This is a genomic window from Micromonospora sp. NPDC049201 (genome assembly GCF_055586805.1).
On record NZ_JBVJHM010000007.1, the window covers coordinates 115344 to 447476 of the forward strand.

A 332133-nucleotide genomic window follows, 5' to 3' on the forward strand; every position below is an offset into this window, starting at 1 on the left:
GTCCATTGTCTGATCCATCCGCGCTGGCCTGGAGTGATCCGGCGGCACGCGGGCCGCGGGCGGGCGACCTACCGTCGGCCCGGCGACGACCCGGGGCGAGCGCCGGTCGTTGAACAGCATGGAGGGTAGCAATCGGCGCGACAGGTCACGGACCGCCGACGGCGGCGGGCGTGGCGGCCGGAACCGTTGTCGTAGACTCGCTCGGGTCCGCGGGCGCGGTGCTGGCGACGACGAAACGGGCAGGGATGGGATCTGACGGCACGACCGCAGCGGCGGGCACCCGGGGACGGGTGGTCATGCTGGTGGACAACGGAGTCATCGGGGACTCCCGGGTGCAGAAGGCGGCGCGGTCCGCCGCCGACGCCGGCTGGGACGTCGTCCTGCTCGGGCGCGCGCCGGTGGGCCAGCCGCAGAGCTGGCGGCTCGGCGCCGCCGAGGTGCGCCTGATCCCCATGGCCGAGCCGCTGTCCCGTCGCCGGCACGAGTTCCGCCGTGCCTGGCTGCGGCATCCGCTGGCGTACCCGCCGAGCGGCCTCGCCGCGCACCGCACCCAGACGGTCCGGGCGTGGCGCGCGGACCTGGCCGTCCGCCGGGCGGCGCTGACCACCGCGGCCCGCGACTCCGGCGCCGGCCGCCCCGGCGGGCTGCCCTGGGCCACGCTGCGCGCCGAGGAGAAGCTGGCCGGCCTGACCCGCCGGTGGGTCGGGTTCCGCAACCGTCAGCTCACCCGCGCCCGCAAGGGCCGCAAGCTGGACGGCCCCTGGGACCGCGCGTACACGGCGTTCTGGCGCAGGCTGCGCGGCGACGGCGCGTGGCGCCGGCTGGAGCCCGGCCTGTGGGACTACGAGCTGGCCTACGGCCCGGTCGTCGACGAGTTGGCACCGGACCTGATCCACGCCAACGACTTCCGGATGCTCGGCGTCGGCGCCCGCGCGAAGATCCGGGCCGCCGCCCGGGGCCGGCGGATCGCGCTGCTGTGGGACGCCCACGAATACCTCCCCGGTGTGCAGCCGTGGCGGGACAACGCCCGCTGGCTGCCCGGCAACGTGGCGCACGAGCGGGAGTACGTGCCGTACGCGGACGCCACCACCACCGTCTCCGGCGGCCTGGCCGACCTGCTGCGCGAGGAGCACCGGCTGGCCGAGCGCCCGGCCGTCGTGCTCAACGCCCCCGCGGTCGACGAGTTGCCGGCCGACCCGACCGGGCCGGTGCCGGACATCCGCGCGCTGTGCGGGCTCGGGCCGGACGCCCCGCTGCTGGTCTACAGCGGGGTGGCCGCCGCCAAGCGCGGGCTGGGCGTGCTGGTCGAGGCGCTGCCCCGACTGCCCGGCGCGCACGTCGCCCTGGTGGTCAACAAACCCACCTCGGCGTACGTCCGGGGTCTGGTCACCCGGGCCGGCGAGCTGGACGTGGCGGACCGGCTGCACGTGCTGCCGTACGTGCCGCACCACCAGGTGGTCCGCTTCCTGGCCGGCGCGCAGGTCGGCGTCATCCCGATCCAGCACTGGCCGAACCACGAGATCGCGCTGATCACCAAGTTCTTCGAGTATTCACACGCCCGCCTGCCGCTCGTCGTCTCCGACGTGCGGACCATGGCCGAGACTGTCCGGGAGACCGGCCAGGGCGAGGTGTTCCGCGCCGAGGACGTGGCTGACTTCGTCCGGGCGGTCACCGCGGTGCTCGCCGATCCGGCGCGGTACCGCGCCGCGTACGACCGGCCGGGCCTGCTGGCCGACTGGACCTGGGAGGCGCAGGCGCGGGTGCTCGACGACGTCTACGCCCGGCTGCTGCCCGACGCCCCGCCCCGCCCGGCCACGTCGGCGTCCGCGCCGGCTCCGGGCGCGGTGCCGGCTTCGGTGGAGGTGGGCGCGTGAGCCAGCCGGACGTGACGGTGGTGGTGGCCGTCTACAACACCATGCCGTACCTCACCGCCTGCCTGGACTCGCTGGTCGGCCAGACCATCGGCCGGGACCGGCTGGAGGTCGTCGCGGTCGACGACGGTTCCACCGACGGCAGCGGCGCGGAGCTGGACCGTTACGCCACCCGCTACCCGGGGACGGTCCGGGTGCTGCACCAGGCCAACTCCGGTGGCCCGGCGGCGCCGAGCAACCTGGCGCTGGACCACGCCCGGGGCCGCTACGTCTTCTTCGTCGGCTCCGACGACCACCTCGGGCCGGAGGCCCTGGAGCGCCTGGTCGCCGCCGCCGACAGGTGGGACTCCGACGTGGTGCTCGGCCGGATGGTCGGCACCAACAAGCGCTACGTGCACCAGGCGGCGTACGCCTGCACCGCGGAGCGGCTCGACCTGTTCGACAGCGCGCTGCCCTGGTCGCTGTCGAACACCAAGCTGTTCCGCCGGGACCTCGTCGAGCAGCACGGGCTGCGGTTCCGCACCGACATGCCGATGGGCAGCGACCAGCCGTTCACGCTGGAGGCGTGCTTCCGGGCGAAGAAGGTCTCGGTCCTCGGCGACTACGACTACTACTTCGCCGTCAAGCGGGACAACGCCCAGAACATCACCTACGCCAGCCGCTTCGAGGAGCGGTTGCGCTGCGCCGAGGAGCTGGTCGCGTTCGTGGCCGGCCTGATCGGGCCCGGCCCGAAGCGGGACGCGGTGCTGGTGCGCCACTTCAGCTGGGAGGTGGCGAAGCTGCTCCGCGAGGAGTTCCTCAGCCTCTCCCCGGACGTGCAGCAGCACGTTCACGACCGGGTCCGGAAGCTGGCCGGGGCGTACCTCACCGAGGGCGTGCTCGCCCGGATGGAGCCGGCCCTGCGGGTGCGGCTGGCGGTGGCGCGCGACGGCGGGCTCGACGCGCTGCGCGAGCTGATCGGGCAGCAGGCCGACAAGACGCTGCCCGAGGTCACCGTCGACGACGGTCGCTGGTACGCCCACCACGTCGGGTTCCGCGACCCCGCGTTCGGCTACCCGGACGACTGGTACGACGTCACCGACCGGGCCGCCGCGCAGCTCGCGAAGCTGACCGCGACCGAGCTGGCCTGGGGGCGGGACGCGGCCGGCGGGCGGGCCCTGGTGGTCACCGCCCGGAGCCGGTGGGCGGAGCTGGCCGAGCTGAGCGCCGAGGCGCTGAAGGTCAGCGTGGGCGATCTCACGGGTGCCACGTCGGTGACGCCGGACGGGCCCGGTACCGTCGTACGGACCGACTTCGCGGTGGACCGGCTGTTGGCGGTCGTCGCGCCGAACGGGGAACGGCGGACGGTACGCGCCGAGGTGTCCGCGCTGGACGGGGCCGGCTCGGCGCCGATGCGCACCGACCGACCCGTCGCCGCGCCCAAGCTGCTGGCCCGCCACGGCGCCCGGTTGCACCTCGTCACACCCACCACGAACCACAAGGGCCACGTGATCGTCGCGATCACGCCGGTGACCCCCGGTCGGTTCCTTGCCCGCCTGCGCCGCATCTGGCCCTCTGGAGGAAAGTAGTTCATGAACATCTGCGTCGTCGCGCTCGGAAAGATCGGCCTGCCGCTCGCCGTGCAGTTCGCCTCGAAGGGGCACCGGGTCATCGGTGCCGACGTCTCCGAGCGGGTCGTCCAGCTGGTCAACGACGGTGCCGTGCCCTTCCCGGGTGAGGCCGACCTGGACGTCAAGCTGAAGGAGGCGGTCGCCGCCGGGCTGCTGTCGGCCACCACCGACACCGCCGCCGCGGTCGCCGAGTCGGAGGCGGTCGTCGTGGTCGTGCCGCTGTTCGTGGACGCCGAGGGCGTACCGGACTTCGGCTGGATGGACGACGCCACCCGGGCCATCGCCCGTGGCCTCAAGCCGGGCACGCTGGTCAGCTACGAGACCACGCTGCCGGTCGGCACCACCCGCAGCCGCTGGGCGCCGATGCTCTCCGAGGGCTCCGGCCTCACCGCCGGCACCGACTTCCACCTGGTGTTCAGCCCCGAGCGGGTGCTCACCGGCCGGGTCTTCGCCGACCTGCGCCGCTACCCGAAGCTGGTCGGCGGCATCGACGAGGCGTCCGCCGCGCACGGCGTGCGGTTCTACGAGGCGGTGCTCGACTTCGACGAGCGGGCCGACCTGGACAAGCCCAACGGGGTGTGGGACCTCGGTTCGGCGGAGGCGTCCGAGCTGGCCAAGCTCGCCGAGACGACCTACCGGGACGTGAACATCGGCCTGGCGAACCAGTTCGCCCGCTTCGCGGACACGGTCGGCGTGGACGTCACCAAGGTGATCGAGGCGTGCAACACCCAGCCGTACAGCCACATCCACTCGCCGGGCATCGCGGTCGGCGGCCACTGCATCCCGATCTACCCGCGGATGTACCTGTGGAACGACCCGGCGGCCACCGTGGTCCGCTCGGCGCGCGAGGCCAACGCCGCCATGCCGGACTACGCGGTCGACCTGCTCGCCGCCGCGTACGGCGACCTGACCGGGGTGGGCGTGCTGGTGCTGGGCGCCGCCTACCGGGGCGGCGTGAAGGAGACCGCCTTCTCGGGCGTCTTCCCGACCGTGGAGGCGCTGCGCCGGCGGGGCGCGACGCCCTACGTGTCCGACCCGATGTACTCGAACGAGGAGCTGGCCGCACACGGCCTGCCCGGTTACGACGGTGAGCCGCTCGGCGCGGCGGTGATCCAGGCCGACCACGCGGAGTACCGCAACCTCACCCCGGCCGACCTGCCGGGCGTGACGGTGCTGGTGGACGGCCGTCGGGTCACCGACCCGGCCCGCTGGGCGGGCGTGCGCCGGGTGGTCATCGGCGGTTGATCAGGCTGCGCGGCGGGCCCCGGCCGGGACGGCCGGGGCCCGCTTCGTGCTGTGCCCCCAGCGGGTACCGGGGTGTGAAAGTCGTCGTCCGATGTTCACCTCTCGGACACCCCGGTAATACTTGCGTCACTTGACCCGTTTAGGGTCGCAGCCGTCCGGTATCGGGCCTCGCCGACAGCGGCGGGCAGACAGGGAGCGTGTCGTTGTTCAGCAGAGTACGCAGCCAGCAGGGCCTCGCCGCGGTGGGCGCGACGCTCCTCGGGTACGGCGTGATGATCCTCGCCGGGGCGCTCGGCCTGGTGGTCCCGTACGCGGTGGCCGCGGTGGTCGCCCTCGCCGGTGAACTGGCGCTCGCCACCCGGTACGCCGAAACGGCCGAGCTGCTCGCCAAGGCCGGTGTGGGCACCACGTTCCGGCGGCTGCTGCGGGACCTGTCGGTGGTCCTGCTGGTGCTCGCCGCCGTGCGTCCGGGCGTGGCCGGCACGGTCGCGGTGCTGCTGCTGCCCGCCGCGCTGTGGACCCTCGCCGTGCTCACCACCGCCGTGACGAAGACGATCGACGGGCGGGTCGACCCGCCGGCGTACACCCGCAACATCGACCTCGGCGCGCTGCGCCGCGTCCCGGTGCCGCCGGCCTGGGCGCGCGGGCTGGCCGGGCTGCGGATGCCGCTGCTCAACGTGCTGCTGGTGCCGGCGGCGGTGGTGGCCGCCGCGCTGGACCGGGTCGCCCCCGTGGTGCTCACCGGCCTGGTCACGCTGGTCGCCGGTCTGGTCACCGCCGTGGTGCTGGCGCTGACCGCGCTGCGCGGCCGGGGCGGGACGCCGGGCGTGCTGCCCGCCGTGCACGACTGGCTGGCCCGGGAACAGCCCGAGGTGGCGCTCTACTTCGCCGGCCCGGCCAAGGACGTCTACCAGGCCAACATGTGGCTCGCACCGCTGGAGGCGACCGGCCGCCGCGCGGTGGTGCTGCTACGCGCCGCGGACGCGTTCGGCCAGCTCGCCGACACCCGGCTGCCGGTGGTCTGCGTGCCGGCCGGCGTCGACTTCATGAACCTCGACCTGGGCTCGCTGCGGGTCGCGCTGTACGCGGCGAACGTCGGCGCCAACATCCACCTGCTGCGCGAGCCGGGCGTGAAGCACGTCTTCGTCGGCCACGGCGACAGCGACAAGGCGGCCAGCGTCAACCCGTACAGCAAGGTGTACGACGAGGTGTGGGTGGCCGGTCCCGCCGGCCGGGAGCGGTACGCCCGGGCCGGCGTCGGCGTGCTGGACCGCGACATCGTGGAGGTGGGCCGCCCGCAGCTCGCCGGCGTGCACACGTTCGGCTCCGGCGCCACCGACCACGCGTTCACCGTGCTCTACGCGCCGACCTGGGAGGGCTGGCTGGACGACGACCCCTACCACACCTCGCTGGTGCTGATGGGGGAGCGGATCGTGGCCGGGCTGCTGGCCGCCGGGAACCTGCGGGTGGTCTACAAGCCGCACCCGTTGACCGGCACCCGCTCGCCGAAGGCCAGGGCGGCGCACGAGCGGATCGTGGCCCGGATCCGGGCCGCCGGCGGCGACACCGACCCGACCTCGCTCGACGGTGCCGCGCACCTGGTGGTCACCGGTCGCACGCCGGCGCTGTTCGACTGCTTCAACGTCACTGACCTGCTGGTCAGCGACGTGTCCAGCGTGGTCTCCGACTTCGTGCAGAGCGAGCGCCCGTACGTGGTGGCGAACCCGGCCGGGCTGTCCGAGGACGAGTTCCGTCGGCAGTTCCCCACCGCGCGGGCGGCGTACCTGCTCTCGGCGGACTGCGGCGAGCTGGCCAAGATCCTGGACGTGACCCGGGGCGGCGACGACCCGATGACCGAGGCGCGGCGGGAGCTGAAGGAATACCTGCTCGGCCCGGCCGGGTCCAACCCGATGGACCGCTTCCGGGACGAGATCGGCCGGCTCTGCGGCTGACCGGCGCACCGACGCGCGGGGGTGACGACCGGTCCGGTCGCCGCCCCCGTCGCGCGTTCAGCCCTGCCGCGGCGGGTTGTCGACGTCCCGGGAGACGACCTCGCCCTTGGCGTCGACCCAGCCCTTGGGGCGGGCCGGGTTGCCGGCGACGAGCTGGTAGGGCTGGACGTCCCGGGTGACCACCGAGCCGGCCGCGATCATCGCGTACTCGCCGACCTCGATGCCGCACACCAGCGTCGCGTTGGCGCCGATCGACGCGCCGCGGCGGACCAGCGTCGGGGTGATCGTCCAGTCCGGATTCTGGGCGCGCGGCCGGAAGTCGTTGGTGAACACCGCGCACGGCCCGACGAAGACCTCGTCCTCGATGGTCACGCCCTGGTAGACGGAGACGTTGTTCTGGATCTTCACCCGGTCACCGACCGTGACGCTCGCGTCGACGTACACGTTGCGGCCGATCACGCAGCCGGCACCGACCTGGGCGCTCGACCGGATGTGGGCCAGGTGCCAGACCTTGGTGCCGTCGCCGACCCGGGCGCCGTCCTCGACGTCGGCCGTCGGGTGGACGAAGACGGAGGCGGACCGGTCGTTGCTGTCAGTCATTTCCACTCGCATCGTTGCGGGGCGCGTCGCGCCGTCGGGCGGGGCTCGACGCAGCATAACGAGCGCTTCAGATGATCAGTTCGGCCACCGCGTCGGCGGCCGGCCGGTCCGCCGGCAGCGCGTGCGCGGCGACCACCGCGTCGACCGGCAGCGCGGCGTACAGGTGCGGGAAGAGCGCGCCGTCGCGGGACTCCTCCCACCGCAACGCGTCGCCGAGCCGTGCCTCGTCCACCGCGAGCAGCGTGAGGCCGGTGACGCCGGCGAAGTACCGGCGCGCGGTCTCCACCACCTGCCCGGCGGCGGAGAGGTGGAGGTAGCCGTCCTGCCGGTCCAGGGCGGTGCCGGCGAAGCTCCCGGCCGCCCGCGCCGCCCGCCACTCGTCGTCGGCGAGAATCTTGTAGATCACCACCGCAGCCTAGAACGGCCCTCGCGTCCGGGCGACGCGTCTGCCACCATTCCGGGGGCAACAGGTCGAGCGGACGGAGAGACACGGGTGCGGATCCTCCTGGTCGAGGACGACCGACGGGTCGCCGCGGCGCTGTCGTCCGCGCTGACCCGCCGGGGGTACCAGGTGGAGCACGCCGCCACGGTCGCCGCCGCGCTCTCCGCCGCCCCCTGCGACCTGGTGCTGCTGGACCTGACGCTGCCCGACGGCGACGGCACCGACCTGTGCCGCGAGCTGCGCCGGCGCAGCAGCCAGCTCGGCATCATCGCGGTGACCGCCCGGGGCGAGGAACGCGACCGGGTGCTGGGCCTGCGGCTGGGCGCCGACGACTACGTGGTCAAGCCGTTCTCGATGGTGGAGTTGCAGGCCCGGATCGAGGCGGTGCTGCGCCGGGCCGCGCACACCGTGCCGGAACGCCACCTGATCGAGGCGGGCGAGGTCCGCATCGACGTGGGCGGCCGGACGGTCAGCGTGGCCGGGCGGGCGGTGACGCTGACCCGTAAGGAGTTCGACATCCTGCTCTCGCTGGCCCGCCAGCCCGGGGTCGCGGTGCCCCGGGACCGCATCCTGCTCGACGTGTGGGGCACCACCTGGGCCGACCGGCACACCGTCGAGGTGCACGTCGGTTCGTTGCGCGGCAAACTCGGCGACCCGACGCTGGTGGAGACCGTACGCGGGGTCGGCTACCGGCTCCGCACCACGTGAGGAGGCCGCGGTGCGCCGCCGGTTGGTGATCAGCTACCTGCTGCTGATGGTGCTGGTGCTGCTCGCGCTGGAGACCCCGCTGGCGGTGACGCTGGCGTCCCGGGAGACCGACCGGGTCCGGGCCGACCGGCTCGCCGACGCCACCCGCTTCGCGTCGCTCGCCGGTCCGGCGCTGCGCGGCGGCAGTCCCGGCCCGCTGGATGGGGAACTGGCCGCCTACGACGACCTCTACCGCATCGGCGCGGCGGTGGTGGACCGCGACCGGCGCACCGTGGCCGCGTCGTCCCGGTGGGAGCCGGACGCCGGCACCGGCCCGGCGGTCGACACCGCGCTGTCCGGGCAGCAGTTCAGCGGCCCGGAGTCGGTCTGGCCCTGGGTGGACGGGCCGCTGGTGACGGCCGTCCCGATCAACGACGGCGGCGAGGTGCTCGGCGCGGTGGTCACCACCACCCCGGCCGACGCGGTGCGCCGCACCGTCACGGTGTGGTGGCTGATGCTGGCCGGCATCGGCCTGCTCGCGGTGCTGGCCTGCGTCTCCACCGCGTTCGGGCTGGCCGGCTGGGTGCTGCGCCCGGTCACCGAGCTGGACGCGGCGACCCACGAGATCGCCGAGGGGCGCCGCACCGCCCGGGTCCGGCCCCGCCTCGGCCCGCCGGAGCTGCGCCGGTTGGCGACCAGCTTCAACCACATGGTCGACGCGGTCTCCGACGTGATGGACCGGCAGCGGGCCTTCGTCGCGCACGCCAGCCACCAGCTCCGCAACCCGTTGACCGCGCTGCGGCTGCGGGTGGAGGAGCTGGGCCCCAGCCTCACCGACCCGGACGGCCGGGCCGAGCACCGGCTGGCGCTGGAGGAGACCGACCGGCTGGCCACCGTGCTCGACGCGCTGCTGACGCTGGCCCGGGCCGAGCGGGAGGAGAACCAGCGGGTCACCGTGGACGCGGGCGCGGCAGCCGCGTCCCGGGTGGCGGCCTGGCTGCCGCTGGCCCGGCACCGGGCGGTCACGCTCCGACTCGACCCGGTCGACACGCCGGCGTACGCCCGGACCGTGCCGACCGCGATCGACCAGTCGCTCGACGCGCTGATCGACAACGCGGTCAAGTTCAGCGGCGCCGGGGGAGAGGTGACGGTGACCGTCCGCCCGGCCGACGGCGGGACGGCGCTGACCGTGGCCGACACCGGCCCGGGCATGACGGCCAGCCAGCTCGGCCAGGCCACCGAGCGGTTCTGGCGGGCGCCGGACGCGCAGAACGTGGACGGCGCGGGGCTGGGGCTGACCATCGCCGCGGTGCTCGTCGATGCGTCCGACGGCCGGCTCACCATGCGCCAGGGGGAGCCCCGGGGCCTGGTCGCCGAGCTGTGGTTCCCGGCGCCGCCCGACGACGCCGGCGCCCTCGACCCGGCCGACGGGCCGGCCGTGCCGCAGCGCCACGACGAGCCGGTCGGCGGTTGAGCGACCCGCGTCAGCGGGCAGGAAGGCTCCGGGGTCCGGTCAGGGCTTGGCGTCGCGGTACCACCGGGCCGCGCCCGGGTGCAGCGGCAGCGGGGTGGTCACGATCGCCGACCGTGGGCTCATCCGGCCGGCCGCCGGATGCGCCGCGGCCAGCTCCTCCCGGCGTTCCATCAGCAACCGGGTCACCTCGCGCACCAGGTCGGCGGGGAGGCTGGCGCGGACGATCAGGTAGTTCGGGTTGGCCACCGTGCTGACCGGCTCCGACTGGTAGACCGAGCGGGGAATGTCCCGGGTGACGTAGACCTGCCCGTACGCGCGCCGCAGCGGCTCGGTCCAGTCGCCCAGGTCCACCATCCGCAGTGCGGTGCGTTGGGCCAGCTCGGCGACGCCCCGCACCGGCAGGCCGCCGGAGAAGAAGAACGCGTCGATCCGCCCCTCGCGCAGCGCGGCCACCGAGTCGTCCAGCCCCAGGTGCTCCTGGCGGATCCGGGCACGGCCGAGCTGCGCCACCTCCAGCAGCCGGGTGGCGGTCACCTCGGTGCCGGAGCCGTCGGCGCCCACCGAGACCCGCCGCCCTCGCAGGTCGGCCAGCGTGCGGACCGGGCCGCCGGCGGTGGTCACCAGGTGCAGCAGGTCGTCGTAGACCCGGGCCACGGCGAGCACGGCCGGGTGGGCCGGCTCCCGGGGCGGCAGCACGTCGGCCTGGGTGAAGCCCAGCTCCGCGTCGCCGGCGCCGACCAGCCGGACGTTCTGCGCGGAGGCGGCGGTCACCACCACGTCCGCCCGCACCCCGGGCAGCTCCCGGTTGAGCAGCGCGGCGAGCGACTGGCCGAAGGCATGGTAGACGGCGGTCGGGCTGCCGGTGGCGATCCGGATACGCACCGGCTCGGTGGGCTCGTCCCGGCAACCGGCCACCCCGGCGACGAGCAGCAGCAGCAACGCCAGCGGGGCCGCGGTCCGGCGCCGGCCGCGCGCAGACCAGTGTCGGTTCACGCGCTGCACTCTGCGCCGTGCAACCGCCGCCGCGCAAGCCCGCCCCCGGGACCGGTCAGCCCAGGGCGGCGCTCTCGGTGATCCGGGCCCGGTGCTCGCCGTTGGCGACGCTCACCAGGAAACAGCCCGAACCCGGCCGCAACGCCGCCGGCACCTCCAGCAGCGCCGCGCCGCGCACCAGCACCGCCGCCAGGTCCCGGTCGGTGAGCCGGATGCCGAGGCAGTGCCGGCGTACGTGCCGGCCGCCCGCGAGCAGCGCGGCCCGCCAGACCGCGGTGGCCAGCCGGGGACGCCAGACGCGGCGAGCCGTCGACGCGCCCGGGAACGGCCCGCCGAGCAGCTCGCGACGGCCCTGCCGCCAGCCGGCCGCCAGCAGGTTCGCGTACGTCGACCGGTGCTCCGGGAACACCGACAGCCGGTGCAACTCGTACCGGCGGCGCAGCCCACCGGTGGTCAGCTCGTGCGCGACCGGCACGTCGAGCCGGCGCAGCAGGTACCGCATCCGGTGCGCCGCGTCCTCCCGGTTGAACTCGGCGATCCCGCCCCGGTACGGGTCGACGTCGAGCCGGCGGACGTGCCCGGCCGGCGGCGTCGTGCAGCGCACCAGGCAGGCGAGTTCGAAGGCGTCGGTCAGGGTCGGCCAGTCCAGCGGCGGGGGCGACGACGGGCGCGGCCGGTCGAGCAGCGTGGTGGGCTCGGAGAGCATCGGCACAGCTCCTTGGTCGGCGTCGTGGCCCCTCTACCGTGGCCCGCGCCGCCGGGCCGGGGAACCGCTGCGCCCGAGCCTTGAGCAAAATTTGCGCGAAGCCGCGCTCAGAGTTCGGTGACGACCACGTCGAGCAACCGGGGCCGGCCGGGGGTGCGCGGGCCCTCCTCGACCGTGTGCCCCAGCTCGCGCAACGCCCCCACCAGCGCCGCGGCACTGCGCGGGCGGGCGTCGGCGACGAGCAGGTCCCGGACCAGCCGGCCCTTGGTGGCCTTGTTGAAGTGGCTCACCACCGACCGGGACGGGGTGCCGTCCACCAGCCGTTCGTGCAGCACCCGCACCGTCACCGTCCGGTCGGCGAGCGGGCCCGACGGCGTCCAGGTGGCCGCGTACGCGCCGGAGCGCAGGTCCAGCACCGGGCCGCGACCCGCCGCCGCCGTCACGGCCGGGTCCAGCGCGGCCCGCCAGTACGCCGACAGCGCACCGATCCCCGGCAGCCGCGCCCCGACCGGGCAGCGGTACGGCGGCACCCGGTCGGTGAGCCGCACCGCGCCCCACAGGCCGGAGCTGATCAGCACCGACCGGCGGGCGGCCCGCTGCGCCGCCGGGGGTAGCGTGGCCAGGTCGAGCGCCTCGTAGAGCACCCCGGTGTAGAGCCGCCCGGCCGGCGCGGTCGCCGCCACCCGCAGTCGCGCGTTGCGGCGCAGCTCGCCGCGCTGTCCCTCGCTCAGCCCCAGCGCGTCCCGGGCGGCGGCCTCGTCCGGCCCGGCGCACAGCGCGACGAGCGCGTCCAGCACCGCGTCCCGGGCCGGGTTCAGCTCGGGCAGGGAGAGCCGGGACAGGTCCAGCCGGCGGCCGGTGCCGGCGTCGGCCTTGCCCTCGGACGGGGGCAGCAGGATGAGCATCGGCACAGCGTACGGGCGGGCGTCAGCGTCACGGCCGCACGGCACGCTCCGGGTGGTACACGCGACTGCGCCCCACCTCGGCCACCACCGCCGCGTCGGCCCGCCCGCCCAGCAGCCGCCGCAGGGCGCGTTCGGCCGGCGACCCGACCGCCACCACGTACCCGGGGCGGGCCGCCCGTGCCACCCGCTGCCAGTACGCCGGGTAGCGGTTCTGTCCCGGGGTCAGGTTGCCGTCCAGCACACCGCAGGCCACCGCCTCGCCGGTGTTGAAGATCAGCCGGTTGCAGGTCCAGTAGTCGCCGTACACCTCGTGCAGCCCGGCGCGCCGCACCGCGCCGGCCAGCCGGCGGGCGTCCCGCTCGTCGGCGCGGATCCCGGGCAGGCCGACCAGGAGCGTCGCGGTGCCGGCCAGCGTGGCGGCGGTCAGCCCGGCCAGCACCACGGCGGCCGGCACGCCGCGCAGCCGGTCCGCCCGGCCGGCGGTGGCCCGCAGCGCGGGTACGGCGGCCCGCCAGAGCGGCCAGAGCACCGCCGGCAGCGACACCTGGAGCACCGACAGGTAACGCGCGTCGCCCAACGGGTCGGTGGCGGCGAGCGGGCTGCGCACGTACGCCAGCAGCGTCAACGCGGCGCCGGCGACCAGCGCGAGGATCGCCGTGGCCCGGACCCGCGCGGCCGGGTCCCCGGCCCGGCGGTACGCGACCACGCCGAGCCCGGCGGCGGTCACCAGCAGCACCGGGTAGAGCACGCCGAACCACTGCGCCCAGCGCGCGCAGCCGTCCATCGGGCAGAGCCCGGACGCCAGCGGCACCCCCTCCAGCAGCCCGCCGTGCAGCCGCGCCGCGAGCGACGGGGCGACCCCCTCCTTCGTGCTGATCTCCCGGAACACCGACAGCGAGTCCTGCCCGTCCGGCGCCACCACGTTGTCCTTGATCATCGGCGCGACGCCGGCCAGGAAGCCGACGGCCAGCAGCACGCCCGGCCAGCCGATCAGATCCCGGGGCGCGGCCAGCACCAGCACCACGCCGGCCGCCAGCAGGTAGGGCGTGATCAGCCAGTCCGACCAGAGCGCCAGCCCGGTGAGCAGGCCGAACGCGCCGGTGGCGAGCCAGCGGTGCCGGACCTGCCGCTCGCCGAGCGCGACCGCGAGCAGCAGCAACGCCAGGACCGTCGGTTTGACCTCGGGCCGGCCGCCGACCACGGTGAGCTGGTCCCGGACCACCCGCTCCGAGCCGAGCGCCAGCAGGCCCACCACGGCCACCGCCAGCCAGGGGGAGAAGAGCCGGCGGGTCAACCGGTAGGCCAACCACAGGAAGACCGCGTAGAGCGCGAGCAGTGGCAGCCGCAGCACCGGCCAGCTCGGCCCGGCCCCGCCCACCAGCGGCGCGGCCAGGTACGACTCCAGCATCCCCATGTAACGCTGGCCGTAGAGGAAGACCGGCCGCTCGTGGCCGCCGGCGATGTGCAGCGCGGCCAGGCCGAACGTGGCCTCGTCACTGTTCGAGGCGGGCACCGTGAACAGCGTCAGCACCAGCCGGTAGCCGACCCCGGCCGCGCCCAGCAGCAACGCCACCAGCGCCGGCGCGTCCGGGTTGCGCTTCGCTGTCGACACGACCCAGGCCCCCGTCGTCGCCCTCGACCGCAGTCTGACACGCCGCTCACCCGGTGCCGGGGCGGATCGGCGGAGATCACTCGCGTGGCCGGGCCCGGCCGGTTGTGGCAGGGTTGGCACGTGCCGCCCACACCACCGGACCAGCTCGCCGTGCCCCAACTGCACCGCGCCGCGCGCATCGAGGACGCGCTGCACGGCCTGGTGGAGCGCCGGTTGCGGCGCACCGGGTGGCAGCCCAACATCATCGCGTACGCCGGCTACGGCGCGCCGGGCTGGGCGCGGGTGCTCTGCCGCGTGCTGCTGGGCCGACCGGACACCCGCCGCCGCGGCCGGCTGGACAAGGTGCGCGGCTGGCGCAGCTTCGCCACCCTGCCGGCCAAGCACGCCCGGGTGACCGTCGAGGTCAACGGCGTGCGCCACGAGGTGACCGCGGACCGCAGCGGTTTCGTCGACACCGTCGTCGAGGGTGACTTCACGCCCGGCTGGGGCTGCGTACGGCTGAGCGTGGCGGACGCCGAGCCGGTGGAGGCGCTGGTGCGCGTCCTCGACCCGAACGTCCGGTTCGGCATCCTCTCCGACATCGACGACACGGTCATGGTGACCGCGCTGCCCCGGCCGATGCTCGCCGCGTGGAACACGTTCGTGCTCGACGAGCACGCCCGCAACGCCGTGCCCGGCATGGCGGTGCTCTACGAGCGCCTGGCCACCGCCCACCCCGGCGCGCCGGTCTTCTACCTCTCCACCGGCGCCTGGAACGTCGCGCCGACGCTGACCCGGTTCCTGTCCCGGCACCTCTACCCGGCCGGGCCGCTGCTGCTCACCGACTGGGGGCCGACCGCCGACCGCTGGTTCCGCAGCGGGCGGGAGCACAAGCGGGCCACGCTGGCCCGGCTGTCCCGGGAGTTCCCCGAGGTGCGCTGGCTGCTCATCGGCGACGACGGGCAGCACGACCCGGAGATCTACCGGGAGTTCGCCGCCGCCCACCCGGACAACGTGGCCGGCGTGGCGATCCGGCGGCTGTCGCCGACGCAGTCCGTACTCGCCGGCAGCCTCCCCGCGCCGCAGGGACGGTCCTCCTCCGGCCCGATCGGCCAGAAGTGGCTCAGCGCCCCCGACGGCGCCGGCCTGTGGAAACTCCTCCGCGAAGCCGACCTGGTCTGACCGCGCCGGCTCCGTCGTCAGTTCTGGCGGAGCCAGAGGACGCCCAGCGGGGGGACCTGGAGGGCCGCTGAGGCGGGCAGGCCGTGCCACGGGATGTGCTCCGCGTGCACCTCGCCCAGGTTTCCCACCCCCGACCCGCCGTAGTGGTGGGCGTCGGTGTTCAACGCCTCGGTCCAGGTGCCGCCCGCCGGCAGGCCGATGCGGTAGTCCGCCAGCGGCGTCGCGGAGAAGTTCGCCACGCACACCAGCGTCCCGCCGTCCGGGGCGATCCGGATGAACGAGACCGCGTTGTTGGCGACGTCGTCGCCGGCGATCCAGCGGAACCCGGCCGGGTCGGTGTCCTGCGCCCAGAGCGCCGGGGTGGCCCGGTAGGCGCGGTTCAGGTCGGCGACCAGGCGCTGCACGCCGGCGCGGGCCGGGTCGTGGGTGAGGTACCAGTCGAGGCCGCGCTCCTCGCTCCACTCCCGGTCGTCGGCCAGCTCGCAGCCCATGAAGAGCAACTGCTTGCCCGGGTGCGCCCACATGTACGCCAGCAGCGCCCGCACGTTCGCCAGCCGCTGCCAGGTGTCGCCCGGCATCTTGCCCGCGAGCGAGCCCTTGCCGTGCACCACCTCGTCGTGGCTGATCGGCAGCACGTAGTTCTCGCTCCACGCGTACGCCAGGGAGAACGTGAGCTGGTGGTGGTGGTGCTGGCGGTAGATCGGGTCCTTCGAGGTGTAGAGCAGGGTGTCGTGCATCCAGCCCATGTTCCACTTGAACCCGAAGCCGAGCCCGCCGTCCGAGGTCGGCCGGGTGACGCCCGGCCAGGCGGTGGACTCCTCGGCGACCATCAGCACGCCCGGATGGTTTCGGTAGACGGTGGCGTTGACCTCCTGGAGCAGCGCGATGGCCTCCAGGTTCTCCCGGCCGCCGTGCACGTTCGGGGCCCACTGCCCCTCCGGCCGGGAGTAGTCGAGGTACAGCATCGAGGCGACCGCGTCGACGCGCAGCCCGTCGACGTGGAACTCGTCCAGCCAGTAGAGCGCGTTCGCGACCAGGAAGTTGCGCACCTCGTTGCGTCCGAAGTCGAACACGTATGTGCCCCAGTCGGGCTGCTCGCCGCGGCGCGGGTCGGGGTGCTCGTAGAGCGGGGCGCCGTCGAAGCGCGCGAGGGCCCACTCGTCCGTGGCGAAGTGCCCCGGCACCCAGTCGAGGAGGACCCCGATGCCGGCGGCGTGCAGCCGGTCGACCAGGTGGCGGAAGTCGTCCGGGTCGCCGAAGCGGGCGGTGGGCGCGTAGAAGCCGGTGACCTGGTAACCCCACGAGCCGCCGTACGGATGCTCCATCACCGGCAGCAGCTCCACGTGCGTGAAGCCCATCTCGGTGACGTACGCGGTCAACTGCTCGGCCAGCTCGCGGTAGCCGAGGCCGGGCCGCCAGGAGCCCAGGTGCACCTCGTACACGCTCATCGGCTCCTCGTGCGGTCGCCGCGTCGCCCGGCGCTCCAGCCACTCCGCGTCGCCCCACGCGTACGCCGAATGGTGCACCACCGACGCGGTGGCCGGCGGCACCTCGGTGCGGGTGGCCATCGGGTCGGCCTTGTCCCGCCACCGGCCGTCGGCGCCGAGAATGCGGTACTTGTAGCGGCTGCCGGCCGGCACGCCGGGCAGGAAGACCTCCCACACGCCGCTGGACCCGAGCGAGCGCATCGGCCAGCCGTCGTCCGGCCCCCAGCCGGTGAAGTCGCCGACCACCCGCACGCCGCGGGCGTTGGGCGCCCAGACCGTGAACGCCACGCCCTCGTCGAAGACCCGGGCGCCGAGCGCCGACCAGAGCCGCTCGTGTCGCCCCTCGCCGATCAGGTGCAGGTCCAGGTCGCCGAGCGTGGGCGGGTAACGGTACGGGTCGTCGAGCGTCGCGCCGTCCACCTCGACCCGGTAGTCGAGCACCTCGCCGGGCACCACCGACTCGAAGACGCCGACGTCGTGCACCCGCTTCATCGGGTGCCGTTCCCCGTCGACGAGCAGCGCCACCTCACCCGCGCCCCGGCGCAGCGTGCGGATCGTGGTGCTCCCGTCGGCCGGGTGCGCGCCGAGTACGGCGTGCGGGTCGTGCGCCTCGCCGGCGATCAGCTGGTCCATCGTGCGTCGTCCTTCTCGGCCGGTGCGGTCGGTGCGGTGCCGCCGGAGAGGTCGGCGGGTACGTCTTCGACGGTCAGGTCGGGCGTCGCCGGGTGCGCCGGCTCGGCGTCGGCCGGTGGCGCCGGGCGGCGCACGGTGAGCACGTGCGCCGGTTGCAGGTACGGGTCGAGGCGCACCGCGTTGCGCTGCCCCCAGTCGTACTCCGCGCCGGTCAGCTCGTCGCGCACGGTGAACCGCTCGTGCCAGTCGAACCCGAGCGCCGGCATGTCGAGCGTGGTGTTGCCCCACTGCACGGTGCGGGAGTCGAACGAGCAGACCACGATCACCGTGTTGCCGGTCGCCGGGTCGTGCTTCGACCAGCACAGCAGCGCCGGGTTGTCGATGTCGTGGAAACGCAGGTTGCGGAGCTGGTGCAGGGCCGGGTTGTCGCGCCGGACCCGGTTGAGCGTGGTGATGAACGGCGCCAGCGACCGCCCGCGCGCCAGCGCGCCGGCCCAGTCCCGGGGCCGCAGCTCGTACTTCTCGTTGTCCAGGTACTCCTCGGCGCCCGGACGCGCGACGTGCTCGAACAGCTCGAAGCCGGCGTACATGCCCCAGGAGGGGCTGAGCAGCGCGGCCAGCACCGCCCGGATCTTGAACATCGGCGGCCCGCCGTGCTGCAACGACTCGTGCAGGATGTCGGGCGTGTTGGGCCAGAAGTTCGGCCGCATCCAGTCCGCCGAGGCGACCAGCTCCTCGCAGTACTCCCGCATCTCGGCCGCCGTCGTGCGCCAGGTGAAATAGGTGTACGACTGGGTGAAGCCGACCTTGCCCAGCCCGTGCATGATCGCCGGGCGGGTGAACGCCTCGGCCAGGAACAACACGTCCGGGTCGACGCGCTTCACCTCGGCGATCAGCCAGTGCCAGAAGTCGAACGGCTTGGTGTGCGGGTTGTCGACCCGGAAGATCTTCACGCCCTCGCCGACCCAGTGCCGGACCACCCGCAGCACCTCGGCCCGGATGCCCTCCGGGTCGTTGTCGAAGTTCACCGGGTAGATGTCCTGGTACTTCTTCGGCGGGTTCTCCGCGTACGCGATGCTGCCGTCGGCGCGGGTGGTGAACCACTCCGGGTGCTCGGTGACCCACGGGTGGTCCGGCGCGCACTGCAACGCCAGGTCCATCGCCACCTCCAGGCCCTGCTCGGCGGCGGCGGCGACGAAGTCGCGGAAGTCCTCCGGCGTACCCAGGTCGGGGTGGATGGCGTCGTGGCCGCCCTCGGCCGCGCCGATCGCCCACGGCGAGCCCACGTCGTCCGGCCCGGCGGTGAGCGCGTTGTTGCGGCCCTTGCGGTTGACCCGGCCGATCGGGTGGATCGGCGGCAGGTAGAGCACGTCGAAGCCCATCGCGGCGACGCCGGGCAGCCGGTCGAGCGCGGTGCCGAACGTGCCGGAGCGGGCCGGCGCGTCCACGGTGGCCGGGATCGCGCCCTCGGAACGGGGGAAGAACTCGTACCAGGCGGAGAACAGCGCGCGCGGCCGGTCCACCCACAGCGTCCGCTCGTCGCCGGTGGTGACCAGCTCACGGACCGGGTGCGCCCAGAGCAGCGGCGCGAGGTCCAGCGCCGCGCTCACCCGGTGGGGCAGGCTCTTGGCGTCGTCGCGCAACGCCTTGACGGCTGCCCGCACGCGCTCCTGGTCGGCCTTCGGCACCAGGTCGAGCGCGGCGGTCAGCACTCGCGCGCCCTCGGCCAGGTCGTTGGCCAGCTCGGCCGGCCCCTGCCCGGCGGCCAGCTTCTTGGTCACCGCGTTCTGCCAGGTGAGGTACGGATCTCCGAACGCCTCGACGGTGAACCGCCACTCGCCGACCGCGTCCGGGCAGATGGTGGCGTGCCAGCGGTCCTGCCCCGGCTCGCCGGGACGCATCCGGGTGAACGGGCGGGCCGCGCCGTCCGGGCCGAGCCAGACCACGTTGCAGCCGAGCGCGTCGTGGCCCTCGCGGTAGGCGCGGGCCGACACCGGCACGACCTCGCCGACCACCGCCTTGGCCGGGTAGCGACCGCAGGCGACGACGGGGGAGACGTCTTCGATCGGGAACCGTCCAGTCACCCGCTCAACCTACTGCGCGAGATCGTCTCGCGCTCGGCAGCGCCCCCGATGCCCCCGTCGGTGCCCACCGCCGCGCGGCGGGGTCTCCGGCGTGCGCAGGCACCTACCGCGTGCCGGCCCTACCAACTTGATGGCGTAAACGGTTCGCCTCGTGACTCGTCCAAGGCATCAAGTTCGTAGCGGCGCGAGCGAACCCACCGCCGGCGCGGAGTCCCGCACCCGGCTCAGGCGGGTGGTTTCGGGGCCACGAACGAGCCCTTGCCCTGGTGGGTGATGATCCAGCCCCGCTCGTCCAGGATGCGCAGGGCGTATCGGACCGGCCAGGCACTGGATTGGTACTGCTCACGCAGTTCGGCGATGGACGGCAGCTTGTCGCCGGGATGCAGGGTGCCCGCACGGATCGAGGCCGTGACATCGGCGATGATCTGCTCATACAGCGGTGTCTGCGGCATGGGGGCGCCACCTCTCGTCAGCGATCCGATCTTCGCACTCGGAGTGACGCGCCGTGCATGCTCTGTTGACTGTGCAGGCTATGCCTTCTAAGTTGGAGTGGTCGGGGTGCTCTCGTCAGCAACGGATCCTCCCGATTCTCAGTTCCTGGTCGACCGTTCAGGAGGCGTGGATGCGTGAGCTACCGCATGAGGGGCGGGTGCCGGACGGTGACCGGGTGCCCGGGCCACCCCGAACCGAACGCGCGGCGCTGACCCGACGGCAGTACGCCTACGGCGCGACGGTCGCGTTGCTCGTACTCGCTCTGCTCCTGCTGGGGTTGCTCCGGTGAGCGGGACGGGCCGGCGGTGAACGAGCTGCCGGTGGGCCGCCGCGTCGCCCAGTGGCGGGTGCGGCGCAACCTGACGCAGCAGCAGTTCGCCGACCGCCTCGGCAAGTCGAAGAGCTGGGTGGACAAGGTCGAACGCGGGGTACGCCGGCTGGAACGGGTGTCCAACCTCCGCGAGATCGCCGACGCGCTCCGGATCGACTTGGAGGTCCTGCTCGTCGAGTCGCCGGACCGGTCGCCTGCCCCCGTCGTCGACGTGGAGCGCCTGCGTGCCGCGCTCGCCCGCTACCACCTCCCGACCGCCACTCCACCGCCCGACCCGACGCGGCTGCGTGCCCGGCTGGAACACGCGGAGCAGAGCTACCGGCATGCCCGCTATCCGGCGCTGCTCGCCCTGCTGCCGGACCTGGTGGACGACGCTCGCGCCGTCCCCGCGGGCCCGACGGCCGACGCGCTGCTGGTGCCGGCGTACGGGCTGGTCGCCCTGACACTGGTGAAGCTCGACCGGGCGGAGCTTGCCTGGCTGGCCGCCGACCGGGCGATCGCCGTCGCCCGGTCGGCCACCGACGTGCGACTCACCGCCATTGCGACCGTGCCGCTGGTCCAGGCACTGCGGGCGGTCGGCCGGCGACGGTCCGCGCGGGACGCCGCACTCGTCGCCGCCCGCCGCGCCGACGACCCCGGCCTACGCGGCGCGCTGCTGACGCAGGCCGCGCTCGCCGCCGCCGCCCAGGGGGACGGGCCCGCCGCCCGCGAACTGCTCGACCGCGCGGAGCGGGCCGGCGACAAGGAAAACAGCCGGGCGGCGATCGAGGCCGCGCGGGTGGTCGCCGAGGCGGCGCTCGGCGAGGTCACGGCGGCGACGGTACGCCACGAGCGGCTGACCGCCGGCGACGAGTGGCGGTGGCTGCCGGCCGAGCACCGGGCCGCGTACCTGCTCGACGTGGCGCGGCTGCACGCCTCGGTGGGCGACGGGCTCCGCGCCGGTCGGGCGCTGCTGGAGGCCGAACGCACCGCGCGCGGCGAGGTCCACGACCGGCCGGCCGCGCGGGATCTGATCGCCGTGGTGGCGCGGTCGCCGGCCGCCCCGCCCGGCCTGCCCCGTCTCGCCACCGCCCGGCCCGCCTAGGGTTCCCGCATCCGGGCCCGGAGCACGTCGAACTCGCATCCCGGCGCGTCCGGGTCGAAGCCGTGCTCGATCAGCCAGCGCGACGCCACCAGGCTGCGCAGCGACCACCAGGCGCGGATCGCCTCCCGGTCCGCGCCGGCGCCGTAGCCCGCGAGCAGGTCGTCGAGGCGTTCCTCGTGCCCGAGCGTCAGCGTCGCGAGGTCGGCCATGGCGTCCCCGGGAGCGGCCTCGGACCAGTCGATGACGCCGGTGACCTCGTCGCCGTCGACGAACACGTGGGTGATCTGGAGGTCGCCGTGGACGAACACCGGTTTCCGCGGCCGGAGCGCCGCCCCGGCGATCTCCCGGTTGCGCCGGATCACCTCGGCGGGCAGGACGGCGTTGGCGAGCAGCCACGCGCACTCGCGGTCGAGTTCCGCCGCCACGTCGTCGAGCCGGCGGCCCGGCCACGGCGGCAACGGCGCGTCGTGCAGCCGCCGGACGGCGGCGCCCGTGGCGGCCCACGCCGCCGGCGACGCGGCCGACGGTTCGCCGAGAAGGCCGAGCGCCGTGCCGGGCACGGCGGCGATCGCGAGTACGGGCGGCTCGTGCCAGCGGACCGCCGGGGTCGGTATCGGCGCCAGGGCCATCGCCCGCACCTCGATGTCGGCGTGCGACGGGTCACCGTCGATCTTCAGGAACACGTCGCCGACGCGCAGCGTCACGCGCTGGCGGTGGGCGACGACGACCTCGACGTCCTGCGTGCCGGACGTCCCGGCGGGCTCTGCCATGTCGGCCATCCTGGCGGGGACGGCCGCCGATGTCGCCGGAGTTTGCCGGCCGGGACACCTGTCAACAAGGGGCCCCGCCTCTACCGGAGGCGTTAAGAGGGGGCCCCGCCTTTCACGGAGTGGTAGAGGGCGAGCGTCTGGTCGGCGATGGCGGGCCAGGAGAAGTGCTCCACCGCGCGCCGGCGGCCGGCCGCGCCGAACGCCGCGATCCGCGCCGGGTCGGCCAGCAGCTCGTTCATCCGGGCGGCCAGGTCGGCCACGAAGCGTTCCGGGTCACGTGGCGTGCCGGAGCCGTCGGCGGCCTGCTCGATCGGCACCAGCAACCCGGTCTCGCCGTCGGCGACGACCTCCGGGATGCCGCCGGTGGCGGTGGCCACCACGGCCGTCTCGCAGGCCATCGCCTCCAGGTTGACGATGCCCATCGGCTCGTAGACGGACGGGCAGACGAAGATCGTGGCGTGCGTGAGCACCTGGATCACCTCGTGCTTGGGCAGCATCGCCGCCACCCAGACCACGCCCGAGCGCTTCGCCCGCAGCTCGGCGGCCAGCTCCTCGACCTCGGCGCCGATCTCGGGGGTGTCCGGCGCGCCGGCCAGCAGCACGAGCTGGGTGTCGGCGGGCAGCTCCCGGGCCGCGCGCAGCAGGTACGGCAGGCCCTTCTGCCGGGTGATCCGCCCGACGTAGACCACGCTGGGTCGGGCCGGGTCGATGCCGAGCCGGTCGAGCACGTCGGTGTTCCGGTCCGGGGCGTACTGCGCGGTGTCGATGCCGTTGTAGACCACCCGGACCCGGTCCGGGTCCACCGCCGGGTACGCGGTGAGCACGTCGCGCCGCATGCCCTCGCTCACCGCGATGATCGCGTCGGCGCTCTCGTACGCGGTCCGCTCGCACCAGGAGGAGAGCGCGTACCCGCCGCCGAGCTGTTCGGCCTTCCACGGGCGCAGCGGCTCCAGGCTGTGCGCGCTCACCACGTGCGGCACCCCGTGCAGCAGCTTCGCGGTGTGCCCGGCCAGGTTGGCGTACCAGGTGTGGCTGTGCACCACGTCGGTGCCGGCGGTGCCGGCGGCCATCTCCAGGTCGACGCCCATGACGCGCAGCGCGGCGTTCGCGCCGGCCAGCCCGGCCGGCTCGGGGTACGCGGTGACGCCCGGCTCGTCGCGCGGCGCGCCGAAGCAGTGCACCCGCACGTCGGCGAGGCGGCGCAGCTCGCGGGCCAGGTACTCCACGTGCACCCCGGCCCCGCCGTAGACCTCCGGCGGGTATTCACGGGTGAGCAGGTCGACGCGCATCGGTGCCATGCCCGCACCCTAGTGCAGACCGCCGGATCGCACCCGGTACGCAAGTGTGGCCGTCCGAGTGGTGAAGTCGCGTCCGGGTGGATAGCGTCTGACCATGGCTGCCAAGGTGCTCGCGATCGTCCTGGCCGGCGGGGAGGGCAAGCGCCTGATGCCCCTGACCACCGACCGGGCGAAGCCGGCCGTCCCCTTCGGCGGGATGTACCGCATGGTCGACTTCGTCCTCTCCAACCTGGCGAACGCCGGCTTTCTCAAGATCGTCGTGCTGACCCAGTACAAGTCCCACTCCCTGGACCGTCACATCACCAAGACCTGGCGGATGTCGACGCTCCTCGGCAACTACGTCACGCCGGTGCCGGCGCAGCAGCGCCGCGGCCCGTGGTGGTTCGCCGGCTCGGCCGACGCGATCTACCAGAGCTTCAACCTGATCAACGACGAGCAGCCCGACTACGTGATCGTCTTCGGCGCCGACCACATTTACCGGATGGACCCCCGGCAGATGGTGGAGGACCACATCGCCTCCGGCGCCGGGGTGACGGTGGCCGGCATCCGCCAGCCGCTGAGCATGGCCGACCAGTTCGGCGTGATCGAGGTCGGCGAGGACGGCAAGCGGATCCGGGCGTTCCGGGAGAAGCCCACCGACGCGGTGGGGCTGCCCGACGCGCCCGACCAGATCTACGCCTCGATGGGCAACTACGTGTTCTCCACGGGCGCGCTCTGCGAGGCGGTCGAGCGCGACGCGGAGGACAAGACGAGCAAGCACGACATGGGCGGCAGCATCATCCCGATGCTGGTCGAGCGCGGCGAGGCCAACGTCTACGACTTCAAGGACAACGAGGTGCCGGGCAGCACCGACCGGGACCGCGGCTACTGGCGCGACGTGGGGACGCTCGACTCGTTCTACGACGCGCACATGGATCTGATCAACGTGCACCCGGTGTTCAACCTTTACAACTTCGACTGGCCGATCTACACCGACCAGCCGCCGTACCCGCCGGCCAAGTTCGTCCACCAGTGGGGCGAGCGGGTCGGCCGGGCGGTCGGCTCGATGGTCTCGCCCGGCGCGGTGATCTCCGGCTCGCTGGTGGAGAACTCGGTCGTCTCGCCGAAGGCCAAGGTGCACTCCTGGGCGCACGTCGACGGCGCGGTGCTGATGGAGGGCGTGGAGATCGGCCGGCACGCGGTCGTCCGCCGCGCGATCCTGGACAAGAACGTCTACGTTCCGGAGGGCGCCGAGATCGGCGTCGACCTGGAGAAGGACCGCCAGCGTTACACCGTCTCCGACAACGGCATCGTCGTCATCGGCAAGGGCCAGCGCGTCGAGCCCTGACCGGCCCCATCCAACCCGAGGAGGATCCCGCAGTGGCCCACCCCCGTGCCGGGCAGCCCGCCGAGCCCGCCGACCTGGTCGACGTGCCCCGGCTGGTCACCGCCTACTACGCCGAGCACCCGGACCCGGACGACCCGGCGCAGCAGGTCTCCTTCGGCACCTCCGGGCACCGCGGGTCGAGCCTGCGCAACGCGTTCAACGAGGACCACATCCTCGCCGTGACCCAGGCGCTCTGCGACTACCGGCGGGAGCACGGCGTGGACGGGCCGCTGTTCCTGGCCCGGGACACCCACGCGCTCTCCGCGCCGGCCGAGGCGAACGCGCTGGAGGTGCTGGCCGCGAACGACGTCACCGTGCTGCGCGACAGCCGGGACGGCTACACCCCGACCCCGGCGGCGTCGCACGCCATCCTCACCCACAACCGGGGCCGCGCCGGCGGGCTCGCCGACGGAATCGTGATCACGCCGTCGCACAACCCGCCCTCCGACGGCGGGTTCAAGTACAACCCCACCAACGGCGGGCCGGCCGACACCGACGTCACGACGTGGATCCAGGACCGCGCGAACGCCATCCTCGCCGCCGGGCTCAAGGAGGTGAAGCGCATCCCGTACGCGCGGGCCCGCGCCGCCGACACCACCGGGGAGTACGACTTCCTCGCCCGGTACGTCGACGACCTGCCCGCCGTGCTGGACATCGACGCGATCCGGGACGCCGGGGTGCGCGTCGGGGCCGACCCGATGGGCGGGGCGAGCGTGGCGTACTGGGGGGAGATCGCCGAGCGGCACCGCCTCGACCTCACGGTGATCAACCCGGAGGTGGACCCGACCTGGCGGTTCATGACACTCGACGGCGACGGCAAGATCCGGATGGACTGCTCCTCGCCGAACGCGATGGCCTCGCTGATCGCCGCCCGGGACCGCTTCGCGGTCTCCACCGGCAACGACGCCGACGCCGACCGCCACGGCATCGTCACGCCCGACGGCGGGCTGATGAACCCCAACCACTACCTGGCGGTGGCGATCGGCCACCTGTTCCGTACCCGGGAGCGGTGGAGCCCGGCCGCGGCGGTGGGCAAGACGCTTGTCTCCTCCTCGATGATCGACCGGGTCGCGGCCGACCTGGGCCGGCCGCTGCTGGAGGTGCCGGTCGGCTTCAAGTGGTTCGTGCCCGGCCTGCTCGACGGCACGGTCGGCTTCGGCGGCGAGGAGAGCGCCGGTGCGTCCTTCCTGCGCCGCGACGGCAGCACCTGGACCACCGACAAGGACGGCATCCTGCTCTGCCTGCTGGCCGCCGAGATCATCGCGGTGACCGGGCGCACGCCCAGCGAACACTGGGCCGAGCTGGCCGGGCGGTTCGGCGCGCCCGCCTACGCCCGGATCGACGCCCCGGCCAGCCGGGAACAGAAGGCCGTCCTCGGCAAGCTCTCGCCGGAGCAGGTGACCGCCACCGAACTGGCCGGCGAGCCGATCACCGCCACGCTCACCAGCGCTCCGGGCAACGGCGCGTCGATCGGCGGGCTGAAGGTGACCACCGAGTCGGGCTGGTTCGCGGCCCGGCCGTCGGGCACCGAGGACGTCTACAAGATCTATGCCGAGTCGTTCCAGGGGCCGGAGCACCTGGCCCGCATCCAGGACGAGGCGAAGTCACTCGTCGACGGCGTGCTCGGCACGGCCTGACGGTCAGCGGTCCGGGGGCAGCTCACGGCGGTTGAGCTGCTCCCGCAGCCCGTCCGGCAGCAGCTCGCGGAGCTGGTCGGGCAGCAGCGGCAGGTCCAGCAGGCTCAGCTTGAGCTGGTTGCGTTCCTGGTAGCGGCGCGGGTCGAGGCGGACCACCCGGCCGGCGTCGCGGACGTACCGGACGTGCACCGACCCGCCGGTCGCCGCCTCGCGGATCAGCAGCCCGTCCATCTCCACCGCCACCGGCGCCGAGTCCGGGCGCAGCTCCAGGTGGACGCTCTCGTGCGGGGAGAGCAGCACCGACCGGGAGATCCCGGCCATCGGCGCCGACGGCGTCACCACCAGCGCCTCCGTGGCCGGCGAGACCAGCGGGCCGCCGGCGGCGTAGCTGTACGCGGTCGATCCGGTCGGCGTGCTCACCACGATCGCGTCGCACCGGTAGTAGCCGTACCGCTGACCGTCCACCGCGAGCGTGGCGGTGACGAAGCCGGCCCCCGGCTGCCGGACCAGCGCGATGTCGTTGAACGCCACCACGTCGTCGCCGCACACGTCACAGGCCAGGCAGGCGTGCGACTCGACGGTGAAGTCGTGCGCCACCAGCCGTTCCAGCGCCCGGGGCAGATCGGGCGGCTGCACCTCGACCAGGAAACCGACCCGGCCCAGGTGCACTCCGAGCACCGGCTTCGGGTCCCGCACGGCCAGCCGCAACGCGCCGAGCATGGTGCCGTCCCCGCCGATGCTGATCAGCGCGTCGCTCTGCGCGGGCAGCGCGTGGGCGGGCACCGCCGCCACCGAGGGCGGCACGCGGTGCCGGTCCTCGACACGTACGGCAAGCGTCTTGCCGTGCCGGGTGGCCCAGCCCACGATCATCTCCACCACCTCGGAGACGTCCCGAGTCGGGTGCAGCACCAGCCCGAACACATACCCCGCCACCGATACAGCTCACCACACCGGCGGGCGGCCCGCCGGGTGTACGGCCGCGACCGCGCGGCTCAGTGGGAGGTGACGAAGAGGAGCTGCTCACCGGGCCAGGGCTCGGTGATGCCGTGGCGGTCCAGGAGTGTCATGCCGCGGGCCTCGATCGCCTTCACCAGGTCGTCGGTCTCCTTCCAGGCGGTGGCGGCCCACGCGTCGAAGGCCGCGTCGACGACGCCCTGCTGCGCGTCCACGATCAACCGACCGTCGGGCCGGAGCACCCGCCGGATCTCGTCGACCGTGCGATCCAGGTCGAGCGCGTGGTCGAGGGCGTTGCAATAGACGGCGTCCACGCACCGGTTGGGGAAGACCAGATGGTGGAAGTCGCCGTGCAGCACCCACGGGTTCTCCTCGCCGGGGTTCAGGTCGATGCCGACGGCGAAGGCGCCCACGTCGTGGAACGCCTTGACCTCGGTGCCGAGCCGGGCGGCGAGGCAGAGCACCGATCTGCCCGTCCAGTCCTCCCCGGCCAGCCTCGCGGCCAACGCGGCGCGGAACCTCCGGTCGTACTCCGACAGGTCCAGCAGCGCGAGCTTGCTGCGTTGGTGGGCCACGTACGACTTGTACGAGCGGTAGCGGCGACTGGTCACGAGCTGGTCGGCGTCCGCCGGTTGCCAGGACCGCGCGTCGCGGACGAACCAGGCCAGGCCGGCCCAGGCCCGGCGGTCCAGCAGGACCCGGGTGGTACGCACGGGGCGTCGGACGGCCCTGGTGACGGTCCTGGCGAGGGTGCGCGCGCTCATCGTGCTCCTTCCGGGTGATCGCGATGCGGAGCGTGGATCACCGTCCGACCTGCGGGTGGCGTTCGACCCGCTCCTGTCGTCCTACCAACGGTCGTCGTCCGGTCCGGTGATGGGCGGCTGGATGATTTGTCCCTTTAGCGCGGTTGTGCCGCCTCGGCCGCCCGCGCCGACGGACGTGACCTCCTGCCGCGGTGGTCGTTAGGTGGTGGGTCGGGTGGGAACGGATGAGCGTTCTTGGGGACCAAAACTCCCGCTTTGCCCCACTTGGTGGCGTCCAATCGCACAGAATGTCCACGGTGTGCATCGCAGGAGACGACAAGGAGAGTCCACGTGCCAGGTGACGGTGGGTCGCTGCGGGATCAGCCGCCGACGCGGCCGATGACTGCACACGCTCGCCCCCCGGAGCGGCGGTCCCGCCCGTACGACACGGCCAAGCGGGTGATGGACGTCGCGCTGGCCGTCGTGCTGCTCGTCCTCGCGGCCCCGCTCATGCTTCTGGTGGCGGGCGTGATCCTGACGACGCACGGGCGTCCGGTGCTGTTCCGGCACACCCGGCCGGGCTTGGACGGCGCGTTGTTCGACGTCGTCAAGTTCCGCACCATGCTGCCGTTGGATCCCCGCCGCGGCCTGGTCACCGACGCCGACCGGCTGACCCGGCTCGGGGCCTGGCTCCGCGCCAGCAGCCTGGACGAGCTGCCGGAGCTGTGGAACGTGCTCCGCGGCGAGATGAGCCTGGTGGGCCCCCGCCCGCACCTGGTCAGCTATCTGGAGCGTTACACCCCGGAACAGGCCCGCCGCCACGAGGTCCGCCCCGGTCTGACCGGTCTCGCGCAGGTGCGCGGGCGCAACGCGTTGAGCTGGGAGAAGAAGTTCGAGTACGACCTGGAGTACGTCGACCGGCGGTCCCTCACCCTGGACCTGCGGATCCTCGCCGAGACCGTCAAGGTGGTGCTGCGTCGGGAGGGCATCTCGGCACCCGGCACCGTCACCTGGCACGAGTTCATGGGCACCCCGAGCGAGCGCGACGCCAGTGACCGTCGCTCGTCCCCGGCGGCGACATCGGCACGTTCGTCCGGCTGATCTCGACACGACGGGAGCCCCATGGTCAGGATCCTGCTCTTCGGCGCGTCCGGCTTCATCGGCCGTGCGGTCCGGGTCGTCCTCGCGGAGCACTTCACGGTCGTCGCGCCGAGCCGGCGGGAATGCGACCTCGTCGCACTGGACCGGGCGGACCTGATCGCGTTCCTGCGACGGGTACGACCCGACGCGGTGGTCAACTGCGCCGGGCGGATCGTCGGTACCGCCGCCCAGTTCATCGAGGCGCACACGCTGGTCACCGCCAAGCTGATCGAGGGGGTCGAGGCGGTCTCGCCGCGGACCCGGCTGGTCCGGATCGGCTCGGCGGCCGAGTACGGGATCATCCCGTACGGCGGCGACGCGGCCGAGACGGATCCGGCCCACCCGGTGAGCGAGTACGGGATCAGTCAGCTCGCCGCGACCGACCTGGTGCGGCTGGCCGCCGGTCGTCCCCAGGTCGACGCCGTGGTGCTGCGGGTCTTCAACCCCGTCGGACCGGGTTCGCCCCACGGCACGGTGCTGGGGCGGGCCGCCGACCTGTTGAAAGCCGCGTCGGCCAGCGGAGCCGGACAGATCGAGCTGGGGCTCAGCGACGCACACCGCGATTTCGTCGACGTCCGCGACGTGGCGGGGGCGGTGCTGGCGGCGCTGCGGGCCGATCGTCTGCCGGCACCCGTCTTCAACGTGGGCAGCGGCCGGGCGGTCGCCGTCCGGGAGGCCGTCGAGATGCTCGCCCGCCAGGCCGGGTTCACCGGGCACATCGTCGACGGGCTGCGATCACCGGCCGCCGAGCGGTCCGCGGCGGTGCCCTGGACCCGCGCCGACATCAGCCGGGCCGCCGACGCGCTGGGGTGGTCTCCCCGGCACTCGCTGGCCGACTCCCTGGCCGGGCTGTGGGCCGGCCGGTTGGGCGCCCCGGCCGCGCCGAACGACACTCTCGCGTTCGAGTCGGTCACCTCCTGACACCGACTTCCACCTCGACGAAGGAGGACATTGTTGAGTACGACCCGCGTACTGGTCACCGGCGGTGGCGGCTTCGTCGGAAGCAACCTCGTCCGGGCCGCCCTGGCCCGGGGCGCGTTCGCCGACATCCGGGTGATCGACGACTTCTCCGTCGGCCTGGAGAGCAACCTGGACGGTTGCGACGTGGAGGTGATCCGCGGCTCGATCCTCGACCCGTCGGCGCTCCACCTGGCGATGGCCGGTCGGGACGCCGTCGTGCACCTGGCCGCCCTGCCGAGCGTGCCGCGCTCGCTGCGCGACCCGATGGCCTCGCACGCCGCCAACGCCACCGGCACGCTGGCGGTCCTCGACGCCGCCCGGCACGCCCAGGTGGGCCACGTGATCGTCGCCTCCTCGTCGTCGGTGTACGGCAGCAATCCGGCGCTGCCCAAGAGCGAGACGGACTGGACCCGGCCGCTGAGCCCGTACAGCGCCAGCAAGCTCGCCACCGAGGCGTACGCGTTGGCGTTCCAGTCCAGCTTCGGCCTGCCGGCCCTGGCCTTCCGCTTCTTCAACATCTACGGCCCCGGCCAACGTCACGACCACGCCTACGCCGCGGTGATCCCCCGGTTCGCGTACGCGGCACTCGTCGGTGAGCCGCTCACCGTGCACGGTGACGGCGGCCAGTCCCGGGACTTCACCTACGTGGAGACCGTCTGCCAGGTGCTGATCGACGCGGTGCTCCGTCGGGTCGCGCACCCGCAGCCGGTGAACCTCGCCTTCGGCACCCGCACCGACCTGCGCACCGTGCTGGACGAACTCCGCCTGCTCGTGGACCGGACGCTCACCGTCCGGCACGAGCCGCCCCGGCCCGGGGACGTGCGGCACTCCCAGGCCGACAACCTGCTGCTGCGAGAGCTGTTCCCCGGCATCCGCCCGGCGCCCTTCGCCGACGGCCTGCGCCACACGGTGGACTGGCTGCGGTCCCGGCTCGGCCCGCTCACCGCCCGGGTTCACGGCGAGGTGGCCCCCAGCGGCTCGCTCAGCGCGCGTACCGTGCGGTAGAAGTCGGACCGGCGGGTGTCGAGCACGTCGGCGCGGTAGTCCTGGGCGCGCCGCAGGTTCCGCCGCGACGCCTCGGTCAGTCGCGCCGGATCGGCCACCAGCGCCCGGATGCGCTCCGCCAGCGCCGCCGGGTCGTCCGGCCGGACCAGGACGTCCGCGGCCAGCAGCTCCGGGATGCCCCCGGCGGTCGAGCCGATCGCCGGCAGGCCCCGCGCCATCGCCTCGATCAACGCCCGGGGCAGCCCCTCGGTGCGCGACGGCATCACGAACACGTCCGCCCGGTCCAGGACCTCGCGCAGGGCCGTGGGGGAGGACACCCAACCGGCGAAGGTGACCTGCCCGGCCACTCCTCGTTCGTCGGCGTACCGGCGCAGCCGCTCGGCGAACCGCCCCACGCCGACATGGGTCAGTTCGTGCCGTTCGCCGGTGCGGTTCAGCTCGACGAGCGCGTCGATCAGCGTGTCGACGCCCTTGTACATCTGGTCGAGCGAGCCGACGCAGAGCAGCCGGGCCGCCGGCAGGGCCGCGGTGTGCACCCGCGGTTCGTCGACGTACGCCTCCGCGGGCAGGTCCACCGACGAGATGCTGACCGAGGGCGCGCCGGCGGCGGCCGGATACCGTCGTTGGAGCGTGTGCTCGGTCTCGTAGGAGACGGCGGCGGCGGAGCGGCACTGCTGCTGCATGGTGGTGGTGGCCCAGTAGCGCAGGGCCGGCCGCGCCGGGTGCTGCACCCCGCCGGGGGCGAACAGGTCGTAGGGATCCCCGATGACCTCGACGGCGTAGGGCCGGCCCCGCCGTCGCAACCGACTGCTGGCGACCGCGGCGATCGGTGAGGGCACCCGGAGGATGACCGAGTCGGCGTCCACCACCGCCCGGGCGATCGACTGCCGGATCGCCACGTTGTGCCGGGCGAACTGTGCCGGACCCTCGTAGTACGGAACCGCCCACACCTCGACGCCGGGTCCGTCCACCCGGCCGGCGTCGGGCGGCGCGGCGTCGACATGGCGTACCCGGGACACCAACCGGACCTCGTCGAAGGCGGCCAGATAGCGGGACCAGATCGAATGGTCGGGTCCGGCCTCGACCCAGGTGCGGCCGTCGGGCGTTCGCAGCAGCCGATACTCCGACGTGACGACGACTTTGGACATCAGTTCTCCCGTCGAGAGTCGGACCGGCTTATCGCCGGGCGCCACCAGCGTTCTATCAGAAGAGTCAGGCGGTTGTTGTCGCTTCCTCGAAACAGGACGGACATTCACGCCCCTGGACGATTCCTGCGGTTCTGCCCGTCACTTTCCACCCGGCAAGATCGTTGCACCGGACGGTGCGGCAGGCTGGGCATGGCCGACATTCCATTTCGGGGGTTCAAGGGGGAATTCGGTGTTCTCGTTCGTCGGACTGCCAGGAAGGCCGTGAACCGGGGCTATGTCGGCGCGCACGCCGCCGCCGAGGCGGACACGCCGCGGGACCGCGCCGCTCGGCGGGCCGACGGAGCCCGGATAGCTGACCCGGGCAAGGTGCTCTGGGCCATGCTCGGCCTGGGCGTGGCGTCGGTGGCCCAGTGGGCGGTCATCACGATGCTCGCCCGCTTCGGTACCCCGCACATGGTGGGGCAGTACGCCTTCGGCCTCGCGGTCAGCGCGCCGGTGATGCTGGTGGCCGGCCTCGGCCTGCGTACCGTCCTGGTCACCGAGACGCAGGGGCGCTTCGACTTCGACGACTACCTGCGGCTGGGTGTCGTCGCGGCGCTGGCCGGGCTCGTGCCGCTCACCCTCATCGCCGGTGTGCGAGGATCCGCCGACGGCGTGATCATCATGCTCGTCGGGCTCGCCAAGGCGATCGACGGGATCGGTGAGATCTATTTCGGGTTCTTCCAGCGGCGGCTGCTCATTCGAACGATCAGTGTCGCGATGATGGTCAACAGCTTTCTCACGCTGCTGTTGATGGGATGCCTGCTGCTGCTCACCGGCAATGCGGCGTGGGCGACGCTCGGCTCGGTCATCGGGTCGACCATCGGCTCGATCGCCTACTCCCGCCGGGCGGCCCGTCGACTGACCGGACCCTCGGTGCCGGGCGTCGGCGGAAAGGCGTGGCGGCGCTCTCGGCTGCTGCTGGTGATCGCCTTTCCGGTGGGGCTGTCCGTGGGGCTCAACTCGTTCACCACAAACATTCCTCGATACATTCTGGAGCGGCAGCAGGGTACCGCCGCACTCGGAATCTTCGCCGCGCTCAGCTACGTTGTGCTGGCCGCCAACACGTTCTTCTCGGCGGTCTCGCAGACGGTGTTGCCCCGGATGGCTCAGCTCCACCAGGCCGGTCACCACCGCCGGCTGGCGGCGCTGACCGGGCGGCTGGTTCTCGCCTGCCTGGTTCTCGGCGCCTGCGCCTGTCTCGTCGCCGCGGTGGTCGGTGGGCCGGCGCTGAGGTTGCTGTACGGAGCCGAGTATGCCGACTACACCCGCGTCCTCGTCATCCTCACCGTCGCGGTCGCGTTCAGCGGGACGCTGTTCTTCATCAACACCGCGTTGCTCGCCGCCCGACGATTCGGCACCCAGTTGACGGCGAGTGTCGCGATGCTGGGGCTCAACATGGCCGTCAGCGTCCTGCTGGTTCCGGCGTACGGCCTCGTCGGCGCCGCGTGGACGGTGGTGGTCGCCCTCGTCGTCGAGACCCTGATCAAGGTCGTGATGCTGATCCGGTCGCTCTCGATCCGCCCCGGGTCGAGGGCTCCGGATTCCGGCCGACGGTCAGGTCCGGATCCTGGTGGGACCCGTCACCTCGGCCCGCAGCATCGGCGGGGACGGATCCGCGCCTGAGGACGGCCGGGACATCGCGTCCCTCACCAGCCGGTAGAAGCCGTTGCGTCGAGGCTCCAGGGTCTCCCGGGAGAACTGACGGGCCCGTGCCAGGTTCCGTGCCGAGGCCGCATCCATTCGAGCGGGATCGTCGAGCATCAGGGCAATGGCCGTGGCCAGGGCCGAAGGATCCCCCGGAAGCACCGTGTCAGCCGCGGGCAGCAGTTCGGGGATGCCGCCGACCCGCGTGCCGATGGCCGGCAGAGCGCGTGCCATGGCCTCGATCAGCGCGCGCGGCAACCCTTCCGTCCGCGACGGCATCACGAACAGGTCCGCGCGGTCGAGCTGTTCCCGAAGTGGGGTACCGGGGGCCACCCATCCGGCGAGCGTCACCCGGTCGGCCACGCCGTGCTCGGTGATCAGACGATGCAGCCGGTTCCGGTACTGACCGTCACCGAGGTGCACGAGTCGCACCCGCACCCCCCGGGCGGCGAGCTGCGCCACCGCGAGGACGAGCGTGTCGACCCCCTTGTACATCTGCTCCAGCGTGCCCACCGCGACGATGGTGGGTACGACACCGACCTGCCTGACGAACCGTCGGGGACGAGCCACGAATGCCTCGACCGGCAGATCGATGCTGGACACGGCGACGGTCGGCACGCCCGGCGCCCCGGGATACCGGGCCTGGAGGTGCGACTCCGTCACGTACGACACGGCTGCCGCGGCGCGGCACTCCCGCCGCAGCCGCCCTGTTGCCCGGCGCCGCAACAGCGGGCGGAGGGGATGCCGGATGACGCCCTTGGCGAAGACGTCCCAGGGATCACCCACGACCTCCACGGCGAACGGTAGTCCCTGGCGGACGCGGGCCGCGCACAGCAGCGTTCCGAGGACGGACGGGACCCGGAGGATCACGGCGTCGTCCGCGGTGGCGGCCGCCCCGACGGCGCGGCTCACCAGGCGACGTCGACGGAGATACTGCCAGGGACCGAGGTAGTAGGGCACCGCATGGACCTCGACGCCCTCGCCGTCGACCCGTCGTGGGTCGGCCGGAGGCTCCCGCTGGTCCCGGACCCGGGCCACGACACGGACCCGGTCGAAGGCGCTGAGGTAGCGTCGCCAGAAGCGGTGGTCGGCTGCCGTGGACGTCCACACCCTGCCGTCCGGAGTCCGGATGAGCCTGCTCTCCGTGGTGACCACGACCCTCACTCGGCGGTCTCCAGGGAAGCACGTCGAGTGCCGGCTACCGGGCGTCGCGGGCGGTCGGGCGCATGTCGCTCGACGGCCTCCTCGATGAGGTCGACCATCCGGTGTTCCGCCCGCTGCCTGTCGAAATGCTGCTCGGCGTAGCGGCGGGCATGGTCGCCACGGGCGTCGAGCCGCCCGGCCGTGTACTCGCGGTACGCCACCTCCAGGCCTTCGGCCAGTGCGTCGACGTCGTCTCGTGGCACCACCCAGCCGGACCGCCCGTCCACGGTCTCCGGCAGTCCACCCGCATCGCTGACCACACTCGGCACCGACATGGCGCTGGCCTCCACCGGGGCCCCGTGCCCCTCGGACAGGGACGGGCTGACGCTGAGATTCGCCGCTCGGTAGGCCGGGCGCACATCCTCGACCGAGTTCAGCCACGTCACGCTCGGATCGGCGGTGACGTCGAACCGCCGGATCAGCTCGTCCCGATGCGCCACCCCGATCCGGTTGGTGCCACCGCCGACCAGCAGGAGGTGCGCGTCGGGCCGGCGGGCCCGGAACGACCGCCATGCCTCCAGCAGCACGTCGTGGCCCTTGATGCCCCGCCGACTCGTGCCCACCCACCGTGGTGGATAGACGAAGGCGACCATGATGACCACGAAGCCCGACAGCGGCAGGCCGAGGTCGGCCCGGGCCTTTGCCCGCTCCCGGTCCCGGTGTGACGGGGGCCGGTAGCGGGAGATGTCGACCCCCACCGTCACCGCGGGGCGGCGCTCGCTCGACAGGCCGAGATCTCCGTACAGTCGGGAGGTGTAGGCGGTGCCGCAGATCACGAGATGGTCCAGGCGGCAGAGCACCCGTTCCACCGCGCGGATCACGGGCGACTCGAGGAACAGCGGGCCGACCACCGTGTGCACCCGGCAGAACCCGAGCCCCAGGGAGGCGATCCGGGCGGCGAGGGCGGCGGCGTACAGGTGGTGGTTCACCACGTCGGGCCGCAGCTCACGCAGGAGCCGGCGGAGCTGCCACAGTTGGCGCACCGTGGCGGGGGTCGGACGGAAGCGGAAGCTGAAGGGGGACGGCACGGTCCGTACGCCGATCTCGTGCAGGCGTTCGGTGAGTCGGCCGGGGCCGGCCGGAAGGACGACGATGGGCTCGTGCCCACGGTCGCGCAGGGTCGCTGCCTGCGTGGCGACCCAGGCGCCGCCCACATTGGTCTTGACGATGATGGCGATGCGCAGACCGCTCATGGCGTAGTTCACCCACGCTCCAGGAACCGCTCGATGGTCCGGAAGACGTGTGCCTCCTGTGAGTCGTCCATGGCCGAGCCGCTCGGCAGCGCGAGACCGTGGGCGAAGAGTCGGTCCGACACCCCGTTCAACGCTGCTCGGGCGCCCGCGTAGACCGGCTGGCGGTGCATCGGCTTCCACAGCGGGCGGGTCTCGATGTCGGCGCGGGAGAGTGCCGCCGCGAGGTCGGCGGCGGGCCAACTCGACCGTTCGGGATCGACCACGACGCAGGTCAGCCAACAGTTGCTCTCGACGTCACCTTCGCCGAGCAGTCGCACTCCGGGTATGGCGGCGAAGAACTTGGCGTACCGCTCGCGCAGTTGCCGGCGGCGGGACCTCATCTCGTCGAGCCGGGTCAGTTGGGCCCGGCCGAGAGCGGCCAGCAGGTTGCTCAGCCGGTAGTTGTAGCCGACCTCGTGGTGCTCGTAGTGCACGACCGGCTGCCGGGACTGGGTGGCCAGATGCCGGCACCGCTCCACCAACTCGCCGTCGTCGGAGACCAGCATCCCGCCACCGGAGGTGGTGATTATCTTGTTGCCGTTGAAGGAGAAGACTCCGGCACGTCCGAACGAACCGGCCGGGCGCCCGCCGTGGGCCGCACCCAACGACTCGGCGGCATCCTCCAGCAACGGAACGCCTGCCGCATCGCACACCGGGACCAGGCGGGTGTAGTCGGCGCAGGCGCCGAAGAGGTCGACCGCCATGACCGCCGCGACGCTTCGGCCCTCAGCCCGCAGCGTCTCCAGCAGCGCGGCGAGAAGCGCGGGATCGATGTTGCCGGTGTTGGGCTCACTGTCGACGAAGACGGGCTCGGCACCGGTGTAGACCACCGCGTTCGCGCTGGCCACGAACGTCATGGTGGGTACGACGACGACCTGGCCCGGGCGGACGCCCAGGGCGAGCAGCGCGAGATGCAGCGCCGCGGTGCCCGAGCTGACGGCCACGGCGTGGGCGCACCCGGCTCGCTCCGCGATGTCCCGCTCGAAAGCGGTCACCTCGGGACCTACCGGCGCGATCCAGCCGGACCGCAGGGCGTTGATGAGATAGGACTCCTCGAGCTGCCCCACGTCGGGCGGGGACAGATGGACCCGGCCGCTCATGCAGTCTCCCGTCACGATGGTGGACACTCTCGGGGGTTCATAGCAAGGATGAACAGATCTTATCCGACATATACCTTGAAACCGGTCATAATTCGCCCAATGGGTAACCGAAAGATGATCGGCCCACTTCCGTGGCGGCCCGACACTCGCGACGGCATCAGGCCCTGCGGCTAGACGACCGACGTGACAGGTTCTCGCCGGTGCCGGCCCGCCAGTTCGTCGCGAACGGGCCCCGGTAGAGATGGCGAGACGCGAGCGAGCTCGTGGGGAGTGGTGTGGTGGGTTCGACGGGAGAAGAAGACGACGGTGACCAGCGGCAGCGCGATCTTCACGAGGTACCAGAGCAGATTGTCGAGGTCGCTGCCGAGGGCAAGGATCACGATCACCCCGGCGATGCCACTCATGACCGCCACCCCGGATTCTCTGCTCAACCGGGCGCCGAGGTAACGGCGGCGGGCTGTCCGGACCACGGCGGCCAGCACGGCGAACGACGCTACCGAGCCGGCCGGACCGAAGTTCAGCAGCGCCTCCCCGGCAAGGCCGTAGATGCGGGAGGATCGCCAGCCGGAGTCGAAGGCGCCTGTGCCCATCAGCATGTCGGTCCCGGCCTGCACCTTGTCGCGCATCCACTCCGGACGCGAGGCGTCGGGAATCATGAACGCCGCGGCGCCGACGTAGGTGAGACCGTAGCTCAACGGCGCGTATCCGGCCTGTTCATGGTGAAGAAGTACCGCTTGGATATCGGACCGGCCGAGGTCGCCGAGCAGCATGGTCGGCATGGTCCGCCCCGTCTCGTCGCCGAGTTCGGTGACCGAGGTGGTTCCTCTGGTGGCGAACAGGATCTCGCTACCGGTGCTCTTGTAGACGCCGTAGGCGTACATGAAGACCAGGAACGAGATGCCCATCGCGGCAAGTGCGCGTCGGGTGACCGGCCGCACCGCCAGGTGCACGACGATCAGCCCGATGAGCAGGGGCCAGATCGTGTTACTGCGTGAGCCCCGCAGGCCGCCGACGGCGAACTGCGTGATCGCGAACACCAGGAACAGTGCGGACAAGGCGGCTGGCCGCCCCGTCAGTGCCACCCGGAAGCGCACCACCGCCACGACGAATCCGACAAGTGGGAACGACTCACCGATGAGGAGCAACCACCCGTAGCCGATGAAGGAATCGCGATCGTCGGCTGCTGCCGACACGTAACCGCTCAGGCCGCCGAAATGGACGATGACGGCGATGAACCCGGCCAGGCCGACCGCGAATGCCAGCCACCCGAGCTGGACGAACACCCGATCGTTCAGCTTCCGTGCGACGCGCGGGCTCCGTGTCGACGGCACCCGGAGGTTCAGGACCACGCGGTAGACACACAGGCCCAGCGCGTTCAGCGTCGCCATCGCGCCGAGCCCGGCCTTCCAGTCGGGAAGCGGCTCTATGAACCTGGGCCAATAATCGAGCATGACGTGCAGGATCGGCGCCAGATAGAAGAAGTGAAATCCGAACAGGCCGACCAGCGCCCGAGGGTCGAATGTGTCCAGTCGCCGCGCCGCCCAGTTCACCACGTCCGGCGCGATCAGCATGCCGCAGATGGTGACCGGGATCATGAACCAGTGCAGGAGTCGGGCATCGAATGCCATGAGGACCAGGCTGATCAGAGTGGGCAGGATGACGGCGAAGAGCCACGGGTCACCGACCCTGGTGGTCCCCTTCATGCCGTTGTTGCCGATCATCAGCGCCATCCCCGTATGCGTCCTGCCGCCTTGCCGCACCGACGACCGTGATCGCAGACGCGGCCTGCCGTATGGCTAACGGAACGAGGCGTGGAAAGTTGTGAGGGAATCTGCGACGAACCGAAATCGTGAAAAGGGCCTTGTGCGCGGACCTCTCCCTCTACCCTCCAGCCAGGTTGAGTCGTATGTGACGATCAGCAGGGAGGGCCGAGATGGCCACCGTCATCCCGACCGGGGCCGCGGCGGCGACGCCCCCGACCGCTGGCCGACCCGCCACTCGCACGGTCGTCTTCGTGGCGGGCGTCGGCATGACGCTCACCAACATCGTCGCGCCCGTCGCGCGGTCGCTCGCCGACCGTGGCATCCGGCGGGTGGCGGTGGCCGGGCGTGGTTCCGTCGGCCCCGACCTGCTGGCTTCCTTCGACGACGTCCGCGAGGTGACGCCGTTCCGCCGGGGGCGACCGGCGGAGATCGTACGGGCGGCCGGAGACCTGCGTCGCATCGTCCGCGAGGAACGGGCGGCCCTGCTGCACCTGCACTCGCCGTTCGGCATCGCGGTGGGCCGGCTCGTCGCCCGCAGCAGCCGGACCCGCCATCTGGCGGTGGTGAGCGGTACCCTCTTCGGCGTCCCGGGGTTGTCCGGCCGCGTCTTCACCGTGGCCGAGGCGGCGTCCGCGTGGTGCACGCCCACCTACGTCACGCTGAACCCGGAGGACGAGCGCAGCTACCGTCGTCTCGCGCCCTGGAGCCAGGTCCACCGTGCGCCGTGCGGCGCGGCCGGTGTGGACCCGACGCAACTACGCCTCGATGACGCCGGGGACGCGGCGCCGAGGGACCGGCCACCCCGGGTGCTGGTGCTCGGCCGCCTCACCCCGGACAAGAACCTCGACCTGGCGGTCGCGGCGTGGCGCCGGGCCCGGTCCCACCTGCCCGATCTCGAACTACGCATCGTGGGGTCGTCGCCGCCCGGCGAGAGGGCGTGGACGCCGCCGGCCGAGCCGGGGGTGAGTGTCGGTCCGTGGACCTCCCGGCCGGGTACGGAACTCGCCCGGGCCGACGTGCTGCTCTCCACCAGTGGCCGGGAGGGCCTGCCGATGACCCAGGTGGAGGCGCTCAGCCTCGGCACGCCGGTGGTGGCGGTGCGGAACCGGGGCAGCCGCGCGTTGGCCGACCAGGTGGAGGCGGGGTTCACGTTGGTGCCGGCCCGCGCCGAGGCGGTGGCGGACGCGCTGCTGGACCAGCTGCGGGCCAAACGGGTGGTGGTTCCGGCCCAGGTGCTGCGGAACTGGGAACGGCAGTCCGTGGTCGACTTCCACGTCCGGCTGATCCTGCGGGAACTCGGGGTCGGGTGAGGTCCGGCGGCGCGGTGTAGGGTGCGACGACCTGTGTCCCGACCGGCCGTCCTGGAGTTTGCCCGTGCTGCACCTGAGGGTGATCGCGCCCGGCGACCGGTCGTCGGCCGTCGTCGACCTGCTGGCCGCCGACCCCGGGGTGACACACCTCGTGGTGCTCCCCGGCGCCGCCCGCGAACCGGCCGGCGACTACGTCACCTGCGACGTGGTCCGGGAGAGCGCGGACGGAGTGCTGCACAAGCTGCGGGAACTCGGCGTCGAGGCGCACGGGGCGATCGCCGCCGAGGACGTGGAGCTGACGCTCTCCGCGGCGGCCGACCGGGCCGCCGACGAGGCTCCGGGGCACGGCGAGGACGCGGTGGTCTGGGACGAGATCGCGGCGAAGACCGGTGAGCAGACGGTGCTCACCGGCACCTTCCTCGCCCTGATCACCGTGGCCACCATGATCGCCGGCATCGGCGTGCTGCTCGACCAGCCCATCCTGATCGTCGGCGCGATGGTGGTCGGTCCCGAGTTCGGCCCGCTCGCCGCGCTCTGCGTGGCGCTGCTGCGCCGTCAGCCCGGCGTCGTCGGCCGCTCGGTGCAGGCCCTGACCGTCGGCTTCCTCGTCGCCATGGTGGCCACCATGTTGAGCACCTGGGCGCTCACCGCGGCCGGTCTGGTCAGCCGGGACATGCTGCTCGCCGAGCGCCCGCTCACCGACTTCATCTGGCGCCCGGACGCGCTCTCCTGGGTGGTCGGGCTGCTCGCCGGTGTCGCCGGCATGCTGTCCCTGACCTCGAAGAAGTCCGGCTCACTCGTCGGCGTGCTGATCTCGGTGACCACCGTCCCGGCGGCCGCGAACGTGGCGGTCGCGGCGGGCTACGGGGTGTGGCACGAGGCGGCCGGCTCCGCCCTCCAACTGGTGATCAACCTGGCCGCCATCGTGCTGGCCGGGCTGCTCACGCTGGTCGTGCAGTTGTGCTGGTGGCGGCGGGTGGCGCGGCGGGCCGGGCGGGGGGTGCCGCGGCAGCGGGCCGACCGGCCGACGCCGGTCACCGCCAGTCGTCGCCCGCCTCGAGACGCCGGCTGAGCAGCGTCGCCAGCGGAACGGACTCGCCGTCCCGGCCGCCCCGCCCGATTACCAGCGGGGGCGCGCTCGGCGGCGGCTCGGCCCCGAACAGCCGCGACCCCAGGCTCGGTGGCACGCTGAGCAGGTAGAAACGCCCGTCGGTGTCCACCGCCCGGCTGCGCGCCCGATCCACGTACCAGCCGGTGATCCGGGTGCGGTAGCGACCGCGACCGTCGTGGGCGGTCGCGACCAGCCGGTCGGTCGCCAGGCCGCGCCGCCGCGCCTCGGCGGCGAACGCGGCCACCAGCTTCGCGGCCTCCGCCTGCTCCGCGGCGCGTTCCCGGGCGTCGGCCGCCGCGTGGGCCGCCATCGCCCGGCGCTGCCGCTCCCGCCACTGCGCGTCGTCGTCCACACCCACGACCGCGAGGGTACGCCCGCGCGTCCCACGACCGCCGGGTCGGGCGGTCCCCGCCCGCGTGGACCGCGCCCGCTCGGGTCTGGCGGCGCCACCCGCCTCGCGGCGCTGTCGAGCTGAGTCGTTCGTGACATCACCGCTGAGTCGTTCGTGCTCTCAGCTCGACAGGGCCGCGACCGGCGACCGTCAGGCCAGCCCGGCGCGGCGCAACGCCTCCGCCATGGCGTCGTTGACCGGCGCGGAGGCGCCACCGCCGCGCCCCTGACGCGGCTGTGAACCGCCCCGGTCTCCACGCTGACGGCCGCCGCCTCCGCCTTGCCCGCCGCCCTGCCCACGGTCCTGGCCACCCTGCCCGCCGCGCTGGCCGCCGCCGCCCTGGCCGCCGCCCTGCCCACGGTCCTGCCCGCCGGTCTGTCCGCCCCGCTGGCCGCCGGCCTGCCCGCGGCCCGGACGGCCACCGCCCGCACCGCCTCGGCTGCCGTCCGCACCGCCTCGCCCGTCGCGGTCCCGCCGGCCCTCCCCGCCGGCCGGGCGTCCGCCGCCGGTCGGCGCCTCGTCGTCCAGACGCAGCGTCAACGAGATCCGCTTGCGCGGCACGTCCACGTCGAGCACCCGCACCCGGACCACGTCGCCGGACTTCACCACGTCGCGCGGGTCCTTGACGAACGTGTGCGACATGGCGGAGACGTGCACCAGACCGTCCTGGTGCACGCCCACGTCGACGAACGCGCCGAACGCGGCCACGTTGGTGACGACACCCTCCAGCACCATGCCGGGCGTCAGGTCGCCGATCTTCTCGACGCCCTCGACGAACGTCGCGGTGCGGAACTCCGGCCGCGGGTCGCGACCGGGCTTCTCCAGCTCGGCCAGGATGTCGGTGACGGTGGGCAGGCCGAACGTGTCGTCCACGAAGTCGGTCGCCCGCAGGCCGCGCAGGATCGCGGACCTGCCGATCAGCGCGCGCAGGTCCTGCCCGGTGGAGGCGAGGATGCGGCGCACCACCGGGTACGACTCGGGGTGCACGCTTGACGAGTCGAGCGGGTCGTCGCCGTCCGGGATGCGCAGGAAGCCGGCGCACTGCTCGAACGCCTTGGGGCCGAGCCGGGCCACCTTCTTCAGCGCGGTCCGGGTGCGGAACGGCCCGTTCGCGTCCCGGTGCAGCACGATGTTCTCCGCCAGCCCGGCACCGATCCCGGAGACCCGGGTGAGCAGCGGCGCGGAGGCGGTGTTGACGTCCACACCGACCGCGTTGACGCAGTCCTCGACGACGGCGTCGAGGGAGCGGGACAGTTTCACCTCGGACAGGTCGTGCTGGTACTGCCCGACGCCGATCGAACGCGGGTCGATCTTCACGAGTTCGGCGAGCGGGTCCTGGAGACGCCGGGCGATGGAGACCGCTCCGCGCAGCGACACGTCGAGCCCCGGCAGCTCCTGCGAGGCGTACGCGGAGGCGGAGTAGACCGACGCGCCCGCCTCGGAGACCACCACCTTGGTCAGCGTCAGCTCGGGGTGTTGCTTGATCAGGTCACCGGCCAGCTTGTCGGTCTCCCGGCTGGCGGTGCCGTTGCCGATCGCCACCAGCTCGACGCCGTGCGTCGCGGCCAGCGTGGCGAGCGTGTGCAGCGACGCGTCCCACTGCCGGCGCGGCTCGTGCGGGTAGATCGTGTCGGTGGCGACCACCTTGCCGGTCGCGTCGACCACCGCCACCTTGACGCCGGTGCGCAGGCCCGGGTCGAGACCCATGGTGGGCCGCGCGCCGGCGGGCGCGGCGAGCAGCAGGTCACGCAGGTTGGTGGCGAAGACCCGGACGGCCTCCTCCTCGGCCGCCTGCCAGAGCCGCGTCCGCAGGTCGGCGGCGAGGTGGATGAGGATCCGGGTACGCCAGGCCCAGCGCACCGTGTCGGCCAGCCACCGGTCGGCGGGCCGGCCCCGGTCGCTGACCCCGAACCGGCCGGCCACGGCGGCCTCGTAGCGGCTGGGCCCGGTGACCGTGTCGGCGTCGTCCTCGGCGTCCGGGGCCATGGTCAGCTCCAGCACGCCCTCCTTCTCGCCGCGGAACATGGCGAGGATCCGGTGCGAGGGCAGTTTCGGGTACGGCTCGGCGAAGTCGAAGTAGTCGGCGAACTTGGCGCCGGCGGCCTCCTGGCCCTCGCGTACCCGGGAGACCAGCCGGCCCCGCGACCACATCTGCTCGCGGAGCGTGCCGATCAGGTCGGCGTCCTCGGCGAAGCGCTCGATCAGGATGGCCCGCGCCCCGTCCAGCGCGGCGGCGGCGTCGGCCACGCCCTTCTCCGCGTCGACGAAGCCGGCCGCGGTGGCGCGCGGGTCCTGCGCCGGGTCGGTGAGGAGCGTGTCGGACAAGGGCTCCAGCCCGGCCTCGCGGGCGATCTGCGCGCGGGTCCGCCGCTTCGGCTTGTACGGCAGGTAGATGTCCTCCAGCCGGGACTTCGAGTCCGCCGCCAGGATCTGGGCCTCCAGCGCGTCGTCGAGCTTGCCCTGACCGCGGATCGACTCCAGCACCGCGGCCCGCCGCTCGTCCAGCTCCCGCAGGTAGCGCAGCCGCTCCTCGAGCGTGCGCAGCTGCGCGTCGTCGAGGGTGCCGGTGGCCTCCTTGCGGTAGCGGGCGATGAACGGCACGGTGGCGCCGCCGTCGAGCAGCTCCACGGCCGCCCGCACCTGACGCTCGGCGACGCCGAGTTCCTCGGCGATCCGCTGGTGCACAGACTGAGTCACGATCTTGCTCCGCCTCTTCCCGGTGAGTTCGTCGTGCATTCTGCCCGCCGGTGCCGACAGCCGCGCAGCCGCCCGATGGCAAAGCCGACGAATAACACGAAAGCGCCCCTGGGCTGCCAACCCTGCCTCTAGCCTCCAACCAGGAATTTCTACTCCTGTCTGGAGAACCGGGTGAACACGGAGAAAGTGGTCGTCATCGGTCAGGGCTACGTCGGTCTGCCACTGGCCGTACGCGCCGTCGAGGCCGGCTTCGACGTGGTGGGCCTGGATGTGGACGCCGACCGGGTCAAGCGGCTCGCCTCGGGGGAGTCCTACGTGGAGGACATCCCGGCCGAGCGCCTCGGCCGGGCCCTCGGCAGCGGTCGTTACCGTCCGAGCACCGAGTACGCCGACGCCGAGGGCTTCGACGTCTGCGTGATCACGGTGCCGACCCCGCTCCGGGACGGCACCCCGGACCTGAGCTTCGTCGAACAGGCCGGCCACCACGTCGGCCCGTACGTGCGGCCGGGGGCCACGGTGGTGCTGGAGTCGACGACGTACCCGGGCACCACCGAGGAGCTGCTGCGCCCGCTCCTGGAGACGGCCAGCGGACTGCAGGCGCCCGGGGACTTCCACCTCGGCTACAGCCCGGAACGCATCGACCCGGGCAACCCGACCTGGCGGCTGGAGAACACCCCCAAGGTGGTCTCCGGCGTGGACGCCGCCGCGCTGGAGCGGGTGGACGGCTTCTACCGCCGGATCGTGGCCCGGACGGTGCCGGTGCCGTCCACCCGGGTCGCGGAGCTGACCAAGCTGATCGAGAACACGTTCCGCCAGGTGAACCTCGGGTTGATCAACGAACTCACGGTCCTCTCCCACCACCTCGGCATCGACGTCTGGCAGGCGATCGACGCCGCCGAGACGAAGCCGTTCGGCTTCATGCCGTTCCGGCCCGGGCCCGGCGTCGGCGGCCACTGCCTCCCGATCGACCCCTGCTACCTGTCCTGGCAGGTCAAGCGGCGGCTGGGCCGGCAGTTCCGGTTCATCGAGCTGGCCAACGACGTCAACCACGAGATGCCCGAGCACGTCACCCAGCGGATCATGGCCGGCCTCAACCGGGCCGGCCGGGCGGTCAGCGGCGCCAGGCTGCTGATGCTCGGCCTGGCGTACAAGAAGAACACCGGCGACATGCGTGACTCGCCGGCGGTGGACGTCGCGCGCCGGCTGTGCGACCTCGGCGCGGACGTGCGGGCCGCCGAGCCGTACGCCGAGCCGCACCAGATCCCCGCCGGCGTGCTGGTCGTGCCGCTGACCGAACACGAGGTCGACGCCGCCGACGCGGTGATCGTCGCGACCGACCACGACGTCTTCGACTACGAGATGGTGGCCGGCCGGGCCCGCTACGTCTTCGACGCGCGGAACCGCTGTTCGGGACCGAGCGTGGAGCGGCTCTAGGAGCACCCCGCCCCGACCGTCGACGGCTGCGCTAGCGTGGCGATCATGGAGGCACCTGCGGATCCACGGGCCCGGCGACTCTTCGGGGGCAGCGCCCGGGCGCTCGGCGACCTGGCCGCCGGTCCGTTCCGGGCCGACCGGGACCGGATCGTCGGCTCGCCGTTCTTCGCCCGGCTGAACGGCGTCACCCAGGTGATCAGTCCGGGCGGCTCCGGGCTGCTGGTGCACAACCGGCTCACCCACAGCCTGAAGGTGGCCCAGGTGGCCCGCGCGATCGCCGAGCGGCTGACCGCCGACCCGGCGTACCGGGACCTGCTGGAGATGCTGGGCGGCTGCGACCCGGACGTGGTCGAGGCCGCCGCGCTCGCCCACGACCTCGGACATCCACCGTTCGGGCACCTGGGGGAGCGGGTCCTCGACCGGCTGGCCCGGCAGCGGCTGGGGCTGCCGGACGGCTTCGAGGGCAACGCCCAGTCGTACCGGATCGTCACCAGCACCGAGATCCGCGGCGCGGCGACCACCGGGCTGGACCTGACCGCCGCGGTCCGGGCGGCGATGCTGAAGTATCCGTGGACCCGGCTGGACCACCCCGACCCGCATCCGCGACACCTCGACCCGGCGCCCCGGGGCGCCGCGCCGCCGCCGGACGACCCGGAGAGCGGGTCGCTGAAGTTCGGCGCGTACCGCACCGAGCTGGACGACCTGCGGGCGGCCCGGGAGCCGTTCGCCGGGCGGATCCCGGACTGGCAGCAGACGCCTGAGGCGTCCGTGATGGACACCGCCGACGACATCGCGTACGCCATCCACGACGTGGAGGACTTCTACCGCGTCGGGGTGCTCCAGCAGGGCGCGGTGGCCGCCGAGCTGATGGCCTGGCAACGTGAGTGCGGGCACCTGCGGTCGATCACCGCCTCGGCGCTGGACACCGCGGGCCGGCGACCCGGCGCGGCGATCGAGCGGCTGCGCCGCCAACTGCACCGCAAGGACGGCTGGATCGCCGACGACGAGGCGTTCGCCGCGGCGGTCGAGCACGTCCGCGAGGAGCTGGTGGAAGGGCTGCTGGCGCTGCCGTTCGACGGCTCGATCGAGGCGGAGCAGTACGTCGCCCGCTTCTCCGCCCGCTGGTCCACCCGCTTCGTGGACGCCATCACGGTGACCCCGGAGCCGGACGTCCGCTCCGGGTACGTGCTGCTGGGCAAGGCGCAGTGGCACGAGGTGCAGGTGCTCAAGTTCGTCCACCACCGGTTCGTGCTGGCCCGCCCCGACCTCGCGCTGCACCAGCGCGGCCAGGCGCGACTGCTGGACACGCTGGTCGAGGCGCTCTGGGAGTGGCTGCTGGACCCGGAGGAGGAGTCCCGGCTACCCCGCCGGCTGCACGACCTGGTGGAGCTGGCCGAGGCCGAGCTGCACCCGCGTACCCCGGACCGGATCGGTCGGGCCCGGGGCCGGGCCATCGTCGACTTCGTCGCGCAGCTCACCGACGGTCAGGCGGTGGCGATGCTGGACGCGCTCTCCGGACGTTCCGGCGCGTTGTGGACCGACGCGTTCGTGCTCTGAGGCCCGCTCAGCGGGCCGGTACTCCCTTGACCACGAGGCCCGGCGCCACGTCGCGCACCACGCAGGCGCCGGCGCCGACTGTCGCGCCGGCCCCCACCCGAACGCCCGGCAGCACCACGGCGCCCGCTCCGACCAGCGCTGCGGTGTCGAGGCGGCAGTCGCCCGAGACGGCCGCGAGAGGGTGCAGGGAGACGTAGTCACCGACCACACAGTCGTGGGCGAGGGTGGCGTTCTGGTTGACGTGCAGGTGCCGTCCGACGGCGACTCCGGTGGTGATCCGGCCGCCGGCGAACACCACCAGACCCTCGGCCGACACCAGGTCCGGGCCGACGGTCGCGTCCGGGTGTACGAGACTGGCCGCGGGCAGGCCGAACAGTTCGACCCGCGTGCCGACGACCCGCCGGATCCGTGGGTCGCCGAGGCCGAGGACGACGTGGGTCGCCGGCGACAGGCGCCCGAGCGTGGCCACGGTCCCGAGGTAGGGGACACCTGTCGACTCGACGCGCTTACGGTTCCGCTCCGACGGGTCGTCGTCGACGAAGCCGACCAGCCGCCAGGGCGGCCGGTCCGAGGTGGCGTTGACCGCGGCCACGACCTGCGCGATCTCCCGGCCGTGACCGCCGCATCCGACGATGACGAGGTCGAGACCCACCGCCGCTACCGTCCCGCCGTCGCCGGTTCGGGCTGCTCCGGGGCGGTGCCGCGGAACTCGTGCGCGGTGGCGGTGCCGGGTGCGTTGATTCCCCGCCGGCGGAGCACGGCCACCGCCGTCCGGGCCAGGATGCGGGCATCGAGGCTGAGGCTCCAGTGGTCCACATACCTGAGGTCGTAGGCGAACCGCTTCTCCCAGTCGAGCTCGTTGCGGCCATTGACCTGCGCCAAGCCGGTCAGCCCCGGTCGGACGGCGTGGCGCCGGAACTGCTCCGGTGTGTAGAGATCGCGGTAGCTGGTCGGGAACGGGCGAGGGCCCACGAGGCTCATGTCCCCTCGCAGGATGTTCCAGAGGCTGGGCAGTTCGTCCAGGCTGGTGGACCGCAGCCACTGCCCCAACGGGGTCAGCCGGAGCTGGTCGTCGCCGGGCGAGAAGGCGTGGCCGCCGCCCGCCATGGAACGGAACTTCACGATTGTGAAATCGCGGCCTCGCCAGCCGATCCGCCGTTGCCGGAAGAGCACCGGGCGGCCCAGGCCGAACAGCACCGCGACCGCCACCGCGGCCAGCACCGGGGCCATGACCACCAGGGCGGTCGAGGCGACGACGACGTCGACGGCCCGCTTGACGACCGCGACGCCGCCCCGGGGTGAGGTGGGTGTTGCGGGATCTACCACGCCTGGGGAGAGGCGAACCTGCATGCTGTCCTCCGGCCGCTGACTCGTCAGCGAACAGAGTACGCAAAAATAGGCCGAAGAGTGCCTTGTCTGTCTTTTTCCGCCAAGTCAGGCGATTGCCTGCCACCAGCCGTCCACCGCCGGCGGCTCGTCCACCACGACCCGCTCGCCGGGGCGCGGCACCGCCAGCCGGGCGCCCCGCGCCTTCGCCTCGGCCCAGAGCCGGTCCACCGGCTCCGACCAGTCGTGCAGGGCCAGGTTGAACGTGCCCCAGTGCACCGGCACCAGCAGTTCGCCCCGGACGTCGAGGTGGGCGGCGACCGCCTCCTCCGGGAACATGTGGATGTTCGGCCAGGCCCGGTCGTACGCGCCGATCTGCATGAGCGTGACGTCGAACGGGCCGTGCTCGGCGCCGATCGCGGCGTAGCCGTCGAAGTAGCCGGAGTCGCCGGTGTAGAACACCTTCCGCCGCGCGCCGGCCACCACCCAGGAACTCCAGAGCGTGCCGTCGCGGCGCAGCCCGCGCCCGGAGAAGTGCTGCGCGGCGGTGGCGGTGAGCGTCACGCCGCCGACCCGGTGGTGCTCCGACCAGTCCAGCTCGACGATGCGGTCCGCCGGCACGCCCCAGCGTTCCAGGTGGGCGCCCACGCCGAGCGGCACCAGGAACGGCGCGGTCTGGTGGGTCAGCAGCCCCCGGACCGTCGCCATGTCCAGGTGGTCGTAGTGGTCGTGCGAGATCAGGACGGCGTCGAGCCGGGGCAACTCGTCGAGGCGGACCGGCGGCTCGTGGATGCGTCGCGGGCCGACCAGCGCCGACGGCGAGCACCTGTCGCTCCACACCGGGTCGAGCAGCACCCGGTGGCCCTCGATCTCCACCAGCGTGGAGGCGTGGCCGTACCAGATCACGTTCAGCTCGTCGGCCGGGTCGGTGGGCGCGGCGTCGGTCGGGCGCAGCAGCGGGACGGCGCTGCCCGGCCGCCGCTTCTGCTTGCCGAAGATCAGCTCCCGGACCAGGTTGCGGCCCGGGTCGGCGACCATGGTGGCGTTCGCGCCGGTCGGGTTGTGGAACGTGCCGTCGCGGAACCGCGGTGACCGGGCGGCGCGTTCCGCCCGGGCGCCGGTGAGCCGGCCGCCGAGCTGGGCCGGCACGTCACGCGCCGCCCACGCCAGCCCGGCCACGGCGGCCAGCCCGGCGAGCCGCCACCCCCGCCCGCCGCCTGCCGTGCCCGACTCGCGTTCCGTTGGTGCCCGCATGGTCGTCCCCTCCGCCGTGTCCCGCAGTACACGGTAGCCACCACCGTCCCCGTCCGTGGAACGACGGGCGTGGGGATGCCGACTCAGCTCAACCGCCGCCGTACCGCCGACCCGACCATCGCGGTCGCCCCGCCCACGGTCCGGACCACCCGCGACAGGTCGGGCAGCCAGCCGCCCCGGACCGCCTCGCCGGCCGGGTTGGGCGTGAACACCACGCCCTCGGTCGGCGGCACCGGCCGGCCGGTGAGCCCGCCGAGCCGCATCAGCGGGCCGACCAGCACGTCGTAGACGGCCGGCAGCGCGGTGAAACCGACCCGCATGACCAGGTTGACCCGGCCCACCGAGATCTCCCGGCGGGGCTTGTCGGCGCAGTGCGCGATGGCCCGGGCCACCCGTTCCGGGGTGGTGATCGGCAGCGGTGGCCGCCCGATCCGTCCCACGTAGTTCGCCGCCTGCTGGTAGACCGGGGTGTCCACGCTGCCGGGGGTGACCAGGCAGACGTTGACCCCGGGCAGGTCCCGGGACTCCTGCTGCAACGCCCGGGCCAGCCCGTGCAGTCCCCACTTGCTGGTGACGTACCCGCTCATGTAGGGCGCGGTGATGTGACCGAGCACCGAACCGGTGAGGACCAGCGTGCCCGCACCGGCCTCCTTGAAGTGCCGCAGCGCCACCCGCGCCACCCCGGCGGAGCCCAGCAGGTCGGTGCGGACCACCTGCTCGAAGACCTCCGCCGGGATCTCCTCGAAGCGCCCGTACGCCATCACGGCGGCGGTGTGCACCCAGACGTCGATCCGGCCGAACCCGGCGACCGCGGTCGCCGCCAGCGCGTCGAGCGCGCCCGGTTCGGTGACGTCGGTGGGCACGACGCGCACGTCCGCCGCGCCGGCGTCGACGCACTCCCGGCGTACCTGCTCCAGGGTTTCGGGCGCGCGGGCCGCGAGGACCAACCGGTCCCCGCGGTCCGCGAACTCCCGGGCCGCCGCCCGGCCGATCCCGCTGGTCGCGCCGGTGACGACCACCGTCCGGGTCACGGTGCGAGCACGACCTTGACGCAGCCGTCCTCCTTCTTCTGGAACATCTCGTACGCCTGCGGCGCCTGCGCCAGCGGCAGCCGGTGGGTCCGCAGGTCCTCGACGCCCAGCGGGTCGTCGTCGCCCGCCAGCAGCGGAATGATCTCGTCCACCCAGCGGCGCACGTGGCACTGGCCCATCCGCAACTGGATGCCCCGGTCGAACATCTCCATCAGCGGCATCGGGTCCTGCTCGCCGCCGTACACCCCGGAGATCGAGACGGTGCCGCCGCGCCGGACCGCCTTGAGCGCGGCGTGCAGCACCACCAGCCGGTCCACGCCGGCCGCGTCGATCATCGGCCGGGCCAGCTTGTCCGGGAGCAGCCCGGCGGCGGCCTGCGCGATCTTGCCGACCGGCGCGCCGTGCGCCTCCATGCCCACCGCGTCGATCACCGCGTCCGGGCCACGCCCGTCGACCAGGTCGATGAGCGCGCCCGGCACGTCGTCGAGCTCGCTGACGTCGAGCACCTCGATGCCGTGCCGGCGGGCCATCTCCAGCCGCTCCGGCACCAGGTCCAGGCCGATCACCCGGCCGGCGCCGAGGTGCCGGCCGATCCGGGCGGAGAACTGGCCGACCGGGCCGAGACCGAACACGGCCAGCGTGCCGCCGGGCGGGGTGTCCGCGTACTTCACCGCCTGCCAGGCGGTGGGCAGGATGTCGGACAGGTAGAGCCAACGCTCGTCCGGCCCGGTGTCGGGGATCTTGATCGGGCCGAACTGAGCCTGCGGGACGCGCAGGTACTCGGCCTGGCCGCCCGGGACCGAGCCGTAGAGCGAGGTGTAGCCGAACAGCGACGCGCCCTTGCCCTCGGCCGTCACCTGGGTGGTCTCGCACTGGGCGTAGAGCTGCCGCTCACACATCCAGCAGTGCCCGCAGGAGATGTTGAACGGGACGACCACCCGGTCGCCCTTCTTCAGCCGGGTCACCCCGGAGCCGACCTCCTCGACGATGCCCATCGGCTCGTGGCCGAGGATGTCGCCGGGCTTCAGGTACGGCCCGAGCACCTCGTACAGGTGCAGGTCGGAACCGCAGATGGCGGTCGAGGTGATCCGGACGATCGCGTCGGTCGGCTCCTCGATCCGGGGGTCCGGGACGTCCTCGACCCGGACGTCGCGTTTGCCTTGCCAGGTCAGTGCCTTCATGCCTGAATGTCCCTCCTCGGTGCCGTCCATGGGACTGCTACCCGCGCGAAGGGACTTGAACCGGTTCGGTTCCGCCCGGCGTCGCCGACATCTCTGCGGGCGGACGGCATGGCCGGCGACGCCTTTCGAGCTGATGGCAGAAACGACTCACCGGCCGTGCGTCGGTCCGAGCGATCCGAACCGGTCGCGCGTCCGGCGGGGGATCCGCGCGGAAGCACACCGACCGTCGTGGTCCGGCCGCCGAGCCTACGGCGCGGTGTGCTGCCGCGCGCTCCGGAGGAGGCGACCTCCCGATAGCAGAAACGACTCAGCTCGAAAGGCAGCGGATGGCTCTGATGTTGTCGGCGGGCCAGGCCCGGCCGGACCCGGGCCGGAACGGCGGGCCCACGGCGGTCGGCGCGCGCCGCGTACCCCCGGAGACGGCGACCGCCGCGACCCGGGGATGCGGGGCGCGGCGGTCGTGGTGGGCGGCGGGTCGTCGCCGGGTCAGGAGCCGGGGGTGCCGGCCCGCTTCGTGGTCGCCTTGAGGTAGTCCCGGTTGAGGCGGCCGATGGTGTTCAGCGGGATGCCCTTCGGGCAGGCCGAGGCGCACTCGCCGATGTTGGTGCAGCCGCCGAAGCCGGCCTCGTCGTGCGCGTCCACCATGCCGATCACCCGGGTGTAGCGCTCGGGCTGCCCCTGGGGCAGCAGCGAGAGTTGGGTGACCTTGGCGGCGGTGAACAGCATGCCGGAGCCGTTCGGGCAGGCCGCGACGCAGGCGCCGCAGCCGATGCAGGCGGCCGAGGAGAACGCGGCGTCGGCGTTGTCCTTCGCCACCGGGGTGGAGTGCGCCTCCGGGGCGCTGCCGGTCGGCGCGGTGACGTAGCCACCGGCGGCGATGATCTTGTCGAACGCGTTCCGGTCCACCACCAGGTCCTTGATGACCGGGAAGGCCCGGGCCCGCCAGGGCTCGATGTCGATCGTGTCGCCGTCGGAGAACTGCCGCATGTGCAGCTGGCAGGCGGTGGTGCCGCGCTGGGGGCCGTGCGCCTCACCGTTGATCATGAGGCTGCACATGCCGCAGATGCCCTCACGGCAGTCGTGGTCGAACGCGACCGGCTCCTCGCCGTCGAGGATCAGCCGCTCGTTGAGCACGTCGAGCATCTCCAGGAAGGACATGTCCGGGGACACGTCCGGCACCGGGTAGGTCACCATCCGACCCTTGTCCTCGGGGCCGGTCTGGCGCCAGATGCGCAGGGTCAGGTTCACTTGTAGCTCCGCTGCGAGGGGTGGACGTATTCGAAGGTCAGGTCTTCCTTGTGCAGCACGGGCTCGCCGGTGCCGGTGTACTCCCAGGCGGCCACGTACGCGAACCGGTCGTCGTCACGCTGCGCCTCGCCGTCCGGGGTCTGGTACTCGGCCCGGAAGTGGCCGCCGCAGGACTCCTCGCGGTGCAGGGCGTCGACGCACATCAGCTCGGCCAGCTCGAAGAAGTCGGCCACCCGGCCGGCCTTCTCCAGCGACTGGTTGAGCCCCTCCCCGTCGCCCGGGACGCGGACCCGCTGCCAGAACTGCTCGCGCAGCGCCCGGATCTCGGCGATCGCCTTGCGCAGCCCGGCGTCGGAGCGCTCCATGCCGCAGTGCTCCCACATGATCTGGCCCAGCTCGCGGTGGAACGAGTCCACCGTGCGGTCGCCGTTGACCGCGAGCAGCCGCGTGATCCGGTCCTCGACGTCGGTACGCGCCGCGACCGCCTCCGGGTGGCTGGCGTCGACCTTCTCCATCGGGTTGGCGGCCAGGTAGTTCGCGAGGGTGCTCGGCAGCACGAAGTAGCCGTCGGCCAGGCCCTGCATGAGCGCCGAGGCGCCGAGCCGGTTCGCGCCGTGGTCGGAGAAGTTCGCCTCGCCGATCACGAACAGGCCGGGGATGGTCGACTGGAGGTCGTAGTCGACCCAGAGGCCGCCCATCGTGTAGTGCACGGCGGGGTAGATCCGCATCGGCACCTGGTACGGGTCCTCGCCGGTGATCCGCTCGTACATCTCGAAGAGGTTGCCGTACTTGGCCTCGATGGCCTTGCGGCCGAGCCGGTCGATGGCGTCGGCGAAGTCGAGGTAGACGCCGAGGCCGGTGGGGCCGACGCCGCGCCCCTCGTCGCACACGTTCTTCGCGGCGCGGGAGGCGATGTCGCGGGGGACCAGGTTGCCGAAGGACGGGTAGATCCGCTCCAGGTAGTAGTCCCGCTCGTCCTCGGGGATGTCCCGCGGGCTGCGGTCGTCGCCCTCGGCCTTCGGCACCCACACCCGGCCGTCGTTGCGCAGCGACTCGCTCATCAGGGTCAGCTTCGACTGGTGGTCGCCGGAGACCGGGATGCAGGTCGGGTGGATCTGGGTGTAGCAGGGGTTGGCGAAGTACGCGCCCTTGCGGTGTGCCCGCCAGGAGGCGGTGACGTTGCAGCCCTTGGCGTTGGTGGAGAGGTAGAAGACGTTGCCGTAGCCGCCGGAGGCGAGCACCACCGCGTCCGCCATCTCGGTGCTGATCTCGCCGGTGACCATGTCGCGGACCACGATGCCGCGCGCCCGGCCGTCGACGACCACCAGTTCGAGCATCTCGTGGCGGGCGTTCATCTCCACGGTGCCCAGGCCGATCTGCCGTTCGAGGGCCTGGTACGCGCCGAGCAGGAGCTGCTGGCCGGTCTGGCCCCGGGCGTAGAAGGTGCGCTGCACCTGGGCGCCGCCGAACGAGCGGGTGTCGAGCAGGCCGCCGTACTCGCGGGCGAACGGGACGCCCTGGGCGACGCACTGGTCGATGATGTTGACCGAGACCTCGGCCAGCCGGTGCACGTTCGACTCCCGGGAGCGGAAGTCGCCGCCCTTGACGGTGTCGTAGAAGAGGCGGTGCACCGAGTCGCCGTCGTTGCGGTAGTTCTTGGCGGCGTTGATGCCGCCCTGGGCGGCGATCGAGTGGGCCCGGCGCGGGCTGTCCTGGTAGCAGTAGGACTTCACGTGGTAGCCCTGCTCGGCCAGCGTCGCGGCGGCCGAGCCGCCGGCCAGGCCGGTGCCGACCACGATCACGGTCAGCTTCCGGCGGTTGGCCGGGCTCACCAGCTTCATCTCGAAGCGGTGGCGGTCCCACCGGGTCTCGACCGGGCCGTCCGGGGCCCGGGTGTCGGCGATCGGGTCGCCCTCGGTGTACAGATCCATGTCAGGCCACCAATCCGGTGAGTACGGCGAACGGGACCACCAGGTAGCCGGCGCAGAGCACGACGGCGAAGACGAGCGCGGCGGCGCGGGCCCGGCGCTCGACCCGTGGCGTCTGCTGGCCGAGGCTGCGGAACGCGCTGAACGCGCCGTGCCGCAGGTGGAAGCCGAGGGTCACGATGGCGAGCGTGTAGAAGAGGGTGACGTACCAGCGCTCCGGGGCGAAGTCGGCGACCACGTTGCCGTACGGGTTGGCCGGGTCGCCCTGCGGGTTCAGGTGACCGGTGGTCAGGTCCAGGATGTGGTAGATCACGAAGAGCAGGATGATCACACCACCCCAGCGCATGGTGCGGGCCGCGTAGTTCACGTGGATCTTCCGCCGGTGCGCGTACGCCACCGGGCGGGCGGCCCGGGCGCGCACGGCGAGCACGGTGGCCGCGCCGATGTGGGCCAGCACCGCCACGGTGAGGATCGTGCGCTGGATCCACAGGTACCAGGTGGTGGGCAGCAGCGGCGTACCGAGGTCCCGCAGCCAGTGCGCGTAGTGGTCGAACGACGTCTCGCCCGTGAAGATCTTCAGGTTCCCGAGCATGTGCACGATCAGGAACAGCACCAGGAGGATGCCCGTCACCGCCATGACGGCCTTCAGGCCGACGTTCGAGCGGATGGGCGACCGAGTTTTCGTGATTACCACACGACCGACGCTAGGAGCACTTCGATCAGGCGTCCAATGCATCGAAATCACAGTCTTGATAGCCGTAAGCTATAGAGATGCAGCTCCATCAGCTCCGGTACTTCGTGGCGGTCGCAGAAGTACGACATTTCACCCAGGCGGCCGATGTCGTCGGCATAACGCAGCCCTCGTTGAGTAAGCAAATTCACGCCCTGGAGGCCGACCTCGGGGCGCCGCTCTTCGAGCGGGTAAGGGGCAACATCTCGCTCACCACGGCCGGCGAGGTGCTGCTGCCGCTGGCCAAGCGGATCCTCGCCGACGTGGACACCGCGACCCGCGAGGTGCAGGAGCTGGTCGGGCTGCGCCGGGGGCGGGTCCGGCTCGGGGCCACGCCCAGCCTGGCCACCTCGCTGGCGCCGCCGGTGCTGCGCCGGTTCCGCGACGCCCACCCCACCGTCGACCTGCGCGTGGAGGAGGGCGGCTCGCAGGATCTCGTCCGCGACATGCTCCGCGGCGACCTCGACCTCGCGCTGATCATCATGCCGTCCGGCGGCGCCGATCCGGGGTTGCGCGTCGACCCGATCCTGCGGGAGAGCCTGGTGGTCGCCTCGGTCGACCCGCTGCCGGGCGTCTCGGCCGGCGGCGAGCTGCGCATCACCGACCTGCGGGACCAGCCCCTCGTCATGTTCCGCGAGGGCTATGACCTGCGCGACGCCACGCTCCAGGCGTGCCGGGCGGCCGGCTTCGAACCGGCCCTGTCGGTGGACGGCGGGGAGATGGACGCCGTGCTCAGCTTCGTCGAGGCCGGGCTCGGCGTCGCGCTGGTGCCCGGCATCGTGGTGGCCCGCCGGCCCGGCATCCGGGTCACCCGGCTCGCGCCGCCCGGTGTACGCCGCACCATCGCGGTGGCCCGCCGCCGGGACGTGGTGCCCACCCACGCCGGCCGCGAGCTGCGCCGGATCCTCCTGGAGTACGTGCACGACGCGACCGCCACCGACCGGCTCCCGGCCGGGGTGGAGCCGCTGGCCTAGCTGGCGGCAGCCGTGGGCCAGGTGCGCAGCATGGCGTCGACGGCGTCCAGGACCCGCGCCCAGCTCTCCGGCGGAGCCGGCGGGCTGTGGTCGAAGCCGCCCCCCATCTCCAGCCCGACGAAGCCCTGGAAGACGCTGCCGAGCAGGCGGACGGCGTGCGTCTGGTCCGGCTCGGGCAGGTGGTAGCCGCGCAGGATCGCCCGCATCATCTGGGCGTGCCGGACGCCGGCGCTGCCGGCGGCGGTCGCTGGATCGAGCCGCAACTGGGCCGCCGCCCAGCGGCCCGGGTGCTCGCGGGCGTAGTCGCGGTAGGCGTTCGCGAAGGCGGTCAGCGCCTCCTTGCCGGCCCGCCCGGCGAGCGCGTCGGCGGCCCGGTCGGCGAGTTCGCCCAGCGCCAGCAGCGCGATCCCGGTCCGCAGGTCCTGGGAGTTGCGGACGTGCGAGTAGAGGCTGGCGACCGTGACGCCGAACCGTCTGGCCAGCGCCGACACGGTCACCTGGTCGAAGCCCACCTCGTCGGCCAGCTCCGCCCCGGCCCGGATCAGACGCTCCTGACTGAGTCCCACGCGGCCCATGTGCCTCCCCTCACCACGGCCCATTATGCCTTTGCCTAATACCCTTAGGAAAATTACCCTCGGGTGTATGACCCCGCTGACCGAACCCGAGATCCGGGCCGCGTTCGTGAACTGCACCAAGGGTGAGGCGAAGCGCATGCACGTGCCGCGCGACCTCGACGCCCGCCCCTGGGCCGACCTCGACTACCTCGGCTGGCGCGATCCCCAGGCGCCCGACCGGGCCTACCTGGTCGCCACCGTGGACGGCCGCCCGACCGGCCTCGCGCTGCGCCGCCCCAGCCCCGGCCCTCGCCAGCAGCGCCGCAACATGTGCTCGGTGTGCCTGACCAACCCGGCCGGCGGCGTCAGCCTGATGGTCGCGCGCAAGGCGGGCAAGGCCGGGCAGCAGGGCAACTCGGTGGGCATCTACCTCTGCGACGACCTCGCCTGCTCGCTGTACCTGCGCGGTCGCAAGGACGCCGGCCCCGGCGCCCGCCTGCCCGAGTCGCTGACCCTGGCGGAGAAGATCGACCGCACCGTGTCGCACCTCACCGCCTTCATCACCCGCGTCACCACCTGACCCCAGCCCCTCCCGGACGGGCGGGCGGGCGGGTCAGCGGGCTTCGGCGTCGTCCATGGCGCGGTAGATGCGCTGCTCGGAGACCGGGTACGGGGTGCCGAGCGCCTGGGCGAACACGTTCACCCGCAGCTCCTCGATCATCCAGCGGATCTGGCGGGCCGCCGTCGAGCCGCGCCGGGCCGGCGGCAACGCGGCCAGCATGTCCTGGTACTCCTTCCGCACCACCGCGATGCGGTCCTGCTGCTGCTTGTCGCGCTGCGGGTTGCCGGGCAACCGGTCCAGCCGGCGCTCGATCGCGGTCAGGTAGCGCAGCAGGTCGGGCAGGCGGGCGTAGCCGGCCTCGGTGAGGAAGCCGGCGTGCACCAGGCCGGTGAGCTGGGCGCGGATGTCGGCGAGCGCGGCCACCACGGCCAGGTTGCGGGTGGCGCCGAGCCGCTGCTCCACCGCGTACGAGGCGGCCAGCACCTGCCGGGCCCGGGCCATCACCTCGACCACGGTGTCGACCAGGTCGGCGCGGACCCGCTCACGCAGCGCGGCGAAGCCGGCGGCGTCCCAGGCCGGGCCGCCCGCGTCCGCCATCAGCTTGTCGATGGCGGCGCCGGTGGCGTCCTCGATCAGCGCCGGCACCCCGCCGTGCGGGTTGCGGGACAGCGCCAGCTTCGCCTCGTTGCTCAGCCGACCCTGGAGGAACCGCGCCGGCGACGGCAGCGTCAGCCGCAGCAGTCGACGGGTGCCGGCCCAGTGCGCGGCCTCCTGCTCGCCGGCGGAGTCGAACACCTTCACCCCGACGGTCGTGCCCTCGTCGACGAGCGCCGGGTACGCGGTCACCGCGAAACCGGCGCGCACCTGCTCGATGGAGCGGGGCAGGCTGCCGATCGACCACTCGGCGAGCCCGCTGCGGGCCACGTCCGGCGCGGCGGCGGCGACGACCTGGCGTACCTCCTGGCGGAGCCGGCGTTGCAGCGCCGGCAGGTCCTTGCCCTCGGCGACCGGCTTGTCGTCGTCGCCGAGCACCCGGAACGTGACCCGCAGGTGCGCCGGCAGCTTGCCCACGTCCCACGCGTCCGGCGGCACGGTCACCCCGGTCATCCGGCGCAGTTGCCGGGTCAGCGCGGCGAGCAGCGGCTCCTCGCCGGGCGTGATGGCGGCCAGCGCCGCCCGCGCGTAGTCGGGCACCGGCACGAAGTTGCGCCGGACCGGCTTGGGCAGCGAGCGGATCAACGCGATGACCAGTTCCTCGCGCAGCCCCGGCACCTGCCAGTCGAAGCTCTCCGCCGGCACCTGGTTGAGCAGCGGCAGCGGGATGTCCACGGTGACGCCGTCGGTGGGCGCGGTCGGGTCGAACGTGTACGTCAGCGGCAGCGTGACGCCCTCGGCCCGCCACTCGTCCGGGTAGTCCTCCTCGTCGACGCCGCCGCGACCGGCGTTGACCAGCAGTTCGCGGGTGAACGTGAGCAGGTCCGGCTGCTCCCGGCGGGTCTTCTTCCACCAGGTGTCGAAGTGCCGGCCGGAGACCACGTCGGCGGGGATCCGCTGGTCGTAGAAGGCGAAGATGGTCTCGTCGTCGACCAGGATGTCGCGCCGCCGGGCCCGGTTCTCCAGCTCCTCGACCTCGGTCAGCAGCTTCTGGTTGTCCCGCCAGAACTGGTGGTGGGTCTGCCAGTCGCCCTCCACCAGCGCGTGCCGGATGAACAGCTCCCGGCTCAACGCCGGGTCGATCCGACCGAAGGTCACCTTGCGGGAGGTGACCAGCGGGATGCCGTAGAGCGTGACCTTCTCGTAGGCCATCACCGCGGCCTGCTTCTTCTCCCAGTGCGGCTCGCTGTAGCTGCGCTTGACCAGGTGCTGCGCCAGCGGTTCGACCCACTCCGGCTCGACCCGCCCGGCGACCCGGCCGAACAGCCGGGACGTCTCGACCAGCTCGGCGGCCATCACCCACCGCGGCGGCTTCCGGAACAGCGCCGAGCCGGGGAAGATCACGAACTTCGCGCCGCGCGCGCCGAGGTACTCGTGCTTCTGCGCGTCCTTGAGCCCGAGGTGGGACAGCAGGCCGGGCAGCAGCGACTGGTGCACCTTCGGGGTGTCGATCTCCTCCGGCAGGTCCGCGCCGGCGCCGCGCCGGCCCTCACCCTTCTCCGAGGTACGCAGCACCTGGCGCACCTGGCTGACGATGTCCTGCCACTCGCGCACCCGCAGGTAGTTGAGGTATTCCGCCTTGCACATCCGGCGGAACGCGCTGGAGGACAGCTCCCGCTGCTTCTCCCGCAGGTGCCGCCACAGGTTGAGGTACGCGACGAAGTCCGACTCCTTGTCGGCGAACCGGGCGTGCGCCTGGTCGGCCTGGGCCTGCCTGTCGGCCGGGCGTTCGCGCGGGTCCTGGATGGAGAGCGCGGCGGCGATCACCACCACCTCGGTGGCGCAGCCGTTGCGTTCGCCCTCGATCACCATCCGGGCCAGTCGCGGGTCGACCGGGAGCTGGGCCAGCCGCCGGCCCAGCGCGGTCAGCCGCTTCGCCGGGTCGGCCTCGGTCGGGTCGAGCGCGCCCAGCTCGTGCAGCAGGTTGACGCCGTCGGTCACGTTGCGCCGGTCCGGCGGGTCGATGAACGGGAACGCGGCGACGTCGCCGAGCCCGATCGCGGTCATCTGGAGGATGACCGAGGCGAGGTTGGTGCGCAGGATCTCCGGGTCGGTGAACTCCGGGCGGGAGTCGAAGTCCGCCTCGTCGTAGAGGCGGACGCAGATGCCGTCGGAGGTGCGCCCGCAGCGCCCCTTGCGCTGGTTGGCGCTGGCCTGGGAGACCGGCTCGATCGGCAGCCGCTGCACCTTGAGCCGGCTGGAGTAGCGGGAGATCCGGGCGGTGCCCGGGTCCACCACGTACTTGATGCCGGGGACGGTCAGCGAGGTCTCCGCGACGTTGGTGGCCAGCACCACCCGGCGGTTGCTGTGCGCGGCGAAGACCCGGTGCTGCTCGGCGGTGGAGAGCCGGGCGAACAGCGGCAGGATCTCGGTGCCGAGCAACGAGCGTCTGGACTGCACCAGTTTGCCGAGCGCGTCGGCGGTGTCCCGGATCTCCCGCTCGCCGCTGAGGAAGACCAGGATGTCGCCCGGCCCCTCGGCGGCCAGTTCCTCGACCGCGTCGCCGATGGCCTGGATCTGGTCCCGGACGTTCTCCTCGTCGGCCTCGTCCTCGCCGTCGGCCTCGGTGACCTCGACCAGCGGCCGGTACCGCACCTCCACCGGGTAGGTGCGACCGGAGACCTCCACCACCGGCGCCGGGTTGCCGTCGGCGTCGGCGAAGTGCCTGGCGAACCGGTCGGTCTCGATGGTCGCCGAGGTGATGACCACCTTGAGGTCGGGCCGGCGGGGGAGGAGCTGCCGCAGGTAGCCGAGGATGAAGTCGATGTTGAGGCTGCGTTCGTGCGCCTCGTCGATGATCAACGTGTCGTACTGCCGGAGCATCCGGTCGGTCTGCAACTCGGCCAGCAGGATGCCGTCGGTCATGAGCTTGACCAGGCTGTTCTCGCCCACCTGGTCGGAGAAGCGGACCTTGTAGCCGACCACGCCGCCCAGCTCGGTGCCGAGTTCCTCGGCGATCCGGTCGGCGACCGTCCGGGCGGCCAGCCGCCGCGGCTGGGTGTGCCCGATCAGGCCGGTGACACCGCGCCCCAGCTCCAGACAGATCTTCGGGAGCTGGGTGGTCTTGCCGGACCCGGTCTCGCCGGCCACGATCACCACCTGGTGGTCCCGGATGGCGGCGGCGATGTCGTCCTTGCGCTCGCTGACGGGAAGCTGCGCCGGGTAGGTGACGGTCGGCACCGCGGCCCGCCGGGCCGCCAGGCGCGCCTCGGCGCGGGCCACCTCGGCCCCGATCTCGGCCAGCGCCGCCTCCCGCCGCTGCGGGTCCCGCAGCTTCCGCGCGCCGTCGAGCCGCCGCTGGAGCCGGCGCTGGTCGCGGAACATCAGGGGGCCGAGGCGGCGGTGCAGGTCGCGGGTGGTCTCGGGAGCGGCGGGTACGGCTGGATTCTGCATGTCGTCGCCAAGGATAGGCAGCCGCGCGGCGGACCGCTCCCGGGTTACCCGCGCGTGGGCGTGCCGTCCGGGCGCGACGCCCCGGCCCGGATAGGGTTGCCGCCGACGAGGTCGACGAGGGGCGGGGATGATCATGCGGGACACCGACCGGGCGCTCGTGCAGGCCGCCACCGCCGTCGCGAAGCTCCGTTGCCGCAGCGAGAACCACACCGTCGCGGCGGCCGTGCGCAGCGCCGACGGGCGGGTGTTCAGCGGCGTGAACGTCTACCACTTCACCGGTGGCCCGTGCGCCGAGGTGGTGGCGCTCGGCGCGGCGGCCACCCAGGGGGCCGGCGAACTGGAGACGATCGTCGCGGTGGGGGACCGGGGGCGGGGCGTCATTCCGCCGTGCGGGCGCTGCCGGCAGGTGCTGCTCGACTACTTCCCGTCGATCCGGGTGATCGTCGGGCCGCTGGACGGGCTGCGCGCGGTGCCGGTGGCCGAGCTGCTGCCCGAGACGTACGTCTGGTCGGACCATCAGCTCGACGCGCCGGCCGTGCCGCGTACCGGGGTGTGGCCGCAGCCGGTGGTGCCGGTGAGTCGCCAGTCCGCGGAGGACTGAGTTCCGCGCTTGCGGTCGCTTTCCAACGTTGGAATACTCGGGTCCCGTCCTCAGGAGGCCCGATGACGCCCTGTTCCGCGCCCGACGACGAGACCCCTGTCGAGGCGCTCGGCGACCTGTACCGCGACGGCATCACCGCCTGCCGGGGGGCCTTCGAGGTGGACTGGGTGACGCGGGTCGGCGAGGACGTCGAGGCGGCGTTCGCCGAGGCCCGGTCCCGGCCCGACGGCGCGGTCGGCCGCGGCCCCGAGCGCTGGTACGTCGAGATCCACCCCGAACAGCTACGCGGCTTCGTCGACCTGGTCACCCACCCCTGGGTGGTCTCGGTGTGCCGGGCCGTGCTCGGCCCGGAGTACGAGATCGTCGAGCTGGGCTTCGACATCCCGTTCCCCGGCGCCAAGACGCAGCCCTGGCACCGCGACTTCCCGATGCCCGAGGAGACGCGGCTGCGCCGCCGGCTCACCTCGCTGGCGTTCAACCTCACCACCGTCGACACGGTCGAGGAGATGGGCCCGTTCGAGATCGCCCCGGGCACCCAGTGGGACGACGGCCGCGCGTTCGACCACGAGATGTTCCCGCCGAAGGACCGGTACCCGCGCTACGAGGCCCGCGCGGTGCGCAAGTACCCGAAGCGCGGCGACCTCTCGGCACGCTCCGCGCTCACCGTCCACCGGGGCACGCCGAACGTCAGCGACCGGGCCCGCCCGGTGCTGGTGCTCGGCGTCGACGCCCCGGGCGCGGGCAACGCGGCCCACCACGACCTGGCCGTCACCCGCCCCTATTGGGACGCGCTGCCCGACCTGGTCCGCGACCACCTGCGCTGCCCGGTGGTGGACACGCTCGTCCCGATCCGCCAGAAGCACACCATCGAAGGACTGGTGATGGGCGCGGAGTAGGCCCGCCGGGTCAGCCGTCGCCCGCGCGGGCGCGCAGTGCCCGGATCGTCCAGCCCAGCACCGGCGCCAGGCTCTCGGCCGGTGGCCACCCGTTCACCACCGAGAGCAGGTGCTCGTACCGCTCCCGTCGAGGGTCGCGGGCAGCCTCCAGCCGGTCCAGCAGCCGCTGCCGCAGGCCCGCGTCGTCCGGCCGGCCGCAGAGCCGGGCGTAGCGGGCCGTCGCCCGGTCCAGGGTAGCGTCGGCCCGGGGCGAGGCCGGGTCCACGCCCGCGGCCAGCGCCGGGGCCGCCTCCTCCCGGACCACGGCGACCGCGTCCCGGCGTACGCCATCGATGCCCCCGCGGTCGGCCGCGTGCAACTCGGCCAGCCGGCGCAGGGCGGCCCGGAAGCCCGGGTCCAGCGCCAGCTCGGCCAGCTCCACCCAGGCTTCCAACCGGGCGTCGTCCGCGTCGGCGGGCAGTTCCGGGGTGAGCGAGCGGCGGACACCCACGAAACCGGGATCGGTCAGGCCGGTGAAGGTGGCGTCGAGGAACTCGTCGACGAGCCGCCGGCGCTCCCGCTCGGTCAGCTCGGCCAGCCGGCGCAGCAGGTCGGCCTGGACCGGGGTGGACCCCCGTCGGGCGATCATGGCCAGCACCGCACGACGCGACCGCAGCACGCGGATCTGCGCGGTCAGGGCGTCCGCGTGCGTCGCGGCGGCCTCGGGCAGGGTGACCTCCAGGGCCACCACCCGGCGCACCGTGGCCAGGTCGACGCCCAACTCGCGCAGCGTCCGCACCAGGTCGATCAGGGCCGCCGCCTCGGGACCGTAGCGGCGGTGACCGGTCGGGCCCCGGTCGGTCGCCGGCACGATCCCCCGGTCGGACCAGAACCGGATGGTCTTCACCGGCACGCCTGTCCGCCGGGCCAGGTCGCCGATCGAGTAGCGCTCTCCACCGTCCATGTCGCCCACCCTGCCGCCTCCCCCAGGTGGAGGCGCAAGCCCATCGACAACGTCGAGTTAGCCGTGCCTTACCTGGTCAGTTAAGGTAAGGCGTACCTAATCGGAAGGCGAACACCCCCGTGACCACCGTCGCCGTCCGGCCCGCCCGGGCCGACGCCCCCGCCCGCCCCGGCGCGTCCCGCCGCGTCGCGGTCACGTTCGCGGCGGCGCTCCTGCTCGTCGCCGCGCTGCTGGCCAGCCTGGCGCTCGGCAGCCGCCACCTGCCGGTCGACCAGGTGTGGCACGCGCTGGTGGCGCCGGACGACGGCGACGCCACCACAGTGGTCCGCGAGCTGCGGGTGCCGCGTACCGCCCTCGGGCTGGTCGTCGGGCTCGCGCTCGCGCTGGCCGGGGTGCTGTTCCAGGCCGTCACCCGCAACCCGCTCGCCGAGCCGCGCATCCTCGGCGTCAGCGCCGGCGCGTCCTTCGGCGTGGTGCTGGCCATCGCCGTGTTCGGGGTCGGCACGCTGGCCGGCTACGTCTGGTTCGGTATCGCCGGCGCGCTGCTCGCCGGGCTGCTGGTGTTCGCCATCGCCAACCGCACCCGCGACGGCGCCAGCCCGGTCACGCTCGCGCTGGTCGGCGCCGCGCTCGACGCCGGTCTCGGCGCCATCGTGTACGCGCTGCTCAGCATCGACGCCCGCACGTTCGAGGAGTACCGCTTCTGGGTGGTCGGCGGGCTCACCGGCCGGGACGTGGGTGTCGCCGGGCAGGTGCTCCCGTTCGTGCTGGCCGGTGTGCTGCTGGCCGCGCTGGCCGCCCGGGGCCTGGACGCGCTCGCCCTCGGCGACGACGTCGCCCGTGGGCTGGGGCACCGGGTGGCTCTGGTCCGGCTGGCCGCCGGCGGCGGCGGGGTGCTGCTCACCGGCGCCGCGGTGGCCGCCGCCGGTCCGATCGCGTTCGTCGGGCTGGCCGTGCCGCACCTGGCCCGGGCCCTGGTCGGCGCCGACCACCGCTGGACGCTGCTGGTCGCCGCGCTGCTCGGCCCCGCGCTGGTGCTGGCCGCCGACGTGACCGGCCGGCTGGTCGCCCCACCCGGCGAGATCCCCGCCGGCATCATCACCGCACTCCTAGGCGCCCCCCTGCTAGCCATCCTGGTCCGCCGCGCCAAGGTCGTCACCTCATGACCACCCCCACCCCCACCCCCACCCCCACCCCCACCCCCGCCCCCTCCCTTCCCCCTCCTTCCACTCGCGATCTTGCAGTTGCTGCCCCGGCAAAGCGGACAAGTGCCGCGCCGGGCGGGCCACAACCGCAAGATCGCCGAGGGCGGGGTGGGGCGCTGGCCGGGAAGGCGCTGCTGCGCGTGGGGCCGGTGGCGGTGCCGTTCCGGTGGCGGGCGGTGGTCGTGGCGGGGGTGCTTCTGGTGCTGCTTCTCGGGGCGATGGTGGTCAGCCTCTCGCTCGGGACGCCGTACGTGGCACCCGGTGACGTGCTGCGGTCGCTGTCCGGGGCGGGCACGCCGTACGACCTCGTGGTGCGTGACCTGCGACTGCCCCGCGCGGTGCTCGCGGCGCTGGCCGGGGCGGCCTTCGGGGTGGCCGGCACGCTGATCCAGAGCGTCGCCCGCAACCCCCTGGCCAGCCCCGACGTCATCGGCGTCACGCAGGGCGCCGGGCTGGCCGCGACGGTGGCGCTGACCAGTGGGGCGGCGGCGGTCCTGGTGGCCCCGGCGGCGCTGCTCGGCGGCCTGGCCGCGGCGGTGCTGGTGTTCGCGCTCGGCGCGCGGCACGGCCTGGCCGCCCAGCGGTTCGTGCTGGCCGGCGTGGCGGTGGCGTTCGCGTTCCGGGCGCTCATCGAGGTGGTGATGCTCACCGCCGACCCGATCGACGGCCTGCGCGCCCAGCTCTGGCTGATCGGCACGCTGGCCGGCAAGGGATGGACCGAGGCGGCCTGGATCGCCGGCACGCTCGCCGTGCTGCTGCCGGTGCTGCTCTGGGCCGGCTGGGCGCTGCGCGGCTCCGCCCTGGACGACGACACCGCGCGGGGGATCGGGCTGCGCCCGGTGGCCCGGCGGATCGGCCTGGCCGGCACCGGCGTGCTGGCCGCCGCCGCGGTCACCGCCCAGGTCGGCGCCGTGGACTTCGTGGCGCTCGTCGCGCCGCAGGTGGCTCGCCGGCTGGTCCGCGCGGAACGCCCGCCGATGCTCTGCGCCGCGCTGCTGGGCGCGCTGTTGCTGGTCCTCGCCGACCTGGCCGGCCGGCGCCTGTTCGCGCCCACCCAGTTGCCGGCCGGTGTGCTGACCGCGGCCATCGGCGGCCCGTACCTCATCTTCGTGCTGCTGCGTACCCGAGGGAGGCGGTCGTGACCGCGCTGCTGTCCACCCGCGACCTGGTCGTCGGCTACGAGGGCCGGACCGTGCTGGACGGGCTGGAACTCGACCTGCCGGCCGACGCGTTCACCGTGATCGTCGGCCCGAACGCCTGCGGTAAGTCGACGCTGCTGCGCACCATGGCCCGGCTGCTCACCCCGCGCCGCGGCGCGGTGCTGCTCGACGGTACGCAGATCCGCGACCTGCCCACCCGGGACGTGGCGCGGCGGCTCGGCGTGCTGCCGCAGAGCCCGCTGGTGCCCGAGGGGATCACCGTGGCCGACCTGGTCGGGCGCGGCCGGCAGCCCTACCAGCGTTGGTGGCGGCAGTGGTCGACCGAGGACGGGCGGGCCGTCGACGAGGCGATGCGGCTGGCCGACGTGACCGCGCTCGCCGACCGCCCGGTGGACACGCTCTCCGGCGGGCAGCGCCAACGGGTGTGGATCGCCATGACGCTCGCCCAGGACACCGACGCGCTGCTGCTGGACGAGCCCACCACGTTCCTGGACCTGGCCCACCAGGTGGAGGTGCTGGACCTGCTGCACCGGCTGCGCGCCGAACGGGGCCGGACCGTGGTGGCCGTGCTGCACGACCTCAACCAGGCCGCCCGGTACGCCGATCACCTGGTGGCCATGCGCGACGGCGCGGTGGTCGCGGTCGGCCCGCCGCGCGAGATCCTCACCGCCGACCTGGTCCGCGACGTGTTCGGGCTCGACTGCGTGGTCGTGCCCTGCCCGGTCACCGGCGCGCCGCTTGTGGTGCCCGCCCGCACCCAGACCCAGGCCGCCCGCACCCAGACCCAGGCCGCCCCCACCCGGCCCCTGGCTGCTCCGGCCGGCACGTCGGCCGCCCCCACCCGGACCCCGGCCGTTCCCGCGGCCGGCACCCAGACCTCGGCCGCTCCGGCCGGCACGTCGGCCCCGGCCGGCGCCCCCGTCGGCGACGCCTGAGCGTGCCGACCGCACCCGCACCACGGAAAGGAACCTGATGCGTCGCCTCGCCGCCGTACTCACCACCGCTCTCGCCCTCGGCGTCGGCCTCACCGCCTGCGGGGAGAGCGACCCCGTCGCCGACGCCGGCACCGGGGACACCCGGGAGATCACCCACGCGATGGGCGCCACCAAGGTGCCGGCCGCGCCGAAGCGCGTGGTGGTGCTCGACACCGACAAGATCGACACCGCGCTGTCGCTGGGCGTCACGCCGGTCGGCGCGGCCACCGCCGGCGAGGCGAAGAGCTGGCCCACCTACTTCGGCGAGGAGAAGCTCACCGGCATCACCGAGGTCGGCGTGCTCACCGAGCCGGACCTGGAGGCGATCAACGCGCTCAAGCCGGATCTGATCCTGGGCAGCAAGTTCCGCCAGGAGAAGTTCTACGACGAGCTGTCCGCCATCGCGCCCACCGTGTTCACCGAGAAGGTGGGCGTGACCTGGAAGGAGAACTTCCTCCTCGACGGCCGGGCGCTCGGCAAGGAGCAGGAGGCCAAGGACCTGCTGGCCACGTACGAGAAGCGGGCGAAGGACGTCGGCGCGAAGCTCGGCGACCCGGGCGCGCGGAAGGTCTCCATCGTGCGCTTCATCCCGGGCAACATCCGGGTGTACGGGCCGGACTCGTTCTCCGGCATCGTGGTCGGTGACACCGGCCTGGGCCGCCCCGAGCGGCAGCGCCTGGACGGCAAGGAGGACAAGCGGTTCGACCTGGTCAGCGCCGAGCGGGTGAACGAGGTCGACGGCGACGTGGTGTTCGTGACCGCGTACGGCGAGAAGGCCGCCGCCGAGCAGGCGAAGGTCACCGCCGGGAGCCTCTGGCAGGGCCTGTCCGCGGTCAAGGCGGGTAAGGCGCACGTGGTCTCCGACGAGACGTGGATGACCGGCATCGGCGTCACCGCCGCCAACAAGATCCTCGACGACCTCGAAAAGCACCTCCCCGCCTGACCCCCCACCCTTTCGGGGGCGCTGATTCACGGAAAGAGTGGCTGTTCGACGTCGAACAGCCACTCTTTCCGTGAAAGCGCAGCGGCCGTGCGGTCAACGGGGGCGACGGGTGGCCAGGGCGGTACGGATTTCGGTGAGCACGCCGTCGAAGTCCTCGGCCATGCGTTTCGCGGTGACGTGCAGGACGAGCCAGTCGTCGCCCAGGATCTGATTCAGGCGACGGCGGTCCCGGTGGAACTGTTCGGCGTCGTGGTGCCAGAGCCCGTCGTACTCGACGGCCACCCTGTGGTCGGGCCACGCGAGATCGACCCTCGCCACGAACCGTCCCTGCCGCGAGATGACGTGCTGGGTCACCGGCGGGGGGAGTCCCGCACGGATCAGTCGAACTCGCAGCCGGGACTCGGGTAGCGACTCCGCGCCGCCGTCGACGAGCTGCAACGCCTCGGCGAACCGGCGGGCGCCGCGTTCCCCACCACGTCGTCGCTGGTACGCCGTCAGCTCGGCGTGATCGGTGACGCCCCGACGGAGCACCGCGTCGAGGTGCGCCACCGCCTCCACGGCGTCCAGCCAGCAGGCGAGGTCCCAGCAGGTGCGTACCGGTGTGGTGACCGGCGCCCGGTCGACCCGGAACACCTCACCCTCCCGCCAGTTCGCCACGTGGATGCGCAGGCCGGCCACCGGTCCGAAGCGGGCCGACGGATCCACCAGCACCTCGACGGGTTCGTCGGGACGGGGCTGGGGCCCACCGAGCAGAGCGACCGCCGAACGGCCGGCGATGGCGCAGCCCGGAGGGAACAGCCACGACGCGGCTGCCCGGGCGCGCATGACGTGCGAGATCTCCAGTCGCGCGTCGGCGTAGACGTTGTGGAACAACTGCCGCCAGGCGCTGCTCCGGAGGTCGCTCCTGGTGAGCAGTCCGAGATGAACCGCTTCCCGCGCGAAGAACATCTTGCCGACCAGTTCGGCCGGCCGACGAGGAGGACGAGGCACCCCCCAACCCTCCCGCCTTCCCACCCCTTCCGAAACCCCCTGTGGACAACCCTCCCCGCCGCCTTGCGCTTTCACGGAAAGAGTGGCTATTCGACGTCGAATAGCCACTCTTTCCGTGAATCAGCACGCTGGCGGGGCGGGGGGAGGGGAGGGCGCGGGGGAGGGGGAGGGTTAGGCGGCGGTGGACCAGATGGCGCGGAACGCGGCGGCCTCGCCGGCCAGCCACTGCTCGATCCGTTCGGGCTTGGCGTCGGCCGGCATGCGGTGCGCCTCGCCGCGCCGCACGTCGACCAGCACCGGTTCGGCGTGCGGCAGCACCGCGTCCATGTGCCGGGCCATCAGGTGCAGCGTGGCAAGCATCGCCTCCTCGCTCGGCGGCGCCTCGTCGAAGTGCAGCCGGATCGCCTCGGCCCGGCCGTCGGCGAAACGCACGCCGAACTGCGGGTTGATCTTCACGGGCAGGTCGCCCAGCATCGCCAGCGCATCCCGGGTCTGGGCCAGGTCGACGCCGGTCGGCTCGCCGAGCGAGTGCAGCCAGCGCGTCGCGCCCGGCACGAGCGCCTCGTAGAGCGGGCGCCAGCGTGGCTTGACCACGTCGGCGACCTGAGCCAGGTGGGTGCCGCCGGTGTGGAACGCGACGTCGGCCTTGAGCGCCTTGACGAACTGCCCGTGCGGGTTGAAGCCGTGCCGGCTCGCCCGCTGCCGGCGCAGGCCGCCGACGAACGTCGCCTTGGTGGGGCCGGTCCGGTCGACGTAGCGGGTGAAGCCGAGAAGGGTGGCGTAGGGGGTGAGAGGGGCGGCTGAGGTGGGCGCAGTCACGAGCATCCTCCCAGGTCAAAAGCTCGTTTAGTACATACATTCTAATCGACGGGTGTGACATCGCCCAGGGTTTGACGGCACCCCTGTACGCGGATGGCGCAGAACGCCCGCGGTGGCGGCACGCCCCGTCGCGGCCGGCCTGTCGGCGCGGCAAACCGCCGGCATACCGCGGGCAAACCGGGTTGTCGGTTCGTCCGGTTCGTGACAACATGACGGCGTGATCTACTGACGCGCACCCAGCCCGCCCCCTGTCCTGCGGCCGTTGCGCCCGGGCGGGCAGTCGATCCCCTTCGATTCGACCACTGGTGTTCGCGTGTCCAGGGTGTCTGTGCTTCGCATGCCCGTGCGCGGGCGACGGTGTCGTCGTCGCTCCCGCGACCGGTGGCTGCGCCGACGCCGGAGACGTCCCCGAACCGGCCACTGCTCGACGGGCGCGGATCACCGGGAAGGAGTCCCATGTCCACCCAGCTCGCGCTGCGCGCGGTGAGCAAGGCGTACGCCCACGGCCAGGTGCTGGACGCGGTGTCCGGCACGGTCCGCGACGGCGAACGGGCCGCCGTGGTCGGTGAGAACGGCGCCGGGAAGTCCACCCTCCTGCGGCTGCTGGCCGGGCAGGAGGCACCGGACGAGGGCGAGGTCGTGGTCACCGCCGACGGCGGGATCGGCCATCTCGGCCAGGTCCTCGACCTGCCGGACGCGGCCACGGTCGGGGACGCGGTCGACGCCGCCCTCGCCGACCTGCGCGACCTTCAGCGCCGGATCACCGAGGCGGAGCAGGCCCTGAGCGCCGGCGAGGACGGGCTGCTCACCGCGTACGGGGAACTGTCGACCGCCTTCGAACTGCGCGACGGATACCGGGCCGACGCGCGGGTCCGGGCGGCCATGTCCACCCTCGGGATCGGCGAGCTGGCGCCGGAGCGTGCGCTCGGCACGCTCTCCGGTGGGCAGCGGGCGCGGCTCGCGCTGGCCGGGGTGCTGTCGGCGGAGCCGGAGTTGCTGCTGCTCGACGAGCCCACCAACCACCTCGACGAGGCGTCGCTGGCCTGGCTGGAGGACCGGCTGCGCCGGCATCGGGGCACGCTCGTGGTGGCGACCCACGACCGGCTGCTGCTGCGGCGGGTGGCCACCACCATCCTGGAGGTCGACGGGGACCGGGCCACGGTGGTGCGCCACGGCGACGGGTACGCCGGTTACCTCGCCGAGAAGCGGGCGGCGCGGCAGCGGTGGGAGCAGTCCTACGCGGCGTGGACCGCCGAGATCGCGCACTGGACCGGGTGGGGGGCGACGACGGCGTACCGGGTGGCGCCCGGCCGGGCCATCACGGACCACAACAAGTGCAAGTACAACGGCGACGGCCGCCGGGTCCAGGCGTCGATCTCCACCCGGGTACGCAGCGCGGCCGAACGGCTCGACCGGTTGCGCGCCGAGCCGGTGCCCCGGCCACCGGAGCCGCTGCGCCTGCACGCGCCGCTGGACGCGGCGGTCCGGGAGGGCACCGTGCTCGCGGCGCACCGCGTGCGGGTCGCCGGCCGGCTCCGGGTGCCCGCGCTGACCGTCAGCGCCGGTGGGCGGGTGGTGGTCACCGGGCCGAACGGCGCCGGTAAGTCGACCCTGCTCGACGTGCTGGCCGGTGTGCTGACCCCGGACGAGGGGTCGGTGGCGCGCCGCGGGCGTCTCGGGTACCTGCCGCAGGAGAGCACGTTCAGCGTGCCGTCGTGCGACCTGCTCTCGGCGTTCGCGTCCGGCCGCGCCGGCAGCCGGGAGGAGCAGGCCGAGCGGTTGGCGTCGCTTGGCCTGTTCCGCGTCGCCGACTTCGGCAAGCCGGTCGGCGCGCTGTCCGTCGGGCAGCGCCGCCGCCTGGCGCTGGCCCGCCTGCTGGCCGGCGAGGCCGACGTGCTGCTGCTCGACGAGCCCACCAACCACCTGTCGCCGGCGCTGGTCGAGCAACTGGAGCAGGCGTTGGCCGAGTATCCGGGCGCGGTGGTGGTGGTCTCGCACGACCGGATGTTCCGGAGGCGCTGGACCGGCGTCGAGGTGGCCCTGGCGGCCGGCCGGCTCCGCGCGCCGGTGCGCTGAGCCGGTCGAGGACGAACCCGACGACGCGACCCGACGCCCGCGTTGACCACGCCGACCCGACCCGACGACCGCGTTCTGCGGTGCTGTCGCTCAGGCGACGGCACCGGGCCCGGCACGGGCCTACGCTGAGCGCCGTCACCCCCGGTTGACCTGGTCGGACGACGTCGAGGAGCACCCCATGAAGACTCCGCACCGCAGGTTCCGGGCCCGGTTCTGGGCCGAGGTCGTCTCGGCGTCGCTCTTCGGCGCGCTCTTCCTGCTGACGCTGTTCTGGCGGGACTGGCTGGAGGCGTTCGGCATCGAGCCCGACAACCACGACGGCACCGTCGAGTGGCTGCTGGTCGCCGGCCTGTTCGTACTCTCCGTCGGGTGCGCCGTCTCGGCCCGGCTGGAGTGGCGCCGGACGGCTCCGGCCCGGTGAGGTCGTCATGACCACGATCGACGACGTCAGCCCCACCCGCGCCACCATGCCGCACCGCAAGTCGGGGCAGTTCACCACCGGGCGGATGCTCTCGCTCGACAGCTCCGACGACGGCCGGCTGGTCTTCGCCGGCTCCTTCTCCAGCGGCCTCTGGCGATCCGAGGACGGTGGCGAGTCGTGGGCGCAGATCGCCGGACCGGAGCCGGCCGCCGACCAGTTCGGCGTGCCGGGCGCGATCGGCGGCTACTGCGTCACCTCGATCGCCGTCGCGCCGGACGTGGCGCGCTGGTCGGTGCAGCGCACCCCCCGCCTGCCGGGGGTCATCTCCGCGGCCGCCGGCGCGGGCATCGTCGGCTTCGGCGACACCGGCGTGTGGACGGCGACGAGCGGATCCGACGGCACGTTCGCCGCGCCCCGGCTGTTGTCGGCGGACTTCGGCACGCAGGCCGGGGGCTGGCGGGTGGACCGGCACCCCCGGTTCCTGGCGGACGTGACAGGTGACGGTCGGGCCGACATCGTGGGGTTCGGCGACGACGGCGTGTGGGTGGCGTTGAACCACGGCGACGGCACGTTCGCGCCGCCGCGGTTCGTGCTGGCCGATCTGGGCTACCACTCCGGTTGGCGGGTGGAGAGGCACGTCCGGGTGCTGGCGGACCTGACCGGGGACGGGACGGCCGACATCGTGGCGTTCGGCGACGCCGGGGTGTACGTGGCGCTCAGCCAGGGGGACGGCTCGTTCGCGTTCACGCCGGTGCCGGCGGTGGCGGCCTTCGGGGCGCAGGCCGGTGGTTGGCGCGTCGACCGGCATCCCCGCTTCGCGGTGGACGTGACCGGGGACGGGAAGGCGGACATCGTCGGGTTCGGCGACGACGGCGTGTGGGTGGCGTTGAACCACGGCGACGGCACGTTCGCGCCGCCGCGGTTCGCCCTCGCCGACCTCGGCTATCAGGCCGGCTGGCGGGTGGAGAAGCACCCCCGGTTCCTGGCGGACCTGACCGGTGACGGGCGGGCCGACATCGTCGCCTTCGGCGACGCCGGGGTCTACACCGCCCGCAGCAACGGCGACGGCAGCTTCGCGTTCATCCCCACGCCCACGCTTGCCGACTTCGGCTACGCCGCCGGCGGCTGGCGGGTCGAGCGGCATCCCCGCCTGGTCGCGGACGTGACCAGCGTCGGGCACGCCGACCTGGTCGGCTTCGGCAACGCCGGCGTCCACCTCGCCCGCAACAACGGCGACGGCACGTTCGCGCCACGCCGGCTGGCGGTCGCCGACTTCGGTCACGACCAGGGCTGGCGGGTGGAGAAGCATCCCCGGTTCCTGGTCGACGTGACCGGCGACGGCCGCGCCGACGTGGTCGGGTTCGGCGACGCCGGTGTCTACGTCAGCCTCGCCAACGGGACCGGGTTCGACCCGCCGCGCTTCGTGCTGCCCAACTTCGGCGCCGAGGCGACCGTGCTCGCCCTGACGCAGAGCGACCGGGAGACACAGGACGCCGGCGTCTGGCGGTCCACCGACCGGGGGGCGACCTGGGCCCGCGTGCACACGTTCCCCCGGGCCGCCGGCGAGGCGCGGCTGCCCGGTGCCGGCCAGCTCGTCTGGGCGCCCGGCACCGCCAACCTGGTGTACGCCGCGGGCGGCAGCTCGCTGGCGGTCAGCACCGACGGCGGCGCCACGTTCACCGACGTGCTGCGCCAGCCCGGCGGTCGCCGCCAACCGGTGAACCACGTGGCGGTCGCCGAGACGCCCGTCGGCGGCCTCCAGCCCTCGACGGTGTACGCGCTCGCCAGCGGGCAGGTCTTCGTCTCCGTCGACGCCGGCACGACCTGGGTCCGCGACGCCGGCCCGGTCCCCGCGACCATCGGCGGCGCGACGGGCCTGTGGAACGCCCCCAACGAACGCGTCATGGTGGTGTCCCCGCGCTCACCGCTCGAGGTGTTCGCCACCGGCGACGCCAACCTGGACCCGCCCCAGCTCTGGCGCGGCGACTACGCCCGGTTCGCGCAGACCGGCGCGGCCCAGTGGACACCGTTGCCGCTGCCGACGCTGGGCCAGCAGTACAGCGGCAACGTGTTCGTCGCCGCCACCCGGCCCGGCCACGGCGAGGTGCTGTTCTACGGGCCGCAACGCGCGAAGGTGTTCGCGGCGCCGCTCGACCCGGCCTCCGCCGCCGACTGGCAGGAACTCGACGACGGGCAGCACGCCCACGTCGACCTGCACGGCGTCTTCCTCTCCGGCGACTTCGCGGCCACCTTCTCCGACGGTGCGTACGCGCCGACCGCCGGCACCGTCTGGATGGCGAGTGACGGCGGCATCTTCCGCAGCACCGACGGCGGCCGGCACGTCGACGCCGCCGGCAGCATCAGCACGCTCTCCGTGGTGAACGTCGCCGGCCTGGCGCTGCCCGGCCGGGGCCCGGTCATCTCGCTGAACACCGGTGACAACGACGGCTTCGCGTCCCCCGACGGCGGGCGGACGTGGCGCCCGCAGGACTACGGCGGCGGCGACAACGACTGCTCGTTCGCCGACCCGCTGCGGCCGTCGCAGATGCTGGTCCTCACGCCACGGTGGAACACCGACGGCGGCGTCGCGGTCGGCGGTACGGGGAACACCCTGGCCGTGTACGGGGCTGCCGACGGTGAGCTTCCGGACGTGACCGGCACCGCGCGGCGGCAGATCATCCCGGGCCCGCCGCTGCGCCCGGGTTCGACACTCTGGAACGCGGTCAGCGGGTTCGTCATCCGCGGCTACCGCCCGATCGTGCTCGACCTGCCCGGCGACGCCCCGCAGCCCGACGACCACGTCTTCATCCGCTTCTTCGGCAACTTCTCCTCCCCGGGCCGGCCCAGCCTCCCCAACAACCTGGCCGTGCTGCTGCGCGTCCGGAACCTCCGCGACGTGCGGAAGCGCACGGACTGGGACACGCCCGGCGGCTGGCGGGTGGACCGGCATCCCCGCCTGCTCGCGGACCTGACGGCGGACGGCCACGCCGACATCGTCGGGTTCGGCGACGCGGGCGTGTGGACGGCGTTGAGCACGTCCGGCGGCTCGTTCGCCGACCCCCGGTTCGTGCTGGCCGACCTGGGCTACGACGCCGGGTGGCGGGTGGACCGGCACGTCCGGGTGCTCGCGGATCTGACCGGTGACGGAAGGGCGGACATCGTGGCGTTCGGCGACGCGGGTGTCTACACCGCGCTGAGCAACGGTGACGGCAGCTTCGCGTTCTCCCCGGTGCCGGCGGTGGCGGGGTTCGGGTACGCGGCGGGTGGCTGGCGGGTGGAGCGGCATCCGCGGTTCGCGGTGGACGTGACGGGTGACGGTCGGGCGGACATTGTCGGGTTCGGGGACGACGGGGTGTGGGTGGCGTTGAACCACGGCGACGGCACGTTCGCCGAGCCGCGGTTCGTGCTCGCGGACCTCGGGTTCAACTCCGGGTGGCGGGTGGACCGGCACGTCCGGGTGCTCGCCGATCTGACCGGTGACGGCAGGGCGGACATCGTGGCGTTCGGCGACGCCGGGGTTTACGTGGCGCTCAGTCAGGGCGACGGGTCGTTCGCGTTCAACCCGGTGCCGGCGGTGGCGGGTTTCGGGTACGCGGCGGGTAGCTGGCGGGTGGAGCGGCATCCGCGGTTCGCGGTGGACGTGACGGGTGACGGTCGGGCGGACATTGTCGGGTTCGGCGACGACGGGGTGTGGGTGGCGCTGAACCACGGCGACGGCACGTTCGCCGAGCCGCGGTTCGTGCTGGCCGACCTGGGGTTCAACGCCGGCTGGCGGGTGGACAGGCACATCCGGGTGCTCGCCGATCTCACCGGCGACGGGACGGCCGACATCGTCGGGTTCGGGGACGCCGGCGTGTACGTCGCCCGTAGTCAGGGCGACGGGTCGTTCGCGTTCACGCCCACGCCGGTCCTGGCCGACTTCGGCTACCAGGCCGGCGGTTGGCGGGTCGAACGCCACCCGCGCCTGGTGGCGGACGTGGCCACCACCGGCCACGCCGACCTGGTCGGCTTCGGTGAGGCCGGTGTGCTCGTCGCCGTGAACAAGGGCGACGGCACGTTCGCGCCGCGTCCCCTCTTCGTCATCCCGGGCTTCGGCGCCGGCCCGAGCGGGCCGGTCACCCAGCAGGGGCCGTTCCTGCCGGATCCGAACGTCGGCCTCGTGCAGGCGTCCGGCGGGCACCGCGACACGGTGTTCTACGTCGGTGGGGACTCCGCGCGCCGGCTCTGGAGGTGGACCGAGGGGATGGCCACCTGGCAGCAGCTCGTTCCCGGCGGGGGCGCCGGCGCGGCCCGCCGGTTCTTCGTCGACCCGTACCGGCCCCGCCTGCTGTACCTGCTGGACTCCGACCACGTGCGACGCTCCGACGACGGCGGCGTCACCTGGCAGGTCGACACCGCCCTGGAGCAGATGCTCACCTGCGGCGGCCGGATCGAGGTCGACCGCGACGAGGACGCCGACGGCCAGGGCGACCACTACGGCGGCATCCTCAACGACATGCAGTTCGACCCCACCGATCCGGGGCGGCGCTTCGCGGTCGGCCTGGCCGGCGCGTTCACCACCGCGGACGGGCAGCACTGGACGCGACTGCTCGACACCGGCGCGCTCCGGGGCCGGCCGGCGAACTGCTACTACGATCGGGTCTCGAACCCGGCCGACCCGGCGCTCTACGTGTCCTTCGCCGGGCGCGGCCTCGTGCGGATCAGCGGGTTCGCGGCCACCGCCACCGTCGCGGGCGGCACCACGCCCGCCCGGTTCGACGACGCGCCGCCGGAGCCGCCCCGGCCCCCGGTCCGCACCCGGGACGGGCGGGTCGGCACCGCGCAGGCCCGGCCGGACGGCCGCGCGGCGGTCACCTTCGACGACGGCCGGACCGCCGTCGTCGACGCCGCCGACCTCACCCCGCCCGACGGCGTCGGCTGACCCGTCGGCCCGGCACCGGCTGGCTCAGCCCGGCAGCGGCCGGCTCGGCCAGGAGAAGGCCGGGCCGGCCGGGGCGGGTCAGAGCTGGCCGACGTCGGTGACCCGGACCACCGCCGCGCCCACCTCGTCCGAGGCGGCCAGGTCGACCTCCGCGCTGATGCCCCAGTCGTGGTCGCCGTCGGGGTCGTCCAGGATCTGGCGTACGGACCACCGCTCCCGGCCCTGCTCGATCATCAGCAGCGCCGGCCCGCGCGCGTCCGGCCCCACCCCGATCGAGTCGTACGCCTCGAAGTACGGCTCCAGCGCGTCGGCCCACGCGTCCGCGTGCCAGCCGTCCCCGGCGTCCAGTTCGGCGAGCAGGTCCCAGCGGCGCAACGCGGCCAGCTCGACGCGACGGAACAGCGCGTTGCGCACCAGCACCCGGAACGCCCGCGCGTTACGGGTCACCGCCGGCGGCCGGTCGTCCAGCGAGGCGGCGACCTCGGCCACGTCGGACGGGTTGCGCAGCCGCTCCCACTCGTCGATCAGGCTGGAGTCGACCTGGCGGACCAGCTCGCCCAGCCACTCGATGAGGTCGACCAGTTCCTCGGTCTTGGCGTCCTCCGGCACGGTCTGCCGCAGCGTCTTGTACGCGTCCGCGAGGTAGCGCAGCACCAGCCCCTCGGAGCGGGACAGCCCGTAGAACTGGACGTACTCCGGGAACGTCATGGCCCGCTCGTACATGTCCCGGACCACGGACTTCGGGGCCAGTTCGTGGTCGGCGACCCACGGGTGGCCCTGCCGGTACATCTCGTACGCGCCCGCCAGCAGCTCGGCGAGCGGCTTGGGCCAGGTCACCTCGTCGAGCAGTTCCAGGCGGGCCTCGTACTCGATGCCGTCGGCCTTCATCGCGGCGACCGCCTCGCCGCGGGCCTTGAACTGCTGCGCGGAGAGGATCTGCCGCGGGTTGTCCAGGATCGCCTCGATCACGCTGAGCACGTCCAGCGCGTAGGCCGGGGACTCCCGGTCGAGCAGCTCGATGGTGGCCAGCGCGAGCGGCGACAACGGCTGGTTGAGCGCGAAGTCGAGCTGGAGGTCGACGGTGAGGCGTACCCGGCGACCCGCCTCGTCCGGCTCGGGCAGCTCCTCGACCACGCCGCCGGCGCGCAACGCCCGGTAGATCGCGATGGCCCGGCGGATGTGCCGTCGCTGGGCGGCCGGGTCCTCGTGGTTGTCGGTGAGCAGGTGCCGCATCGAGGCGAACGCGTCGCCGGGGCGGCCGATCACGTTGAGCAGCATCGAGTGGCTGACCTGGAAACTGGAGGTGAGCGGCTCCGGCTCGGCCTCGACCAGGCGCTGGAACGTCGGCTCACCCCAGCCGATCGAGCCCTCCGGGGGCTTCTTCTTCACCACCTTGCGGCGCTTCTTCGGGTCGTCGCCGGCCTTGGCGAGCGCCTTCTCGTTCTCGATCACGTGCTCGGGCGCCTGCACCACGACGCGGCCGATGGTGTCGAAGCCGGCCCGTCCGGCCCGGCCGGCGATCTGGTGGAACTCGCGCGCCTTGAGCAGCCGGGTGCGGATGCCGTCGTACTTGCTCAGGCCGGTGAAGAGCACGGTGCGGATCGGCACGTTGATGCCGACGCCGAGCGTGTCCGTACCGCAGATGACCTTGAGCAGGCCGGCCTGGGCGAGCGTCTCCACCAGGCGGCGGTACTTCGGGAGCAGGCCGGCGTGGTGCACGCCGATGCCGTGCCGGACCAGCCGGGACAGCGTCTTGCCGAAGCCGGAGGTGAACCGGAAGTTGCCGATCGCGGTGGCGATCATGTCCTTCTCGGCGCGGGTGCAGACGTTCACGCTCATCAGCGCCTGGGCGCGTTCCAGCGCGGCGGCCTGGGTGAAGTGCACCACGTACACCGGGGCCTGCTTGGTCTCAAGCAGCTCTTCGAGCGTCTCGTGCAGCGGCGTGGTCGCGTACGAGAAGAGGAGCGGGACCGGCCGCTCGGCCGAGCGGACGACGGCGGTCGGCCGCCCGGTGCGCCGGGTCAGGTCGTCGACGAAGCGGGTGGTGTCGCCGAGCGTGGCCGACATCAGCACGAACTGGGCCTGCGGCAGCTCGATGATCGGCACCTGCCAGGCCCAGCCCCGGTCGGGCTCGGCGTAGAAGTGGAACTCGTCCATGATCACCTGGCCGACGTCGGCGCGGCGGCCCTCCCGCAGCGCCAGGTTGGCCAGGATCTCCGCGGTGCAGCAGATGATCGGCGCGTCCGCGTTGACGCTGGCGTCGCCGGTGAGCATGCCGACGTTCTCCGCGCCGAAGACCTCGCAGAGCGCGAAGAACTTCTCCGACACCAACGCCTTGATCGGCGCGGTGTAGAACGTCGTCCGGTCGCTGGCGAGGGCCGCGAAGTGCGCCGCGATCGCCACCAGGCTCTTGCCCGAGCCGGTCGGCGTATTCATGATCAGGTTCGCGCCGGAGACGATCTCGATGACCGCCTCCTCCTGGTGGGGGTAGAGGTCGAGACCGCGCTCGGACGCCCAGGAGGCGAACGCGTCGTAGAGCGTGTCGGGGTCGGCGGTCTTCGGCAGCGCGGCGGTGAGAGTCATGGCGGCTCCCATCGTGCCTGGGCGGTGCCCTGCCGCGCCAACCGGGTTCAGCGCTGCGGCGTCAGCGCCCCCGGTTCAGCGCCCCGGCTTCAGCGCCGCCGGTGGACCAGGTCGAAGACGTCCCGGCCGGCGGTCAGCGCGCGCCGCTCGAACTTGGTCACCGGCCGGTGCGCCGGGCGGGGAGCGTAGCCACCGTGCACGTCGACCAGCTCCGGGTCGGCGGTCAGCGTCGTCCGCATCGACTCGGCGTACTCGGCCCAGTCGGTGGCGCAGTGCAGCGTGCCGCCGGGCGCCAGCCGGGACCGCAGCAGCGCCACGTGCGCCGGCGCGATGATCCGGCGCTTGTGGTGCCGGGTCTTCGGCCACGGGTCCGGGAAGTAGACGTGCACCGCGTCCAGGCACCCCTCGGGCATGGCCCGGACCAGGTCCAACGCGTCGCCCTCGGCGACCCGTACGTTGTCCAGCCGGTGCCGTTCCACGAGGTCCAGCAGGTTGGCGATTCCCGGCGTGTGCACCTCGACCGCCAGATAGTGTCGGCTCGGGTCGGCCGCCGCCATCGCGGCGGTGGCGTCGCCCATGCCGGAGCCGATCTCCAGCACCAGCGGCGCCCGCCGTCCGAACAGCGCCGCCGGATCGCACGGCCCGTCGAGGGCGGCGATCTCCAGGCCGTACGCGGGCCAGAGCCGGGTCAACGCGTCGCGCTGCCGGTCACTCATCCGGCCGCGACGCGGATGGAAGGTGCGGATGCGGGCGGTGGAGACGTCGGTGGTGGTCACAGCGACCCGAGCCTACGCGACCGACGCGGCCGTTCGGATGTGAGGTGCGGCCGGGGGTGAGAGGATTCATTCCCGTACGCCGGGAGGGGTCATGGGGTCAGTCAGGGGACGCGCGGCGCTGCTTGTCGCGGTCGGCGCGTGCGCCTTCCCGCTGCTCGGCGCCGTGCCCGCCCGGGCCGAACCGGTGCCCGAGCAGCCCGCCGGTGACGTTATCTTCGTGGAGGTCACCCCGGGCACGGTCGAGCCGGGTTTCCTGGTCGGCATCCGGGCCAGTTGCCGGGACAATTCGGTGCCCGCGATCGTGGCCTCCGACGCCTTCGGCAAGATCCAGGTGCAGCCGCAGCGCGGCCTGCTCACCGCCTCGCCGATGGTCAACGAGCGCACCCGACCCGGCAACTACCGGGTCAAACTGGAGTGCCCGAGCGGGGAGACCGCGTCCACCATGCTCCAGGTGGTCAAGCGGGCCCAGCCCACCCGGCCGCCGAGTCACCCGCCCAGCCACTTCCCCAGCCGCGGCCCGGCGACCGGCTTCGGCGGCACCGCCGGCCCCGGCCTCGGCGGCCTGCTGGTGCCGATCGGGTTGGCGCTGACCATGGTCGGCGCCGGTCTCGGTGTGGCCGCCTCCCGTCGGCACGCCGCCGGGCGCTGAGGCAGGCCATGGCCGACCACGCCGCCCCGCCGCCCGCCGGTTCCCGGCGTTCCGGCTGGCCGTTCCTCGCCCTGCCCCCACCCGCCGCCCCGCCGCGATTCGGCGCCGCACCACCGCTATCCGCCCTGCCGCGCTCCGGTGCCGCCCCGCCGCGCTCCGGTGCCGCCCCGCCGCATTCCGGCGCTGCCCCGCCGCACTTCGGCGTTTTCCGCTCTGCCGCGCCGGCCACCGGTTCCCGGTCGGCCCCGGCGCCCTCCGGCGGCTCGGAGCCGTGGAGCCCGCCCCCGGCCGGCCCGCCGTCGGTCGAGGTGCCGCCCGCCGGGTCCCGTCCGGCCACGACGTCGTCGACGGGGTCGCGACCGTGGATGCCGCCGCCCGCCGCCGCCCGGCCGTGGAGCCCGCCCCCGGCCGGGCCGCCTGCCGTGCGCTCCCGGCCCGCCGGTCCGCCCCCCGCCGGTGCGTCGCCGTCCGGTGGGTCGCCGGCCGGTCCGCCGCCCGGCTCTGCGCCGAGGCGGGACCGGGGCCGAAGCCCCTGGTCGAAGCCGCTGGCCGTGGTGCTGGTGCTGGTCGGCGTGTTCGCCGTCGGGGCCGGCCTCGGCCGCACCGCCGGGCCGTTCGACTGGGCCGAGGCGTCGGCCGGGTCGAGCGCGGCGGCACCCGCGCCGGCCACCACACCGGCCCGGAAGCCGGTCGGCCGTCCGGTCCGCCTGGCCGTGCCGGCCATCAAGGTCGACGCACCGGTCACCCCGGTCGGTCAGGCGCGGGACGGGTCGGTGGATGTGCCGCCGCTGACCGAGACCGACCAGACCGGCTGGTACAACCGGGGCGCGGTGCCGGGGGAGCCGGGGCGGGCGATCATCGTCGGTCACGTCGACAGCAAGCGCGGGCCGGCCGTGTTCTACCGGCTCCGTGAGCTGAAGCCCGGCGCGCTGATCCGGGTGACCCGCGCCGACCGCAGCGTGGTGTCGTTCACCGTCGACAGCGTGGAGTACTTCGACAAGGCGAAACTGCCCGCCGCCCGGGTCTACGGCGACTCCGGCCCGGCCGAGCTACGCCTGATCACCTGCGGTGGCACGTGGCTCGGCGGTCGCACCGGCTACGAGGACAACGTGATCGTCTTCGCCACCCGCACCGCCTGAGGCGCTCGCCCCCGAGATCTTGGTACGAAACGGCCCCTCCGGGGGCCCTTTCGTACCAAGATCTCGGGCGATCCTGAGCAGTGGCCGGGATCTTTCGGATGGTGGGAGGAGGCGTACTGGCCGACGACCGAATTGAGCCTTGCCTACTCGTCCTGGGCGACGTAGACACCCTTCCCGGGGTGTCCCACCACAACGCCGCGATCTTTGGGAGGGTGGTTTCGCGATGCCGATGGATGACCCCGACGAAGGCTCGACGTTCCGCAAGCTGTTCGAAGTCAGGCGGACGCTTGACGCCCATTTTCGGGCAGCCAGCATGACGCCGCGACGATCAGGCTGCCTGAGCTGCGTCGACTTCTCCACCTGCGCTCAACTGGACTGGGCGATCATGGAGTTCGTCGGCGTCTTCACGAGAATGGAGTCCAAGCGCTGACACCCGTCGATCACGTTGATCTTTACGCGGAGTGGACCGCGCGGGCAAGGGCGCGATTCGTTGGGTGATCATGAAGTTGGCGGCGACAAAGCGGACGGCGAGTGCCGCCAACTTCATGATCACCGGGGCGGGACAACGGGGTGGGTCAGGGGGTGTGGGGGACCTGGAGGGCCACCTCGAACTCCAGGAGGGTGGCGCCGGTGGCCACCGGCTTGCGCGGTTCGGTGCCCTCGGGGGCGGCGTGCGCGGCCCGGGACGAGCCCTGCGCCCACGCCTGGTACGCCTCCTCCGTCTCCCACCTCGTGTAGACGAAGTAGCGGGTCTCGCCGGCGACCGGGCGGAGCAGCTCGAAGCCGAGGAACCCGGGGGAGTTCTCCACCGCGCCGGCCCGGGCGGCGAACCGCTTCTCCAGTTCCTCGCCGGCACCGGGCGGGACGTCGATCGCGTTGATCTTCACGACTGCCATGCCGTCCAGCCTACGGCGACTCAGAACGCCTCGACGGCGGGCGTCAGGTCGGCGTCGACCACGATCGGGGCGTGGTCGGAGGGGCCCTTGCCCTTGCGGGCCTCCCGGTCGACGTACGCGGAGCGGACCGCGCGGGCGAACGGCGCGGTGGCGTACACCAGGTCGATCCGCATGCCCTTGTTCTGGTGGAACATGCCGGCCCGGTAGTCCCAGTAGGTGTAGGGGTGCGGGCCCTTCATCGGAGTGGGCACCACGTCGCTGAGCCCCAGGTCGCGCAGCGCGGCCAGCGCGGCCCGCTCGGCGGGCGTGACGTGGGTGGAGGTGGCGAACAGCGCCGGGTCCCAGACGTCGGCGTCGGTCGGCGCGACGTTGAAGTCACCGCAGACGGCGAGCGGCCGAGCCGCGGCCACCTCCGCCTCCAGCGCGTCGCGCAGCGCCGCGAACCAGGCCAGTTTGTACGCGTAGTGCGGGTCGTCGGGGGCGCGGCCGTTCGGCACGTACACCGACCAGACCCGCACCCCGTCGCAGGTGGCGGCGATGGCGCGGGCCTCCGGCGCGGGGAACCCGGGCTCGCCGGGGAAGCCGACCGCCACGTCGGCCAGCCCGACCCGGGACAGCACGGCCACGCCGTTCCACCGTCCGTCGCTGTGGCTGGCCACCTCGTAACCCAGCGCGCCCACCTCGGCGACCGGGAACGCCCCGTCCGGGCACTTCGTCTCCTGGAGACAGAGCACGTCGGGCTTCGTGGTGCCCAGCCAGTCGAGCAGCCGGGGCAGGCGGGCCTTCACCGAGTTGACGTTCCAGGTCGCCAGGCGCATGACTCCAGCCTGCCGCATCCCGGCCCGCTCCGCCCGGTCAGCGTTCCGGGGTGTCGCCCGGGCGGGTCTGCTCGGCGAGGAAGCGTTCCAGCTCGGCGCCGAGTTCGTCGGCGCTGGGCAGCGGGCCGGTCTCGGTGGCGAGCAGGCTCTTCTCGCCGCGACCCCGGGCGAACGTGTCGTACTGCTCCTCCAGCGCCTGGACCAGCGTGGCCGCCTCGTCGGTCTGGGCCACCTGGCGGTCGATCTCCACCCGGATCGCCTCGGCCGCGGTGCGCAGGCCGTCGCGCGGCAGCAGCAGGCCGGTGCCCTTGGACACGGCGGCGAGCAGCGCCTCGGCGGCGGCCGGGTACTCGGTCTGGGCGACGTAGTGCGGCACGTGCGCGGCGAAGCCCAGCGCGTCGCGCCCCTGCTCGCCGAGCCGGTACTCCAGCAGGTGCCCGACGCTGGCCGGCACCTGCACCTTCTGGAGCCAGGGCTCGTGCCCGGCGATCAGCTCCGGGCGGGTGGCGTGCGCGGTGACGCCGCTGGGCCGGGTGTGCGGCACCGCCATCGGGATCGAGTTGAGCCCGACGGTGAGCCGGACGTCGAGGCGGGCGGACAGCCCGGCGACGGCGGCCACGAACCGCTCCCACTGGAGGTCCGGCTCGGGGCCGGTGAGCAGGAGGAACGGCGTCTCGTCGTCGTCGTGCAGCAGGTGCAGCTCGACCTCCGGGGCGTCGTAGTCGGCCCAGTGGTCCTCGACGAAGGTCATCACCGGTCGGCGGGACCGGTAGTCGAACATCTGGTCGATGTCGAAGCGGGCGATGGTGCGGGCGTTCAGGGAGGTGAGCAGCTGTTCCCGGGCCAGCCGGGTGGCGCTGCCGGCGTCGACGAAGCCGGTGAGCGCCTGGATCAGCACCGGCTGGCCGAGGTCGTCGGGCAACTCGTCGGTGAGTTCGTAGAGCTCGTGTGGGTCGAGCACCGGTGGGTCCTCCCTGTCGACGCGTACGGGGGGCGTCGCGCGAACGCGTCCCCGATTCGGCAAACGTACCGGGGGGAGTGGTCCATTCCGTTACGGACCCGTCGACCGCCCGGAGCGTGATCACAATTCGGCCACGGCTCGGTCCGGCGGCCCATGGCGGGGTCGCCCGAACGGACGAGTTAGTCGATCATCGGCCGCTCCGCCCCCGGCCGCGTGCTTCCTGCCCCGGCCGACCGGCCGCGTGGCGGACCGGCGGTTGGCCCGTTCCGCGAGGTCGGCACCGTCCTGGGCGGGCCCGCACGCGAATGTCCCGCGGCGTCCCCACGAAGTGTGGCGAGGGCCACCCGTTGAGCCTGGGTGATCCCTATTTGCCCTGTCTAGCCTCGTCGGATGCGTGACAACGGCACCCCCGACGACCCGAACCACCCCGGCCGCCCGACTGACCGTTTGGACGATACCCCCTCAACCGAATGGACAACCACTGCCTCGACGGGTACCCGGCGTACCCGCCTGCGGGCGCTGCTGAACCCCCGTGCCCGGCTGGCGGTCGCCGCCGGCACGGCCTGCTGCCTCGGCCTGGTCGGCGTCAGCCAGCTCGGCCTCGGCGCCCCGGACCGCGCCGCCAAGCCCGCCCCCGCCGTGGAGCTGGCCGAGCGCGCGGCGCTGGACGCGGCCTCCCGCGGCCTGGCCCGTCCGAGCGCCGCCCCGACCACCCCGAGCGCCAGCCCGTCCCTCTCGCTGTCCCCGTCCGCGACGCCGAAGCCGAAGGTCAAGGCCACGCCGAAGGCGAAGCCGAAGCCGAAGCCACGCCGGATCGTCCCGGTCGCCGGCCTGAACCGCACCCAGATGGACAACGCCACGAAGATCGTGCGGGCCGGCCGGGAGATGGGTGTGCCGCGCCGTGGGCTGGTCATCGCGGTGGCCACCGCGATGCAGGAGAGCACGCTGCTCAACTACGCCAGCGGTGTGCTGCCCGAGTCGCAGAGCTACCCGCACCAGGCCGTCGGCTGGGACCACGACTCGGTCGGGCTGTTCCAGCAGCGGCCGAGCAGCGGCTGGGGCACGGTGGCCCAGCTGATGGACCCGGAGTACGCCACCCAGGCGTTCCTGGCCGCGCTGGAGGAGATCCCCGGCTGGCAGGACCTGCCGCTGTCGGTCGCCGCCCAGGCGGTGCAGATCTCGGCGTTCCCCGACGCGTACGCGCAGCACGAGTGGCTGGCCGGCGAGGTGGTGGCGGAAGTCCTCGGCTGACCGAACTGGACGGTTGCCGGGTGGCCGGTCCGGGTACCAGGAGGTTGCCGGTTCCAGGTACACATGAGGGGGACCGCGAACAGGAGGACGTCATGTCGCTGATGCAACGGATCACCACCTTCCTGCGGTCGCCGCGTGGTCAGCAGTTGGTCGACCGGGGCCGGCGCGAGATCGCCAAGCCGGAGAACCAGGCCCGGCTGCGGCAGCTCGCCAACCGGCTGTCGTCGACCCGCCGCCGCTGACCGGCCCACCCCCCGCCGTACGAGCCCCGGAGCGTCCCGTGACCGACCCCGCCCCCGTCGACGGGGAGCCCACCGCCGTCCCCGCCGCCCCGGTCCCGCCGGTGGAGGCGCCCGAAGCGCCGCCGGCCACGCTGTGGGACCGGATGCGGGAGGACCCGCAGTACGCGCCGGAGCACCTGGCGCTGGAGGCGGTGCGCCGGCTCGGCCCCGAGGCCGCGCAGTGGGCCGCCCGGGCGCGGGCGGAGCGGTCGGACGCACCCCCCGAGCAGCTGGCCGACCAGGCGGTCCGCAAGTTCGTCAACCACGCCCGGCTGTCCGGCGCGGTCTCCGGCGCCGCCGGGCTGCCCGGCGCGGTGATCGACGTGGGCGTGCTGGCCTGGACCCAGGCCCGGCTGGTGCTGCACGTCGCCGCCGCCTACGGCGTCGACCCGACACATCCCGACCGGGCCACCGACCTGCTGGTGCTCCAGCGGGTGCACAAGGCCGCCGAGACCGCCCGGCTGGCGCTGGGCGTGGCCGCCGGCCGGGAACGTGCCGGCGCGTTGTTCGGCTCCGCCGGCAATCGGGCGCTGGGCCGGGTGATGCTCCAGCTCGGCGTGCGGCTGGCCCGGATGGCCGGGGTCCGCGCCGCCAAGCGGATGTTCGCCAAGGTCGTCCCCGGCGCCGCGATCATCCTCGGCACCTGGGCCAACTCGTCGGCCACCAAGGAACTCGCCGACCGGGCCCGCGCGCTCTACCGGCTGGCCGGCCCCCGGCAGCTCCCGGGCCCGCGCCAACCCTGACCGGGTCGGTCGGTCTCAGTCGCGGGCCCAGCCGGAGGCGTTCCAGGCCACCTCGGCCAGCCGGCCCTGGCCGGCCGCGTTCGGGTGGAACCAGTCCAGCGCGTTGACCTGGTCCAGGCCGAACCGGTGGCGGTGCACCGCGCCGCCGTCCCAGCGGCAGCGTGAGCCGTACGCGCGACAGGCGGCGCGCAGTTCGTCGTCGTACGCCTCGATCCGGGCCTTGACCGTGGCCCGGCGGGCCGTCGCGGCCGGCGCGGTCGACGTGGCGTCGGCCAGCAGCGCCGGGCAGACGCCGCGCGACCAGGCCCGGACGGCCCGCGACTCGGTGTGCCCGAGCTGCCAGAGGCGGTAGAGGTCGGGGATGCTGACCACCAGCACCCGCGCCTTCGGCCGGCCCTTGCGGACCACGGTCAGCGCCGCGTCGACCTGGTCCCGGAACGTGTCGACCGGGGTCATCGCGTCGACCCCGGCCCGGCACACGTCGTTCGCGCCGATCAGCACGGTGACCAGGTCCGCCTTGTCGCGGACCGCGGACCGGGCCTGGTCGGCGAGCCCGGCCGCGCGGGCGCCGGGCTCGGCCCGGTTGTACGCCCGCAGCGCCGGCGCGTCCGCGCGCAGCCGGCGGTAGACGCTCTCCACCCGCAGGCTGTCCCCGCTCGACCACGAGTTGCGTTCACAACTCACCAGCACCAGGCAGGAGCCGAAGCCGGTGGTGACCGAGTCGCCGAGCGCGGTCAGCACCCGGGGGTCACCGGGCCGGGGCGTGTCGGACGGGCGGGGCGACGCCGAGCCGGAGCCGTCGCAGGCCAGCGCCACCAGCGCCGCGACGCAGGCGAGCGCGGCGATCCAGCGTCGAGGCATGCGGGTTCCCCCGTCCGGTGGCGCGAGGCGGCGCGTCGACCCTATGCGCCTCGGTCGTCCGTACGGAAGGTCTGTCGCCCATCTTTCATTGACACCGGTCGTTCACATTCGCGGGCTCAGCGCCGCCAGGGCGCCGGCTGGCCGTGCAGCCACCAGTGCAGCGCCCGGGTGATCCGCGGCAGCACCAGGTAGGTCATCAGCGGGGTCAGCACGAGCGTCATCAGCAGCGTCCGGCCCGCCAGCGGCACGTCGGCGACGAACCGGGCGGTCAGCAGCGTGGCGGTGAGGCTGAGCGGGAAGAACGCCAGCCAGATGGTGACCGCCTGCTTCCAGCGCGGCGGCGCGGCCGGGGCCGCCGGCTCGGCCGCCCCGACGGTCTCCACCACGTGGTCCACCGGCCGGTCGAACCAGCCCTCGATGCCGGTACGGCGTTCCACCCGGGTGTGCTCGACGATGCCCTGCGCGGAACTGAGCCACCAGTGCCGCTGCGGGGAGTCCTCCCAGCCGCGCAGCGTGTCCGCGTCGGCGAAGCGGTACATCACGTGCCACTCGGCGGAACCCGGGGCGCTGCGGACGAAGCCGGCGCCCAGGAACCCCGGGAAGCTCTCCGCGAGCGCCGTGCCGGCCCGCATCCACGCCACCATCTCCCCGGTACGCGCCGGGTCGGCGCGCCGCGAGACGGCGACGGTCACGGGTACCGCCTGCATCGTGGTCATGCCATCCTCTCCACCGCCGCGGGATCTCCGCCGGAACCGGCAGACCGATCCAACGCGTCCACCCGGCGGTCGCATCCGCCGCGTGCCCGCTCCGTGGCCGGGATCACCGCTCGCGCCGGCCGCACCGGTTAACCCCGGCCGAGCCGGGGTAGCCGGGAGGAATGACCCGATCACAGCCCCGCCGCGCCCGTGGCACGGTCGGACACGCGAACAGCGCGCTGAACCTGCGCCTCGCGCTGGCCCTGTTCGGTGTGGTCGTGATGACCGTCCTCGCGGTGTTCGCGTTCGCCGCCGACCTGGCCTGGCTGGGCGTCGTCTGCGCGATCCTCGCCGTGGTGGCCGTGGTCGATCTGATCGTCATCCAGCGCCGTCGCGCCGCCCGCCGCCGGGAGGAGCCGGGCGTGCGGCACTCGCTGTTCGAGTGACAGGAGTCGCCATGCCCATCGCCACCACCAATCCCGCCACCGGACAGGTGCTCAAGACGTACGACGCGATGTCGGACGAGCAGGTCGACGCCGCGATCGAGCGGGCCGACCTCGCGTACCGGCAGTTGCGGGACACCACGATCGCGCAGCGCGCCCGGTGGCTCACCGCCGCCGCCGACCTGCTCGACGCCGAGCGGGACTCCACCGCCCGGCTGATGACCACCGAGATGGGCAAGACGTACGCCGCCGCCAAGGCGGAGGTCACCAAGTGCGCCACCGCCTGCCGCTTCTACGCGGACAACGCGCCGGCGATGCTCGCCGACGAGCCGGCCGACGCCGCGGCGGTCAAGGCGAAGCGGGCGTACGTCCGCTACCAGCCGATCGGCGCGGTGCTGGCGGTGATGCCGTGGAACTTCCCGCTGTGGCAGGTGATGCGCTTCGCCGCCCCGGCCCTGATGGCCGGCAACACCGGCCTGCTCAAGCACGCCTCGAACGTGCCGCAGACCGCGCTCTACCTGGAGGACCTGTTCCGCCGGGCCGGTTTTCCCGAGGGCGCGTTCACCACGCTGCTGGTCGGCTCCGACGCGGTGGGCCGGATCCTCGGCGACCCCCGGGTCCGCGCCGCCACGCTCACCGGCAGCGAGCCGGCCGGCCGCTCCATCGCGCAGATCGCCGGCCGGGAACTCAAGAAGACCGTGCTGGAACTGGGCGGCAGCGACCCGTTCGTGGTGATGCCCTCGGCCGACCTGGACCAGGCCGCCGAGGTGGCCACCACCGCCCGCTGCCAGAACAACGGCCAGTCCTGCATCGCCGCCAAGCGGTTCATCGTGCACACCGACGTCTTCGACGCGTTCGCCGAGAAGTTCGCCGCCCGGATGGCGGCGCTGCGGGTCGGCGACCCGATGGACGACGGCACCGACGTCGGCCCGCTGGCCAGCGAACGCGGCCGGGACGAGGTGCACGACCAGGTGACCGACGCGGTGCGGCAGGGCGCCACCGTGCTCTGCGGCGGCGAGAAGCCGACCGGGGACGGCTGGTTCTACCCGCCGACTGTGGTCACCGACCTGCGGCCGGAGATGCGGATGTGGGGCGAGGAGGTGTTCGGCCCGGTCGCCGGCCTCTACCGGGTCGGCTCGTACGAGGAGGCGATCGAGGTGGCCAACGGCACCAGCTTCGGCCTCGGCTCGAACGCCTGGACCACCGACCCGGCCGAGCAGGAGCGCTTCGCCACCGACCTGGACGCCGGCAACGTGTTCGTCAACGGCATGACCACGTCCTATCCGGAGCTGCCGTTCGGCGGCGTGAAGAACTCCGGGTACGGCCGCGAGCTGTCCGCGCTGGGCATGCGCGAGTTCTGCAACACCAAGACGGTGTGGATCGGCGAGGGTGAGGCCGGCGCGGGCGCCGGCGCGCACGCCGAGTGAGGTGCGGTTGGCCGGCCGCCGCCATGGGTAGGAGTGCTGCCCATGACGGCGTTCGGCTTCCACGCATCCCATGAGCAGATCCATCCGGCGAAGCTGCTGGAGGCGGTGATCCACGCCGAACGGGCCGGCTTCGACGCGGCCATGTGCTCCGACCACTTCTCCCCGTGGAGCGAGCGGCAGGGCCAGTCCGGGTTCGCCTGGTCCTGGCTCGGCGCCGCGCTCCAGGCCACCAACCTCTCCTTCGGCGTGGTCAACGCGCCCGGCCAGCGCTACCACCCGGCGATCATCGCGCAGGCCATCGGCACGCTCGGCGCCATGTACCCCGGTCGCTTCTGGGCGGCGCTGGGCACCGGCGAGGCCAGCAACGAGCACATCACCGGCGACGTCTGGCCCCGCAAGGAGCTGCGCAACGCCCGGCTGCGCGAGTGCGTCGACGTGATCCGGGCGCTGCTGGCCGGCGAGGAGGTCAGCCACGACGGGCTGGTCACCGTGGACCGGGCCAAGCTGTGGACCCGCCCCGAGGAGCCGCCCGCGCTGGTCGGCGCCGCGGTCAGCGTGGCCACCGCCCGCTGGTGCGCCGAGTGGGCGGACGGGCTGATCACGGTCAACGCGCCTGTCGACCACCTCCGGCAGATGATCGACGCCTACCGGGACGCCGGCGGGCGCGGGCCGCTGCACCTCCAGGTGCACGTGAGCTGGGCGCCCGAGCAGGCCGAGGCCGAGGCGATCGCGTACGAGCAGTGGCGCAGCAACGTGTTCGCGCCGCCGGTCTGCTGGGACCTGGAGACCGCCGAGCACTTCGACGTGGTCAGCGCCGACGTGCCGATGTCGAAGGTCACCGACTCCGTCAACGTCTCCGCCGACCTGGGCCGGCACGTCGGCTGGCTCCAGGAGTACGTCGAGCTGGGCTTCGACCAGATCGCCCTGCACCACGTGGGCCAGGAACAGCGCGCGTTCCTCGACGCGTTCGGCGCCGAGGTGCTGCCGAAGGTACGCCCGACCGCGTGATCACGGGCCGGCCCGGGGACGCCTAGGCTCGTACCCCATGGAAGCTCTGTTCGAGGTCGTGGTGTTCCTGGCGATCGCCACGTTCGGGGCGGCGCTGGCCCGCCGGCTCGGGTTGCTCGCGCCGATCCTGCTGGTGGTGCTCGGCCTCGCGCTGTCCTTCCTGCCGTTCTTCCCGCACGTGCGGCTGGAACCGGACCTGGTCCTCGTCGGCATCCTGCCGCCGCTGCTGTACGTGGCGGCGGTGAACACCTCGGTGCCGGCGTTCCGGCTCAACCTGCGGCCGATCCTGCTGCTCGCGGTCGGGCTGGTGATCTTCACCGCGTTCGTGGTCGGCACCGTGGTGCACCTGTTCCTGCCCGACCTGCCGTACGCGATCTGCGTGGCGCTCGGCGCGGTGGTGGCGCCGCCCGACGCGGTCGCCGCCACCGCGGTGGCCCGGCGGGTCGGCCTGCCCCGGCGGGTCGTCACCATCCTGGAGGGCGAGAGCCTGGTCAACGACGCCACCGCGCTGGTGCTGCTGCGGGTGGCGATCGTCGCGGCCACCGCCACCACCGGCGGCGTCGGCGTCGGCTACGTGGCCCGGGAGGTGCTGATCGCCGCCGGCGGCGGCATCGTGGTCGGGGTGCTGGGCGTGGTGGTCTTCGGCTACCTGCACAAGCGCATCACCGACCCGGTGCTGGACAACGCACTGTCGCTGATCGTGCCGTTCGCGGTGGTGTACGCCGCCGAGGAGATCCATGCGTCCGGCGTGGTCGCGGTGGTGGTGACCGGGCTCGGCATCGGCCACAAGCTGCCGATGCTCATGTCGGCCGGCTCCCGCCTCCAGGTGACCGCGTTCTGGCGACTGATCCAGTTCCTGCTGGAGGGGCTGGTGTTCCTCTTGGTCGGCCTGCAACTGCCCGAGGTGGTGCGCGACCTCGACGAACCGGTCGGCTCGCTGGTCGGGATCACCGCCGCGGTGCTCGCCGCCGTCTTCCTGTCCCGGTTCGTCTGGATGTTCCCGGCCACCTACCTGGCCCGGCTGGTGCCCCGGATCCGGCAGCGCGACCCCGCGCCGCCCGTGCAGTTCCCCATCGTCATCGGCTGGGCCGGCATGCGCGGCGTGGTGACGTTGGCCGCCGCCCTGGGTCTGCCGCTCACGCTCGCCGACGACCGGCCGTACCCGCGTGCGCTGCTGATCTGGCTGGCCTTCGCGGTGATCGTGGCCACCCTGGTCGGGCAGGGCGCCACCCTGCCGTGGCTGGCCCGGCGGCTGCGGCTGCCCCCGGACGACCCGGTGCAGGACGCGCTCTCCGCCGCCGGGGTGCAGCAGCGGGCCAGCCGCGCCGCCCGGGAACGGCTCGACGCGCTGGCCGGCGACGCGCCCGAGGCGGTGGTGGAACGGCTGCGCGGGCTGACCACGTCCCGCGCCAACCTGGCCTGGGAACGGCTCGGCGGCACCGACCGGGAGACCCCCTCCCAGGCGTACGCGCGGCTGCGGCAGGAGATGATCGACGCCGAGCGGGAGGTGTTCCGGGCCGCCCGCGACTCCGGCCAGATCCCGGAGGAGGTGCTCACCCGCGCCTACCGGGATCTGGACCTGGAGGAGTCGCTGCTACAACAGGAGGTTCTCGAATGAGCTGTCCGCACCTGACCGGGGCGGGCGACGCCCAGCCCGCCACCACCACCGAGTGCCCCGACTGCGTGGCGGTCGGCAACCGGGACTGGGTGCACCTGCGCGCCTGCCTGAGCTGCGGGCACGTGGGCTGCTGCGACTCGTCGCCGTACCAGCACGCGAGTAAGCACTTCGGGTCCACCGGGCATCCGGTGATGCGCTCGATCGAGCCGGGGGAGTCGTGGCGCTGGTGTTTCGAGGACGAGGAGATCGGCTGACGTCGGCGGCGCTCAGTCGAGCCGGCGGGCCAGCACCTGCCCCGGCCACGGTGGCCGACCCGGCCGGCTCACCGTGAACGGCTCGGTGGCGGTGAAACCGCAGCCCTCGTAGAAGCGCACCAACGCCCGGTCGGCGCTCCGGAAGCAGTCCACCCGCAGCAGGCCGAGCCCGCGTTCGCGGGCCAGTTCCGCCGCGTGCGCCAGCAGCCGCGCGCCGACCCCCCGGCCCGCGTACGCCCGGTCCGTGACCAGCAGGTTGACGTACAGCTCCGGCTCGGTGGCCGGTGGCACGTACTCCGTCGCCGCGCCGACCACCAGCGCGCCCACCGCGGTGCCGTCGATCTCGGCGAACCACAGGCCGTCACCGCGGGCGTAGCCGTCGGCCTGGGCGATACGGCGTGGGTCGGTCGAGGCCGGGCCGGCGCCCCACTGGTCGGGCCGGCCGCGTTCGGCCAGCCAGGCGATGGCGCTGTCGAACAGCCGCAGCACGGCCGGCGCGTCCGCCGGCCCGCCCGGCCGGATGGTGATGCTCCGCTGGTCGGTCATCCCGCCATGCTGCTACACGAGCCCGCTCGGCGACGATCAGCCCGGCGCCCACCGAGGTGGCGGAGAGGCCGACGTCCCGGGTCAGGTAGAGGGCGCCGCCGGCCAGCCAGAGCCCGGTGCCGACGGTGTTGGCCAGGGTGGCGAGCGCCAGGGTGCGCAGCGGGCCGGGCGGCGGGACAGCCCTCATCGGCGCCCTCCGGCGTCGCGTCCTCTCGGGCGTGTCGCCGACGGCAAAGACAGTGCCGTGGAGAGCGACATGACTCAGAGTCATAATTATGACCGTTAGTCATGACGCTCACGAGTGCAGTATCTCGTGGAGTCGTCATGAAGCGTGTTCGCCCTTCCGGTCGGCCGGCCGCGAACGTCCGGCGCGAACCTCAGAATCTCCGTCCGCAACTCCCGGTTCGCGTGCCCACCCCGGTCGTACTCCCGAGCCAACTACTGCCGGTAGCGCCCTCCGGCACGGTCAGCGGTTGGCCGCGCGCTCCCGGGGGTGCGGCACCCGGACCGACGCCATGCCCGCCGCCGTCGCGGCCGCCACGCCAAGGTCGGTGTCCTCGAACACGAGGCATCCAGCCGGATCGACGCCGAGGCGCCGGGCGGCCAGCAGGTAGCCCTCCGGGTCGGGCTTGGGCCGGGTGCAGTCCTCCGCGCAGACCAGCGTTTCGAAGCGGCCGAGCAGACCCAGCGTGGTGAGCGACGCGGTCACCGACTCACGGGTGCTGCCGGAGACGACCGCGAACGGCACCCGCCCGTGCGCGTCCTCGATGTGGGCCAGCACCTCGGGCACGGCGGTCACCCCGGGGAGCAGCTGCTGGAACAGGTCCTCCCGGCGACGGGTCACCGCCTCGACCGGCATGGTCAGCCCATGCCGCGCGTTGAGGTCGACGACGATGTCGGCGACCGGCCGGCCGCCCCAGGCGTAGAACAGGTCCTCCGGGAACTCGCAGTCCCACTCGGCAAGCGCCGCGCACCACGCCTGGTGGTGCACCGGCATCGAGTCGACGATCGTGCCGTCGCAGTCGAACAGGTACGCGCGGAAGTCACCGGAAGGCAGGGGGAGGACCACCGGTGCAGGGTACGCGGAAAACCGCTCGCCTCGTCCCGCCCGCTCTGCCAGGGTCGGCGCCGTGGAGCGCAGCAGAACCGCCCGAGTCGACGAGCTGACCGAGGTGCAGCGGATCGAGGTCGCCTCCGGCGCCCCGTTCCGGGAGATCGGCATGCACCTGGTGGCCGACATGCCTCCGCTGCCGCTGGAGGCGCTGGCCGCCGGGCAGCGGGCCGGGCGGCTGCGGGTCGCGGTCGACAGGGCCGACCGGCCGATCGCGTTCGCGCTTGTCGACCTCGTCGACGGGGCCGCGCACGTGCAGCAGCTCAGCGTGGACCCGGCGTACGCGCGACGCGGGATCGGGCGGGGACTGCTCGACGAGCTGGCGCGGTGGGCGGCGGCGGAAGGGCTGCCCGCGCTGACGCTGACCACGTTCCGGTCCGTGCCGTGGAACGCGCCCTACTACGCGCGCTGCGGCTTCCGCGAACTGGCCGAACCCGAGCTGACCCCGGGGCTGGCCCGGTTGTTCGCGGCCGAGGCCGCGCTCGGACTCGACCCGACCGACCGGGTGGCGATGCGCCGGCCGGTCGACTGAGCCGCCCGCCGGCGAGGCGGCCGGCCGGAGGGTGTCCCGGTCAGCCGGGCTGCAGCCGTTCGGTGGCGAGGCAGGAGATGAGGCAGCGTTCCTTGGCGTCACCGAGCAGCCGGGCGGTCCAGTCGGTGAAGCCGCCGTCGCCGACCTCGTCCACGCCGTCGGACAGGGTGAGACGCAGCGCGGCCGCCCGGTAGTAGCCGCGCCCGCGTTGCCGGTCCGGCTCGTCACGCAGCGGAACCGGGCCGTGGCCGAGGGCCGGGCGGACCGTGTCGGCGAGCCGTTCGGCGACCACCGGCTCCAGGGCCGTGACGTGCATCCGGGGCGCGGCGGTCGGGGCCAGGTCGGCCAGGACCGTACGCCAGAAGCGGAGATGTCGGGTCAGCAACCGGGCCTCGGTGCGACCCGATCCGGTGTCCCGCGCGGTGGAGACCAGCGCGCAGAGCCGGAAGTGCGCGGGCCGGCCGGGGCCGAAGTCCTGCGCGCGGAGCACCCGGTGCATCGAGGCGAGATGCACCTCGTCGGCGTGCCGACGGCGGTTCGCCGCCTCGACCGCCAGGGCGTTCGTCGGGTCGCTGACCACCTCGGTGCCCCGCATGGTGGAGACGATCCGGTGCTGGCTGACCGGTGCGACGGCGGCGCAGGTGCCGAGCGGCGCAACCGGTGACAGCTCGACACCATGCACGTCGGTGGGCAGCAACGCCCAGATTCGTCCCTCCAGTCGCGACATTGCGCGCGGGTCGGCGGTTGACGGCCGGACGAACCGATCCTCTTGCCAACGCCGCAGCACCTGTGCGGGACGGACGGCCGTGGCGCGGTCACGGGCCACGGCGAGCAGAAGTGTCCGTAGATCCGCCGCGGGGAGACCGGCCAGGGCCGCGCGCGTGCCGGCCGGCATCGCCGACCACACACGGGATTCTGCGTCTGCGGCCACGCGCTCACCCTCGCGTACGCCTCGACGCACGTCCACCGGATTACGGCGCTCTCACGAGGCCACGTTCAGTGGGCGCCGCCCAGGTTGAGCACCACCACGCCAGCGATGACCAGGGCCGCCCCGACCACCTTGGTCACGCTCAGCGGCTCGCCCAGGAACGCCGCGCCGACCGCCATGATGGCGGCGGTGCCGAGCCCGGACCAGATCGCGTACGCCACGCCGACCGGCACGTCCCGCACCACGAGGGCGAGCAGCCCGAACGCGGCCAGGTAGCACGCCACCAGGCCGGCCGTGGGCCAGAGCCGGGTGAAGCCGTCGCTGGCCTTGAGCAGGCTGGTGCCGATCACCTCGGCGGTGATCGCGAGGGCCAGGAGCAGGTACGCCATCGGAGGACCGTACCCGCCGACGTCGCGGACCGTGCGGTGACGACGCCGGACGGGCGCCGCCACCGCACGGTCGCGGGGACGGGAACGTGTCAGGAGATGGTGCAGGCCTTCCCGTTCAGGGTGATCAGGGTGGGATCGGGGTTGGGGGCCCCGGAGCCGGTGCCGTTCAGGCCGAACGTGGTGGACGCGCCCGGTGCCAGCTTGGCGTTCCACGCCAGGTTCTTCGCGGTCACCGTGGCGCCGCTCTGGGCGACCTGCGCCGACCAGGACTGGCTCACCTTCTGGTCGCCGGTGAAGGCCCAGCGCAGGCTCCACCCGTTCACCGCCGACGTGCCGGTGTTGCGCACCGTCACCTGGGTGGTGAAGCCGGACGGCCAGCTCCCGTGGGTGGTGTAGGTGACCGCGCAGGTGGGCGCCGGCACGGCCGCCGCGTCACCCTGGTCGGCCAGGAACGAGGCGAGCCAGGCCAGCGCCGAGTTCCAGTTGATCGCCACCTCGTTCGTCGCGTACGAGTTGATGTCGTCGACGTAGCAGAACATCGGCGCGCAGCCGGCGAGCAGGTTCGCCGCGTACGGGTCCTGGAGCGCGGCGTTCGGGCCGCCGGCGAGCGAGCCGGCCGGCGGGGTCGGCAGGTCCGGGTTGAGCTGGTGGCCGAAGATCCGGCTGTGCTGGTTGTGGGCGTTCTGCTCGCCCCAGCCGGTCACGTAGGACATGTTCAGCGCGTTGCGGCCGAACAGGTAGTCGGCGGCCTGCACCGCGCCGTCCCGGTACTTCGCGTTCCGGCTCAGGTCGAACGCGGTGGCCAGCACGATCGTGTTGTTCACGATGTTGCTGTTGCTGCCCCAGACGTACGCGTCGGCGGTGCCGGGCATCGGCAGCCCGTACGCCTGGTCGGCGATCGTGGCCAGGTAGCGGTCCGCGGCGGCGGTGATCGACGCGCGGATCCGGGTCTTCTCCGCCGCCGGCAGCGTGTTCGGCACGGTGGCCAGGTCGAGCCGGCCCAGCGCGGCCACGCTCTGCCAGCCGAACGCGCCGTTGGGGGTGAACACGTCGGCGGTGTGCAGCGGCGAGCCGGTGACGTCGGCCAGGTACGCCTTGTCGCCGGTGGTCAGCCACAGCTCGACCGCGGCCCAGTAGAACTCGTCGGTGACGTTGTTGTCCTCGTACGCGCCACCGCCGGTGCCGTCGCTGGCCGAGGCGTAGATCGCCGGGTGCGCCTTGGCCGCCGCGTACGCGGTCTTCGCGGCCGTGCCGCAGCGGGTCGCGTACGCGGCGTCGTACGGGGCGAACAGCCGTGCGCACTGGGCGGCGACGGCGGCCAGGTTGAGCGTGGCCGCGGTGGACGGCGGGTGCAGCTCACGCACCTGCGGGTCGTCCTGCGGGGCGAGCGGGAGGCCGGTCCAGTTCTGGTCGTGGATCTTGTGGTGGACCATCCCGGCCAGCGGCTTGCCGGCCGGCACCTGCATGCGCAGCAGGAAGTCCAGCTCCCAGCGGGCCTCGTCGAGCACGTCCGGCACGTCGTTGCCGCGCTCGGGCACCCGCAGCGTGGCGTCGCCGAGCGCCGCGCCGCCGTCGGCGGTCTCCGCGGTCTTGGTGCGCTCGAACGTGTTGAGGAGCTGGTAGGTGGCGATGCCGCCGTTGACCACGTACTTGCCGTGGTCGCCGGCGTCGTACCAGCCGCCGCGCACGTCAAGCTTGTAGTCGCAGACGCCGGGCTGGCAGGGCACGTCCGTGTCGCCCTTGTTGGGGGCGACGTCGAGGTGGCCGGCGGGGCGGGCGTACTCGTCGCCGATCAGGTCGCCGTCGATCGCGATGCCGCTGCGCTGGGCGTAGAAGAACTGGAGCGAGTCCGCGCGCAGCCGGTCGTAGACCGTGCCGGAGATGTCGAACGGGTGGCTGGTCTCCCCGTCGACGGTCAGCGTGTAGCCGGTTCCGGGCGTGCGGTACGCGGAGAAGTCGACGGTCTGCACGTTCTGCGCCGACGCCTCGTCCACGCCGCGCGGCGTGCTCTCGCCGCTGGCCACCACGGCCCCGGCGGCGGACGTGAGCTGCCAGGGCAGCGCCCCGGTGGCCTCGGTGACCACGGTGGCGTGCTTCGGGCCGCCGGGCAGGTAGCCGACCTGGTTGACCCGGACCCGGGGGCCGGTGTCCGGCTCGTACGGCGGGGCGGCCTCGCCGCCGCGCAGCGACACGTTGTCGAGGCAGAACGTCTGCGCCTGCGCGCTGCCGCCGACCTGGAAGATGAGTTGCGCCCCGGCGTTGTCGGCCGGCGCGGTGAACGTGGTGGTGACGTGCTTCGCGGTGCCGGTGGCGGTGGCGTCCACGCTGGCGTACGTGGTGTACGGGGCGCTGCCGAGCTGGAGCACCGCCTTGAGCGCCGCCCCGGGGGTGGCGGAGACGTCGAAGGAGAGTTCGTACTCGGCGCCGGAGATCAGCGGCACCGCGTCCTGGCCGATGCCGGCGTCCCAGGGGTTGGCCGTGCCGGCGGCGACCGTGGTGCAGAGCCGGCCGTCGGTGACCGCCAGCTCGCCGGTGCCGTAGGAGAACCAGGGGGAGACGCCGGCGCTGAAGTCGCCGTTGCGGAGTTGTTCGGGGGCGTCCGGTGGCACCTCGGCGAGGGCCGGGCCGGCGGTGAGGCCGGTGATCGCCAGGGTGGCGGTCGCGGCGAGCGCGACCAGCCGACGACGGGAACGGGTCACGGAGGGTTCCTTCCGTGCTTCGGGAGTGACGGTGGGGGAGTGGCGGGAGCTGGGAGCGCTCCCAATATCAGGCCGATGTTTCCATCGCGTTCCGTCGCTGTCAATCGATCCGGTCCGATGGCGGTAGCGCGCCCACGCGCAGTGAGATTTCACCGCGCCACGTACGATGGTGGTGATCTCCTAGAGACAACCGAGCCCTCAACCTGGCAGGCTGCGTCCCATGACCCTGAAGCTTCGTTCCGTCGGAGCGAGCGACCGTGGGCTGATCCGCAGCGGCAACCAGGACGCCCAGCACGCGGGCCCCTGGCTGGTCGCGGTCGCCGACGGCATGGGCGGCATGGCGGCCGGCGACCTGGCCAGCCGCATCGCGATCGACGCGATCGCCCCGCTGGACGTGGAGACCCCGGAGGACGCGCTGGTCGCCGCGCTCCAGGGCGCCATCGAGCAGGCCACCGCGGGCATCCGCCGGGCGGTCGAGGAGGACCCGGAACGCCAGGGCATGGGCACCACGCTGACCGCGTTGCTGTTCGCCCGCACCGGAAGCTGCCTGGCGCTGGCACACGTCGGCGACTCCCGGGCCTACCTGTTCCGCGACGGCGTGCTCAAGCAGGTCACCCGCGACGACACGTTCGTGCAGATGCTCGTCGACCAGGGCCTGATCACCCCCGACCAGGCGAGCAGCCACCCCCGGCGCGCCGTGGTGACCCAGGCGTTGCAGGGCGACCAGGTCTCCCCGGCGTACGCCACCATGGTGCCCCGGGCCGGTGACCGCTGGCTGCTGTGCAGCGACGGCCTCTCCAACGTGGTCCGCGCCGACACCCTCACCGAGGTGCTCGGCGAGGGCCTGGAGCGGGACGCCTGCGCGGCCCGGCTCATCGACCTCGCGCTGCGCGCCGGCGGGCCGGACAACATCACCGTGGTGATCGCCGACGTCGTCGAGGAGTGAGCCCGGTCAGCGCCGGCGCGGGCTGGCCCGGCGGGTCGGCTCGGCCGTCGTCGGGTCCTCCGGCCACGGGTGCCGCGGGTAGCGCCCGCGCAGCTCCGCCCGCACCTGCGGATAGCCGGTCCGCCAGAACGAGGCCAGGTCCGCGGTGACCGCCACCGGCCGTCCGGCCGGCGAGAGCAGGTGCAGCAGCACCGGCACCCGCCCGTCGGCGATCCGGGGCACGTCCCGCCAACCGAACGCCTCCTGGAGCTTGACCGCGAGCACCGGCGCCGCCGCATCGGCGTAGTCCACCCGGATCCGCGAGCCGCTCGGCACCGGCAGCCGCTCCGGCGCCAGCTCGTCCAGCCGGGCCGCCTGCCGCCAGTCGAGCAGCCGGCGCAGCGCCGTGGCCACGTCGACGCGGGCCAGGTCGGCCCGGCGGCGTGCCCGGCCCAGCTCCGGCCCGAGCCAGGCGGGCGCGGCGGCGAGCAACGCGGCGTCCGACACGTCCGGCCAGTCGTCGCCGAGCGCCTGTCGGCAGAAGGCCAGCCGGTGGCGCAGCGCGGTCGCCTCCGGCGTCCAGCGCAGCAGCCCCGGACCCTCCTGCCGCAGCCCGTCCAGCACCGCCGCCGCGACCAGTTCCGGCTCGGGTGCGGCGAGCGGCCGGTTGACCAGCTCGATCGCGCCGAGACGGACCACCTCCCGGGCCACCACCTCGCCGCCGGACCAGGCGACCTCCCGCCCGTCGCGCAGCAGCACCGCGCCGGCCTCGCGCGCGGTCGCCTCGTCGACCGGCGCGGCCAGCCGGACCCGGGCGGCCGGCGCGCCGGGGGAGCGGTCGGCGACCGCGACGGCCAGCCACGTCGACCCGGCCAGCCCCGACCCCGCCGCCAGCTCCGCGGCGGTGCCACCGGCCATCAGGTACGCGGACCCGCCGGGCCGCCGCACCCGGGCCAACCGTTCCGGGTACGCCAAGCCGGCCAGCAGCCCCGCGGCCAGATCGTCCGGCAGGCGCTCCGGCCGGCCGCCGGCTGTCTGGCCGGGCTGTTCCGGCCGGCCGCCGAGGTCTCCGGCGGGCCGGTGCGGTGGTTGGCCGGTCGGCGCTTCGGTCTCCGGCCGGCTGTCGGCGGTGCGGGTGGGCAGGGCGGCGCGCAGCCGGCGTACCTCGGCGCGCCACCGGGCGGTGGCGGCCGGGTCGGTGCCGGCGCGCAGCCGGCGCCACCGGCCCGGCAGGTCGTCCCCCACGCCGCCCGACGACTCGTCGGCGAGCACCGCCACCACCTCGGCCGCCCGGTCGGCGCCGACCCGCCGCGCGCCGTCGAGCAACGCCCGGGCCAACCGGGGATGGGCGCCGACCGACGCGATCGCCCGCCCCCGGGACGTGATCCGGCCGTCGGCGTCGACCGCGCCGAGCGTGCCCAGGGTCTCCCGGGCCACGGCCAGCGCGGCCGGCGGCGGCGGATCGGGCAGCGCCAGGCCGCTGCCGTCCGACGTGCCCCAGGCGGCCAGCTCCAGCGCGAACCCGGTCAGGTCGGCGGTGGCGATCTCCGGTTCGGGCTGCGGGGCGAGCCGGGCGTGCGTCGCCTCCGACCAGCAGCGGTAGACCGCACCCGGCGCCTCCCGCCCGGCCCGGCCGGCCCGTTGGGTGGCCGCCGCCCGGGACACCGGCACGGTGACCAACGCGCCCAGCCCGCGGGCCAGGTCGGTGCGCGGTACCCGGCTCAGCCCGGCGTCCACCACCACCCGCACCCCCGGCACGGTCAGGCTGCTCTCCGCCACCGCGGTGGCCAGCACGACCCGCCGCCGGACGGTTCCCGGGTGCGCGGTTCCTCGGCCGGACGGTGGGGCCAGCGCGGCGTCCTGGGCGGCGCCGGAGAGCCGGCCGTGCAGCGGCAGCACGGCGACCGTGTCGCGCAGGTCGGCCAGTCGCCCGGCGACGGCCGCGATCTCGCCCGCCCCGGGCAGGAAGACCAGCACGTCGCCGGCCCGCTCGCGCAGCGCCCGGCGCACCGTGGCGGCCACGTGGTCCAGCAGCGCCGGGTCCACCCGGCCCGCGCCGGGTGGGGCGATCGGGCGCGGCGGTGGCGCCCACACCCGGTCCACCGGGTGCAACGCGGCCTCGGCGCGGACGACCGGGGCGGGCACGCCGCCGCCGAGCAGCGCGGCGAACCGGTCGGCCTGCGGGGTCGCCGACATCGCCAGCAGCCAGAGGTCCGGACGCAGGGTGGCCCGGGCCTCCACGCTGAACGCCAACGCCAGGTCGGCGTCGAGTTGCCGCTCGTGACACTCGTCCAGCAGGACCGCGTCCACCCCGGGCAGCTCCGGGTCGTGGTGCAGCCGGCGTACCAGCAGGCCGGTGGTGACCACCTCGACCCGGGTCCGGGGCCCGCTCCGGCGCTCGCCCCGGACCGCGTACCCGATCCGGTCGCCGACCCGCTCGCCGAGCAGGGCGGCCATCCGGTGCGCGGCGGCGCGGGCGGCCACCCGCCGGGGCTGGGCGATCACCACCCGCCCGGTGACCGCGTCGGCGACCGCCAGCGGCGCGGTGGTGGTCTTGCCGGTGCCCGGCGGCGCCACCAGCACCCCGGCACCCGTCGTGCGCAGCGCCTCGACGAGCGCCGGCAGCACCGGCCGGACCGGCAGGTCGAGAGCAACGTCGGCGAGCACGGCCCCACTCTCGCACGGTCGCTGTCGTCCGCGCCGACGACGGGCAGCGCCCACGACGGCAGCGCGGCGCAGCCGGCGCCGCGACCGGTCGCCACCCGGCCCGGCCCGCACCGATCGGGAGAGGGGGCTTCGGTCCCGGCGCTTTCGAGCTGATAGCAGAAACGACTCAGTGGTTGCCGCCGCCGCGCGAGTCAATCGCACCGGTCCGACCCGAGCGGCGTCCATCGACTCGCGCCAGGAGAGGCGAGAGCACCGACGACTCAGCTCGAAAGCGAGGCTGCGGTGACACCGCCGCCGGCCCAGGTCGGAGTCGGGCGGCCGGCACGGCGCTCGAACGGCGGGCCGGAACGTCTAGACCGGGGCGGGCCGGTGGGTAGGGAACGGCCCGGTCGGCGCATCGCCGACCGGGCCGTGGTGGAACGCGCGCCGGGCCCGCCGACCCGGCCGAGAGCCGCTAGTACGTGCCGTGGAGCTGGCCGCGCAGCTTGGTCAGCGCCCGTGCCAGCAGCCGGGACACGTGCATCTGCGAGACGCCGATCTGCTCGGCGATCTGCGACTGGGTCAGGTTGCCGTAGAAGCGCAGTGTGAGGATCCGCTGCTCGCGCTGGTCGAGCGTGGCCAGCGCCGGGCCGAGAGCGACCCGCATCTCGGCCAGCTCGAACTCGCCGTCCTCGCCGCCGAGCAGGTCGCCCAGCTCGGTGGCGCGCTCGCCGTCACCGGTGGGGGTGGACAGCGACACCGCGTTGTAGGCGCGGGCGCCTTCCAGGCCCTCCAGCACCTCTTCCTCGGTGACCTTGAGGTGAGCGGCGATGTCGGCGACCGTCGGCGACCGGCCGAGCGTCTGGAGCAGCGTGCTGTTGGCGTCGGAGATCGCCAGGCGCAGCTCCTGGAGCCGGCGCGGCACCCGGATGTCCCAGGTGCGGTCGCGGAAGTGGCGCTTGAGTTCACCGATGATGGTCGGGATGGCGTAACCGGCGAAGTCGACGCCGCGGGACGGGTCGAACTTGTCGATCGCCTTGATCAGCCCGATCGCGGCGGTCTGTGCCAGGTCGTCGGTGGGCTCGCCCCGGCCGCTGTAACGGTGGGCGAGGTGGTTGGCCAGCGGGAGCCAGGCCTCGATGGCGCGGTCGCGCAGGGCGGCCCGCGAGGGGTGGTTCGGGGGCAGCGCGACCATCGCGTCGAGCAGATTGGCGGCGCTGTCGGTGAGTGAGCGGGGGTCGAGCTTCGCGGGTGCCTTGGTCGTCGGGGCGGTCATGGTGGTCCTCCCTGCACCTCGTCCGCGGAGAAAAAGAAGAGACGCTGTGGTTTAGGTTTAAGTAGTCCGTTCGGGAGCAACACTAGCCTGATCGGCTAACAGAAATCCAGCCGAAAGTACGATGCACTTACGGTGTATCGGGGTAGGAAAGGTTCTTATCGGGCCATAGTCCGCCCGAATCGCCGGGACGGAGTGTCGACTTTCTGTCCTTGTCCCGCCAATGAGACCGCCCGTAGCGTCCGTGGGGACACGTCTACGGAGGCACCGTGCTCGATCCCGCCGCGCCGCAACTCGTCATCAACGCCCGGACGCTGCTGTTCAGCTGGCTCCCGGCGGACCCGGGCGCGGCCGAGGCGCTGGTGCCGACCGGGCTCCGCCCGCATCCGCAGCGGCAGGTCTTCCTCAACCAGTACGTGGTCGACGACGACACGCAGACCTCCGGCTTCGGGGCCTACTCGCTTACCTACCTGGGTGTCTCCCTGGCGGGTATGGAGCCGCCGGACCGGGAGACCCCCGGTGGCTGGTGGACGCACTACCTGGCCTCCAGCGACCGCGTCCGGCAGTACGCCGCCGCGCGCGGCGCCCCGGCCGCCGACGGGACGACCCGGCTCGACCTGCGGGGCGGGTGGCTCACGGCCGAGACCTGGGTGGGCGACCGCCCGCTGATCCGGGTCACCGCCCGCGTCGGGCACACCGGCACCGACGCGTACAGCGGCCACCACCGCTACCTCACCCGCCACCACGGGGAGCTGATCGTCACCGACTACCCGTACGTGGCCGAGCCGGTGTCGCCGTTCGAGGTCGAGTCGGTGGAGTTTCTGGCGCCCGACCACCCGGTCCACGCGTTACGCCCGGCCAACCCGCTGGACGTCTGCTGGGGGTTCTACTCGCCCCGGGTGTCCTTCGCCTACCCGGCCTGGCCGGGTCCGCCGGGCGAGCCGGCCACACGTCACCAGGTGCCGGCGCGTCGGGCCCGCAGCGGTCTGCCGTCCGGGTCGTAGACCAGCCGGTACGCGGGCAGCGCCCAGATCCGCGTACGCCAGGGCAGTCGCTCGGGACGGTGCGGCCGTAACCGGCCGGGCGGGCGGGGACCGACGCGTCCGCCGTCGTGCCAGCGGTCCAACGCGTCCGCCGTCGCGGTGATCGCCGCCACCGCGTCCGCCGGGTCCAGCAGGTCGTCGTCCTGCGTCCCGTCCGGGTCCCGGTCCAGGTGCTCACGCCACAGCCGCAGCCGCAGGTCCCGGGCGAAGGCCCGGGCGCCGTCGCCGAGGCCGGCCGGGTCGACGGGCGCCCGCTCGTCGCGGGTGTCGTCGAGCACCGCGCAGGACAGCTCACTGTCGTGGGTCCAGGAGCGGCGGTTGAAGTTGTCGCTGCCCACGCTGGCCCAGACGTCGTCCACCACGCACACCTTGGCGTGCACGTAGACCGGGCTGCCCTCGTGGTTCTCCACGTCGAAGACGTGCACCCGTTCCGGGGCGGCCCGCTGGCAGAGCGAGAGCGCCTGCTCCCGGCCCACCATGTTCGGCGGCAGCGCCCACTTGCCGTCCACGTCCGGGTGCCGGGGCACCACCGCCACCAGGTGCAGCTCCGGGTGCTCGCGCAACGCCTGGGCGAACAGCTCGGCCACCTCGGTGGACCAGAGGTACTGGTCCTCCAGGTAGATCAGCCGACGGGCCCGGCGGACCGCCTTGGTGTACCCGCGGGCGACGGTGCGCTCGCCGTCCGGGGCGAAGGAGTAGCGCGGGCGGACCGCCGGGTAGGTGCGCAGCACCTGGATGTGGTGCGGACCGCAGGGCGGCGGGTCGGCGGGCTGCTCCGGCAGCGGGTCCGGGGTGAGGTCCGAGCCGCGCAGCCGGTCCCGCAGGTAGGCCAGCGGGTTCTCCGAGTCCAACGGCATCGGGTCGGTCCACCGCTCGCGGAACGTGGTGTCCAACGCGCCGACCACCGGGCCGCGCACCGCGAGCTGCACGTCGTGCCAGGGCGGGGTGGGGCCGTACCGGGGGGACATGCCCACCGGTTGCGGGTCGCCGGCGTGCGTGGCGTCGTCGCGCCGGCTGTGGCACAGGTCGATGCCGCCGGCGAACGCGATGTCACGTTCCGGCTCGTCGGGGTGGCGCAGCACGACCAGTTTCTGGTGGTGCGATCCGCCGCGGCGCACCCGCTGGTCGAGCAGCACCTCGCCGCCAGCGGCGCGGATCGTTTCGCTGAGGTCGCGGTTCTCCGCCTCGCTGTAGGAGAGCCTGTCGAGGTGGGAGCGCCAGAGCAGCCCCTTGACGATCACCCCGCGCTGGGCGGCCCGCGCGAACAGTTGGGCCACGGTCGGCCCGTCGGGGCGCATCCGTTCGTCCGGGTCGCCCCGCCAGTCGGTGAAGAACAGGTGGTCGCCGTCGCCCAGCGCCTCCACCTCGCTGACCAGCCGGTCAAAGTACGCGGATCCGTGAATCAGCGGCTCGGCGAGGTTTCCATCCGTCCAGACGGGTAACTCAGACTTCGGGTTGGCGCGTTCCTGTGCGGTGAGGAACCAGTCCCGCAGGGTCACGTTCCAGCCTCCCGAGTTCGACGACAGTCCTGACACGGTAGGACCCCCGGACGGGCCCCGCACCACGACGCAGCAGGTCGGCGGCGGTACGGGCCTGGGGTACCCCGGACCCCTGGATCGCGAAACCCAAGGAGGCACAGACATGCCCGCCGAGACGACGAACACCGTGACCGACGGCCGCGACCAGGCGGTGGAGGGGGAGCGGGGTGCGCTGGTGGCGGTCCTGTTGATGGTGATCCTCGGGGTGGCCGGGATCTTCGCCGTCTCCTGAGCCGCGCCGGGCGCCCCGGCGAACCGGAGCGCCCGAGCGGGGCCGTGCCGCTGACCGCCCGGTCAGGGGCGGTCGCCCTGACCGTCGCTGTGCGGCAACCGCCCGGTCGGGATCACCCCGAGCCGGCCGGCCTGGAAGTCCTCGACCGCCTGGATCAGCTCGGCCCGGGTGTTCATCACGAACGGACCGTAGTGCGCCACCGGCTCGCGGATCGGCTGGCCGCCCATCAGGTAGAGCTCCAGCGCCGGGGTGTTGCCGTCCTGCGTCCGGTCGGCGGTGATCCGCAGCGCGTCGCCGGGCCCGTGCACGGCGAGCTGACCCAGGTGGATCGGCTGCCGGTCGGTGCCGACCGTGCCCCGGCCGGCCAGCACGTAGACGAGCGCGTTGAAGTCCGGCCGCCAGGGCAGGCTCAGCTCGGCCCCGGGCTGCAACGTCACGTGCGCGATGGTGATCGGCGTGTGGGTCGAGCCCGGCCCCCGGTGCCCGGCGATCTCGCCGGCGATCACCCGGATCAGGCCGCCGCCGTCGGGCGTGGTGAGCAGCGCCGACTCCCGGCCGCGGATGTCCTGGTAGCGCGGCGCGCTCATCTTGGCCACCCGGGGCAGGTTGACCCAGAGCTGGAGACCGTGGAACAGGCCGCCGCTCATCACCAGCTGCTCCGGCGGCGCCTCGATGTGGAGCAGGCCGCTGCCGGCCGTCATCCACTGGGTGTCGCCGTCGGTGATGGTGCCGCCGCCACCCGTCGAGTCCTGGTGGTCCATGATCCCGTCGATCATGTAGGTCACCGTCTCGAAGCCCCGGTGCGGATGCCACGAGGTGCCCTTCGGCTCACCCGGCGCGTAGTCCACCTCGCCCATCTGGTCGAGGTGGATGAACGGGTCGAGATCGGTCATGGAGACCCCGGCGAAGGCGCGGCGGACCGGGAAGCCCTCGCCCTCGTAGCCGCTGGGCGCGGTGGTGACCCGGCGGACCGGGCGGTAGCTGGTGGATTCGTCGAGCTTCGGCAGGCGGGGCAGGACGAGGACGTCGTCGACGGTGATCGCGGGCATCACGGGCTCCTTTACTTGTCGGCCGGGGTGGACGACGCGACGCGGTCGGCGCGCAGGCGCCGGCCGAGCCGCTCGAAGACCCGGGTGAGGCAGGCGACCTCGGCGTCGTCGAGGTCGTCGATCAGGTGGGCGCGCACGGAGCGGAGGTGGTGCGGCGCGGCCTCGCGCAGGGCCAGCAGGCCGGCCGCGGTGAGCACGGCCTCGCTGCCGCGCCGGTCGGCCGGACAGGACTCCTTGGCCACCAGCCCGCGCTTCTGCATCGAGGTGACCTGGTAGGTCAGCCGGCTCGGGGAGAACACCAGCCGGTCGGCCAGCTCACCCATGCGCAGCCGCTGCCCGGGCGCCTCGGAGAGCAGCACCAGCACGTGGTAGTCGGCGAAGCTCAGCTCGCGGGCCGCGCGCAGGTCGTCCTCCAGCTGGGTGAACAGCCGCTGGCTCGACTCGATGTAGGCCCGCCAGCAGGCCATCCGCTCCGCGTCCAGGCTCTCCGTCATGCCGCAAAGGTAGCACTATTTAAAATTTAAACAAGTGCCTTCGACGTGGCCGCCAGCACAGTCCCGTCCGTAGGAAGTCGATCGGTCGAAATTTGAAGCGACCGCCCGGCTAGGGTCGGGGGATGGATGACCTCGACGTGCTCGACTGGCGGGAGCGGGTGGCCGGGCTCTACCTGTCCGACCTCGACCTGGGCGGGTTCCGGGCCGCCCGGGACGAGCTGTTCCGCAGCCATCCGAGCAGCCCGGTGCCACCCGCCGACCGGGCCGGCTTCACCGGACTGCGCTGGTACCCGCCGGACCCGGCCGCCGTGGTGCAGGCGCCGTTGCGACCCGCCACCGGCGCGCTGAGCATCGACACCGGCGGGCCCGACGGGGTGGTCGACTACCGCCGGGTGGCGGTCGCCGAGACACCCTGGGGGCCGCTCACCCTGTGGTGGATCGACGCGTACGGGGGCGGGCTGTTCGTGCCGCTGCGCGACGCGAGCTGCGGCGACGGATCGTACGGCGGCGGGCGGTACCTGACCGACACGGTGAAGGGCACGTTCGGGCGGGGCCTGACCGTGCTGCCCGGCAACCGGGTCCGGCTGGACGCCAACTACCTCTACAACCCGAGTTGCGCCTACGACGACAGGTGGGCCTGCCCGCTCGCCCCGCCGGAGAACCGCCTCGACGTGCCGCTGCGCGCCGGGGAGCGGGCGTACCACGACTGACGCGGCACGGGAGGGCCCCGACCGGGACCCTCCCGCGCCTGGCCGCCGGCCGCCTCAGCGGGCGGTGGCCCCGGTAGGCGTCAGGTGCATCCGGCCGAGCATCTGCCGGGCCTGCTCCGCCAGCTCCGCGTCCACGGTGACCGCGTACTGGCTGGCCCGCAGCGAGCTGGCCGAGGTGAAGTCGCGCTGTCCACCGCTCATGGCGTGCGCGACCGCGCCGAACACGGCGCCCCAGATCGCGCCGATCACCAGCCCGACCAGGATCACCGCCAACCAGTTGCCGGCCGTGAAGATGCCGAAGAGCAACCCGATGAACAGGCCGAACCAGGCGCCGGTGCCGGCGCCCAACAGCGCCGCCCGACCCGTGGTGAGTCGCCCCATCACGGTCTCCACAAGCGTCAGGTTGGTGCCGACGATCGACGTCCGTTCCACCGGGAACCGGTTGTCGGCCAGATAGTCCACCACGCGTTGGGCGGCCGGATAGTCCGGGTACGAGCCGATCGTGACGGTCGGCGGGCCGGCCTGCGGCCCGTGCCCGTCCCCGCTCGGCGGCGTCGGGCGACCGCCCGGGCCGGACGGGAGGTTGTCGCTGCCCGGCATCCCGGGTCGCCAGGCCGCGGTCGGAGTCGAGGGTCTGGTCATGAGCATCCTCCTTCGTCAACCCGCCGCGTTCCCGACACCGGCGAGCGGTAACGCGCCGGCCCGCGCCGATCCGGCGAGGCATGGTGACGGCGAGGCCGGGTAGCCCGTGACGTGCGGACCGGACGGATCAGTGAGCACGGCTTTCTCGCCGACGGGCGCAGCGCCGCCCTGGTGGACACCGCCGGCGCGGTCAACTGGTGGTGTCCGGCCCGGTTCGACGGGCCGTCGGTCTTCGGGCGGCTGCTGGACGACGACGCCGGGCACTGGGCCATCCATCCGGAGGGCGAGTTCACCAGCACCCGGTCCTACCTGGACGACGCGTTGGTGCTGCGTACCGTCTTCACCACGCCGACCGGGACGGTGGCGGTCACCGACGCGTTGGCGCTGGAGCCCGGCGCGCGGGGGCACGACGTCGGGCTGCGGTCGCCGCGGGTGCTCGCGCGGCTGGTCGAGGGGATCGACGGCGAGGTGCCGATGTGGGTGGACTACGCGCCGCGGTTCGAGTACGGCCGGGTCGGCGCCTACCTCACCGAGCGCGACGGGGTGGTGGTGGCCACCGCCGGGGCGTGCCGGCTGGAGCTGCGCGCCGACGTGGACCTGACGTTCGTCGACGGGACCGCCGTCGGGCGGTTCACCGCCCGCGCCGGCAGCGCCCACCACTTCACCCTCGGGTACGCCCCGACGTACGCCGGTGGGACGCCGACGCTGCCCGACGCCGCCGAGGTGGTGGCCGGGACGGTCGCCGGCTGGCGGTCCTGGGCCGAGCTGCACGACTACCGGGGGGAGTACCGCGACCTGGTCCGGCGCAGCGCGCTCGTGGTGCAGGGGATGACCTACGGGCCGAGCGGCGCGGTCGTCGCGGCGGCCACCACCGCGCTGCCGGAACAGCTCGGCGGGGACCGAAACTACGACTACCGTTTCGTCTGGCTCCGCGACTTCAGCCTGACGCTCCAGGCGCTCTGGCGGGCCGCCTGCCCGGACGAGGCGGACCGGCAGTTCACCTGGGTGGCCCGGGCGATGGGCCGGCTCGGCGACGCCCCCGCCCCGATCATGTACGGGGTCGAGGGGGAGCGGGACCTGACCGAGCACGACCTCGACCACCTCGCCGGGTACGCCGGCAGCCGGCCGGTGCTGGTCGGCAACGACGCCTGGCGGCAGCGGCAGAACGACGTGCTGGGCGAGGTGCTCGACGCGGCCTGGCTGATGCGGCACTACCTCGACCCGATGTCACCCGACGTGCGCCACCTGCTCCGCACGCTCGCCGACCAGGCGGTACGCGACTGGCACCGGCCGGACGCCGGGATGTGGGAGGCGCGCGACGCCGAGCGGCACTACGTCTCGTCCAAGGTGCAGTGCTGGACCGCGCTGGACCGGGCGGTCCGGTTCGGGCCGCGGCTCGGCGACCCGGCCGACGTGACCCGCTGGGCGGCGGCCCGGGACGAGGTCCGGGCGGCGGTGCTCACCCGGGGCTGGAACGCGCGGGTCGGCGCGTACACCGGCGCGTTCGACTCCGACGACCTGGACGCCTCGGTGCTGATCATGCCGCTTGTCGGGTTCCTGCCGGCGGACGACCCGCGGATGCGCGCCACGGTGGACGTGATCGAGCGGCGGCTGTCCCACAACGGCCTGCTGCGGCGCTGGGACGGTGACCCGGCCGGCTTCGTGATCTGCTCGTTCTGGCTGGCCGGTTGCCTGGCCGAGGTGGGCGAGCTGGACCGGGCCCGACGGTTGTTCGAGCAGCTCGCCGCGCGCACGAACGACCTCGGCCTGTACGCCGAGCAGATCGACCAGGTCACCGGCGAGCAGCTCGGGAACTTCCCGCAGGCGTTCTCGCACATCGGCCTGATCAACGCCGCCGGCCGGATCACCGAGGCCGCCGCGCGGTTCGCGCACGACCGACCGGCCGTGCCGACCGGCGCGGCCCGCACGGAGGGAGCACGCGGATGACCGGACGGCTGGCGGGCAAGACCGCCCTGATCACCGGCTCGGACTCGGGCATCGGCCAGGCCACCGCCATCGAGTTCGGCCGGGAGGGCGCCGACGTGGTGGTGCACTACCTGCACGACCACGCCGGGGCCAACCACACCCGGGCCGAGATCGAGTCGGCCGGCGGGCGGGCCGTGGTGGTGCAGGGCGACATCAGCGTCGAGCACCAGGTCGACGCGATGTTCGACGAGGCACTGGCCGAGTTCGACAGGCTGGACGTGCTGATGAACGACGCCGGCGTGGACGCCTCCGGCATCCCGGTCGCCGACCTGGACACCGAGACCTGGGACCGGTGCATCCGCACCAACCTCTACGGCATGTTCTTCTGCTGCCGGCGGTTCGTCCGGCACCGCCGGGACGTCGGCGGCGGCGGGAAGATCATCAACATCACCTCGATACACCAGGAGGTGGCCCGGGCCGGCGGCGCGGACTACGACGCCAGCAAGGGCGGCATGCTGGAACTGGCCAAGAGCCTGGCGCTGGAGGTCGCCCCGATGCGCATGAACGTCAACAACATCGGGCCCGGGATGGTGCTCACCCCGTTCAACCAGGAGGCCATCGACGACCCGAATTACCTGCACGAGCAGGTGCAGAGCATCCCGTGGAAGCGGGCCGCCGAGCCGGCCGAGATCGCGAAGCTGGCGGTGTTCCTGGCCAGCGCCGACGCCGACTACGTGACCGGGTCGACGTACTTCATGGACGGCGGCCTGATGCAGAACCAGGGCCAGGGCGCCTGAGCGGCGCCGCCGCGCCGGGTGCGGGAGGATGGCGCGGTGAAGTTGGTCGTCATGGCGGACACGCACGTGCCGAAGCGGGCGCGGGACCTGCCGGAACCGCTCTGGGCGGCGGTGGACGCCGCCGACGTGGTGGTGCACGCGGGGGACTGGGTGGACGAGGCGCTGCTGGACGCGCTCGAGGCCCGGTCGCGCCGGCTGGTCGGCGTGTACGGCAACAACGACGGGCCGGCGTTGCGGGCCCGGCTGCCCGAGGTGGCCCGCGTCGAGCTGGCCGGGCTCAGGGTCGCGGTGGTGCACGAGACCGGGCCGAAGACCCGGCGGGAGGAGCGGTGCGCCGCCGCGTACCGCGACTGTGACCTACTGGTCTTCGGCCACTCGCACATCCCCTGGGACACCGTCGCGCCGGGCGGGTTGCGGCTGCTCAACCCCGGCTCGCCCACCGACCGGCGGGCCCAGCCGTACGCGACCTACCTGACCGCCAGGGTGGCGGCGGGGCGGCTCGACCGCGTCGAGCTGCACCGCCTCCCCCCGCGCTGATCGCCGGACTCAGCGCCCCCGGCCGGTCTCCGCCTGGAGCTCGTCGATCCGTCGGGACGCCTCCGCCTTGGTCAGCCCCTCCGGCACCGGCTCGCCCGCCTCCTGGGCCAGGGTGTGCAGGTAGGACTCCTGGGCCGCGGTGGGCGGCTCGTCGCCGGTCACCCAGTCGTCCGGGTCCTTGACGGCGGCGTCCGGGTTCACGTTCACGGTGGTGCGGTCGTTGGCGCGGTCGGCCATGATGATCACCCTTTCTCGAACGGATGTGCCATTACCCCCGTGCCGGCGGGTTCATGCCGGCCGGCACCTACGATCAACCGATGACAGCGGACCGGGCGGGTGTGGTGGTGGTCGGCGCGGGCATCGCCGGGGTGGCGTGCGCGACCGAGCTGGCTCGGGCCGGCATCCCGGTCGAGGTGCGCGAACGCGCCCGGGTGACCGGTGGGCGAATGGCCAGCAGGCGCTTCGACGGTCGTCCCGCCGACCTGGGCGCCGCCTACTTCACCGTCGACGACCCGGACTTCGCCGCCGTGGTCGCCGGCTGGCAGGCCGCCGGGCTGGTCCGGGAGTGGACCGACACGCTCGTCGCGTACGGGCCGCGCGGCCGGGAGCAGGTGACCGGCCCGATGCGCTGGGCCGCCCCCCGCGGGCTGCGCTCGCTCGTCGAACACCTGGCCGCCGACCTGCCGGTCACGCACGACCGGCTGATCATGATGGTCGAGCCGGGACCCCGGGTGGACGGCCGGGCCGCCGAGGCGGTGGTGCTCGCCATGCCGGGCCCGCAGGCCGCCCTGCTGCTCGACCCGGCGCTGGAGACGGCCACCCGCGCGGTGGCGACCCAACGCTGGTCGTCCACGCTCTCCGCGGTGCTGCACTTCCCGTCCCGCCGCTGGTCCGACTTCCGGGGCGCGTTCGTCAACGACCACCCGGTGCTGAGCCTGGTCTGCGACGACGGCGACCGGCGTGGCGACGGCGCCCCGGTGCTGGTCGCGCACACCACGCCGGCGTTCGCCGCCGGCCACCTGCTGCAACCGACCGCCGCCCGGCCGGAGATCGAACAGGCCGTCCGGGACCTGCTCGGGCTGCCCGAGCCGGCCCTGTCGACCCACGTCCACCGCTGGACGTACGCCCGGCCGGTGGCGACCGGCGCGGACGGCCCGTTCCACCTGGACGACGACGGGATCGGCCTGGCCGGCGACGCGTTCGGCCGGCCACGGGTGCAGAGCGCCTGGCGGTCCGGCCACGATCTCGGTCGGGCGTTGGCCGCCCGGCTGCGCGGGAACTGACCCGCCGGCCGCCGGGAATCGTTCAGCCGGCCGGCACCGGCTCCTTGCCCGCACCGGTCTCGGTGCTGTCCCGGGTGCGGTCGCCCGCCCGGTCCAGTAGCTGCATGACCGGCGTCGCGGCGACCCCGTGGACCACCACCGAGACCACCACCACCAGGCCGACGGTGGCCCAGAGCAACTCCGCCTGCGGGAAGTCCGTCTTGCTGGTGGCGTACGCCAGGTAGTAGAACGAGCCGACGCCGCGGATGCCGAACGCCGAGATCACCCAGTGCTCGGCCGGCCGGCCCGGCGCGCCGCGCAGCGAGAGCCAGCCGACCAGCGGTCGGATCACCAGCACCAGGCCCAGCCCGACCAGCGCCGCCGGCCAGGTGAGCGGCGTCAGCAGCCCACCGATCACCGCGCCCCCGAACAGCAGCAGCAACAGCACGGTGAGCAGCCGTTCCACCTGCTCCGCGAAGTCGTGCAGCACGGAGTGGAACTCGCTGGTGCGCTCGGCGGCCCGGATCGCCCGGGCGGCCACGAAGACCGCCAGGAAGCCGTACCCGCCGATCACCTCGACCAGCCCGTACGCGAGGAACGTGGCGGCCAGCGCGAGGAACCCCTCGGAGTGCTTGGCCAGCCGCAGCGTGCTCGGGGCTCGGAAGAACAGCTTGCCGAGCAGCCAGCCGACCAGCAGGCCCCCGCCCACACCGGCGGCGAGCTTGTAGACCACGTCGACGGCCACCCACTCGGCCAACCAGTCCGACGGGGCGAGGCTGGTGCTGGCGATCGCGATGGCGGCGTAGACGAACGGGAAGGCCAGCCCGTCGTTCAGGCCGGCCTCCGAGGTGAGCGCGAAGCGCACCTCGTCCTCGGAGTCCTCCACGTCGGTCGGCTCACCCACCTGCACGTCGGAGGCGAGCACCGGGTCGGTCGGCGCGAGCGCCGCCCCGAGCAGCAGCGCCGCCGCCGGCACCAGGCCGGCCCACCACCAGCCGAGCAGCGCCACCGCGGCGATGCACAGCGGCATGGCGATGGCCAGCAGCCGCCAGGTCGACGACCAGCGGGCCCAGCTCAGCGGCCGGTCGATCTTCAGACCGGCACCCATCAGGGCGACGATCACCCCCACCTCGGTGAGGTGGGTGGTCAGCTCCGGCGAGCGCAGCGGGTCCGGTGTCGGCAACCCGGTCGGCAGCGCGAAGACCAGCATGCCGAGCCCGAGGAACGCGATCGGCATCGACAGTGGGCGTTTCTCCAGCACCCGGGGCAGGATGCCCGCCAGCAGCGCACCGACGCCCAGCAGAGCGAACGCGACATCGACCGGTTCCACGACCCCACCCTTCGGCCGCCCGGCGGCCGGGCGGAGGTGGTCAGCAGTGCCCCGAACCGGTGCCGGCTAAGCCTTTCGACGCAGTGGTGTTGACCGGTGGCTCAGCCGAGGGAACCGATCGCGCTGTCCGGCAGCTCGTGTAGCAACTCGGCGGGGTCCTCGTACACCGCCACCGCGCCGGCGCCCGCCAGCTCCGCCCGGCCGGTGCCGCCGCAGGTCAGGCCGATGCAGGGGATGTCCAGCTTGCCGGCCGCGGCGACGTCCCAGACCGAGTCGCCGACGAACACCACCCGCTCGGCGGCCAACCCCGACTGTTCCAGCGCGGCGGCCAGGATGTCGGGGGCGGGCTTGCTCTCCTTCGCGTCGGCCGAGGAGGTGACCGTGTCGATCACGTCGTCGGCGTCCAGCGCGGCGCGCAGCACGGCCACCTCGTGCTCGGCCGCCGAGGTGGCGAGCACCACCCGCAGGCCCCGGTCCGCGCAGGCGTGCAACAGCTCCCGGGCCCGGGGCAGCGGCGCGAGCCGCTCCCAGTACTCCGCGTAGAGCGCGTCGTGCGCGTCGCGCAGACGCCCGTCGGCGTCGGTGTCCCGTTCGGCGCCGAGCAGGTGGTCGAGGAGCTTGTCCGAGCCCATGCCGATGGACCGGTGGATCCGCGCCATCGGCACCCGGTGGTCGGCCTGGCGCAGTGCCTCCCACCAGCTCACCGCGTGCAGGTAGGTGGAGTCGATCAGGGTCCCGTCGACGTCGAAGAGGACGCCGTGGCGCGTGTCGTCGGTCATGGCGTGCCTCCTACCCGGGACGGACGCGGGCGACGCGCGGCTCACCCGGCCGGAATGAGGATCTCGAACCAGACCGTCGAGCCGCGTACGGTCGGGTCGGTGCCCCACGCGTCGCTCAGCTCCTCGATCAGGCCGAGCCCGCGGCCACGGCTGCTCAACGTGTCGGTCTGGGCGCGGGTGACCTGCCCCCGGGTGCCCGAGTCGGCGACCGACACCAGCAGCCGCTCGGCGCTCAGGTCGATCTCGACCCGGGCGGCGGTGCCGGCGTGCAGCAGCGCGTTGGTGGTCAGCTCGCTGGTGCAGAGCACCGCCGCGCCGACCACCGCCTCGGGCACCTGCCACTCGGTGAGCTGGGCGGTCAGCCAGTGCCGGACCCGGCTCGGCGCGGTCGGCTCGGCCGGCACCTCCATGCCGGCCGACCGGCTGGGCCGGACCGCGTGCTCCACCGCCAGCACGGCCACGTCGTCCTCGGTGGCGCCCGGCACGGCGGCGGTCGCGACCGCGCACAACGCCCGGGGGTCGCTGCCGCTCGCGGCGCTCACCGCCGCGCCCAGCCCGGCCAGCCCGGAAGCCAGGTCCTGCCAGCGTCGCTCCACCACGCCGTCGCTGTAGAGCAGCAGCGTGTCGCCGGGGCGGAACGGCACGGTGACCGTGCGCGGGACGCCACCGAGGCCCAGCGGTGGGCCGGGCGGCACCTCGACGAACTCCGCGGCCGGGCCGGCGTCCGTCCGGCCGCGCCGGATCAGCGGCGCGGGATGGCCGGCGCTGGCCAGCGTGACAAGCTCCCGGTCGGCGTCGACCACCCCGAACACGACGGTGACGAACAGCTCGTGCGTGCCGCCCTCGACGCCCAGGCTCGCCACCAGCCGGTCCAGACCGCCGAGCACCGCGTCCGGCCGGGGATCGGACAGGGCGAGCGCGCGCAGCGCGGCGCGGACCTGACCCATCCGGGCGGCGGCCTGCACGTCGTGCCCGGCCACGTCGCCCAGCACCACGCCGAGCGCGCCGGTGGGCAGCAGGAACGCGTCGTAGAAGTCGCCGCCGGCGGCGTTGCCGTCGACGCCCGGCTCGTAGCGGGCCGCGATGCGCAACCGGGGCAGGTCGGGCAGTTGCTCCGGCAGCATGCTGCGTTGCAGCAACTGGGCGGTGCCGTGCTGGGTCTCGAAGCGGCGGGCCCGCTCGGCGGCCTGGCCGATCAGCTCCGCGGACGCGGCGAGCAGCGCCCGTTCCGCCGGTGACCAGGGGCGTGGCGCCTGGTAGCCCACGGTGAGCGCGCCCCGGACCACGGTCGAGCGCAGCGGCAGCGCGGCGAGCGCCCGGATCTTCTCGTCGTGCCGGTCCACCGCGACGTCGCGCAACGGCTGCCCGTCGGCGGTGAACGAGGGCACGCCGCTGCGCGCGGTGACCACCGCCGGCATCGCCGCGTCGGCGCTCATCCGCCGCCACAACGGCGGCAGCCGCTCGTCGGCCTCGTCGAGCAGCTCGCCCCGGATACGGCGGACCAGCCGCCAGGTGGCGCCCTCGTCGACCACGAAGGAGACCCGGTCGGCGTCGAACGAGTGCAGGCAGTAGCGCAACGTCACCCGGGCCACGTCGTCCAGGGTGAGCGTGCCGGAGAGCGCCGCGGCGAAGTCGCTGAGGCTCTGCAACTGCCGGGTGAGCTGGGTGGTCTGCGCCGAGACGGTGAGCACGCCGACGATGCGGCCGGTGGAGTCCCGGACCGGGGAGTGACCGCGGGTGAACACCGCCGGCTCGGCCGGGCCGGCGCCCTGCCGGTCGGCCGGCAGCACCGCCTCGCGCTCCAGGAACGGCTCGCCCTGCCGGTAGACGCGCGCCAGCGCCTCGCCGGCGCCGGCCTCCCGCCACACCTCGGCGAACACCTCCGCCGCCGGCCGGCCCAGCGCGTCCGGGTGCCGGTCGCCGATCAACTCGGCGTAGCCGTCGTTGTAGAGCAGGACCAGGTCGTCGCCGAGGAGGAGGGCCATCGGTACCGGGGAGGACAGCACCACGTCCGCCACCGCGCGCACCGCCGGGTCCCAGCGCTCCGGAGCGCCCAACGGCGTACCGGCCCACGGGTGGGCGGCCGCTCCCGGAGTGGGGGCGGACGGCGTGGGAATCCGACCGACGGTGCCTGGCATGACCGCAGCCTAACCGGCGGGTGGCCGACGGGTTCCGATCATGCGGCCACCGTCGCCGCCGGTCACCGTCGGCGCGAACGTTAAGGGCAGGTCAGGGCCGGTTCGGCGGGTCATGTCGGGAAATTGCCCCGGTCCGGCCCGGCGTGCTGCCCAGAGCGACGGGTATGCGGGCGGCGCAGTTCACGCGACAGGAGGGACATCATGCCGAAAACCCTCGCGGTCGGCCAGGTCGACATCAGTGCGGCCTGGACCGACTTCTGGAGGTCGGTGCTGCTCTTCGTACCGAGGGCCATCGCGTTCATCGCGATCCTCGTGGTGGGTTGGCTCATCGCCCGAGCCGTACTCAAAATCGTGGACGCGGCACTGGAACGGGTCGGGTTCGACCGCGCCGTGGAACGCGGCGGGATCAAGCGCGCCCTGGAACGCACCAAGTACGACGCCAGCGACATCCTGGCCAGACTGGCCTACTACGCGGTCCTGTTGTTCACCCTGCAGTTCGCCTTCGGGGTGTGGGGACCCAACGCGATCAGCGACCTGATCCGCGGGGTGGTGTCCTGGCTGCCACGGGCCTTCGTGGCGATCGTCATCGTGGTGATCGCGGCCGCCATCGCCAACGCCGTCCGGCAGCTGGTGTCCGGGGCGCTCGGCGGGCTCTCGTACGGTCGGATCCTGGCCGACGTGGCGGCGTTCTTCATCCTGGCGCTCGGTGTCATCGCGGCGCTGAACCAGGTGGGCATCGCCACCACGGTGACCACGCCGGTGCTCGTCGCGTTCCTCGCCACGGTGGCGGGAATCCTGATCGTCGGTGTCGGCGGTGGTCTGATCAAGCCGATGCAGAACCGCTGGGACGGCTGGCTGGACCGGGTCTCGGAGGAGTCCCGGGCGTTCCAGCAGCAGCGGCAGGGGCAGCAGACCGGCCGCGGCGACTACGAGCGGCGGATGGCCGACCGGGGCGGACAGCCGGCCCCGACCGGACCGCAGTCGTCCATGTCGGGCGCGGGCACGTACCGCTCCGGCGAGCGGGGCGACGAGACGCAGCAGTTCCGTCGGCCGGGCGGCTGACGGCAGCACGGGTGACGGGGTGTCCGCGGGGCGATCGCGGACGCCCCGCGCCGTGTCTCAGGCCAGGTGGCGCGGGTCCAGCGCGCGGGCCAGCAGGCAGACCGCGAGCAGCCGGGTGAGCAGCCAGCCCGGCGCCGACCAGTCGACCGGCCCGACCGGCGGTGTCCAGCCGTGCTCGGACGCCGCCTCCCGCAGCCCTTCGGCGTACCCGGCGAGCGCCGCCACGGTCAGCGGTCGGCGGTCACCGTGCAGGCTGTCGCGTACCCCGGCGGCGTGCTGGTCGACCTCGGCGAGCAGCCCGGGGTTCAGCCGGGCCGCGGCCAGGCCGGCGGTGCCGACGGCGGCGGTGAGCGTGGTGAGGGTCGACCGTGCGGCCACCGCCGCGGACGGGGTCGCGACCCGGTTGTTCGGCACGCGCATGGGGACCGAGGCTAGCCCCGCGCGGACCGGGGCGGCCTCGGCCGACCGGACGATGCCCGGGCTCGTCCGGGCGACCCGACCGCCTCGTCCCCGGGGATTGAGCCGCCCGCGGCGGGGCAGAAGGGAACCACGCAGACGACGCAGCCGAGTCCGCGGAGGCACACGATGGGACAGCAGGTCGACGGACCGGACCGGGCGCACCGCCGGCCGGACGGGGTGAGTGACGCCACGGTCGAGGCGCTGGGCAAGCTCGGTGAGGCGCTGGAGTGCGTCGAGCGGGCCCGCGGCCACCTCTACGAGCTGCACCAGCTCATCGGCCACGCCGATCTGATGCTGGACGAGGCGGTGGAGCGGTTCCGCTCCGCCGGCCACCCGACCATCGCCGAGCGGATCGACCGGGACCTGCTCGGCCGCAACGTGATCGCGGGTCGGTGGACGTTCCAGATCGTCGAGGACTTCGACGACGGCTACCACGCGCTCTTCCGGGAGGTGGACCGGCAGGCCCGGGACGAACTGGTGGGCGGCCGGCGGCACCTCTACGAGGCGGAGATGAAGGAGCGACGCCGCAGCCGGGGGCGGCCGGGGCACGAGGCGCGCCCGGCCGAACGGTGATCAGTCGAAGGAGCGGGCCTGCGCCGGGCGGCGGCGCCGGGCGCCGTCGTCGGCGATGATCACGGTCGCGACCATCAAGGCGACCACCACGCTGAACAGCCAGGAGCTGTCGTCGCTGAACTTCGCCGCCACGGGAGCCTGGACGGCGGCGAGCAGGAAGCCCAGCCAGGCGAGGCGGCGCTGACGATTGGAGAGGAAAGCGGAGCCCTGATCCATTCCGAAATTCTTACGCGCCGGACCCGGAGTGCTGCCAGCCGTTCGGCCGATTCTGGATGCGCTGTCCGTTTTCCCGGCCGTCCGTACGATAATTCTTGTCGCTTCGGTCGATGCGCGTTCCCGGTTCCGGGCACTCGACGGTGCCCGGAACCGGGGTGCTCAGATGCTGTCCGGTCCGGTCCGGCCGGTGGTGGACGGCCGGTACGCCCGATCCGCGTCGGTCATCTCCCGGCGCTCGGCCTCCGCGCCGGCGCCCCGGTCCACCGCCTCCGGACCGTGGCCGAACGCGGCCTCCTCACCGGCGTCGTTCCCGGTGGCGTCGTCGGCCTGGCCGTCCAGCGTCGACCGGGCGATCGCCTGGTCCAGCTCGTGCAGGGGAGTGCGGTCCTCGTCGCGCCACTGGCGGTCGTTGTCGGTCATTCCCCTGCGGTACCCGGGCCGGATGATCGCAAACGGTCCACGGGCACGGCGATGGCCGCCGGCGGAGCCGGCGGCCATCGGGGTTCGTGCGGGGGAGACGCTCAGGGGGTGGGGCGGTCGACCGCGCCGCGCCAGGCGCCGGTCTCCTGACCGCGCCGCTCGATGAACTGCTTGAACCGCGCCAGGTCGCCCTTGGCCCGGCGGTCCACCACGCCCAGCTTGTCGCCGGCCTGCTCGACCACGCCGTGCGGCTCGAACTCCATCTGCAACGTGACCCGGGTGTGCCCCTCGTCGAGGCGGTGGAAGGTCACCACACCGGCCTGCTGGGTGCCGCCGGTGGACCGCCACGCCACCCGCTCGTCCGGGAGCTGCTCGGTGATCTCGGCGTCGAACTCACGCTTCACGCCGGCGATCTCCACGGTCCAGTGCGTCATCGTGTCGGAGAGCTGCCGGACCTCCTGCACGCCCTCCATGAAGTGCGGGAACTCCTCGAACTGGGTCCACTGGTCGTACGCGGTCCGGATCGGGACGTCCACATCCACGTGTTCCATTACGCCGCTCATGTCGGGGTTCCTCCTGTTCCGCCGGTGTGCTGTCGCGAACCGTGGGCCGGTCCGCTCACCAGCGCGTCGTCTCGTTCCTGTGCCCGAGTGCGGCCCACACCTCGGAAACCGTCTGGTAACGCGTGTCGTCCGGCAGGCCCTCCAGGGCGGCGACGATGTCCGCCGGCGCCTCGTTCTCCCGGGCGTTGGCCACCAGCGTGTCGCGGTCGCCGGGCAGCGCCGCCATGCCGATGAACCGACCGAGCCGGCTGCGCGCCTCCACGTCCGTGGAACTCATCCCCTGCGGGGAGCCGGTGCGCAGGTCGCCGGCCGGCGCCGTGGTGGCCTCCGGCTGGTCCTCGCCGGACGGCTCGGCCTGGCGGAACTCGTCGACCCGGGCACCACCCGTGCCCGGACCCTGGACCAGGCCGCTGACCTCGCTGCTCATCTGGTCGTCGACCCTGGGCGAGTGCTTGCTGCTGCCACGTTCCATGCCCTCAGTGATGCCCCGGGGGACCGCCGGTAAACCGGAGCCGGTCCGGCGGGCCGGTCATCCGGCCCGCAACCGGGCGTGCGGTGTCAGGAGTCGGCCGGCGCGCGGGGCGGCAGCACCGGCTCCGTCGGGTCCTCGACGCCGGCCTGTATCGCCCGGCCCCGCTGCAACTCCGCGTTTACCTGCACACCGAGCATCAGCGCGCAGTTCGACAGGTAGAGCCAGACCAGGAACGCGATCACCGCGCCGAGACTGCCGTAGGTGACGTCGTACGAGCCGAAGTTCGCCACGTAGAGGCCGAAACCGAAGGACGCCAGCACCCAGGCCAGCAGCGCCAGCCCGCCGCCCGGGGTGAGCCAGCGGAAGCGCGGCTGCCGCACGTTCGGCGCGATCCAGAACAGCAGCGACAGCAACGTCATCGCGACCAGCGCGAGCAGCGGCCACTTCGTCACCGACCAGGTGGTCCGGGCCAGGCCGCCGGCGTGCAGCCGGTCGCCCACCGCGTCGGTGACCGGGCCGCTGACGATCAGCCCGGTGGCCACCACCGCCAGCAGCAGCATGGTCACCGCCGCCATGCCGATCTGGAGCGGGCGGAGCCGGTAGAACGGCCGGCCCTCCTGGACCCCGTAGATCGCGTTGGAGGCCCGGGTGAACGCGCCGATGAAGCCGGACGCGGACCAGAGCGCGCCGAGCAGACCGAAGCTCAGCAGCGCCTTCGCCGGGCCCTGCTGCTCGACCACGGTGCGCACCACGCCGACGAACGCGTCGTTGCCGACGACCGAGCCGGCACCGATCTCCCGGGCCAGGTCGATCACGGTGTCCACCGTGCGCGGGCCGTCGGAGACCAGCCCGACCAGGGCCACCACCACGATCGTGGACGGAAAGAGCGCCAGCACCCCGTAGTAGGTGAGCGCGGCGGCCCAGTCGGCGCAGTTGTCCTTGACGAAGCCCTGGCCGCTGCGCATCAGCACGCCCCGCCAGGTGCGCCAGTCGAGCTGGCGCATCCGGCGGGGGAAGCGGGCGCGGGCCGCGCCGTCGACAGTGGGTGGTGTCGTCGCCGTCATGACCGCCTCCTCCACGCGCCGGGTGCGCCACCGGGGCGTGGCCGGGCGGTACCCCACGGTGGAAATCGACAAACCGTGCACCGGTTTGTCCCCCGGACCGGAGGGAACGACACCTGACACCCGATCGAGACGGAGGTGGACGAGATGCCCGGGCGCGAGGTGTTGCCCAGCACGTTGAGACGGTCCCCGGCCAAGGCGCAGCGGACCTGGGAGAAGACGCACGACTCGGCGGTCGAGACGTACGGCGAGGGGGAACGCGCGCACCGCGTCGCCTTCGCCGCGGTCAAACACGAGTACGAGAAGGTGGGCGACCACTGGGAGGCCAAGGGCCGCAAGGGGCCGAGCGACAAGCAGGCCGCCGGCGGCGGCCCGGCCCGGCGCGCGCCCACGGCCGGCGGGGTGGACGCCAACGCCACCAAGGACCACCTCATGTCGGTGGCGAAGAAGCTCGACGTGCGGGGCCGCTCCCGGATGACCAAGCCGGAGCTGGTGAAGGCGATCGAGAAGGCGAACAACACCGCCACCCGTAAGGCCCGCGGCGGTCGCTGACCCGCCAGGGGTACGACGAGGGAGCCCGGGACCGCGCGGTCCCGGGCCCGTCGTGCGGGTGCTCACCAGTGGCCGCCGCCCGGCGCCTCCAGGTGGACCACCTTCACGGTGCTGAACTCGTCGAGCAGCTCCGGGCCGTACCCGAAGCCCTGGCCGCTGCCCCGGCGCGGCTGGGCGGCCCCGCCCGGCGCGCCACCGAACACGGCGTTGACCTTGACGGTGCCCACCGGCAGCTCCCGCCAGGCCCGCTGCGCGTGGCTCATCGAGCCGGTCAGCACGGTGGCCGCCAGCCCGTACGGCGAGTCGGCCGCGCACCGCAGTCCCTCGTCGAACGAGTCGACCACCACCACCGGCGCGACCGGGCCGAACGTCTCCTCGCGCACCAGCGCCATCTCGTGCCGGCAGCCGTCCACCACCGTGGCCGGGTAGAACGCGCCCGGCCCGTCCGGCGCCGCGCCCCCGGTGCGGATCCGGGCGCCCTGCGCCACCGCGGCGGTGACCTGCCCGTGTACGTGGTCCCGGTGCCGCCGGTCGACGAGCGGGCCGAGCCGGGTCCCCGGGTCGCGGCCGGGGCCCACGACGAGCGCCTCGGCGCGGGCCACCAACGCGTCGACGAACTCCGCCGCGACGTCGCGGTGCACGTAGACGCGTTCCACCGCGACGCAGATCTGCCCGGCGTTGGCGAAGCAGCCCAGCGCCGCCTGCTCGGCCGCCCAGACCGGGTCGACGTCGGCGTCCACCAGCAGCGGGTCGCTGCCGCCGTTCTCCAGCAGCACCTTGGCGCCGGTCCGCGCGCCCGCGGCGGCGATCGCCCGGCCGGCGGCGGTCGAGCCCACGTGGGCCACCACGTCCAGCTCCTGCCCGGCCAGCGTCGCGCCCACCTCGCCGCCGCCGGTCAGCAACGACAGCACGCCGGCCGGCAACGCCGAGTCCAGCGCCCGGGCCAGCAGCCAGCCGGTGCCCGGGGTGCGTTCGCTCGGCTTGAACACCACCACGTTGCCGGTCACCAGCGCCGCGCCGAGCAGGCCGCAGGAGACCGCCACCGGATCGTTCCACGGCGTGATCGCGGCGACCACGCCGCGCGGTTCCGGGGCCATGAAGTCCACCGCCGCGTGGCCGCCGTGCAGCGTCCGGCCGCCCCGCAGCGGGGCCAGCTCGGCGTACTGCCGGAGCGTGCCGACGCCCGCCGCCACGCCGCCGCGGGCGTCGTCGAGCGGCTTGCCCATCTCCGCAGTGGTCGCCTCGGCCAGCTCGTCGGCCGCCGCCTCGACCGCGTCCGCGGCCCGGTGCAGCGCGGCGGCCCGCTCGGCCGGGGCGGTCGCCGCCCACTCCGCCGCCGCGCCCCGGGCCGCCTCCACCGCCTTGGCCACCTCGTCCACGCCGGCCACCGGCGCCCGGGTCACCGGCGTCCCGTCGGCCGGGTCGTGGACGACCAGCTCGCCGCCCTCGCCCCCGGCGCCCCACACCCCACCTATGAGCTGCGCAACCGTGTACATGCCCGTGGTTGCCCCGGTCCGGGCCGGACAAACGCGTTTTGCCCGGTCACCGGCCGGGTAGGCGGATCGGATGACTTCCACCGCCGACGCCGTCGTCATCGGGGCCGGGCACAACGGGTTGGTGGCGGCCAACCTCCTGGCCGACGCGGGCTGGGACGTGCTGGTCCTGGAGGCCACCGAGGCGCCCGGCGGCGCGGTGCGTTCCGCGCACGTGACCGCCCCGGGCTACCTCAGCGACCTGTACAGCTCCTTCTACCCGCTCGGCTTCGCCTCCCCGGTGCTGCGCGGGCTGGACCTGGACCGCCACGGCCTGTCCTGGACCAACGCGCCCGACGTGCTGGCGCACCTGCTCCCCGACGGGCGGGCCGCGGTGGTCAACCGCGACCTGGACACCACCGCCGCGTCGCTGGAGGCGTTCGCCCCCGGCGACGGGGAGCGCTGGCGGCACGCGTACACCGACTGGCTCCAGGTGGCGGAGCCGATGCTGGACGCCATCACCAGCCCGTTCCCACCGGTCCGCGGCGGGGTGGGCCTGCTGCGCCGGCTGCGGGTCGCCGGGGCGCTGCGGCTGGCCCGCCGGCTCGTGCTGCCGGTGCGCAAGCTCGGCGCGGAACTCTTCCAGGGCGAGGGCGGGCCGGCGCTGCTGGCCGGCTGCGCGCTGCACACCGACCTGTCCCCGGAGGAGGCCGGCTCCGGCGTGTACGGCTGGCTGCTCGCCATGCTCGGCCAGCAGGTCGGCTGGCCGGTGCCGGTGGGCGGCGCGCAGCGGATCACCGACGCGCTGGTGGCCCGGCTGGTGGCGCGCGGCGGCCGGATCGAGTACGACGCCCGGGTCGAGCGGGTGCTCACCGCCCGGGGCCGCGCCATGGGGGCGCGGACCGCGGACGGGGCGGACTGGCGGGCGCGCCGCGCCGTGCTCGCCGACGTCCCCGCCCCGGCGCTCTACCTGGACCTGGTCGGCGCGGCGGCGCTGCCGCCCCGGCTGGTCGAGGACCTGGCGCACTTCAAGTGGGACGGCTCCACGCTCAAGGTCGACTGGGCGCTGTCGGCACCGGTGCCGTGGCGGAACCGGGACGTCGCCGGCGCCGGCACCGTGCACCTCGGCGCGGACCTGGACGGCCTCACCACGTACGCCGCGGCACTGGCCCGGGGCGAGGTCCCGACGGATCCGTTCCTGCTGGTCGGGCAGATGACGGTGGCCGACCCGAGCCACTCGCCGCCGGGCACCGAGTCGCTGTGGTCCTACACCCACCTCCCGTTCCGCCGGAACTGGCGGGCCGAGGAGATCGCCGGGCACGTGGAGCGGATGGAGGAGGTGCTGGAGGCCGCCGCGCCGGGCTTCCGCGCGTCCGTCGTCGGGCGGCACGTGGCCGGTCCGGCCGATCTGGAGGCGGCCGAGCCGAGCCTGGTGGGCGGCGCGTTGGGCGGCGGCACCGCGGCCGCGTACCAGCAGCTCTTCCTGCGACCGATCCCGGGACTCGGCCGGGCGGACACCCCGGTGGACCGGCTCTACCTGGCCAGTGCCTCGGCCCACCCGGGCGGCGGGGTGCACGGTGCGCCGGGCGCGAACGCCGCCCGCGCCGCGCTGGCCCGCGACCGCGCGTTCACCGGCCAGGTGTACGCCCGAACGATCGCCGCCGCCCACCGCACCCTCTACCCCTGACGCCCCGCGCCCCCCACCCCGCCCCTGTAGCGCGCAGATTCACGGAACGAGTGCCCATCGCGGTCCGGATAGGCACTCTTTCCGTGAATCTGCCGGGAGAAGAGGGAGGGGGGAGGGGTCAGGAGCCGATGTCGCGGTGACGGGTGCGCAGCTTGAAGGGCATCAGCGCGCTCTCGATCTTGGTGGCCGTGGTCATCTTCGAGTCGCCCTCGCGACGCTCCTCGAAGCGGATCGGCACCTCCAGGATGGTGTGACCCAGCTTCGTGGCGAGGTAGTGCATCTCCACCTGGAAGCTGTAACCGTTGGACTGCACCCGGTCCAGCCCGATGGCGCGCAACGCGTCGGCCCGCCAGATCTTGAAGCCGGCGGTCAGGTCGCGGATCCGCACCCGCAGCAGCGTGTGCACGTAGAGGTTGGCCCAGCCGCTGAGGGCGCGGCGGTAGAGCGGCCAGTTCTCGTCCAGCTCACCACCGGGCACGTAGCGGGAGCCGATGACCACGGACGCCTGGGTGGAGAGCAGCGCGCCGAGCATGCCGGGCAGCGCCTCCGGCGGGTGCGACATGTCCGCGTCCATCTGGGCGACGTACTCCGCGCCGTCGTCGATCGCGCGGCCGATGCCGTCCACGTACGCCCGGCCGAGGCCCTCCTTGCCGGGGCGGTGCACCACCAGCACCCGGTCCGGGTGCTCGATGGCCAGCTTGTCGGCGACCTCGCCGGTGCCGTCGGGGGAGTTGTCGTCCGCGACGAGCACCTTCAACCCGGGCAGCGGCAGCGCGAGGAGGCGCTCGACCAGCACCGGGAGGTTGCCCGCCTCGTTGTAGGTCGGAACGACGACGGTCAGGCGCGCGTCCGCCCACGGGGAGGGCAAGTGCACGGGTTCGATCATCACGGACTTCCTCGGTCGGCCGACAGGTTCACCTCAGAGGGTAGCCAGTCCGCTTTCCGGCGTCCGCACAGACGCCCCGCGATCGACCGCTCACCGCTCCGACTTCTGCCGCGTCGCGATGTCGGAGAGCCGGGCCAGCGTCTCCCGGTTCCGTAGATGCAGCACAAGGTCGTTCAGCTTGGTCCGGACCCACCGCAGCGGTCCGGCCGCGAAGTCCTCGCCGAGGATGACCCGGGTCCGGCCGTCGTCCAACGGCTCCAGGACGAACGCCACGACCGCCTCGCCGGCCGGCCAGAGCCCGGCGCGCAGCACCAGCCGGTGCGGCGCCTGACACTCCAGCACGGTGGACTTGTCCTGGAGGGAGAACGGCCACGGGCCGGCCCGGTGGTGCAACCGGCTGCCCACCCGGGGCCAGGTGTCGTCCACGTCCCGCACGTGGGCGGTGCCCACCACCCAGTCGCTGTACGTCCAGCCGTCGGCCAGCACCTCGAAGACCCGGTCCGGGGACGCATCGATCACTTTTTCCACAACCGCCACGAGTGTCCGGTACCCCGGGCCGGCCGTCGCTAACGGCAGCCGGGTTAGCTTCTCGGAGGCGGCGGGTAACCGGGGCTGACGTTTACTCCTCGGGGGGTCGGGAACCCGCCGCCCGTGCGACGGGACCACGAGCGGGATCAGTGCAGGTCAGCCCGGGTTTACCCGGGTGCTGACCGGCTCCCGTCCGGCCTGTACGAGGCGGTGCTGCTGGACCGCGACGGCACGCTGGTGGAGGACGTGCCGTACAACGGTGACCCGGAGAAGGTCCGGCCGGTGCCGGGCGCCCGGGAGGCGCTGGACCGGCTGCGCACGGCCGGCCTGCGGCTGGCCGTGGTCACCAACCAGTCCGGCCTGGCCCGGGGCTGTTTCACGGCGCACGACTTGCACCGGGTCAACGCCCGGGTCGAGGAGCTGCTCGGCCCGTTCGACAGCTGGCAGATCTGCCCGCACGCGGAGCCGGACCGGTGCGGCTGCCGCAAGCCGGCGCCGGGGCTGGTGCACGCCGCCGCGCGTGCGCTCGGCACCACGGCGAGCCGGTGCGTGCTGATCGGGGACATCGGCGCCGACATGGCCGCCGCCGCGGCGGCCGGCGCCGCCGGCGTCCTGGTGCCGACGCCCGCCACCCGGGCCGCCGAGGTGGCCGCCGCGCCCACCGTCGCCGCCGACCTGCCGGACGCGGTGGACACCGTGCTGACCCGGATGCGGCTGGTGGCCGCGCCGGCGCCCGAGGTTCGGCGTCGCGCCGGCACCGTGCTGGTGGTCCGCAGCGACGCGGCCGGGGACGTGCTGGTCACCGGTCCCGGCATCCGGGCGGTCGCGGCCGGCGCCCGCCGGGTGGTGCTGCTCTGCGGCCCCCGCGGTCGGGCCGCCGCCGAGCTCCTGCCCGGCGTCGACGAGATCGTCGAATGGCCGTTGCCCTGGATCGACGCCCCCGCCCCACCGGTCGACCCCACCGCCATCCGCGCGCTCACCGACCGGCTCGCCGCCGTGCGCGCCGACGAGGCGGTCGTCTTCACCAGCTTCCACCAGTCCCCGCTGCCCCTGGCCCTGCTGCTGCGCCTGGCCGGCGTGCCCCGGATCAGCGCCGTCAGCGACGACTACCCCGGCGCCCTGCTCGACGTGCGCCACCGCGTCCCGGTCGGCGTGCCCGAACCCGAACGCGCGCTCTCCCTCGCCGCCGCGGCCGGCTACCCGCTGCCCGAGGATGACGAACCCGCGCTGCGCCTGCGCACGGACCGGTTGCCGCCCGTCCCGGCGGCGGCCGGAGCGCCCGGCTACGTGGTGCTGCACCCGGGCTCCTCGGTGGAGACCCGGGCCTGCCCGGTCGAGCTGGCCACCCGGGTGGTCCGGGTGCTCGGCGCCGCCGGCCACCGGGTGGTGGTCACCGGCGGGCCGGACGAGCGGGAGCTGACCGCGCGGGTGGCCGCCGCCGGCGGCGTCGACCTGGGTGGTCGGACCGGGCTGGCCGGGCTGGCCGCCGTGATCGCCCGGGCCGCCGCGCTGGTGGTGGGCAACACCGGTCCGGCGCACCTGGCCGCCGCGCTGGGCGTGCCGGTGGTCAGCCTGTTCGCCCCCACCGTCCCGTTCGGCCAGTGGGGACCGTACCGGGTTCCGACCGTCCGCCTCGGCGACGCGGGCGCGGCCTGCCGGGACACCCGCGCCACCACCTGCCCGGTCCCCGGCCACCCCTGCCTCTCCGCGGTCGAGCCGGGCCGGGTGCTGGAGGCGCTGCGGCTGCTCGGGGTGGCCGGATGAACATCCTGCTGTGGCACGTGCACGGGTCCTGGACCACCTCGTTCGTGCACGGCAAGCACCGCTACCTCATCCCGGTCAACCCGGCACGCGACGCCTACGGACTCGGCCGGGCGCGCACCTACCCCTGGCCCGACAGCGCGGTCGAGGTCACCGCGGAGCAGCTCCGCACCACCGACGTCGACGTGGTCGTCCTGCAACGCCCCGAGGAACTCGACCTGGCCGCCCGGTGGCTCGGCCGCCGGCCCGGCCGCGACCTGCCGGCCGTCTACGTCGAACACAACACCCCCAAGGGGGACGTGCCGAACACCCGCCACCCGATGGCCGACCGCGACGACCTGCTGCTCACCCACGTCACCGGATTCAACGAACTGTTCTGGGACAACGGCGCCACCCGCACCACCGTGGTGGAACACGGCGTCGTCGCACCCGCCGTCGAATGGACCGGCGAACTCGACCGCCTCGCCGTGGTGATCAACGAACCGGTACGCCGCTGGCGGGTCACCGGCACCGACCTGCTCGCCCGGTTCGCCGCGGTCGCCCCGCTGGACGTCTACGGTATGCGGGTGGCCGGGCTCGCCGCCCACCTCGGGCTGCCCGAGGACCGCCTGACCAGCCACGACGACGTGCCGCAGCACGCCATGCACGCCGAGCTGGCCAAGCGTCGCGCCTACCTGCACCTGTGCCGCTGGACCTCGCTCGGCCTCAGCCTGATCGAGGCCATGACCATCGGCATGCCGGTGGTCGCGCTGGCCACCACCGAGGCCGTCGAGGCGGTACCGCCGGACGCCGGAGTGCTCTCCACCCGGGTCGACGTGCTGCTCGACGCCGCCCGGGGCCTGCTGGACGACCCGGCGGCGGCCCGCCGGGCGGGAGCCACGGCCCGGGCCGCCGCCCGCGACCGCTACGGCCTGGAGCGTTTCCTCGCCGACTGGGACCGGCTGCTGGAGGAGGAAGTATGCGCATCGCGATGATCTCCGAACACGCCAGCCCGCTCGCCGTCCTCGGCGGGGAGGACGCCGGCGGCCAGAACACGCACGTCGCCGAACTCTCCGCCGCGCTGGCGGCAGCCGGACACGACGTCCGCGTGCACACCCGCCGCGACGCGGTGGACCTGCCGGTGACCGTGGCCGCCCCGGACGGGTACGAGGTGGTGCACGTGCCCGCCGGCCCGGCCGAGCCGGTGGCCAAGGACGACCTGCTGCCGTACATGCCGGCGTTCTCCGACTGGCTGACGGACCGGTGGCGCACCGAGGACTGGCAGCCCGAGGTGGTGCACGCGCACTTCTGGATGAGCGGGCTGGCCGGGCTCGCGGCGGCCCGGCGCACCGGCGTGCCGATCGTGCAGACGTACCACGCGCTCGGCACCGTCAAACGCCGCCACCAGGGCGCCCAGGACACCAGCCCGCCGGGCCGCGTCGACCACGAACGGGAGTTGGGCCGCGCGGTGGACCGGGTGGTCGCCCAGTGCCAGGACGAGGTCGCCGAACTGGTGCGGCTCGGGGTGCCGCGGTCCCGGATGACCGTCGTCCCGTCGGGGGTGAACCTGTCCACCTTCGACCCGCTGGGCCCGGTCGCCGACGCCGACGGCGGCCGGGCCCGCATCCTCACCGTCGGACGGCTGGTCGAGCGCAAGGGCTTCCAGGACGTCATCCGCGCCACCGCGCTGGTGCCGGACGCCGAGTGCGTGGTGGTCGGCGGGCCGCCCGCCGGGCTGCTGGAGACCGACCCGTACGCGATGCGGTTGCGGGCGCTGGCCCGGTCGCTCGGCATCGCCGACCGGGTACGTCTGGTCGGCGCCGTGCCGCGGGAGGAGATGGGCCGCTGGTACCGGTCCGCCGACGTGCTGGTGGCCGCCCCCTGGTACGAGCCGTTCGGGCTCACCCCGCTGGAGGCGATGGCCTGCGGCGTACCGGTGATCGGCACCGCGGTCGGCGGGCTGATCGACACGGTGGTGCCCGGCCGCACCGGCGACCTGGTGCCGGCCCGCGACCCGGCGGCGCTCGGCGCGGCGATCCGCGGCCTGCTGGGGGACCGGATCCGCCGCTTCGCCTACGCCACGGCGGCGCTGGAACGGGCCCGGACCCGCTACTCGTGGGCCACCGCGGCCGAGCGCCTCGGCGCGCTGTACGGCGAGGTGGCCGGCGTGCGTCGACCCACCCGGGTGGTCGCCTGATGACGGCCGCCCCGACGGCCGGCGCGACGGTGCTGGCGGACCACCTGACCCGGCTGGCCGGCGCGTTGCCGCCGCTGCGCGAGGCGGAACACCTGCTCGCCCGCTGGGGCGGGGAGCTGGCGCACCGCCTCGCCGCGGGCGGCCGGTTGCTGGTGGCCGGCAACGGCGGCAGCGCCGCCGAGGCCCAACACCTCACCGCCGAACTCGTCGGCAAGCTCCGCCACGACCGTCAGCCCCTGTCCGCGATCGCCCTGCACGCCGAGACCAGCGCCCTCACCGCCATCGCCAACGACTACGGCTACGACGAAGCCTTCGCCCGCCAGGTCCGCGCCCACGGCCGACCCGACGACCACCTCCTCCTGCTCTCCACCAGCGGCACCAGCACCAACCTCCTGACCGCCGCCCACGCCGCCCACGACACCGGCCTGCGCTGCTGGGCCTTCACCGGACCCGCCCCCAACCCCCTCGCCGACCTCTGCCACGAGCGGCTGGCGGTCGACTCACCGGACGCCCAGGTGGTGCAGGAACTGCACCTGGTGGCCGTGCACGTGCTCTGCGAGTACGTCGACCGGGCGTTGCCGGCGGCGCTGGCCGCCCGGACCCCGGCCGGTCCGGTGCGCACCGGCGTCGAGGTGGTGCTCGGCGACCCGGCTCCGGAGGTGCAGGCCCGATGAGGAGGTCGAGCATGGCGGGACCCGTGGTGGTGCTCGGTGACACGCTGCTGGACCGGGACGTCGAGGGGGCGGTGAACCGGCTCTGCCCGGACTCCCCGGTGCCGGTGCTCGACGAGACCGCGTCCGTCGACCGCCCCGGCGGGGCCGGCCTGGCCGCCGTGTTCGCGGCCGCGCTGGGCGCCGAGGTCGCGCTGGTCACCGCCGTCGCCGACGACGCCGGCGGGGCCCGGCTGGGCACCCTGCTCGCCGCCGCCGGGGTGCAGCTCTACGCGCTTCCGCTGGCCGGGGCCACGCCGGAGAAGGTCCGGCTGCGGGCGCGCGGGCGGGTGCTGCTGCGCCACGACCGGGGCGGGTCGGCCGGGGTGCCGGGGGAGCCGGGCGAGGCCGTGCGGCGGCTGCTCGCCGGCGCGTCCGCGGTGCTGGTCAGCGACTACGGCCGGGGCGTCGCCGGGCAGCCCGCGTTGCGGGCCGCGCTGGCCGCCACCCGGGCGCCGGTGGTGTGGGACCCGCACCCGCGCGGCCCGGCGGCCGTGCCCGGGGTGCACCTGGCCACCCCGAACGAGCCGGAGGCCCGGGACCTGGCCAAGACGCCGCCGGGCGGGTCACGGCTGGCGAACGCGTCCCGGAGCGCGCAGGCGTTGCGCCGGCGTTGGCAGGCCGGCGCGGTCGCGGTCACGTTGGGCGGGGACGGCGCGTTGCTCTGCCACGCCGGCTCCACCCCGCTGGTGGTTCCGGCGCCGCCCGCCGAGGGGGACACCTGCGGCGCGGGGGACCGGTTCGCCGCCGCGGCCACGCTGGCGCTGGCCCGGGGGGCGCTGGTGTCCGAGGCGGTGCAGGAGGCGGTCGCCGAGGCGTCCGCGTACGTGGCCGGCGGGGGCGTGACCACGGCGTTGCCGGCGCCGGTCCGGGCGGTCGCCCCGACGGCGGTCGCCGCCGGCGGGGACCGGATCGGCGCGGTCGCCGCCGGCGAGGTGCTGGCCCGGGTACGCGCCGCCGGCGGCACCGTGGTGGCCACCGGCGGCTGCTTCGACCTGCTGCACGCCGGGCACGTGGCGACGCTCCAGGCGGCCCGGCAGCTCGGCGACTGCCTGGTGGTCTGCCTCAACTCCGACGCGAGCGTGGCCGGGCTCAAGGGGCCGGAGCGCCCGGTGGTGCCGCAGGGCGACCGCAGCCGGCTGCTCGCGGCGCTCGGCTGCGTCGACGCGGTGCTGGTCTTCGACGAGCCGACCCCGCACGCGGCGCTGTCCTGGGTGCGTCCGGACATCTGGGTCAAGGGCGGTGACTACGCCAGCGGCGGGGGCGCGGAGACGCTGCCGGAGTCGGCGATCCTGGCCCGCTGGGGCGGCCACACGGTGGTGGTGCCGTACCTGGCCGGGCGGTCCACCACCGACATGATCGCCGCGGCCCGCGCCGGCCGCGGCAGCACCGGCTGGCCGGCCGGCCCGGTCGCGGAGACCGGTCCGGAGCCGGTCGTCCGGTCCACGGCGAAGGGAGCACGATGAACGCGCCTCGCAACCGGCCCGGTGCCGGGCCGACCGTGCTGGTCACCGGCGGGTCCAGTGGCCTCGGCGCGGCGGTGGTCGCGGCCGTGGCCGGCGCCGGCGGCCGGCCGCTCGTGCTGGACCGGCAGCGCCCCGCCGACGGGGTGCCGTGGGTCGAGTGCGACCTGGCCGACACCCGGGCCGCCGAGGCCGCCACCCGGGACCTCGCGGAACGCTCCGGCGGCCTGGACGCCGTGGTCACCGCCGCCGGCCTGGACGTGCCCGGGAAGCTGGCCGACGTGCCGGCGGAGACCTGGGAACGGATCGTCACGGTGGATCTGCTCGCCACCGCTGCGGTGATCCGGGCCGCGCTGCCCTTCCTGGAGGAGTCCCGGGGCACCATCGTCACGGTCGCCTCCACGCTCGGCGTCAAGGCGGTCGGCGACGCGACCGCGTACTGCGCGGCGAAGTTCGGGGTGGTCGGGTTCACCCGGGCGCTCGCCGCCGAACTGGCCGGCGCGGTCGGGGTGACGCTGCTGATCCCCGGCGGCATGCGCACCGCGTTCTTCGACGAGCGCGACGAGCAGTACCGGCCCGGGCCGGACGCCGTGCTCAACGAGCCGGCCGACACCGCCGCCGCGGTGCTGTTCGCGCTCTCCCAGCCCGCCGGCTGCGCGGTCCGCGAACTGGTGGTCTGCGCCGAGCGGGAGTCGTCGTACCCGTGATCCTGGTGCTGCGCGCGCTCGGGGTCGGTGACCTGGCCACCGCGGTCCCGGCGCTGCGCGGCCTGCGCGCCGGGCTGCCCGGCCGGGAGGTGGTGCTGGCGGCCCCGGCCTGGTTGGCGCCGCTGGCGGCGCTGACCGGGGCGGTGGACCGGGTGCTGCCCACCACGGGACCGGACCGGATCCGGTGGACCGGGCCGCCGCCCGAGGTGGCGGTGAACCTGCACGGTCGGGGACCGGAGTCGCACCGGGCACTGGCCGCCGTCCGGCCGGGCCGGCTGCTCGCCTTCCGGAACCCGCCGGCCGGCCACCTCGACGGCCCGGCCTGGGACGCCGACGAGCACGAGGTGCGTCGCTGGTGCCGGCTGCTGCACGCGTACGGCCTGCCGGCGGACGCCGGGGACCTGGCGCTGCGGCGGCCGGCCGCGGTCGGCGTACCGGCCGGGGTGACGGTGCTGCACCCGGGCAGCAAGGTCCCGGCGAAGCGCTGGCCGGCGGACCGCTTCGCGGGGCTGGCGCGGGCGCTGACCACGGCCGGCCACCGGGTGGTGCTCACCGGTTCGGCCGACGAGCGGGCGCTGGCCGCCCGGGTGGCCCGTGACGCCGGCCTGCCGCCGACGGCGGTGCTGGCCGGGCGGACCGGCCTGACCGAGCTGGCCGCGCTGGTGGCCGCCGCCCGCGTGGTGGTGAGCGGCGACACCGGCGTGGCGCACCTCGCCACCGGATACCGCACCGCCTCGGTGGTGCTGTTCGGCCCGGTGCCGGCGGCCCGCTGGGGTCCACCGCCGGACCGCCGCCGGCACCTGGTGCTCGGTCGCGTCGAGGCCGCCGGATCCGACCCGGATTCGACCGGTTCCGGCGGGGTAGGAACGCATCCGACATTGGATGCCATCGGGATCGACGAGGTGGTGGCGGCGGTGGCCGAGGTGGAACGGGTCTCCGGTGCGGTTGCGGCGTAGCGACCCGGGCCGGCCGGGGTACGCCCGGCGGCGGCGCGGCAAGGGCTGGCTCTTCCTGGACGTGAAGGGCGAACCGGTGCGCGACGCCGACGTGCTGGCCCGCCTGCGCGAGCTGGTGGTCCCGCCCGCCTGGCGGGACGTGTGGCTCTCGCCGCACCCGAACGGGCACATCCAGGCCACCGGCATCGACGCGGCCGGCCGCAAGCAGTACCTCTACCACCCGCAGTGGCGGCGCAAGCGGGACGAGGCGAAGTTCGACCACGTGCTGGAGGTGGCCCACCGGCTGCCGGCGCTGCGGGACCGGGTCGCGCACGACCTGGCGCTGCGTGGGCTTCGGCGGGAGCGGGTGCTGGCCACCGTGGCCCGGCTGCTCGACATGGGCGCGTTCCGGGTGGGCAGCGACCAGTACGCGACCGGCGACGACCCCACGTTCGGCGTGGCGACGCTGCGACCGGAGCACGCCCGCTCCCGTGGCGGGTGCGTGGTGTTCGAGTTCCCGGCCAAGGGCGGCATCGACCAGGTCCGCCGCGTCGAGGACGCGGAGCTCTGCCAGGTGCTGCTCAACCTGCGCCGGCGGCGTCGCGCCCAGGAGCGGCTGTTCGGCTACTGGGACGGTCGCGCGTGGCGCGATGTGCGCAGCGACGAGGTGAACGACTACCTGCGCGACGCGAGCGGTGGGGAGATGACCGCGAAGGACTTCCGCACCTGGCACGCTACCGTGCTGGCCGCCGCCGAGCTGGCCTCGGTGGGCCCGCAGCGGTCCGTCACCGCGCGCCGCCGGGCGGTGACGGAGGTGATGCGCTCGGTCGCCGAGCTGCTCGGCAACACGCCGACGGTGGCCCGCACGTCGTACGTGGACCCGCGCGTGGTCGACCTGTACCACGACGGGGTGCTGGCGCCGGTACAGCCGGAGATGCCGCGCGAGGCGGTGGAGAAGTCGGTGCTGGCGCTGCTGGAGGAGGAGGCGGCCGACTGATCCCCCGACCGGCCCCGTCGGTCCTGGGGGGAAAACGACGGGGCCGGAACCCGGGTGCCGTCCGATGCGGCGCGAGGGGTCACCGGGCGGCCGCCCGCGGCTGGACTGCCGCGGGCGCCACGCCACGGCCCCCCGTTACCAGCGGGTCGTCACCGTCGCCGGTGCCGGCCCGGGTTCATTGTGTCCGGGTCGAGTTGACTTCGGATGCCGTGCTGTTGACGATCCGTGCCTGTTCGAGGTGACGCGTCCGGAACGCCTGCGGTGTCTCCGCCTGGGTGGCCCGGAAGGCGCGGCTGAAGTGGGCCTTGTCCCGGAACCCCCAGCGGCCGGCGATGACCTGGATCGACCGGTCGGCCAGCGCCGGGTCGGCGAGGTCGCGCCGGCACCGGGCCAGCCGCTCGTCCCGGATGTACGCCGCGACGGTGGTCTCCTCGTCCTCGAAGATCCGGTGCAGGGACCGCACCGACAGGTGGTGGGCGTCGGCGATCGTGCCGGGGCCCAGCGTCACGTCGCCGAGGTGCTGCCGGACGTACGCGTGCACCTGGGCGAGCAGCGCGCGGCGCCGGACCTCGGTCGGCACCGCCTCCTCGGAGACCAGGTGGCGACCGAGCAGCGTGGCGGTCAGGTCGAGCGCGACGCCGCCCAGCCGGTCCGCGTCGACCGCGTGGTACTGGTCCGGATGGCTGGTGATCCGGATGAGGTAGTCGGCCAGCAGGGCGCCGATCCCCTCGGCGCCGGACATCCGGCTGGCGAACAGCGGGGTGAGCCGGCGGTGCGGCAGCGGCAGCGCGTCGTACGGGATGAGCGCCACGATCGACGCGGCGGACCGGTCGTCGGCGCCGTCGACGTGGTGGGTGAGTTCCTGGGGCCGGGCACAGTCGTAGAAGGTGAGGTCGCCGGGCGGACAGATGCCCCGCTGCCCGTCCTGGTCGGCGATGCCGGTGCCGTTGAGCGTCAGCGCCAGCAGGTAGCAGTCGGCGTCGGAGCGGCTGATCAGCTTGCGGGTCCGGATCCCGTGCAGTGGCGGGTAGCGGTGCCGGATGAGCTGGATCGGCCCCAGTTCGAGGAACTCGGCCCGCGCCTCGAAGTTGTCGGCGTGCTCGGTGCGGATCCGCATCAGCGTGGGCGTCCGGGCGAGCATCTCCAACCAGAGCCCGAAACGGTCGGCGGCGGGTATCTGCGCCGTGTCGAAGATCTGCGGTTGCATCGGTGTGTCCATGAACGACCCCCGTGGTCTGTCGACATCCCTCCACAAACACGACGCCCCACGGGGCCGAAATGCGGCACCCGTGGGGCGTGACGTCCGTCATTGACGAACGTGGAAGCCTCTGTTAACTCTACGTTCAGTCGTTGAGCACGTGGGAGAGTCGGTCCCGGAACCGGCGCTCGGAGTCGCTCACCACGTCCCCGCCGATGCCCAGGATGCCGCCGGTGGAGGCGGCGCCCACCACCTGCTCGGCGATCTCCACCAGCCAGTGCCGGTACGCTCCGGCCTGCCCCTCGTCCACCTTGCCGGTGAGCAGGGCGGAGGCCTGGCCGGCCCGGGTGAGCACGTCCTCGATCATCGCGGTCGGGTCGTCCGGCGTGATGACCGGCAGCTCCGCGCCGGTCTCCGGGTCGCCGACCCGGGAGACGATCTCGCCGGCCACGGCGGCCACCAGCGGGCTGGCCGACTCCCGGCCGGCGGCGATGGTCTCCAGCCCGGCGGCGTTCTCGGCCATGGTGCGCCGGGTGCCGTCGGACTCGGCGGCCGCCGCCGCGGTGAGCACCGACTGCGGCAACCCCACCAGCAGCCCCCACTCCTCGTCCGAGACGCCGAACCGGGTGTACGCCGGCTGCTCGATCACGATCAGGTTCCTTTCGCCGCGGTCGTCGTTGTCGACGGGCACCGTCGCGGTGCCCGGATCAGGCTAGTCCAGCTCCAGCAGGCCCTGTTCGGACACCACGCGCACGGACAGCGTCTTGTAGCCCACCTCGTCGAAGAGCACCGTCATCCGGCCCTCCTCGTAGCTGAGCACCAGGCCCGACCCCCACTCGGCGTGGCGGACCTGACTGTGCACCGGGAACGGCCCGACCGCGCCGTCGTTGGCCACGCTGGTGCCGGCGTGGCAGTTGTCGCAGTGGCCGCAGACCTCGCTCATCTGCTCACCGAAGTACGCCAGCAGCGCCTGCCCGCGGCAGCCGGTGGTCTCGGCGAACGCGCGCATCATGTCGGTCCGCGACCGGGTCACGGTCTGCTGCCGTTCGGCCTCGGCGCGCGCGGCCCGGCCGGCCTCGGCGGCGTCCGGCGCGTAGCGGGGCACCCCGACGCGTTGCCGGGCGCGGGGCTCGGCGGCGCCGATCTGCTCCAGCAGGGAGAGGTACTGGCCGAGCTTGCGCGGGCCCAGCCCGGTCAGCTCACGCAGTTCCTTGCGGGTGCGGGCCTTGCTCCGCAGCACCGCGGCCAGGTCGGACAGTTCCTTCTCGTCGGGCAGCCCGCCGCTGAAGTAGCGCTGGAGGCCGACGTCCTCGGAGCGCCACAGCAGCAGCACCCGGGACGGGGAGCCGTCCCGGCCGGCGCGGCCGATCTCCTGGAAGTAGCTGTCCGGCGAGTCGGGCAGCGCCATGTGCACCACCCAGGCGATGTTCGGCTTGTCGATGCCCATGCCGAATGCCGAGGTGGCCACCATGATGGGCACCCGGTCGGCGAGGAACGCCTCGTGCAGCTCGTGCCGCGCCGCGGTGGGCATGCCGCCGTGGTAGAACTCGGACGGGAAGCCCGCCTTGGTCAGTCGCTCGGCCAGTTCCTCGGCCGCGCGCCGGGTCGGCACGTAGATGATGCCGGGCCGCTCGTCGTCGCGCAGCAGCGCGACCAGCCGCCGCCAGCGGTAGTCCTCGGTCGGGCAGTGGGCCACCTCGAGGAACAGGTTCGGCCGGTCCAGCCCGGAGACCACCACCTCGGGCTCGCGCAGCCGCAGCCGGGCGATGATGTCGTCGCGCACCGGGGGCGAGGCGGTGGCGGTCAGCGCCACCACCGGCGGCCGGCCGAGCCCGTCGATCAGGTGGCCGAGCGCGAGGTAGTCCGGCCGGAAGTCGTGGCCCCAGGACGAGATGCAGTGCGCCTCGTCGATCGCCACCAGCGCCGGGGACAGCGAGCGGACCTCGGCCAGCCGGTCCGGGTTGCTCAGCGCCTCGGGCGTGATGAACAGGAACTCGGCCCGGCCGGCCCGGACGTCCTCGATCGCCTCGGCCTGCTGCGCGGCGCTCTCGTCCGAGCTGATCCGGACCGCGCGCAGCTCGGGCCGTTGCCGCTCGTTGAGCGCGGCGATCTGGTCCTGCTGGAGCGCGAGCAGCGGGGAGATGACCACGGTCGGGCCGGGGATCAGGCTGGCCGGGATCTGGTAGATCGCCGACTTGCCGGCGCCGGTGGGGAGCACCACCAGGGCGTCGTGGCGCTGCATGACGGCGCGCATGGCGGCCAGCTGGTTGGGCCGCAACGCGGTCCAGCCGAACAGGTTCTTCGCCGCGCGGCGCAGAGTGGTGGCGTGCCTGGTCAGTTTCATCAAGCGCCTCAGCTACCCCCGGACTCCGACCCCGAAACCGGCTGCCCTGATCACCGCAGTCGGGGCAGCACGTCGCGCTGGTAGAGGTCGAACAGGCCCTGCCAGTGCGGGCCGGTGTTGGCCACGTAGACCTCGTCGAACCCGGCCTTGGCGTACCTGTCGATCATCTCCAGGTGGGCGTCGGCGTCCGCGCCGCAGACGAACGCCTCCCGCACCTGCTCCGGACGGACCAGCTCGGCGGCCTGCTCGAAGTGGCGCGGCGAGGGGAGCACCTGGGACAGCTCGCCGGGCACGCCCGCGTTGGGCCAGCGCTCGTACGCGATCCGGGCGCCCTCGTCGGCGGTGTCGGCGTACGCGGCCTTGAAGCCGCCCTGGCACGGCTTGTCGCCGCCGCCGGCGTCGCGGAACCGGCGCACCATCTCGGCGTCGGGCATCATGCTGACGTACCCGTCGCCGATCCGGGCGGCCAGCTCGATCGCCTTCGGCCCGAAACCGGAGACGTAGATCGACGGCGGCGTCTCCGGGCGGGTGTAGATCCGGGCGTGCTCCACGGTGTAGTGCCTGCCGCGGTGGTTGACGAAGTCGCCGCGCCACAGCTCGCGGATCACCTCGACCGCCTCCGCCAGCATCTCCAGCCGCACGTCGGTCTGCGGCCAGGCGTCGCCGAGGATGTGCTCGTTCAGCGCCTCCCCGGTGCCCACTCCGAGCACGAAGCGCCCCTCGTGCAGCACCGCGCTGGTGGCCGCCGCCTGCGCGACGACCGCCGGGTGGATGCGCACGGTGGGGCAGGTGACGGCGGTGGTCACCGACAGCCGGCAGACCTGGCTGAGCGCGCCGATGGTGGACCAGACGAACGGGCTCTGGCCCTGTGCGTCGACCCACGGATGGTAGTGGTCGGAGATCCACAGTGCCTCGAAGCCGGCCTGCTCGGCGCCGCGCGCCTGGGCCAGCAGCTCGGCCGGGGTGTACTCCTCACTGGACAGGAAGTAACCGATCTTCATGCGCCTCACCCTCCGCCGTGTCGGGACACCGACACCCCTACCCCGGCGGCCCCTGTCGAACCGGGTGTCAGCGGCGGAACATCGCGCGGATCGCGATCAGCAGGAAGATCGCGCCCACCACCAGGCCGAGCAGGCGTACGCCGGGGATGTCGGCGGCGCCGGCGGCGTCCGCGAGCGGCAGGGCGGGCATGGACGAACTCTCCCACGGGGCGGGTCGGGACGCCAACAGCTAACAGTAAGGATTGTTGACTATTTAGCTGCGCGGTGTGACCATGTCAGCACCCGTCGATCCCCGGCGGGTCCGTGGGGATACGGGGGTACGACAGCGTGAGCGCGAGGAGTGAGCCGGGTTTGCGAGCCCCGCAGTCGCGAATGAGGGCGGCCCGATGAGCGAGCGGATCGTCGGTGCGACCGGAGACCTGGCGGCGCTCGCCGCCGCCGTCCTGCAACCCGGGTTCGTCGGCACCACCCCGCCGCCCTGGGTCTGCCGTTGGCTCGGCGAGGGGCTCGGCGGGGTGGTCCTGTTCGCCCGCAACGTCGTCGACCACGAGCAGGTCGCGACGCTGACGGCGAACCTGCGGGCGGAGCGGCCGGACGTGATCGTGGCGATCGACGAGGAGGCCGGCGACGTCACCCGGATCGAGTCGGCCCGGGGCAGCTCGCGGCCCGGCAACTTCGCGCTCGGCGCGGTGGACGACGCGACGCTGACCGAGGACGTCGCCCGCGACCTGGGCGCCGAGTTGGCCGCGGTCGGCATCACGCTCGACTACGCCCCGGACGCCGACGTCAACTCCAACCCGGCCAACCCGGTCATCGGGGTGCGCTCGTTCGGCGCCGACCCCGAGCTGGTCGCCCGGCACACCGCCGCCTGGGTGCGCGGCCTCCAGGCCGGCGGCGTCGCCGCCTGCGCCAAGCACTTCCCCGGGCACGGCGACACCCGGGTCGACTCCCACCTCGACCTGCCCCGCATCGGCGGCGACCGGGCCCGGCTGGACGCGGTCGAGCTGGCCCCGTTCCGCGCCGCGGTGGCGGCCGGGGTCCAGGCGGTGATGACCGGCCACCTGCTGGTGCCGGCGCTCGACGAGGAACTGCCGGCCACGCTCAGCGCGCGCATCCTGGGCGGGCTGCTCCGCGAGGAGTTGGGCTTCAACGGCGTGGTGGTGACCGACGCGGTGGAGATGCGCGCGGTGTCCGACCGGTACGGCTTCGCCGGGGCGGCGGTGCGGGCGCTCGCCGCCGGCGCGGACGCGATCTGCGTGGGCGGGGAACGGGCCACCGAGGCCGACGCCCGTGAGCTGCGCGACGCGATCGTGGCCGCGGTGGTGCGCGGCGAGCTGCCGGAGGAGCGGCTGGCCGAGGCGGCGAAACGGGTCGGTCAGCTCGCCGCGTGGAGCGTCGCCGCCCGCGCCCACCGCAGCGGTGGGCGGCCGGCCGCCGACGGGTCGCCGATCGGGCTGGCCGCCGCCCGCCGGGCCGTCCGGGTCACCGGTGACGCCGGGCTGCTGCCGCTGGCCGGGCCGGCGCACGTGGTGGAGTTCGCGCCACCCCGCAACATCGCCATCGGTGAGGAGACCCCGTGGGGGATCGCCGCGCCGCTGGCCCACCTGACGCCGGGCACCACCACCGCCCGGTACGCCGCCGACGCCGTCCCGGCCGACCCGGCCACCGGCCCGGCCGACCGGCCGCTGGTGCTCGTGGTCCGCGACCTGCACCGGCACGGCTGGATGCGGGACGCGGTGACCCGGGCGCTGGCGTCCCGCCCGGACGCGGTGGTGGTCGAGCTGGGCGTGCCCGAGCTGGCCGCCGGTCGGGTGCACCTGGCCACCCACGGCGCCACCGCGGCGGCGGCCCGGGCCGCCGCCGAACTGCTCGCCGGCGTCCGCTGAACTCCCGGCCCGGCCGGGTGGGGAGGTCCCCCGGTCGGGCCGGGCCTCAGGGCGCGTCGACCACCAGGTCGGCGTAGTCCGGGTGCCGTTCGATGAACGCGGCCATGAACGGGCAGCGGGGCACCACCCGGCCACCGTTGGCGCGCACCTGGTCCAGCGTGCCCCGGATCAGCGCGGCGCCCACGCCCTGCCCCTGGTAGCGGTCCTCGACCTCGGTGTGCGTGAAGACCAGCACCTCACCGCGCGGCAGGTACGCGGTGAAGCCGGCCAGCGCGTCGTCGACCAGGATCTCGAAGCGGTGCTTGGCGGGGTTCTCCTCGACCAGGAAGCTCACCGGACCATTGTCCCCTCGCCGTCGGCCAGCCGGTCGAGTTCGGCCAGCAGCCGGTCCACCTCGTCGACGGTGTTGTAGTGGTAGACGCTGGCCCGCACCGCGCCGCCGCTGTCGCGCAGGCCCATGGCCTGGAAGTACTCGTACGCGTAGTAGTCGCCGGAGGAGAGGCAGAGATCCGCCTCGCCGAGCGCCGCGGCGGTCTCCGCCGGGGTTCGCCCGGCCACCCGGAACGACACCGTGGGGCAGCGCCGGGCGGGCGCGCCGTACACGGTGACGAAGGGTCGGGAGGCCAGCCCGGCGAGCAGCCGGTCGAAGACCGCCTCCTCGTGCGCCTGGGCGGCGGACAGGCCGGCGCGGACCCGCGCCCGGCGGTCGCCGGTCGCGGCCGGGTCGAGCGACGCCAGGTGGTCCACCGCGGCGGTCACGCCGGCCAGCAGCGGGAAGCTGGGCGTGCCGTACTCGAAGCGGTCCGGGACCGTGTCGGCGGAGGGCAGCAGCTTCGCCGGGCGCAGCGCCGCCCACCGCGCCGGGTCGGCGACCATCGCCGCCAGGTGCGGGCCGGACCACTTGTACGCGCTGGTGACCAGCACGTCCGCGCCCAGTGCGGCCAGGTCGGTGGGGCCGTGCGGCACCGAGTGCACCCCGTCCACGCAGACCAGCGCGCCGACCGCGTGCGCGGTCTTGGCGATCGCCGGCACGTCCGGCGCGGTGCCGACCGCGTTGCTGCCGGCGGTCACCGCGACCAGCCGGGTGCGCTCGCCGACCAGGTCGGCGTACTGGCCGGCGGGCAGCTCACCGGTGGCCCGGTCGAACTCGGCCCAGCGCACCGTCGCGCCGGCCGCCTCGGCGGCCTGCACCCAGGGCCGGACGTTGGCGTCGTGGTCCAGCCGGGAGACCACCACCTCGTCGCCCGGTCGCCAGCCGGCGCCCAGCGTCCGGGCCAGCGTGTAGCTCAGCGCGGTGGCGCTGGGCCCGAGCACCACGCCCGACGGGTCCGCGCCGAGCAGGTCGGCGACCGCGGCCCGGGCGTCGGCGACCAGTTCCAGCGCGCGCCGGCCGGGCCGGAAGGCGGTGCTGCGGTTGCCCATGGCGGCGCGCATGGCGTCGGCCACCGCCTCGATCACCCCGGTCGGGGTCTGGGTGCCACCGGCGCCGTCGAAGTGGGCGAAGCCCTCGCCCAGCGCGGGATACGACCCCCGCACCCGGGCAACATCAAAAGCCATCCCCGCACCCTAGCCTGCGGGACCGGGAGCGGTGGTGGCGAGCACGTACCGTTGGGGAGGTGACGAACCGACGCGCCACCTTCCCCCCGACCCCCACCCGTCGTGCCGCCGGGCTGCTCGCCGGTCTCGCCCTCGGCGCCGCGTTGCTCGCCGGCTGCAGCTCCAACGGCGCCGACACCGACTGCGGCCTGGACGCCTGCACCATCACCTTCGACCGTGGCGTGGACGCCAGCGCCACCGTCCTCGGCATCGAGGCCAAGCTCATCGGCGCGCAGGACGACCAGGTCACCGTCGAGGTGGCCGGGGAGCAGCTCTCGCTCACCACCGGCCAGCAGGCCACCGAGGTCGGCGGCTTCCAGGTCAGCCTGGACAGCGTCACCGACCAGAACGTCACGCTGCGGGTGGCCCGCAACCCCAACAACTGATCGGATTCGGCCGGGCGGCGGTCGGCGGCGGCGGGCGGTGACGTTTGGAAAACTGCACGTCGGGAGATTGAGGGCCCATGTCTCTCTCCCGGAACGCCGGAGCCACCGCCGCCCAGGCCAAGAACAGCCGGTGGCTCGAACTGCTGACTCGCGCCGGTTTCATCGGCTACGGAATCGTCCACCTCCTGTTCGCCTGGCTGGCGGTGCAGATCGCCTTCGGGAATTCCGGGGAGGAGGGCAACCAGAACGGCGCGCTGCGCACGCTCGGCGAGCAGCCGCTCGGCAAGTTCGTGCTGGTGGTGATCGCCGTCGGCCTCTTCGCCATGGCCATCTGGCAGGCCTCCGAGGCGCTTGTCGGTCACCAGTCCAGGACCGGCAAGGAGCGCACCTTCGAGCGGATCGCCTCGGTCGTCCGGGTGATCATCTTCGTCTGGCTGGGCTGGACCGCGATCAAGGTCGTCCAGGACGCCAGCTCCAACTCCTCGGACCAGCAGCAGCAGCTCACCGAGAAGCTGATGGCCTCCGACGGCGGCCGGTGGCTGGTCGGCCTCGCCGGTGTGGTGCTCGCCGCGGTCGGTATCGGCATGGTGATCTACGGCCTGAAGAAGAAGTTCGAGCGCAACCTGAAGACCGGTGAGATGAGCCCGAAGACCCGCCAGCTCACCCGCCGCCTCGGCATGGCCGGGTACGCCGCCCGGGGCGCCGTCTTCGCCATCGCCGGCCTGCTGATCGTGGTCGCCGCCGTCAAGTACGACCCGGAGAAGGCGCGCGGCCTGGACGCCGCCCTGCGGACGCTGCGCGACCAGGCGTACGGGCCGTGGTTGCTGGCGCTGATGGCGCTCGGCATCGCCGCGTTCGGTGTCTACTGCTTCTTCCAGTCCCGGTATCGCAAGGTCTGAGCCTGGTCGATATCCGGACCGCGGGGCACCATGGGGCCTTTGTGCCCGAATCCGCGCGGGCCGGAGGGAGAGAATGTCGTGCAGAGCTATCTGGTGACGGTCGCCGCCGCGCTCGCCGCGGCGGCGGTCGCGTTGGTGCTGGTCGAGGTGGTGCACCGGCTCACCCGCCGGCTGGGTCGCCGCTCGCTGCTGATGACCGAGCTGACCGAGCACTCGCACCGCGCGTTCCAGGCCGCCGCCACCGTGGTCGGCGTCCAACTCGCGGTGCGGTTCACCACGCTCTACGCGGTGGGCAGCCCGTGGCGGCAGTTCGTCCTGCACACGCTGGTGCTGGCGATGATCGCCGCGGCGGCCTGGCTGGTGGCCTCGCTGCTGGTGGTGGCGGAGGACACCGCGTTGGCCCGGTTCCGGGTGGACGTGCCGAACAACCGGCACGCCCGCCGGGTACGGACCCAGGTGGTGCTGCTGCGCCGGCTGACCATCGCGGTGATCGTGATCCTCGCCGTCGGCGTGATGCTGATGACGTTCCCGGCCGTACGCGGCGTCGGCGCCGGCGTGCTCACCTCCGCCGGTGTGGTCGGTGTCGTCGCCGCGCTCGCCGCGCAGAGCCTGCTCGGCAACGTCTTCGCCGGCCTCCAGCTCGCCTTCAGCGACGCGGTACGCCTCGACGACGTGGTGGTGGTCGAGGGGGAGTGGGGCCGGATCGAGGAGCTGACGCTCAGCTACGTGGTGGTGCAGATCTGGGACGACCGCCGGTTGATCCTGCCCACCTCGTACTTCACCAGCAAGCCGTTCCAGAACTGGACCCGCACCGAGGCGGCGGTGCTCGGCACCGCCGAGTTCGACCTCGACTGGGCCATCCCCGTGCAGGCCATGCGGGAGGAGCTGCGTCGGCTCTGCGAGGGCACCGAGCTGTGGGACGGCCGGGTCTGCGTGCTCCAGGTGACCGACGCGACCGGTGGGATGGTCAAGGTCCGCGCGCTGGTCAGCGCCGCCGACGCCGGCAGCCTCTGGGACCTGCGCTGTCTGGTCCGCGAGCACCTGGTGACCTGGGTCCGCGACCACCGCCCGACCGCCCTGCCCCGGCTGCGTGCCGAGGTGGGCGACGCGACCGGCCCGCTGCCCTGGCAGGCGGTGCAGCCGCGCCGGGCGGCCCGCCGGCCGGCCGACACCGAGGCGCACGACGACGCGCGGGTCTTCGGCGGCAGCGACGACGGGGACGCCCGCAGCGAGGTGTTCGTGGGCCGCGAGGACCACGCCGAGGCCCGCCGCTGAGCCGTCGTACCCCGATCGGAGCCCTCGGCCGCACGCGTGGCGCCGGGGCTCTCCGTGCGTGCCGAGCCTGGGCCGGGCGTCCGGGGTTCGTAGCGGGCCGGGCCGGACGGGTTTGCCCGGCCGAGTTCCGGGGACCTGCTGCGCACGCCCCGGATTCCGGCTGGTTGACGCCGGGCGCCGGTGGCGCGCGGCCGGGCCGACCGGCCGCCCCGCGCAGGATTGACGGGCGGCGACTCCGGGCATACAGCGCGGTGATGAAGAAAGGAGGACAGCATGGCTGACGTCGCGAGTCACAGTACGTCCCGGACCGGGCACGAGCCGTCCACCGCGGAACTGGTGCAGCGGGCCACCGAACAGGTCACCCGTCTGGTACGGGACGAGTTGACGCTGGCCCGGGCGGAGCTGACCCAGAAGGGCAAGCACGCCGGGATCGGGATCGGTCTGTTCGGCGGCGGCGGGGTGATGGCCCTCTACGGCGCCGGCGCGCTGGTCGCCACCGTGATCCTGCTGCTGGCACTGGTCATGCCGGCGTGGCTGGCCGCCCTGATCGTGGCGGTGGTGCTGTTCCTGCTCGCCGGGATCCTGGCGCTGGTGGGCAAGAAGCAGGTCAGCCGTGCCGTCCCGCCGGTGCCGGAGGCGACGGTCCGCAGTGTCCGGGCGGACGTCGACACGGTCACCGCCGCGGTGAAGGACGGGAGGCGGGCGTGACCGGCAACGGGAACGAGAAAGAGAACGGGAACGGGACCCCGGACGTGGCGGCGCTCCGGGAGGAGATCCGCCGGACCCGGGTGGAACTCGGTGAGACGGTGGAGCTGTTGGCGGCCCGGGCCGACCCGAAGGCGCTGGTGCGGCACTCCGCCGAGCAGGCCAAGGCGAAGGTGCGCCAGGAGGCGTCGCTGACCGTCGCCCGGGTGCGCACGCGGGCCACGGAGCGGGCCCGGCAGGTGCGGGCGCAGGCGTACGAGTCGGGTGAGGCGGTCGGGCGCAACCCGTTGCCGTGGGCGGTCGTCGCGGCCGGCGCGGTGGTGACCGTGGTGGTGCTGTTGGTGGTCCGAGGGAGGCGCAGGTGAGCGGCAGGATCGGCAAGGCGGCCTACAAGCCGGTGGGGGTGCTGCTCGGCCTGGCCGCCGGCACGGTCGCCGGGATGATCTTCCGGCAGGTCTGGAAGCTGACGGCGGGCGACGGCGACGCGCCGAGCGCCACCGACGAGGACCGCGGGTGGGGCGAGGTCCTGGCCGCCGCGGCGCTCCAGGGCGCGATCTTCTCGGCGGTGCGCGCCGCCGTGGACCGGGGCGGCGCGGTCGGCGTACGCCGGCTGACCGGGCACTGGCCGGACTGAACCAGCTCGATCGAAGGCCCCTTTCCCATGGCGTGGGAGAGGGGCCCTTCGCGTTTCCGGACCCCGGCCATCCGTCGATCTCCGGACAACTTTCAGGTCACATGTCGGAGAACTTCGTCCGGTAGGCTGTGCGAAGTTTTTGCGTACGTGGTTTGCTGTCTCACGCTGTTGCGAGACGCGTGGGTTGAGGGACGTTCCCTGCATGGGGCCGCCTCAGGCGCCGCTGCTCGAAAACGGCCAATCGGCCGCACGGCGTGCTCGGCCGCCAGTTTTAGAAGGAGTTGCACATGGCGCAGGGAACCGTGAAGTGGTTCAACGCTGACAAGGGCTTCGGCTTCATCACCGTCGACGGCGGGGGTGCAGACGTGTTCGTCCACTTCTCGGCCATCCAGTCCAGCGGCTACCGCACGCTGGAGGAGAACCAGCGGGTGGAGTTCGAGATCGCCCAGGGTCAGAAGGGTCCGCAGGCCGAGCAGGTCCGCCCCATCTGAGCTGACACCGCGCCGGCCGCGCCGGCCGGTGCACGAAGCCCCGCATCCCGTACGGGAGGCGGGGCTTCTCCGTGTCCCGCCCGGCAGGCGCGCCGGTGCGCCTCAGCGGCGCCGGGCCCGCATGCCGAGCCAGAGCGCCACGAACCCGACCAGGACGACCACCGGGCCGACCAGTGCCCAGATCCGCCGGTCGGTCAGCACGCTGCCCTCGACGTAGCCGAGGCCCAGCACGGTCCAGAGCGCGCCGATCACCACCGCCAGCAGGCCCATGGTGAGCCGGAACCAACCCCTCATCGCGCCCCCTCCGACGACGTCCGCCCCACCCCAGCATGCCCGCCGACGCCGGTCGTGGGCGACGCCGCGCCGACGGGCCGGGCCGGTGCGGTCACCACCGGTCGTGCACCTGCGGCCGGATCAGCTCGTCGTAGGTGGCCCGCACGGAGGCCAGCTCCACCTCGGTCAGCGGCGGCTGGCCGGCCGCCTCGGCGTTGCGCCGGGCCTGCTCGGCGGAGCGGGCGCCGGGGATCACCACGGTCACGCCGGGCTGGTCGAGGATCCAGCGCAGCGCGAACTGCGCCATGGTGCGGTCGTCGCCGACAAGTGGCGCGAGCCGGCGTACCGCGGCCAGGCCGAGGTCGTAGTCGACGCCGGAGAACGTCTCGCCGACGTCGAACGACTCGCCGTGCCGGTTGTAGGTGCGGTGGTCGTCCGCCGGGAACGTGGTGTGCTCGTCGTAGCGGCCGGAGAGCAGGCCACTGGCGAGCGGGACCCGGGCGATGACGCCCACCCCGGCCGCGGCGGCGGCCGGCAGCACCCGCTCCAGCGGCTTGTGCCGGACCGCGTTGAGGATGATCTGCACGCTGGCCACGCCGGGCCGGGCGATGGCGGTGAGTGCCTGGTCGCAGGTCTCCACGCTGACGCCGTACCCGGCGATGCGCTTCTCGGCGACCAGCGTGTCCAGGGCGTCGAAGACGCGGTCGTCGGCGAAGACGGCGGTGGGCGGGCAGTGCAGTTGCACCAGGTCGAGCGTGTCGACGCCGAGGTTGGCCCGGGACCGGTCGGTCCAGGCCCGGAAGTTGTCGAGCGTGTACGCCTCCGGCGTCTGCGGCACCCGCCGGCCCATCTTGGTGGCCACGGTCAGCCCGTGGCCCGGGTGGGCCCGCAGGAACCGCGCGATGAGCTGTTCGCTGCGGCCGTCGCCGTACACGTCGGCGGTGTCCAGGAAGGTGACGCCGGCGTCGACGGCGGCGGCCAGCAGGTCGAGCGCCGTGTCCTCACTGACCTCGCCCCAGTCGGCGCCGAGCTGCCAGGCGCCGAGTCCGATGATGCCCACGTGCCGGCCGAGCCGGTCGAAGTTGCGCTGTTCCATCCGGTCGAGCCTAGTGAGCGGGTTGCCGTGGCGCTCGCCGGGCCGTACGGTCTTTAACAAGACGTACGTACGGTTTGGAGGCTTGTCATGTGGGACCCGAGCACCTACCTGCGCTACTCCGACGAACGCTCCCGGCCCTTCCACGACCTGCTGGCCCGCGTCGGCGCCGAGCGCCCGCGCGCGGTGGTCGACCTCGGCTGCGGGCCCGGCACGCTCACCGCCGGGCTCGCCGAGCGCTGGCCCGGCAGCCGGATCACCGGCCTCGACTCCTCGCCCGAGATGATCACCCGGGCCGCCGCCCTGGCCGCGCCGGTCACGTTCGCCGTCGGCGACGCCCGCGACTGGCGGCCGGCGCCGGACGTCGACGTGCTGGTGGCCAACGCGGTGCTCCAGTGGGTGCCTGGCCACCGCGAGCTGCTCAACCGCTGGGCCGTCGAGCTGCCGCCGGACGCCTGGCTGGCGTTCCAGGTCCCCGGCAACTTCCCGGCGCCGTCGCACCGCGCGCTGCGCGAGGTCGCCGGCCGGGACCGGTGGCGCCAGCCGCTCGCCGGGCTGCTGCGCGAGGCGCCGGTCGGTGAACCCGTCGACTACGCCACGCTGCTGACCGGGGCGGGCTGCGCGGTGGACGCCTGGGAGACTACCTACGTGCACCTGCTCCCGGTCGCCGGCGCGGACCACCCGGTGCTGACCTGGATGGAGGGCACCGCGCTGCGCCCCGTCCGGGCCGTGTTGGACGCCGCCGGCTGGGCCGACTTCCGGGTCGAGCTGGGGGCCCGCCTCGCCGAGGCGTACCCGGTGCGGCAGGGTCAGGTGTGTTTCCCATTCCGCCGGATCTTCGTGGTGGCCCGCACCGGCGCCCGCGCAGAGGAGAACCCGTGACCGATCTGTCCACCTTCATCGCCGGCCTGCCCAAGGTGGAGCTGCACGTGCACCACGTCGGCTCCGCCTCGCCCCGGATCGTCGCCGAACTGGCCGCCCGGCACGAGGGGCGCAGCCCCGTACCGGCCGACCCGGAGGCGCTCGCCGACTACTTCGCGTTCCGCGACTTCGCCCACTTCATCGACATCTACCTGAGCGTGGTGGACCTGATCCGGGACGCCGACGACGTCTGGCTGCTCACCCACGAGGTGGCCCGCGAGCTGGCCCGCCAGCAGGTCCGCTACGCCGAGCTGACCGTCACCCCGTACTCGCACGTGCACCGGGGCATCCCCGCGCCGGCGTTCTGCGAGGCGATCGAGGACGCCCGCAAGCGCGCCGAGGCCGACTTCGGCATCGCGCTGCGCTGGTGCTTCGACATCCCCGGCGAGGCCGGGCTGCCGGCCGCCGAGCAGACGCTGCGCATCGCGCTGGACGAGCGGCCGGACGGGCTGATCAGCTTCGGTCTCGGCGGCCCCGAGATCGGCGTGCCCCGGCCGCAGTTCAAGCCCTGGTTCGACCAGGCCCGCGCGGCCGGGCTCCGGTCGGTGCCGCACGCCGGTGAGACCACCGGGCCGGAGACCATCTGGGACGCGCTACGCGAGCTGGGCGCCGAGCGGATCGGCCACGGCATCTCCGCCGTGCTCGACCCGGCGCTGCTGGCCCACCTGGCAGAGCGCCGGATCCCGCTGGAGGTCTGCCCCACCTCGAACGTCCGCACCCGAGCGGTGGCCAGCCTGGACGAGCACCCGCTGCCGCAGCTCGTCGAGGCCGGCGTGCCGGTCAGCATCAACTCCGACGACCCGCCGATGTTCGGCACCACGCTCGACGAGGAGTACGCGGTCGCCGCCCGGCTGCTGAAACTCGACGCGCACGGGGTGGCCGCGCTGGCCCGCGCCGCGGTGGACGCCGCGTTCCTGGCACCGGCCGAGGCGGCCCGGATCAAGGCCGAGATCGACGCGTACGCGGCGGGCGCGGCGCGCTGACCGACCGGACGGAGAGCGGCGCGCGACGGGAGCGAGGTGTGGGGGGACCGGACTCCCGCCGCGCGCACGGATCCGCCGGCCGGAAGGTGTTACGGGGCGTCCCGGCCGACGGAACTGATGGGTTCTGTCAGAGATCCTGGCATTTCGCGGCGGTGTCGGGGCGGTCGTTAAACCAGTCCTAAGGAGAACTTGCGCCGGCCCACAAGCAGGGGTCAGCGCGGGCGTGGCCAGCGCCGTCCGGCGCGTGGCTCCCGGGCCTCCCGGGTCATCCGACCCACCAGCCCGAACCGGTTGACCTGCCGGGGCGCCGCGTCCGGATCGGCCAGCAACATCACCACGCTGGCCCCGCCGAGCCGGGCCCGGTCGATGCTCACCGAGCCGTTGGCCTGCAACGCGACCCGCTTGGCGATGTCCAGCCCGAGCCCGGTGGAGCCCTTGTCGCTCTCGCCCCGGCGCAGTGCCCGGTCCGGGTTGGCGATGCCCGGCCCGGCGTCGTCGATCCGGATCGCCACCCAGCCGTCCCGGCGGCTCACCGCCACCTCGAACGCGGTGCCCTGCGGCGTGTAGCGGAACACGTTGCCGATCACCGCGTCGAGCGCGGCGGCCAGCTCGGCCCGGGGCACCGGCGCGGGGATGCGCAGTTGCGCCCCGACCACCCGGTGCGGCCGGTTCTGGTCGCCGGCCAGCGCCGACCAGAAGACCATCCGGTCCCGCACCACCTCGCTGACGTCGCAGGACGCCGGGGCGGTCTCCTGGCTGACCGCCTTGCGGGTCGTCTTGATGAGCTGGTCGACCTCGCCCTCCAGCGTGACGATGGCCTGCCGGATGCGCCGGATGCCACGTCGCCGGTCCAGCTCCGCCTCGCTGAACGTGCCGATGCTGGTGTCGTCGGACTCCAGGGCCTCCGCGTCCAGCCGCAGCGCGGTCAGCGGGGTACGCAGCCGGTGCGACAGGTCGGCGACGAGTTCGTGCTCGTCGGCGCGGAGCGCCACCAGCCGTTCCGCCATCCGGTTGAACGCGTGCCCCGCCTCGGCCAGCTCCCGGGGCCCGGCCGGCTCGACCCGTACGCCTAGCTCGCCGTCGCCCACCGCGAGCGCCGCCTTGACCAGGTCGCCGGTGGCGTCCACGGCCCGGGCCGCCACCCGGTCGACCACGATCACCGCGGCGCCGACCAGCGCCAGCGCCACCGCGAGCAGCAGCAGCCACCGCCCACCGCTGCCCGCGTCGAGCACCTCGTCGGGGACGAAGACCTCCACCACGGCCACCCGGTCCCCGAGCACCACCGGGTCCAGCCGCAGCACGCCACCGTCCACCTCGGTCACCACCGAGCGCCGCTGCGCGGCGGCGTCGGCCAGCGCGGCGGAGTCGGCACGGCCGGCGGACTCGTCGGCGCCGACGCCGTGCACGACCGGCCGCAGCGCCGGGTCGTCACCGCTGGCCGCCACCGCCCGCCGGACCACCTCCGGGTCGGTGCTGACCGCCAGCGCGCCGGTGACCAGGGCACCGCGCCGGGCGGCGTCGGCCAGCTTCTCCTCGCGGGACTGGTCCGACAGGGTGATCCCGAGCGGGACGAGGAAGGCGAGCGCGACCAGGCTGCACATGCCGGCGGTGAGCCAGGCCAGCGCCGTCCTCAGTCCGGTGCCACCAGCCGGAAGCCGACCCCCCGCACGGTGCGCAGGTAGCGCGGCTTCGCCGCGGACTCGCCCATTTTGCGGCGGAGCCAGTACAGGTGAACGTCGATGGTCTGGTCCTCGCCGACCGATGGCTGCCGCCATACCTCCTCCAAGAGTTCCCGCCGGGACACTACCCGGCCGGGACGCGCGGCGAGATACGCCAGCAGGTCGAATTCCTTGCGGGTCAGCGCCAGCGCCTCCCCGTCCAGTACCGCGCTGCGCTCGCCCACGTCCACCCGCAGGCCGCCGACCGTGTGCACGGCCGGTTGCACGGTACGGCTGGCCCGACCGGCCCGGCGCAGCACGGTGGTGATCCGGGCGTCCAGGTGCGCGCCGGTGAACGGCTTGACCATGTAGTCGTCCGCGCCGGCCCGCAGCAACCGGACCACCGACTGCTCGTCGTCGCGGGCGGTGGCGATGATGATCGGCACGTCCGTGATGCCGCGCAGCATCCGCAGCGCGTCCGAACCGTCCAGATCCGGCAGGCCCAGGTCGAGCACCACCAGGTCGGGCGTCTCCGCGGCGACCCGGCGCAACGCGTCCAGCGCCGTGCCGACCGCGTGCACCGCGTGGCCCCGGTCGGTCAGCGACCGCAGCATCGCGCCGCGGACGACGTGGTCGTCTTCGACCAGCAGGACGGTTGCCACGTCAGCACCGTACTCGGCGTGGCAAGTCGGTCGCGTTGCGGCAGGCCGGGGAACCGGGCAAGCTGGAACGGCGATGACGTTCACCCTCTTCCCCGACGCCCGCCTCACGCTCGCCCGCGACGCGCTGGCCGGCCTATCGGTGGGCGACGCGCTCGGCTCCCAGTTCTTCGTGCCCGGCCGGCACCCGGCCGACCTCGCCGAGGGCCGGCTCCCCGCCCCGCCGTGGGAGTGGACCGACGACACCGAGATGGCCTGTTCCGTGGTGGCCGAGCTGGCCTCCGCCGGGCGGATCGACCGGGACCGGCTGGCGCTGGCGTTCGCCGAGCGCTGCGAGCCGTACCGGGGTTACGGCCCGGGCGCGGTGACCGTCCTGCGGCTGATCCGCACCGGCACGCCGTGGCCGGTGGCCGCCGCGTCGGCGTTCGACGGGCAGGGTTCCTGCGGCAACGGCGCGGCCATGCGGGTGGCCCCGCTCGGCGCCTGGCACGCCGACTCCACCCGGCGCGCCGCCGACCAGGCCCGGGCCTGCGCCGAGGTGACCCACGCGCACCCGGAGGGGATCGCCGGCGCGGTGGCCGTGGCGGTGGCCGCCTCGTTGGCCGCCCGGGCCCGCCTCGACGGCGACCGGCCCGAACCGGCCCGCCTGCTCAACGCCGTGGCCGGCGCGCTCGACCCGGCCGGGGAGGTGCACCGGGGCGTCCGCCGGGCCGCCGCGCTGCTCGGTCGCCCGGCCGCCGACGTGGTCGACGCGGTGGGCAACGGCTCGCGGGTCACCGCGCAGGACACCGTCCCCTTCACGCTCTGGGTCGCCGCCACGCTGCTGGCCGACTACCCGGCCGCGATCCGCGCCTGTGTGGAGGCGGGTGGCGACGTGGACACCACGGCCGCGATCGTCGGCGGCGTCGTCGCCGCGTACGCCGGGGTCGGCACGCCCGGCGGCGTCCCGGAGGGCTGGCTGACGGCGCGCGAGCCCCTGCCCGGCTGGCTCACCGCCCCGGCCTGACCCCGCCCCGTCGGCGCTCCGGCGGGGCGTGCCCGGCGCCGATCCGCGCCCGTCACGACGTCGTCCCGGCTGGGCCCGGCGGCCGTCGCCGGCGGGCTCCTCGCACCCGCTGTGCCGCCCGTGCCCGTCGCGTCCGCTGTGCCGCCCGCGGGTGGTGCCGCCGGCGGCTGCCGCCAGCCCCACCATCACCGTCAGTGACGTGCCGGAGGGGCGTGGTGCGACGAAGCGATATACCTCAGCGTCATAATTATGACGCTGAGGTATATCGCTTGGCGGACTCACTATCCCCGCGGCGCGACACGCCGACGAAGTGCCGTCCCGACACGCCCGCGCGTTCACGCGGGCGGGCGCGCGCCGCCGACCGGGACGGGCTCGACCATGGTCACGCCGTCGCCGTCGCCGTCGCCGTCGCCGTCGCCGTCGCCGTTGCCCGTCGCGCTCCGGTGCGCGGTGCCGGCCGGGGGTGCCTCGGCGGTGGGGGAGTCGGGTCCGGGCGACAGGGTCATGGTGCCGCTTCGGCGGCGGCTGAGCAGCCAGCCGATCGCCCCGCCGCCGGCCAGGCCGGCGAGCAGGCCACCGCCGAGCAGCAGGTCCGCGCTCGGCCCGTCGTCGGCCGCCGGCGCCGCGGCGGTCACGTCGGCCGGCGCCGGGTCGCCCGGCGTGCCGTGGCCGCCGTGCACGCCACCGACCGCACCGGCGCCACCGACCGCACCGGCGTCGCCGCCGTGCGGGGCGGCCCCTGACAACGGCGGCAGCAACGCGACGGTCGGCGCCGGGTGCGCACCACCGGCCGGGTCCGCCCAGCGGACCACCGTGCCGTCGGCGTACGTCTGCACCACGGTGAAGGTCAGCCGGTCGGTGGCCGGCATCGGGCCCATGCCCAGTGGCAGCCGGACCGCCCCGGTGCCGCCGCCGGGCACCCGCAGCCAGGTCACCGCGTGCGTCACCTGGTTCAGCTCGGCGGCATGGATGCCGGCCACCGGCTGGTCCAGGGTGCGGGTGGTGATGGTCGGCGCCCAGTCCGGCACGGACAGCGGGTAGACCTCGCCGATCGGCGCGTCCGCCGGCATGGTCAGCTCGATCTTGCTGGTCCGGGTGCCGGGGCGGTCGGCGGGCACCACCACCGACAGCTCGATCGCGTCGCCCTGGCGCACCTCGCCGGGAGAGGTCGTGACGGTCACGCCGGCGGCGGCGGCCGGGCCCGGCCAGCTCACCGCGCCGGCCAGCGCGGCGGCCAGCAGCGACGCCGCCCACCGACCCTGACGGGTCATCCTCATGGTCGTCCCCATCCTCGTCGACTGGGGCCGGTTCCGGCTCCGGCCCCACCCGGTAGTTCGGCCGGGAGGACGGAAAGGTTCAACGCGGCGGGGAAGTCGTGACCGGCGGGCCGGCGTCGGCGTCGGCGTGGTCCGGGTGACCGATAGCATCGCAGGGGCCGGTCCCCGGCAGATCCGTACCGTCGACGACAGGAGTCACCGTGTCCGCACCCCGTACCCCCGCCGTGGCCGACCCCGTCGTCGTCGCCGCCGGGACCACGGCGGCCGACGCGGTGGCCGCGGCCGGCCTGCCCACGACCGGGCCCAAGGCCGTCGTGGTGGTCCGCGACCCGCGCGGCCAGCTCCGCGATCTGGACTGGGTGCCGGCCGAGGAGACCACCGTCGAGCCGGTGGCGCTGAACAGCCCGGCCGGCCTGGAGGTGCTGCGGCACTCCACCGCGCACGTGCTCGCGCAGGCCGTGCAGGATGTCTTCCCGGAGGCGAAGCTCGGCATCGGCCCGCCGATCGAGAACGGCTTCTACTACGACTTCGGCGTCGACAAGCCGTTCCAGCCGGACGACCTGGCGAAGCTCGAGAAGCGGATGCAGGAGATCGTCAAGTCCGGCCAGCGGTTCCGCCGGCGGCGCTTCGCCAGCCTCGACGAGGCCCGGGCCGAGCTGGCCGCCGAGCCGTTCAAGCTGGAGCTGATCGAGGTCAAGGGCGAAGGGCTGGACTCCTCCGAGGTGATGGAGGTGGGCGGCGGCGAGCTGACCATCTACGACAACCTCGCCGCGAACGAGGAGAAGGTCTGCTGGTCGGACCTGTGCCGGGGCCCGCACCTGCCGAACACCCGGCTGATCGGCGCGTTCAAGCTGATGCGCTCCGCCGCCGCGTACTGGCGGGGCTCCGAGAAGAACCCGCAGCTCCAGCGCGTCTACGGCACCGCGTGGCCGACCCGGGACGAGCTGAAGGCGTACCTCAAGCTGTTGGAGGAGGCCGCCCGGCGCGACCACCGCAAGCTCGGCGCGGACCTCGACCTGTTCAGCTTCCCCGACGAGATCGGCTCCGGCCTGCCGGTCTTCCACCCCAAGGGTGGCGTGCTCAAGCGGGTGATGGAGGACTACGTCCGCACCCGCCACATCGAGGAGGGCTTCCAGTACGTCGGGACGCCGCACATCTCCAAGGAAGGTCTCTTCCACACCTCGGGACACCTGCCCTACTACAAGGACACGATGTTCCCGCCGATGGAGATGGAGGGCAGCGACTACTACCTCAAGGCGATGAACTGCCCGATGCACAACCTGATCTACCGGTCGCGCGGGCGGTCCTACCGGCAGCTCCCGATCCGGCTGTTCGAGTTCGGGTCGGTCTACCGGTACGAGAAGTCGGGCGTGATCCACGGGCTGACCCGGGTGCGCGGCTTCACCCAGGACGACTCGCACTCCTACTGCACCCGCGAGCAGGCGCCGGCGGAGATCAAGCACCTGCTGGGCTTCGTGCTCAGCCTGCTGCGTGACTTCGGTATCGACGACTTCTACCTGGAGCTGTCCACCCGCGACGACACCCGGCCGGACAAGTTCGTCGGCACCGACTCCGACTGGGCCACCGCCACCGCCGTGCTGGAGGAGTGCGCCCGGGAGACCGGCCTGGACCTGGTGCCCGACCCGGGCGGCGCGGCCTTCTACGGCCCGAAGATCTCCGTGCAGGCCAAGGACGCCATCGGCCGGACCTGGCAGATGTCGACGATCCAGTACGACTTCAACCAGCCGAAGGGCTTCGGGCTGGAGTACCAGGCCGCCGACGGCACCCGGCAGCAGCCGGTGATGATCCACTGCGCGAAGTTCGGCTCGATCGAGCGGTTCATCGGCGTGCTCACCGAGCACTACGCGGGCGCGTTCCCGGCCTGGCTCGCGCCGGTGCAGGTGGTCGGCATCCCGATCCGCGACGACCACGGCGACTACCTGGAGGAGTTCGCGGCGACGCTGCGCCGGCACGGGATCCGGGCCGAGGTCGACCTGGGCGACGACCGGATGCAGAAGAAGATCCGCAACGCGCAGCAGCAGAAGATCCCGTTCATGGTGATCGCCGGCGACGACGACGTGGCCGCCGGCACGGTCTCGTTCCGCTACCGGGACGGCTCGCAACGCAACGGGGTGCCGCTGGCCGAGGCGGTGGCGCACGTCCGCGAGGTGACGGAGTCCCGCACCAACAGCGGCCCCAGCGCCGCCTGAGCGGCGGCGCTGTTCAGCGGCGGTGGGGCGCGGATCGTAGGATCGCCGGTGTGACAGGGGTGGAGCGGCACACGGACAGTGGCCTGGCGGACGGGCTGGACCGGCTCTGGACGCCGCACCGGATGACCTACATCTCCGGCGACGACCGGCCCGAGGGCGGGTACGAGAAGCCGACCGGCTGCCCGTTCTGCCTGGCCCCGGGCCGGCCGCCGGAGGAGAGCCTGGTGGTCGCCCGGGGCGAGCACGTCTTCGCGGTGCTCAACCTCTATCCCTACAACCCGGGCCACCTGCTGATCTGCCCCTACCGGCACGTGGCCGACTACACCGAGCTGGACGCGCCGGAGACGACCGAGCTGGCCGCGTTCACCAAGGACGCCATGCGGGTGGTCCGGCGCACCTCCAGCGCGCACGGGTTCAACCTGGGCATGAACCAGGGTGGCGTGGCCGGTGCGGGCATCGCCGCGCACCTGCACCAGCACGTGGTGCCGCGCTGGGGCGGCGACGCCAACTTCATGCCGGTCATCGGCCGCACCAAGGTGCTGCCGCAATTGCTCGCCGACACCCGCGCCCTGCTCGCCGAGGCGTGGCCCGCCTGACTCGGCGCGGCCGGCCCCGCCCGGCCTGACTCGGCGCGGCCGGCCCCGCACCGGCCCGACTCAGCGCAGTCGGCCCCGCACCCGGGCGAGTCGGCGGCGGGCCCCGGTGGCGGTCCGCTGGGCCGCCGCGGCCCGGTCCGCGGCCAGTTCCGCGCGGACCGCGAGCTGACGCAGCCGACGCTGCACCATCCGGTCGCCGTGCCGCGCGATCCACAGGCAGACCCCGGCCAACGGCAGCTCGACCAGCACCGCCAGCACCACCGACACCACCAGGTCCGGCCCGGGCGGCGTGGTCGTCACGTCGAACCAGGCGTCCACCGCGAGCATGGTCGCGGTGGCGGCGGCCGCGAGCACCACCTGCCGGTTTCCCCGGTACGCGTGCCAGGCGGTCAGCCCGAGCAGCGCCACCAGGCCCAGGTCGAAGCCGACCCAGGCGGCCCGGTAGTGCACCGTGACCTGGTGCCGGGGCAGGGTGAACGCCAGGTAGCCGATCCAGGGCAGGGTGAGCACGGCCAGCGCCACGAACGTGGGCGCCACCCAGCGGGGCGCCGGGCGTACCCGCGCCGCCTCGTCGACCTGATCCACCGACGTCTCCATGCGCGCCTCCCGGCCCCGGTGGTGCCCGCGCCACCGGGCTCGGCAAACCCCGACGGTCACCCCTCGACAGTACGATCTTGCGCATGGCCCTGTTGCACCGCGCGGAACTGCGCCCCTCGAAGTTGGAGCTGCTCGCCGGGTGGCTGCCCGGCCGGCCCTGGTTCTCCGGCGGCGCCGACGGGCCGGTGACCCGGGTGGCGGCCTACCGGTTCGACGACCCGGCCGGCGAGGTCGGCATGGAGACGCTGCTCGTGCGCGCCGGAGACGGGCCGGTGCTCCAGGTGCCGCTGACCTACCGGGGTGCCCCGCTGCCCGGCGCGGAGCGGTTCCTGGTCGGCGTGGTCGAGCACTCGGTGCTCGGCCGCCGCTGGGTGTACGACGCCTGCGGTGACCCGGTCTACCCGCCGGCGTTGGCCGCCGCGGTGCTCGCCGACGCGGGCCAGGCAGAGGAGCACTTCGAGGTCGACGGCGAGCGGGAGGTGCGGGCCCCGAGCATGACCGTGTCGGGCAGCCGCACCGACCGCGCGCTGCCGGCCGGCCCGGCCGACGAGGTGGTGGACGGCGATCCCACGGTGATCCGCGTCGACGGGGTGGAGTTGGCCCTGGTCCGCCGGCCCGCCCCGGCCGACACGCAGGCGGCGGGCCGGCTCACCGGCGCGTGGCCGGGCCGGGACGCGCCGGTGCTGCTGGCCTACGCCCGCTGACTCCCGGCCGTTGCGGGCCCGCGGTTCGCGGCCGGGCGCCGAGTGCCGGCGTTCCGGCCCGCTTCGACGTGCGGTGCTCGACGGGGTGGCGTGCGCGACGGTGTGGCGCGCTCGACGAGCGATTGCTCCGGAGCAATATGACGAGGAGTCATAATTATGACTCTGCGGTATGTCGGTTACTCGGCGACACTTTCCCGCTGGCGTCACGGAGTGTGACGAAATGCCGGCGCACCCGGTGACGAACGGGCCCGCCCGTGCCGGGAAGGTGACAGGATTCGGCGATGGCAGTCAGCACGCGGCCGCTCGGCCGTAGCGGCATCGAGGTGAGCGCGCTCGGCATGGGGTGCTGGGCGATCGGCGGCCCGTGGGCCGAGGGCGCCCGCCCGTTGGGCTGGGGGGCCGTCGACGACGACGAGTCGGTCCGGGCCGTCCGCCGTGCGCTCGACCTCGGGGTGACGCTCTTCGACACCGCCGACACGTACGGGGCCGGGCACGGCGAGCGGGTCCTCGGGCGGGCCCTCGCCGGCCGGCGCGACGAGGCGGTGATCGCCACCAAGTGGGGCTACACGTTCGACGAGCGCACCCGGCAGGCCACCGGCGAGAACGCCTCGCCGCAGTACCTGCGCCGGGCGGTGGTCGACTCGCTGCGCCGGCTGGGCACCGACCGGATCGACCTCTATCAACTCCACCTCGGCGACCTGCCACTGCCCCGCGCCGAGGCGCTGGTCGGCACGCTGGACGAGCTGGTCGCCGCCGGCCTGATCCGGGCGTACGGCTGGAGCACCGACCGGGCCGACCGGGCCGGCGCCTTCGCCCAGGTGGCCCACGGTGCCGCCGCGTTGCAGCACGCGCTGTCGGTGCTGCGGGACGCCCCCGCCATGCTGGCCGCCTGCGACAAGCACGACCTGGCCAGCCTGGCCCGGGGGCCGCTCGGGATGGGGCTGCTCACCGGCAAGTACACGCCGGAGTCCACGCTGCCCCGCGACGACGTGCGCGGCCTCGGGACGACCTGGCTGGAGTGGTTCCGCAGCGGCCGGCCGGCCCCGGAGTGGCTGCGCCGGGTGGCCGCGGTCCGGGACGCGCTCACCGCCGACGGCCGCACCCTGGCCCAGGGCGCGCTCGGCTGGATCTGGGCGCGCAGCGCCCGGGCGGTGCCGATCCCCGGCGCCCGTACGGTCGCCCAGGTGGAGGAGAACGCCGCCGCGCTGGCCCGGGGCCCGCTCGCCCCGGACCAGTTCGCCGAGGTCGAGCGCCGACTCGCGGCGGTCAGAACGGCCGCCCGCCGCGACGCCGACCGCCCGCACTGGCCGATGCCCCCCGTCCCCACCGTCCGCCCCTGACCCATCTCCCCCCGCTGACCCCCGCGCAGATTCACGGAAAGGGGGTGGGGTGGGGGTTAGGGGTGGGGGGTGGACTCCTTGACGGCCTGGTCGGCCAGGTGTGGGGGCATGGGGTCGTGGCGGGCGAACTCGCGGCGGAACGTGCCGGTGCCGGCGGTCATCGCGCGCAGCTCGACCGCGTACCGCAGCAGTTCGGTTGCGGGCACCTCGGCGCGTACCAGCGTGCGGCCCTCGGCGTCCGGGTCGGGCTCGGTGCCCAGCACCCGGCCGCGCCGGCCGGACAGGTCGCCCATGACCGCGCCGACCGAGGAGTCGGGCACCCGGACGACGATCTCGTCGACCGGCTCCAGCAGCGTCGGCCGGCCCTTCTCGGCGGCGTCGCGCAGCGCCAGCGCGCCCGCGGTCTGGAACGCGGCGTCGGACGAGTCGACGCTGTGCGCCTTGCCGTCGACGAGCGTCACCCGCAGGTCCACCACCGGGAAGCCGGCGACCAGACCGCGTTCCATCTGCGCCCGGACGCCCTTCTCCACCGACGGGATGTAGTTGTGCGGGACCGCGCCGCCGACCACCCGGTCGACGAACTCGAACCCGGCGCCCCGGGGCAGCGGCTCCACCTCGAGGTCGCAGACCGCGTACTGGCCGTGGCCGCCGGACTGCTTGACGTGCCGGCCGTGCCCCCGGGAGGCCACGGTGAACGTCTCCCGCAGCGACACCCGGACCGGCTCGGTGTCCAGCTCGACGCCGCCGCCGCGCAGCCGGTCGAGCACCACGTCGGCGTGCGCCTCGCCCATGCACCAGAGCACCAACTGGTGGGTCTCCGGGTTGCGCTCCAGGCGCAGCGTCGGGTCGCCGGCGACCAGCCGGGACAGGTTGCGGGCCAGCGCGTCCTCGTCGGCCCGGCTGCGCGCCACGATCGCCACCGGCAGCAGCGGCTCGGGCATCTCCCAGGGTGCGATCAGCAGCGGATCGTCCTTGGCGGACACGGTGTCGCCGGTCTCCGCGCTGCCCGACTTGGTGATCGCGCAGAGGTCGCCAGCGACGCACACCGGCACCTCGCGCAGCGTCGCGCCGAGCGGGCTGTAGACGTGCCCGACCCGCTCGTCGGCGTCGTGGTCCGGGTGGCCGCGCTCGGCCAGGCCGTGCCCGGACACGTGGACCACCTGGTCGGGGCGGAGCGTGCCGGAGAAGACCCGGACCAGCGAGACGCGCCCGACGTGCCGGTCCACCGTCGTCTTGACCACCTCGGCGACCAGCGGGCCGTCCGGGTCGCAGGTCAGCGGCGGGCGGGGCGAGCCGTCCAGCCCGGTGACCGCCGGCAGGTCGTGCTCCAGCGGCGACGGGAACGCCGAGACCAGGCCGTCGAGCAGCGCGTCCAGGCCGACGCCGGTCTCCGCGCAGACCGGCACCACCGGGTAGAAGTGGCCGCGGGCGACCGCCGTCTCCAGGTCGGCGATGAGCACCTCGGGGTCGATCTGCTCGCCGCCGAGGTAGCGGTCCATCAGGGTCTCGTCCTCGCTCTCCGCGATGATCCCCTCGATCAGCTCGTCGCGGGCCTCCTGGATGGCCGGCAGGTGCTCCGGGTCCGGTTCGCGCACCGCCGGCGGCAGCCCGCCGGAGTAGTCGAACACCCGGCGGGTGATCAGGCCCATCAGCCCGGCCACCGACTCGCCGTCGTCGCCCAGCATCGGCAGGTAGAGCGGGAGCACGTTGTCGCCGAAGACGCGCTGGCAGAGCGCCACCGCCTCGTCGAAGTCGGCACGCGGGTGGTCCAGCCGGGAGACCGCCACCGCGCGCGGCATGTCCACCGCGGCGCACTCCTCCCAGAGCGCGGCGGTGGCGGCGTCCATCCCGTCGACCGCGGAGACCACGAACAGCGCGGCGTCGGCGGCGCGCAGGCCGGCCCGCAGCTCGCCGACGAAGTCGCCGTAGCCGGGCGTGTCCAGCAGGTTGACCTTGACGTCGCGGTGGACCAGCGGGGCGCAGGCCAGGCTCACCGAGCGCTGCTGGCGGACCGCCGCCGGGTCGTGGTCGCAGACCGTGGTGCCCTCGGTGACGGCGCCGGCCCGGCCGATCGTGCCGCTGGCCGCGAGCAGCGCCTCGACCAGCGTGGTCTTGCCCGCGCCGGAGTGCCCGACGAGCACCACGTTGCGAACCCTGCCGGGCTCGGTCACCACCGGCACGCCGCCGGTGACACCCTTCTCGTGACTCTTCTGCGCCATCGCGGCGCACCTCCCTCAACCGGTGGTGGTGGCGACCGCCGCGGGCGACGGGAGCGGACCCCCGGGGTGGGCGCCGCGGCGATATCTTCCGGTGGACTCCTGCGGGACGGGAACGCCGACCGTGATCCGGTGAACTGGCTCACCTCCCACGCTCGATCTCACACCCGCGCCGGTGCCGGCACAAGGTCCGCCGCGCGGGTCGTCCGCCCGGCTGTGTCCCCGGTCCCGGCCGGCCGTTATCGTGGGACCGCCATGGCGAAGATCTTCCAAGTGACGGCCCGAGCGGGGATGACCCGCGTCGTGGAGCCGATCGCGCGCGGACTGCTCCGCGCGGGTGTGTCCCCCAACGCGGTCACCGTGACCGGCACCGTCGGCGTGCTCGTCGGCGCGCTCGGCTTCGGCGCGCGCGGCCAGTTGGTCGCCGGCGCGCTGATCGTCACGGTCTTCGCCCTCACCGACCTGCTCGACGGCACGATGGCGCGGATGAGCGGCGGCTCCACCCGGTTCGGGGCGTTCCTCGACTCGAGCATGGACCGGGTCGCCGACAGCGCGGTGTTCGGCGCGGTCGCCTACTGGCTGGCCACCCAGCAGCAGTATTCCGGCGTGGCCGCCGCGCTGGTCTGCCTGGCCGCCGGCGGCCTGGTCTCCTACGTCAAGGCCCGCGCCGAAGGGCTCGGCATGACCTGCAACGTGGGCATCGCCGAGCGCACCGAGCGGCTGCTCATCGTGGGCGTCGGCGGCGTGCTCACCGGCGTCGGTCTGGACCGGGCCCTGGAGGTCGCCCTCTGGCTGCTCGCCGCCGTCTCGATCTTCACGGTGGGGCAGCGGATGGCGCACGTGTACCGGCAGGCCCAGCGGGTCGGCACGGAGTGAACCTCACCGAGGTGGGCTACGTCGCCGGCTGGCGCCTGGTCCGGGCGCTGCCCCGGCCCGTCGCGGCCGCGGCCTTCCGGGTGGGCGCCGACCGCGCCCACCGCAAGGACGGCGGCGGTACGCGTCGACTGCGCGCCAACCTGCGCCGGGTGGTCGGCCCGGAACTGCCCGAGGCGGAGCTGGACGCGCTGGTCCGCGCCGGCCTGCGCTCGTACGCACGCTACTGGCTGGAGGCGTTCCGGCTGCCCGGCCTGAGCCGGGCGGAGATCCTCGCCGGGTTCCGCCTCGACGGCGCGGAGAAGCTCGCCGCGGACGTGGCGGCCGGGCGGGGCGCGGTGGTGGCGCTGCCGCACGCCGGCAACTGGGACGCGGCCGGCGCCTGGGTGGCGGCCACCGGCTGGCCGATGACCACGGTGATGGAGCGGCTCAAGCCGGAGGGCGTCTACGAGCGGTTCGTCGCGTTCCGGGCGGGGCTGGGGATGGAGATCCTGCCCACCCACGGTGGCCCGCGTCCGCCGTTCGACGTCCTGGCCGACCGGCTGCGGGCCGGCGCGGTGGTGCCGCTGCTGGCCGACCGGGACCTCTCCGCGCGGGGCGTCGAGGTGGACTTCTTCGGCGGCCGGACCCGGATGCCGGCCGGCCCGGCGCTGCTGGCGCTGCGCACCGGCGCGCCGCTCTACGTGGCCTCGATGTGGTACGAGCCGGACGCCGCCTGCGCCTCGATCGAGGGCCCGCTGGCGCTGCCGGAGCCGGACAGCGCGCCGCTGGACGCCCGGGTCAAGCTGGTGACCCAGCGGATAGCCGACGGTCTGGCGGCGGGCATCGCCCGGCATCCGCAAGACTGGCACATGTTGCAGCGGATGTGGCTGGACCAGGGACCGGCCGGGGCACCGACGTCGGCGCAGCCGCCGGCCACCACCGGGACGGTCTAGGGGGACGCCATGCGGATCGGCATCGTCTGCCCGTACTCCTTCGACGTTCCGGGCGGCGTGCAGAACCACGTCATGGACCTGGCCGAGGCGCTGCTCGGGCTGGGCCACGAGGTGAGCGTGCTGGCCCCGGCCGACGAGGACGCGAGGCTGCCGCCGTACGTGGTGTCGGCGGGACGGGCGGTGCCGCTGCCGTACAACGGGTCGGTGGCCCGGATCGCGTTCGGCCCGGTCTCCACCGCCCGGGTGCGCCGCTGGATCAACCGGGGCGACTTCGACGTGCTGCACGTGCACGAGCCGCTCACGCCGAGCCTGTCGATGCTGGCGGTGCTCTGCGCCCGGGGCCCGGTGGTGGCCACGTTCCACACCGCGATGACCCGGTCCCGGGTGCTCTCCGCGGCGCAGGGCGTGCTCCAGATCCTGCTGGAACGGATCACCGCCCGGATCGCGGTCAGCGCGCTCGCCCGCAAGGTGCAGGTCGAGCACATGGACGGTGGCGCGGTGGAGATCCCGAACGGCGTGGCGGTGGCGAAGTTCGCCGGCGTCGAGCCGCTGCCCGGCTGGCCGGGAGAGTGCGCGCCGGGCGCCGGCGGCACGCTCGGCTTCCTGGGCCGGTTCACCGAGCCGCGCAAGGGTTTCCCGATCCTGCGGGACGCGTTCGTGGCGCTCGCCCCGGACCGTCCGGAGCTGCGCCTGCTGGTGGCCGGCCCGGGTGACGCCGACGAGCTGTACGGCCGGTTCCCGGCCGAGCTGCGTGACCGGGTCACGTTCCTCGGTCTGGTCTCCGAGGCGGACAAGGCGCGCATGCTGCGCAGCGTGCACCTCTACGTCGCACCGAACACCGGCGGGGAGTCGTTCGGGATGATCCTCACCGAGGCGCTCGCCGCCGGGACCACGGTGGTCGCCAGCGACCTGGACGCGTTCCGCCGGGTGCTGGACGGCGGGCGGGCCGGGCGACTGTTCCCGACCGGGGACGCGGCCGGCCTACGGGCCGCGCTGACCGAGTTGCTCGACGACGCCGATGGGCGGGCCGCGCTGACCGGCCGGGGCGACCAGGTGGTGGCGAATTTCGACTGGCCCGTGGTTGCCCGCCGCGTTCTGGAGGTATACGCAGCGGCGATCGAGGCCACCGACGGCCGGGTCATGGACCAGGAGTGGGCGGGGCTGGGCTGACCACGGTGGCCGGTGGGGCCGCTGTGACGAGCGCGTCGACCGGTGCCCACGCCGGCCGGCCGGGATGAGGGGCAGCACTACGATGCCGGGCATGTGGTGGGTGGTGGGCACGGCACTGGTGCTCGGGCTGGTCTCGGCGTACCTGATCTGGACCGCCGGCCGGGTGCAGCGGCTCCAGGTCCGCGCGGAGTCGGCGGCCCGCGCGCTGGACGCGCACCTGCTGCGCCGCGCGGCCGCCGCCGCGGTCCTGGCCGAGCAGCGGTACGGCGTGGAGCTGTACGCCGCCGCCCGGATCGCGCTGGACGCGCTCCCGGAGGAGCGTGAGGCCGCCGAGAACGACCTGACCCGGCAGTTGCGCGCGGTGCGGCTGGACCCGGACGACCCGGCCTGCGGCGCGGTGATCGCGGCGAGCCGGCGGCTGGCGCTGGCCCGGCAGGTGCACACCGATCTGGTCCGGGACGCCCGCTCGGCGCGGGGCCGTCCGGTGGTGCGCCTGTTCCGGATGGGGCGTGGGCGCGAGTGGCCCCGCTACTTCGACATCGACGACCCGACGCTGGTCCCGCACGCGGACGTCACCACCGGCTGAGGCGGGCGCCGGGCGGGCCGTGACGGCGGCCACAGGGCAGGCCACCAGGGGTGCGATTGGCTGTCGGAGCGGCGTCGTGGCGGCCGTAGCATTTCCGCGCAGCCACCCCGACCGCCTGCCGAGGAGCGATGACCGTGTCCGAACCCACCGCACCGACCACCGACCCCACCGTCGGCACCGCCCGCGTGAAGCGGGGCATGGCCGAGATGCTCAAGGGCGGCGTGATCATGGACGTGGTCACCCCCGAGCAGGCGAAGATCGCCGAGGACGCCGGCGCGGTGGCCGTGATGGCGCTGGAGCGGGTGCCGGCGGACATCCGCGCCCAGGGCGGCGTGTCCCGGATGAGCGACCCGGACATGATCGACGGCATCATCTCCGCCGTCTCGATCCCGGTGATGGCCAAGGCCCGGATCGGCCACTTCGTCGAGGCGCAGGTCCTCCAGGCGCTCGGCGTGGACTACGTCGACGAGTCCGAGGTGCTGACCCCGGCCGACTACGCCAACCACATCGACAAGTGGGCGTTCACGGTGCCGTTCGTGTGCGGCGCGACCAACCTGGGTGAGGCGCTGCGCCGGATCACCGAGGGCGCCGCCATGATCCGCTCGAAGGGTGAGGCGGGCACCGGGGACGTCTCCAACGCCACCACCCACATGCGGAAGATCCGGCAGGAGATTCGCCGGCTCCAGAACCTGCCGGCCGACGAGCTGTTCGTCGCGGCGAAGGAGCTCCAGGCCCCGTACGAGCTGGTCAAGGAGGTCGCCGAGCGCGGCAAGCTGCCGGTCGTGCTGTTCACCGCCGGCGGCATCGCCACTCCGGCGGACGCGGCCATGATGATGCAGCTCGGCGCCGAGGGCGTCTTCGTCGGCTCGGGCATCTTCAAGTCCGGCAACCCGGCCCAGCGGGCCGCCGCCATCGTCAAGGCGACCACGTTCCACGACGACCCGGACGTGCTGGCGAAGGTGTCCCGGGGCCTGGGCGAGGCGATGGTCGGCATCAACGTCGACGACATCCCCGTCCCGCACCGCCTCGCCGACCGCGGCTGGTGAGCTTGTAAGGAGGGGCCCCTTCTTAACGCATTCTGCATAGGCGGGGCCCCCGCCTAACACCTGTGAGAGGAGCGACCGGGTGCGCGTACCCGTGATCGGGGTGCTGGCCCTCCAGGGCGACGTGCGTGAGCATGTCGCGGCGCTGGCCGGTGCGGGCGCCGAGGCCCGGCCGGTCCGCCGGCCGGGCGAGCTGGACGCGGTCGACGGCCTGGTGGTGCCCGGCGGCGAGTCCACCACGATCAGCAAGCTGGTGGACATCTTCGAGATGCGCGAGCCGATCGACAAGCGGATCGCCGGTGGCATGCCGGTCTACGGCTCCTGCGCCGGCATGATCATGCTGGCCGCCGAGGTGCTGGACGGCCGCCCCGACCAGCGTGGATTCGCCGGTATCGAGATGACCGTGCGGCGCAACGCGTTCGGCCGCCAGGTCGACTCGTTCGAGGCCCCGGTGACGATCACCGGGGTCGACGGCGAGCCGTTCCACGCGGTGTTCATCCGCGCGCCCTGGGTGGAGCGGGTCGGCGCGGGCGTGGAGGTGCTCGGCCGGGTCACCGACGGCCCGGCCGCCGACCGGATCGTCGCGGTCCGGCAGGGAAACCTGCTGGCCACCTCGTTCCATCCCGAGTTGACCGGCGACCTGCGCCTGCACCGCCTCTTCGTGGACCTGGTCCGGGCGGCGTCTTGACGCGTCCACCCGACGTCGGTCAGTGGTGTCGCGGATTGGGTGCGGCCCACTCCCGGAGCACCGGGTCGGTGAGGTGGTTGAAGCGTTGTATCCGGGTCGGCTGCTCGCTCTTGAAGGCGACCACCTGCTCTCCGGGGGACAACTGCAACAGCTCGCCCACGTTGACGCCGAGCCGTCGGGACAGCTCGGCGGCGGCGCCGAAGTTCGCCGGGCTGAACACCTGGAGTACGCCGGAGTTGTTGATCATCGTTTCGCCGACGCCCCGGTAGATGCTGGTGAGCTGCGCCAGGTCCTGCCAGAACGTCCAGGTGCGCAGCCCGTAGCCGCGCAGCAGGGTGATCGCGTCCTGGAGCAGGGAGAACCGGCCCAGTTGCGCCGCCTCGTCGATGAGGAACAGCAGGCGTGACTGGTTGATCGTCCGGCTGTTCATGACGTAGTAGAGCAGGCAGCCGATCCACGCCCGGAGCAGGCGCTGGTGGGTTCGGAGCTTGTGCGGCGGTACGACCACGTAGATCGAGATCCGGCGGTCCGGGTCCACCAGGTGGGTGAGCGGAAAGCTCGTACGGTCGGTGGCCTCCACCGTCCGCCGGGAACTGAACGGCGCGAGCTGCTGGGCCGCGGTGACCACGATGCTGGGGAAGGTCTTCTCCCGGTCGACGCCGAGCAGCATCTGGAACTCCTGCCGGGTGCCGGCCGGCATCCGGCCGTCCCGGTCGTTGTCCAACGCCTGGGCCATATACATCACCAGGTCGCTCTGGAACAGCCGGCTGCGCAGCTTCTGGAGGGTCAGCGAGGAGGCCCCCGTCGGTTCGGCCGTCGCCTCCGCGGTGATCAGGTGGGTGGTCAGGCCCGCGATCAGGAGCTGGGCCATCTCGTCCCAGAACGGCTCGACAGCCGACTTCTCGCCCCCCATCAGCAGGTCGGACAGGAGCCGCCCGAAGTCCTCCGGCTCCTCGGCGTCCTCGTTGTCCCGAACCAGCTCGGCGAACACGTCGAAGGGGTTCAGGGCGCCGCGGTCGGCTCGGGTGCCGTTGCTGGCCCCGAACGGGTCGAGCAGCACGATCTCGTGCCCCAGCGCGTCGCGCCGGTGGGCGTGGGTGACGTCGTAGTTCTCCCCCTTCGGATCGAGCACCACCACCGAGCCCTCGTAGCTGAGCAGGTTCGGGATGATCACGTCGCGGCCCTTGCCGGCGCCGGTGGGCGCGATGGTCATGAGATGGCTGTCGTCGTCCGAGGCGACCACCGGGCCCAGCGCGTCGTCCGCGATGATGTGTTCCTCGCGCAGGCCGAGCCGGATCCGGGCGTCGGTGACGCTCGCTCGACGCGGCGCGAACTGGCTCCTCGACTTCGACTCCGGATCGAGGTGGCGGGCCAGGAAGCGTCCGATGATCAGCTTGGACACCGGGATCCCCTCACGCTCGACGACGGGTGATGTGGGCGGGCGTGAAACCGGTCATTGTGCCGCTGCCGGACCCGGCCGAGATGCGGAGGTTGAGGGGCTTGTCGTGTTCGTTGCCGAGCACGTCGAAGTAGCGGATCCGGAGCACCAGCGAGCCCAGCTCGGGGATGTGCGGCGGGTCGCTGAACCGCAGCCGCTGTTCGATGTCCGTCATCGGTTGCACCGCGTCCGCCTTCGGCTCGCCCAACGGCACGAACCCCAGCGCCGACTGGTCCAGCGTGATCTGCTCGATCCGCAGGCCGAGCAGCGGGCCGGCGCCGACGTTGCGCAGCCGGACGGAGAGCACCACCAGCTCCTGCCCGCGCCAGGTGAGCCGGGAGTCCTGAATCATGGCGACCGGCACCACCGACGCCTCGAGCTGTTCGCCGGCGATCCGCGCCTCCCGGGCCGTGGCGCGGTTGTTCTGCCAGGACAGGATCAGGGCGATGACACTCAGGGTGAGCGTGACGGCCAACCCGACGACCTGGAGCGTGTTGAGCGATTCCTGACTCATGGCATCGTGCCGACGGCGCAGGAGAAGTTCCATTCCCGGAAAAAGTCCGCCATGAAACCCTTCACCACCCGGTCACGGAAGAAGTCGCGGTACGGCACCTCGTAGTTCTCCAGCAAGAAATCCGGACGGGGCGCGATGCGGGCACCCGGCTCCGCATTGTCCGAGCCGATCGTCTCGGCGATGGAGTGGAAGTCCAGCCAGATGCCCCGGTAACCCTGATTGGCCGGCGCCTGGATGTCGTAGACCTCGCGCAGGTGCACGCCGGGGGCGGCCTCCCGGAAATTGGAGATCTTGATGTCGAGCCGACCGGTGCGCAGTGAGCTGGCCGCGTCCTGACCGGTCGGCACCGGCCGGAACCGGCCGTCCTCGTCGGGCCGACGGGACAGCAGCGGTCCGATCAGTTCATGGCTGCTGACCGGTTTCTGCCGGTGCACCGGAATGAAGTCGTAGACGATCATCGAGAAGCGGTAGGCGGCGCGCAGGGGTTGCAGATCGAAGTCCGAGTGCAACACCTCGGACAGGTCGATCGCGATTCGGGAGACGAGCCCTCGGAGGTACGGCATCAGGAGCCGGTACCAGTTGTGGAACAACCGCAGCGACGAGCCCGAACGGCTGAGGGTGATCCGCAGGTCCCGCCGGATGTCGATGCGGAAACCGAACGAGGGCTCCTTGTAGACCACGCCGACGTCCCCGTCGCTCCAGTCCAGCCGCAGCGTGTCCACCTCGTGCAGCTCGCTGGCCTCCAGCACCTCCGCCACCGCCCGGTAGAGTCGCGCGCCCAGTTCGCGCCGCAACGCGTCCAGTCCCTGGAGGTCCCGCGCCGCGGGCAGTTCGACGATGAGGGAGAAACCATTCAGGGCGTCCACACCGTGCGGCCCCAACATGTCGATTCCGGCGGAGAATTCGTCGAACGTCTCGAGCACGTTTCCTCCGCTCATCGCTTTCGGAGATTTGCAGGCTAGCCGGAATGCCAATCAGCTCCGTAGGAGCGGACAAGGCAGGAGAGACTGACCCGTCGTTGGGCCCGGATGGCTGTTCGGCTGAGCGTGTGCACCAGGTCGACCCAAAGGCGCAGGTCGACGCGAATACGCGAGCCGATCGCCATCCGGCGCGGGGCGTGACGCCGGTCGGACGCGGCGGCCGGGGGCGTACCCGAATGATTGTCGGATCTCCGTCATCCGCCCGGCGCGGCGGCCACTCCGGCCCGGTTGCCGCGTCCGGCCGGCGGGTGTGCGACGCCCGGGGTGCGACCTCGGTAGGATTGCCGACGGTTCGGCAGGGCCGTCACCGCCCCAGCCCTTCACGCGGAGCCGTCGGGGTGCTGCGGCTCGCGGCGCCCGGGCAGTGGGGTGCCGGCGCGAGCAGTCGACGCAGGCGTGGGTCAACAGACGGAGGTATCAGATGTCCGGCCACTCAAAGTGGGCGACCACCAAGCACAAGAAGGCCGTGATCGACGCCAAGCGCGGCAAGATGTTCGCCAAGCTGATCAAGAACGTCGAGGTGGCGGCCCGCACCGGCGGCGGCGACCCGGCCGGCAACCCGACGCTGTTCGACGCCATCCAGAAGGCCAAGAAGAACTCCGTCCCGAACGACAACATCGACCGCGCGGTCAAGCGGGGCTCCGGCCTGGAGGCCGGCGGCGCCGACTGGCAGACGATCATGTACGAGGGATACGGCCCGAGCGGCGTGGCGATGCTGATCGAGTGCCTGACCGACAACCGCAACCGCGCCGCCACCGAGGTCCGCACCGCGCTGACCCGCAACGGCGGCTCGCTGGCCGACGCCGGCTCGGTGTCCTACATGTTCTCCCGCAAGGGCGTGGTGATCGTGCCGAAGACCGGCACCTCCGAGGACGACGTGATGATGGCGGTCCTCGACGCCGGCGCCGAGGAGGTCAACGACCTCGACGAGGCGTTCGAGGTGATCTCCGAGCCGGGTGACCTGATCGCGGTCCGGACCGCGTTGCAGGACGCCGGCATCGAGTACGAGTCGGCCGAGTCCTCCCTGATCCCCAGCGTGAACGTGCCGCTGGACGAGGACGGCGCCCGCAAGATCTTCAAGCTGATCGACGTGCTGGAGGACTGCGACGACGTGCAGAACGTCTACGCCAACTTCGACGTCTCCGACGAGGTCATGGCCGCGGTCGGCTGACCCTTCCGGATCGACACCAGTTCGGCGTAGTGGCGGTATCCAGGACCCGGGATACCGCCACTACGCCGTACCGGTGCGTCACCGCTTCGGTTGATCGCTGGTGGGCGACAGTCGGCGCAGGCCCGCCGGCCGGACGAAGACGGTCCGGCGGGCGACGGCGTCGCCGGTGGCGTCCAGTTCGTAACCCTCCAGCCAGGCCCACCCGTCGTACGTGGTCCAGTCCAGTGTCCTGATGACGCGGAACATGATGGGCCGGACGAACTGGACCGACGCCGTCCGGCTGATCTCCAGTAACTCACCGGCGCGCGGCCTCACCCGCGCTTCCGGTCCCGCCACGCCCGGAGCGTCTCCCCGGCCCGGGCGAGCCGATCGCAGCCGCCGTCCGGCCGGCACCGGGAACACGCGTCCCGATGGTGCAGGTCGACGACGTAGCCGGCCAGGACGACGGCGAACGGCGGCTCGGGCAGCCGCTGCTCCGCCCCCGTCACGACGCGCCCCGCGAGTGCCCGGTGCCGTGGCCGGCTCGTCCGTCCCCGGGCCGGTCCGTCGGAGGGTCGTCGGTCGACGCCTCCGGGTGGTGCGTGCCGTAGGCGCCGCCCCGGTGCGCGTACGCCGGGCGCTGCACCACGTCGACGGGTCCGTCCTGCCGTTGGAACCACTTCCACCGCCCCATGTCCCTCTCCGGTGAGGTAGCTGGCCGAAAGCCGGCCTTCACTGCTGGTCTTCGGTATGGAACTCTGCGTGTTGACAGATCGGTCGCGGAAGCAATCCGGTGCTTGTGGAGTGACGCTGGCGGGAGGCTTCTCCACCGATGAGGGGCGCTGAGGACATGGGGCTGCGGATTGGGGAAAGGTTGGGGAGCGTGACCATGACTGCGGCGGAAATCCTGCTCGACGAGCTGCGCCGTCTCCGGACGACGCGAGGGCTCAACCAGGAGGAGTTCGGTCGACTGATCAGCTACTCCGGCACGCATGTCAGTGCCGTGGAGACCGGAAGCAGGCCGCCCACCACCGACTATGCGGCGGCTATCGACAGGGCGTTGCAGACGGGTGGCATCTTCGGACGGTTGCTCGATCGGCTGTCAGTCCTGGACCTGGCGCCGCCTTGGCTCCGCGAATGGATCAGTGTCGAGGAGCAGGCAACGGCCCTGCGCTGGTACGAACCCGCGTTCGTGCCGGGACTGCTGCAGACCGAGGGGTACGCACGGGCGATCCTGCACGCGGGCGGCCATCTCACCCCTGAGCAGATCGACCAGCGGGTTCGCTCCCGTATCGACCGCCAGTCGATCCTGAATCGGGAAAATCCGCCTCGCCTCGTGGTGGTGCTCGACGTGGCCGTCCTGCGGCGCACCGTCAATGACAGCCGAATGATCATGCGGGAACAGTCGGAACACCTGGCTGCGGCGGCTGAGCTGCCGCACGTCCGGATACATGTCGTGCCCGAGGAGACCCGGCTCTACCCTGGGCTGCAAGGCGGCTTCATCCTGGCGACCATGCCGGACGATTCCGCCCTCGGCCATATCGACAACCAGGTCCGATCGGAGACGGTCAGCGGTTCGGCCGAGATTGCTGAGCTTCAACGCACCTGGGAGAGCGTCGTCCGGGACGCGCTTCCCCGGAAGCTTTCCCTGGCACTGATCAAGGAGGCGGCACTGACATGGACCTGACCAACGCCCGGTGGCGTACGTCGACGAAGTCCGGGACGAACGGCGGGAACTGCGTCGAGGTCGCCGACAATCTCCCCGGTGTGGTCGCCGTTCGGGACAGCAAGGATCGGCAGGGCCCGGTCCTGGCCTTCACGCCACGCTCCTGGCAGGCGTTCGTCTGCCACGCGAAGTCGGTCGCCTGACCCCCTGGCGTCACGCCCGCCGAAACCGGGCTGACCGGGGCGCTGGCAGCCCGTAGCCTGCCGGGGTGCTCGTACCCGATCTGCCGTTGCGGACCGCGCGCCTGGTGCTGCGTGCCTTCACCGCCGACGACCTCGCCGTGGTCCGGGACTACCGGGGCCGCCCGGAGGTCACCCGGTTCCTCTACCACCAGCCGTACGACGACGCCGCCGCCCGGGCGGCGATCGACCGGCTGGTCCGGCGCACCGCGTTACGCGCGCCGGGCGACGTGCTCAACCTGGCCGTGACGCTGGCGGACACCGGCGTGTTCGTCGGCGACGTGCTGCTGACCTGGACCAGCGCGGAGCACCGGCAGGGCGAGATCGGTTACGTGGCCCATCCCGACCACACCGGCCACGGCTACGTGACGGAGGCGGCCCGGGAGTTGTTGCGGCTGGGCTTCGAGGGCCTGGGCCTGCACCGGATCGTCGGCCGGTTGGACGCCCGCAACACCGCCTCGGCCCGGGTGCTGGAACGGCTGGGCATGCGTCGCGAGGCGCACCTGCGGGAGAACGAGTTCGTCAAGGGCGAGTGGACCGACGAGGCGGTCTACGCCCTGCTGGCGCGGGAGTGGCGGGCGGCGGGCTGACGGCCGGCGTACCGGGCGGCCCGGCGCGCCCTCGACGGGCGGCGCCGGGCCGGCGGAGGTCTCAGCGGGCGGCGCGCCGCGCCTTGACCATGCTGTCGACCACGTCCCAGACCGCGATGAAGACGGTGACCACGGCGGCGACGCGGGCCACGTCGTCCGCCCCGCCGTCGCGCAGCCAGGTGAACCGTTCGATCAGCTCCGGGTTGAGCAACCGGTCGGTGAGCAGCAGCCAGACCACCGGACCCGCGAACGCCAGGTTGAGCAGCGCGTTGACCGCCACCAGCGGCCAGGTCCAGCGGCCGGCCCGGTACTTCGCGACCTCCAGGCCGACGGTGGCCAGCAGCACCACGATCAGGGCGGGGAGCCAGAAGCTCCACAGTGCCGGGTCGAGCACCGGCAGCCGGGAGCCGTCGTCGGTGGCCCACCGCTGGAAGTGCTGCCCGACCAGGACCGCGACGGTGCCGAGCAGGAAGACGACCGAGGCCACGCTGTCCGGCTGGCTGATCTGCCGGTCGCGGGTGTCCTCCGGGAGCTGGTCGACGGTCCACTCGGGCAGGCCGAGCGGCGCCCGGGTGCGCTCCAGGACGGCGAAGCTCAGCGTCACCCAGAACGCGACCTGCACCGCGGTCTGGAGCGCGACCGAGATCGCCGCGCCGATGGCCCGGCCGGGCTCGTCGCCGACGGTGGCCGTGACGAGACCGGTGATCACGCCGACCGCCACCGGGATCCAGGTGAGCAGGGTGCGCAGCACCCGCCACCAGAGCAGGTAGTAGCGCGGGCCGATGAGCTGGAGCGTGCGGTCGCTGTAGCGGGCGGCGAGCTGCTCGGGGCGGCCCATCTCGGTGAGCACCTCGCGCTCGGCGGCGGCGTGGTCCTGCCCGCCGGCGGTCCGGTCGTCGATCATGTCGGCGATGGAGGCGCGCAGCTCCTCGGCGAGTTCGGCGCGGCGCGGCGCGGGCACGGTCCGCAGCGTGGCCGCCAGGTAACGGTCGGTCAGGGAACTCATCGCCCTACTCCTTCGATCAACTGGGTGACGGACGTCCGCACCGCGGTCAGGTCGTCGAGCAGGCGACCCAGCACCGTCTCGCCGTCGTCGCTGGTGCGGTAGAACTTGCGCGGCCGGCTCTCCTCGGTGTTCCACTCGCTGGTGAGCAGGCCCTGTTCCTCGAGCCGGCGCAGCAGCGGGTAGAGCGTGTTGGCGTCGACCGCGAAGCCGTGCGCGGCCAATCGTTGCAGCAGGGCGTAGCCGTAGTCGGGGCGGCGCAGGGCGACCAGGCTGGCCACCACGACCGTGCCGCGCCGCAGCTCCTGGAGATGGGTCCGGAGGACCTCGTCGCTGACCATGCGTCACACGATACTGTGTGGCACACACTATGGCAACTAGATACAGCATCGTGTGGCGTACCTGCCGGTCGTCGGAGAGACGGCCACCACCACCGCCCGCGTGGCCAATGGAGCCGCCGAGATCACCTCGGTAGGGTGGGTCGGTCGACTCCGACGCAGCTTGATCCACAACCCGGGGGGCGCCACGCATGGGCGATTCGTTCGCGCATCTGCACGTACACACCGAGTACTCGATGCTCGACGGTGCGGCCCGCCTCAAGGACCTGTTCGCCGAGGCGGCGCGGCTCGGCATGCCGGCCGTGGCGATCACCGACCACGGCAACATGCACGGCGCGAACGACTTCTACAAGCAGGCCATGGCCGCCGGCGTCAAGCCCATCCTCGGCGTCGAGGCGTACGTGGCGCCGGAGTCGCGCTTCCACAAGGCGCGGGTCAAGTGGGGACGGCCCGAGCAGAAGAGCGACGACGTCTCCGGCAACGGCGCCATCACCCACATGACCATGTGGGCGGCGAACCGCACCGGCCTGCACAACATGTTCCGGCTCAACTCCCGCGCCTCGATGGAGGGCCACTACGTCAAGTGGCCCCGGATGGACATGGAGCTAATCGCCGAGCACGCCGAGGGCATCATGGCCACCACCGGCTGCCCCTCCGGCGCGGTGCAGACCCGGCTGCGGCTCGGCCAGTTCGACGAGGCGCTCAAGGTCGCCGCCGCGTACCAGGACATCTTCGGCAAGGAGAACTACTTCCTGGAGATCATGGACCACGGCCTCGACATCGAGCGCCGGGTCCGCGACGGGCTCACCGAGATCGCCCACAAGCTCGACATCCCGCCGGTGGTCACCAACGACTCGCACTACACGCACGAGGCGCAGGCCGAGGCGCACGACGTGCTGCTCTGCGTGCAGACCGGCAGCAACGTCGCCGACCCCAACCGGTTCCGCTTCGAGGGCGGCGGCTACTTCGTCAAGTCCGCCGACCAGATGCGCGCGGTCGACTCGTCCGAGCTGTGGCAGCAGGGCTGCCGCAACACGCTGCTGGTGGCCGAGAAGGTCGACCCGACCGGCATGTTCACGTTCCACAACCTGATGCCGCGGTTCCCGATCCCGGACGGCGAGACCGAGGAGTCCTGGTTCCGCAAGGAGACGTTCGCCGGGCTCAAGCGCCGCTTCCCGAACGGCATCCCGGAGGGCCACGTCGTCCAGGCGGAGTACGAGCTGGGCGTCATCATCCAGATGGGCTTCCCGTCCTACTTCCTCGTGGTCGCCGACTTCATCCAGTGGGCGAAGAGCCAGGGCATCGCGGTCGGCCCCGGCCGTGGCTCGGCGGCCGGCTCGCTCGTCGCGTACGCGCTGGGCATCACCGACCTGGACCCGATCCCGCACGGACTGATCTTCGAGCGGTTCCTCAACCCCGAGCGCGTCTCGATGCCGGATGTCGACATCGACTTCGACGAGCGTCGGCGCGGCGAGGTGATCAAGTATGTGACCGACAAGTGGGGCGAGGACAAGGTCGCGCAGATCGCCACGTTCGGCACGATCAAGGCGAAGGCCGCGATCAAGGACTCGGCCCGGGTCCTCGGCTTCCCGTACGCGGTCGGCGACCGGATCACCAAGGCCATGCCCCCGGCGGTGATGGGCAAGGACATCCCGCTCTCCGGCATCTTCGACCCGAAGCACCCGCGCTACGCCGAGGCCGGTGAGATCCGCGGCCTCTACGAGACCGACCCGGACGTCAAGAAGGTCATCGAGACCGCGAAGGGCATCGAGGGCCTGATCCGGCAGACCGGTGTGCACGCGGCCGGCGTCATCATGTCCGCCGAGCCGATCATCGAGCACATCCCGCTGATGCGGCGCGACGCCGACGGCGTCATCATCACGCAGTTCGACTACCCGACCTGCGAGTCGCTCGGGCTGCTGAAGATGGACTTCCTCGGCCTGCGCAACCTGACCATCATCGACGACGCGGTGAAGAACATCCAGCTCAACCACGGCAAGGAGCTGGACCTGCTCGGCCTGCCGCTGGACGACAAGCCGGCGTACGAGCTGCTCGCACGCGGCGACACGCTGGGCGTGTTCCAGCTCGACGGCGGGCCGATGCGCTCGCTGCTGCGGATGATGAAGCCGGACAACTTCGAGGACATCTCCGCCGTGCTGGCGCTCTACCGGCCCGGCCCGATGGGCGTCGACTCGCACACCAACTACGCGCTGCGCAAGAACGGCCTCCAGGAGATCACCCCGATCCACCCGGCGCTGGAGGAGCCGCTGCGCGAGATCCTCGCCCCCACCTACGGCCTGATCGTCTACCAGGAGCAGGTGCAGCGCGCCGCGCAGATCCTCGCCGGCTACACGCTCGGCCAGGCCGACCTGCTGCGCCGCGCGATGGGCAAGAAGAAGAAGGAGATCCTGGACAAGGAGTTCGTCCCGTTCCGGGACGGCTGCCGCGAGCGCGGCTACCCCGACGACGCCATCCAGGCGGTGTGGGACGTCCTGGTGCCGTTCGCCGGCTACGCGTTCAACAAGGCCCACTCCGCCGCGTACGGCCTGGTGTCGTACTGGACCGCCTACCTCAAGGCGCACTATCCGGCGGAATACATGGCGGCACTGCTCACCTCCGTGGGCGACGACAAGGACAAGATGGCGCTCTACCTGTCCGAGTGCCGCCGGATGCGGATCCAGGTCCTGCCGCCGGACGTGAACACCTCCGCCGGCCCGTTCACCCCGGTCGGCAAGGAGATCCGCTTCGGCCTCGGCGCGGTCCGCAACGTCGGCGCGAACGTGGTCGCCTCGATCATGCGCTGCCGCGAGGAGAAGGGCGAGTACGCCGACTTCTACGACTTCCTGTCCAAGGTCGACGCGGTGGCCTGCAACAAGAAGACCATCGAATCGCTGATCAAGGCCGGCGCGTTCGACTCGCTGAAGCACCCGCGCAAGGCCCTGCTCGCCGTGCACGCCGACGCCATCGACGCGTACGCCGACGTCAAGCGCAAGGAGGCGGTCGGCCAGTACGACCTGTTCGGCGCCGGGTTCGGCGACGCGGACGCCGGCGGCAGCACCACCGTCATGCCGGTCATCGCGGACAGCGAGTGGGACAAGCGCGACAAGCTGGCGTTCGAGCGCGAGATGCTCGGCCTGTACGTCTCCGACCACCCGCTGTTCGGCCTGGAACACGTGCTCGGCGCGGCGGCCGACACCACCATCGCCGCGCTGTCCGAAGAGGGCACCGTGCCCGACGGCGCGGTGGTCACGCTCGCCGGCATCCTGTCCGGCGTGCAGCGCCGGGTCACCAAGCAGGGCCGGGCCTGGGCCTCGGCCACGCTCGAAGACCTCGCCGGCGGCGTCGAGACGCTGTTCTTCCCCAACACCTACGAGGTGATCGGGCAGTACATCGCCGAGGACGCGATCGTGGTGGTCAAGGGCCGGGTGGACCGCCGCGACGACACCCCCCGGATCATGGCGATGGACATGTCCATGCCGGACGTCACCAGCAACCCGGGGACCAAGCCGGTCACGCTGACCATCCCGGTGCACCGCTGCACGCCGCCGCTCGTCGAGCGGCTGAAGGAGACGCTGGTGCTGCACCCCGGCGACACCGAGGTGCACGTCAAGCTGCTCAACGGCGGCAAGGTCACCACGCTGCGTCTCGGGCCGTTCCGGGTCGCCGCGACCACCGCGCTGATGGGTGACCTGAAGAGCGTCCTGGGCCCGGCCAACGTGAGCTGACCGAGCGGCCCGGCCGATGATCGGGCAGCATCGACGGGATGCCGCCCGATCATCTGCTGCGCGTACGTGACCTCGTGCCCGACGCGCTGGCCTGCCTGCGCGAATGCCGGTCCGCGCCGGCCGACCGCTGGCCGTGGCACTGGCGGTCCGGCTACCTGGACCGGCACCCGGACGTGTTCCGGGTGCTCGACCGGGACGGCGACTGGTCCGAACCGGCGTCCGTGACGGCCGCCGTGGCCGGGCTCCGCGACCGGGCCGCCGACCTGGCCGCCCGCGCCGAGGCGGTACGCGGACTGCTGCCCGCCGGTGTCGCGGACGTGGCCGGCGCGCTGGGCTGGTCGGGTCAGGGTGGACCGGTCGAGTGCGTGGTGCTGGTCGGGCTGCACCAGGCCAACGGCTGGGCCGACGACCTGGGCGGTCGCTACGCGCTCTTCCTCGCCGTGGAACTGCTCGGCCCGGGGGAGGACGTCGGGCTGCTGGTGCGGCACGAGGTCGCGCACGTGGTGCACGACCGGCGGGCCGGCATCCGCCGCTGGCCCGAGCACGGGGTGGCGACCCATCTCTTCGCCGAAGGGCTGGCCACCCAGGTCACCGCCGAACTGGACCCGGGCCGGCCGCCGGAGGCGTACCTGTGGTTCGGTCGTCCCGGCCACCGGGCCTGGCTGGACGAGTGTCGCCACCGGTGGTCGGAGATCCTGGGCCGGGTCCGGGCCGACCTGGACGCCACCGACCCGGACCACCACGCCGCCTACTTCCTCAAACGGGACTCGCCGCTGCGCGGCGACCTGCCCGCGCGCTGCGGCTACCTGGTCGGCCTGGCGGCGGTGCGGCGACTGCGGGCGCGGCACGGCCTGCCCGAGCTGGCCGCCTGGCCGCTGGACCGGGTCCGGGCGGAGCTGGTGGCCGCGCTCGCTGACCTGCCCGCCCCTCGTGCGGTTCGCTGAGACCTGCGTCACAGTATGGGCATGGACACCACCCCCGCCCCCGAGGACGTCCGGCCCGCCCGCCGGGACCGGACCCGGTACCTCTACCTGGCGGTCATCGCCGCCGTCGTCGCCGGCATCGTGGTCGGCCTGCTCGCACCGGACGTCGGAAAGGCGCTGAAACCGCTCGGCACCGGCTTCGTGAACCTGATCAAGATGATGATCAGCCCGGTCATCTTCTGCACCATCGTGCTCGGGGTCGGTTCGGTCCGGCAGGCGGCCAAGGTGGGCAAGGTCGGTGGTCTCGCGCTCGGCTACTTCCTGGTCATGTCCACCGTGGCGCTGGCGATCGGCCTGGTGGTCGGCAACGTCATCCACCCCGGCGCCGGCCTGGACCTGGGGCCGGACGTGGCCGACGCGGGCCGGTCCGCGGCCGGGGAGGAGGGCGGCGGCACCGTCGACTTCCTGCTCGGCATCATCCCGACCACGCTGGTCTCCGCGCTGACCGAGGGCGAGGTGTTGCAGACCCTGCTGGTGGCGCTGCTGGTCGGCTTCGCGGTGCAGGGCATGGGCCGTCGGGGCGAGCCGGTGCTGCGGGCGATCGGCGTGCTCCAGCGCCTGGTCTTCAAGGTGCTGGCGATGATCATGTGGCTGGCGCCGATCGGCGCGTTCGGCGCGATGGCGGCGGTGGTCGGCGCCACCGGCGTGGACGCGCTGAAGAGCCTGGCCCAGATCATGCTCGGCTTCTACGCCACCTGCCTGATCTTCGTGATCGTGGTGCTCGGCCTGCTGCTGCGCCTGATCGCCGGGATCTCGATCTTCTCGCTGCTGCGCTACCTGGGCCGCGAGTTCCTGCTGATCCTGTCCACCTCGTCGTCGGAGTCGGCGCTGCCCCGGCTGATCGCGAAGATGGAGCACGTCGGCGTCAGCCGGCCGGTGGTCGGCATCACGGTCCCCACCGGGTACTCGTTCAACCTCGACGGCACCGCGATCTACCTGACCATGGCCGCGCTCTTCGTGGCCGACGCGCTGGGCAAGCCGCTCGCGGTCGGGGAGCAGATCTCGCTGTTGGTGTTCATGGTGATCGCGTCCAAGGGCGCGGCCGGCGTGACCGGCGCCGGGCTGGCCACGCTGGCCGGCGGCCTCCAGTCGCACCGGCCGGACCTGGTCGACGGCGTCGGCCTGATCGTCGGCATCGACCGGTTCATGTCGGAGGCCCGGGCGCTGACCAACTTCGCCGGCAACGCGGTGGCGACCGTGCTGGTCGGCACCTGGACCGGGGAGTTCGACCGGGACCAGGCGCGCGCCGTGCTCTCCGGCGACCGCCCGTTCGACGAGACCAGCATGCTCGACGAGGACGACGACGAGCCCTCCCCCGAAACCGCCCCCTCACCCCGCCCCACCCGCCCCCTCACCACCTCCACCACCCCCTGACCCCACCCCCCCTCGCGCGATCTTGCACTTCCTGCCCCGGCGAAACGGACGAAGCGCCCATCGAAGGGGCCGAAACCGCAAGATCGGCGAGGGGAGTGGGGGAGGGGAGGACGGGAGGGGAGGGGAGGGACGGGGTGGGCCACGGGGGTGGGATTGGCGGTGTTGGGTGGGGGTGGGGGTGGTTAGCGTCGGTGGTATGGAGCTGGAGCAGGCACGGAAGTTGTGGCAACCGGAGCCGGGCTGGTTGAACACGGCGACCTACGGGTTGCCGCCCGATCCGGTGTGGACGGCGGTGCAGCAGGTGCTCGCCGAGTGGCGGAGCGGCCGGGTGTCGTTCGAGGTGTGGGACGAGTCGGTCGGGCGCTCCCGGGCCGCGTTCGCCCGGCTGGTCGGCGTGGACGCGGCCGACGTGAGCATCGGCGCGGCCGTCTCCCAGTTGGCGGCACCGATCGCGGCGGCGCTGCCGCCGGGGACCACGGTGGTGGTGCCCGAGGTCGAGTTCACCTCGATCCTGTTCCCCTGGTTGGTGCAGGAGGAGCGCGGCGTGCGGGTACGCACCGTCCCGCTCGACGGCCTGGTCGACGCCATCGACGCCGACACCGACCTGGTGGCGTTCAGCCTGGTGCAGTCCGCCGACGGCACGGTCGCCCCGTACGACGAGATCGTCGCGGCGGCCCGGGCACACGACGCGCTCGTGGTGGTCGACGCCACCCAGGCCTGCGGGTGGCTGCCGTTCGCGGCGGACCGGGCGGACGCGGTGCTGGTGGGGGCGTACAAGTGGTTGATGGCGCCGCGTGGTGCGGCCTTCGCCTACCTGGCGCCGGCGCTGCGCGAGCGGATGCGTGCCGACGCCGCCGGTTGGTACGCCGGCCGCGACCCGAGCGCCTCGTTCTACGGCCTGCCGCTGCGGCTGGCCGACGACGCCCGCCGGTTCGACATCTCCCCGTCCTGGCTCTGCTACGCCGGCGCGGCCCCGGTGCTGGAGCTGCTCGCCGAACTCGACCCGGTGGCGGTGCGTGACCACGACGTGGCGCTGGCCAACCGGTTCCTGGCCGGGCTGGGGCGACCGCCCGGCGACAGCGCGATCGTCACCGTCGAGGTGCCGGACGCGCAGGAGAAGCTGGCCCGGGCCGGGGTGCGGGCGGCGGTGCGGGCCGGCCGGGTGCGCGCCTCGTTCCACCTCTACACCACCGAGGCGGACGTCGACCTGGCACTGGAGGCGCTGACGGGTTGAGCCCCGGCTCAGGCCAGGTGGCCACCGATCCTCGGGTCGGCGTCGGCTCCAAGCTGGTCGGGTAGCGTCGAGGACCCACAGTCGATCTCCGCCCTCGAAGGACGCCATGGATCCCGTCGCCACACCGCCCGTCCCGCGCCCGCTGCCGGCGGTCCGGCGATGAGGGCGCTCGTGGTACGCGGCCCGGGCGCGACCCCGGCCGTCGAGGAGGTGCGCCTGCCCGCCCCGGGCCCGGGTGAGCTGCGGGTCCGGATCCGCGCCGCCGGCCTGTGCCACTCCGATCTGGCCATGGTGCACGGCACGCTGACGCCCGGGTACCCGCTGGTGCTGGGGCACGAGGCGACCGGCGTGGTGGTCGAGATCGGGCCGGGCACCGCGTTGCCCGTGGGCACGCCGGTGGTGCTCAACTGGGCGCCCGCCTGCCGCGACTGCTGGCACTGCCGGCACGGCGAGCCCTGGCTCTGCGTCGCGAACGGCGCCGCCTCGGTGCCGCGCGGCGAGACCGCCGACGGGGAGCCGATGCAGGTCACGCTCGGGCTCGGCGCGCTCGCCGAGGAGGTGGTGGTGCCGGAACGGGCGGCCGTGCCGGTGCCGGCCGGGCTGCCGCCGGCGCAGGCGGCGCTGCTGGGCTGCGCGGTGCTCACCGGCACCGGCGCGGTCCGCAACACCGCCCGGGTCGCCGCCGGCGAGTCGGTCGCGGTGATCGGGCTGGGCGGCGTCGGGCTGGCCGTGCTCACCGCCGCGCGCCGGGCCGGCGCGGCGCCGATCCTCGCCGTCGACGTGGTGGCGGCCAAACGGGAGCTGGCCCTGGCCGCCGGCGCGACCGACTTCCTGCCCGCCGACGACGCGCTGAGCCGGGAGATCCGGGCCCGCACCGACGGGCGCGGGGTGGACCACGCGTTCGAGTGCGTCGGCCGGGCCGCCACCATCCGCGCCGCCTGGCGGGCGACCCGGCGCGGGGGCGCGGTCACCGTGGTCGGCATGGGCGGCCGGGACGACCTGCTCAGCCTCTCCGCGATGGAGATCTTCCACTCGGCGCGTACGCTGCGCTCCTCGGTCTACGGCTCGACCGACCCGGACCGGGAGGTGCCGGAGTTGGCCGCCGCGCTCGCCGCCGGTGACCTCGACCTGGCGCCGCTGGTCAGCGGCACGGTGTCGCTGGCCGAGGCGCCCGCCGCGCTGGACCGGCTGGCCCGGGGCGAGGGCGCCCGCTGGGTGGTCACGTTCCCGGACTGAGCCCCACCCTCGACCAGGACCGCCACGCCGTCGAGCAGCCGTCGCAGGCCGAAGTCGAAGACCGTCTCCAGGTCCAGGTTGACGCCGCCCGCGGTCAGCGCGTCCATGGTGGCCAGCCGACCGCCGGCCATCAGGCGGTGGAACGTGTCCTGCTGCCGGTCCACCCACTCCTCGTCGGTGAGCCCGGTGTCCTGCACCGCCTGCGCGCCGGCCTCCAGGTTGACCGCGACGCCCTTCACGTACGCCATCAGCGTGATCGCCACGTGCCAGCGCGCGTGGCGGTCCAGGCCCAGGCCGGCGGTGGCCCGCAGCGCCCGGTCGGTGTGCGCCATGCCGTGCGGCAGCGGCTGCGGCCGGGCGATGGTGATGACGTGCGGCACCCAGCGGTGCCGCCGGTAGATCGCCCACTGCGCCCGGGCCAGCGCCTCCAGCCGGGCCCGCCAACCGGCCGGCTCGACCGCAGGCAGCGGCGTTTCGGCCAGCGCCGCGTCGATCATCGCCAGGATCAGCTCGTCCCGGCTGCGCACGTGCCGGTGCAGCGAGAGCGTGGGTACGCCCAGCTCGGCGGCGACCGACCGCAGCGAGACCGCGCCGAGCCCGCCGGCGTCGGCCAGCGCGACCGCGGTCCGTAGCACCCGGTCGCGGCTCAGCTCGGGTCGCGACCGCGCCGGTCGGGCCGGACCGGTGGGCTCGGCCACCACCGTGCCGGCGCCCGGCCGGGTGAGCACCAGGCCGTCGTCGCGCAGGCGGGCCAGCACCCGGGTCGCGGTGGCGATGGCGATGCCGTGTTCGCGGGTGAGCTGCCGGGCCGAGGGCACCCGGTCGCCCGGTCGCAGCTCGCCCCGCTCGATCCGGTGCCGGATCTCGGTGGCGATCCGCTGGTACGGCGGCTGCGGCCGCGGCCCGTGCTGCGCTGGCATCCCGGCACCTCCGCGCCGAAGCGTACTAGTGCGGTGGGCGGCCCGGGGGCCGTGCGCGGGCGGCGTACTAGGTCGCCGCGCGTCCCGCCGGCCGGGCGGACCTAGCGTCCGACCCGACCGACGGGTGCGAACAGGGGAGACCCGATGAACGAACCGACAGTGCTCATCTCCGGGGCCGGCGTGGCCGGCCCGGCGCTCGCCTTCTGGCTGGCCCGGCACGGCTGGGCGGTGACCGTGGTGGAACGCGCGCCGGGGCTGCGTCCCGGCGGGCAGGCGGTCGACGTGCGGGGGACCGCCCGGACCGTGCTCGACCGGATGGGACTGACCGACCGGGTCCGGGCCGTCGGCGTCCGCGAACACGGCATGGCGTACGTGGACGCGCGCGGCCGGACCCGGGCCCGGCTGCCGGTGGCGGCGTTCGGCGGGGAGGGCATCGTCGCCGACCTGGAGATCCAGCGCGGTGACCTGGCCCGGCTGCTGTACGAGGCGACCCGCGACCACGTCGAGTACGTCTTCGACGACTCGATCGAGACCCTGGCGCAGGACGCCGACGGGGTGCGGCTCACCTTCGACCGCTCCGCCCCGCGCACCGTCGACCTGGTGGTCGGCGCGGACGGCTCGCACTCCCGCACCCGGGCGTTGGCGTTCGGCCCGGAGTCGGCGTACGTCCGGCCGCTCGGGGCGTACCTGGCGTACTTCTCCACCCCGTGTCCGGACGCCGACGGGTGGTTCCTGATGCACAACGCGCCCGGCGGTCGGGTGGTCGGCGTCCGGCCGACCCGGGACGGCCGCACCGCGGCGCTGTTCAGCTTCCGCTCCGACGCGCTCGACGTGGACCGGCGGGACCGGGCCGCCCAGCAGCGGCTGCTGGCCGAGCGGTTCGCCGACGTGGGCTGGCGCGCGGCCGAGCTGCTGGCCGCCGCGCCCGCCGCCACCGACTTCTACTTCGACAGGTACGCCCAGGTGCGGATGGACTCGTGGCACGCGGGCCGGGTCGGGTTGCTCGGCGACGCGGCCTGGTGCCCGTCCCCGTTGACCGGGCAGGGCACCAGCCTCGCGCTGGTCGGCGCGTACCTGTTGGCCGGCGAGCTGGCCGCCGCCGGGGGCGACCACCGGACCGGTTACCGGCGTTTCGAGGAGCGGCTGCGGGCGCACGTGGCGAAGGGGCAGGAGATCCCGGGCGGTGGGCTCGCCGGGTTCCTGCCGGCCGGCCGGGCCGCGATCCGGATGCGGGACGCGTCGATGCGGGTGCTGGCGTCCCGGCCGATGCGCGGGCTCGCCACCCGGCTGTTCTTCAGCCACGCCGACGGGCTCGACCTGCCGGAGTACGCCGTCGGCCGGTGAGCCCGTCATCCGGTCGCCGGGCCGGGTCCGCTACCCGGTTGCCGGGAGCCGGCCCGGTCGCGGGAGCCGGCCCGGGCACGGCGCCGGGCCACATGTCGACGGCCGCCGACGGGTCGGGAGCGCCCGGCGCCTGTGGAGGTCCGCCCCGTGCCGGGCGGGGGGAATGTGTGGCGCATCGACATGGTTCGACCCGTTCGACGCCCCGTAGGTTTCCTGCACGCGACGGCCCTGTGACCCCGGTCACCGACCCGGCCGTGGCGGACGGACCTGCGGAGGGTGAGGCGATGGCCGGGCAAGCGATCCTGTCGGCCCGTGGGCTGACCCGGGACTTCCGGGGTTTCCGGGCCGTCGATCGCGTCGACCTGGACGTGGCGTCGGGCACCGTGCACGCCCTGGTGGGCCCGAACGGCGCCGGCAAGACCACGCTGTTCAACCTGCTCACCGGCTTCCTGCCGCCCAGTGGCGGCCGGATCGAGCTGGACGGCCGGGACGTCACCGGGCTGCCCCCGGAGCGGGTGGCCCGGCTCGGCGTGGCCCGGTCGTTCCAGATCACCAGCCTCTTCCCGCAGCTCGGCGCGCGCGAGCACGTCGAGTTGGCGCTCCAGTCGCCCAGCGGGCTGGGCTGGCGGTTCTGGCGGTCGGCGAAGCTGATGCGCCGCTACCGGGACCGGGCCGACGAACTGCTGGCCATGGTCGGTCTCGCCGACCTCGCCGAGGCCCCGGCCGAGGCGCTCGCGTACGGGCGCAAGCGGGCCCTGGAGCTGGCCATCGCGCTCGCCCTCGACCCGAAGGTGCTGCTGCTCGACGAGCCGACCGCCGGGATGGGTCTGGAGGACGTCGACCGCACCGTCGAGCTGATCGCCACCGTCCGCGCCGGACGGACCGTGGTCATGGTCGAGCACAACATGAGCGTGGTGGGCCGGCTCGCCGACACGGTCACCGTCCTCCAGGCCGGCACCGTGCTGGTCGAGGGGCCGTACGAGCAGGTCCGCGCCGACGAGCGGGTCATCACCGCCTACCTGGGAGCCAGCGATGCTGCGCATTGAGAACCTGTCCGCCTGGTACGGCGAGGCCCAGGTGCTGCGCGAGGTGAGCCTGGAGGTGGCCGCCGGCGAGGTGGTCACGCTGGTCGGGCGCAACGGCGCCGGCAAGTCCACCCTGCTGCGGTCCGTGATGGGGCTGCACCCCGGCCAGCGCGGCACGGTGCACCTCGACGGGCGGGACATCTCCCGGCTGCCGGCGTACAAGCGGGCGCGGGCCGGGCTCGGCTGGGTCCCCGACGACCGGGGCGCGTACGCCACGCTCACGGTCACCGAGAACCTGACGCTGCCGCCCCGGGTCGGCCCGGACCCGTGGCCGCTGGCGCGGGTGTACGAGGCGTTCCCCGCGCTGCACGCCCGGCGCGACTCGGCCGCGACCATGCTCTCCGGCGGCGAGCAGCAGATGCTCGCGCTGGCCCGGGTGCTGCGCATGGGCGCCCGGCTGCTGCTCTGCGACGAGCCCACCGAAGGGCTGTCGCCGTTGCTCGTGCAGCAGGTCGGCGACCTGCTGCGGGAGGCCAAGCGGCACGGCGTGACCGTGCTGCTGGTGGAACAGAACCTGCACTTCGCCACCGGCGTCGCCGACCGGCACTACCTGCTGGCCGAGGGCCGGATCGCGGAGGCGATGGAGAACACGGAGGTGCGCTCGCGGGAACGCGAGCTGCTGGCGTACCTCGGGATCTGACAGTCGACGGCCGAACCCGCGCCTACCGCGCGGCGACGAAGGGGATGACCATGCGTAGGAGCGTGGGTGTGGCCGCCGCCTCGGCGGCGGCGCTGCTGGTGGCCGGCTGCGGCGGCGGTGGCCCGCAGTCCGGCGGTGACTCGAAGCTGACCGGCGACAAGATCGTGCTGGGCGTGCTCAACGACCAGTCGGGCGCCTACTCGGAGCTGTCCGGGCGCAACTCGGTGAAGGCCGTGGAGATGGCCATCGCCGACTTCAAGGCCAAGCACGGCGACGACGCGGTCACGAAGAACATCAGCGTGGAGACCGCCGACCACCAGAACAAGCCGGACGTGGCCAACAGCAAGGCCCAGGAGATGGTCGACCGCAAGGGCGTCGACGCGATCCTGGACGTGCCGACCTCGTCGGCCGCGTTGAAGGTCGCCGACGTGGCAAAGGAGAAGAAGAAGCTCTACTTCAACATCGGCGCGGCGACGACGGATCTGACCGGCAAGAGCTGCAACAGGTACACGTTCCACTACGCGTACGACACCTACATGCTGGCGCACGGCACCGGCACGGTGACCACCGAGCAGGTCGGCAAGAACTGGTACATCCTGTACCCGAACTACGCGTTCGGACAGGACATGGAGAAGAGCTTCACGGCCGCCATCGGCGCGGCCGGCGGGCAGGTCGTGGGTAAGGACGGCGCGCCGTTCCCGAACACCAGCGGCGACTACTCGTCGTTCCTGCTCAAGGCGCCGACGCTGAACCCGAAGCCGCAGGTGCTCGGCACCATGCAGGCCGGCGCGGAGCTGGTCAACGTGGTCAAGCAGTACAACGAGTTCAAGCTGCGGGAGAAGGGCGTCGGGCTGGCCGTCGGCCTGATGTTCATCACCGACATCCACTCGCTCACCCCGGCCGCGCTGGCCGGCACCACCTACACCGACGCCTGGTACTGGAACTTCGACAAGCAGAACCGGGAGTGGGCGGACCGGTTCCAGTCCGAGACCGGAACCCGGCCGTCGTTCGCGCACGCGGCCAACTACTCCGCCGCCATGCAGTACCTGGAGGCGGTGCAGGCCGCCGGCACCGACGACGCCGACGCCGTGGTCAAGGAGCTGGAGGGCAAGAAGATCAACGACCTGTTCCTGCGCAACGGCAAGATCCGCGCGGAGGACCACCGGGTCGTGCACGACGCCTACCTGGCGCAGGTTAAGCCGCAGGCCGAGGTCAAGGAGCCGTGGGACTACGTGAAGGTCCTCAAGACCATCCCGGCGGCCGAGGCGTTCCGCGCCCCGTCGGCCGACTGCAAGCTCTGACATGTCCGGCTTCCTGCAGAACACGTTCAACGGGCTGGTGGGCGGGGCGTTCTACGCCCTGCTCGCGCTCGGGCTCGCGGTCATCTTCGGCGTGCTCCGGGTGGTGAACTTCGCCCACGGCGCGTTCTACATGCTCGGCGCGTTCGGGGCGTACGTGCTGCTGGCCGAGGCGGGCGTGCCGTTCTGGGCCGCGTTGGTGATCATGCCGCTGGCGCTGGGCCTGCTCGGCATGGCGCTGGAACGGGCGGTGATCCACCGGCTCACCCGGCTCGACCCGCTCTACAACTTCCTGCTCACCTTCGGCCTGACGCTGATCCTGCAGGACCTGGTCAAGTCCCGGTACGGCGTGCAGTCCAGCCCGTACGCCACGCCCGCCGAGCTGAGCGGGACCGTCGACTTCGGGCTCTTCGACTTCCCGACGTACCGGGTGTTCATCCTCGGCTTCACCGTGCTGCTCTGCGTGGCGGTCTGGTGGGTGCTCGGGCGGACCCGGATCGGCATGGTGGTCCGGGCCGCCACCGAGCGGCCGGAGCTGACCCGGGCGTTCGGCATCGACGTGGGGAGGTGGGTCACCCCGGTCTTCGGCTTCGGCATCGCGCTCGCCGGGCTGGCCGGGGTGCTCGCCGCCCCCATGCGGGCGGTCAACCCGCTGATGGGCGCCGACCTGATCATCGTGGTCTTCGCGGTGGTGGTGATCGGCGGGCTCGGCTCGATCTTCGGCTCGGTCGCCGCCGGCTTCGGCATCGGCCTGATCCAGGCGTGGGGCGAGGCGTACCTGTCCGACTACCCGCTCGTGTCGCAGACCGTCGTGTTCGTGGTGATGGCCGCCGTGCTGCTGTGGCGCCCGGCCGGCCTGTTCGGCCGAGAGGAGGCCCCGGCATGACCGAGCGCACCGAGCGGAGTGAGGGCCGTGAGGGCATGCCCGGCCAACTCGGCATGACCGAGCGCACCGAGCGGAGTGAGGGCCGTGAGGGCATGCCCGGCCAACTCGGCGTGAGTAGTGCGGTGGACGCCCCCGTCAAGACGCCGGCCCCGCGCTCCGGGCTGCTCGCCGTCGCGCGGGCGCCCGGCTGGGTCCGGTACGCGCTGCTGGCCGCCGGCCTGCTGGTGGCGCTCTGGCTGCCCAACGGGCTCTACCCGGCGGTCGCGGTGGACATCCTGTGCTGGGCGCTGTTCGCCGTCTCGGTGGACCTGCTGCTCGGCTTCACCGGGCTGATGTCGTTCGGGCACGCCGCGTTCTGGGGCACCTCGGCGTACGTCACCGGGCTGGTCGCGATCCACGCCGGCCTGCCGTTCCCGGCCGCGGTGCTGGCCGGGGCGCTGGCCGCGGCGCTGCTCGCGCTGCCGATCGGCTACCTGGCGGTGAGGCGCACCGGGATCTACTTCGCGATGGTCACGCTGGCGTTCGCGCAGATGGTCTACTACGTGGCCAACGAGTGGCGCTCGGTGACCCAGGGCGAGAACGGCCTCCAGGGCGTGCCGCGCGCGTTCTTCGGCGCCGACCTCACCGACGACTACTACTTCTACTACGCGATCCTGCCGATCGTGCTGCTCGGGTTGCTCGCGGCGTGGCGGATCGTGCACTCGCCGTTCGGTCGGGTGCTGGTCGGCATCCGGGACAACCCGGCGCGGGCCCGCGCGCTGGGCTACCCGGTGCACCGTTACAAGCTGACCGCGTTCGTGCTCTCCGGGTTCCTCGCCGGGCTCGGCGGTGGGCTGTTCGCCGTCGGTCACCGGTTCGTCTCGCTGGACGTGCTGCACTGGACCACGTCCGGCAAGGCGGTCATCGTGGTGGTGCTCGGCGGCATCGGCACGCTGTGGGGCGGCGTGCTCGGCGCGGCGCTGGTGGTCCGGCTGGAGGACTGGCTGTCGTTCTCCGGGTTCGAGGCCATCGGGCTGGTCACCGGCGGCATCTTCGTGCTGGTCGTGCTGCTGTTCCGGCGGGGCGTCTGGGGCACTGTCGCGCACCTGGCCCGGCGTCGGGGAGCCGCCCGGCGCGAATGAACCTCCCGGTGGCGCATCCGGATCGGGCCGCCCGGACGAACCTCCAGGTAGCAGAGCTACCCGGGGGTACGTCCGTTGCTGACCGAGAACATGCCGGCCGGGGCCGCCGAGTCGGCCCGTAAACGGCTCATCACCGCCGCCGAGGACCTGGACGACAACCAGGTCGCCGGGCTGGTGCTCGACCTCGCCGCCGAGGTCGGGGTCGCGCCCTTCTGGGAGCAGGTCTGCCTGCCGCTGCTGGGCGCGCTGCGCGGGCACAGCGCCGTCGAGATCGCGGTCGAGCACTCCCTGTCCGAGGGCGTCCGGGTCGGGCTGGACGTGTTCCGCCGGGAACCGACCCGACCGCTGCCGGTCGAGGGGGTGCTGCTCGCCGGCGCCGAGCACGAGACGCACTGCCTGGGGCTGCACGCCCTGGCGGCGGCGCTGCGCGAGCGCGGTCGGGGCTGCCTGCATCTGGGCCCTGCCCTGCCCTGGTCCGCGCTGGCCAGCGCCGTGGCCCGGGTCCGGCCCCGGGTGGTGGTGGTCTGGTCGCAGACCCCGGTGACCGGTCGGGCGTACCGCCTGGTCCGGCTCCGGCGGGACGTCCCGGACGTCCGTCTGCTCGCCGCCGGGCCGGGCTGGATCGAGCCGTTCCCGCCCGGCCCCGCCGCCCCCCGCCGCCTCGCCACCCTCGCCGAGGCCACCGCCGCCTGCCTGAAAGGCGGGGCCCCCGCTTAACGCCTCCGGTAGAGACGGGCGCCCCGCTTGGCGGGCGCATCGTCGGTGGGCGCCCGTTTGGCGGGCGCATCGTCGGTGGCGGCCCGCTTGGCGGGCGCGCCGTCGGTGGTGCTCAGCCGGCGCGGAAGCCGTGCCGCAGGGCGGCCACCACCGACTCCGGATCGAACGCCTCCTCCGGGGCGGCGAGCTGGTTGCCGAGGAGCCCGTCGACGAGCGCGAGCAGGCCCGGAAGCGGTCGCCGGATCGGTGGAGCCGAGCGCCGCGACCAGCGGCCCCCCACTCGGCCAGCCGTGCCCGCCCGCGGTCGCGCTGGCCGAGTGCGTCCGCGACGCCGACGACCTGCCGGCCGCGCTGCGGGCGTACGACAGGCCCGCCGCCGGCAGCGGATCGCGGCCGGCGTGCGGTGGGCGGGGCGGCGCGCCCAGGCCCGGCGGCTGCCGCCGGTGCGGGACGCGGTGCTCCGGCTGGCGCTGGCCGCGGGCCCTCGCCCCGAGGTCCCCCACCCTCGCCCCGGGGCCGCGAAACCCCGGTGCCCTGTTTCACGGAAATAGTGGCTAACTGGGCCCCGAAGGCCACTCTTTCCGTGAAACAGGCGCACGGGACGGGACGAGGCGGGACGGCGCGGGGTGGGGGCGGCGCGGGCGTGGGGCGGTGCGGCACGCGCAAGGGGTGGGTACGCCTCGGCGTGACCTGGCACACATCCGATACGGACCTGTTCCGTATCGAAACTCGCTCACCTACGCTCGGCAGCGTTACGAGTCTGCCCCGTATCGTATTCGGACGCGGGTGAGTCGGGGGGAGAACCCAGATGGAAGCGCACGAGAACACCGGACACCCGAGGAGGTGGGCGATCCTGGGCGTGCTGGTGATCAGCCTGCTCGTGGTCGTCCTCGACAACACCATCCTCAACGTCGCCCTGCGCACGCTCGCCGACCCGGTGCACGGTCTCGGGGCCAGCCAGGGCGACCTGGAGTGGGCGATCAACTCCTACACCCTCGTCTTCGCCGGCCTGCTCTTCACGTTCGGCGTGCTTGGCGACCGGTTCGGCCGCCGGCGCTTCCTGATCCTCGGGCTGGTGCTGTTCGGGCTGGCCTCGCTGCTCTCCGCGTACGCGCAGGACCCGGCGCAGCTCATCGGCGCGCGGGCCCTGATGGGCGTCGGCGGCGCCGCCATCATGCCGGTGACGCTCTCGATCATCTCCAACGTCTTCGACCCGCGCGAGCGCGCCCGCGCGATCGGCGTCTGGGCCGGCGCGGTCGGTCTCGCCGTGGCCATCGGCCCGGTGCTCGGCGGCGCCCTGCTGGAGCACTTCTGGTGGGGCTCGGTCTTCCTGATCAACGTGCCGGTGGTGGTGGTCGGCGTGGCGCTGGTGGCGATGCTGGTCCCCGAGTCCCGGGATCCCGCCCCCGGCCGGGTGGACGTGCTCGGCGTGCTGCTCTCCGTGGTCGGCCTGGTCGCCCTCACCTACGGCATCATCGACGGTGGCGAGCACGGCTTCGGCCGGCCGCAGGTCTGGGCCGCGATCGTCGGCGGGCTCGCGGTGCTCGGCTGGTTCGTCGCCCACGAGCTGCGCAGTGACCACCCGTCGCTGGACGTGCGGCTGTTCCGGGTGCCCCGGTTCGCCGCCCCGGTGGCGCTGGTCGGGCTGGTCTTCTTCGCCGCCATGGGCGTGATGTTCTTCGGCGCGTTCTACCTCCAGCTCGTGCGCGGCTACAGCCCGCTGGAGAGCGGCCTGCTCTTCCTGCCCTTCGCGGCCGCCCAGCTGATCTTCGCGCCGCGCAGCGCCGCCATGGTCCGTCGCTACGGCGGACGGGCGGTCGCCGCGGTCGGGCTGCTGCTGACCACGATCGCGCTCGCCGCGTTCGTGTTCATCGACGCGGACACGCCCATCTGGATCTTCTCGGCGGTGGGCTTCGTGCAGGGCGCCGGAATGGCCAACATCATGCCGCCGGCCACCGAGTCGATCATGTCGGCGCTGCCCCGGGAGAAGGCCGGCGTGGGCTCGGCGGTCAGCAACACGGTCCGCCAGGTGGCCGGCGCGCTCGGCGTGGCGGTGCTCGGCTCGGTGCTCTCCGCGGTCTACCGCGACCAGGTCGGCCCCGCGGTGGCCGCGCTGCCCGCCCCGGTCCGCGACGCCGCCCGGGAGTCGGTCTCCGGCGCGTACGCGGTCGCCGACCGCCTCGGCCCGGCCGCGCCGCAACTGATCGACGCCGCCAACGACTCCTTCGTCTCCGCGATGCACTGGGCCGCCGGCATCTCCGCGCTGGTGGCGGCGCTGGGCGTCGTGATCGTGGTGCGGTGGATGCCGGGGCGGGCGGTCGTCGCGCCCACCACCGCTCCGGCCACCGAGCCGGAGTTGGCCGGGACCGCGTAGGTTCGTGGACAATGTCTGACATGACGTCCACGACGGGTGCTCCGCGATCGCCGGGTCGACCGCGGAGCACCCGCGCCGACGAGGCGATCGTGGAGGCCACCCTCGACCTGCTCGCCGAGGGCAGCACGATCGAGGCGCTCTCCATCGAGGCGATCGCGGCCCGGGCCGGGGTCGGCAAGGCCACCATCTACCGCCGCTGGTCGGGCAAGGAGGCGCTGCTGCTGGACGCGCTGCGCCGGCTCAAGGGCGTCCCGCCACGCCCCGGCGGGCGTTCCGTCCGGGACGACCTGGTGCTGCTGGTCGGCGCCGTGGGCCAGCACACCGACCCCCGGGCCCGCAAGATCATGCCCTGCCTGGTGCCCGAGGTGAGCCGCAGCTCCGCCCACCGGCAGGCATACGAGGCGATCATCGAGCCCCGGCGGCAGGCCATGCGCGAGGTGCTGCGCCGCGCGACGGACAGCGGTGAGCTGCGCGCCGACCTCGACATCGAGGTGGCCATGGCGCTGCTCACCGCGCCGATGCTCGCCCAGCGCATGCTGCACTGGCACCCCGAGCTGGACGAACGCATCCTGCCCGAGCGGATCGTGGACGCCGTCCTGGACGGCCTGCGCGCCCGCTGACGCCCGCCCCGCGCGTCGCCGGCCGGGGTGCGCGGCGACGTCAGCCGGCCGGGGTGCGCAGCCGGTGCAGGCGCAGCGCGAGCTGCACCTCCAGCGCCCGCTCCGGCTTCTGCCAGTCGGCGCCGAGCAACTGCCCGACCCGCTCCAGCCGCTGGGTCACGGTGTTCACGTGCACGTGCAGCTGCTCGGCCGCCCGGGCCAGGCTGCCGCCCACCCCGAAGTACGCCTCCAGCGTCCGCACCAGCGCGGTGCCCCGCCGGGCGTCGTAGTCGACCACCGGCCCCACCGTGGCGGTCAGGAACCGGGCCACGTCCCGGTCGCCCGCGTCGCCGACCGCCCCGAGCAGCAGCCCGACGAAGCCCAGCTCCGCGGTGCTCGCGCCCTGCCCGGCCCGGCCCAGCGCGCCGAGCGCGGTCAGGCAGCGCTCCGCCTCGGCGAACGTCACCGCCAGCGACGCCGGACCGGTCGACGGCCCGCTCGCCCCGGCGGTCACCGGGCGGCCGGTCACCCGGGACAGGTCCCGGGCCACCGCGCGGGCCGCGCCGCCGGCGTCCCGGCCGGGCAGCATCAGCACCACCCGCCCGTCCCGCGCCGCGGCCAGTCCGCCCCGCGTCGAGGCGTACGTGGTGGCCCAGGAGAGCACCCGCTGCCGGGCCGAACCGGTCTCGGCGAACGCGTCGTCACCGACCGCCACCAGCACGTGCGGGGCGTCCAGGTCCACCCCGATCCGGCGGGCCCGGCCGCGCAGCGCGTCGGCGTCCCGCAACGGGCGGGCGATCAGGTCGTCCAGCAGCTCGCCCCGGACCCGCCCCTCCGCCTCGGCCACCGTGCGGCGGAACAGCAGCAGCAACGCGGTCACCAGCGCGGCCCGCTCCAGGATGCGCTGGTCGGCGTCGACCAGCTCGTCGTCCGGGCGCAGCACCAGCGCGCCCAGGTTCTCGGCGCCTGCCACCACCGCGGCGTACCAGAGCGGCCCCCGGCGTACGCTGCGCCCCTCGGTGCGGGACGCGGCGACCGCCTCCACGATGTCCGCCCGGTCCGGCTCGTCGATCTCGCCGACCCGGGCCAGCCGCCGCCCCTCGGCGTCCAGCGCCAGCAGCGCGCCGCCGAGCACCTCGGTCACCGCGGCCGCCACGTCCTCCATCCCGCCGCCGCGTACCACCAGCGCGGTCATCCGGTCGTGCGCGGCGGCGGCCCGCTCCACCGAGCTGCTGTGCGCCCGGATCGTGCCGTTCGCCGCCGACAACTCCGCCAGCGCGGCCCGTGTCTCGGCCAGCAGCCGGGCGGTGTCGATCGCCACCGCGGCGTGCGCCCCCAGTGAGACCAGCAGCGACACCTCCTCCCGGGCGAACGGGCGCGCCGAGCGGTTGGCCGCGTAGAGCACGCCGATCACGCTGGAGCCCAGCCGCAGCGGCACTCCCAGGATGGCCACCAGGCCCTCCTCGCCCACCCCGCCGTCGATCTCCCCGGTGTGCCGGAACCGCTCGTCCTCCTGGTAGTTCGAGGTGACGTACGGGGTGCCGGTCTGCGCCACCAGACCGCCCAGCCCGTCGCCCATCTCCAGCCGCAGCCGCTGGAACCGGGCCGAGATCGACCCGTCGGTGACCCGCATGTACGTGTCGCCGCGCTCGTCGTCGTTGAGCGTCATGTACGCCACGTCGGTGCCGAGCAGGATCCGGGCCCGGTGCACGATCGCGCGCAGCACGTCGTCCAGGTCCCGCAGGCCGGCCAGGTCGCTGGCGGTGTCGTACAGGCCGGACAGCTCGGTCTCCCGACGCCGGCGGCGCTCCAGCAGCGCCCGGACCCGCAGCGCCACCACCTTCGCCTGCTCCAGCTCGGCCAGCCGGTCGGCGGGCAGTCCGGCGGCGCGCGCGGCGACCAGCGGACCCTCGAACTCGACCGCGGCGGCCTCACGGGCCAGCAGCTCCAGGAACTCCACCGGCGACGACATGACCGACATTGTGCGCGGCGCCACTAGTTGGCCGTCCAGCCCCCGTCGAGGGCGATCGAGGCGCCGGTGAGGAACGCGGCCGGCGGTGCGCACAGGTACGCCACCAACTCCGCCACCTCCTCCGGCTCGATCAGCCGCTTGATCGCCGCCCGCGCCAGCATGATCTTCTCGACCACCTCGTCCTCGCCGATGCCGTGACTGGCTGCCTGGTCGGCGATCTGGCTCTCCACCAGCGCGGTCCGCACGTACGCCGGATTGATGCAGTTGGCCGTCACGCCGTGCGCGGCGCCCTCCAGCGCGACCACCTTGGACAGCCCTTCGAGGGCGTGCTTCGCCGAGACGTACGCCGCCTTGAACGGCGAGGCGCGCAGCCCGTGCACCGAGGAGATGTTGACGATCCGGCCCCAGCCGTTCGCGTACATCCGGGGCAGCGCCCGGCGGATCAACAGGAACGGCGCCTCGACCATCACCCGCTGGATGTACTCGAACCGCTCGACCGGGAACTCCTGCACCGGCGCGACGTGTTGCAGGCCGGCGTTGTTCACCACGATGTCGGCGTCCACCTCGAGCCGGCCCACCGCCTCCGGGTCGGCCAGGTCGACGCCCTCGGCCCGGCCCCCGGCCTCGGCGGCGACCGCCTTGGCCGCCTCCACGTTGCGGTCCAGCACCACGACCGAGGCGCCGGCCGCCGCCAGCCGCAGGGCGCAGGCCCGTCCGATGCCGCTGCCACCACCGGTCACCAGCGCGTTGCGACCGGAGAGGTCGACGTGTACGACGTGGGGGACCGCCACCGGTTCTGCCGTCATGGCGCAAGAAGTTACGAGGCGTGTGGCCCCGGGCACATGGGGCGGCGACACATACTCGACCGCTTCGGTGTGTGGTGCGTTCCGCCCCCTTCCGCCCCCGGCGTGTCCGCCCGTCCGCTGGTGGGACCCGACCAGTAGGGTGTGTCGAACACACGTACTGCTGACGGCTCGGGGAGGAGGCGGCGTGCGCGTGCTGGGCGTCGACCCGGGGCTGACCCGGTGCGGGGTCGGCGTGGTCGAGGGCTTCCCCGGGCGCGCGTGCACGCTTGTCGCCTACTACGTCGTCCACACCGATCCCGGGGACGACCTGCCGCTGCGCCTGCTGCACCTGGACCGGTCGCTCACCGACCTGGTCGCCGAGCACCGGCCGGACGCGGTCGCCGTGGAACGCGTGTTCAGCCAGCACAACGTGCGCACCGTGATGGGCACCGCCCAGGCGAGCGGCATCGCGGTGCTCGCCGGCGCGCGGGCCGGGCTGCCGGTGACGACCTACACCCCGAGCGAGGTGAAGGCGGCGGTGACCGGTTCCGGTCAGGCCGACAAGAAGCAGATGACCACCATGGTCACCCGCCTGCTGCGGCTGGCCGAGCCGCCGAAACCGGCCGACGCCGCCGACGCGCTGGCGCTGGCCATCTGCCATGTCTGGCGGGGCGGCACCCGGTCCAAGCTGGCCGCGGCCGCCGACCAGGCCCGACGAGGAGGGGTGCGACGATGATCGCGAGTGTGCGCGGCACCGTGACCGCGACCGGTCCGGATCACGCGGTGGTGGAGGTGGGCGGCATCGGCCTGGCCGTGCAGTGCGCCCCCGGCACGCTCGCCGACCTGCGGGTCGGCCAGCCGGCCCGGCTGGCCACCAGCCTGGTGGTCCGGGAGGACTCGCTCACCCTCTACGGCTTCGCCGACGACGACGCGAAGCAGCTCTTCGAGCTGCTCCAGACCGCCAGCGGGGTCGGCCCGCGGCTGGCGCAGGCGGTGCTCGCCGTGCACACCCCGGACGCGGTCCGCAAGGCCATCGCCAACGCCGACACCGCGGCGCTGACCCGGGTGCCGGGGATCGGCAAGAAGGGCGCCGAGCGGCTCGTGCTGGAGCTGCGCGACCGGATCGGCCCGGTGGCGATCGGCCCGGACGGCGCGGCGGGGGTGACCGCCGGCGCCTGGCCGGAGCAGGTGCGTCAGGCGCTGGTCGGGCTCGGCTGGTCGGCGGCCCAGGCCGAGCAGGCGGTGGCCGCGGTCGCGGAGACCGTCGACGGCGCGACCCCGCCGGTGCCGGTCCTGCTCAAGCAGGCCATCCGCCTGCTGGGCCGCACCCGATGAGGCCGGTCGGCCGGCCGTCGGGGGGAGCGCGCGGATGAGCAACGAGAACCTGGTCTCGGCGTACGTCAGCGACGCGGAGCTGGACGCGGAGGCCAGCGTCCGGCCGAAGCGGCTCGCCGAGTTCATCGCCCAGGACCGGGTCCGCGACCAGCTCGACCTGCTGTTGCAGGGCGCGATGCGGCGCGGTTCCCCGCCGGACCACATCCTGCTCTCCGGCCCGCCCGGGCTCGGGAAGACCAGCCTGGCCAACATCGTGGCGGCCGAGCTGGGCGCCGGCATCCGGGTGACAAGCGGTCCGGCGATCGAGCGGTCCGGTGACCTGGCCGCGATCCTGACCAGCCTCGCCGAGGGCGACGTGCTGTTCATCGACGAGATCCACCGGATCGCCAAGCCGGCCGAGGAGCTGCTCTACAGCGCCATGGAGGACTTCCGGGTGGACGTGGTGGTGGGCAAGGGGCCCGGCGCGACCGCCATCCCGCTGGACGTGGAACCGTTCACGCTGGTCGGCGCCACCACCCGGTCGGGCCTGCTGACCGGCCCGATGCGCGACCGGTTCGGCTTCGTCGCGCACCTGGACTTCTACTCCCCGGCCGACCTCAAGACGCTGTTGCACCGGTCCGCCCGGATCCTCGGCGTGCCGATCACGCCGGAGGGCGCGGCGGAGATCGCCGGCCGATCCCGGGGCACGCCGCGGATCGCCAACCGGCTGCTGCGCCGGGTCCGGGACTACGCCGAGGTCCGCGCCGACGGCGTGGTCACGGTGGAGACCGCCCGGTCCGCGCTGACCGTCTACGACGTGGACGCGCTCGGCCTGGACCGGCTCGACCGGGCGGTGCTCAAGGCGCTGGTGGACTCGTTCCGGGGCGGCCCGGTCGGGGTCTCCACCCTCGCGGTGGCGGTGGGGGAGCAGCCGGACACGGTCGAGGAGGTCTGCGAGCCGTTCCTGGTGCGGGCCGGGCTGCTGGCCCGGACGCCCCGGGGCCGGGTGGCGACCGAGGCCGCCTGGCGGCACCTGGGGCGCAACCCCCCGAATGGTACATTTGGCATGGAAGCCCCTCCGGGGCCCGATCTGTTCTCGACGCAGACCGATCGGCCGTGATCCTAACGTGATCTGTGCCGCATTCGGTCTTCTCAGGAGCAGGGACTAGACTTCGCCGCGGTCTGTACAGGACGTGAGAATCCGCCTCCGCTGCGGTGCCCCCCGGGGCCGGCGGGGGCCAACCGGAAGGTCGACACCGTGCTTTACGCAGCAGCGAGTGGCGGGGGAGCCGGCGGTCTGACGCCGATCCTCATGATCGCTCTGCTCTTCGTCGTCATGTACTTCATGATGATCCGTCCGCAGCAGAAGCGCCGCCGGGAGGCGGAGCAGATGCAGTCCGCTCTCGCCCCGGGCGACGAGGTGGTCACCATCGGCGGCCTGCACGGCACGGTCACCGTGGTCGAGGACGAGACGGTCCTGCTCGAGGTCGCCCCCGGCGTGCAGACCCGGTACGCGCGTCCCGCCGTGGCCCGGGTGGTCAAGCGGGCCGAGGCGCCCGAGGCCGAGACCATCAGCGAGGAAGCCGAGTCGGTCAAGGAGTGACCGGTCGCCCCGAACGGGGCAGCGGAACCACCCCCATAAGTGGATAGTTGGGTCGGCGTCCGTCGTCGGCACGCGGCCGGACCCGCGCGACGCCCCCGCGTCGTGCCCGGGTCCGCGTGCCGGTCGCCGGTGCCGGCCAGCCGGAGCAGTCGGGCGGACACCCCCGGCCCGACAGTTGTCGTCGCCGTGGAAGCGGCGCGACCGTACAGGGAGACAGGACAGCCGTGGCACCACCTCAGGGACAGATGCGCCCCGGACGGCAACTCGCCGTGCTCGGGTTCATCTTCGTCGTCCTCTATCTTTTGGTGTTCTTCTCGGGCGGCGCCAGCGGTGGCTGGAAGGACCGGCTGGAGCCCCGGCTCGGTCTGGACCTCATCGGCGGCACCCGGCTGACGCTCGAGGCCACCAACACGGTGGACGGCAAGCCGCCGACCGCCGAGAACCTCGAAGAGGCGCGCCAGATCATCGAGAGCCGGGTCAACGCCTACGGCGTGGCCGAGGCGGAGGTGGTCACCGAGGGCAACCGGAACATCGTCATCTCCCTGCCCGGCGAGAACCGTGACCTGACCGACGTGGGCAGCGCCGCCGAGCTGCGCTTCCGCAAGGTGCTCAAGGCCACCGACGGCAGCGGCGCGGCCGCCGCCCCGGCGCCGAGCCCCAGCGCCTCGGCGGTCCCGTCCGGCAGCGCCAAGCCCTCGGGCAGCGCCTCGCCGAAGCCGTCCGGCAGCGCGTCGCCGAAGCCGAGCGCCAGCGCCAAGGTCACCGCGTCGCCGAGCGCCGGCGGGCAGGGCGGCATGGCCCCCGCGCCGAGCGCCACGCCGACGCCGTCGGCCCCGGCGAGCGCCGCGCCGAGCGCCAGCGCCGCGCCGGTGCCGCAGAGCATCGAGCAGCAGCGCAAGGCCGTCGAGCAGAAGGTGGGCGCGGCCGCCTGGGCCGCCGCCTCCGGGCTCCAGGCCCCGGCCGATCCGGCGCAGGCCGCCGCGTTCAAGCCGTTCGGCACGCTCTCCCCGCAGGAGACCGCGGTGCTCCCGGTCGAGATGCAGTTCAACGTCCCGACCATCACCTGTGCCCAGCTCGACAAGCGGCCGGCCGGCTCGATCAACGACCCGAAGCAGAAGGCGGTGGCGTGCGAGTCCGGCGCGAAGTACCTGCTCGACGTGGCCAAGGTGGAGGGCACCGACGTCAAGAACGCCTCCGCCCAGCTCGACCAGACCAGCGCCTGGGTGGTCAGCCTCACCTTCAAGGGTGACGGCCAGGAGAAGTGGACCGCGCTGACCCGCGAGGCGTTCAACAACGAGGGCCAGGCCTGCGACCAGACCGCGCTCGGCCAGGACGGCAAGTGCCGGGTCGCCGTGGTGCTGGACAACGAGATCGTCTCCTCGCCGGAGATCCAGGGCGTGCTCACCGGCGACTCGCAGATCACCGGCAGCTTCGACAACAAGTCGGCGAACGCGCTGGCCAGCCAGCTCCGCTACGGCGCGCTGCCGGTCACGTTCGAGCCGCAGGAGAGCCAGAACGTCACCGCGACGCTCGGTGACAGCCACCTGCGGGCCGGCCTGCTGGCCGCCGGCATCGGCATGCTGCTGGTCATCATCTACTCGTTCTTCTACTACCGGCTGCTGGGCTCGGTCATCTTCCTCAGCCTGGTGCTCTCCGCGCTGCTGGTCTTCGGCGCGCTGGTGGTGCTGGGCCGGTCGATCGGCTTCACGCTCACGCTCGCCGGCATCGCCGGCATGATCGTCTCACTCGGTGTGGCGGCGGACTCGTTCGTCATCTACTTCGAACGCCTCAAGGACGAGATCCGCGAGGGCCGCAGCCCGCGCAGCGCGGTGCCCCGCGCCTGGATCCGGGCCCGCCGGACGATCATCTCGGCGAACGCCATCACGCTGATGTCGGCCGTGGTGCTCTACATCGTGTCGGTCGGCGCGGTGAAGGGCTTCGCCTTCGCGCTCGGCCTGGCGACCGTGCTCGACCTGGTCGTCGTGTTCCTCTTCCGTCACCCGATCATGACGATGTTCGCCCGCACCCGGGCGTTCCTGTCCCCGCGGGTCAGCGGTCTGGGCCGGGCGCTGCCGGCCCGGTCGGCCGAGCCGGGCACCGCCCGCAACCCGCGCGTCAAGGAGGCCTGAGATGGCTAAGAGTGGTCTGGCCGCCCGGCTCTACCGGGGCGAGGCCGATCTCAACATCGTCGGCAAGCGCAAGCTGTGGTTCGGCGTGGCCGGCGCGCTGGTGCTGATCGCGGTGCTGAGCTTCGCGATCAACGGGTTCAAGCTCGGCATCGAGTTCGCCGGCGGCAACTCGTTCCAGGTGCCGGCCAGCGTCGGCACGCTCGACCAGGCCGAGCGCACGATCGACGACGTGCTGGCCAAGGAGGCCCCCGGCGTCGAGGTGGTCACCGCGCAGAAGGTCGGCGGGGCCGGCGGCGAGACCTACGAGATGCGCACCGGGCAGCTCAGCCAGGAGCAGGCCAACGCGGCCAAGACCGCGATGGCGCAGGAGTTCGGCATCCCGGCCGACCAGATCAGCGGCAGCCAGGTCTCCGAGGCCTGGGGCAGCCAGGTCACCTCCCGCGCGTTCCTCGGCCTGCTGATCTTCCTCGCCGTGGTGTCGATCTACCTGGTGCTGCGCTTCGAGTGGCGGATGGCGGTCGCCGCGATCGTCTCGCTGCTCACCAACCTGGTCCTCACCTCGGGCATCTACTCGCTTGTCGGCTTCGAGGTCACCCCGTCGACGATCATCGGCTTCCTCACCATCCTGGGCTTCGCGCTCTACGACGTGGTGGTGGTCTTCGACAAGGTGCAGGAGAACACGCGGGGCATCACCGCCAACAACAACCTCACCTACGGCGAGGCGTCGAACCTGGCGCTCAACCAGAGCCTCATGCGTTCGCTGAACACGTCGGTGGTGGCGCTGCTCCCCGTCGGCGGCCTGCTGTTCATCGGCGCCGGCCTGCTCGGCGCCGGCACCCTGAAGGACCTGGGCCTGGTGCTCTTCGTCGGCATGGCGGTGGCGTTCCTGACCTCGATCCTGCTGGCCACCCCGCTGCTGGTGCTGCTGAAGAACCAGGACCCGCGGATCAGCGCGCACAACAAGCGGGTGCTCTCCCGCCGGGCGGCCATCGCCCGGGGCGAGGTCACGCCGAAGGGCGCCCCGCGTCCCGCGTCGACCGGTGACCAGCCGATCGAGGCGGACGCGGCGCTGGCCGGCGCCGCCCCCAAGGTCGGCTCCCGGCCGACCGGCAAGCGCCCCAGCGGCGCCCGGGGCGGTCGGCCCAGCGGCGGCGGGGGGAACCGGCCGGGCGGCGCGAAGCGCCGCTGACCGCAGGACCCGAGAAGATCGACCGGACGGCGTCCGTCATGCTGTTACCACGGCATGACGGACGCCGTCGTCGTTTCGAGAGGACATGGGACGCATCGTGACGGAGACGCACACCACCGGCGTACGGGGAGACAGCGGTCCCGAGGCTGCCCGGCTGGTCGCCAGCCGGCTGCTGGACGTGCCGGACTTCCCCAAGCCGGGGGTCATGTTCAAGGATCTGATGCCGCTCTTCGCCGACGGCGTGGCGTTCCGTGAGGTGATCGACCGGATCATCGCGTACCACGGTCCGGAGTCCTTCGACGTGGTGGCCGGCATCGAGGCGCGCGGGTTCGTGCTGGCCGCCGCCGTCGCGTACGCCACCGGCGTCGGCGTGGTGCCGGTACGCAAGGCCGGCAAGCTGCCCCGCGCCACCCACTCCGCCTCGTACGCGCTGGAGTACGGCGAGGCGACGCTGGAGGTGCACCAGGACGCGTTCACCGCCGGGCACCGGGTGCTGGTGCTGGACGACGTGCTGGCCACCGGCGGCACCGCCGAGGCCACGCTCGACCTGGTGGAGCGGGCCGGCGGCACGGTCGCCGGCTTCACCGTCCTGCTGGAGCTGGGCTTCCTCCAGGGGCGGGAGCGCCTCGCTCCGCGCCCGGTCCATGCCCTGCTGACCGTTTGACGCTGCTCGTCCCGCGCAGCCCGCCGGCACCGACCGTCCGGGGGAGCGGCGGTGTGTCCTGCCTACGGGTAGCATTGCCCTTTGCCTGAGCGGGCGGGCGACCGTCCGCGGGCCGCCGGGGCCGAGCCCCGGTGACCGGCGCGGAACAACACCGGCCCCCGGGTCGGTTGGATCAGACGTCGGCCGGACGGTCGGCGCATCCCGGCGAACGGTGAGGAGGCCGGTGTCCCACGATGTCGTCCCTCCGGTGGAGGGCACGGTGCACCCGACAGGCGACGCGGACGGCTCGGTGACCGAGCGCGACGGCACCCCATCGGTCGGGGCGATCGACGCCACCGACGGCACGCCGGACGCACCGGCCGACGGCGGTGGGGTCGTGGTGCCGTTCCCGACCGACGGCCCCGATGACCCCGGGTCCAGCGGCGGCTTCGCGCTGTCCAACGCGCCGACCGGCCGGCGGGTCCGCGCCCGGCTGGCCCGGTTCAACGCGCCCTGGCAGACCTCCCAGGTCAGCGAGGTGCTGGAGCCGCTGATCGCCAGCCACCGGGACGCCCATCCCAAGGCCGACGCCAAGCTGCTGCAACGCGCCTTCGACACCGCCGCCCGGTGGCACTCGGGGCAGTACCGCAAGTCCGGCGACCCGTACATCACGCACCCGCTCGCGGTGGCGACGATCCTCGGCAACCTGGGCATGGACACCACGACGCTGGTGGCGGCGCTGCTGCACGACACGATCGAGGACACCGAGTACACCCTCGACCAGATGCGCGCCGACTTCGGCGGAGAGGTCGCGCTGCTCGTCGACGGCGTCACCAAGCTCGACAAGGTCAAGCTGGGCGACGCGGCCAAGGCGGAGACGATCCGCAAGATGGTCGTGGCGATGGCCAAGGACCCGCGGGTCCTGGTGATCAAGTTGGCCGACCGGCTGCACAACATGCGGACTTTGACCTTCCTGCCCCGCCCCAAGCAGGAGCAGAAGGCGAAGGAGACGCTGGAGATCCTCGCCCCGCTGGCGCACCGCCTCGGTATGAACACCATCAAGTGGGAGCTGGAGGATCTGGCCTTCGGCACGCTGTTCCCGAAGCGGTTCGAGGAGATCAACCGGCTGATCGGGGAGCACCAGCCGCAGCGCGAGACACTGCTGCGTCAGGTGACCCAGAAGGTCGGCACCGACCTGAAGGCTGCCAAGATCAAGGCGGAGACCACCGGGCGGCCGAAGCACCTGTACTCGATCTACCAGAAGATGATCGTGCGCGGGCGCGACTTCAACGACATCTACGACCTGGTCGGTGTGCGGATCCTGGTCGACACGGTGCGTGACTGCTACGCGGCGTTGGGCGTCATCCACGCCAACTGGCAGCCGGTGCCGGGCCGGTTCAAGGACTACATCGCCATGCCCAAGTTCAACATGTACCAGTCGTTGCACACGACTGTCATCGGGCCCACCGGCAAGCCGGTGGAGATGCAGATCCGCACCTACGCGATGCACCGCACGGCCGAGTTCGGCATCGCCGCGCACTGGAAGTACAAGGAGCACAAGGGCACCCAGGTGGTCGGCCCGCCGGCGCACATCGACGAGATGACCTGGCTGCGGCAGCTCCTGGACTGGCAACGGGAGGCGGCCGACCCGAGCGAGTTCCTGGACGCGCTGCGGTTCGACCTGTCCAGCCAGGAGGTGTACGTCTTCACGCCGAAGGGCGACGTCATCCCGCTGCCCACCGGGTCGACGCCTGTCGACTTCGCGTACGCGGTGCACACCGAGGTCGGGCACAAGTGCATCGGGGCGCGGGTCAACGGCAAGCTGGTGCCGCTGGAGTCGACGCTCTCCAACGGCGACGTGATCGAGATCTTCACGTCGAAGTCCGACACGGCCGGCCCGACGCAGGACTGGCTCGGCTTCGTCAAGAGCCCGCGCGCCCGCACGAAGATCCGCCAGTACTTCAACAAGGAACGCCGCGAGGAGGCGATCGAGGCCGGCAAGGACTCGATCGTCAAGGCGATGCGCAAGCAGGGCATGCCGTTGCAGCGGATGCTCACCTCGGACGCGCTGATGGCGATCGCCCGGGACCTGCACCTCGCGGACGTGGCCTCGCTCTACGCGGCGGTCGGCGACAGTCAGGTCTCCGCGCAGTCGGTGGTGCAGAAGCTGATGGCGTCCTACGGCGGCGAGGAGGGCGCGGCGGAGGACATCGCCGAGACCGCCGTCGCCACCCGGCCGCCGCGCAGCCGGCAGAGCAGCGCCGACCCGGGCGTGGTGGTGCGCGGCGTCAGTGACGTCTGGATCAAGCTGGCCCGCTGCTGCACGCCGGTGCCGCCGGACTCGGTGTTCGGTTTCGTCACCCGCTCCGGCGGGGTCAGCGTGCACCGCGACGACTGCGCCAACGCCGAGGACCTACGGGCCCAGCCCGAGCGGGTGGTCGAGGTGAGCTGGAAGCTCACCTCGGCGTCCACGTTCCTGGTCGCCATCCAGGTGGAGGCGCTGGACCGGCACAAGCTGCTCGCCGACGTCACCCGGGTGCTCTCCGAGGAACGGGTGAACATCCTCTCCGCGACGGTCACCACCACCCGGGACCGGGTGGCGGTCAGCCGGTTCAGCTTCGAGATGGCCGACCCCAAGCACCTCGGGCACCTGCTGGCCGCGGTGCGCAAGGTCGACGGCGTGTTCGACGCGTACCGGGTCACGTCCGGGGCCTGAGCAGGCACGTACGAGAAACGCCCGCCGGTCGAGCCGGCGGGCGTTTTGTCGGGTGACGCGGGTCAGCCCTGAATGTCGCTCAGGCTCACCTTGGTCATGACGATCTCCTTCTTCGGGTGACCGCCGCCGGCCTGCTTCGCGAACGCGCCGTCGTCCCCGGCCGCGGCGACCTGCTTCACCACGTCCATGCCGCCGGTGATGGTGCCCAGCACCGTGTAGTTCGGGTCGAGCGGGGAGTCGCCGTACACGATGAAGAACTGGCTGCCGGTGCTGCCCGGCTGGCCGGAGTTGGCCATCGCGATGACGCCCTCCGGGTACGGCGGGCGCTTGTTGGTGGGCAGGTTCTCCTCGGCCAGGTTGTAGCTCGGCCCGCCGGTGCCGTCGGTGTCCCGCCAGCCCTTCCCGGTCGCGCTCGGGTCGCCGCACTGGAGCACCTTGATGCCCTCGGTGACCAGGCGGTGGCACTTGGTGTTGTCGAAGAAGCCCTTGCTGGCCAGGTGCGTGAAGCTGCCGGCGGTGCAGGGCACCAGGCTCCGGTCCAGCGTCGCGGTGATCGGCCCCAGGTTGGTGTCGATCGTCATCGTCTGGGTGCCCTTGTTGGCCTGCTGCGTCGGCGGCATCCCGACGTCCTTGATCTGCGCCGGCCGGCCCTCCTTGGGCACCTCGTTGTAGGTGCACTGGGCGAAGCCGGCGGCGGTGCCGGCCTGCTCCTTGTCGTCGTCGTCGCCGAGCGACGTGGCCAGCCAGACGGTGCCGGCCACCACGAGCACCAGCACGGCCGCGGCGCCGGCGATCGCCTGCGTCTGCCGGCGCTTGCGGGCCTTGCCGGTCCGTTCGGCCATCTCCCGCTCGAGCCGGGCCCGCGCCGCCGCTCGCTGGCGGTCTCTGGTGGACGTCACGGTCACTCCTCACCTGCTGTGCATCGGGGGACGGCGTCGCGCGCCGTCGAGTCTGGGTGGGTCGGGGCCGACCCGAGGTGGATCAACCGGCGCTGGGGCTGCTCGCCGGCGCGGCGTTCGGCTCGCCGACGGTGAGGCTCTGGATCACCACGTCCGTCTTCGGCTTGACCTTCGCCCCGCTGCCATTGTCCACGGTCGGGAGCTTGCCGATCTTCTCCACCACGTCCAGCCCGCCGGCGACCCGGCCGACGACGCTGTAGGCCGGCTTCGCCGGGTTGAAGTCCTTGAAGAAGATCAGGAACTGGCTGCCGTTGGTGCCCGGCGGGTTGCCGACCAGGGCGACCGTGCCCTTCGGGTAGGCCGGCGGCTGCCCCGGCGCGGGGGAGGCCGACGGGCTCGCCTCGGGCGCGGTGGGGACGTTCTCGTCGTAGAACGAGTAGGTCGGCCCGCCGATCCCGGTGCCGCTCGGGTCACCGCAGCGCAACGCGCCCTCGGTGGTGATCTCGTGGCACTTGGTGGTGTCGTAGAACTTCCGGCTCGCCAGGTGGGCGAGGCTCGCGCCGCCGCAGGGCGCGGCGGCCAGGTCCAGGTCGACGGTGATCGGCCCGCCCTGGTTGGTGGTCACCGTCATCGGCCGCGTGCCCGAGGTGGGCAGGCCCTTGGTGGCCGGTGTGCCGACGTCCTTGAGGTTGGCGTTCGCGGCGGCGTCCTGCGGGGTCCAGAGGCAGGTGTCCTCGGCGGCCTGCTTCTTCGGCTCCGAGTCGAACGCGCCGAGCGCCCAGGCCGAGCCGGCCACGATCAGCACGAGCACCACCGCGGCGCCCACGCCCGCCTGGATCTGCCGGCGGCGCTTCGCGACCGCGGCCCGTCGGGCGAGTTGCCGGTCGAGCTTGGCCCGCGCCAGTTTGCGCTGCCGGTCCCTGCTGGAAGCCACAGGTGCTCCCCTTCCTCTGCCTGATCGTCGCCGGCGTCCGGGCGCCGCCCGCCGTCCTCGGTAGGGGTGCGCCACGCCACACGCCCGCCAGAGTGTACGGCTACCGACTGGGAAAGTGGTGTACGAGGTCCGGCCTCGCCTTATCGGGCGTTGTCACTGGGGCCGGTGGGACGTACGACACGGTGGCGGGCGAAACCTGTTCGCCGGTACGACTAGGCTGCTGAACGAGGACGACGACCGGACGGAGAGGGGACGGACGTGCTCGTGGCCGGCTTTCCCGCGGACGCCTTCGGCACCAACTGCTACGTGGTGGCGACCGCGCCGGGGGAGCAGTGCGTGGTGGTCGATCCCGGCATCGGGGTGCTCGACCGGCTCGACGCCGTGCTCGCGGAGCACCGCCTGCACCCGGCCGCCGTGCTGCTCACCCACGGCCACCTCGACCACACCTTCTCGGTGGCGCCGGTCTGCGGCGCGCGCGGCATCGCCGCCTACGTCCACCCCGAGGACCGCGAGTTGCTGGCCGACCCGTCCAAGGCGCTGTCCATGGACCTCACCGCGCTCTTCGGCGGCCGGCTGCCGTACGCCGAGCCGGACGAGGTGGCCGAGCTGACCGACGGCGCGACGCTGGCGCTGGCCGGGCTGGAGATCACCGTCGACCACGCCCCCGGCCATACCGGCGGGTCGGTGCTGTTCCGGATGCCCGGCGCCGGCTCGCCCTGGGAGGCCGACGAGATCTGCCTCTCCGGTGACGTGCTCTTCGCCGGCTCGATCGGCCGCACCGACCTGCCGGGCGGCAGCATGCCCCGCATGCTGGCCAGCCTCCGGGAGAAGGTTCTCCCGCTGGCCGACGACACCGTCGTCCTGCCCGGCCACGGCCCCGCGACCACCATCGGCCGCGAGCGCGCGAGCAACCCGTACCTCGTCGAGGTGTCCGGGTCCGCGCGCCCGGCCGCGCCCACCCGAGGCCTCTAGACCCTCGCCCGCGCCTCGCGCGGGTGCCCAAGGAGTACGCCATGAGCAAGCCCACGCCCCTGTCCGGTTTCCCCGAGTGGACGCCGGCGCAGCGGATGATCGAGCAGTTCGTGCTGGACCGGATCCGCGCCACGTTCGAGCTGTACGGCTTCGCGCCGCTGGAGACCCGGTCGGTCGAGCCGCTGGACCAGTTGCTGCGCAAGGGGGAGACCTCGAAGGAGGTCTACCTGCTGCGCCGGTTGCAGGCCGACGTCGACGGCCCGGCCGGCGACGACGCGCTCGGCCTGCACTTCGACCTGACCGTGCCGTTCGCCCGCTACGTGCTGGAGAACGCCGGCAAGCTCCAGTTCCCGTTCCGTCGCTACCAGATCCAGAAGGTGTGGCGGGGCGAGCGCCCGCAGGAGGGCCGCTACCGCGAGTTCCTCCAGGCCGACATCGACATCGTCGACCGGGACACGCTGCCGGCGCACTACGAGGCCGAGATGCCGCTGGTCATCGGCGACGCGCTGCGGTCGCTGCCCATCCCGCCGGTGCGCATCCAGGTCAACAACCGCAAGATCTGCGAGGGCTTCTACCGGGGCGTCGGGCTGACCGACCCGGAGGCGGCGCTGCGGGCCGTGGACAAGCTCGACAAGATCGGTCCGGCGCGGGTGGCCGAGCTGCTGGCCGAGACCGCCGGGGCGAGCGAGGCGCAGGCCAAGGCGGCCCTGGCGCTGGCCGAGATCTCCGCGCCGGACGCCTCGTTCGCCGACGCGGTGCGAGCCCTCGGCGTCGACGACCCGCTGCTCGACGAGGGCGTCGCGGAGCTGACCGCCGTGGTGGAGACCGCCGCCGCGCACGCACCCGGCCTCTGCGTCGCCGACCTGCGCATCGCCCGCGGGCTCGACTACTACACCGGCACCGTCTACGAGACCCAGATGATCGGGTACGAACGGTTCGGCTCGATCTGCTCCGGCGGCCGGTACGATAACCTGGCCAGCGCCGGCAACGTCCGGTTCCCGGGGGTGGGCATCTCGATCGGGGTGACCCGGATGCTCGGCCTGCTCTTCGGCGCCGGAGCGCTGACCGCGTCCCGGTCGGTGCCGACGTGCGTGCTGGTCGCGGTCACCGCCGAGGAGGACCGGGCGGCCAGCGACGCGGTCGCGGCGGCGCTGCGCTCCCGGGGCGTCCCCACCGAGGTGTCGCCGTCCGCGGCGAAGTTCGGCAAGCAGATCCGGTACGCCGAGCGGCGGGGCATCCCGTACGTCTGGTTCCCCGGCGCGGACGGCGACGAGGTGAAGGACATCCGGTCCGGCGACCAGGTGGCCGCGACGGCGGGCGAGTGGACGCCGCCCCGGGCGGACCTGAAGCCGCTGGTCGGTGGCGCTGGCGTCTGACGGCGATTCGACCTACGGTGGCGTAAGTTACGCCACCGTAGGGAGAACGTCGTGTCCGTGCTCAGTCAGACCGCTCTGCTCACCGAACTCGAACCGGTCGTGGAGAAGAACCTCGACCGGCATCTGTCGCTGGCCAAGGAGTGGTTCCCGCACGAGTACGTGCCGTGGAGCGACGGGCGCACGTTCGACGGCCCGCTCGGCGGCGAGGCGTGGTCGGAGGCCGACTCGACGCTGCCCGAGGCCGCCCGCACCGCGCTGATCGTCAACCTGCTCACCGAGGACAACCTGCCCTCCTACCACCACGAGATCGCCAGCCTGTTCGGGCGGGACGGCGCGTGGGGCACCTGGGTGCACCGGTGGACCGCGGAGGAGGGGCGGCACGGCACCGCGATCCGCGACTACCTCACGGTGAGCCGGGCGGTCGACCCGGTGGCGCTGGAGCGGGCCCGGATGGTGCACATGTCCGCCGGCTACCACAACGTCCACGGCGACGAGGTGCTGCACTCGCTGGCGTACGTGTCGTTCCAGGAGTTGGCCACCCGCATCTCGCACCGCAACACCGGCCGGGCCACCGGCGACCCGGTCTGCGAGGCGCTGCTGTCCCGGGTGGCGGCGGACGAGAACCTGCACATGGTCTTCTACCGCAACCTGCTCGCGGCGGCGTTCGAGCTGGCGCCGGACCAGGCCATGCGGGCGGTCGCCGACGTGCTGGCCGACTTCCAGATGCCGGGGGTGGGCATCGACGGCTTTGCCCGCAAGTCGGTGGCGATCGCGCTGGCCGGCATCTACGACCTGCGCCAGCATCGCGACGAGGTGGTGGTGCCGGTGCTGCGCCAGTGGAACCTGTTCGAGGTCACCGGCCTGACCGGCGACGGCGAGACCGCCCGCGAGCAGATCGCCGCCCACCTGGACATGCTGGAGACCCAGGCGGCCCGCTTCGAGGAGCGTCGCGCCGCCCGCGCCGCCCGCCTGACCCGCACGCCCTGACCCCCGCACCCCACCCCCTTTTGGCTGATGCACGGAAAGAGTGGCCGTCCGGGCGCGGATGGCCACTCTTTCCGTGAAACTGCGCGGCGTAGTGGGGGAGGGGAGGAGAGGGAGGGTCAGGGGGTTTCGAGGGGGAAGAGGAGGCAGGTGGAGGTGGCGTGGGCGACCAGGCGGTCCGTCGGGTCGGTCAGGCGGGCCTCGGCCAGCGCGGTGCGGCGGCCCCGTTGCAGCACGGTGCCCTCGCAGCGCAGCATGCCGCTGGTCACGGTGACCGGGCGGAGGAACTTCACGTTGAGGTCGAGCGAGGTGTAGCCGACGCCGGCCGGCAGCGTCGTGTGCACGGCGCAGCCGGCGGCGGTGTCGAGCAGGGTGGAGAGGACGCCACCGTGCACCGTGCCGAGCGGGTTGTAGTGGAACTCCTGCGGCAGCAGCTCGACGACGACGCGCCCCTCGTCGGCCGTCATCCGCGCCATGTCGATCAGGTGCATGACCGGCGGCGCGGCCAGCTCGCCGGCGATCATCGCGCGCAACAGGTCGAGGCCGCCGCGCCGGCCGACGTGGGCCGCTCCGGCTACCGGGTCGGACCAGGTGAACGTGCGGCTGCGCTCCTGCGTCTGGCTCATGGACCCAGCCTCGCAGCCCGTTGCTGAGTCTGTCAATCAGACCTAGCCTGGTCGGCATGAGACCCGCGGCACTGGACTGGTCGGTGGAGAACTGCACCATCGCGCGCGCCATGGAGATCCTCGGGGAGCGGTGGACCGTGGTCGTGCTCCGCGAGGTGTTCAACGGCGTACGCCGCTTCGACGACATGCGGGTGCGCACCGGCATTCCGCGTCAGGTGCTGACCAACCGGCTGTCCATGCTGGTGGAGCGTGGCGTGCTGCGGCGGGAGCCGTACCGCGAGCCGGGCAGCCGGCCGCGGCACGAGTACCGGCTCACCGAGATGGGGCTGGACCTGTGGCCGGTGCTGGTGGCGGTGCTCGGGTGGGGTGATCGGTACCTGGCCGACCCGGAGGGTCCGCCGCTGACCGTGACGCACCGCGACTGCGGCGCCGAGGTGCGGGTGGCGCTGCGTTGCGCCGAGGGGCACGACGTGGCCGAGCCGCGGGACGTCCTGCCCGTCCCCGGCCCGGGCGCGCGCCGTCGCGGCTGAGCAGGGCCGCGTCGGGTCTGACACCTGGTGACGATGTTGTTGCTACGGCGTTACATGCGGCGCCGGTGCGAATCCGGTCAAACGCATGTCTTGTTTACGATCTTAAATGTGTGAATACTTTGGTCAGCCCGGACGGTTTCCCCAGGTCGCCCGGGTTGTCCTCGGGCGTTTCCCCATGACAGCGCCCGTTCACCCCCATTCGGAGGTTGTTACATGCGACCCACGAGGTCCACGCTCCGTCGCGCCGCCGCCGTCGCCGTCGCCGGTACCCTGGTCACCGGCTCGCTCCTCGGCGCACCCGCTCAGGCCGCCCCCTCGCCCGCCTCGCCCGACGCCGCCGCCTCCCTCGTCGCCAAGCTCGGCGACCGCGCCGCCGGCACGTACGCCGACGCCAGCGGCAAGATGGTCGTCACCGTGACCGACGCCGCCGCCGCCCGCCAGGTGCACGCCGCCGGCGCCGTGCCGAAGCTCGTCACCCGCGGCGCCAACCAGCTCAAGGCCGCCACCAGCGAGCTGGAGCGCTCCGCCAAGATCCCGGGCACCGCCTGGTGGACCGACGCGGCCACCAACCAGGTCGTCGTCTCCGTCGACAGCACCGTCACCGGCGCCAAGCTGGAGCGGGTCAAGGCCGCCGCCGCCCGCACCGGTGGCGCGGTTCGCATCGAGGCCGAGGCCGGCACGCTGACCACCCGGATCTCCGGCGGCCAGGCCATCTACACCGGTGGCTACCGCTGCTCGCTCGGCTTCAACGTGCGCAGCGGCTCGACGTACTACTTCCTGACCGCCGGGCACTGCACCAACCTGGGCTCGACCTGGTACTCGAACTCCGGCCAGACCAGCGTCCTCGGCACCCGGGCCGGCACCAGCTTCCCGGGTAACGACTACGGCATCGTCCGGCACAGCAACTCGGCCAACGCGGCCGGCAACGTCTACCTCTACAACGGCAGCTACCAGGACATCACCTCGGCCGGCAACGCGTACGTCGGCCAGTCCGTCCGCCGTTCCGGCAGCACCACCGGCCTGCGCAGCGGCAGCGTCTCCGCCACCAACGCGACGGTCAACTACGCCGAGGGCAGCGTCTCCGGCCTGATCCGCACCAACGTCTGCGCCGAGGGTGGCGACAGCGGCGGCTCGCTCTTCTCCGGCAGCACCGCGCTCGGCCTCACCTCCGGCGGCAGCGGCAACTGCTCCTCCGGCGGCACCACCTACTTCCAGCCGGTCACCGAGCCGCTCAGCGTCTACGGCGTGAGCGTCTTCTGATCCGTACCGCGCGAACGGGCCGCCGGGTGACCGGCGGCCCGTTCCGTGTGCACCGGCTTCGGCGTCGTGCACCGGGCTTGGCCGTGTGCACCGGGATTCGGCCGCGCGCGCCGCGGTCGGCAGCGTGCACCGGGTTCGGCCCGGTCGGCGGGGCGGGGAGTGCCGGGCCCCGGACCGGGTAGATATCGGCCGGTGAGCGCCTCCCCGACCGACGTGACCGACGTGACCGACCGGCAGCCGTCCGCCTGGGCGCCGCTGCGGTCGGCCGCGTTCCGCAGCCTCTGGCTGGCGGTGCTGGCCAGCAACATCGGCACCTGGATGCAGACCGTCGGCGCGCAGTGGCTGCTGGTCGACGCTCCGGGCGCCGCGACCCTGGTCTCGCTGGTGCAGACCGCCAGCATGCTGCCGGTGCTGATGCTGGCGCTGCCGGCCGGCGCGCTCGCCGACACGTTCGACAGGCGGCGGCTGCTGATCGCCGTGCAGTGCTTCCTGGCCGCCGTCGGCGTGCTGCTCACCGTGCTGACCGCGGCCGGCCGGATGCCGCCGGCGCTGCTGCTCACGCTCACCTTCGGCCTCGGCGTCGGGCAGGCGCTCACGCTGCCCGCCTGGCAGGCGGTGATCCCGGAGCTGGTGCCCCGCTCGCAGCTCGTCTCCGCCTCCGCGCTCGGCTCGATCAGCGTCAACCTGGCCCGTTCGGTCGGGCCGGCGGTCGCCGGCGTACTGGTGGCCCAGGCCGGCGTGGCGGTGGTCTTCGCGGTCAACGCGGTCTCGTTCGCGATCTTCGCGGTGACGCTGGTGCGATGGCGCCCGGCACGCCGGGAGCAGGACGCCGCGCCGGAGCGGTTCACCGCGGCGCTGCGCGCCGGCGGTCGGTACGTGCGGCACTCGCCGGTGGTCCGCCGGATCCTGCTGCGCGCCGCCCTGTTCGTGGTGCCCGGCAGCGCGTTGTGGGCGCTGCTGCCGCTGGTCGCCAGCCGCCGGCTCGGCCTCGGCGCGGGCGGCTACGGCGTGCTGCTCGGCGCGCTCGGCGTCGGCGCGGTGGCCGGCGCGCTGGTGCTGCCCCGGATACGCCGGGTGCTCTCCAGCAACCACCTGCTGCTCCTGGCCGGCCTGCTGTACGCGGTGGTGCTGGCGACGCTCGCGCTGGTGCCGGTACCGGCGGTGGCGGTGGTCGCGCTGGTGCCCGCCGGGCTGGCCTGGATGACGGTGCTGTCCAGCGTCAACGCCGCCATGCAGCTCTTCCTGCCCGGCTGGGTACGCGCCCGCGGCCTGTCGGTCTACCAGATGGTGTTCGCCGGCGGTCAGGCGCTCGGGGCGGTCGCCTGGGGCGCGCTCGGCGAGTTCACCGGCCTGGTCGGCGCGCTCACCGTGGCCGCCGCGCTGATGGCGGTCGGCGCGCTGAGCGTGCTGCTCTGGCCGTTGCGGGAGACCCGGGGCGTGGACCGCGACCCGGCCGTGTACTGGCCCGAGCCGCACCTGACGCTGGAGCCGCCGGCGCGGGGCGGTCCGGTGCTGGTCACCGTCTCGTACACGGTCCGCCCCGAGCGGCAGGCCGAGTTCGTCGAGGCGATGCGCGCGGTCGGCCGGTCCCGCCGGCGTACCGGCGCGATGCGGTGGGGGCTGTTCCGGGCCGGCGAGCGGGCCGACGGTTTCGTCGAGGTGTACCAGGTGCCGACCTGGGAGGAGCACCTGCGCCAGCACGGCGGCCGGCTCACCGGTGCGGACCGGGTGGTCGAGGAACGGGCCCGGGCGCTGGCCGAGGACGACGTCCGGGTCAACCACCTGCTGCCGGCCGAGCCGGAGTGACGGGCGTCGGACGGGTCAGGCCGGGGTGATCCGGGTGTCGGTGAGGATCACGATCGAGTCGGGAAACTGGCACTCCACGGACAGGATGAGGCCGTCGGCGCCGGCCACGTCGGCGGCGAGCTTCCCGGGCGCGCCCTCCCGGGCGTCCACGAGCGCACGCTTCAGCCGGTCCACGCCGCTGTCGTCGGGCCGGCGGACCGCCGCGTACGCGGTGACCCGTACCGGGGCCTGCGGGTCGTCCGGGGAGTGCGCCCGTACGGTGAGCGTCAGATCCTGGTAGCGACGCCGCAGTTCGTAGGTCACCTCACGCTGTTTGTCCCCGGAGACGTTCTCCGGGCACCGGACGGCGACCGCCCGGTCCAGACCGGCCGTGCCCTTGAGCGCCCGGGGGAGGTCGACGGTGTTCCCGGCGCCCGACGCCACCGGCAGGCTGTCCAGGTGCACCCAGGCGGGCCCGGACGTCGGGGCGGCGGGGCCGGTGGTCGGGGCGGCGGCACCGTCCGGGCTCGGCGCGCCGGTCACCCCGGCCGGGGTGTGGGCGGGGTCCGGCTCCTGGCGTTCCCAGCCGAAGTAGTCGCGCAGCAGCGCCAAGCCGGCGATGACGACGCCGACGATCGCGGCGGCCGTGGTCACCCACAGCCCCCACCTCGGTCCGTTGTCGCCTCGGCCTCGGCCGGAACCGGCGGGCTGCTCCTTGTCGACGGTCGCCACGCCTCTCCCCGAATGTCCGTTGCCGACGCGATTGCGCCCGTGTTTCTATCATCGCCACGGTCCACAAGCGACTCTGTTCGCCTGCTGTGTCCGCTTGGCGACAGCGCGACCGCTCTGATCCTGCGATAACCGCAGTTCGTCAACCGTCGACTGTCAGGAGACGCCTTCATGAGCGAGTCCCGCGGGCCGAACGACCCCCGGCCGAACTTCCCGGGAGCGGACCCGCCACCCGGCGCGCCCGGCCCGTCCGGCGGTCCCGGACGGCCCGTCGGGGTCCCCCGCTCGGGCGGCCGGGGCCTCGGCGTGCTCGCCCTGGGCGTCGCCGGACTCGCGCTGCTGCTCGCCCTCGGCTCGGCGATCTTCGCCTGGCGGGCCATCGACCAGGCGCAGGACGCGAAGGACATCGCGCTTCGCTCGGGGCCGACGGTGAGCGCGTCGGCGACCGGCGAGCCGGACGGCGGTGCCCAGACGCCCACCAGCAGCGCGCCGACCGAGGCGAGCGGCACCACGCCCGACGACACGCCCCGCTCACCGGGGGAGGCACCCCCGCTCGACGAGCGGACGGTCTACCGACCCAGCTACCAGAAGCAGCCGCTGGTCCTCAAGGCGTCCTGCGGCAACTCGATGTACGCGGATCTGGACGAGCCCCGGACCAGGAACGACGCCACCGGGGCGGACATCCGGTTCACCCGGGGCTGCGGCAACGAGCCCTCGACGCTCCGGCTGGAGGACGGGGTGGAGGGCACCGACGCGACCTCCGCCGGCGCGACGCCCCAGGAGTGCGCCGAGAAGATCCGCACCGCGCTGATCGGCGAGTACCAGCGGATTCCGGTTCGCAAGGGCACGACGATCTGCGTCACCACCGACTACGCGTACGCCAAGGCACACGGCGATCCGTGGCGGATGGCGCTGATCGAGGTGACCGGCGTGGCGAACGACGGCTCGACCACACTCCAGGTGACCGGCTGGGACATCCCGGACGCGTGAGCCGGAACGGCGCGGGTTGGCCGGGTGGCGCGGGGGACGCTCCGCAGAGCTGACAGAATGCGGGGACAGCCCCACGATGAGGAGACGCCAGCCGTGATCCGTACCCACAATGCCGGAAGCCTGCGCGCCGCGGATGCCGGCTCGACGGTGACGCTCGCCGGGTGGGTGGCCCGCCGGCGCGACCACGGCGGGGTCATCTTCGTCGACCTGCGCGACGCCTCCGGCGTCGTGCAGGTGGTGTTCCGCGAGGAGGACGCGCACGCGCTGCGCAACGAGTTCTGCGTCAAGGTCGTCGGCGAGGTGACCCGGCGTCCCGAGGGCAACGAGAACCCGGACCTGCCGACCGGTGAGGTCGAGGTGACCGCCACCGCGCTGGAGGTGCTCTCCGAGGCCGCGCCGCTGCCGCTGCCGGTGGACGACCAGGTCGAGGCCGGCGACGACATCCGGCTCAGGTACCGCTACCTCGACCTGCGTCGCGGCGGCCCAGCGAAGGCGATGCGGCTGCGCTCGAAGGCCAACCAGCTCGCCCGCACGGTGCTGCACGAGCGGGACTTCCTGGAGATCGAGACGCCCACGCTGACCCGCTCCACGCCGGAGGGGGCGCGCGACTTCCTGGTGCCGGTGCGTCTCCAGCCGGGGAGCTGGTACGCGCTGCCGCAGTCGCCGCAGCTGTTCAAGCAGCTACTCATGGTCGGCGGCATGGAGCGGTACTACCAGATCGCCCGCTGCTACCGCGACGAGGACTTCCGCGCCGACCGGCAGCCGGAGTTCACCCAGCTCGACATCGAGATGTCCTTCGTCACCGAGGACGACGTGATCGACCTCGGCGAGGCGATCGTGGCGAAGCTCTGGTCCGAGCTGGCCGGTCACGAGATCGCCCGGCCGATCCCGCGGATCACCTGGCACGACGCGATGGCCCGCTACGGTTCCGACAAGCCGGACCTGCGCTACGGCGTCGAGCTGACCGAGTTGACCGACTACCTGCGCGGCACCGCGTTCCGGGTGTTCGCCGGCGCGATCGACGCGGGTGGCTACGTCGGCGCGGTGGTCATGCCGGGCGGTGCGAGCCAGACCCGCAAGGAGCTGGACGGCTGGCAGGACTGGGCCAAGGCGCGCGGCGCGCGTGGCCTGGCGTACGTGGTGCTGGACGCGGAGACCGGCGAGGCGCGCGGCCCGGTGGCGAAGAACCTGTCCGAGGCGCACCTGTCCGGCCTGGCCGACGCGGTCGGCGCGAAGCCCGGCGACGCGATCTTCTTCGCCGCGAGCACGGAGACCCGCGAGGCCCAGGAGCTGCTCGGCGCCGCCCGGATCGAGATCGCCAAGCGGACCGGCCTGGTCGACGAGAGCGCCTGGGCGTTCTGCTGGGTGGTCGACGCGCCGATGTTCGAGAAGACGGACGACGGCGGCTGGACCGCCGTGCACCACCCGTTCACCTCGCCGAACGCGGAGTGGGTGGACCGCTTCGAGTCCGCGCCGGACCGGGCGTTGGCCTACGCGTACGACATCGTCTGCAACGGCAACGAGATCGGCGGCGGCTCGATCCGTATCCACCGCGGCGACGTGCAGCAGCGGGTGTTCGACCTGCTCGGCATCACCGCCGAGGAGGCGCAGGACAAGTTCGGCTTCCTGCTGGAGGCGTTCAAGTACGGCGCCCCGCCGCACGGCGGCATCGCGTTCGGCTGGGACCGGGTCTGCATGCTGCTGGCCGGCGCGGACTCGATCCGCGAGGTGATCGCGTTCCCGAAGACGCGCGGCGGCTTCGACCCGCTGACCGGCGCGCCGACGCCGATCACCGGGCAGCAGCGCACCGAGGCCGGCATCGACGCCAAGCCGAAGACGCCCGCCGCGCCGCACGCCGGCACCGCCGGTCCCGCCGCCCCGGTCGCCGACCCCACCTGAGCCTGCCCTTCCGGCCGGCGTCCGAGCTGTTGATCACGAGGTTGGCGGGACGCCGGCGCGGCATGCCGCCCCGCTAACCTCGTGATCGTGGCGCAGCGGGGCGGGACGAGGCTGCTGGCTGGTGCACCTGTCCGGCGACGCGCTGCACGCCGGGCGTCCCGCGCCGTACGCCGATGACGAGCCGCCCACGCCGGTGTATCCGTACGGGGCGGCCAAGGCGGCGGCCGAGACGGCGGTGCGGGCGGTGGACCCGGGGGCGGTGCTGGAGCTGCTGCCGACCGATCTGGCCGGCCCGCTGAACGTGGCCGGCCCGGACCAGGTGAGCCGCGCCGACGTCGGTCGCCTGCTGGCCCGTCGGCTCGGCGTCGACCCGGCCGGGCTGCGCACCATCACCACGGCCGCCGCCGGTCTGCACCGCCCGATCGAGGTACGCCTCGACTCCGCCCGCGCCACCGGCCTGCTCCGGACCCGCCTGCGCGGCGTCGCCGAGCTGTTCGCCTGACCGTCCGCATAGATGCACACTTTCTTTGCACGAGTCTTGTGCACAGAAAGTGTGCACAGATATTGTGCATTGCATGGAGAGCGAACAGACCCGCCCCGAGCCGCGCCGGGTCCGGCTGGACCACCAGCAGGTGCGCGTGCTGGCCCACCCGCTGCGGATGCGCCTGGTCGGCGCGCTGCGGGTCAGCGGGCCGGCCACCGCCACCCGGCTCGCCGAGCTGCTCGGCACCAACACCGGCGCGACCAGCTACCACCTGCGGCAGCTCGCCGAGGTGGGCATGGTGGTCGAGGACCCGGAGCTGGGCACCGGGCGGCAGCGGTTCTGGCGGGCCGCGCACGACGTCACCCAGTGGGAGGCCAGCGACTACGACGACGACCCGGACGCCCGCGCCGCCATCGAGTGGATCGAGGCGGACTACATCCGCTTCTTCACCGAGCACGCCGAACGGTGGGCCGCCCAGCGCCACGAGTGGTCGCCGGCCTGGCGCGACGCGTTCGGCATGGGCGACTTCTTCATGCGGATCCCGGCCGCCCGCCTCGAGGCGATCAAGGCGGAGGTGTTCGCCCTCTTCGAACGGCACCGGGACGAGACCGACCCCGCCGACCCCGACGGCGAGTTGGTGCAGCTCTACCTCGCCGCGTTCCCGCTCAGCCCGGTCCTGCCGCCCGCCGAGGAGAAGCCGTGAGCACCCTGTCCGTACGCCAGGTCCGGTTCCGTTACCTCACGTTGTACGGTCTGCGCTGGCTGCCCAGCGGCCTGCTGATGACCGTGATGATCCTGCTGATGCAGGAGCGCGGGCTGTCGCTGTCCCAGATCGGCCTGGTCGCCACCGCACAGGGCCTGGTGGTGCTGGCGCTGGAGTTGCCCACCGGCGGGCTCGCCGACGCGCTCGGCCGCAGACCGGTGTTGCTGGTCGCCTGGGTGGTCGCCCTGGCCTCCCTGGCGCTGATGGCGGTGGCCGACTCGTTCTGGATGTTCTTCCTGGTCTGGGCGTTGCAGGGCGTCTACCGGGCGCTCGACAGCGGCCCGCTGGAATCCTGGTACGTCGACGCCACGCTGGCCGCCGACCCGGACGCCGAGTACGAACGCGGCCTCGGCTGGGCCGGCACCGTCATCGGCGTCGCCATCGGCGCCGGCGCGCTGCTCGGCGGCGGGCTGGTCGCGCTCGGCCCGCTCGGGCCGGTCAGCGCGTTGACCGGACCGGTGCTGGTCGCCGCCGCGCTCCAGGCCGTCTCGATCGTGGCGTTGCTGACGCTGATGCGGGAGCAGCGCCCCACGTCGGGCCCGGCCACGGTGCGGGCCTCGGTGGCGCAGGCGCCCCGGATGGTCGGTCAGGCCGTCGGCCTGCTGCGCCGCAACCGGGTGCTGCTGGCCCTGGTCTCCGTCGAGCTGTTCTGGGGCTTCGGCATGGTCACGTTCGAGTCGCTGCTGCCGATCCGGCTGTCCGAGGTGGTCGGTGGCGCCGACCGGGCGGCGGCGCTGCTCGGCCCCGCCGGCTCGGCCGCCTGGCTGGCCAACGCGGCCGGCGCCGCGCTCACCCCGGTCCTGCTGCGTCGCTTCGGCGCCGCGCCGGCCGCCGCGCTGCTGCGGGTGCTCCAGGGCGTGACAGTGGTCGGCATGGGCCTGCTCGCCGGCCCGGTCGGCGTGCTGATCGCCTACCTGGCCTGCTACACCGTGCACGGCGCGTCGAACCCGCTGCACATGGGGCTGCTGCACCGGCAGGTCGACGGGCCGTACCGGACCAGTGTGCTGTCGCTGAACTCCATGATGGCCCAGCCGGCCGGCGCGCTCGGCGCGGTGGTGCTCACCGCGCTGGCGGACGCCACCAGCGTCCGCGTCGCGATGCTTGTCGGCGCGGTGGTGCTGGCCGTGGCCGCCCCGCTCTACCTGCCGGCCTGGCGTGCCAACCGGGCCGCCGCGCGGTCCGAGGCCGCGCCGCCCGTGGTGGGCCCGGTCCCGGCGACCGGTCCCGACGGCAGCCCCGCCGGCCCCGCGCCGGCGGCCGTGCCGGTGTCGGCACCATCGGCCGGGGCCGCGACCGTGGGCCGCTCCTAGCCCAGGTGGACCGTGGTACGCGGCGCGGTGCCGGTGAACCCCAGTCGGCGGTAGAGCCGGAGCGCGCCGACGTTGACGGTGTAGACCCCGAGCGCCACGTGGTCGTACCGGGTGAACAGGGCGTACGTCATGCCGGCGGTCAACGCCCCGCCCAGCCCTCGACCGCGATGCCCGGGCGCCACGGTCAGCCCGGCCAGGAAACCGATGTCGCCCCGGCTGCGGTCGGCGCCGCAGGCGATCAGGCGGTCCCCGTCCCGGATGCCGTACCAGTCGACGACGCCCGGGTCGCCCGGCCGGGACGTGGTGCTCGGAAAGGCCTCGTCGACGAGCGCCGCCAGCGCGGGGTGGTCGGCCCCGGTGAGCCGTACCACCCGCTCCTGCTCCGGCTGGTGCGGTGGCGGCCCGGTGGTCCAGAGGAAGTCCCAGTCGCTGGAGCGGCCCACCGGCAGGTACGCGCCCAGCGCGTCCGGCGCGACCCGGGGCAGGCTCACCGACTGGCCGGCCCGGAGCGTCCCGTCCGCCCGCTGGGCGGCGAGCACCTCCAGCGCCGGGCCGGGCGCGCCGATCGCGCCGCCGGCCGACCACTCGCCCGGCGGCAGCAGCCACCCGACCGTGTCCCCGCGTCGCCACCCCCGCGCGGGCTGGTCGCGCCGCAACGCGTGCCGGGCGTACGGGTGGTGGCCGGTCGCGGCGAGCACCGCCTCCCGCCCGGTCAGCACCTCGTCGACCGTGATCATGTCGCCAGCCTACGAGAGGACCAGCCGTGACCCCCCTCCGCTCCGTCCGTACGGTCCGCCTGCCCGGTGCACGCTGCACGCTGCGCGAGTGGACCGACGCGGACGCGCCCGTCCTGCACGAGTTCCTGACCGAGCCCACCGTGGTCGACGGCGTGCTGGACGAGGAGATCCCGACCCCCGAGGTGGTCCGCGAGGCGATACCGGCCTGGCGGGAGACCGCCGGCGGGCAGCCGCGCCCGGAGTACCGGCTCGCGGCGGTCGACGGTGACCTCCTGCTCGGGCTGGGCGTACTCACGGTGACGTCGGTGGCGCACCGGCGCGGGGAGGTCGGCTACGCGGTGCGGACCGCGTACCGGGGCACCGGGATCGGCACCGAGATCACCCGGTTGCTGCTGGACCTCGCGTTCGCGGGGGTGGGGCTGCACCGGGTGGAGGCGACCGCCCAGCCGGACCATGTCGCGTCCCGCCGGGTGCTGGAGAAAGCCGGCCTGCACGCGGAGGGGGTGAGCCGCGACCACCTCCTCGTCCGTGGCGTCTGGCGGGACTCCGCGCGGTACGCGGTGCTCGCCACCGACCATCTCCACGGTGGAGATTGACGAACAGACCGATCGGGTACATCCGTCGCCGACCTACTGGGAACCCCCACCGGAGGAAACGACATGCTCGCCATTCTCGCGGCCATCGTGTTCGGCTTCGCGCTGCTTCTCGACTTCATGAACACCGACCTCGGCGCCCCCGACCTGTTCAACACGCACACCCTGATGCTGATCGGTTTCCTGCTGCTCTCGCTCTACCTGGCCGGGGTCGGCGCCGGCCCGCGCGGCGGCGGGGGCGGCGGGGGCGGCCGGTGGTACCGGGGCCGGCGGCCGGGTCGCGGCTGACCGGAAAAGACCACAGGGGTCGGGTCGGCGGCGCGATTCCGGCGCCGTCGGCCCGGCCCGGTACTGTTCCCGTGATGGAATCCGACGCCCTCTTCACCCTCGGCGAGCCCGCCGGAGCGCCCGGCGCACCCGCGGCCTCCGGCGGCGTCGACAGTTTCACCGACACCCGCGCGGATTCACCGCTGCCGGTCCGGATGCGGCCGGCCGGCCTGGACGAGCTGATCGGGCAGGACCACCTGCTCGCCCCCGGCGCACCGCTGCGCCAGCTGGTCGAGGGGGCCGCGCCGATGTCGGTCATCCTCTGGGGTCCCCCCGGCAGCGGCAAGACCACGATCGCCCACCTGGTGGCCCGCACCACCGACCGGCGCTTCGTGGCGATGTCCGCGCTGACCGCCGGTGTGAAGGACGTCCGCGCCGTCATCGAGACCGCTCGGCGGCAGCGCCGCTCCGGTGGCCCGCCGACCGTGCTCTTCATCGACGAGGTGCACCGGTTCAGCAAGACCCAGCAGGACTCGCTGCTCGCCGCCGTCGAGGACCGCACGGTCACGCTGCTCGCGGCGACCACGGAGAATCCGTACTTCTCCGTCATCTCGCCGCTGCTCTCCCGCTGCGTGCTGCTCACCCTCCAGGCGCTCGACGACGACGCCGTGCGCGGGCTGCTGCGCCGCGCGGTGGCCGACGAGCGCGGGCTCGGCGGCGCGCTGGTCCTGGCCGAGGACGCGGAGGACCATCTCGTCCGGCTCGCCGGCGGCGACGTGCGCAAGGCGCTCACCGCGCTGGAGGCGGCGGCGGCCACCGCGACCGCCACCGGCGCGGCGCGGATCGACCTCGCCGTGGCCGAGCAGGCGGTCGACGTGGCGGCCGTGCGCTACGACCGGGACGGCGACGCGCACTACGACGTGACAAGCGCCTTCATCAAGAGCATGCGGGGCTCGGACGTGGACGCGGCACTGCACTGGCTGGCCCGGATGCTGGTGGCCGGCGAGGACGCCCGGTTCATCGCCCGCCGGATGGTCATCTTCGCCAGCGAGGACGTCGGCATGGCCGATCCCACCGCGCTGACCGTGGCCACCGCCGCGGCGCACGCCGTGGAGTACGTCGGCCTCCCCGAGGCACAGCTCAACCTCGCGCAGGCGGTCATCCACCTCGCCACCGCCCCGAAGTCGAACTCGGCCACGACCGCCATCGGGGCCGCCGTCGCCGACGTGCGCGCCGGTCGCGGCGGCTCGGTTCCGCGCGGGCTGCGGGACGCCCACTACTCCGGGGCACGCGGGCTCGGCCACGGGGCCGGCTACCGGTACCCGCACGACGACCACCGGGGGGTGGTCACCCAGCAGTACGCTCCGGACGACCTCGTCGGGACCGACTACTACCGACCCAGCGGGCACGGCGCGGAGCGGGCGGTGGCCACCCGGCTGCCGGTGCTGCGTCGGATCGTCCGCGGGTTGCCCGCACCGGTGACGCGGGGGGAGGCCGGTACGCCGGTCGCCGCGTCCGGGGTCCGGGCAGGCGGCACCGAGCAGGTCGGCGGGGCGAGTGAGGGCGGCGGCGACGCCACCGAGGGGGGTCAACAGTGATGGCGCGTGGTCCGGATCGGCCGGCGGACGGCCCTGACGAGCGGCGCGATCCGAAGGCCAAGGGCCGCCGGTGGGGACGCGGCCGGTCCGCCGAGGCCGAGCCGGACCAGGCGGTCGCCGGCGAGGAGTTCGGCTGGATCGACGACCTGCGTAGCGCCAAGCAGCAGCGCGGCGAACTCGGCCCGGAGGGGGAGACGCCACCGGGTCCGCGACCCGGTGCCGCCCGCGTCCCCGAGCCGGATCGGCCGCCCCGTCCGGGCGCGGCACCCCCACCCGGCCCCGGCGGCCCCGGCCCCGGTGCGCCGTCGGCGCCCGGCGGAGCGGCTCCGCCACCTCCGGCCCCGGGCCGGGCGGCTCCACCGGCGCCGCCAGCCGGCCGGTCGGCTCCGCCACCTCCCGTACCGGGACGACCGGGCGCGTACGCCCCGGGACCCGGTGGTCCGGCCGCACCGCCGTCGGGCACCGGTGGGCCCGGCCCGCAGCCCCCGATGCCCGGCCGTCCTGGCGGCCCGCCGCCGGCCCCCGGTCGTGCCGCCGCGCCGGCTCCCGAGCCCGGTCGCCCCGGCCCGCAGCCTCCGACGCCCGGTCGCTCCGGTCCGCCGCCTCCGGCACCCGGCCGGTCCGGTCCGCAGCCTCCGACGTCCGGTCGGCCCGGCCCGTCGCCGGCTGCCGGCCAGCCGGGTCGCGCCCCGCAGGCACCCGGTGCACCCCGCCCCACCGGCGCCGGTGCAGCCGACCGGACCGACGCGACGATGCCGCCGGTGACGAGTCGCTCCGGCGCGGTGGCGCCCCCGGGCCCCGGTGGTCCCGCCCCGGCGCCGCCGGTACCCGGCCGCTCCGGTCCGGAGCGCCCCCCGGGCGCCGGCCGTCCCGGCTCGGACCTGTCTCCGGGCGCCGGCCGTCCCGGCTCGGACCTGTCTCCGGGCGCCGGCCGTCCCGGCTCGGACCTGTCTCCGGGCGCCGGCCGTCCCGGCTCGGACCCGCCTCCGGGCGCCATTCGTCCCGGCCCGGCAGCGCCCCCCGGCGGCCCCGGTCCCCGTCCGCAGGCGGCCCGGCGTGGTCCCGACACGACCGGGTCCGGGCCGGCGGCGCCGCCGGTCCGTCCCGCCGGCCCCGAGCCGGTCACGCCGCGCCGTCCGGTGGAGGGGCCCTGGCCCGGTGTGCCCGAGCCGCCCCGGCCGGACGGCCCGCCGCACCGTCGCGGCCCGGACGGCCCCACCGGTCGGCAGCCGGCGGTCGCGGGTCGGCCGGCCGGTCCTCCGGTCGCACCCCCGACCGGCCCGCCCACCGGACGAACCGGACCCGACCGCGCCGCTGCCGAGCAGGGTCCGGCATGGCCGTCCCCCGGGGACGGCGGCGCCTCCCGGACGGCGACGCCTCCCACCCCGCTCGGTCGGCACGGCGTCGAGACGCCCGGTTCCCACGCCGCGGGCCTGGACACCGGAACCCGACCCGCCGCCACCGGTCGCCGCGCGTCGCCCGACCCGGGCGCGGTCCGGCCGGTCTCCGGCGCGGGCCGCCGGGCGCGACCCGACGACGAGCCGACCGGCGCGACGGCGTCCCCCGGCGGTGGACGACGCTCCCGCCACGAGGCGACCCCGCCCGCCGGTGGCCACCGCTCGCCGGAGGGCGCGGTCGACCCCGCCGCCCGGCCGGTCTCGGGCGCCGGCCGGCGGACCGCCGCCGAGCCGGACCGGCCGACCGCCGTGCCCCGCAGCGGGAACGCCCCGGAGCTTCCCGGTGCCACCGCGCCCGTCTCCGGCGCCCCGGCGGAGGGGGCGGGCCCGCCCGCTTCCCGCCGCGCTCCCGCCCGTGGCCGGCGGGCCGCTCCCGACGCTCCCGGTTCCGCGGGTGCCGCCGCTCCCCCGGGCCGGGCGCCGCGCCCGGCGGCCGACGAGGCGGGTGAGCCGCGTGCGCAGCGCCCGGAGCGGCCCGCCGACTGGCTGCGCCAGGCCGGCCGCGCGTCGCACACCGACCCCGCCATGCCGGCCGCCCGTCGGCCGGCCGGCCCGTCGGTCGACGAACCGGCCGGCGGCCCGGACCGCGCGCCGACCGGCCGCGCCGTGGCCGGGCCGCCCGTTCGACCCGAGCCGGCGGGCCGATCCCAGCCGCCGGGGCCGCCGGTCCGGCCCGAGCATCCCGTCCGGCCCGAGCATCCCGTCCGACCCGAGCCGGCCGGCCGGTCCCAGCCGCCCGGTGCGCCCGTTCGAGCCGAACATCCCGTCCGGTCCGAGCCGCCCGGCCCGGCCCGAGGCGCGGCCCGAGCCGGGGTACCGCCGGTGGCCGGAGAGCGCGGCGCGGCGGGTCCGGTCCGCGCGGGCGTACCCCCGACGGGGCCGGGCGGTCCCGGCCCGCAGGGCGACCCCGAGCGCACCGGTGGCCTGACGGTGCGGGGAAGTCGTCCGGACGGGCGCGGTGCGGTCCGTCCCGACGACTCCGTCGCGCCGGGCGGTGCGCCCCGTCCGGCGGGAGCGCCCGAGCCACGACCGGCCGCCGGACCGACGGTGGCCCGGGCCGCCGCCGGGGTGGCTCGACCGGCCGGGCCGGACGAGCGGACCGCTGACCGTCCCGCCGGGCGTGCTGTCCCGCCCACCCCGGAACCGGTCCGGGCCGCTGCCGCCGCGCCCGTCGGCGGGGTGCCGGGGGCGCCGGCGGTGGCGCGGGCGGCTGCGGTCGTACCGCCGGGGGAGGCCGCGGGGCCGCGGCCCGGCGCGGGCGGCGAGCCCGTGCCGCGACCGGCCGGCCCCGGTGCGGACGGGGCGGAGGCCGGTGGCCTGCGCGGCGCCCGCTCCGAACTGCGTCGGCAGATGCGCGAACGGCGCCGGCTACGGATGGGCCTCCTCGCGCTGGTCAGTCTGGTGCTGCTGGGCGCGGTCCCGCTCTACTTCGGGATGCGGACACTCAGCCGGGACCCGGTCTTCGACACGCTCGACGCCCTCGACGTGCCGTCCTGGGCGGCGACGAAGACGGTCGACAACGTCAGCGGCAGCCGCTGGTGCCTCCAGGACTGCCGGCTGCGGGAACGCGCGGTCGAGTCCGAGCAGGGGTGGAAGCAGACCGTGGCCGTCTACGAGCAGGCCCTGGCCAAGGACGGTTGGCGGCGTTGGAAGGTCGACCGCTGCCCGGAGGAGCAGGTCGAGGGCAGCTACACCTGCTGGCGGCGGGACGAGCTCACGCTCGACCTGTGGGTTCGCGACCCCGCCTGCACGCCACCGCCGGTGGACGGGGAGCCGGCGCCGTCCGCGCCGCCCGCGCCCGCAGCGGCGACGTGCACCGGCTCGTTGGTGTCGGTGAAGGTGCGCAACGCGATCGACGACGAGCGCACCGGCCCGACGCCGACCACCGATCCGTCACTCACCGGTGAGGATCCGTTCCCCACCCTCACCGACGACCCGCTCGGCGAGCCGACCCCCTCACCGTCGTGAGCCGACTTCCCTCACGGACGGTAGGGTCTGGGGCTGGCGCGCCCGCCCGTGCCCGGTGACCACCGGGCCGGCGGGGTGCGACGTGGGCAGGTACGGTCGCGCGTTCCGGGGCGTCGGGTCCCGGGACAATGCTTGAGGAGGACATGCGCGTGAGTGGTGGAGAGATCGCTGCGCTGATCGCGGCCGGTGCGTTCCTGATGCTGGTGCTCGTGCTGGCGGTGCCGATCCTGCGGCTGCGGCACACCGTCGACGCGACGACCCGCATGATCGGCGACCTGAACGAGCGCACCGGGCCGCTGCTGGGGGACGTGAACACCACGGTGAAGAACGTCAACGTGGCGCTGGAGCAGGTGCAGACCTCGCTGGACGGGGTGAACCTCCAGCTCGCCAAGGTGGACACCATGACCAGCCACGCGCAGAACGTCACCGCGAACGTGGCGAACCTGGCCACCGTGGTCTCCGCCGCGGCGGCCAACCCGCTGGTGAAGGTGGCCGCGTTCGGTTACGGCGTGCGCAAGGCCGCCTCCGCCCGCCGGCACGCCGAGACCGAGCGCGAGGTGCGCGACACCATCAAGCAGCAGCGTCGGGCCGCCAAGCGCGGCAACCGCTGACCCCACCGGCGTACGCGGGAAGGATGAGAGCATGAGGCGGTTGTTCTGGCTGGGCATCGGGCTGGCCGTGGGCGTCCTGGTGGTGCGTAAGGCCACCCGGACCGCGCAGGCGTACACCCCGGCGGGCATCGCCAACGGGCTGTCCGAGTCCGCCGGTGGCCTGGTCGAGTCGGTGCGCGCCTTCGTGGACGACGTCCGGGTCTCGATGGCCGAGCGCGAGCAGGAGATCCACGAGGCCTTCGCCCGCGGCGAGGCGTACGACGACGAGTTCGCCGAGCTGCGGGAGGACCCGCGGATCGGTGACCGGCAGATTTTCCCGGAGGAGCACCAGCGATGAAGACGGCGGAGATCAAGCGGCGGTTCCTCGCCCACTTCGAGGCGAACGGGCACGCCGTGGTGCCGTCCGCTCCGCTGCCCGCCATCAGTGACCCGAACCTGCTGTTCATCAACGCGGGCATGGTGCAGTTCGTGCCCTACTTCCTCGGGCAGCAGTCCCCGCCGTTCGACCGGGCGGCCAGTGTGCAGAAGTGCATCCGGACGCCGGACATCGACGAGGTCGGCAAGACCAGCCGGCACGGCACGTTCTTCCAGATGAACGGCAACTTCTCGTTCGGTGACTACTTCAAGGACGGGGCGATCCCGCTCGCCTGGGACCTGGCCACCAAGTCGGCCGAGGCGGGCGGCTTCGGGCTGGACCCGGAGCGGATCTGGGCGACGGTCTACCTCGACGACGACGAGGCGTACGACATCTGGCGCGCCACCGGCGTGCCGGCCGAGCGGATCGTGCGCCGCGGCAAGGCCGACAACTTCTGGTCGATGGGCATCCCCGGGCCGTGCGGCCCGTGTTCGGAGCTCTACTACGACCGCGGTCCGGCGTACGGCCGCGAGGGTGGCCCGGAGGTCGACGAGGACCGCTACCTGGAGTTCTGGAACCTCGTCTTCATGCAGTTCGAGCGCGGTCCGGGTGTCGGCAAGGAGGACTTCCCGATCCTCGGCGACCTGCCGGCGAAGAACATCGACACCGGCATGGGCCTGGAGCGGATGGCCTCGCTGTTGCAGGGCGTGGACAACCTCTACGAGATCGACGAGGTCAAGCCGATCCTGGACCGGGCGGCCGAGCTGACCGGCAAGCGGTACGGCGCGCACTCCGGGCACGCGGCCCACCAGTCGCACCCGGACGACGTGCGGCTGCGGGTGATCGCCGACCACGTGCGCACCGCGCTGATGCTGATCGGCGACGGCGTCACCCCGTCGAACGAGGGCCGCGGCTACGTGCTGCGCCGGATCATGCGCCGGGCGATCCGCTCGGTGCGGCTGCTGGGCTACCAGGACCGGGCGCTGCCGGAGCTGCTGCCGGTGGCCCGGGACTGCATGGCCCCGTCGTACCCGGAGCTGGCCGAGGAGTTCGGCCGGATCTCGCAGTACGCGTACGCCGAGGAGGACGCGTTCCTCGCGACGCTGCGCGCGGGCACCACCATCCTGGACACCGCGATCGCGGAGACGAAGTCGGCCGGCAAGCCGGCGCTCTCCGGCGACAAGGCGTTCCAGTTGCACGACACGTACGGCTTCCCGATCGACCTGACCCTGGAGATCGCCGCGGAACAGGGCCTCCAGGTGGACGCCGACGGGTTTCGCCGGCTGATGGCCGACCAGCGCAGCCGCGCCAAGGCGGACGCGCAGGCCCGCAAGACCGGGCACACCGACGTGTCGGCGTACCGGTCGGTGCTCGACGGCGGCGGGCCGGTGGAGTTCACCGGCTACACCGAGCTGAACCGGGAGTCCCGGGTGCGCGCGCTGCTGGCCGGCGGCGCCTCGGTGGCCGCCGCGGCCGAGGGGGACACGATCGAGCTGGTGCTCGACACCACCCCGTTCTACGCCGAGGGCGGCGGGCAGCAGCCCGACCAGGGCCTGATCACGGTCGGCGGCGGGCAGGTCGAGGTCTTCGACGTGCAGCAGCCGGTGCCCGGCCTGATCGTGCACCGCGCCCGGGTGGTGCGCGGCGAGGTCCGCGCCGGGGAGACCGGGTACGCGGAGATCGACGCGTCCCGCCGGCGGGCCATCTCCCGCTCGCACACCGCGACGCACCTGGTGCACCAGACGATGCGGAACTTCCTCGGCGAGTCGGCGACCCAGGCGGGTTCGCTGAACGCGCCGGGCCGGCTGCGGTTCGACTTCAACACCCCGACCGGGGTGGCGCCGAGCGTGCTGCACGACGTGGAGCAGCAGGTCAACGAGGTGCTCCTGGCCGACCTGGAGGTGCACGCGTTCGTCACCAGCCAGGAGGAGGCCCGCCGGATCGGCGCGATGGCGTTGTTCGGCGAGAAGTACGGCGAGCGGGTCCGGGTGGTCGAGGTCGGTGACTACGCCCGGGAGCTGTGCGGTGGCACGCACGTGGCCCGCTCGGCCCAGCTCGGCCTGGTCAAGATCCTCTCCGAGGCGTCGGTCGGTTCCGGTGTGCGCCGGATCGAGGCGCTCGTCGGCATGGACGCGTTCGGCTTCCTGGCCCGCGAGCACCTGCTGGTGTCCCGGCTGGCCGAGCTGTTCCGGGTGCCGGGCGAGCAGGTCGCCGACCGGGTGGAGCAGACCGTCACCCAGTTGCGGGACGCGGAGAAGGAGCTGGAGAAGCTCCGCGCCCAGCTCGTGCTCGGTGGGGCGGGCGCGCTCGCGGCGCAGGCGAAGGACGTGCGCGGCGTCGCGTACGTGGGCACCGAGGCGCCCGAGGGCGCGGCGGCCAACGACGTGCGGACCCTCGCGCAGGAGATCCGGGGCCGGATCGACGCGGCCCGCCCGGCGGTGGTCGCGGTGGCGGCCCGGGCGAACGGCAAGGCGTCCCTGGTGGTGGCCGTCAACGCCGCCGCCCGGAGTCGGGGCCTGAGCGCGAAGGACCTGGTCAAGGCCGCGTTCTCCGGTCGGGGCGGCGGCAGCGACGACCTGGCCCAGGGCGGCGGCCTGCCCGCCACGGAGGCACCGAGCCTGCTGGCCACCGTGGAGAAGGCCGTCGCCGATTCGGCATGAGCGAACGCACCGATCGATGCCAGGGCGGACCGGATGGTCCGCCCTGGCCCGTACCGGCTGAAGGAGGTGCCCGGCAGATGGCTGAATTCGACCGTGGTGTCCGGTTGGGGGTGGACGTGGGCCAGGTCCGCGTCGGGGTGTCCCGGTCCGACCCGCACGGCATCCTCGCCACTCCGCTTGTCACGCTGGCCCGGGACCTGACCGCCGAACCGGACACGGTGCCCGCCGACATGGCCGAGCTGGTCCGGTTGGCGGCCGAGCACGAGGCGGTCGGGATCGTCGTCGGCCTCCCGGTCAACCTCGCCGGAAAGCACGGGCCGGCGGCGGCGAACGTATCGGCCTATGTCACCCGTTTGGCCGATGTAATGGGGCCGATTCCGGTGACGCTGACGGACGAGAGGATGTCGACCGTCGTCGCAAGTCGTAGGCTGGCCGAGCGGGGCGTCCGGGGAAAGCGTCAACGAGCGGTGGTCGACCAGGCCGCCGCGGTGGAGATTCTGCAGAGCTGGTTGGACGCACAGCGGAGGCGGACGGATGATCGACGATCTTGATCTGGGCTTCGACGAGCAGGACAGGGGGGAGAAGGGCCGGCACCGGCGCGGCGCGGTGCGCCGCCGCCAGGGCAAGTCCGGCGGCAGCCGGGGCAAGACCCTCCTCGCGCTCGCGCTCGCGTTGATCCTGCTCGGCGGCATCGGTGGGGGCGCCTACTACGGCTTCGACCGCGTCCAGAACTACTTCGTCACCCCCGACTACGACGGCTCCGGCACCGGCGAGGCGATCGTCGAGATCAAGCAGGGCGCGCTGATCGCCGACATGGCCGACGCGCTGGTGGCCGCCGACGTGGTGAAGAGCACCAAGGCGTTCATCGAGGCCGCCGAGGAGAACGCGCGCAGCAAGAACATCCAGCCCGGCACGTACAAGCTGCGCAAGCAGATGAGCGGCGACGCCGCGGTCACGGCCATGCTGGACCTGAAGAACAAGATCGTCAACGGGCTCACCATCCCCGAGGGGCGCACCGCCAAGAACGTCTACAAGCTGCTCTCCGAGAAGACCGACATCCCGATCAAGGAGTTCGAGACCGCGGCGAAGGATCCGGAGGCGCTGGGCGTACCGGACTGGTGGTTCAAGCGCTCCGACGGCAAGAAGATCAAGCCCTCGATCGAGGGTTTCCTCTTCCCCGACACCTACGAGATCCCGCCGAAGGCCACCGCCACGACGGTGCTCAAGCTGATGGTGGAGAACTTCCTCACGGTCACCGGCGAGATGAAGTTCGCCGACCGGGTGCAGGCGGAACGCGGCGGGGTCAGCCCGTACGAGGCGCTTGTCGTCGCGTCGCTGGCGCAGGCCGAGGCGGGCAACAAGGACGACCTGGGCAAGGTCGCCCGGGTCGCCTACAACCGGGTCTACGGCGAGTTCCCCTGCAACTGCCTGGAGATGGACGTCACGGTCAACTACTACCTGGAGCTGACCGGCCAGAGGACCAAGGCGTCCAAGGACATGACGCCGGCCGAGCTGGACAATCCGAAGAACCCGTACAACCGCAAGCTGCGCGGTCTGGTGCCCACGCCGATCAACAACCCCGGCAAGCAGGCCCTGGAGGGTGCGATGGCACCCCCGCCGGGCAAGTGGCTCTTCTTCGTGGCGATCGACAAGGAAGGCCACTCGGCTTTCGCCGAGACCTACGAGGAGCAGCGCCGCAACGAGCAGAAGGCCAAGGAGGCCGGGATCATCTGATGGCCGCCCCACACCGCGCGGCGGTGGTCGGCCGTCCGATCGCCCACTCGCTCTCCCCGGCGATCCACCGCGCCGGGTACGCGGCGGCCGGGTTGACCGGCTGGTCGTACACGACGATCGAGGCCGGCGCGGACGAGCTGCCCGGCCTGGTCGCGGGCCTCGGCCCGGAGTGGGCCGGGTTGTCGGTGACCATGCCCGGCAAGGAGGCGGCGCTCGCGCTGGCCGACGAGGTCTCGCCGGTCGCCGCCGCGGTCGGCGCCGCCAACACGCTGGTGCGCCGACCCGACGGCACCTGGTACGCGGACAACACCGACGTGACCGGCATGGTCGAGGTGCTCACCGGCGCCGGCTGCGTGACCGGCGCGGTGGTGACAGTGCTCGGGGCCGGGGGCACCGCCCGGGCGGCGATCGCGGCGGCGGCGCGGATCGGGGCCGCCGAGGTGACCGTGGTGGCCCGCCGGCCCGAGGCGGTCGACGAGCTGCGCCCGGTGGCGGCGGCGGTCGGGGTGCCGCTGGCCGGCGCGGAGTGGGACGGCGCGCCCGCGCACGCCCGCGCCGACCTGGTGATCTCCACCGTGCCGAAGGGCGTCGCCGACCCGCTCGCCGACAACTTCGACTGGCGGCCGGAGACGGTGCTGTTCGACGCGTTGTACGACCCGTGGCCGACACCCCTGGGCGCGGCGGCGCTGGCCGCCGGCTGCCGGGTGATCTCCGGTCTCGATCTGCTGCTGGCCCAGGCGGTCGGCCAGTTCGAACACTTCACCGGCGTCGCCGCCCCCCGTGCCGCGATGCGCGCCGCCCTGCGGTGAGGCGGGTTCCACTCCACCGCTGGGTGGATAAGGAAGCAGTTGGGTCATTGTGCCCGGGTGGGTGACGATGAATCGGAAATCAATATCCGTCGTTTAGCTTCGGCCACCAGGGCGTCATTGAAACTTAGTTCCGCGGCATTTCCGGCGACTGTCACCAGTGGTGATTGTTTCTCCCTGTCGGCCCTGTTTTCGCTGTTCAGGGCCGCAGATTGGTGGCTCGCCGAATCACGCAGAGTTGCTTATTGACGCTCGTCTTCGAGGGACCGTAGCGTTCGGCCCACTATCAGCCCTAAGAACACGGGGGAGGGCCTAGAGTGGCTCCTGCGCGCGCGAAAACAGTCCTGTCACTGCGAAGATGGAATCGGTTCGTCGGTTCCCGGTCGGGACGGGTCGCCACCGTGGCCCTGGCCATGAGCCTGGCGATGACGCTGTCCGACCTGCCCGTGCGGCGGGCGGAGGCGGCACCCAAGCCGAAGCCGGTCGGCGCACTGGACCGACCCGACGAGATGGCGGCCCTGGTCACCGCCCGGATGACCGGCCGGGACGTTCGCATCACCGGCATGACGACCGAGTCCGCCGAGTACCTCGCCCACCCGAACGGCCAGATCGAGGCGAAGGTCCACGCCGGACCGGTCCGGATGCGCAGGAACGGCGGCTGGACGCCGATCGACCTCACCCTCCAGCCCGCCGCCGACGGCTCCGTGCAAGCCGTGGCGCACCCGCTCGACCTGCGCATCTCCGGTAAGCGTTCCGGCGCGGGTGAACTCGCCGCGGTCGGCGCCGGCGCCGGCCGGTTCGCGCTCGGTTGGCCGGGCGCGCTGCCGACGCCGATCCTCGCCGAGAACCGTGCGACCTATCCCGAGATCGCCCCGGGGATCGACCTGGTCGTCGAGGCGACCCGGACCGGCTTCTCCCAGTTCCTGACCGTCAAGAGCCGCGATGCGGTCGACCGCCTGCCCTCGCTGGCGCTTCCGCTGACCGGCAAGGGCCTCTCCTCGTTCACGCAGGACCCGGCGGGCGGCCTCACCCTGCTCAACGCCAAGGGCAAGCCGGTCGCCACGGTCCCCGCGCCGCAGATGTGGGACGCCCGGCGTGCCCCCGGCTCCGAGGAGCCGACCCGCCGCGCCATGGTCAGGACGAAGGCGGAGCGCCCCTCGGCGGGTGCCCGCGCCGCCGCTCCGAACGGGCTCACCATGCGGTTGCAGCCCGACCTGGCCTGGTTGAAGGACCCGGCCACCCAGTACCCGGTCACCATCGACCCGCAGATCAACCCGCTCTACACCTCCTTCGACACCTATGTGAAGGAGGGCGACACCGTCGACCGCGGCGGGGCGAACGACCTTCAAGTCGGCCTACTGGCCGGCTCGCCCAGCGTGAAGTCACGCGCGTTCGTGAACTGGCCGGTCTCCGCGCTCGCCGGCAAGCAGGTCACCGCGGCGACGGTCTACTTCTGGAACTTCTGGTCCAACACCTGCACCGCGAACTCCTGGGAGATCTGGACCACAGGCGCCGCCTCCTCGGCGACCCGCTGGGGCACCCAGCCCACCTGGATCCAGAAGGAAGCCATCTCCACCCAGACCAAGGGCTTCTCGTCGACCTGCGACGACGGCTGGGTGAGCGTCAGCGGCACCAGCTTCTTCCAGCGGGCCGCCACCGCCGGCCAGTCCACCGCCTACATGGGCGTGCGGGGCACCGACGAGACGAACGCCAACAGCTTCAAGCAGTTCCGCTCCCGTAACGCGGTCGACAGCAGCCAGGTCCCGTACGCGGTGGTGACCTACAACTCGTACCCGACGGTCGGCACCCGCTCGACGGTGCCGTCGACGGCCTGCGTCACCGGCGCCTCCCGACCGACCGTCAACACCGCCACGCCGCAGCTCAAGTCGGTCATCTCCGACGCCGAGGGTTCGACGGTGAAGGCCGAGGTCGAGTGGTGGACGCTGACCGGCACCACCAAGCTGGGCAGCACGATCACGGCTACCGCCGCCTCCGGCAGCACCTTCGGCGCCACGGTGCCGGCCGGCGTCATGACCAACGGCTCGTCCTACAAGTGGCGGGTACGCGGCAACGACGGCTCGGTGGACGGCGCGTGGTCGCCGTTCTGTGAGTTCACCGTGGACACGTCGATCGGCGCGCCGCCGATCGTCAGCTCCTCGACCTACCCGGAGAACCAGTGGGGTGGCGACGCGAACGTCGCCGGCAACTTCACGTTTGACCCGAACGGCATCGCCGACGCCGCCGCCTACGAGTACAGCCTCGACGTGCAGCCGCCGAACAAGGTGGTCAACGCGCCGTCGCCGGGCACCGCTGCCACGGTGAGCATCAAGCCGCTCACCCCGGGCTGGCACAACGTCTGGGCGCGTACCCGGGACTCGGCCGGCAACCTCACCGCGCTGCGCAGCTACCCGTTCAAGGTCGGCTCCGGCTCCCAGGACTCGCCGAAGGAGGGTGACGTCTCCGGCGCCAAGGTGGTGCTCGCCGCCACGGCCGCACCGTCCTTCGTCGACGTCACCTACCAGTGGCGCCGCGCCGGCTCGGACTCCTGGGTCACCATCCCGGCGGGGCACGTCAGCTACGCCGTCGGCGGAGGGCCGGTCACCTGGCCGGTCGCCCTGACCAGCGGCACCGCGGCGAAGCTGAACTGGGACGTCGCCGCCACGCTCGCCTCGGTGGACGCGGCGAGCATCCCGCGCGACGGGCCGGTGCAGGTCCGGCCCTACTTCAACCTGAGCAACTACGGGGCGCCGGCCGATCAGGTCAAGTTCCGCTTCGACCGGAACCTCGCCTCGGCCGACACCGTCCAGGTGGGGCCCGGCTCGGTCAACCTGATCACCGGCAACTACCAGATCTCCGCTCCGGACGTCTCGGCTGCCGGGTTGTCCATCTCCCGCACCGTCAACAGCCGGCAGCCCCTCGGCCTCGATCCGCTCTTCGGTCCGGGCTGGGTCTCCGGTCTGGTGGTGTCCGACGCGGAAGCGCCCTACACCAGGCTGACCGCCTACGGCAGCCTGGTCCAGGTGAAGCTCCCGGACGACTCGTCGATCGGTTTTACCAAGGTCGACAGCGCTGGGGTCAACTACGAGCCCCAGGTCGGCGCGGAGTCCTACAAGCTGACCTTCAGCTCGGCCGCCAACACCTTCACCCTCGCCGACGAGAAGGGGAACGTGGTCACGTTCACCCGGACCTCGACGGACCCGGCGAACGTCTGGACTCCCACCTCGGTGACGCCGCCGGGGTCGGGGAGCGCCACCACCTACTCCTGGGAGAAAGTGACGCTGGGGACCAACGACGTCATGCGGCCGACCCGTCTGCTGTCCCCGGTGCCGGCCGGCGTCAGCTGCACCACGCTGGTCCGTGGCTGCCGCGCCCTGACCTTCACCTACGCCGCCACCACCACGGCCATCGGCCTCGGTGACGGTCAGTGGGGCGACTACGTCGGCCGGGTGAAGCAGATCTCCTACACCGCCTGGGACCCGGACCTGTCCACCCCGGCGATGCGGACCGTCGTGCTGGCCCGCTACACCTATGACAACAGCGGCCGGCTTCGGAGCGTGCACGACCCCCGGCTGGACTACACCGACGGGAGCGGGCCGCACTCGCTGCGGACCGTCTACTACTACGACTCGAACGGCATCATCGTCTCGCTGACCCCGCCGGCCCAGCAGCCGTGGCAGTTCTCGTACACCACCACGCCGAGCGACCCCGGCAAGGGCCGGCTCTACAAGGTGACCCGGTCGGCGTTGACCGCGGGAACCTCCGTGCAGACGGTCGTCTACCAGGTGCCGACCTCCGGCAGCGGCGCGCCGTACGACCTGTCCGGCGCGCAGACCGCACGGTGGGCGCAGGCGGAGCCACCGACCGACGCCACGGCCGTCTTCCCGGCCACCGAGGTGCCGACCGGCGACCCGAGCACCGGTACGCTGCCCAGCTCCTACCAGCGTGCGACGGTCACTTACCTGGACGCCAACGCCCGTGTGGTCAACATGGCCGAACCGGGTGGGCGCGTCACCGCCACCTCCTACGACCGGTACGGCAACGTCGTGCAGGAGTTGACCGCCGGCAACCGCCAGCGGGCGCTGGACGCGTCACCAGGCGACACCGTCAGCGCCGAGGCGCAGCTCGCGGCGAAGCTGACCACCTTCAACGTCTACTCCACCGACGGCCAGTTGCTGCTGGAGACGTTCGGCTCCGAGCATGATGTGATGCTCGACTCCGGCACGGTCGTGCGCGGTCGACAGCACGCCCGGCTCACCTACGACCAGGGGGCGCCGAGCAGCGGCGGGCCCTACAAGCTGGTGACCACCGAACGGTCATCGGTCAGCTATGTCAGCGCCGGACAGACCCTGGACGCGGACACCCGCACCACCACCACCGACTACGACTGGACGCTGCGCCAGCCGGTCAAGGCCACCGTCGATCCGGGCGACCTGGACCTGGTCACCCGAACGGGCTACGACAGCGAAGGGCGCGTGGTCAGCACCACGGCCCCGGCCGGTGGCAGCGCGGACACCACACCGGCGACCCGGGTCACGGTCTACTACCGGGCGGCGGCCAACGCCACCTACCCGGAGTGCGGCAACCGGCCGGAGTGGGACGGCCTGGTCTGCCGCACGCAGACCGGCGGTCAGCCCGAGTCCGGGCCGGAACTACCGGTCACGGCCGTCACCTACGACATGTTCGGGCAGCCGCGCCGGCAGACGGTGAAGACCGGATCGGGTGAGCTGCGGCGGACCGACCTCACCTACGACGCCGCCGGGCGTCAGTCGGAGATGTCGGTGACCGCGGCCGGTCTGGGCACGGCGCTGGAGAAGCGGCGCACCGTCTACGACCAGGCCAGCGGGCAGGCGGTCCGGAGCCAGACGGTCAACGGCTCCGGGACGGTGACGGCGGAGATCATCCGCGAGTACGACAGCCTGGGCCGGATGGCCTCGTACACCGACGCCGACGGCACGGTCACCGCCAGCACCTTCGACATCGCGGGCCGGCCGGCCACCGTCAATGACGGCAAGGGCACCCGTACCTTCACCTTCGACGGCGGCAGCGAGCGACGCGGCCTGCCGACGTCGGTGGCGGACACCCAGACGGGCACCTTCACCGCCAGCTACGACAACGATGGGATCCCGGTCAGCCAGACCTGGCCCAACGGACTCGTGGTGAACCTGACCACCGACGAGAGCGGCGCGGCCCGCGGCATCACCTACACCAAGCCGGGCTGCGGCCAGAGCAACTGCACCCTCTACAGCGAGACGGTCACCGCCAGCGCCCACGACCAATGGCGCAGCCGCTCGTCGACCCTGTCCTCGCAGGTCTTCAGCTACGACCAGGCCGCCCGGCTCACCGGCGTGGCGGACACCGTGGCCGGCCAGTGCAGCACCCGCGGGTACGGCTTCGACGAGGCCACCAACGGCACCAGTCAGGTGGCGTACGGCCCGGCGACGGGCGGCGCCTGTCAGACGACCACGGCCGGCGCCAGCCGGGAGTGGAGCTATGACAGCGCCGACCGCACCACCGGGACCGGCTACACCTACGACGCGCTCGGCCGGACGCTGACCCAGCCGGCCGTCGACCTCGCGGTCTCGGGTGCGGCGGGAAGCACCATGACCTACCACGTCAACGACATGGTGCGCAGCATCACCCGAGGCACTCGCACCACCACCTACAACCTGGATGTCGTGCCCAACCGGATCCGCTCCTGGACCGACACCGCCGACAGCCTCACCCGGATCAACCACTACAGCGCCGACGGTGACAGTCCGAGCTGGACCGACGAGGGCGGCGGCCGGCACTCCCGGGCCATCAGTGGGCTCGCCGGCATCGCCGGCCTGTTCACCAGCACCGTCGGTGTCGTCTGGCAGATCACCAATCTGCACGGCGATCTCGTCGCTGGGATGACCGAAACCGGCGTCGGGCTGGCCTACACCAGTGAGTACGACGAGCACGGCAACGCGCGCAATCCCGCGGACGCCGGCACCCGACGCTACGGCTGGCTCGGCACCCACCAACGCGCCGCCGACACCCCCGACGGCTCGATCCTCATGGGCTCCCGCCTCTACAACCCCAGCACCAGCCGATTCCTCTCCACCGACCCGATCTACGGGGGCAACTCCAATCCGTACGAATACGGCACCGGCGACTCGGTCAACAAGGAGGACACCACCGGCAATCTGTCGTGCTGGCGCACCAGCCTCAGCTCCCGTAAGTGGTACTACTGGTGGGGCGGCTGGGGTGGCTACCGCGTCGACTGGAACTTCCAGTGCTACATCTCCCACAGTGACGTGAGGTTCCTGACCAGATGGGGCTTCGCGTACGCCATCATCGGCGCGATCGCGGCCGTCTTCTCCGGGCCGGCCGGGGCCGCGTTCGCCGTCGCGGCCGGTGCGATCGCCTGGTTCGTCTGGGAGTACAGCGAACGGTGCACCCGGAAGCGGGGAGCGTACGTCAACGGGTACTTCCGCTGGTGGACGAACCGCAGCCGGCAGTACCAGTGGGGATATGGCTGGACCACCAGCAAGTTCTGTGCCTAGGCCGACAGTGGAGTTTGGAGAGGCAGGCGGATGAAACCACGGGTCGACGTCTGGTTGGCCGGCCGAACGGCCGGTGAGCTGGCGCCCGCGCCGAGATCGATCATCGACGGCAGTGAGGCGGCCACCGTGGCGCGCGTCTGCTGCCTGGGCCGGTACGGGTTGAGTCGGTCCGTGGTCAGCCTCCCGGTGGGTGTGGCTGCGGCCGAGCGGTTCACCCGGACCTGCCGGACGGAGACCATCTGGCGGCGCAGGGTGTTCCCGGCGGTGCTCGTCGCGGCGGTTCTGCTCGTCGTCGCGTACGTCGTCGACTCGGTGCGCGACGACGCGCGGCACATGGTGGTGACACTGCTGGTGGCGCTCGTGCTGGCGGTCGTGGTGCTGGCCGGAAGGCTCGCTCTGAACCTGCGGCGCTCACCGCATCATCCGAGGGAGGTGAAGGGCGACGTCTATCTCCGGGACGTCGACCGGGAGGTGGTCGAGATCTGGATCGGTCTCAATCCCGCGGGGGCCATCAAGATCATTGATGGCTGACGGGTCCGCGGTACACGGATAGGTGACACCAGATCCTGGGTGGGCGTCGGTCGACGCCCACCCAGGATCGGTGCGGCGCTCGGCGTCGAACGCGGGTGTCCGCAGAGCGGGACGTGGTGGGCAGCGCATCGGTGGGGCCCCGACGCGTGACACACTGGCCGCTGTGTTGCGCTGGCTGACTGCAGGTGAATCGCACGGACCCGCCCTCGTCGCGCTGATGGAGGGGGTGCCCGCCGGCATCGAGGTGACCACCACCGAGATCGGCGGCGAGCTGGCCCGCCGCCGGCTCGGCTACGGTCGGGGTGCCCGAATGGCGTTCGAGCAGGACGAGATCGAGATCATCGGCGGGCTCCGGCACGGCGTGACGCTGGGCAGTCCGGTGGCGATCCGGGTGGGCAACTCCGAGTGGCCCAAGTGGCAGACGGTGATGGCCGCCGACCCGGTCGACCCGGCGGAGCTGGCCGCGCAGGCCCGCAACGCGCCGCTGACCCGCCCCCGACCGGGCCACGCCGACCTGGCCGGGATGCAGAAGTACGGCCACACCGACGCCCGGCCGATCCTGGAGCGGGCCAGCGCCCGGGAGACCGCCGCCCGGGTCGCCGTCGGCACGGTCGCCAAGGCGCTGGTGCGGCAGGCGCTCGGCGTGGAGATCGTCTCGCACGTGGTGGAGCTGGGCCCGGTGGTCGCCAAGCCGGGCCTGCGCCCGACTCCGGAGGACGCGGCGCGGATCGACGCGGACCCGCTGCGCTGCCTCGACGCCGAGGCGAGCGCCCGGATGGTCGCCGAGGTCGACGCCGCGAAGAAGGACGCCGACACGCTCGGCGGCGTGGTCGAGGTGCTCGCGTACGGCGTGCCGCCGGGCCTGGGCAGTCACGTGCAGTGGGACCGCAAGCTCGACGCCCGGCTGGCCACCGCGCTGATGTCGATCCAGGCGATCAAGGGTGTCGAGATCGGCGACGGGTGGCAGCAGGCGCGTTCCCGTGGCTCGGAGGCGCACGACGAGATCATCCCCACCGCCACCGGCGTGCGTCGGGTCACCGACCGGGCCGGCGGCCTGGAGGGCGGCATCACCACCGGCGAGCCGCTGCGGGTGAAGGCGGCGATGAAGCCGATCTCTTCGCTGAACCGCGCGCTCGCGACGATCGACGTGACCACCGGCGAGCCGGCCACCGCGATCAACCAGCGCTCCGACGTGTGCGCGGTGCCGGCGGCGGCGGTGGTCGCCGAGGCCATGGTGGCGCTCGTGCTGGCCGAGGCCGCGGTGGAGAAGTTCGGCGGCGACTCGGTCGCCGAGATGCGCCGCAACCTGGCGAGCTACCTCGACAGCCTGGTTGTTCGGTGAGCGCGAGGAACGCAGCGCAGCGGAGTCCCGCAGTCGCGAACGGAGGGCCGGCACAGTGAGCACCCGGCCGGTCTGCGTGCTGGTCGGGGCGCCCGGCTCCGGCAAGACCACGGTGGGCACGGCGCTCGCCGCCGCGCTCGGCGTCGACTTCCGGGACACCGACACGGACATCGAGCGCCTGGCCGGCAAGCCGATCCCGGAGATCTTCGTCGACGAGGGCGAGGACCACTTCCGTACGCTGGAGCGGGCCGCCGTGGCGGCGGCGCTGGCCTCGCACGCCGGTGTGCTCGCGCTCGGCGGCGGCGCGGTCCTGGCCGAGGAGAACCGGGCCGCGCTGATCGGCCACACGGTGGTGCACCTGTCGGTGGAGCTGTCGGACGCGATCCGGCGGGTCGGGCTGGGCGCCGGCCGGCCGCTGTTGGCGTTGAACCCGCGGGCCACCCTCAAGTTCCTGCTGGATCAGCGCCGCCCGCTGTACGCCGAGGTGGCGACCGCGACCGTGGTGACCGACGGCCGCGCGCCGGAGGAGCTGGCCGCCGAGATCGCCGCCCTGCTCAAGCCCTGACCGGCGCGGCGGCGGGCCGGGTGGCCGGACGGCCGGCGGGGCGCTCCGGCCGCCAGGTGGCGAGCAACGCGAGCGCGAGGGCGATCTCGGCCAGGTCACCGAGGTAGTACATGAGCGTGGCGCCGGCCCGCAGCTCGGCGCCGGTGGCCGGCACGTCGACGAGCACGCCGGCGTAGAGCAGTTGGGCGATCGTGGCGTGGGCGGCGACGCCGGCGCCGAGCACCACGAGGCGTACCGGCACCCGGGGGCGGTGCGGGCCGGGGTCCCGCCCGGCGACGGACCAGGCGAACAGGAAGCCGCTGAGCAGGAAGTGCGCCTGTACCAGCGTGTGCAGCAGCGGGTTCTCCAGCGTCGCCCGGTACAGCGGGGTGAGGTAGAGCAGCCACAGCCCGCCGGCGGTGAGCAGCAGGCCGGTCACCGGGTGACCGAGCACCCGCGCGGCCGGGTGCCGCAGCAGGTGGACCAGCCGTCGTGCGGTGCGCCGGTCCAGGGTGCGCAGCAGCAGGGTGACCGGCGCGCCGAGCACCAGCGCCAGCGGCGCCAGCATGCCGATCAGCAGGTGCTGCCACATGTGCCGGACGAAGTCGTCGCCGGGCGCGAGCAGCCCCGCCGCCACGAGCAGCGTGCCCAGCCCGAAGCTGACGGTCCGCCGGTGCGCCCAGCCGGGGCCGCCCGGGTCGCGCAGCCGCAGCGCGGCGGCCAGGTAGGCCCAGAACATGACCGCCGGGAGCAGCGCGGTCGCCGGGAAGCCGCCGGCGTGCCCGGCGTGGCTCACCGCGTCCGCGGCGCGCACAGGTCGATCGCGGCGGCCCGCCGCTGGATCGCCCAGCCGACCGCGACCAGGAGTACGCCGAGCGCCAGGAAACCGAGATCCCACCAGGTCTGGTACGGGCCGCCACGGACGTGGTGGATGCCGAGCAGGTGGTGGTCGACGACGCCCTCCACCAGGTTGAACAGGCCCCAGCCGACGAGCACCCAGCCCCAGAGCATGGGGGAGCGCCAGAGCCGGCCTCGGGACCGGGTCACCCGGGAGTAGAGCAGGGCCAGCCCGGTCAGCACCGCCACCCAGGTGACGACGTGGAACAGGCCGTCCCACAGCGTGTTCATCTGGAGGCCGGGCACGGTGTCGACCGGGTAGTCCCGGATCCCCACCCGGTCGGTCGCGGTGCTGCTGAGCATGTGGTGCCACTGGAGGACCTGGTGCAACGCGATGCCGTCGACGAAGCCACCGAGGCCGACGCCGAGGATCGTGGCGGGAAGGCGGATGCTCATCCCGCCGCCCTACCCGGGGTGGGGCCGGACAAACGCCCCACGGAGTGGACAGTCGCCGCGCCGGGGGCGGGCGCTGGACTAGGCTGCCGGCGATGGACGAGGTGACCCGGATCCCGGTCGGCGGCGAACGGCCGTACGACGTGCTGGTGGGACGCGACCTGCTCGACCCGCCGCCCGAGCTGCTGCCCGGCGCGGAGCGGGTGGCCTACCTGTACGCTCCGCCGCTCAAGGCGTTGGCCGAGCGGCTCGCCGAGCGGGCCCGCGCCGACGGTGTCACGCCGCTGCTGGTGGAGGTGCCGGACGCCGAGGCGGGCAAGCACGTCGACGTGGCCGCGGCCTGCTGGGACCGGCTCGGCGCGGCCGGTTTCACCCGGACCGACGCGGTGGTCGGGGTGGGCGGCGGCGCGGTGACCGACCTGGCCGGCTTCGTCGCGGCCAGTTGGCTGCGCGGGGTGCGCTGGGTGCCGGTGGCGACCTCGCTGCTCGGCATGGTCGACGCGGCGGTCGGCGGCAAGACCGGGATCAACACGGCCGCCGGCAAGAACCTGGTCGGCGCGTTCCACCCGCCGGCCGGCGTGCTCTGCGACCTCGCGACGCTGGACGCGCTGCCCCCGGCCGACCTGGCCGCCGGGATGGCCGAGGTGGTCAAGTGCGGCTTCATCGCCGACCCGGTGATCCTCGACCTGGTCGAGCGGGACCGGACGGCCGCGCTGGACCCGACCGGCCCGGTGGTCCGGGAGCTGGTCGAGCGGGCGGTGCGGGTCAAGGCCGACGTGGTCGGCGGTGACCTGCGCGAGTCCGGGGTCCGCGAGGTGCTCAACTACGGGCACACGCTCGCCCACGCGATCGAGAAGGCGGAGGGGTACCGCTGGCGGCACGGTCACGCGGTCGCCGTCGGGCTGGTCTACGCCGCCACCCTCGCGCGGCTCGCCGGCCGGCTCGACGAGGCCACCGCGCGCCGGCACCGGGACGTGTTGACCGCGCTCGGCCTGCCCACCGGCTACCGCGCGGACGCCTGGCCGGAGCTGCTCGCCGCGATGCGGGTGGACAAGAAGGCCCGGGGGAGCCGGCTGCGCTTCGTGGTGCTGGACGGCCTGGCCCGCCCGGCCATCCTGGAGGCCCCGCCGGACGAGCTGCTGGCCGCGGCCTACCGGGAGATCAGCTCGTGAGGGTGTACGTGCTGAACGGGCCGAACCTGGGCCGGCTCGGCACCCGCCAGGTCGACGTGTACGGCGTGACCAGCTACGCCGACCTGGTCGCCCTGTGCGAGCGGACCGGGCGGGAGCTGGGGCTGGACGTGGTGGTGCGGCAGACCGACGCCGAGCACGAGCTGCTGGGCTGGCTGCACCAGGCGGCGGACGAGGAGGCGGCGGTGGTGTTGAACCCGGCCGCCTGGTCGCACTATTCGATAGCGGTCAGGGACGCCTGCGCCATGGTGCGTGGCCCGCTGGTCGAGGTGCACATCTCCAACATCCACGCCCGGGAGGAGTTCCGGCACCGTTCGGTGGTCTCGGCGGTGGCCACCGGCGTGATCTGCGGCCTGGGCGTGGACGGCTACCGCCTGGCGCTGCACCATCTGGCGCAGCGTGCGAGTCCGATTCGACACAGCGAGTAGACTTTGCAGGTCTGTCCGCCAATTGATGATCAAGGCAGGAAATGGCCTCCACCAACGACCTGAAGAACGGCCTGGTACTCAACCTGGACGGCGAGCTGTGGGCCGTCGTCGAGTTCCAGCACGTCAAGCCCGGTAAGGGTGGTGCGTTCGTGCGTACCACGCTGAAGAACGTGCTGTCCGGCAAGGTGGTCGACAAGACCTTCAACGCGGGCACCAAGGTCGAGACCGCCACCGTCGACAAGCGCACCATGCAGTACCTGTACGCCGACGGCGAAGACTACGTCTTCATGGATCTGGAGACGTTCGACCAGATCACCGTGATGGGCGGCACCGTCGGCGAGGCCGCCAACTACCTCCTCCCGGAGGCCGAGGCGACCGTCGCCACCCACGAGGGCGTCCCGCTCTACATCGAGCTGCCGACCTCGGTCGTGCTCGAGGTCACCTACACCGAGCCGGGCCTGCAGGGCGACCGGTCCACCGGCGGCAACAAGCCGGCCACGGTCGAGACCGGCGCCACCGTCCAGGTGCCGCTGTTCATCACCACCGGCGAGAAGATCAAGGTCGACACCCGCGACGGCCGTTACCTCGGCCGAGCCTGATGGCTGAGGGTCCGAAGCAGCAGATGCCGGCGCGCCGCAAGGCGCGCAAGCGGGCGCTGGACGTGCTCTTCGAGGCCGACCTGCGGGACCGGCCCCCGGTCGAGGTGCTCGCCGGCTACCTGGAGCGGATCGAGCAGCCCCGCCCCGACCACCTCGGCTACGCGGTCGGGCTGGTCGAGGGCGTCGCGGCGCACCTCGACCGGATCGACGAGATCATCGCCAGCTACGCCGAGGGGTGGACGCTGGAGCGGATGCCGGTGGTCGACCGCAACCTGGCCCGGATCGCCGTGTACGAGTTGCTCTACGTCGACGAGATCGACGACGCGGTGGCGATCAGCGAGGCCGTCGAGCTGGCCCGGCAGATGTCGACCGACGACTCGCCCCGCTTCCTCAACGGCATTCTCGGCCGGATCGCCGAGTACGCCAGCCGCTGAGGCTCCGCACCTGGTGACGACGAAGGGCCCGTGCCGTCCGGCACGGGCCCTTCGTGGTGCGTGGCTCAGGGGGTCAGGAGGCGAAGAACGCCCGCGGGTCGGCGACCAGCACACCGTGCTCGGTGAGCCGCTCGATCAGGCCCGACGGTGAGGCGTCGTAGACGATCGCGAGGGCCCGCAGGTCGTCGGCGCGGATGGAGAGCACCCGGCCGTTGTAGTCGCCGCGCTGCTGCTGGATGGCGCGGGCGTACCGGGCGACGTAGGCCAGGTCCTCGGAGGCCTCGTCGTAGAGCCGCTCCAGGTCCAGCACGATCTTGCTGGTGGGCTCGTGACGCACCCCGCTGCCGTCGGGCAGCAGCTCCGAGACGGGAACGCGGTAGAAGTCGGCCAGCTCCGCCAGGCGGGACACGGTGACGGCGCGGTCGCCGCGCTCGTACGAGCCGACCACCACGGCCTTCCACCGCCCGTTCGACTTCTCCTCCACCCCCTGCAGGGACAGGCCCTGCTGCTGGCGGATGGAGCGCAGGCGGGCGCCCAGCGACTTGGCGTATTCAGAGGGCATTCGGACACTCCCAGTGCTGCTCGGGGTTCTCCCAGCTATCGCTACGGAGCGTGACGGTACGGGGATTGCGACAACTGGTCAAGTGGTGGTGTCGGGGACGTTCGACAGGCCGGTGTGGCTTGTCCACATTTCGCCGGGCTGACCGGCAGGTCAGGACCGGCGGCAGCGGGGCCGGTGACCGCTGGTAACGTGGCATGGAGCCCCGGTCCGGGCCCCGCGCGGGCCCGCCGGAGTCGATAGACGTCCTTTAACGACCCGTCCCGTGAGGCGGGGAAGGAGGTCCGCCGTGGCCTACCCACCGGCTGCCCATTCGTCGCCGCCGCGACAACCCTCGGTGAAGGTGATCCTCGCCGCAGCCGACGTCTCGCGGGTGGTCGACCGCATCGCCCACCAGATCCTGGAGAAGACCCAGGGCGCCGCCGACACCGTGCTGCTCGGCATCCCCACCCGGGGTGTGCCCCTGGCCCGCCGCCTCGCGGCCCGGATCAGCACGTTCGAGGACGTGACCGTTCCGGTGGGCGTGCTCGACATCACTCTCTACCGCGACGACCTGCGCCGGCACGCCACCCGCGCGGTCGGCCCGACCGACCTGCCGCCGGGTGGGATCGACGGTCGGCGGGTCGTGCTCGTCGACGACGTGCTCTTCTCCGGCCGCACCGTGCGGGCCGCGCTGGACGCGCTCAGCGACGTCGGCCGCCCGGCCTCCGTGCAACTCGCCGTCCTGGTCGACCGCGGCCACCGCCAACTGCCGATCCGCGCCGACTACGTGGGCAAGAACATCCCCACCGCGTTGGCCGAGAACGTCAAGGTCACCCTCGCCGAGACCGACGGCGCCGACGAGGTACGGCTGTACGGAGGGGATTCCCGGTGAGCGCGAGGAGCGCAGCGGAGCGGAGCCCCGCAGTCGCGAACGAAGGGCCAGCTCGATGATCCGGCACCTGCTCTCCGGCGCCGACCTGGACGCCGACACCGCCACCCTGGTCCTGGACACCGCCGCCGAGATGGCGACCGTGGCCGGCCGGGAGGTCAAGAAGCTGCCCGCGCTGCGCGGGCGCACCGTGGTCAACCTGTTCTACGAGGACTCCACCCGGACCCGGATCTCGTTCGAGGCCGCCGCCAAGCGGCTCAGCGCCGACGTGATCAACTTTTCCGCCAAGGGCTCCAGCGTGGCCAAGGGCGAGAGCCTGAAGGACACCGCGCTCACCCTCCAGGCGATGGGCGCCGACGCGGTGGTGGTCCGGCACCCCGCCTCCGGCGCGCCGCACCGGCTGGCCGACTGGGTGGACGGGTCGGTGGTCAACGCCGGCGACGGCACCCACGAGCACCCCACCCAGGCGCTGCTGGACGCGTACACCATGCGGTCCCGGCTGGGCCGGCTCGCCGGCCTGCACGTGGCGATCGTCGGCGACGTGCTGCACTCCCGGGTGGCCCGCTCCAACGTGCTGCTGCTCACCACGCTCGGCGCCAAGGTCACGCTGGTCGGCCCGCCGACGCTCATCCCGGTCGACATCGCGACCGCGCTCGCCCCCGGCATCGGCGTCTCCTACGACCTCGACACCGTTGCACCCGGTGTGGACGTGGTGATGATGCTGCGGGTGCAGCGGGAGCGGATGAGCGACTCCTACTTCCCGTCGGCCCGCGAGTACGCCCGGCGCTACGGGCTGGACGGGCCACGCATGCGCCGGCTGCCCGAGCACGCGATCGTCATGCACCCCGGCCCGATGAACCGGGGGATGGAGATCACGCCCGAGGTCGCCGACTCACCCCGCTCCACCATCGTCGAACAGGTCGCCAACGGGGTCTCCGTGCGGATGGCCGTCCTCTACCTGCTGCTCGGAGGGAACAACCGGTGACCGCGTACCTCATCACCAACGTCAGCGTCGTCGGCGGCGAGCCGACCGACCTGCTCATCCGCGACGGCGTGGTGGCCGGGACGGGCCAGGGGCTCGCCGCGGACGACGCCACCGTCGTCGACGCGACCGGCCTGGTCGCGCTGCCCGGCCTGGTCGACCTGCACACCCACCTGCGCGAACCCGGCCGGGAGGACGCCGAGACGGTCGAGTCCGGCTCCCGGGCGGCGGCGCTCGGCGGCTACACGGCGGTCTGCGCGATGGCGAACACCTCGCCGGTCGCGGACACCGCCGGCGTGGTCGAGCAGGTCTGGCGGCTGGGCCGGGAGGCCGGCCTGGTCGACGTGCAGCCGATCGGCGCGGTCACCGTCGGGCTGGCCGGCGAGCGGCTGGCCGAGCTGGGCGCGATGGCCGACTCCGCGGCCCGGGTGCGGATCTTCTCCGACGACGGGCACTGCGTCGCCGACCCGCGGCTGATGCGCCGCGCGCTGGAGTACGTCAAGGCGTTCGACGGGGTGATCGCCCAGCACGCCGAGGAGCCCCGCCTCACCGAGGGCGCGCAGATGCACGAGGGTGAGGTCTCCACCCGCCTCGGCCTGACCGGATGGCCGGCCGTGGCCGAGGAGGCGATCATCGCCCGGGACGTGCTGCTCGCCGAGCACGTGGGCAGCCGGCTACACGTCTGCCACGTCTCCACCGCCGGCAGCGTCGAGGTGCTGCGCCAGGCCAAGGCGCGCGGCGTGCGGGTGACCGCCGAGGTGACCCCGCACCACCTGCTGCTGACCGACGAACGTGCGGAGAGCTACGACCCGGTCTTCAAGGTCAACCCGCCGCTGCGCACCGCCGCCGACGTCGCCGCGCTGCGCACCGCGCTGGCCGAGGGCGTGATCGACATCATCGCCACCGACCACGCGCCGCACGCCGTGGAGGACAAGGAGTGCGAGTGGGCGTACGCCCGGCCGGGCATGCTCGGCCTGGAGACCGCGCTCTCCATCGCGCTCGACGTGCTCGGCCCGCGGTGGGACCTGATCGCCGAGCGCATGTCGCGGGTCCCGGCCCGGATCGCCGGGCTGGCCGGGCACGGCCTCGATCCGGCCCCCGGCGTGCCGGCCAACCTGACCCTGGTCGACCCGGCGGCCCGGCGCGTGATCGAGCCCGCCGAGCTGGCCAGTCGCAGTCGCAACACCCCGTACGCCCGCATGACGCTGCCGGGTCGCATCGTGGCGACCTTCCTGCGCGGCGAGCCGACGGTCCTGGACGGAAAGGCTGTCAAGTGAGCGCGAGGAACGCAGCGCAGCGGAGTCCCGCAGTCGCGAACGGAAGGCGGGCGCAGTGAGCAGTAGGCGGAGAAGCGCGATCCTCGTCCTGGAGGACGGGCGCACGTTCCACGGCGAGGCGTACGGCAGCGTCGGGGAGACCTTCGGTGAGGCGGTCTTCAACACCGGCATGACCGGCTACCAGGAGACGCTCACGGACCCCTCCTACCACCGTCAGGTGGTGGTGCAGACCGCGCCGCACATCGGCAACACCGGCGTCAACGGCGAGGACGACGAGTCCGGCCGGATCTGGGTGGCCGGGTACGTGGTGCGCGACCCGGCCCGGATCGGCTCGAACTGGCGCGCCACCGGTGGGCTGGAGGACCGGCTCGCCGCCGAGGGCGTGGTCGGGATCAGCGGGATCGACACCCGGGCGCTCACCCGGCACCTGCGCGAACGCGGCGCGATGCGGGTCGGTGTCTCCAGCGTCGACGACGACCCGGCCGCCCTGCTCGATCGGGTCCGCCGCGCGCCGTCGATGGTCGGCGCGGACCTGTCCGCCGAGGTGACCACCGCCAAGCCGTACGTGGTGGAGGCCGTCGGCGAGCACCGGTTCACGGTGGCCGCGCTGGACCTGGGCATCAAGCGCAACGTGCCGCGCCGGCTCGCCGCCCGCGGCGTCACCACCCACGTGCTGCCGGCCGGCTCGACGATCGAGGACCTGCTCGCCACCGGCGCGGACGCGGTGTTCCTCTCACCCGGCCCGGGTGACCCGGCGACCGCCGCCGGGCCGGTGGCGCTGGCCCGCGAGGTGCTCACCCGCCGGATCCCGCTGTTCGGCATCTGCTTCGGCAGCCAGATCCTCGGCCGGGCGCTCGGCTTCGGCACCTACAAACTGGGGTACGGCCACCGCGGCATCAACCAGCCGGTGCTCGACCGGGCCACCGGCAAGGTCGAGGTGACCAGCCACAACCACGGCTTCGCGGTCCAGGTGCCCGGGGTGTCCTCCGGCGCGGTCGTCCCCGACCAGGTGGTCGACACCGCGTTCGGTGGCGTCCGGGTCTCCCATGTCTGCCTCAATGACAACGTGGTCGAGGGGCTGCGGGCCGAGGACGTGCCCGCCTTCACCGTCCAGTACCACCCGGAGGCGGCGGCCGGCCCGCACGACGCGGACTACCTGTTCGACCGCTTCGCGGAACTCATCGAAGGCGGCAAGCATGCCTAAGCGGACCGACCTGAAGCACGTCCTGGTGATCGGCTCCGGGCCGATCGTGATCGGACAGGCCTGCGAGTTCGACTACTCCGGCACCCAGGCCTGCCGGGTGCTGCGCAGCGAGGGGATCCGGGTCAGCCTGGTCAACTCCAACCCGGCCACGATCATGACGGACCCGGAGTTCGCCGACGCCACGTACGTCGAGCCGATCACCCCGGAGTTCGTCGAGCTGGTCATCGCCAAGGAGCGCCCGGACGCGCTGCTGCCCACGCTGGGCGGGCAGACCGCGCTGAACACCGCGGTCGCGCTGCACGAGGCGGGCGTGCTGGAGAAGTACGGCGTCGAGCTGATCGGCGCCAACATCGACGCCATCAACCGGGGCGAGGACCGCCAGCTCTTCAAGGACATCGTGGCCAAGGCCGGCGTACGCCTGGGTCTGGACGACCCGTCCACGCTGACCCCGCGCTCGCGGGTCTGCCACTCCATGGACGAGGTCCGCGACACCGTCGCCGACCTGGGCCTGCCGGTGGTCATCCGGCCGTCGTTCACCATGGGCGGTCTCGGCTCCGGGATGGCGCACACCGACGAGGACCTGGAACGCATCGCCGGGGCGGGCCTGGCGGCCAGCCCGGTGCACGAGGTGCTCATCGAGGAGAGCGTGCTCGGCTGGAAGGAGTACGAGCTCGAACTGATGCGGGACCGGCACGACAACGTGGTGGTGGTCTGCTCGATCGAGAACGTCGACCCGATGGGCGTGCACACCGGCGACAGCGTCACCGTCGCCCCGTCGATGACGCTCACCGACCGGGAGTACCAGCGACTGCGCGACCTCGGCATCGCGGTGCTGCGCGAGGTCGGGGTGGACACCGGCGGCTGCAACATCCAGTTCGCGGTGAACCCGGCCGACGGCCGGATCGTCGTGATCGAGATGAACCCGCGGGTGTCCCGCTCCTCGGCGCTGGCGTCCAAGGCGACCGGCTTCCCGATCGCGAAGATCGCCGCGAAGCTCGCCATCGGCTACACGCTCGACGAGATCCCCAACGACATCACGCTCAAGACGCCGGCCGCGTTCGAGCCGACGCTCGACTACGTGGTGGTGAAGATCCCCCGGTTCGCGTTCGAGAAGTTCCCCGGCGCCGACCCGGAGCTGACCACCACCATGAAGTCGGTGGGCGAGGCGATGAGCCTGGGCCGCAACTTCACCGAGGCGCTGAACAAGGCGATGCGCTCGATGGAAACCAGGGCGGCCGGCTTCTGGACCGTCCCCGACCCGGCGGGCGCCACGAAGGAGAACACCCTCACGGCGCTGCGGATGCCGCACGACGGCCGGCTCTACACCGTCGAGCGGGCGCTGCGCCTCGGCGCGTCGATCGCCGAGGTGGCCGAGGCGTCCGGCGGCATGGACCCGTGGTTCCTGGACCAGATCGCCGCGCTGGTCGAGCTGCGCGCCGAGATCGTCGACGCCCCGGTGCTCGACGCCGCGCTGCTGCGTCGCGCCAAGCGTGCCGGCCTGTCCGACCGGCAGCTCGCCGCGCTCCGCCCCGAGCTGGCCGCCGAGGACGGCGTCCGGACGCTGCGCCACCGGCTCGGGATCCGGCCGGTCTACAAGACGGTGGACACCTGCGCGGCCGAGTTCGAGGCGACCACGCCCTACCACTACTCGACGTACGACTCGGAGACCGAGGTGGTGCCCTCGGCCCGGCCCAAGGTGCTCATCCTCGGCTCCGGGCCGAACCGGATCGGGCAGGGCATCGAGTTCGACTACTCGTGCGTGCACGCCGTCCAGGCGCTCAGGGGGGTGGACTACGAGACGGTCATGGTCAACTGCAACCCGGAGACCGTGTCCACCGACTACGACACCGCCGACCGGCTCTACTTCGAGCCGCTGACGTTCGAGGACGTGCTGGAGGCGTGGCACGCCGAGGACTCGTCCGGCAGGGCGGCCGGCGGCCCCGGCGTGGTCGGGGTGATCGTGCAGCTCGGCGGCCAGACCCCGCTCGGCCTCGCCCAGCGGCTCAAGGACGCCGGGGTGCCGATCGTGGGCACCTCGCCGGAGTCGATCCACCTGGCCGAGGAGCGGGGCGCGTTCGGCGCGGTGCTGGACCGGGCCGGGCTGCGCGCGCCCGCGCACGGCATGGCCACCTCGTACGACGAGGCGAAGGCGATCGCGGACGAGATCGGATACCCGGTGCTGGTCCGCCCGTCGTACGTGCTCGGCGGCCGGGGCATGGAGATCGTCTACGACGACGCCACGCTGCGCGACTACATCGGCCGGGCCACCGACATCTCACCGGACCACCCGGTGCTGGTGGACCGTTTCCTCGACGACGCCATCGAGATCGACGTGGACGCGCTCGTCGACGCGGACGGCGACGTCTACCTGGGCGGCGTGATGGAGCACATCGAGGAGGCCGGCATCCACTCCGGCGACTCGTCCTGCGCGCTGCCGCCGATCACGCTGGCCGGCTCGCACCTGACCCAGGTGCGCCGCTACACCGAGGAGATCGCCCGCGGGGTGGGGGTGCGCGGCCTGCTCAACGTCCAGTACGCGTTGCAGGGCGACACGCTCTACGTGCTGGAGGCCAACCCGCGCGCCTCCCGGACCGTGCCGTTCGTGTCGAAGGCGACGGCGGTGCCGCTGGCCAAGGCGGCGGCCCGGATCGCGCTGGGCGCCACGATCGCGCAGTTGCGGGCCGAGGGGATGCTGCCGCCGACCGGGGACGGCGGCACCATGCCGCCGAACGCGCCGATCGCGGTCAAGGAGGCGGTGCTGCCGTTCAAGCGGTTCCGCACGCCGTCCGGCAAGGGCATCGACGTGCTGCTCGGCCCGGAGATGCGCTCCACCGGCGAGGTGATGGGCATCGACACCGGCTTCGGCCAGGCGTTCGCCAAGTCGCAGGCCGCCGCGTACGGGTCGCTGCCCACCGCCGGGAAGATCTTCGTCTCGGTGGCCAACCGGGACAAGCGCGGCATGATCTTCCCGATCAAGCGCCTGGCCGACCTGGGCTTCGAGATCGTCGCCACCACCGGCACGGCCGAGGTGCTGCGCCGGCACGGCATCGCCTGCGAGCAGATCCGCAAGCACTACGAGTCGGGTGAGGGCGCGGACGCGGTCTCGCTGATCCTCGGCGGCGACGTCGCGCTCGTGGTGAACACGCCGCAGGGCTCGGGCGCGAGCGCCCGCTCGGACGGCTACGAGATCCGCAGCGCCGCCGTGACGGCGGACATCCCGTGCGTCACCACGGTTCCGGGCGCGGCGGCGGCGGTGATGGGCATCGAGGCGCGCATCAACGGCGACCTCCAGGTCCGCCCGCTCCAGGACCTGCACGCCGCGCTCCGGGCCAACGAGTGACCACCCGGACACCCGCGTCGATCATGAGGTTGGCGGCGGTGGAGGAGCGCCACGTCGCCGCCAACCTCATGGTCACCGATTCGGAGGGCGAACGGTGATCTTCGAGAAGGTGGTGCGGCCCCGGCTGTTCGCGCTCGGGGGCGGGGACGCGGAGGCGGCGCACGAGTGGACGCTGGCGCGGCTCGCCGGGCTGGCGCGGCGGCCGGCGGCGCTGGCGGCGCTGCGCCGGGCGTACTTCCGGGCCGCGCCGCGCACCGTGTTCGGGGTGCGGTTCCCGAACCCGGTCGGGCTGGCGGCCGGGATGGACAAGAACGGCGTCGCGTTGCCGGCCTGGCCGGCGCTGGGCTTCGGCTTCGTCGAGGTCGGCACCGTGACCGCGCACGCCCAACCGGGCAACCCCCGGCCGCGACTGTTCCGGCTGCGCGACAGCGAGGCCGTGGTCAACCGGATGGGCTTCAACAACGCCGGCGCCGAGGCGCTCGCCGCCCGGCTGGCGGCGTTGCCGCGCCCGCTCGGCGTCCCGCTGGGCATCTCGCTGGGCAAGTCCAAGGTGACCCCGCTGGACGAGGCGGTCGAGGACTACCTCGCCTCCTACCGGGCGCTCAAGGACCACGGCGACTACTTCGCGGTCAACGTGTCCTCGCCGAACACCCCGGGCCTACGGTCGTTGCAGGACCGGTCCCACCTGGACGCGCTGCTCGCCGCGCTGGTCGGCGAGAAACCGGTGCTGGTGAAGATCGCCCCGGACCTGACCGAGCCGGCCGTGGCGGAGCTGCTGGAGGTGTGCCTCGACCGGGGCGCGGCCGGCGTCATCGCCACCAACACCACGCTCGGCCGGGACGGGCTCGCCCCGGCCGACCGGGCGCGCGGCGCCGAGACCGGCGGCCTGTCCGGCCGTCCGCTGACCGCACGCGCCCGCGAGGTGGTGGCCTTCGTGCACCGGGAGACCGGCGGACGACTGCCGGTGATCGGCGTCGGCGGCATCCTCGACCCGGACGACGCGACCCGCATGTTCGACGCCGGCGCCGCCCTGGTGCAGCTCTACACCGGCTTCATCTACCGCGGCCCCGCCCTCACCCGAGCCATCACCACCCACCCCACCCCCTGACCCGCCCCCCCACCCCACCCCCACCCCCCACCCCCACCCCCACCCCCACCCCCACCCCCGCGCCCTGACCCCCGATCTCCCGCGCGATCTTGCAGTTCCCGCCCCAGCAAACCGAACATTTCGGGCGTAACGCGGGCCGAAAGTGCAAGATCGTGCGAGAGAGCGAAGGAGGAGCTGTGACGCCCGAGGAGATCCTCGCCCTGGACCGGCGGCACGTGTGGCACCCGTACGCGGCGTTGCCGCCGGCCGGTCCGCCGCTCGTGGTGGAGAGCGCGTCCGGAGTGCGGCTGCGGCTGGCCGACGGCCGGGAGCTGGTCGACGGGATGTCGTCGTGGTGGGCGGCGATCCACGGCTACCGCCACCCGGTGCTGGACGCGGCCGTGACCGACCAGCTCGGCCGGATGAGCCACGTGATGTTCGGCGGGCTCACCCACGAGCCCGCGGTACGCCTGGCGCGCACCCTGGTCGAGCTGGCCCCGGACGGCCTGGAGCACGTCTTCCTGGCCGACTCCGGCTCGGTGAGCGTCGAGGTCGCGGTGAAGATGGCCCTCCAGTACCAGCGCGCCGTGGGGCGTCCGGAGCGCCGCCGGCTGGGCACCTGGCGGGGCGGCTACCACGGCGACACGTTCCATCCGATGAGCGTCTGCGACCCGGAGGGCGGCATGCACCACCTCTGGGGCGACGTGCTGCCCCGGCAGGTGTTCGCGCCGCTGCCGCCGGCCGGCTTCGACGCCCCGCCCGACCCGGCGTACGAGGCGGCGCTGGTGGACGCCGTCGAGCGGCACGCCGCCGAGTTGGCCGCGGTGATCGTGGAGCCGGTGGTCCAGGGCGCCGGCGGGATGCGGTTCCACCATCCGCACTACCTGCGGGTGCTGCGCGAGGTGACCCGGGCACACGGCATCCTGCTGATCTTCGACGAGATCGCCACCGGCTTCGGCCGGACCGGGCGGATGTTCGCCGCCGAGCACGCCGGCGTCACGCCGGACGTGCTCTGCGTCGGCAAGGCGCTCACCGGCGGCTACCTGACGCTGGCGGCGGCGCTCTGCACCCCGGCGGTGGCCGGCGCGATCTCGGCCGGCGGCGTGCTGGCGCACGGGCCGACGTTCATGGGCAACCCGCTCGCCTGCGCGGTCGCGAACGCCTCGCTGGGCCTGCTGCGCGCGGGCGACTGGGCCGGGCGGGTGGCGGGGATCGCCGCCGGGCTGCGGGACGGCCTGGCGCCGTTGCGCGGCACGCCCGGGGTGGCCGACGTGCGGGTGCTCGGCGCGATCGGGGTGGTGCAACTGGACCACGAGGTGGACCTGCCCCGGGCCACCGCCGCGGCGGTGGCCGAGGGGGTGTGGCTGCGCCCGTTCCGCGACCTCGTCTACACCATGCCGCCGTACGTCTGCGACGCCGCGGACGTGGCACGGATCGCCGCCGGCGTGGCGGCGGCGGTCAAGGCCGGTTGAGCCCGACCGGGGCGGTCAGGGCCGGTTGAGCCCCGATCGGGGCGGTCAGGGCCGGTTGAGCCCGGCGGGGGCGGGTTCGGGGGGCCGACCGGCCGGCTGGGGCGGCCGGAGCGAGCTGACGCGACGGAAGGCCGTCGCGGGACATCGGAGGCGGCCCGGAGCCGTCGGGAGAGGGAGAGACGCGATGGAGACGTTCGGCGCGCGCCTGCACCGGGCCGTGACGGAGCGGGGACCGCTCTGCGTGGGAATCGACCCGCACCCGGGTCTGCTGGCCGACTGGGGGCTGCCCGACGACGTCGACGGGCTGGAGCGGTTCAGCCGGACCGTGGTGGAGGCCATCGGCGACCGGGTCGCGGTGGTCAAGCCGCAGTCGGCGTTCTTCGAGCGCTTCGGCTCGCGCGGCGTGGCGGTGCTTGAGTCAACTATCCGACAGTTGCGTAATGTGGGTGCGCTCGTTCTCCTCGACGTCAAGCGCGGAGACATCGGCTCGACGGTCCGCGCGTACGCCTCGGCGTACCTCGATCCATCCAGCCCGCTGTATGTCGACGCGATCACCGCGAGCCCCTACCTGGGAGTAGGTTCGCTCGCGCCGATGGTCGAGACGGCCGCCGCGCACGGGGGCGGGGTCTTCGTCCTGGCGCTCACCTCCAATCCGGAGGGGGCCGCCGTGCAGCGCGCGGTGGGGGCGGACGGACGCACCGTCGCGCAGGTCGTCATCGACGAGATTTCCCAGCTCAACCGGGGTGCGGAGCCGCTCGGCAGCTTCGGTCTGGTGGTCGGCGCGACGGTCGGCGAGACCGGTCACGACCTCGGCGGGGTGAACGGTCCGCTGCTCGCGCCGGGGCTGGGCGCGCAGGGCGGCACGCCCGCCGGGCTGCGTGCCGTCTTCGGCGCCGCGCTGCCGTCGGTGCTGCCGTCGTACTCCCGGGAGGTGTTGGGCGCGGGGCCGGACCCGGCCGCCCTGCGGGCCGCCGCGGAGCGGGTGCTGGCCGAGTGCCGGGCCGCCCTGACCACCGCCGGACTGACTGACGGCTCGGTCACTTTACGTTGATCATCGCGCGTCCACGTTGCCGAAAGCTCCGTTGACCGCTAGTTTTCCCCGCGCTGGGAACCACGGACCCCTTTGGTTGCCAGCGACACCACGTTTCACAGCTGCGGTGGGGCTCCGCCCGCCGTACTAGGGACCTGAGGAGAACTGGTGCCGCTCCCGTCACTGACCCCCGAGCAGCGCGCTGCCGCGCTGGAGAAGGCTGCGGAGATCCGCAAGGCCCGCGCTGAGCTGAAGGAGCAGCTCAAGCAGGGCAAGACCACCCTCGCCACCGTCCTCGCGCGGGCCGAGTCCGACGACGTCGTGGGCAAGCTGAAGGTTTCGGCAGTGCTCCAGGCGATGCCGGGCATCGGCAAGATCCGGGCCACCCAGATCATGGAGAAGCTCAAGATCGCCGACAGCCGTCGCCTTCGCGGCCTCGGCGAGCAGCAGCGCAAGGCGCTGCTGGGAGAGTTCGCCGCCAACTGAGCGGACCACCGTGTAGAAACAAGCGGTGAGCACGGATGACGAGGCGCGCTCGGCGGCTCGGCTCACTGTCCTGTCCGGTCCCTCCGGGGCCGGTCGGGGCAGTGTCGTCGAGCAGGTCCGGGCGCGCCTTGCGTCCGTGCGGGTGCCGGTGGTCGCCACCACCCGACCGCCGCGACCGGGCGAGCGGGACGGCGTGGACCGGCTCTTCCTCGACCCGGTCGGCTTCGACCGGCTGATCGCCGCCGACGAGCTGCTGGAGTGGTGCCGGATCGGGCCGTACCGCCGGGGGGTGCCCCGGGCGCACGTGCGGTCCCCCCTGGCGCAGGGCCGGCCGGTGCTGCTGCCGCTGGACCTGACCGGCGCGCTCGCCGTCCGCGCCGTCGTGCCGGAGGCCCGGCTGGTGCTGCTCACGCCGCCGGCGTACCGGGCCGACCCGCTCGTGGCGGCCGCGTTCGCACATGCCGTGGCGCACGACCGGACCGAGCGTGCCGCGGCCGAGCTGGTAGGATTGCTCGGTTCGTCATTCCTGGCACCGGCCCGACCGCCACCGCGCGGTTGAGCGACGGCCGCCGCCGAGCGAGACGCAGAGGTCAAATTCGTGGGATCCATCGCCACCAACCCCGAGGGCATCACCAACCCGCCGATCGACGAGCTGCTTGAGAAGACCACCTCGAAGTACGCGCTTGTCATCTTCGCCGCCAAGCGCGCGCGTCAGGTCAACGCCTACTACAGCCAGCTCGGTGAGGGCCTCCTGGAGTACGTCGGCCCGCTGGTGGAGACCACTCCGCAGGAGAAGCCGCTCTCCATCGCCATGCGTGAGATCAACTCGGGCCTGCTCACCGCCGAGCCGACCGACCAGCCGTAACACCGCCCGCGCCGATGCCCGCCGAGATCGTCCTCGGGGTCGGCGGCGGCATCGCCGCCTACAAGGCGTGTGAGCTGCTCCGGCTCTTCACCGAGTCGGGTCACCGGGTCCGGGTCGTGCCGACCGCGTCGGCGCTCCGCTTCGTCGGGGCGCCGACCTGGGCGGCGCTCTCCGGTCAGCCGGTCGCCGACGACGTCTGGTCCGACGTGCACGAGGTGCCGCACGTGCGCCTCGGGCAGCGCGCCGACCTGGTCGTGGTCGCGCCCGCCACCGCCGACCTGCTCGCCAAGGCCGCCCACGGCCTCGCCGACGACCTGCTCACCAACACGCTGCTGACCGCGCGGTGTCCGGTGCTGCTGGCGCCGGCCATGCACACCGAGATGTGGGAGCACCCGGCCACCGTGGCCAACGTGGCCACGCTGCGGTCCCGGGGCGTCCGGGTGATCGAGCCGGCGGTCGGCCGGCTCACCGGTCGGGACACCGGCAAGGGCCGGCTGCCCGACCCGGCGGAGATCTTCGCGGTCGCCCGCCGGGCGCTGGCCCGCGGCGTCGCCGCCCCGGCCGACCTGGCCGGCCGGCACGTGGTGGTCACCGCCGGCGGCACCCGCGAGCCACTCGACCCGGTCCGGTTCCTGGGCAACCGGTCCTCCGGCAAGCAGGGGTACGCGTTCGCCCGCGCCGCGGTCGCCCGGGGCGCCCGGGTGACGCTCGTCTCGGCCAACGTGGCGCTCGCCGACCCGGCCGGGGTGGACCTGGTGCGGGTCGGTACCACCGAGGAACTGCGCGCGGCGACGCTGGCCGCCGCCGCCGACGCGGACGCCGTGGTGATGGCCGCCGCGCCGGCCGACTTCCGCCCGGCCACCTACGCCACCGGCAAGATCAAGAAGTCCGAGGGCGGCCCCGCGCCGACCATCGAGCTGGTCACCAATCCGGACATCGCCGCCGAGCTGGGCCGGAACCGTCGACCCGGCCAGGTGCTCGTGGTGTTCGCCGCGGAGACCCACGACGCGGAGGCCAACGGCCGGGCCAAGCTGGCCCGCAAGCGCGCCGACCTGATCGTGGTCAATGAGGTCGGCGTCGACAAGGTGTTCGGCGCGGAGACCAACGCCGCCGTCGTGATCGGCGCCGACGGGGCCGTGCACCGGTTCCCCGAGCAGCTCAAGGAGGCCTTGGCCGACGCCGTCTGGGACCTCGTGGCCGGCCGCCTGGACGGCCCGTCCTGACCCTTGGTCTCCGCACGTTTGCGAATGACGCCGGACACCCGGCGACTAAACTGTCGCGAGCGACCTTCAAACGTTTTTACATGCTTAGGAGTGCCGTGACACGTCTCTTCACGTCCGAATCGGTCACGGAAGGCCACCCGGACAAGATCGCCGACCAGATCAGCGACGGCATCCTCGACGCGTTGCTCGCACAGGACCCGCACAGCCGGGTCGCGGTGGAGACGCTGATCACCACGGGCCAGGTGCACGTCGCCGGCGAGGTGACCACCAAGGCGTACGCCGACATCCCGACCATCGTGCGGGAAACCATCCTCAGTATCGGCTACGACTCGTCGAAGAAGGGCTTCGACGGCGCGTCCTGCGGCGTGAGCGTCTCGATCGGCGCCCAGTCGCCGGACATCGCCCAGGGCGTGGACAACGCGTTCGAGCTGCGTACCGGCGGCTCGGAGAGCGCGCTCGACGCGCAGGGCGCGGGCGACCAGGGCATGATGTTCGGCTTCGCCTGCTCCGAGACGCCCGAGCTGATGCCGCTGCCGATCGCGCTGGCGCACCGGCTGGCCCGCCGGCTGGCGCAGGTCCGCAAGGACGGCACGATCCCCTACCTGCGGCCGGACGGCAAGACCCAGGTGACCATCGAGTACGACGGGCTGCGGCCGGTCCGCCTGAACACGGTGGTGGTGTCCAGCCAGCACGCGGCGGACATCTCGCTGGAGTCGCTGCTCACCCCGGACGTGCGCGAGCACGTGATCACCCCGGAGCTGGAGGGCCTGGAGCTGGACACCGAGGGGTACCGCCTCCTGGTGAACCCGACCGGGCGGTTCGAGATCGGTGGCCCGATGGGTGACGCCGGGCTGACCGGCCGGAAGATCATCGTGGACACCTACGGCGGGTACGCCCGCCACGGTGGCGGTGCGTTCTCCGGCAAGGACCCGTCGAAGGTCGACCGGTCGGCCGCGTACGCGATGCGGTGGGTGGCCAAGAACGTGGTCGCCGCCGGGCTGGCCGAGCGGTGCGAGGCGCAGGTCGCGTACGCGATCGGCAAGGCGCACCCGGTGAGCCTGTTCGTCGAGACCTTCGGCACCGAGACCGTGCCGGTGGCCGCGATCGAGAAGGCCGTCGCCGAGGTGTTCGACCTGCGCCCGGCCGCCATCATCCGGGACCTGAACCTGCTGCGCCCGATCTACCGGCAGACCGCCGCGTACGGCCACTTCGGCCGGGATCTGGCGGACCTGACCTGGGAGGGCACCGACCGGGCCGCCGACCTCAAGTCGGCCGCGGGAGCCTGACCGCCGACACGCGCCGCGACCGGCGACCCGCTGCGGGGTCGCCGGTCGCTCGCGTCTGCGTGGACGTGCCGCTGCCGCACCTCGACCGCCCGTTCGACTACCTGGTCCCGGAGGCGCTGGACGCCGACGCCCGGCCCGGGGTGCGGGTGAAGGTCCGCTTCGCCGGCCAGCTCGTCGACGGCTGGCTGCTGGAGCGCGTCGCCGAGTCCGACCACCCGAAGCTGGCGTACCTGGAGAAGGTCGTCTCCCCGGTGCCGGTGCTCTCCCCGGAGGTGGCCCGGCTGGCACGGGCGGTCGCCGACCGGTACGCCGGCAGCCTGGCCGACGTGCTCCGGCTCGCCGTGCCGCCCCGGCACGCCCGCGCCGAGAAGGCCGCGACCGCCGCCGAGGTCGCCGCCGCGCCCGAGCCCGCCGCCGCGACCGGCTCCGCGCCCGAGCCCGGCTCCGCGCCCGAGCCCGCCGCCGGGCCCGTGAGCGGGCCGCCGGTCACCGCCAGGCCCGTGAGCGGGCCCTCGTTCGGGACCGTCGTCGAGGGCGCCGACACGGCCGTCGCCGGAGGCGCCGGCCTGTCGGTCGACCCGCGCGGCTGGCGGGACTACCCGGCCGGACCGGCGCTGCTGCGCGCGCTCGCCGAGGGCCGGCCGGCCCGCGCGGTCTGGTCGGCGCTGCCGGGGGAGGACTGGGCCGACCGGTACGCGGACGCGGTGGCCGCCACCGTGGCCGGCGGCCGGGGCGCCGTGGTGGTGGTCGCGGACGGCCGGGACCTGGACCGGCTCGACGCCGCCCTGACCGCCGTGCTGGGCCCGGGCCGGCACGTTCGCCTCACCGCCGCCGACGGGCCGGCGCGTCGCTACCGCGCGTTCCTGGCCGCCCGCCGGGGTGAGGCGCCGGTGGTGATCGGCACCCGCGCCGCCATGTTCGCCCCGGTGGAACGGCTCGGCCTGGTGGCGGTCTGGGACGACGGCGACGACCTGCACGCCGAGCCCCGGGCGCCCTACCCGCACGCCCGCGATGTGCTGCTCACCCGGGCGCACCTCACCGACGCGGGCGCGCTGGTCGGCGGGTACGCGCGGACCGCCGAGGCGCAGTTGCTGGTGGAGACCGGCTGGGCACGGGAGGTGGTCGCCGACCGGGCCACGGTGCGGGCGCGGATGCCGGCGATGGCGCCCACCGGCGACGACCCGCAGTTGGCCCGGGACCCGGGCGCGGCCTCCGCCCGGCTGCCCAGCCTGGCCTGGACCACCGCCCGGGACGCGCTCCGCGCCGACCTGCCGGTGCTGGTGCAGGTGCCCCGACGCGGTTACCTGCCTTCGGTCGCCTGCGCCGAGTGCCGGGCCCCGGCCCGCTGCCCGCACTGCGCCGGCCCGCTCGCCCTGCCGTCGGCGCAGGGCACGCCCGCGTGTCGCTGGTGCGGCCGGGTGGCCGCCGCGTACGCCTGCCCGGAGTGCGGTGGGCGGCGGCTGCGAGCCTCGGTCACCGGCGCCCGGCGGACCGCCGAGGAGCTGGGCCGGGCGTTCCCGGGCGTGCCGGTGCGGACCTCCGGGCGGGAGGAGGTACTGGCCACGGTGCCCGGCGGCGCCGGTCTGGTGATCGCCACGCCGGGCGCCGAGCCGGTCGCCGAGGGCGGCTACGGCGCGGTGCTGCTGCTCGACTCGTGGGCGCTGCTCACCCGGGCCGACCTGCGGGCCGGGGAGGAGGCGCTGCGGCGCTGGCTGGCCGGCGCGGCGCTGGCCCGGGCCGGCGCGGCGGGCGGTCGGGTGGTGGTGGTCGCGGACGGCGCGCTGGCGCCGGTGCAGGCGTTGCTGCGGTGGGACGCGGCCTGGTTCGCCGCCCGCGAGTTGGCCGAGCGCCGGGAGTTGGGCTTCCCGCCGGCGGTACGGATGGCCAGTGTCACCGGCGTGGCCGAGGCGGTGGCCGACCTGCTGGCCGGCGCCCGGCTGCCGGACGGCGCCGAGGTGCTCGGCCCGGTGCCGGCCGAGGAGGGCCGGGAGCGGATGCTGGTCCGTGTCCCGCGGTCCCGGGCGGGCGCGCTGGCCGGCGCGTTGCACGCCGCGGCCGGGCAGCGCAGCGCCCGCAAGGCCGCCGAACCGGTCCGGCTCCAGGTCGACCCGCTGAGCCTGTTCTGAGCGGGCCGCCGGGCGTGACGGAACGCACCCGGCCCCTCGCGTACGGTCGTGACCTGGGGTTTGTCGCACACCTGGTCCGGCAATTGGATAGCGGGCGGTGATAGCATCGCCCGTCATGCCCAGGCGCGCGGGATTTCCGCGCGGTACGCGGCGCGGCGGCTGCTCCGAGCACGTCGGGCCACACGGATTCGATGTCGTCAGTCAGCCGGTGAGCAGGGGTGGACCAGTCGTGACCGTTCGTCAGTCGATCGTCTTCAACGGTGATCTCGGCAGCGGCAAGAGCACCGTTTCCGTCGAGATCGCCAAGCGGCTGGGGCTGCGCCGGGTCAGCGTCGGCGACCTCTACCGGCAGATGGCGCAGGAGCGGCAGATGACCGCGCTCCAGCTCAACCTGCACGCCGAGCTGGACCAGGCGGTCGACGGCTACGTCGACCAGCTCCAGCGGGACATCGCCGCCTCCGGCGAGTCGCTGGTCATGGACTCCCGCCTGGCCTGGCACTTCTTCACCGACGCGCTCAAGGTGCACATGATCACCGAGCCGACCGAGGCGGCCCGGCGGGTGCTGGCCCGCCCGTCCGGCCCGGCCGAGAGCTACACCTCGCTGGAGGAGGCGCGGGCCAAGCTGCGGGAACGCAGCGAGAGCGAGCGCAACCGCTTCATCGTCCGGTACGGCGTCGACAAGGCCCGGCTGCGCAACTACGACCTGGTCTGCGACACCACCCGGGCCACGCCGGAGCAGGTGATCGCGCACGTGGTCGACGTGTACGAGGGCCGGCTCGGCGCCGACGTGCTGCGCGCCGGCCAGCCGCTGCTGCTGCTCGACCCGAGCCGGGTCTACCCGACCGAGGACGTCGCCACGCTGCGCGGTCTCTGGGACGCGGAGCCGGCCGGCGAGGCGGGCCGGGCCGGCGACGAGGCGGTGGAGCCGCTGAGCATCGGCTACACCGGTGAGTACTTCTTCGTGGTCGACGGGCACCGGCGGCTCAGCGCCGCGGTGCGCGGCGGCCTCCCGATGGTCCCGGCCCGGCTGGTCGCCGAGGTCGACGAGCCGGTGGTCGGCGGGCTGAGCGCGGTCGACTTCTTCGCCGCCCAGGCCCGGCCGGCCCTGATCCACGACTGGGAGGACGCGCACGGCATCGCGCTGCCGCTGCCCGAGCACGCGCTGCTGGGCGGCGGCCCGGTGCTGGCCGGGGAGCCGGGCGCCGGCGCCTGACCGGCGGGGTCGCCCGAACCGGGCGAACCGGGGGATGATGGGGTCCTTCGATGCCTGGGAGGCCGCCCGTGGATCCTGCCGACGCCCTCGCGCTGCTGATGTCCCCCGCGGGCCGGGTCGATCCCTACCCGACGTACGAACGGCTGCGGGCGCACGGCCCGGTGGTCCAGGCCGGCCCGGTCTTCTACGTGGTGACCGGGTACGCGGAGGCCGACGCGATCCTGCGGGACGCCCGGTTCGGGGTGATGGACGACGCCCTGCGGGACCAGTTCATGCCCGGCTGGCGGGAGAGCCCGGCGGTGCTGTCGATCTCCCGGTCGATGCTGCGCACCAACCCGCCCGACCACAGCCGGATGCGGCGGCTGGCCGCCGGCGCGTTCACCCCGCGCCGGATCGCCGCCATGCGCGGTGTGGTCGAGACGCAGGCCGACGCGCTGATCGACGCCATGCTGGCCGCCGGGCGGGGCGGGGCGCCCGTCGACTTCATGGCCGCGTTCGCGTACCCGCTGCCGGTGGGGGTGATCTGCGCGCTGCTCGGCGTGCCGGCGGCGGACCGGCCGCTGTTCCGGCGTTGGGCCACCGACCTGACCGGCGTGCTGGAGCCCGAGATCACCCCGGACGAGCTGGCCGTCGCCGACCGGGGCGCGGCGGAGCTGCGCGCCTACTTCTCCGAGCTGGTCGCGGCCCGCCGCCGGGTCCCCGCCGACGACCTGACCACCGCGCTGGTGCAGGCGCACGACGCCGACGGCGAGCGGCTGTCGGGCGACGAGCTGCTGGCCAACCTGATCGTGCTGCTGGTGGCCGGCTTCGAGACCACCACCAACCTGCTCGGCAACGGCCTGGTGGCGCTGCTGGGGCACCCGGCCGCGGCGGCGGCGCTGCGCGAGCACCCGGAGTTCGCCCCCGGTTACGTCGACGAGCTGCTGCGCTACGACTCGCCGGTGCAGCTCACCTCCCGGATGAGCACCGCGCCGTCCCGGCACGGCGGCGTCGACCTGCCGCCGGAGAGCTGGATCATCGTGATGCTCGGCGCGGCGAACCGGGACCCCGGCCGGTTTCCCGAGCCGGCCCGTTTCGACCCCTGGCGCCCGCAGGTCCATCCGCTGTCCTTCGGCGCCGGGCCGCACTACTGCCTCGGCGCGGCGCTGGCCCGGCTGGAGGCGCAGGTGACGTTCCCGCTGCTGCTGCGCCGGCTGCCCGAGCTGGCCCTGGCCGGCCGGCCCGAACGGCGGGTCCGGCTCACCCTGCGCGGCTTCGCCACGCTGCCGGTCGCGCCGGGGCGGGAGGCGGCCCCGGTCACCGTTGCCGGTCCGCCGCCGGGGGCGGCCGGGCCGACTCCGTAGACTGGGGGCGCACCACCCGTCCCAGACAAGGAGCCCCGCCGCGTGACCGTTCAGCCCATCCGTCTGTTCGGCGATCCGGTGCTGCGCACGCCGGCCGACCCGGTGGTCGACTTCGACGCCGAGCTGCGCAAGCTGGTCGCCGACCTGACCGACACGATGCGTGAGCAGAACGGCGCCGGCCTGGCCGCGCCGCAGCTCGGAGTGAGCCTGCGGGTGTTCACCTTCGACGTCGACGACATGCTCGGCCACCTGGTCAATCCGGTGCTGGAGTTCCCCGACGAGGAGGAGCAGGACGGCCCGGAGGGCTGCCTCTCCATCCCCGGGCTCTACTTCGACACGAAGCGCCGGCAGAACGTGATCGCCAAGGGCTTCAGCGCCCACGGCGACCCGATGCAGATCGTCGGCACCGGCCTGATGGCCCGCTGCGTGCAGCACGAGACCGACCACCTCGACGGGGTGCTCTTCGTCGACCGGCTCGACGCGGCCGGCCGCAAGGAGGCCATGAGGGCGATCCGTCAGGCCGACTGGTACGACCAGGGCGCCCCGCCCACGGTCAAGCTCAGCCCGCATCCCGTCAGCAACCCGTTCGGCCTGGGACGGTGACCGGGATGCGCCTGGTCTTCGCCGGCACGCCGGCGGTCGCCGTACCGGCTCTGGACGCGATCGCCGCCTCCGGCCACGAGCTGCTGGCCGTGGTCACCCGCCCCGACGCCCCGGCCGGCCGGGGTCGGGGGCTGCACCGCTCGCCGGTCGGCGCGTGGGCCGACGCGCACGGCGTGGAGGTCCTCACCCCGGCCCGGCCGCGCGAGCCGGAGTTCCTCGACCGGCTGCGCGCGCTCGCGCCGGACTGCGTGCCCGTGGTCGCCTACGGCGCGCTGGTGCCGCCGGTGGCGCTGGAGATCCCCCGGCACGGCTGGATCAACCTGCACTTCTCGCTGCTGCCCGCCTGGCGGGGCGCGGCTCCGGTGCAGCACGCCGTGCTGCACGGCGACGAGCTGACCGGGGCCAGCGTGTTCCAACTGGAGGCGGGGCTGGACACCGGGCCGGTCTTCGGCACGGTCACCGACGAGATCCGGCCCGTCGACACGTCCGGCGACCTGCTGGAGCGGCTGGCCCGGTCCGGCGCGGGGCTGCTGGTCGCGGTGCTGGACGCGATCGGCGCCGGCACCGCCCGGGCCGAGCCGCAGCCGGCCGACGGGGTGTCGCTGGCGCCGAAGCTGACCGTGGACGACGCCCGGGTCCGCTGGACCGATCCGGCGTTCGCGGTGGACCGGCGGGTGCGGGCCTGCACGCCGGCGCCCGGCCCCTGGACCACGTTCCGCGACGACCGGGTCAAGCTCGGTCCGGTCACCCCGCTGGCGAACGGCCCCGAGCTGAAGCCGGGTGAGCTGCTGGTGGAGAAGTCCCAGGTGATGGTGGGCACCGCGACCGGGCCGGTGCGGCTCGGCGAGGTGCGCGCGGCCGGCAAGAAGGCCATGTCGGCCGGCGACTGGGCGCGCGGCGCCCGGGTCGCCACCGGTGAGGTTTTCGCGTGAGCGGGTCGGAGCGGCCCGTCGAGGGTGAGCGCCCGCGGGGGTACGACCGCGGCGCCGGCGACCGGCCGCGTGGCGCGGGTCGCGGTGGTGACCGGCCGTACCGGGGCGGCGCCGACCGGCGGGGCGGGCAGCGCCCGGTCCGGCCGACCGTGGACCTGCCCCGGCACGTCGCGTACGAGGCGCTGGCGGCGGTGCACCGCGACGACGCGTACGCCAACCTGGTGCTCCCGGCGATGCTGCGCGAGGCGGGGCTGAGCGGGCGGGACGCCGCGTTCGCCACCGAGCTGACCTACGGCACGCTGCGGCACACCGGCACGTTGGACGCGATCGTCACCGACGCGGCCGGCCGGGACGTGCAGCGAATCGACCCGCCGGTGCGGGACGCGCTGCGGCTCGGGGCGTACCAGTTGCTGCACACCCGGGTGCCGGCGCACGCCGCGGTGTCGTCCACGGTGGACCTGGTCCGCATGGTGGGGCCGGGCGCGACCGGGTTCGCCAACGCGGTGCTGCGGGAGATCGCCGGCCGGGACGCCGACGCCTGGGTGGCGAAGCTCGCCCCGGCCGAGGGCGTCGATCCGATCGGTCATCTCGCGCTGGCGTACAGCCATCCGCAGTGGATCGTGCGGTCGTTCGCCGAGGCGCTCGGCGGTGACCTGGGGGAGACCACCCGGCTGCTGATCGAGGACAACGAGCGCCCGCCGGTGCACCTGTGCGCCCGGCCGGGGCGGGCCGACGCGGTGGCGCTGGCCGACGAGGTCGGTGGCGCGCCCGGCGCGTTCTCGCCGTACGCGGTCTACCTGCCCGGTGGCGCGCCGGGTGACCTGGCGGCGGTGGTCGACGGGCGGGCCCACGTGCAGGACGAGGGCTCCCAACTGGTGGCGGACGCCCTGGCGAACGCGCCGGTGGACGGCCCGGACGGCCGTTGGCTGGACCTGTGCGCCGGTCCGGGCGGCAAGTCCGGTCTGCTCGGCGCGCTGGCCGCGCAGCGTGGGGCGCGGCTGACCGCGGTCGAGGTGGCGGAGCACCGGGCCCGGCTGGTCGAGCAGGCGACCCGGGGCCTGCCGGTCACCGTGCTGCACCTCGACGGGCGGGACGTCGGCGGTGACCCGAAGCTGCCGGAGGGGCACTTCGACCGGGTACTGGTGGACGCGCCGTGCACCGGCCTGGGGGCGTTGCGTCGCCGGCCGGAGTCCCGTTGGCGCCGGCAGCCGGCGGACCTGCCGCCGCTGACCCGGTTGCAGCGCGAGCTGCTCACCGCCGCGCTGCGCGCGGTCCGTCCGGGTGGCGTGGTGGCGTACGTGACCTGTTCGCCGCACGTGGTGGAGACGCACGTGACGGTGACCGAGGCGTCCCGGCGGTGCGGTTTTCCGGTCGACTTCGTGGATGCCCGCCCGCTGCTGCCGGCCGGCATGCCCGGCCTGGGTGACGGCCCGACGGTGCAGCTCTGGCCGCACCGGCACGGCACCGACGCCATGTTCCTGGCGGTGCTCCGCCGCGGCTGACCCGCGCCCACCCTCCACCCCCCACCCCGTTTCCCGGTGCTGATGCACGGAAAGTGGTGGCATTCCGCGCGCCATGCCCACTCTTTCCGTGAATCAGCGGGGGGAGACGGGGTGGGGGGTGAGGGTGGGGAGACCCCGCGTCGGGTGCATCTCGGGCGGGGGAGGGGGGTGGTGGGATGTGACGGGCCGTTGACTAAGTGATCGATGCATGTAACTGTTCCGATCACCGGTCCTCGGCCGTCACCCCCGCCCGCACGACCCCCACGAGGAGTCTCCATGAGACGCAGTACGCCGACCACGAGCCTCGCGCTCGCCCTCGTCGCCACCCTGACGACGGCGAGCCTGGCCGGCACCGCCTCCGCCTCCGCCGCACCCGCTCCGGCCGCCCCCGCCCCGGCCGTCGCCGCGCTCGCCGCACCGGACGTCTCGCTCACCAACGTCCAGGCCCACCTCACCCAGCTCAACTCCATCGCCAGCAGCAACGGCGGCAACCGCCGGGCCGGCTCGGCCGGCTACGCCGCCTCGGTCAGCTACGTCAAGGGCAAGCTCCAGGCCGCCGGCTACACGGTCACCGAGCAGAACTGCACCACCTGCACGTACCCGGGCAGCAACCTGATCGCCGAGTGGCCGCAGGGCCCGACCGACCAGGTCGTCATGTTCGGCGCGCACCTGGACAGCGTCTCCGCCGGCCCCGGCATCAACGACAACGGCTCCGGCTCGGCCACGCTGCTGGAGAACGCGTTGGTGCTGGCCGCGCAGAACCCGACCATGACCAAGCGGGTCCGGTTCGCCTGGTGGAACGGCGAGGAGCAGGGCCTCCAGGGCTCGAAGCACTACGTCAACCAGCTCAGCACCACCCAGCGGGGCTACATCAAGGGCTACTACAACTTCGACATGGTGGGCTCGCCCAACGGCGGCTACTTCATCAACCGGATCACCTCGGCCACCGCGGCGCCGCTGAAGGCGTACTGGGACTCGTTCGGCATCCAGCCGGAGGAGAACACCGAGGGGCAGGGCCGTTCGGACGACTACTCGTTCGCCAACGCCGGCATCCAGACCTCCGGCTACGCGGCCGGCGCCAGCTACACCAAGACCGCCGCCCAGGCCGCCAAGTGGGGCGGCACCTCCGGCGCGGCGTACGACGGCTGCTACCACCGCTCCTGCGACACCACCAGCAACATCAACACGACGGTGCTCAACCGCAGCGCCGACGGCGTGGCGTACGCGATCTGGGCGCTCGCGGTCGGCGGCGGCACCCCGGCCAACGACTTCTCCGTCGCGGTCAGCCCCACCTCCGGCAGCGTCGCCCGGGGCGGCTCCACCACCGCCACCGTCAGCACCGCCACCACCAGCGGCAGCGCCCAGACGGTGACGTTGTCTGCCAGCGGCGCCCCGAGCGGCGTCACGGTCGGCTTCAGCCCGTCGTCGGTCACCTCCGGCGGCTCCGCCACCATGACGGTCAGCGCCTCGTCCACGGCGACCACCGGCACGTTCACGCTCACCGTCACCGGCACCGGCTCGGCCACCCGCACCGCCAGCTACACGATCACGGTGACCGGCGGCAGCGGTGGCTGCACCGCCGGGCAGCTCATCGGCAACAGCAGCTTCGAGTCCGGCACCACGCCGTGGACGGCCAGCTCCGGCGTGATCACCAACGACTCCGGCCAGGCGGCCCGGACCGGGTCGTACAAGGCGTGGCTGAACGGGTACGGCTCCTCGCACACCGACACGCTCTCCCAGTCGGTGACGCTGCCGACCGGCTGCACCAGCTACACGCTGGCGTTCTGGCTGCACATCGACTCGGCCGAGACCACCACCTCGACCGCGTACGACAAGCTGACCGTGCAGGTCGGCTCCACCACGCTGGCGACCTACTCGAACCTGAACAAGGCCACCGGCTACACCCAGCGCACCTTCAACCTCGCCGGGTACGCCGGTCAGACGGTGACGCTCAAGTGGACCGGCGTCGAGGACGCCTCGCTCCAGACCAGCTTCGTCGTCGACGACGTGACGCTCCAGGTCGGCTGAGCGCGTGGGGCGGGGTGGGCCGACGCCCGCCCCGCCCGCGGCTCAGGTGATCGGCAGCGCCGAACCGCCGGCGCCCCGCACCGAGCGGGTCAGCGTCCGGTCGGAGACCCAGAGGAAGCACTGCACACCCCGGTCGCCGTCGCGCCACTGCTGCTCGTACGGGTGGTAGACGATGGTGCCGGCCCGGTACTGCATCTTCCCGTCGTTCGGCACCTTGGCGAACTTCGCGATCAGCCCCCGGCACGCCTTGTGCGCCCGCAGCGAGGTGCGCTGGAACTCGGCGTAGCTGATGTCGGGCGCCTGGTAGATCCCGACGAACTCGGCGTGGTGCTTCGTGGTGCAGGCCACCGGCCGCATGGCCTGCACCTCGTCCTTGCTCAGCCTGGGGTTGAAGCAGCCCAGGGCCAGCGGTGAGCCGGGCTTGAGCGCGCCGCGCAGGCTGCCGGTGCGGGCGGCCACGTTGCCCTCGTCCAGGTCGGTCACCTCGGCGACGTCGCAGCGGTACCAGCGGGCGCCGCCGGACCAGGCCAGCGCGGACGGGAAGACCACGGAGAGCTGCAACCGCCCGGACCGCCAGTCCGCGCCGACGGCCCGGGTGACCTGCCGGGCGCACTCGGCGTGCGCGGAGCGGATGCCGGCCGAGCCGGCGCGCGGCGGCGCGGAGCGACCGGCGTCCGGGCCGCCCAGCGTGCCGACGTGCAGCGTCTCGGCGCGGTGCGAGGCGGCGCAGTCGACCGGCTGGTAGCCGCTGAGGTAGCCGACATCGGCGACGGTCGGGTGGCAGACGTCGGCAGCGGGCACGAAGCCGACCGGGACGGCGAGGGCCGGCCACTCGTCGGTGAGGTCGCGGTCCACCCCGGCCGGCGCGCTGCACCCGCCGACCGCCAGCACCGCCACCGCGCCCGCGGCGACCGCCGCCCACCATCGCCGCATCGCGCCCGACCTCCCGCCGTCCGGAGCCGCCCGGCCGACCGGTACGCCTCGGCGACGCAGCATACGGCAACCGGGCCGGCGGCCGGTCGCACGAGGCGGCCGGCTCCCGGCGGAACGGCGGTCAGATGACCGGCAGCCCCTCCGGGCCGGCGCCCCGCATGGATCGGGTCAGTTTGCGGTCGTCGCTCCACAGGAAACAGCGCACCCCCCGGTCGCCCTCCTCCCACTCCCGCTGCGACGGCGGGTAGAAGATGGACCCGGCCCGGTACGGCAGCTCGGCATTGTCCGGCACGGTGGCGAACGCGGCGATCAGCGTCATGCAGCGCCGGTGCGCGGCCGGCGCGTGCCGGGCGAACTCGGCCCAGCTCATGTCACGTTCGGAGTAGACGCCGACGAACTCGGCCCGGTGCGGCTCGGTGCAGAGCACCGGGGCCATGTAGTTGAGGTTCGCGCCGATCAGCTTCGGGTCGAAGCAGCGGTGCACCAGCGGGTTGTCGCCGACCAGCGCGCCGCGCAGGCTGCCCACCCGGTTGACCGGCCGGGTGTTGTCGATGCTGTCGGTCTCGGCCAGGTCGCAGCGGAACCAGCGCGCGCCGGCCATCCAGGCGGTCGCCGGCGGCAGCGCGATGTTCAGGGTGAGCCGGGCGGCGTGCCAGTCCCCGCCGATCATCTCCCGGGCCCGCTGGTCGCACTCGGCCCGGGCGTCGCGCAGCTCCGGGGAGCCCGGCTCGGGGCGGGCGCCCCCGGCGGCCGAGCCGGTGAACGAGCCGACGTGCACCGCCTCGGCCAGGTGGCTGCCGGCGCAGTCCACCGTCTCGTACGTGGCCGCCTGCACCACGGCGGTGAGCCGCGGCAGGCACGCGTCGGTGGCCGGGACGAACAGTTGGGGCGCCGGCAGCGCCGCCCAGTCGTCGACGAGGTCTCCGTCGGCCCGGTGCGTCGGGGCGCAGCCGGCGAGCACCGCCGTCACGGCGCCGGCCAGCGTGAGAGCGTGGAGCCACCGTCGCATCGTCCGCTCCTTCACCGGAGAGATGGCAACCGGTCGCCGCGGCCCGTGCGGCGTCCCCCGCGCCCGGGCGTGCAGCATATGTGACCGTCCCTGTAGGAGTTTCGTCATCTTTCAATCGATCGGCCAGTCACCGGCGACTATTCGTGTCGATTTCCGCCCCGGACGGCGGAATTCTGCACCGAAGGTGACGAGAGGGTCACAGTGGGTCCTTCGTGGTGCCGCGCCGCAGCCGGTGGATGACCGCGTTCGTACACTGGCCCCGTGACCGTACCGCCGCCCGTCGTCGCGCCCAGCATCCTGGCCGCCGATTTCGCCCGCCTCGCCGACGAGGTCCGCGCCGTGGAGTCCGCCGCCGACTGGCTGCACGTGGACGTCATGGACAACCACTTCGTGCCCAACCTGACCATCGGCCTGCCGGTGGTGCAGAGCCTGCGCGCCGTCACCGAGATCCCGTTCGACGTGCACCTCATGATCGAGGACCCGCGCCGCTGGGCCCCCGGGTACGCCGACGCCGGCGCGTACAACGTCACGTTCCACGCCGAGGCGTGCGACGACCCGGTGGCGTTGGCCAAGGACCTGCGCTCGGCCGGGGCCAAGGCGGGGCTGGCGATCGACCGGGACACCCCGATCGAGCCGTACCTGGACCTGCTGCCCAGCTTCGACACGCTGCTGATCATGACGATCAAGGCCGGCTTCGGCGGCCAGCGGTTCCTGCCGGCGCTGCTGGACAAGGTGCGCGCCGCCCGCCGCCACGTCGACAGCGGCCACCTGGAGCTGCGCATCGAGGTCGACGGCGGCATCGCCGCGGACACCATCGAGCAGGCCGCCGCCGCCGGCGCCGACGCGTTCGTCGCCGGCACCGCGGTCTACGGCGCCGACGACCCGGCCGAGGCGGTACGCCGCCTGCGGGGCCTGGCGGAACGTGCGATGACCGGGGCCTGAGATGGACGCGGCCGGCGACCGACCCGACGTCATCCTCGTCGTCGACGACGACGAGGACATCGCCCGCTTCGTCGAGTTCAACCTGCGCCTGCACGGCTTCGAGGTGCTGCACGCCGCCGACGGCCAGGAGGCGCTGGAGGTGATCGAGCGGCAACGGCCGGACCTGGCCGTGGTCGACCTCATGATGCCCCGCGTGGACGGGCTGGAACTGACCCGCCGGCTGCGCGCCGACCCGATGACCTCGGCCCTGCCGGTGATCATGCTGACCGCCAAGGGCATGACCTCCGACAAGGTCAACGGCCTCAGCGCCGGCGCGGACGACTACCTGGTCAAGCCGTTCGACACCGCCGAGCTGGTCGCCCGGGTCAGCTCCACGCTGCGTCGCAACAAGGAGTTCCGGGAGGTCTCCCCGCTGACCGGCCTGCCCGGCAACAGCCGCATCCGGCGGGAGATCAGCGACCGGGTGCGCAGCGGGGTGGACTACGCCGTCGGTTACGTCGACATCGACCGGTTCAAGAGCGTCAACGACAGGTACGGCTTCGTCCGGGGCGACGAGTTCATCTCCGCGCTGGCCCGCAGCCTGCACCGCGCGGTGGTGTCGATCGGGCTGCCGCCGGCCTTCCTCGGCCACGTCGGCGGCGACGACTTCGTCATCGTCTGCGCCCCGACCCAGGTTCGGCCGCTGACCAGCCGCGCGGTGGTCGACTTCGAGAACGCCGCCGACACGCTCTACGACCCCACCGACGCCGCACGCGGCTTCGTCGAGCTGAAGGACCGGCGGGGCAACATCCGCCGGGCCGCGCTGGTCACGCTCTCCATCGGCGTGTCGTTGTCCGACAGCGGCAAGCGGTTCACCGACCCGCTGGAGGCCATCGCCGTGGCCTCGGAGATGAAGACGGTGGCCAAGAGCCAGCCCGGGTCGTACGTCGCGGTCGACCGCCGCCGCGGAGTTACGTGATCGTGCGGTCCTGCTGTGAGGTAGCTCGCGCGGGTGGCGCGCGCCGCCGCGGAACGTGTAAGACTTCCGAAGTACCCACCACGCGCTGGCGGGGCTCGGTGAAATTCCGAACCGGCGGTGATCCACGGTCCGACCGTGGTAAGCCCGCGACCCGGACGGCTTCGGCCGGACGGTGGACCTGGTGAGAATCCGGGGCCGACGGTTGGGGTGCGGCTCGTCCGCTCCCCAGAAAGTCCGGATGGGAGACAGCGCGCGGAACGGGGGAGGCCCTGCCGGCCGCTGAGCACCCTCAGCCGCGCCTGTGGGCTCCCCGGGGTCGGCCGACGCCGTCCCCGGGTTCTCCGCCGCCGCGTGTCCGCGGCCCTCGTGCCGTCGCTCCCCACCCCGCCCGCGCGTGACCGGCGAGCGGAAGGGCAGGGCGGGCCATGGCGAGCGTCTCCGTCGACGAGGCGATGCGTCGCGCCGTCGCGCTGGCCGCCCGCGGCCTCGGCGCCACCAGCCCCAACCCGGTCGTCGGCTGCGTGCTGCTCGATCCCGACGGCGAGGTCGTCGGCGAGGGCTTCCACGCGTACGCCGGCGGACCGCACGCCGAGATCGTCGCGCTGGCGCAGGCCGGCACCCGGGCCCGCGGCGGCACCGCGGTGGTCACGCTGGAACCGTGCGACCACACCGGCCGCACCGGCCCCTGTAGCCACGCGCTCATCGCCGCCGGCGTCACCCGCGTGGTGATCGCCGTGCCCGACCCGAACCCGGTGGCCTCCGGCGGCGCGGCCACGTTGCGCGCCGCCGGGGTCCAGGTCGCGTTCGGGGTACGCGCCGAGGAGGCCGAGGCCGGCAACGTCGCCTGGCTCACCTCGATGCGCCGCGGCTGGCCGTACCTGATCTGGAAGTACGCGGCCACGCTCGACGGGCGCTCCGCCGCCGCCGACGGCACCAGCATGTGGATCACCTCGGAGGCGGCCCGCACCGACGTGCACGCGCTGCGCGGCACCGTCGACGCGGTCCTCGCCGGGGTGGGCACGGTGCTCACCGACGACCCCCGGCTCACCGCCCGCAACCTGCGCGACGGCACGCTCGCCATCCGGCAGCCGCTGCGGGTGGTGGTGGACAGCTCCGGGCGTACCCCGGTCGACGCGCGGGTCCGCGACGGCGCGGCCCGGACCTGGGTGGCCACCGCCGCGGAGGTCGGGGCCGGCCCGGACGGCCGGGTCGACCTGGCGGCGCTCCTGGCCGAGCTGCATCACCGCGGCGTGCGGGCCGCGCTGCTGGAGGGCGGTCCCACGCTGGCCGGCGCGTTCCTCGCCGCCGGCCTGATCGACAAGATCGTCGGCTACGTCGCGCCGAAGCTGCTCGGCGCCGGCCCGACCGCGCTGGGCCACGCCGGCGTGACGTCCATCGCCGACGCCGTCGACCTGGAGATCACCGACGTTACGCAGGTCGGTCCCGACCTGCGGATCACCGCGCTGCCCCGGAAGAGGGAGGCCTGACATGTTCACCGGCATCGTCGAGGAGCTGGGCGAGATCGTCCGGAGCACCGAGACCGGCGACGACTCGGCGCTGGTCGCCATCCGCGGCCCGCTCGTCACCTCGGACGCCCGGCACGGCGACTCCATCGCGGTCAACGGGGTCTGCCTGACCGTGGTCGACGTCGACGGCGGCGTCTTCACCGCCGACGTGATGGGTGAGACGTTGCGCCGCACCGCGCTCGGGGCGCTGCGCCCCGGCGACGCGGTCAACCTGGAGCGGGCCGCGGCGCTGAACAGCCGGCTCGGCGGGCACCTGGTGCAGGGGCACGTCGACGGCGTCGGCGAGGTCATCGGCCGGGAGCCGGCCGCGCAGTGGGAGACGGTCCGGTTCCGGCTGCCCGCCGAGCTGGCCCGCTACGTGGTGGAGAAGGGCTCGATCACCGTCGACGGCGTGTCGCTGACCGTCGCGGAGGTGGGCGACGACTGGTTCTCGGTCGGCCTGATCCCCACCACGCTCAAGCTCACCGTGCTCGGCGGCAGACAGGTCGGCGACCCGGTCAACCTGGAGGTGGACGTGCTGGCCAAGTACGTCGAGCGGCTGCTGGGCGGTGCCCGGTGACCGGCCCGCTCGGCTGGCTGCTCGACGCCCAGGTGCACGTCGCCGGCTCGCCGGTGCTGGTCCGGGAGATCGTCGGCAACGTCTTCGGGCTGGTCTCGGCGCTGCTCGGGCTGCGCCGGGTGGTCTGGGCCTGGCCGGTCGGCATGATCGGCAACGGGCTGCTGTTCACCGTGTTCCTCGGCGGCGTCTTCGCCACCCCGCAGGCGCACGACCTCTACGGCCAGGCCGGCCGGCAGGTCTTCTTCTTCGCGGTGAGCGTCTACGGCTGGTGGCGCTGGTCGCGCAACCGCCGGTCCGGCGACGGCGCGGAGCCGGCCGTGGTGCCGCGCTGGGCGACCGGCCGGGAACGGCTGGCCCTGCTCGTCGTCGCCGCCGTGGGCACCGCCGCCGCCTATCCGGTGCTGGCCGCGCTCGGCTCGTGGGGGCCGCTGCCGGACGCCTGGATCCTGGTCGGCAGTCTGCTCGCCACGTACGGCATGGCCCGCGGCTGGGTGGAGTTCTGGCTGGTCTGGATCGCCGTCGACGCGGTCGGCGTGCCCCTGCTGCTACGCGGCGGCTTCTACCCGTCGGCCGCCATGTACCTGGTCTACGGCGCGTTCTGCGCGGCCGGCTTCTACGCCTGGTGGCGCACGTCGCGGGCCGCCAGGCGGACCCGGATCCCGGCGACGTACTCGGAGGTCGTGGCATGAGCAGCTTCGGTTCGATCGAGCAGGCGGTGGCGGACGTCGCCGCCGGCCGGCCGGTGGTCGTGGTCGACGACGAGGGCCGGGAGAACGAGGGTGACCTGATCTTCGCGGCCGAACTGGCCACCCCGGAGCTGGTCGCGTTCATGGTCCGCCACACCTCGGGCTACATCTGCGTGCCGTTGACCGAGGCCGAGTGCGACCGGCTGGACCTGCCGCCGATGCACCACACCAACCAGGACCGGCGCGGCACCGCGTACACGGTGACGGTGGACGCCCGCGAGGGCGTCAGCACGGGCATCTCGGCCGCCGACCGGTCGCACACCATCCGGCTGCTCGCCGACGCCGGCACCGACCCGACCGACCTGGCCCGCCCCGGCCACGTGGTGCCGCTGCGCGCCCGCGCCGGCGGGGTGCTGCGCCGGCCCGGGCACACCGAGGCGGCGGTGGACCTGACCCGGCTGGCCGGGATGCGTCCGGCCGGGGTGCTCTGCGAGCTGGTCAACGACGACGGCACCATGATGCGCGTGCCGGACCTGGAGAAGTTCTGCGCCGAGCACGGGCTGACGCTGATCACCATCGCCGACCTGATCGCGTACCGGCGGCGGACCGAGAAGCAGGTGGAGCTGGCCGCCGAGGCGCGGATGCCCACGCCGTACGGCGTCTTCACGGCGCTCGGCTACCGGGCCGAGCACGACCCGGCCGAGCACGTCGCGCTGGTCTTCGGCGACCTCGGCGACGGCCGGGACGTGCTGGTCCGGGTGCACTCCGAGTGCCTCACCGGGGACGTGTTCGGCTCGCTGCGCTGCGACTGCGGCCCGCAGTTGCAGGCCGCGCTGGCCCGGGTCGCCCGGGAGGGCCGTGGCGTGGTGCTCTACGTGCGCGGGCACGAGGGGCGCGGCATCGGCCTGCTGCACAAGCTCCAGGCGTACCAGTTGCAGGACCAGGGGCGCGACACCGTGGACGCGAACCTCGACCTGGGGTTGCCGGCCGACGCGCGGGACTACGGCACCGGCGCGCAGATCCTCTACGACCTCGGCGTCCGCTCGATGCGGCTGCTGACCAACAACCCGGCCAAGCGGGCCGGCCTGGAGGGGTACGGCCTGACCGTGACCGGCCGGGAGGGGCTGCCCGTGTCGTCGAACCCGGAGAACGTGCGCTACCTGCGCACCAAGCGGGACCGGATGGGCCACCTGTTGGACGGGCTGGACGAGGTGACCGAGGCGCCGATGGGCCGCCCGGTCGCCGGTGACGAGATCGGAGCGTAGGACGATGGCGGGTTTCGGGGAGCCGGGCGTCACCGAGGTGGACGCCGCCGGGCTGACCGTCGGTGTGGTGGCCGCGCGCTGGCACGGCGAGCTGACCGATCACATGGTGGAGCGCGCGGTGGCCGCCGCGCAGGCGTGCGGCGCGCGGGCTGTGGTGGCCCGGGTGGCCGGCTCGGTGGAGCTGCCGGTGGTGGCCCAGGCGATGGCCCGCCGCCACGACGTGGTGGTCGCGCTCGGCGTGGTGGTACGCGGCGCGACCGCCCACTTCGACTACGTCTGCCGGTCCGTCACCGACGGGCTGACCCGGGTGGCGCTGGACGAGGGCAAGCCGGTGGCGCACGGCGTGCTCACGGTGGACACCATCGAGCAGGCCCGGGACCGGGCCGGGCTGCCCGGCTCGGCCGAGGACAAGGGCTGGGCCGCCACGGTGGCCGCGCTGGACGCCGCACTGGCCATCCGCGCCCTGGACGCCGCCGGCGCCCACCGCCTCGGCTTCGCCTGACCCCACCTATCCCACCCCCACCGGGGGCGGGCAACCCAACCGCCTCCGGCCGCTGCCGAGGGCTGGGACCTGGCGGTCGCGGGTGGTTGACTGTCGCGGTGACGGAGATCGCGTACGCCGAGCTGTCGGGGCTGCGCCTGGCGTACCGGAGGTGGGGTCGGGTCGACGGCCGGCCGTTGGTCGCGTTGCACGGCGGCGCCGGGTCGGGGGAGAGCTGGGCCGCGCTGGCCGCCGCGCTCGGCGACACCACCCGCACGTACGCCCCCGACCTGCGCGGCCACGGCGCGACGGGACCGGCCGACGCGTACTCGCTGGAACTGGTCCGCGACGACGTGCTGGCGCTGCTCGACGTGTTGGCGCTGCCCCGGGTCGCCCTGCTCGGGCACTCGTCCGGCGCGGTGGCGGCGCACCTGTTCGCCCGGGCGTACCCGGAGCGGGTGGCGGCGCTGGTGCTTGTCGAACCGCCCCCGCCGGTGCCACTCGGCCTGCGGCTGTCGCCCCGACCGGACGGGCCGCTGCCCTACGACTGGGCCGCCCGGCAGGCGGTCGTCGCCGAACTCAACGCACCGCCTCCCGACTGGTGGGAGGGTTTGCCGGAGATCACCGCGCCGACGTTGGTCGTGGCCGGTGGCCCCACCAGTCACCTCCCACAGCGGGAGCTTCACCGGATGGCCGCCCGGATTCCCGCCGCCCGCCTGGTCACCGTCGACGCCGGCCACGCGGTGCCCACCGCGCGTCCCGCCGAGTTCGCCGCCGCCGTCCGCGCCTTCCTCGCCGGGCTGCCCGTCGGGGACGGACGGTGAGGTGGGCGACGCGGGTGGACCCGGTCGGTGTGCGCACCGGGGGCGGCTGGAAGAATCGCGTGTCGTGAAGACGTTCGAGGAGTTGTTCGCCGAGCTGCAGGCCAAGGCCGCCGCCGGCACCCCGGGCTCGGGCACGGTCGACGCGCTCGCCAAGGGCGTGCACTTCATCGGCAAGAAGGTCGTCGAGGAGGCGGCCGAGTCGTGGATGGCGGCCGAGCACGAGGGCCCGGAACGGGCCGCCGAGGAGATCTCCCAGCTGCTCTACCAGGCGCAGGTGCTGATGCTGGCCACCGGCCTGGAGCTGAAGGACGTCTACCGACATCTGTGAGTGCCCGTCCGCTGATCATCCGATCGAACGAAGGAGCACTCCCATGCTGCGTGTCGCCGTACCCAACAAGGGCGCCCTGGCCGAGTCGGCCGCCGGGATGCTGCGCGAGGCGGGCTACCGCCAGCGCACCGACCCGAAGGACCTGGTCTGCCGGGACGAGCCCAACGACATCGAGTTCTTCTACCTGCGCCCCAAGGACATCGCCACCTACGTCGGCTCCGGCGACCTGGACGTCGGCATCACCGGGCGGGACCTGCTGATCGACTCCGGTGCGCCGGCCGAGGAGGTGGTGGACCTCAACTTCGGGCGGGCCACCTTCCGGTTCGCCGCCCGCCCCGACGACGTCGCCTCCGTCCAGCAGCTCGGCGGGCACCGGATCGCCACCGCGTACCCGGGTCTGGTCGAGCGGCACCTGGCCGAGCTGGACGTCAAGGCCGAGGTGATCCGGCTCGACGGGGCGGTGGAGAACGCCATCCGCCTCGGCGTGGCCGACGTGGTCGCCGACGTGGTGGAGACCGGCGCCACGCTGCGCCAGGCCGGCCTGGTGGTGTTCGGCGAGCCGCTGCTGCGCTCCTCGGCGGTGCTGGTACGGCGGGCCGGCGCGCCCGGCAGCGCCCAGCAGGAGCAGCTCGAACGCCGGCTGCACGGCGTGCTGGTCGCCCGCCGCTACGTGATGCTCGCCTACGACGTGCCGGCCGGGCTGCTCGACCGGGCCAGCTCGCTCACCCCGGGCATCGAGTCGCCGACCGTCTCGCCGCTGCACCGGGAGGGCTGGGTCGCGGTGCAGGCGATGGTGCTCCGCGAGGACGTCCACCGGATCATGGACGAGCTGTACGAGTTGGGCGCCCGGGCGATCCTGGTCACCAACATCCACGCCTGCCGTCTGTGAGGCCGCTGCCGCTCCCGGCCGCGTTGACCGTCGTCGTCCTGGCCGGCGTGGCCTCGGCCGCGCAGGGCGTGGTCAACGCCGAGCTGGGCGCGCGGACCGATGCCCCGGTCCTGGGTGCGGTGGCCAACAACGCGGTCGGCTGCCTGGTCGTGCTGGTCGGGCTGGCGGTGGTGCCGTCGATGCGGACCGGGCTGGCCGCGCTGCGCCGGGCCGGCCTGCCCTGGTGGTCGTACCTGGGCGGGGTGGGCGGCGCGGTGGTCGTGCTGACCGCGCCGGTGGTGGTGCCGGTGCTCGGGGTGGCCGTGTTCACCATCGCCCAGGTGGCCGGCGGCAGCCTCGGCGGCCTGGCCGTCGACCGGGCGGGGCTGGCCGCGGCCGGCCGGCTGCGGCTCACCGCGCCCCGGGTGGCCGGCGCGCTGCTCGGCATCGGCGCGGTGGCGCTCGCGCAGCTCGGCCGGCCGGTGGGTGACCTGGCGATCGGCCTGGTGCTGCTCTCCGTGGTGGGCGGGTTGGCGGTGGCGTTCCAGTCCGCGCTCAACGGGCGGATCGCGGCCGGGGTCGGGCCGGCCGCCGGGCTCGCGGTCAACTTCGTGGTCAGCACGTCGGTGATCGGCGCGGTGGCGCTGCTGGTCGGCGCGTTCGTCGGCCCGCCACGCTGGCCGACCGAGTGGTGGCTCTACACGGGCGGCCTGTTCGGCGTCGGCATCGTGCTCGCGCTGCTGGTCGGGGTGCGGGCCGCCGGGGTGCTGCGGACCGGCCTGGCGCTGGTGGCCGGGCAGCTCGGCGGCGCGCTGCTGCTGGATCTGGCGCTGCCCGACGGCCCCGGCGTCCGGCTGCCGGTGCTGGCCGGCGCCGTGCTCACGCTGCTGGCGCTGCTGGTGGCGGGCGTCCGGCGGCGCGGTCCGGCCCGTGTGGCGGCCGAACGCGAGCGCGAGCCGGATGGCAGACTGGTCGGGTGAGCGATTCCGTGGTGACCGTGCGGCCCCGCCGCGTCCGGGTGGTCTGCTGGGCGGCGGCCGTCACGTTGCTGGTGGTGTTCAGCCTCGTCGCGACGTCCCTGACCGGCGCGACCGGCGACGGTTACGGCTCGTTCCAGCGCGGCGACCAGTTCGCCATGATCGGCCTGGGCGTCTTCGGCGCGCTCGGCTTCCTGCTGTTCACCCGTCCCCGCGTGGTCGCCGACGCCAGGGGCGTGCGGGTGCGCAACGTGGTCGGCTCCTACGAGCTGCCGTGGGAGGTGATCCGCGGGGTCCGGTTCGACCGGGGCGCCCCGTGGGCCAGCCTGGAGCTGCACGACGACGACCTGCTGCCGATGGTGGCGCTCCAGGCCGCCGACAAGGAGAGCGCGGTCGAGGCGGTCCGCGCGCTGCGCCGCCTGCACCAGGCGCACCTGGCCACGCTGGCCGCCGGGCAGTCCGCGCCCCGCTGACCTGCGGGCCCGGTTTGGGTGGGCCTGGGTCGAGGGTGTAGTGTTGCGGGGTCGACCAGACTGCCCCCGTCCCTGACGTGTGGGCTGTCGCTGAAGCGGAGCGCCCGCTCCCACCCGAGTCGCCGTCCAGGTGTCCGGGTCCGGTCCCCGGTTTCGGGCACGTCCCGATCCCGGATGCGCGATCCTGTGATCGTGCCGACCGGTCGAGTGGGCCCTGGCATACGCCGGGGCCTTCTGCTTTCCGGGTCGGCTCCCGCCCGGGAGCCCGCGGAGTCGGCACCGTAGGACACTCGACTCGAGGAGGCCCCATCAGCGTCGAACCACGCGTGAACGAGCAGATCCGGGCACGTGAGGTCCGACTGGTCGGCCCTGAGGGTGAGCAGGTGGGCATCGTCCCGCTGGAGCGCGCCCTGCAGCTGGCCGCGGACGTCGACCTGGACCTGGTCGAGGTTGCGCCGATGGCGCGCCCGCCGGTGTGCAAGCTCATGGACTTCGGCAAGTTCAAGTACGAGAGCGCACTCAAGGCGCGCGAAGCGCGGCGTAACCAGCAGCAGACCGTCATCAAGGAAATGAAGCTCCGGCCGAAGATCGACCCGCACGACTACGAGACCAAGAAGGGTCACGTGGTGCGGTTCCTCAAGGCGGGCGACAAGGTCAAGGTGACGATCATGTTCCGCGGTCGCGAGCAGAGCCGCCCGGAGCTGGGTTACCGGCTCCTGCGCCGGCTCGAGTCCGAGATCACGGACCTGGGATACGTCGAGGCCGCCCCGAAGCAGGACGGCCGAAACATGATCATGGTTCTCGCTCCGCACCGGGCCGTCAAGGCCTCCGCGGTCGCCGCCACGGCGTCCCGCGGTGGGCCCCGGGACCGGGCCGCGGAGGAGTCGGCAGCCCCGGCAGGTGGCGAGACCCCGGCGGCCGGCGAGACCGCAGCAGCCGGTGAGACCGGCCCGACCGCTGACACCAGCGGCCAGTAACAGGGAGAGACGTTCCACATGCCGAAGATGAAGAGCCACACGGGTACGGGCAAGCGGGTCAAGGTGACCGGCTCGGGCAAGATCGTTGCCCAGCAGGCCGGCCTCCGCCACAAGCTGGAGAAGAAGCCTTCCACCCAGACCCGCCGGCTGACCGGCACCGTCGAGCTGGCCAAGGCCGACGTGAAGCGCATCAAGAAGCTGCTCGGCCGCTGACGCGCGCCACCTGAACCGAAGAAGGAGTTGAGATGGCACGCGTCAAGCGGGCTGTGAATGCCCAGAAGAAGCGTCGTACCCTGCTGGAGACCGCGAGCGGTTACCGCGGTCAGCGCTCCCGGCTCTACCGCAAGGCCAAGGAGCAGGTGCTGCACTCGATGCAGTACTCCTACCGGGACCGTCGCGACCGCAAGGGCGACTTCCGGCAGCTCTGGATCCAGCGGATCAACGCCGGCGCCCGGGCCAACGGCCTGACCTACAACCGGCTGATCCAGGGCATGCGCCTGGCCGGCATCGAGGTCGACCGCAAGATCCTGGCCGACCTGGCCGTCAACGACGCCGCCGCGTTCGCGGCGATCGTCGAGCTGGCCCGCGCCGCCGTGGCGGCCGAGGGCACCGGTGGCGCCGCGGCTCAGGCCGCCTGACCCACCTGTACGCGGCCGAGGCCGCCTGACCCACCCGTACGGCAGATCGAGGCGTCTCCCATGCAGTCACCGTCGCAGGGGAGACGCCTCGACGCCGTCTCCGGCCCGTTCACCCCGCGTACCCCGAGGGTCGTGGCGGCCCGCCGGCTGCACCGCCGGCGCGACCGCGAGCAGGCCGGCCGCTTCCTCGCCGAGGGGCCGCAGGCCGTCCGCGAGGCGCTCGCCCGCGCCGGCACGGTGGTCGAACTGTTCGGCACCCCGACCGCGCTGGACCGGCACGCCGACCTCGCCGCCGTCGCCGCCCGCGCCGACGTGCCGGTCTCCGAGGTCACCGACGAGGCCCTCGCCGCGCTCACCGAGACGGTGGCCCCGCAGGGCCTGGTGGCGGTCTGCCGGCACCTCGACGTGCCGCTGGCCGAGGCCGTCGCGGACGGGCCGCGACTGGTCGCGGTGCTCGCCGGGATCCGTGACCCGGGCAACGCCGGCACGGTGCTGCGCACCGCCGACGCGGCCGGCGCCGGCGCGGTGGTCTTCGCCGGGGAGGCGGTCGACCCGTACAACGGCAAGTGCGTGCGGGCGTCCGCCGGCAGCCTGTTCCACGTCGACGTGGTGCGCGCCGCCGACCCGCTCGCGGCCGTCGCGGCGCTGCGGGCCGCCGGGCTGGCGATCCTGGCCACCACCGGGTACGGCGACAGCGACCTCGACGACCTCGCGGACGCCGGCCGGCTCGCCGCGCCCACCGCGTGGTTGTTCGGCGCGGAGGCGCACGGCCTGCCCGAGGAGCTGACCGCGGTCGCCGACGCCCGGGTCCGGGTGCCGCTGCACGGGCGCGCCGAGAGTCTCAATCTGGCTGCGGCGGCGGCCGTCTGCCTGTATTCTTCGGCCAGAGCACTGCGTGCCCCCAGGGCCACGCGGCACACCGCAGGGGAGTCCACCTCGTGAGGAACGCGCCACGGCGTTCGTTTAGCCAGCCCGCCGGTGTCGGCGGGCGGCAGGTCTGACCCTTCCCCCTGCACGACTCCCACCGGCGGGCTGCGGCGAAGCCGCGCGTCCGTAGACTCGCCTGGCCGCCTGTAGTCGGGCCGGCGCCGCCCTTGAGGGAGTGCCTGTTCACCATGAGTTACCGCAACGATCCGTACGACCCGAAGCAGGTCGCCCTGCTCGACCCGGACGCGCTGGCCGGGGCCGTGGCCGACGCCGAGAAGGCGTTCGCCGCCGCCGCCGATCCGGACGCGCTGACCGCGCTGCGCCCGGCGCACCTGGGGGACCGGTCCCCGGTGTCCCTCGCCCGCCGGGAGATCGGCGCGCTGCCGCCGGCCGCGAAGTCCGACGCCGGCAAGCGGGTCAACGAGGCCCGCCGGGCCATCGAGTCCGCGTACGCCGCCCGCCAGGAGGTCCTGGACCGCGAGCAGGCCGAGCGGGTGCTGGTCGAGGAGCGGGTCGACGTGACCCTGCCCCACGACCGCCGGCCGCGCGGCGCCCGCCACCCGCTGACCGTGCTGATGGAGCAGATCAGCGACCTGTTCATCGGCATGGGCTACGAGGTGGCCGAGGGGCCCGAGGTCGAGTTGGAGTGGACCAACTTCGACGCGCTCAACATCCCGGCCGACCACCCGGCGCGCGGGCTGATGGACACGTTCCACATCGCCCCCCAGGGCTCGGGTCTGGTGCTGCGCACCCACACCTCGCCGGTGCAGGCGCGCACCATGCTCAGCCGCAAACCGCCGATCTACGTGGTGGTGCCCGGCCGGGTCTACCGCACCGACGAGCTGGACGCCACCCACGCGCCGGTCTTCCACCAGGTCGAGGGCCTGGTGGTGGACAAGGGCATCACCATGGCGCACCTGCGCGGCACGCTCGACCACTTCGCACGCGCCATGTTCGGCGAGGGCGCCAAGACGCGCTGGCGTCCGCACTACTTCCCGTTCACCGAGCCGTCGGCCGAGTTCGACGTCTGGTTCCCGGAGCACCGGGACGGGCCGCAGTGGGTCGAGTGGGGCGGCTGCGGCATGGTCAACCCGCGGGTGCTGCGCGCCTGCGGGATCGACCCGGAGGTCTACTCCGGATTCGCGTTCGGCATGGGCATCGACCGGACCGTGATGGTCCGGCACGGCGTCAGCGACATGCGGGACATGGCCGAGGGCGACGTGCGGTTCACCCGCGCGTTCGGCGCCTGAGCTACGGGAACGGTGGTAGAGGAATCATGCGAGTTTCAGTCAGTTGGCTGCGGGAGTACGTGGATCTCCCCGCCGACCTGCCCGCCGGTGACCTGGAGCAGGCGCTCGTCGACCTCGGCATCGAGGTCGAGTCGATCGTGGACCTGCGGGCGACCGTCACCGGCCCGCTGGTCGTGGGCGAGGTCCTGGAGATCGAGGAGCTGACCGGTTTCAAGAAGCCGATCCGCTTCTGCCGGGTGGACGTCGGCGGCGCGAACGGCACCGGCGAGCCGCAGGAGATCGTCTGCGGGGCGCGCAACTTCGCCCCCGGCGACAAGGTCGTGGTGATCCTGCCGGGCGGCGTGCTGCCGGGCAACTTCGCCATCGGCGCGCGCAAGACGTACGGGCGCAACTCCCACGGGATGATCTGCTCGGCGCGGGAGCTGGGCCTGGGCGACGACCACTCCGGCATCATCGTGCTGCCCGCCGACGTCAAGGCCCAGCCCGGCGACGACGCGCGCCCGGTCGTCGGCCTGGACGACGTGGTGGTCGAGATGGAGATCACCCCGGACCGCGGGTACGCGCTCAGCGTCCGCGGCATCGCCCGGGAGCTGTCGCACGCGCTCGGCGTGCCGTTCCGTGACCCGGCCGACGCGCCGGCGACGGGCAGGACCGCCGAGCCGGCGTACCCGGTGGAGGTCCGTGACCCGGTCGGCTGCGACCGGTTCGCGGCCCGGATGGTGCGCGGCGTCGACCCGACCGTGGCCACGCCCGGCTGGATGCGGCAGCGGCTGACCGCGGCCGGCGTGCGCAGCATCTCGCTGCCGGTCGACATCACCAACTACCTGATGCTGGAACTCGGCCAGCCGATGCACGCGTTCGACGCGGACCGGATCACCGGGCCGCTGGTGGTGCGCCGCGCCGAGCCGGGGGAGAAGCTGACCACGCTGGACGGGGTGAGCCGAAGCCTGGTCGCCGAGGACATGGTGATCTGCGACGACAGCGGGCCGATCTCGCTGGCCGCGGTGATGGGCGGCGAGACCAGCGAGGTGCTCGCCTCCACCACGAACGTGCTGTTCGAGGCCGCGCACTGGGACCCGGCCATGGTGGGCCGCACCGCCCGGCGGCACAAGCTGTTCAGCGAGGCCGCGAAGCGCTGGGAGCGGGGCGTCGACCCGACGCTGCCGCTCGTCGCGCTGGAGAAGGCGGTCCGGTTGCTCACCGACCTGGCCGGCGGCACGCCCGGCGCGGAGGTGCTCGACCTCGACCACGTCCGCCCGCCGTCGCCGGTGACGCTGCCGGTGGACCTGCCGACCCGCCGGGTGGGTGTGTCGTACCCGGCGGACCGGGTGGTGGAGCTGCTGGAGCAGGTCGGCTGCGCGGTCCGCCGCGGCGTCGACCGGCTCGGCGAGGACCCGGGCACGGTCGGGGTGGCCACCGGCGGGACCGCCGAGGTGCTGACCGTGACGCCGCCGAGTTGGCGGCCCGACCTGACCGACCCGGCCGACCTGGTGGAGGAGGTGGTCCGCCTCGACGGCTACGACCGGGTGCCGTCGGTGCTGCCCACCGCGCGGCCCGGCCGGGGCCTCACCCCGGCGCAGCAGCGCCGCCGCGCGGTGGCCCGCTCGCTCGCCGAGCGCGGCTGGGTCGAGGTGCTGGCGCAGCCGTTCGTCGCCCCGGAGCTGGCCGACCAGCTCGGCCTGCCGGCCGACGACCCGCGCCGCCCCGCGGTGCGGGTGGCCAACCCGCTGTCCGAGGAGGAGCCGCTGCTGCGCACCACGCTGCTCGGCCCGCTGCTCGGCATCGTCCGGCGCAACGTCGGCCGGGGCCAGCGGGACGTGGCGATCTACGAGATCGGCGCGGTCTTCCGTCCCCGCCCGGGCGTCGGCGCCCCGCCCGCCATGGGCGTGGACCGGCGGCCCACCGACGAGGAGTTCGCCGCCGCCGACGCGGTGGTGCCGGCGCAGCCGCGACACGTCGCGGTGGCGCTCTGCGGCGAGATCGAGCCGGCCGGCTGGTGGGGCGCGGGTCGCGCGGCAAGCTGGGCGGACGCCGTCGAGGCCGGCCGGGCGGTGCTCGCCGCCGCCGGCATCCCGGCCGACCGGGTGACCGTGCGTTCCGGTGAGTACGCCCCCTGGCACCCGGGCCGCTGCGCCGAGTTGCTCGTCGACGACACCGTGGTCGGGCACGCCGGCGAGCTGCACCCGGCCGTGGTGACGGCGCTGGAACTGCCCCGGCGCACCAGCGCCATGGAGCTGGACCTGGACGCGCTGCCCGCCGCGCCGCTGGTGGCCGGGCCGGCCATCTCCACGTTCCCACCGGCGCTGATCGACGTGGCGCTGGTGGTGGACGAGGCGGTGCCGGCGGCCGAGGTCCGGGCGGCGCTCGTCGAGGGCGCCGGCGCGCTGCTGGAGGATGTCCGGCTCTTCGACGTCTACGCCTCGGCGCAGCTCGGCGCCGGACGGAAGTCGTTGGCGTACAAGCTGACGTTCCGCGCCCCGGACCGCACCCTCGCGGGTGAGGAGGCGGTGGCCGCCCGGGACGCCGCGGTGGCGCTCGCCGCGCAGCGCTTCGGCGCCACCCTCCGCGGCGCCTGAGGTGTAAGGAGGGGCCCCCGCTTAACGCCTACGGTAGAGGCGGGGGCCCCTCTTCACACTCGGACATCCGCGGGAGTTCCCGCCGGGCGGTCACTCCTCGTCGGCGGGCAGCTCGCCGAGTTCCCGCAGGCGTCGCAGGTCCCGCACGGTGATCCGCCGGTAGTCGGTGTCCACGAGCCGCTCGGCGCGCAGGTCGCGCAGCGCCTTCTGGATCGAGGTCTCAGCGGCCCCGCAGATCGTCGCCAGCTCGGGCTGGGTGAGCCGGACGTCGATGACGACTCCGTCCGGGCTCCGTCGGCCGTGCGTGCGGCACAGCTCGGCGATCACCCTGGCCACCCGGATCTTCACGGCGTACGAGCTGAAGTCGATGCGGCGGCGGTTGGACCAGCGCAGCCGGTCCGCGACCATCGCCGCGAGTTCGAGCGCGGCCTCGGGGTGCTCCCTGAGGAAGCGGGTGAAACGGTCTCTCGTGACGACGCTGTAGCGCGTCGGGCCGCAGGTGGTGATCGTGGCCGAGCGTGGCTGGTCGTTGAGGGCGGACATCTCGCCGACCAGGTCACCGCCGACCCGCAGCGAGAGCAGCGCCGACCGGCCGTCGGGGAGGCTCGCCGTCACCTTTGTCAGACCCGCCTCCAGCAGCACCAGGTGCGACTCCCGAACGCCCTCATGGATGAGAATCTGCCCGGCCGGCACCTGACGCCGGACGCCGAGGTCGAGCACGATCGCGCGGGTGTCGGGCCGCAGCCGTTGCAGGAAGGTGCCGTACGGCCACTGGACGTCCGGGGATGCACCTCGACGCATCGACAACCTCACTCTCGTCTTCCCGCGAAGGCGGTCGAAGCGTAGCCGAAACTGAGCGGAGCGCGACGCCCGGCGCAGCAGGGCCACGGCCCCGGCGTACAGCGCCACCATGGCCAGCACCTGCGCCGGCTGCCAGCCTGCGGCGAGGAGCAGTTCGCTGAGGACCTCGACCATGTCCCCAGTGCAACCCGGATCCGGCCCGCCGGATCCCGGACGGAGAGGGGAAGACCGGTTTCGGACGGCCCGGCGGATGCCGTACTTCTACGGGGTGCGGCCCGGGTGAGCCCGGTTCGATGTCCCTTGTGGTCCCGCCGGTGTCGGCGGGCGGGTGACGAAGGGGCGACACGTCGATGCACCATCCCGAGCGACGACTGTTGATAAGTGTGGACATGGAGCGGTACAGCCGCCGCAGCAACCTCCAGCAGTACGAGGCGCAGCAGGAGTTCCGGCGTCTGCTGCACGAGGCGGCCGCCGCGGTCGGGCTGGACCGGACGGCCTGGCGTACCCAGCAGGCCGGAGACGGCGAGCTGGCGATCCTGCCCCGGGACGCCCCGGAGGCGCGCGTGATCGGCCGGTTCGTGCCCGAACTCAGCCGACGGTTGCGGGCGTACAACAGCAGCCGCGTCCCGGCGGCGCGGATCCGCCTGCGGATGGCCGTACACCAGGGGATCGTGCATCTCGACGGCGCGAACGGCTTCCCGGGCACCGCCGTGGTGCGGGTCTGCCGACTCTGTGACGCCGATCCGGTGAGGCGTGCGCTGGCGGACTTCCCGGGCGCGGGCGTCGCTCTGGTCGTCTCCACCGACATCTACCAGGACGTCGTCTGCGAATATCCGGAGGAGTTGCGGCCCGAACGGTTCCGCCGGGTTCGGGTCAGCCATCCTCACAAGGACTTCGAGGAGTATGCCTGGCTCCACGTGGTCGACGAGGACATGTCGTCGGCGTCGCCGGAGGGCGGGGGCCCGACCGCGCCGGCCGGTGACGCCGAGCGGGCTCCGAGCGCCGCTCCGGCTCCCGCCCCGGGCGTCGCCGGACCCGGCAGCTCCGGTATCCACATCGGTAGCCTCCGGGTGGACGGACAGAACGCCATCGGCGCGAACGCGACCGCGATCGGATCCGTCGGCCGGGACGCCACCATCGGTCGGGACGGTGGTGACAGGTGACCGGGTTCGCGCCGCAGCCGGAGGTGGACGCCGTGCCGGTGCCGGTCGCACCGGCCGGTCAGGAGTCTGCCGAGGAGCATTGGCCGCCCGGCACGGCGGACGGTGGGCCCGGGGAGGAGCCGGCGGAGGACGACCAGGGCGGTGTGGAGGACGTCGAGGACGATTCCCCGCTCGATCCCGGCGAGGTGCTCGACCGGTTGTCCGCGCTGCTCGGCACCCCGGCCGGCGTCGAGGTCGGGGAGATGCGCGTCCGGGGGCAGAACGCGACCGGGGCCGGAGCCACCGCCATCGGCACGATGAACATCACGATGGCCGGCGCCGTCGGTGGCCGGACCTGGTCCGAGACGCTGAGCGGGACGGTCGTCCGCCAGTCCGCCGACGGCTACGCGCCCGCTCCCAGCGACCAGCAGCTCGACCGACGGCTGAAGCAGGTGGCCCTGGTCTGCCTCTCCGGGCCGGAGGGCGCCGGCCGGCACACGGCGGCGCGTCTGGCCGCCGCTCGGCGGCACGGCTACGACCGCGTGGGACTGGTCAACGTGGAGGGTCCCGGGGATCTGATCCAGGCGGCCGGAACCCTGCGTGCCGGGCACGGCTACGTGCTGCCCCTGAGCGATCGGGCGGTTCGGGAACTGGACGGTATGACGTTGGTCGGTGCGGCGAACCGGGTCGAGGCGGCGGGCTGCACGATGGTGCTCGTCGGCGATTTCCGGTCGCGGATCCGCGAGTTCACCGACCAGCTCGTCGAACACCGCCCCCCGGCGGCGGTGGATGTCTTCCGCGCCCAACTACGCCGGCAGTTGCGCGGCCGGTGCGTCGGCTGGTGCGGCGACGGTTGCGCCGGTGGGTGCGTCGACAGCTATGTCGAGGAGGAGTGCGCCGGGCATCCCCTGCTGATCGGCTATCTGGGTGGTGACCCGCGCCCGGGTGAGGTGGTCCGGGTGGTGGAGTCGATCGCCCGGAACCCGGTGAGCGGCGCGGACCTCACCCAGCAGTTGGAGCGCCTGCTGCCCCGGCAGGTGCGCGAACGGGCGGCGCGGATCCTCGACTGCGCCGACGCGGGGCGGGACCTGTCGGGGAGCTGGACCGCCGACGAGCGGCGCGCTTTCCGGCTGTCCTGCGCGGTGCTGGCCGGGCAGCCGGTGTCGGAGGTCCACCAGGCGGCCCGGTTGCTGACTCTGCCCGGGTTCGACGAGCCGGGACGGGCGTCCTCGGCGCGGACCTCGGCCGCGCTCGACGAGCTGCTGGGGACGGAGCTGCGCCAGGCCGTGCGGGTGCTCGACGACGACGACCGGGTCGCGGGTGGGCGGCGGGTGGAGTTCACCCCGGGCAATGACGCGCTGCGGGCCAGCCTGCTGGAGGTCGCCTGGCAGGACTGGTTCCTGCCGGGGCAGCTCCTGGGGTGGTGGGTCGAGCTCGCCCGTGGCGACGTGCCGGGGGTACGGCAGGCTGCGGCGGGTGCGATCGGCTGGTCGGCGGGGCACGCCGTGCGTTCCGCGCTGGATGCCGTGGACCAGTTGGCCCGGGAACGTCGCGCGGGCGTACGCCAGGCGGCTGCCATCGCCCTGGTCGCCATGGCGATGCAACCCTCGTTGCGGCAGCGGATCCGCACCGAGTTGGACCGCTGGGCCGAGAGCGGCGCCGCGCACCGGCGCGACACCGTGGCCCGGGCGTACGCCCTCGGTCTGGCTCGTCTCTGGCCCGACACGGCGCTTCTCCAGCTACGGCAGGTCGCCGAGGCCCGGATGCAGCGGTGGCAGAACTCCGTGGTCCGCGGACTGGTGGAGGTCTACGACGCGGGCCACGCGCCGGCCGTGCTGGCCGCGCTCGCGGAGTGGGCCGCCTCGGCCGACCCCGAGGTACGCCTGCATGCGGGGCGTGCGTTGCGGACCCTCGCCGACCGCTGGGCGCCCATGCCCCGGGAGCACTGGCCGGAACTGCTGGACCTGGTGCGGAGCGGCACGCTCCGACTGCCGGAGCTGGCCACGTGTTGGGCCGCCGCGCTCTCCCTTCCCGGGACCGCGTTCCGTGCCTGGCGGACGCTCGGGTTCTGGCTCAACCGCGCGGACGGACATCCGGAGGTGGCGGCGTACTGCCTGGAGCTGCTCCGGGCGGTCGTGGCCGGCCACGAACCGCTCCGGCGCCGCCTCGACCATCAGCTCCGGCACGTCTGGCGGCCCGTGATGCGCGGCAACCCCCTGCTCGACGACATTCGACGACTCACCGAAGAGGAACAGCGATGAGCACCCACCCCACGGCGCGTCCGGCCACCCGACCGTCCGTTCCCGACCAGCCGGAGCACCGCCGCTGGTGGCACGCGATCTTCCCACCCACCACCTCGCCCCTGATCACCGCGCCGCCGGTGCCGGTGGCCCCGGTGACCGTGTCGTACCGGCAGGAGGCGCCGCAGCCGGTCCTGGTGCCGGCGAGGGGCGACGCCTTCGACTTCCGGCTGAACCCCGTCTTCGTCTGGACTGCCCAGCACATGACGTCCGAGTATCTGCGGTTACGGGCGGACAGCTACCTGACCTGGGCCGGCGGCATTCTCCGGGAGGAGGCGGTCGGCCTCTCCCGGCAACACGAGCCCCATCGATCCCACGAACTGGAGCAGGCGTTGAACACGCGCCTGACGGGTCGACGCTGGCCCCGCGAGGGGACGGCGCCCTCCTTCACCGTCCAGGTACGGGTCAGTCCCGACGAGCGGGTGCGGGAACGGCTGCGGCCGTACTGGGAGGACCGGATCCGGTTGGAGTGCGACCACGAGCTGCAGAAGATCCGGGCCCGTCAGGCCGACGAGCTGACCCGGCGGTGGTGTGCGGTGCTCCAGAACCTGGAGGACGACCCGGTGACGGCGCACGCCGCCCGGCTCACCGGGGAACAGTTCGCCGAGGTGTTCCGCCGCTACGTGGCGGAGCGCCGGGAGACCGTGCCGGAGCTGGTGGACCTGCTCCGTGAGGCGGTCCGGGGACACAACGACCTGAACATGGGGCCGTCGGAGTACACCCAGGCGTGGGACACGGCCCTGCGCACGTACCAGCAGCAGCACGGGCTCGCCGAGCACCGTCGCTGACCCTGAGCCGGCGCGGCCCTTCCCGACAGGTCCCCGGGAAGGGCCGTCGTCGTCTCAGGCGGTGTACGGGAGGGTGAGCTGCGACCCGTCGCCGACGGCGAGGGTGGACGTGGCGGCGCCGATGGCGTTCCACACCTCCACCCGTACGCTGCCGCCCCGCAGGTCGCCGAGGGTGCCGGTGGCCGTCGCCAGGCCCCGGTCCTGGGTGTAGTCCTCCCAGCCGGTGAGCGGGTCCGTGGCGAAGTAGTGGTACGTCTCCACCCGGTCCCAGGTGCCGTCCCCGGTCAGGTCGTAGGAGACCCGGAGCTGGGTGCCGTTGCCGATCGCGGTGCCGGCGTCGACGAGGAGACGGAACGAGGTGGTGCCGCCGGTCCACCGCGCGGTCAGGTTGTCCGCCCGGTAGACCCGTGGCGTGTGCGGGGTGCCGACCCAGGTGTCGTCCGCTGCCGCGATCGTGGCCCGGGCGGTGCTCGCCGGACGCTGCCGGAGCAGGTCGGGTTCGCCGAGGTAGAGCTGCGGTCCGAACGGGCTCGTCGTCGGTTCCGGCGACGGGCTGTCGGACCCCGAAGGGGTGGGGTCCGGCGAGGTCGGCGTAGGCGTCGGGCTCGGGCCCGGGCCGCCGCCCGGGCCGAACGGGCTCAGGTCGATGCGCGCGGCGCGCGGGTCGCCGTCGTGCACCAGCGACTCCTGGTTGAGCACGTCGTCGAAGGCGAAGCCGTACGCCTTCCCGTCGACCATGTTGGCGTGCACGATCCGGGAGTAGTGGTCGGTGAGCGTGCCCCGGTAGAAGTCGGCCGGGCCGCCGGAGGGCTGCACGTCGCGGACGCCCAGGGTCGAGCGGTGCAGCGCGGCGCAGAGCGTCCGGGCGATCGGGCCGACCACGAGGTCGTTCGGGGCGGCGAGCGCGCCGTCGCAGTCCCACACGTCGGAGCTGGTGGGCCTGGTGAAGCTGGCGACCCGCTGGCCCGCGCCGTCGGTGAACGTCATGACGTCGCCGCTGGTGCGTCCGGTGTACCTGATCCCGGGCTGGTCGAGGAAGGGCGTCACGGTCAGCGCCCGGGTGGCGTACGCCTGCCAGGCCGAGGCGATGTACGGGTCGAGGTAGCCGGCGTCGAGAAGGCCGGCGTCGGCGGCCTTGCCGGGGGAGAGCACCCGCAGCACAGTGCCGTCGGCCCTGGTCTGCACCGTGCCGTCCCAGCCGGCCTGGGCGCGGATCGCCGCGACGACCCGGTTGCGGCCGTCGTCGACGAGTCGGCCGGTCTCCCGGGAGGCGCCGTCGGCGCCGGTCACGCCGACCACGTGCGGGATGGCGAACATGTCGACCTGTGAGCTGTTCAGCCAGAGCCCGGCGTCGTTGTAGGTGAACTCGGACCAGTCGAACAGGACGTCCCGGTTGGGGTCGCCGGGGGCCCACGGCGCGGGCTGGACCAGGCCGTCCGGGGTGAGGCGGAACGCCAGTTTCGCGCCGAACGCGAAGTAGACCCGCCCGGAGATGTTGCGGGGGACCTTGAGCGTGGTGGCGCCGCCGTTGGCCGGGCCGGGGATGGCCACGTCGGGGGCGGGGGTGGGTGGCAGGCCGCCGGCCGGCCAGGGGGTGAACGTGCCGGCGGCGTCGACGTGACCGAGCCGGCCGGAGGCGAGGTCGGTGCCGAGCACGTAGAGCCAGGTGGCGTCGGCCCGGCCGGTGTGGTTGGTGACGGTGAGGGGCAGCAGGTTCGGGCCGGTGGCCCGGGCCAGCGAGGCGGCCGCGACGACCGAGCCGGCGGTGGTGACCAGGAGCGCGAGCAGGGCGCGCAGGATTTTCGTACGGGTGGGCAAGGATGACTCCGAGGTGGTGGGGGCACGGTGCGGCGGTCGCGCGGCACGGCGGAACGGGATCCGAGAGAGCGCTCTCTCAGCATCGACGTGGAATGGGCGACTGTCAATGTGAAGCGCGCCGATGCAGCTTCATGCGTCACACTGCATGACCTTGCAGGCCCCTGCATCGACTGCTAATCTTTCTGCATAGTCATGCGGAGGTTTGTATGGGCATTCGAGTAGCGGTGGCCGGCGCGAGCGGATACGCGGGGGGCGAACTGCTGCGCCTGCTCGCCGGCCACCCCGAGTTCGAGCTGGTCGCCGCCACCGCACACAGTCAGGCGGGCCAGCCCGTCGCCGCCGTACACCCGCAGCTCGCCGGCCTGGACCTGGTGTTCGGGGCGACCGAGGCGGAAACCCTGGCCGACGCGGACCTGGTCTTCCTGGCGTTGCCGCACGGCCAGTCGGCGGCGCTCGCCGCGGCGCTGCCCGACGCGGTCATGGTGGTCGACCTCGGCGCCGACCACCGGCTGCGCGACGCCGACGCCTGGGCCCGCTACTACGGCGGCGCGCACGCCGGCGCCTGGACCTACGGGCTGCCGGAACTGCCCGGCCGGCGGGCCGAGATCGCGGCGGCGCGGCGGGTCGCCAGCACCGGTTGCTACGCGGTGGCCACCACGCTGGCGCTGGCTCCGCTGATCGCCGCCGGCGCGGTACGCCCCGACGACGTGGTGGTGGTCGCCGCCTCCGGCACCTCCGGCGCCGGCCGGGCCGCCAAGGCCCACCTGCTCGGCAGCGAGGTGATGGGCGACCTCTCCCCCTACAAGGTGGGCACCCACCAGCACGTGCCGGAGATCAAGCAGGCCACCGGCGCGGCCTCGCTGTCGTTCACGCCGGTGCTGGCCCCGATGCCCCGGGGCATCCTGGCCACCGTCACCGCGGTGCCGGCCGGCGACGCCGACCCCCGCGCGGTGCTGGCCGACGCCTACACCGACGCGCCCTTCGTGCACCTGCTGCCCGAGGGGGCGTGGCCGCACACCGCCGCCACCGCCGGCGGGAACTCCTGTCACCTCCAGGCGACGGTGGACACCGACTCGGGACGGGTCGTGGTGGTCAGCGCCATCGACAACCTGGGCAAGGGCGCGGCCGGTCAGGCCGTGCAGAACGCCAACCTGATGGCCGGGCTCCCCGAGACCACCGGCCTGTCCGCCTACGGAGTCGCCCCGTGAGCGCGAGGAGTGCAGCGAAGCGGAGCCCCGCAGTCGCGAACGAAAGGAAAGCCCCGTGAGCGCGAGGAGTGCAGCGAAGCGGAGCCCCGCAGTCGCGAACGAAAGGAAAGCCCCGTGACCGTCACCACCCCCCGCGGCTTCCGCGCCGCCGGTGTCGCCGCCGGCCTCAAGACCTCCGGCGCCGACATCGCCCTGGTCGTCAACGACGGGCCGGACGCCGGCGTCGCCGGGGTCTTCACCGCCAATCGGGTGAAGGCCGCCCCGGTGCTCTGGACCCAGCGGGTCGTGCACGGCGGCGTGGTCCGGGCGGTGGTGCTCAACTCCGGTGGCGCGAACGCCTGCACCGGCCCGGCCGGCTTCCAGGACACCCACGCCACCGCCGAGCACACCGCCGCCGTGCTCACCGGCAGCAGTGCCCGGCTGATCGTCGGCGCCGGCGAGGTCGCGGTCTGCTCCACCGGCCTGATCGGCGAGCGGCTGCCGATGCCGAAGCTGCTGCCCGGCGTCCGAAACGCGGTGCGCGCCCTGTCCCGCGACGGTGGCCGGCCGGCCGCCGAGGCGATCATGACCACCGACACCCGGCCGAAGACCACGGTGGCCCCCGGCAGCGGCTGGACCGTCGGCGGGATGGCCAAGGGCGCCGGCATGCTGGCCCCGGCCATGGCGACCATGCTCTGCGTGCTCACCACCGACGCGGTGGCCGGGCCGGACGTGCTGGACGCCGCGTTGCGGGCCGCCACCCGGGTCACCTTCGACCGGGTCGACTCCGACGGCTGCATGTCCACCAACGACACCGTGCTGCTGCTGGCCAGCGGCGCCTCCGGCATCGAGCCCAGCCTCGCCGAGCTGACCGACGCGGTGACCGCCGCCTGTCACGACCTGGCCCGGCAGTTGATCGCCGACGCCGAGGGCGCCACCAAGCAGGTCGCGATCGAGGTGGTCGGCGCGGCGAGCGAGGACGACGCGGTCGAGGTGGGGCGCGCGGTGGCCCGCAACAACCTGGTCAAGACCGCGCTGTTCGGCAACGACCCGAACTGGGGCCGGATCCTCGCCGCCGTCGGCACCACCGCCGCCGCGTTCGAACCGGACGAGGTCGACGTGGCGGTCAACGGCGTCTGGGTGTGCCGGGGCGGCGCCGCCGCCGAGGACCGGGCCAAGGTGGACCTCGCCGGCCGCGACGTCGCCATCCGCATCGACCTGCACGCCGGCGCCGCCGCCGCGACCATCTGGACCAACGACCTGTCGCACGGGTACGTGCACGAGAACTCGGCGTACTCCACATGATGAGTGACAACCTCACCCGCGCCCAGGCCAAGGCCGCCACGCTGATCGAGGCGCTGCCCTGGCTGGCCCGGTTCGCCGGCGCCACCGTGGTGGTCAAGTACGGCGGCCACGCGATGACCGATCCCGAGCTGCGGCGGGCGTTCGCCGCGGACATGGTCTTTCTCCGGTACGCCGGCCTCAAGCCGGTCGTGGTGCACGGCGGCGGCCCGCAGATCTCCGCCATGCTCGACCGGCTCGGCATCGCCAGCGAGTTCCGGGGCGGTCTACGGGTCACCACCCCGGACGCCATGGACGTGGTGCGGATGGTGCTCGTCGGGCAGGTCGGCCGGGAACTGGTCGGGCTGGTCAACGCGCACGGCCCGTTCGCGGTCGGGCTCTCCGGCGAGGACGGCGGGCTGCTCACCGCGGTACGCCGACCGGCGTACGTGGACGGGCAACCGGTCGATGTCGGGCAGGTCGGCGACGTGGCGTCGGTGGACGTCTCCGCGGTCACCGACCTGATCGCGGCCGGCCGGATCCCGGTCATCTCCACTGTCGCGCCGGACGTCGACGGGGTGCTGCACAACCTCAACGCGGACACCGCCGCCGCCGCGCTCGCGGTCGCGCTCAAGGCGCGCAAGCTGGTCGTCCTCACCGACGTCGCCGGCCTCTACGCGGACTGGCCGGACACGACGAGCCTGGTCAGCGAGATCACCGCGGACGACCTGGCGACGCTGCTGCCGTCCCTGGAGTCGGGCATGGTGCCGAAGATGGAGGCCTGCCTGCGGGCGGTGCGCGGGGGAGTGCCCGCCGCGCACGTCGTCGACGGCCGGGTCGCCCACTCCACGCTGCTGGAGGTCTTCACCTCGGAAGGGTTCGGAACGATGGTCGTGAGCGCGAGGAGCGAGCTTGCGAGCCCCGCAGTCGCGAACAGGGAAGGCACGGTCGATTCATGAGCACGCTGGTGCGGCGCTGGGGCGCGACCATGATGGACAACTACGGCACGCCGCCGCTGGCGCTCGTCTCGGGCGCCGGCGCCGTCGTGGTCGACGAGACCGGCCGGGAGTACGTCGACCTGCTCGGCGGCATCGCGGTCAACGCGCTCGGCCACGCCCACCCGGCGGTGGTGGCCGCCGTGTCGAAGCAGGTCGCCACGCTCGGCCACGTGTCGAACCTGTTCGTCGCCGAGCCGCCGGTCGCGCTCGCCGAGCTGCTGCTCGCGCTGGCCGGCCGACCCGGCCGGGTCTTCCTCGCCAACTCCGGCGCGGAGGCGAACGAGGCCGCGTTCAAGCTCTCCCGGCTCACCGGTCGACGGCACGTGGTGGCCACCCACGGCGGTTTCCACGGCCGGACCATGGGCGCGCTGGCGCTCACCGGCCAGCCGGCCAAGGCCGACCCGTTCCGCCCGCTGCCCGGCGACGTCACCCACGTGCCGTACGGCGACGTCGACGCGCTCGCCGAGGCGGTCACCGATGCCACCGCCATGGTGATCGTCGAACCGATCCAGGGCGAGAACGGAGTGGTCGTGCCGCCGCCCGGCTACCTCACCGCGGCCCGGCGGATCACCGCCGCGCACGGCGCGTTGCTGGTGCTCGACGAGGTGCAGACCGGCGTCGGCCGCACCGGGCACTGGTTCGCCCACCAGGCCGAGGGCGTCGAGCCGGACGTGGTCACGCTGGCCAAGGGGCTCGGCGGCGGCCTGCCGCTCGGCGCCTGCCTGGCCTTCGGCCGGGCCGCCGACCTGCTCACCCCCGGCTCGCACGGCACCACGTTCGGCGGCAACCCGGTCAGTTGCGCCGCCGCGCTCGCGGTGATCGCCACGATCGCCAACGAGGGGCTGCTCGACCACGTCACGCGCATCGGTGCGCGGCTGCGGCGCGGCGTCGAGGCGCTCGGGCACCCGCTGGTACGCGAGGTGCGTGGCGCCGGCCTGCTGCTCGGCGTCGTGTTCGACCGGCCGGTGGCCGGCGCGGTGTCGACCGCGCTGCGGGAGGCCGGTTTCCTGGTCAACCCGGTGCAGCCGGGCGTGGTCCGGCTCGCCCCGCCGCTGATCCTCACCGTCGAGCAGGCCGACGCGTTCCTCGCCGCGCTCCCCGCCGCGCTCGACGCCGTCCCCGCCGACACCACCGTGCCCGCCGGGGCGACCGCGACCGTCCCCGCCGAGGCGGCAACCGTCTCCGCGCCCACCCCCGCAAGCCGCACGGAGGCCCCCGCATGATCCGCCACTTCCTGCGCGACGACGACCTCACGCCGGCCGAGCAGGCCGCCGTGCTGGACCTCGCCGCCCGGATGAAGACCGACCGCTACACCCACCGGCCGCTGGCCGGCCCCCGATCGGTGGCGGTGCTGTTCGACAAGCAGAGCCTGCGCACCCGGATCTCGTTCGACGTCGGCATCGCCGAGCTGGGCGGTCATCCCCTCGTGGTGGACACCCAGGTCACCCACTTCGGCCGGGGCGAGACGCTCGGTGACGCCGGCCGGGTGCTGTCCCGCTACGTCGCCGCGATCGTGCTGCGGACCCACGGCGACGACCGGATCGCCGAGGTCGCGGCGCACGCCACCGTGCCGGTGGTCAACGCGCTCACCGACACGTTCCACCCCTGCCAGTTGCTGGCCGACCTGCTCACCGTGCGGGAGCGGTTCGGCGCCACCGCCGGGCGGATCCTGGCGTACGTCGGTGACGCGGCGAACAACATGGCCCACTCGTACCTGCTGGCCGGCGCGACCGCCGGGATGCACGTCCGGATCGCCGGCCCGGCCGGGTTCCAGCCGGACCCGGAGATCGTGGCCCGCGCCGAGAAGATCGCCGCCAGCACCGGCGGCTCGGTCGACGTGCACACCGACCCGGTCGAGGCGGTACGCGGGGCGCACGTGGTCGCCACCGACACCTGGACGTCGATGGGGCAGGAGGCCGACGGGCAGGATCGGGTCACCCCGTTCCGGCCGTACCAGGTGAGCGACGCCCTGCTCGACCACGCCGCGGCGGACGTGATCGTGCTGCACTGTCTGCCCGCCCACCGGGGCGAGGAGATCACCGACGAGGTGCTCGACGGGCCGCGCAGCGCGGTGTTCGACCAGGCGGAGAATCGCCTGCACGCCCAGAAGGCGCTGCTGACCTTTCTCCTGGAGGCATCCACATGACCGCCCCGCTGACCCGCGCCGCCCGGCACGCCCGCATCGTCGAGCTGATCCGCGACGGCGCCGTCCACTCGCAGACCGAGCTGGCCGACCTGCTCGCCGGCGACGGCATCCAGGTCACCCAGGCCACGCTCTCCCGTGACCTGAAGGAACTGGGCGCGGTGACCGCGCGCGGCGGCGACGGGCGGGGGGTCTACCTGATCCCCGAGGACGGCCACCGGCCGCTGCGCGACGCCGAGGGGGCACCCGCCCGGCTGGTGCGGCTGCTGCGGGAGCTGCTCAACGGCGTCGACGCCAGCGGCAACATCGCCGTGCTGCGCACCCCGCCGGGCGCCGCGCACTACCTGGCCAGCGCGTTGGACCGGGCCGGCCTGTCCGAGATCGTCGGCACCATCGCCGGCGACGACACCATCCTCGTGGTGGCCCGCGAGGCCGACGGCGGCGCCGCGCTGGGCGACCGGCTCGCCGCGTGGGCCCGCCGGGACGAGACCGTGGAAGGGAACACCACACCATGACCGAGCGGGTCGTCCTGGCGTACTCCGGGGGTCTCGACACCTCCGTCGCCATCCCGTACCTGGCCGAGCAGACCGGCGCCGAGGTGATCGCGGTCGCGGTCGACGTCGGCCAGGGCGGCGAGGACATGGACGTCATCCGGCAGCGCGCGCTGGACTGCGGCGCCGCCGAGTCCGAGGTGGTCGACGCGCGCGACGAGTTCGCCGCCGACCACTGCCTGCCGGCCGTGCGGGCCAACGCGCTCTACATGGACCGCTACCCGCTGGTCTCCGCGCTGTCCCGGCCGCTGATCGTCAGGCACCTGGTGGCCGCCGCGCGCCGGCACGGCGGCACGATCGTCTCGCACGGCTGCACCGGCAAGGGCAACGACCAGGTCCGGTTCGAGGTCGGCCTGCACGCGCTCGCCCCCGACCTGAGGGTCGTCGCACCGGCCCGGGACTACGCCTGGACCCGGGACAAGGCGATCGCGTTCGCCGAGGAGAAGGGGCTGCCGATCGACGTGACGGCCCGGTCCCCGTACTCGATCGACCAGAACCTGTGGGGCCGGGCCGTGGAGACCGGCTTCCTGGAGGACATCTGGCACGCGCCGGTCGAGGACCTGTACGCGTACACCGCCGACCCGGCCGAGGAACGCGACGCCGACGAGGTGGTGATCACGTTCGACGCCGGCGTCCCGGTCGCCCTCGACGGCGAGACGGTCACCCCGTACCAGGCGATCCTGGAGCTGAACCGCCGCGCGGGGGCGCAGGGCGTGGGGCGGCTCGACATGGTCGAGGACCGGCTGGTCGGCATCAAGAGCCGCGAGGTGTACGAGGCGCCCGGCGCGATCGCCCTGATCACCGCGCACCAGGAGCTGGAGGCGGTCACCGTCGAACGGGACCTGGCCCGGTTCAAGCGCGGTGTCGACCAACGCTGGGGCGAGCTGGTCTACGACGGACTCTGGTTCTCCCCGCTCAAGCGGGCGCTGGACGCGTTCGTCGAGGAGACCCAGCGGCACGTCAGCGGCGAGGTGCGGCTGACGTTGCACGGCGGCCGGGCGGTGGTGACCGGCCGGCGCTCCGAGGTCGGCCTCTACGACTTCGGCCTGGCCACCTACGACACCGGCGACACGTTCGACCAGTCGCTCGCGACGGGCTTCGTGCGGCTCTGGGGGCTGCCCAGCGCGATGGCCGCCGCACGGGACGCCCGGTGGGACGGGGCGCGGTCGTGACCACCAGAATGGGAGGGGTGGACGACAAGAGCCTGACCGAGAACAGCGCCGCCGCCAACCGGACGAGCCTCTGGGGAGGTCGGTTCGCCGGCGGACCCGCCGAGGCGCTCGCGCGGCTGTCGGTGAGCGTCCAGTTCGACTGGCGTCTCGCCCCGTACGACATCGCCGGTTCCCGGGCGCACGCCCGGGTCCTCGCGGGCGCCGGGTTGCTCGACCCGGACGAGTTGGGGCGGATGCTGGCCGCGCTGGACGACCTGGAGGCGGCCTGCGCCTCCGGGGCGTTCCGCCCCACCGTGGACGACGAGGACGTGCACACCGCCCTGGAGCGCGGCCTGCTGGAGCGGCTGGGCAGCCTCGGCGGCAAGCTGCGCGCCGGCCGCTCCCGCAACGACCAGGTCGCCACCGACCTGCGGCTCTATCTGCGCGACCACGCCCGCGGGGTGGCCGCCCGGCTGGTCGAGTTGGCCGAGGCGCTGGTCGAGCAGGCGGAGCGGCACGTGGACACCGCCGCTCCCGGCATGACGCATCTCCAGCACGCCCAGCCGGTGACGTTCGGGCACTGGCTGCTTGCCCACGTGCAGCCGCTGCTGCGGGACCTGGACCGGCTGCGCGACTGGGACGAGCGGGCCGCGGTCAGCCCGCTCGGCGCCGGCGCGCTGGCCGGCTCCGGGCTGCCGCTGGACCCGATGGCGGTCGCCAAGGAGCTGGGTTTCCGCACCTCGTTCGCCAACTCGATGGACGCGGTCGGGGACCGGGACTTCGTGGCCGAGTTCCTCTTCGTCACCGCGATGGTCGGCGTGCACCTGTCCCGCCTGGGCGAGGAGGTGGTGCTCTGGACGTCGCAGGAGTTCGGCTGGGTCGAGCTGGACGACTCGTTCGCCACCGGCTCGTCGATCATGCCGCAGAAGAAGAACGCGGACATCGCCGAGCTGGCCCGGGGCAAGTCCGGCCGGCTGGTCGGCGGCCTGATGAGCGTGCTCACCATGCTCAAGGGCCTGCCGATGACCTACGACCGGGACATGCAGGAGGACAAGGAGCCGGCGTTCGACGCGGTCGACACGCTGGAGTTGCTGCTGCCCGCGCTGGCCGGGATGATCTCCACGATGACGGTCCGGGTGGACCGGCTCGTGGCCACCGCGCCGTCGGGCTTCTCGCTGGCCACCGAGGTCGCCGACTGGCTGGTCCGCCGGCACGTGCCGTTCCGTGACGCGCACGAGATCACCGGGAGGCTGGTGGCGCTCTGCGCGGCCCGGGACTGCGCGCTGGACGAGGTCTCCGACGCCGACCTGACCGCGGTGAGCGAGCACCTGGACCCCTCGGTGCGCGACGTGCTCTCGGTGCGTTCGGCGCTCGCCGCCCGCACCACCCCCGGCTCCACCGGCCCCGGGCCGGTCGCCGACCAGCTCGCCACCGCCGCCGACAAGCTGGCCGGCTGGCGCGACTGGGCGGCCGAGCAGGTCGTGCCCCGCTGACCGGGACGCCCCGCGTGGTGGTCCGGCCACCGCGCGGGGCTCAGGCCGTCGGCCGCTCCCGCTTCGGCAGCTTGGCCACCACCGCGTCGTACGACCCGTCGGCGGCCTCGATCAGCTCGTCGTCGGGGATGCCACCGTCCAGCCGTAACGTGTTCCACCCGGACCGGCCGATGTAGGGCGAGGGCCGGGCGTCGGCCGGGAACCGGTGCAGCCACTCGTCGGCCACCTCCCGGGACGGCCCGCACTTCACCCCGAGCCGGGCCGCACCGTCGGGCGAGCCGAGGAACGCGAAGATCCGGCTGCCCACCTTCACCACCTCGTCGGCCTCCCACGGCCGGTCGAGCCAGGCTCCTGGCTTGGCCAGGCAGTAGGCAAGCATCTCCTCGCGCGTCATCGCGTCCTCCCGTGCCGTCGTCGTCCGGCACAGTCTCGCCCGAAGCTGTGACAGCGGGCGGAATCAGTCGCCGGTGCCGGTGCGGACGGTGAGCCGCTCGTAGCGCTGCCGGGCCGCCTGGGCGCTGCCCAGGCCCAGCCCGAACGCGATCGCCTGCCAGGTCATGCCCCGGCCGCGGGCCACCTGCAACAGCCCGGCCTCCAACACGTCCACCTCGGCCCGCACGTGCGGGATCAGGGTCAGCGCGGCCATCAGGTCGGCCTGGTCGACCGGCTCCTCGCCCGCGGCCAGCTCCGCGCCGCCGGCCAGCGCCATCACCAGCGTGGCCGCCTCGTAGGCGTCGGGCACGTCGGGGTGCGCGTAGCGCCGCCGGCGGGCGTTCGTGCCGGCGTGCCGCTCGGCGATGCGCACCAGTGCCGCGTAGTTGCGGTGGGCCCGCGCCTGGGCAGCATCCGGCGCGGTGAACGGGTCGTTGTCCACGGTGACCATGCCGTCCATCCCACACCCCAGAACGGGCTGTTGTCAACACCCCGTTGAAAGTCATTCGCACGCAACACCGTGCCCTCCCGGTTCAGACGCCCCCGGAGCGCCACAGGTTGCGAAAACCGCCCACCGGTCCCACCCGAACCGCGGTCGATCAAGGAGTTCGCGTCGCCGTACGGCGTCCCCCGGGCGCAAACTCCTTGATCAACGGGGTGAGGGTGGGTGGGTGGGTGGGTGCTAGGGGGGTGTGGGTTGGCGGCGGCGGGGGGTGTGCCGGCGGTAGACGCTCACGCTCGGCTCGTCGGCCAGCCAGAACCGCCACGGCAGGTCGTGTGCGGCGGCCACCCCGACCCGGGGGCCGGCGACGATCCGCGCCGGGTCGACCGGGCTCTCCGGCGGGGCCAGCAGCAGCGGGCCGGTGCCGTCGACCGCGTTGGTGCCGTTGGCGTCCCGGTCGAGGCCCAGCGCGGTCACCAGCCGGGCCGGGCCCCGGGCCAGGTCCCGGTCCGAGGCGCGGGGCCGCCGCTCGCGGGCCGTGTCGACGCCGTCGACCACCGCGCCGGCGCGCAGCAGCACCGCCGCCGCCTCGCCGTCGCGGCCACAGACGATGTTGGCGCACCAGTGCATGCCGAACACGAAGTACACGTACACGTGCCCGGCCGGGCCGAACATGACCCGGTTGCGCGGGGTCGGCCCCCGGTGGGCGTGCGACGCGGGATCCTCACCGGTGCCGGCGTACGCCTCCACCTCGGTCAGCCGCACGCGGACGCCGTTCGCCGACACGGTCCAGCCGAGCAGGGTCCGCGCGGTGTCCGCGATGTCCGCGGCCGGCGCGTCGAGCCAGGGGTACGTCATGGCCGGCAAGCGTATCCGCCGAACCAGACGCTCGCCCGGGGTCCGCCCCCGCGGCGATCTTGCAGTTGTCGCCCTCCGACAACGGGATGAAGGGGGCGTTGCGGGGGCCGCAAACGCAAGATCGATGGAGGGTGGGCGGGTGTTGGAATAGTTGACTCGTCAAATAGGTTGTGCGGGACGATGTCGGGCCGGCCGGTCCGGATCTCACCCGAGGAGCTGGTCATGCAGTTCGGAATCTTCACCGTCGGTGACGTCACCGTCGACCCGACCACCGGGCGGCTGCCGTCCGAGCGTGACCGGATCAAGGCCATGACCACCATCGCGCTCAAGGCCGAAGAGGTCGGTCTGGACGTCTTCGCCACCGGTGAGCACCACAACCCGCCGTTCGTGCCGTCGTCGCCGACCACCATGCTCGGCTGGATCGCGGCCCGCACCGAGCGGCTGATCCTGTCCACCTCGACCACGCTGATCACCACCAACGACCCGGTCAAGATCGCCGAGGACTACGCGATGCTCCAGCACCTGGCCGACGGCCGGGTGGACCTGATGATGGGTCGCGGCAACACCGGCCCGGTCTACCCGTGGTTCGGGCAGGACATCCGCAACGGCATCCCCCTCGCGATTGAGAACTACGACCTGCTGCACCGGCTGTGGCGCGAGGACGTGGTCGACTGGAAGGGCCGGTTCCGCACCCCGCTCCAGTCGTTCACCTCGACCCCGCGTCCGCTCGACGGCGTACCGCCGTTCGTCTGGCACGGCTCGATCCGCAGCCCCGAGATCGCCGAGCAGGCCGCGTACTACGGCGACGGCTTCTTCGCCAACCACATCTTCTGGCCCAGGGAGCACACCGAGCGGATGGTCGGCCTCTACCGGGAGCGGTTCGCGCACTACGGCCACGGCTCGCCGGACCAGGCGATCGTCGGACTCGGCGGGCAGGTCTTCGTGCGCCGCAACTCGCAGGACGCGGTGCGCGAGTTCCGGCCGTACTTCGACAACGCCCCGGTCTACGGGCACGGCCCGTCGCTGGAGGAGTTCACCCGGGAGACGCCGCTGACCGTCGGCAGCCCGCAGCAGGTCATCGACCGGACGCTTGGCTTCCGCGAGTACGTCGGCGACTACCAGCGGCAGCTCTTCCTGATGGACCACGCCGGCCTGCCGCTGAAGACGGTGCTGGAACAGCTCGACCTGCTGGGCGAGGAGGTGGTCCCGGTGCTGCGCAAGGAGTTCGACTCGATGCGTCCGGTGCACGTGCCGGAGGCGCCCACCCACGCCGCCCTGCTGGCCGCCCGGGACGCCGCGACGAGCCCGGAGGAGGCGCGATGACCCGGCGTACCCTCGCGGTCGTCTCGGCCGGTCTCGGCCAGCCCTCGTCCACCCGCCTGCTCGCCGACCAGCTCGCCGCGGCCACCCGCGACGACCTGGTCGGCCGGGGGGCCGACGTGGAGCTGCGCCCGGTGGACCTGCGCGAGCACGCCCACGACGTGGTGAACCACCTGCTGACCGGCTTCGCGCCCACCGCCCTGCGCCGCACGCTTGACGCCGTCGCGGCGGCGGACGGGCTGATCGCCGTCACCCCGATCTTCAACGCGTCCTACAACGGGTTGTTCAAGTCCTTCTTCGACGTGGTGGACCGCGACGCGCTGGCCGGCACGCCGGTGCTGGTCGGGGCGACCGGCGGCACCGCGCGGCACTCGCTCGCGCTGGAGCACGCGGTCCGGCCGATGTTCGCCTACCTGCGGGCGGTGGTGCTGCCGACAGCGGTCTTCGCCGCGCCCGAGGACTGGGCCGGTGACGACGGCGACAGCGCGTTGCGGGCCCGGATCCGGCGCGCCGCGGCCGAGCTGGCCGAGCAGGTGGACCGTCGCCCGGCCGTGTCCGGGCCGGCCGACCCGTTCGCCCTCACCACCGACTTCGCCGCGCTGCTGGCCGGCCACGACCCGACCTGATCGGGCTCGCCCGGCGTCCGCCGGCCGGCGTCAGTCGTCGGCCGGCTCCGGACGGTGGGCGATCAGCACCGGGCAGTGGGCGTGCTGCACCAGGGCCTGGCTGACCGAGCCGAGCAGCAACCCGGTGAAGCCACCCCGGCCCCGGGAACCGACCACCACCAGCGACGCGTCGGCGCTCGCCTCCCGCAGCGCGGTCTCCGGGGAGGCGGCGACGACGGGGCGTTCGGTCACCCGCAGTTCCGGGTGGGCCTCCCGGATCCGAGCGGCAGCCGCGCCGAGCAACTCGGCCGCCTCGGCCCGCTCCGCGGTGGTCGCCTCGGCCGCGACCTCCGGGGCCGGCGCGCCGCGCTCCGGCGCGCGCACGTGCGTCAGCACCAGCTCCGCGTCCCGGCGGTCGGCCTCGTCCGCGGCGAGTTCGACGGCGTACGCCGCGGACTCGGAGCCGTCCACCCCGACCAGGACCGGACCGTCGACCGGGATCGGCTGCTCCGCCGGCCGCACGACGAGCACCGGACAGTGCCCGTGCTGGGCGAGCTGCGCGCCGACCGAGCCGAGCAACAGCCCGGCGAAGCCGCCCACCCCCCGGCTGCCCACCACCACCAGCTCCGCCCGGCGGGACTCCTCGACCAGCGTCGCGCCGGGCCCGCCGGCGACCTGGCGCACCTCCACCCGCAGCCCGGGGTGCCGGTCGGCCAGCTCGGCGGCGACCCGTTCGAGCATCTTCTCCGCCGCCGCGGTGGGCGCGGGCACCCCGAGGTCGTACGGGTTGAGCGGCACGCCGTAGCCGAGCGGGTGCAGGTAGCCGTGCACCAGCAGCAGCGGCCGGGCGCGTGCGACGGCGGCCACGGCGGCCTGGTCGGCGGCGGTCAGGCTGGACGGCGACCCGTCCACCCCCGCCACGACGGGTCGGTTCATCGGACGATCCCTCCGGTCGACTCAGGCCATTGTGGCCGTCAGCCGTCCCGCGAGCGGGCGCCGCCACGCCCGGCCCGGCCCGGCGGGGGCCCGCCCGTCGCGTTCGCGGCGGACGGGCCCGGCTGTCCCGCGGCCGGGGCCACGTCAGCCCCGGGGGTGCCGGACGACGGCCAGCGGGCTGCGGCAGTGGTGCAGCACCGCGTGGCTGACCGAACCGAGCAGCAGCCCGCCCAGGCTGCCCCGGCCGTGCGCGCCGACCACGGTGAGCTGCGCCGCGCCGGATTCCTCGACCAGCACCCCGGCCGGCGACGCGGCGGCCACCAGCCTCGGCCGCACGGCGACCTCCGGGTAGCGCTCGGACCAGCCGGCCACCGCCTCCGCGAGCACCCGCTCCTCGTCGGCGCGGAGCTGCCGCGGGTCGTACCGCAGGGGCATGACGTCGCCGTACGCCTCGCGGAGGCCGACCGGCGGCGGGTACAGCCAGGTGTGCACGACGACCAGTTCGGCGCCGCGCCGCGCCGCCTCGGCGAAGGCAAAGCCCACCGCCTCGTCCGACACCGGCGAGCCGTCCACGCCGACCACCACCGGGCCGGTGGCGCGAGCCTCGCCCCGGCTGACCAGCACCGGACAGTCGGCGCGGGCGGAGAGCTGCACCGCCGCGGAGCCGACCAGCAGCTCGGCGAAGCCGCCCAGACCGCGGTGGCCCAGCACGAGCAGCGCCGCGTCGCGGCTCTCCCGCAGCAGCACCGCGACCGGACCGCCGTCGGTCACCGTGCCGGTCACCGCGAGGTCCGCGTCGATCTTGCGAGCCTCCTCGACCGCCTCGGCGACCAGCTTCCCGGCCTCCCGCCGCACCTCGTCGTCGGGGAGCACGACGGCGACCGGGCCGAGCGGGGTACCGACCGGCTGCCACCGGAACGCGTGCACCACCCGCAACGGCCGGTGCCGCGACGCCGCCTCCCGCGCGGCCAGCCGGACCGCGTCCAGCGCCGACGGGGAACCATCCACGCCCACCACGACGGGGGCGCCGGATCTGTCGGTCATCACGTCCTCCTTCGTCCACCTCCAGCCTGGACCCGGCCGTCGCGGCGGGGCAGAGGCGACCGCCCGCGCGGCGCGGGACCATCGGCCCTGCCGGATCGCGGCGCGGTGGGGTGCAATGAGGTGCCGACTCCCACCTGCCGATAGTGGAGGCGCGATGACCCCGCTGGAGATGCTCCGCGTGCACCCGTTCCTGGCCGGGCTGCCGGACGAGTGGCTGCCGCCGCTCACCGGCTACGCCCGCCCGGTGGCCTGGCATCCGGGGCACCGGCTGTTCCGGGCCGGGCAGCCGGCCGAGCGGTTCTGGCTGGTCCGGGACGGCCAGGTGGCGCTGGACTTCCCGGTGCCCGGTCGTGGCGACGTGGGGATCGAGACGATCGGCGCGGGCGGGGTGCTCGGCTGGTCCTGGCTGTTCCCGCCCTACCGCTGGCAGTTCGGCGCGGTGGCCACCCGGCGCAGCACGGCGGTGGAGTTCTCCGCCGAGGGGGTACGCCGGCTGATGGGGTCCGACGACACGCTGGGCCGGCAGCTCACCGCCCGGTTCATGAGCGTCGTGGTGGACCGGCTCCAGGCGTCCCGGGTGCGCCTGCTCGACCTGTACGGCTATCCGACGGCCGCGGCGGGCTGACTCACCCGGCGGCGGAGCCGCGCCGGATCACCAGCTCGTCCACCTCGAGTCGACCGATGCGCAGCTCGCGGACCACCGCGCGGCGCACCACCAGCCGGCCGACCACGAGCGCGCCCACCGACACGGCGCCGAGCGCCAGCGCGCCCACCGCGAGCGCGCCCACGGCCGTACCGCCGAGGGCCCGCGCCCCGGTCGCCTGGGCGCCGGTGGCCTGCGCGCCGGTGGTCCGCGCGCCGGTCGCGACCAGGCCCCGGAGACGCGAGGTGCGGTGTGCGGTCGACATGCCGCCATCGTAGTGCGGGCCGGGACCCTCGCGCGGCCCCCCGCCACCGGAGGGTCAGGTGACGGTGAGGCCGCGCGCGGCGAACTGACCGCGGACCCGGGCCAGCAGCTCCGGGTCCGGCGGCGCGGTGTCGGCGAGCGGGAAGGCGAGGCCCAGCTCGGCGTACTTGTGCGCGCCGAGCCGGTGGAACGGCAGCACCTCGACGCGTTCCACAGCGGTCAGCCCGGCGGCCACGTCCGCCACCCGGGCCACCTCGTCGACCGCGTCGGTCAGGCCCGGCACCAGCACGTACCGGATCCACATCGGCGTGCCCCGGTCGGCCAGCCGCCGGGCGAAGCGCAGCGTCGGCGCGAGCCGGCCGGTGCCGGTGACCCGGCGGTACGTCTCCGGGCGCCCGGCCTTGACGTCCAGCAGCACCAGGTCGGTGGCGTCCAGCAGCGCGTCGTCGGCCCGGTCGCCGAGGAAGCCGGAGGTGTCCAGCGCGGTGTGCAGGCCGAGCGCGTGGCAGCGGCGCAGCAGCTCCCCGGTGAAGCGGGGCTGCAACAGCGGCTCGCCGCCGCTGACCGTGACGCCGCCGCCGGCCACCTGGACGAACCGGCGGTACCGGGCGATGGTGGCGACCATCTCGTCCACCGTGCGCCGCCGGCCGCTGCGCGCGTACCAGGTGTCCGGGCTGTGGCAGTACCGGCAGCGCAGCGGGCAGCCGGCCAGGAAGACCACGAACCGGGTCCCCGGCCCGTCCACCCCGATCGAGGTGTCCCAGGAGTGCACCGCCCCGTCCGGGACCGGCGGCGCCGCGCCCGGCGCCACCGGCGGCCGGCCGGTCACAGCGACCCGTGGAACGTCCGGGACACCACGTCCCGCTGCTGCTCCGGCGTGAGCCGGACGAAGTTCACCGCGTACCCGGAGACCCGGACGGTGAGCTGCGGGTACCGCTCCGGGTGGGCCATCGCGTCGAGCAGCGTGGCGCGGTCCAGCACGTTCACGTTGAGGTGGAACCCGCCGGCGTCGGCGTACCCGTCGAGCACCCCGGCCAGGTTGGTGATCCGCTCCTCGCGGGTGTGCCCGAGGCCGTCCGGGGTGACCGTGCCGGTCAGCGAGATGCCGTCGCGGGCCGCGTCGTACGGCAGCTTCGCCACCGACAGCGCGGCGGCGACCAGGCCATGGGTGTCCCGGCCGTTCATCGGGTTCGCGCCCGGCGCGAACGGCTCGCCGGCCCGCCGCCCGTCCGGCGTGTTGCCGGTGTGCCTGCCGTAGACCACGTTGGACGTGATGGTGAGCACCGACATGGTCAGCTCGGCGTCACGGTAGGTGCGCTGCCGGCGCAGCTTCGCCGCGAACGTCTCGACCAGCCACACCGCGATCTCGTCGGCCCGGTCGTCGTCGTTGCCGTAGGTCGGGAACTCGCCCTCGACCGCGTAGTCGACGGCCAGCCCGGTCTCGTCGCGCAGCACCTTGACCCGGCCGTACCGGATGGCCGAGAGGCTGTCCACGGCGACCGAGAGGCCGGCGACGCCGGTGGCCATGAACCGCCGCACCGGGTGGTCGTGCAGCGCCATCTCCAGCCGCTCGTACGCGTACCTGTCGTGCTGGTGGTGGATCACGTTCAGCGCGTCCACGTACGTCTGCGCCAGCCAGTCCAACACCCGGTCGTACGCGGCCAGCACCTCGTCGTGGTCGAGCGTCTCGCCGCCGACCGGCGGGGTGGGCGGGGCGACCTGCTCCCCGGTCAGCTCGTCCCGGCCGCCGTTGATCGCGTACAGCAGCGCCTTGGCCAGGTTCGCCCGGGCGCCGAAGAACTGCATGTCCCGGCCGACCCGCATGGCCGACACGCAGCAGGCGATCGCGGTGTCGTCGTCGTACGCCGGACGGATCAGCTCGTCGTTCTCGTACTGGATGGCGCTGGTGTCCAGCGACACCTGCGCGCAGAACCGCGTGAAGCCGTCCGGCAGCCGGGGCGACCAGAGCACGGTCAGGTTCGGCTCGGGCGCCGGGCCGAGGTTGTAGAGCGTCTGGAGATAGCGGAACGTGGTGCGGGTGACCAGCGGCCGGCCGTCCGCGCCCATCCCGCCGAGCGACTCGGTGACCAGGTCGGGTCGCCGGAGAAGAGCTGGTCGTACTCGGGGGTGCGGAGGAAGCGGATGATCCGCAGCTTGATCACGAAGTCGTCGACCAGTTCCTGCGCGCCGGTCTCGTCCAGCCGCCCCTCGGCGACGTCCCGCCGCAGGTAGACGTCGACGAAGCCGGCGGTGCGGCCGAGCGACATGGCGGCGCCGTTCTGCTCCTTCGTGGCGGCCAGGTAGGCGAAGTAGAGCCACTGGATCGCCTGCTGGCCGGTGGCGGCGGGACGGGAGATGTCGAAGCCGTACCCGGCGGCCATCTCCTTCAGCTCGCCGAGCGCCCGGATCTGCTCGGCCAGCTCCTCCCGGTCCCGGATCACGTCGTCGGTGCTGCGCCGGCCGTCCAGCGCCACCCGGTGGGCGCGGCGTTCCTCGATCAGCCGGTCCACCCCGTACAGCGCCACCCGGCGGTAGTCGCCGATGATCCGGCCCCGCCCGTACGCGTCGGGCAGCCCGGTGACGATGTGCGAGCGCCGGGCGGCGAGCACCGCCTCCGGGTACGCGTCGAAGACCGCGTCGTTGTGGGTGCGGCGGTACCGGGTGAAGATCTCGTGCACCCGCGGGTCGGGTTCCCGCCCGTACGCCCGCAGCGCGGTCTCCACCATCCGCAGCCCGCCGGCCGGCATGATCGCCCGGCGCAGCGGCGCGTCGGTCTGGAGCCCCACGATCAGCTCCCGCTCCCGGTCCACGTAGCCGGGGGCGTGCGCGGTGATGGTGGACGGGGTGGCCGCGTCGATGTCGTACACGCCGCGGCGTCGCTCCTCGGGGAACATGGCGCGCAGCCGGTCCCAGACCGCGAGCGTCCGCTCGGTCGGTCCGGTCAGGAACGACGCGTCCCCGAGGTAGGGCTCGTGGTTGCGGTGGATGAAGTCGGCGACGTCGATGGTCTCGCGCCACGACCCGTCCCGGAAGCTCCGCCACGGGTCCACGGTGTGCTGGTTGCCGTTCACGCTCACTCCCTCGGTTCCGCCCGACCTTCCCTCTCCACCCTCCCGCCGCGCGCCCCGGCCCGGCAGAGCCCTCGGTCCCCACCCTCGGGACCTACGCCCCGCTGGTGACGGTGAACCCGGGCGGCACCGGCAACCCGAGCCGGGTCATCTCGGCCAGGTTGGCGCCCTTGCCGCCGAGCAGGTCGGCCCGGCTCCGGTCACCCTCGATGAAGTCGTAGACGTCCTTCCGCATGGTCCGGCCCCCTCGACTGCGTGGTTCCTCCTCCTTGGTAGCGGCCCGGCCGGCCGCCCCGGCAGGGCCGGACGGGACCCGGGACGGGCCGGAGGTCCCGACCGGTGTCGGTGGGTCCGCGTATCGTTCCCGGCCGTGACCCCCGCTGTGGAAATCCGTCCGGTCCGGGACGACGACCTGCCCGCGTTCTTCGCCCACGAGCAGGACCCGCAGGCCAACTGGATGGCCGCGTTCGGTCCGAAGGACCCGGCGGACCGGGCCGCGTTCGACGCGCACTGGGCGCGGATCCGCGCCGACGAGCGCATCCTCAACCGCACGATCGTCGCCGACGGCGAGGTGGTCGGCCACGTGGCGGCGTTCCCGGTCGACGACCGGACCGAGGTCAGCTACTGGATCAACCCGGAGCGCTGGGGGCGCGGCCACGCCACCGCCGGGCTCACCGCGCTGCTGCGGGAGCTGCCGCAGCGGCCGGTGCGGGCCCGCGCCGCGAAGGACAACGCCGCCTCGCTCGCGGTGCTGCGCAAGTGCGGCTTCGTCGTGGTCGGCGAGGACGCGGGATACGCTCCCGGCCGCGGCGTCGAGGTCGAGGAGTGGGTGCTGGAGCTGCCCGCCGAGGCGCCTGACCAGCGCGACCACTAGTGTCCCCGGGGTGAACTGGCTGGAACTCGTCGGCTGGGCCGGCTCCGCGCTGCTGGTCTGGTCCCTGCTGCAGACGCGCATCCTGCGGCTGCGCGCGCTCAACCTGGTCGGCTGCCTGATCCTGATCGGCTACAACGCCGCCCTGCACGTGTGGCCGATGGTCGGGCTGAACGTGGTGCTCACCGTGATCAACGTGTGGTACCTGCGCAAGCTGCTGGCCACCCGGCACGACGAGCAGACCTACCAGGTGGTGGAGGTGGGCACCGGCGACGCGTTCCTGGCCCACACGCTGCGGGTGCACGCCACCGACATCGCCCGGTTCAACCCGGCGTTCCGCTGGGACCCGGCCGCCGCCGACCACTCGGCGTTCCTGGTGGTCCGCGCCGACGAGGTGGTCGGCGTGATGGTGTCGCACGCCGAGGCCGGCGGGGTGGCCCAGATCGACCTGGACTACGTGACCCCGCCGTTCCGCGACTTCACCCCCGGCGAGTTCGTCTACCGGCGCAGCCGCCTCTTCACCGACCGGGGCTTCCGCCGGGTGGTCAGCCCGCCGGGCATGGTCGCCCCCTACTACCACCGGCTCGGCTTCCGCCCGGAGGGCGGCGCGTACGTGCTGGACCTGTCCGCCCCGGTCTGAGCCGAGGTCAGGCCGGTGCGCTCGCGTGGTCGCGGGGCCGGCCGAACCAGCGGGTCAGCGCGGCGCGCAGCCCGTCCCGGTCCGGTGCCGCCGCCTCGGACGCCCAGGCCAGGTAGCAGTCCGGGCGCAGCAGCAGCGCGGTCGAGGCGGTGCCCGCCAGCCGGCCGTCGACCACGTCGACCCGGTCCCGCCAGGGCCCGGCGGTCCCACCCAGCGTGCCGGTGCCGTCGAGCAGCAGCGGGCGCGCGTCCCGGGTCAGCTCGGCCAGCCGCACCGGCCCGGTGTCGCGGTGCACCACCAGGTCCGGCGCCCAGGTGCCGACCGGCGGCCCGTCCGGTCCCGGGTCGTAGCGGATGTCCGCGCCGGCCATCAGCGCGGCCACCTGCCCGGCGTTCCCCGGCCGGGCGAGCAGCTCGCCGACGAGTTCGCGCAGCGCGGTGACCTCGGGGCCCGGCGCGATCAGCGCGGACTGGGCCTGGGTCGACATGGTCACCCGCCGGGCCGCCGGTCGGCGTTCGGCCTCGTACGTGTCGAGCAACCCGTCCGGGGCCCAGCCGTGCAGCCGCGCGGCCAGCTTCCAGCCGAGGTTCACCGCGTCCTGGAGGCCGAGGTTCAGCCCCGGCCCGCCGATCGCGGAGTGGACGTGGGCGGCGTCGCCGAGCAGCAGCACCCGGCCGGCCCGGTAGCGCTCGGCGAGCCGGGTGTTGCCGCCGGCCAGGCGGCGCAGCAGGTGCGGACCGGGCCCGGCAGGCGGGCCGAGCGGCACCTCGACCCCGAGCACCCGGGCCACGCTGGCCCGCATCCCGTCGAGCGTCAGCGGCACGTCCGCCTCCGGGGTCGCCGGCCACTCGACGGTGCTGACCAGGGGCGCCCGGTCGGGAAACGGCGCCCAGACGATCAGCCCGTGCTCGGTGCGGGTGTGCTGGAACGGCGGCACGACCCCGTACCCGGGCACGACGAGACCGCCGGTGGCCGGGTCGACCAGCTCCGGTGGCACGCCGACCTGGGCGGTACGCGAGACGGACCGGTCCGTGGTGACGCCGGGGAAGCCGATGCCGGCCAGCTTCCGCACCGTGCTGCGTCCGCCGTCCGCGCCCACCAGGTAGCGGCAGTCGAGCGTGCCGCCGTCGGCGAAGTCGACCTCCACCCTGTCGGAGCGTTGCCGCAGCGCGGTCACCTCGCACCCGCGGCGGAGCGGCACGCCCAGTTCGGCGACCCGTTCGGCGAGCACCCGCTCGACCTGCCGCTGGGGCACCGCCAGCCCGTACATCGGGTTGTCCGCGACGGCGGTCAGGTCCAGCGGCAACGCGCCGAAGACGAACCCGGGCGTCGGCCGTGGCGGCGCGGCGGAGCCGGCGAGGCGCTCGTGCAGGCCGCGCCGGTCGAGCATCCGGACGACCTGGCCGACCAGCCCGTTCGCCCGGTTCTCGGTGGTCGGCGCGGTCAGCCGGTCGCACACCACGGGCTGGACGCCCGCCAACGCCAACTCACCCGCGAGCATGAGCCCATTGGGCCCCGCCCCCACCACAACCACATCAACCACCACAGTTCCTCCAGGGATGAAAGGCCGGGCCCCCTGTTAACGCCTCCGGTCGAGAAGGGTCCCCTTCTCACGGGGGGCGGGGTGGGTCAGCGCGGCGGGGGCAGCCCGGCGGCGAGCTGGGCCAGCGCGTCGGAGAGCAGCCGATCCATCGGCTCGGGGCGCTCGGCGCGCAGGTAGTGCCGCATGGCCGCGCCGACGCCCGCGTTGACCGCGGCGGCCACCAGGTGCGGATAGAGATCGTGGCCGGCGTCGGTGCCGGTGCGCTCCGCGACGGCCTCGGCCAGTTCGGCGGCGGCCACCGCGCCGGCCCGCAGCATCTCGCCCTGCAACGCCGGCTCGGCGAGCATCACCCGCAGCCCGGCGACCCACTCCTCGTGGGCGCCCGGTGGCGACTGCTCGACCTCCGGACCGGGTGCCCACGAGGTGAGGAACGCCGCCTCGATGGCACGCCAGAGCGGCTCGCCGGCCGGCCGGGCGCGGAGCGCGTCCACCACCCGGCGGCTGCGGTCCAGGTGTCGGGCGGAGATCGCCTCGGCCTTGCTGGCGAAATAGTTGTTGAACGTCCGTGGGGACACGCCGGCGGCCTGCGCGATGTCCTCCACCAGCACGGCGTCGTAGCCGCGCGTCACGGTCAGGCGGATGGCCGCCCAGCTCAGCGCCGCTCTGGTCGCCGCCTTCTTGCGTTCCCGCAGCCCGCTCACGCACCGACCGTAGCAAAAAATGCGTGGCACGCAAATATGCGGAGCCCGCAAGATTCTGTCAGGTCAGGAGAAGCACAGGATTCAGGCACGAGCCGGCGGGGCACAGAGGGGCCACGTCGACCGGGTCTGCCGGCCGGCGAGTCGGCCATCGGCCGACCCGGATCGGGTCGAGGGAGACAACCGGTCGTGCAGAGCTACTGGAGCCAGTTGGCCCTGGTCGGGGTGCTGGTCATCGTCAACGCGGCCTTCGCCGGCAGCGAGATGGCCCTGGTGTCGCTACGCGACAGCCAACTGCAACGGCTGGAGCGCAGCAGCCGCGCCGGCCGCACCCTCGCCCGGCTGGCCAAGGACCCGAACCGGTTCCTCGCCACCATCCAGATCGGGATCACCCTCGCCGGCTTCCTCGCCTCCGCCGCCGCGGCCGTCTCCCTGGCCCGCCCGCTGGTGCCGCTGCTCGGCGTCTTCGGCGACGCCGCCGAGACGGTCGCCATCGTCGCGGTAACCCTGGTGCTCACGTTCGTCACGCTGGTCTTCGGCGAGCTGGCCCCCAAGCGCATCGCCATGCAGTCCGCCGAGCGCTGGGCGCTGGTGGTGGCCCGACCGCTGGACGTGCTGGCCAGCCTCACCCGGCCGGCGGTCTGGCTGCTCGGCGCGACCAGCGACATGGTGGTCCGCCTGTTCGGCCTCGACCCGAAGCACGAGCCGGAGGAGATCGGCCCGGACGAGCTGCGCGACATCGTGGCCGGCAACCACGGCTTCACCAAGGAGCAGCGCACCATCATCGCCGGCGCGGTGGAGATCGCCGACCGGCAGTTGCGGGCCGTCCTCGTACCCCGGTTGCAGGTCTTCACGCTCGACAGCGGGACCACCGCGGAGGCCGCGCGGCTGGTCCTGGCGGCGACCGGGCACTCCCGGGCGCCGGTGGTCCGGCACGGCGGCCTGGACGACGCGGTCGGCGTCATCCACCTGCGCGACCTGGTCGGCGTCCCCGACGACCGGCCGGTCGACGACATCGCCCGCCCACCGATGCTGCTGCCCGACTCGCTGTCCGTGGTCGACGCGCTGCGCCAGTTCAAGGCCGAACGCCAACACATCGCGCTGGTGGTGGACGAACGCGGCGCGGTCGACGGGATCGTGACGCTGGAGGACATCCTCGAGGAGATCGTCGGCGAGATCTACGACGAGACCGACCGCGACCTCCAGGCGGTCCACACCGAGGCGGACGGCACGCTGGTGCTGCCCGGCACCTTCCCGGTGCACGACCTCACCGATCTCGGGGTCGACCTGCCCAACCGGCCCGCCGGCGACTACACCACCATCGCCGGGCTGGTGCTGATCTGCCTCGGGCACATCCCGACCGTGGCGGGGGAGCAGGTCGCCGTGGACGGCTGGGAGCTGACCGTGGCCGGCGTGGACCAGCGCGCCATCGTCGAGGTGCACCTCCGGCGCCGTCCCCGGCGCGAGCGGAACAACGGCGACGACGCGGACGGCACCGAGCCGGCCGACGACGCCGACCCGGCGGACACCCCGGAACTCGACGAGGCACGCCGCTGACGGTCCCGCCGCCCCGCGCCGGTCACCCGGCGCGGGAACCGGCCCCTGCGGCGTCCGGCGCGGGGTCGGCTCAGCGCCGGTCGGTGGGTGGGCCGAACGGGAAGCCGGCCACCGGCGGATGCAGCCGCACCGCGTCGGCCGGCACCTGGTGGGTGCTGCGCCCCACCAGCCGGGCGACCGCCCGCAGCAGCCACGGCCCGGCCGGGTGCAGCTCCGGCCCGATCAGCCGACTGGTCACCCGGGTCCACCAGTGCCCGGCCACGATCACGTCGGTGATCCGCAGCCGCTCCGGCGGCCAGCCCCCGCGCACCACCACGTCCACCACCCGGCCCAACCGCCGCCCGTGCAGGTCGTACGCGGTACGCCCGAGCAGCTCACCCGCTCGCACGGTACGCCCCCGGGATCCGCTCGATCAGGTGGCGGCGCAGCCAGGACTCCACCGGTGAGGACGGCAGGTCCGCGGCCCGGCAGCGCAGCCGGACCGCGCTGTCCACCCGGGCCACCACCGCCAGCGGCACCCGCAACGGCGGCACCGGCGGATCGTCGGTGAACCGGTCGGCGACCGCCACCAGCAGCCGCCCGACCCGGCCGCCGATCCGCTCCCCGAGCGCGCCCTGGCCGGTGAGCAGGCTGTCCACGTACGGGTAGCCCGCCCCGTCCACCGCGAACGCGATGTCGTCCACGCGCCCCACCAGCCGGCCCTCGGCGTCGACGATCTGCCGGTCGAGCAGTTGCCTGGCGAGCTGGACCCTCATCGCCCCATCCCCGTCATGATCGCCAGTGGGATCGCCGCCACCGAGGCGGCGACGATGAGCAGCAGGAACACGGCGCCGAGCAGGTTCGCCCACCACCCGTTGACCCGGTCCCCGAGGTAGGTGCGATCGTTGGCCACCACCAGGATCGGCAGGTAGGTCAGCGGCAGCACCACCGCGCTCAGCACCAGCATGTACTCGGTCAGCCGCACCGGGTCCACGGTCGTCATCAGCATCACCACACCGAGCAGCAGACCGAGCAGCAGCACGCTGTGGAACCGGGCCGCCTCCCGCGGGCTGACCCGCTTGCCCCACTGCCAGCCGAAGTACTGCGCCGCCGCGTACGCCGCCGACAGGCCGGTCTCCAGCGCCGCGCCGAACGTCACCGCGAAGAACGCCAGCACCGCGGCGACCAGACCGGCGCCGCCGAGCGCGGTCGCCACCGGCCGCGCCACCTGGTCGAGCGAGGTCAGGGACGCACCGGACGGGTGGTAGGCCACCGTCGCCACGGCGATCAGCGACAACGCCAGGAAGCCGCCCACCGGGAAGCCGATCAGGACGTTCGAGCGGGCGCGCGCCAGGTCGGCCGGGCTCCACCGCTCCTCCACCCCACCGGAGGAGAAGAAGAAGACCTCGTACGGGCTGACCGTGGACGCGAACAGCGCCACCGCCACGAACCAGTACAGCGGCCAACCGTGACCGGCCGAGCTGACCCGCCAGGCGCCCTGCCCGAGTTCCGCCCAGTCGGTCGGCAACGCCACCAGCGCGATCGCGAAGACCAGCAGCGCCAGCCCGGCCAGGCCGAAGATCCGCTCCATCAGCTCGAAGCGCATCCGCCACAGCACCAGCCAGACCGCCAGCGCGGCCAGCGGCACCCAGAGCAGGTGGCTGAGCCCGGTGGCCAGCGTGAGCGCCAGCGCCACCCCACCCAGCTCCGCGGCCAGCGTCACGACCGTGACCAGCCACGACGCCACCAGGTTGAGCAACGCGACCCGGGGCCCGAGCCGCTCCCGGACCAGGTCGAACACCGCCCGACCGCTCACCGCCGCGATCCGGCCGGCCATGTCCGCGTACGCGCAGATGCCCACCACCCCGACCAGCAGCACCCAGGCGTGGGCCATGCCGAAGAGCGCACCGGCCTGGCTGGCCGCCACCAGGTCGCCGATGTCGACGAAGCCGCCGATGGCCGAGAGCACGCCCAGCGTGGCGGCGAGCAGCTTCCTCACGTCGGGTCGGGCGCGGCTGGTCTCATCGACGCGACGATATCGGCGTCAGTGCCCCGTTATCGTAGGAATCGTGCAGCCGACGTCAGTCGGCGGTGAGGTTCTGCAACCGCACCTGCCCACGGGCGACCAGCCGGGCGTCGCTGTCGGTGATCTCCACCAGCCACAGTTGCTGACTGCGGCCCCGGTGCACCGGCGTGCCGACCGCGGTCAGCTCGCCGTCGCGGACCGCGCGCAGGAAGTCGGTCTGGTTCGACACCCCGACGACCCGGCCCCGGTCGCCCAGCCAGAGCGAGCCGCCGACGCTGGCCGCCGTCTCCACCACCGAGCAGTAGACCCCGCCGTGCTGGATCCCGTGCGGCTGGTGCAGCTCCGGGCGGACCCGCCAGCGGATCACCACCCGGTCGGCGCTGGCCTCGTCCAACTCAAGCCCCAGCAGGGCCACGTAGCCCCCGGTCAGGTCCGGTGTCTCCACCCTGGTTCCTCCTCGCGCTCGACGGCGCCGCCAGCCTAGTCGGCGCCGCCGTCGGCAAACCCGGTACGGCCCCGGGCCGGGGATGGGGGAGAATCGGTGACCGTGACCGACAGCAACCTCCCGCCGGGGCGGGACTCCCTGACCGAAGACCTGCTGTGGCGGGGCCTGATCCAGGACTCGACCGGCCCCGACGAGCTGCGTGTGCTGCTCGACGGCCCGAGCGCCACGTTCTATGTGGGCTTCGACCCGACCGCCCCCAGCCTGCACGTCGGCAACCTCATGCAGGTCGTCACCGCTCGCCGGCTCCAGCTCGCCGGGCACCGGCCGCTGCTGCTGGTCGGTGGCGCCACCGGTCAGATCGGGGACCCCAAGGAGAGCGCCGAGCGGACGCTCAACCCGCCGGAGGTCATCGCCGGCTGGGTCCGGCGCATCCGGGACCAGCTCTCGCCGTTCGTCACGTACACCGGCGACAACGCGGCCCGCATGGTCAACAACCTGGAGTGGACCGGCGAGATGTCGGTGGTGGAGTTCCTCCGGGACGTCGGCAAGCACTTCCCGGTGAACAAGATGCTGGCCCGCGAGGTGGTCAAGGCCCGGCTGGAGAGCGGTATCAGCTACACCGAGTTCAGCTACCAGCTCCTCCAGGCCAACGACTTCTTCGAGCTGCACCGCCGGCACGGCTGCCAGCTCCAGTACGGCGGCTCGGACCAGTGGGGCAACATCACCGCCGGGGTGGACTACGTCCGCCGGCGCGGCGCCGGCCCGGTGCAGGCGTTCACCACCCCGCTGGTCACCAAGTCGGACGGCACCAAGTTCGGCAAGAGCGAGACCGGCGCGGTCTGGCTCGACCCGGAGATGACCAGCCCGTACGCCTTCTACCAGTTCTGGCTCAACGCCGACGACCGCGACGTGACCCGTTACCTGCGGTACTTCAGCTTCCGGTCCCGGTCGGAGCTGGAGGAGTTGGAGAAGGCCACCGCGGAACGTCCGCAGGCGCGGGCGGCCCAGCGGGCCCTGGCCGAGGAGCTGACCACGCTGGTGCACGGCGAGCGGGAGACGGCCCAGGCGATCGCGGCGAGTCAGGCGCTGTTCGGGCGGGGGGCGCTGGACGAACTGTCGCCGGAGACGCTGCGGGCGGCGCTCGCCGAGGCGGGGCTCGTGCCCGTCGACGAGCTGCCGGACGTCGCCGGCCTGCTCAAGGAGTCAGGGCTGGTCCCGAGCATGAAGGAGGCCCGGCGGGTGATCGCCGAGGGCGGCGCCTACGTCAACAACGTCCGGGTCGCCGAGGTCGACGCGACGGTCTCCGACGCCGACCTGCTGCACGGCCGCTACCTGGTGCTGCGCCGGGGGAAGCGTTCGTTCGCGGGTGTTGAGCTGCGGGGATAGTCGACCGTCGACGATGTGACGGGGGACGCGCCCGGCGGATTTGACGATCAATCCGTCGGGCGCGTAACTTTCTCTCTGCCAGCGCGGAACGGACGAACAGGGCGAAAGACCTGGGAGGCCGGAGCGCAGGACCTGGAAACCGGGTGGTGCCCCGGATCCGCCGGGAGGCGGATTTGGTGAGGCGGAACCGACCGGGTAAGGTTATCGGCCGGCAGGGAAACGGACGGGCCAGCGGGAGACCGCGAACGGCCGTCCTGCCGAATTCCTCGACGCGACCGACGCGAGTCGGCCGAATCGTGGTGCCCGGCAAAAAGGCGATGCACGACAAACTGGCAAACACCGGTTTGACACGGCGGAAACCACCGGGTAACGTAGTAAAAGTGCCCGGCGCGAGAGCGGCGGGGATGTGAACGAAATGCCCCGGGTCGGGGGCCTCCTGGTGGGGGTTTCCGGTGTGGTGTGTGGTTGTTCTTTGAGAACTCAACAGGGTGCTTGATAAGCCAGTGCCAATTGTTTTATACCCCGGACTGGTCGGGCTTTGGTCTGATTG

The 332133-nt window shown here is 73.6% G+C and carries 310 protein-coding genes, 5 pseudogenes and 1 riboswitch (1 of these 316 cut by a window edge); of the genes and pseudogenes, 195 read left to right on the top strand and 120 right to left on the bottom strand.

Going from position 1 to position 332133, the window contains the following annotated elements:
- A protein-coding gene (locus tag ACZ6O5_RS16590) for a hypothetical protein (protein ID WP_465978032.1) crosses the window boundary here: on the bottom strand, positions 1–18 show its 5' portion. 1167 nt of this gene lie to the left of the window's left edge; only the first 18 of its 1185 coding nucleotides appear in the window; its start codon is at positions 16–18; its stop codon lies beyond the left edge, outside the window.
- 227 nt (positions 19–245) lie between these two features.
- Between ACZ6O5_RS16590 and ACZ6O5_RS16595 the strand changes: the two genes are divergently transcribed.
- From ACZ6O5_RS16595 to ACZ6O5_RS16610, 4 genes are all read left to right on the top strand, one after another.
- Positions 246–1874: a glycosyltransferase family 4 protein gene (locus ACZ6O5_RS16595; protein ID WP_465978034.1), complete on the top strand. Its 1629-nt coding sequence runs from the start codon at positions 246–248 to the stop codon at positions 1872–1874.
- A complete protein-coding gene (locus tag ACZ6O5_RS16600) occupies positions 1871–3439 on the top strand; it encodes a glycosyltransferase (RefSeq protein ID WP_465978036.1) in 1569 nt (522 codons plus the stop codon). The genes ACZ6O5_RS16595 and ACZ6O5_RS16600 overlap by 4 nt, the downstream gene beginning before the upstream one ends.
- 3 nt (positions 3440–3442) lie before the next feature.
- Positions 3443–4726 carry a nucleotide sugar dehydrogenase gene (locus ACZ6O5_RS16605; protein ID WP_465978038.1) on the top strand — a complete coding sequence of 428 codons (1284 nt, stop codon included), beginning with the start codon at positions 3443–3445 and terminating at the stop codon, positions 4724–4726.
- 203 nt (positions 4727–4929) lie between these two features.
- Entirely contained in the window at positions 4930–6678 is a 1749-nt protein-coding gene (locus ACZ6O5_RS16610) for a CDP-glycerol glycerophosphotransferase family protein (RefSeq protein ID WP_465978040.1), read from the top strand.
- Positions 6679–6735: 57 nt separating this feature from the next.
- On the opposite strand, the gene ACZ6O5_RS16615 is transcribed toward ACZ6O5_RS16610, so the two are convergent.
- Positions 6736–7278: an acyltransferase gene (locus ACZ6O5_RS16615; protein ID WP_396770735.1), complete on the bottom strand. Its 543-nt coding sequence runs from the start codon at positions 7276–7278 to the stop codon at positions 6736–6738.
- A 67-nt stretch (positions 7279–7345) separates the two neighbouring features.
- Complete coding sequence (locus ACZ6O5_RS16620) at positions 7346–7684, bottom strand: DUF952 domain-containing protein (protein WP_281939356.1); 339 nt, start codon at positions 7682–7684, stop codon at positions 7346–7348.
- 87 nt (positions 7685–7771) lie between these two features.
- On the opposite strand from ACZ6O5_RS16620, the gene ACZ6O5_RS16625 reads away from it, so the two are divergent.
- The gene (locus ACZ6O5_RS16625; RefSeq protein ID WP_107156668.1) at positions 7772–8428 is read left to right on the top strand and encodes a response regulator transcription factor; all 657 of its coding nucleotides are present in this window, start codon (positions 7772–7774) and stop codon (positions 8426–8428) included.
- 10 nt (positions 8429–8438) lie between these two features.
- Positions 8439–9881, top strand: coding sequence for a sensor histidine kinase (locus tag ACZ6O5_RS16630; protein ID WP_465978044.1), 1443 nt, complete (start codon positions 8439–8441; stop codon positions 9879–9881).
- A gap of 39 nt (positions 9882–9920) precedes the next feature.
- On the opposite strand, the gene ACZ6O5_RS16635 is transcribed toward ACZ6O5_RS16630, so the two are convergent.
- From ACZ6O5_RS16635 to ACZ6O5_RS16650, 4 genes are all read right to left on the bottom strand, one after another.
- A complete protein-coding gene (locus tag ACZ6O5_RS16635) occupies positions 9921–10874 on the bottom strand; it encodes a TAXI family TRAP transporter solute-binding subunit (RefSeq protein ID WP_465978046.1) in 954 nt (317 codons plus the stop codon).
- A gap of 55 nt (positions 10875–10929) precedes the next feature.
- Positions 10930–11580, bottom strand: coding sequence for a hypothetical protein (locus ACZ6O5_RS16640; protein ID WP_465978048.1), 651 nt, complete (start codon positions 11578–11580; stop codon positions 10930–10932).
- Between the two features lie 107 nt (positions 11581–11687).
- Positions 11688–12485, bottom strand: coding sequence for a peroxide stress protein YaaA (gene yaaA, locus ACZ6O5_RS16645; RefSeq protein ID WP_465978050.1), 798 nt, complete (start codon positions 12483–12485; stop codon positions 11688–11690).
- A gap of 28 nt (positions 12486–12513) precedes the next feature.
- Positions 12514–14097, bottom strand: coding sequence for a hypothetical protein (locus ACZ6O5_RS16650; RefSeq protein WP_465978052.1), 1584 nt, complete (start codon positions 14095–14097; stop codon positions 12514–12516).
- Between the two features lie 120 nt (positions 14098–14217).
- Between ACZ6O5_RS16650 and ACZ6O5_RS16655 the strand changes: the two genes are divergently transcribed.
- Entirely contained in the window at positions 14218–15258 is a 1041-nt protein-coding gene (locus ACZ6O5_RS16655) for an App1 family protein (protein ID WP_233219583.1), read from the top strand.
- Between the two features lie 17 nt (positions 15259–15275).
- Here the strand turns inward: ACZ6O5_RS16655 and glgB are convergent, their stop codons facing one another.
- From glgB to ACZ6O5_RS16670, 3 genes are all read right to left on the bottom strand, one after another.
- Positions 15276–17378, bottom strand: coding sequence for a 1,4-alpha-glucan branching protein GlgB (glgB, locus tag ACZ6O5_RS16660; protein ID WP_465978054.1), 2103 nt, complete (start codon positions 17376–17378; stop codon positions 15276–15278).
- Complete coding sequence (locus ACZ6O5_RS16665) at positions 17366–19462, bottom strand: alpha-1,4-glucan--maltose-1-phosphate maltosyltransferase (protein ID WP_465978056.1); 2097 nt, start codon at positions 19460–19462, stop codon at positions 17366–17368. Before ACZ6O5_RS16665 ends, glgB begins: the two co-directional genes overlap by 13 nt.
- A 224-nt stretch (positions 19463–19686) precedes the next feature.
- Entirely contained in the window at positions 19687–19914 is a 228-nt protein-coding gene (locus tag ACZ6O5_RS16670; RefSeq protein ID WP_425787159.1) for a winged helix-turn-helix domain-containing protein, read from the bottom strand.
- A 170-nt stretch (positions 19915–20084) separates the two neighbouring features.
- Between ACZ6O5_RS16670 and ACZ6O5_RS16675 the strand changes: the two genes are divergently transcribed.
- Together ACZ6O5_RS16675 and ACZ6O5_RS16680 are read left to right on the top strand one after the other, a co-directional pair.
- Positions 20085–20243 carry a hypothetical protein gene (locus tag ACZ6O5_RS16675; protein WP_465978058.1) on the top strand — a complete coding sequence of 53 codons (159 nt, stop codon included), beginning with the start codon at positions 20085–20087 and terminating at the stop codon, positions 20241–20243.
- 16 nt (positions 20244–20259) lie between these two features.
- Complete coding sequence (locus ACZ6O5_RS16680; protein ID WP_465978060.1) at positions 20260–21369, top strand: helix-turn-helix domain-containing protein; 1110 nt, start codon at positions 20260–20262, stop codon at positions 21367–21369.
- Here ACZ6O5_RS16680 and ACZ6O5_RS16685 read toward each other — a convergent pair.
- A complete protein-coding gene (locus tag ACZ6O5_RS16685) occupies positions 21366–22139 on the bottom strand; it encodes a phosphotransferase family protein (RefSeq protein ID WP_465978062.1) in 774 nt (257 codons plus the stop codon). The genes ACZ6O5_RS16680 and ACZ6O5_RS16685 overlap by 4 nt on opposite strands.
- A 92-nt stretch (positions 22140–22231) precedes the next feature.
- Positions 22232–23437 carry a glycogen synthase gene (gene glgA / locus ACZ6O5_RS16690; protein ID WP_465978064.1) on the bottom strand — a complete coding sequence of 402 codons (1206 nt, stop codon included), beginning with the start codon at positions 23435–23437 and terminating at the stop codon, positions 22232–22234.
- A gap of 94 nt (positions 23438–23531) precedes the next feature.
- Between glgA and glgC the strand changes: the two genes are divergently transcribed.
- Together glgC and pgm are read left to right on the top strand one after the other, a co-directional pair.
- Entirely contained in the window at positions 23532–24764 is a 1233-nt protein-coding gene (gene glgC / locus ACZ6O5_RS16695) for a glucose-1-phosphate adenylyltransferase (RefSeq protein WP_107156679.1), read from the top strand.
- A 32-nt stretch (positions 24765–24796) separates the two neighbouring features.
- Entirely contained in the window at positions 24797–26440 is a 1644-nt protein-coding gene (gene pgm / locus ACZ6O5_RS16700; RefSeq protein ID WP_465978066.1) for a phosphoglucomutase (alpha-D-glucose-1,6-bisphosphate-dependent), read from the top strand.
- Positions 26441–26443: 3 nt separating this feature from the next.
- On the opposite strand, the gene ACZ6O5_RS16705 is transcribed toward pgm, so the two are convergent.
- Together ACZ6O5_RS16705 and ACZ6O5_RS16710 are read right to left on the bottom strand one after the other, a co-directional pair.
- Entirely contained in the window at positions 26444–27310 is an 867-nt protein-coding gene (locus ACZ6O5_RS16705; protein WP_465978480.1) for an NAD(+)/NADH kinase, read from the bottom strand.
- Positions 27311–27432: 122 nt separating this feature from the next.
- Positions 27433–28158: a class I SAM-dependent methyltransferase gene (locus ACZ6O5_RS16710; RefSeq protein ID WP_465978068.1), complete on the bottom strand. Its 726-nt coding sequence runs from the start codon at positions 28156–28158 to the stop codon at positions 27433–27435.
- A 378-nt stretch (positions 28159–28536) separates the two neighbouring features.
- Between ACZ6O5_RS16710 and ACZ6O5_RS16715 the strand changes: the two genes are divergently transcribed.
- From ACZ6O5_RS16715 to ACZ6O5_RS16725, 3 genes are read left to right on the top strand one after another with little or no spacing between them, the layout of a single operon-like run.
- The gene (locus ACZ6O5_RS16715) at positions 28537–29238 is read left to right on the top strand and encodes a sugar transferase (protein WP_465978070.1); all 702 of its coding nucleotides are present in this window, start codon (positions 28537–28539) and stop codon (positions 29236–29238) included.
- A gap of 21 nt (positions 29239–29259) precedes the next feature.
- Complete coding sequence (locus ACZ6O5_RS16720) at positions 29260–30198, top strand: NAD-dependent epimerase/dehydratase family protein (protein WP_465978072.1); 939 nt, start codon at positions 29260–29262, stop codon at positions 30196–30198.
- Between the two features lie 33 nt (positions 30199–30231).
- The gene (locus ACZ6O5_RS16725; RefSeq protein ID WP_465978074.1) at positions 30232–31242 is read left to right on the top strand and encodes an NAD-dependent epimerase/dehydratase family protein; all 1011 of its coding nucleotides are present in this window, start codon (positions 30232–30234) and stop codon (positions 31240–31242) included.
- On the opposite strand, the gene ACZ6O5_RS16730 is transcribed toward ACZ6O5_RS16725, so the two are convergent.
- Positions 31191–32390, bottom strand: coding sequence for a glycosyltransferase (locus ACZ6O5_RS16730; RefSeq protein ID WP_465978076.1), 1200 nt, complete (start codon positions 32388–32390; stop codon positions 31191–31193). The genes ACZ6O5_RS16725 and ACZ6O5_RS16730 overlap by 52 nt on opposite strands.
- 261 nt (positions 32391–32651) lie before the next feature.
- On the opposite strand from ACZ6O5_RS16730, the gene ACZ6O5_RS16735 reads away from it, so the two are divergent.
- Entirely contained in the window at positions 32652–34055 is a 1404-nt protein-coding gene (locus ACZ6O5_RS16735; RefSeq protein ID WP_465978078.1) for a lipopolysaccharide biosynthesis protein, read from the top strand.
- Here ACZ6O5_RS16735 and ACZ6O5_RS16740 read toward each other — a convergent pair.
- The 4 genes from ACZ6O5_RS16740 to ACZ6O5_RS16755 all read right to left on the bottom strand — a co-directional run bounded on the left by ACZ6O5_RS16740 (position 33987) and on the right by ACZ6O5_RS16755 (position 39341).
- On the bottom strand, positions 33987–35186 hold the full coding sequence (locus tag ACZ6O5_RS16740; RefSeq protein WP_465978079.1) for a glycosyltransferase: 1200 nt from the start codon (positions 35184–35186) through the stop codon (positions 33987–33989). The two genes, ACZ6O5_RS16735 and ACZ6O5_RS16740, sit on opposite strands and share 69 nt — an antisense overlap.
- Positions 35187–35236: 50 nt before the next feature.
- Positions 35237–36484, bottom strand: a complete 1248-nt coding sequence (locus ACZ6O5_RS16745) for a glycosyltransferase family 4 protein (protein WP_465978081.1) — start codon at positions 36482–36484, stop codon at positions 35237–35239.
- The gene (locus ACZ6O5_RS16750) at positions 36481–37611 is read right to left on the bottom strand and encodes a DegT/DnrJ/EryC1/StrS family aminotransferase (protein ID WP_281939393.1); all 1131 of its coding nucleotides are present in this window, start codon (positions 37609–37611) and stop codon (positions 36481–36483) included. Before ACZ6O5_RS16750 ends, ACZ6O5_RS16745 begins: the two co-directional genes overlap by 4 nt.
- A 170-nt stretch (positions 37612–37781) precedes the next feature.
- Positions 37782–39341, bottom strand: coding sequence for a hypothetical protein (locus ACZ6O5_RS16755; protein ID WP_465978083.1), 1560 nt, complete (start codon positions 39339–39341; stop codon positions 37782–37784).
- Between the two features lie 203 nt (positions 39342–39544).
- On the opposite strand from ACZ6O5_RS16755, the gene ACZ6O5_RS16760 reads away from it, so the two are divergent.
- Both ACZ6O5_RS16760 and ACZ6O5_RS16765 read left to right on the top strand, forming a co-directional pair.
- The gene (locus tag ACZ6O5_RS16760) at positions 39545–40684 is read left to right on the top strand and encodes a glycosyltransferase (protein WP_465978085.1); all 1140 of its coding nucleotides are present in this window, start codon (positions 39545–39547) and stop codon (positions 40682–40684) included.
- 64 nt (positions 40685–40748) lie between these two features.
- Positions 40749–41756: a DUF389 domain-containing protein gene (locus ACZ6O5_RS16765; RefSeq protein WP_465978087.1), complete on the top strand. Its 1008-nt coding sequence runs from the start codon at positions 40749–40751 to the stop codon at positions 41754–41756.
- Here ACZ6O5_RS16765 and ACZ6O5_RS16770 read toward each other — a convergent pair.
- On the bottom strand, positions 41719–42105 hold the full coding sequence (locus ACZ6O5_RS16770; protein WP_465978482.1) for a hypothetical protein: 387 nt from the start codon (positions 42103–42105) through the stop codon (positions 41719–41721). The two genes, ACZ6O5_RS16765 and ACZ6O5_RS16770, sit on opposite strands and share 38 nt — an antisense overlap.
- A 231-nt stretch (positions 42106–42336) precedes the next feature.
- On the bottom strand, positions 42337–44883 hold the full coding sequence (locus ACZ6O5_RS16775) for a Tex family protein (protein WP_465978089.1): 2547 nt from the start codon (positions 44881–44883) through the stop codon (positions 42337–42339).
- A gap of 171 nt (positions 44884–45054) precedes the next feature.
- Between ACZ6O5_RS16775 and ACZ6O5_RS16780 the strand changes: the two genes are divergently transcribed.
- Positions 45055–46317, top strand: a complete 1263-nt coding sequence (locus ACZ6O5_RS16780; RefSeq protein WP_465978091.1) for a nucleotide sugar dehydrogenase — start codon at positions 45055–45057, stop codon at positions 46315–46317.
- A gap of 45 nt (positions 46318–46362) precedes the next feature.
- A complete protein-coding gene (locus tag ACZ6O5_RS16785) occupies positions 46363–47874 on the top strand; it encodes a deoxyguanosinetriphosphate triphosphohydrolase family protein (RefSeq protein WP_465978093.1) in 1512 nt (503 codons plus the stop codon).
- A 7-nt stretch (positions 47875–47881) separates the two neighbouring features.
- Here ACZ6O5_RS16785 and ACZ6O5_RS16790 read toward each other — a convergent pair whose 3' ends face one another.
- From ACZ6O5_RS16790 to ACZ6O5_RS16825, 8 genes are all read right to left on the bottom strand, one after another.
- Positions 47882–48526 (bottom strand): NeuD/PglB/VioB family sugar acetyltransferase, encoded by a 645-nt coding sequence (locus tag ACZ6O5_RS16790; RefSeq protein WP_465978095.1) that lies wholly within the window; start codon positions 48524–48526, stop codon positions 47882–47884.
- A gap of 5 nt (positions 48527–48531) precedes the next feature.
- Positions 48532–49200: a sugar transferase gene (locus ACZ6O5_RS16795; RefSeq protein ID WP_465978097.1), complete on the bottom strand. Its 669-nt coding sequence runs from the start codon at positions 49198–49200 to the stop codon at positions 48532–48534.
- Between the two features lie 108 nt (positions 49201–49308).
- Positions 49309–50454: an MBL fold metallo-hydrolase gene (locus ACZ6O5_RS16800; protein WP_465978099.1), complete on the bottom strand. Its 1146-nt coding sequence runs from the start codon at positions 50452–50454 to the stop codon at positions 49309–49311.
- Between the two features lie 83 nt (positions 50455–50537).
- A complete protein-coding gene (locus ACZ6O5_RS16805) occupies positions 50538–51485 on the bottom strand; it encodes an SDR family NAD(P)-dependent oxidoreductase (protein WP_465978101.1) in 948 nt (315 codons plus the stop codon).
- Positions 51482–52666 carry a zinc-dependent alcohol dehydrogenase gene (locus tag ACZ6O5_RS16810; RefSeq protein ID WP_465978103.1) on the bottom strand — a complete coding sequence of 395 codons (1185 nt, stop codon included), beginning with the start codon at positions 52664–52666 and terminating at the stop codon, positions 51482–51484. Before ACZ6O5_RS16810 ends, ACZ6O5_RS16805 begins: the two co-directional genes overlap by 4 nt.
- Positions 52667–53152: 486 nt before the next feature.
- Positions 53153–53914 (bottom strand): succinate dehydrogenase/fumarate reductase iron-sulfur subunit, encoded by a 762-nt coding sequence (locus ACZ6O5_RS16815; protein ID WP_281939416.1) that lies wholly within the window; start codon positions 53912–53914, stop codon positions 53153–53155.
- The gene (locus ACZ6O5_RS16820) at positions 53911–55845 is read right to left on the bottom strand and encodes a fumarate reductase/succinate dehydrogenase flavoprotein subunit (protein ID WP_465978105.1); all 1935 of its coding nucleotides are present in this window, start codon (positions 55843–55845) and stop codon (positions 53911–53913) included. The genes ACZ6O5_RS16815 and ACZ6O5_RS16820 overlap by 4 nt, the downstream gene beginning before the upstream one ends.
- A 1-nt stretch (position 55846) precedes the next feature.
- Complete coding sequence (locus ACZ6O5_RS16825; RefSeq protein WP_465978107.1) at positions 55847–56578, bottom strand: succinate dehydrogenase cytochrome b subunit; 732 nt, start codon at positions 56576–56578, stop codon at positions 55847–55849.
- Positions 56579–56607: 29 nt separating this feature from the next.
- Between ACZ6O5_RS16825 and ACZ6O5_RS16830 the strand changes: the two genes are divergently transcribed.
- Positions 56608–57546, top strand: a complete 939-nt coding sequence (locus tag ACZ6O5_RS16830) for a LysR family transcriptional regulator (RefSeq protein WP_425787427.1) — start codon at positions 56608–56610, stop codon at positions 57544–57546.
- On the opposite strand, the gene ACZ6O5_RS16835 is transcribed toward ACZ6O5_RS16830, so the two are convergent.
- Positions 57543–58121, bottom strand: a complete 579-nt coding sequence (locus ACZ6O5_RS16835) for a TetR/AcrR family transcriptional regulator (RefSeq protein WP_465978109.1) — start codon at positions 58119–58121, stop codon at positions 57543–57545. The two genes, ACZ6O5_RS16830 and ACZ6O5_RS16835, sit on opposite strands and share 4 nt — an antisense overlap.
- Before the next feature lie 67 nt (positions 58122–58188).
- Here ACZ6O5_RS16835 and ACZ6O5_RS16840 point away from each other — a divergent pair, with 67 nt between their 5' ends.
- Positions 58189–58680 carry an FBP domain-containing protein gene (locus ACZ6O5_RS16840; protein WP_465978110.1) on the top strand — a complete coding sequence of 164 codons (492 nt, stop codon included), beginning with the start codon at positions 58189–58191 and terminating at the stop codon, positions 58678–58680.
- Between the two features lie 33 nt (positions 58681–58713).
- Here the strand turns inward: ACZ6O5_RS16840 and hrpA are convergent, their stop codons facing one another.
- A complete protein-coding gene (gene hrpA, locus ACZ6O5_RS16845; RefSeq protein ID WP_465978112.1) occupies positions 58714–62709 on the bottom strand; it encodes an ATP-dependent RNA helicase HrpA in 3996 nt (1331 codons plus the stop codon).
- 133 nt (positions 62710–62842) lie between these two features.
- Between hrpA and ACZ6O5_RS16850 the strand changes: the two genes are divergently transcribed.
- Together ACZ6O5_RS16850 and ACZ6O5_RS16855 are read left to right on the top strand one after the other, a co-directional pair.
- Complete coding sequence (locus tag ACZ6O5_RS16850; protein WP_465978114.1) at positions 62843–63310, top strand: cytidine deaminase family protein; 468 nt, start codon at positions 62843–62845, stop codon at positions 63308–63310.
- 62 nt (positions 63311–63372) lie between these two features.
- Positions 63373–64206 (top strand): phytanoyl-CoA dioxygenase family protein, encoded by an 834-nt coding sequence (locus ACZ6O5_RS16855; RefSeq protein WP_465978116.1) that lies wholly within the window; start codon positions 63373–63375, stop codon positions 64204–64206.
- A 10-nt stretch (positions 64207–64216) separates the two neighbouring features.
- Here the strand turns inward: ACZ6O5_RS16855 and ACZ6O5_RS16860 are convergent, their stop codons facing one another.
- Positions 64217–65149 carry a MerR family transcriptional regulator gene (locus tag ACZ6O5_RS16860; protein WP_465978117.1) on the bottom strand — a complete coding sequence of 311 codons (933 nt, stop codon included), beginning with the start codon at positions 65147–65149 and terminating at the stop codon, positions 64217–64219.
- A 119-nt stretch (positions 65150–65268) separates the two neighbouring features.
- On the opposite strand from ACZ6O5_RS16860, the gene ACZ6O5_RS16865 reads away from it, so the two are divergent.
- The 4 genes from ACZ6O5_RS16865 to ACZ6O5_RS16880 all read left to right on the top strand — a co-directional run bounded on the left by ACZ6O5_RS16865 (position 65269) and on the right by ACZ6O5_RS16880 (position 69431).
- The gene (locus tag ACZ6O5_RS16865; RefSeq protein WP_465978119.1) at positions 65269–66315 is read left to right on the top strand and encodes a FecCD family ABC transporter permease; all 1047 of its coding nucleotides are present in this window, start codon (positions 65269–65271) and stop codon (positions 66313–66315) included.
- A gap of 179 nt (positions 66316–66494) precedes the next feature.
- Complete coding sequence (locus ACZ6O5_RS16870; RefSeq protein ID WP_465978121.1) at positions 66495–67496, top strand: FecCD family ABC transporter permease; 1002 nt, start codon at positions 66495–66497, stop codon at positions 67494–67496.
- Positions 67493–68449 (top strand): ABC transporter ATP-binding protein, encoded by a 957-nt coding sequence (locus ACZ6O5_RS16875; RefSeq protein WP_465978123.1) that lies wholly within the window; start codon positions 67493–67495, stop codon positions 68447–68449. The genes ACZ6O5_RS16870 and ACZ6O5_RS16875 overlap by 4 nt, the downstream gene beginning before the upstream one ends.
- A gap of 37 nt (positions 68450–68486) precedes the next feature.
- A complete protein-coding gene (locus ACZ6O5_RS16880) occupies positions 68487–69431 on the top strand; it encodes an ABC transporter substrate-binding protein (RefSeq protein ID WP_465978125.1) in 945 nt (314 codons plus the stop codon).
- A 93-nt stretch (positions 69432–69524) separates the two neighbouring features.
- Here the strand turns inward: ACZ6O5_RS16880 and ACZ6O5_RS16885 are convergent, their stop codons facing one another.
- Together ACZ6O5_RS16885 and ACZ6O5_RS16890 are read right to left on the bottom strand one after the other, a co-directional pair.
- The gene (locus ACZ6O5_RS16885) at positions 69525–70421 is read right to left on the bottom strand and encodes an endonuclease domain-containing protein (RefSeq protein ID WP_465978127.1); all 897 of its coding nucleotides are present in this window, start codon (positions 70419–70421) and stop codon (positions 69525–69527) included.
- A gap of 171 nt (positions 70422–70592) precedes the next feature.
- On the bottom strand, positions 70593–71240 hold the full coding sequence (locus ACZ6O5_RS16890; RefSeq protein ID WP_465978129.1) for a hypothetical protein: 648 nt from the start codon (positions 71238–71240) through the stop codon (positions 70593–70595).
- A gap of 456 nt (positions 71241–71696) precedes the next feature.
- Here ACZ6O5_RS16890 and ACZ6O5_RS16895 point away from each other — a divergent pair, with 456 nt between their 5' ends.
- The 3 genes from ACZ6O5_RS16895 (at position 71697) to ACZ6O5_RS16905 (ending at position 78658) form a co-directional block, all read left to right on the top strand.
- On the top strand, positions 71697–73316 hold the full coding sequence (locus tag ACZ6O5_RS16895) for an ABC-F family ATP-binding cassette domain-containing protein (RefSeq protein WP_465978131.1): 1620 nt from the start codon (positions 71697–71699) through the stop codon (positions 73314–73316).
- Positions 73317–73494: 178 nt separating this feature from the next.
- Entirely contained in the window at positions 73495–73737 is a 243-nt protein-coding gene (locus tag ACZ6O5_RS16900) for an ABC transporter permease (protein WP_425787126.1), read from the top strand.
- 7 nt (positions 73738–73744) lie between these two features.
- Positions 73745–78658 carry an FG-GAP-like repeat-containing protein gene (locus tag ACZ6O5_RS16905; protein ID WP_465978133.1) on the top strand — a complete coding sequence of 1638 codons (4914 nt, stop codon included), beginning with the start codon at positions 73745–73747 and terminating at the stop codon, positions 78656–78658.
- A 78-nt stretch (positions 78659–78736) separates the two neighbouring features.
- Here the strand turns inward: ACZ6O5_RS16905 and ACZ6O5_RS16910 are convergent, their stop codons facing one another.
- Together ACZ6O5_RS16910 and trmB are read right to left on the bottom strand one after the other, a co-directional pair.
- Entirely contained in the window at positions 78737–81241 is a 2505-nt protein-coding gene (locus tag ACZ6O5_RS16910) for a DEAD/DEAH box helicase (protein WP_465978135.1), read from the bottom strand.
- Positions 81242–81330: 89 nt separating this feature from the next.
- Positions 81331–81957, bottom strand: a complete 627-nt coding sequence (gene trmB / locus ACZ6O5_RS16915; protein ID WP_465978484.1) for a tRNA (guanosine(46)-N7)-methyltransferase TrmB — start codon at positions 81955–81957, stop codon at positions 81331–81333.
- Positions 81958–82108: 151 nt separating this feature from the next.
- Between trmB and ACZ6O5_RS16920 the strand changes: the two genes are divergently transcribed.
- The 3 genes from ACZ6O5_RS16920 (at position 82109) to ACZ6O5_RS16930 (ending at position 84235) form a co-directional block, all read left to right on the top strand.
- Positions 82109–82666 (top strand): hypothetical protein, encoded by a 558-nt coding sequence (locus tag ACZ6O5_RS16920; RefSeq protein ID WP_281939442.1) that lies wholly within the window; start codon positions 82109–82111, stop codon positions 82664–82666.
- Between the two features lie 422 nt (positions 82667–83088).
- Positions 83089–83805: a class F sortase gene (locus ACZ6O5_RS16925; RefSeq protein WP_465978486.1), complete on the top strand. Its 717-nt coding sequence runs from the start codon at positions 83089–83091 to the stop codon at positions 83803–83805.
- Between the two features lie 223 nt (positions 83806–84028).
- Complete coding sequence (locus ACZ6O5_RS16930) at positions 84029–84235, top strand: hypothetical protein (RefSeq protein ID WP_465978137.1); 207 nt, start codon at positions 84029–84031, stop codon at positions 84233–84235.
- A gap of 145 nt (positions 84236–84380) precedes the next feature.
- On the opposite strand, the gene ACZ6O5_RS16935 is transcribed toward ACZ6O5_RS16930, so the two are convergent.
- The 3 genes from ACZ6O5_RS16935 to ACZ6O5_RS16945 are packed head-to-tail and all read right to left on the bottom strand — an operon-like array spanning position 84381 to position 86480.
- Positions 84381–84701 (bottom strand): antibiotic biosynthesis monooxygenase family protein, encoded by a 321-nt coding sequence (locus tag ACZ6O5_RS16935; RefSeq protein ID WP_465978139.1) that lies wholly within the window; start codon positions 84699–84701, stop codon positions 84381–84383.
- Between the two features lie 20 nt (positions 84702–84721).
- Positions 84722–85519 (bottom strand): exodeoxyribonuclease III, encoded by a 798-nt coding sequence (locus ACZ6O5_RS16940; RefSeq protein WP_465978141.1) that lies wholly within the window; start codon positions 85517–85519, stop codon positions 84722–84724.
- A gap of 37 nt (positions 85520–85556) precedes the next feature.
- Entirely contained in the window at positions 85557–86480 is a 924-nt protein-coding gene (locus ACZ6O5_RS16945) for a proteasome assembly chaperone family protein (RefSeq protein WP_465978143.1), read from the bottom strand.
- A gap of 390 nt (positions 86481–86870) precedes the next feature.
- Between ACZ6O5_RS16945 and ACZ6O5_RS16950 the strand changes: the two genes are divergently transcribed.
- From ACZ6O5_RS16950 to ACZ6O5_RS16960, 3 genes are all read left to right on the top strand, one after another.
- Positions 86871–87731 (top strand): peptidase M23, encoded by an 861-nt coding sequence (locus tag ACZ6O5_RS16950; protein WP_465978145.1) that lies wholly within the window; start codon positions 86871–86873, stop codon positions 87729–87731.
- 92 nt (positions 87732–87823) lie between these two features.
- Positions 87824–87973: a hypothetical protein gene (locus ACZ6O5_RS16955; RefSeq protein ID WP_465978147.1), complete on the top strand. Its 150-nt coding sequence runs from the start codon at positions 87824–87826 to the stop codon at positions 87971–87973.
- Positions 87974–88011: 38 nt separating this feature from the next.
- Positions 88012–88755: an EcsC family protein gene (locus ACZ6O5_RS16960; RefSeq protein WP_465978149.1), complete on the top strand. Its 744-nt coding sequence runs from the start codon at positions 88012–88014 to the stop codon at positions 88753–88755.
- Between the two features lie 15 nt (positions 88756–88770).
- On the opposite strand, the gene ACZ6O5_RS16965 is transcribed toward ACZ6O5_RS16960, so the two are convergent.
- Together ACZ6O5_RS16965 and ACZ6O5_RS16970 are read right to left on the bottom strand one after the other, a co-directional pair.
- On the bottom strand, positions 88771–89616 hold the full coding sequence (locus ACZ6O5_RS16965) for a GDSL-type esterase/lipase family protein (protein WP_465978151.1): 846 nt from the start codon (positions 89614–89616) through the stop codon (positions 88771–88773).
- A gap of 116 nt (positions 89617–89732) precedes the next feature.
- Complete coding sequence (locus tag ACZ6O5_RS16970; protein ID WP_281939456.1) at positions 89733–90332, bottom strand: antibiotic biosynthesis monooxygenase; 600 nt, start codon at positions 90330–90332, stop codon at positions 89733–89735.
- A 161-nt stretch (positions 90333–90493) separates the two neighbouring features.
- On the opposite strand from ACZ6O5_RS16970, the gene ACZ6O5_RS16975 reads away from it, so the two are divergent.
- From ACZ6O5_RS16975 to ACZ6O5_RS16995, 5 genes are read left to right on the top strand one after another with little or no spacing between them, the layout of a single operon-like run.
- Positions 90494–90757, top strand: a complete 264-nt coding sequence (locus ACZ6O5_RS16975; RefSeq protein WP_465978153.1) for a DUF6343 family protein — start codon at positions 90494–90496, stop codon at positions 90755–90757.
- An 11-nt stretch (positions 90758–90768) separates the two neighbouring features.
- The gene (locus ACZ6O5_RS16980) at positions 90769–92181 is read left to right on the top strand and encodes an NADP-dependent succinic semialdehyde dehydrogenase (protein WP_465978155.1); all 1413 of its coding nucleotides are present in this window, start codon (positions 90769–90771) and stop codon (positions 92179–92181) included.
- A gap of 42 nt (positions 92182–92223) precedes the next feature.
- Positions 92224–93189, top strand: coding sequence for a TIGR03885 family FMN-dependent LLM class oxidoreductase (locus tag ACZ6O5_RS16985; protein WP_396770847.1), 966 nt, complete (start codon positions 92224–92226; stop codon positions 93187–93189).
- A 37-nt stretch (positions 93190–93226) separates the two neighbouring features.
- Positions 93227–94807: a Na+/H+ antiporter gene (locus ACZ6O5_RS16990; protein WP_465978158.1), complete on the top strand. Its 1581-nt coding sequence runs from the start codon at positions 93227–93229 to the stop codon at positions 94805–94807.
- Positions 94804–95061 carry a UBP-type zinc finger domain-containing protein gene (locus ACZ6O5_RS16995; RefSeq protein WP_465978160.1) on the top strand — a complete coding sequence of 86 codons (258 nt, stop codon included), beginning with the start codon at positions 94804–94806 and terminating at the stop codon, positions 95059–95061. Before ACZ6O5_RS16990 ends, ACZ6O5_RS16995 begins: the two co-directional genes overlap by 4 nt.
- A gap of 12 nt (positions 95062–95073) precedes the next feature.
- Here ACZ6O5_RS16995 and ACZ6O5_RS17000 read toward each other — a convergent pair whose 3' ends face one another.
- The 3 genes and pseudogenes from ACZ6O5_RS17000 to ACZ6O5_RS17010 form a co-directional block, all read right to left on the bottom strand.
- On the bottom strand, positions 95074–95607 hold the full coding sequence (locus tag ACZ6O5_RS17000; protein WP_465978162.1) for a GNAT family N-acetyltransferase: 534 nt from the start codon (positions 95605–95607) through the stop codon (positions 95074–95076).
- Between the two features lie 28 nt (positions 95608–95635).
- Positions 95636–95794: pseudogene (locus ACZ6O5_RS17005) on the bottom strand (MFS transporter); the annotation flags it as partial.
- Between the two features lie 279 nt (positions 95795–96073).
- A complete protein-coding gene (locus ACZ6O5_RS17010) occupies positions 96074–96676 on the bottom strand; it encodes an HAD family hydrolase (RefSeq protein WP_465978164.1) in 603 nt (200 codons plus the stop codon).
- A 61-nt stretch (positions 96677–96737) separates the two neighbouring features.
- Between ACZ6O5_RS17010 and ACZ6O5_RS17015 the strand changes: the two genes are divergently transcribed.
- Positions 96738–97250 carry a GNAT family N-acetyltransferase gene (locus ACZ6O5_RS17015; RefSeq protein ID WP_465978166.1) on the top strand — a complete coding sequence of 171 codons (513 nt, stop codon included), beginning with the start codon at positions 96738–96740 and terminating at the stop codon, positions 97248–97250.
- A 40-nt stretch (positions 97251–97290) separates the two neighbouring features.
- Here the strand turns inward: ACZ6O5_RS17015 and ACZ6O5_RS17020 are convergent, their stop codons facing one another.
- The 3 genes from ACZ6O5_RS17020 to ACZ6O5_RS17030 form a co-directional block, all read right to left on the bottom strand.
- Positions 97291–97977, bottom strand: coding sequence for a hypothetical protein (locus ACZ6O5_RS17020; RefSeq protein WP_465978168.1), 687 nt, complete (start codon positions 97975–97977; stop codon positions 97291–97293).
- 269 nt (positions 97978–98246) lie between these two features.
- On the bottom strand, positions 98247–98567 hold the full coding sequence (locus ACZ6O5_RS17025; protein WP_465978170.1) for a DMT family transporter: 321 nt from the start codon (positions 98565–98567) through the stop codon (positions 98247–98249).
- Between the two features lie 89 nt (positions 98568–98656).
- On the bottom strand, positions 98657–101266 hold the full coding sequence (locus ACZ6O5_RS17030) for a glycoside hydrolase family 9 protein (RefSeq protein WP_465978171.1): 2610 nt from the start codon (positions 101264–101266) through the stop codon (positions 98657–98659).
- A gap of 220 nt (positions 101267–101486) precedes the next feature.
- Between ACZ6O5_RS17030 and ACZ6O5_RS17035 the strand changes: the two genes are divergently transcribed.
- Entirely contained in the window at positions 101487–102212 is a 726-nt protein-coding gene (locus ACZ6O5_RS17035; RefSeq protein ID WP_465978173.1) for a PP2C family protein-serine/threonine phosphatase, read from the top strand.
- Positions 102213–102218: 6 nt separating this feature from the next.
- On the opposite strand, the gene hrpB is transcribed toward ACZ6O5_RS17035, so the two are convergent.
- Together hrpB and ACZ6O5_RS17045 are read right to left on the bottom strand one after the other, a co-directional pair.
- Entirely contained in the window at positions 102219–104858 is a 2640-nt protein-coding gene (gene hrpB, locus ACZ6O5_RS17040; RefSeq protein WP_465978175.1) for an ATP-dependent helicase HrpB, read from the bottom strand.
- A 454-nt stretch (positions 104859–105312) separates the two neighbouring features.
- Complete coding sequence (locus tag ACZ6O5_RS17045; protein ID WP_405093493.1) at positions 105313–106113, bottom strand: SigB/SigF/SigG family RNA polymerase sigma factor; 801 nt, start codon at positions 106111–106113, stop codon at positions 105313–105315.
- A gap of 266 nt (positions 106114–106379) precedes the next feature.
- Between ACZ6O5_RS17045 and ACZ6O5_RS17050 the strand changes: the two genes are divergently transcribed.
- A complete protein-coding gene (locus ACZ6O5_RS17050; RefSeq protein WP_465978176.1) occupies positions 106380–107114 on the top strand; it encodes a hypothetical protein in 735 nt (244 codons plus the stop codon).
- On the opposite strand, the gene ACZ6O5_RS17055 is transcribed toward ACZ6O5_RS17050, so the two are convergent.
- Positions 107063–108652 (bottom strand): phospholipase D family protein, encoded by a 1590-nt coding sequence (locus ACZ6O5_RS17055; protein ID WP_465978178.1) that lies wholly within the window; start codon positions 108650–108652, stop codon positions 107063–107065. The two genes, ACZ6O5_RS17050 and ACZ6O5_RS17055, sit on opposite strands and share 52 nt — an antisense overlap.
- Before the next feature lie 142 nt (positions 108653–108794).
- On the opposite strand from ACZ6O5_RS17055, the gene ACZ6O5_RS17060 reads away from it, so the two are divergent.
- Positions 108795–108923: a hypothetical protein gene (locus ACZ6O5_RS17060; protein WP_255563042.1), complete on the top strand. Its 129-nt coding sequence runs from the start codon at positions 108795–108797 to the stop codon at positions 108921–108923.
- Between the two features lie 62 nt (positions 108924–108985).
- Here ACZ6O5_RS17060 and ACZ6O5_RS17065 read toward each other — a convergent pair whose 3' ends face one another.
- Together ACZ6O5_RS17065 and ACZ6O5_RS17070 are read right to left on the bottom strand one after the other, a co-directional pair.
- On the bottom strand, positions 108986–109972 hold the full coding sequence (locus ACZ6O5_RS17065; protein ID WP_281939484.1) for a pirin family protein: 987 nt from the start codon (positions 109970–109972) through the stop codon (positions 108986–108988).
- A gap of 11 nt (positions 109973–109983) precedes the next feature.
- Entirely contained in the window at positions 109984–110466 is a 483-nt protein-coding gene (locus ACZ6O5_RS17070; protein ID WP_465978181.1) for a MarR family winged helix-turn-helix transcriptional regulator, read from the bottom strand.
- A gap of 122 nt (positions 110467–110588) precedes the next feature.
- Here ACZ6O5_RS17070 and ACZ6O5_RS17075 point away from each other — a divergent pair, with 122 nt between their 5' ends.
- Positions 110589–111176, top strand: a complete 588-nt coding sequence (locus ACZ6O5_RS17075; RefSeq protein ID WP_465978183.1) for a DUF1684 domain-containing protein — start codon at positions 110589–110591, stop codon at positions 111174–111176.
- Positions 111177–111230: 54 nt separating this feature from the next.
- Here the strand turns inward: ACZ6O5_RS17075 and ACZ6O5_RS17080 are convergent, their stop codons facing one another.
- Complete coding sequence (locus ACZ6O5_RS17080) at positions 111231–111818, bottom strand: YflT domain-containing protein (RefSeq protein ID WP_465978185.1); 588 nt, start codon at positions 111816–111818, stop codon at positions 111231–111233.
- A gap of 111 nt (positions 111819–111929) precedes the next feature.
- Between ACZ6O5_RS17080 and ACZ6O5_RS17085 the strand changes: the two genes are divergently transcribed.
- The 3 genes from ACZ6O5_RS17085 to ACZ6O5_RS17095 are packed head-to-tail and all read left to right on the top strand — an operon-like array spanning position 111930 to position 115078.
- Positions 111930–113765 carry a glycoside hydrolase family 15 protein gene (locus ACZ6O5_RS17085; protein ID WP_465978187.1) on the top strand — a complete coding sequence of 612 codons (1836 nt, stop codon included), beginning with the start codon at positions 111930–111932 and terminating at the stop codon, positions 113763–113765.
- Positions 113762–114541 (top strand): SDR family oxidoreductase, encoded by a 780-nt coding sequence (locus tag ACZ6O5_RS17090; RefSeq protein ID WP_465978189.1) that lies wholly within the window; start codon positions 113762–113764, stop codon positions 114539–114541. Before ACZ6O5_RS17085 ends, ACZ6O5_RS17090 begins: the two co-directional genes overlap by 4 nt.
- Before the next feature lie 36 nt (positions 114542–114577).
- Complete coding sequence (locus tag ACZ6O5_RS17095) at positions 114578–115078, top strand: metallophosphoesterase family protein (protein ID WP_281939496.1); 501 nt, start codon at positions 114578–114580, stop codon at positions 115076–115078.
- A gap of 9 nt (positions 115079–115087) precedes the next feature.
- Here the strand turns inward: ACZ6O5_RS17095 and ACZ6O5_RS17100 are convergent, their stop codons facing one another.
- Positions 115088–115315: a DUF3072 domain-containing protein gene (locus ACZ6O5_RS17100; protein WP_465978191.1), complete on the bottom strand. Its 228-nt coding sequence runs from the start codon at positions 115313–115315 to the stop codon at positions 115088–115090.
- Positions 115316–115416: 101 nt separating this feature from the next.
- Here ACZ6O5_RS17100 and ACZ6O5_RS17105 point away from each other — a divergent pair, with 101 nt between their 5' ends.
- Positions 115417–116361 carry an NAD(P)/FAD-dependent oxidoreductase gene (locus ACZ6O5_RS17105; RefSeq protein ID WP_465978488.1) on the top strand — a complete coding sequence of 315 codons (945 nt, stop codon included), beginning with the start codon at positions 115417–115419 and terminating at the stop codon, positions 116359–116361.
- 22 nt (positions 116362–116383) lie between these two features.
- Here ACZ6O5_RS17105 and ACZ6O5_RS17110 read toward each other — a convergent pair whose 3' ends face one another.
- The 3 genes from ACZ6O5_RS17110 to ACZ6O5_RS17120 form a co-directional block, all read right to left on the bottom strand.
- The gene (locus ACZ6O5_RS17110; RefSeq protein WP_465978192.1) at positions 116384–117670 is read right to left on the bottom strand and encodes a cation:proton antiporter; all 1287 of its coding nucleotides are present in this window, start codon (positions 117668–117670) and stop codon (positions 116384–116386) included.
- A 101-nt stretch (positions 117671–117771) separates the two neighbouring features.
- Positions 117772–118449 carry an HAD family hydrolase gene (locus ACZ6O5_RS17115; RefSeq protein ID WP_465978193.1) on the bottom strand — a complete coding sequence of 226 codons (678 nt, stop codon included), beginning with the start codon at positions 118447–118449 and terminating at the stop codon, positions 117772–117774.
- 41 nt (positions 118450–118490) lie between these two features.
- Positions 118491–120587, bottom strand: coding sequence for an ATP-binding SpoIIE family protein phosphatase (locus tag ACZ6O5_RS17120; protein WP_465978195.1), 2097 nt, complete (start codon positions 120585–120587; stop codon positions 118491–118493).
- Between the two features lie 201 nt (positions 120588–120788).
- On the opposite strand from ACZ6O5_RS17120, the gene ACZ6O5_RS17125 reads away from it, so the two are divergent.
- Positions 120789–121649 (top strand): membrane protein, encoded by an 861-nt coding sequence (locus tag ACZ6O5_RS17125; RefSeq protein WP_465978197.1) that lies wholly within the window; start codon positions 120789–120791, stop codon positions 121647–121649.
- 57 nt (positions 121650–121706) lie between these two features.
- Here ACZ6O5_RS17125 and ACZ6O5_RS17130 read toward each other — a convergent pair whose 3' ends face one another.
- Complete coding sequence (locus ACZ6O5_RS17130) at positions 121707–122069, bottom strand: DUF6401 family natural product biosynthesis protein (protein WP_396770893.1); 363 nt, start codon at positions 122067–122069, stop codon at positions 121707–121709.
- Positions 122070–122234: 165 nt separating this feature from the next.
- Here ACZ6O5_RS17130 and ACZ6O5_RS17135 point away from each other — a divergent pair, with 165 nt between their 5' ends.
- On the top strand, positions 122235–122681 hold the full coding sequence (locus tag ACZ6O5_RS17135) for a hypothetical protein (protein ID WP_465978199.1): 447 nt from the start codon (positions 122235–122237) through the stop codon (positions 122679–122681).
- Here ACZ6O5_RS17135 and ACZ6O5_RS17140 read toward each other — a convergent pair whose 3' ends face one another.
- From ACZ6O5_RS17140 to ACZ6O5_RS17160, 5 genes are all read right to left on the bottom strand, one after another.
- Complete coding sequence (locus tag ACZ6O5_RS17140; RefSeq protein WP_396770897.1) at positions 122682–122897, bottom strand: hypothetical protein; 216 nt, start codon at positions 122895–122897, stop codon at positions 122682–122684. It lies immediately after the preceding gene.
- Positions 122898–123056: 159 nt separating this feature from the next.
- Positions 123057–123317, bottom strand: a complete 261-nt coding sequence (locus ACZ6O5_RS17145) for a hypothetical protein (RefSeq protein WP_107160680.1) — start codon at positions 123315–123317, stop codon at positions 123057–123059.
- A gap of 101 nt (positions 123318–123418) precedes the next feature.
- On the bottom strand, positions 123419–123880 hold the full coding sequence (locus ACZ6O5_RS17150; protein WP_396770899.1) for an SRPBCC family protein: 462 nt from the start codon (positions 123878–123880) through the stop codon (positions 123419–123421).
- Positions 123881–123935: 55 nt separating this feature from the next.
- The gene (locus tag ACZ6O5_RS17155; RefSeq protein WP_465978202.1) at positions 123936–124352 is read right to left on the bottom strand and encodes a DUF2795 domain-containing protein; all 417 of its coding nucleotides are present in this window, start codon (positions 124350–124352) and stop codon (positions 123936–123938) included.
- Between the two features lie 86 nt (positions 124353–124438).
- Positions 124439–125416 (bottom strand): YihY/virulence factor BrkB family protein, encoded by a 978-nt coding sequence (locus ACZ6O5_RS17160; protein ID WP_281939517.1) that lies wholly within the window; start codon positions 125414–125416, stop codon positions 124439–124441.
- Positions 125417–125560: 144 nt separating this feature from the next.
- Between ACZ6O5_RS17160 and ACZ6O5_RS17165 the strand changes: the two genes are divergently transcribed.
- On the top strand, positions 125561–125965 hold the full coding sequence (locus ACZ6O5_RS17165; protein WP_465978204.1) for a ChaB family protein: 405 nt from the start codon (positions 125561–125563) through the stop codon (positions 125963–125965).
- A gap of 62 nt (positions 125966–126027) precedes the next feature.
- On the opposite strand, the gene ACZ6O5_RS17170 is transcribed toward ACZ6O5_RS17165, so the two are convergent.
- Positions 126028–127461: an aldehyde dehydrogenase family protein gene (locus ACZ6O5_RS17170; RefSeq protein WP_465978206.1), complete on the bottom strand. Its 1434-nt coding sequence runs from the start codon at positions 127459–127461 to the stop codon at positions 126028–126030.
- Positions 127462–127531: 70 nt separating this feature from the next.
- On the opposite strand from ACZ6O5_RS17170, the gene ACZ6O5_RS17175 reads away from it, so the two are divergent.
- Positions 127532–129124, top strand: coding sequence for a phytoene desaturase family protein (locus ACZ6O5_RS17175; RefSeq protein ID WP_465978208.1), 1593 nt, complete (start codon positions 127532–127534; stop codon positions 129122–129124).
- Positions 129125–129242: 118 nt separating this feature from the next.
- Here the strand turns inward: ACZ6O5_RS17175 and ACZ6O5_RS17180 are convergent, their stop codons facing one another.
- The gene (locus tag ACZ6O5_RS17180) at positions 129243–130010 is read right to left on the bottom strand and encodes a polyprenol monophosphomannose synthase (RefSeq protein WP_465978210.1); all 768 of its coding nucleotides are present in this window, start codon (positions 130008–130010) and stop codon (positions 129243–129245) included.
- Positions 130011–130100: 90 nt separating this feature from the next.
- Positions 130101–130547 (bottom strand): SRPBCC family protein, encoded by a 447-nt coding sequence (locus tag ACZ6O5_RS17185; RefSeq protein WP_465978212.1) that lies wholly within the window; start codon positions 130545–130547, stop codon positions 130101–130103.
- A gap of 114 nt (positions 130548–130661) precedes the next feature.
- Between ACZ6O5_RS17185 and ACZ6O5_RS17190 the strand changes: the two genes are divergently transcribed.
- Genes ACZ6O5_RS17190 through ACZ6O5_RS17225 form a run of 8 tightly spaced genes read left to right on the top strand, consistent with a single transcriptional unit; the run spans position 130662 to position 139287 of the window.
- Positions 130662–132302: an HAD-IIIA family hydrolase gene (locus ACZ6O5_RS17190; protein ID WP_465978214.1), complete on the top strand. Its 1641-nt coding sequence runs from the start codon at positions 130662–130664 to the stop codon at positions 132300–132302.
- Positions 132299–133273: a glycosyltransferase gene (locus tag ACZ6O5_RS17195; protein WP_465978215.1), complete on the top strand. Its 975-nt coding sequence runs from the start codon at positions 132299–132301 to the stop codon at positions 133271–133273. Before ACZ6O5_RS17190 ends, ACZ6O5_RS17195 begins: the two co-directional genes overlap by 4 nt.
- Positions 133258–134475, top strand: coding sequence for a glycosyltransferase (locus tag ACZ6O5_RS17200; protein ID WP_465978217.1), 1218 nt, complete (start codon positions 133258–133260; stop codon positions 134473–134475). The genes ACZ6O5_RS17195 and ACZ6O5_RS17200 overlap by 16 nt, the downstream gene beginning before the upstream one ends.
- Positions 134475–135149 carry a D-sedoheptulose-7-phosphate isomerase gene (locus tag ACZ6O5_RS17205; RefSeq protein WP_465978219.1) on the top strand — a complete coding sequence of 225 codons (675 nt, stop codon included), beginning with the start codon at positions 134475–134477 and terminating at the stop codon, positions 135147–135149. The genes ACZ6O5_RS17200 and ACZ6O5_RS17205 overlap by 1 nt, the downstream gene beginning before the upstream one ends.
- Positions 135150–135160: 11 nt before the next feature.
- Entirely contained in the window at positions 135161–136651 is a 1491-nt protein-coding gene (locus tag ACZ6O5_RS17210; protein ID WP_465978220.1) for a PfkB family carbohydrate kinase, read from the top strand.
- Positions 136648–137355, top strand: a complete 708-nt coding sequence (locus ACZ6O5_RS17215) for an SDR family oxidoreductase (protein ID WP_357300461.1) — start codon at positions 136648–136650, stop codon at positions 137353–137355. The genes ACZ6O5_RS17210 and ACZ6O5_RS17215 overlap by 4 nt, the downstream gene beginning before the upstream one ends.
- The gene (locus ACZ6O5_RS17220; RefSeq protein WP_465978223.1) at positions 137352–138311 is read left to right on the top strand and encodes a glycosyltransferase family 9 protein; all 960 of its coding nucleotides are present in this window, start codon (positions 137352–137354) and stop codon (positions 138309–138311) included. Before ACZ6O5_RS17215 ends, ACZ6O5_RS17220 begins: the two co-directional genes overlap by 4 nt.
- On the top strand, positions 138295–139287 hold the full coding sequence (locus ACZ6O5_RS17225) for a DNA topoisomerase IB (RefSeq protein WP_465978225.1): 993 nt from the start codon (positions 138295–138297) through the stop codon (positions 139285–139287). Before ACZ6O5_RS17220 ends, ACZ6O5_RS17225 begins: the two co-directional genes overlap by 17 nt.
- Positions 139288–139462: 175 nt before the next feature.
- Here the strand turns inward: ACZ6O5_RS17225 and ACZ6O5_RS17230 are convergent, their stop codons facing one another.
- The 5 genes from ACZ6O5_RS17230 to ACZ6O5_RS17250 form a co-directional block, all read right to left on the bottom strand.
- Entirely contained in the window at positions 139463–140494 is a 1032-nt protein-coding gene (locus ACZ6O5_RS17230; protein ID WP_465978227.1) for an AraC-like ligand-binding domain-containing protein, read from the bottom strand.
- Positions 140495–140630: 136 nt separating this feature from the next.
- The gene (locus ACZ6O5_RS17235) at positions 140631–141134 is read right to left on the bottom strand and encodes a hypothetical protein (RefSeq protein ID WP_357300455.1); all 504 of its coding nucleotides are present in this window, start codon (positions 141132–141134) and stop codon (positions 140631–140633) included.
- Positions 141135–141197: 63 nt separating this feature from the next.
- Positions 141198–142829 carry a RecQ family ATP-dependent DNA helicase gene (locus ACZ6O5_RS17240; RefSeq protein ID WP_281939546.1) on the bottom strand — a complete coding sequence of 544 codons (1632 nt, stop codon included), beginning with the start codon at positions 142827–142829 and terminating at the stop codon, positions 141198–141200.
- A gap of 50 nt (positions 142830–142879) precedes the next feature.
- Positions 142880–143830 (bottom strand): TIGR03557 family F420-dependent LLM class oxidoreductase, encoded by a 951-nt coding sequence (locus ACZ6O5_RS17245; protein ID WP_465978229.1) that lies wholly within the window; start codon positions 143828–143830, stop codon positions 142880–142882.
- Between the two features lie 67 nt (positions 143831–143897).
- Positions 143898–144020 carry a hypothetical protein gene (locus tag ACZ6O5_RS17250; RefSeq protein ID WP_465978231.1) on the bottom strand — a complete coding sequence of 41 codons (123 nt, stop codon included), beginning with the start codon at positions 144018–144020 and terminating at the stop codon, positions 143898–143900.
- Between the two features lie 196 nt (positions 144021–144216).
- On the opposite strand from ACZ6O5_RS17250, the gene ACZ6O5_RS17255 reads away from it, so the two are divergent.
- The gene (locus tag ACZ6O5_RS17255) at positions 144217–145716 is read left to right on the top strand and encodes a glycoside hydrolase family 3 protein (protein WP_465978233.1); all 1500 of its coding nucleotides are present in this window, start codon (positions 144217–144219) and stop codon (positions 145714–145716) included.
- Positions 145717–145762: 46 nt separating this feature from the next.
- Here ACZ6O5_RS17255 and ACZ6O5_RS17260 read toward each other — a convergent pair whose 3' ends face one another.
- Positions 145763–146050 carry a GNAT family N-acetyltransferase gene (locus ACZ6O5_RS17260; protein ID WP_281939550.1) on the bottom strand — a complete coding sequence of 96 codons (288 nt, stop codon included), beginning with the start codon at positions 146048–146050 and terminating at the stop codon, positions 145763–145765.
- The gene (locus ACZ6O5_RS17265; protein WP_465978236.1) at positions 146047–147273 is read right to left on the bottom strand and encodes a cysteine desulfurase-like protein; all 1227 of its coding nucleotides are present in this window, start codon (positions 147271–147273) and stop codon (positions 146047–146049) included. Before ACZ6O5_RS17265 ends, ACZ6O5_RS17260 begins: the two co-directional genes overlap by 4 nt.
- A gap of 59 nt (positions 147274–147332) precedes the next feature.
- Here ACZ6O5_RS17265 and ACZ6O5_RS17270 point away from each other — a divergent pair, with 59 nt between their 5' ends.
- The 7 genes from ACZ6O5_RS17270 (at position 147333) to ACZ6O5_RS17300 (ending at position 151702) form a co-directional block, all read left to right on the top strand.
- Positions 147333–147698 carry a hypothetical protein gene (locus ACZ6O5_RS17270; RefSeq protein ID WP_465978237.1) on the top strand — a complete coding sequence of 122 codons (366 nt, stop codon included), beginning with the start codon at positions 147333–147335 and terminating at the stop codon, positions 147696–147698.
- A 77-nt stretch (positions 147699–147775) separates the two neighbouring features.
- On the top strand, positions 147776–148597 hold the full coding sequence (locus tag ACZ6O5_RS17275) for a DUF1206 domain-containing protein (protein WP_465978239.1): 822 nt from the start codon (positions 147776–147778) through the stop codon (positions 148595–148597).
- A 78-nt stretch (positions 148598–148675) separates the two neighbouring features.
- Positions 148676–149872 (top strand): mechanosensitive ion channel family protein, encoded by a 1197-nt coding sequence (locus tag ACZ6O5_RS17280; RefSeq protein WP_465978241.1) that lies wholly within the window; start codon positions 148676–148678, stop codon positions 149870–149872.
- 273 nt (positions 149873–150145) lie between these two features.
- Positions 150146–150580: a phage holin family protein gene (locus tag ACZ6O5_RS17285; RefSeq protein WP_107160733.1), complete on the top strand. Its 435-nt coding sequence runs from the start codon at positions 150146–150148 to the stop codon at positions 150578–150580.
- A complete protein-coding gene (locus tag ACZ6O5_RS17290; RefSeq protein ID WP_465978243.1) occupies positions 150577–150942 on the top strand; it encodes a DUF3618 domain-containing protein in 366 nt (121 codons plus the stop codon). The genes ACZ6O5_RS17285 and ACZ6O5_RS17290 overlap by 4 nt, the downstream gene beginning before the upstream one ends.
- Positions 150939–151211: a DUF4235 domain-containing protein gene (locus ACZ6O5_RS17295; RefSeq protein WP_107160738.1), complete on the top strand. Its 273-nt coding sequence runs from the start codon at positions 150939–150941 to the stop codon at positions 151209–151211. The genes ACZ6O5_RS17290 and ACZ6O5_RS17295 overlap by 4 nt, the downstream gene beginning before the upstream one ends.
- A 287-nt stretch (positions 151212–151498) precedes the next feature.
- Positions 151499–151702 carry a cold-shock protein gene (locus ACZ6O5_RS17300; protein WP_091424054.1) on the top strand — a complete coding sequence of 68 codons (204 nt, stop codon included), beginning with the start codon at positions 151499–151501 and terminating at the stop codon, positions 151700–151702.
- Between the two features lie 102 nt (positions 151703–151804).
- Here ACZ6O5_RS17300 and ACZ6O5_RS17305 read toward each other — a convergent pair whose 3' ends face one another.
- Positions 151805–151996: a hypothetical protein gene (locus ACZ6O5_RS17305; protein WP_281939568.1), complete on the bottom strand. Its 192-nt coding sequence runs from the start codon at positions 151994–151996 to the stop codon at positions 151805–151807.
- Positions 151997–152087: 91 nt separating this feature from the next.
- The gene (locus ACZ6O5_RS17310) at positions 152088–153071 is read right to left on the bottom strand and encodes an aldo/keto reductase (RefSeq protein WP_465978245.1); all 984 of its coding nucleotides are present in this window, start codon (positions 153069–153071) and stop codon (positions 152088–152090) included.
- Positions 153072–153158: 87 nt separating this feature from the next.
- On the opposite strand from ACZ6O5_RS17310, the gene ACZ6O5_RS17315 reads away from it, so the two are divergent.
- On the top strand, positions 153159–153950 hold the full coding sequence (locus ACZ6O5_RS17315; protein ID WP_465978247.1) for a trans-aconitate 2-methyltransferase: 792 nt from the start codon (positions 153159–153161) through the stop codon (positions 153948–153950).
- Positions 153947–154972 (top strand): adenosine deaminase, encoded by a 1026-nt coding sequence (locus tag ACZ6O5_RS17320; RefSeq protein ID WP_465978249.1) that lies wholly within the window; start codon positions 153947–153949, stop codon positions 154970–154972. The genes ACZ6O5_RS17315 and ACZ6O5_RS17320 overlap by 4 nt, the downstream gene beginning before the upstream one ends.
- 212 nt (positions 154973–155184) lie before the next feature.
- On the opposite strand, the gene ACZ6O5_RS17325 is transcribed toward ACZ6O5_RS17320, so the two are convergent.
- Complete coding sequence (locus tag ACZ6O5_RS17325) at positions 155185–156573, bottom strand: HAMP domain-containing sensor histidine kinase (RefSeq protein WP_199199906.1); 1389 nt, start codon at positions 156571–156573, stop codon at positions 155185–155187.
- A 29-nt stretch (positions 156574–156602) separates the two neighbouring features.
- Positions 156603–157292 (bottom strand): response regulator transcription factor, encoded by a 690-nt coding sequence (locus ACZ6O5_RS17330; protein WP_107160748.1) that lies wholly within the window; start codon positions 157290–157292, stop codon positions 156603–156605.
- Between the two features lie 73 nt (positions 157293–157365).
- Between ACZ6O5_RS17330 and ACZ6O5_RS17335 the strand changes: the two genes are divergently transcribed.
- Positions 157366–158295, top strand: a complete 930-nt coding sequence (locus ACZ6O5_RS17335; RefSeq protein WP_465978251.1) for an ADP-ribosylglycohydrolase family protein — start codon at positions 157366–157368, stop codon at positions 158293–158295.
- A 335-nt stretch (positions 158296–158630) separates the two neighbouring features.
- On the opposite strand, the gene ACZ6O5_RS17340 is transcribed toward ACZ6O5_RS17335, so the two are convergent.
- Positions 158631–159572 carry a DUF1775 domain-containing protein gene (locus tag ACZ6O5_RS17340; protein ID WP_465978253.1) on the bottom strand — a complete coding sequence of 314 codons (942 nt, stop codon included), beginning with the start codon at positions 159570–159572 and terminating at the stop codon, positions 158631–158633.
- Between the two features lie 200 nt (positions 159573–159772).
- Between ACZ6O5_RS17340 and thrS the strand changes: the two genes are divergently transcribed.
- Entirely contained in the window at positions 159773–161782 is a 2010-nt protein-coding gene (gene thrS, locus ACZ6O5_RS17345; RefSeq protein WP_465978255.1) for a threonine--tRNA ligase, read from the top strand.
- 50 nt (positions 161783–161832) lie between these two features.
- Positions 161833–162378, top strand: coding sequence for an HIT family protein (locus ACZ6O5_RS17350; RefSeq protein ID WP_281939582.1), 546 nt, complete (start codon positions 161833–161835; stop codon positions 162376–162378).
- Positions 162379–162438: 60 nt separating this feature from the next.
- On the opposite strand, the gene ACZ6O5_RS17355 is transcribed toward ACZ6O5_RS17350, so the two are convergent.
- A complete protein-coding gene (locus ACZ6O5_RS17355; RefSeq protein WP_281939584.1) occupies positions 162439–162975 on the bottom strand; it encodes a hypothetical protein in 537 nt (178 codons plus the stop codon).
- Positions 162976–163058: 83 nt separating this feature from the next.
- Here ACZ6O5_RS17355 and ACZ6O5_RS17360 point away from each other — a divergent pair, with 83 nt between their 5' ends.
- Together ACZ6O5_RS17360 and ACZ6O5_RS17365 are read left to right on the top strand one after the other, a co-directional pair.
- Positions 163059–163679, top strand: a complete 621-nt coding sequence (locus ACZ6O5_RS17360) for a CG0192-related protein (protein WP_465978257.1) — start codon at positions 163059–163061, stop codon at positions 163677–163679.
- Positions 163680–163960: 281 nt separating this feature from the next.
- On the top strand, positions 163961–165019 hold the full coding sequence (locus ACZ6O5_RS17365) for an aldo/keto reductase (protein ID WP_465978259.1): 1059 nt from the start codon (positions 163961–163963) through the stop codon (positions 165017–165019).
- 56 nt (positions 165020–165075) lie between these two features.
- Here the strand turns inward: ACZ6O5_RS17365 and ACZ6O5_RS17370 are convergent, their stop codons facing one another.
- A complete protein-coding gene (locus ACZ6O5_RS17370) occupies positions 165076–167238 on the bottom strand; it encodes an elongation factor G-like protein EF-G2 (protein ID WP_465978261.1) in 2163 nt (720 codons plus the stop codon).
- 252 nt (positions 167239–167490) lie between these two features.
- Here ACZ6O5_RS17370 and pgsA point away from each other — a divergent pair, with 252 nt between their 5' ends.
- The 6 genes from pgsA to pdxT all read left to right on the top strand — a co-directional run bounded on the left by pgsA (position 167491) and on the right by pdxT (position 172530).
- A complete protein-coding gene (gene pgsA, locus ACZ6O5_RS17375; protein WP_425787067.1) occupies positions 167491–168111 on the top strand; it encodes a phosphatidylinositol phosphate synthase in 621 nt (206 codons plus the stop codon).
- The gene (locus ACZ6O5_RS17380) at positions 168108–169043 is read left to right on the top strand and encodes a phosphatidylinositol mannoside acyltransferase (RefSeq protein ID WP_465978263.1); all 936 of its coding nucleotides are present in this window, start codon (positions 168108–168110) and stop codon (positions 169041–169043) included. Before pgsA ends, ACZ6O5_RS17380 begins: the two co-directional genes overlap by 4 nt.
- Before the next feature lie 9 nt (positions 169044–169052).
- Entirely contained in the window at positions 169053–170213 is a 1161-nt protein-coding gene (locus tag ACZ6O5_RS17385; RefSeq protein ID WP_465978265.1) for a glycosyltransferase family 4 protein, read from the top strand.
- Positions 170214–170295: 82 nt separating this feature from the next.
- Complete coding sequence (locus ACZ6O5_RS17390) at positions 170296–170799, top strand: hypothetical protein (RefSeq protein WP_465978267.1); 504 nt, start codon at positions 170296–170298, stop codon at positions 170797–170799.
- Between the two features lie 128 nt (positions 170800–170927).
- Complete coding sequence (gene pdxS / locus ACZ6O5_RS17395) at positions 170928–171845, top strand: pyridoxal 5'-phosphate synthase lyase subunit PdxS (RefSeq protein ID WP_107161185.1); 918 nt, start codon at positions 170928–170930, stop codon at positions 171843–171845.
- 79 nt (positions 171846–171924) lie between these two features.
- Complete coding sequence (gene pdxT, locus ACZ6O5_RS17400) at positions 171925–172530, top strand: pyridoxal 5'-phosphate synthase glutaminase subunit PdxT (protein WP_107161187.1); 606 nt, start codon at positions 171925–171927, stop codon at positions 172528–172530.
- Between the two features lie 19 nt (positions 172531–172549).
- Here pdxT and ACZ6O5_RS17405 read toward each other — a convergent pair whose 3' ends face one another.
- From ACZ6O5_RS17405 to ACZ6O5_RS17415, 3 genes are read right to left on the bottom strand one after another with little or no spacing between them, the layout of a single operon-like run.
- On the bottom strand, positions 172550–173932 hold the full coding sequence (locus ACZ6O5_RS17405) for a type IV secretory system conjugative DNA transfer family protein (protein ID WP_465978269.1): 1383 nt from the start codon (positions 173930–173932) through the stop codon (positions 172550–172552).
- Positions 173933–173942: 10 nt separating this feature from the next.
- Entirely contained in the window at positions 173943–174482 is a 540-nt protein-coding gene (locus tag ACZ6O5_RS17410) for a hypothetical protein (protein ID WP_465978271.1), read from the bottom strand.
- Entirely contained in the window at positions 174479–175456 is a 978-nt protein-coding gene (locus tag ACZ6O5_RS17415) for a hypothetical protein (RefSeq protein WP_465978273.1), read from the bottom strand. The genes ACZ6O5_RS17410 and ACZ6O5_RS17415 overlap by 4 nt, the downstream gene beginning before the upstream one ends.
- 427 nt (positions 175457–175883) lie before the next feature.
- Here ACZ6O5_RS17415 and ACZ6O5_RS17420 point away from each other — a divergent pair, with 427 nt between their 5' ends.
- Complete coding sequence (locus ACZ6O5_RS17420) at positions 175884–176633, top strand: YebC/PmpR family DNA-binding transcriptional regulator (protein ID WP_465978275.1); 750 nt, start codon at positions 175884–175886, stop codon at positions 176631–176633.
- Positions 176634–176711: 78 nt separating this feature from the next.
- On the opposite strand, the gene ACZ6O5_RS17425 is transcribed toward ACZ6O5_RS17420, so the two are convergent.
- The 3 genes from ACZ6O5_RS17425 to ACZ6O5_RS17435 are packed head-to-tail and all read right to left on the bottom strand — an operon-like array spanning position 176712 to position 177306.
- The gene (locus ACZ6O5_RS17425) at positions 176712–176948 is read right to left on the bottom strand and encodes a hypothetical protein (RefSeq protein WP_465978490.1); all 237 of its coding nucleotides are present in this window, start codon (positions 176946–176948) and stop codon (positions 176712–176714) included.
- On the bottom strand, positions 176945–177121 hold the full coding sequence (locus ACZ6O5_RS17430) for a hypothetical protein (RefSeq protein WP_465978277.1): 177 nt from the start codon (positions 177119–177121) through the stop codon (positions 176945–176947). The genes ACZ6O5_RS17425 and ACZ6O5_RS17430 overlap by 4 nt, the downstream gene beginning before the upstream one ends.
- Positions 177118–177306, bottom strand: a complete 189-nt coding sequence (locus tag ACZ6O5_RS17435; protein WP_465978279.1) for a hypothetical protein — start codon at positions 177304–177306, stop codon at positions 177118–177120. Before ACZ6O5_RS17435 ends, ACZ6O5_RS17430 begins: the two co-directional genes overlap by 4 nt.
- Before the next feature lie 180 nt (positions 177307–177486).
- Here ACZ6O5_RS17435 and ACZ6O5_RS17440 point away from each other — a divergent pair, with 180 nt between their 5' ends.
- The 3 genes from ACZ6O5_RS17440 (at position 177487) to ACZ6O5_RS17450 (ending at position 179107) form a co-directional block, all read left to right on the top strand.
- Entirely contained in the window at positions 177487–178299 is an 813-nt protein-coding gene (locus tag ACZ6O5_RS17440) for a helix-turn-helix domain-containing protein (protein WP_465978492.1), read from the top strand.
- Entirely contained in the window at positions 178290–178481 is a 192-nt protein-coding gene (locus ACZ6O5_RS17445; RefSeq protein WP_343442211.1) for a DUF397 domain-containing protein, read from the top strand. Before ACZ6O5_RS17440 ends, ACZ6O5_RS17445 begins: the two co-directional genes overlap by 10 nt.
- A gap of 65 nt (positions 178482–178546) precedes the next feature.
- Positions 178547–179107: a GNAT family N-acetyltransferase gene (locus tag ACZ6O5_RS17450; RefSeq protein WP_425787057.1), complete on the top strand. Its 561-nt coding sequence runs from the start codon at positions 178547–178549 to the stop codon at positions 179105–179107.
- Between the two features lie 61 nt (positions 179108–179168).
- Here the strand turns inward: ACZ6O5_RS17450 and ACZ6O5_RS17455 are convergent, their stop codons facing one another.
- On the bottom strand, positions 179169–180113 hold the full coding sequence (locus tag ACZ6O5_RS17455) for a permease prefix domain 1-containing protein (RefSeq protein WP_465978282.1): 945 nt from the start codon (positions 180111–180113) through the stop codon (positions 179169–179171).
- Positions 180110–180451 (bottom strand): PadR family transcriptional regulator, encoded by a 342-nt coding sequence (locus tag ACZ6O5_RS17460; RefSeq protein WP_107161211.1) that lies wholly within the window; start codon positions 180449–180451, stop codon positions 180110–180112. The genes ACZ6O5_RS17455 and ACZ6O5_RS17460 overlap by 4 nt, the downstream gene beginning before the upstream one ends.
- Positions 180452–180639: 188 nt before the next feature.
- On the opposite strand from ACZ6O5_RS17460, the gene dnaE reads away from it, so the two are divergent.
- From dnaE to ACZ6O5_RS17485, 5 genes are all read left to right on the top strand, one after another.
- A complete protein-coding gene (gene dnaE, locus ACZ6O5_RS17465) occupies positions 180640–184173 on the top strand; it encodes a DNA polymerase III subunit alpha (protein ID WP_107161215.1) in 3534 nt (1177 codons plus the stop codon).
- Positions 184174–184211: 38 nt separating this feature from the next.
- Entirely contained in the window at positions 184212–185117 is a 906-nt protein-coding gene (locus ACZ6O5_RS17470) for a hypothetical protein (RefSeq protein WP_465978284.1), read from the top strand.
- A 21-nt stretch (positions 185118–185138) separates the two neighbouring features.
- Positions 185139–186530: a cation:dicarboxylate symporter family transporter gene (locus ACZ6O5_RS17475; RefSeq protein ID WP_465978286.1), complete on the top strand. Its 1392-nt coding sequence runs from the start codon at positions 185139–185141 to the stop codon at positions 186528–186530.
- Positions 186531–186726: 196 nt separating this feature from the next.
- Positions 186727–187764: an aminotransferase class V-fold PLP-dependent enzyme gene (locus tag ACZ6O5_RS17480; RefSeq protein WP_465978287.1), complete on the top strand. Its 1038-nt coding sequence runs from the start codon at positions 186727–186729 to the stop codon at positions 187762–187764.
- Positions 187765–187923: 159 nt separating this feature from the next.
- Complete coding sequence (locus tag ACZ6O5_RS17485) at positions 187924–189000, top strand: alcohol dehydrogenase catalytic domain-containing protein (protein WP_465978288.1); 1077 nt, start codon at positions 187924–187926, stop codon at positions 188998–189000.
- A 29-nt stretch (positions 189001–189029) separates the two neighbouring features.
- On the opposite strand, the pseudogene ACZ6O5_RS17490 reads toward ACZ6O5_RS17485, so the two are convergent.
- Positions 189030–189920 (bottom strand): annotated as a pseudogene (locus ACZ6O5_RS17490) (TetR/AcrR family transcriptional regulator C-terminal domain-containing protein); the annotation flags it as partial.
- A gap of 144 nt (positions 189921–190064) precedes the next feature.
- On the opposite strand from ACZ6O5_RS17490, the gene ACZ6O5_RS17495 reads away from it, so the two are divergent.
- From ACZ6O5_RS17495 to ACZ6O5_RS17525, 7 genes are all read left to right on the top strand, one after another.
- Entirely contained in the window at positions 190065–191264 is a 1200-nt protein-coding gene (locus ACZ6O5_RS17495) for an FAD-dependent monooxygenase (protein WP_465978290.1), read from the top strand.
- A 284-nt stretch (positions 191265–191548) separates the two neighbouring features.
- Positions 191549–192310: an ABC transporter ATP-binding protein gene (locus ACZ6O5_RS17500; protein ID WP_465978292.1), complete on the top strand. Its 762-nt coding sequence runs from the start codon at positions 191549–191551 to the stop codon at positions 192308–192310.
- Positions 192297–192989, top strand: coding sequence for an ABC transporter ATP-binding protein (locus ACZ6O5_RS17505; protein ID WP_107161231.1), 693 nt, complete (start codon positions 192297–192299; stop codon positions 192987–192989). Before ACZ6O5_RS17500 ends, ACZ6O5_RS17505 begins: the two co-directional genes overlap by 14 nt.
- 44 nt (positions 192990–193033) lie before the next feature.
- Positions 193034–194290 carry an ABC transporter substrate-binding protein gene (locus ACZ6O5_RS17510; protein ID WP_465978295.1) on the top strand — a complete coding sequence of 419 codons (1257 nt, stop codon included), beginning with the start codon at positions 193034–193036 and terminating at the stop codon, positions 194288–194290.
- A 1-nt stretch (position 194291) separates the two neighbouring features.
- On the top strand, positions 194292–195173 hold the full coding sequence (locus ACZ6O5_RS17515; RefSeq protein WP_465978296.1) for a branched-chain amino acid ABC transporter permease: 882 nt from the start codon (positions 194292–194294) through the stop codon (positions 195171–195173).
- Between the two features lie 110 nt (positions 195174–195283).
- Entirely contained in the window at positions 195284–196294 is a 1011-nt protein-coding gene (locus ACZ6O5_RS17520; protein WP_465978494.1) for a branched-chain amino acid ABC transporter permease, read from the top strand.
- A 75-nt stretch (positions 196295–196369) separates the two neighbouring features.
- On the top strand, positions 196370–197011 hold the full coding sequence (locus ACZ6O5_RS17525; RefSeq protein ID WP_465978298.1) for a transcriptional regulator: 642 nt from the start codon (positions 196370–196372) through the stop codon (positions 197009–197011).
- A gap of 112 nt (positions 197012–197123) precedes the next feature.
- On the opposite strand, the gene ACZ6O5_RS17530 is transcribed toward ACZ6O5_RS17525, so the two are convergent.
- Positions 197124–197291, bottom strand: a complete 168-nt coding sequence (locus tag ACZ6O5_RS17530) for a hypothetical protein (RefSeq protein ID WP_465978300.1) — start codon at positions 197289–197291, stop codon at positions 197124–197126.
- Positions 197292–197819: 528 nt separating this feature from the next.
- Here ACZ6O5_RS17530 and ACZ6O5_RS17535 point away from each other — a divergent pair.
- Together ACZ6O5_RS17535 and ACZ6O5_RS17540 are read left to right on the top strand one after the other, a co-directional pair.
- Positions 197820–199385, top strand: coding sequence for an MFS transporter (locus ACZ6O5_RS17535; RefSeq protein ID WP_465978302.1), 1566 nt, complete (start codon positions 197820–197822; stop codon positions 199383–199385).
- 11 nt (positions 199386–199396) lie between these two features.
- Positions 199397–200005, top strand: a complete 609-nt coding sequence (locus ACZ6O5_RS17540; RefSeq protein ID WP_281939650.1) for a TetR/AcrR family transcriptional regulator — start codon at positions 199397–199399, stop codon at positions 200003–200005.
- Between the two features lie 40 nt (positions 200006–200045).
- Here the strand turns inward: ACZ6O5_RS17540 and ACZ6O5_RS17545 are convergent, their stop codons facing one another.
- Together ACZ6O5_RS17545 and ACZ6O5_RS17550 are read right to left on the bottom strand one after the other, a co-directional pair.
- Positions 200046–201965, bottom strand: coding sequence for a helix-turn-helix domain-containing protein (locus tag ACZ6O5_RS17545; RefSeq protein WP_281939651.1), 1920 nt, complete (start codon positions 201963–201965; stop codon positions 200046–200048).
- A gap of 14 nt (positions 201966–201979) precedes the next feature.
- A complete protein-coding gene (locus ACZ6O5_RS17550; RefSeq protein WP_357300392.1) occupies positions 201980–202762 on the bottom strand; it encodes a 3-hydroxybutyrate dehydrogenase in 783 nt (260 codons plus the stop codon).
- Positions 202763–202946: 184 nt separating this feature from the next.
- Here ACZ6O5_RS17550 and ruvC point away from each other — a divergent pair, with 184 nt between their 5' ends.
- The 8 genes from ruvC to ACZ6O5_RS17590 all read left to right on the top strand — a co-directional run bounded on the left by ruvC (position 202947) and on the right by ACZ6O5_RS17590 (position 212335).
- Positions 202947–203477 (top strand): crossover junction endodeoxyribonuclease RuvC, encoded by a 531-nt coding sequence (gene ruvC / locus ACZ6O5_RS17555; RefSeq protein ID WP_465978305.1) that lies wholly within the window; start codon positions 202947–202949, stop codon positions 203475–203477.
- The gene (gene ruvA, locus ACZ6O5_RS17560) at positions 203474–204076 is read left to right on the top strand and encodes a Holliday junction branch migration protein RuvA (RefSeq protein ID WP_357300388.1); all 603 of its coding nucleotides are present in this window, start codon (positions 203474–203476) and stop codon (positions 204074–204076) included. The genes ruvC and ruvA overlap by 4 nt, the downstream gene beginning before the upstream one ends.
- 34 nt (positions 204077–204110) lie before the next feature.
- Positions 204111–205175, top strand: a complete 1065-nt coding sequence (gene ruvB, locus ACZ6O5_RS17565; RefSeq protein WP_281939657.1) for a Holliday junction branch migration DNA helicase RuvB — start codon at positions 204111–204113, stop codon at positions 205173–205175.
- Positions 205176–205313: 138 nt separating this feature from the next.
- Positions 205314–205658 (top strand): preprotein translocase subunit YajC, encoded by a 345-nt coding sequence (yajC, locus tag ACZ6O5_RS17570; protein WP_278106464.1) that lies wholly within the window; start codon positions 205314–205316, stop codon positions 205656–205658.
- A gap of 224 nt (positions 205659–205882) precedes the next feature.
- Complete coding sequence (secD, locus tag ACZ6O5_RS17575) at positions 205883–207787, top strand: protein translocase subunit SecD (RefSeq protein ID WP_465978308.1); 1905 nt, start codon at positions 205883–205885, stop codon at positions 207785–207787.
- 1 nt (position 207788) lies between these two features.
- Positions 207789–208976 (top strand): protein translocase subunit SecF, encoded by a 1188-nt coding sequence (gene secF / locus ACZ6O5_RS17580; protein WP_425787030.1) that lies wholly within the window; start codon positions 207789–207791, stop codon positions 208974–208976.
- Between the two features lie 97 nt (positions 208977–209073).
- Complete coding sequence (locus ACZ6O5_RS17585) at positions 209074–209640, top strand: adenine phosphoribosyltransferase (protein ID WP_107161313.1); 567 nt, start codon at positions 209074–209076, stop codon at positions 209638–209640.
- 223 nt (positions 209641–209863) lie between these two features.
- Positions 209864–212335 carry a RelA/SpoT family protein gene (locus tag ACZ6O5_RS17590; RefSeq protein WP_465978311.1) on the top strand — a complete coding sequence of 824 codons (2472 nt, stop codon included), beginning with the start codon at positions 209864–209866 and terminating at the stop codon, positions 212333–212335.
- A 62-nt stretch (positions 212336–212397) separates the two neighbouring features.
- On the opposite strand, the gene ACZ6O5_RS17595 is transcribed toward ACZ6O5_RS17590, so the two are convergent.
- Both ACZ6O5_RS17595 and ACZ6O5_RS17600 read right to left on the bottom strand, forming a co-directional pair.
- Positions 212398–213234, bottom strand: coding sequence for a peptidylprolyl isomerase (locus ACZ6O5_RS17595; RefSeq protein WP_281939664.1), 837 nt, complete (start codon positions 213232–213234; stop codon positions 212398–212400).
- Positions 213235–213316: 82 nt separating this feature from the next.
- Positions 213317–214168 (bottom strand): peptidylprolyl isomerase, encoded by an 852-nt coding sequence (locus ACZ6O5_RS17600; protein WP_465978313.1) that lies wholly within the window; start codon positions 214166–214168, stop codon positions 213317–213319.
- 258 nt (positions 214169–214426) lie between these two features.
- Here ACZ6O5_RS17600 and ACZ6O5_RS17605 point away from each other — a divergent pair, with 258 nt between their 5' ends.
- The 3 genes from ACZ6O5_RS17605 to ACZ6O5_RS17615 are packed head-to-tail and all read left to right on the top strand — an operon-like array spanning position 214427 to position 217503.
- The gene (locus ACZ6O5_RS17605) at positions 214427–215140 is read left to right on the top strand and encodes an MBL fold metallo-hydrolase (protein ID WP_465978315.1); all 714 of its coding nucleotides are present in this window, start codon (positions 214427–214429) and stop codon (positions 215138–215140) included.
- A 41-nt stretch (positions 215141–215181) separates the two neighbouring features.
- Entirely contained in the window at positions 215182–216516 is a 1335-nt protein-coding gene (hisS, locus tag ACZ6O5_RS17610) for a histidine--tRNA ligase (RefSeq protein ID WP_465978317.1), read from the top strand.
- Positions 216517–216567: 51 nt separating this feature from the next.
- On the top strand, positions 216568–217503 hold the full coding sequence (locus ACZ6O5_RS17615) for an acyl-ACP desaturase (protein WP_465978319.1): 936 nt from the start codon (positions 216568–216570) through the stop codon (positions 217501–217503).
- 116 nt (positions 217504–217619) lie between these two features.
- Here the strand turns inward: ACZ6O5_RS17615 and ACZ6O5_RS17620 are convergent, their stop codons facing one another.
- Complete coding sequence (locus tag ACZ6O5_RS17620; RefSeq protein ID WP_465978321.1) at positions 217620–218126, bottom strand: PaaI family thioesterase; 507 nt, start codon at positions 218124–218126, stop codon at positions 217620–217622.
- A 56-nt stretch (positions 218127–218182) separates the two neighbouring features.
- Here ACZ6O5_RS17620 and ACZ6O5_RS17625 point away from each other — a divergent pair, with 56 nt between their 5' ends.
- From ACZ6O5_RS17625 to ACZ6O5_RS17635, 3 genes are all read left to right on the top strand, one after another.
- Positions 218183–218656, top strand: coding sequence for a winged helix-turn-helix transcriptional regulator (locus ACZ6O5_RS17625; RefSeq protein ID WP_425787020.1), 474 nt, complete (start codon positions 218183–218185; stop codon positions 218654–218656).
- A 213-nt stretch (positions 218657–218869) separates the two neighbouring features.
- Positions 218870–219916 (top strand): S1 family peptidase, encoded by a 1047-nt coding sequence (locus ACZ6O5_RS17630; protein WP_465978323.1) that lies wholly within the window; start codon positions 218870–218872, stop codon positions 219914–219916.
- 192 nt (positions 219917–220108) lie between these two features.
- Positions 220109–221722 carry an MFS transporter gene (locus tag ACZ6O5_RS17635; RefSeq protein WP_465978325.1) on the top strand — a complete coding sequence of 538 codons (1614 nt, stop codon included), beginning with the start codon at positions 220109–220111 and terminating at the stop codon, positions 221720–221722.
- Positions 221723–221737: 15 nt separating this feature from the next.
- Here ACZ6O5_RS17635 and ACZ6O5_RS17640 read toward each other — a convergent pair whose 3' ends face one another.
- Positions 221738–222355, bottom strand: a complete 618-nt coding sequence (locus ACZ6O5_RS17640; RefSeq protein WP_465978327.1) for a hypothetical protein — start codon at positions 222353–222355, stop codon at positions 221738–221740.
- 246 nt (positions 222356–222601) lie between these two features.
- Here ACZ6O5_RS17640 and ACZ6O5_RS17645 point away from each other — a divergent pair, with 246 nt between their 5' ends.
- From ACZ6O5_RS17645 to ACZ6O5_RS17665, 5 genes and pseudogenes are all read left to right on the top strand, one after another.
- Positions 222602–223420, top strand: coding sequence for a hypothetical protein (locus ACZ6O5_RS17645; RefSeq protein ID WP_465978329.1), 819 nt, complete (start codon positions 222602–222604; stop codon positions 223418–223420).
- A 93-nt stretch (positions 223421–223513) separates the two neighbouring features.
- The gene (gene aspS, locus ACZ6O5_RS17650) at positions 223514–225319 is read left to right on the top strand and encodes an aspartate--tRNA ligase (protein WP_465978331.1); all 1806 of its coding nucleotides are present in this window, start codon (positions 223514–223516) and stop codon (positions 225317–225319) included.
- 115 nt (positions 225320–225434) lie between these two features.
- Positions 225435–225821, top strand: a pseudogene (locus tag ACZ6O5_RS17655) (dTDP-4-dehydrorhamnose reductase); the annotation flags it as partial.
- Between the two features lie 73 nt (positions 225822–225894).
- The gene (locus ACZ6O5_RS17660) at positions 225895–226506 is read left to right on the top strand and encodes an ArsR/SmtB family transcription factor (protein WP_465978333.1); all 612 of its coding nucleotides are present in this window, start codon (positions 225895–225897) and stop codon (positions 226504–226506) included.
- Positions 226503–227876 carry an MFS transporter gene (locus ACZ6O5_RS17665; RefSeq protein WP_465978335.1) on the top strand — a complete coding sequence of 458 codons (1374 nt, stop codon included), beginning with the start codon at positions 226503–226505 and terminating at the stop codon, positions 227874–227876. Before ACZ6O5_RS17660 ends, ACZ6O5_RS17665 begins: the two co-directional genes overlap by 4 nt.
- On the opposite strand, the gene ACZ6O5_RS17670 is transcribed toward ACZ6O5_RS17665, so the two are convergent.
- A complete protein-coding gene (locus tag ACZ6O5_RS17670) occupies positions 227873–228613 on the bottom strand; it encodes a GNAT family N-acetyltransferase (protein ID WP_465978337.1) in 741 nt (246 codons plus the stop codon). The genes ACZ6O5_RS17665 and ACZ6O5_RS17670 overlap by 4 nt on opposite strands.
- A gap of 26 nt (positions 228614–228639) precedes the next feature.
- On the opposite strand from ACZ6O5_RS17670, the gene ACZ6O5_RS17675 reads away from it, so the two are divergent.
- From ACZ6O5_RS17675 to ACZ6O5_RS17745, 15 genes are all read left to right on the top strand, one after another.
- Positions 228640–229209, top strand: coding sequence for a GNAT family N-acetyltransferase (locus tag ACZ6O5_RS17675; RefSeq protein ID WP_465978340.1), 570 nt, complete (start codon positions 228640–228642; stop codon positions 229207–229209).
- Between the two features lie 63 nt (positions 229210–229272).
- Positions 229273–229494 carry a hypothetical protein gene (locus ACZ6O5_RS17680; RefSeq protein ID WP_465978342.1) on the top strand — a complete coding sequence of 74 codons (222 nt, stop codon included), beginning with the start codon at positions 229273–229275 and terminating at the stop codon, positions 229492–229494.
- Between the two features lie 74 nt (positions 229495–229568).
- On the top strand, positions 229569–231071 hold the full coding sequence (locus ACZ6O5_RS17685) for a replication-associated recombination protein A (protein WP_107161294.1): 1503 nt from the start codon (positions 229569–229571) through the stop codon (positions 231069–231071).
- Positions 231072–233878: 2807 nt separating this feature from the next.
- The gene (locus ACZ6O5_RS17690) at positions 233879–234496 is read left to right on the top strand and encodes a hypothetical protein (RefSeq protein WP_465978496.1); all 618 of its coding nucleotides are present in this window, start codon (positions 233879–233881) and stop codon (positions 234494–234496) included.
- Between the two features lie 149 nt (positions 234497–234645).
- Positions 234646–235107, top strand: coding sequence for a DUF948 domain-containing protein (locus ACZ6O5_RS17695; RefSeq protein WP_107160180.1), 462 nt, complete (start codon positions 234646–234648; stop codon positions 235105–235107).
- A 31-nt stretch (positions 235108–235138) separates the two neighbouring features.
- Positions 235139–235444: a hypothetical protein gene (locus ACZ6O5_RS17700; RefSeq protein ID WP_107160014.1), complete on the top strand. Its 306-nt coding sequence runs from the start codon at positions 235139–235141 to the stop codon at positions 235442–235444.
- Positions 235441–238122, top strand: a complete 2682-nt coding sequence (gene alaS, locus ACZ6O5_RS17705) for an alanine--tRNA ligase (RefSeq protein ID WP_465978344.1) — start codon at positions 235441–235443, stop codon at positions 238120–238122. Before ACZ6O5_RS17700 ends, alaS begins: the two co-directional genes overlap by 4 nt.
- Positions 238123–238199: 77 nt before the next feature.
- Entirely contained in the window at positions 238200–238673 is a 474-nt protein-coding gene (ruvX, locus tag ACZ6O5_RS17710; protein ID WP_465978498.1) for a Holliday junction resolvase RuvX, read from the top strand.
- A complete protein-coding gene (gene mltG, locus ACZ6O5_RS17715) occupies positions 238657–239856 on the top strand; it encodes an endolytic transglycosylase MltG (RefSeq protein ID WP_465978346.1) in 1200 nt (399 codons plus the stop codon). The genes ruvX and mltG overlap by 17 nt, the downstream gene beginning before the upstream one ends.
- The gene (locus tag ACZ6O5_RS17720; protein ID WP_465978348.1) at positions 239856–240665 is read left to right on the top strand and encodes a shikimate dehydrogenase; all 810 of its coding nucleotides are present in this window, start codon (positions 239856–239858) and stop codon (positions 240663–240665) included. Before mltG ends, ACZ6O5_RS17720 begins: the two co-directional genes overlap by 1 nt.
- Positions 240666–240722: 57 nt before the next feature.
- Positions 240723–240911: a hypothetical protein gene (locus ACZ6O5_RS17725; protein WP_465978350.1), complete on the top strand. Its 189-nt coding sequence runs from the start codon at positions 240723–240725 to the stop codon at positions 240909–240911.
- 164 nt (positions 240912–241075) lie between these two features.
- Complete coding sequence (locus ACZ6O5_RS17730) at positions 241076–247189, top strand: RHS repeat-associated core domain-containing protein (protein ID WP_465978352.1); 6114 nt, start codon at positions 241076–241078, stop codon at positions 247187–247189.
- A gap of 30 nt (positions 247190–247219) precedes the next feature.
- Positions 247220–247720, top strand: a complete 501-nt coding sequence (locus ACZ6O5_RS17735; RefSeq protein WP_465978354.1) for a hypothetical protein — start codon at positions 247220–247222, stop codon at positions 247718–247720.
- A gap of 163 nt (positions 247721–247883) precedes the next feature.
- Positions 247884–249062 (top strand): chorismate synthase, encoded by a 1179-nt coding sequence (gene aroC, locus ACZ6O5_RS17740; RefSeq protein WP_465978356.1) that lies wholly within the window; start codon positions 247884–247886, stop codon positions 249060–249062.
- Between the two features lie 55 nt (positions 249063–249117).
- The gene (locus ACZ6O5_RS17745; RefSeq protein ID WP_465978358.1) at positions 249118–249627 is read left to right on the top strand and encodes a shikimate kinase; all 510 of its coding nucleotides are present in this window, start codon (positions 249118–249120) and stop codon (positions 249625–249627) included.
- Here ACZ6O5_RS17745 and ACZ6O5_RS17750 read toward each other — a convergent pair.
- On the bottom strand, positions 249617–250420 hold the full coding sequence (locus ACZ6O5_RS17750; RefSeq protein ID WP_465978360.1) for a cytochrome c oxidase assembly protein: 804 nt from the start codon (positions 250418–250420) through the stop codon (positions 249617–249619). The genes ACZ6O5_RS17745 and ACZ6O5_RS17750 overlap by 11 nt on opposite strands.
- Complete coding sequence (locus tag ACZ6O5_RS17755) at positions 250399–250899, bottom strand: DUF2243 domain-containing protein (RefSeq protein ID WP_465978362.1); 501 nt, start codon at positions 250897–250899, stop codon at positions 250399–250401. Before ACZ6O5_RS17755 ends, ACZ6O5_RS17750 begins: the two co-directional genes overlap by 22 nt.
- Positions 250900–250991: 92 nt before the next feature.
- Here ACZ6O5_RS17755 and aroB point away from each other — a divergent pair, with 92 nt between their 5' ends.
- The 4 genes from aroB to nusB are packed head-to-tail and all read left to right on the top strand — an operon-like array spanning position 250992 to position 253547.
- On the top strand, positions 250992–252068 hold the full coding sequence (gene aroB, locus ACZ6O5_RS17760; protein ID WP_465978364.1) for a 3-dehydroquinate synthase: 1077 nt from the start codon (positions 250992–250994) through the stop codon (positions 252066–252068).
- Positions 252065–252514: a type II 3-dehydroquinate dehydratase gene (gene aroQ / locus ACZ6O5_RS17765; RefSeq protein ID WP_465978366.1), complete on the top strand. Its 450-nt coding sequence runs from the start codon at positions 252065–252067 to the stop codon at positions 252512–252514. The genes aroB and aroQ overlap by 4 nt, the downstream gene beginning before the upstream one ends.
- A gap of 41 nt (positions 252515–252555) precedes the next feature.
- A complete protein-coding gene (efp, locus tag ACZ6O5_RS17770) occupies positions 252556–253113 on the top strand; it encodes an elongation factor P (protein ID WP_107160036.1) in 558 nt (185 codons plus the stop codon).
- Positions 253114–253136: 23 nt separating this feature from the next.
- Positions 253137–253547 (top strand): transcription antitermination factor NusB, encoded by a 411-nt coding sequence (gene nusB / locus ACZ6O5_RS17775; protein WP_405094207.1) that lies wholly within the window; start codon positions 253137–253139, stop codon positions 253545–253547.
- Positions 253548–253620: 73 nt separating this feature from the next.
- Here nusB and bldD read toward each other — a convergent pair whose 3' ends face one another.
- Positions 253621–254109 (bottom strand): transcriptional regulator BldD, encoded by a 489-nt coding sequence (gene bldD / locus ACZ6O5_RS17780; RefSeq protein WP_013285505.1) that lies wholly within the window; start codon positions 254107–254109, stop codon positions 253621–253623.
- A gap of 286 nt (positions 254110–254395) precedes the next feature.
- Between bldD and pyrR the strand changes: the two genes are divergently transcribed.
- The 20 genes from pyrR to ACZ6O5_RS17880 all read left to right on the top strand — a co-directional run bounded on the left by pyrR (position 254396) and on the right by ACZ6O5_RS17880 (position 278976).
- Entirely contained in the window at positions 254396–254980 is a 585-nt protein-coding gene (gene pyrR / locus ACZ6O5_RS17785; protein WP_281939725.1) for a bifunctional pyr operon transcriptional regulator/uracil phosphoribosyltransferase PyrR, read from the top strand.
- Positions 254981–255035: 55 nt separating this feature from the next.
- The gene (locus ACZ6O5_RS17790; RefSeq protein ID WP_465978368.1) at positions 255036–255962 is read left to right on the top strand and encodes an aspartate carbamoyltransferase catalytic subunit; all 927 of its coding nucleotides are present in this window, start codon (positions 255036–255038) and stop codon (positions 255960–255962) included.
- The gene (locus ACZ6O5_RS17795) at positions 255959–257236 is read left to right on the top strand and encodes a dihydroorotase (RefSeq protein ID WP_465978370.1); all 1278 of its coding nucleotides are present in this window, start codon (positions 255959–255961) and stop codon (positions 257234–257236) included. Before ACZ6O5_RS17790 ends, ACZ6O5_RS17795 begins: the two co-directional genes overlap by 4 nt.
- Before the next feature lie 55 nt (positions 257237–257291).
- The gene (carA, locus tag ACZ6O5_RS17800) at positions 257292–258440 is read left to right on the top strand and encodes a glutamine-hydrolyzing carbamoyl-phosphate synthase small subunit (RefSeq protein ID WP_465978372.1); all 1149 of its coding nucleotides are present in this window, start codon (positions 257292–257294) and stop codon (positions 258438–258440) included.
- Positions 258433–261780, top strand: coding sequence for a carbamoyl-phosphate synthase large subunit (gene carB, locus ACZ6O5_RS17805; RefSeq protein ID WP_465978374.1), 3348 nt, complete (start codon positions 258433–258435; stop codon positions 261778–261780). The genes carA and carB overlap by 8 nt, the downstream gene beginning before the upstream one ends.
- A 94-nt stretch (positions 261781–261874) precedes the next feature.
- Positions 261875–262888: a quinone-dependent dihydroorotate dehydrogenase gene (locus tag ACZ6O5_RS17810; protein ID WP_465978376.1), complete on the top strand. Its 1014-nt coding sequence runs from the start codon at positions 261875–261877 to the stop codon at positions 262886–262888.
- 176 nt (positions 262889–263064) lie between these two features.
- The gene (locus ACZ6O5_RS17815; protein WP_465978378.1) at positions 263065–264339 is read left to right on the top strand and encodes an adenosylmethionine--8-amino-7-oxononanoate transaminase; all 1275 of its coding nucleotides are present in this window, start codon (positions 263065–263067) and stop codon (positions 264337–264339) included.
- 184 nt (positions 264340–264523) lie between these two features.
- Positions 264524–265390 carry an orotidine-5'-phosphate decarboxylase gene (gene pyrF, locus ACZ6O5_RS17820; RefSeq protein WP_465978380.1) on the top strand — a complete coding sequence of 289 codons (867 nt, stop codon included), beginning with the start codon at positions 264524–264526 and terminating at the stop codon, positions 265388–265390.
- Positions 265391–265537: 147 nt separating this feature from the next.
- On the top strand, positions 265538–265855 hold the full coding sequence (gene mihF / locus ACZ6O5_RS17825) for an integration host factor, actinobacterial type (protein WP_018785079.1): 318 nt from the start codon (positions 265538–265540) through the stop codon (positions 265853–265855).
- Between the two features lie 25 nt (positions 265856–265880).
- Complete coding sequence (locus ACZ6O5_RS17830) at positions 265881–266414, top strand: nucleoside/nucleotide kinase family protein (RefSeq protein WP_465978383.1); 534 nt, start codon at positions 265881–265883, stop codon at positions 266412–266414.
- Positions 266415–266453: 39 nt separating this feature from the next.
- Complete coding sequence (gene rpoZ / locus ACZ6O5_RS17835; RefSeq protein WP_025617742.1) at positions 266454–266720, top strand: DNA-directed RNA polymerase subunit omega; 267 nt, start codon at positions 266454–266456, stop codon at positions 266718–266720.
- A gap of 14 nt (positions 266721–266734) precedes the next feature.
- Positions 266735–267943 carry a bifunctional phosphopantothenoylcysteine decarboxylase/phosphopantothenate--cysteine ligase CoaBC gene (gene coaBC, locus ACZ6O5_RS17840; RefSeq protein ID WP_465978385.1) on the top strand — a complete coding sequence of 403 codons (1209 nt, stop codon included), beginning with the start codon at positions 266735–266737 and terminating at the stop codon, positions 267941–267943.
- An 80-nt stretch (positions 267944–268023) separates the two neighbouring features.
- Complete coding sequence (metK, locus tag ACZ6O5_RS17845) at positions 268024–269229, top strand: methionine adenosyltransferase (RefSeq protein WP_405093619.1); 1206 nt, start codon at positions 268024–268026, stop codon at positions 269227–269229.
- A 59-nt stretch (positions 269230–269288) separates the two neighbouring features.
- The gene (locus tag ACZ6O5_RS17850) at positions 269289–271355 is read left to right on the top strand and encodes a primosomal protein N' (RefSeq protein WP_465978388.1); all 2067 of its coding nucleotides are present in this window, start codon (positions 269289–269291) and stop codon (positions 271353–271355) included.
- A 229-nt stretch (positions 271356–271584) separates the two neighbouring features.
- Positions 271585–272568 carry an AAA family ATPase gene (locus ACZ6O5_RS17855; protein WP_465978389.1) on the top strand — a complete coding sequence of 328 codons (984 nt, stop codon included), beginning with the start codon at positions 271585–271587 and terminating at the stop codon, positions 272566–272568.
- A 50-nt stretch (positions 272569–272618) separates the two neighbouring features.
- A complete protein-coding gene (locus ACZ6O5_RS17860) occupies positions 272619–273911 on the top strand; it encodes a cytochrome P450 (protein ID WP_465978391.1) in 1293 nt (430 codons plus the stop codon).
- Between the two features lie 42 nt (positions 273912–273953).
- Positions 273954–274514 carry a peptide deformylase gene (gene def / locus ACZ6O5_RS17865; protein ID WP_465978393.1) on the top strand — a complete coding sequence of 187 codons (561 nt, stop codon included), beginning with the start codon at positions 273954–273956 and terminating at the stop codon, positions 274512–274514.
- A 5-nt stretch (positions 274515–274519) separates the two neighbouring features.
- A complete protein-coding gene (fmt, locus tag ACZ6O5_RS17870) occupies positions 274520–275446 on the top strand; it encodes a methionyl-tRNA formyltransferase (protein ID WP_465978500.1) in 927 nt (308 codons plus the stop codon).
- The gene (locus ACZ6O5_RS17875; RefSeq protein ID WP_465978395.1) at positions 275443–276948 is read left to right on the top strand and encodes an RsmB/NOP family class I SAM-dependent RNA methyltransferase; all 1506 of its coding nucleotides are present in this window, start codon (positions 275443–275445) and stop codon (positions 276946–276948) included. Before fmt ends, ACZ6O5_RS17875 begins: the two co-directional genes overlap by 4 nt.
- Positions 276949–277224: 276 nt before the next feature.
- Complete coding sequence (locus ACZ6O5_RS17880) at positions 277225–278976, top strand: M28 family metallopeptidase (RefSeq protein WP_465978397.1); 1752 nt, start codon at positions 277225–277227, stop codon at positions 278974–278976.
- A gap of 42 nt (positions 278977–279018) precedes the next feature.
- Here ACZ6O5_RS17880 and ACZ6O5_RS17885 read toward each other — a convergent pair whose 3' ends face one another.
- Both ACZ6O5_RS17885 and ACZ6O5_RS17890 read right to left on the bottom strand, forming a co-directional pair.
- Positions 279019–279909 (bottom strand): septum formation family protein, encoded by an 891-nt coding sequence (locus ACZ6O5_RS17885; protein WP_465978399.1) that lies wholly within the window; start codon positions 279907–279909, stop codon positions 279019–279021.
- Between the two features lie 121 nt (positions 279910–280030).
- Positions 280031–280918 carry a septum formation family protein gene (locus tag ACZ6O5_RS17890; protein ID WP_465978401.1) on the bottom strand — a complete coding sequence of 296 codons (888 nt, stop codon included), beginning with the start codon at positions 280916–280918 and terminating at the stop codon, positions 280031–280033.
- A gap of 261 nt (positions 280919–281179) precedes the next feature.
- Here ACZ6O5_RS17890 and rpe point away from each other — a divergent pair, with 261 nt between their 5' ends.
- The 18 genes from rpe to pheT all read left to right on the top strand — a co-directional run bounded on the left by rpe (position 281180) and on the right by pheT (position 297173).
- Positions 281180–281860, top strand: a complete 681-nt coding sequence (gene rpe, locus ACZ6O5_RS17895; RefSeq protein WP_107160083.1) for a ribulose-phosphate 3-epimerase — start codon at positions 281180–281182, stop codon at positions 281858–281860.
- 1 nt (position 281861) lies between these two features.
- Complete coding sequence (locus ACZ6O5_RS17900) at positions 281862–282818, top strand: GGDEF domain-containing response regulator (RefSeq protein WP_465978403.1); 957 nt, start codon at positions 281862–281864, stop codon at positions 282816–282818.
- An 80-nt stretch (positions 282819–282898) separates the two neighbouring features.
- Positions 282899–283072, top strand: a riboswitch (FMN riboswitch).
- 171 nt (positions 283073–283243) lie between these two features.
- Complete coding sequence (gene ribD / locus ACZ6O5_RS17905; protein ID WP_281939762.1) at positions 283244–284305, top strand: bifunctional diaminohydroxyphosphoribosylaminopyrimidine deaminase/5-amino-6-(5-phosphoribosylamino)uracil reductase RibD; 1062 nt, start codon at positions 283244–283246, stop codon at positions 284303–284305.
- 1 nt (position 284306) lies between these two features.
- Entirely contained in the window at positions 284307–284903 is a 597-nt protein-coding gene (locus tag ACZ6O5_RS17910; RefSeq protein ID WP_396771146.1) for a riboflavin synthase, read from the top strand.
- On the top strand, positions 284900–285592 hold the full coding sequence (pnuC, locus tag ACZ6O5_RS17915) for a nicotinamide riboside transporter PnuC (protein WP_465978405.1): 693 nt from the start codon (positions 284900–284902) through the stop codon (positions 285590–285592). Before ACZ6O5_RS17910 ends, pnuC begins: the two co-directional genes overlap by 4 nt.
- Positions 285589–286854 carry a bifunctional 3,4-dihydroxy-2-butanone-4-phosphate synthase/GTP cyclohydrolase II gene (locus tag ACZ6O5_RS17920; RefSeq protein WP_465978407.1) on the top strand — a complete coding sequence of 422 codons (1266 nt, stop codon included), beginning with the start codon at positions 285589–285591 and terminating at the stop codon, positions 286852–286854. The genes pnuC and ACZ6O5_RS17920 overlap by 4 nt, the downstream gene beginning before the upstream one ends.
- Positions 286855–286858: 4 nt before the next feature.
- Positions 286859–287356: a 6,7-dimethyl-8-ribityllumazine synthase gene (gene ribH / locus ACZ6O5_RS17925; protein WP_465978409.1), complete on the top strand. Its 498-nt coding sequence runs from the start codon at positions 286859–286861 to the stop codon at positions 287354–287356.
- Positions 287357–287454: 98 nt separating this feature from the next.
- A complete protein-coding gene (locus ACZ6O5_RS17930) occupies positions 287455–288159 on the top strand; it encodes an alpha/beta fold hydrolase (RefSeq protein ID WP_465978411.1) in 705 nt (234 codons plus the stop codon).
- A 64-nt stretch (positions 288160–288223) separates the two neighbouring features.
- Positions 288224–288487 carry a phosphoribosyl-ATP diphosphatase gene (locus ACZ6O5_RS17935; protein WP_043324932.1) on the top strand — a complete coding sequence of 88 codons (264 nt, stop codon included), beginning with the start codon at positions 288224–288226 and terminating at the stop codon, positions 288485–288487.
- Positions 288488–288530: 43 nt separating this feature from the next.
- Positions 288531–289376 (top strand): ATP phosphoribosyltransferase, encoded by an 846-nt coding sequence (gene hisG, locus ACZ6O5_RS17940; protein ID WP_281939776.1) that lies wholly within the window; start codon positions 288531–288533, stop codon positions 289374–289376.
- The gene (locus ACZ6O5_RS17945) at positions 289373–290335 is read left to right on the top strand and encodes a DMT family transporter (RefSeq protein ID WP_465978414.1); all 963 of its coding nucleotides are present in this window, start codon (positions 289373–289375) and stop codon (positions 290333–290335) included. Before hisG ends, ACZ6O5_RS17945 begins: the two co-directional genes overlap by 4 nt.
- On the top strand, positions 290332–290805 hold the full coding sequence (locus ACZ6O5_RS17950) for a PH domain-containing protein (protein WP_199199889.1): 474 nt from the start codon (positions 290332–290334) through the stop codon (positions 290803–290805). The genes ACZ6O5_RS17945 and ACZ6O5_RS17950 overlap by 4 nt, the downstream gene beginning before the upstream one ends.
- Positions 290806–291131: 326 nt before the next feature.
- Positions 291132–291782 carry a translation initiation factor IF-3 gene (infC, locus tag ACZ6O5_RS17955; RefSeq protein WP_091263828.1) on the top strand — a complete coding sequence of 217 codons (651 nt, stop codon included), beginning with the start codon at positions 291132–291134 and terminating at the stop codon, positions 291780–291782.
- A gap of 18 nt (positions 291783–291800) precedes the next feature.
- Positions 291801–291995 (top strand): 50S ribosomal protein L35, encoded by a 195-nt coding sequence (rpmI, locus tag ACZ6O5_RS17960; RefSeq protein ID WP_107160101.1) that lies wholly within the window; start codon positions 291801–291803, stop codon positions 291993–291995.
- A gap of 32 nt (positions 291996–292027) precedes the next feature.
- Positions 292028–292420, top strand: coding sequence for a 50S ribosomal protein L20 (rplT, locus tag ACZ6O5_RS17965; RefSeq protein WP_222957518.1), 393 nt, complete (start codon positions 292028–292030; stop codon positions 292418–292420).
- Between the two features lie 60 nt (positions 292421–292480).
- Positions 292481–293362, top strand: coding sequence for a TrmH family RNA methyltransferase (locus ACZ6O5_RS17970; RefSeq protein WP_465978417.1), 882 nt, complete (start codon positions 292481–292483; stop codon positions 293360–293362).
- Between the two features lie 173 nt (positions 293363–293535).
- A complete protein-coding gene (pheS, locus tag ACZ6O5_RS17975) occupies positions 293536–294597 on the top strand; it encodes a phenylalanine--tRNA ligase subunit alpha (RefSeq protein WP_396771163.1) in 1062 nt (353 codons plus the stop codon).
- Between the two features lie 26 nt (positions 294598–294623).
- Positions 294624–297173 (top strand): phenylalanine--tRNA ligase subunit beta, encoded by a 2550-nt coding sequence (gene pheT / locus ACZ6O5_RS17980; RefSeq protein ID WP_465978419.1) that lies wholly within the window; start codon positions 294624–294626, stop codon positions 297171–297173.
- Between the two features lie 90 nt (positions 297174–297263).
- Here the strand turns inward: pheT and ACZ6O5_RS17985 are convergent, their stop codons facing one another.
- Complete coding sequence (locus ACZ6O5_RS17985; protein ID WP_465978421.1) at positions 297264–298148, bottom strand: Crp/Fnr family transcriptional regulator; 885 nt, start codon at positions 298146–298148, stop codon at positions 297264–297266.
- Positions 298149–298363: 215 nt separating this feature from the next.
- Here ACZ6O5_RS17985 and ACZ6O5_RS17990 point away from each other — a divergent pair, with 215 nt between their 5' ends.
- Genes ACZ6O5_RS17990 through ACZ6O5_RS18000 form a run of 3 tightly spaced genes read left to right on the top strand, consistent with a single transcriptional unit; the run spans position 298364 to position 302204 of the window.
- Entirely contained in the window at positions 298364–299137 is a 774-nt protein-coding gene (locus ACZ6O5_RS17990; protein ID WP_465978422.1) for a hypothetical protein, read from the top strand.
- A complete protein-coding gene (locus tag ACZ6O5_RS17995) occupies positions 299134–301377 on the top strand; it encodes an NACHT domain-containing protein (RefSeq protein ID WP_465978424.1) in 2244 nt (747 codons plus the stop codon). The genes ACZ6O5_RS17990 and ACZ6O5_RS17995 overlap by 4 nt, the downstream gene beginning before the upstream one ends.
- A complete protein-coding gene (locus tag ACZ6O5_RS18000) occupies positions 301374–302204 on the top strand; it encodes a hypothetical protein (protein WP_465978426.1) in 831 nt (276 codons plus the stop codon). The genes ACZ6O5_RS17995 and ACZ6O5_RS18000 overlap by 4 nt, the downstream gene beginning before the upstream one ends.
- A 54-nt stretch (positions 302205–302258) precedes the next feature.
- Here the strand turns inward: ACZ6O5_RS18000 and ACZ6O5_RS18005 are convergent, their stop codons facing one another.
- Positions 302259–304022: a beta-1,3-glucanase family protein gene (locus ACZ6O5_RS18005; RefSeq protein ID WP_465978428.1), complete on the bottom strand. Its 1764-nt coding sequence runs from the start codon at positions 304020–304022 to the stop codon at positions 302259–302261.
- A gap of 206 nt (positions 304023–304228) precedes the next feature.
- Between ACZ6O5_RS18005 and argC the strand changes: the two genes are divergently transcribed.
- From argC to argH, 8 genes are all read left to right on the top strand, one after another.
- Positions 304229–305230, top strand: a complete 1002-nt coding sequence (gene argC / locus ACZ6O5_RS18010; RefSeq protein WP_465978430.1) for an N-acetyl-gamma-glutamyl-phosphate reductase — start codon at positions 304229–304231, stop codon at positions 305228–305230.
- A gap of 114 nt (positions 305231–305344) precedes the next feature.
- The gene (gene argJ / locus ACZ6O5_RS18015) at positions 305345–306514 is read left to right on the top strand and encodes a bifunctional glutamate N-acetyltransferase/amino-acid acetyltransferase ArgJ (protein ID WP_465978432.1); all 1170 of its coding nucleotides are present in this window, start codon (positions 305345–305347) and stop codon (positions 306512–306514) included.
- Positions 306511–307449: an acetylglutamate kinase gene (gene argB / locus ACZ6O5_RS18020; protein ID WP_465978434.1), complete on the top strand. Its 939-nt coding sequence runs from the start codon at positions 306511–306513 to the stop codon at positions 307447–307449. Before argJ ends, argB begins: the two co-directional genes overlap by 4 nt.
- Complete coding sequence (locus tag ACZ6O5_RS18025; RefSeq protein WP_465978436.1) at positions 307446–308711, top strand: acetylornithine transaminase; 1266 nt, start codon at positions 307446–307448, stop codon at positions 308709–308711. The genes argB and ACZ6O5_RS18025 overlap by 4 nt, the downstream gene beginning before the upstream one ends.
- A complete protein-coding gene (gene argF / locus ACZ6O5_RS18030; RefSeq protein WP_465978438.1) occupies positions 308708–309634 on the top strand; it encodes an ornithine carbamoyltransferase in 927 nt (308 codons plus the stop codon). Before ACZ6O5_RS18025 ends, argF begins: the two co-directional genes overlap by 4 nt.
- Positions 309631–310146, top strand: a complete 516-nt coding sequence (locus ACZ6O5_RS18035; RefSeq protein WP_281939801.1) for an arginine repressor — start codon at positions 309631–309633, stop codon at positions 310144–310146. The genes argF and ACZ6O5_RS18035 overlap by 4 nt, the downstream gene beginning before the upstream one ends.
- Complete coding sequence (locus tag ACZ6O5_RS18040; protein WP_465978440.1) at positions 310143–311354, top strand: argininosuccinate synthase; 1212 nt, start codon at positions 310143–310145, stop codon at positions 311352–311354. The genes ACZ6O5_RS18035 and ACZ6O5_RS18040 overlap by 4 nt, the downstream gene beginning before the upstream one ends.
- Positions 311355–311362: 8 nt before the next feature.
- On the top strand, positions 311363–312826 hold the full coding sequence (gene argH / locus ACZ6O5_RS18045) for an argininosuccinate lyase (protein WP_425791704.1): 1464 nt from the start codon (positions 311363–311365) through the stop codon (positions 312824–312826).
- Between the two features lie 40 nt (positions 312827–312866).
- Here argH and ACZ6O5_RS18050 read toward each other — a convergent pair whose 3' ends face one another.
- The 3 genes from ACZ6O5_RS18050 to ACZ6O5_RS18060 form a co-directional block, all read right to left on the bottom strand.
- Positions 312867–313220, bottom strand: a complete 354-nt coding sequence (locus ACZ6O5_RS18050) for an MmcQ/YjbR family DNA-binding protein (protein WP_425791662.1) — start codon at positions 313218–313220, stop codon at positions 312867–312869.
- Positions 313221–313283: 63 nt separating this feature from the next.
- Complete coding sequence (locus ACZ6O5_RS18055) at positions 313284–313718, bottom strand: DNA-binding protein (RefSeq protein WP_465978442.1); 435 nt, start codon at positions 313716–313718, stop codon at positions 313284–313286.
- A gap of 222 nt (positions 313719–313940) precedes the next feature.
- Entirely contained in the window at positions 313941–314558 is a 618-nt protein-coding gene (locus ACZ6O5_RS18060) for a DNA-3-methyladenine glycosylase (protein WP_465978444.1), read from the bottom strand.
- A 222-nt stretch (positions 314559–314780) separates the two neighbouring features.
- Between ACZ6O5_RS18060 and ACZ6O5_RS18065 the strand changes: the two genes are divergently transcribed.
- Both ACZ6O5_RS18065 and ACZ6O5_RS18070 read left to right on the top strand, forming a co-directional pair.
- Positions 314781–315881, top strand: coding sequence for an LLM class flavin-dependent oxidoreductase (locus ACZ6O5_RS18065; RefSeq protein WP_465978446.1), 1101 nt, complete (start codon positions 314781–314783; stop codon positions 315879–315881).
- The gene (locus tag ACZ6O5_RS18070; protein ID WP_465978448.1) at positions 315878–316504 is read left to right on the top strand and encodes a CE1759 family FMN reductase; all 627 of its coding nucleotides are present in this window, start codon (positions 315878–315880) and stop codon (positions 316502–316504) included. Before ACZ6O5_RS18065 ends, ACZ6O5_RS18070 begins: the two co-directional genes overlap by 4 nt.
- Before the next feature lie 30 nt (positions 316505–316534).
- Here ACZ6O5_RS18070 and ACZ6O5_RS18075 read toward each other — a convergent pair whose 3' ends face one another.
- Entirely contained in the window at positions 316535–317419 is an 885-nt protein-coding gene (locus ACZ6O5_RS18075; protein ID WP_465978450.1) for a universal stress protein, read from the bottom strand.
- Positions 317420–317563: 144 nt separating this feature from the next.
- Complete coding sequence (locus ACZ6O5_RS18080) at positions 317564–318463, bottom strand: universal stress protein (RefSeq protein ID WP_465978452.1); 900 nt, start codon at positions 318461–318463, stop codon at positions 317564–317566.
- Positions 318464–318617: 154 nt separating this feature from the next.
- Between ACZ6O5_RS18080 and ACZ6O5_RS18085 the strand changes: the two genes are divergently transcribed.
- Entirely contained in the window at positions 318618–319088 is a 471-nt protein-coding gene (locus tag ACZ6O5_RS18085; protein WP_107160149.1) for a cyclic nucleotide-binding domain-containing protein, read from the top strand.
- Between the two features lies 1 nt (position 319089).
- Here ACZ6O5_RS18085 and ACZ6O5_RS18090 read toward each other — a convergent pair whose 3' ends face one another.
- The 5 genes and pseudogenes from ACZ6O5_RS18090 to ACZ6O5_RS18110 all read right to left on the bottom strand — a co-directional run.
- Positions 319090–319371, bottom strand: a complete 282-nt coding sequence (locus ACZ6O5_RS18090) for a hypothetical protein (protein ID WP_465978454.1) — start codon at positions 319369–319371, stop codon at positions 319090–319092.
- Positions 319372–319425: 54 nt separating this feature from the next.
- Positions 319426–320199 (bottom strand): pyruvate formate-lyase-activating protein, encoded by a 774-nt coding sequence (gene pflA, locus ACZ6O5_RS18095; protein WP_465978456.1) that lies wholly within the window; start codon positions 320197–320199, stop codon positions 319426–319428.
- Entirely contained in the window at positions 320196–320660 is a 465-nt protein-coding gene (locus tag ACZ6O5_RS18100) for a glycine radical domain-containing protein (protein ID WP_465978502.1), read from the bottom strand. Before ACZ6O5_RS18100 ends, pflA begins: the two co-directional genes overlap by 4 nt.
- 21 nt (positions 320661–320681) lie before the next feature.
- Positions 320682–322447, bottom strand: a pseudogene (locus ACZ6O5_RS18105) (pyruvate formate lyase family protein); the annotation flags it as partial.
- 88 nt (positions 322448–322535) lie between these two features.
- Positions 322536–322673: pseudogene (locus ACZ6O5_RS18110) on the bottom strand (PEP/pyruvate-binding domain-containing protein); the annotation flags it as partial.
- Between the two features lie 135 nt (positions 322674–322808).
- On the opposite strand from ACZ6O5_RS18110, the gene ACZ6O5_RS18115 reads away from it, so the two are divergent.
- The gene (locus tag ACZ6O5_RS18115) at positions 322809–323312 is read left to right on the top strand and encodes a GNAT family N-acetyltransferase (protein WP_465978458.1); all 504 of its coding nucleotides are present in this window, start codon (positions 322809–322811) and stop codon (positions 323310–323312) included.
- Positions 323313–323322: 10 nt separating this feature from the next.
- Entirely contained in the window at positions 323323–323949 is a 627-nt protein-coding gene (locus ACZ6O5_RS18120) for a hypothetical protein (protein ID WP_465978460.1), read from the top strand.
- A gap of 7 nt (positions 323950–323956) precedes the next feature.
- Here ACZ6O5_RS18120 and ACZ6O5_RS18125 read toward each other — a convergent pair whose 3' ends face one another.
- Together ACZ6O5_RS18125 and ACZ6O5_RS18130 are read right to left on the bottom strand one after the other, a co-directional pair.
- On the bottom strand, positions 323957–325495 hold the full coding sequence (locus ACZ6O5_RS18125) for an FAD-dependent monooxygenase (RefSeq protein ID WP_465978462.1): 1539 nt from the start codon (positions 325493–325495) through the stop codon (positions 323957–323959).
- 83 nt (positions 325496–325578) lie between these two features.
- Positions 325579–326193 carry a TetR/AcrR family transcriptional regulator gene (locus ACZ6O5_RS18130; RefSeq protein WP_465978464.1) on the bottom strand — a complete coding sequence of 205 codons (615 nt, stop codon included), beginning with the start codon at positions 326191–326193 and terminating at the stop codon, positions 325579–325581.
- Positions 326194–326379: 186 nt separating this feature from the next.
- On the opposite strand from ACZ6O5_RS18130, the gene ACZ6O5_RS18135 reads away from it, so the two are divergent.
- Positions 326380–327747, top strand: coding sequence for a hemolysin family protein (locus tag ACZ6O5_RS18135; RefSeq protein WP_465978466.1), 1368 nt, complete (start codon positions 326380–326382; stop codon positions 327745–327747).
- A 70-nt stretch (positions 327748–327817) separates the two neighbouring features.
- Here the strand turns inward: ACZ6O5_RS18135 and ACZ6O5_RS18140 are convergent, their stop codons facing one another.
- The 4 genes from ACZ6O5_RS18140 to ACZ6O5_RS18155 all read right to left on the bottom strand — a co-directional run bounded on the left by ACZ6O5_RS18140 (position 327818) and on the right by ACZ6O5_RS18155 (position 330197).
- On the bottom strand, positions 327818–328135 hold the full coding sequence (locus ACZ6O5_RS18140; protein ID WP_465978468.1) for a PRC-barrel domain containing protein: 318 nt from the start codon (positions 328133–328135) through the stop codon (positions 327818–327820).
- Positions 328122–328502, bottom strand: a complete 381-nt coding sequence (locus ACZ6O5_RS18145; RefSeq protein WP_107160171.1) for a hypothetical protein — start codon at positions 328500–328502, stop codon at positions 328122–328124. Before ACZ6O5_RS18145 ends, ACZ6O5_RS18140 begins: the two co-directional genes overlap by 14 nt.
- A complete protein-coding gene (locus tag ACZ6O5_RS18150; protein ID WP_465978470.1) occupies positions 328499–329725 on the bottom strand; it encodes an NRAMP family divalent metal transporter in 1227 nt (408 codons plus the stop codon). Before ACZ6O5_RS18150 ends, ACZ6O5_RS18145 begins: the two co-directional genes overlap by 4 nt.
- Before the next feature lie 82 nt (positions 329726–329807).
- Entirely contained in the window at positions 329808–330197 is a 390-nt protein-coding gene (locus tag ACZ6O5_RS18155) for a PaaI family thioesterase (RefSeq protein WP_465978472.1), read from the bottom strand.
- 102 nt (positions 330198–330299) lie between these two features.
- On the opposite strand from ACZ6O5_RS18155, the gene tyrS reads away from it, so the two are divergent.
- Positions 330300–331583 carry a tyrosine--tRNA ligase gene (tyrS, locus tag ACZ6O5_RS18160; RefSeq protein ID WP_465978504.1) on the top strand — a complete coding sequence of 428 codons (1284 nt, stop codon included), beginning with the start codon at positions 330300–330302 and terminating at the stop codon, positions 331581–331583.
- Positions 331584–332133: the final 550 nt, after the last annotated feature.

Bases quoted from the DNA above. Each gene is read 5' to 3' on its own strand.
- ACZ6O5_RS16595 (WP_465978034.1), top strand. From the start codon at position 246: ATGGGATCTGACGGCACGACCGCAGCGGCGGGCACCCGGGGACGGGTG.
- ACZ6O5_RS16605 (WP_465978038.1), top strand. From the start codon at position 3,443: ATGAACATCTGCGTCGTCGCGCTCGGAAAGATCGGCCTGCCGCTCGCC.
- ACZ6O5_RS16615 (WP_396770735.1), bottom strand. From the start codon at position 7,278: ATGACTGACAGCAACGACCGGTCCGCCTCCGTCTTCGTCCACCCGACG.
- ACZ6O5_RS16640 (WP_465978048.1), bottom strand. From the start codon at position 11,580: ATGCTCTCCGAGCCCACCACGCTGCTCGACCGGCCGCGCCCGTCGTCG.
- yaaA (WP_465978050.1), bottom strand. From the start codon at position 12,485: ATGCTCATCCTGCTGCCCCCGTCCGAGGGCAAGGCCGACGCCGGCACC.
- glgB (WP_465978054.1), bottom strand. From the start codon at position 17,378: ATGGACCAGCTGATCGCCGGCGAGGCGCACGACCCGCACGCCGTACTC.
- ACZ6O5_RS16670 (WP_425787159.1), bottom strand. From the start codon at position 19,914: ATGCCGCAGACACCGCTGTATGAGCAGATCATCGCCGATGTCACGGCC.
- ACZ6O5_RS16675 (WP_465978058.1), top strand. From the start codon at position 20,085: ATGCGTGAGCTACCGCATGAGGGGCGGGTGCCGGACGGTGACCGGGTG.
- ACZ6O5_RS16685 (WP_465978062.1), bottom strand. From the start codon at position 22,139: ATGGCAGAGCCCGCCGGGACGTCCGGCACGCAGGACGTCGAGGTCGTC.
- glgA (WP_465978064.1), bottom strand. From the start codon at position 23,437: ATGGCACCGATGCGCGTCGACCTGCTCACCCGTGAATACCCGCCGGAG.
- glgC (WP_107156679.1), top strand. From the start codon at position 23,532: ATGGCTGCCAAGGTGCTCGCGATCGTCCTGGCCGGCGGGGAGGGCAAG.
- ACZ6O5_RS16705 (WP_465978480.1), bottom strand. From the start codon at position 27,310: ATGATCGTGGGCTGGGCCACCCGGCACGGCAAGACGCTTGCCGTACGT.
- ACZ6O5_RS16710 (WP_465978068.1), bottom strand. From the start codon at position 28,158: ATGAGCGCGCGCACCCTCGCCAGGACCGTCACCAGGGCCGTCCGACGC.
- ACZ6O5_RS16715 (WP_465978070.1), top strand. From the start codon at position 28,537: ATGACTGCACACGCTCGCCCCCCGGAGCGGCGGTCCCGCCCGTACGAC.
- ACZ6O5_RS16720 (WP_465978072.1), top strand. From the start codon at position 29,260: ATGGTCAGGATCCTGCTCTTCGGCGCGTCCGGCTTCATCGGCCGTGCG.
- ACZ6O5_RS16730 (WP_465978076.1), bottom strand. From the start codon at position 32,390: ATGTCCAAAGTCGTCGTCACGTCGGAGTATCGGCTGCTGCGAACGCCC.
- ACZ6O5_RS16750 (WP_281939393.1), bottom strand. From the start codon at position 37,611: ATGAGCGGCCGGGTCCATCTGTCCCCGCCCGACGTGGGGCAGCTCGAG.
- ACZ6O5_RS16755 (WP_465978083.1), bottom strand. From the start codon at position 39,341: ATGGCGCTGATGATCGGCAACAACGGCATGAAGGGGACCACCAGGGTC.
- ACZ6O5_RS16760 (WP_465978085.1), top strand. From the start codon at position 39,545: ATGGCCACCGTCATCCCGACCGGGGCCGCGGCGGCGACGCCCCCGACC.
- ACZ6O5_RS16770 (WP_465978482.1), bottom strand. From the start codon at position 42,105: ATGGCGGCCCACGCGGCGGCCGACGCCCGGGAACGCGCCGCGGAGCAG.
- ACZ6O5_RS16785 (WP_465978093.1), top strand. From the start codon at position 46,363: ATGGAGGCACCTGCGGATCCACGGGCCCGGCGACTCTTCGGGGGCAGC.
- ACZ6O5_RS16800 (WP_465978099.1), bottom strand. From the start codon at position 50,454: ATGCGGGCACCAACGGAACGCGAGTCGGGCACGGCAGGCGGCGGGCGG.
- ACZ6O5_RS16810 (WP_465978103.1), bottom strand. From the start codon at position 52,666: ATGAAGGCACTGACCTGGCAAGGCAAACGCGACGTCCGGGTCGAGGAC.
- ACZ6O5_RS16820 (WP_465978105.1), bottom strand. From the start codon at position 55,845: ATGGATCTGTACACCGAGGGCGACCCGATCGCCGACACCCGGGCCCCG.
- ACZ6O5_RS16825 (WP_465978107.1), bottom strand. From the start codon at position 56,578: ATGCATTGGACGCCTGATCGAAGTGCTCCTAGCGTCGGTCGTGTGGTA.
- ACZ6O5_RS16835 (WP_465978109.1), bottom strand. From the start codon at position 58,121: ATGGGCCGCGTGGGACTCAGTCAGGAGCGTCTGATCCGGGCCGGGGCG.
- ACZ6O5_RS16840 (WP_465978110.1), top strand. From the start codon at position 58,189: ATGACCCCGCTGACCGAACCCGAGATCCGGGCCGCGTTCGTGAACTGC.
- hrpA (WP_465978112.1), bottom strand. From the start codon at position 62,709: ATGCAGAATCCAGCCGTACCCGCCGCTCCCGAGACCACCCGCGACCTG.
- ACZ6O5_RS16850 (WP_465978114.1), top strand. From the start codon at position 62,843: ATGCGGGACACCGACCGGGCGCTCGTGCAGGCCGCCACCGCCGTCGCG.
- ACZ6O5_RS16855 (WP_465978116.1), top strand. From the start codon at position 63,373: ATGACGCCCTGTTCCGCGCCCGACGACGAGACCCCTGTCGAGGCGCTC.
- ACZ6O5_RS16860 (WP_465978117.1), bottom strand. From the start codon at position 65,149: ATGGACGGTGGAGAGCGCTACTCGATCGGCGACCTGGCCCGGCGGACA.
- ACZ6O5_RS16880 (WP_465978125.1), top strand. From the start codon at position 68,487: ATGCGTCGCCTCGCCGCCGTACTCACCACCGCTCTCGCCCTCGGCGTC.
- ACZ6O5_RS16895 (WP_465978131.1), top strand. From the start codon at position 71,697: ATGTCCACCCAGCTCGCGCTGCGCGCGGTGAGCAAGGCGTACGCCCAC.
- ACZ6O5_RS16900 (WP_425787126.1), top strand. From the start codon at position 73,495: ATGAAGACTCCGCACCGCAGGTTCCGGGCCCGGTTCTGGGCCGAGGTC.
- ACZ6O5_RS16905 (WP_465978133.1), top strand. From the start codon at position 73,745: ATGACCACGATCGACGACGTCAGCCCCACCCGCGCCACCATGCCGCAC.
- ACZ6O5_RS16910 (WP_465978135.1), bottom strand. From the start codon at position 81,241: ATGACTCTCACCGCCGCGCTGCCGAAGACCGCCGACCCCGACACGCTC.
- trmB (WP_465978484.1), bottom strand. From the start codon at position 81,957: ATGAGTGACCGGCAGCGCGACGCGTTGACCCGGCTCTGGCCCGCGTAC.
- ACZ6O5_RS16920 (WP_281939442.1), top strand. From the start codon at position 82,109: ATGGGGTCAGTCAGGGGACGCGCGGCGCTGCTTGTCGCGGTCGGCGCG.
- ACZ6O5_RS16930 (WP_465978137.1), top strand. From the start codon at position 84,029: ATGCCGATGGATGACCCCGACGAAGGCTCGACGTTCCGCAAGCTGTTC.
- ACZ6O5_RS16935 (WP_465978139.1), bottom strand. From the start codon at position 84,701: ATGGCAGTCGTGAAGATCAACGCGATCGACGTCCCGCCCGGTGCCGGC.
- ACZ6O5_RS16940 (WP_465978141.1), bottom strand. From the start codon at position 85,519: ATGCGCCTGGCGACCTGGAACGTCAACTCGGTGAAGGCCCGCCTGCCC.
- ACZ6O5_RS16950 (WP_465978145.1), top strand. From the start codon at position 86,871: ATGCGTGACAACGGCACCCCCGACGACCCGAACCACCCCGGCCGCCCG.
- ACZ6O5_RS16955 (WP_465978147.1), top strand. From the start codon at position 87,824: ATGTCGCTGATGCAACGGATCACCACCTTCCTGCGGTCGCCGCGTGGT.
- ACZ6O5_RS16965 (WP_465978151.1), bottom strand. From the start codon at position 89,616: ATGCCTCGACGCTGGATCGCCGCGCTCGCCTGCGTCGCGGCGCTGGTG.
- ACZ6O5_RS16970 (WP_281939456.1), bottom strand. From the start codon at position 90,332: ATGACCACGATGCAGGCGGTACCCGTGACCGTCGCCGTCTCGCGGCGC.
- ACZ6O5_RS16975 (WP_465978153.1), top strand. From the start codon at position 90,494: ATGACCCGATCACAGCCCCGCCGCGCCCGTGGCACGGTCGGACACGCG.
- ACZ6O5_RS16980 (WP_465978155.1), top strand. From the start codon at position 90,769: ATGCCCATCGCCACCACCAATCCCGCCACCGGACAGGTGCTCAAGACG.
- ACZ6O5_RS16985 (WP_396770847.1), top strand. From the start codon at position 92,224: ATGACGGCGTTCGGCTTCCACGCATCCCATGAGCAGATCCATCCGGCG.
- ACZ6O5_RS16990 (WP_465978158.1), top strand. From the start codon at position 93,227: ATGGAAGCTCTGTTCGAGGTCGTGGTGTTCCTGGCGATCGCCACGTTC.
- ACZ6O5_RS16995 (WP_465978160.1), top strand. From the start codon at position 94,804: ATGAGCTGTCCGCACCTGACCGGGGCGGGCGACGCCCAGCCCGCCACC.
- ACZ6O5_RS17000 (WP_465978162.1), bottom strand. From the start codon at position 95,607: ATGACCGACCAGCGGAGCATCACCATCCGGCCGGGCGGGCCGGCGGAC.
- ACZ6O5_RS17020 (WP_465978168.1), bottom strand. From the start codon at position 97,977: ATGTCGCGACTGGAGGGACGAATCTGGGCGTTGCTGCCCACCGACGTG.
- ACZ6O5_RS17025 (WP_465978170.1), bottom strand. From the start codon at position 98,567: ATGGCGTACCTGCTCCTGGCCCTCGCGATCACCGCCGAGGTGATCGGC.
- ACZ6O5_RS17035 (WP_465978173.1), top strand. From the start codon at position 101,487: ATGACCCTGAAGCTTCGTTCCGTCGGAGCGAGCGACCGTGGGCTGATC.
- ACZ6O5_RS17045 (WP_405093493.1), bottom strand. From the start codon at position 106,113: ATGACCGCCCCGACGACCAAGGCACCCGCGAAGCTCGACCCCCGCTCA.
- ACZ6O5_RS17060 (WP_255563042.1), top strand. From the start codon at position 108,795: ATGCCCGCCGAGACGACGAACACCGTGACCGACGGCCGCGACCAGGCG.
- ACZ6O5_RS17065 (WP_281939484.1), bottom strand. From the start codon at position 109,972: ATGCCCGCGATCACCGTCGACGACGTCCTCGTCCTGCCCCGCCTGCCG.
- ACZ6O5_RS17070 (WP_465978181.1), bottom strand. From the start codon at position 110,466: ATGACGGAGAGCCTGGACGCGGAGCGGATGGCCTGCTGGCGGGCCTAC.
- ACZ6O5_RS17075 (WP_465978183.1), top strand. From the start codon at position 110,589: ATGGATGACCTCGACGTGCTCGACTGGCGGGAGCGGGTGGCCGGGCTC.
- ACZ6O5_RS17080 (WP_465978185.1), bottom strand. From the start codon at position 111,818: ATGACCAGACCCTCGACTCCGACCGCGGCCTGGCGACCCGGGATGCCG.
- ACZ6O5_RS17090 (WP_465978189.1), top strand. From the start codon at position 113,762: ATGACCGGACGGCTGGCGGGCAAGACCGCCCTGATCACCGGCTCGGAC.
- ACZ6O5_RS17100 (WP_465978191.1), bottom strand. From the start codon at position 115,315: ATGGCCGACCGCGCCAACGACCGCACCACCGTGAACGTGAACCCGGAC.
- ACZ6O5_RS17115 (WP_465978193.1), bottom strand. From the start codon at position 118,449: ATGACCGACGACACGCGCCACGGCGTCCTCTTCGACGTCGACGGGACC.
- ACZ6O5_RS17120 (WP_465978195.1), bottom strand. From the start codon at position 120,587: ATGCCAGGCACCGTCGGTCGGATTCCCACGCCGTCCGCCCCCACTCCG.
- ACZ6O5_RS17125 (WP_465978197.1), top strand. From the start codon at position 120,789: ATGCCGAAAACCCTCGCGGTCGGCCAGGTCGACATCAGTGCGGCCTGG.
- ACZ6O5_RS17130 (WP_396770893.1), bottom strand. From the start codon at position 122,069: ATGCGCGTGCCGAACAACCGGGTCGCGACCCCGTCCGCGGCGGTGGCC.
- ACZ6O5_RS17135 (WP_465978199.1), top strand. From the start codon at position 122,235: ATGGGACAGCAGGTCGACGGACCGGACCGGGCGCACCGCCGGCCGGAC.
- ACZ6O5_RS17140 (WP_396770897.1), bottom strand. From the start codon at position 122,897: ATGGATCAGGGCTCCGCTTTCCTCTCCAATCGTCAGCGCCGCCTCGCC.
- ACZ6O5_RS17145 (WP_107160680.1), bottom strand. From the start codon at position 123,317: ATGACCGACAACGACCGCCAGTGGCGCGACGAGGACCGCACTCCCCTG.
- ACZ6O5_RS17150 (WP_396770899.1), bottom strand. From the start codon at position 123,880: ATGAGCGGCGTAATGGAACACGTGGATGTGGACGTCCCGATCCGGACC.
- ACZ6O5_RS17155 (WP_465978202.1), bottom strand. From the start codon at position 124,352: ATGGAACGTGGCAGCAGCAAGCACTCGCCCAGGGTCGACGACCAGATG.
- ACZ6O5_RS17160 (WP_281939517.1), bottom strand. From the start codon at position 125,416: ATGACGGCGACGACACCACCCACTGTCGACGGCGCGGCCCGCGCCCGC.
- ACZ6O5_RS17165 (WP_465978204.1), top strand. From the start codon at position 125,561: ATGCCCGGGCGCGAGGTGTTGCCCAGCACGTTGAGACGGTCCCCGGCC.
- ACZ6O5_RS17170 (WP_465978206.1), bottom strand. From the start codon at position 127,461: ATGTACACGGTTGCGCAGCTCATAGGTGGGGTGTGGGGCGCCGGGGGC.
- ACZ6O5_RS17175 (WP_465978208.1), top strand. From the start codon at position 127,532: ATGACTTCCACCGCCGACGCCGTCGTCATCGGGGCCGGGCACAACGGG.
- ACZ6O5_RS17180 (WP_465978210.1), bottom strand. From the start codon at position 130,010: ATGATCGAACCCGTGCACTTGCCCTCCCCGTGGGCGGACGCGCGCCTG.
- ACZ6O5_RS17195 (WP_465978215.1), top strand. From the start codon at position 132,299: ATGAACATCCTGCTGTGGCACGTGCACGGGTCCTGGACCACCTCGTTC.
- ACZ6O5_RS17200 (WP_465978217.1), top strand. From the start codon at position 133,258: ATGCGCATCGCGATGATCTCCGAACACGCCAGCCCGCTCGCCGTCCTC.
- ACZ6O5_RS17205 (WP_465978219.1), top strand. From the start codon at position 134,475: ATGACGGCCGCCCCGACGGCCGGCGCGACGGTGCTGGCGGACCACCTG.
- ACZ6O5_RS17210 (WP_465978220.1), top strand. From the start codon at position 135,161: ATGGCGGGACCCGTGGTGGTGCTCGGTGACACGCTGCTGGACCGGGAC.
- ACZ6O5_RS17215 (WP_357300461.1), top strand. From the start codon at position 136,648: ATGAACGCGCCTCGCAACCGGCCCGGTGCCGGGCCGACCGTGCTGGTC.
- ACZ6O5_RS17230 (WP_465978227.1), bottom strand. From the start codon at position 140,494: ATGCAACCGCAGATCTTCGACACGGCGCAGATACCCGCCGCCGACCGT.
- ACZ6O5_RS17240 (WP_281939546.1), bottom strand. From the start codon at position 142,829: ATGAAACTGACCAGGCACGCCACCACTCTGCGCCGCGCGGCGAAGAAC.
- ACZ6O5_RS17245 (WP_465978229.1), bottom strand. From the start codon at position 143,830: ATGAAGATCGGTTACTTCCTGTCCAGTGAGGAGTACACCCCGGCCGAG.
- ACZ6O5_RS17250 (WP_465978231.1), bottom strand. From the start codon at position 144,020: ATGCCCGCCCTGCCGCTCGCGGACGCCGCCGGCGCCGCCGACATCCCC.
- ACZ6O5_RS17255 (WP_465978233.1), top strand. From the start codon at position 144,217: ATGAGCGAGCGGATCGTCGGTGCGACCGGAGACCTGGCGGCGCTCGCC.
- ACZ6O5_RS17265 (WP_465978236.1), bottom strand. From the start codon at position 147,273: ATGGCTTTTGATGTTGCCCGGGTGCGGGGGTCGTATCCCGCGCTGGGC.
- ACZ6O5_RS17275 (WP_465978239.1), top strand. From the start codon at position 147,776: ATGTCTCTCTCCCGGAACGCCGGAGCCACCGCCGCCCAGGCCAAGAAC.
- ACZ6O5_RS17285 (WP_107160733.1), top strand. From the start codon at position 150,146: ATGGCTGACGTCGCGAGTCACAGTACGTCCCGGACCGGGCACGAGCCG.
- ACZ6O5_RS17300 (WP_091424054.1), top strand. From the start codon at position 151,499: ATGGCGCAGGGAACCGTGAAGTGGTTCAACGCTGACAAGGGCTTCGGC.
- ACZ6O5_RS17305 (WP_281939568.1), bottom strand. From the start codon at position 151,996: ATGAGGGGTTGGTTCCGGCTCACCATGGGCCTGCTGGCGGTGGTGATC.
- ACZ6O5_RS17310 (WP_465978245.1), bottom strand. From the start codon at position 153,071: ATGGAACAGCGCAACTTCGACCGGCTCGGCCGGCACGTGGGCATCATC.
- ACZ6O5_RS17315 (WP_465978247.1), top strand. From the start codon at position 153,159: ATGTGGGACCCGAGCACCTACCTGCGCTACTCCGACGAACGCTCCCGG.
- ACZ6O5_RS17325 (WP_199199906.1), bottom strand. From the start codon at position 156,573: ATGTGCAGCCTGGTCGCGCTCGCCTTCCTCGTCCCGCTCGGGATCACC.
- ACZ6O5_RS17335 (WP_465978251.1), top strand. From the start codon at position 157,366: ATGACGTTCACCCTCTTCCCCGACGCCCGCCTCACGCTCGCCCGCGAC.
- ACZ6O5_RS17340 (WP_465978253.1), bottom strand. From the start codon at position 159,572: ATGAGGATGACCCGTCAGGGTCGGTGGGCGGCGTCGCTGCTGGCCGCC.
- ACZ6O5_RS17355 (WP_281939584.1), bottom strand. From the start codon at position 162,975: ATGGAGACGTCGGTGGATCAGGTCGACGAGGCGGCGCGGGTACGCCCG.
- ACZ6O5_RS17360 (WP_465978257.1), top strand. From the start codon at position 163,059: ATGGCCCTGTTGCACCGCGCGGAACTGCGCCCCTCGAAGTTGGAGCTG.
- ACZ6O5_RS17365 (WP_465978259.1), top strand. From the start codon at position 163,961: ATGGCAGTCAGCACGCGGCCGCTCGGCCGTAGCGGCATCGAGGTGAGC.
- ACZ6O5_RS17370 (WP_465978261.1), bottom strand. From the start codon at position 167,238: ATGGCGCAGAAGAGTCACGAGAAGGGTGTCACCGGCGGCGTGCCGGTG.
- pgsA (WP_425787067.1), top strand. From the start codon at position 167,491: ATGGCGAAGATCTTCCAAGTGACGGCCCGAGCGGGGATGACCCGCGTC.
- ACZ6O5_RS17385 (WP_465978265.1), top strand. From the start codon at position 169,053: ATGCGGATCGGCATCGTCTGCCCGTACTCCTTCGACGTTCCGGGCGGC.
- ACZ6O5_RS17390 (WP_465978267.1), top strand. From the start codon at position 170,296: ATGCCGGGCATGTGGTGGGTGGTGGGCACGGCACTGGTGCTCGGGCTG.
- pdxS (WP_107161185.1), top strand. From the start codon at position 170,928: ATGACCGTGTCCGAACCCACCGCACCGACCACCGACCCCACCGTCGGC.
- ACZ6O5_RS17410 (WP_465978271.1), bottom strand. From the start codon at position 174,482: ATGAGTCAGGAATCGCTCAACACGCTCCAGGTCGTCGGGTTGGCCGTC.
- ACZ6O5_RS17420 (WP_465978275.1), top strand. From the start codon at position 175,884: ATGTCCGGCCACTCAAAGTGGGCGACCACCAAGCACAAGAAGGCCGTG.
- ACZ6O5_RS17435 (WP_465978279.1), bottom strand. From the start codon at position 177,306: ATGGGGCGGTGGAAGTGGTTCCAACGGCAGGACGGACCCGTCGACGTG.
- ACZ6O5_RS17445 (WP_343442211.1), top strand. From the start codon at position 178,290: ATGGACCTGACCAACGCCCGGTGGCGTACGTCGACGAAGTCCGGGACG.
- ACZ6O5_RS17455 (WP_465978282.1), bottom strand. From the start codon at position 180,113: ATGAGTTCCCTGACCGACCGTTACCTGGCGGCCACGCTGCGGACCGTG.
- ACZ6O5_RS17460 (WP_107161211.1), bottom strand. From the start codon at position 180,451: ATGGTCAGCGACGAGGTCCTCCGGACCCATCTCCAGGAGCTGCGGCGC.
- dnaE (WP_107161215.1), top strand. From the start codon at position 180,640: ATGGGCGATTCGTTCGCGCATCTGCACGTACACACCGAGTACTCGATG.
- ACZ6O5_RS17470 (WP_465978284.1), top strand. From the start codon at position 184,212: ATGCCGCCCGATCATCTGCTGCGCGTACGTGACCTCGTGCCCGACGCG.
- ACZ6O5_RS17475 (WP_465978286.1), top strand. From the start codon at position 185,139: ATGGACACCACCCCCGCCCCCGAGGACGTCCGGCCCGCCCGCCGGGAC.
- ACZ6O5_RS17480 (WP_465978287.1), top strand. From the start codon at position 186,727: ATGGAGCTGGAGCAGGCACGGAAGTTGTGGCAACCGGAGCCGGGCTGG.
- ACZ6O5_RS17485 (WP_465978288.1), top strand. From the start codon at position 187,924: ATGAGGGCGCTCGTGGTACGCGGCCCGGGCGCGACCCCGGCCGTCGAG.
- ACZ6O5_RS17495 (WP_465978290.1), top strand. From the start codon at position 190,065: ATGAACGAACCGACAGTGCTCATCTCCGGGGCCGGCGTGGCCGGCCCG.
- ACZ6O5_RS17500 (WP_465978292.1), top strand. From the start codon at position 191,549: ATGGCCGGGCAAGCGATCCTGTCGGCCCGTGGGCTGACCCGGGACTTC.
- ACZ6O5_RS17505 (WP_107161231.1), top strand. From the start codon at position 192,297: ATGCTGCGCATTGAGAACCTGTCCGCCTGGTACGGCGAGGCCCAGGTG.
- ACZ6O5_RS17510 (WP_465978295.1), top strand. From the start codon at position 193,034: ATGACCATGCGTAGGAGCGTGGGTGTGGCCGCCGCCTCGGCGGCGGCG.
- ACZ6O5_RS17515 (WP_465978296.1), top strand. From the start codon at position 194,292: ATGTCCGGCTTCCTGCAGAACACGTTCAACGGGCTGGTGGGCGGGGCG.
- ACZ6O5_RS17535 (WP_465978302.1), top strand. From the start codon at position 197,820: ATGGAAGCGCACGAGAACACCGGACACCCGAGGAGGTGGGCGATCCTG.
- ACZ6O5_RS17540 (WP_281939650.1), top strand. From the start codon at position 199,397: ATGTCTGACATGACGTCCACGACGGGTGCTCCGCGATCGCCGGGTCGA.
- ACZ6O5_RS17545 (WP_281939651.1), bottom strand. From the start codon at position 201,965: ATGTCGGTCATGTCGTCGCCGGTGGAGTTCCTGGAGCTGCTGGCCCGT.
- ACZ6O5_RS17550 (WP_357300392.1), bottom strand. From the start codon at position 202,762: ATGACGGCAGAACCGGTGGCGGTCCCCCACGTCGTACACGTCGACCTC.
- ruvA (WP_357300388.1), top strand. From the start codon at position 203,474: ATGATCGCGAGTGTGCGCGGCACCGTGACCGCGACCGGTCCGGATCAC.
- ruvB (WP_281939657.1), top strand. From the start codon at position 204,111: ATGAGCAACGAGAACCTGGTCTCGGCGTACGTCAGCGACGCGGAGCTG.
- secF (WP_425787030.1), top strand. From the start codon at position 207,789: ATGGCTAAGAGTGGTCTGGCCGCCCGGCTCTACCGGGGCGAGGCCGAT.
- hisS (WP_465978317.1), top strand. From the start codon at position 215,182: ATGAGCAAGCCCACGCCCCTGTCCGGTTTCCCCGAGTGGACGCCGGCG.
- ACZ6O5_RS17620 (WP_465978321.1), bottom strand. From the start codon at position 218,126: ATGAGCCAGACGCAGGAGCGCAGCCGCACGTTCACCTGGTCCGACCCG.
- ACZ6O5_RS17625 (WP_425787020.1), top strand. From the start codon at position 218,183: ATGAGACCCGCGGCACTGGACTGGTCGGTGGAGAACTGCACCATCGCG.
- ACZ6O5_RS17630 (WP_465978323.1), top strand. From the start codon at position 218,870: ATGCGACCCACGAGGTCCACGCTCCGTCGCGCCGCCGCCGTCGCCGTC.
- ACZ6O5_RS17645 (WP_465978329.1), top strand. From the start codon at position 222,602: ATGAGCGAGTCCCGCGGGCCGAACGACCCCCGGCCGAACTTCCCGGGA.
- ACZ6O5_RS17660 (WP_465978333.1), top strand. From the start codon at position 225,895: ATGGAGAGCGAACAGACCCGCCCCGAGCCGCGCCGGGTCCGGCTGGAC.
- ACZ6O5_RS17670 (WP_465978337.1), bottom strand. From the start codon at position 228,613: ATGATCACGGTCGACGAGGTGCTGACCGGGCGGGAGGCGGTGCTCGCC.
- ACZ6O5_RS17680 (WP_465978342.1), top strand. From the start codon at position 229,273: ATGCTCGCCATTCTCGCGGCCATCGTGTTCGGCTTCGCGCTGCTTCTC.
- ACZ6O5_RS17685 (WP_107161294.1), top strand. From the start codon at position 229,569: ATGGAATCCGACGCCCTCTTCACCCTCGGCGAGCCCGCCGGAGCGCCC.
- ACZ6O5_RS17690 (WP_465978496.1), top strand. From the start codon at position 233,879: ATGCGCGAACGGCGCCGGCTACGGATGGGCCTCCTCGCGCTGGTCAGT.
- ACZ6O5_RS17700 (WP_107160014.1), top strand. From the start codon at position 235,139: ATGAGGCGGTTGTTCTGGCTGGGCATCGGGCTGGCCGTGGGCGTCCTG.
- alaS (WP_465978344.1), top strand. From the start codon at position 235,441: ATGAAGACGGCGGAGATCAAGCGGCGGTTCCTCGCCCACTTCGAGGCG.
- ruvX (WP_465978498.1), top strand. From the start codon at position 238,200: ATGGCTGAATTCGACCGTGGTGTCCGGTTGGGGGTGGACGTGGGCCAG.
- mltG (WP_465978346.1), top strand. From the start codon at position 238,657: ATGATCGACGATCTTGATCTGGGCTTCGACGAGCAGGACAGGGGGGAG.
- ACZ6O5_RS17720 (WP_465978348.1), top strand. From the start codon at position 239,856: ATGGCCGCCCCACACCGCGCGGCGGTGGTCGGCCGTCCGATCGCCCAC.
- ACZ6O5_RS17730 (WP_465978352.1), top strand. From the start codon at position 241,076: ATGAGCCTGGCGATGACGCTGTCCGACCTGCCCGTGCGGCGGGCGGAG.
- ACZ6O5_RS17735 (WP_465978354.1), top strand. From the start codon at position 247,220: ATGAAACCACGGGTCGACGTCTGGTTGGCCGGCCGAACGGCCGGTGAG.
- ACZ6O5_RS17755 (WP_465978362.1), bottom strand. From the start codon at position 250,899: ATGAGCATCCGCCTTCCCGCCACGATCCTCGGCGTCGGCCTCGGTGGC.
- aroB (WP_465978364.1), top strand. From the start codon at position 250,992: ATGGACGAGGTGACCCGGATCCCGGTCGGCGGCGAACGGCCGTACGAC.
- efp (WP_107160036.1), top strand. From the start codon at position 252,556: ATGGCCTCCACCAACGACCTGAAGAACGGCCTGGTACTCAACCTGGAC.
- nusB (WP_405094207.1), top strand. From the start codon at position 253,137: ATGCCGGCGCGCCGCAAGGCGCGCAAGCGGGCGCTGGACGTGCTCTTC.
- bldD (WP_013285505.1), bottom strand. From the start codon at position 254,109: ATGCCCTCTGAATACGCCAAGTCGCTGGGCGCCCGCCTGCGCTCCATC.
- ACZ6O5_RS17790 (WP_465978368.1), top strand. From the start codon at position 255,036: ATGATCCGGCACCTGCTCTCCGGCGCCGACCTGGACGCCGACACCGCC.
- carB (WP_465978374.1), top strand. From the start codon at position 258,433: ATGCCTAAGCGGACCGACCTGAAGCACGTCCTGGTGATCGGCTCCGGG.
- pyrF (WP_465978380.1), top strand. From the start codon at position 264,524: ATGGAGACGTTCGGCGCGCGCCTGCACCGGGCCGTGACGGAGCGGGGA.
- coaBC (WP_465978385.1), top strand. From the start codon at position 266,735: ATGCCCGCCGAGATCGTCCTCGGGGTCGGCGGCGGCATCGCCGCCTAC.
- metK (WP_405093619.1), top strand. From the start codon at position 268,024: ATGCTTAGGAGTGCCGTGACACGTCTCTTCACGTCCGAATCGGTCACG.
- ACZ6O5_RS17860 (WP_465978391.1), top strand. From the start codon at position 272,619: ATGCCTGGGAGGCCGCCCGTGGATCCTGCCGACGCCCTCGCGCTGCTG.
- fmt (WP_465978500.1), top strand. From the start codon at position 274,520: ATGCGCCTGGTCTTCGCCGGCACGCCGGCGGTCGCCGTACCGGCTCTG.
- ACZ6O5_RS17880 (WP_465978397.1), top strand. From the start codon at position 277,225: ATGAGACGCAGTACGCCGACCACGAGCCTCGCGCTCGCCCTCGTCGCC.
- ACZ6O5_RS17885 (WP_465978399.1), bottom strand. From the start codon at position 279,909: ATGCGGCGATGGTGGGCGGCGGTCGCCGCGGGCGCGGTGGCGGTGCTG.
- ACZ6O5_RS17890 (WP_465978401.1), bottom strand. From the start codon at position 280,918: ATGCGACGGTGGCTCCACGCTCTCACGCTGGCCGGCGCCGTGACGGCG.
- ACZ6O5_RS17900 (WP_465978403.1), top strand. From the start codon at position 281,862: ATGGACGCGGCCGGCGACCGACCCGACGTCATCCTCGTCGTCGACGAC.
- ribD (WP_281939762.1), top strand. From the start codon at position 283,244: ATGGCGAGCGTCTCCGTCGACGAGGCGATGCGTCGCGCCGTCGCGCTG.
- ACZ6O5_RS17910 (WP_396771146.1), top strand. From the start codon at position 284,307: ATGTTCACCGGCATCGTCGAGGAGCTGGGCGAGATCGTCCGGAGCACC.
- ACZ6O5_RS17920 (WP_465978407.1), top strand. From the start codon at position 285,589: ATGAGCAGCTTCGGTTCGATCGAGCAGGCGGTGGCGGACGTCGCCGCC.
- ribH (WP_465978409.1), top strand. From the start codon at position 286,859: ATGGCGGGTTTCGGGGAGCCGGGCGTCACCGAGGTGGACGCCGCCGGG.
- hisG (WP_281939776.1), top strand. From the start codon at position 288,531: ATGCTGCGTGTCGCCGTACCCAACAAGGGCGCCCTGGCCGAGTCGGCC.
- rpmI (WP_107160101.1), top strand. From the start codon at position 291,801: ATGCCGAAGATGAAGAGCCACACGGGTACGGGCAAGCGGGTCAAGGTG.
- rplT (WP_222957518.1), top strand. From the start codon at position 292,028: ATGGCACGCGTCAAGCGGGCTGTGAATGCCCAGAAGAAGCGTCGTACC.
- ACZ6O5_RS17970 (WP_465978417.1), top strand. From the start codon at position 292,481: ATGCAGTCACCGTCGCAGGGGAGACGCCTCGACGCCGTCTCCGGCCCG.
- pheS (WP_396771163.1), top strand. From the start codon at position 293,536: ATGAGTTACCGCAACGATCCGTACGACCCGAAGCAGGTCGCCCTGCTC.
- pheT (WP_465978419.1), top strand. From the start codon at position 294,624: ATGCGAGTTTCAGTCAGTTGGCTGCGGGAGTACGTGGATCTCCCCGCC.
- ACZ6O5_RS17985 (WP_465978421.1), bottom strand. From the start codon at position 298,148: ATGGTCGAGGTCCTCAGCGAACTGCTCCTCGCCGCAGGCTGGCAGCCG.
- ACZ6O5_RS17990 (WP_465978422.1), top strand. From the start codon at position 298,364: ATGGAGCGGTACAGCCGCCGCAGCAACCTCCAGCAGTACGAGGCGCAG.
- ACZ6O5_RS18000 (WP_465978426.1), top strand. From the start codon at position 301,374: ATGAGCACCCACCCCACGGCGCGTCCGGCCACCCGACCGTCCGTTCCC.
- argC (WP_465978430.1), top strand. From the start codon at position 304,229: ATGGGCATTCGAGTAGCGGTGGCCGGCGCGAGCGGATACGCGGGGGGC.
- argB (WP_465978434.1), top strand. From the start codon at position 306,511: ATGATGAGTGACAACCTCACCCGCGCCCAGGCCAAGGCCGCCACGCTG.
- ACZ6O5_RS18025 (WP_465978436.1), top strand. From the start codon at position 307,446: ATGAGCACGCTGGTGCGGCGCTGGGGCGCGACCATGATGGACAACTAC.
- argF (WP_465978438.1), top strand. From the start codon at position 308,708: ATGATCCGCCACTTCCTGCGCGACGACGACCTCACGCCGGCCGAGCAG.
- ACZ6O5_RS18035 (WP_281939801.1), top strand. From the start codon at position 309,631: ATGACCGCCCCGCTGACCCGCGCCGCCCGGCACGCCCGCATCGTCGAG.
- ACZ6O5_RS18040 (WP_465978440.1), top strand. From the start codon at position 310,143: ATGACCGAGCGGGTCGTCCTGGCGTACTCCGGGGGTCTCGACACCTCC.
- argH (WP_425791704.1), top strand. From the start codon at position 311,363: ATGGGAGGGGTGGACGACAAGAGCCTGACCGAGAACAGCGCCGCCGCC.
- ACZ6O5_RS18050 (WP_425791662.1), bottom strand. From the start codon at position 313,220: ATGACGCGCGAGGAGATGCTTGCCTACTGCCTGGCCAAGCCAGGAGCC.
- ACZ6O5_RS18055 (WP_465978442.1), bottom strand. From the start codon at position 313,718: ATGGACGGCATGGTCACCGTGGACAACGACCCGTTCACCGCGCCGGAT.
- ACZ6O5_RS18060 (WP_465978444.1), bottom strand. From the start codon at position 314,558: ATGACGTACCCCTGGCTCGACGCGCCGGCCGCGGACATCGCGGACACC.
- ACZ6O5_RS18065 (WP_465978446.1), top strand. From the start codon at position 314,781: ATGCAGTTCGGAATCTTCACCGTCGGTGACGTCACCGTCGACCCGACC.
- ACZ6O5_RS18070 (WP_465978448.1), top strand. From the start codon at position 315,878: ATGACCCGGCGTACCCTCGCGGTCGTCTCGGCCGGTCTCGGCCAGCCC.
- ACZ6O5_RS18075 (WP_465978450.1), bottom strand. From the start codon at position 317,419: ATGAACCGACCCGTCGTGGCGGGGGTGGACGGGTCGCCGTCCAGCCTG.
- ACZ6O5_RS18080 (WP_465978452.1), bottom strand. From the start codon at position 318,463: ATGACCGACAGATCCGGCGCCCCCGTCGTGGTGGGCGTGGATGGTTCC.
- ACZ6O5_RS18085 (WP_107160149.1), top strand. From the start codon at position 318,618: ATGACCCCGCTGGAGATGCTCCGCGTGCACCCGTTCCTGGCCGGGCTG.
- ACZ6O5_RS18090 (WP_465978454.1), bottom strand. From the start codon at position 319,371: ATGTCGACCGCACACCGCACCTCGCGTCTCCGGGGCCTGGTCGCGACC.
- ACZ6O5_RS18100 (WP_465978502.1), bottom strand. From the start codon at position 320,660: ATGTCGGTGCTCACCATCACGTCCAACGTGGTCTACGGCAGGCACACC.
- ACZ6O5_RS18145 (WP_107160171.1), bottom strand. From the start codon at position 328,502: ATGAGGGTCCAGCTCGCCAGGCAACTGCTCGACCGGCAGATCGTCGAC.